The organism is Terrirhizobium terrae, assembly GCF_030323265.1.
In the GTDB taxonomy this organism is placed as follows: domain Bacteria; phylum Pseudomonadota; class Alphaproteobacteria; order Rhizobiales; family Rhizobiaceae; genus Neorhizobium.
This window is the reverse complement of the sequence record NZ_CP104992.1, coordinates 226,871-684,633: the sequence shown is the minus strand read 5'-3', so window position 1 is coordinate 684,633 and position 457,763 is coordinate 226,871. Positions and strand designations below refer to the sequence as shown.

At 61.6% G+C, this 457,763-nt stretch carries 360 protein-coding genes, 1 tRNA gene, 81 pseudogenes and 1 riboswitch (2 of these 443 running past the window's edge); of the genes and pseudogenes, 242 read left to right on the top strand and 200 right to left on the bottom strand.

Annotated features, from left to right (window positions below; all coding sequences use genetic code 11):
• The 7 genes and pseudogenes from N7E02_RS11395 to N7E02_RS11365 all read left to right on the top strand — a co-directional run.
• Positions 1 to 640 carry the 3' portion of an ABC transporter ATP-binding protein gene (locus N7E02_RS11395; protein WP_286582023.1) on the top strand. The gene continues 107 nt to the left of window position 1, outside the view, so 640 of the gene's 747 nt are visible here — the last part of the coding sequence; the start codon falls outside the window, past its left edge; its stop codon occupies positions 638 to 640.
• Positions 633 to 1,334 (top strand): ABC transporter ATP-binding protein, encoded by a 702-nt coding sequence (locus N7E02_RS11390; RefSeq protein ID WP_286582021.1) that lies wholly within the window; start codon positions 633 to 635, stop codon positions 1,332 to 1,334. Before N7E02_RS11395 ends, N7E02_RS11390 begins: the two co-directional genes overlap by 8 nt.
• Positions 1,335 to 1,386: 52 nt before the next feature.
• The gene (locus N7E02_RS11385) at positions 1,387 to 2,280 is read left to right on the top strand and encodes an isocitrate lyase/PEP mutase family protein (protein ID WP_286582020.1); all 894 of its coding nucleotides are present in this window, start codon (positions 1,387 to 1,389) and stop codon (positions 2,278 to 2,280) included.
• Positions 2,277 to 4,022 (top strand): annotated as a pseudogene (locus tag N7E02_RS11380) (hydantoinase B/oxoprolinase family protein). The gene N7E02_RS11385 and the pseudogene N7E02_RS11380 overlap by 4 nt, the downstream one beginning before the upstream one ends.
• Positions 4,019 to 6,080: pseudogene (locus N7E02_RS11375) on the top strand (hydantoinase/oxoprolinase family protein). Before N7E02_RS11380 ends, N7E02_RS11375 begins: the two co-directional pseudogenes overlap by 4 nt.
• Complete coding sequence (locus N7E02_RS11370; RefSeq protein ID WP_286582018.1) at positions 6,077 to 6,691, top strand: cysteine hydrolase family protein; 615 nt, start codon at positions 6,077 to 6,079, stop codon at positions 6,689 to 6,691. The pseudogene N7E02_RS11375 and the gene N7E02_RS11370 overlap by 4 nt, the downstream one beginning before the upstream one ends.
• A pseudogene (locus N7E02_RS11365) lies at positions 6,688 to 8,087 on the top strand (FAD-dependent oxidoreductase). Before N7E02_RS11370 ends, N7E02_RS11365 begins: the two are co-directional and overlap by 4 nt.
• Before the next feature lie 90 nt (positions 8,088 to 8,177).
• Here the strand turns inward: N7E02_RS11365 and N7E02_RS11360 are convergent.
• The gene (locus tag N7E02_RS11360; protein ID WP_286582017.1) at positions 8,178 to 10,109 is read right to left on the bottom strand and encodes a PAS domain-containing sensor histidine kinase; all 1,932 of its coding nucleotides are present in this window, start codon (positions 10,107 to 10,109) and stop codon (positions 8,178 to 8,180) included.
• 382 nt (positions 10,110 to 10,491) lie between these two features.
• Between N7E02_RS11360 and N7E02_RS11355 the strand changes: the two genes are divergently transcribed.
• The 3 genes from N7E02_RS11355 to N7E02_RS11345 all read left to right on the top strand — a co-directional run bounded on the left by N7E02_RS11355 (position 10,492) and on the right by N7E02_RS11345 (position 12,966).
• The gene (locus tag N7E02_RS11355; RefSeq protein WP_286582016.1) at positions 10,492 to 10,677 is read left to right on the top strand and encodes a hypothetical protein; all 186 of its coding nucleotides are present in this window, start codon (positions 10,492 to 10,494) and stop codon (positions 10,675 to 10,677) included.
• Between the two features lie 31 nt (positions 10,678 to 10,708).
• The gene (locus N7E02_RS11350) at positions 10,709 to 11,227 is read left to right on the top strand and encodes a Dps family protein (RefSeq protein WP_286582015.1); all 519 of its coding nucleotides are present in this window, start codon (positions 10,709 to 10,711) and stop codon (positions 11,225 to 11,227) included.
• Positions 11,228 to 11,319: 92 nt separating this feature from the next.
• Entirely contained in the window at positions 11,320 to 12,966 is a 1,647-nt protein-coding gene (locus N7E02_RS11345) for an FAD-dependent oxidoreductase (RefSeq protein WP_286582014.1), read from the top strand.
• 19 nt (positions 12,967 to 12,985) lie between these two features.
• On the opposite strand, the gene N7E02_RS11340 is transcribed toward N7E02_RS11345, so the two are convergent.
• The 3 genes from N7E02_RS11340 to N7E02_RS11330 all read right to left on the bottom strand — a co-directional run bounded on the left by N7E02_RS11340 (position 12,986) and on the right by N7E02_RS11330 (position 14,384).
• Positions 12,986 to 13,282, bottom strand: coding sequence for a UBP-type zinc finger domain-containing protein (locus N7E02_RS11340; protein ID WP_286582013.1), 297 nt, complete (start codon positions 13,280 to 13,282; stop codon positions 12,986 to 12,988).
• Positions 13,283 to 13,297: 15 nt separating this feature from the next.
• Positions 13,298 to 13,660, bottom strand: a complete 363-nt coding sequence (locus tag N7E02_RS11335; RefSeq protein WP_286583776.1) for a response regulator transcription factor — start codon at positions 13,658 to 13,660, stop codon at positions 13,298 to 13,300.
• A gap of 94 nt (positions 13,661 to 13,754) precedes the next feature.
• The gene (locus tag N7E02_RS11330) at positions 13,755 to 14,384 is read right to left on the bottom strand and encodes a response regulator transcription factor (protein ID WP_286582011.1); all 630 of its coding nucleotides are present in this window, start codon (positions 14,382 to 14,384) and stop codon (positions 13,755 to 13,757) included.
• A gap of 198 nt (positions 14,385 to 14,582) precedes the next feature.
• Here N7E02_RS11330 and N7E02_RS11325 point away from each other — a divergent pair, with 198 nt between their 5' ends.
• Positions 14,583 to 15,128 (top strand): helix-turn-helix domain-containing protein, encoded by a 546-nt coding sequence (locus tag N7E02_RS11325; RefSeq protein WP_286582010.1) that lies wholly within the window; start codon positions 14,583 to 14,585, stop codon positions 15,126 to 15,128.
• A gap of 276 nt (positions 15,129 to 15,404) precedes the next feature.
• On the top strand, positions 15,405 to 15,821 hold the full coding sequence (locus tag N7E02_RS11320) for a response regulator (protein WP_286582009.1): 417 nt from the start codon (positions 15,405 to 15,407) through the stop codon (positions 15,819 to 15,821).
• Here N7E02_RS11320 and N7E02_RS11315 read toward each other — a convergent pair.
• The 7 genes and pseudogenes from N7E02_RS11315 to N7E02_RS11285 form a co-directional block, all read right to left on the bottom strand.
• Complete coding sequence (locus N7E02_RS11315) at positions 15,818 to 16,633, bottom strand: ABC transporter permease (RefSeq protein WP_286582007.1); 816 nt, start codon at positions 16,631 to 16,633, stop codon at positions 15,818 to 15,820. The genes N7E02_RS11320 and N7E02_RS11315 overlap by 4 nt on opposite strands.
• A gap of 7 nt (positions 16,634 to 16,640) precedes the next feature.
• Positions 16,641 to 17,108, bottom strand: coding sequence for an ABC transporter permease (locus tag N7E02_RS11310; RefSeq protein WP_286582005.1), 468 nt, complete (start codon positions 17,106 to 17,108; stop codon positions 16,641 to 16,643).
• Complete coding sequence (locus N7E02_RS11305; protein ID WP_286582003.1) at positions 17,105 to 17,524, bottom strand: ABC transporter permease family protein; 420 nt, start codon at positions 17,522 to 17,524, stop codon at positions 17,105 to 17,107. Before N7E02_RS11305 ends, N7E02_RS11310 begins: the two co-directional genes overlap by 4 nt.
• On the bottom strand, positions 17,521 to 17,988 hold the full coding sequence (locus N7E02_RS29605; protein WP_353622906.1) for a TOBE domain-containing protein: 468 nt from the start codon (positions 17,986 to 17,988) through the stop codon (positions 17,521 to 17,523). The genes N7E02_RS11305 and N7E02_RS29605 overlap by 4 nt, the downstream gene beginning before the upstream one ends.
• A 195-nt stretch (positions 17,989 to 18,183) precedes the next feature.
• Positions 18,184 to 18,608 (bottom strand): annotated as a pseudogene (locus tag N7E02_RS29600) (ABC transporter ATP-binding protein); the annotation flags it as partial.
• A 95-nt stretch (positions 18,609 to 18,703) separates the two neighbouring features.
• Positions 18,704 to 19,834, bottom strand: a complete 1,131-nt coding sequence (locus N7E02_RS11290; protein WP_286582002.1) for an extracellular solute-binding protein — start codon at positions 19,832 to 19,834, stop codon at positions 18,704 to 18,706.
• A gap of 156 nt (positions 19,835 to 19,990) precedes the next feature.
• Complete coding sequence (locus tag N7E02_RS11285; RefSeq protein ID WP_286582001.1) at positions 19,991 to 20,950, bottom strand: agmatinase; 960 nt, start codon at positions 20,948 to 20,950, stop codon at positions 19,991 to 19,993.
• Between the two features lie 380 nt (positions 20,951 to 21,330).
• Between N7E02_RS11285 and N7E02_RS11280 the strand changes: the two genes are divergently transcribed.
• On the top strand, positions 21,331 to 22,092 hold the full coding sequence (locus N7E02_RS11280; protein ID WP_286582000.1) for an SDR family NAD(P)-dependent oxidoreductase: 762 nt from the start codon (positions 21,331 to 21,333) through the stop codon (positions 22,090 to 22,092).
• Between the two features lie 41 nt (positions 22,093 to 22,133).
• Here N7E02_RS11280 and N7E02_RS11275 read toward each other — a convergent pair whose 3' ends face one another.
• Positions 22,134 to 23,516, bottom strand: coding sequence for an aminotransferase family protein (locus N7E02_RS11275; protein ID WP_286581999.1), 1,383 nt, complete (start codon positions 23,514 to 23,516; stop codon positions 22,134 to 22,136).
• A gap of 293 nt (positions 23,517 to 23,809) precedes the next feature.
• Between N7E02_RS11275 and N7E02_RS11270 the strand changes: the two genes are divergently transcribed.
• On the top strand, positions 23,810 to 25,012 hold the full coding sequence (locus N7E02_RS11270) for a mandelate racemase/muconate lactonizing enzyme family protein (RefSeq protein WP_286581998.1): 1,203 nt from the start codon (positions 23,810 to 23,812) through the stop codon (positions 25,010 to 25,012).
• A gap of 11 nt (positions 25,013 to 25,023) precedes the next feature.
• A pseudogene (locus N7E02_RS11265) lies at positions 25,024 to 25,939 on the top strand (DMT family transporter).
• Between the two features lie 69 nt (positions 25,940 to 26,008).
• Here the strand turns inward: N7E02_RS11265 and N7E02_RS11260 are convergent.
• From N7E02_RS11260 to N7E02_RS11235, 6 genes and pseudogenes are all read right to left on the bottom strand, one after another.
• Positions 26,009 to 27,016 carry a TRAP transporter substrate-binding protein gene (locus N7E02_RS11260; protein WP_286581997.1) on the bottom strand — a complete coding sequence of 336 codons (1,008 nt, stop codon included), beginning with the start codon at positions 27,014 to 27,016 and terminating at the stop codon, positions 26,009 to 26,011.
• Positions 27,017 to 27,066: 50 nt separating this feature from the next.
• Entirely contained in the window at positions 27,067 to 28,344 is a 1,278-nt protein-coding gene (locus tag N7E02_RS11255) for a TRAP transporter large permease (RefSeq protein ID WP_286581996.1), read from the bottom strand.
• Between the two features lies 1 nt (position 28,345).
• A complete protein-coding gene (locus N7E02_RS11250; RefSeq protein ID WP_286581994.1) occupies positions 28,346 to 28,879 on the bottom strand; it encodes a TRAP transporter small permease in 534 nt (177 codons plus the stop codon).
• Positions 28,880 to 28,899: 20 nt separating this feature from the next.
• Positions 28,900 to 30,072 (bottom strand): annotated as a pseudogene (locus N7E02_RS11245) (fumarylacetoacetate hydrolase family protein).
• 136 nt (positions 30,073 to 30,208) lie between these two features.
• The gene (locus N7E02_RS11240; protein WP_286581992.1) at positions 30,209 to 30,919 is read right to left on the bottom strand and encodes a FadR/GntR family transcriptional regulator; all 711 of its coding nucleotides are present in this window, start codon (positions 30,917 to 30,919) and stop codon (positions 30,209 to 30,211) included.
• Positions 30,920 to 30,934: 15 nt separating this feature from the next.
• Complete coding sequence (locus N7E02_RS11235; protein WP_286581991.1) at positions 30,935 to 32,389, bottom strand: FAD-binding oxidoreductase; 1,455 nt, start codon at positions 32,387 to 32,389, stop codon at positions 30,935 to 30,937.
• Between the two features lie 187 nt (positions 32,390 to 32,576).
• Between N7E02_RS11235 and denD the strand changes: the two genes are divergently transcribed.
• The 3 genes and pseudogenes from denD to N7E02_RS11220 all read left to right on the top strand — a co-directional run bounded on the left by denD (position 32,577) and on the right by N7E02_RS11220 (position 35,256).
• The gene (denD, locus tag N7E02_RS11230; RefSeq protein WP_286581990.1) at positions 32,577 to 33,560 is read left to right on the top strand and encodes a D-erythronate dehydrogenase; all 984 of its coding nucleotides are present in this window, start codon (positions 32,577 to 32,579) and stop codon (positions 33,558 to 33,560) included.
• Positions 33,557 to 34,449 (top strand): annotated as a pseudogene (locus N7E02_RS11225) (NAD(P)-dependent oxidoreductase). The gene denD and the pseudogene N7E02_RS11225 overlap by 4 nt, the downstream one beginning before the upstream one ends.
• A gap of 39 nt (positions 34,450 to 34,488) precedes the next feature.
• Entirely contained in the window at positions 34,489 to 35,256 is a 768-nt protein-coding gene (locus N7E02_RS11220) for an SDR family oxidoreductase (RefSeq protein WP_286581989.1), read from the top strand.
• A gap of 6 nt (positions 35,257 to 35,262) precedes the next feature.
• Here the strand turns inward: N7E02_RS11220 and N7E02_RS11215 are convergent, their stop codons facing one another.
• Positions 35,263 to 36,393: a M24 family metallopeptidase gene (locus tag N7E02_RS11215; RefSeq protein WP_286581987.1), complete on the bottom strand. Its 1,131-nt coding sequence runs from the start codon at positions 36,391 to 36,393 to the stop codon at positions 35,263 to 35,265.
• Between the two features lie 43 nt (positions 36,394 to 36,436).
• Positions 36,437 to 37,138, bottom strand: coding sequence for a type 1 glutamine amidotransferase (locus N7E02_RS11210; RefSeq protein ID WP_286581985.1), 702 nt, complete (start codon positions 37,136 to 37,138; stop codon positions 36,437 to 36,439).
• A 189-nt stretch (positions 37,139 to 37,327) separates the two neighbouring features.
• Between N7E02_RS11210 and N7E02_RS11205 the strand changes: the two genes are divergently transcribed.
• On the top strand, positions 37,328 to 38,092 hold the full coding sequence (locus N7E02_RS11205) for a LamB/YcsF family protein (RefSeq protein WP_286581983.1): 765 nt from the start codon (positions 37,328 to 37,330) through the stop codon (positions 38,090 to 38,092).
• A 40-nt stretch (positions 38,093 to 38,132) separates the two neighbouring features.
• On the opposite strand, the gene N7E02_RS11200 is transcribed toward N7E02_RS11205, so the two are convergent.
• The 5 genes from N7E02_RS11200 to N7E02_RS11180 are packed head-to-tail and all read right to left on the bottom strand — an operon-like array spanning position 38,133 to position 42,769.
• On the bottom strand, positions 38,133 to 39,074 hold the full coding sequence (locus N7E02_RS11200) for a 5-oxoprolinase subunit C family protein (RefSeq protein WP_286581982.1): 942 nt from the start codon (positions 39,072 to 39,074) through the stop codon (positions 38,133 to 38,135).
• Positions 39,071 to 39,820 (bottom strand): 5-oxoprolinase subunit PxpB, encoded by a 750-nt coding sequence (pxpB, locus tag N7E02_RS11195; protein WP_286581980.1) that lies wholly within the window; start codon positions 39,818 to 39,820, stop codon positions 39,071 to 39,073. Before pxpB ends, N7E02_RS11200 begins: the two co-directional genes overlap by 4 nt.
• Before the next feature lie 23 nt (positions 39,821 to 39,843).
• The gene (locus tag N7E02_RS11190) at positions 39,844 to 40,797 is read right to left on the bottom strand and encodes an NAD(P)-dependent oxidoreductase (protein ID WP_286581979.1); all 954 of its coding nucleotides are present in this window, start codon (positions 40,795 to 40,797) and stop codon (positions 39,844 to 39,846) included.
• Positions 40,798 to 40,799: 2 nt separating this feature from the next.
• Complete coding sequence (locus N7E02_RS11185; protein WP_286581978.1) at positions 40,800 to 42,113, bottom strand: hydantoinase/carbamoylase family amidase; 1,314 nt, start codon at positions 42,111 to 42,113, stop codon at positions 40,800 to 40,802.
• The gene (locus N7E02_RS11180; RefSeq protein ID WP_286581977.1) at positions 42,110 to 42,769 is read right to left on the bottom strand and encodes a GntR family transcriptional regulator; all 660 of its coding nucleotides are present in this window, start codon (positions 42,767 to 42,769) and stop codon (positions 42,110 to 42,112) included. The genes N7E02_RS11185 and N7E02_RS11180 overlap by 4 nt, the downstream gene beginning before the upstream one ends.
• A 230-nt stretch (positions 42,770 to 42,999) precedes the next feature.
• Here N7E02_RS11180 and N7E02_RS11175 point away from each other — a divergent pair, with 230 nt between their 5' ends.
• The 11 genes and pseudogenes from N7E02_RS11175 to minE all read left to right on the top strand — a co-directional run bounded on the left by N7E02_RS11175 (position 43,000) and on the right by minE (position 53,604).
• A complete protein-coding gene (locus N7E02_RS11175) occupies positions 43,000 to 44,169 on the top strand; it encodes a M24 family metallopeptidase (protein ID WP_286583773.1) in 1,170 nt (389 codons plus the stop codon).
• A 79-nt stretch (positions 44,170 to 44,248) separates the two neighbouring features.
• On the top strand, positions 44,249 to 45,799 hold the full coding sequence (locus tag N7E02_RS11170; RefSeq protein ID WP_286581975.1) for an ABC transporter substrate-binding protein: 1,551 nt from the start codon (positions 44,249 to 44,251) through the stop codon (positions 45,797 to 45,799).
• Between the two features lie 4 nt (positions 45,800 to 45,803).
• Positions 45,804 to 46,754, top strand: a complete 951-nt coding sequence (locus tag N7E02_RS11165) for an ABC transporter permease (RefSeq protein ID WP_286581974.1) — start codon at positions 45,804 to 45,806, stop codon at positions 46,752 to 46,754.
• Positions 46,747 to 47,568, top strand: a complete 822-nt coding sequence (locus tag N7E02_RS11160) for an ABC transporter permease (RefSeq protein WP_286581973.1) — start codon at positions 46,747 to 46,749, stop codon at positions 47,566 to 47,568. Before N7E02_RS11165 ends, N7E02_RS11160 begins: the two co-directional genes overlap by 8 nt.
• Positions 47,565 to 49,238, top strand: coding sequence for a dipeptide ABC transporter ATP-binding protein (locus N7E02_RS11155; protein ID WP_286581971.1), 1,674 nt, complete (start codon positions 47,565 to 47,567; stop codon positions 49,236 to 49,238). Before N7E02_RS11160 ends, N7E02_RS11155 begins: the two co-directional genes overlap by 4 nt.
• 52 nt (positions 49,239 to 49,290) lie before the next feature.
• Positions 49,291 to 50,508, top strand: coding sequence for a M24 family metallopeptidase (locus N7E02_RS11150; protein WP_286581970.1), 1,218 nt, complete (start codon positions 49,291 to 49,293; stop codon positions 50,506 to 50,508).
• Positions 50,509 to 50,519: 11 nt separating this feature from the next.
• Positions 50,520 to 51,445: pseudogene (locus tag N7E02_RS11145) on the top strand (dihydrodipicolinate synthase family protein).
• 293 nt (positions 51,446 to 51,738) lie between these two features.
• A pseudogene (locus N7E02_RS30045) lies at positions 51,739 to 52,082 on the top strand (septum site-determining protein MinC); the annotation flags it as partial.
• 84 nt (positions 52,083 to 52,166) lie between these two features.
• A pseudogene (minC, locus tag N7E02_RS30040) lies at positions 52,167 to 52,502 on the top strand (septum site-determining protein MinC); the annotation flags it as partial.
• A 32-nt stretch (positions 52,503 to 52,534) separates the two neighbouring features.
• Entirely contained in the window at positions 52,535 to 53,350 is an 816-nt protein-coding gene (minD, locus tag N7E02_RS11135; RefSeq protein WP_286581968.1) for a septum site-determining protein MinD, read from the top strand.
• The gene (gene minE / locus N7E02_RS11130; protein WP_092998850.1) at positions 53,347 to 53,604 is read left to right on the top strand and encodes a cell division topological specificity factor MinE; all 258 of its coding nucleotides are present in this window, start codon (positions 53,347 to 53,349) and stop codon (positions 53,602 to 53,604) included. The genes minD and minE overlap by 4 nt, the downstream gene beginning before the upstream one ends.
• Positions 53,605 to 53,692: 88 nt before the next feature.
• Here the strand turns inward: minE and N7E02_RS11125 are convergent.
• The 4 genes and pseudogenes from N7E02_RS11125 to N7E02_RS11100 form a co-directional block, all read right to left on the bottom strand.
• Positions 53,693 to 54,705 (bottom strand): annotated as a pseudogene (locus tag N7E02_RS11125) (acyltransferase family protein).
• Positions 54,706 to 54,716: 11 nt separating this feature from the next.
• Positions 54,717 to 55,990: pseudogene (locus N7E02_RS11120) on the bottom strand (O-antigen ligase family protein).
• 17 nt (positions 55,991 to 56,007) lie between these two features.
• Positions 56,008 to 57,245: pseudogene (locus N7E02_RS29595) on the bottom strand (polysaccharide biosynthesis/export family protein).
• A gap of 151 nt (positions 57,246 to 57,396) precedes the next feature.
• Positions 57,397 to 58,077: a sugar transferase gene (locus N7E02_RS11100; RefSeq protein WP_286581964.1), complete on the bottom strand. Its 681-nt coding sequence runs from the start codon at positions 58,075 to 58,077 to the stop codon at positions 57,397 to 57,399.
• A gap of 726 nt (positions 58,078 to 58,803) precedes the next feature.
• On the opposite strand from N7E02_RS11100, the gene N7E02_RS11095 reads away from it, so the two are divergent.
• Both N7E02_RS11095 and N7E02_RS11090 read left to right on the top strand, forming a co-directional pair.
• Complete coding sequence (locus N7E02_RS11095) at positions 58,804 to 59,100, top strand: exopolysaccharide production repressor protein (protein WP_286581962.1); 297 nt, start codon at positions 58,804 to 58,806, stop codon at positions 59,098 to 59,100.
• Positions 59,101 to 59,203: 103 nt separating this feature from the next.
• Positions 59,204 to 60,209 (top strand): annotated as a pseudogene (locus N7E02_RS11090) (glycosyltransferase family 2 protein).
• Between the two features lie 3 nt (positions 60,210 to 60,212).
• Here the strand turns inward: N7E02_RS11090 and N7E02_RS11085 are convergent.
• Positions 60,213 to 61,160: a polysaccharide pyruvyl transferase family protein gene (locus N7E02_RS11085; RefSeq protein ID WP_286581961.1), complete on the bottom strand. Its 948-nt coding sequence runs from the start codon at positions 61,158 to 61,160 to the stop codon at positions 60,213 to 60,215.
• A 61-nt stretch (positions 61,161 to 61,221) separates the two neighbouring features.
• A complete protein-coding gene (locus N7E02_RS11080; RefSeq protein ID WP_286581959.1) occupies positions 61,222 to 62,190 on the bottom strand; it encodes a glycosyltransferase family 2 protein in 969 nt (322 codons plus the stop codon).
• A 109-nt stretch (positions 62,191 to 62,299) separates the two neighbouring features.
• Here N7E02_RS11080 and N7E02_RS11075 point away from each other — a divergent pair, with 109 nt between their 5' ends.
• The 9 genes and pseudogenes from N7E02_RS11075 (at position 62,300) to N7E02_RS11035 (ending at position 73,625) form a co-directional block, all read left to right on the top strand.
• Complete coding sequence (locus N7E02_RS11075) at positions 62,300 to 63,778, top strand: lipopolysaccharide biosynthesis protein (RefSeq protein ID WP_286581957.1); 1,479 nt, start codon at positions 62,300 to 62,302, stop codon at positions 63,776 to 63,778.
• Between the two features lie 397 nt (positions 63,779 to 64,175).
• Positions 64,176 to 65,285 (top strand): acyltransferase family protein, encoded by a 1,110-nt coding sequence (locus tag N7E02_RS11070; RefSeq protein ID WP_286581955.1) that lies wholly within the window; start codon positions 64,176 to 64,178, stop codon positions 65,283 to 65,285.
• Positions 65,286 to 65,289: 4 nt separating this feature from the next.
• Positions 65,290 to 66,078: an endo-1,3-1,4-beta-glycanase ExoK gene (exoK, locus tag N7E02_RS11065; RefSeq protein WP_286581953.1), complete on the top strand. Its 789-nt coding sequence runs from the start codon at positions 65,290 to 65,292 to the stop codon at positions 66,076 to 66,078.
• Positions 66,079 to 66,142: 64 nt separating this feature from the next.
• Positions 66,143 to 67,335: pseudogene (locus N7E02_RS11060) on the top strand (glycosyltransferase).
• 38 nt (positions 67,336 to 67,373) lie between these two features.
• Positions 67,374 to 68,367: pseudogene (locus N7E02_RS11055) on the top strand (glycosyltransferase family 2 protein).
• The gene (locus N7E02_RS11050; protein ID WP_286581952.1) at positions 68,364 to 69,290 is read left to right on the top strand and encodes a glycosyltransferase family 2 protein; all 927 of its coding nucleotides are present in this window, start codon (positions 68,364 to 68,366) and stop codon (positions 69,288 to 69,290) included. The pseudogene N7E02_RS11055 and the gene N7E02_RS11050 overlap by 4 nt, the downstream one beginning before the upstream one ends.
• Positions 69,287 to 70,237 (top strand): glycosyltransferase family 2 protein, encoded by a 951-nt coding sequence (locus N7E02_RS11045; RefSeq protein WP_286581951.1) that lies wholly within the window; start codon positions 69,287 to 69,289, stop codon positions 70,235 to 70,237. The genes N7E02_RS11050 and N7E02_RS11045 overlap by 4 nt, the downstream gene beginning before the upstream one ends.
• Before the next feature lie 46 nt (positions 70,238 to 70,283).
• The gene (locus N7E02_RS11040) at positions 70,284 to 71,189 is read left to right on the top strand and encodes a UTP--glucose-1-phosphate uridylyltransferase (protein ID WP_286581950.1); all 906 of its coding nucleotides are present in this window, start codon (positions 70,284 to 70,286) and stop codon (positions 71,187 to 71,189) included.
• A 69-nt stretch (positions 71,190 to 71,258) separates the two neighbouring features.
• Positions 71,259 to 73,625, top strand: coding sequence for a polysaccharide biosynthesis tyrosine autokinase (locus N7E02_RS11035; protein ID WP_286581949.1), 2,367 nt, complete (start codon positions 71,259 to 71,261; stop codon positions 73,623 to 73,625).
• A 71-nt stretch (positions 73,626 to 73,696) separates the two neighbouring features.
• Here N7E02_RS11035 and N7E02_RS11030 read toward each other — a convergent pair whose 3' ends face one another.
• Entirely contained in the window at positions 73,697 to 74,290 is a 594-nt protein-coding gene (locus N7E02_RS11030) for a TetR/AcrR family transcriptional regulator (protein ID WP_286581948.1), read from the bottom strand.
• 217 nt (positions 74,291 to 74,507) lie between these two features.
• Between N7E02_RS11030 and N7E02_RS11025 the strand changes: the two genes are divergently transcribed.
• The 3 genes and pseudogenes from N7E02_RS11025 to N7E02_RS11015 all read left to right on the top strand — a co-directional run bounded on the left by N7E02_RS11025 (position 74,508) and on the right by N7E02_RS11015 (position 78,281).
• A complete protein-coding gene (locus N7E02_RS11025; RefSeq protein WP_286581947.1) occupies positions 74,508 to 75,011 on the top strand; it encodes a (2Fe-2S)-binding protein in 504 nt (167 codons plus the stop codon).
• A complete protein-coding gene (locus tag N7E02_RS11020) occupies positions 75,011 to 75,994 on the top strand; it encodes an FAD binding domain-containing protein (RefSeq protein WP_286581946.1) in 984 nt (327 codons plus the stop codon). The genes N7E02_RS11025 and N7E02_RS11020 overlap by 1 nt, the downstream gene beginning before the upstream one ends.
• A pseudogene (locus N7E02_RS11015) lies at positions 75,991 to 78,281 on the top strand (xanthine dehydrogenase family protein molybdopterin-binding subunit). The gene N7E02_RS11020 and the pseudogene N7E02_RS11015 overlap by 4 nt, the downstream one beginning before the upstream one ends.
• Before the next feature lie 35 nt (positions 78,282 to 78,316).
• On the opposite strand, the gene N7E02_RS11010 reads toward N7E02_RS11015, so the two are convergent.
• Entirely contained in the window at positions 78,317 to 79,276 is a 960-nt protein-coding gene (locus tag N7E02_RS11010) for a LysR family transcriptional regulator (protein WP_286581945.1), read from the bottom strand.
• A gap of 109 nt (positions 79,277 to 79,385) precedes the next feature.
• Between N7E02_RS11010 and N7E02_RS11005 the strand changes: the two genes are divergently transcribed.
• Positions 79,386 to 79,985 (top strand): NADPH-dependent F420 reductase, encoded by a 600-nt coding sequence (locus tag N7E02_RS11005; RefSeq protein ID WP_286581944.1) that lies wholly within the window; start codon positions 79,386 to 79,388, stop codon positions 79,983 to 79,985.
• Positions 79,986 to 79,988: 3 nt separating this feature from the next.
• On the opposite strand, the gene N7E02_RS11000 is transcribed toward N7E02_RS11005, so the two are convergent.
• Complete coding sequence (locus N7E02_RS11000) at positions 79,989 to 80,657, bottom strand: sulfite oxidase-like oxidoreductase (RefSeq protein WP_286581943.1); 669 nt, start codon at positions 80,655 to 80,657, stop codon at positions 79,989 to 79,991.
• A gap of 148 nt (positions 80,658 to 80,805) precedes the next feature.
• On the opposite strand from N7E02_RS11000, the pseudogene N7E02_RS10995 reads away from it, so the two are divergent.
• Positions 80,806 to 81,977: pseudogene (locus tag N7E02_RS10995) on the top strand (aminotransferase).
• Positions 81,978 to 82,006: 29 nt separating this feature from the next.
• Positions 82,007 to 83,289 (top strand): annotated as a pseudogene (locus N7E02_RS10990) (DUF763 domain-containing protein).
• A gap of 53 nt (positions 83,290 to 83,342) precedes the next feature.
• Here the strand turns inward: N7E02_RS10990 and N7E02_RS10985 are convergent.
• A pseudogene (locus N7E02_RS10985) lies at positions 83,343 to 83,447 on the bottom strand (LON peptidase substrate-binding domain-containing protein); the annotation flags it as partial.
• Positions 83,402 to 84,163: an LON peptidase substrate-binding domain-containing protein gene (locus tag N7E02_RS10980; protein WP_286581942.1), complete on the bottom strand. Its 762-nt coding sequence runs from the start codon at positions 84,161 to 84,163 to the stop codon at positions 83,402 to 83,404. The pseudogene N7E02_RS10985 and the gene N7E02_RS10980, both read right to left, overlap by 46 nt.
• Positions 84,164 to 84,438: 275 nt before the next feature.
• On the opposite strand from N7E02_RS10980, the gene N7E02_RS10975 reads away from it, so the two are divergent.
• On the top strand, positions 84,439 to 84,645 hold the full coding sequence (locus N7E02_RS10975) for a hypothetical protein (RefSeq protein ID WP_286581941.1): 207 nt from the start codon (positions 84,439 to 84,441) through the stop codon (positions 84,643 to 84,645).
• 2 nt (positions 84,646 to 84,647) lie between these two features.
• On the opposite strand, the gene N7E02_RS10970 is transcribed toward N7E02_RS10975, so the two are convergent.
• From N7E02_RS10970 to N7E02_RS10950, 5 genes and pseudogenes are all read right to left on the bottom strand, one after another.
• On the bottom strand, positions 84,648 to 86,264 hold the full coding sequence (locus N7E02_RS10970) for a 5-guanidino-2-oxopentanoate decarboxylase (protein ID WP_286581940.1): 1,617 nt from the start codon (positions 86,262 to 86,264) through the stop codon (positions 84,648 to 84,650).
• A gap of 5 nt (positions 86,265 to 86,269) precedes the next feature.
• A pseudogene (locus N7E02_RS10965) lies at positions 86,270 to 87,471 on the bottom strand (pyridoxal phosphate-dependent aminotransferase).
• Between the two features lie 15 nt (positions 87,472 to 87,486).
• The gene (locus tag N7E02_RS10960; RefSeq protein WP_286581939.1) at positions 87,487 to 88,131 is read right to left on the bottom strand and encodes a TetR family transcriptional regulator C-terminal domain-containing protein; all 645 of its coding nucleotides are present in this window, start codon (positions 88,129 to 88,131) and stop codon (positions 87,487 to 87,489) included.
• Positions 88,132 to 88,207: 76 nt separating this feature from the next.
• Complete coding sequence (locus tag N7E02_RS10955) at positions 88,208 to 89,437, bottom strand: MFS transporter (protein WP_286581938.1); 1,230 nt, start codon at positions 89,435 to 89,437, stop codon at positions 88,208 to 88,210.
• Between the two features lie 206 nt (positions 89,438 to 89,643).
• A pseudogene (locus N7E02_RS10950) lies at positions 89,644 to 91,004 on the bottom strand (LLM class flavin-dependent oxidoreductase).
• Positions 91,005 to 91,106: 102 nt separating this feature from the next.
• On the opposite strand from N7E02_RS10950, the gene N7E02_RS10945 reads away from it, so the two are divergent.
• Together N7E02_RS10945 and N7E02_RS10940 are read left to right on the top strand one after the other, a co-directional pair.
• A complete protein-coding gene (locus N7E02_RS10945) occupies positions 91,107 to 91,661 on the top strand; it encodes a helix-turn-helix domain-containing protein (RefSeq protein ID WP_286581937.1) in 555 nt (184 codons plus the stop codon).
• A gap of 117 nt (positions 91,662 to 91,778) precedes the next feature.
• Positions 91,779 to 92,354 carry a hypothetical protein gene (locus N7E02_RS10940; RefSeq protein WP_286581936.1) on the top strand — a complete coding sequence of 192 codons (576 nt, stop codon included), beginning with the start codon at positions 91,779 to 91,781 and terminating at the stop codon, positions 92,352 to 92,354.
• Between the two features lie 54 nt (positions 92,355 to 92,408).
• Here the strand turns inward: N7E02_RS10940 and N7E02_RS10935 are convergent, their stop codons facing one another.
• Positions 92,409 to 93,170 (bottom strand): endonuclease/exonuclease/phosphatase family protein, encoded by a 762-nt coding sequence (locus N7E02_RS10935; RefSeq protein ID WP_286581935.1) that lies wholly within the window; start codon positions 93,168 to 93,170, stop codon positions 92,409 to 92,411.
• Between the two features lie 61 nt (positions 93,171 to 93,231).
• Between N7E02_RS10935 and N7E02_RS10930 the strand changes: the two genes are divergently transcribed.
• Positions 93,232 to 94,167, top strand: a complete 936-nt coding sequence (locus N7E02_RS10930; protein ID WP_286581934.1) for a putative bifunctional lysylphosphatidylglycerol flippase/synthetase — start codon at positions 93,232 to 93,234, stop codon at positions 94,165 to 94,167.
• On the opposite strand, the gene N7E02_RS10925 is transcribed toward N7E02_RS10930, so the two are convergent.
• The 3 genes from N7E02_RS10925 to N7E02_RS10915 form a co-directional block, all read right to left on the bottom strand.
• A complete protein-coding gene (locus tag N7E02_RS10925) occupies positions 94,147 to 95,649 on the bottom strand; it encodes a phospholipase D-like domain-containing protein (RefSeq protein ID WP_286581933.1) in 1,503 nt (500 codons plus the stop codon). The two genes, N7E02_RS10930 and N7E02_RS10925, sit on opposite strands and share 21 nt — an antisense overlap.
• Before the next feature lie 91 nt (positions 95,650 to 95,740).
• Positions 95,741 to 95,977, bottom strand: a complete 237-nt coding sequence (locus N7E02_RS10920) for a hypothetical protein (RefSeq protein ID WP_286581932.1) — start codon at positions 95,975 to 95,977, stop codon at positions 95,741 to 95,743.
• Between the two features lie 54 nt (positions 95,978 to 96,031).
• Positions 96,032 to 96,205 (bottom strand): hypothetical protein, encoded by a 174-nt coding sequence (locus N7E02_RS10915; protein ID WP_286581931.1) that lies wholly within the window; start codon positions 96,203 to 96,205, stop codon positions 96,032 to 96,034.
• A 179-nt stretch (positions 96,206 to 96,384) separates the two neighbouring features.
• On the opposite strand from N7E02_RS10915, the gene N7E02_RS10910 reads away from it, so the two are divergent.
• On the top strand, positions 96,385 to 96,891 hold the full coding sequence (locus tag N7E02_RS10910) for a ferritin-like domain-containing protein (protein ID WP_286581930.1): 507 nt from the start codon (positions 96,385 to 96,387) through the stop codon (positions 96,889 to 96,891).
• Between the two features lie 30 nt (positions 96,892 to 96,921).
• Here N7E02_RS10910 and N7E02_RS10905 read toward each other — a convergent pair whose 3' ends face one another.
• From N7E02_RS10905 to N7E02_RS10820, 17 genes and pseudogenes are all read right to left on the bottom strand, one after another.
• Positions 96,922 to 97,134 (bottom strand): hypothetical protein, encoded by a 213-nt coding sequence (locus N7E02_RS10905; RefSeq protein ID WP_286581929.1) that lies wholly within the window; start codon positions 97,132 to 97,134, stop codon positions 96,922 to 96,924.
• A gap of 202 nt (positions 97,135 to 97,336) precedes the next feature.
• The gene (locus N7E02_RS10900) at positions 97,337 to 97,579 is read right to left on the bottom strand and encodes a hypothetical protein (protein ID WP_286581928.1); all 243 of its coding nucleotides are present in this window, start codon (positions 97,577 to 97,579) and stop codon (positions 97,337 to 97,339) included.
• Positions 97,580 to 97,608: 29 nt separating this feature from the next.
• Complete coding sequence (locus tag N7E02_RS10895) at positions 97,609 to 98,763, bottom strand: hypothetical protein (RefSeq protein ID WP_286581927.1); 1,155 nt, start codon at positions 98,761 to 98,763, stop codon at positions 97,609 to 97,611.
• 666 nt (positions 98,764 to 99,429) lie between these two features.
• Positions 99,430 to 100,497, bottom strand: coding sequence for a glycosyltransferase family 2 protein (locus tag N7E02_RS10890; protein WP_286581926.1), 1,068 nt, complete (start codon positions 100,495 to 100,497; stop codon positions 99,430 to 99,432).
• The gene (locus tag N7E02_RS10885; RefSeq protein WP_286583769.1) at positions 100,494 to 101,156 is read right to left on the bottom strand and encodes a glycosyltransferase family 4 protein; all 663 of its coding nucleotides are present in this window, start codon (positions 101,154 to 101,156) and stop codon (positions 100,494 to 100,496) included. Before N7E02_RS10885 ends, N7E02_RS10890 begins: the two co-directional genes overlap by 4 nt.
• A 6-nt stretch (positions 101,157 to 101,162) precedes the next feature.
• Positions 101,163 to 101,557 (bottom strand): annotated as a pseudogene (locus N7E02_RS10880) (glycosyltransferase); the annotation flags it as partial.
• Between the two features lie 469 nt (positions 101,558 to 102,026).
• Positions 102,027 to 103,250, bottom strand: a pseudogene (locus N7E02_RS10875) (glycosyltransferase family 4 protein).
• Between the two features lie 14 nt (positions 103,251 to 103,264).
• Positions 103,265 to 104,029: a polysaccharide deacetylase family protein gene (locus tag N7E02_RS10870; protein ID WP_286583767.1), complete on the bottom strand. Its 765-nt coding sequence runs from the start codon at positions 104,027 to 104,029 to the stop codon at positions 103,265 to 103,267.
• Position 104,030: 1 nt separating this feature from the next.
• Positions 104,031 to 105,041, bottom strand: coding sequence for an O-antigen ligase family protein (locus tag N7E02_RS10865; protein ID WP_286581925.1), 1,011 nt, complete (start codon positions 105,039 to 105,041; stop codon positions 104,031 to 104,033).
• Positions 105,005 to 105,358 carry a hypothetical protein gene (locus N7E02_RS10860; protein ID WP_286581924.1) on the bottom strand — a complete coding sequence of 118 codons (354 nt, stop codon included), beginning with the start codon at positions 105,356 to 105,358 and terminating at the stop codon, positions 105,005 to 105,007. Before N7E02_RS10860 ends, N7E02_RS10865 begins: the two co-directional genes overlap by 37 nt.
• Before the next feature lie 8 nt (positions 105,359 to 105,366).
• Positions 105,367 to 107,085, bottom strand: a complete 1,719-nt coding sequence (locus tag N7E02_RS10855) for a GumC family protein (RefSeq protein WP_374730687.1) — start codon at positions 107,083 to 107,085, stop codon at positions 105,367 to 105,369.
• Positions 107,086 to 107,223: 138 nt separating this feature from the next.
• Positions 107,224 to 108,528 (bottom strand): lipopolysaccharide biosynthesis protein, encoded by a 1,305-nt coding sequence (locus N7E02_RS10850; protein ID WP_286581922.1) that lies wholly within the window; start codon positions 108,526 to 108,528, stop codon positions 107,224 to 107,226.
• Positions 108,525 to 110,499 (bottom strand): annotated as a pseudogene (asnB, locus tag N7E02_RS10845) (asparagine synthase (glutamine-hydrolyzing)). Before asnB ends, N7E02_RS10850 begins: the two are co-directional and overlap by 4 nt.
• Positions 110,500 to 110,611: 112 nt before the next feature.
• On the bottom strand, positions 110,612 to 111,979 hold the full coding sequence (locus N7E02_RS10835) for an FAD-containing oxidoreductase (protein ID WP_286581920.1): 1,368 nt from the start codon (positions 111,977 to 111,979) through the stop codon (positions 110,612 to 110,614).
• Complete coding sequence (locus N7E02_RS10830) at positions 111,976 to 112,452, bottom strand: DUF4126 family protein (protein ID WP_286581919.1); 477 nt, start codon at positions 112,450 to 112,452, stop codon at positions 111,976 to 111,978. The genes N7E02_RS10835 and N7E02_RS10830 overlap by 4 nt, the downstream gene beginning before the upstream one ends.
• Positions 112,453 to 112,559: 107 nt before the next feature.
• Positions 112,560 to 112,964, bottom strand: coding sequence for a type II toxin-antitoxin system VapC family toxin (locus N7E02_RS10825; RefSeq protein ID WP_286581918.1), 405 nt, complete (start codon positions 112,962 to 112,964; stop codon positions 112,560 to 112,562).
• Positions 112,964 to 113,209 (bottom strand): type II toxin-antitoxin system VapB family antitoxin, encoded by a 246-nt coding sequence (locus N7E02_RS10820; protein WP_286581917.1) that lies wholly within the window; start codon positions 113,207 to 113,209, stop codon positions 112,964 to 112,966. The genes N7E02_RS10825 and N7E02_RS10820 overlap by 1 nt, the downstream gene beginning before the upstream one ends.
• 165 nt (positions 113,210 to 113,374) lie before the next feature.
• Here N7E02_RS10820 and N7E02_RS10815 point away from each other — a divergent pair, with 165 nt between their 5' ends.
• The 6 genes from N7E02_RS10815 (at position 113,375) to N7E02_RS10790 (ending at position 120,760) form a co-directional block, all read left to right on the top strand.
• Positions 113,375 to 115,216, top strand: a complete 1,842-nt coding sequence (locus N7E02_RS10815) for a sensor histidine kinase (protein ID WP_374730686.1) — start codon at positions 113,375 to 113,377, stop codon at positions 115,214 to 115,216.
• Positions 115,213 to 116,595: a sigma-54-dependent transcriptional regulator gene (locus tag N7E02_RS10810; protein WP_286581916.1), complete on the top strand. Its 1,383-nt coding sequence runs from the start codon at positions 115,213 to 115,215 to the stop codon at positions 116,593 to 116,595. Before N7E02_RS10815 ends, N7E02_RS10810 begins: the two co-directional genes overlap by 4 nt.
• Before the next feature lie 176 nt (positions 116,596 to 116,771).
• Complete coding sequence (locus N7E02_RS10805) at positions 116,772 to 117,275, top strand: hypothetical protein (protein ID WP_286581915.1); 504 nt, start codon at positions 116,772 to 116,774, stop codon at positions 117,273 to 117,275.
• Positions 117,276 to 117,504: 229 nt separating this feature from the next.
• Entirely contained in the window at positions 117,505 to 118,488 is a 984-nt protein-coding gene (locus N7E02_RS10800; RefSeq protein WP_286581914.1) for a tripartite tricarboxylate transporter substrate-binding protein, read from the top strand.
• A gap of 291 nt (positions 118,489 to 118,779) precedes the next feature.
• Positions 118,780 to 119,244, top strand: coding sequence for a tripartite tricarboxylate transporter TctB family protein (locus tag N7E02_RS10795; protein WP_286581913.1), 465 nt, complete (start codon positions 118,780 to 118,782; stop codon positions 119,242 to 119,244).
• A gap of 10 nt (positions 119,245 to 119,254) precedes the next feature.
• Complete coding sequence (locus N7E02_RS10790; RefSeq protein ID WP_286581912.1) at positions 119,255 to 120,760, top strand: tripartite tricarboxylate transporter permease; 1,506 nt, start codon at positions 119,255 to 119,257, stop codon at positions 120,758 to 120,760.
• 219 nt (positions 120,761 to 120,979) lie between these two features.
• Here N7E02_RS10790 and N7E02_RS29590 read toward each other — a convergent pair whose 3' ends face one another.
• Both N7E02_RS29590 and N7E02_RS10785 read right to left on the bottom strand, forming a co-directional pair.
• The gene (locus N7E02_RS29590) at positions 120,980 to 121,279 is read right to left on the bottom strand and encodes a substrate-binding domain-containing protein (protein ID WP_353622872.1); all 300 of its coding nucleotides are present in this window, start codon (positions 121,277 to 121,279) and stop codon (positions 120,980 to 120,982) included.
• Positions 121,192 to 122,031, bottom strand: a complete 840-nt coding sequence (locus N7E02_RS10785; RefSeq protein ID WP_353622871.1) for a LacI family DNA-binding transcriptional regulator — start codon at positions 122,029 to 122,031, stop codon at positions 121,192 to 121,194. The genes N7E02_RS29590 and N7E02_RS10785 overlap by 88 nt, the downstream gene beginning before the upstream one ends.
• Positions 122,032 to 122,289: 258 nt before the next feature.
• Between N7E02_RS10785 and N7E02_RS10780 the strand changes: the two genes are divergently transcribed.
• From N7E02_RS10780 to N7E02_RS10750, 7 genes are all read left to right on the top strand, one after another.
• Positions 122,290 to 123,546 carry an ABC transporter substrate-binding protein gene (locus tag N7E02_RS10780; protein WP_374730685.1) on the top strand — a complete coding sequence of 419 codons (1,257 nt, stop codon included), beginning with the start codon at positions 122,290 to 122,292 and terminating at the stop codon, positions 123,544 to 123,546.
• A gap of 256 nt (positions 123,547 to 123,802) precedes the next feature.
• Positions 123,803 to 124,729, top strand: a complete 927-nt coding sequence (locus N7E02_RS10775; protein ID WP_286581911.1) for a carbohydrate ABC transporter permease — start codon at positions 123,803 to 123,805, stop codon at positions 124,727 to 124,729.
• A complete protein-coding gene (locus N7E02_RS10770) occupies positions 124,726 to 125,607 on the top strand; it encodes a carbohydrate ABC transporter permease (RefSeq protein ID WP_286581910.1) in 882 nt (293 codons plus the stop codon). Before N7E02_RS10775 ends, N7E02_RS10770 begins: the two co-directional genes overlap by 4 nt.
• 5 nt (positions 125,608 to 125,612) lie before the next feature.
• Positions 125,613 to 126,707, top strand: a complete 1,095-nt coding sequence (locus N7E02_RS10765) for an ABC transporter ATP-binding protein (RefSeq protein ID WP_286581909.1) — start codon at positions 125,613 to 125,615, stop codon at positions 126,705 to 126,707.
• A gap of 185 nt (positions 126,708 to 126,892) precedes the next feature.
• Positions 126,893 to 128,587, top strand: a complete 1,695-nt coding sequence (locus tag N7E02_RS10760; protein ID WP_286581908.1) for a sensor histidine kinase — start codon at positions 126,893 to 126,895, stop codon at positions 128,585 to 128,587.
• Positions 128,588 to 128,672: 85 nt separating this feature from the next.
• Positions 128,673 to 129,698, top strand: coding sequence for a DNA topoisomerase IB (locus tag N7E02_RS10755; protein WP_286583761.1), 1,026 nt, complete (start codon positions 128,673 to 128,675; stop codon positions 129,696 to 129,698).
• A gap of 123 nt (positions 129,699 to 129,821) precedes the next feature.
• On the top strand, positions 129,822 to 130,181 hold the full coding sequence (locus N7E02_RS10750) for a hypothetical protein (RefSeq protein ID WP_286581907.1): 360 nt from the start codon (positions 129,822 to 129,824) through the stop codon (positions 130,179 to 130,181).
• 105 nt (positions 130,182 to 130,286) lie between these two features.
• Here the strand turns inward: N7E02_RS10750 and N7E02_RS10745 are convergent, their stop codons facing one another.
• From N7E02_RS10745 to N7E02_RS10735, 3 genes are all read right to left on the bottom strand, one after another.
• Entirely contained in the window at positions 130,287 to 130,847 is a 561-nt protein-coding gene (locus tag N7E02_RS10745; RefSeq protein ID WP_286581906.1) for a type 1 glutamine amidotransferase domain-containing protein, read from the bottom strand.
• A gap of 44 nt (positions 130,848 to 130,891) precedes the next feature.
• Positions 130,892 to 131,089, bottom strand: coding sequence for a hypothetical protein (locus tag N7E02_RS10740; protein ID WP_286581905.1), 198 nt, complete (start codon positions 131,087 to 131,089; stop codon positions 130,892 to 130,894).
• 436 nt (positions 131,090 to 131,525) lie between these two features.
• Entirely contained in the window at positions 131,526 to 131,789 is a 264-nt protein-coding gene (locus tag N7E02_RS10735) for a hypothetical protein (RefSeq protein ID WP_286581904.1), read from the bottom strand.
• A 138-nt stretch (positions 131,790 to 131,927) separates the two neighbouring features.
• On the opposite strand from N7E02_RS10735, the pseudogene glgX (N7E02_RS10730) reads away from it, so the two are divergent.
• Together glgX (N7E02_RS10730) and N7E02_RS10725 are read left to right on the top strand one after the other, a co-directional pair.
• Positions 131,928 to 134,005, top strand: a pseudogene (gene glgX / locus N7E02_RS10730) (glycogen debranching protein GlgX).
• 248 nt (positions 134,006 to 134,253) lie between these two features.
• Positions 134,254 to 135,237, top strand: a complete 984-nt coding sequence (locus N7E02_RS10725; protein ID WP_286581903.1) for a phytanoyl-CoA dioxygenase family protein — start codon at positions 134,254 to 134,256, stop codon at positions 135,235 to 135,237.
• A 91-nt stretch (positions 135,238 to 135,328) separates the two neighbouring features.
• Here N7E02_RS10725 and glgA (N7E02_RS10720) read toward each other — a convergent pair whose 3' ends face one another.
• Together glgA (N7E02_RS10720) and N7E02_RS10715 are read right to left on the bottom strand one after the other, a co-directional pair.
• Entirely contained in the window at positions 135,329 to 136,810 is a 1,482-nt protein-coding gene (gene glgA / locus N7E02_RS10720) for a glycogen synthase GlgA (RefSeq protein ID WP_286581902.1), read from the bottom strand.
• Between the two features lie 219 nt (positions 136,811 to 137,029).
• Complete coding sequence (locus tag N7E02_RS10715) at positions 137,030 to 137,536, bottom strand: DUF2934 domain-containing protein (protein ID WP_286583760.1); 507 nt, start codon at positions 137,534 to 137,536, stop codon at positions 137,030 to 137,032.
• Positions 137,537 to 137,702: 166 nt separating this feature from the next.
• Between N7E02_RS10715 and N7E02_RS10710 the strand changes: the two genes are divergently transcribed.
• A complete protein-coding gene (locus N7E02_RS10710) occupies positions 137,703 to 137,948 on the top strand; it encodes a DUF2188 domain-containing protein (protein ID WP_286581901.1) in 246 nt (81 codons plus the stop codon).
• Between the two features lie 180 nt (positions 137,949 to 138,128).
• On the opposite strand, the gene N7E02_RS10705 is transcribed toward N7E02_RS10710, so the two are convergent.
• On the bottom strand, positions 138,129 to 138,626 hold the full coding sequence (locus tag N7E02_RS10705; RefSeq protein ID WP_286581900.1) for a YciE/YciF ferroxidase family protein: 498 nt from the start codon (positions 138,624 to 138,626) through the stop codon (positions 138,129 to 138,131).
• Positions 138,627 to 138,801: 175 nt separating this feature from the next.
• Here N7E02_RS10705 and N7E02_RS10700 point away from each other — a divergent pair.
• A pseudogene (locus N7E02_RS10700) lies at positions 138,802 to 139,125 on the top strand (hypothetical protein); the annotation flags it as partial.
• 47 nt (positions 139,126 to 139,172) lie between these two features.
• Here the strand turns inward: N7E02_RS10700 and N7E02_RS10695 are convergent.
• The gene (locus tag N7E02_RS10695) at positions 139,173 to 139,343 is read right to left on the bottom strand and encodes a hypothetical protein (RefSeq protein ID WP_286581899.1); all 171 of its coding nucleotides are present in this window, start codon (positions 139,341 to 139,343) and stop codon (positions 139,173 to 139,175) included.
• A 515-nt stretch (positions 139,344 to 139,858) separates the two neighbouring features.
• On the opposite strand from N7E02_RS10695, the gene ku (N7E02_RS10690) reads away from it, so the two are divergent.
• Together ku (N7E02_RS10690) and N7E02_RS10685 are read left to right on the top strand one after the other, a co-directional pair.
• Positions 139,859 to 140,662: a non-homologous end joining protein Ku gene (gene ku, locus N7E02_RS10690; RefSeq protein ID WP_286581898.1), complete on the top strand. Its 804-nt coding sequence runs from the start codon at positions 139,859 to 139,861 to the stop codon at positions 140,660 to 140,662.
• 241 nt (positions 140,663 to 140,903) lie between these two features.
• Positions 140,904 to 141,470, top strand: coding sequence for a hypothetical protein (locus N7E02_RS10685; RefSeq protein ID WP_286581897.1), 567 nt, complete (start codon positions 140,904 to 140,906; stop codon positions 141,468 to 141,470).
• Between the two features lie 65 nt (positions 141,471 to 141,535).
• Here the strand turns inward: N7E02_RS10685 and ligD are convergent.
• Both ligD and ku (N7E02_RS10675) read right to left on the bottom strand, forming a co-directional pair.
• Positions 141,536 to 144,053: pseudogene (ligD, locus tag N7E02_RS10680) on the bottom strand (DNA ligase D).
• Positions 144,054 to 144,056: 3 nt separating this feature from the next.
• Positions 144,057 to 144,907: pseudogene (gene ku, locus N7E02_RS10675) on the bottom strand (non-homologous end joining protein Ku).
• Between the two features lie 167 nt (positions 144,908 to 145,074).
• Here ku (N7E02_RS10675) and N7E02_RS10670 point away from each other — a divergent pair.
• Positions 145,075 to 145,564, top strand: a pseudogene (locus N7E02_RS10670) (sigma-70 family RNA polymerase sigma factor).
• A gap of 31 nt (positions 145,565 to 145,595) precedes the next feature.
• Positions 145,596 to 146,108 (top strand): superoxide dismutase family protein, encoded by a 513-nt coding sequence (locus N7E02_RS10665; protein WP_286581895.1) that lies wholly within the window; start codon positions 145,596 to 145,598, stop codon positions 146,106 to 146,108.
• Between the two features lie 12 nt (positions 146,109 to 146,120).
• On the opposite strand, the gene N7E02_RS10660 is transcribed toward N7E02_RS10665, so the two are convergent.
• On the bottom strand, positions 146,121 to 146,843 hold the full coding sequence (locus N7E02_RS10660) for a glutathione S-transferase (RefSeq protein ID WP_286581894.1): 723 nt from the start codon (positions 146,841 to 146,843) through the stop codon (positions 146,121 to 146,123).
• A gap of 354 nt (positions 146,844 to 147,197) precedes the next feature.
• On the opposite strand from N7E02_RS10660, the gene N7E02_RS10655 reads away from it, so the two are divergent.
• Positions 147,198 to 149,540 carry a glucose/quinate/shikimate family membrane-bound PQQ-dependent dehydrogenase gene (locus N7E02_RS10655; RefSeq protein ID WP_286581893.1) on the top strand — a complete coding sequence of 781 codons (2,343 nt, stop codon included), beginning with the start codon at positions 147,198 to 147,200 and terminating at the stop codon, positions 149,538 to 149,540.
• On the opposite strand, the gene N7E02_RS10650 is transcribed toward N7E02_RS10655, so the two are convergent.
• A complete protein-coding gene (locus tag N7E02_RS10650; RefSeq protein ID WP_286581892.1) occupies positions 149,541 to 150,899 on the bottom strand; it encodes an aminotransferase-like domain-containing protein in 1,359 nt (452 codons plus the stop codon).
• A gap of 101 nt (positions 150,900 to 151,000) precedes the next feature.
• Between N7E02_RS10650 and N7E02_RS10645 the strand changes: the two genes are divergently transcribed.
• Positions 151,001 to 151,600 (top strand): LysE family translocator, encoded by a 600-nt coding sequence (locus N7E02_RS10645; RefSeq protein ID WP_286581891.1) that lies wholly within the window; start codon positions 151,001 to 151,003, stop codon positions 151,598 to 151,600.
• Between the two features lie 101 nt (positions 151,601 to 151,701).
• Here the strand turns inward: N7E02_RS10645 and N7E02_RS10640 are convergent, their stop codons facing one another.
• Positions 151,702 to 151,995, bottom strand: a complete 294-nt coding sequence (locus N7E02_RS10640) for a BON domain-containing protein (RefSeq protein WP_286581890.1) — start codon at positions 151,993 to 151,995, stop codon at positions 151,702 to 151,704.
• 93 nt (positions 151,996 to 152,088) lie between these two features.
• A pseudogene (locus tag N7E02_RS10635) lies at positions 152,089 to 154,037 on the bottom strand (hybrid sensor histidine kinase/response regulator).
• A 205-nt stretch (positions 154,038 to 154,242) separates the two neighbouring features.
• Here N7E02_RS10635 and N7E02_RS10630 point away from each other — a divergent pair.
• The 5 genes and pseudogenes from N7E02_RS10630 (at position 154,243) to N7E02_RS10610 (ending at position 163,501) form a co-directional block, all read left to right on the top strand.
• Entirely contained in the window at positions 154,243 to 154,824 is a 582-nt protein-coding gene (locus N7E02_RS10630; protein WP_286583758.1) for a TetR/AcrR family transcriptional regulator, read from the top strand.
• A gap of 81 nt (positions 154,825 to 154,905) precedes the next feature.
• Positions 154,906 to 156,062, top strand: a pseudogene (locus N7E02_RS10625) (efflux RND transporter periplasmic adaptor subunit).
• 27 nt (positions 156,063 to 156,089) lie between these two features.
• Positions 156,090 to 159,281 (top strand): efflux RND transporter permease subunit, encoded by a 3,192-nt coding sequence (locus tag N7E02_RS10620; RefSeq protein WP_286581889.1) that lies wholly within the window; start codon positions 156,090 to 156,092, stop codon positions 159,279 to 159,281.
• A gap of 311 nt (positions 159,282 to 159,592) precedes the next feature.
• Positions 159,593 to 160,672, top strand: a complete 1,080-nt coding sequence (locus tag N7E02_RS10615) for an enoyl-CoA hydratase/isomerase family protein (RefSeq protein ID WP_286581887.1) — start codon at positions 159,593 to 159,595, stop codon at positions 160,670 to 160,672.
• A 742-nt stretch (positions 160,673 to 161,414) separates the two neighbouring features.
• Positions 161,415 to 163,501 (top strand): annotated as a pseudogene (locus N7E02_RS10610) (ATP-binding protein).
• Between the two features lie 19 nt (positions 163,502 to 163,520).
• Here N7E02_RS10610 and N7E02_RS10605 read toward each other — a convergent pair.
• Positions 163,521 to 165,176, bottom strand: a complete 1,656-nt coding sequence (locus N7E02_RS10605) for a hypothetical protein (RefSeq protein ID WP_286581884.1) — start codon at positions 165,174 to 165,176, stop codon at positions 163,521 to 163,523.
• Positions 165,173 to 166,191: pseudogene (locus tag N7E02_RS10600) on the bottom strand (glycosyltransferase family 2 protein). The gene N7E02_RS10605 and the pseudogene N7E02_RS10600 overlap by 4 nt, the downstream one beginning before the upstream one ends.
• A gap of 273 nt (positions 166,192 to 166,464) precedes the next feature.
• On the opposite strand from N7E02_RS10600, the gene cysP reads away from it, so the two are divergent.
• The 7 genes from cysP (at position 166,465) to N7E02_RS10565 (ending at position 173,253) form a co-directional block, all read left to right on the top strand.
• The gene (gene cysP / locus N7E02_RS10595; protein ID WP_286581883.1) at positions 166,465 to 167,463 is read left to right on the top strand and encodes a thiosulfate ABC transporter substrate-binding protein CysP; all 999 of its coding nucleotides are present in this window, start codon (positions 166,465 to 166,467) and stop codon (positions 167,461 to 167,463) included.
• An 80-nt stretch (positions 167,464 to 167,543) separates the two neighbouring features.
• Positions 167,544 to 168,368: a sulfate ABC transporter permease subunit CysT gene (cysT, locus tag N7E02_RS10590; RefSeq protein WP_286581882.1), complete on the top strand. Its 825-nt coding sequence runs from the start codon at positions 167,544 to 167,546 to the stop codon at positions 168,366 to 168,368.
• Between the two features lie 4 nt (positions 168,369 to 168,372).
• The gene (gene cysW, locus N7E02_RS10585; protein WP_286581881.1) at positions 168,373 to 169,254 is read left to right on the top strand and encodes a sulfate ABC transporter permease subunit CysW; all 882 of its coding nucleotides are present in this window, start codon (positions 168,373 to 168,375) and stop codon (positions 169,252 to 169,254) included.
• Complete coding sequence (locus N7E02_RS10580; protein ID WP_286581880.1) at positions 169,251 to 170,273, top strand: sulfate/molybdate ABC transporter ATP-binding protein; 1,023 nt, start codon at positions 169,251 to 169,253, stop codon at positions 170,271 to 170,273. The genes cysW and N7E02_RS10580 overlap by 4 nt, the downstream gene beginning before the upstream one ends.
• A 106-nt stretch (positions 170,274 to 170,379) precedes the next feature.
• Entirely contained in the window at positions 170,380 to 170,607 is a 228-nt protein-coding gene (locus N7E02_RS10575; protein ID WP_286581878.1) for a DUF4160 domain-containing protein, read from the top strand.
• Positions 170,600 to 171,013 (top strand): DUF2442 domain-containing protein, encoded by a 414-nt coding sequence (locus N7E02_RS10570; RefSeq protein ID WP_286581876.1) that lies wholly within the window; start codon positions 170,600 to 170,602, stop codon positions 171,011 to 171,013. Before N7E02_RS10575 ends, N7E02_RS10570 begins: the two co-directional genes overlap by 8 nt.
• 173 nt (positions 171,014 to 171,186) lie before the next feature.
• The gene (locus N7E02_RS10565; protein WP_286581875.1) at positions 171,187 to 173,253 is read left to right on the top strand and encodes a DEAD/DEAH box helicase; all 2,067 of its coding nucleotides are present in this window, start codon (positions 171,187 to 171,189) and stop codon (positions 173,251 to 173,253) included.
• A gap of 38 nt (positions 173,254 to 173,291) precedes the next feature.
• On the opposite strand, the gene N7E02_RS10560 is transcribed toward N7E02_RS10565, so the two are convergent.
• The 3 genes from N7E02_RS10560 to N7E02_RS10550 all read right to left on the bottom strand — a co-directional run bounded on the left by N7E02_RS10560 (position 173,292) and on the right by N7E02_RS10550 (position 176,699).
• The gene (locus N7E02_RS10560) at positions 173,292 to 174,392 is read right to left on the bottom strand and encodes a DNA alkylation repair protein (RefSeq protein ID WP_286581873.1); all 1,101 of its coding nucleotides are present in this window, start codon (positions 174,390 to 174,392) and stop codon (positions 173,292 to 173,294) included.
• A 120-nt stretch (positions 174,393 to 174,512) separates the two neighbouring features.
• Positions 174,513 to 175,949: an NAD-dependent succinate-semialdehyde dehydrogenase gene (locus tag N7E02_RS10555; protein ID WP_286581871.1), complete on the bottom strand. Its 1,437-nt coding sequence runs from the start codon at positions 175,947 to 175,949 to the stop codon at positions 174,513 to 174,515.
• A gap of 168 nt (positions 175,950 to 176,117) precedes the next feature.
• Entirely contained in the window at positions 176,118 to 176,699 is a 582-nt protein-coding gene (locus N7E02_RS10550) for a cupin domain-containing protein (RefSeq protein WP_286581870.1), read from the bottom strand.
• Between the two features lie 316 nt (positions 176,700 to 177,015).
• Between N7E02_RS10550 and N7E02_RS10545 the strand changes: the two genes are divergently transcribed.
• From N7E02_RS10545 to N7E02_RS10535, 3 genes are all read left to right on the top strand, one after another.
• The gene (locus N7E02_RS10545) at positions 177,016 to 177,765 is read left to right on the top strand and encodes an SDR family oxidoreductase (protein ID WP_286581869.1); all 750 of its coding nucleotides are present in this window, start codon (positions 177,016 to 177,018) and stop codon (positions 177,763 to 177,765) included.
• Positions 177,766 to 177,920: 155 nt separating this feature from the next.
• Positions 177,921 to 178,889 carry an adenylate/guanylate cyclase domain-containing protein gene (locus N7E02_RS10540; RefSeq protein WP_286581867.1) on the top strand — a complete coding sequence of 323 codons (969 nt, stop codon included), beginning with the start codon at positions 177,921 to 177,923 and terminating at the stop codon, positions 178,887 to 178,889.
• Positions 178,805 to 179,767, top strand: coding sequence for a hypothetical protein (locus tag N7E02_RS10535; protein WP_286581865.1), 963 nt, complete (start codon positions 178,805 to 178,807; stop codon positions 179,765 to 179,767). Before N7E02_RS10540 ends, N7E02_RS10535 begins: the two co-directional genes overlap by 85 nt.
• Before the next feature lie 136 nt (positions 179,768 to 179,903).
• Here N7E02_RS10535 and N7E02_RS10530 read toward each other — a convergent pair whose 3' ends face one another.
• Entirely contained in the window at positions 179,904 to 181,019 is a 1,116-nt protein-coding gene (locus tag N7E02_RS10530; protein ID WP_286583757.1) for an acyl-CoA dehydrogenase, read from the bottom strand.
• Positions 181,020 to 181,194: 175 nt separating this feature from the next.
• On the opposite strand from N7E02_RS10530, the gene N7E02_RS10525 reads away from it, so the two are divergent.
• Positions 181,195 to 182,112, top strand: a complete 918-nt coding sequence (locus N7E02_RS10525) for a LysR family transcriptional regulator (RefSeq protein WP_286581863.1) — start codon at positions 181,195 to 181,197, stop codon at positions 182,110 to 182,112.
• A 9-nt stretch (positions 182,113 to 182,121) separates the two neighbouring features.
• On the opposite strand, the gene N7E02_RS10520 is transcribed toward N7E02_RS10525, so the two are convergent.
• Positions 182,122 to 183,327 (bottom strand): amidase, encoded by a 1,206-nt coding sequence (locus tag N7E02_RS10520; protein ID WP_353622870.1) that lies wholly within the window; start codon positions 183,325 to 183,327, stop codon positions 182,122 to 182,124.
• A gap of 56 nt (positions 183,328 to 183,383) precedes the next feature.
• The gene (locus tag N7E02_RS29585) at positions 183,384 to 183,548 is read right to left on the bottom strand and encodes a hypothetical protein (protein ID WP_353622869.1); all 165 of its coding nucleotides are present in this window, start codon (positions 183,546 to 183,548) and stop codon (positions 183,384 to 183,386) included.
• A gap of 201 nt (positions 183,549 to 183,749) precedes the next feature.
• On the opposite strand from N7E02_RS29585, the gene N7E02_RS10515 reads away from it, so the two are divergent.
• The 16 genes and pseudogenes from N7E02_RS10515 to N7E02_RS10440 all read left to right on the top strand — a co-directional run bounded on the left by N7E02_RS10515 (position 183,750) and on the right by N7E02_RS10440 (position 201,150).
• The gene (locus tag N7E02_RS10515) at positions 183,750 to 184,823 is read left to right on the top strand and encodes a LacI family DNA-binding transcriptional regulator (RefSeq protein WP_286583756.1); all 1,074 of its coding nucleotides are present in this window, start codon (positions 183,750 to 183,752) and stop codon (positions 184,821 to 184,823) included.
• Between the two features lie 73 nt (positions 184,824 to 184,896).
• Entirely contained in the window at positions 184,897 to 185,823 is a 927-nt protein-coding gene (locus tag N7E02_RS10510; RefSeq protein WP_286581861.1) for a nucleoside hydrolase, read from the top strand.
• Complete coding sequence (locus N7E02_RS10505) at positions 185,820 to 187,607, top strand: adenine deaminase (protein ID WP_286581859.1); 1,788 nt, start codon at positions 185,820 to 185,822, stop codon at positions 187,605 to 187,607. The genes N7E02_RS10510 and N7E02_RS10505 overlap by 4 nt, the downstream gene beginning before the upstream one ends.
• 11 nt (positions 187,608 to 187,618) lie before the next feature.
• Entirely contained in the window at positions 187,619 to 188,296 is a 678-nt protein-coding gene (locus N7E02_RS10500) for a phosphoribosyltransferase (protein WP_286581857.1), read from the top strand.
• A gap of 271 nt (positions 188,297 to 188,567) precedes the next feature.
• Entirely contained in the window at positions 188,568 to 189,617 is a 1,050-nt protein-coding gene (locus N7E02_RS10495) for a dipeptidase (protein WP_286581855.1), read from the top strand.
• 52 nt (positions 189,618 to 189,669) lie between these two features.
• Positions 189,670 to 191,312: pseudogene (locus N7E02_RS10490) on the top strand (ABC transporter substrate-binding protein).
• A 230-nt stretch (positions 191,313 to 191,542) separates the two neighbouring features.
• Positions 191,543 to 192,547: an ABC transporter permease gene (locus N7E02_RS10485; protein ID WP_374730716.1), complete on the top strand. Its 1,005-nt coding sequence runs from the start codon at positions 191,543 to 191,545 to the stop codon at positions 192,545 to 192,547.
• A pseudogene (locus tag N7E02_RS10480) lies at positions 192,544 to 193,472 on the top strand (ABC transporter permease). Before N7E02_RS10485 ends, N7E02_RS10480 begins: the two are co-directional and overlap by 4 nt.
• Positions 193,469 to 194,305, top strand: a complete 837-nt coding sequence (locus N7E02_RS10475; RefSeq protein ID WP_286581852.1) for an ABC transporter ATP-binding protein — start codon at positions 193,469 to 193,471, stop codon at positions 194,303 to 194,305. The pseudogene N7E02_RS10480 and the gene N7E02_RS10475 overlap by 4 nt, the downstream one beginning before the upstream one ends.
• Positions 194,302 to 195,051, top strand: coding sequence for an ABC transporter ATP-binding protein (locus N7E02_RS10470; RefSeq protein ID WP_286581848.1), 750 nt, complete (start codon positions 194,302 to 194,304; stop codon positions 195,049 to 195,051). Before N7E02_RS10475 ends, N7E02_RS10470 begins: the two co-directional genes overlap by 4 nt.
• A gap of 178 nt (positions 195,052 to 195,229) precedes the next feature.
• Entirely contained in the window at positions 195,230 to 196,708 is a 1,479-nt protein-coding gene (locus N7E02_RS10465; protein ID WP_286581847.1) for an ABC transporter substrate-binding protein, read from the top strand.
• 177 nt (positions 196,709 to 196,885) lie between these two features.
• Positions 196,886 to 197,832: pseudogene (locus tag N7E02_RS10460) on the top strand (ABC transporter permease).
• Positions 197,829 to 198,653 carry an ABC transporter permease gene (locus tag N7E02_RS10455; RefSeq protein WP_286581845.1) on the top strand — a complete coding sequence of 275 codons (825 nt, stop codon included), beginning with the start codon at positions 197,829 to 197,831 and terminating at the stop codon, positions 198,651 to 198,653. Before N7E02_RS10460 ends, N7E02_RS10455 begins: the two are co-directional and overlap by 4 nt.
• 32 nt (positions 198,654 to 198,685) lie before the next feature.
• Positions 198,686 to 200,082, top strand: a pseudogene (locus tag N7E02_RS10450) (amidase).
• Between the two features lie 271 nt (positions 200,083 to 200,353).
• The gene (locus tag N7E02_RS10445) at positions 200,354 to 200,701 is read left to right on the top strand and encodes an ElaB/YgaM/YqjD family protein (RefSeq protein WP_286581844.1); all 348 of its coding nucleotides are present in this window, start codon (positions 200,354 to 200,356) and stop codon (positions 200,699 to 200,701) included.
• Entirely contained in the window at positions 200,701 to 201,150 is a 450-nt protein-coding gene (locus N7E02_RS10440; protein ID WP_286581842.1) for a hypothetical protein, read from the top strand. Before N7E02_RS10445 ends, N7E02_RS10440 begins: the two co-directional genes overlap by 1 nt.
• A 478-nt stretch (positions 201,151 to 201,628) precedes the next feature.
• Here N7E02_RS10440 and N7E02_RS10435 read toward each other — a convergent pair whose 3' ends face one another.
• Together N7E02_RS10435 and N7E02_RS10430 are read right to left on the bottom strand one after the other, a co-directional pair.
• Positions 201,629 to 202,195, bottom strand: a complete 567-nt coding sequence (locus N7E02_RS10435; RefSeq protein WP_286581841.1) for an RNA polymerase sigma factor — start codon at positions 202,193 to 202,195, stop codon at positions 201,629 to 201,631.
• Positions 202,192 to 202,389 (bottom strand): NepR family anti-sigma factor, encoded by a 198-nt coding sequence (locus N7E02_RS10430; protein ID WP_286583754.1) that lies wholly within the window; start codon positions 202,387 to 202,389, stop codon positions 202,192 to 202,194. The genes N7E02_RS10435 and N7E02_RS10430 overlap by 4 nt, the downstream gene beginning before the upstream one ends.
• Positions 202,390 to 202,554: 165 nt before the next feature.
• On the opposite strand from N7E02_RS10430, the gene N7E02_RS10425 reads away from it, so the two are divergent.
• Positions 202,555 to 203,349 carry a response regulator gene (locus N7E02_RS10425; RefSeq protein WP_286581840.1) on the top strand — a complete coding sequence of 265 codons (795 nt, stop codon included), beginning with the start codon at positions 202,555 to 202,557 and terminating at the stop codon, positions 203,347 to 203,349.
• Between the two features lie 363 nt (positions 203,350 to 203,712).
• The gene (locus N7E02_RS10420) at positions 203,713 to 204,651 is read left to right on the top strand and encodes a sensor histidine kinase (protein ID WP_286581839.1); all 939 of its coding nucleotides are present in this window, start codon (positions 203,713 to 203,715) and stop codon (positions 204,649 to 204,651) included.
• Positions 204,652 to 205,066: 415 nt separating this feature from the next.
• Here N7E02_RS10420 and N7E02_RS10415 read toward each other — a convergent pair whose 3' ends face one another.
• The 3 genes from N7E02_RS10415 to N7E02_RS10405 all read right to left on the bottom strand — a co-directional run bounded on the left by N7E02_RS10415 (position 205,067) and on the right by N7E02_RS10405 (position 208,872).
• Positions 205,067 to 205,993 (bottom strand): ABC transporter permease, encoded by a 927-nt coding sequence (locus tag N7E02_RS10415; RefSeq protein WP_286581837.1) that lies wholly within the window; start codon positions 205,991 to 205,993, stop codon positions 205,067 to 205,069.
• Positions 205,986 to 206,996: an ABC transporter permease gene (locus N7E02_RS10410; protein WP_286581835.1), complete on the bottom strand. Its 1,011-nt coding sequence runs from the start codon at positions 206,994 to 206,996 to the stop codon at positions 205,986 to 205,988. The genes N7E02_RS10415 and N7E02_RS10410 overlap by 8 nt, the downstream gene beginning before the upstream one ends.
• Before the next feature lie 166 nt (positions 206,997 to 207,162).
• Positions 207,163 to 208,872 (bottom strand): peptide ABC transporter substrate-binding protein, encoded by a 1,710-nt coding sequence (locus N7E02_RS10405; RefSeq protein ID WP_286581834.1) that lies wholly within the window; start codon positions 208,870 to 208,872, stop codon positions 207,163 to 207,165.
• A gap of 323 nt (positions 208,873 to 209,195) precedes the next feature.
• Between N7E02_RS10405 and N7E02_RS10400 the strand changes: the two are divergent.
• From N7E02_RS10400 to N7E02_RS10345, 12 genes and pseudogenes are all read left to right on the top strand, one after another.
• Positions 209,196 to 210,373 (top strand): annotated as a pseudogene (locus N7E02_RS10400) (M20 aminoacylase family protein).
• 15 nt (positions 210,374 to 210,388) lie between these two features.
• Positions 210,389 to 212,237: pseudogene (locus N7E02_RS10395) on the top strand (ABC transporter ATP-binding protein).
• A 107-nt stretch (positions 212,238 to 212,344) separates the two neighbouring features.
• Complete coding sequence (locus tag N7E02_RS10390) at positions 212,345 to 212,557, top strand: hypothetical protein (RefSeq protein ID WP_286581832.1); 213 nt, start codon at positions 212,345 to 212,347, stop codon at positions 212,555 to 212,557.
• Positions 212,558 to 212,569: 12 nt separating this feature from the next.
• Positions 212,570 to 213,139 carry a Fic/DOC family protein gene (locus N7E02_RS10385; RefSeq protein WP_286581830.1) on the top strand — a complete coding sequence of 190 codons (570 nt, stop codon included), beginning with the start codon at positions 212,570 to 212,572 and terminating at the stop codon, positions 213,137 to 213,139.
• 92 nt (positions 213,140 to 213,231) lie between these two features.
• A pseudogene (locus N7E02_RS10380) lies at positions 213,232 to 214,184 on the top strand (sugar-binding transcriptional regulator).
• A gap of 146 nt (positions 214,185 to 214,330) precedes the next feature.
• Positions 214,331 to 215,647: an ABC transporter substrate-binding protein gene (locus tag N7E02_RS10375; protein WP_286581828.1), complete on the top strand. Its 1,317-nt coding sequence runs from the start codon at positions 214,331 to 214,333 to the stop codon at positions 215,645 to 215,647.
• 194 nt (positions 215,648 to 215,841) lie between these two features.
• Positions 215,842 to 216,714: a carbohydrate ABC transporter permease gene (locus N7E02_RS10370; RefSeq protein ID WP_286581827.1), complete on the top strand. Its 873-nt coding sequence runs from the start codon at positions 215,842 to 215,844 to the stop codon at positions 216,712 to 216,714.
• A gap of 11 nt (positions 216,715 to 216,725) precedes the next feature.
• Complete coding sequence (locus tag N7E02_RS10365; protein ID WP_286581826.1) at positions 216,726 to 217,550, top strand: carbohydrate ABC transporter permease; 825 nt, start codon at positions 216,726 to 216,728, stop codon at positions 217,548 to 217,550.
• A gap of 12 nt (positions 217,551 to 217,562) precedes the next feature.
• Positions 217,563 to 218,566: pseudogene (locus N7E02_RS10360) on the top strand (ABC transporter ATP-binding protein).
• A 45-nt stretch (positions 218,567 to 218,611) separates the two neighbouring features.
• Positions 218,612 to 220,096, top strand: a complete 1,485-nt coding sequence (locus N7E02_RS10355) for a mannitol dehydrogenase family protein (protein WP_286581825.1) — start codon at positions 218,612 to 218,614, stop codon at positions 220,094 to 220,096.
• Positions 220,097 to 220,104: 8 nt separating this feature from the next.
• The gene (locus N7E02_RS10350) at positions 220,105 to 220,815 is read left to right on the top strand and encodes an HAD family hydrolase (protein ID WP_286581823.1); all 711 of its coding nucleotides are present in this window, start codon (positions 220,105 to 220,107) and stop codon (positions 220,813 to 220,815) included.
• A gap of 55 nt (positions 220,816 to 220,870) precedes the next feature.
• Positions 220,871 to 222,462: pseudogene (locus N7E02_RS10345) on the top strand (FGGY-family carbohydrate kinase).
• A gap of 26 nt (positions 222,463 to 222,488) precedes the next feature.
• On the opposite strand, the gene N7E02_RS10340 reads toward N7E02_RS10345, so the two are convergent.
• Both N7E02_RS10340 and N7E02_RS10335 read right to left on the bottom strand, forming a co-directional pair.
• Positions 222,489 to 222,854: a nuclear transport factor 2 family protein gene (locus N7E02_RS10340; protein WP_286581822.1), complete on the bottom strand. Its 366-nt coding sequence runs from the start codon at positions 222,852 to 222,854 to the stop codon at positions 222,489 to 222,491.
• 108 nt (positions 222,855 to 222,962) lie between these two features.
• On the bottom strand, positions 222,963 to 224,027 hold the full coding sequence (locus N7E02_RS10335; RefSeq protein WP_286581821.1) for a sensor histidine kinase: 1,065 nt from the start codon (positions 224,025 to 224,027) through the stop codon (positions 222,963 to 222,965).
• 318 nt (positions 224,028 to 224,345) lie between these two features.
• A riboswitch (cobalamin riboswitch) is annotated at positions 224,346 to 224,571 on the top strand.
• A 164-nt stretch (positions 224,572 to 224,735) separates the two neighbouring features.
• On the opposite strand from N7E02_RS10335, the gene N7E02_RS10330 reads away from it, so the two are divergent.
• The 4 genes from N7E02_RS10330 to N7E02_RS10315 are packed head-to-tail and all read left to right on the top strand — an operon-like array spanning position 224,736 to position 228,342.
• A complete protein-coding gene (locus tag N7E02_RS10330) occupies positions 224,736 to 225,752 on the top strand; it encodes an ABC transporter substrate-binding protein (RefSeq protein ID WP_286581820.1) in 1,017 nt (338 codons plus the stop codon).
• Positions 225,749 to 226,789: a FecCD family ABC transporter permease gene (locus tag N7E02_RS10325; protein ID WP_286581818.1), complete on the top strand. Its 1,041-nt coding sequence runs from the start codon at positions 225,749 to 225,751 to the stop codon at positions 226,787 to 226,789. The genes N7E02_RS10330 and N7E02_RS10325 overlap by 4 nt, the downstream gene beginning before the upstream one ends.
• Positions 226,786 to 227,550, top strand: a complete 765-nt coding sequence (locus tag N7E02_RS10320; protein WP_286581817.1) for an ABC transporter ATP-binding protein — start codon at positions 226,786 to 226,788, stop codon at positions 227,548 to 227,550. The genes N7E02_RS10325 and N7E02_RS10320 overlap by 4 nt, the downstream gene beginning before the upstream one ends.
• A gap of 3 nt (positions 227,551 to 227,553) precedes the next feature.
• A complete protein-coding gene (locus N7E02_RS10315) occupies positions 227,554 to 228,342 on the top strand; it encodes a class I SAM-dependent methyltransferase (protein ID WP_286581815.1) in 789 nt (262 codons plus the stop codon).
• Between the two features lie 21 nt (positions 228,343 to 228,363).
• Here N7E02_RS10315 and N7E02_RS10310 read toward each other — a convergent pair whose 3' ends face one another.
• The gene (locus N7E02_RS10310) at positions 228,364 to 228,999 is read right to left on the bottom strand and encodes an NAD-dependent epimerase/dehydratase family protein (RefSeq protein ID WP_286581813.1); all 636 of its coding nucleotides are present in this window, start codon (positions 228,997 to 228,999) and stop codon (positions 228,364 to 228,366) included.
• A gap of 150 nt (positions 229,000 to 229,149) precedes the next feature.
• Here N7E02_RS10310 and N7E02_RS10305 point away from each other — a divergent pair, with 150 nt between their 5' ends.
• Positions 229,150 to 229,863, top strand: a complete 714-nt coding sequence (locus N7E02_RS10305; protein ID WP_286581811.1) for a sulfate transporter family protein — start codon at positions 229,150 to 229,152, stop codon at positions 229,861 to 229,863.
• A 168-nt stretch (positions 229,864 to 230,031) separates the two neighbouring features.
• Here N7E02_RS10305 and N7E02_RS10300 read toward each other — a convergent pair whose 3' ends face one another.
• On the bottom strand, positions 230,032 to 230,457 hold the full coding sequence (locus tag N7E02_RS10300) for a VOC family protein (protein ID WP_286581809.1): 426 nt from the start codon (positions 230,455 to 230,457) through the stop codon (positions 230,032 to 230,034).
• An 87-nt stretch (positions 230,458 to 230,544) separates the two neighbouring features.
• On the opposite strand from N7E02_RS10300, the gene N7E02_RS10295 reads away from it, so the two are divergent.
• Positions 230,545 to 231,123: a TetR/AcrR family transcriptional regulator gene (locus N7E02_RS10295; protein WP_286581807.1), complete on the top strand. Its 579-nt coding sequence runs from the start codon at positions 230,545 to 230,547 to the stop codon at positions 231,121 to 231,123.
• On the opposite strand, the gene nth is transcribed toward N7E02_RS10295, so the two are convergent.
• Positions 231,101 to 231,868, bottom strand: a complete 768-nt coding sequence (gene nth / locus N7E02_RS10290) for an endonuclease III (RefSeq protein ID WP_286581806.1) — start codon at positions 231,866 to 231,868, stop codon at positions 231,101 to 231,103. The two genes, N7E02_RS10295 and nth, sit on opposite strands and share 23 nt — an antisense overlap.
• A 21-nt stretch (positions 231,869 to 231,889) precedes the next feature.
• On the opposite strand from nth, the gene N7E02_RS10285 reads away from it, so the two are divergent.
• The 4 genes and pseudogenes from N7E02_RS10285 to N7E02_RS10270 all read left to right on the top strand — a co-directional run bounded on the left by N7E02_RS10285 (position 231,890) and on the right by N7E02_RS10270 (position 234,020).
• Positions 231,890 to 232,387, top strand: a complete 498-nt coding sequence (locus N7E02_RS10285; protein WP_286581804.1) for a DUF2244 domain-containing protein — start codon at positions 231,890 to 231,892, stop codon at positions 232,385 to 232,387.
• A gap of 78 nt (positions 232,388 to 232,465) precedes the next feature.
• Positions 232,466 to 233,343, top strand: a pseudogene (locus tag N7E02_RS10280) (methylated-DNA--[protein]-cysteine S-methyltransferase).
• Positions 233,344 to 233,490: 147 nt separating this feature from the next.
• Positions 233,491 to 233,730 carry a CopG family ribbon-helix-helix protein gene (locus N7E02_RS10275; RefSeq protein ID WP_286581803.1) on the top strand — a complete coding sequence of 80 codons (240 nt, stop codon included), beginning with the start codon at positions 233,491 to 233,493 and terminating at the stop codon, positions 233,728 to 233,730.
• A gap of 2 nt (positions 233,731 to 233,732) precedes the next feature.
• Positions 233,733 to 234,020, top strand: a complete 288-nt coding sequence (locus N7E02_RS10270; protein ID WP_286581801.1) for a type II toxin-antitoxin system RelE/ParE family toxin — start codon at positions 233,733 to 233,735, stop codon at positions 234,018 to 234,020.
• Positions 234,021 to 234,025: 5 nt separating this feature from the next.
• Here the strand turns inward: N7E02_RS10270 and N7E02_RS10265 are convergent.
• Positions 234,026 to 235,002: pseudogene (locus tag N7E02_RS10265) on the bottom strand (sugar-binding transcriptional regulator).
• Between the two features lie 198 nt (positions 235,003 to 235,200).
• On the opposite strand from N7E02_RS10265, the gene tal reads away from it, so the two are divergent.
• The 3 genes and pseudogenes from tal to N7E02_RS10250 all read left to right on the top strand — a co-directional run bounded on the left by tal (position 235,201) and on the right by N7E02_RS10250 (position 238,363).
• Complete coding sequence (gene tal, locus N7E02_RS10260; RefSeq protein WP_286581800.1) at positions 235,201 to 236,166, top strand: transaldolase; 966 nt, start codon at positions 235,201 to 235,203, stop codon at positions 236,164 to 236,166.
• Positions 236,167 to 236,342: 176 nt separating this feature from the next.
• Positions 236,343 to 238,057, top strand: a pseudogene (locus tag N7E02_RS10255) (methyl-accepting chemotaxis protein).
• Between the two features lie 123 nt (positions 238,058 to 238,180).
• On the top strand, positions 238,181 to 238,363 hold the full coding sequence (locus N7E02_RS10250) for a hypothetical protein (RefSeq protein WP_286581798.1): 183 nt from the start codon (positions 238,181 to 238,183) through the stop codon (positions 238,361 to 238,363).
• A 7-nt stretch (positions 238,364 to 238,370) separates the two neighbouring features.
• Here N7E02_RS10250 and N7E02_RS10245 read toward each other — a convergent pair whose 3' ends face one another.
• The 6 genes and pseudogenes from N7E02_RS10245 to N7E02_RS10220 all read right to left on the bottom strand — a co-directional run bounded on the left by N7E02_RS10245 (position 238,371) and on the right by N7E02_RS10220 (position 243,716).
• Entirely contained in the window at positions 238,371 to 239,666 is a 1,296-nt protein-coding gene (locus tag N7E02_RS10245; protein WP_286581796.1) for an MFS transporter, read from the bottom strand.
• A gap of 78 nt (positions 239,667 to 239,744) precedes the next feature.
• Entirely contained in the window at positions 239,745 to 240,146 is a 402-nt protein-coding gene (locus tag N7E02_RS10240) for a MarR family winged helix-turn-helix transcriptional regulator (protein ID WP_286581794.1), read from the bottom strand.
• A gap of 59 nt (positions 240,147 to 240,205) precedes the next feature.
• The gene (locus tag N7E02_RS10235; RefSeq protein WP_286581792.1) at positions 240,206 to 241,042 is read right to left on the bottom strand and encodes a metal ABC transporter permease; all 837 of its coding nucleotides are present in this window, start codon (positions 241,040 to 241,042) and stop codon (positions 240,206 to 240,208) included.
• Complete coding sequence (locus tag N7E02_RS10230) at positions 241,039 to 241,944, bottom strand: metal ABC transporter permease (RefSeq protein ID WP_286581791.1); 906 nt, start codon at positions 241,942 to 241,944, stop codon at positions 241,039 to 241,041. Before N7E02_RS10230 ends, N7E02_RS10235 begins: the two co-directional genes overlap by 4 nt.
• Positions 241,925 to 242,836 (bottom strand): manganese/iron ABC transporter ATP-binding protein, encoded by a 912-nt coding sequence (locus N7E02_RS10225; RefSeq protein WP_374730684.1) that lies wholly within the window; start codon positions 242,834 to 242,836, stop codon positions 241,925 to 241,927. The genes N7E02_RS10230 and N7E02_RS10225 overlap by 20 nt, the downstream gene beginning before the upstream one ends.
• Positions 242,833 to 243,716: pseudogene (locus tag N7E02_RS10220) on the bottom strand (metal ABC transporter substrate-binding protein). Before N7E02_RS10220 ends, N7E02_RS10225 begins: the two are co-directional and overlap by 4 nt.
• Positions 243,717 to 243,959: 243 nt before the next feature.
• Between N7E02_RS10220 and N7E02_RS10215 the strand changes: the two are divergent.
• The 3 genes from N7E02_RS10215 to N7E02_RS10205 all read left to right on the top strand — a co-directional run bounded on the left by N7E02_RS10215 (position 243,960) and on the right by N7E02_RS10205 (position 246,026).
• Positions 243,960 to 244,733, top strand: a complete 774-nt coding sequence (locus N7E02_RS10215) for a hypothetical protein (RefSeq protein ID WP_286581789.1) — start codon at positions 243,960 to 243,962, stop codon at positions 244,731 to 244,733.
• A gap of 343 nt (positions 244,734 to 245,076) precedes the next feature.
• Complete coding sequence (locus N7E02_RS10210) at positions 245,077 to 245,412, top strand: hypothetical protein (RefSeq protein WP_286581786.1); 336 nt, start codon at positions 245,077 to 245,079, stop codon at positions 245,410 to 245,412.
• Between the two features lie 8 nt (positions 245,413 to 245,420).
• A complete protein-coding gene (locus N7E02_RS10205) occupies positions 245,421 to 246,026 on the top strand; it encodes a hypothetical protein (protein ID WP_286581785.1) in 606 nt (201 codons plus the stop codon).
• 69 nt (positions 246,027 to 246,095) lie between these two features.
• On the opposite strand, the gene lysS is transcribed toward N7E02_RS10205, so the two are convergent.
• From lysS to N7E02_RS10190, 3 genes are all read right to left on the bottom strand, one after another.
• Positions 246,096 to 247,592, bottom strand: a complete 1,497-nt coding sequence (lysS, locus tag N7E02_RS10200) for a lysine--tRNA ligase (RefSeq protein ID WP_286581783.1) — start codon at positions 247,590 to 247,592, stop codon at positions 246,096 to 246,098.
• A 206-nt stretch (positions 247,593 to 247,798) separates the two neighbouring features.
• Positions 247,799 to 249,283, bottom strand: a complete 1,485-nt coding sequence (gene gltX, locus N7E02_RS10195) for a glutamate--tRNA ligase (protein WP_353622904.1) — start codon at positions 249,281 to 249,283, stop codon at positions 247,799 to 247,801.
• Between the two features lie 98 nt (positions 249,284 to 249,381).
• Positions 249,382 to 251,151, bottom strand: coding sequence for an SLC13 family permease (locus N7E02_RS10190; RefSeq protein ID WP_286581782.1), 1,770 nt, complete (start codon positions 251,149 to 251,151; stop codon positions 249,382 to 249,384).
• A 185-nt stretch (positions 251,152 to 251,336) separates the two neighbouring features.
• Here N7E02_RS10190 and N7E02_RS10185 point away from each other — a divergent pair, with 185 nt between their 5' ends.
• Complete coding sequence (locus N7E02_RS10185) at positions 251,337 to 251,879, top strand: glutathione peroxidase (RefSeq protein ID WP_286581780.1); 543 nt, start codon at positions 251,337 to 251,339, stop codon at positions 251,877 to 251,879.
• Between the two features lie 41 nt (positions 251,880 to 251,920).
• Here N7E02_RS10185 and N7E02_RS10180 read toward each other — a convergent pair whose 3' ends face one another.
• Positions 251,921 to 252,694 carry a TerC family protein gene (locus N7E02_RS10180; RefSeq protein WP_286581779.1) on the bottom strand — a complete coding sequence of 258 codons (774 nt, stop codon included), beginning with the start codon at positions 252,692 to 252,694 and terminating at the stop codon, positions 251,921 to 251,923.
• Positions 252,695 to 252,802: 108 nt separating this feature from the next.
• A pseudogene (locus tag N7E02_RS10175) lies at positions 252,803 to 253,512 on the bottom strand (TetR/AcrR family transcriptional regulator C-terminal domain-containing protein).
• 134 nt (positions 253,513 to 253,646) lie between these two features.
• Between N7E02_RS10175 and N7E02_RS10170 the strand changes: the two are divergent.
• The 11 genes and pseudogenes from N7E02_RS10170 to N7E02_RS10120 all read left to right on the top strand — a co-directional run bounded on the left by N7E02_RS10170 (position 253,647) and on the right by N7E02_RS10120 (position 267,592).
• Positions 253,647 to 254,867 (top strand): HlyD family secretion protein, encoded by a 1,221-nt coding sequence (locus tag N7E02_RS10170; protein WP_286581777.1) that lies wholly within the window; start codon positions 253,647 to 253,649, stop codon positions 254,865 to 254,867.
• Between the two features lie 73 nt (positions 254,868 to 254,940).
• Entirely contained in the window at positions 254,941 to 256,542 is a 1,602-nt protein-coding gene (locus N7E02_RS10165; RefSeq protein ID WP_286581775.1) for a DHA2 family efflux MFS transporter permease subunit, read from the top strand.
• Between the two features lie 133 nt (positions 256,543 to 256,675).
• Positions 256,676 to 257,701, top strand: coding sequence for a LacI family DNA-binding transcriptional regulator (locus N7E02_RS10160; protein WP_286581774.1), 1,026 nt, complete (start codon positions 256,676 to 256,678; stop codon positions 257,699 to 257,701).
• A gap of 87 nt (positions 257,702 to 257,788) precedes the next feature.
• A pseudogene (gene xylB / locus N7E02_RS10155) lies at positions 257,789 to 259,242 on the top strand (xylulokinase).
• 172 nt (positions 259,243 to 259,414) lie between these two features.
• On the top strand, positions 259,415 to 260,725 hold the full coding sequence (gene xylA, locus N7E02_RS10150) for a xylose isomerase (RefSeq protein WP_286581772.1): 1,311 nt from the start codon (positions 259,415 to 259,417) through the stop codon (positions 260,723 to 260,725).
• Positions 260,726 to 261,043: 318 nt separating this feature from the next.
• The gene (locus tag N7E02_RS10145; RefSeq protein WP_286581771.1) at positions 261,044 to 261,298 is read left to right on the top strand and encodes a hypothetical protein; all 255 of its coding nucleotides are present in this window, start codon (positions 261,044 to 261,046) and stop codon (positions 261,296 to 261,298) included.
• Between the two features lie 213 nt (positions 261,299 to 261,511).
• Positions 261,512 to 263,035 (top strand): sugar ABC transporter ATP-binding protein, encoded by a 1,524-nt coding sequence (locus tag N7E02_RS10140; RefSeq protein WP_286581770.1) that lies wholly within the window; start codon positions 261,512 to 261,514, stop codon positions 263,033 to 263,035.
• Positions 263,032 to 264,032: pseudogene (locus tag N7E02_RS10135) on the top strand (ABC transporter permease). The gene N7E02_RS10140 and the pseudogene N7E02_RS10135 overlap by 4 nt, the downstream one beginning before the upstream one ends.
• 82 nt (positions 264,033 to 264,114) lie before the next feature.
• A pseudogene (locus tag N7E02_RS10130) lies at positions 264,115 to 265,065 on the top strand (substrate-binding domain-containing protein); the annotation flags it as partial.
• A 92-nt stretch (positions 265,066 to 265,157) separates the two neighbouring features.
• Entirely contained in the window at positions 265,158 to 266,210 is a 1,053-nt protein-coding gene (locus N7E02_RS10125) for a sugar phosphate isomerase/epimerase family protein (RefSeq protein ID WP_286581769.1), read from the top strand.
• A 209-nt stretch (positions 266,211 to 266,419) separates the two neighbouring features.
• Complete coding sequence (locus N7E02_RS10120) at positions 266,420 to 267,592, top strand: Gfo/Idh/MocA family protein (RefSeq protein WP_286581767.1); 1,173 nt, start codon at positions 266,420 to 266,422, stop codon at positions 267,590 to 267,592.
• 63 nt (positions 267,593 to 267,655) lie between these two features.
• On the opposite strand, the gene N7E02_RS10115 is transcribed toward N7E02_RS10120, so the two are convergent.
• From N7E02_RS10115 to N7E02_RS10095, 5 genes are all read right to left on the bottom strand, one after another.
• Positions 267,656 to 268,060, bottom strand: a complete 405-nt coding sequence (locus N7E02_RS10115; RefSeq protein WP_286581766.1) for a DoxX family protein — start codon at positions 268,058 to 268,060, stop codon at positions 267,656 to 267,658.
• A gap of 169 nt (positions 268,061 to 268,229) precedes the next feature.
• Entirely contained in the window at positions 268,230 to 269,054 is an 825-nt protein-coding gene (locus N7E02_RS10110; RefSeq protein WP_286581765.1) for an HD-GYP domain-containing protein, read from the bottom strand.
• A gap of 352 nt (positions 269,055 to 269,406) precedes the next feature.
• Positions 269,407 to 270,732: a cytochrome c gene (locus tag N7E02_RS10105; RefSeq protein ID WP_286581763.1), complete on the bottom strand. Its 1,326-nt coding sequence runs from the start codon at positions 270,730 to 270,732 to the stop codon at positions 269,407 to 269,409.
• An 11-nt stretch (positions 270,733 to 270,743) separates the two neighbouring features.
• On the bottom strand, positions 270,744 to 272,444 hold the full coding sequence (locus N7E02_RS10100) for a GMC family oxidoreductase (protein ID WP_286581762.1): 1,701 nt from the start codon (positions 272,442 to 272,444) through the stop codon (positions 270,744 to 270,746).
• A gap of 74 nt (positions 272,445 to 272,518) precedes the next feature.
• Positions 272,519 to 273,220: a gluconate 2-dehydrogenase subunit 3 family protein gene (locus tag N7E02_RS10095; protein ID WP_286581761.1), complete on the bottom strand. Its 702-nt coding sequence runs from the start codon at positions 273,218 to 273,220 to the stop codon at positions 272,519 to 272,521.
• 442 nt (positions 273,221 to 273,662) lie between these two features.
• On the opposite strand from N7E02_RS10095, the pseudogene N7E02_RS10090 reads away from it, so the two are divergent.
• The 6 genes and pseudogenes from N7E02_RS10090 (at position 273,663) to N7E02_RS10065 (ending at position 281,018) form a co-directional block, all read left to right on the top strand.
• Positions 273,663 to 275,035 (top strand): annotated as a pseudogene (locus tag N7E02_RS10090) (GH1 family beta-glucosidase).
• Between the two features lie 239 nt (positions 275,036 to 275,274).
• Positions 275,275 to 276,369: a methionine ABC transporter ATP-binding protein gene (locus tag N7E02_RS10085; RefSeq protein WP_374730683.1), complete on the top strand. Its 1,095-nt coding sequence runs from the start codon at positions 275,275 to 275,277 to the stop codon at positions 276,367 to 276,369.
• Positions 276,359 to 277,027: a methionine ABC transporter permease gene (locus N7E02_RS10080; protein ID WP_286581759.1), complete on the top strand. Its 669-nt coding sequence runs from the start codon at positions 276,359 to 276,361 to the stop codon at positions 277,025 to 277,027. Before N7E02_RS10085 ends, N7E02_RS10080 begins: the two co-directional genes overlap by 11 nt.
• Positions 277,028 to 277,048: 21 nt before the next feature.
• Positions 277,049 to 277,828, top strand: coding sequence for a MetQ/NlpA family ABC transporter substrate-binding protein (locus N7E02_RS10075; protein WP_286581758.1), 780 nt, complete (start codon positions 277,049 to 277,051; stop codon positions 277,826 to 277,828).
• Between the two features lie 77 nt (positions 277,829 to 277,905).
• Positions 277,906 to 278,683 (top strand): annotated as a pseudogene (locus N7E02_RS10070) (MetQ/NlpA family ABC transporter substrate-binding protein).
• Between the two features lie 145 nt (positions 278,684 to 278,828).
• On the top strand, positions 278,829 to 281,018 hold the full coding sequence (locus N7E02_RS10065) for a bifunctional diguanylate cyclase/phosphodiesterase (protein WP_374730682.1): 2,190 nt from the start codon (positions 278,829 to 278,831) through the stop codon (positions 281,016 to 281,018).
• Between the two features lie 33 nt (positions 281,019 to 281,051).
• Here the strand turns inward: N7E02_RS10065 and N7E02_RS10060 are convergent, their stop codons facing one another.
• From N7E02_RS10060 to N7E02_RS10045, 4 genes and pseudogenes are all read right to left on the bottom strand, one after another.
• Positions 281,052 to 281,372, bottom strand: a complete 321-nt coding sequence (locus tag N7E02_RS10060) for a low molecular weight protein tyrosine phosphatase family protein (protein WP_286581756.1) — start codon at positions 281,370 to 281,372, stop codon at positions 281,052 to 281,054.
• A gap of 12 nt (positions 281,373 to 281,384) precedes the next feature.
• Entirely contained in the window at positions 281,385 to 282,341 is a 957-nt protein-coding gene (gene trhO, locus N7E02_RS10055) for an oxygen-dependent tRNA uridine(34) hydroxylase TrhO (RefSeq protein ID WP_286581754.1), read from the bottom strand.
• 24 nt (positions 282,342 to 282,365) lie between these two features.
• Positions 282,366 to 283,365, bottom strand: a pseudogene (locus N7E02_RS10050) (CHAD domain-containing protein).
• On the bottom strand, positions 283,340 to 283,837 hold the full coding sequence (locus N7E02_RS10045; protein ID WP_286581752.1) for a CYTH domain-containing protein: 498 nt from the start codon (positions 283,835 to 283,837) through the stop codon (positions 283,340 to 283,342). Before N7E02_RS10045 ends, N7E02_RS10050 begins: the two are co-directional and overlap by 26 nt.
• A gap of 156 nt (positions 283,838 to 283,993) precedes the next feature.
• Between N7E02_RS10045 and N7E02_RS10040 the strand changes: the two genes are divergently transcribed.
• The 3 genes from N7E02_RS10040 (at position 283,994) to N7E02_RS10030 (ending at position 285,840) form a co-directional block, all read left to right on the top strand.
• A complete protein-coding gene (locus N7E02_RS10040; protein ID WP_092999412.1) occupies positions 283,994 to 284,632 on the top strand; it encodes a 2-dehydro-3-deoxy-phosphogluconate aldolase in 639 nt (212 codons plus the stop codon).
• Between the two features lie 104 nt (positions 284,633 to 284,736).
• On the top strand, positions 284,737 to 285,474 hold the full coding sequence (locus N7E02_RS10035; RefSeq protein WP_286581751.1) for a tellurite resistance TerB family protein: 738 nt from the start codon (positions 284,737 to 284,739) through the stop codon (positions 285,472 to 285,474).
• Positions 285,475 to 285,576: 102 nt separating this feature from the next.
• Positions 285,577 to 285,840 (top strand): hypothetical protein, encoded by a 264-nt coding sequence (locus N7E02_RS10030; RefSeq protein ID WP_286581749.1) that lies wholly within the window; start codon positions 285,577 to 285,579, stop codon positions 285,838 to 285,840.
• A 63-nt stretch (positions 285,841 to 285,903) separates the two neighbouring features.
• Here N7E02_RS10030 and N7E02_RS10025 read toward each other — a convergent pair whose 3' ends face one another.
• Positions 285,904 to 286,101, bottom strand: coding sequence for a hypothetical protein (locus tag N7E02_RS10025; RefSeq protein WP_286581748.1), 198 nt, complete (start codon positions 286,099 to 286,101; stop codon positions 285,904 to 285,906).
• Between the two features lie 358 nt (positions 286,102 to 286,459).
• Between N7E02_RS10025 and N7E02_RS10020 the strand changes: the two genes are divergently transcribed.
• Both N7E02_RS10020 and N7E02_RS10015 read left to right on the top strand, forming a co-directional pair.
• On the top strand, positions 286,460 to 287,155 hold the full coding sequence (locus N7E02_RS10020; protein WP_286581747.1) for a GNAT family N-acetyltransferase: 696 nt from the start codon (positions 286,460 to 286,462) through the stop codon (positions 287,153 to 287,155).
• Positions 287,156 to 287,165: 10 nt separating this feature from the next.
• On the top strand, positions 287,166 to 287,375 hold the full coding sequence (locus N7E02_RS10015) for a hypothetical protein (protein WP_286581746.1): 210 nt from the start codon (positions 287,166 to 287,168) through the stop codon (positions 287,373 to 287,375).
• 32 nt (positions 287,376 to 287,407) lie between these two features.
• Here N7E02_RS10015 and N7E02_RS10010 read toward each other — a convergent pair whose 3' ends face one another.
• Positions 287,408 to 288,280, bottom strand: a complete 873-nt coding sequence (locus tag N7E02_RS10010) for an aldo/keto reductase family oxidoreductase (RefSeq protein ID WP_286581745.1) — start codon at positions 288,278 to 288,280, stop codon at positions 287,408 to 287,410.
• 116 nt (positions 288,281 to 288,396) lie between these two features.
• Here N7E02_RS10010 and N7E02_RS10005 point away from each other — a divergent pair, with 116 nt between their 5' ends.
• A complete protein-coding gene (locus N7E02_RS10005; protein WP_286581744.1) occupies positions 288,397 to 289,317 on the top strand; it encodes a LysR family transcriptional regulator in 921 nt (306 codons plus the stop codon).
• Here the strand turns inward: N7E02_RS10005 and N7E02_RS10000 are convergent.
• From N7E02_RS10000 to N7E02_RS09985, 4 genes and pseudogenes are all read right to left on the bottom strand, one after another.
• Positions 289,314 to 290,378 (bottom strand): nickel/cobalt transporter, encoded by a 1,065-nt coding sequence (locus N7E02_RS10000; protein WP_374730681.1) that lies wholly within the window; start codon positions 290,376 to 290,378, stop codon positions 289,314 to 289,316. The two genes, N7E02_RS10005 and N7E02_RS10000, sit on opposite strands and share 4 nt — an antisense overlap.
• Positions 290,372 to 291,016, bottom strand: a pseudogene (locus tag N7E02_RS09995) (DUF1007 family protein). Before N7E02_RS09995 ends, N7E02_RS10000 begins: the two are co-directional and overlap by 7 nt.
• A 94-nt stretch (positions 291,017 to 291,110) precedes the next feature.
• Positions 291,111 to 292,004 (bottom strand): LysR family transcriptional regulator, encoded by an 894-nt coding sequence (locus N7E02_RS09990; RefSeq protein WP_286581743.1) that lies wholly within the window; start codon positions 292,002 to 292,004, stop codon positions 291,111 to 291,113.
• A gap of 34 nt (positions 292,005 to 292,038) precedes the next feature.
• The gene (locus N7E02_RS09985) at positions 292,039 to 292,371 is read right to left on the bottom strand and encodes a type II toxin-antitoxin system PemK/MazF family toxin (protein WP_286581741.1); all 333 of its coding nucleotides are present in this window, start codon (positions 292,369 to 292,371) and stop codon (positions 292,039 to 292,041) included.
• A 761-nt stretch (positions 292,372 to 293,132) separates the two neighbouring features.
• On the opposite strand from N7E02_RS09985, the gene odc2 reads away from it, so the two are divergent.
• From odc2 to N7E02_RS09970, 3 genes are all read left to right on the top strand, one after another.
• Entirely contained in the window at positions 293,133 to 294,266 is a 1,134-nt protein-coding gene (gene odc2 / locus N7E02_RS09980) for an ornithine/lysine decarboxylase (RefSeq protein ID WP_286581740.1), read from the top strand.
• 108 nt (positions 294,267 to 294,374) lie between these two features.
• Positions 294,375 to 294,944 (top strand): GNAT family N-acetyltransferase, encoded by a 570-nt coding sequence (locus tag N7E02_RS09975; protein WP_286581739.1) that lies wholly within the window; start codon positions 294,375 to 294,377, stop codon positions 294,942 to 294,944.
• A gap of 246 nt (positions 294,945 to 295,190) precedes the next feature.
• Positions 295,191 to 295,862, top strand: coding sequence for an OmpW/AlkL family protein (locus tag N7E02_RS09970; protein ID WP_286581738.1), 672 nt, complete (start codon positions 295,191 to 295,193; stop codon positions 295,860 to 295,862).
• Between the two features lie 90 nt (positions 295,863 to 295,952).
• On the opposite strand, the gene N7E02_RS09965 is transcribed toward N7E02_RS09970, so the two are convergent.
• The 3 genes from N7E02_RS09965 to N7E02_RS09955 form a co-directional block, all read right to left on the bottom strand.
• Entirely contained in the window at positions 295,953 to 297,929 is a 1,977-nt protein-coding gene (locus N7E02_RS09965) for a methyl-accepting chemotaxis protein (RefSeq protein ID WP_286581737.1), read from the bottom strand.
• Between the two features lie 433 nt (positions 297,930 to 298,362).
• Positions 298,363 to 298,581, bottom strand: a complete 219-nt coding sequence (locus N7E02_RS09960; RefSeq protein ID WP_286581736.1) for a tautomerase family protein — start codon at positions 298,579 to 298,581, stop codon at positions 298,363 to 298,365.
• Between the two features lie 22 nt (positions 298,582 to 298,603).
• Positions 298,604 to 299,344, bottom strand: coding sequence for an SDR family oxidoreductase (locus N7E02_RS09955; RefSeq protein WP_286581735.1), 741 nt, complete (start codon positions 299,342 to 299,344; stop codon positions 298,604 to 298,606).
• 101 nt (positions 299,345 to 299,445) lie between these two features.
• On the opposite strand from N7E02_RS09955, the gene N7E02_RS09950 reads away from it, so the two are divergent.
• The 3 genes and pseudogenes from N7E02_RS09950 to N7E02_RS09940 all read left to right on the top strand — a co-directional run bounded on the left by N7E02_RS09950 (position 299,446) and on the right by N7E02_RS09940 (position 302,821).
• Positions 299,446 to 300,339 carry a LysR substrate-binding domain-containing protein gene (locus N7E02_RS09950; protein WP_286581734.1) on the top strand — a complete coding sequence of 298 codons (894 nt, stop codon included), beginning with the start codon at positions 299,446 to 299,448 and terminating at the stop codon, positions 300,337 to 300,339.
• 78 nt (positions 300,340 to 300,417) lie between these two features.
• Positions 300,418 to 301,439 (top strand): annotated as a pseudogene (locus N7E02_RS09945) (serine hydrolase domain-containing protein).
• A 98-nt stretch (positions 301,440 to 301,537) separates the two neighbouring features.
• On the top strand, positions 301,538 to 302,821 hold the full coding sequence (locus tag N7E02_RS09940) for a GGDEF domain-containing protein (protein WP_286581733.1): 1,284 nt from the start codon (positions 301,538 to 301,540) through the stop codon (positions 302,819 to 302,821).
• A gap of 651 nt (positions 302,822 to 303,472) precedes the next feature.
• Here N7E02_RS09940 and N7E02_RS09935 read toward each other — a convergent pair.
• From N7E02_RS09935 to N7E02_RS09915, 5 genes and pseudogenes are all read right to left on the bottom strand, one after another.
• Positions 303,473 to 304,458: pseudogene (locus N7E02_RS09935) on the bottom strand (WD40 repeat domain-containing protein).
• Between the two features lie 111 nt (positions 304,459 to 304,569).
• Positions 304,570 to 305,688 carry a CobW family GTP-binding protein gene (locus N7E02_RS09930; RefSeq protein ID WP_286581732.1) on the bottom strand — a complete coding sequence of 373 codons (1,119 nt, stop codon included), beginning with the start codon at positions 305,686 to 305,688 and terminating at the stop codon, positions 304,570 to 304,572.
• 121 nt (positions 305,689 to 305,809) lie between these two features.
• Positions 305,810 to 306,208, bottom strand: a complete 399-nt coding sequence (locus N7E02_RS09925) for a type II toxin-antitoxin system VapC family toxin (RefSeq protein ID WP_286581731.1) — start codon at positions 306,206 to 306,208, stop codon at positions 305,810 to 305,812.
• Complete coding sequence (locus N7E02_RS09920) at positions 306,205 to 306,462, bottom strand: type II toxin-antitoxin system Phd/YefM family antitoxin (protein WP_286581730.1); 258 nt, start codon at positions 306,460 to 306,462, stop codon at positions 306,205 to 306,207. Before N7E02_RS09920 ends, N7E02_RS09925 begins: the two co-directional genes overlap by 4 nt.
• 59 nt (positions 306,463 to 306,521) lie before the next feature.
• Entirely contained in the window at positions 306,522 to 307,313 is a 792-nt protein-coding gene (locus tag N7E02_RS09915; protein ID WP_286581729.1) for a creatininase family protein, read from the bottom strand.
• Between the two features lie 83 nt (positions 307,314 to 307,396).
• Here N7E02_RS09915 and N7E02_RS09910 point away from each other — a divergent pair, with 83 nt between their 5' ends.
• From N7E02_RS09910 to N7E02_RS09895, 4 genes are all read left to right on the top strand, one after another.
• Positions 307,397 to 307,891 carry a MarR family winged helix-turn-helix transcriptional regulator gene (locus N7E02_RS09910; protein WP_286581728.1) on the top strand — a complete coding sequence of 165 codons (495 nt, stop codon included), beginning with the start codon at positions 307,397 to 307,399 and terminating at the stop codon, positions 307,889 to 307,891.
• Between the two features lie 116 nt (positions 307,892 to 308,007).
• Positions 308,008 to 309,033 (top strand): LacI family DNA-binding transcriptional regulator, encoded by a 1,026-nt coding sequence (locus N7E02_RS09905; protein WP_286581727.1) that lies wholly within the window; start codon positions 308,008 to 308,010, stop codon positions 309,031 to 309,033.
• Between the two features lie 53 nt (positions 309,034 to 309,086).
• Positions 309,087 to 310,052, top strand: a complete 966-nt coding sequence (locus tag N7E02_RS09900) for a 2-hydroxyacid dehydrogenase (RefSeq protein ID WP_286581726.1) — start codon at positions 309,087 to 309,089, stop codon at positions 310,050 to 310,052.
• Positions 310,053 to 310,116: 64 nt separating this feature from the next.
• Positions 310,117 to 310,692, top strand: coding sequence for a cupredoxin domain-containing protein (locus N7E02_RS09895; protein ID WP_286581724.1), 576 nt, complete (start codon positions 310,117 to 310,119; stop codon positions 310,690 to 310,692).
• A 15-nt stretch (positions 310,693 to 310,707) separates the two neighbouring features.
• Here the strand turns inward: N7E02_RS09895 and N7E02_RS09890 are convergent, their stop codons facing one another.
• Positions 310,708 to 311,511, bottom strand: a complete 804-nt coding sequence (locus N7E02_RS09890; protein WP_286581722.1) for a gamma-glutamyl-gamma-aminobutyrate hydrolase family protein — start codon at positions 311,509 to 311,511, stop codon at positions 310,708 to 310,710.
• 305 nt (positions 311,512 to 311,816) lie between these two features.
• Here N7E02_RS09890 and N7E02_RS09885 point away from each other — a divergent pair, with 305 nt between their 5' ends.
• The gene (locus tag N7E02_RS09885; RefSeq protein ID WP_286581720.1) at positions 311,817 to 312,923 is read left to right on the top strand and encodes a TRAP transporter substrate-binding protein; all 1,107 of its coding nucleotides are present in this window, start codon (positions 311,817 to 311,819) and stop codon (positions 312,921 to 312,923) included.
• Positions 312,924 to 313,032: 109 nt separating this feature from the next.
• On the opposite strand, the gene N7E02_RS09880 is transcribed toward N7E02_RS09885, so the two are convergent.
• Positions 313,033 to 314,538: a TRAP transporter large permease gene (locus N7E02_RS09880; protein WP_286581719.1), complete on the bottom strand. Its 1,506-nt coding sequence runs from the start codon at positions 314,536 to 314,538 to the stop codon at positions 313,033 to 313,035.
• A gap of 22 nt (positions 314,539 to 314,560) precedes the next feature.
• Positions 314,561 to 315,100, bottom strand: coding sequence for a TRAP transporter small permease subunit (locus tag N7E02_RS09875; RefSeq protein ID WP_286581717.1), 540 nt, complete (start codon positions 315,098 to 315,100; stop codon positions 314,561 to 314,563).
• Between the two features lie 327 nt (positions 315,101 to 315,427).
• On the opposite strand from N7E02_RS09875, the pseudogene N7E02_RS30035 reads away from it, so the two are divergent.
• The 11 genes and pseudogenes from N7E02_RS30035 to N7E02_RS09815 all read left to right on the top strand — a co-directional run.
• Positions 315,428 to 317,645: pseudogene (locus N7E02_RS30035) on the top strand (putative bifunctional diguanylate cyclase/phosphodiesterase); the annotation flags it as partial.
• Positions 317,646 to 317,891: 246 nt separating this feature from the next.
• Positions 317,892 to 318,651 (top strand): annotated as a pseudogene (locus tag N7E02_RS09860) (N-acyl amino acid synthase FeeM domain-containing protein).
• A 179-nt stretch (positions 318,652 to 318,830) separates the two neighbouring features.
• Complete coding sequence (locus tag N7E02_RS09855) at positions 318,831 to 319,055, top strand: aa3-type cytochrome c oxidase subunit IV (protein ID WP_286583747.1); 225 nt, start codon at positions 318,831 to 318,833, stop codon at positions 319,053 to 319,055.
• Positions 319,056 to 319,133: 78 nt separating this feature from the next.
• Entirely contained in the window at positions 319,134 to 320,429 is a 1,296-nt protein-coding gene (locus N7E02_RS09850) for a Re/Si-specific NAD(P)(+) transhydrogenase subunit alpha (protein ID WP_286581713.1), read from the top strand.
• Complete coding sequence (locus N7E02_RS09845; protein ID WP_286581711.1) at positions 320,419 to 320,817, top strand: proton-translocating transhydrogenase family protein; 399 nt, start codon at positions 320,419 to 320,421, stop codon at positions 320,815 to 320,817. The genes N7E02_RS09850 and N7E02_RS09845 overlap by 11 nt, the downstream gene beginning before the upstream one ends.
• Positions 320,818 to 320,820: 3 nt before the next feature.
• Positions 320,821 to 322,221 (top strand): NAD(P)(+) transhydrogenase (Re/Si-specific) subunit beta, encoded by a 1,401-nt coding sequence (locus N7E02_RS09840; protein ID WP_286581710.1) that lies wholly within the window; start codon positions 320,821 to 320,823, stop codon positions 322,219 to 322,221.
• A gap of 89 nt (positions 322,222 to 322,310) precedes the next feature.
• Positions 322,311 to 322,577 (top strand): ribbon-helix-helix domain-containing protein, encoded by a 267-nt coding sequence (locus N7E02_RS09835; protein WP_286581708.1) that lies wholly within the window; start codon positions 322,311 to 322,313, stop codon positions 322,575 to 322,577.
• The gene (locus tag N7E02_RS09830; protein WP_286581706.1) at positions 322,543 to 322,863 is read left to right on the top strand and encodes a type II toxin-antitoxin system RelE/ParE family toxin; all 321 of its coding nucleotides are present in this window, start codon (positions 322,543 to 322,545) and stop codon (positions 322,861 to 322,863) included. Before N7E02_RS09835 ends, N7E02_RS09830 begins: the two co-directional genes overlap by 35 nt.
• A gap of 49 nt (positions 322,864 to 322,912) precedes the next feature.
• Complete coding sequence (locus N7E02_RS09825) at positions 322,913 to 323,878, top strand: acetylxylan esterase (protein WP_286581704.1); 966 nt, start codon at positions 322,913 to 322,915, stop codon at positions 323,876 to 323,878.
• Positions 323,875 to 324,600, top strand: a complete 726-nt coding sequence (locus tag N7E02_RS09820; protein WP_286581702.1) for an esterase family protein — start codon at positions 323,875 to 323,877, stop codon at positions 324,598 to 324,600. Before N7E02_RS09825 ends, N7E02_RS09820 begins: the two co-directional genes overlap by 4 nt.
• Positions 324,601 to 324,756: 156 nt before the next feature.
• Complete coding sequence (locus tag N7E02_RS09815; protein ID WP_286581701.1) at positions 324,757 to 325,779, top strand: LLM class flavin-dependent oxidoreductase; 1,023 nt, start codon at positions 324,757 to 324,759, stop codon at positions 325,777 to 325,779.
• A 6-nt stretch (positions 325,780 to 325,785) separates the two neighbouring features.
• On the opposite strand, the gene N7E02_RS09810 is transcribed toward N7E02_RS09815, so the two are convergent.
• The 3 genes from N7E02_RS09810 to rpsU form a co-directional block, all read right to left on the bottom strand.
• The gene (locus N7E02_RS09810; RefSeq protein WP_286581700.1) at positions 325,786 to 326,853 is read right to left on the bottom strand and encodes an NAD(P)/FAD-dependent oxidoreductase; all 1,068 of its coding nucleotides are present in this window, start codon (positions 326,851 to 326,853) and stop codon (positions 325,786 to 325,788) included.
• Positions 326,854 to 326,953: 100 nt separating this feature from the next.
• Complete coding sequence (locus N7E02_RS09805) at positions 326,954 to 327,748, bottom strand: tetratricopeptide repeat protein (protein WP_286583746.1); 795 nt, start codon at positions 327,746 to 327,748, stop codon at positions 326,954 to 326,956.
• Between the two features lie 221 nt (positions 327,749 to 327,969).
• Positions 327,970 to 328,200 (bottom strand): 30S ribosomal protein S21, encoded by a 231-nt coding sequence (rpsU, locus tag N7E02_RS09800; protein ID WP_093003918.1) that lies wholly within the window; start codon positions 328,198 to 328,200, stop codon positions 327,970 to 327,972.
• Positions 328,201 to 328,507: 307 nt separating this feature from the next.
• On the opposite strand from rpsU, the gene N7E02_RS09795 reads away from it, so the two are divergent.
• The 6 genes from N7E02_RS09795 to N7E02_RS09770 all read left to right on the top strand — a co-directional run bounded on the left by N7E02_RS09795 (position 328,508) and on the right by N7E02_RS09770 (position 335,190).
• Entirely contained in the window at positions 328,508 to 329,482 is a 975-nt protein-coding gene (locus N7E02_RS09795; protein ID WP_286581698.1) for a zinc-binding dehydrogenase, read from the top strand.
• A 170-nt stretch (positions 329,483 to 329,652) separates the two neighbouring features.
• Entirely contained in the window at positions 329,653 to 330,906 is a 1,254-nt protein-coding gene (locus N7E02_RS09790) for a sarcosine oxidase subunit beta family protein (protein WP_286581696.1), read from the top strand.
• Positions 330,907 to 330,925: 19 nt separating this feature from the next.
• Positions 330,926 to 331,282: a sarcosine oxidase subunit delta gene (locus N7E02_RS09785; RefSeq protein WP_286581695.1), complete on the top strand. Its 357-nt coding sequence runs from the start codon at positions 330,926 to 330,928 to the stop codon at positions 331,280 to 331,282.
• A complete protein-coding gene (locus N7E02_RS09780) occupies positions 331,279 to 334,257 on the top strand; it encodes a sarcosine oxidase subunit alpha (protein WP_286581692.1) in 2,979 nt (992 codons plus the stop codon). The genes N7E02_RS09785 and N7E02_RS09780 overlap by 4 nt, the downstream gene beginning before the upstream one ends.
• The gene (locus N7E02_RS09775) at positions 334,250 to 334,810 is read left to right on the top strand and encodes a sarcosine oxidase subunit gamma (protein ID WP_286581691.1); all 561 of its coding nucleotides are present in this window, start codon (positions 334,250 to 334,252) and stop codon (positions 334,808 to 334,810) included. The genes N7E02_RS09780 and N7E02_RS09775 overlap by 8 nt, the downstream gene beginning before the upstream one ends.
• 161 nt (positions 334,811 to 334,971) lie before the next feature.
• Complete coding sequence (locus tag N7E02_RS09770; protein WP_286581690.1) at positions 334,972 to 335,190, top strand: hypothetical protein; 219 nt, start codon at positions 334,972 to 334,974, stop codon at positions 335,188 to 335,190.
• A 148-nt stretch (positions 335,191 to 335,338) separates the two neighbouring features.
• Here the strand turns inward: N7E02_RS09770 and N7E02_RS09765 are convergent, their stop codons facing one another.
• The 15 genes and pseudogenes from N7E02_RS09765 to N7E02_RS09690 form a co-directional block, all read right to left on the bottom strand.
• Positions 335,339 to 335,578 (bottom strand): hypothetical protein, encoded by a 240-nt coding sequence (locus tag N7E02_RS09765; protein ID WP_286581689.1) that lies wholly within the window; start codon positions 335,576 to 335,578, stop codon positions 335,339 to 335,341.
• A gap of 71 nt (positions 335,579 to 335,649) precedes the next feature.
• A pseudogene (gene olsE / locus N7E02_RS09760) lies at positions 335,650 to 336,640 on the bottom strand (ornithine lipid hydroxylase OlsE).
• 114 nt (positions 336,641 to 336,754) lie between these two features.
• Complete coding sequence (locus tag N7E02_RS09750) at positions 336,755 to 337,240, bottom strand: MaoC family dehydratase (RefSeq protein WP_286581688.1); 486 nt, start codon at positions 337,238 to 337,240, stop codon at positions 336,755 to 336,757.
• 50 nt (positions 337,241 to 337,290) lie between these two features.
• Positions 337,291 to 339,219: pseudogene (gene glgX / locus N7E02_RS09745) on the bottom strand (glycogen debranching protein GlgX).
• Positions 339,216 to 339,623 carry a GFA family protein gene (locus tag N7E02_RS09740; RefSeq protein ID WP_286581687.1) on the bottom strand — a complete coding sequence of 136 codons (408 nt, stop codon included), beginning with the start codon at positions 339,621 to 339,623 and terminating at the stop codon, positions 339,216 to 339,218. The pseudogene glgX (N7E02_RS09745) and the gene N7E02_RS09740 overlap by 4 nt, the downstream one beginning before the upstream one ends.
• Before the next feature lie 37 nt (positions 339,624 to 339,660).
• A pseudogene (locus tag N7E02_RS09735) lies at positions 339,661 to 341,290 on the bottom strand (alpha-D-glucose phosphate-specific phosphoglucomutase).
• Between the two features lie 2 nt (positions 341,291 to 341,292).
• On the bottom strand, positions 341,293 to 342,750 hold the full coding sequence (gene glgA / locus N7E02_RS09730; protein ID WP_286581686.1) for a glycogen synthase GlgA: 1,458 nt from the start codon (positions 342,748 to 342,750) through the stop codon (positions 341,293 to 341,295).
• Positions 342,750 to 344,012, bottom strand: a complete 1,263-nt coding sequence (glgC, locus tag N7E02_RS09725) for a glucose-1-phosphate adenylyltransferase (RefSeq protein WP_286581685.1) — start codon at positions 344,010 to 344,012, stop codon at positions 342,750 to 342,752. The genes glgA (N7E02_RS09730) and glgC overlap by 1 nt, the downstream gene beginning before the upstream one ends.
• An 18-nt stretch (positions 344,013 to 344,030) precedes the next feature.
• The gene (glgB, locus tag N7E02_RS09720) at positions 344,031 to 346,247 is read right to left on the bottom strand and encodes a 1,4-alpha-glucan branching protein GlgB (RefSeq protein ID WP_286581684.1); all 2,217 of its coding nucleotides are present in this window, start codon (positions 346,245 to 346,247) and stop codon (positions 344,031 to 344,033) included.
• Positions 346,247 to 348,709 (bottom strand): glycogen/starch/alpha-glucan phosphorylase, encoded by a 2,463-nt coding sequence (locus N7E02_RS09715; protein WP_286581683.1) that lies wholly within the window; start codon positions 348,707 to 348,709, stop codon positions 346,247 to 346,249. The genes glgB and N7E02_RS09715 overlap by 1 nt, the downstream gene beginning before the upstream one ends.
• 209 nt (positions 348,710 to 348,918) lie before the next feature.
• Positions 348,919 to 350,205: a TadE/TadG family type IV pilus assembly protein gene (locus N7E02_RS09710; RefSeq protein ID WP_286581682.1), complete on the bottom strand. Its 1,287-nt coding sequence runs from the start codon at positions 350,203 to 350,205 to the stop codon at positions 348,919 to 348,921.
• Positions 350,206 to 350,337: 132 nt separating this feature from the next.
• Positions 350,338 to 351,216, bottom strand: coding sequence for a transglutaminase family protein (locus N7E02_RS09705; RefSeq protein ID WP_286581681.1), 879 nt, complete (start codon positions 351,214 to 351,216; stop codon positions 350,338 to 350,340).
• Between the two features lie 21 nt (positions 351,217 to 351,237).
• Positions 351,238 to 353,658, bottom strand: coding sequence for a circularly permuted type 2 ATP-grasp protein (locus N7E02_RS09700; RefSeq protein WP_286581680.1), 2,421 nt, complete (start codon positions 353,656 to 353,658; stop codon positions 351,238 to 351,240).
• Between the two features lie 6 nt (positions 353,659 to 353,664).
• Positions 353,665 to 357,019 (bottom strand): annotated as a pseudogene (locus N7E02_RS09695) (transglutaminase family protein).
• 141 nt (positions 357,020 to 357,160) lie between these two features.
• Positions 357,161 to 357,612, bottom strand: a pseudogene (locus N7E02_RS09690) (cupin domain-containing protein).
• Between the two features lie 148 nt (positions 357,613 to 357,760).
• Between N7E02_RS09690 and N7E02_RS09685 the strand changes: the two are divergent.
• The 3 genes from N7E02_RS09685 to N7E02_RS09675 all read left to right on the top strand — a co-directional run bounded on the left by N7E02_RS09685 (position 357,761) and on the right by N7E02_RS09675 (position 361,406).
• On the top strand, positions 357,761 to 359,617 hold the full coding sequence (locus N7E02_RS09685) for an ABC transporter ATP-binding protein/permease (RefSeq protein WP_286581679.1): 1,857 nt from the start codon (positions 357,761 to 357,763) through the stop codon (positions 359,615 to 359,617).
• Positions 359,562 to 360,332, top strand: coding sequence for a DUF1003 domain-containing protein (locus N7E02_RS09680; RefSeq protein ID WP_286581678.1), 771 nt, complete (start codon positions 359,562 to 359,564; stop codon positions 360,330 to 360,332). The genes N7E02_RS09685 and N7E02_RS09680 overlap by 56 nt, the downstream gene beginning before the upstream one ends.
• Positions 360,333 to 360,917: 585 nt before the next feature.
• Positions 360,918 to 361,406, top strand: coding sequence for an alpha/beta hydrolase (locus N7E02_RS09675; RefSeq protein ID WP_286581677.1), 489 nt, complete (start codon positions 360,918 to 360,920; stop codon positions 361,404 to 361,406).
• 94 nt (positions 361,407 to 361,500) lie between these two features.
• Here N7E02_RS09675 and N7E02_RS09670 read toward each other — a convergent pair whose 3' ends face one another.
• Both N7E02_RS09670 and N7E02_RS09665 read right to left on the bottom strand, forming a co-directional pair.
• A complete protein-coding gene (locus N7E02_RS09670) occupies positions 361,501 to 361,767 on the bottom strand; it encodes a hypothetical protein (RefSeq protein WP_286581676.1) in 267 nt (88 codons plus the stop codon).
• Positions 361,768 to 361,975: 208 nt separating this feature from the next.
• Positions 361,976 to 362,515 (bottom strand): TetR/AcrR family transcriptional regulator, encoded by a 540-nt coding sequence (locus N7E02_RS09665; RefSeq protein ID WP_286581675.1) that lies wholly within the window; start codon positions 362,513 to 362,515, stop codon positions 361,976 to 361,978.
• Between the two features lie 141 nt (positions 362,516 to 362,656).
• On the opposite strand from N7E02_RS09665, the gene N7E02_RS09660 reads away from it, so the two are divergent.
• The gene (locus N7E02_RS09660) at positions 362,657 to 363,610 is read left to right on the top strand and encodes an alpha/beta hydrolase (RefSeq protein ID WP_286581674.1); all 954 of its coding nucleotides are present in this window, start codon (positions 362,657 to 362,659) and stop codon (positions 363,608 to 363,610) included.
• A 13-nt stretch (positions 363,611 to 363,623) separates the two neighbouring features.
• On the opposite strand, the gene N7E02_RS09655 is transcribed toward N7E02_RS09660, so the two are convergent.
• The 3 genes from N7E02_RS09655 to N7E02_RS09645 form a co-directional block, all read right to left on the bottom strand.
• Positions 363,624 to 364,580 (bottom strand): dienelactone hydrolase family protein, encoded by a 957-nt coding sequence (locus N7E02_RS09655; RefSeq protein WP_286581673.1) that lies wholly within the window; start codon positions 364,578 to 364,580, stop codon positions 363,624 to 363,626.
• Positions 364,581 to 364,621: 41 nt separating this feature from the next.
• On the bottom strand, positions 364,622 to 364,897 hold the full coding sequence (locus N7E02_RS09650; RefSeq protein WP_286581672.1) for a DUF4242 domain-containing protein: 276 nt from the start codon (positions 364,895 to 364,897) through the stop codon (positions 364,622 to 364,624).
• A gap of 85 nt (positions 364,898 to 364,982) precedes the next feature.
• Positions 364,983 to 367,052, bottom strand: coding sequence for an ATP-dependent helicase (locus N7E02_RS09645; protein ID WP_286581671.1), 2,070 nt, complete (start codon positions 367,050 to 367,052; stop codon positions 364,983 to 364,985).
• Between the two features lie 162 nt (positions 367,053 to 367,214).
• On the opposite strand from N7E02_RS09645, the gene N7E02_RS09640 reads away from it, so the two are divergent.
• The 4 genes and pseudogenes from N7E02_RS09640 to N7E02_RS09625 all read left to right on the top strand — a co-directional run bounded on the left by N7E02_RS09640 (position 367,215) and on the right by N7E02_RS09625 (position 371,255).
• Positions 367,215 to 368,228, top strand: a complete 1,014-nt coding sequence (locus N7E02_RS09640) for an iron ABC transporter substrate-binding protein (protein ID WP_286581670.1) — start codon at positions 367,215 to 367,217, stop codon at positions 368,226 to 368,228.
• A 200-nt stretch (positions 368,229 to 368,428) separates the two neighbouring features.
• Positions 368,429 to 369,968, top strand: a pseudogene (locus tag N7E02_RS09635) (ABC transporter permease).
• Positions 369,965 to 370,999 carry an ABC transporter ATP-binding protein gene (locus tag N7E02_RS09630; protein ID WP_286581669.1) on the top strand — a complete coding sequence of 345 codons (1,035 nt, stop codon included), beginning with the start codon at positions 369,965 to 369,967 and terminating at the stop codon, positions 370,997 to 370,999. The pseudogene N7E02_RS09635 and the gene N7E02_RS09630 overlap by 4 nt, the downstream one beginning before the upstream one ends.
• 82 nt (positions 371,000 to 371,081) lie before the next feature.
• On the top strand, positions 371,082 to 371,255 hold the full coding sequence (locus N7E02_RS09625) for a DUF1328 domain-containing protein (RefSeq protein WP_286581668.1): 174 nt from the start codon (positions 371,082 to 371,084) through the stop codon (positions 371,253 to 371,255).
• 73 nt (positions 371,256 to 371,328) lie between these two features.
• Here N7E02_RS09625 and N7E02_RS09620 read toward each other — a convergent pair whose 3' ends face one another.
• Positions 371,329 to 371,565, bottom strand: a complete 237-nt coding sequence (locus tag N7E02_RS09620; protein ID WP_286581667.1) for a hypothetical protein — start codon at positions 371,563 to 371,565, stop codon at positions 371,329 to 371,331.
• A gap of 304 nt (positions 371,566 to 371,869) precedes the next feature.
• Between N7E02_RS09620 and N7E02_RS09615 the strand changes: the two are divergent.
• Both N7E02_RS09615 and N7E02_RS09610 read left to right on the top strand, forming a co-directional pair.
• Positions 371,870 to 373,956, top strand: a pseudogene (locus N7E02_RS09615) (methyl-accepting chemotaxis protein).
• A gap of 246 nt (positions 373,957 to 374,202) precedes the next feature.
• Positions 374,203 to 375,699, top strand: a complete 1,497-nt coding sequence (locus tag N7E02_RS09610; RefSeq protein ID WP_286581666.1) for a KOW domain-containing RNA-binding protein — start codon at positions 374,203 to 374,205, stop codon at positions 375,697 to 375,699.
• 174 nt (positions 375,700 to 375,873) lie between these two features.
• On the opposite strand, the gene N7E02_RS09605 is transcribed toward N7E02_RS09610, so the two are convergent.
• Positions 375,874 to 375,948 (bottom strand) — tRNA-Val (locus N7E02_RS09605).
• Between the two features lie 186 nt (positions 375,949 to 376,134).
• The gene (cpdR1, locus tag N7E02_RS09600; protein ID WP_286581664.1) at positions 376,135 to 376,497 is read right to left on the bottom strand and encodes a response regulator CpdR1; all 363 of its coding nucleotides are present in this window, start codon (positions 376,495 to 376,497) and stop codon (positions 376,135 to 376,137) included.
• A 182-nt stretch (positions 376,498 to 376,679) separates the two neighbouring features.
• On the opposite strand from cpdR1, the gene N7E02_RS09595 reads away from it, so the two are divergent.
• Both N7E02_RS09595 and hisN read left to right on the top strand, forming a co-directional pair.
• Positions 376,680 to 377,585 carry an N-formylglutamate amidohydrolase gene (locus tag N7E02_RS09595; RefSeq protein ID WP_374730680.1) on the top strand — a complete coding sequence of 302 codons (906 nt, stop codon included), beginning with the start codon at positions 376,680 to 376,682 and terminating at the stop codon, positions 377,583 to 377,585.
• A 362-nt stretch (positions 377,586 to 377,947) separates the two neighbouring features.
• Positions 377,948 to 378,724, top strand: a complete 777-nt coding sequence (gene hisN / locus N7E02_RS09590) for a histidinol-phosphatase (RefSeq protein WP_286581660.1) — start codon at positions 377,948 to 377,950, stop codon at positions 378,722 to 378,724.
• A 33-nt stretch (positions 378,725 to 378,757) separates the two neighbouring features.
• Here the strand turns inward: hisN and N7E02_RS09585 are convergent.
• Together N7E02_RS09585 and N7E02_RS09580 are read right to left on the bottom strand one after the other, a co-directional pair.
• Positions 378,758 to 379,746 (bottom strand): annotated as a pseudogene (locus tag N7E02_RS09585) (alpha/beta fold hydrolase).
• Between the two features lie 233 nt (positions 379,747 to 379,979).
• The gene (locus N7E02_RS09580) at positions 379,980 to 380,870 is read right to left on the bottom strand and encodes an SDR family oxidoreductase (protein WP_286581659.1); all 891 of its coding nucleotides are present in this window, start codon (positions 380,868 to 380,870) and stop codon (positions 379,980 to 379,982) included.
• Positions 380,871 to 381,053: 183 nt separating this feature from the next.
• Here N7E02_RS09580 and N7E02_RS09575 point away from each other — a divergent pair, with 183 nt between their 5' ends.
• Entirely contained in the window at positions 381,054 to 382,037 is a 984-nt protein-coding gene (locus N7E02_RS09575; protein ID WP_286581658.1) for an AraC family transcriptional regulator, read from the top strand.
• A 239-nt stretch (positions 382,038 to 382,276) separates the two neighbouring features.
• Here N7E02_RS09575 and N7E02_RS09570 read toward each other — a convergent pair whose 3' ends face one another.
• Positions 382,277 to 383,440, bottom strand: a complete 1,164-nt coding sequence (locus N7E02_RS09570; RefSeq protein ID WP_286581657.1) for a hypothetical protein — start codon at positions 383,438 to 383,440, stop codon at positions 382,277 to 382,279.
• A gap of 304 nt (positions 383,441 to 383,744) precedes the next feature.
• On the opposite strand from N7E02_RS09570, the pseudogene N7E02_RS09565 reads away from it, so the two are divergent.
• The 3 genes and pseudogenes from N7E02_RS09565 (at position 383,745) to mazF (ending at position 384,944) form a co-directional block, all read left to right on the top strand.
• Positions 383,745 to 384,226: pseudogene (locus N7E02_RS09565) on the top strand (Hsp20 family protein).
• A gap of 140 nt (positions 384,227 to 384,366) precedes the next feature.
• Positions 384,367 to 384,609, top strand: a complete 243-nt coding sequence (locus N7E02_RS09560) for an AbrB/MazE/SpoVT family DNA-binding domain-containing protein (protein WP_286581656.1) — start codon at positions 384,367 to 384,369, stop codon at positions 384,607 to 384,609.
• The gene (mazF, locus tag N7E02_RS09555) at positions 384,606 to 384,944 is read left to right on the top strand and encodes an endoribonuclease MazF (protein WP_286581654.1); all 339 of its coding nucleotides are present in this window, start codon (positions 384,606 to 384,608) and stop codon (positions 384,942 to 384,944) included. The genes N7E02_RS09560 and mazF overlap by 4 nt, the downstream gene beginning before the upstream one ends.
• Before the next feature lie 5 nt (positions 384,945 to 384,949).
• On the opposite strand, the gene N7E02_RS09550 is transcribed toward mazF, so the two are convergent.
• On the bottom strand, positions 384,950 to 385,948 hold the full coding sequence (locus N7E02_RS09550; protein WP_286581653.1) for a bile acid:sodium symporter family protein: 999 nt from the start codon (positions 385,946 to 385,948) through the stop codon (positions 384,950 to 384,952).
• A 190-nt stretch (positions 385,949 to 386,138) separates the two neighbouring features.
• On the opposite strand from N7E02_RS09550, the gene N7E02_RS09545 reads away from it, so the two are divergent.
• Positions 386,139 to 386,993 carry a LysR family transcriptional regulator gene (locus N7E02_RS09545; protein ID WP_286581651.1) on the top strand — a complete coding sequence of 285 codons (855 nt, stop codon included), beginning with the start codon at positions 386,139 to 386,141 and terminating at the stop codon, positions 386,991 to 386,993.
• Between the two features lie 4 nt (positions 386,994 to 386,997).
• Here the strand turns inward: N7E02_RS09545 and N7E02_RS09540 are convergent.
• Positions 386,998 to 388,051 (bottom strand): annotated as a pseudogene (locus tag N7E02_RS09540) (threonine aldolase family protein).
• A 475-nt stretch (positions 388,052 to 388,526) separates the two neighbouring features.
• Here N7E02_RS09540 and gltB point away from each other — a divergent pair.
• The 6 genes and pseudogenes from gltB (at position 388,527) to N7E02_RS09510 (ending at position 397,080) form a co-directional block, all read left to right on the top strand.
• Positions 388,527 to 393,261, top strand: a pseudogene (gene gltB, locus N7E02_RS09535) (glutamate synthase large subunit).
• Between the two features lie 5 nt (positions 393,262 to 393,266).
• Complete coding sequence (locus N7E02_RS09530) at positions 393,267 to 393,425, top strand: hypothetical protein (protein WP_286581650.1); 159 nt, start codon at positions 393,267 to 393,269, stop codon at positions 393,423 to 393,425.
• Positions 393,426 to 393,437: 12 nt separating this feature from the next.
• Positions 393,438 to 394,892: a glutamate synthase subunit beta gene (locus tag N7E02_RS09525; RefSeq protein ID WP_286581649.1), complete on the top strand. Its 1,455-nt coding sequence runs from the start codon at positions 393,438 to 393,440 to the stop codon at positions 394,890 to 394,892.
• Between the two features lie 172 nt (positions 394,893 to 395,064).
• Positions 395,065 to 396,195, top strand: a complete 1,131-nt coding sequence (locus tag N7E02_RS09520) for a DASS family sodium-coupled anion symporter (protein ID WP_286581648.1) — start codon at positions 395,065 to 395,067, stop codon at positions 396,193 to 396,195.
• On the top strand, positions 396,192 to 396,569 hold the full coding sequence (locus N7E02_RS09515; RefSeq protein ID WP_286581647.1) for an anion permease: 378 nt from the start codon (positions 396,192 to 396,194) through the stop codon (positions 396,567 to 396,569). Before N7E02_RS09520 ends, N7E02_RS09515 begins: the two co-directional genes overlap by 4 nt.
• Positions 396,570 to 396,618: 49 nt before the next feature.
• Complete coding sequence (locus N7E02_RS09510) at positions 396,619 to 397,080, top strand: hypothetical protein (RefSeq protein ID WP_286581645.1); 462 nt, start codon at positions 396,619 to 396,621, stop codon at positions 397,078 to 397,080.
• Positions 397,081 to 397,112: 32 nt separating this feature from the next.
• On the opposite strand, the gene N7E02_RS09505 is transcribed toward N7E02_RS09510, so the two are convergent.
• A complete protein-coding gene (locus N7E02_RS09505; protein ID WP_286581643.1) occupies positions 397,113 to 398,312 on the bottom strand; it encodes an SGNH/GDSL hydrolase family protein in 1,200 nt (399 codons plus the stop codon).
• Positions 398,313 to 398,373: 61 nt separating this feature from the next.
• Positions 398,374 to 399,594: a lytic murein transglycosylase gene (locus N7E02_RS09500; protein WP_286581641.1), complete on the bottom strand. Its 1,221-nt coding sequence runs from the start codon at positions 399,592 to 399,594 to the stop codon at positions 398,374 to 398,376.
• 201 nt (positions 399,595 to 399,795) lie between these two features.
• Between N7E02_RS09500 and galU the strand changes: the two genes are divergently transcribed.
• Positions 399,796 to 400,686, top strand: a complete 891-nt coding sequence (gene galU, locus N7E02_RS09495; RefSeq protein WP_286581639.1) for a UTP--glucose-1-phosphate uridylyltransferase GalU — start codon at positions 399,796 to 399,798, stop codon at positions 400,684 to 400,686.
• Positions 400,687 to 400,793: 107 nt separating this feature from the next.
• On the opposite strand, the gene fucP is transcribed toward galU, so the two are convergent.
• Together fucP and N7E02_RS09485 are read right to left on the bottom strand one after the other, a co-directional pair.
• Complete coding sequence (gene fucP, locus N7E02_RS09490; protein WP_286583744.1) at positions 400,794 to 402,065, bottom strand: L-fucose:H+ symporter permease; 1,272 nt, start codon at positions 402,063 to 402,065, stop codon at positions 400,794 to 400,796.
• A 379-nt stretch (positions 402,066 to 402,444) separates the two neighbouring features.
• Positions 402,445 to 403,532: pseudogene (locus N7E02_RS09485) on the bottom strand (outer membrane beta-barrel protein).
• A 600-nt stretch (positions 403,533 to 404,132) separates the two neighbouring features.
• On the opposite strand from N7E02_RS09485, the gene N7E02_RS09480 reads away from it, so the two are divergent.
• Positions 404,133 to 404,498: a nuclear transport factor 2 family protein gene (locus N7E02_RS09480; protein WP_286581638.1), complete on the top strand. Its 366-nt coding sequence runs from the start codon at positions 404,133 to 404,135 to the stop codon at positions 404,496 to 404,498.
• A gap of 5 nt (positions 404,499 to 404,503) precedes the next feature.
• Here N7E02_RS09480 and N7E02_RS09475 read toward each other — a convergent pair whose 3' ends face one another.
• From N7E02_RS09475 to N7E02_RS09465, 3 genes are read right to left on the bottom strand one after another with little or no spacing between them, the layout of a single operon-like run.
• Positions 404,504 to 404,872 (bottom strand): Atu4866 domain-containing protein, encoded by a 369-nt coding sequence (locus N7E02_RS09475; RefSeq protein WP_286581635.1) that lies wholly within the window; start codon positions 404,870 to 404,872, stop codon positions 404,504 to 404,506.
• Entirely contained in the window at positions 404,869 to 405,381 is a 513-nt protein-coding gene (locus tag N7E02_RS09470; protein ID WP_286581633.1) for a carboxymuconolactone decarboxylase family protein, read from the bottom strand. The genes N7E02_RS09475 and N7E02_RS09470 overlap by 4 nt, the downstream gene beginning before the upstream one ends.
• A gap of 38 nt (positions 405,382 to 405,419) precedes the next feature.
• Complete coding sequence (locus N7E02_RS09465; protein ID WP_286581631.1) at positions 405,420 to 406,142, bottom strand: SDR family oxidoreductase; 723 nt, start codon at positions 406,140 to 406,142, stop codon at positions 405,420 to 405,422.
• A 111-nt stretch (positions 406,143 to 406,253) separates the two neighbouring features.
• Here N7E02_RS09465 and N7E02_RS09460 point away from each other — a divergent pair.
• The 4 genes and pseudogenes from N7E02_RS09460 to N7E02_RS09440 all read left to right on the top strand — a co-directional run bounded on the left by N7E02_RS09460 (position 406,254) and on the right by N7E02_RS09440 (position 409,254).
• Positions 406,254 to 407,158, top strand: a pseudogene (locus N7E02_RS09460) (LysR family transcriptional regulator).
• Positions 407,159 to 407,292: 134 nt separating this feature from the next.
• A complete protein-coding gene (locus tag N7E02_RS09455; protein ID WP_286581630.1) occupies positions 407,293 to 407,694 on the top strand; it encodes a hypothetical protein in 402 nt (133 codons plus the stop codon).
• Positions 407,695 to 407,910: 216 nt separating this feature from the next.
• Positions 407,911 to 408,637 (top strand): annotated as a pseudogene (locus N7E02_RS09445) (chorismate-binding protein).
• Positions 408,622 to 409,254: an aminotransferase class IV family protein gene (locus tag N7E02_RS09440; protein ID WP_286581624.1), complete on the top strand. Its 633-nt coding sequence runs from the start codon at positions 408,622 to 408,624 to the stop codon at positions 409,252 to 409,254. Before N7E02_RS09445 ends, N7E02_RS09440 begins: the two are co-directional and overlap by 16 nt.
• 16 nt (positions 409,255 to 409,270) lie before the next feature.
• On the opposite strand, the gene N7E02_RS09435 is transcribed toward N7E02_RS09440, so the two are convergent.
• Complete coding sequence (locus N7E02_RS09435; RefSeq protein WP_286581622.1) at positions 409,271 to 409,915, bottom strand: hypothetical protein; 645 nt, start codon at positions 409,913 to 409,915, stop codon at positions 409,271 to 409,273.
• 63 nt (positions 409,916 to 409,978) lie between these two features.
• Between N7E02_RS09435 and N7E02_RS09430 the strand changes: the two are divergent.
• The 6 genes and pseudogenes from N7E02_RS09430 (at position 409,979) to N7E02_RS09405 (ending at position 417,350) form a co-directional block, all read left to right on the top strand.
• Positions 409,979 to 410,946: pseudogene (locus N7E02_RS09430) on the top strand (heme-dependent oxidative N-demethylase family protein).
• Positions 410,947 to 411,113: 167 nt separating this feature from the next.
• Positions 411,114 to 412,565, top strand: coding sequence for a homospermidine synthase (locus N7E02_RS09425; protein WP_286581620.1), 1,452 nt, complete (start codon positions 411,114 to 411,116; stop codon positions 412,563 to 412,565).
• 171 nt (positions 412,566 to 412,736) lie between these two features.
• Entirely contained in the window at positions 412,737 to 413,096 is a 360-nt protein-coding gene (gene omp10 / locus N7E02_RS09420) for an outer membrane lipoprotein Omp10 (RefSeq protein WP_286581618.1), read from the top strand.
• A 216-nt stretch (positions 413,097 to 413,312) separates the two neighbouring features.
• Positions 413,313 to 415,254, top strand: a pseudogene (locus N7E02_RS09415) (5'-nucleotidase C-terminal domain-containing protein).
• Positions 415,255 to 415,424: 170 nt separating this feature from the next.
• Positions 415,425 to 416,459, top strand: coding sequence for a ferrochelatase (gene hemH / locus N7E02_RS09410; protein ID WP_286581616.1), 1,035 nt, complete (start codon positions 415,425 to 415,427; stop codon positions 416,457 to 416,459).
• A gap of 204 nt (positions 416,460 to 416,663) precedes the next feature.
• The gene (locus N7E02_RS09405; protein ID WP_286581614.1) at positions 416,664 to 417,350 is read left to right on the top strand and encodes an SDR family oxidoreductase; all 687 of its coding nucleotides are present in this window, start codon (positions 416,664 to 416,666) and stop codon (positions 417,348 to 417,350) included.
• Here the strand turns inward: N7E02_RS09405 and N7E02_RS09400 are convergent.
• Genes N7E02_RS09400 through queC form a run of 5 tightly spaced genes read right to left on the bottom strand, consistent with a single transcriptional unit; the run spans position 417,342 to position 420,789 of the window.
• A complete protein-coding gene (locus N7E02_RS09400) occupies positions 417,342 to 418,196 on the bottom strand; it encodes an FAD-dependent monooxygenase (RefSeq protein WP_286581612.1) in 855 nt (284 codons plus the stop codon). The genes N7E02_RS09405 and N7E02_RS09400 overlap by 9 nt on opposite strands.
• Before the next feature lie 38 nt (positions 418,197 to 418,234).
• Positions 418,235 to 418,906, bottom strand: a complete 672-nt coding sequence (locus tag N7E02_RS09395) for an FAD-dependent oxidoreductase (protein WP_353622868.1) — start codon at positions 418,904 to 418,906, stop codon at positions 418,235 to 418,237.
• A 58-nt stretch (positions 418,907 to 418,964) separates the two neighbouring features.
• Positions 418,965 to 419,699, bottom strand: a complete 735-nt coding sequence (gene queE, locus N7E02_RS09390; protein WP_286581610.1) for a 7-carboxy-7-deazaguanine synthase QueE — start codon at positions 419,697 to 419,699, stop codon at positions 418,965 to 418,967.
• Positions 419,696 to 420,064, bottom strand: coding sequence for a 6-carboxytetrahydropterin synthase QueD (gene queD / locus N7E02_RS09385; RefSeq protein WP_286581605.1), 369 nt, complete (start codon positions 420,062 to 420,064; stop codon positions 419,696 to 419,698). Before queD ends, queE begins: the two co-directional genes overlap by 4 nt.
• On the bottom strand, positions 420,064 to 420,789 hold the full coding sequence (queC, locus tag N7E02_RS09380) for a 7-cyano-7-deazaguanine synthase QueC (protein ID WP_286581603.1): 726 nt from the start codon (positions 420,787 to 420,789) through the stop codon (positions 420,064 to 420,066). The genes queD and queC overlap by 1 nt, the downstream gene beginning before the upstream one ends.
• Positions 420,790 to 420,933: 144 nt before the next feature.
• On the opposite strand from queC, the gene N7E02_RS09375 reads away from it, so the two are divergent.
• The gene (locus N7E02_RS09375; protein WP_286581602.1) at positions 420,934 to 421,965 is read left to right on the top strand and encodes an SPFH domain-containing protein; all 1,032 of its coding nucleotides are present in this window, start codon (positions 420,934 to 420,936) and stop codon (positions 421,963 to 421,965) included.
• Between the two features lie 4 nt (positions 421,966 to 421,969).
• Positions 421,970 to 422,434: an NfeD family protein gene (locus N7E02_RS09370; protein WP_286581601.1), complete on the top strand. Its 465-nt coding sequence runs from the start codon at positions 421,970 to 421,972 to the stop codon at positions 422,432 to 422,434.
• A 63-nt stretch (positions 422,435 to 422,497) separates the two neighbouring features.
• Here N7E02_RS09370 and N7E02_RS09365 read toward each other — a convergent pair.
• Positions 422,498 to 424,353: pseudogene (locus tag N7E02_RS09365) on the bottom strand (M3 family oligoendopeptidase).
• 224 nt (positions 424,354 to 424,577) lie between these two features.
• Here N7E02_RS09365 and N7E02_RS09360 point away from each other — a divergent pair.
• The 3 genes and pseudogenes from N7E02_RS09360 to N7E02_RS09355 all read left to right on the top strand — a co-directional run.
• Positions 424,578 to 425,762, top strand: a pseudogene (locus tag N7E02_RS09360) (sigma-54-dependent transcriptional regulator); the annotation flags it as partial.
• Between the two features lie 161 nt (positions 425,763 to 425,923).
• Positions 425,924 to 426,136: pseudogene (locus tag N7E02_RS30030) on the top strand (helix-turn-helix domain-containing protein); the annotation flags it as partial.
• Between the two features lie 232 nt (positions 426,137 to 426,368).
• Positions 426,369 to 428,204 carry a peptidoglycan L,D-endopeptidase MepK gene (locus N7E02_RS09355; RefSeq protein ID WP_286581600.1) on the top strand — a complete coding sequence of 612 codons (1,836 nt, stop codon included), beginning with the start codon at positions 426,369 to 426,371 and terminating at the stop codon, positions 428,202 to 428,204.
• A 46-nt stretch (positions 428,205 to 428,250) separates the two neighbouring features.
• Here N7E02_RS09355 and N7E02_RS09350 read toward each other — a convergent pair whose 3' ends face one another.
• The 4 genes from N7E02_RS09350 to N7E02_RS09335 form a co-directional block, all read right to left on the bottom strand.
• The gene (locus N7E02_RS09350) at positions 428,251 to 429,522 is read right to left on the bottom strand and encodes a flavin monoamine oxidase family protein (protein ID WP_286581599.1); all 1,272 of its coding nucleotides are present in this window, start codon (positions 429,520 to 429,522) and stop codon (positions 428,251 to 428,253) included.
• Positions 429,523 to 429,603: 81 nt separating this feature from the next.
• On the bottom strand, positions 429,604 to 429,882 hold the full coding sequence (locus N7E02_RS09345; RefSeq protein ID WP_093004225.1) for a DUF2312 domain-containing protein: 279 nt from the start codon (positions 429,880 to 429,882) through the stop codon (positions 429,604 to 429,606).
• Positions 429,883 to 429,994: 112 nt separating this feature from the next.
• A complete protein-coding gene (locus tag N7E02_RS09340; RefSeq protein ID WP_286581596.1) occupies positions 429,995 to 430,303 on the bottom strand; it encodes a DUF1244 domain-containing protein in 309 nt (102 codons plus the stop codon).
• A gap of 28 nt (positions 430,304 to 430,331) precedes the next feature.
• Positions 430,332 to 431,126, bottom strand: a complete 795-nt coding sequence (locus N7E02_RS09335) for an N-formylglutamate amidohydrolase (protein WP_286581594.1) — start codon at positions 431,124 to 431,126, stop codon at positions 430,332 to 430,334.
• 217 nt (positions 431,127 to 431,343) lie between these two features.
• Between N7E02_RS09335 and N7E02_RS09330 the strand changes: the two genes are divergently transcribed.
• The 3 genes from N7E02_RS09330 to N7E02_RS09320 all read left to right on the top strand — a co-directional run bounded on the left by N7E02_RS09330 (position 431,344) and on the right by N7E02_RS09320 (position 434,033).
• Positions 431,344 to 431,829, top strand: a complete 486-nt coding sequence (locus tag N7E02_RS09330; RefSeq protein ID WP_374730715.1) for a DUF1036 domain-containing protein — start codon at positions 431,344 to 431,346, stop codon at positions 431,827 to 431,829.
• Positions 431,829 to 433,268 carry a pyruvate kinase gene (gene pyk, locus N7E02_RS09325; RefSeq protein WP_286581592.1) on the top strand — a complete coding sequence of 480 codons (1,440 nt, stop codon included), beginning with the start codon at positions 431,829 to 431,831 and terminating at the stop codon, positions 433,266 to 433,268. Before N7E02_RS09330 ends, pyk begins: the two co-directional genes overlap by 1 nt.
• Positions 433,269 to 433,355: 87 nt before the next feature.
• Complete coding sequence (locus N7E02_RS09320; protein ID WP_286581590.1) at positions 433,356 to 434,033, top strand: hypothetical protein; 678 nt, start codon at positions 433,356 to 433,358, stop codon at positions 434,031 to 434,033.
• A 39-nt stretch (positions 434,034 to 434,072) separates the two neighbouring features.
• Here N7E02_RS09320 and N7E02_RS09315 read toward each other — a convergent pair whose 3' ends face one another.
• The 6 genes from N7E02_RS09315 to N7E02_RS09290 form a co-directional block, all read right to left on the bottom strand.
• The gene (locus tag N7E02_RS09315; RefSeq protein WP_286581587.1) at positions 434,073 to 435,110 is read right to left on the bottom strand and encodes an alpha/beta fold hydrolase; all 1,038 of its coding nucleotides are present in this window, start codon (positions 435,108 to 435,110) and stop codon (positions 434,073 to 434,075) included.
• A 22-nt stretch (positions 435,111 to 435,132) separates the two neighbouring features.
• Positions 435,133 to 435,780 (bottom strand): tetratricopeptide repeat protein, encoded by a 648-nt coding sequence (locus N7E02_RS09310; protein WP_286581585.1) that lies wholly within the window; start codon positions 435,778 to 435,780, stop codon positions 435,133 to 435,135.
• A 93-nt stretch (positions 435,781 to 435,873) separates the two neighbouring features.
• Complete coding sequence (gene ykgO, locus N7E02_RS09305) at positions 435,874 to 435,999, bottom strand: type B 50S ribosomal protein L36 (protein ID WP_093004239.1); 126 nt, start codon at positions 435,997 to 435,999, stop codon at positions 435,874 to 435,876.
• A 137-nt stretch (positions 436,000 to 436,136) separates the two neighbouring features.
• Positions 436,137 to 437,210, bottom strand: a complete 1,074-nt coding sequence (locus tag N7E02_RS09300) for a 5-(carboxyamino)imidazole ribonucleotide synthase (protein WP_286581582.1) — start codon at positions 437,208 to 437,210, stop codon at positions 436,137 to 436,139.
• On the bottom strand, positions 437,207 to 437,701 hold the full coding sequence (purE, locus tag N7E02_RS09295; protein WP_286581581.1) for a 5-(carboxyamino)imidazole ribonucleotide mutase: 495 nt from the start codon (positions 437,699 to 437,701) through the stop codon (positions 437,207 to 437,209). Before purE ends, N7E02_RS09300 begins: the two co-directional genes overlap by 4 nt.
• A 10-nt stretch (positions 437,702 to 437,711) precedes the next feature.
• Positions 437,712 to 437,915, bottom strand: a complete 204-nt coding sequence (locus N7E02_RS09290; protein WP_286581580.1) for a YdcH family protein — start codon at positions 437,913 to 437,915, stop codon at positions 437,712 to 437,714.
• A 227-nt stretch (positions 437,916 to 438,142) separates the two neighbouring features.
• Here N7E02_RS09290 and N7E02_RS09285 point away from each other — a divergent pair, with 227 nt between their 5' ends.
• Positions 438,143 to 438,319, top strand: coding sequence for a YdcH family protein (locus N7E02_RS09285; RefSeq protein WP_286581579.1), 177 nt, complete (start codon positions 438,143 to 438,145; stop codon positions 438,317 to 438,319).
• Positions 438,320 to 438,455: 136 nt separating this feature from the next.
• Here N7E02_RS09285 and N7E02_RS09280 read toward each other — a convergent pair whose 3' ends face one another.
• Positions 438,456 to 439,223, bottom strand: coding sequence for a sulfite exporter TauE/SafE family protein (locus N7E02_RS09280; protein WP_286581578.1), 768 nt, complete (start codon positions 439,221 to 439,223; stop codon positions 438,456 to 438,458).
• Between the two features lie 119 nt (positions 439,224 to 439,342).
• Between N7E02_RS09280 and N7E02_RS09275 the strand changes: the two are divergent.
• Positions 439,343 to 439,997 (top strand): annotated as a pseudogene (locus tag N7E02_RS09275) (thiamine phosphate synthase).
• Between the two features lie 8 nt (positions 439,998 to 440,005).
• Entirely contained in the window at positions 440,006 to 441,091 is a 1,086-nt protein-coding gene (locus N7E02_RS09270) for a tetratricopeptide repeat protein (protein ID WP_374730679.1), read from the top strand.
• 3 nt (positions 441,092 to 441,094) lie between these two features.
• Here N7E02_RS09270 and N7E02_RS09265 read toward each other — a convergent pair whose 3' ends face one another.
• On the bottom strand, positions 441,095 to 441,436 hold the full coding sequence (locus N7E02_RS09265; RefSeq protein ID WP_286581576.1) for a DUF1648 domain-containing protein: 342 nt from the start codon (positions 441,434 to 441,436) through the stop codon (positions 441,095 to 441,097).
• Between the two features lie 177 nt (positions 441,437 to 441,613).
• On the opposite strand from N7E02_RS09265, the gene N7E02_RS09260 reads away from it, so the two are divergent.
• The 4 genes and pseudogenes from N7E02_RS09260 to N7E02_RS09245 all read left to right on the top strand — a co-directional run bounded on the left by N7E02_RS09260 (position 441,614) and on the right by N7E02_RS09245 (position 444,857).
• Complete coding sequence (locus tag N7E02_RS09260; RefSeq protein ID WP_286581575.1) at positions 441,614 to 442,414, top strand: inositol monophosphatase family protein; 801 nt, start codon at positions 441,614 to 441,616, stop codon at positions 442,412 to 442,414.
• Between the two features lie 120 nt (positions 442,415 to 442,534).
• Positions 442,535 to 443,602 carry an OmpH family outer membrane protein gene (locus N7E02_RS09255; RefSeq protein WP_286581573.1) on the top strand — a complete coding sequence of 356 codons (1,068 nt, stop codon included), beginning with the start codon at positions 442,535 to 442,537 and terminating at the stop codon, positions 443,600 to 443,602.
• Between the two features lie 3 nt (positions 443,603 to 443,605).
• Positions 443,606 to 444,636: pseudogene (locus tag N7E02_RS09250) on the top strand (peptidoglycan -binding protein).
• A gap of 2 nt (positions 444,637 to 444,638) precedes the next feature.
• On the top strand, positions 444,639 to 444,857 hold the full coding sequence (locus tag N7E02_RS09245) for a hypothetical protein (RefSeq protein ID WP_286581571.1): 219 nt from the start codon (positions 444,639 to 444,641) through the stop codon (positions 444,855 to 444,857).
• 16 nt (positions 444,858 to 444,873) lie between these two features.
• Here the strand turns inward: N7E02_RS09245 and N7E02_RS09240 are convergent, their stop codons facing one another.
• Both N7E02_RS09240 and N7E02_RS09235 read right to left on the bottom strand, forming a co-directional pair.
• Positions 444,874 to 446,130, bottom strand: coding sequence for a glucoamylase family protein (locus N7E02_RS09240; RefSeq protein ID WP_286581569.1), 1,257 nt, complete (start codon positions 446,128 to 446,130; stop codon positions 444,874 to 444,876).
• A gap of 8 nt (positions 446,131 to 446,138) precedes the next feature.
• The gene (locus N7E02_RS09235; protein WP_286583742.1) at positions 446,139 to 447,950 is read right to left on the bottom strand and encodes an ABC transporter transmembrane domain-containing protein; all 1,812 of its coding nucleotides are present in this window, start codon (positions 447,948 to 447,950) and stop codon (positions 446,139 to 446,141) included.
• A gap of 290 nt (positions 447,951 to 448,240) precedes the next feature.
• Here N7E02_RS09235 and rpmE point away from each other — a divergent pair, with 290 nt between their 5' ends.
• Positions 448,241 to 448,462, top strand: coding sequence for a 50S ribosomal protein L31 (gene rpmE / locus N7E02_RS09230; RefSeq protein WP_093004267.1), 222 nt, complete (start codon positions 448,241 to 448,243; stop codon positions 448,460 to 448,462).
• Positions 448,463 to 448,546: 84 nt separating this feature from the next.
• The gene (locus N7E02_RS09225) at positions 448,547 to 449,074 is read left to right on the top strand and encodes a P-loop NTPase family protein (protein ID WP_286581566.1); all 528 of its coding nucleotides are present in this window, start codon (positions 448,547 to 448,549) and stop codon (positions 449,072 to 449,074) included.
• Here N7E02_RS09225 and rcdA read toward each other — a convergent pair.
• The 3 genes from rcdA to N7E02_RS09210 form a co-directional block, all read right to left on the bottom strand.
• Positions 449,071 to 449,583 carry a protease adaptor protein RcdA gene (rcdA, locus tag N7E02_RS09220; RefSeq protein ID WP_286581564.1) on the bottom strand — a complete coding sequence of 171 codons (513 nt, stop codon included), beginning with the start codon at positions 449,581 to 449,583 and terminating at the stop codon, positions 449,071 to 449,073. The genes N7E02_RS09225 and rcdA overlap by 4 nt on opposite strands.
• A gap of 430 nt (positions 449,584 to 450,013) precedes the next feature.
• Positions 450,014 to 450,205, bottom strand: coding sequence for a DUF1192 domain-containing protein (locus tag N7E02_RS09215; protein ID WP_286581562.1), 192 nt, complete (start codon positions 450,203 to 450,205; stop codon positions 450,014 to 450,016).
• A gap of 2 nt (positions 450,206 to 450,207) precedes the next feature.
• Entirely contained in the window at positions 450,208 to 451,476 is a 1,269-nt protein-coding gene (locus N7E02_RS09210) for an MFS transporter (protein WP_286581560.1), read from the bottom strand.
• A gap of 205 nt (positions 451,477 to 451,681) precedes the next feature.
• Between N7E02_RS09210 and N7E02_RS09205 the strand changes: the two genes are divergently transcribed.
• Positions 451,682 to 451,843, top strand: coding sequence for a hypothetical protein (locus N7E02_RS09205; protein ID WP_286581558.1), 162 nt, complete (start codon positions 451,682 to 451,684; stop codon positions 451,841 to 451,843).
• On the opposite strand, the gene N7E02_RS09200 is transcribed toward N7E02_RS09205, so the two are convergent.
• The 5 genes and pseudogenes from N7E02_RS09200 to N7E02_RS09180 all read right to left on the bottom strand — a co-directional run.
• Positions 451,844 to 452,761: a PhzF family protein gene (locus N7E02_RS09200; protein WP_286581556.1), complete on the bottom strand. Its 918-nt coding sequence runs from the start codon at positions 452,759 to 452,761 to the stop codon at positions 451,844 to 451,846.
• Positions 452,762 to 452,974: 213 nt separating this feature from the next.
• A complete protein-coding gene (locus tag N7E02_RS09195) occupies positions 452,975 to 453,871 on the bottom strand; it encodes a fructose bisphosphate aldolase (RefSeq protein WP_286581554.1) in 897 nt (298 codons plus the stop codon).
• A 259-nt stretch (positions 453,872 to 454,130) separates the two neighbouring features.
• On the bottom strand, positions 454,131 to 455,333 hold the full coding sequence (locus N7E02_RS09190) for a phosphoglycerate kinase (protein ID WP_286581552.1): 1,203 nt from the start codon (positions 455,331 to 455,333) through the stop codon (positions 454,131 to 454,133).
• Between the two features lie 107 nt (positions 455,334 to 455,440).
• Positions 455,441 to 457,263, bottom strand: a pseudogene (locus N7E02_RS09185) (potassium/proton antiporter).
• A gap of 324 nt (positions 457,264 to 457,587) precedes the next feature.
• On the bottom strand, positions 457,588 to 457,763 hold the 3' end of the coding sequence (locus tag N7E02_RS09180) for a GntP family permease (protein ID WP_286581550.1). It continues 1,204 nt past the right edge of the window; the window shows 176 of its 1,380 coding nt (coding positions 1,205-1,380); its start codon lies beyond the right edge, outside the window; its stop codon occupies positions 457,588 to 457,590.

Below are 457,763 nucleotides of genomic sequence, written 5' to 3'. Positions count from 1 at the left end.
CGGTGCCGGCAAGACCACGCTGTTTGCCATGGTGGCGGGCTTCCTGCCGCCGAACGAGGGCAGCGTCGTCTTCCAGGGCGACGACATCACCAGTGAGAAGCCGCATCTACGCGCCCGCCGCGGCCTTGCCCGGACGTTCCAGATCGTCCAGCCGTTTGCCGGTTTGAACGTGCGCGACAATATCGCCGTCGGCGCCTATCTGCACACGAAGGATCCGACCGAGGCCAAGCGCCGGGCGACGGAGGTCGCCGAAAAGGTCGGCCTCGGGCGAGAACTCGACAAGCTGGCTTCCGGGCTGACGATCGCCGGCCGCAAGCGGCTGGAACTGGCGCGGGCGCTCGCAACCCAGCCGAAGCTGCTGCTGCTCGACGAGGTTCTGGCCGGGCTCAACCCGTCAGAAATCCGCGACGTGCTGCCGATCATCCGCAAGATCCGTGAGGAAGGCGTCACCATCCTGATGATCGAGCACATCATGCAGGCGGTGATGAACCTCTGCGACAGCGTCTACGTGCTCTCCCAGGGCAAGATGATCGCGAGCGGCGAGCCGAAGGTGGTCTGCACCGATCCGGCGGTCATCGAGGCCTATCTCGGCCATGGTGCTGCGGCCCGCATGCAGGCGGAAGGAGCGGAACATGCTTGAGATTTCCGACCTCAGAGCCGGCTATGGCGGCACCGAAGTGCTGCGGGGCCTGAGCCTTTCCGTGGGCAAAGGCGAGGTCGTCGCCGTGCTCGGCTCCAATGGTGTCGGCAAGACGACGCTGAACAAGGTGCTGTCGGGTGTCATGCCGGCGCGCAGCGGTTCGATCCGCTTCAACGGCGAGGATATTCTCGGCTCCAGCGCCAAGCGGGTGGTGGAAGCCGGGCTGATCCATGTGCCGGAGGGGCGCAAGATCTTCCCGAACCTCACCATCCTCGAAAACCTGGAACTCGGCGGCTATTGCCGGCCGCGTTCGGTGCGCAAGGCCAATATCGAGAAGGTCTTTGCGATCTTTCCGCGGCTGAAGGAGCGGACGAGCCAGTATGCCGGCACGATGTCCGGCGGCGAGCAGCAGATGCTGGCGATCGGGCGCGGCCTGATGGGCGAGCCGAAGCTTCTCATCCTGGACGAACCGTCGCTCGGCCTTTCGCCGCTCTTGGTCGAGGAAATGTTCTCGCTGATCAAACGGCTGTCCGATGACGGCCTGCCGATCATGCTGGTGGAGCAGAATGTGGTGCAGTCGCTGGAGCTCGCGAGCCGGGCCTACATCCTCGAAAACGGCGCCGTGGCGCTTTCCGGAGACGCAGAAAAGCTACGGGCCGATCCCGAACTCAAGCGGGCCTATCTCGGCCTGTAGCAGCAACAAGAACGCGGCGGAAAAGCCGGAAACACGACAAGGAAGAAACCAAATGACCCTGGCCCGTCACCTCAAAAGCGGGGGCAATGTCGTCGCCCCCGGCGTCTTCGACGCCTTGACCGCGTCGATCGCCGAAACCGCCGGCTTCAAAGCGCTCTATCTGAGCGGCGCGGCGATCGCCTATACCTATCTCGGCCGGCCGGATATCGGGCTCGTGTCGATGGCCGAAGTCGCCGACCGGATCGCCATGATAGCCGACCGGGTGTCGACGCCTATTATCGTCGATGCCGATACGGGCTACGGCAATGCACTCAACGTGCAGCGCACGGTGCGCCTGTTCGAAAAGATGGGCGCGCAGGCGATCCAGCTCGAAGACCAGACGACGCCGAAGCGCTGCGGCCACCTGAACGACAAGTCGGTGATCTCGGCCGGCGAGATGGTCGGCAAGATCCGCGCAGCCGTCGATGCCCGCAGGAGCGAGGACACGCTGATCATCGCCCGCACCGATGCGCTGCAGATGGAAGGTATCGAGCGGGCGATGGAACGCGCCAATCTCTACGCCGAGGCCGGCGCTGATATCCTTTTCGTCGAGGCGCCGAAATCCGGCGACCAGCTGGGGTCGATCGCCGTTTCACTCAAGGGTGTTCGCCCGCTCGTCGCCAACATGGTCGAAGGGGGTACGACGCCGATCCACAATGCGGCCGAGCTTGGCGAACTGGGCTTCCAGCTCGTCATCTTCCCGGGCGGCGTGGTGCGCGCCATGGCCCGCACCGCGACCGAATATTACAAGTCTCTCGCCGAGAACGGCTCGAACGCCCCGTTCGCCAGCCGCATGTTCGATTTCAACGGGCTGAACGCGCTGATCGGCACGCCTGAGATGCTCGAACTCGGCGCAACCTACGAAGACAAGACCGATACCAAGGACAGAAATGAGGATGCGGCATGAGCTCGCTTGATCCTGTAACGCTTGACCCTGTAACGCTGGCCATCCTCAAGGGACGGCTGGAACAGATTGCCGACGAGATGGACGCGACGCTCTATCGCTCCGCCTTTAACCCGACGATCGCCGAAGCCAAGGATGCCTGCCACGGCATCTACCACGCCGAGACCGGCGATACGCTGGTGCAGGGCACGTCCGGCCTGCCGATCTTTGTCGGCGCCATGGCCTTCGCCGTCCGCGCCGTCATCGCCAAGGTGGCGCGGGAAGGTGGGCTGACGGAGAAGGACACGTTCATCTTCAACGACCCCTATGAAGGCGGCACGCATCTGAACGACTTCCGCCTCGTGCGGCCGATCTTCCGCGACGGCAAGCTGTTCTGCTGGATGGCGTCGGTCGGTCACTGGCTCGATATCGGCGGCAATGTTGCCGGCAGCTATAATCCCAAAGCGGTCGAAAGCTTTCAGGAAGGCGTGCGCATTCCGGTCGTCAAGCTCATCTCCGCCGGGAAGATGAACAACGACATCATCGAGATCATCTCGGCCAATTCGCGCGTGCCTATGTCCAACTGGGGGATCTGAATGGTCAGCTCAATGCGCTCGATCTCGGCGAAAAGCGGCTCGGCGCGCTGCTGAAGGAATATGGCGCGGAGACGATCGAAGCCTCGTTCGAGGCCTTCTCCAACCGCGCCGAAGCGCTGATGCGTTCCGCTATCTCCTCGATGCCGGACGGCACCTACAGTTTCGAGGACGTGCTGGATAATGACGGCATTACCGACGAAATGCTGACGGTCGCGCTCGACCTGACGATCTCGGGCGATACGATGGCGCTCGATTTCTCCCGCTCCACACAGGCGGCGCAGGGCCCGATCAACATCTCGCGGTCCACGACGATTGCCGCCTGCTATGTGGCGCTGAAGCATATCTTTACCGAAGTGCCCGCCAATGCCGGCTGCCTGCGGCCTATCTCGTTCAACATCGTCGACAACTCGCTGCTCGGCGCCAATGCGCCGAAGCCGGTTGCCGGCTATACCGAAACCATCCTGCGCCTGATCGGCGTCGTGCTCGGCGCGATCGCGCAGGCCGATCCGGACCGCGCGACGGCAGCCCCTTCGGCACCATCAATGCGCTTTCCGTCGCCGGCCACCGGCAGAACGGGTCACGCTGGGTGATGTTCTCCTTCTTCGGCGGCGGCCTCGGCGGCAACCCGGTTTCCGACGGGCTGAACCACGCCAACAACCCGATCTCGACGGCCACCATTCCGCCGGTCGAAATTCTCGAAGCGGCCTATCCTGTCATGTTCACCCAATGGGCATTGCGGCCGGATCTCGGCCGGTGCCGGCGTGCATCGTGGCGGGTTTGGCGCGGTTTACGAACTGGAATTGCTGGGCGGCGGCGATGTGGCGCTGCTCGGTGAGCGCGGCAAGCAGGCCCTGTTCGGCGTACTCGGCGGCGAGCCTGCAGCGCTCAACCGCTTCTTCTGGCAGACCGAGGATGGCGAGGCTTCCTCCGATGGCGTCGAAGATCACCGATCTCAGGCTTGCCGCCGGCAAGCGTATTCGCCTCGAAACACCCGGCGGCGGTGGCTGGGGTGATCCCCATCGGCGCGACCCGGAAAAGGTGCTGCATGACGTCAAGCTCGGTCTCGTCAGCGTGGCCCAGGCGAAGGCGCTCTACGGCGTGGTGATCGGAACGGACGGCGAAATTGACATGCAGGCCACCAATGACCTGCGAAATGGAGTGGCAGCGTGAGCAATCTCGGAACCATCGTCGGCGTCGATGTCGGCGGGACTTTCACCGATCTCTTCTATTTCGACGAGGCGCAAGGCCGGTTTCGCACCAACAAGGTGCCGTCGAACCGCGGCGACGAGGCTGTCGGTTTCCTCGATGGCCTGAAGGGTTTCGGCGAGATCAAGGGGCTGGATCTCGATCGTTCATGGCACGACGGTCGGCACGAATGCGCTTCTGGAACGCAAGGGCGCCAAGGTTGGCCTGATCACCACCGAGGGCTTTCGCGATGTCTTGGAAATGCGCCGCCGCGACCGTCGCCATACCTGGGGTCTGTGGGGCGATTTCGTGCCTGTCGTCGAGCGTGATTTCCGCATGGAAGTGGCCGAGCGGACGCTGGCTGACGGCACGAAGCGTGAGGGCGTCGATGCGGCTGCGGTGCGCGCTGCCGCCGAGAAGCTGAAGGCGATGGGCGCCGAGGCGCTGGCGATCGTCTTCGTCAACGCCTTCGCCAATCCGGACAACGAGGAAGCCGCACTCGCTGCCGCCCGGTCTGTCTGGCACAATGAGAACGTCGCCTGCTCGACGCAGATCCTGCCGGAAATCCGTGAGTTCGAACGCACTTCGACGACGGTGCTGAACGCCTATCTGCAGCCGGTCGTCGGCTCATATTTGGGCAAGTTGGAAAGGGCACTGGAAGGCGAGGATTTTGCCGGGCGTTTTCATATCGTCCAGTCGAATGGCGGTGTCATGTCCACCGAGACGGCGCGGCGTCTGCCGGCGCGCACGGCGCTGTCCGGTCCGGCTGCGGGCGTGATTGCGGCGGCAGCGATTGCTGAAGCTGCAGGCTTCCCGAACGTCATTACCGGTGACCTCGGCGGCACCTCATTCGACGTGTCGCTGATTGCCGACGGCAAGGCGGCGCTGGCGGCGCAGACGACGATCGACTTCGGTCTCGTCATCCGCACGCCGATGATCGAGATCACCACGATCGGCGCCGGTGGCGGCTCCATCGCCCATGTGGATGCCGGTGGCCTGTTGCAGGTCGGCCCGGAAAGCGCCGGCTCGCGGCCGGGTCCGGTGTGCTACGGCCAGGGCAATACGCGTCCGACGCTGACGGACGCCAATGTCGTGCTCGGCCGCATCAATGCGGATCGCCCGATCGGCGGCAAGCTTGCCCGTCTCGATGTCGAGGCGGCGAAGAAGGCGATCGACGAGCATGTGGCAAAGCCGCTCGGTCTCGGCGTCATGGAAGCAGCGGAAGCGATCGTCAGGATCGCCGACAGCCGCATGGCGGGCGCGATCCGGCTGATGTCGATCGAGCGGGGGCATGATCCGCAGAAGTTTGCGGCCGTTCCATTCGGCGGCGGCGGGGCGTTGCATGTCTCAGCACTGATCAAGGATGTGGGACTGAAGGCCGCGCTTGTGCCGCGTTATCCGGGTGTCACCTCGGCGCTCGGCTGCGTCATCGCCGATATCCGTCATGACCAGGTGCAGACGCTGAATATCTTCCTCGACGGTATCGATATCGAGGCGGTCGGTGCGCGCATGGTCGAGGAAGCGGGCAAGGCCCGCGCCGTGGTCGAGGATGCGCGGCTTTCCATGGAGCGGATCGATACGCTGTTCGAACTCGACATGCACTATGTCGGCCAGACGCATACGGTGCGGGTGACGCTTCCGGCGCGTGTCGAGGGCGGCAAGGCGGATGTCTCGGCGCAGATGATCCGCGAGGCTTTCGAGACGGCCTATCAGGCGTCCTTCAGCCGGCTCCTGCCCGGCGTGCCTATGCGTATCGTCAACCTGCGTACCAGCGCCATCGGCATTCGCCCGAGTTTTGATCTGAAGGCACTCTCTGCCCCGACCGATACGACCGTTGCGTCGGCAACGACCGGCACACGACAGGTCTGGTTCGATGGCGCGTGGCACGACACGACCATCTATGCCCGTCTCGACCTGCCGGAAGGTTCCGAAATCCAGGGGCCGGCGATCCTTGAACAGCCGGACGCGACCACCGTGGTTTCGCCGGACTTCAAGGCGCGGGTCGATCTTTATGGCAATGTCATCGTGGAGCGTAAGGCATGAGTGGGCATCCGATCCCGATCGAAAAGACCGGCCTCATCATCGTCGACCTGACGAACGACTTCATGGCGCCGGAAGGTGCCTATGGTCGGGCGAAACAGGGCGCGCCGGAGATCGCGGCACTGCCGGAGCGGATCAAGCCGCTGGTGGACCTGATGCGCGCCAAGGGCGGCTATATCATCTCCGCCCAGTTCACGCTGGTGCCGGCCAAGGGTGGCGAGCCGATTATCTCGCCGCATCTGAAGGAACTGCGGCCATTCCTCGGCAAGGGCGATTTCGCGCCCGGGAGCTGGGGCAACAGCCTGATCGACAGCCTGGCACCTGCAGATCTGGTGGTCGAGAAGGTCGCCTATTCGTCCTTCTACATGACACGCCTCGAATGGGTGCTGCGCAAATGCGGTATCGAGAAACTGCTGGTCGGCGGCATCGTCACCAATGGCGGCGTGTCGTCCACGGTGCGCGATGCGCATGTCCGCGACTTCGAGACGATCACGCTTTCCGACGGTTCGGCCGCCTTCTCGGTGGAGACCCATGAGACGGCAATCGCCGCTTTGAAGCCTGTCAGCCGTATCGCGACGATCGCCGAGATGATCGCGGAGTTCGAAGCGCGATGAGCAGGGTCGAATTCTCGGATCGGGAATTCGAACTGAGCGTGCCGCTCGTCATTATCGGCGGCGGAGCGGCGGGGCTGGTGGCGGCGCTTGCCGCCAAGGCGGAGGGCATCGATCCGCTCGTGCTGGAACGGGATACCGTGCCGCGCGGCTCGACGGCGCTTTCGGCCGGGCTGATCCCGGCGCCCGGTACGCGCTGGCAGAAAGCTGCAGGCGTGGATGATACGCCAGAGACATTCGCGGCCGATATCGCGCACAAGGCTGATGACGAACCGGATCCAGGTCTCGTCCAACTCGTCACCGAAACAGTCGGCCCGACGCTGGAATGGCTGGCCGACGCGCATGGGCTGCCGTTCTCGCTGGTGGACAACTTTCGCTATCCCGGCCATTCGCAATTGCGGATGCATGGCCTGCCGTCCCGCTCCGGCGAAGAACTGATCGACCGGCTGCGCACTGCCTGCGAACAGGCCGGCATCGACATCCTCACCGATGCGCATGCCGACAAATTGATCGCGAGCGCCGATGGCAGGATCCGCGGCGTCGGGCTGGAGCGGCCGGACGGAGGTCGCGAAGAGATCGGCTGCGATGCGTTGATCCTTGCCTGTAACGGCTATGGCGGCAATCCGGCGCTGGTGGCGGAGCATATTCCGTCGATGCGCGAAGCGACCTATTTCGGCCATACGGGCAATCAGGGTGATGCGCTTCTCTGGGGCGAAGCGCTTGGGGCTGCGACCCGCCATCTCGGTGGGCATCAGGGCCATGGCTCGGTGGCGCATCCGGTCGGCATCCTGATCAGCTGGGCGACGATCATGGAGGGCGGCTTTCAGGTGAATATCGAGGGCCGGCGCTTCTCCAACGAGGCGAAGGGTTATTCCGAACAGGCGGCCAATGTGCTGTCGCAGCCGGATGGCTTTGCCTGGACCGTGTTCGATGCGCGCATCGCCGATATTGCCCGCCAGTTCGAGGACTTTCGCCAGGCGGAACAGGCGAAGGCGATCATCGAGGCCGATACGATCGAGGAACTGGCAACGAAAATGCAGGTCGATCCTGCGGCTTTGTCTTCCACGCTTGATGCCGTCGAGGCAGGCAAGAGGCAAGGCCAAGCCGATCTTGTCGGGCGTGATTTTGCGGGGATCCCCAACTTGCCGCACCCTACCGAGCCGTTAGGGTGACGGGAGCACTGTTCCATACTCAAGGCGGGCTATCGATCGATAACGAGGCTCGGGTCATCCGGCAGGATGGTTCGGCAATTGCCAACCTGTTTGCTGTGGGTGGTGCCGCCTGCGGTGTCTCCGGCAGCAGCGCCAGTGGTTATCTCTCAGGGAATGGGCTGCTGACCGCTGTCGCGCTCGGACGGGTAGCAGGTATCTCCGCTACGGCTTTGCTTCGCGGTGACTGACCGACTTCCCGCCTGCCTGTCGGATCGCCTTGGTGATCGAAGGGAAATGGAAATGCTAGGCGCTCGTTCTTCTTGAAGCACTATTGCTGATCAGGCGGACACGGATACGGGTATCGCAGCCTCGGAAGCAAGCGGCAGGCGGATCTCCACAATGGCGCCGCGTCTGTCGACCCGATCGCGGATGGAGATCGTGCCGCTATGGGCCATCATGATCGAGCGGCACATTGCCAGCCCCAGGCCCATGCCGTTCGGCTTCGTCGTGTTGAACGGCTTGAACAGGCTTTCCGGCGGCTGAGCGCCAAGTCCCGCACCGCTATCGGTAAAGCGAAGAACGACGATCTCGCTTTCCATTTCGCTCTCGATCAGCAGGACGCGTGCACCGATCGCAGTCGTGTCCATCGCCTGCATCGCATTGGATATTATATTGAGAAAGGCCTGCTGCAACAGCACGCGGTCTCCCTGAACCACGGCCAACGGAGCGCCAAGTGCGAGGCTCAGGTGAACTGCGTCGCTTGTCAGTTCCTTTATCTTCATGCGCAGGGCTTCGCTGATCAGCGTGTCGATCGCCACTTCGGCGCTCTCGGACTTCGCCTTGCCGAGCAGCAACCTGACGCGCTTGACCACCTCCGCGGCATGTTCTGTGGCAGCAACGGCATCCTGCAACGCGGACCTCGCCTCGTCGATATTCGGCGGCGTGCGGCTGATCCAGCGGATGCCGGCCTGCACGAAGGTGATGATCGCGGACAGCGGCTGGTTGACCTCATGCGCGATTGAGGCGGAAATTTCTCCAAGCATTGCGGCCCGCGAGGCCTGTTCCAGTTCCTGCCGGGACGCTTCCAGCGCCTCCTGGAACTCGTATCTCTCGGTCATGTCGACGATGCTGGCCTGGATCCGGTCTAGCCCTTCTCCATTCGGCGGGAAGCTCAAGGCGACAAGGATCGGGATCAGCCTTCCGTCGCGGCTGCGAACCACAGTTTCCGTCTGGAACTCTGTCTGTCCTTCGAACATGCCCACGAGGAATTGGCCAAATCGCGCATCGCTATCGGGCAGAAACTCGTCGAGACGGGTAAAGAACTGGCCCTTGGAAGGCACTGCCATCAACCTCAGCGCCGTCTCGTTGACGTCGGTGATGCGCACAGCCCTGCGCATTCGCGATACGAAGTCCGGATTCTCGGCAATATGGGATCGCAGATCCATCACGCCGCGATCACGCAGTGCATCCAGTGTACCCTTTACCTCGCGAAAATCGTTCTCCCAGATCGCAATGGCGAGGGTCTCGAAAATGGTCCGGTAGCGATGCTCGCTGGCCTTCAACGCAGCCTCGGCTGCCTTTCGATCGGAGATGTCGACGGCGGTTTCCAGGATCGTTGGCATCGATCCTCGCGTGTCGCGCTGGAGCCGCCAGCGGCAGAACACGTCGAGCTCCCGACCCGCCTTGGTGCGGACCTTCAATTCACCTTCCCACTGGCCAGTCGCTTCCAGGGCGGACTCGGCATCTGCACGGGATCGCGTCCCGCCTATTTCGATCAGCGCCTCTGCTTTCCGGCCTATCGCCTCTTCCTGCGTCCAGCCGTACAAGAGCTCGGCGCCGTGGTTCCAGTAGATGATCCGACCGGCTCGATCCCGCAGGAAAATCGCGTCGCCGGTCATCTCCAGCATGCGAGCCTGCGCTTCCAGAATGGTCCTATCACCGACGTTCTTTAAAAGGAGAACCGTCGTGACGAGGTTGGCGGCGAGGCTGAACAGCAGCCGCAGGGTCGATTGGGATTCGGCGTCAGCGCCATGGGAATAAAAGAATCCCACCAGCGTCAAAGCCGCGCAAGTCGCGGAAGTGGCCCGGACGATGCTCTTGCTTCTCAACTCTCCCGCCAGGACTATGACGAGGACGTAGAGAACGGCGACCGCGCTTGCGAGGGTTGTGAACGTATCTACCGCGAAGATCGCCAGCCCGAGTGCTGAACCTGCAACCACGCGATAGCGCTGGCTGCGCGCGTGTGCAAAGCGGCCGTCGCTGCGCCGCATCCATGTCACCAACTCGCCGTGCAAACCCACATCCCCATGCTGACCTGTCCGTGGTGACGAGACTGGCACATGTACACCAGTCTTGTCGAAGACAGTCGGTTCCCACCCTATCTGAAATTGCAAAATCTTCGTTGCAGATGCAATAATTTGAGCGGAGAATAGTGCGGAAACAGGTGGGCTTCATCACTCGAGATCTTTCGAGAGCCTGAGCACGCCCCATGTTTTGATCAGGTTGGAGCAACGGCGGGATTGTCCAAGCGGACACATCAGCATGCTCACTATTATTCCGACAGGTTTGCCTGACGTCGGGAACGCATCAAGTGCAGCTTCATTCTTTTCATATGTCGACGGCGGGGCCGTGCGAGAGATCGGAGACAGTACGATGACGAAGAAGCGTCAAGACGCGGAGAACGTTCTGCGCGACGGCCTCGAGAGCCTTCCCGAGCCCGTCGACCTCAGCATGCCGACGGCGACGCCGCCGTATTTGGAGACCGACGAGGATCTGGACGAGGCTCTGCGGGAGAGCTTCCCCGCCAGCGATCCTCCGGCGTCGCTCCGAACGGCATAATCAATTTCAATTCCAGGAAAGGAAGACGACCATGGATCAATCAATCAAGTCGCGGCGCTCTGCGTCGCTCAGAACCCCGACCGGTCTGGGCAGCGAAGCGGTCAAGGATATCTCCGCGGGTGCGACGGCGCTGCTGGCAGATGTCTTTGCTCTTTATCTGAAGACCAAGAATTTCCACTGGCATATGTCCGGCTCGCATTTTCGCGATTACCATCTGTTGCTCGATGACCATGGCGATGAACTGCTTGCGATGACCGATCCGCTTGCCGAGCGTGTCCGCAAGCTGGGCGGCAACACGCTGCGCTCGATCGGCGACATTTCGCGCCAGCAACGCATCGCTGACAATGACGCGGATTTCGTGCATCCGCACGAAATGCTCGCCGAATTGCGCGACGACAATGGTAGCCTGATCGCCAGCATGCGGTCGCTCCACGATGTTTGCGACGAGCATGGTGACGTCGCTACCGCCAGCCTGCTGGAAAACTGGATCGACGAGAGCGAAAAGCGCGTCTGGTTCCTGTTCGAAACCCTGCGCGACACCAATAACTGACAATTCCATCAAGCGGCATCCGTATTGCGGATGCCGCTTTTTTATTTGATAAATCTGCAAGTTCTGGTTGACGATGCGGCGGGGAGCAATTGATGCCCGATCTTCCTCTTGATCCGACGGACCCTTGGATCTGCCCGGCGCAGACCTTCCCATCCCTGACCGAAGAAATGATCGAACGGGTCCGGCCTTATGGCGAGGAGGAACTCGTCGAAGAGGACACTTTTGTCTTCCGGCGCGGTGATCATTCGATCGATTTCCTGCTGGTGCTGGATGGCGAACTGCAGATGTTCGCCGACAATCCTCTCACCGGACGAGAGTTCCTCTATAGTTACAAAAGAGGCCAGTTCAGCGGGGAGCAGAACATGTTGACCGGCCGCAGCATTCTGTTGTCGGGCCTTTGCCGTGCCGGGTCTCGGGTCCTGCGTGTCAGATATGAAAAGTTTCGCTCGTTGATTACCGGCGAGCCCGATATCGGCGAGACAATTATCCGCTCCTATATTCTCCGGCGTGCCGGTTTCGTGCGGCATGCCACAGGCGGCGGCATTCTCATCGGGCATCGGCAAAGCGGCGAGCTTCTGGGCATTCAGCGGTTTCTCATCCGCAACCTCTATCCCGTGACGCTGATGGATCTTCACGAGCCGCAGGCGGCGGAAGTGATGGAGCGGTTCACCATCGACGCTTCCGATGTGCCGGCCCTGATCACGCCGGACCACGGCGTCCTAAAACGCCCAACCAACGAGATACTCGCCGAAGAGCTCGGCCTTTTCGAACCGCCGGACGAGGGCGCCGTCTATGATGTCGTCGTCCTGGGGGCAGGCCCGGCGGGGCTCGCTTCGGCGGTCTATGCCGCGTCGGAAGGCCTCAAGACGCTTGTCGTCGAAACAATGGCGCCGGGCGGCCAAGCCGGGACATCATCGAAGATCGAGAACTACCTCGGCTTCCCGACAGGCATTTCGGGACTGGCGCTTGCCGGGCGTGCGCATATTCAGGCGCAGAAATTCGGTGCGCGTCTCTGTGTATCGCGAAGTGCGGCTTCGCTCGATTGCTCCAAGACACCTTATGTGGTGGGGTTGAGCGATGGTCGCGAGGTTACCGCCAGAACCGTGGTTGTCGCGACCGGCGCGCGTTACCGCAAGCTCGATATCCCGGATTATGCCAAATTCGAAGGACGGGGTATCCAATATGCGGCAACCGCGATGGAGGGGCAGATTTGCGCCGGCCACGAGGTTGTCATCGTGGGCGGCGGCAACTCTGCCGGCCAAGCAGCCGTGTTCCTGTCGCGCACCGCGCGTCACGTTCACATGCTGGTCCGGAGCAAGATCTCTGCGACCATGTCCGACTATCTGGTCCAGCGCATACGCATCTCGCCCCACATCACACTTTGCGAGGGCTGTGAGGTTACCGAACTTTCTGGAGACAAATCACTTGAGGCAGTCGCTTGGGTCGATCGGTCAACCGGCGAGACATCCCGATGTGAAGCGACGAGCATATTCGTCATGATCGGCGCCGAGCCGAACACGGATTGGCTCGACGGATGTCTGGACCTGGACCGCAACGGGTTCATCTGCACCGGGCTGTCGTCGGAAGACGCGACCCGCCATCCCTATGCGTCAAGCAAGCCGGGCGTCTTCGCTGTCGGCGACGTTCGGGCGGGATCCGTGAAGAGGGTCGCTTCCGCCGTAGGGGAGGGATCGGTCGTCGTCGCCGCCATTCACCAGTATCTCGCGACCGCTCACTGAGACGGCCATTCGGGCAGAGTCAGGCGCAACGCGGAATGGGTCCCACTTGTGGAGTCTGATCCGGAAGATCGACGATCTCCTCGTCGATATAGCACCAGCCCCAGCCTTCCGGTGGGTCGTAGCCTTCGATGATCGGATGGCGGGTCTGCCTGAAATGTGCCGTCGCGTGCTGTCCCTCGGATTGATCGCAACAACCCACATGGCCGCATTCGCGGCAGAGGCGCAGATGCACCCATGTCATCCCCTGTTCGAGGCATTCCTCGCATCCGCGGGTCTTCGGCGTCACCGTTTTGATGAAATTTTGATGCGTACACATGATGGCCTCGCTCGTTCAGTCGCTGGACTGCGTTACCTTCTCGATACAGTCGATGAGGATATCAACCTTGAAAGGTTTGGGAAGCACGCGGATGTCAGCGCCGAGCTTGAGGCGCTCCACTTCTTCCCAAAAGGCAGTGACGAAGATGAACGGCACCTTGCTCCCTTTGGAAGCGAGCGTCTGGAAGAGATCGATGCCGCTCATTCCATCCATGTGAACATCGGATACTATGCAGGAAGACTCTGTGGCGGCAGCTGACGCAAGGAAGGACTCGGCCGAGGAAAAGGTACGGGGGACGTATCCCAGTGATCGCAACAGGCTGCTTATCCCACGGCGAACGTTTTCCTCGTCGTCGATGATCGAGATGATGGCGGGCACTTTCAAAGGGGTAACCAATCTCCGGAGGATCCGGCCTTTTTAGAATTTACCCAAATATGCGTCGCGCCACGAGAAAGTGAAATTATACGCGGGTTTATTTGCCCATATTGGGATAGGAAAGGCCAAGCAGCTCTGCCATCTTGACCAGGTCCGCAAAGGTCTTGGCATTCATTTTGCGGCTTACCTTTCCCCTATGGATTTTGACGGTGATCTCGCTCAGGCCGAGTTCGCCGGCAATCTGCTTGTTCATCAGACCGGCTGTGGCCATGGTCATGATTTGCTGCTCACGAGGCGATAGCTGGGTGAAACGCGAGCGAATATCCGTCTCCGTGCGGTTCGACCCAAGGAAAGCGCTATGCTTCTCGACCGCCGAGGCAACTGCGTCGAGTATGTCCTGGTCACGGAACGGCTTCGACAGAAAATCCGCCGCGCCGGCTTTCATGGCCCGCACCGTCATCGGTATGTCGCCATGGGCGGTGACGAAGATGACAGGAACCGTGATGCCGCGATCGGCCAAGCGCTGCTGAAAATCGAGGCCGCTGGTGAAGGGCAGCCTGATATCAAGGATGAGGCAACTGGCGCGCGGCAGGCTCTCGTCTTCATAAAGGTCTAGCGCGCTCGAAAACGTGCGCACATGATAGCCGACCGAACGCAGAAGGCTATCGAGCGACTGACGGATCAGCGGTTCGTCGTCGACGACCAGGATGATTGGGCTTTCCGTCATGTTTTCAGTTCGGCGACGCGTTTACGATTCCAGCTGGGTGCCACCCTATGCGGTGCTTTTGGACCCCCGCAATAATACCGAGGTATATGCCCCTAAAACTCAGGTGTCCGAAAACGCGCTTGATGTACAATATCGTAATGGTGAAACGCCCCTCAATATGGACCTGTCAAAATTCAACAGGTTCCTAGGAGAGCGATCATGTCCGCCACTGCCGCTGTTGTAAACCGTCACGTTCATCCGCCCGAAATAAGTGAATTTCGTGCAGGGCTTTTAAACGACAACATTTCGGAAAATCTGCCTGGTGTTCGGCATCCGGGCGAAAGCAGGGTCGCTCGGCTCCATCTGCTCGACATTGCGCCTAAGCCTTCCAATCCGTCGGCTACGACTGGTGGCCTGGCACCCTGGCAGGTTAAGAAGGTGAAGCAGCATATTGGTGCTCGCATCGCCTACAGCATTCCGCTCGACGAATTGGCCCAGCAGGTCAGACTTAGCACCAGTTATTTTTCGACGGCCTTCAAGGTGACTTTCGGCATTTCGCCACACAGTTATATCGTCGTGTGCCGTGTGGAGCATGCGAAGCACCGCATGCTCAATACCGAAGCGCCGCTCTGCGAGATCGCGCTGGATTGCGGGCTGGCCGATCAATCGCACCTGTCGCGGGTATTCCGACGGGTCACCGGAACAACCCCGAGCGCATGGAGGCGCAATGCTTCGCGGCCGGAAGCTATCGAATTTCTTCAGTAATTAGCGCCGTCGCCTTTGGCTGATATTGCATTCATGACGACCGCTGTCGTGGCCTCAGGCGTATTTACCTGAGGCGACAAGCTTCACTCCATCGCATGTCCTAACCTTTTGTGCACCAAATCCGCACATCTTTTTCTCAAAGCGATCAAATACGGAACTACTTAATGTCGATCGCGTTAAAAGAGGCGGTCGGGGCTGGCATACACTCACACGAGAGCCAGCAAATTGGGTGCAGCGCAAGAATGACGTTTGTCCGCGCGCCCGGTAGGACGGATGATGGCTGAAGATTTATCAGTGCAGTTGCTGCTGGTCGAGGACGACCATTTGTTGCGGCTGGACGCGGAAGAATTGCTTACGGAAAACGGTTTCAAGGTGACGTCCGTCTCGACGGGCGAGGAGGCGTTCAAGCTTCTCGATGAGGCGTCCTCCCAATTTGCAGGTGTGATCACCGATATACGCCTAGGCAAAGGTGCCAGCGGTTGGGCCGTCGGACGGCATGCGCGCGAATGTCTCGCGGCGATCCCCGTGGTCTATGTTACCGCCGATAGCGCTGCAGAGTGGACGTCGCATGGGGTGCCGAACAGCATCCTGGTGCAGAAACCCTTTGTGCCCGCACAACTGATCGCGGCGATCAGCGGGCTTCTCAACGATGCCAGCATGGCCAATGCCGGGCAAGCGACGGCGTCAAGTTAGGTTTGCGGGACTGCCGCAATCCTCGTTGATGCCCTGTGGGTTTGGCGTCTTCTAATTTCAACCAGAACGATGGCTGCGATCGTCACCGCGATCAGGATGACCGCCAGAGCGTTAATGGTCGGCGTGATGCCGCTTCTGACCTTCGAGAAGACATAGACCGTCAGCGTGTCGTAGGGCCCGCGGGTGAACAGCGTGACGTTGAAATTCTCGATCGACTGGAAGAAGGCGATGGCCGCACCCGCGCCGAGCGCCGGATAGAGATGCGGCAATAGGATGCGCCGGACGACCTGCGCATGGCTGGCGCCGAGATCGAGTGCCGCCTCCTCAAGCGACCGGTCGAAGCCCTGCAGCCGCGCCAGCACCAGAAGCATCACGAAGGCCGAGATGTAGGAAACCTGTCCCAGCACCGAGAGATGCAGGCCGGGCGCTACCGACAGCGTATTCCAGAAGAGAAGCGTGGAAATGCCGATGACGGCACCGGGGATGAGGATCGGCGCGACCATCATGCCGTAGAGCGCGGTGCGGGCGACGCCGGCAACGCTGTTGACGAGGATGGCGGCGGCCGTGCCGATCGGGACCGACAGCGCCACCACCGCCACCGCGACGAAAATGGTATTGCGTAACGCGTTGAGAAGCCGTGCGTCGTTCCAGAGTTCGATGAACCAGGTCCAGGTGAAGCCCTGCCACGGGTATACTGAAGGGAAGCGGCTGTCGTTGAAGGCTGCTCCGCCCATGATGACGAGCGGCAGCAGCATGTAGGCCAGGAAGAGCCAGAGATAGAACCGAAAGAGCCAGTCAGACTTCTGTGTCACGGCAGCCTCACTTCGCTATGTCGGAAAGCTTGACCCTGAAGATCTTCATCACGACCGTGACGAAGACCGTGCAGAGGATCAGGAGCAGGAAGGCGTAGGCCGAGCCGGTGTTCCAGTCGAGGGACTCGAACATCCATTGCTGGATGATCTCGGTGAACCAGCGGGAATTGGTCGAGGCGAGCAGGGTGGGCACTAGGATCGAACCGGCCGAGAGCATGAAGACCATGACCGAGCCGGAGGCGATGCCGGGCTTGGCAGGGGGTAGCACCACCCGCCAGTGGATGCGCCACCACGGCGCGCCAAGATCCTCCGCCGCCTCGATCTGGTTGGTGTCGAGCGACTGGATGGCATTGTAGACCGGGAAGAGCATGAACAGGACATAGGTGTAGACGAGCCCGATGATGACGCTGCGGAAGCCGGTCATCCAGCGGATCGGCCTTTCGATGATATCGAGATTGATCAGGGCGAAGTTCAAAGGCCCCTGAGCGACAGGATGATGAACCAGGCGAAGGAGCGCATGATCTCGCTGACCCAGAGCGGGATGGTGAGGATCAGGAACAGGGTCGGCAGGCTCCTGACGGAGGCCTTCTTCGCCAGATAGTAGGCGAGCGGATAGGCGATCAGGAAGCAGATGACCGTGACCAGGCAGGAATAGAGGATGGTCGAAACGAAGACCGTGATGTGGATCGGGCTGCGGACGAAAGTCAGGTAGTTCTTGAGCGTATAGACATCCTTCGGTCCGCCCATTTCCGCAACCGGCAGATAAGGCCTGAACGAATTCTCGAACAGGTAGAGGTTCGGAAGGATGACCAGGACGAGGATCCAGAAGGCCACCAGCAGGCAGATGAGCGTGGTCAGCGGCAGGCCGTAGCGGCGAACGAGGTCCGTCATGCCGCCCGGTCCGCTTCGGCTTCGTCGGACAGGATCATCGCGCGATCCCGGTCGAAGATGGCGAACATCTGTTCGCCGCGCTCCGGCACCGTGCCGCTGCCGTCGTTGTGTGCTTCGGACACGATGGTGCGACCCGTCTTGTCCTGCGTGTGGATGGAGATGAAATTGCCCTCGAAGGCGATATCCGTCACCTGCACCGGAAGCGAGTTGTGATCGGTGGCGGCCTTGGTCAGGCGCACATGCTCGGGGCGAACATAGAGTTTGGGATCGCTGAGATCGCCGGGGCCCAGCCTGCCGTGAAAGGCGCCGTCGTCGCTGACGAAGGTGCCGTGAGTGCCGTCGCGTTCCGCCAGGCGGCCGGTGAAGATGTTGTTCTCGCCGACGAAGGAGGCGACGAAGCCGTTTGCCGGATTGTCGTAGATGGCGCGGGGAGCGGCCGCCTGCTGCAGCCGCCCGTGGGACATGACCGCCACGCGGTCGGACATGGCCAGCGCCTCGCCCTGATCATGGGTGATATAGATGAAGGTCACCTGAGTGCGCTTCTGGATGGCCCGGAGTTCGGTGCGCATATGCTGGCGCAGCTTCAGGTCCAGCGCCGAAAGCGGTTCGTCCAGCAGCATGACAGAGGGTTCGACCGCGAGCGCGCGGGCAATCGCGACGCGCTGCTTCTGGCCGCCGGACAGCTGGCCGACGGATTTGTCTGCGGCATTCGGCAGGTCGACGAGTGCAAGCAGTTCCTCGGCACGTTTGCGCCGGGCTTTCTTGTCTATGCCGCGCACCTCCAGCCCGAAGGCGATGTTTTCCCAGACCGGCATCAGCGGAAACAGTGCAAGGTTCTGGAAGATCAGCGCCGTCGGGCGCTGGTTAGGCCGCTGGTCGCGCATGTTCTTGCCGCCGATGCGCACGGCGCCCTTGGTGGGGAAATGAAGCCGGAGACCATCCGGAGAATGGTCGTCTTGCCGCATCCGGACGGCCCGAGGAAGGAGAAGAATTCCCCAGCCTGAATATCTACCGATACGTGGTCCACCGCGCGAAATCCGCCGAAATCCGCGCAAACGTCCTGTAGTTCAACACTGGCACTCATATCGACCGCTTTTCCTCTGTACCGTCCGGATATTGCATGCGCCGATGCGCACCCGGACGAACTGTCCGGGTGCGCATCGGCGTGTCGGGCTGGCCTCAGGCTGCCTTGTACTTATCGGCGTATTCGCCGCGTTTGGCGAGGAACCAGGCGGTCTGGTCGGGCCACCAATACATCTTGGCGACGGCATCACCCGGGAAGCTGGACTTGTAGTATTCGGAGACCGAGGCATCCATCTTGTCGATGCCGCCCTTACCGACCGGGTTGGCGGAGAAGGCGGTTGCCCAAAGCGCCGAGCCTTCGGCGGTCGACACCCACTTGGCGAATTCGTGGGCCTGCTCGATGTTCTTGGCGTTCTTCATCAGCACGAGGCCCTGGTTCCAGGCAAATGCGCCTTCCTTCGGGGCAAGATAGCCGTAGCCATCCTTGGCCAGGTTAAAGCCCGTCGAATCCCAGCAGAGGCCGAGGGCCGCGCCATTGGTGCGGAAGGCCGCCTGCGCGTCGTTCTCGCCGTTCCAGAACTGCACCACGTTGGTCTTGGCCTTGACCGCTTCGGCGAGCGCGATATCCCACAGCTCGACCATCGTCGCCTCGTCCTTGTAGCTGTCGATCCACGGCTTCGGCAGCTTGCCCTCGGCATCCAGCCAGCGGCCCATGGCGGCAAGCGCGGAATGGCCGCGGACGGTCACGTTGACATCGGGATTGAAGAGGTCGGCGAGGCTCGCCTTGCCGTATTCGGTCGGGAATTCGGCCTTCGAATAGACCAGTGCCTCGGTGCCCCAGACGGAGGGGACGATCATGCGCTTGCCGTCGATCGTCGCGCGTTCGCCGGCCGAGCCATCGGCCAGGCCTTCGGCATAATTGTCGAGTGCCAGCTTGGCCGTGTCCCAGCCCTGGATCAGGCCGTTGGCATTCCAGGCGGAGACACGGTCGAGCGTCGGCTCGACGATGTCGGATGTCCCTGTCTCCAGCGAAATCTTGCCCTGAGCGAACATCGTGTCCTGGTCGGGCTGTTCGGTGAAGTTGACCTTGATGCCAGTTGCCTTTTCAAAGGCGGGGAAGACCTTTTCAGCCATGCCGGGATAGCCAGCCCAGCCGGTGAAGTTCACCGTGCCGGATGAGGCGAGCGCGCTTGAGCAAATGACGGCCGGTGCCGCCAGTATGCCGGCGCCGATGGCGGAGGATTTGAGGATCGTGCGACGTGTAAGCGGTGATTTCAGAATGCTCATCGGAGGTGCTCCCGGTTTGATGACCATTGTTCATATGCCCGCCGGTTTCCCGGACTTGTCTTCGTAATCGGCTGCAATGGGTTTGCTGCCGGCAGTCTGCATTTCGAATGTCAGAAGCATGCAATTACGATCAGTCCTACGTCCCAAATCCTCCCGCTACTTGGCCATTGCAGGCGATGCCTGGGTCGGTGTTGCTGTCTGTGACGCTCCGGCTTTTCCGCCGCGCAGGCTGACGACCTCCGCCATCACACAGAGCAGTTCGAACATGACGGTGATGCCGAGAAAGGCGGTGGCGCCGCTCTGGTCGAAGGGCGGAGAGACTTCCACCATGTCGGCGCCGACGATGTTGAGGCCACGCAGCGCGCGCACGACCTGCAGCGCCTGATAGCTGTTCGGCCCGCCGATTTCCGGCGTGCCGGTTCCGGGCGCGAAGGCCGGGTCGATGAAGTCGATGTCATAGCTGACATAGGTCTCGCCGGTTCCGGCGATCTCGCGGGCTTCGGCCATCACGTCATCGACGCCGCGGGCGTGAAATTCATCGATCGGGATGACGCGGATGCCGACGGCATCGGCGAAATCGCGGTCCTCGAAATCATAGGCCGGGCCGCGGATGCCGATCATGCAGACGCGCTTGGGGTCGAGCAGGCCTTCCTCTACAGCGCGGCGGAACGGCGTGCCGTGGGTGTATTTGAAGCCGCCGAAATAGGAATGGAAGAGATCGGTGTGGCTGTCGAAATGGATCATGCCGAGTGGCCGTTTGCGGGCCAGCGAACGCAGGATTGGCAGGGATGACAGATGATCGCCACCGGCCGTCAACGGCATGATGCCGGCAGCCTGGACCTTGTCGTAAAAGGCGGTGATCCGCAGCATGGAATCCTCGACGTCGGCGGGGTTCGGGCCGACGTCACCGAGATCGGCGCAGCGCGCCAAATCGTAGGGGCGGATTCTCGTCGCGCCATTCTGGTGACGCACCATGGAGGAGAGATCGCGCAGCTGACGCGGCGCGTGGCGAGGGCCTGGACGGTTGGTCGTTCCCCCATCCCACGGCACGCCGATCAGGCCTATCTCCACATCGCTCAGGCGTGCGTCATCCAGCGCGATGTGCGGGAGGCGCATGAAGGTCGCGATGCCGGCAAAGCGCGGCAGATCAACCCCGAGATCGGGTGGAAGTCAGATGTCGTCATTAGTTCCCCTGGCGGCTTTGCCGCTCATGTTGATCGAGAGCTAACCATGTCCGATGGCGGCTGACAACGGCATATTGTCCAGAAAAGTGTCCGCCCCGGCGAATTCAGCACGAGGTTGCAAGCTATTGTGCAAATGCGGAAAAATGATGCGTTTGGTGCCTAATCTTTGGGATGCGTAGGTGGCCAATACGGCTTAGCTCGCGCCAGGATTCCGCCAATCGGTGCAAAGTTGCCGGAATGGCTTTCAGCCTGCTTGGCAGGTCGGGGCAAAACCCATTAGGCCTTTCGAATGACAGTCGAAAGGGTGAGCCGATGAGTGAAAAGACAGTTCTGGTAACCGGTGCGACCGCCGGGTTCGGTGAGGCTATTTCCCGCCGGTTTTCGAAGGAGGGCTGGAAGGTCGTGGTCACGGGGCGGCGCAGGGACAGACTCGACAGGCTGGTCGAGGAACTCGGTGGTGCGGATTACGCCCATGCCCTGCCGTTCGATATCCGCGACGAAGCAGCAACGGCGGCGGCGATTGCAAGCATTCCCGAAGGTTTCGCCGATATCAGCGCGCTGATCAACAATGCCGGCCTGGCACTCGGCACCGGGCCTGCCCAGGATTGCGATCTCGACCAGTGGAGAACGATGATCGATACCAATATCACCGGGCTAGTCACCATCACGAGGCTCATGCTGGACCAGCTGATCAAAAGCCGGGGCCTAGTCGTCAATCTGGCCTCCGTTGCATCAAGCTGGCCTTATCCGGGCGGCAATGTCTATGGCGGAACGAAGGCCTTCGTCCGGCAGTTCTCGCTCGGCCTTCGCAGCGATCTGTCGGCCAAGGGCGTGCGCGTCACGTCAATCGAGCCCGGCATGGCGGAAAGCGAATTCACGCTGGTGCGCACCGGTGGTGACCAAGCGGCCTATGACAAGCTCTATGGCGGCGCCAGTCCGCTGCAGCCGGAAGATATCGCGGAGACCATCTATTGGGTCGCTTCCCTGCCGCCGCATATGAACATCAACAGCCTGGAGATCATGCCCGTCAGCCAGTCCTGGGCACCGTTCCAGGTGCATCGGGAAGCGAAGTAAACGAGCGAGCCGGCGCGGGATAACGCGCCGGCTTGTTCATCTCAGCCGAACACCTTGGTCAGCGCCTTGTCGATCGCACCGGTGATCTGGTCGATCTCGGCGGCATTGATGATCAGCGGCGGGCTCATGCAGAGCGTGTTGTTGAGGCCGGGGACCGAGCGGTTGGTTGCACCGATGATGACACCCTGCGCAAGGCAATCCGCGGTGACGGCCTGGACCATCTTTTCCGGCGCCGGTTCCTTGGTTTCACGATCCATGACGAGTTCGGCACCGCAGAAGAGGCCGAGGCCACGCACGTCGCCGATCACCTTGTGGCGGCTCTGCAGTTCGCGCAGGTTGTTCATCAGACGCTCGCCCATCTTCAGCGTGTTTTCGAGCAGGCCTTCGTCGACGATGATGCGCATGTTCTCGAGCGCTGCGGCCGGGCCTGACGTGCAGCCGCCGAAGGTGGAGATGTCGCGGAAATAGGACATGGGATCGGACAGATCGTCCTTGAACATCTCGAAGACTTTTTCGGTCGTCACCGTGCAGGAGATCGCGGCGTAGCCGGATGCGACGCCCTTCGCCATGGTGACGAAATCGGGCTCGATGCCGAAATGCTGGTAGCCGAACCATTTGCCTGTGCGGCCCATGCCGCAGACGACTTCGTCGATATGCAGCAGGATATCATACTTGCGGCAGATTTCCTGCACGCGCTGCCAATAGCCCTTGGGCGGCACGATGACGCCGCCGCCTGCGGTGACCGGCTCCAGGCAGAGAAGGCCGACGGTTTCAGGGCCTTCGCGCAGGATGACCTCCTCGATCGCGTTGGCGGCACGGATGCCATAGTCCTCGATGTCGCCCCACTGGCTGCGGTATTCGAGGCAATGCGGAACCTCGACGAAGCCGGGCGGCATCGGACCATACTGTTCGCGGCGTTCCTGCTGGCCGGCGGCAGCGAGCGTGCCGATCGTCGTGCCGTGATAATCGCGCTCGCGATAGAGAATCTTGTATTTGCCGCCATTGTGCTTCCGGTGCGCGATCTGGCGCACCATCTTGAACACCTTCTCGTTCGCTTCAGAACCGGAGTTCGAATAGTAGACGCGGGTCATGCCCGGCATCTTTTCGGTCAGCTTTTCGGCAAAGAGCGCTGCCGGGACATTGCCGGCGGCGCCGGCAAAATAGTTGAGCTTGACGAGCTGGTCGCGCACGGCGTCGGCAATCGAGGTGCGGCCGTAGCCGACATTGACGGTCCAGACCGCGCCGGCGACGGCATCGAGATATTCCTTGCCGGTCGCATCCCACACTTTCGTGCCCTTGCCCTCGACATAGATCTTGGGATCGACGCTCTCATACTGCTTGTGCTGCGAAAGATGATGCCAGACATGGGCGCGGTCGGCCTCGATGACGGCCTGGATATCGTTGGGGCGCGAAGCGACGTTCATGATGTTCCCTCTGTTTTTCATGCGCGGCCTTTGCATGAATTCGCGTCGACGCGATCCGCTGGCCTGCGGCTGCCTCCATGAAAGAGCGGTTCTCGTCCTGTGTCAAAGGATTTGCGTCATATTTGCCGGCCGTTTTGTTGCTCACGTAACGGCTTCCTGCTTCTCACGTAGATTGGAGGAGAAATAGGATGCGGAGCGTACTGCCGCCCGCTTAATCGACTTCCGGTTTTGCTGCCAATCCCCTAGGAATATATGGGCCCGGGAGTGAGGGGCCGAATGACCAGGAGGAAGAATTGAAGATCACCAAGCTGGAAACGGTGCGCGTCGCCGAGCGGAGCAATCTGCTCTGGGTTCTGGTTCACACCGACGAGGGCATTACCGGCCTCGGCGAGACCTTTTTCGGGGCGGAGACGGTCGAGAGCTATATCCATGAATATGTCGCGCCACGGGTGATCGGGCGCGATCCTCTGGCGATCGATCTTCTGGCGCAGGAACTGGTCGGTTATGTCGGCTTCCGTTCGTCCGGTGCCGAAGTGCGCGGCAATTCCGCCTTCGATATCGCGCTGTGGGACATATTCGGCAAGTTTACGGGCCAGCCCATCGCGCAGTTGCTCGGCGGCTTTTCGCGCAAGGAAATCCGCACCTACAATACCTGCGCCGGCACCGAATATATCAAGAAGGCCACCGGCCAGACGACGGCAAATTACGGCCTGTCGACCGGCAAGGACTATGACGATCTCAATGGCTTCCTGCACCGCGCCGATGAGCTGGCGGAATCGTTGCTTTCCGAGGGTATTACGGCAATGAAGATCTGGCCGTTCGACCAGGCGGCGGAGAAGACCAAGGGCCAGTATATTTCGTCTGCCGATCTCAAGGCGGCGCTCGAACCCTTCGAGAAGATCCGCAAGGCCGTCGGTGACAAGATCGATATCATGGTCGAGTTCCACTCCATGTGGCAGCTCCTGCCGGCGATGCAGATCGCCAAGGCGCTGACGCCATATGGCACCTTCTGGCACGAAGACCCGATCAAGATGGACAGCCTGTCCAGCCTCAAGCGCTATGCGGAAGTGTCGCCTGCGCCGATCTCAGCCTCGGAGACGCTCGCGACCCGCTGGGGTTTTCGCGATTATCTGGAAACCGGTGCCGCCGGCATCGTCATGCTGGACATTTCCTGGTGCGGCGGCCTGTCGGAATCGCGCAAGATCGCCTCGATGGCGGAAGCCTGGCACCTGCCCGTCGCACCGCATGACTGCACCGGCCCGGTCGTTCTCTGTGCGTCGACGCATCTTTCGCTCAACGCCCCGAATGCCCTTGTTCAGGAAAGCGTGCGCGCCTTCTACAACACCTGGTATCGGGATCTGGTGACGGCTCTTCCGCAGGTGACGAACGGCATGATAACGGTGCCTCCCGGCCCAGGGCTTGGCATGGAGCTGAACCCGGAACTGGACAAGGTCTTCACCGTCAGCCGGCGTTTTTCCGACGCCAACAACCTCTGAGAGTACGCTACATGCAGGCCTCATCTGTTCTCGGCTTCAAGAGCATGTCGGTCGCCGGTCCGGCGATCATGCTCATCGGCATGCTGATGTTCGCGCTCAACGACACAATGGGCAAATGGCTGGTCGCAAGCTACGGGCTCGGGCAGGTCATTCTCCTGCGCAGCCTCGCGGCGCTTGTCATTCTCGTCCCGATCGTGTGGATGGCAGGCCTTCCGGCGATCACCAAGGCAGAGCGCCCCTGGATGCAGCTGGCTCGCGTCGTCTGCTCAACGGCGGAAGTCTTCTGCTTCTATTATGCGGTCATGTATCTGCCGCTTGCGGACGTCATGACATACTGGCTGGCTGCGCCGATCTATGTCGCCGCTCTTTCGCCGCTGCTTCTCGGCGATCATGTCGGCTGGCGGCGGTGGACGGCGATCGCGATCGGCTTTGTCGGCGTCATCATCACGCTGGAGCCGTCGGCCGAGATGTTCACCGCGCCTGCGCTGATCTCGATCATCGGCAGCGGTGCCTTTGCCTTTATGATGATTTCCGGGCGCTTTCTGCGGGGAACGCCGGATCTCGACGCTGGTCTTCTTCCAGGTCAGCGGCGCCGGTCTGGCTGGCCTCGCATTTGCGCCCTTCGACTGGGCACCGATCCAGTCAGGCTTCGATCTCGGCCTGCTCGCGCTTCTCGGTATCGTTGCCATGGCGGCGCATATGCTGGTCAATCGCGCCCTGAAGATCTCGGACGCGGCGACCGTTGCGCCGCTCCAGTATACGCTGCTGCTCTGGGCGGTGTTGTTCGGCTGGATGTTCTTCGGCGACGTGCCGCGTCTCAGCATGATCGTCGGCGCGGCGCTGATCGTGGCGTCCGGCCTGTTCATCTTCATCCGCGAGCAGATGCTGAAGAAGCGGGACAAGGTTCTGCCGGCTATTCCTGAGTGAAAATAAAGAAGCCCGCGCCGGCGGGGCGCGGGCTTCACTCGCAGCATTTGTCCGAACCGCTGTTTCGGATCAGTTGCCGCGGATGGTCTTCAGTTCGGCCAGAATGCCGTCGACGACATCGGGGCCGATCTCGGCCTTGTGCTTCTCATAGACGACCATGGACTTCTCGCGGATGCGGGTCTGCTCTTCCGGCGAGAGCTGGTTCACTTCGAGGCCGGCTTCCTTGATCTTTTCCAGCGACTTCTTGTTGAGGTCGGCGATGACCTTGCGCTCGACGTCGCGGCCGACGACCGCGCATTCGCGCAGGGCCGTCTGTTCTTCCGGCGTATAGGTGTTGAAGATCGCCTTGGAGAAGAGGAAGAGGAACGGCGTGTAGGCGTGGTTCGTTTCGGTGATGTACTTCTGCACTTCGAAGAACTTCGAGGTGTCGATCGTCACATAGGGGTTTTCCTGCGCGTCGATCGCCTTGGTTTCCAGAGCCGAATAGACTTCGCCGAAGGCCATCGGCGTTGCGTTGGCGCCGAGGTTCTGGAAGGTGTCGAGGAAGATGTTGTTCTGCATGACGCGGACCTTGAGGCCCGAGAAGTCTTCCCACTTCGTCACCGGATGCTGGGAATTGGACAGGTTGCGGAACCCGTTTTCCCAATAGGCGAGATTGACGAGACCGGCAGCATCCAGCTTTTCGTTCATCGAGTCGCCGAACTTGCCGTCGAGAACCTTGTAGGCTTCGTCCGGGCTGGAGAAGAGGAACGGCAGGTCGAACACGCCGAGCGCCGGGATGATGCCGACGAGCGGCGAGGACGAGGTGACGACGGCTTCCTGGACGCCGGAACGCAGCGCCTGGGTTGCCTGAAGGTCGCCGCCGAGCGCGCCGCCCCAAAAGGCGGTGAGCTTCAGCTTGCCGCCGGACTTTTCATCCAGGCATTCCTGCATGGCCTTGATGCCGTTGCCGACCGGGTGGTCGGCGTTGATGCCGTTCGACACGCGAATATTGCGGCTGTTGAACTCGGCGAAGGCCGGAGCCGAGGCCGAGACAGCCATCGCGAGCGCAGTGGTTGCGAAAAGTAGCTTTTTCATGTTGGTCCTCCCATTGGACAGTTGAATTGAAAGAGTTGAAATGCTGGCCGTCAACGCAACCATTGCGCCGGCACGGTCACGATTTCAGGAAACGCGACGAGCAGGAGCAGAAGCAGTGTTTGAGCGAGCAGGAACGGCCCTACGCCGATCGTTACCTTGCCCAGCGGGATCCTCCCGACCCCGCTGACGACGTTGAGCACGACGCCGACCGGCGGCGTGATGAGGCCGATGCAGTTGTTCATGATGAACATCACACCGAAATAGACCGGATCGATGCCCGCCTGCTTGATGATCGGCATCAGGACAGGCGTCAGGATCAGGATCGTCGGCGTCAGGTCGAGCGCCGTGCCGACGATCAGAACGAGGATCATGATGGCAAGCATCAGGAGCTTCGGACGGTCGATCAGAGGTTCGATATAGCCGGTGATTTCTGCTGGAATATTCGCTGCCGTGATGAGCCAAGCCGAAACCAGCGCCGCGCAGACGAGGAACATGATGACCGCAGTTGTCTTCGCCGCGCGCAGGAAGACATGCGCCAGATCTGCCGGCTTCAGTTCACGGTAGATGAACATGCCGACGAAGAGGGCATAGACGGCTGCGACGACGGCTGCCTCCGTCGGGGTCACCACGCCGGCCTTGATGCCGCCGAGGATGATCACCGGCATGCCGAGCGCCCACAGAGCCTTAGCGGTCGCGTTGAGACGTTCCTTGCCGGACGCCTTTGGCAGCGGCTGGATATTGTCCTTGCGCACGACATAGAGCCAGGTGCCGACCAGCGAAATACCCATCAGCAGGCCGGGCACGATGCCGGCCATGAACAGCTGGGTGATCGAAACGTTGGCGGCCACACCGAAGACGATGAAGGCCATGGATGGCGGGATGACCGGCGCGATGATGCCGCCGGCAGCAATCAGGCCGCCGGAACGCGGAATGTTGTAACCGGCCTTCGCCATCATCGGAATAAGGATCGCGGCGAGCGCTGCCGTATCCGCAGCTGCAGATCCGGAGATCGAGGCCATGATGACGGCCGCGACGATCGCCACGATGCCGAGGCCGCCGCGGATGTGGCCGACAAGCGCGATGGCGAAATCGATGATGCGCTTCGACAGGCCGCCGGAATTCATCAATTCGCCGGCGAGGATGAAGAACGGGATGGCGAGCAGGGTGAACGTGTCGGCGCCTGCGATCATGTTCTGGGCGATGATTTGGCTGTTGAACATGCCCATGTACCACATGAGAATGACGCCGCAGAACATCAGCGAGAAGGCGACGGGTACGCCGATGGCCATGGCTCCGAGCAGGGAGCCGACAAAGACGAGCAGGGTCATGTCAGGTACGCTCCGCCATCTGTTCGATCGTCATGTTCTCGCCGGCAAAGGCGGCGATCTCGTCATCGGTGACGCGACCGGTTACGAGGCGGAAGAGACGTTCCAGCGAGATCAGCACGCAGCCCGCTCCGGTGAAGAAGCCGATGCCATAGACCCAGGCCATGGAGAGGCCGGTGACCGGAGCCGCCATGCTGGAATTGATCGGCAGCTGGATCCAGGTGCCCCAGAAGAAGATGGCGGAACACAGGATGATCGTCAGGTTCGACAGGATCATGCAGACGATGCGTCCCTTGCGACCGAAAAGAGCGACCAGGGTTTCGACACCGAGATGACCATGTTCGCGGAACGCCACGACGGCGCCGATGAAGGTCAGCCAGACGAAGAAGTAGCGTGACATTTCGTCGGAGACAGTGAGGCCCGAGTTGAAGCCGTAACGGAGTACGACATTGCCGAAAACCATCAGCGCCATACCCGCGAGCAGCAGGATAAGCAGGATCTCGAGGAACCTGTAAAATAGATCGATAACCTTTGTCATTTGCTCCTCCCTGATGCCTCCTACAGCAGCCCGCGTTGGGCCAGGTTCCTCATCAGCGCCGTTATTCCGAATGTCCATTCGGGGCAGATGTCGCTATATTCCACCCGATTGATCAGCCTCCCGAGCGTCGGGGTGGAAATTTCGACGACATCGCCGATCTCATGGGTAAAGCCCAAGCCCTTGCCGCGCCTGTCCTTGACCGGGGCGAACATGGTGCCGAGGAACAGCAATGCTCCGTCTGGATATTGATGATTGCGGTTCAGAAGCTGCGAGGCCAGGTTTTCCGGCGAGCGGCTGATCGCCTGCATGTGGCTCGAGCCGGTCATCTCGAAACCGTCCTCGCCCTTTACGGAGAGGCTGATCTCGGCGGACTTGACGTCGTCGATGGTGAACGTGCCGTCGAACAGGCGGATGAAGGGGCCGATCGAGCAGGAGGCGTTATTGTCCTTTGCCTTGCTCAGGAGCAGCGCCGAGCGGCCTTCGAAATCACGCAGGTTGACGTCGTTGCCGAGCGTCGCGCCGATGATCTCGCCCTTGGACGTGATCGCGAGCACCACTTCCGGCTCCGGATTGTTCCAGTCGGATTTCGGGTGGATGCCGACGTCGGCGCCGCAGCCGACGGACGACATGGGCTGTGCCTTGGTGAAGATTTCCGCGTCCGGGCCGATGCCGACTTCCAGATATTGCGACCACAGGCCCATGTCCTGCAGAAGGCGCTTTACTTCGGCGGCCTTTTCGGAGCCGGCGACGAGGCCCTTGAGGTTGTCGCCGAGGACCGGCGCCAGACGGCCGCGGATTTCTTGGGCGCGCAACGGGTCGCCCTTGGCCTGCTCCTCGATCACGCGTTCCAGCATGCTGTCGGCAAAGGTGACGCCTGCGGCCTTGATGGCCTGCAGGTCGGCGGGGGCAAGCAACTGCCGGCGGTGCCACTGAGGAAGTCGTCGAGGCTGCCGAGATCGGTGAAGGCAGATGTGTCGGCGAGGTTCTGGGCGAGATAGCTCATCTCCAGAAGTGCCGACAGTGTCGGCGCCAGCGTGGAGAGATCCAGAATGCGACCATTCGACAGAAGCACGGGGCAGGGGCCGCCGGCTGCTTCGGACCATACGCGACCGACCAGCAATGCGTTGGACGCATCGGCCGGCAAAATCATATCAGACGACAGCGCATGCTGATGTGCCAAGAAATCCTCCCATTTTCAGGAGAGAGCCTCCACTCTCTCCGACATTGTCAGATGTCTGACAACGTTACCACGTTTTTAGTATGACTTTTCTCGCGAGTCCAGCAGTGCCTCCGCACGGCTGTTGAAAATCGTTAGCGCTGCAACCTCGTCTACATTTCCAGCTCAAGACTGAGGCGTTGGGCTGCGCCTTCCAGATGATGCCGCATTGCGGCCTTGGCGACCAGTGGATTGCCGGTGGCGATCGCATCTCTGACCGCAACGTGTTCGGCGATCGTGGTTTCGACGATCTCCTCCAGGATGGCCGCGGCACGCGCCGCATTGATCGCGATATGGATGCGTTCCGCGATGAAGCCGACGAATTGCTGGAAGTAGTCGTTGTGGGTCGCGGCCGCGACGACCTTGTGAAAGGCGAGATCGGCGACGATGCCCTGGTCGGTCCACTTTTCGGCGCCGGTCATCAGCGCGAGAGCGTCGTCCAGCTTGGCGATGTCTTCCGGCGAATGGTGAAGGGCGGCGAGGCCCGCTGCCTCCGTCTCCAGCGCGAACCGGACCTGAAACAGGCTGCGGAATGTCGCGCGGTCGCCAAGATGGCCGGCTTCGATGCGGATCGACTGGCGGGTTTCCAACTCGGTCGCGAAGGCGCCGACGCCCTGTCGAGTTTCCACCAAGCCTTCATTGCGCAGCTGCGCGATCGCCTCGCGCACGACCGAGCGGCTGACGCCGAATGTGCTCGCCAGGATATGCTCGGTCGGCAGCTTCTGGCCCGGCCGGATGCTGCCTTCCGCGATCTGCTTGCCGATTTCCGCGGCGATGCGGATCGGCAGGTGCTCGTTTCTCTTGATCTGGGTGAAATCGGCCATGGCGGTTCCTGACGGTTATGCCGGCTCGCGAATAGCCGCGCCGAGGTCGATCTGGCAATGGGGATTGAGAAGCAGGTCCGGATCGATCGCCTTCTTGATCGCCACGAGCAGGCCGCGCTTGGTGTCCGAAAGGCGCTCTTCGAAGTCGTCTCGCTTCAAGCGGCCGATGCCGTGTTCGGCGCTGATGCTGCCCTGGTACTTGTCGACCACGATATTGACCACCTTCTTGGCCTTGTAGATGCAGTCATGGCGCTCTTCCGGCGTTGAGCCGTTAGGTGGTAACACGTTGAGATGGACATTGCCGTCGCCGACATGGCCGTAGGAGACGCTGATGCAGTCTGGCAGGGCCTCGCTGACGGCAGCTTCGGCATCCGCAACGAAGGACGCGAGCTGAGACAGCGGGACGGAGATGTCGGTGCGCATGTGGCTGCCGCGTTTCGCCTGGCCCTCGTTCATGCCTTCGCGGATGAGCCAGAGATTGCGGGCCTGCGATTGCGACGAGGCAATTGTGCCGTCGACGACCAGCCCGTCCTCCATCACACCTTCGAGGAAGCGCTGCATGAGATCGTCGATATCGACGAGGCCGGAGCCGGAGATCTCCATCAGCACGAAGGCGGGATAGTCGCCTGAGAGCGGGATCGGCAGATCCGGCATCGCTTCCTGCGCCAGTGTGAAGGCGAGCGGCGGCATGAATTCGAAGGCCGACATCAGGTCGCAGCAGTCACGCCGCGCGCGGCGGTAGAGCGTGATTGCGTCATCCAGGGAGTTCAGCGCTAGAAGCGCCGTGGCGACATTGTCGGGATAGGGCGTGAGCTTTACCGAGACGGCAGTGATGATTCCGAGTGTGCCTTCTGCGCCGATGAAGAGCTGCTTGAGATCAAGGCCGCGATTGTCCTTGCGCAGCGTCGAGAGCCCATCGAAGACGCTGCCGTCGGGCAGCACGACTTCGAGGCCGAGCACCAATTCGCGGGTCATGCCGTAACGTAGCACGTTGATGCCGCCGGCATTGGTGGAGACATTGCCGCCGATGCGGCAGCTGCCCTGCGCGCCGAGCGCCAGCGGGAAGAACATGCCTTTTTCGGCAATCGCATCCTTCAGTTCGGCAAGGATGCAGCCGGCCTCGACGACGGCGGAAAAGTCGTCGGAATCGATGTTGCGGATGCGGTTCATCCGTTCGAGGGTGAGGACGACCTGCTGTTCCGGTTCATCGGGCGTGCCGCCGAGGACGAGGCCGGTATTGCCGCCCTGCGGCACGATCGAAAGACCGAGTTCGCGGCAGGCTTTCACCGCGGCCTGCACGTCCGCCGTCGAGCGCGGCCGGATGACGGCCACTGCGCCACTGGTCACGTCGCCGTGCCAGTCCATGCAGTAGCGCAGCATGTCTTCGGCTTTGGTCAGGACCAGGTCTTCGCCCAGAATGGCGCATAGGGAAAGGCGCTGCTCCGCGATAGAGCCCGGTGCCTTGGTCATGTGTTCCTCTCCTCCCTTAGGGAGTTCCAGAACCTCCTCCGGCAATCCCCAAGACACATTCAGTGTTTGGTCTCAGCTTTTTTAGCCGATGACAAACTATCCTATTTTCAACTTGACCATACAGGGTTATCAGACAACCTTACAAGGAGATTTTCGTGGGGCATCCACGAATGTGTGGGAGGAAAACATGCATATCCTTATCATCGGTGCGGCCGGCATGGTCGGCCGCAAGCTCACTGCGCGTCTCGTTTCGGAGGGCGGGCTGCACGGCAAGCCGATCAGTGCGCTGACATTGGTCGACGTCGTCAAGCCCGATGCGCCGGCCGGGTTTTCAGGTAGCCTCGTCGCTCGCGAGACAGATTTCAGCTGCCCGGGCGAGGCCGATGTCCTGATCTCGACGCGCCCGGATGTGATCTTCCATCTCGCGGCCATCGTCTCGGGCGAAGCCGAGCTCGATTTCGAGAAGGGCTACAAGATCAATCTCGATGGCACGCGCCATCTGTTCGATGCGATCCGGATCGCCAACCAGAAGGACGGCTATTTCCCGCGGGTCGTGTTTACCTCGTCGATCGCCGTCGTCGGTGCGCCGCTGCCTTACCCGATCCCGGACGATTATCACCTGACGCCGCTGACCAGCTATGGCACGCAGAAGGCGATCAGCGAACTGCTGCTCGCCGATTATAGCCGCCGCGGCTTCTTCGACGGCATCGGTATCCGCCTGCCGACCGTCTGCATACGTCCCGGCAAGCCTAACAAGGCGGCCTCGGGCTTCTTCTCCGGCATTCTGCGCGAACCGCTCGTGGGCCAGGAAGCGATCCTGCCGGTTTCCGACGATGTGCGGCACTGGCATACGTCGCCGCGCTCGGCCGTCGGCTTCCTGATCCACGCCGCTGGTCTTGATCTCTCGAAGCTCGGCTGGCGCCGCAACCTTTCCATGCCTGGCGTCAGCGCCACCGTCGGTGAGCAGATCGAGGCACTGCGTCGCGCCGCGGGCGAAGATGCCGTCAAGCTGATCCGCCGCGAGCCGGACGAGATGATCATGAAGATGGTCGCCGGCTGGGCACCGGGCTTCGAGGCCAAGCGCGCGACCGAGCTGGGCTTCACTTCGGAGAAGAATTTCGACGAGATCATCCAGGTCCATATCGAGGATGAGCTAGGAGGCAAGCTATGACCTCTGGTGAACCATCCTCCATGCGCATTGCCGTTCTCGGTACGGGGCTCATGGGTTTGCCGATGGCCCGGCGGCTGGCAAAGGCAGGTTACGCGCTGACTGTATGGAACCGTGATGGGACCAAGGCCCGGCCGCTTGAGGCCGATGGCGCGGTTGTCGCCGTCTCGGCAGTCGAGGCGGTGCGCGATGCCGATATCGTCTTCACCATGCTGACGGACGGCAAGGCCGTTGGCGCGGTTCTGTTCGACAGTGGTGTTGTCGATGCCCTGAAAGATGGAGCCGTCATCGTCGACATGAGCTCGATCGCTCCGCCGATCGCCCGCGATCATGCGACCAGGCTTGCCGGTCGGGGGTCGCCCATGTCGATGCCCCGGTTTCCGGCGGCGTCGTCGGTGCGGAAGCCGGTACGCTGGCCATCATGGCAGGCGGTGAGGCGGATGTGGTCGAGAGGTTGAAGGATGTCTTCGCCGTGCTCGGCCGCGTCACCCATGTTGGCCCAAGCGGCGCAGGTCAGGTCTGCAAGCTTGCCAACCAGCAGATCGTTGCCGTGACGATCGGTGCGGTGGCGGAGGCGATGATATTGGTCGAGGCCGGCGGCGCGTCGCGCGAGGCTTTCCGCAGCGCGATCCGCGGCGGCTTTGCAGATAGCCGCATCCTTGAACTTCACGGCGCGCGTATGGTCGAGCGGCGGTTCGAGCCCGGAGGCTCGTCCCAGAACCAGTTGAAGGACCTGAATGCAGTGATGGCGCTTGCCGAGCAGCTGTCGCTCCAACTGCCGCTGACCAGCGCGGTGACGCAGGAATATACGGATTTCGTCGCCAAGGGCGGAGGTGTGAAGGACCATAGCGGCCTTCTGCTTCATCTCGAGGATCTCAATCCCAAGGCGTGAATGCCGTTTCACATCGCAAGGCAATGATCGGGAGAAAACATGAGCCAGCAGCTTTTCAGCCTTGAAGGACGCACCGCCCTTATCACCGGTTCTTCTCGTGGACTCGGCAAGGCGATTGCCCAGGGTCTCGGTGAGGCGGGCGCCGCCCTCGTCATCAACGGGGTCGATCCGCAACGCTGCGAGGCAACGGCCGCCGAACTCCGCTCGCTGGGCTTCAAAGCAACGGCTCTTGCCTTCGACGTGACCGACGAGGCTTCGGTGGTCGCGGCCATCGCCAGGCTCGATGCCGAGGGCATCGAGGTCGATATTCTTGTCAACAATGCCGGCATCCAGCTGCGTAAGCCACTGGTGGAACTGACGAGTGCCGAATGGCACAAGGTGATCGACACCAACCTTACGAGCGCTTTCCTCGTCGCACGGGAGGTCGCCAAGCGGATGCTGCCGCGCGGTCGCGGCAAGATCATCAATATCGGCTCGCTGATGAGCGGTCTCGCGCGTCCGTCGATCGCGCCCTATACGGCGGCCAAGGGCGGTATCAAGCTTCTGACCCAGTCGATGACGGCGGAATGGGCGCCGCACGGCATCCAGACCAATGCGATCGGCCCCGGCTACATGCTGACCGACATGAACCAGGCGTTGATCGAGAACAAGGAGTTCAACGACTGGGTGATCGGCCGCACGCCTGCACGCCGCTGGGGCGATGCGAAGGATCTGGTCGGCGCGGCCGTATTCCTGTCCTCGCCTGCATCCGATTATGTCAGCGGCCAGATCATCTATGTCGACGGCGGCATGGCCGCCGTCGTCTGATCGACCTTACTTGACGAAGAGTTGGCGCGGGAAGTTCGTCAGCTTTTCGTAGCCCGTCTCGGTGATCGTGATCGTTTCCGACATGCCGAAGCCGCGGGCGAGCACATAGGTGTGGAAGGTCTGGCCGGGTTCGAAGACCCAGGTGCTGTTCTCTGCCGATTCCAGCGGCTCGCCGCCATTCGGCTGCAGCAGCAGGCCGACGGAATAGAAGGTCTTGTTCGTGTAGGTTTCCCGTAGCCCCGCCGACAGTACGCCGTCGCGGTAGATCGCATCAGGCACGCGCACCGAAACGCCGGGCTTGACCTCACGGATCGCCGCATCCTGGATGGCGATCAGCTGCTCGACCACTTTGTAATCGTCGTCCTGTACCGGCCCGACCCGGATCGGGCGCATGAAGCGGGCGTGGTAGTGCTTGACGTTCGGCGTCGTCTCGATCTGCACGATGTCGCCAGCTTCCAGAATGCGGTCGGAATAGCCGCCATGCAGATGGAAGGCGCGCTCGCCCGACGACATGACGCCCGGGCCCGGCAAGTCGGAGCCGGCGCGGATCATCGCGGCGCAGACTTCGGCGGCCATTTCGCGTTCGGCGACGCCGACGCCGGCCGAATCGATCGCCGCCTGCATGCCGGCTTCGGCGGCTCTCGCGGCGCGACGCTGGTAGGCGATTTCGGCGGGCGACTTGATGAGGCGCATCTGCGGCGTCATCAGGCTTTCGTCCTGCCAGACGATGCCGGGCAGCGCCGATTTCAGGTATTCGTAGCGGCCCGCCGACAGCGGCCAGGCGGAGAGTTCGATGCCGAGCTTCGCGCTCTTGCCGATGCGGCTTTCGATCGCAGAGGCGGCGACCGCCATGCGGTCGTCACTATCCGTCCACATCACCCGGTCGGAAAAGACGCAGGTGCTGTCGAGATAATATTCCTCGACATCGCGGCAGAACAGGGTCGGCTCGCCTTCGGCCGGGATGATGGCGAATTGCAGCGTGCCATAGGCGCGGGTGAAATAGCCGGTCAGCCAGGTGACGGTTTCCGGCAGGAAGGCGACGAGGCCGTCGAGTTCTTTCTTCTTCAGTTCGGCCTGGACGCGGGACAGGCGGGAAAGGAATTCTTCGCGTTCGAACCAGTAGGCAGGCGTTACCATCGTCATTCCTCGATCGGGATGTGCTTGAAATCGGCCTTGGGGATCAGGCGTTCTGGACCAGTTCGGCAAAGCGGGTCAGCATGGTCTTGGCTTCGGATGCCTCATGCGCCTGCGCTTTCAGGTCGTCGATATTGGCGCCGTCCTTTTCCATCCGCTCGCGGTTTTCCTCGAACCAGATGACGGCCTGCGCCTTGGTGACTTCCGGGTGGCCTTGGATGCCCCAGATATCCTTGTCCTTGTAACGCCAGACCTGGTTCGGGCAGTCGTCGGAATAGGCAAGGATGGTCATGTCCGGATGGTCGGCCTTCACCTCGTCATTGTGCCAGACGAACATATAGGCGCTGTCGACGAGATCGCGGCAGAGCTTGTCGGTCTTCGCCGCTTCCGTCAGCGGCAGATCCTTGTAGCCGATCTCGCAGGAGGTGCGGCGGAACACCTGATCGCGGCCGCAGAGCGCGGAGCCTAGGATCTGGCTGCCGAAGCAGATGCCGAGCATGGGGATTTCCATCTCGGCCGCCTCGCGGATCAGGTCATGTTCGCGCAGGATGAAGGGCACATCCTCATAGGCGCCGTGGGGGCTGCCGGAGAGAAAGATGCCGTCATAGCCTTTCAGCGAGGAGGGAAACTGGCCGTCGAAGGCCCAATGGCGATCGACCTGCAGACCCCAGGTCTCGAAGCGTTCGTCGAGCTTGGCAATCGACTGAAACTTGCGGCCGTTGCCGAGATAAAGAAGGCGTCCCGCCATGTCATTCCCCGTTTTCAAATTCTGCGCACCATTGGTATACCAGTGGTCTTCATGGTGCAATCGGGAATTCGTGGCATTCTGGCGCCGGTCTAGCTCTTTGCTTTTACGCAATTCCGGACGCAAAACCGGGTCCCACTTTTGCTGGAATTGCTCTATGCATCTGTCCGACAAGGCTAAAAGGGATGAAACATGCGCGTCGACCTCAATTCGGATCTCGGTGAGGGCTTTGGCCCGTGGACGATGGGCGATGACGCCGCGATGCTGGATATCGTCAGTACCGCCAACATTGCCTGCGGCTTCCATGCCGGCGATCCCGACATCATGCGCGCCACCGTGCGGTTGGCGAAGGAACGCGGCGTCGCGTTCGGTGCCCATCCCGGCTACAACGACCTGATCGGCTTCGGCCGCCGACGCGTGCCGGGCCTCAGCCTTGCCGAGATCGAATCGCTGGTCGCCTATCAGGTCGGCGCCATGGCGGCGATCGCCGCACTCGAAGGTCATCCGATGACCCATGTGAAGACCCATGGGGCGCTCGGCAACGTCTCGGCGGATGACGATGCAACGGCACTTGCCGTCGGCCGGGCGATCAAGGCGGTCGACCCGAAGCTCGCCTTCATGGTGATGCCGGGCACGGCGACGGCACGCGCCGCTGAGACGCTGGGCCTGACGCCGATCAACGAGATCTATGCGGACCGCACCTATGCCGACAATTTCAACCTGTCGCCGCGCTCCGAGCCGGGGTCGGTGATCCACGACAGCGATGTTCTCGTTGAGCGCGTCATCGCCATGGTTTCCGAAGGATGCCTGACCTCCACCTCCGGCAAGCGGCTGGAAGTGCCGATCGGCTCGATCTGCGTGCATGGCGATACGCCCGGCGCCGTTTCCATGGCGCGGCAGTTGCGTGCAGCGCTGGAAAAGGCCGGCTGGACGATCGGGTCGTCCCTGCAAGCTTAACAGGGAGGGCAGGCCCGATCATGGTCGGGCCTGATCCAGATCAGCGGGTCTTGCGCAGGTCGCCGATCACGGCGGCGAGACGTTCCTGGGCGCTGATGTAAAGCTCTTCCGCCATGTCCGCTGAAATCGCCCGGAACATGAAGCGGCTGCCGGCCGGCATCTGGGCAAGGCGCGTCAGATCGGAGGAGATTACCGTCGCGATCTTCGGATAACCGCCCGTCGTCTGGCCATCGGCAGTGAGCACGATTGGCTTGCCCGATCCGGGCACCTGGATGGAACCGAGCACGGTCGCGTCCGAGACGATATCGTTGCCCTTGAAGGCTTCCGTCTTCGGCCCATCCAGCACCATTGCCATCCGGTCGCGCGACTGGGTCACGGTGAATGGCTGCGTCAGGAAGGCGCGCCAGGCGTTGTCGTCGAAATAGCCGTCCTGCGGGCCGGGCACGATCTGGATCGGGCCGGAGCCGCGCAAGTAAGGCGTGCCGAGTGTGCGGGGCGAGAATTTGCTGGCCGATCCGATCGGCAATGTGTCGCCGGTCGCAAGTGCTTTGCCGTCCACCCCGCCGACGCCGGTTCTCAGATGCGTCGAGCGGCTGCCGAGCACCGGTGCGATGGTGATGCCGCCGGAGATCGCGACGTAGCCCCAGACCGAACCCTGCAGGGCACCGACGGAAAGGGTTTCGCCGGCCCTGAGAACATGGCTTTCCCAGGCCGAGACCGGTCTGCCGCCGATTTCGATCGAACAGGCGCCACCTGTCACGGCGACCAGAACGTCCCGCTCTGCAGAAAAGCTGCCGCCCATCAGGGCGAATTCGATTGCTGCTGCTTCCGGGTCGTTGCCGACCAGGGCATTGGCGATTGCATGGGCGTCGCGGTCGACGGCGCCGGAGGTCGAGACGCCGCGGGAGCGATAGCCGTAGCGGCCGCCGTCCTGCACGGTCATCAGCGGGCCATGCTTGAGAATGGTGAGGAGAGCGGTCATTCGGCGATCTCCTTCAGTTCGGCGGTTCCGGCCGCGACTTTTCCGTCCAGGTCCTTCGCCTCGTCGGCATCGATGCCACGGAAGCGGATGCGATCTCCGGCTTTCACCAGGAAGGGTTCCGGTCGGGCGGCGTCGAACAGCTTGAACGGCGTGCGGCCAAGAAAACGCCAGCCGCTCGGGCCGGGCACGGAATTGATGCTCGACTGGCGTCCGCCGATGCCGATCGCGCCGGCCTCGATGCGCTGGCGCGGCACCGAAAGCCGCGGCGTATGCAGGATCTCCGGCAGGCCGCCGAGATAGGCGAAGCCCGGCGCAAACCCGATCATGTAGACGCGGTATTCGGCCGACGCATGCATGGCGATCACATCGGCCACGCTCATGTTCTTCATCTCGGCCAGTTCATCGAGATCGGCCTGATGCTCGCCACCGTACAAGACCGGGAATTCCAACAGCCGGCCGGTTTGCTCGACTGATCCGCTGCGCGTTGCACGCCGCATGAGTTCTTCGACAAGCGGCGCGCCACGCACCTTGCGCGGATCGTAGATCACCGTCAGCGAGCGGTAGGTCGGGATGGTTTCCAAGATGCCCTCGATCGGCTCCGCTTTAAGGGAGGCATCGAGCGACAGGACTTCGAGGTTCGCGGCCTCGCAGATCGCATCGGAAAACTCGATGCCGATGGCGCGGTCGCCGCAGCGGAGAATACGGGGATAGGAAATCTCTTTGCCGGATTGGGGCTTGAGGGGCATGACTTCAATCTACCATTTCGCGATCAGATCCCGGCCGATGGAATCTCGCCGATCGCACGCAAATGCGCCAGTACCTTGCCGGCGACCTGAAGGCCAGTCTTTTCCAGCGCCTCTTCCGTCGATCCGCCGATATGGGGCGTGAGTACAAGATTGGGGCATTCGAGAAGCGGATTGCCGGCGATAATCGGCTCCACCGTCAGGACGTCGAGGCCTGCGCCGGCGATGGTTCCATCTCTCAAAGCGGTCGCAAGGGCCTTCTCGTCTATGAGGGCGCCGCGGGCGGTGTTGATCAAAAAGCCGTTCGGGCCGATCAGCGCCAGCCGGCGTGCATCGATGACAGGCGTTGCGTCCGGAATGCCGTGGAGCGAGACGATGTCTGCCCATTCGCAGAGGCTGTCAACATCGGGCATGAGCGCGATACCCTGCGCTGCCAGTTCCTCGGCCGGTGTGAAGCGGGAGACGGTGGCGACCTCCATGCCGAAGGCCTTGGCAATGCGGGCAACCAGTTTGGCGATATGACCATAGCCGAGCAGCCCGAGACGGCGGCCGGAAAGTTCGAAGGTCTTGTGCTGCTGGCGAAACTGATTGTTGCCGGTGCGCGATGCCTGATCGGCGGCGACCAGCGAGCGGGTGCAGGCGAGCATGAGGCCGATCGCGAGTTCCGCAACCGACTGTGCGTTGGCGCCCGGCGTGTTGGCAAGCGGGATGTCGCGCGCGGCAAGCGAGGGCTTGTGCACCTTGTCGGTGCCGGTGCCGTGTACGCCGACAATCCTGAGTTCAGGCGCGGCGGCGATTTCCTCAGCCGATAGGCCGTGATTGCGGGTGATCACCGCTTTGGCGGTGGCGAGGTAGGGTTCAAGGTCGGCGAGGGCGGTGGATGCCGCGATGTGGACCGCAAGGCCTGCCTCTTCCAGAAGCCGAACGGCGCTCGGCGCAATCGGCTGGACGATCAGGCAGTCGCAGCGGTCCCCGGTCATTTTCAGGCCTTTAGCGGCGGGTCGAGGCAGAGTGCCGAGACAAGGCGTGCCGCCTCGGCAAAGTCGTCGATGCCCATGTGTTCGTCGGGGTTGTGGCTGCCATTGGCGTTGCGGATGAAGACCATGCCGGTCGGCACGCCGGCATCGGCAAAGACCGCCGCGTCGTGGCCGGCGCCGCAGGCCATGGTCTCAGCCTCGATGCCCTGTTCCCCGGCGAAATCGGACAGCGCCTGCACGATCGCGTCGTCCATCTTCGCCGACTTGCTGTCGGTCAGGCGACCGAGTTCGAATTTGACCCGATGCGCGGTCTCGATGCGGGCGACGGTTTGCGAGACGATCGTCTGCATGCGGGCCAGCGTCTCCGGTTCCTGGCTGCGGACATCGAGCGAGAAGCCGAGTTTGCCGGCGATCTTGCTGAAGGCGGCTTCGGACGGATCGGTGGCGAACTGGCCGAAGGTGACGACCAGATCGGCGCCCTCCGCCTGCAGTTCATCCCAGGCCTTGTCCAATTCGGTCACGAGCGCCGAGGCGGCGCGCACTGCATCGCTGCGATATTCGCGCGGCGTGGCACCGGAATGGGCGTAGACGCCGACGCATTTCGCTTCACGGTAGCGGAACGAGCCGCGAATGCCGGTGACGATGCCGACCGGGATCTGTCTCTCGATCAGGACCGGTCCCTGTTCGATATGCGGTTCGATGAACATGGCGATATCGGCCGGGTCGAGATAGGATTTGCCGGAACGCAGGAATTCCGTGTCGCCGCCGGCCGCGTCGATCGCGTTGCCGAGCGAGATCTGGTCCGAGGAGCGTTTTACCTGATCGAGTTCCTTTGACGTCAGGCGGCCGAATGCTGCGCGGCTGCCAATATAGGAGGCGCCGAACCAGGTGCTTTCCTCGGCGCGGATCGCCATGACGGTGATGTCGCGCGGCGGGCGAATTCCGGCGCGGACATAGCCTGAGATCACCGAAAGGCCGAGAAGCACGCCGGCGGCGCCATCGAAATTGCCGCCCATGGGCACGGAATCGAGATGAGAGCCGATGAAGATGCCGGGGCCGTCCTCGCGGCCCTTCAGCGTCATGTAGAGATTGCAGCCCGGATCGGTCTTCACCTCAAGCCCGAGCTTGCGGGCCTCGCGGCGCACCATGTCATGGGCAATCTGTTCGCCAAGGCCATAGGAGGTGCGGGTGATGCCGCGATTGGTGCCGGTGCGGCGCTTCAACTCGTCGAACAGCCGCTCGGCCAGCTGGATATCCACCGGGGCTGCGTTGCTGAGCGCAGACGGGGTCGTCCGGGCGCTTTCTGCCAAACCTGTCATGCGCGGGTCAGTCTCCCGATAATGCTGTCTCTAACGTGATCCAGATGCTGGCGCATGGCCTGGGCAGCGTCTTCGCCGCGCCCCTCGCGCAATGCGCCGACGATGTCGAGATGCTCGCGGCAGGTGGTTTCGAACCGTTCCGGCATGCTTCTGAGGTCGAAGATCTGCGTCTGGCGGCGCAGCGTGCGGATGATCTGGGCAAGCTGCGGATTGCCGGCCGCGTCGCCGATGCCGCCATGCAAGCGGTCGTCAACATCGCGGACGGAGCCACGGTCGGGCTTTCCTTCGCCATCTTCCGGGTTGCCGAGCAGGCTTTTCAGGTCGGCCTCTAGCTCGTCCAGTGCGGCGGTCGGCATGCGACCGGCGGCAAGCCGCGCCGCTTCCGGCTCCAGCAACTGGCGTATCTGCAGCGCGTCCATGTAATCCTCGATGCGCATCTGCTTGACCTGCAGGCCCCGGCTGCCCTGTCGGATCAGCAGGCCTTCGCCTTCGAGCATCAGGAGCGCGTCGCGGATCGGCGTGCGCGACATGTTCAATGTATCGGCCAGGCGGCGCTCGGTCACCATGGCGCCGGGCTGGGCTGCACCGGAAAGGATCAGGTTCAATATCTGTTCGTAGGCCTGCAGCGCCAGCCGCTTATCGGTTTCAATCAGCATAAATATCCTGTCCCTCCCATGCGGAGACGGCTTCAAATACCTGTCTGGTGCCACACGCTTTGGCAGTTGTCACCAAAATGTACGTCCAGCGGCTGTGCATCGTCCCTTGTGCGCCTCCCAGTGCACCGGAATTTTTGTATTCCGCTGGTTGACGACTGGTATACCAAATCATAATGTCATGCAACAACGAGCTTTGACGATCTTGTCGAAAGGACCTTCGCGTGAGTGCAATGCCGCAACCGAACCTTCCTTTTTCCCGGGAAGAGCATCTGCAGCGTCAGGATAAGCTGCGGGCGGAACTGTCGGCTCGGGGCGTCGAGGCAATGCTCGTCTTCGCCCAGGAAAGCATGTATTGGCTGACCGGCTACGACACCGGTGGCTATGTCTATTATCAGTGCCTCGTGGTGCCGACCGATGGTCGCCAGCCGGTGCTTCTCACCCGTCGCCCGGATCTCGTACAGGCGAAGCAAACCAGCATCATCGAAGATATCCGCATCTGGTGGGATGCCGAGGACGCCAATCCGGCAGCCGACCTAAAGGTCATCCTCGAAGAGCTAGGCCTCGGCGGCAAGAAGATCGCGATCGAGCTCAATACTCACGGCCTGACCGGCTGGAACCTCTATCGCACGCAGCAGACGATCGGTGACTGGTGCCAGCTTGAGGATGATCGCCACCTGATCCGCTGGCTGCGCGTCTGTAAGTCGCCGGCCGAGATCGAATATACCCGCAAGGCCGCCCGTATCCTCGATACGTCGCTGAATGCCGTCATCGCTGCTGCCAAGCCCGGCATTCTCGACAGTGACCTGAAGGCCGTCTACCTGACGTCGATCCTGGGGCAGGGTGCCGACATGCCGCCGAACGCGCCGCTGTTCAATTCCGGTCCGCGTGCCGTTTATGGCCGCGGCGTTTCCGATCCGCGCCGGCTAGAAGAGCAGGACCAGATCCTCGTTGAATATCCGGTCGCCTATCGCCGCTACAACGTGAAGACTGAATGGACGATCCTGTTCGGCCAGGCCTCCGATGCGCATCGTAAGATGTACGATGTCGGCATGGAGACATTGAGGAAAATGACAGAGATCGCCCGTCCGGGCACGACGCTCGGCGAGATCTTCGACGTCTATGCCGACGGTCTCGACAAGGGCGGCTATAAACGTGCCCGCTATGGCGCCACCGGCTATTCGGTGGGCTGCACCTTCGCGCCGACCAGCATGGACGTGCCGCCGATGATCTATTCCGGCAATCCGACCGTCTGCCAGCCGGGCATGACGCTGTTCTATCACGTGATGAACGGCGATGCCGATACGGGCCTGGCGATGGGCGTAGGCCACACGCTGCTCGTCACCGACGGTGCGCCCGAAGTGCTGACCGGCCTGCCGGACGAACTCACGGTGATCCGCTGACGAACACAAAATTCCGCCGGGAAAATCATAAAAACAATGCCGCCCGGCTCTCTGTCGAACCAACTTTCTAGAGGGCAAAATGACGACTTTCATGATTTCCCGCCGCACCATGGTCATGGGCCTGGCTGCAACGGCACTTATCCCCGGCATCAACATCACCGACGCGCTGGCGGCTGACACGCCGAAAGCCGGCGGCACGCTGAAGATCAGCCACTCGACGCGCATCGCGACGCTGAACGTGCTGAACTGCTCCGGCCCGGCCGAATATCCGGTCGTCGACATGCTCTATTCGGGCCTGACCCGCATGGGTCCTGACAACAAGCCGATGGCGGATCTCGCCGAGCGCTGGGAAGGCAGTGAAGACGCCAAGACCTTCACCTTCTATCTGCGCCAGGGCATCGTCTTCCACGACGGCACGCCCTGCACGGCCGACGACGTCGTCGCCACCTTCCAGGCGATCCTCAATCCCGACATTCCGGCGGCCGCCCGTTCCGTCCTCAACATGATCGAGAAGATCGAGGCTGTAGATCCGTCGACCGTCAAGTTCACGCTGAAGGCACCGTTCGCCGACCTGCCGATCTCGACGGCCCATGCCAATGCGCGCATCCTGTCGAAGGCCGCTCTTTCCGGCCCGCGCGAAAAGCTCGACACGACGGCTAATGGTACCGGCCCGTTCAAGCTCGAGACCTATGACAGCGCCCGCATGGTGCGCCTCGTCAAGAACGAGAACTATTTCATCAAGGGCAAGCCGCATCTCGACGCCGTCGAAATGATGCTCTTCCCCGATCTCGCCGCCGAAAGCGCCAACTTCCTCTCTGGCGCAGTCGATGTCATGCTGGTCGTTCAGCAGGCCGATTTCCAGCGCATCGCCGATGCGACCGGCATTACTGCACAGCGCATCCCGTCCGGCCGTTTCGTCAACATCACCATGCGCCAGGACCAGAAGCCCTTCGATGACGTGCGCGTCCGCAAGGCGCTCGCCATGTCCGTCGATCGTCAGATGATGGTCGATATCGTGCTGGAAGGCCTCGGCCGCCCGGCATACGACAATCTCGTGTCGCCGGAATTCCCTTACGCGATCGACACGCCGGAAATCGCCTATGATCCGGAAGGCGCTAAGAAGCTGCTCGCCGAGGCCGGTTATCCGGATGGCATCAAGATCAAGCTAGTCGCATCCAACCGCCCGGCCATCCGTGCCCAGGTCGCGATCGCGCTGAAGCAGATGGCGCTGCCCGCTGGCTTCGACATCGAAGTCGAAACCATGCCGCACGACACCTACCTCGCCAATGTGTGGATGAAGGGGCAGTTCTACATGGGCTATTGGGGCATGCAGGCGACCGAGGACGCGACGTTCAACCTGCTGCTCACTTCCAACGCATCCTACGAGGACACAGCCTGGAAGAATGCCGATTTCGACAAGCTCGTTTCCGATGCTCGCGCGACCGTTGATCCTGCAAAGCGCAAGGAGCTCTACGCCAAGGCGCAGCAGCTGCAGCTCGACGAGACGCCTTACATCGTGCCGATCTTCGAAGACATCCTGACCGCCAGCGGCAAGGGCTCCGAGGATTGGACGATCGCGCCTCTGTCCCGCTACTACTATATCGAAAACGTCTGGCTGAATAAGGCCTGATCGCATGAGCCGGGGATATCTCATCCGCCGCTTGCTGGCCGTCTTTCTGGTGCTGGCAATCGTAACCTTCGCCGTGTTTGCCATCACGACGATGCTGCCGGGCAATGCGGCGATCATGATCCTGGGGGAATATGCCACCCCGGACGCGGTCGCTGCACTCGAAAAGCAGCTCAATCTGGATCAGCCCTGGTACACGCAATACTTGAGCTGGGTCGGCGGCATTCTGCACGGCGACTTCGGCACTTCGCTTCGCCTCTCCTTGCCGGTAACCCAGGTCGTCGGCGAGGCATTCGCGAATTCCGCCATGCTGGCGCTGACGGCGCTCGTCGTCGTCACGCTGACGGCCATTCCGCTCGGCGCGCTAGCTGCCATCAAGCGCGGCACGGCGATGGATCTCGGGCTCGGACTGTTCAGCTATCTCGGCACGGCGCTGCCGGAATTCGTCACCGCGACGCTGCTTCTCGTCTTCTTTGCAGCCCCGCAGCAGGGCATTTTCCCGGCCGGCGGTTTCGTGGCTCCGTGGGAAAGTCTCACAGGCTTCGGCGCCCATGTGGTGCTGCCTGCGGCAACGCTCGGGCTGGTGCTGATGGCCCACGTCGCGCGTCAGGTCCGTTCCGAAATGTCGGAAGTGCTCTCTTCCGATTACATCCGTGCTGCGCGCCTGAAGGGCCTCAGCGAAAAGCGGGTCATCCGCCGGCATGCGCTGCCGAATTCGCTGGCGCCGGCTGTCGCCGTCATCTCGCTCGATATCGGCTATCTGCTCGGCGGCATCATCGTCGTCGAGGAAATCTTCGCCTGGCCGGGCCTCGGTCGTCTTCTGATCTATGCGCTGGAAAACCGCGACCTTCCCGTCATCCAGGCCGTGACCCTGCTTCTCGCGACGGTCTATGCCCTGTCCAACCTAATGTCGGACATCGTCATCGCTCTGCTCGATCCGAGGGTGCGCTATGCGTAATTTCTTCTCCACCCCCACTGCCATCGTCGGCACGGCGCTCCTGTCGATCGTCTGTTTCGCGGCAATCTTCGGTCCCTTCATCGCTCCTTACGATCCGCAAGCCTTCGATGCGCTCAACCGTCTGCAGGGGCCGTCCATGGCCCATTGGCTCGGCACCGACCAGTTCGGCCGCGACCTTCTGTCCCGCATCCTGACCGGCGCGCCTTCGACCGTCGCCTTCGGTGTCGGTGCCACGGTCGTCGGCGTCGGCATCGGCTCGATCATCGGCGTCGTCGCCGGTGTCTCCGGCGGCTGGATCGACTCGACGATCATGCGCATCCTCGACGGCCTGCTGGCCGTGCCGGACCTGCTGTTCACGCTGCTGATCGTCACCATTCTCGGCGGCGGCATGGAGCACGCCATGCTCGCCGTCTCGATCGCCTTCGCTCCAGGCATGGCCCGCATTTCGCGCAGTGCCGTCCTCTCGGTTCGTACCCGCGACTATGTCCGGGCAGCCGTCGCCCGTGGCGAATCCGGTTTCTACATCGTCGGTGCGGAAGTGCTGCCCAATGCGCTGAGCCCGATCGTCGTCGAAGCGACCATCCGCGTTTCCTTCGCCATCATGATCGGTGCGACGCTCGGCTTCCTGGGCCTCGGCGCCCAGCCGCCGAGCACGGAATGGGGGCTGATGGTGGCCGAAGCCCGCCAGTTCATGTTCCGCAATCCCTGGTGCGTTGCCGTTCCCGGCCTTTCGATCGCGATTGCCGCCCTCGGCTTCAACCTTTTCGGCGACGCCCTGCGTGACAGCCTCGACCCCAAGAGGAGCCACGCATGACAGCGCAGAGCCTGATCAAGGACGCTCCCATCGCCGCCGTCGAAAAGCCGGCCCTGTCGATCATCGACTATTCGCTTTCCTACAAGACCGCCAACGGTCTCATTCCGGCGCTGCAGAACATCGACCTGACGATCCCGAAGGGCAAGACGGTCGGGCTGGTCGGCGAATCCGGCTCCGGCAAGTCGTCCATGGCCTGGTCGATCATGCGCTACCTGCCGCCGAATGCGGTGGAGAAGGGCGGCGCGATCCGCCTCGCCGGCGAGGAACTGCTCGACTACACGCCGTTCCAGATGATGGATATTCGTGGCCGGCGCATGTCGATGGTCTTCCAGGATCCGTCGAACTCGCTCAACCCGACGATCCGGCTCGGCGAACAGATCGCCGAAGTGCTGATGCGCCATCGCGGCCTGACCAAGGCGCAGGCCTGGGTCGAGGCGGAAGCGGCACTCGCCCGCACCGGCATCACCCGTCCGAAGGAAATGCTGCAGCGGTTTCCGCATGAGGCATCCGGCGGCGAGAAGCAGCGCGTGGTGATCGCCACCGCCTTTGCCTGCGAGCCCGAACTGATCATCTTCGACGAGCCTACGACGGCGCTCGACATCCTGACCGCACGGCAGATCCTCGATCTGTTCAATCAGCTGCGCGACGAGACGAATGTCTCGGCGCTCTACATTTCCCATGACCTCGGCCTCGTTTCGCGCGTCGTCGACGAAGTGAATGTCCTGCACAAGGGCGTCATCGTCGAGCGTGGCGCGGTCGATGAGGTGTTCCGCAAACCTTCGGCGCCCTATACACGCCAGCTTATCGGCGCGGTGCCCAATCCGGACCGCTGGATCGGCGCGGACGCACCGGCCGAGCCGCAGACGCTCGTCAAGCTCGACAGGATCGGCGTCCATTACGGCGCGCCGTCGAGGATCCAGAAGATGTTCTGGCCGGAAGATGCCGACAAGGTCGGCTTCTGGGGCGCCAAGGATGTCGAGTTCGAGGTCCGCAAGGGCGAGCTTCTCGGCGTGGTCGGTGAAAGCGGGTCGGGCAAGTCGACCATCGCCAAGGTTCTCGCCGGCCTTCAGGATTTCGAGGGCAATCTCCATTTCGACGGCAAGAATGTCGCGAGCCGCAAGGCGATCGACCGCGCCTATCGCCGCCGCGTGCAGATCGTTTTCCAGCATCCCGACGCATCGCTCAATCCGCGCCAGAAGATCGGCAAGATCCTCTCACGGCCGCTGAAGCTCTACGGCGTCGTGCCCCGCGACCAGATCAAGGCGCGCATCGCCGAGCTTCTGGAGATGGTTCGGCTGCCGGCGGAATTCGCCGATCGCTATCCGCACGAACTCTCCGGCGGTCAGAAGCAGCGCGTGGCAATCGCCCGCGCCTTCGCGGCCGAGCCGGAACTCGTCATCTGCGATGAGGTGACAGCGGCGCTCGACGTTTCCGTCCAGGCGGCGGTTGCCGAACTGCTGGTGAAGCTGCAGAAGGATACGGGGGCGGCCTGCGTGTTCATCACCCATGACCTCAACCTCATCCGCCAGCTGGCGCATCGCATCGCCGTTATGCACCACGGCAGGCTGGTCGACTTCTTCGATCGTGCGGACGCCCGGTCGGATGATCGCGATGCCTATACCAAGGCGCTTCTCGATGCGGTGCCGGTCCACGCGGCGCCACAGGAATAGGCGGCATGATCCTCTTCCAACGATCCACAAGAGCAGAGAACGGCGCGTTCGCATGAGCATGTATGTCCCCCAGGAATTTGCCGGCACGACCCGTGGCGGCCGCCAGGTTCTGCTGAAGTTCAGGCAGGCGGAATTCGATGCACGTCTGACGGCAACCCGCCGGCGGATGCGCGAGCGCGGCCTCGATGCGCTGATCGTCTTTGCCCAGGAAAGCCATTACTGGCTGACCAGCTACGACACGGCCGGCTACGTGTTCTTCCAGGCGGGTCTGGTTCTGGCCGATGACGGCAGCGACACGGTGCTGCTCACCCGCACGCCTGATCTGCGGCAGGCCAATGTCGCCTCGCTCTATGACGATGTCCGTGTGTGGCTGAATGCCGAGGATGCCAATCCGGCGGAAGACCTGCGCGCCATCATGGCCGAGAAGGGCCTTTCCGGAAAGAAGGTCGGCGTCGAATATGCGACCTATGGCCTGACCGGCGCAAATGCCCGCATGGTGGACACGGCGCTTGAGGGCTTCTGCGTCAACGTCGATGCATCGGACATCGTCCGCACCGGCCGGCTGGTCAAATCGGCGGCTGAGCTCGAGCATGTCCGCATGGCCGGCAAGCTTGCCGATGCGGCCGTGCAGGCGGCGATCGACGTTACCCGGGCAGGCATACCCGATACAGTTCTAAGCGGCGCGGCACTCACCGCGATGCTTGCCGGCGGCGGCGACATTCCCTCTGGTGGCCCTCTCGTCAATTCGGGATCCCGCGCGCTTTACGGCCGCGGGATCGGCGGACCCCGATTGATCGAGGAGCAGGACCAGATCCTTGTCGAACTCGCCGGCTCCCATTGCCGCTACCATGTCGTCGTCGAGCATACGCTGGTCACCGGCAAGCCGGATCCGCACCAGCTCGACATGCTGAAGGTGGCGAAGGATGCGCTTGACCAGATCAAGGACGCAGCGCGGCCGGGCGTCGCGCTCGGTACTCTCGACGATATCCATCGCCGCGTGCTGGACGATGCCGGCTTTGCCAAGGCGCGTTATGCGGCCTGCGGCTACGCGCTCGGCTGCACCTTCAAGCCGACCTGGATGGACGTGCCGCCGATGATCTATTCCGGCAATCCGCTGATCATGACGCCGGGCATGGTGTTCTTCGTCCACATCATGATACCGGATGCGACGACGGGTCTGACGACCGGTGTCGGCCAGACCTTTGCCATCACCGAGAACGGATATCCGGAAGTCTTCAGTGAATTGCCGGTGCAGCTTTACTGCTGCTGAGAGGAGAAACAATGACATTCAACGTTGATACCAAGGGCGTCTATGCCATCGCCGCCACGCCGTTTCTCGACGATGGCGCGATCGACTTCAATTCCGTCGACAGCCTGACCGACTTCTATGAGGCGAGCGGCTGCACCGGCATCACCATCCTCGGCATCATGGGCGAAGCGCCGAAGCTGGAAGCGGATGAAAGCCGGGCGATTATCAAGCGGGTGGTCGAGCGCGCCAAGGTGCCGGTCATCGTCGGCGTATCGGCGCCGGGCTTTGCCGCCATGCGCTCGCTTGCCCGCGGTGCCATGGATATGGGCGCTGCCGGCGTGATGATCGCGCCTGCGCCGGGATTGAAGACCGACGAGCAGACGATCAACTATTTCGCCAATGCCGTCGAAGCGGTCGGCGACGATGTTCCATGGGTCCTGCAGGACTATCCGCTGACGCTCAACACGGTGATCGCCACGAGCGTCATTGCAAAGATCATGGCAAACCATCCGTCCTGCCTGATGCTCAAGCACGAAGACTGGCCGGGCCTTGAGAAGATTTCCAAGCTGCGCGCCATGCAGCGCTCTGGCGAGCTTCGCCCCTTCTCCATCCTCTGCGGCAATGGCGGGATGTTCCTCGACTTCGAACCGGAACGCGGCGCCGATGGCGCGATGACCGGCTATGGATTCCCGGACATGCTGGCTGAGCTAATCTCTCCTTTGCCGCCGGCAAGCGAGACGAGGCGCATGACCTCTTCGATGCGCATCTGCCGCTGATCCGCTACGAACAGCAGCTCGGCGTCGGTCTCGCCGTGCGCAAGCATGTCCTCAAGCGCCGCGGCGTCATCGCATCCGATGCCCAACGCAAGCCGGCGCAGACGCTGACCTCGACCGCCCGTGCCGAGGTTGACTATCTGCTGGCGCGTCTTGCCGCGAAGGACAAGCGCGCCGCCGTCTGAGCAGCATTTCACCAAGTTTCGAGAAAGGCGCCGATTGGCGCCTTTTTCCGTTTCTGCCAATGCCGCGTCGGATAAGCGATTGACAGCGCAGGTTCTCAAGCAAAAAGAAAAATACCCGCTGAGGAAAGGTCCGCGCAAGCCTCGGGCCAGCCTGCGGGGCTAGGTGTTTACGGCCGCTTCTCGGCCCGTTTACAGGTCAGGTTTGATCAAGAGTTCTTAAGCCCTGGACGGTCCCTGTTAACCATTTGTTAACCATGACGCCTCTAGACATGGGCAACGATTTATTAACGTAGATGACCAAAGTGCTAACAGACGCTCGCTCCATCAGAATCAAGGGCCGTTCGTTCCTGGCGGTCGTTCTGTCGCCGGATCTTCCGCTCGATCAATGGCTTGTCCGGCTGGACGACCTTGCCTCGCGCTCGGCCGGCTTTTTCCTCGACCGCCCCGTCGTTCTCGACGTTTCGGAGCTGTCGATCAAGAAGGCCGAACTGAAACAGCTCATCGACGACCTTGCCGAGCGCAATGTCCGGATCATGGGCGTCGAGGGGCTCGTCCGTCCCAACTTGGCCCAGGCATGCCGCCGGCAATGAAGGGTGGCAAGCCTGCCTCCGACGTCGAGGTTTCCGCACGCGAGCCGGACGCAGAAAGCACCGATTCGGCTGAGGTTCAGTCCCAGTCCAAATCCGAGGCGCCGCAGAAGCTCGAAGCCCCGCAGGTCCGGGCGATCCCGCAATCGCTTGTCATCGACGAGCCGGTTCGTTCCGGTCAGTCCATCATCTTCCCGGAAGGCGACATTACCATCGTCGGCTCCGTGGCATCCGGCGCCGAAGTCATCGCCGGCGGTTCGATCCACATCTATGGCGCCCTTCGCGGCCGTGCCATGGCGGGATCGATCGGGAACACCAACGCACGCATTTTCTGCCGCCGCCTGGAAGCGGAGCTCATCGCCATCGACGGCATCTATAAGATGGCCGAGGACATGGATGAGAGCCTTCGCGGGCGGGCAGTTCAGCTGTCGCTCGAGAGCGACGTCATCATGGCAGACATACTTTTCTGAGCCGCAAAAGGTCAGATAACCAGGAGATCAAGATGGGGAAAGTCATCGTAGTCACGTCCGGCAAGGGCGGTGTTGGCAAGACAACATCGACCGCCGCACTCGGCGCCGCACTCGCTCAGCGCAATGAGAAGGTTGCCGTCGTGGATTTCGACGTCGGGCTGCGCAATCTCGACCTCGTCATGGGTGCAGAACGCCGCGTGGTCTATGACCTCGTCAATGTCATCAATGGCGATGCCAAGCTTCCGCAGGCGCTGATCCGCGACAAGCGGCTCGACACGCTGTTCCTGCTGCCGGCCTCCCAGACGCGCGACAAGGACGCGCTGACGGAAGAGGGCGTCGAACGCGTCATCGGCGAACTGAAGAAGTATTTCGACTGGGTCATCTGCGACAGCCCGGCCGGCATCGAGAAGGGCGCTACGCTTGCGATGCGCCATGCCGACATCGCCGTCGTCGTCACCAATCCGGAAGTCTCTTCCGTTCGCGACAGCGACCGCATCATCGGGATGCTCGATTCCAAGACGCTGAAGGCCGAGAACGGCGAGCGGATGGAAAAGCACCTGCTGCTCACACGCTACGATCTGACCCGCGCCGAACGCGGCGACATGCTGAAGGTCGATGACGTCCTCGAAATCCTCTCAATCCCGCTTCTCGGTATCATTCCGGAAAGCATGGATGTTCTGAAGGCTTCCAACGTCGGCGCTCCCGTCACGCTCGCCGACACCCGCAGCATGCCGGCCCAGGCCTATTTCGAAGCCGCCCGCCGTCTTGCAGGCGAAGTCGTGCCCGTCACCGTACCGGGCGAAAAGCGTGGCATCTTCGGAAAACTCTTCGGAAGGAAGGCCGCATGAGCATACTGCGTCTTTTCACACGATCGCGTTCGGCGCCTGCGGCGCGTGAGCGCCTTCAGGTTCTGCTCGCCCATGAGCGTGCCTCTGCCGGCTCCGATCTCGCAGCCATCCTGCGGGAAGAAATCCTCGCCGTCATCGCCAAGCATGTCGAACTCGACGGCGACCGGGTGACGGTGAAGCTCGATCGGGAAGCCGACGTTTCGATCCTCGAGATCGATGTCGAGATCCCGCTGGACGCGGCACGCGCGGCCTGATCAGAGCGAGGCGGTCTAGCGCCGCCGCTATTAAAAACATTGAAGGCGGCCCGAGCTCTCGTTCGGGGCGCCTTTCGCGTTTCAGGGATCAGCGCACCGGGCGGCGGATCGGAAAGCGCCACAGCGCCGAGCGCTTGCCTCTCAAGAGCAGATGTACCGGGCGCTCAAAGCATTCATATCCAGCAATGCCGACCAGCGTACCAAGTATCGTCGCCACGACGAGCAGGATCAGCGGCGACAGCGAAAGCGCCAGCCCAATTTGGACCACGACCGATACGGCGAATGTGTGCCACAGATAGATCGAGTAGGAGCTGTCACCGAGATAGGTGAGGGCCGGCATGGCAGGTAATCTGCCTCTCACTTCGATAGCAAGGGCACCGGAGACCAGCATGAAGGCCAGCGGGCCGCAGGTCCAGGCATCGAAATCCAGCTTCATCACCTGGATCGTCGCAAAGCCTGCAATCGCGAGACAAGCCATGCCAAGGCCGACTGAGGCCGGGGAAGGCTGTTATTCTTCCACAGTTTGGCGAGCGCTGCGCCAGCGACGAATTCAAGAATGATTGGCGCAGTATAGAAGGCGAGCGTCTGGTTTTCCGGCTTGGCCACGATGCCGATCAAGGCGAGCAGGCCAAAGACGGCCGCCAGCGCCGCCAGTCGCGCCGAGGGTCTGAGGAAGAGGACCAGCGCAAAGACGACGTAGAAGAAAATCTCGTAATTCAGCGTCCAGCCCTGGACGAGGACCGGCCAGAGATGATCGTTGTTGGGGGAGGGCATCGGGACGAAGAAGTATGATCCGAGAATATTTGCGGGATCGAGCTGCAGGTTCGGAAACAGGCCGACAATGGCGCCGACGATCATCACCGTCGTCGCCGCCCAATAGGCGGGCGCGATGCGCAGCAGCCGATTGCGGAAAAATCCTGCTGGGGTGTCGGGGCGGCCATCGCTGATCGCCATCATGATGAAGCCGCTGACGACGAAGAAGACGTCGACGCCCGCCGCACCGATGGTGAAATGCAGCCCGGTCCGCTCGCCGGCATGGAAGATGACCACGGCGAGAGCGGCCAGCGCCCGGAGGTACTGGATAGAATAGAGCGTCTGCATGTTCGGTGGCCTCAGCCTATCTGCGTGCCGGTCCGTCCGGGCACGAATTGATCGAAAAAGACCCGCGCCGGTTTGCGCTGCGGCGCCAGTGCCAGCCTTCCGGCGGCGAAATAGAACAGGAACGAGCCAACCTGATAAGGGTTCATGATGTCGATCTCAACGAAGGAACGAACCAGAAGCAGGCAGGACAGGCCGAGGAACATCAGGGATTCAGGCGTCTTGGCGATGATCAGCAGGCGTCTCAAATGACCGATGATGATCGTCAGCAGTGTGAATACCAGCAGCAGCGTGCCGATTATGCCCGTCTCCACCATGGTCTCGATATAGGTGTTGTGGAAGTGGAAGCCGCTGCGCCCCGTAATTCCGAAATCGTCCCACAGACTTTCGGCCTTCGGAAAACCCTGGACCCAGAACCCCTGGTAACCGATCCCGAGGATCGGATATTCTCCGGCGGTCTCCATGCCCTGCTGCCAGAGATAGGTGCGGCCGGTCAGGGTGGAATCCTTGCCGAATATGCCAAGGATCGCATCCATCGCACCGAATTGCATCGCGCCGACGACGGCGCCTGAGCCAAGGATGAGGGCGGCGCCGAAAAGGCCCGCCGATGCTTCGGCGAAAAGACCATAAAGCCTTGGAGGCCGACACAGGCGGCCACGATGGCGACCGTGGTGATCACCGATGTCGCCGACTGGGAGGCAAGAAGCGAATAGGCGGAGATGAGGCTGACGCCGCCGGCGCCGATGAACCAGATGCCGCGTTCGCGGAACAGCATGACGGCGGCATAGCAGAAGAACACGCCAAGCGAAGCGAAGAAACCGAGCTGGTTCTTTGACGAAAAGGCGCCAACGAAGCTGAACGTGCCGTCCATCGCATCCGGCAGATATGTACCGAACAGCAGAGAATAGACGAGGACTATAGCGACCCCGGCAATCGCACCGCGGATCAGCGTCCTGGTGCTGAGCACGCGCATGGCGATCAGCGCGCAGACCACATGGGTCAAGTATTGTATGGCCGTCCGCAGGGAAACACCGAAGGCGGGCGACCAGAAGGCGGAAATGAAGCAGAACAGCGCGAAGGCGAAGATCCAGAGATATTTCAGGTAATTGCCGAGAACGCGTCGATAGTCGACCGTCACCAGCAGGAACCAGACGCCATAATAGGCTAGGATCGAAATCTGCCCGAACCGGCTCGAATAGGCGAAGACGAAGAAGGATACCGCTACGGCGGCTATGCCGTAGAGTTCATTCTTGGCCGGGTCGATAAGGGCAGATTTCGCAATCTTCACGCGGGCTCCACCAGTCTTTACTGCATCAGAAGTTCGGACGAGACCTTGATGACGTCGCCGGGGCGCAGCCGCGTGTTCTCGTCGACAGTCAGCTGCTTCGGCCCATTGCCCTCGTCGCGTACCACGACATACTTGATCGCGGCATCTTCATTGGCCGGATCGAGTTTCAGCGCTTCGGCGGACTGGGCCAGCGCTTCCTGCATAAGCTGGCGGCTGGTCGAGAGCTCGAGGCCGAGCTTTTCCAGTGACGCTTCGGTGTCCTGCAGTTCCTGGGCGCGCTGGGCATCCCAGTCGTTGCGCAGGTTGATCTCGTCCTGATTGGCCTTGTTGATATCCTGCTTCGCACGCAATGAAGCGGTGCTCGTATCCAGCATGTTGGATTCCAGATCGGCCGCTCGCTCTTCGGCCGAGATCCGGCGGCTGGATGTGGCGAGGCCCTGTTCGGTCAGCTTTGCCATCCTGTCGCGATCGTCGTTGACCAGCTTCAGCTGTCGTTCCTGAGTGACCGTCTTCTGTGCCAGCGACTGGACCTCAGTGTCCAGGAGATCCTTGAGATCGGCCAGCGCCTTGAGCTGGAGTTCGTATCGCTGGCGCCTGGACTTCATCAACGCCGCTTCGCTGTCGATCAGCTGTTGCGCGTTCGGAAGCTTCTTCAGCTCTTCGGGGATCTGCAGCTCCTCAGCGCCATTCATTTCCGCCACGAGGCGCGCGTGCCGCGCAATCAGGCGACCACGCTCGGAATCGCTGACATCAGCATCGCCGCGAGCGCGAATGAAATCACGGGCAAAACGCTGTCCGGCATCCGAGCGACGCAAACCGCCGGCGAGGCTGACAGCTTTGAGTACGGTCAGATTGGGAGAGTAGGGATATTCGCCGGGCGTCTCGATGTCGCCCGAAACGAAGACTGGACGAAACTGTGCGATTTCTACTGATGCCGAGGGCAGGTTACGCAGCGCGAACTGACTCTGAAGCTTCTCGCCTATCGCCTTGCCGACTTCTGTCGTCGTTTTGCCTGCTGCATCCAGATCACCAATGAACGGCAGGAAAGCGCGCCTGAAGGTCCGACGGTGTAGTCACCGCTGACAACGTCCCAGTCCCTGATGCTGCCGTCCGCAGGCTGCCACTCGGCAACGCGAATACGCAGCTTGTCCATGACGCCCAGGCGATAAGTGTCGCTCGTGGCGGCTTCCTGGTTCTGGACGGCATCGCTCTGGATCGCGTCTTGCGCCAAGACAGGCGCCACAGCGCCAGACATGAATATGCCCGCCGCTGCCAAGAGCGTCGGGATGCCGGTGGGAAGGACCTTACGGATGCCCATCAGATCTCCTGTATTTCATTGTTTTGGTGTCGCTACCGAAGCCGGTCGGTGCAGCGCCCCGATTTCTCGCAGACGCTGCCCGGTTTGCTCAGTAGCTGCCGCGTGCCAGGCATACTGCGGGTATTGTCCGCAGAATGATGGCAACATCTTGCACAAGCGACCAGTTCTGGACGTAATGCGTATCGAAAGCGATACGGCTTTCATACGATACGTCGTTGCGGCCGCTGATCTGCCACAGGCCGGTCAGGCCAGGGCGGGTCTGAAGATAGTAGACGGCGAAGCTGTCATAGACCTTCAATTCATCGTCCACGACGGGGCGTGGGCCAACGACGCTCATCTCACCACGAATGATGTTGAGGAGCTGGGGAAGTTCGTCGAGGCTGAGCTTGCGCAGCACGCGGCCGACAGCGGTCACCCGCGGATCGTCCTTGAGCTTGCGGGTGCGTCTCCACTCATCGGCTGCTTCGGGGTTTTCCCGAAGGTGCTTGCGGAGAAGCTCGTCACCATTGACTGCCATTGTCCGGAACTTCAGGCACTTGAAGGTACGACCTCCATGCCCGATACGGCTATGCCCGTAAAAGGCAGGGCCCTTATCCGTGAACTTTACCAGCGCCATGATCATCAAAAAAATCGGGCTGAAAATAATCAGGGCCAGACCGGCCGAGGTGATGTCGAAAGTCCTTTTTGCCAAACCGCCAATCGGCAAAGCGAAGGCGGAGTGATCTAGATTCGTAAGCGGCGTATTTGCCGAACGTGTCGCTGACTTCATGGGGGAGGACTCCACTTAGGTTTTGCGATAGTCGGTGCCTTTAAGGCGCATCAATGTGCAGCTATGGGATAATAAGTCTGTGTTCGGAATTTGATGCTAGTCAAAATTTTCTGACAGGGTCGCCAGATTGGGGGCATGAGGCGTTTCGCCACCGTAAGGCGTACACCCATTGGTAGTATATAAAAACATAAAGACCTGCGAAAATACTACGATGACCGTGTAAATTTGAATCGATCTCGAATGTAATAGGTAATCGAAACTTGATGGGATCGTATTACCAATCCTGTCGCGCGATCAAAGCGGTCGCCGCTTCTTGAGGGCCGGACCATAAGTAGCTTGCCCTTCGGACCAAAGGCCTACGTCTGTTGCACTGCAATACAATGGTGCAACGCAAAAGCGCATGATCGCGCTCGGTGACCTTTGTAACAAAAGTTGATCGGATATCAGGGCCGGCGCACGTCCATGAGCATCGAAATGCTGTGGCATGCGGCAAATCGGGCTGAAATGTGGCGAGAATATGGTGAATTATACGTGGTAACTTGATGTTGAATCGATTTGAAGCCGCTAATTTACGGCGAAGAGACCACCTTACCAAAGTTTCATGCTCCCAAAGCCCCCACCGGGTCTGAGAGCCTTGAATCCTCTCCGTTTGGCTCATAAAGTAGAGGCCTAGGAGAGGGCACTAAAAATTGTCAGTTTTCTAAGAAAATCCCTCGGGGAGGAATGATGATGTACGCACCGCGCGTCTTTGTGAGCATGATGGCAGTTCTGATCGTGTTTGCAGTGGCGGCGTACCTCACGACAGGTTCCTTGCTCACCGCCCTCGGTCAAACGCTGCTCTGTGCCATTATACTTCAGGTAGGTTACTTCGTCGGAGTTCTCTACCTTGTGCACCGCGAAAAATCAGGTGCCGGCAAGGATCGAAATCCTGATGTCCATTCATCCCGGCAGATCAAGGAAGACCTTGGACGCGATGAAATCCGGGCCGACGCTGCCGCCAGGGTTCGTATTCATGATCGGTAATTTACTTTAGCATCTTCCGTTGCACTGCAAAATCTTGCACCTTTCACATCGTCGCCATTTTCCTAAGTTTCATGGTCTGGACCGACAGACGATGGAGACGGCAATGGCGGACATCGCTACTCAGACGATCTGCGTTATCATCGCAGCCAAGAACGCATCCGATACGATCGGTCTCGCCGTGGCGTCCGCCTTGCGGGAAGTTGAAGTGTCGGAAGTCGTGGTCGTCGACGACGGATCGAGCGACGGCACTGAGGCCGCTGCCAGGGCCCTCGATGATGGAACGGGCCGGTTGAAGGTCATTTCCTTTGCACAGAACCGCGGCCCGTCTGCGGCGCGCAATGCCGCGATTGCCCAATCGACGGCGCCGCTGATCGCCATTCTCGATGCCGACGACTTTTTCTTTCCCGGACGGTTTGCGCCGATGCTGGCGGAAAGCGATTGGGATTTTGTTGCCGATAATATTGCATTCGTAGCCGACCCGACGGCGCTGGCCGTTCCGCCGCGCTTCCAGTCGAGGGCGCGATCCATGTCGCTCGTGCAGTTCGTAGAGGGCAACATTTCCAAACGTGGCAAGCCGCGTGGCGAGACCGGCTTCCTGAAGCCCGTCATGAGCCGCGCGTTCCTTGCCCGGCATGGTCTGCAGTATGACGAACAGCTTCGCCTGGGCGAGGACTACGACTTCTACGTCAAGGCACTTGCTAAGGGGCCCGCTACAAGGTCATCGAACATTGCGGCTATGGCGCTGTGGTGCGTGGAGATTCTCTTAGCAGCCGCCATCGCACCGAGGATCTGCGGCGTCTCTATGAGGCCGACAACGCGATCATGTCGGCTATGCCACTGACGCCCGAGGCGAAGCAGATCATCACGACGCACAGGGATCACATCCGCGCCCGCTACGAGTTGCGTGCTTTCCTCGATGCGAAATCCCAGCACGGCAAAGGTGCTGCGATCAAGCATATGCTCGGGCGGCTGGATGCGTTGCCGTCCGTCGTGACCGGCATCTTCTTCGATAAATACGATGCGCTCAGACGCAACAAGGGGACGTCAGCCGCTTCACTGCCGACATCCCCCGTTATCTGCTGTCGGGCGAGCCCGTTTCCCAGAAGTAGCTCTCAGAGGTAGTCCCGGCGGATTCCGTCGAGAACCTCGCGGAACGCGGCCTTCTTGGCGTTCAGCCTGTCTTCCGGGCTGAGCCTCGGCTGGGCACGGCTTGCCTGCCATAGGGCCAGGATCGACGGCGTTGCCAGCGCCTGCTTGGCCATGCCGCGCAGACCCGTCTGAGACGGCGCCGAATGGGTCATCACGTTGCCGTCGGCTGGTTCCGGAGCGTTTACAGGCGCTGCCTGAGTATCTGAATCGAAACGCATGCCCCAGAAGCGCGATCGCTTTCTCACGGCTTCCGCACGGGTCGATACGGGCACGTAGCGCGGCTCGTAGGATGTGCCGACCGACTGCGCCCAATCGTTCCATTTGAAGTCGTTGATCGAACGCGATGTGCTGACGGCAACCCACGGCACCCGGAAGGCATCGGCCAGGATAGCGCCGTGCATGGATTCGGCGACGATCATTTCCGACTGGGCGATATGGCGGATGACTTCCTTCGCTTCACCGCGAGGGTCGAGATAGGTCAGACCGGCGGGTTCGCAGACGGCTGCCCACATGCCGAACTCGGCCGATTCCCAGTGAGGAATGAAGGTCTTCTTGTGGATCTTCGGCAGGTTCTGGAATTCCGGCATGTCGGCGATCAGTGCCGCCGGGTCGGTGATGCCCTTTTCGGTCGGAAGTCCAAGTTTCGCTGCCGTCAGCGGGCCACGTACGCAACGGACATCCCAATCTTCCGTGGTCGTGTTGGGCGCTTCGCCATAGCCATAGCCGCTGCCGACGACGAGCTTTTTCTGCTCGGGTCCTGGAAGAAGGACCGGATTGAGGACGGTGCCAACGCCGACGAGAAGCACGTCGGGATGAACGTCACGGAAACCCGGCAGGAGATAATCCCAGAGCCAGAGGTTCAGGTCGTCGCCAAAATTTCCGTGATGCGATGCCCAGTAATAGGGTTTCATGCGTGGCCTCCATGGCTCGCGTTTGAATTCAGAATGTTTATGCCCATCGTCGCGGTACTGTTCAGCGCGCTGGGCGGTTCAGCTTGCCCGCACCAAGGCGGAAGGCGGCGCTGATGATGGCGGGATCGCGCATCACCCAACGGGCGAGAAGACCGAAATCCGGTGCCTCCCGCCGCTTCATCCGGCCGGCCTGGCTCCACAAAGCCTGCTGGCGTGCGGTATTCTTGTAGGACGCGATCGAGGCGACATCGCCCGGCCGTGCCTTGAAGCGTGTCTCCAGCGTGTCGAGCGCCACCCAGGTGTTGAACTGCTGCTTCAGGAATTGCGGCGAGCGGTTGTCGATGCTGTGGAAGATGTTGAGGCCCATGCCGCGCGCGGCACCGGCCTCGTCGCACAATACCGTACGCTTGGCCTTCAGCATGCAGTCGCAGAAGAACAGCACGTCTTCGGCAGCCAGTCGAAGGGTCGGCTCGAAACGGACGTTCTCGAAGATCGGCCGGCCGATGACCATGCAGGACAGGTGCAGGAAGCTCCAGTTCTTCAGCATGACACTGGCGATATCGGGGATCTCGACGACGAGCGGATCTTCGGAAAGGCGCGTGCCGCCCTCGCGCCGCTCCAGCTCGGCCATGCCGAAGTGATAGTAGAATTCCTCGCTTGCCTGCATCGAGGCGAAATAGCAATCCGCGCCGAAGCTGTTCATGCTGTCATAGGCGTTCTGCAGATGGTTCGGCAGCCAGACATCGTCGGAATCGAGCAACGCTGCGAAACGGGTTTCGGCCGAAATATTATCTAAGCCGGTATTGCGCGCACCGCCCGGTCCGCCGTTCGGCTGGAGCACGACCTTGATGCGGGAACGCCAGCTTTCGTCGATGTCGCGCAGCTCCATTTCCGCGGGGTAGGGTGACTCGTCATCAACGACGATGATATCAAAATCCTGAAACGTTTGATCGAATATAGATTTTAGCGCCCGGCGCAAAATGCCGGCCTCTTTTTGATAAAATGGGATAATTACCGTGAACGTCGCCATTTTTTCGCCCCTGCTCCTTCAAAGAATTGCAAGCCACTGACGTTTGCAGTGCCTTCTGTTCGGCGGCGAGACCGCCGTATTCGATAACCTCCAGAATAGGAATTCTCACATGGCTCCAACCCAGGGTGTCAAGGCAGTCACGACCAATGTCGGCTGGAGCGTGCTATCAAAGACCGCCACATTCGGGCTGAAATTTGTCACGGTGCCGATTCTGGCAAGGCTCCTAACACCGGAAGATTTCGGTTCCGTGGCAGTTGCCCTCACCGTCGTGCAGTTTTTGGCGATGATCGGCGGCGCCGGATTGACCTCCGCACTGGTGGTCGATCGCGACGGCGACATGGACACCGTCCACACGGTTTTCTGGACGAATTTCGCCATGGCCTGCCTGATGGGGCTTGGACTTTTCCTCGGCGCAGACTGGCTTGCCTCGATAATGGGCGCGCCGGAAAGCGCATGGCTTCTGCGCATCATGGCGGTGCTTATTCCGCTGCAGCTCGCCGGCGATGTCGCCTATTCCCTGCTCGCGCGGCAGATGAATTTCAGCAAGGACGCGGTGCTCAGCACGATTTCCGAATCGGCTGCGGCGTTGATTGCCGTCGCCATGGCATTCCTCGGCTACGGTGTTTGGGCACTGGTCTTCCAGCTCTTCGCCGCCGCTCTCATCCGCCTTGTCGGGCTCTACACCGTCACCCGCTACATGCCGCATCTCGTGCTGCGGCCGGCCAAGATCGTGCCGCTCCTGTCGTTCACCTGGGGAATGATGGGGTCGGAGATCGCCAATTTCGTCACCTTCCAGTCGCCGATGATCGTGATCGCCCGCATGCTGGGCCTTGCCGATGCCGGTGCTTATTCGGCGGCAAACAGATTTGCCAGCATTCCGAACCAGGTCATCTTGTCAGCCGTCATGGGCGTGCTTTTCCCTGCCTTCAGCCTGATGGGGGACGATCGCAAGCGCCGTTCGGATGCGCTGATGTTTTCCACGCAGGTGACGACGGTGCTTCTGGCGCCGGCCATGTTTGGCCTCTGGGCCGTGGCGGAGCCGGCAATGCTGGTGCTGTTCGGGCCGCAATGGGCCTATGCCTGGCCGGTGCTCGGCCTGCTGGCGTTGTCGAAGGCGATCGTCACGCCCTGCAGCACGTTCATTCCCTATCTCAAGGGCACCGGGCATAGCCAGGTCCTGTTCTGGTCGGCCGTGCTGCGGGCGATTGCGACGACTGCGGCGATCGCGCTCGGCGCCTATTATGGCGATCTCGTCACCGCCATGTGGGGGCTCTGCGCCGTCAATGCCGTGACGCTGGTCGGTTATTCCTGGGCGGTGTTCAGGGTCGACAATATTCCGTTCGTCCGTGGCATGCTGACCAGCAGCCGATCGATGATCACGGCGCTCATCATGGCGCTGGCAGTCAGGGCCTTTCTTCACGCGTTCGAGGCCCATCTGACAAACCCCTATTTTGAGGTGCTGGCCGGCGGCGCTGTTGGCGGCTTGGTTTATGGCGTGCTGCTACTGCTGACGGAACGCACCCTCCTGAAGAAAATTCTCGGCATGGTGAAGCGCCGGCGGGCCGGCGCTAATCCGATAGCATCTTGAGCGTATTCTTGCCTTGTCATTGCCTCATTTTCGCCTTTTTTCCTGAAGCTGAGGCAAGGCGATACCAGAGGCCAAGTCAGGCCATCACGGAATGAGAGAGGTATTCATAATTTTTTTCGATGTTGCGCCGCAGCAAGAAATCGATGATTTGCCCCTGAAAATGAACGCTTCTCACATTCTGGTGATACGCCTTTTGAGCTGCGCTTCACACTTTCGCGCATGGCGTGTCCTTGTTTTTTGAGGCGCTGCCACATTTTCCTCTAAAGTCGGCACGATCCTTTTTGCACGACTGCGGGCTCAAGTCTGCTCTGATTGAAACGGCGGTGACGGGAGGCACTGCCCAAAAGGGGTGACCTGTTTGACTGTTGATCAGAACATATCCTCCCGCATCAATTTGATGCGTATACTCCTGATCTCCGGCATTGTCTTTGTGCACGTGCCGTACAACCCGGCCACCAGTCCCTTCATCGGGACGAATGGCTGGTTCGACTGGCTTCGCGTCTTTCTCGGCGACAGCCTTTTTCGCGTTGGGGTTCCGTGCCTCAGCATGATCTCCGGCTACCTGCTGTTCCGCAAGGGCATACAGTCCTTTGACTACGGCAAGACCCTGCAGTCGAAGGCAAAGACCGTACTGTTGCCGTTTCTGTTGTGGAATCTCGGCCTGTTTGCTGCCGTCTGGTTGGTCCAGAAGGTGGGGATCGGACAGGGATATTTCCCGGATCTGCACGGTTCATCGGCGCGTGAGATGCTGACCTTCGCCTTCGCGGCGGAAGATCTGCCGGTCAACCTGCCTCTCTATTTTCTTCGCGATCTAATCGTTTGCATCGCGCTGTCGCCGCTGCTCGCCTTGCTCGTTCGCCGCTTCGCGCTGCCGACGCTGGCGATCCTGTTTGTCTTCGCGGTGCTGCCCGATGTCGCGGTTCCGATCGTTATCAAGAAGTCGATCCTGTTCAGCTTCACGATGGGTATCTTCCTGGCGCTGCGCAGCGCCGATCTGAAGGCGCTGGACCGGTTCGCCGTTCCGGGAACGATCGCCACCATTGCGGCAGCAGTTGCCCTGTCGATCGCCCAGTATCAGTCCGGCCCGGATTATCCCTGGATGGTCGACCTTGCCCGCAACGCGCTCTCCATGATCGGCGCCTTCGGTTTCTGGATGATTTCCGCGATCGCCATTCAAAGCCGGGTCGGTCAACGGCTTGCGGCCACAGGTAGCCTCAGCTTCTGGGTCTTCTGCGCCCATTATCCGGTGCTGATGATCATGTGGATGGTGTGGAACAAGATTGCCGGTGTGAATGCCTATCCGGTCTTCTACCTCGGCGCCGTCGTTCTGACGCTGATCATCATGGTCGTCACCAACGGGCTCGCCATGCGGATTGCGCCGGCGCTCTACCAGGTGCTGACCGGAAGCCGCGGCCGCAAGGAAAAACTTGCGAAGGCAACCGCCAGCCGGTCCGTCGGATCAAGCCGTTCCGCGATCGACCCCGAAATTGCTCAGCAGCGCAGGTAAGACAATGATGTATCTCGTAAACAAGGTCACCATCATCCTCGGCACCGTCATTGCCGCTTCGTCTGCAGCCGGTCCTGTTTTTGCGCAGGATGGCGCGACCGGCAAGTCGTTCATCGAGACCTTCGATACCTTCGACCGCTCCTTCTGGTACGTGTCGGATGGATGGAACAATGGTGGCCATCAGAACTGCACATGGTCGCGCAAACAGATCAACACCGAAAACGGCGCCTTGAACCTCAATTATTCCGAGGGGCAGTCGAAGGATCGCAAATATCTTTGCGGCGAAGTGCAGACGCGCGGCCGCTACGGATACGGTACCTACGAAGTGCGGATGAAGGCTGCGACCGGCTCCGGCCTGAACTCGGCCTTCTTCACCTATATCGGTCCGACCGACAAGAAGCCGTGGGACGAGATCGACTTCGAGGTGCTCGGCAAGAATACCGACCAGGTCCAGGTCAACCAGTATATCAACGGCAAGGGCGGCAACGAGAAGGTTATTCCCGTTGCCGGTGGGGCTGATCAGGGCTTCAACGACTACGCCTTTGTCTGGGAACAGGACCGTCTTCGCTATTTCCTGAACGGCCAGCTCGTTCAGGAGGTCACGGACAAATCCAAGATCCCGAGCAATGCCCAGAAGATCTTCCTGAGCCTCTGGGGCACCGACACGCTGAAGGGCTGGATGGGCACGTTCGCCTATAACGGCCAGACGACGATGACCATCGATCGGGTGTCCTTCACCGCGATCGGGGACAAATGCCAGTTTCCCGAATCCGTAGCCTGCAACATCGACTGAACCGTTTCGACGACTTTGCACGCATCCCGCCTTTTAGCCCTTCACAGAACAGGAGCCGGCCTGCTTGACCATCCACGTTCTATACCTTGCGCATGATCTCGCCGATGCTGCCATCCGGCGACGGGTCCTGACCCTCAAGGCCGGGGGCGCAGAGGTAACGGTCGCCGGCTTCCTGCGCGGACGTAATCTTCTGGAAGGCGAGCCGGGTGTTGAGACGGTCGTGCTCGGCAGGACAGCGGACGGTCGTTTTGCGCAGCGCATCGGCGCGGTGGTCAAGGCTAGCCTGACTCTGAAGGGCAGCCTGACCGGCGTCAGGCGTCCGCATGTCATCATTGCCCGCAACATGGAGACGCTGGCGCTTGCCGGACAGACGGCGCGCCTTTTCGATCGCCGGCTTCCGGTCGTCTACGAATGCCTCGACATTCACCGGCTGCTTCTCGACGACGGTGTCAAGGGCAAGCTGATGCGGGCCGTACATCGCTTCTTCGGCCGTCGGGCTCAGTTGCTGATCACCAGTTCTCCGGCTTTCGTCGAGAATTTTTCAAGCCGCGCTCCGGGCTGAATCTGCCGGTCCTGCTTCTCGAGAACAAGGTTCTGGATCTCGACACGGATGTCGAACAGGCCGAGCAGGCTGCTCGTCCGCCGAAGCCGGGCGAGCCCTGGCGCATCGGCTGGTTCGGGGCCATCCGGTGTCGCAAGTCGCTGTCTATCCTGACCGAATTCGCCGACCGGATGGACGGCAAGGTCAAGGTCGTCATCCGCGGCCGTCCTGCCTATAGCGAATTCGACAATTTCGACCGCATCGTCGGCGAGGCGCGCCATGTGGAATTCCACGGCGCCTATCGCAATCCGGAAGACCTCTCCGCAATCTACGACGACGTGCAGTTCAACTGGGCGATCGACTTCTTCGAAGAGGGGCTGAATTCCGAATGGCTGCTGCCGAACCGTCTCTATGAAGGCGGTCTGCACGCGGCCGTGCCGATCGCGCTCGGCTCGACCGAGACCGGACGTTTTCTGGCGCGACGCGAGATCGGCGTGACGATCGACAAGGCGACGCCCGGTGCGCTCGCGCGGATCTTCGAGGCGATGACGCCGGAGATCTACGCCGAACAGTTTTCCCGCGTCGCGGCCATCGAACGCGGCCAATGGGTGACCGGACCGGCGGATTGCCGGGCGCTGGTCACCAGGCTCGCCTCGCTCAAACCCGACCTACAATCGCCTGCCGAAATGCAGGCTGCTTCAACCATGCAGTCGTGAGGTGGATTATGGTAGAGAGTAGCGTTTCCGGTTCCGACATGTCCCGTTTCGAGGTCAGCCCTCGCGTCCTGCTCGTCATTCCTTGCCTAAACGAGGCGAAGACGATCGATCCGCTTTTGCACAAGCTGGCTCAGCAGCGCGGGAATATGGACATGCTGATCGTCGTCGCCGACGGGGGCAGCAAGGACGGCACGATCGAGATCGTCCAGCGCCTGACGGGCGAGATTTCCGATCTCGTACTGATGGACAATCCGCGGCGCATCCAGAGTGCGGCGATCAATCTCGCGGTCGACCGTTTCGGCGAAGGCCGCGACTATCTCATCCGCATCGACGCCCATGGCGATTACCCGGACAATTACTGCAGTGCGCTGATCGAGGAAGCCGAGTTGAAGCAGGCGGATCTCGGTTGTTGTCGGCATGGAAACGGTCGGCTTCGGCGCCTTCCAGCAGGCGGCGGCGATCGCGCAGAATTCCAAGCTCGGCAATGGCGGCTCGAAGCATCGCGCCGGTGGCGGCGGCGAGTGGGTCGATCACGGCCATCACGCCCTGATGCGCATTGCGGCCTATACCGCCGTCGGCGGTTATGACGAGAGCTTCAGCCACAACGAGGACGCGGAGCTGGACTTCCGGCTGCGCCAGTCCGGCTTCCGCATCTGGATGACCGGCAAGACCTACATGACCTACTATCCGCGCTCCAGCGCGTCGGCACTCTTCCGCCAGTATATCGGCTATGGCCGCGGCCGCGCGAAAAACCTCATGAAGCATGGCTCCATCCCGAAGATCCGCCAGGCGATCCCGCTTGCCGTGGCACCGGTCGTGGCCGGTGCGGTTCTTGCGCTGCTTCACTGGTGGGCCGCGGTGCCGTTCGCGGTCTGGGTCGCCGCCTGCTTCGCCTACGGTGTCTATATGGCGATCGGCCAGCGCAACATGCTGGCGCTCTTTGCTTCCATCCCGGCCATGATCATGCATTTCGCCTGGTCGGCAGGCTTCTGGATGGAGCTGGTCGGCTTCAAGCGCAAGAGGGCGGCATGACGAACACAAATTCGATCCGCATCGATATCGGCATCTGCACGTTCCGGCGTCCTGCTCTGAAGGAGACGCTGGAATCGCTGTTCAAGCTGACCGTGCCGGCTAATGCCGAGGTTCGCCTGATCGTCGCAGACAACGATGCCCAGCCGAGCGCCAAGGACCTGGTCGACAGCATGGCCGCGCGTTCGCCGTTCCCGATCCGCTACGTGCACTGCCCGAAGTCCAATATCTCGATCGCCCGCAATGCCTGCCTTACGGCCTGCGAAGCGGACTTTCTCGCCTATATCGACGACGACGAGACTGCGACGCCCGGTTGGCTCGCCGCGCTCGTTGAAAAAGCGCGTGAGACGGGGGCGGAAGCCGTGCTTGGTCCGGTCAAGGCCCTCTACAGTGAGGCTAGCGCCGGCTGGATGCGCAGCGGCGATTTTCACTCGACCATGCCGGTCTGGGTGAATGGGCGCATCATCACCGGCTATACCTGCAACACGCTGCTCGACATGCGCTCGCCGCTCGTCGCGGGCCGTCGCTTCGCGCTCGCGCTCGGTCAGAGCGGTGGCGAAGATACTCATTTCTTCTCGCAGCTGACGGAAAGCGGCGGGCGGATCGAATTTGCCGAAGGTGCTCTGGTGCTGGAGCCGGTGCCGGCAAGCCGCGCCAGCTTCACCTGGCTCGCCAAACGTCGTTTTCGCTCGGGCCAGACCCATGGCCGCATCGTTGCGGCTAACAACAGCGGCGCCAAACGCATTCCGAAGGCTCTGATTGCTGCCGCAAAAGCCGGCTATTGTGGTGCTGTTGCCGCGGTGTTCGCTCTGATGCCGGTTCAGCGCAATCGTTACGCTCTGCGTGGCGCGCTGCATGTCGGTGCCGTGATGGGCATGCTCGGCGTTCGGGAAATTCGCCAATACGGCACTGCGGAGGCGGCATGACCATCGAGACGCCCGATATCAGCTTCATCATCGCAGCCTACAACGCCGAGGAAACGCTTCAGCGTGCCATCGACAGCGCACTTGCACAGGTGGGGGTCACGGTCGAGGTGATCGTCATCGACGACTGCTCGACGGACCGGACCCGCGACATTGCCGGCGCTTACACGGACCCGCGCGTCAAGCTGATCTGCCAGCCGCAAAACGGTGGGCCGGGCAGGGCGCGCAATACCGGCATCGAGGCCGCGACCGGCCGCTGGGTAGCGACGCTCGATTCCGACGATGCCGTGAAGCCGGACCGCTCGCTGTCCATGCTGCAGAAGGCCAAAGCGCTCGAAGCCCAGATCGTCGTCGACAACGTCGATGTCGTGCCGCTCGAAGGCGGCGCGCCGAAGACGATGTTCGGTCATGACGAGCTCGAGCGGCAGCGGGAAATCTCGCTGGTTGATTTCATCTCCTCCAACGTCATCTTCAACACGACGTTCAACTACGGCTACATGAAGCCGATCTTCGATCGCGCGTTTCTCGTCCAGCACGATCTCGCCTTCGACGACATGCTGCGTATCGGCGAGGACTACATTCTCTTCGCATCCGTGCTGGCGAGCGGTGCCCGCTGCGCCGTCGATCCGAATGTCGGTTATGTTTACTATCTGCGTGCCGGCTCTATCTCCCGCGTCCTGAAGCATCAACATCTCGACGACATGCTGGAGGCAGACCGCGCATTTCTCTCCCGTTTCAAGCTGGGCCCTGACGAGATGCAGGCGCAAACGCGCCGCACCCGCAGCATCATCGAGGCCCGCTCGTTTCTCACGCTCGTCGACGACATCAAGCGAAAGTCCGTCGGCAGCTTCCTCAAAACTGCAATCGGCAATCCGGGGGCGCTGAAGCACCTCAGGATGCCGATTGTCGTTCGCATGCGCCGGTTCGCGAAAGCGGCCGGCGTCAACTGAAATCCTGACACACAGGGCGGGGGCGCCCTCCAGAAAGGACGAAGGAATGGACCTGAAAAGACCAGTTCGGAAAGCGGTGATACCGGTTGCAGGCAACGGTACCCGGTTTCTGCCGGCCACCAAGGCGATGCCCAAGGAAATGCTGACGATCGTCGATCGACCCGTCGTTCAGTATGCCGTCGATGAAGCCATGCAGGCGGGCATCGAGAACATCATCTTCGTCACCAGCCGCAACAAGACGGCGATCGAAGACTATTTCGACAGCAATCCGGAGCTGATTGCGAGCCTCACCCGCGCCGGCAAGACGGTGCAGGTTACCCAGCTCGAAAAGATGCTGCCGCTCGCCGGCACCGTCAGCTATACCCGCCAGCAGGTGCCGCTCGGTCTCGGCCATGCCGTCTGGTGCGCTCGCGAACTCGTGGGCGACGAGCCCTTTGCACTGCTGCTGCCCGACATGGTATCCTACGGCGCACGCGGCTGCATGTCCGGTCTGATGGATCTCTATGAAGAAGTCGGCGGCAATGTCTTTGCGGTCGAGCAGTGTGCCCCGGAAGAGACGTCCAGCTACGGCGTCGTCAGCATGGGCAACGATGTGCGCCATGGCTTCCAGGTCACCGGGATGGTCGAAAAGCCGAAGCCTTCCGAGGCTCCGTCAAATTACTATCTCAATGGTCGTTATATCCTGCAGCCGGAAATCTTCGAACTGCTGGAAAGCCAGGAGCGCGGTGCCGGCAATGAGATCCAACTGACGGACAGCATGCAGAAGCTACTGAAGATGCAGCCGTTCCACGCGCAGCCCTATCAGGGCCGGACGTTCGATTGCGGCAGCAAGCGCGGCTTCATCGAAGCCAATGTCGCCTTCGCCATGCTGCGATCCGACATGAGCGGCGATCTCGCCGTGACGATCAAGGAGTTGCTCGATCTGCACGAGACCCGGGTTCGCGCAGCCTGATTGCGCAAAACGCATCGAAACGGCGGTTATACCGCCGTTTCATTCCGAATTCCCAAAGCGGATGAAACTATGGACCAAGTAAATTTCCGACCGATGACGATCTTTCCGAACGAGCCGAAAGACCAGGACACGTTCATCGATCTCGACAAGCTGTGGTCCGCCGCCATGCGCCGTCTAGGCGTGATCATCGGCTGCGTCATCGTCATGGTCGTATTGGCAGGCGTTTACCTGCTGATGGCCCAGCCGATCTACACGGCAGCGACACAGATCCTCGTGGACGACAACCTGTCCCGCTATGCGGAAGACGATCCGGAAAACGGCCAGACGGCACAGCAAATCGACAACCGCATGTCGAGCGCGGTCGAGATCCTGAAGTCGAAGGCGCTGGCGCTCAGCGTCGTCGACAAGGCGAACCTCGCCGAAAACGACTTGATCGTCGATCCTCCCAAGTCACCGACAGCTCTTATCAAGGATGTCGTGAAGAGTGTCGTCTCGCTCGTCACGCCGGCCGATCCGCCTGCGACCGAAGAACAGATCCTTGCAGGTAAGCGCCAGAAGGCCGGAGCCGTTTTGCAGCAGTCGATCTCGGTCGAGAAGGTGGGACGTAGCTCCGTTATCTCTCTGACGGCCCGTTCGCCCGATCCGGTCCTGTCGGCACGGCTCGCCAAGACTTATGCCGAGGCTTATCTCACAGAGCAGCTGAACGCCAATTTCGATGCGACGGAACGCGCCAGCGTCTGGCTGCAGGAACGTCTCAACGATTTGAACACCCGTGCGCAGCAGGCCTCGCTTGCCGTCGAGCAGTACAAGCGCGAAAAGGGTCTCGTCTCCCCGCGTGGTGAGCTGCTATCGACCCAGCAGCTTTCCGATCTCAATACCCAGCTGATCTCGGCTCAGGCCGATGTGGCGACGGCTGCTGCCCGCTACAATCAGTACAAGACGATCATCGACAAGGGGCCGGACGCGGCCGTGCAGAATGCGGTCGTTTCCAACCGCGACACGGACAACACCGTGATGCAGGACCTGCGCAAGCGCTACATCGCGATCAATGACCGCGAGCAGGGCATCATCCAGCAATTCGGTGCCGATCATCCGCAGGCCATCGCGATGAAGGCCGAGAAGCAGGATGTCGCCCAGCAGATGTTCCGCGAGCTTCAGCAGTTGACCGGCAGCTTTAACAATGAGCTTGAGGTTGCCAAGTCGCGGGAAGCGTCACTGCGTGAAAGCATCCAGCGCGTTGCCGGCAACAATGCCGACGCGAATGTCAACATGGTTCAGCTGCAGGAGCTTGAGCAGCGAGCCGCTGCACTGAGGACACTCTACGAATCCTACCTGCACCGTTTCGAGCAGGCCTCGCAGCTGCAATCGCTGCCGATCGCCAAGGCCCGCGTGATTTCCGAAGCCGGCGTACCGACTGCGCCGTCCAGCCCGCGCAAGACGCTGACCATGGCGCTCTCCGTTGTGCTCGGCCTTCTCATCGGCGGAGCAGCGGCAACGGTTCTGGAACTGCGTGAGCGCTTCTTCCGTACCGGAGACGACGTGCAGCGGAAGCTCGGCATGCGCTTCCTCGGCTATCTTCCGAAGCTCGCCGGAGCGGCACGCGACGAAACGTCGAGCACGAGCTCGGCCGTGCCCGCGCCGGCCAAGGATCAGGGCGACGCTGCCAACCAGCCGCAGGGAGATCCGATCTCCTTCCGCCGGATGATGCGTATTGCAGTCGAGGCGCCGCGCTCGCAGTTTTCCGAAACGCTGCGCAACACCAAACTTGCCTGCGACATCGTCCTGCAGGGCAAGAAATGCGCTGTCATCGGCGTGGTTTCCTGCCTTCCGGGCGAGGGCAAGTCGACGGTCGCGGCCAACCTTGCGGGCCTCATTGCTTCCAGCGGTGCGCGCACGCTCGTCATCGACGCCGACCTTCGCAATCCCGGCCTGTCCAAGATGCTGGCGAGCGAGCCTGAAGTCGGGCTTGTCGATGTCATTCTCGGCAAGACATCGTGGACGACGGCCGCCCGTGTCGATCGCCGTTCGCGCCTGACGATCCTGCCGATGACGACCCGTCGTCAGGTGACCCATACGAGCGAGCTTCTCGCCTCGACCGGCATGAGCCAGTTCCTGGAAAGCATCAAGGAAACCTTCGACGTCATCGTCGTCGACCTGGCGCCGCTGATCCCGGTCATCGATGCCAAGGCCTTCGAACCCTATGCCGACGGCTTCGTCTTCGTAACGGAATGGGGCGTAACGCCGGCCAAGGCGGTGCAGAGCGTGCTGCAGTCGGAGCCGCAGATCGCGGCCAAGACGATCGGCGTGATCCTCAACAAGACCGATCTCGCCGAACTGCACAAATATGCGGATCCAGGTGCACCGGAACGTCTGCGCGGGAACTATATGTCCTACTACCGGGACAAGGAGCCGACGCAGGAGACGGTGAATTCATAACCTGAAACAAATTGCGGCCCGGTCTTCCGGGCCGCAAATCGTTTGTGCGGTATGTTTAAAGAAACGATGTCTCAGCGCTTGACGCGCAGACCGTCCATCAGCAGGCCGATCAGCCTGTTGGCGCGCTCGCGCCATTCCGGCGCATCGGGGATGGAGTAGATGCTCGACATAGCGTGCATCAGGTCGGTCTGGCAGATGTCGTCACGGACCAGGCCCTGTTCCCGCGCGGTCATCAGCAGCTTCTCAAAGGCCCCACGGATGCGGCCGAAGCCCTCCGCGAACATCGAAGAATTCGAATTCGCGATAATCTTCAGGCTGCTCGCCATGCCGCGCTTGGTCGCCATGTAATTGACGAAGCGCAGCATCCATTGTTCGAGTGCGATATCGGCCGGATATTGCCGGGCCAGTTCGTCGGCGGATTCCGCCAGGTTCTGCAACTCGCGCCTGTAGACGACTTCGACCAGATGCTCGCGCGTCGGAAAATGCCTGTAGAGCGTTCCAATTCCCACGCCGGCGCGGCGCGCAATGTCTTCCAGCGATGTCTCGACGCCATTTTCAGCGAAAGCATGAGCTGCGACCTCGATCAGCTTGTCGCGGTTGCGACGTGCATCGGCCCTCAGTTTCGGGGTCGTCTGATCTGCCGTCTCCGGCGCGGCCGCGTCCAAAATCCTACTCCAACGCAATCTGCACTTGACGGATGGCGTCAAGTCGCTAGTTTAAACGGAGGCGCCTCCGTTTGTGAGGCCCTCCCACTTTTAGACCATAAGTGGGGGTGGATGTCATGCCGAAATATCGTTGGCTTCCATCCTAGATAGAATTTTTTCGGAATTCGACCAGTCATTCACGCCGCAAATTCTCGTGACGATAGCAGGAGAGCTTATCATGACACGAACTATTCACGTCACACTCGATATAAACGGGGAGATGCTTGGGCTCGATGTCGAGCCGCGCGTCACCCTGCTCGACGCGCTTCGCGATCATCTGGAGCTGACGGGCACCAAGAAAGGCTGCGACCAGGGCCAGTGCGGCGCCTGCACCTGTCATGTCGATGGCCAGCGGGTCCTGTCCTGTCTCACCCTGGCGGCCCAGGTCGAGGGTCGGCAGGTCACCACGATTGAGGGAATTGCCGACGAAGACGGTACGCTACACGCCGTGCAGAGCGCCTTCCTCGAGCACGATGCCTTCCAGTGCGGCTATTGCACGCCGGGCCAGATCATGTCCGCCGTCGCCTGCATCCGCGAGGGCCATGCCGGTTCAGATGCCGAGATCCGTGAATACATGTCCGGCAATCTCTGTCGCTGCGGGGCCTATAACAGCATCGTCGCTGCGGTGCGCGAGGCGGCGGAAATGACGGCCGGCCTGCGCCAGAAGGCGGAGGCTGCGTGATGAGAGATTTTTCCTACACCCGCGCCTCCTCCGCGGAAGAAGCCCGCAAGGCTTCGCTACAGGCCGGTGCCATGATACTGGCTGGCGGCACCACACTGCTTGATCTCGCCAAATGCGGCGTCACCGAGCCGGATCAGCTGATCGACATCAGCCACATTCGCGGCCTCGACGGTATTGCCGTCGATGAGAGAGCAGCCACTATCGGTGCGCTGGCAAGGATGAGCGCCGTCGCTGATCACCCCGAGATCCTGTCCGCGTTTCCTGCCGTCTCGCAGTCGCTGTCGCTGGCGGCCTCGCAGCAGTTGCGCAACATGGCGACGATCGGCGGCAATCTGTTGCAGCGGACGCGATGTCCCTATTTCCGGGATCCTTCGACGTTCCCGGCCTGCAACAAGCGTGAACCCGGCTCCGGCTGTTCCGCCATCGGCGGCGTGACGCGCAATCACGCGGTGCTCGGCACGAGCGAACACTGCATCGCCACCTATCCCGGAGACCTCGCCGTTGCACTCGTCGCCTTCGATGCCGAAGTCGATCTCGGCACACGCAGGGTCTCGGTCGAGAATTTCTTCCTCGAACCCGGCGATACACCGGACAAGGAAACCGTGATGGCGCCCGGCGAGATGATCATGGGCATCAGCATCCCGGCTTCCGCTGCCGCCAGACGCTCAACCTATCTCAAGGTCCGTGACCGGCAATCCTACGAGTTCGCAGCTGCAAGTGCTGCCGTCGGATTGGAATTCGAGGCTGACGGGAAGACAGTTAGAGACGTTCGCGTGGCACTCGGCGGCGTGGCGACAAGGCCATGGCGTGCCCGCGCCGTCGAACAGGCGCTGGTCGGACAGGTCCTCACGGAAGAGGCGATCACCTCGGCCGTTGCACTTGCCATGGAAGGCGCCGTCGCGCATGGCGCCAACCGCTACAAGATCGAACTGGCGCCCCGCGTCGTCGCCCGCGCGCTGCAGACCGTTGGAGGCCTCGCATGACCATCATGGAACCCCGCAAACACGGAAGTGCCGCCGACGGCATGGTCGGCGGCCGCATGTCGCGCTTCGAAGGCGAGCTGAAGATCACCGGCTCTGCCACCTACGCGCTCGAATATCCGATGGAGGATGTCGCGCATGCCGTGCTCGTGCAGAGCACGATCGCGGCGGGCCGTATCGTTTCGGTCGATACATCCAAGGCGCTCGCCATGCCGGGCGTGATCGCGGTCCTGACGCCGGAAGACGATCTGGGCTTGAGGGCTTGCGGCGACTGGATGGGTTCGCCCGCAAAGGACGAACCCTATTATCCGCTGCCGAAGGTGGTGCAGTTCAACGGCCAGTCGATCGCGGCCGTCATCGCGGAGAGCCGGGAGCAGGCGTCGGAAGCGGCGAAATTCGTCACTTTCACCTATGAGGAGACTCCGTCCGTCGCGAGCCTGCATGATCCTAATGCCGGCGAGGGCAAGCTCATGCCCAATCTCGTCGTCAATTGGGGTGACGCCGAGGCGGCCCTGGCGGCCGCGCCGGTCAGGATCGAGGCGACCTACGAGACGCCGCGCGAATATCACGTTGCCATGGAGCCCCATGGGCTGATGGCGAAGTGGGATGGTGACGAGCTCACCATCTGGGAGCCGAGCCAGTGGTCGCACGGCATGGCGCGCATGTATGCCGAATGGTTTTCCATCCCCTACGAGAGCGTCCGGATCGTCTCGCCCTTCATCGGCGGTGGCTTCGGTTCCAAGGGACAGCCGCTCGCCTATGGTGCGGTGGCCGTTGCTGCGGCCAAGCGGCTCGGTCGGCCCGTGAAGCTTGCCGTCACGCGCCCGCAGAACTTTACCAGCTATGGCGGGCGCGCCGCCACCCGGCAGACGATCTCGCTTGGCGCGACGAAGGATGGCATCCTGCAGTCGATCGTTCATCGCGGCATGAGCGAGACTTCCATCTACATGGACTATCCGGAGCAGACGGGTGCCGCGACGCCGGTTCTCTACAAGGTCGAGAATTTCTCCTCCGAACACCGCGTCGTACCGGTCAACACGGTCACCCCGGAGCCCTGCGTGGACCCGGCAAGAACCCGAGTTCCTACGGCATCGAATGCGCCATGGAAGAGCTTGCCTATGCGCTCGGCATGGATCCGCTGGAATTGAGGCTGAAGAACTATGCCGATCACGACTACCAGTCCGGCAAGCCCTGGTCGACGCGGCAGTTGCGCGAGGCGCTGACCGAAGGCGCCAAGGCCTTTGGTTGGGACAGGCGCGGCCATGAACCCCGCTCGATGCGCGACGGCAACCAGCTCGTCGGCTGGGGCATCGGCTGCGGCACGTTCCCGGTCATCCGCGCGCCGAGCGAGGCGATGATCCGCGTCCTGGCCGATGGCACGGTCGAGGTCGTCAGCGGCTCGATCGACATGGGGCAGGGCACCTATACGATCCTCGCCCAGACGGCGGCCGAGGCGATGGGCGTTCCCGTCTCTCAGGTCGTCGTGCATCTCGGGGATTCCCGTCTGCCGGGGTCGGCGATCGCCGGCGGATCGATGCTTGCCGGCTCCATCACCGGGGCCGTGCACAAGGCGGCAATCGCGGCGCGCGACGAGATTGTCGGGCTGGCGCTCAATACGCCGAACTCGCCGTTTGCCGGCAGCGGCGCCAATACGCTCGTCGTTTCCGATGGTGAGATCTCCACCACGCTTGCCGACGGACCGAAGGTGACGATCGCCGAGATGATGAAGGCGCTCGGCCGTGAACACCTGGAAATCCGCCGCAACACGCTGTCAGACGATGCGCAGGAAGCCGCCGAACAGCGCCGGGCCTGGACGACGATGGCGCGGGTCATGGGGCCGACGATGGGCGACTATTCGATGCACAGTTGGTGCGCCCATTTCGCCGAGGTCAGGGTCGACGAGGCCTTCGGCACGGTGCGCGTCTCGCGCATGGTTTCGGCCTTCGATTGCGGCCGGCTCTACAATCCGAAACTGGTCGAAAGCCAGTGGCGCGGCGGCATCATCATGGGCATCGGCCAGGCGCTTCTGGAAGAAGGCCTCGTCGATCCGCGCAATGGCCGGACGATCAACAACAATGTCGGTGACTATCTGGTCCCCACCAATTCCGACATTCCCGACCTGCAGGTCATCTCCGTCGGCGTGCCGGATCTCAACGCATCGGCGCTCGGCGGCAAGGGTGTGGGCGAAGTCGGCATCGTCGGCGTGGCCCCGGCCATCGCCAACGCCGTCTTCCACGCCACCGGCAAGCGAGTGCGCGACCTGCCGATCACGCTCGAAAAGCTGATCTGATCAAACCGGTGCATCCGGCCCCGTGCCGGGTGCGCCTAACGTGCCTTAGGCAGGTTCGATGTGCCGAGGCTTCCCGCCAGTCGCTCCGCCAGCTTTTCCTTCCGAAAATACTCGGTGACGAAATCGATGAAGACGCGCGTCTTGGCCGGCAGCAGTGTTCGATTGGCATAGTAGAGCGAGATCGTGCCGATATCGGCGTACCAGTCCGGCAGCAGCCGGATGAGTTCTCCCCGCTTGAAATAGATCAACGCGTCCGGCGTGGCGATTAGCGCGGCGCCGAGGCCGAGGCTCGCGGCACTGGCAATGGCCGCCGGGTCGTTCATGATGAAGGCACCGGTCAGGGCGGCGGGCATTTCTTCACCGGCGATGTTGCGCATGGACCACTGCCGGATGCGCCCGGTATTGGACGATCTCATCTGGATGCCGGCAAATGCTGAAAGTCCCTGCGGGTCCATCGGCATGGCGCGATCTTGCATGTAGGCGGGAGACGCCACGGCGACGAGATGGGCCGGCGCCAGTGTTTTTGCTATCACGCCGGGCGCCAGATCGAAGCCGCCGCCGATGGCCGCGTCATATCCCTCTGCCACCAGATCCACCTGCCGGTTCTCGAATGTCCACTCTGGCCGGATTTTGGGGTACTTCTCCATGAAGGCGGGCAGCAGTGGCAGGATATAGTCCCGGCCGAAATGCGGGCTCATGCTGACCTTGAGTATGCCCGCGGGTTCAGCGGTTGCCGACGACGCATCCGTCATCGCTGCCTGCAGGGCGTCTACATGCCCGCCGACCTGGACCTGGGTAAGGAAGCGCTCGCCCGCTTCCGTCAATGCAAGCTTGCGCGTGGTTCGCTGGAAAAGCCGCACACCGAGGCTACGCTCCAGCATCGCCACGTTGCGGCTGACGGCGGCAGGCGTCAGTCCGAGCTTGCGAGCCGCGGCGGAAAAGCCGCCGAGTTCTGCCGACCGCACGAAGGATTCAAGATGGCCAAGATTTTCCATGAGCCTATTTTCAATTATTGCTTGAAAATTATCCGCATCATTACCCTCTAATCAGCCGCCAATAAAGAGCCGATATTCCGTTCATCGAAACACGAACGGAGTGAAACTCATGACTATCGGTATCATCGGCGCCGGCAATATCGGCGCGGCCATCGCCCGCATTCTTGCCCGCGCAGGCATGCACGCGACCATCGCAAACAGCCGCGGCCCGCAGTCGCTGGAGCCACTCGTCGCGGAACTTTCGCCCTGGATTTCGGCCGTCACGATCGAGGAAGCGGCAAAGGCGGACATGGTCTTCGTCGCCGTGCCATGGTCGAAGCTTCCTTCAGCGCTGGCAGGTCTGCCGAACTGGGGTGGCCGCATTGTTGTCGACACCAATAACCCGATCGAGGCACCGCTGTTCAAGCCGGCCGAGCTTAACGGTCGCCTATCGAGCGAGATCTTTGCCGACATGGTGTCAGGTGCCCGGGTGGTGAAGGGCTTCAACCACCTGTTCGCGGCACTACTCGAAGCCGACCCCACGTCGGATGGCGGCAAGCGCGTGCTATTTTATTCCGGCGACGATGCAGATGCGAAAGCGCAGGTCGGCCAGCTGATCGACAAGCTCGGCTTCTTCGGCATAGACCTCGGGCCGCTTTCTGTGGGCGGGAAACTGGTTCAGTTCCCCGGTGGGGCCTTGCCTTCGCACAATCTGGTCAAGCTCGGCTGACCGTCAATCCTCCGAATACCTCTCCTCGTTCCACGGGTCGCCGCGCATGTGGTAGCCGTTCTTCTCCCAGAAGCCGGGATTGTCCATGCCGATGAAATCGATCCGTTTAAGCCACTTGGCGCTTTTCCAGAAATAGAGATGGGGCACGACGAGCCGGACAGGCCCGCCATGCTCCTCCGTCAGCGGCGCGCCTTCCCAATCGGTCACGATGATGGCGTCGGAGGAGGCGAAGTCGGAGAGAGCCAAGTTGGTGGTGTAGCCGTCATAGCTCGTCAGCATCACTGCCTTGGCTTCGTCCGTCGGGTCGACGGCATCGAGGAAGTCGCGGGTGGAAACGCCCTTCCAGTTGTTGTCGTAGCGCGACCATGTGGTCACGCAATGGATGTCCGACAGCATGTCGGTCTGCGGCAGCGCCTGGAAGGCGGCCCAGTCGAAGGTCCCAGGTTTGTTGACGAAGCCGTAGACATCGAGCTTCCACTGCGTCGGCGAAATGCTCGGCTGCTGGCCGAGATCGAGAACCGGCCAATTCTTCACCAGATGCTGGCCGGGCGGCAGGCGGTCTGTTTCCGGGCGCGTATGCCGCCCGGTGAGGAATTTGCCTTCATCGGCCCATTTGCGCTTGGTAACGGTAAGCTTTGAATCCGGCTGTTGCGTCCCGGTGTCGTCGGCCATCGGCAGTTCTCCCTGCTTAGATCCCAAGGTGAGGCGGTGCATCTGCATCACGCCTGATGCATGGCGTCTGGTCTTGCGTCGCCCGATAATCTGATGAACAAGAGGGGCAAATCAATCGCCTGTCTTTCACATTTCACTCCGGAACATCATGGCCGCCTTCAATCCGCTCGTCGAGAAACTCTCCCTTCCTCCCGTTCCTTCCGTCGCCGCGTGGGGCCGTGCCTATGATGGATCGAAAGGGCCGCTGATCGACCTGTCGCAGGCCGTGCCCGGCTATCCGGCGCATCCCGACATGCTGAAGCTACTCGGCGAGATGGGTTCGTCCAAGGCCTATACCGGCTACGGCCCGATCGAAGGCGAGACGGTGCTGCGCGAGGCTTACGGCGCTCACGTCGCCGAGGTCTATGGAGCGCCGCTTTCGGCCGCCAACACGCATATCACCTCCGGCTGCAACCAGGCCTTCGTCTGCGCCGCCATGACGGTGGCTGGCCCGGGAAGCACGGTATTGATGACCGAGCCCTTCTATTTCAATCACGAGACGACTCTCGCGATGATGGGCATCCGGACCGCCTTCGTGCCCTGCAAGGCGGAAGCGGGCTTTTGCCGGAAGTCTCCGCGATCGAGGCCGCGATAACCTCTGACGTGAAGGCGCTGGCGCTGGTCTCGCCGAACAACCCGACCGGCGCCATCTATCCGCCTGTACTGCTGGAAGAGATCTTCACACTCTGCCGCAAGAAGGGCATCTGGCTGATCCTCGACGAAACCTATCGCGACTTCCTGCCGGAAGCGGGCCAGACACCGCACGGGCTGTTTAGCCTCGACGGCTGGGAAGACACGCTGATCAGCCTCTATAGCTTTTCGAAATCCTTCTGCATTCCCGGCCACCGGCTGGGCGCCATCACCGCGAGCGAAACGGTCATTGGCCAAGTCGCCAAGATCATGGACAACCTGCAGATCTGCGCTCCGCGCGCCGCCCAGGCGGCCGTCGCCACAGCGCTGCCGCTGCTCGCCGACTGGCGCGAGGAAAACCGTCAGGAGATCGGCCGCCGCGCCGAGGCGCTGAAGGCGGTGATGCGGGAGCTGCCGGACTGGAAACTCGATGCGATCGGCGCCTATTTCGCCTTCGTCCGCCATCCCTTCGCCGGCGTCGGCTCGGCCGAGGTGGCCGAGAAGCTTGCGAAACGCGCCGGCGTCACCTGCATTCCGGGCGTCTATTTCGGTGAGGGCCAGCAGGCCTATCTGCGTTTTGCCTTCGCCAATGCGGATGCCCAAACGATCGCGGGCCTGACGGAACGTTTGAAGAACTTTTCGCTGTCGTAACCGGCGCCATGGCCTTATAAGACAAGGCCATGGTCCAACGTTCAGGCAGCGCCGATCTTCCGCTTCATGGCGGCCGGGTTCCCCGTGGCTCGGCGAACGCATGACGCGGCTCGGCGCCGTCATCACCGAGGCGATCGTCATCCATTACGGCCGCGACGAGCTGCTTGCGCGGCTCGCGCATCCCTTCTGGTTCCAATCCTTCGGTGCCGTGATGGGCATGGACTGGCACTCGTCCGGCATCACCACCAGCGTCATCGGTGCATTGAAGCGCGGGCTGACGCCGATGTCGGGAGAACTCGGCATCCATGTCTGCGGCGGACGCGGCAAAAACTCCCGCCAGACGCCGGATGAGCTGATCGCCATCGGCAACCGCGTCGGCATCGATGGTGGGGCGCTGGCCCAGACCAGCAAGCTCGTCGCCAAGGTGGACAGCGCGGCGGTGCAGGACGGTTTCGACCTCTACCTGCACGGCTTCATCGTCACCGATGACGGAAAATGGGTGGTCGTGCAGCAGGGCATGAATGACGAGAAGCGCCAGGCGCGGCGCTATCACTGGCATTCTGTGGGCCTGAAGGGCTTTCTCGATTCACCCCACGCGGCGATCGAAGGCCGCGGACAGGGCGAGATCGTCAATCTCGCCGACCACCGGGCGCTGGCATCCCGCACTGGCCAGCTCGATCTTCTGGCCTCGATTGGGCCGGACAGGATCGTCCGCGAGGTCATCGCGCTTGATCCGTCGCGGGTCGCGAAGGCGCCGGCGCAGCCCATGCTGCCGCATCTGATCATGCCGGAGCATCACGATGTCCGCGAGAAGGACGTCAACATGAAGCGGCTGCACGGCACGCTGGCCGCCGCCGCCGATCGTGGGCCGAAGGATTTCGAGGACCTGCTGATGACGCCCGGCGTCGGTGCCCGCACGGTCTCCGCGCTCGCCATGGTGGCCGAAGTCGTCCACGGCGCGCCCTGTCGCTTTTCCGATCCCGCCCGCTTCTCGCTCGCCCATGGCGGCAAGGACCGGCATCCGTTCCCGGTGCCGCTCAAGGTCTATGACGAGACGATCCGGGTGATGAAATCCGCCGTCGGCAAGGCAAGGCTCGGCCGCGAGGAGGAGTTGCAGGCCCTGAGGCGGCTCGACGACCAGTCGCGCAAGCTTGAGCGCTACGTCACCGGCCCGGACTTCACGGAAATCATCGCGGGAGAGTTCTCACGCTCGCATGAATGGGGCGGGCGGAGCGTGTTCGGGTGGGAGGTGGCGGAGGGGAGAGTGGGAAGCGGAGTGGGTGAGGCGGGCTGCTTTGCGCCATTTAGCTGACACTGCGGCAATCGCAGAACTGCATATTCTGCGATTGCCGCCAAAATTGAGATCTATGCGACGGTTCTGGGGCGGCCCGCACTCATCAGCTCGATCAGTCTTTCGAGGCGGATCACGACATCACGGGTTTCCAGAAGTTGCTGCATTTCGTCAATATTGGCCGATAGTAGAGGAGCGATCGTGTCGGCCAACAGGCCTGGATCGCCGATTGAAGGCAATCTGAACCGCGTTCCGGATCCGGAGGAAGCGCTGAAAAATCGACTTCGGCGTAAGTTTGGTACGCATCGAGAACTGCACTGGAGAGAGCTTTCGCCTTCTGCGACTGGCTGCCCTCTTCCTTGATCGGCTCGACCTCAGCGGCCAGGAACTTTCCATCGGCAAGGCGTGAGATACGTATTCGTTGAAGCCCGCAGACGGTGACCTTGAGGGCCCCATCTATCTGTGTCTGGCGGTCGACTACGCTTGCTACTACGCCCGTCGGATATAGAGCATCAAGAGTGCTGGGCCGATTGTCGGCACCGAGCCTCTGGGCGACAACGACCACGCGTCTATCGCCGACGATAGCGTGCTCCACGGCCTGCCTCGTCTTTTCACGCGCCACGAAAATCCGCGAGATCATGTGCGGAAACAAAACCATATTCCGCATTGGGACAACTGGAATACGCTCCCCGACGGAGATCAGAGTGTTGGACTGAACCGACGTCACAGGCAATTCGATTGCATGGATTCTTGCAGCCAAAACGTTCCAGTCCCGATAGCCAAGAATTCGAGCGATGAGTTCCTGGCTCTCACTGTTGGTGAGGGTGAGCGACTTGGCATGAAGAGCTTCACGTAGAGTTTTCGCCATAGCTTTGGCATCGCGGAAATCGCGCATGAGATGATCCTTTGCATAAACGAACGGATAGCGTCAGGGGCTTGCGTTGCTGACCCGTTCGTCCGGGCAAAGGGAGCCATCAGTGGCTCGATACATTCACCGTACCCATAAAGGGCGCAAGCAGCAGGCTGTATCTACCGAGCACCATAGTGCGCATAAGGTCCGTTGCCTGTCAATCTTAGGCCGACGGTCCCTTCCTGCCGAAAGCGGTCGTACGATATAAGGAACCCCAGCCTACCTCCAGTGTTCTACCCGCAGCACCGATGGAGGACATGATGACGCGGGAAACCACATCCACTGAAGCCAAACGTTTCGGCAGCAGCCAGCCGGGTGTCGCCAGCAGTTGCGGCACCGGGGAGACGGCGATCAGGAAGCAGCCGAGCGCCGAGAGCATCGAAATAAACAAGGCCCGCAAGGCGAGCGGGGCGGAAGGCAATCCCGAGCGTGACGAGCATGTCGCTGATGCCGGCGATTCCGGCTGAGATTAGGCTGTGGCGCCCGCCGTTTCGGTCTGGTGGATTTCGATCAGCGATGGGCCCTTGAGTTGGCGGAATTTCCGCAAGGCCTCGGGTAGCTCAGCGACGTCTAAGAGGCGGGCGGCGGGCAGGCCGAAGGCTTCCGCGATTTTCAGGAAATCCGGCGGCGTCGGCTTCACGCCTTCAGGCTCTATGCCGTTTTCCAGCATGTAGCTCTCGATCTCCTGATAGCCGTCATTGTTCCAGACGAGGAAAATGACTTGCGTGCCGGCATCCTTCGCCGCGCCGATCTCCGCCAGCGTGAACTGGAAGCCTCCATCGCCGGTCAGGCAGACGACAGGTGCCTGCGGGTGTGCAATGGCAGCGCCGATCGCGGCCGGCGGGCCGTAACCCAGTGCGCCGTAGCCGGTCGCGGCATTGAACCAGCCATGCGGCCGCCCGGCCTCGTAATAGAGATTGCCGGCATAGACGGCCTGGGTCGAATCCCCGACGATGATGGCATCCGGCAGCGCATCGCGCACCATGTCGAGCACCGCGATTTCGGCGCGCATCTTTGGTGTCAGTTCGTCGAGCGCTGCCTCGCAGGCTCTTTCGGCCCGCCACGCGCCGTCACCTTCCGGGCGATTGCCGGTGCCGATCGCGGCGAGCAGGTCCGCTGCCGCATTCTCGGCGGAGGACAGGATCGAAAGTGCTGCCTGCGGGCCTCTGGCAAGCTGCGCGGCATCGATGTCGATGCGGATCAGGCTGGCGAGCTCCGGAAAGCCGTTATCGACATACATGTCATAGTCGGTCTGGCCCATTTGCGTGCCGAAGGCCAGCACGAGATCGGCTCCGGCGATCAGGCGGCGGACCGATTTGAGGCTCGGGCTTGCAGGCACGGACAGCGGATGACCGGAAAACGCGCCGCGGGCATTGGTGGTCGTTACCAGCGGGGCGTCCAGCCGCTCGGCCAGCGCCAGGATGTCTTTCGACGCCGCAACCGCACCGCCGCCGACCAGAATGACGGGTTTCTTCGCCGCAAGGCAGCGGGAGGCGGCCTCCGCCATGGTCTCAGCATCCGCCCGAGGCCGGGCGGGCGCAATGTTGCGCAGGCGCGGCGGCTGGATCTTCAGCGCCATGACATCGGTCGGGATCTCGATATGCACCGGTCCCGGCCGGCCGGATCGGAGGATGGCGAAGGCGCGCTCCATCACGTCGGCAAGGTCGTTCGGGTCGTGCAGCGTGTGGCTCATCAGCGCCAGCGTCGCCATCATGCCGCGCTGGTCGGGCAGTTCGTGTAGCCGGCCACGGCCGTGGCCGAGTGTCGCGCGGGCGTTGACGCCGGAGATGACCAGCATCGGCACCGAATCCTGATAGGCCTGCGCCATCGGGGTGATGATATTGGTCAGGCCCGGCCCGGTGATGACGAGGCAGACGCCCGGCTTGCCGCTGACCCGCGCATAACCGTCGGCCATGAACCCGGCGCCCTGTTCGTGGCGGGGCGTGATGTGACGGATCTTCGAGCCCGCCAGCCCGCGATAGAGCTCGACGGTATGAACGCCAGGTATGCCGAAGACGGTGTCGACACCGTTTGCCTCGAGGAGATCGATCAATGTCTCGCCGACAGTCTTCAGTCTATCCGACATTCAATTCATCCAACATTGAGGGGCGCTTCTCTTTGGGATGCGATGCGGCTGGCGAGATCGCCGATGCGCGTGATCGCGGTTTCCAGCACGTCTTCCGGCACGGTCAGTGAGATGCGCAGGAAACCTGCCGCCTGGTCGCCGAAGGAGGTGCCGGGCATGACTGCCACTTTTTCCTGCTTCAGCAGTTCCCAGGCGAATTCCTCGCCGCCGAGGCCGGTCGCCGCGACATCGAGCAGGATGAACATACCACCTTCCGGCGCCATGGGTTTTACCAGATTGCTGCCGGCAAGCGCCTGTTCGACGATCTTCACCCGCCGCGCATAGTTTTCCCGCATCACGTCGGCCGTCTCGAAATGTTCGGAGAGAGCGAGCGCAGTCATGTCCGCGATGAACGGCTGGACGCCGAACAGCATGATTTCGGAGACCGGTAGAAGCTTGTCGCAGAATTCCGCCGGGCCGGCGGCCCAGCCGGAGCGGAAGCCCGGTGCCGCATGGGATTTGGAAATCGAGGCGACGACGATGGTGCGCTCGGCAAGCTCGGCCATGTCGAAAGGGAGGCGAACTTCGTGCCGTCGAAGATCAGCTGCTCATAGACCTCGTCGCAGACGATCCAAAGATCGTGCTTGCGGCAGATCTCGCCGATTTCGGCAATTTCGGCTGCGGTCAGTACCGCGCCGGTCGGGTTGTGCGGCGTGTTGAGCAGCAGAACGCGCGCCTCCGGCGTGATCGCCCTCTCCAGGTCTTCCACCTGCATGTGGAACCGGTTTTCGGGGCGCAGCGGCACGGGGATCATATGGGCGCCGGTGGAGGCGATGACGCCTTCATAGGTCGCATAAAGCGGGTCACCAACCAGCACACCGTCGCCTGCGCCGACAAGGCCGGTCATGACGCAGTAAAGCGCGCTCTGGGTGCCCGGGAAACAGAGGAAGTTGCGCTCGGTCACGCCTGGGCGGCGCTTGGCATATTTCGCCACCAGCGCTTTCAGTGTATTCGGCTCGCCGCGACCGTTGGAATAGCGGGTGCGGCCGGCATACATGGCGCGCGCCGCCTCATCCAGCAGCGCCTTGTCGGGGGCGACATCCGGTTCGCCGATCGTCAGTTCGATCACATCCTCGCCCTCGGCTTTCATGCGGCGGGCAGCGATGTGCAGCGCCCAGCGGCCGGAGCCGAGATGGGCGAGACGGTCGGTGATCGAGGCATAGCGCATGCGTAATTCCCTTTGTTATGCGTCGGAAGCCAGTTCGCCCGGCTTCAGTCTCAACAGCGCCTCGACGGAGGCAAGCGCGCTGTCGGCGATTTCATTCTCGGCAAACAGGTCCGAGGTCAGCGTGCCTTCCAGCCAAAGCCCGTCGATCAGGGCGTTGAGCGAGATGGCGTAGCTGCGGCAGTCCTTTTGCGTCAGATCCGTTCCCCGTTCTTTGAAGAAGGCGGTGAGCAGAGCCTCCAGTGCCTCCAGGAAGGCGAGGTAGTTTTCCCGGTGAATGGCGGCGAAAGTCTGGTCGGTCTGGATATGGCTGATGAAGGCCGCCCAGAGAGACAGCGTGCGGCTGTCGGTGACGGGAGGCGTGACATTGGCGACGATGAAGCGGCGCAAACAGGCGCGCGGCGTTTCGCCCTGTTCGGAGGCCTCGATCGCCATCTTCGTCATGCCGGTCATCACGGCCCGATAGGCCGCTTCCAGCATCTGGTCCTTGCCGGTGAAATAGTGGCGGATCAGGCCTGCGGTGACGCCGGCGCGCAGCGCGATCTGGCGCACGGTGGCACCCTGGATACCGAATTCTGCGATACAGTCCAGCGTCGCCAGGATCAGGTCCTCGCGGCGCTCGGCCTCGCTGGCACGGGTATAGGTGCGGCGCGCTGGTGCCATTGGGTGTTCGCTCCTGCTCGGCCGGTGTGCATTCGCTCCTTGTTATACGATCGAATAATAGCCGTACAGGCAAGAATTACCGTCGGCCGTTCGCGAGCCGCGACGCTTCCGGCCGCCGCCGCAGGATCAGCATCGAGGCGGAGCCGAATGCCGGGCCGATAGCGAGAACCGCAAAGGCCCATTGCCAGCTGCCGAAAAGCTCTGCCAGTTTTGGCATCAGCCAGATCATCAGGATGGTCAGTGCGAAACCGATGCCCATCTGCAGCGACAGTGCCGTGCCGACATAGCGCCGGTCGGCAAGCTCGGTGACGGCTGCAGAAAACTGGGCGGAATCACCGACAATCGAAATGCCCCATACGATGACGATCGGGATGAGCAGCCAGAGCGGCCCGTCGAAGACGAAGCCGATCAGCAGAGCGCAACTTCCCGAGACGATCATCAGCCCCGCCGTGGTTGCGGTGCGGCCATAGCGATCCGACAGGAAGCCGCCGAGAAAACATCCCACCACACCGGAGGCGACTGCGAGAAAGGTGAGAAGCGAGGCACTGCCGCTGAGGCCTGTGCCACCCGCCTGATAGGCGGCGGTCAGCCAGGCGAGCAGCCATGCCCACATGGCGTAGAGTTCCCACATATGGCCAAAATAGCCGAAATTGACGAGCAGCAGGTTGCGGTCGCGCAGAACCTGCGGGATCTGGCGCGGATCGAACACAGCCTTGCCGAAAGCGTCAGGGCCCTCGCGGGTGCCGGCAAGGAAGATTGCGGCGGCGGCAAGGCTCGCGGCACTCGAGGTAGCGATGACGATGCGCCAGTCGACGCCGGCCGTCAGTCCGCGGACAAGATGTGGCAGGGACGAGCCGGCGGTGATCGCGCCGATGACTGCGGCCAGCGCCATGCCTCGCCCTTTGACGAACCATGTGGCGACCAGCTTCAGCGCCGGAGGATAAACGCCGGCCAGCGCCAGCCCGGTCACCATGCGCAGAAGGATCGCGCCCGTCGGGCCGGGGTCGAGCAGAAGGGCGGCATTGGCTGCGGCGGCGAGTGCTGCCGAACAGCCCATCAGCCGGTTCATGCGGATGAGATCCGGCAGGTTAAACAGGCTGGCGGCGAGCGCGCCGATGACGAAACCCGCCTGCACGCCATTGGTCAGCCACGCGGCGCCGCTGTCGGACAGTCCCCAGGCGAGCTTCAGTTCCGGGGCGATCGCCGTGGCGGAGAACCAGGTGGAGAAGGACAGGACGACGGCAAGGCTGATCGTCGCCAGCATGGTGAAGCGGCTTTGGGATTTTACTCTCTTGTCTGACGTCATCCCGTGCCACCCCCTCTGGCCTGCCGGCCATCTCCCCCACAAGGGGGAGATCACAAGCCTCCTGACCATCGCCCAGCCTGATTGCCGGGTCGAAACAATCGGTTTTCGCTGAGGTTTATTTGGGCATCGGGGTGCGTCTAGCCGATCTCCCCCTTGTGGGGGAGATGGCCGGCAGGCCAGAGGGGGTATTCGTGTCTCTGCTCACCTTATCCCACCATCCGCGCTCTTGCCCCCACATGCCGTCCCGGCAATCTCGGCGCATCGAACAGCTTTTCCCGCAGCGTACCATCCCGGTAGCTGGTCTTGTACATCCTGCGTTCCTGCAGGATCGGGATGACCAGTTCGATGATGTCGTCGAAGCATTCCGGCACGACGGTGCGTGACAGGTTGAAGCCGTCGATATCGGCTCCGGTCGCCCATTCGGCCAGGGCGTCGGCGATCTGTTCGGCCGAGCCCACCATGGGCGGCTGGCGACTGCCGAGCGGCATCTGTTCCAGAAGCTTGCGCAGCGTCCATTGTGGCCCGACCGATCGCGTCATCGCCTCGACATTGGAAACGATCGCGGCGCTCTTGCCGGTTTGAATAGGCTCGTCGGGATCGTATTTCGAAAAATCGATGCCGAGCGATGCCGCGGCATGCACAAGAGCGCCCTCGGAACTCGCATATTGGCGATAGTCCTCGAACTTTTCCTGCGCTTCCCTTTCCGTGCGGCCGGTGATGATGGTTGAGCCCATGAAGATCTTGATGTCGTCGGGAAAGCGCCCGGCCGCCAGCGCCCGGGCGTTGATATCCTCGACGATTGAGCGCACGCCTTCGATCTTCTGGCCGTTGACGAAAACGCATTCGGCATGGGTGGCGGCGAATTCGCGTCCGCGGGTGGATGAGCCTGCTTGATAGAGAACCGGCGTGCGCTGCGGCGATGGCTCGCACAGATGCATGGCGTCGAGGCTGTACTGTCTGCCCTGATGATGGATTTTTCTGACTTTCGCCGGATCGGCATAGGTGTGGCTGGCGCGATCCAGAACGACGGCATCGTCCCGCCAGCTTCCTCCCACAGACCGTACATGACCTGCATGTATTCGTCGGCCATATCGTAGCGGTCGTCATGGGCGGCCTGCTGGGAGAGGCCGATCGCCTTTGCCGCGCTGTCCAGATAGCCGGTGACGATGTTCCAGCCGATGCGACCGCCGGTCAGATGATCGAGCGTCGACATGCGCCGGGCAAAGAGGAACGGCGGCTCATAGGTCAGGTTGGCGGTCACACCGAAGGAGAGGTATTTTGTTACCGCGGCCATGGCCGGCACAAGCAGCATCGGGTCGTTGACAGGAACCTGAACCGCCCCTTTCAACGCCGCATCGGCATTGCCGCCATAGACATCGTTGACGCCGACGACGTCGGCCAGGAAAATGCCGTCGAACAACCCGGCTTCCAGCCGCTTCGCATAGTCCATCCAGTAGGAAAGTTCCGCATAACGATGCGACTGGTCGCGCGGATGGGTCCACAGGCCCTGCTGGATATGGCCGACGCAATTCATGTCGAATGCGTTGAAGCGGATTTCGCGCGCCATCGTCTGCGCCATGGTTCACCCTCTCGTTGCGGAGTTCTTGTGTCTCCTATATGGTCGACTTGTCTACTATAGGAGACGCGCCGGATGCAAGGAGCGGATGAGATGGAACAGGACCCGGCCGACGGCATAGCCGCGACGCTCAGGCACGAGCGGGAGGCGCGCAAGTGGTCGCTGGCCAAGCTTGCCGAGCGCTCCGGCGTGTCCAAGGCGATGATCAGCAAGATCGAGCGCAAGGAGGCAAGCCCGACCGCCACCGTGCTTGGTCGGCTCTCCGGCGCTTTCGGTGTTCCCCTCTCGGCCTTGATCGCATCCGCGGAAAAGGCTTCGCAGCGACTGAGTGTTGCTGAAGCCCAGCCGGTCTGGACCGATCCGGAGACGGGATATGTGCGAAGAGCAGTTTCGCCTTCCGGCGCACCGGTGGAGCTGATCGAGGTCAGTCTTCCTGCTGGCGTGCGTGTTCCCTATCCTGCATCCGCCTTCGCCTTCCAGCAGCAACAGATCTGGGTTCTGGAAGGCCACCTGGATTTCTCGGAAGGCGATGTTGCGCACGCGCTGAAACAGGGCGACTGTCTTCTGCTCGGCAGCCCCGCGGATTGCGCCTTCTTCAATCCCGGGCGCGAGCCGGCGCGGTACCTCGTTGTTTTGTCCCGGCGCTAACGTCGTATCCATTAGTAAATCCGGAACTAATCTCCGCCTTGGGCTTTCCCCGTGCAACGGTCGTGCCTGGGAGAGCAAGCGGCCGTGAACTGGACCAGGAACGGGAGGAGGATCCAGATGCAACCCGAGATGCGATCATCCGGCGATGCCGGCGTGAGCCTGGCCGAGGAACTGTCGGCGCTTGCGCTGCATGATCCCGTCATCGTCGTTTTCTCGCCCCAGGCGATCGGACCTGCCTTCGAGGCGGCGCAACGCCTCGGCTGTGAACTCGACCTGCTGCTGGTCGGATATATTCTCGCCCCCGGTCATCCCGAGCAGGTCATCGGCTCGGTGCTGGATTTGGCCGTTCCGCGGGTCAGTATAGACGAGGGGCTGGCACGGGAGTTTCATGTCCCTCCGGGCTATCTCAACACTGAACGGCAGCATCAGATCGCCGAACTTGAGCGGCTGCATTTCATGTATCTCGGCGATGACGATCCGGCCCGGCATGATCATGCCGGCAAGGATGTCGTGCTGCTTGATGATGGGGCCAATGACGAAGTCCTGACCCTGGTGACGGAGATGTTCGACAATGCGGGAGCGCTGTCCGTTCGCGTCGTGGACATCCGATCGTTCGATGGGCCGCCAATCGATGACATGACGATCGCGCATCTGCTGAAGGAAGCCCGCCGACTTCGCAAACGGATCCACTAGACGCATCCCTGCTCGACATCACGAGGCCGGTTCACCTGAGCCGCCCACATCCAATTAGCGTGAGGACCCAATCTCGATCGTTGCCATGAGCGGTAGGTGATCCGAAGCAAGCTTCGCCGGCGGAGTAGAGATGACTTTCGCCTCAATGACCTTGATGCCCTTCGAGACGAAGATGTGGTCGATCTTGAGAAGCGGAAAGCGCGAGGGAAAGCTCGGTTTCGGCGTGCCGGCAACCGAGCGGCGCACGTCCTCGAGCTTTCCGGCGATCCGCTTGTAGGGCGGGCTTGAGGGGATCGAGTTGAAATCGCCGAGCAGGACCACCGGCTGGTCGGCGCAGCGATCGTTTTCCAGCCATTCCGGCCCCAGCAACGCATCTGCCTGGCGCATGCGATCGACGCGGCGCAGGCCCAGATGAGTGTTGAATACCTGCAGGTATGTGTTCCCCACTTCCACCTCTACCCACAGCGCGCCGCGTTGCTCGCCGATCGAGGGCAACGGGCCGGCCTTGACCTGTTCGGCGGGGAGCGCGGTCAGGATGGCATCACCATAGCGTTCCTCCTCGACATCCAACGCGGCATGAAAATGGTGCTGCATCTTGAGGATTTCGGCGATCGCATGCGCTTGATCGATGCCGCCGGTGCGCTTTCGCCCGACATCGAGTTCCTGCAATCCGATGATGTCAGGTCTTGCCTGCGCAATCACCTCCGCAATGCGTTCCGGCGCCAAGCGTCGGTCGGTGCCGATGCAGCTATGGACGTTATAGGTCAGGAGTTTGAGCCGGCGGGATGCCGGCAATTTTGGCGGGGTAGGCTGCATAGGGCAGGGAACACCTTCGCCGGGCTTTTCGTTCCCTGTTCACCAGGCAATAGGAGCGAAGATGATCGGCAGGAAGCATATTATACAACTGGCCATCCTCGCCGCCGTCTGCATCGCAGCCTATCTCGTCTATCGCAGCCTCGGGCGCTACACCTATGACGAGATCGAGGAGGCGGTTCAGGCCATCCCGTTTACCAGCCTTATCTCCTCACTCGTCTTCGTCGCAGCCTCCTATCTCTGCCTCACCGGTTTCGATGCGCTCGCCGTCCGTTATGTCGGTAAGCCGCTCGCCTATCGGCAGAGCGCGCTCGCTTCGTTCACGGCGCTGTCCATCGGCCACAATGTCGGCATGGCGGCGCTCAGCAGCGGCGCCGTGCGCTACCGTTTCTACTCGCGTTGGGGGCTGACGGGGGCCGATATTGTCAAGGTGATCGGCTTTTGCGGCGTCACGGTCGGGCTGGGGTTATCGGCGCTTGCCGCGTTGGTCCTGCTGCTCAACCTCGGGCCGGATACCGATCTCTTCGGAATCGACCAGGAAACCCGCATCGCGGCCGGCATCGCCTGCCTCGTCGTACCGCTCGCCTATCTTGCCATCTGCCTCTTCGGCATTCCGATCCGGCTCGGCCGCTGGAAGCTCGATCCTCCGCGAGTTCCGCTGGCGCTGGCGCAGGTTCTTGTCGGCACGCTAAACTTCGCTTGCGTCGCCGCCTGCATTCATCAGCTCGTGGCGGTTTTCGGGTCGATCACCTATTTCGAGGTTGCCGGAGCCTATGTCACGGCCAATATCGCGTCCCTGATCAGCCATGTCCCGGGCGGGCTCGGCGTTCTGGAGGCGACGATGCTCAACATCCTGCCGGGAACGCGCATCATCGGCGCACTGGTTGCCTTCCGGGTGCTCTATTTCTTCGTGCCGCTGATGTTCGGCCTGCCGACGTTTCTGGCCAGCGAAGCCTACTACCGGCGCCGCTGCCGTCTCTCAGAACACTCGATGGGCTGAGAAGCGGGCGACGAAGCGGCGAATGCCGGACTGGATCTGCGGCACAGGCCAGAAGGGCTGTTTCGGATCGACGATGCTCGTGCCGGGCAGGCTATCCGTCTCGCCTTTCTCGACATCGACATCAAAGGGCTTCAGATGGCGGCCGTTGACATTCAGCATCTCGATCGTGCGGATCAGCGATCCGGTCTCGGCAAAGCTGCTACGCACGAGGTCGCGATCAGCGGCAAGATGTTCGGCCAACAGGTCGATGCGCAACTCGGCGATCGCCTCGCGGCCAGCGGCCTCGTCCGTTTCCATTGCTAGGTCGCATTCGGTATCGAGCCCTTCCGACCGGTTATTGAGGTTGGACGAGCCAACCCGAACGAAGCGGTCGTCCGCGATGATGAGCTTGGAATGGACGATGACTTCCTGCTCGCCGCCATCCTCCGTCTGCGTCACCGCATAAAAGACGCGCAGTCGGTCATAGCGATCGGCGCGCTTCAAGCGGCGGATCAGGCGGGTGCGGTTGTTGCCCATCATCAGCTTCTCCAGGAAGCCGTGGGATTCCCGCGTGACCAGCACGACGATTTCCGGGCCGTTCTGTTTGCGCAAACGTTTCGCCAGGGTCCTCGCCACGCCGAAGGAGGCGAGATATTGGGTCTCGATATAAAGATGATGCTCGGCAGCCTTCACCGCATCATGGGTGAGGCGGATCGCCTCGCGATGGCCGCGGCGGCCTTTCCATTTCCACGGCTCGGTAAGAGCAAGGCCGGTCGAGCATTGCTCGAGTGCCGGTGCGATATCCGAAGGCCACGGGTTCGGGCCAGCTACGTCTACGCCGGCCAGTTCCTCGCCCGTTGTCTTCCTCCAGCGGCGCCTTGCGGTGTCGCCGATCAGCCGCGCGGTTTCGCCGGTCACGATCGTCTGCATGTCGTGAACGGGACCATAGGGAGCACCGTCTGGTGCCACACGCACCGGATTGACCGCCTTGTGCTCGCGGTCGTCCCAGCGGCGGGCCGTGAGGTCGATACCGCCGACGAAAGCGGTCTTGTCGTCGATCGCTACCATCTTCTGATGGTGGCTCGCGCGCAATGGGTGGCGGAAGTCGAAGCGTAGGTCGATGCGCGGATGATCCGCCCAGTCCATCTTGCCGAACATCCTGAAACTCTTGCCGGAATAGACCGGGCCCATGCCCCAGACGAGCAGGCGGACCTGAAGCTCCGGTTTCTCTTCGACGAGGCGTCGCAGAAGCGCGCCGATTGTCTCGGAGCCTTCTTCGCGTGGGCGTAGACGAATGTCGGGATTGAAGTCCCAGCCAATGATGAAGATCGACTTCTCTGCCTGTCGCAGAACTTCATCGAGGCGTCGGAAATAATCCTCACCGTCGATCAGGAAGGCGATGCGGTCGGCCTTTGCCGAACGCCACACGTTGCGTCCGGGCTTTATAACCCGCGCACGCTCACTGCCGGCGTCGATCACGCTCGATTTGGAAAATGTGCTCACGTCCACTTCACCCACCTCGTCACTGCGGACGGATCAACGCCGTGATCGCGAGGTTGGTTCCCGCCGTAAGCACCTGCAAGCCCAGTGTATTTCAACTGTGACCGTGTTGCGCGGTCACTCCGAGCGTGCTCTGCGTCGGCGAAAGATAGGTGTCATCGACCAATTCCATCGTGACGAAGACCACGACCAGAATACCACCCGCAGCGATCAACAGTTTCCAGAGGCCCGGCTTGATCTCATCTTTCTGCGGCCCGGCGATCGCTGGTGCGTGGTCTTGCGGCTTCCCTTCCTCAGTGCCGTCTTCCGTGACCTGTATGGGGGATGTCATGTCCGGTCTCTTTATCGGCATCTTCTATGGTGCCGAATTCTTGGGTGGTTGAAATCAGGCATTTCCGGGTGGCATGTAAACCGGCGGGTTGTCTGTCTCGTCCGGATTCGGAAGGGGTGCTTCGTCCGGCAGGCGGTCGGGCTCCGGCTCGTCGATCGGCGGTTCGGGCGTCCAGACCGGTGCCGGCATCGGCGGTTGTTCGCTCGGCTCGCGAGGTTCTGGGGTCATCGAAATCTCCATTCTCATACACCGACAACCGATGTCCTGGATGAAGGTTCCCTTGTTTTTGGCACCGCCAAGGCGGGCGCGCTGATTGAGCCGAGAGGGAACTTCTCGTCATGGTCGAGGGTTGCCATGTGGCCTTTGTCGACCCGTGCTCTAACTCTAACCGACGGGAGGAAAGCCGGATGACCCACGCCAAGGACAATTTCATCGCCTGGCTGAAAAGCGCCCATGCGATGGAAGAGCAGTCGATCGCGATGCTGACAGCACAGACGCGGCGACTGGAAAACTATCCCGACCTCAAGGCGCGCATGCTGGACCATCTGGAGGAAACCAGAGTTCATGCCGCGGACCTGCAGGAGCTTCTCAATCACCTGTCGGGCGCGCCTTCCGCCCTGAAGGATATCGCGGGCCGGATCGCCGCCACCGTGCATGGCATCCCCGGAATACTTGTCAGCGACGAGGTCGTGAAGTCGACTGCGGATGCCTACGCGTTCGAGCATTTCGAGATCGCCACGTATCGTACGCTTCTCACAGCGGCGGATGAACTCGGAGAAGATGAAGCCTCTGCCATGCTCGAGCGGATACTCGGTGAGGAAGTGGCGATGGCCAACTGGCTGGAAGAGAACCTCGATCCCATTGCCCGCATCTTCCTGATGCGCGACGAGCGGGATCTTCAAGCCAAGCGGTAATAGGGTTCCGATGGCCGCATAAGCCGGTGACTAGCCGAGGTGAGCGTTACCGTCGAAGTGGCGGTGAAGGCTGGCTTCGTCGGTAACGCCGCGCTGGTAGAGCTGGATCATCTCGGCCGCCATCTCGGTTGCCACAGCACTGCCGCCGGCCACGCCGCGTTCGAGGCACACGTCGTCGAGAACCCGCTTCAGGAAGGCAAGCTCGTTCGGTTCGAACGGATTCATTATTGCTGCAGGTGTCATGTTTTCTGCCTCCATTCATGGGGGCGAAAGAGCGTGTGATCTTTCAGTCGCCGGCGCCCTGTCCCTTAGCTGGCGATGGGGTGAGCCTACTCCCTTCCACCGTCGTTGCAAGCGGCGGCGCGTTAAACAACGGTAAGGAATCGGTGATTGGAGCGTCATCCTACAAAAGCATCGATGACGCCTGAAACCGCGGGCCTCAGACCTAGTCGGTCTCAAGCAGAAAGAAGGTTGTCGGGCCGGACGGGGTGTCGTTGGAGAGCGTCAGTTCGATGCGGCCGTTCCCCATCTTCAGGGCTGGGTGTACCGTTCCGTCCAGCCCCACCGGCGACAGACGCCAGCGCGCCAGCCGGTCGTTGAACGAGACGTCTATCCTGCCCTTGCGGATCAGCACCGGAAGCCTGCCGAAATCGTCGATGACGCGCTCGTTCCAATCCTGAAAACGCATGCCGGTATTGCGGGCGTCGGTGGCATAGATCAGCAGGATCCGCTTGGCATCGGCCAGCGACGCGGAGCCATCGATCGCGGCAGCGGCAAAAGCCCGCTGCCGTCGCTGTCCTTTACCGTCACGTTGCCGAGATCGGTCGGGCGAGTGAATTGCGCGAAGGCGAAGGCCTGGCTTCGAGGCGTCGACAAGGCGAGGCTCAGTTCGTTTCGGTTGAGCAGCAGCTGGCCCGTGTCGCTCTCGAACAGGCCCTTGACCGGATCGGTACGGTTCTTCTCCGAAATCAGGCCGGCTTCCTTGAGCGAGGAAAGGATCGTCTCGAAGGCTTCCGGGTCGCGTGGCTGGTTTACCGCCATCGCTTGGCGCAATCCGTCGCTCTTCTTCAGCCCGATGCCGGAGATAAGACCGAGTTCGGTCAGGGCATCCGGCTCTCTCTGCTGCATGTCGTCGTCCAAGTCTTCCTCTCCGCGCACCATGAAGGGAATGGTGTTGCGGGCGGACGCGACGTCGCCGCGACGGAAGGTGAGGGCGGCCAACGTCTCGCTGGCGCGGGCGATCGGATCGAGCGCGATCGCATAGGGCAGCATGGCCCGTTTGTGGGGAAAATCCTCGCCATACTTCAGGATGATCGGTCCATGGCCGTGGCGGCAGAGGATGTCCCAGTTCTGGAACGACGCGTAGGCCGGCATCATCAGCCCGGCCTCGTAGCGATACTTGTTCCAGAACAGGTGGTCGTATTCAGTCATCACGAAGGGCTTGCCAAGCCAGCGGGCCGATGCCGCGAGCCGCATGTAGGCGGCCGTGTCACCGACCGAGCTCTTGTCCTGGATGCTGGAGCCCGACGCGTAGCCAGATACCCAGTCGTGATAGGTGTTCATGGTAACGACCGGCAGGTCCATGCGGGTGAGGCTTGTCTGCACAGTCGCCCAATTGTTGTAGTCGCTGACCATGCCGCGATAGCCGAGGCTGCGGACGAAATCGGTCATCCGCGACGCCGACTTCCGCTCGGTCTCGATGAAGAAGGCCTGCAGGTCTCGCAGGCGCGGGCTGTCGGCGTAGCGATCGAGCGGTAGACGGATGGTCCGGTCTTCCAGGCGCTCGTCCGGCCGCAAGTCCCACCACTTGGCCCGCAGCGTTTCGGTGGACGCGTAGCGCGTGGCAAGCCAGTCGTTGAACGGGCGGCGCATGCTGTCCTGATAGGGGCGCCCTTCTTGTCGGTGACGACGGTGGAGAATTCCATGCCGTTCTCGTTGACGAGAACGATCAGGCTCAGCGCATCGTCGCGGATCGGCGCGATTCCGGTATAGGGGTTCACCCTGCCGAGAAAGTCCTTCACCAGCGTCTGCCAGTGCCGGAAGGCTTTGTCCTCGTAGTTTATTTCCAGACGCAGGCCTTCCGCCGGGTCCCAGCGCTCGAAGTCCCCGCCATAACCGCCATGCCACGAGGTCAGGCCGTCGACCATCCAGTAGATGCCAGCCTTCTTCAGCGCCGCCATCAGGTAATGGATGCGGTCGAGGACTTCGGGATCGAAATCGAAATCCTTCTGCCGGCCGTTCATCAGCGAGGCATCGGTGAAGTGGAAGCGGGCTATATTGTAGCCATGCAGGACGAGCTGGCGGACATAGGCGTCAGCCTCGGCATGGTCGGGAAAGCCACCGGCCGCAGGGCCGAATCCCAGCGAAGCGCAGAACAGGCGCTGTGGCTTGTCCGGCGTTCCGGCAAAGGCGATGCGGCCTTCGGGATTGGCGATCAGCCGATGTTCGGCATCGATCGTGCCATTCGGCAGGAGGCCGGAAAAGTCGAGCGGGCTGCCGGACTGGATTTCCAGCGAGATTTCTCGGACGGGAAGCCAGTCAGCCGGATGCGCGCCCTGTGCCGACCATGTCAGGGCCAGAAGCGTTGTCAGGCTGAGCGCTAAGTTCTTCATCCGGTTCTCCGACGGGGCGACTCTCGATCCAGGATCGCGGGTTTCGGCGTGGTCTCAAATATCCTACCGGAACAGCTACTGCATGGAAGAACCAGGCCACCACGGTATAGAGACCGAGCGAGACGCTGCGCTTGCGATGGGACATCAGAGCGACCACGGCGCAGAAGATGCCGACGACGATGCCCAAGGGCAAGAGTAGACCGGGGACTGCCAGCATGATCACCAGGGAAAAGATGATCCATGCCCAGACGACGGCCCAGAGCCTCAGCTCCGGCAGTTCGCGCAGCATGCGGTAGAAATACGGCTTGCCGGTCGCCGCCCTCAGCAGCTCGCCGATGCCGAACAGGTATTTCGATTTCCAGCGCCGGACGAGCAGTCTGTAGGAATTGACGTTGTGGCCGTAGTGGCTGACGAAGCGGCGGTCGAGCCTGTGCAGCTTCCAGCCGCCGTCGCGCAGGCGGATGCCGAGGTCGAATTCCTCGTAGCCATGCAGGTTGCGGTCGGTCATGTAGCCGATGTTCTCGATTGCTCGGCGGCGATAGAGGCCACCGCCATTCATCCGGTCGATGGAGCCGATGCGGTTTTCCGGCGCATTGCGCTGGACACGACGGGTATATTCGAGATTGTCCAGCATCATCTCCTGGACGTGGCCGGTGACGCCGGCCGTGCGGGGATGCCGTTCGAGGAAGGCAATTGCTTCCAGCAGAAATTCCGGGTCGAGATCCATGTCGCCGTCGATCAGGCAGACATATTCGTGCTGGGCATATTGGTAGCCGAGCTGCGGACCGAGGCCGCAGCTTGGTCGCGCCGGTGCGGTGATCTGGACGATCTGCACCGGATAGCCCGAGGCGATTGTCACCGTCCGGTCGCGGGAGCCGCTATCGGCGACGATGACCTCGCCTTGTCCCTCCGGCAGCGCTGCCAGGGCGAACTCGATCGTCCGGGCAATGTTCTTCTCCTCGTTGAGGGTCTTGATGACGATGGATACCGTCATGGTGTGGACCTTCCCTTTGGTGACTTCATGGCGTTGCGGTAGACCGCGATCGTGTCACGGCTGATCGAGGGCCACGCATAGGTCTGCTCGATATCGCGAATGCGGGAGACCGCTCGCTCAGCTTCGTACGGAGCATCCATCTTGCAGCGCAGAGCGGCAGCCAGGGCGTCGATATCGCCGGTCGGAAAATAGTCTTCGGGCGGCAGATCCACCTCGTGGTTGGCGGGAATGTCGCTTGCGAGGACCGGCAGGCCGTAGCCGAGCGCTTCGAGAAGGGCGATGGGCATGCCTTCGTGACTGGATGGGAGAACGAACAGACCGGCCTGGGAAAACAGGGTTGCAAGGTCGTCGCCGCTCTGGAAACCGGTCAGAACCACACCATCCACATTGGCGGCCACGGTCTCCACCTGTTTCGCATAGCCCGTATCGCGATGGTCGGCTCCGCCGATCAGCGCAAGTTTCCATTCGGACTGACCAAGGCGTGCATAGGCCTGGATCAGGTCAAGCTGCCGCTTTTCGGGAACGAACCGGGCAACCAGCACGATATAGCGGCGGCGGCGCAGCCCAAAGCGTTCGAGAATAGGGCCGGCGATCGGTGCCTGACGCACGGTCACACCGTTCGGGATGTGGGCGACCTTGCTGCCGTATCGAATTTGCATCGTTTCGGTCACTTCGCGCGACACGGCGATGCTGCCATTGGAAAAGCGCATGGCCAGTCGCTCCCCAAGCTTCAGCAGCGACTTTGCAAAACCGTTCCATTTCTCGCGGTCGTAGTCATAGCCGTGATGGGTGACGACGACGCGCAATCCGAAAAGGCGTGCCAGGGGGCGAAGAGCCCCGGGCCGACCGCGTGGATGTGGACGATGTCGGGTCGCTTGAACGCCGCGTAGACAACACTAAAAAACGTGTGGAAGAAGGCTTCCGTCGAGGCGGAAGAAGGCGCCCACAATGACGTGATGCGGACGCCGCGCCATGCGGTAATCGGTTGTTTCGACAAATACCGGCTGCGGCCGACGACCTCGACGTCCCATCCGGACAGAACCAATTCCTGAGCGAGCATCTCGACATGCTTCTCGACCCCGCCCTGAATGTTGGGCACGCCGCGCAGGCCAATCATCAATACGCGGTGGCGAGCGACGTCTCGGTCTGCTCCAAGCTCATGGGAGGGCACGATATCCGGAAGGCCGGGGGAAAGGCTTGGCGGAAAACTCAAACTATATCGCGTCTGGGCTGGACCGGTCGGTTCCTCCACCGGGAGGATACGATCCTGAGGAAGAGCGGAAGTTCCGCTCGCAGGCCGCCTGGCAAAAAGTCGGGACCGGCCGGCCAGCCGATCCGCCTTTGCGCCGGATTCCGTCTTCTTGTTCATCAGCCGCACCAAGAAATCATTTCTTAAGTGAAGTCTTAAACACGGAACCTTCCAAACTTACTACAGGGAATGCTAAAATTTTAATGATCCTGTATAGTTTCAGGCCATTTTTCTGTGGGGTGAGCAAAATTCCGGCACCAATCCAGATGCGAAATCGGCGTCAGATCAGCTCGGTGTAGAGCGCCGTCATTCGCTCTCGATAGAGGAGCTGGAGAAGTTCTCGGCCACCCATTGGCGTCCGGCCTTGCCCATTACGGTGCGTTGGGCTGCGGATCGCTCACCCATGCGGACAAGTGCCTCGGCAAGGCTGTCCGGCGAGGCGGGGGCTGCGGTCTCGCCTGTCTCGCCGGGCCGGATAAGTTCGGGAATGCCGCCGATGTCGCTGCCGATGACCGGGCGGCCCAGCGCATAGGCTTCCAGGACGCTGATCGGCGCGTTTTCGTACCATTCGGACGGCAGGACCAGCGCCTGCGACTGGCCGATCAGGCGGAAGAGGTTTTCGCCGGAAAGATGGCCGGTAAAGGTCGCATCCGCCTTGAGATCGTCGGCCAGTTTCTTCAGCCTCACCTCTTCCGGTCCGGTACCGGCGATGATGAGTTTCTGTCCCGACGTGGCGGCGGCGCGGATCAGCGTGTCCACACCTTTTTCAGGTGCGAGCCTGCCGGCGAAAACGAAATAGTCGCCTTCCACCCAATCGGTCGAAAACGACGCGACATCGACGAAGTTCGGAATATGGACGAGCTTTTCCCGTGGCCAGCCCCATTCGACCAGCTTCTCGCGGTAGAAACGGCTCGGCACGACGAAGCGGTCGACCTTGTTGCGGTAGGTGCCGAGCGTCTTGTGGAGAAGCGTCTCGGCAAAGACCACGCCGCTCAGGGAAGCGATCCCTTGATGCAGCGATGGACCATGACGTTGTGGATGCGGCCGCCCTTGCATTCCTCGCAGACCTTGCCGTCGCGCAGCATCTTGTAGGCTGGACAGGCGAGCTTCAGGTCATGGGCGGTCATGACCGTAGGAATGCCGGCTTTCTTCAGCGTCTGGAAGACGGCGGGCGAGAGGTGGTGGTAGATGTTGTGGGCATGGGCGATGCTGGGTCGCGCCTTGTCGATCAGCCGCTCCAGCTCCTTTGTGCCTCGAAGGAGTATATCACCTTCGCCGCCTGCACGACCTTGTCGCGCAGGCCGATGTCGCGCCCGTATTCGATCTCGGTGACGAAATAGTCCGACCAGGGCGAGGGCAGGTTCTGTTCGTGCTGCATGGCGAAGGGCACGACGTCCCAGCCCGCTTCCTCGAACAGGGCCGTATGGTCGAAGAACACGGCTTCGGCGCCGCCGCGGCGGTAGAAATAGTTGTTGATGTTGAGCAGGCGACGCGTCCCGGTCACCCCGGCGGATGCGTTCATTGGGCCGATCCCGTCCAGCCGAGCGCGCGGGTCGCGGCATCGACGGTCATGATTTCGCAGCCGCTTTCCCTGGCGTGGCGGACAAGCGCCTCGAAGGTCGCCGGCGTGCAGCCATAGGGCGTCGGCACATCCGCAATGTCGTGGGTGAAGAAGACCAGCCAGCCCGGATCCTGCGCGACGTCATCGATCCAGCGCGTCAGGCTGCGCGCATGGTCCTCCGGCTGGCGGATCTCGACCGCCTTGACCATCATTCGGTCGACATCACCGCGATTGATCGCTTCGCCAGCCCCACGGCAGCTGACATAACGGCGTCCGAGTTCGCCTCGGGACAGCGGCCAGGCCGAATTGTAAGGAAAGGCGAAATTGGTCGGCCGGCGGGAAACGCCAGCCTGTTTCAGGTATTCGACGTTCCGGTCGATGTCTTTGCCCAGAGAGGAGCCGTACGTGCGGATCCGGTCATGGGTAAAGGTGTGGCAGCCGATCTCGTGTCCGCGGGTGAAGAGATCACGACAGCCTTCGCGGTCGATCAGCTGCCGGTCCGGTTCGACGACGCCTTCCAGACCGCCGGCGATATAGAACGTACCACGGGCATCGTATTTCTCCAGAATGGCCGCGCCATTGGTCAAGGCCGTATCGGGCACGTCGTCGAAGGTGAAGGTGACGATGGGGCGATCGGTCTCCACCCTGCGCGACGGGCTGGCGAGATCCCAGATCAGCCTGTTGCTCAGGCGGTCGACGATGCTGCTCAGGCGTTCGCTTATGTCAGACACGAGTGGGGTTTCCCTGCTTGGGTGCCGCATCGGTCACCAGATCGAACTTCTGAAGCCGGAACGCGTAGAGTGCGACGGCGAAACTGAACCACTGATAGCTGCCGCTATCGAAAAAGACGGATTCCAGGCCTGCATTGTAAAGCGTGTAAAGCCAGACCCTGACGAAGAGCCTGGTGATATGGGATTGCCCCTCGGGTGCGCCGTCCTTCCGCATCAGGCTTTTCAACGGCATGAAAAGAACGAAGAACAGCGTCATGATCAGGCCCGGCAGGCCTGTCAGCAGCCAGATGTCGATGAAGGAGTTATGGGCGTTATATGCCTCGACTGCCCAGGTCTCGATCGAATTGTTGCTGTAGACGAGTTCACGCGTCTGCCAAAAGGCCTTCATCCCGTAGCCGATGATCGGGTTGTCCTCGATCGCAGTAAAGGCAAAGCGCCAGATGTCGGCGCGGTTGGTAAATGTGGGATCGACGCCGAAACTGTTCACCAGTTCGCGGAACGGCGGGATGACCGCCGAGCCAACCGCGAGCAGATTGAAAGCCGCAACGCCGCCGAGCGCAATCGGAATGCGCAGCGCGCGATAGCGCTCGAAGAACCAGGAAATGACGAGCACCGCCGGCAGCATCGCGGAGGCCGTCTTGCCGCCGGTGTGGATAAGAAAGAACCAGGCGAGGCAGATGATCACGATCCCGAGAAAGCGTGACCAGACACGCATGACGAAGAAGCCGAAGAAGGCGGCCATCACCATGGCGCCGGCCGCGGCGTTCTTGTGGGTGAAGTGGCCACGCCAGAAGCCGGCATTCATCGGCTCGCGCAGCTCTGACGCCTGGTGGATGGCAACGAGCGGCTTGAAGATCACGCCATAATACGCAAAGCCGAGCATGATCAGCGTGCCGATCGCCACCAGCTTGCCGAACTGCCGCTCCGACGAGGGCAGGAGCAGGAAGATCGAGGCGTTCATGACAGTCAGGATGGCAAGCACGATCGTCTTGGCGCTCTGCATCGGATAATTGGATAGGAGCGCGACGATGAAGAACCAGGAAAGAGAGCAGCGAGAAGCAATCTCGGCTGCAGGATGATCGATCGCATCGGATGCGTGAAGCCATAGACCATCAACGAGAGCGTCAGCCCGATCGTGACGATCTGGTTGATGCTGCTGGAGGCACCGGCAGACGGATCCAGCACTGCCGTTCCCGTAAGATCGACATAAGGGTTCGTGGTCACCCAGTAGAAGAGGAAGACGGCCATGAACAGGCACGGACCGATGACGTTCCGGCCGGCGGCAGGTGCGTTTATGTCATCGGCCGTCGCGACTGCCATGGCGTCCCTCAGGCGTATCTTGGTTCGAAGGCGTAGTAACGCCGGCGTGCGTCGCGCAGGTGGCCGGAAAGGCCCAGTGCCAGCGCCAATGCCGTGCCGAGCGCAAAGCCTCCGAAGGCGCCGCCGGCAAGCAGGATCACCGTGCGCGGCGGCCAGCTCTTGCTTTTCGGCGGTACCGGAGGCGAGATCACCCGCACATTGGTGGCATTGATTTGCTGGCGCTCGTTGATCTGGCGCGTGCGCGAGAGATAGGTCTCGTAGACGGCAGCCCTTGCGCGCGCGTCGCGCTCCAGTTCACGCAGCCTGACCTGCGCATCGTTGTCGTTGAACACCGTCGAACGCTCTGCATCCGCCCGGCCGCGAAGCTGCGACAGGGTCGAGCGGGCTTCGTCGGCCTCGGTTTTTGCCGTTTCGAGAATACGGTTCGCTTCTGCTGCGATGGCATTTTCGACGGCGGCCTCTTCCGACTGCAGGGCAATCAGACGCGGATGACGGGCACCGTAGGTGCGGCTCAGCGCACCGATCTGCTGCTGCAGCGTGTTGTAGCTCGTACGCAGCGTCTGCATTCCAGTGGAATCGAAAATCGTCGCGGTCGCCGTCCGGCGATCGGCAACCGCCGAGCGCATCTGGTCGTAGCGCGACTGGGCTTGAAAGACGCGCTGCTGGGCATCGAGCACCTGGGTATCGAGCGCGCTGGAAATACGGCTGCTCGCGAGCTCCCCGGTGCTGGATTCCTGGATGTTGTTCTGGCGTTTGAACTGCTCGACCTTTTCTTCGGCATCGGTCACCGACATGCGCAACTCGTCCAGCCGGCTGTTGATGTCGGCGGCGAGCCGGCCGGCACTGTCGGACGATGAAATGAAGAGTTCGGATTCAAAGGCACGAACGATCGCTTCCGACAATTGGACGGATTTTTCCGGATCGGAACTCCAGACCGCGAGCGTTACGACGAAGGAGCGCTCCTCGCGACCGGCGGTGATGCGATCACCAAGCTCGCGCAATACGGAAAGCTCTTTTTCTTCCGGCGTGGCCTGCGTGGGCGATCCGAACAGATTGCCGAAAGCGGACGGCTTGTTGAATTCCGGATCCTCGGTGAGATTGAGATCCTGGATGACCTTATTCAGAACATTGCGCGAGGTCAGAACCCGAAGCTTGCTTTCGACTTCCAGCAACTGGGAATCGCGCTGGGGATTGGCCGCAAAGACGTCATCGGAAACGACGTTGAGGTTCTGCGGGTCGACCATAATGTCGGTATAGACCGTGTAGCGCGGCGTGGTCATCGTCGCATAGAGAAAGGCTGCGATGACACCGAGCACTGTCATGGCAATGATCAGGGCGAGCTTGCGGCGCAACCAGGTGAACACATCGCCGATGCCGATCTGCGACAGGCTCTTGATCTGCGCGTCGATCACCGACTGGCGCGGAGTTGCAGCCGCGGGTGCGGCCTCGCGGTAAACCCGATCCCGAGCGGGGGAGGCATGCTGTGCCGGCGACGTGGTGGCTGGCGGTGGCTCAGCGGCATGCGGCGCGGCACCATATGGATCTGCAGCCTCATCGATCCGATGCCTGCGCTCGTCCTGTGATGTCTGCTGTGGGGCGTCGAGATGATCGAGCAGGGAGCTGCCATGGCGATGGCGCGTGCCGGCGGTTTCCGCCGTGCGATGGTGCACGGACGCCGGTTCACTCTGCGTCGGTCGTTGGCTATCGGGCTCCCGCGGCCGGTACATCAACACCTCCAGCTGTTAGGGGATATGGGTTGGAGCAGCCATGACGACGAAAACTCCCAATCGCTAATATGCGTTCCGCCGCATGAATTTTGGGTTAACCGGCTGATCCGGCACAAGGTTGTGCACATCTTCTGGGCCTCATCGCACCGTGGCCGGCTCCGCCAGCGGACGGGCACGGTCCTTCTCGACATAGCGAAAATAGACCGTCCAGGCCGCGACGGCCATCAGCAGCTCAATCACGTAATAGGAGATGAAAGTCCCCGTCGGCGGCGCGTACCAAGTTGCCCAAGCGGCCAGCCCCGCGCCAAGCAGGCTGCCGGCGCCCAGCACGGCCGCGCGCGGGCCTTGATGGCCTGCGGCGCCGAGCGCTTCCACCGCTATGGCATAGACGCCGACCGGGATCACGACCCAGCAGAGAATGCGGACAAACGAGACCAGCGACAGATATTGCGTGCCGAAGAGATAGGGCAGGATCGGCGCCAATATGTAGACGGCGACGGCTGCTCCGACGCTGATCGCGAAGGCCGCGCCGAGAATGCGGGTTACCCGCTTCGCCGCGTGGTGTAAGCCGTCCTCGGCGATCTTGGCTGTTCCAGGGTAGACGATCCGGTTCAGTGCATCGACGGAGAGATAGCTGCTCTCGATGATGCGGCGGGCAACGCTGTAGCTCGACATGACCTCGGCACTCGCGACAACGCTCAGCACCAGAAGGTCTGCGTTCTGCCGCGCAGCCTTGAGAATGTAGGGGATGCTGAAGAACATGCCGAGCTTCAGTTCTTCCCGCACGAGACGGAAGCGGGGCTGGCTGAATGGCAGCAGCGCCTTGACGCAGAAGGCCAGCATGATCGCGTGCGCCGCGAACTGCCAGAGGATCCAGCCGGACAGCGTCTCGACGCCGAAGACGAGGCAGGCAAGTACAGCCGAGGCGGTGCGCATCAACGCAAAGCCCATGACGATCATGTTGGCGAAGCGGAAATTCGAGAAGGCGATGAAAACCTGTTCTGTGAACAGGATGCAGCGCAGAAGCACGATATTTGTCACCAGCATGACGATGATCTCGAACTCGCTGATCGGATCATCGGTCGTGGCGTTGAGGAAAAACGGCAGAATAATCGAGCCGATGACGACCAGAGCGATGCCGCTTATTGCGATCAGGATCATGTTGTGGCCGAGCATGTCGGGATACATGTCGTGATCGCGCGCGACGCGCCTGACCAGGCATTCGGTCGCGCCGAGGCCGCAGAGATGCACCGCGATCGAGGAAATGGCGGTAACGGCGACGAAGAGACTGAATTCGTGCACGCCGAGAAAGCGCGCCAGAATGGCGAAGGTCGCCAGCTGTGCTGCCGAACTGACGATCAGGCTTCCGCCCGATGCCGCATAGGACATCACCATGGGCAGAAGGCTTCGCGGTTTCGGGAAGCGGCGAGGGAGTGGCGTCATGGATGGCCCTTCGCGATCATTGCCGGCTCATCATGAGCCGTATCGGCATGTCTGGTTATGAAACGGTCCACCCAGAGCTGGGTGGAGAGGATGCCGACAAAGGCGGCGTTGTCACGGAAGCCGGCGACATCCTGCGCCCGGCATTTGCTGTGAAGTTTCGATACGGCGAGCGGGTTGAACAGCCCGGCCGTGGTGATAGCCCGTTCCGAAAACATCTCGGCGACATAGGGTTGTTCTTGTCTGTTCGGACCGGTGAACGAGCCGCTGTCCGGTGCGCGATAGGGCTGTTTTTGTCGCTCGGTCACGCTTTTGGGCAGAAGATCCTTTCCGGCCTCGCGCAGGATATGCTTCTCGCGCAGTCCGCGGAGCTTGGCGTCGGGCGACAGCCGGCAGGCGAACTCGACGAGGCGGTGGTCGAGGAAGGGGAAACGTCCCTCCACGCCATGCGCCATGGCCATCCGGTCGCCTTGGCTGGAGAGGATGTAACCCGGCAGCAGCAGGCGGGCCTCGAGATATTGCGCCTGATGCAAAGGATGCCAGCGGCCGAAGCGTTCCGGCAGGCGGGCGGCAAGCTCCTGCGCCGCGTCGTAGTCGCCCAGTGTCTGCCTGAGGTCGGTCGAATAGAAGATCTTTGCCGCAGCCGTATTCTTCATCCGCGGGCGATGGGAGAAGAGCAGATCGGCAGGATCGATCGCGCCGGCGCTGAAGAAGGCGGAGAGATATTCCGCCGACTGCTGCTTAAGTCCCGGGAGATAGGGATAGAGCTTGCGGAAGAGATGCGGCCTGATCTTCGAGCCCGGCTGGCGGGCGCAGAAACGACGCACCTTTGCCTCGCGAAAAATGTCGTAGCCCGCAAAGATTTCGTCTGCACCTTCGCCGGTCAGCACGACCTTCATGCCGCTTTCACGCACCAGCCCGGCCAGCGTGTAAAGCGGTGCGGGCGCGGTTCTGAGGATCGGCCGTTCGGCGAAATTGACGATATCGGGAAAGCTTGCGGCAATCGCATCCGGCGTCGAGGCGATCGAGCGGTGATGCGTACCGATCGCGGCCGCGACCTGGTGCTGAAAACTGCTCTCGTCATGTTCGACGCTGTCGAAGGTGACGGAAAAGGTGTTGAGCCCGCCCGGCGCTATCGGTGCGGCGAGTGCCGTGATCAGCGAGGAATCGAGCCCGCCCGAAAGGTAGGAGCCGACCGGGACGTCGGCGCGCATGCGCAGCCGTACCGCATCGGTCAGCAGTGCCCGTAGCTCTTCCTGATGATTAGAACCGTCCGCCGGACCACTATCGTCCGCATCGGGGAAATCTAGCGTCCAGTAGTAACTCAGTCGGTTCTCGCCGCCTTGGCGGACCAGCATCTGGCCAGGCTCGAGCTCGAAGATGTTGCGGAAGGCGGTGCGGGGGCGATCGGTGCCCAGAGCGTGAAGATCTGGTCGAGTGCGATCGGATCGAGTTCCGCCTCGATGCCGGGCACGGTGAGCAGGGCTTTCACTTCCGAGGCGAAGTAGAGCGTGCCCTGATGCTCGGTGTAGAAGAGCGGCCGCACGCCCATGCGGTCGCGCGCCAGCATCAGCCGTCGTTCATAGCCGTCCCAGATCGCGAAGGAGAAATCGCCGTTCAGCCGCTCCAGGCAGGCTTCGCCATGGGTGGCGTAAAGCTGCAGTAGCACTTCGGTGTCGGAACCGGTGTGGAAGGCGATGCCGCGCGCCTTCAGTTCGTCGCGCAGTTCAACGTAGTTGAAGATCTCGCCGTTGAAGGCGATCGTGTAGCGGCCGTCGGCGGTCGACATGGGCTGCTGGCCGTCAGACAGGCCGACGATCGAAAGCCGCACATGGGACAGCCCGATGCCGGGTGCCGCCCATATGCCGCGGCCGTCAGGCCCGCGATGTTCGATCGCGTGCGCCATCGCCGACAAAGGGCTTGGCGGCCTTCGACGCCACATGCCTCACCTACGAAGCCAGCAAAACCGCACATCTGTTTCCATCATGAACAGGCCAATCAGCCCGTTCGTACAAGAAAGAGCTTTCTAATATAACTAGGAGATCCCTAAAATTCTATCAAAGCCCGAAACAGGACACATGCTCGGCTATCTCATCGATAACACGACGGTCGGCCAAAGTTCTGAAACTGTTGGATGAATCGGCACCGCCCAGCGCAGATCATCATAGTTCGCACCGACATTCATCAGATCGAGAACGCCGTGGATAGCTTCGTCCCCGCCGGTGCCGAGCAGTGCCGCACCGAGGATCTTCTTCGTCCTGGCGTCAGCGATGATCTTCATGAAGCCCTGAGTCTCGCCCTTTTCGACAGCCCGGCCGACATTGGTCATCGGTCTCTTGCCGACGAGGACGTCGTGGCCGGCCTTGCGTGCTTCCGCTTCGCCCATACCGACACGGCCGAGCGGCGGATCAATAAACAGCGCGTAGCCGAGAAGCCGCTGCGAGACCTTGCGGTCCTCTCTGTCGAAGAGGTTGGCGGCGACGATCTCGAAGTCGTTATAGGCCGTGTGGGTGAAGGCGCCGCGGCCGTTGCAGTCGCCGAGCGCCCATATGCCCTCGACATTGGTGGCAAGCCCGTCGTCCGTCTTGATGAAACCGCGTTCGTCCAGTTCGACGCCGGCCTTGTCCAGCCCGAGATCGTCCGTGTTGGGGCGTCGGCCGACCGCGAGCAGCACGTCGGAGCCGATGACTTCCGGATCGCCTTCGTCGCAATTGACGCCGACGGCGATGCCGTCCGCATGCTTGGCAAAGCGGATGCATTCGGCATTCGTACGAATATGGATGCCCTCGGTCTCGAGGATCTCGCGCACCGCGGCGGAAATATCCTCGTCCTCGCGCCCGACCAGCCGTGGACCTTTTTCGACGACCGTTACCTCCGCGCCGAAGCGGCGATACATCTGCGCATATTCAAGCCCGATATAGCTGCCGCCGATGACGACCAGATGTTTCGGCAGGCGGTCCAGCATGACGATATCCGCGTTCGTCATATAGGGAATGTCGCCGACACCGGCGAAATCCGGAATGGTGGCGCGGCAACCGACATTGAGAAAGATCTGCGGTGCGGTCAGCAGCTCGTCGCCAACGCGGATGACATTGCTGCTTTCGAACCGGGCATGGCCGCGGATCAGCTCGCAATGCTTCATGCCCTCCAGCCAGTGCTCGTTGCCGTGGCGGCTGTCGAGCGTCACCTTGTGCGAGCGGCGCATGACGGCGGGCATGTCGATCGTTACGTTACCGCCGATGCCGACGCCGTATTCCGATGCGCGGCGGGCAAGGTGGGCGGCATAGGCGCTGGCGACCAGCGTCTTGGTCGGCTTGCAGCCGGTATTCACGCAGGTACCGCCGACATGCTTGCGTTCGATGATGGCGACCTTCTTGCCCGCATCGTTGAACCGGCCGGCAAGCGATGGTCCGGCCTGGCCGGCACCGATGATGATCGCGTCGAACGTTCTCATACCGTCGGTGCTCCCGGCAGGAGCAGCACGATGACGATGGCGGCGACGATGGCGACCGCATCCTCGATGAAAGCGGCCGGCGTGTCCTTGGCGAAGATGTCGGCTAGCTTTGCCCGCGCCGCCGCGCCGCCATAGGTGCCGATGACGGCGCCGAGAATGCCGGAGACGAGGCCGGCGATCCAGTAGCCATAGGGTGTGCCGATCGCGGCACCGGCGACGGCACCCGTCAGAAGGCGTGCACCGAACTGCTGCGGTATCTTACGGCTCGGTGTCGTCGGCAGCTTGTCGGTCACCAGTTCAAGAAAGGCGAAGATGGTCAGGATCAGCACTGCCCATTTGGATCCGAGAAATTCGAGCCACGTTCCGGTCAGGTCGAGCCAGCCGAGCGAGGCGGCCCAGGCGACAACGGCCGGTGCCGTCATGGCGCGAAGGCCGGAGACGACGCCGATGAAAAGCGCGAGCAAGGAAACCATAAAACAACCCCTTCACCGCGCAACGCGGCCACCCTCAATAATTGCCGTTCGAAGCGATATCACACCGTGCGTGATGCGTCTTTAGGCCATAAGGTATTGGCCGCGCCTTAAGGAACTGTCTGCAGGTCGGTGGCGCGAAACTCATCGGCAGTCGCGAGGACGGACGCGTTGTAAAACTTGGCGCAGGCATAGTGCAGGCAGTCGCCGAGATTGAGGCCGTGACGGCCGCTGCGATAGCGGTCTGCGGCGAGCAGCGCCAACCGTGTCACCTCGGCCGCAGGTGGAAGGTCGCGAACCTCGATGCTGCGCGCTTGCAGAAACTGCATCACGATAGGTTCGACAGCCGGGACGGGCAAATTGAACTTGTCCTGACGCGCGAGGCTCAGCACACATTCAAGCAGCGCGACTGGTGACGTGAACGGCGATCTCGCCGATGCAACCGCATCGGAAACACGTTGTGCTTCCGGCTCATCGGAGAGAAGAGCGACTATGGCGCTGGCATCGACGAACATCAGGTCTTGTCCCATAGCTCGTCATAGGCTGCGCGGGGCAGGGGCTTGCGAGCCGTTTTACTAAGCTTGATGCCGTGGCTTTCGCGCAGCCTGGCGGCCGTCTGCATCGGCGTCTCGGCTTGCGTCCGGCGGGTGATCGCCTCGCGCATGGCGATGACGATCGCGTCGGTAATGCCGACGCCCTCCATCTCGGCAAACTTCCGGGTCAACTCGTCTGCTTCAGGATTGTTGACATTAATTGCCACGGTCATCTCCTATGTAGATGAGATCTGATTTCAATGTAGATCGGCCGGGCTGCGTTTCCAAGAGCCATGGGGGTGGCTGTCAGTTGCCGACATTACCCAGTAGCAAAATCTCCGTGTGTCCGTAGAATGCGCTACCTTTGGTCGAGGAGGAGGAGCCCTTCGGACGTGAAGCATCGTATTGCGGCAGTCTTCGTTCTGTCTCTGGCGGTCGGCCTTGTGCTGGCTTTCAGGCTGCATGGCTATGTTGCGCGCAGCTATATGGACGAGGCGCGGCTGCAGGCGGAGACGACGCTGAGGCTGGCGGTTTCGGCGCTGGACGGACATCTGAAGCGCTATGAGGCGCTGCCGGCACTGACCGCCGATGACGAGATCATCGAGGTGCTGATCCGCGATCCCGGCAACGAGACCTTGATGCTTGCCGCTAACCAGTATCTGAAAGCGGTCAACGCGCTGCTGAAATCCTCCGATATCTACGTGATGACGATGGATGGCGAGACGGTTGCCGCCAGCAACTACGATTCCGCCGTCAGCTTCGTCGGCGAGAATTTCAGCTACCGGCCCTATTTCCAGGAGGCCGCACGGGGTGAGCAGTCGCGTTTCTTCGCCGTCGGCACGACGTCTGCCAAGCGCGGTTATTATTTCAGTTCGCCGATCGTGATGGATGGAAAGATCCTCGGCGTCATCGTCTTCAAGGTCGATCTCGATACGATCGAGGCGTCCTGGACCGGCGGTGACGACCGCATCTTCGTGTCCGATCCGGAAGGCATCATCTTCATGACCGGCAGCGACGAATGGCGCTTCGCCGCCATCCTGCCGCTGACATCGGATCGCATTGCCCGCACCGAAGCCTCCAGGCGCTATGCGGACGTGAAACTGCACGAATTGCCGCTCACCTATGGCACCTTTGCCGGCCACGAGACGATGCTGATCTCGAACGCCTCCCAGCGTGGCAGCGGTAGCGAGCGGGAATATCTCTTCGTCTCGCAGGCCATGCCGATGGCCGGCTGGACGGTGAACGTGCTGATGGATACGGCCTCGGTGCGCTGGCAGGCGCAGACGACGATGGCAGCCGTCTTTCTCGCCATCTGCCTTGCGGGCCTTGCACTCGCGATCGTCCTGCAGCGGCGGGCGCGGCTGAAGGAGCGCATGCTCCTGCAGGCCGAAGCGCAGAACGAGCTGGAGCGGCGGGTGGCGGAGCGCACCGCCGATCTTGCCCGGGTCAACAGCCGCATCGAGGACGAGATCGCCGAACGACGCCTCACCGAACAGCGACTGCGCCAGACCCAGGCGGATCTCGTGCAGGCCGGCAAGCTCGCCGGTCTCGGTCAGATGTCGGCGGCACTTTCCCACGAACTGAACCAACCGCTGGCGGCCGCCAAGACCTATGCGGAGACAGCTGGCCTGCTGATCGAGCGCGACCGGATCGACGAGGCCGGCGACAATCTGAGGCGTATCTCGGCGCTGATCGATAGGATGGCGTCGATCAGCAAGCACCTGCGCAACTTTGCCCGCAAGCCGAACGAAAAACTTGGTGCCGTCAGCGTCGAGGATGTCATCCGGGATACGATCGACATCGTCTCGGCCCGGCTGAAGGCTGCCGATGCATCCCTGGAAATCTCCGTCGAACCATCGCTGCCGCCGGTCATGGCCGGCGCGATCCGGCTGCAGCAGGTGCTGGTCAACATCGTCACCAATGCGGCGGATGCCGTCGAAGGGCTGAAGGATCGGCGCATCGATGTCACGGCATCCGGTGTCGGCGAGAAGGTCCTGATCGTCATCCGCGATCGCGGGCCGGGCGTGGCGGCGGCCATTCGCGAACGTATCTTCGACCCGTTCTTCACCACCAAGGGTGTCGGCAAGGGGCTGGGTCTCGGGTTGTCGATCTCCTACAACATCGTCAAGGATTTCGGCGGCAGCCTATCCGTCACCGATCATCCGGAGGGCGGCGCGGTGTTCACCATCGAGCTCGACCAGGCCGACGGCGCGCTGATGGAGGCTGCCGAATGAACCAGCAACGGGTGCTTCTGGTCGATGACGAGGAGGAGCTCAGGCGCTCCACTGCCCAGGCACTGGAACTCTTCGACCTTGCCGTCGACACGTTCCCGAATGCGGAAAACGTGCTGGAACTGTCCGGCTTCGGCTTCGATGGCGTCATCGTCAGCGATATCCGCATGCCGGGGCTCGACGGCATGACGTTGCTGCATCGCATCCGCGAGCTCGATGCGGAAATCCCGGTCATCCTCGTCACCGGCCATGGCGACGTGCAGCTGGCGGTGAAGGCGATGCGCGAGGGCGCCTATGATTTTCTCGAAAAGCCGTTCACGCCGCAGCATCTTGCCGGCGTCATCCGCCGGGCGCTGGAGCGGCGTTCGCTGATCCTGGAAAACCGGCGCCTGCGGGCCGTCGCCGGCAAGCGGGACGACATGGAGGCGCGCATGCCCGGCCGCACGCAGGTGATGGTCGACCTGCGCTACCGGATCCGCGCGATCGGTGCGACGGATGCGGATACGTTGGTGATCGGCGACACCGGCGTCGGCAAGGAGGTAGCGGCCCGCGCGCTGCACGAGATCAGCCCACGGGCCGACCGGCCGTTTATCGCCATCAATTGCGCGGCACTTCCCGAGACACTGATCGAAAGCGAGCTTTTCGGCCATGAAGCGGGCGCGTTCCCCGGTGCGATCCGCCCCCGCTACGGAAAATTCGAGCATGCGCGGGGCGGGACGATCCTGCTCGACGAGATCAGCTCCATGCCCTTCGACCTGCAGGCCAAATTCCTGCGCGTGTTGCAGGAGCGGGTGATCACCCGTCTTGGATCGAACGAGACGGTACCGCTCGACGTCCGCTTTATCGCCACCAGCAAGGTGGATCTGGAAGCCGAGGTGGCGGCCGGGCGTTTCCGCGCCGATCTCCTCTACCGTCTGAATGTCGCGACGCTGCATGTCCCGTCGCTGTCGCAACGGCGCACCGATATCCCGCTGCTCTTCCTGCAGCTCGTCCGTGAAGCCGCCGCCCGCTATGGCCGCGAGGACATGATCGTGCCGCCGGATGTCGTATCGTCCATCGCCCAGCGCGATTGGCCTGGCAACGTCCGCGAGCTGCGCAACGCCGCCGATCGGCTGGTTCTTGGCCTCGATCCGGGCACGGGAGAACCGGGGACCGCAGCTCAGGATAACACCGGTCGCCTCGCGGAAAAGGTCGCCGCCTTTGAACGCAATCTCATCGCCGGCGAAATCGCCGCCCATGGTGGTGCGTTGAAGCCCGTTTACGAAGCCCTCGGGATCTCTCGCAAGACGTTGTACGAGAAGATGCAGAAGTATGGGCTGGACAAGAAGATACTCGGTGTCGACGGGGTGAGCGGTGACCATGGCAGAAGCCAGGTAATATAGGTTTTCGAGAGCGCCTGGCTCTTGTGATCGATGATCATGCTCTTGCAGTGCCCGTTTTGGCTTAGGGGCGTCGTGCGAGCGTCGCCGAATGTGGCATCGTCAGCGCGGTCGAGGGCGCATCGAGGCAGTGCGGCAATTGACGTGTTGCGCAAACACTTGGCCGGATGGAGCAGGAAATGTATTTCGACGCACAGGCCGTCGTGCTGACGGCTGCGATCATCTTGATCCTCGTATCGGCAACGGTTGCGGCTCATCTGGTCTGGCTTACGCGTCTCTCGCGCTCCGCGGTATTGTCCGGCAGGCCCGGCCCCCAGCGCGCTGCGATCTTGCTTGTCGCCTGCATGTCACCGGTCATTGGTTTTTACGTCGCAGAGGTCGCACAATGGTGGCGGAAGCACGATGGCCCAGCCAGACACGGCTTTTGGAAGCCATTCGCCCTTGTCACCGCGAGCACGCTTGTCTTGACGCTATGCGGCGCCGTGCGCATGGAGTTTAGATATTTGCCCGAAGACCGCGACCGGGGACATCTGATCGAGGTTTTCTACGGACAATTTGGGGCTTTGGTGTTGGTGCAGCTTCTGCTGTTCATGTTCGTTCGGGTTTTTGCCGCAAACTGGCGGATGGCGTATATCGCAGGGGCTGGCATCATCGTTGCGCTCTATTCCTTGTTCATATTCTGAGCGCCCATCCTGCTGTGAAACACCTTTGCTTCCCGATCCATGGGTGGATTTCCACCCATGGTGGATGCTGCTTGTCCCCTAATCCACCCATGCTGCGATGCGAGCGCGATATTATCTCATGGGTTGCAAGTGCGGGCCGATTGCCAGGGTTCCCGGGGGCTCGCAAATGTCCCCACAAGGCGCAGGAGGAGACCGCGCCGGCTGACATTTATGTCCCGAGGAGGAAAACATGAAGCTTCTGAACGCCGTTCTCGGCGCAACCGCGCTTGCCGCCCTGTCGCTCTTTTCGGCACAGGCTGGCGCGCAGACCTATCCCGAGCGCCAGATCACCATGGTCGTGCCGTTCGCGGCCGGCGGCCCGACGGATACGGTTGCCCGTCTCGTCGCCGAATCCATGTCGAAGGATCTCGGCCAACAGATCGTCGTCGAAAACGTCGGCGGTGCCGGCGGCACGCTCGGCGCCGGTCGCGTGGCTGCCGCGGAAGCGGACGGCTATACCGTGCTGCTCCATCATATCGGCATGGCGACCAGTGCCACGCTCTACCGCAAGCTTGCCTATGACACGCTGAATGCCTTCGATTATGTCGGCCTCGTCACCGACGTGCCGATGACCGTCGTCGCCCGCAAGGACATGGAAGCGACCGACCTCAAGGGTCTCGTCGAATATGCCAAGGCCAATGCCGACAAGGTAACGGTTGCCAATGCCGGCATCGGCGCCGCTTCGCATCTCTGCGGCATGCTGTTCATGAGCGCCATCGACACGCCGCTCGTCACCGTGCCTTACAAGGGCACCGGCCCGGCGATGACCGATCTTCTCGGCGGCCAGGTCGATATCATGTGCGACCAGACCACCAATACGACGAAGCAGATCCAGGGCGGCACCATTAAGGCTTACGCCGTCACCTCGCCTGAGCGCCTCGACATCTTCAAGGACCTGCCGACCGTGAAGGAAGCGGGCTATGAAAGCATGACCGTCGGCATCTGGCACGGCATCTACACGCCGAAGGGTACGCCGGCCGAGATCAACGACCGCCTGTCGAAGTCGCTGCAGTTGGCGCTGAAGGACGAGAATGTCGCAAAGCGTTTTGCCGAACTCGGCACCAAGCCGTCGGATGAGGCGGACGCGACGCCAGCCGCGCTGAAAGCCAAGTTGGAGACAGAAATCGCCCGCTGGAAGCCGATCATCGAGGCCGCAGGTCAGTACGCGGATTAAAGTGCGGTAGCCGGATGGGGGCGACGTCCAGCGGCGACGCTGGAGCACGCTCTACCCCCCTCTGGCCTGCTGGCCATCTCCCCCACAAGGGGGGATCACGCGCCTCATGATCACCGCGTCCAACAGACGTTGAGTGGTCAGAAGAAGCATAGAATGCAAACGCCAAAGTTGATTGGTGAGCGGTCCCCCAGCTGATCTCCCCACATGTGGGGGAGATGCCCGGCAGGGCAGAGGGGGCGAACTTGCTCCAGCCATCAACGCAAGACCATCTCCCACACAAACGGAGACACCATGAATTCCCAGTCAATCGACAAGGCAAACCTGATCTGCGGCGTGCTGCTGGTGCTGACCGGCATCTTTTTCGCCTATCAGTCGATCGAACTTGAACTCGGCACGGCGTTCCGCATGGGGCCGGGCTATTTTCCGTTCATTCTGGCGCTGGCGCTGATCCTGTTCGGCGCGATCATCCTCATCCAGGCCTTTCGCGCCGCAGCCAGCGAGCCGATCGGGCCGATCGCCTGGCGCGGCATCGTCTTCATCCTCGCAGCGCCGATCTTCTTCGGCATCACGGTGCGCGGCCTCGGCTTCGTGCCGGCGCTGTTCTTCACCGGGCTGATCGGTGCTTTCGCCTCGCACAAGATGACGCCGCTCAAGGCTGTCGTGCTCGCGGCGCTGCTCACGGCCTTTTCCGTGCTCGTCTTTTCATACGGGCTCGGCCTGCCGTTCCAGCGCTTCGGACCTTGGGTCCGGTTTTAGGAATTGACTGATGGATCTGTTCAATAACCTTCTCCTCGGCTTCCAGACCGCCGGCTCGATCTACAACCTGTTCTTCTGCCTGATCGGGGTATTGCTCGGCACGCTGATCGGCGTGTTGCCCGGTATCGGCGCGACGGCGACGATCGCTATGCTGTTGCCGATCACCTTCCAGCTCGAGCCCGTTTCGTCGCTGATCATGCTCGCAGGCATCTATTACGGCGCCCAATATGGTGGCTCGACCACGGCGATCCTGATCAATATGCCGGGCGAGTCTTCCTCGGCCGTCACCGCCATCGACGGCTACCAGATGGCCCGCAAGGGCAAGGCGGGGGCGGCGCTCGCGATCGCCGCGATCGGCTCATTCTTCGCTGGTACCGTCTCGACCTTCCTCGTCGCCATCTTCGCGCCGCCGCTGACCGAAATTGCGCTGCAATTCGGTGCCGCTGAATATTTCTCGCTGATGGTCGTCGGTCTCGTCTCGTCCATTGCGCTCGCACACGGTTCGGTCATTAAGGCGCTCGCCATGGTGGCGCTTGGCCTGCTCTTGGGCCTTGTCGGCACGGATATCTATACCGGCGCGCCGCGCTTCACCCTCGGCATCCGCGAATATGCCGACGGATTGAATTTCGTCGCCGTCGCCGTCGGTGTCTTCGGTATCGCGGAAATCCTGCGCAACCTCGAAAACGAGCGGACCCGCGAAGTGCTGATGGCGAAGGTTTCCGGCCTGATGCCGAGCCGCGAGGATATCCGCGAGATGATCGCACCGGTGCTGCGCGGCACGGCGATCGGCTCGGTCCTCGGCATCCTGCCGGGCGGCGGCGCGATCCTTGCCTCGTTTGCCTCCTATACGGTGGAAAAGAAGGTCTCGAAACGTCCCGAGGAGTTCGGCCACGGTGCCGTTGCGGGCGTCGCCGGACCTGAATCGGCCAACAATGCAGGTGCGCAGACCTCGTTCATTCCGCTTCTGACGCTGGGCATTCCGGCGAACCCGGTCATGGCACTGATGATCGGCGCGATGATCATCCAGGGTATCGTTCCGGGGCCGAATGTAGCGTCGGAACAGCCGGCGCTGTTCTGGGGCATCATCGCTTCGATGTGGATCGGCAACCTGATGCTCGTCATCCTCAATCTACCTCTGATCGGGCTGTGGGTGAAGCTGCTGACCATCCCTTATTACCTGCTCTTCCCGATCATCATGGCCTTCTGCTCGATCGGGGTCTACAGCGTCAATTCCAACGTCTACGACCTCTATGCCGTCGCCTTCTTCGGCTTGCTCGGCTACCTGCTGCTGAAGCTGCGCTGCGAGCCCGCACCGCTGCTGCTCGGCTTCGTGCTCGGGCCGCTTCTGGAAGAAAACCTGCGCCGTGCGATGATCCTGTCGCGCGGTGATGCGACCACCTTCGTCACGCGGCCGATCAGCGCCGGCCTGCTGTTCATCGCAGCCATCGTGCTGGTGGTGGTGTTCCTGCCGAGTGTCAGGAAGAAGCGCGAGGAGGTGTTTGTCGAGGAGGATTGATAGTGTGAGCATGGGGGCGTCGGCGCTAGCCGGCCCCTCTGGCCTGCCGGCCATCTCCCCCACAAGGGGAGATTAGCTGGGCGCCTGCTCCTCGTTTCAACATCATCCGACCCTGATGACTCACAGCTCAATGGAAGTGGTGAACGTGCCGCATGTGATCTCCCCTTGTGGGGGAGATGCCCGGCAGGGCAGAGGGGGTGTTGTCCACGGAGAGTAACGTCACACCCTCAGCACCGCCTGCAATTCCCCCACCGGCGTTGCCCCCGCAATCCCCTTGAGCAGCAGCGCCGCCATCAACATTCCGGCTTCCGACAGATCCTCATAGATCGTCTCGATCCGCGGCCTGACCTGGTCGAACAGGCCGGACGTCTGCTTGGCCACCAGCCTGACATCGCGGTCGATCTCGAGCCCGAGGTCGTGTGCCGCCGACATCACCGCCATGGCCGACACTTCGCCGCCGCAGATGAAGCCGTCCGGTGGATCGCCTTGCGCAAGCCGGGCGGCGACATGCTCACGCACTGCATCGGCCTTGCTGTCCAGCGTGATGCCGCTGGCGATCTCGAAGCCGACGCCTTCCTCCTCACCGCCGTCATGAAGCCGTGGCGCATGTGGTGGTGGAACGTGAAGCGTTCCGGCGGCAGGATGATGAACAGCCGCCGACAGCCGGATGCGATCAGCCTCTTGGCCGCATTGTAGGTGAAGAGGTAGTTGTCGTAATCGACGTAAGGATGCGGCGTCGCGAGCTCCGTCCTTCCGTGACAGACGAAGGGAAAGCCGGCCTCCACCAGAAATTTCACCCGCTCGTCGGACGGCTCGGTGCGGCTGAACAGAATGCCGTCGGCCATCCTGTTGCGGACGATGTGCCTCACCGGATCGATCTGCGGCGTGTCGGAAAAATGCGGCGTGATGACGAGGTGATAGGGCGTGCCGCGCAGCGCCGCCGTCATGCCGCGGATCATCGACGTGCCGTAACCGAGAATTTCCTCATGCGGATCGAGGATGAGGCTGATGACATTGGTGCGGCCGGTGCGCAGGCGCTGCGCCGCCCGGTCGGGCAGGTAGCCGAGCTGGCTTGCTGCCTCCTGCACGCGCTGGCGCGTCTCCCTGGCAATATGCGGATCGTCGCCCAGCGCGCGGGATACGGTCGTCACCGCAAGCCCGGTCAGTTCGGCAATCGTCTTCAATGTCGGCTTGGTTCGGGAGCCGGAACTCCCGGCCGGGTTTGCGGGCCTGCCGGCCCGGCCGTCGCCTTCCGCATCATCCAGCGGCATGTCATGTCCTCCGGTCCGACGCCAATGCGTCGAACACCTCGATATATATCGTTACAAATTCCGTGACGATTTCCAGAAATTTTTTCACCAACCTGCAAATTCGGCTTATCGCCACAATTTCCTTGATGAAAATCAAACCGATAAGAGTTGATCGGAAAGACGGGCGAAAACCTATGGCTGTGGGTTGACACGTCCCGCGTTTATATCGTTATAAATTCCCCTATCCGGAGAGGAGCCCGGATTAGAGGGAGATAATCAATGAACATTCGTGCTATCAGCAAACTCGCTGCCGGCGCTGCCCTGATCGCGATGACGGCGGGTGCCGCCAAGGCGCAGGAGCAGGTCGAAGTGCTGCATTGGTGGACGTCCGGCGGCGAAGCCGCGGCGCTCAACGTGCTGAAGGAAAACCTCCAGAAGGAGGGCGTTTCCTGGAAGGACATGCCGGTCGCCGGTGGTGCAGGTTCCGCCGCCATGACCGCGCTTCGCGCCCGCGTCACCGCAGGCGACCCGCCGACCGCCGTCCAGCTGCTCGGCTTCGACCTGCGCGACTGGTCCGAAATGGGCGTCGCCGCAAACCTCGATGACCTCGCCGCCAAGGAAGGCTGGGACAAGGTCATCCCGCCGGCACTGCAGGAATTCTCCAAGTATGACGGCAGCTGGGTCGCAGCCCCGGTCAACATCCACTCGACCAACTGGCTGTGGCTGAACAAGGCCGCGCTGGACAAGGCCGGCGCCAAGGAACCGACGAACATGGACGAGTTGTTCGCACTGCTCGACAAGTTTAAGGAACAGGGCATCACCGCGCTCGCCCACGGCGGCGTTCCGTGGCAGGATGGCACGCTCTGGGAAGCCGTGGTTCTGTCCCGCGGCGGTCCGGACTTCTACAAGAAGGCCGTGCTCGAAGCCGATCCGGAAGCGCTGACCAGTGACACGATGAAGCAGGTCTTCGACGACATGTCGAAGATCTGCACCTATTTCGACCCGAACTTCTCGGGCCGCGAATGGAACCTGTCGACCGCCCTCGTCATCGAAGGCAAGGCCGGCGCGCAGGAAATGGGCGACTGGTCGAAGGGCGAATGGCTGCGTGCCAACAAGAAGCCGGGCACCGATTTCGTCTGCATCCGCTTCCCGGGCACGCAGGGCTCCGTGCTCTTCAACGCCGACCAGTTCATGATGTTCGACGTGGGCGACGAGCAGAAGGACGCGCAGATGAAGATGGCTTCGGCCGTCGAAAACCCGAGCTTCCAGATCGCCTTCAACAAGGTGAAGGGCTCGGTTCCGGCCCGGACCGACATTCCGGACACGGAATTCGACGATTGCGCCAAGAAGGGCATGAAGGACCTCGCAGAGGCGTCCTCCAAGGGCACGCTGATGGGCTCGCTAGCCCACGGTTACGCCCAGCCGGCCGCCATCAAGGAAGCCATGCTCGACGTCATCACCCAGCACTTGAACGGCCAGCTGACGACGGATGCTGCCCTGAAGCGTCTGCCGGAAGCGGTTGCTGCTGCGAAGTGATGTGAGTTGCGCGGTGAGGGGAGAGATCCCCTCACTTGCAATTTCTAAGACTTAGCTGAAGCTAAGATCTTGAAATCGCTTTCTCTCCCACAAGGGGAGAGATAAGGACGCCGCGCCAACCGCGAGTTTACCTCTCCCTTGGTGGGAGAGGTTACAAAATCAAGATCTTAGCCAAGGGCTAAGTCTTAGATTTTGTTGGTGAGGGGTCTGTGTGCCGATCCCCTTGCAGGATCATGCTACCCCGCCGGAGACCCCCATGACGACAATCGACCCCGTACCTGCCGTGGTCCCCGAACGGCCCGGCCGAAGCCTCGGCGATACGCTGCGCAACGGCCTGCCGAAGCTGGTGCTGGCACCGTCCTTCGCAATCATCCTGGTCTTCGTCTACGGCTTCATCCTCTGGACGATCACGCTGTCCTTCACGACGTCGCGCATCCTGCCGGTCTATAAATGGGGCGGGTTCGATGCCTATTTCCGGCTCTGGTCGCAGCCAAACTGGTATGTGGCGATGCAGAACCTCGCCATTTTCGGCATTCTCTACATCGCGCTCTGCACCGCGATCGGTCTGTTCATCGCCATCCTGATGGACCAGCGCATCCGCGCCGAAGGCGTGCTCAGACCGATCTTCCTCTATCCGATGGCGCTCTCCTTCGTCGTCACCGGTACGGCATGGAAGTGGTTCCTCAACCCGGGCCTCGGGCTGGAACACACGATGCGCAATCTCGGCTGGGAAAGCTTTACCTTCGACTGGCTCGTCAACCCCAACATGGCCATCTACACCGTCGTCATCGCCGGCGTCTGGCAGGCCTCGGGCTTCATCATGGCGATGTTCCTCGCGGGCCTGCGCGGCATTGACGGCGAGATCATCAAGGCGGCACAGATCGACGGCGCGTCGACCGTTTCGATCTACCGGCGGATCATCATTCCGCTGTTGCGCCCGATCTTCCTGTCGGCCTTCATCGTGCTCGCGCATATGGCGATCAAGTCCTACGACCTCGTGATCGCGCTCACCGGCGGCGGGCCGGGCAATGCGACCGAGCTGCCGTCCACCTTCATGTATTCCTATACGTTCAACCGCAACCAGATGAATGTCGGTTCGGCGAGCGCAGTGATGATGCTGATGGGCATCACTGCGATCATCGTCCCGTATCTCTATTCCGAACTGCGGGAGAAGAAACAATGAGCGCCGCACAGGAAACAGTCAGCGCCGGCTCCGCGCGCTTCGCCCGCTATTTCATATATGCCGCGCTGATCGTGCTGGCGGTCGCCTATCTGCTGCCGCTCTACGTCATGCTGTCGACGTCCCTGAAATCGCTCGACGAGATCCGCGGCGGCGACATGCTGGCGCTGCCGACCGATCCGTCGATCGCGGCCTGGGTCAAGGCCTGGGGCGAGGCCTGCATCGGCGTCTCCTGCGTCGGCATCAAGGGCTATTTCTGGAACTCTATCAAGATGGTCGTTCCGGCCGTCATTATCTCGACGCTCTTGGGCGCGCTGAACGGCTATGTGCTGACGAAATGGCGTTTCCCGGGCCACAAGCTGGTCTTCGGCATGATGCTGTTTGCCTGCTTCATTCCGTTCCAGGCGGTGCTGATCCCGATGGCGCGGCTGCTGGGTCTGATGGGGCTGTCCAATTCCACGACCGGTCTCGTCATGGTCCACGTCATCTATGGCCTCGGCTTCACGACGCTGTTCTTCCGCAACTATTACGAGGCGTTTCCGGATGAGTTGGTGAAGGCCGCGATGATCGACGGCGCAGGCTTCTTCCGCATCTTCTGGCGCATCCTGCTGCCGAGCTCGGGGCCGATCATCGTCGTCACCGTCATCTACCAGTTCACCAATATCTGGAACGATTTTCTGTTCGGGGTTTCCTTCTCGTCCGGCACGTCCTCGCCGATGACGGTGGCGCTCAACAACCTCGTTTCCTCCTCCACCGGCGTCAAGGAATACAATGTGGATATGGCGGCGGCCGTGTTCGCGGCGCTTCCGACCTTGTTCGTCTATGTCGTCGCCGGACGCTATTTCGTGCGCGGTCTCATGGCCGGCGCAGTCAAGGGATAACCGCAATGAGCTTTCTCGAAATCAGGAACATCCGCAAGAAGATCGGCAATGTCGAAATCCTCAAGGGCATCGACATCGAGCTGGAAAAGGGCGGCTTTCTCGTGCTCGTCGGTCCCTCCGGCTGCGGCAAGTCCACGCTTCTCAATGCCATTGCCGGCCTCCTGCCGCCGTCGTCGGGCGATATCGTCATCGACGGCCAGGTGGTCACGGACCTGCATCCGTCGAAGCGCGACATAGCCATGGTCTTCCAGTCCTATGCGCTCTATCCGAACATGACGGTGGAGGAGAACATTGCGTTCGCGCTGGAAATGCGCGGCATCGACAAGACCGAGCGTGCAAAGGCTGTTGCCCAGGTGGCGAAAACCCTGCAGATCGAGCATCTGCTCACCCGCCGCCCGAGCCAGTTGTCCGGCGGCCAGCGCCAGCGCGTCGCCATGGGCCGTGCGCTGGTGCGCAAGCCGCGCGTCTTCCTGTTCGACGAACCGCTCTCCAACCTCGATGCGAAACTGCGCGTCGAGGTGCGGGCCGAAATCAAGGCGCTGCACCAGAACACCCATGCCACGATCGTCTACGTCACCCATGACCAGATCGAGGCGATGACGCTCGCCACCAAGATCGTCGTGTTGAAGGAGGGCATGGTTCAGCAGGTCGGCACGCCGGCCGAAATCTACAATCGCCCGGCCAATCTCTTTGTCGCCGATTTTATGGGCTCGCCGGCGATGAACATGCTCAAGGGCAAGGTCGTGCCCGGTGGCATTTCGCTGTTCGGGGCGAAAGGTGTGACCGTCAAGGTACCGCCATCGGTCACGACGGCAATTCCAGAGGGCAAGGACGTCATCCTCGGCCTGCGCCCGGAAGCGATCTCCGACGAGGGTTCGGCTGACGCCGCAGCCAGCGCGACCGCTCATGTCGAAGCCGAGGTGACGATCGTCGAGCCCACCGGCTCCGATACGTTCGTGACCGGAAAGCTCGATGGCACGACGTTTACAGGCCGCGCCCGCGCCGAGACCGCGGTTGCGCCCGGCCAGACCTTCCGCTTCGTCTTCAACCTCGACAAGGCGGTCGTCTTCGATCCCGAGACGGGCAACCGCATCGGCTGACCTGCGGCAAACTTGTCCAAACCTGTGATGGCGTGCGAATTGCGCCAATCATTTCTTTGCGTTACCCGCAAAAGCGGTTAGAAAAGTTCCGCTGAGATGTATTGGCGTAGGGCGGGACGTAAAAATGTCAAAGACGATCGGGCGGGCACATGCCCGCTGCGATATCTTGGGTGCAAGACTGCGGAATGCTTAGGTTTTCGCGTCTTTTCCCAACAGCTTCGATTGGCGCCTATCTGGTCGCCCTGGTGATCGTTGTCGCCCTGCCGCTGCTTGCCTTTGTCGGATTCCTCGTCCTGCAACTGGAGGGGCAGGAACGCGAGGGACTGGCGAGCGAAACGGCAGAGGATGCCCAGCTGATCGCCCGCTCGGTCGATCGCGAGCTTCAGGACATGGCGACCACGCTGCGTCTTCTCCTGACTTCGCCGGAACTTGAAGGTGGTGACCTCAGAGCCTTCCATGATCGCACGCAGCGTAGTCTTCGCTCCAATTCGGTCTATGTGATCACCGTCGACAAGGACGGCCAGCAGCGGCTCAACACACGCTCGCCCTTCGGCGAGCCGCTCGGCAAGATGTCGAACATGCCGGCGCTCGAATCCGTATTGAAATCCGGCATTACCGAGGTGTCGGACGTCTTCTACGGCAGGACGAGCAACAAATGGGTATTCAACGTCGCGATGCCCGTACCCGCCGAAATCTCGCGTTCCGGCGATGCGATCATCATGACGCAGAATGCCGACGACCTGCAGAAGCTGATCTCGATCGAGGGCCTGCCCGATGGATGGTCGGCCGCTGTGGTCGATGGCCAGGGCAAGGTCGTGCTTTCGGTCGGCGCCGACAAGATCACCTCCGGCGAACCTTTCCCGGACAATACATTGCGGTTGATGACCGGCTTCAAGGGCACGATCGAGGATGTCGATGGCGACGGCAAGCAGATGTACGGCTATGCCCAGATCACCGGCTGGACCTGGAAGGCAGTTGTCTGGGGGCCGATCGAGACGGCCCAGGCCGGCATCCTGACGACGTTCCGACAGCTCGTGGCCGGCGGGGCGATCTTCCTCGCTCTCGCCGTCCTGCTCGCCTATGCGATCGGGCGCCAGCTTCGAACCCCGATCCGACAGATCGCCAACATGGCGGAGCGGATCGGCAAGGGCGAGATCGTGGCACCCGTCGAGACACGCATCACCGAAGCGAACCAGATCGCGGTGGCGCTATCCAACGCTTCCTTCGACCGCAGCCAGGCAGAAGACCGCATCCACCTCATTCTGCACGAGCTCGTCCACCGGACGAAGAATATCTTGACGCTGATCCAGGCGATGATGCGCCAACTTGGCCGCCAGGACACGACCATGCCTGAATTCCAGAGGGCGATCACCAACCGCCTCCAGGGGCTCGGCAAGTCGATCGAAGCACTTGCCAAGGAGCAATGGGCCGGGGTGCGCCTGCGCCGCGTGATCGAAATCCATCTGTCGACCTTCGAGGCCGACGATCGCGTGCTGATGCAGGGCGACGATTTCATGCTGAAGGCCGAGGCGGTCCAGAATCTCGGCCTCGTGCTGCACGAACTGGCGACGAATTCGGTTAAATATGGCGCGCTGTCGGTGCCGCAGGGCAGGGTGCGGATCAGCTGGGACGATGTCGAGGCGGATGACGAGAGCGGCATGAAGATCCGGCTCGTCTGGGAAGAAACCGGCGGCCCGGTGGTTCACGAGCCGTCGCGCCAGGGTTTCGGCACCACGATCATCCAGCGCCATGCCGTCGCTGCCTTCAGCGGCAAGGTTGATGTCGAGTTTCGCCCGGAAGGCTTGGTCTGGCGGCTTGTCGCGCCTCGCTCGAACCTGGAGCGCGACGCGGCGGACGATCGTCGCAGCCTTGCTATCTGATTGTCTGATTTATTAGCCCACTAGGGAACGAAGGGTTCCGGCCGCCGTTTTAGCGGCCATGGACCTCTCTCTCAAAACCATTGAAATCGATGCGGTCTCGCTTGAGGCCATCGGCCTTACCTATGTCAGCGATACCGAACCCGGCATCCGCCGGCTGAAGCGCGGCAATGGGTTCTGTTACAAAATGCCGGATGGTCTGCTGCTGTCCGACGAGGACGATCGCCTCAGGATTGCGGCTCTCGGTCTGCCGCCTGCCTACGAGAATGTCTGGATCTGCATCGACCCGCGCGGCCACCTGCAGGCCACCGGCTACGATTCCCGCGGGCGAAAGCAATACCGTTACCATACCGAATGGCAGAGTTTTCGCAGCGAGCAGAAATTCGACCAGCTGCTGCGTTTCGGCGAGGCGCTGCCGAAGATCCGCCGCAAGGTGAAGCGTGATCTGGCGCTCGGCCTCGACCAGTCGGATTGCGTGCTTGCCGCGCTGGCGGCGTTGATGGACGTTACCCATCTGCGCGTCGGCAACCGTGCCTATGCCAAGGAGAACCGCACCTATGGTGCGACGACGCTTCTGAAGCGGCACATGGTGCTGTCCGGCGATGCGGTGCTGTTACGGTTCACCGCCAAGGGCGGCAAGCGGGTCCAGCACACGCTGAAACATCCGCGCCTGCAGCGCATCCTGGAGGAGATCGCCGACCTGCCCGGGCGCCAGCTCTTCTCCTTCCCCGACGAACACGGCACGCCGCGACCGGTCGATTCCGGCCGGCTCAACGCCTATCTCGCCAAGGCGGCCGGTTTTCCGGTCTCCGCCAAGACATTCCGCACCTGGGGCGGCAGCCTTGCAGCCTTCCTAACTGCGTGGAAGACGGTCGATGAAGATGACCGGAGGCCGAAGATCAAGGCACTCACCAAGGCTGCGTCCGAAGTACTGCAGAATACGCCGGCCGTCTGCCGCTCCAGCTATATCCATCCGAGCATCCTTGAGCTTGCCGAGGACGATGCGCCGCTGCGCAAGGTGATGGATGCCGGTAACTCGACGAAGCCGCCGCGGGGGCTGAGGCTCAGCGAGGCAAGGCTCGTGGAGTTCCTGAAGGTCACGTCGATCGGCTAGCGTGATTTACGCGATAGGCTGGCGCAAGTTTTTCCCGTCAGAGTTGCTCAATCCTGACGGGAATGATTTTCAATGACGACGATAGGTTCATTGCGAAGCTTTTCTATACCGCGGCAAATTGCGGTGTCTGAGCGGCACGCCGTCGGCGACGAGTTTGCCGGCCACCCAAATCTCGCCGTACAATCCGACACATTGGCCGAGAGCCTGACCGACAGGCTGAAAGAAGTGACCGAAGCGCTCGTTGCCCTTCAGCGGCAGCACCTGCGCATGTCTAACACGCAATATCTTCTCGCCCGCTTCGCATTGCAGGAGCAGATCACGATCGAAAGACAGAAGGCGGGTGAAGACATCGAGACGGTTGGTATCCGCATCGAGGGGAAAACCTTCGAGATTGGCGGAAGGTGTCGCAATCCCGACTTTATGGAAGCCGCAAAGCTGCCGGCTGATGTGAGGGGCCAGGTTGCCAAAGTCTGCAACCGTTAGAGGTGCAGCCCTCGTATCTTGGGCTCACGCGATTACTCATTAGAGCAAAGGGCCGCCCGGAAGGCGACCCTTACAACTGTTTTGTTTGAAATCAACCGGCAGCCGTCACGCCGCACGCCGCTGATGGCGTCCTTCCGCCACCTCTTCAACGATCTTGTCGACGAATTGCGGCAGATCCTTCGGCGAGCGCGATGTAATGATGCCGTTATCGACGACGACGGCTTCATCTCTCCATGTGGCGCCGGCGTTGCGAAGGTCGGTACGGATCGAGCGGTAGGACGTCGCCTGACGGCCGCGAAGCGCATCAGCCTCGACCAACAGCCACGGGCCATGACAGATGGCAGCCACGGGCTTGCCGCTGCCGACGAACTGTCGCACGACCTGAACCGCATCCTCGTTGTTGCGCAGGACGTCAGGGTTGATCTGCCCGCCGGGCAGCACCAGGGCGTCGAAATCTTCAGCGTCGACTTCGCCGACTTGCAGATCGACGGTGACGGTGTCGCCCCAGTCCTTCTCATCCCAGCTCTTGATTTCGCCGGTCTTGATCGAGGCGATCTTCACCTTCGCACCGAGTCTGGTCAGTTCTTCGAACGGCACTCTGAGTTCCGAGCGCTCGTAGCCGTCGGTGGCGAGAATGAGGATGTTTGCGGATTTGATATCAGCCATGTGTCACTCCTTTAGAGTTGTTCTTTCTGGCTCTTGTTCGGCCGTCAGAGACGGCCGGTAGACAGGTCCCTTCCATTGATCGACGCGGGCACGCTGATCTCGTCGCGTGGCGCCTTGGGAAGCGGCAGAACGACGGCATCGGGAACGACGACCTGCAATTCCTTCGGATGCGCCGCCGCAAAGGTTGGCTTTTCATGCGGAGGCAGGAAGCGGTTTCTGAGAGTTCTGAAAAGATGTCTCATGATAATCTCCCGTATCGGTCCCGCTCATTATTCGGAGAGTTCAGGGCCTGTTACAGGATGAAAACAATCCCCGCGGGCAATTCGTTCCGGAATTTTTCAAGGCGTCACAGTTCGTGAGCGCATATCGGAAGAGTGGTTGAGCCATTGATGTCCTCGCGGCCAGTGTTGCAGGCCGCGAGGACATGGCGCCCTGAAACGCCTTGGACGCCAGGGCATCTCCTCCTCAGGAGATCTTAAATCGTCAGACGGGAATAACCATCATGTAGCAGGCGGCGATCACCATCACGAAACCTGCAGCTTCCACCCATTCTCTGACCATAGACGCCTCCATCGCATTCCCGGTACAAGAACGTAGTGCAGCCATCTTAGTTCCACGAAATAGCCATAAACGTGGCAGCGGCGCCATAAATGTGAATAGTTCTCGGATTTGTCGCTTTCAGTCGGCTGCAGCCCGGGCGCGGGCAGCTTCCAGGATGGACCGGATTTCCCGGGCGGCAGCATTTTCGATCGCGAAAGCTTCCTCCGGCACGACGCCGGGATCTTCCTCATTGTCCTTGAACGTCGCGTCGTCGCGCAGCTTGCGCAGGAAGCTGGTGATCGTCACCTCGCCGCCGATCATCGCCGCCAGCATTTCGATCATCAGCTCGCGATGGGCGTTCAATCGGCCTTCCAGTTCTTCGGGTGCCAGGGACGTCGTCATCGGTCTCCTCCTGTTTCTGGTCCTGCTTCTGGCAATGAAGATAGGCGGTTTGCGGCGATTGAAAACACCGCGTTTCGCCAGGGAACCAAATGCCGCGATGCACCATTGTTAGGCTGATTTTCTCAACAGGGGCGCGCCATGGACATGAAGAGCAGTCAGTTCACCATCGAAGCAGGCAACTGGACGCAACTCGGCGCGAATTTCGACGGCGAGGGCGTCAACTTTGCTCTGTTCTCCGCCCATGCCGAGCGTGTCGAACTCTGCCTTTATGATCCGAGCGGCAAGGTCGAGATCGCCCGCCTCGATCTGCCGGAATACACCCATGAGATCTGGCATGGCTATGTGCCCGGCCTGAAGCCCGGCGCGCTCTATGGTTTTCGCGTCCACGGCCCGTACGACCCGGAAAACGGCCATCGCTTCAACGCGAACAAGCTGCTTCTCGATCCTTATGCGCGCGAGCTTGTCGGCGACATCCAGTGGAACGAGGCGCATTTCGCCTATGATCTCCTGCACGAGGACAAGGATCTCGTCTTCGACAGCCGAGACAGCGCGCCTTTCACCCCGAAGGCGAAGGTGATCGACCCGAACGAGTTCGACTGGCAAGACAATAACCGCCCCAGCATCTCCTGGCCGGCGATCGTGCTCTACGAAACCCATGTGAAAGGTTTTACCCAGCTCAATTCCGCCATTCCGAAGGAGCTTCGCGGCACGTTCGAGGGCATGGGACACAAGGCCTCGGTCGACTATATCAAGAGCCTCGGCATCACCTCGGTGGAGCTTCTGCCCGTCCATTATTTCCCGGACGACCAGCATCTGCTCGACAAGGGCCTGAAGAATTTCTGGGGCTATAATACGCTCGGCTTCTTCGCCCCGGCTTCACGTTATTACGGCCCGCGCGGCATCCAGGGCTTTCGCGACATGGTGCGGGCCTTCCACGATGCCGGCGTCGAGGTCATTCTCGACGTGGTCTACAACCACACCGCCGAAGGCAACGAGCTCGGCCCGACGCTCTCGTTCAAAGGCATCGACAACTTCTCCTATTATCGCACGATGCCGGACCAGCATCGCTATTACATCAACGACACCGGCACCGGTAACACGGTGAACACCTCGCATCCGCGCGTGCTGCAGATGGTGATGGACAGCCTGCGCTACTGGGCGGAATCGATGCATGTCGACGGCTTCCGCTTCGATCTTGGCACCATTCTCGGGCGCGAGCCGAAGGCTTCGACCAGCGCGGTGGCTTCTTCGATGCGATGACCCAGGATCCGGTCCTGTCCAAGCTCAAGCTGATCGGCGAGCCCTGGGATATCGGCCCGGGAGGCTATCAGGTCGGCGGCTTCCCGCCCGGCTGGGCTGAATGGAACGACAAATATCGCGACACGGTGCGCGAATACTGGAAGGGCGACAATGTCTCGACCGATTTCGCCGCCCGTCTGCTGGGTTCGGGCGATCTCTACGATCAGCGCGGCCGTCGCCCCTGGGCATCGGTCAATTTCATCACCGCTCATGACGGCTTCACGCTGAACGATCTCGTTTCCTATAACGAGAAGCACAACGAGGCGAATGGCGAAGACAATAACGACGGCCACAACGACAACCGTTCCTACAATTACGGAGAGGAAGGCCCGACGGAAGACGAGGGCATCAATGCGGTGCGCGACCGGCAGAAGCGCAATTTCCTTGCGACGCTCTTCTTCTCACACGGTACGCCCATGCTGCTTGCCGGCGACGAATTCGGCCGCAGCCAGATGGGCAACAATAACGGCTATGCGCAGGACAGCGAGATCTCTTGGGTCCACTGGGACGACCTGCCGGAGACCTGCGAGGCGCTACGCGAGTTCACCCGCCAGATCATCAAGCTGCGCGCCGAACAGCCGCTGCTTCGCCGCGAAAACTGGCGCGATGGCATGGACATCAAGTGGTTCAACGCCGGCGGTGGCTTCCAACAGCCGGAGCAATGGGACGAGGGCACGACGCTCGGCGTCTATATCGGTCGCCCCGACCTGCAGACGGAAGAGGGCATCTGGCATGACGTTTTGATGCTGTTCAATCCGTTCGAAGGCAACGTCCCCTTCCGCATCCCGCAATTCGGCGAGGGCGGCTGGGTGCTGGAGATGACGACATCGGACACCGCAAAGCACGGGCTCGTCATCACCAAGGAAAAGGATTTCGAGCTTGAAGGCCGCAGCCTGGCGTTGTTCAGGCGGCCCTGATGGGGTCATCTGTCCGGAGGAGCAGTCGGCTGAAGCCGCCGCTCGAAAGGTCCGCTTGATGCATATGGGCGGTGCATCTCAATCGTCTGAACCTGTGCGTGCGTATACATCGTGCAAGGTATCGTGGGGACCTGGTGGCAAATTCTCCCGCCGTTTGACGCCCTATCCCTCAATCGAGGGTAAGGCATCTTCGCCCCTTGGCCTGCCGCCTCGGCAGTTGTGATAGGTGTTTACCTCGAAAGGCCGGTTTGACCTTGTCGGGGCAGCGGGCGTATTCACATTGGCGTGAGCGAGGCGGGAGAGGCCCGCCGCGGTATATCGGGGAGGACGATATGCTGAACCACCAGGACGGGGCGAATGGCCCGGTCGGTGCGGCGATACGCGTACCAGATCAAGCGACACAGGTTCAAAACGACCTGCGATCCGATGGCTATATGGTCATCCGCAATCTCTTGTCACCCGAACAGGTGAAGACGTTGCGATCGACCGTTCGTCGACACCTGAAGTCCGCCGGGACTTTCCAGTATGGTGGAAAGTTCCAGCTTTATGCCATGTATGTCTCGGATGAAGTCGCGAGATTGCTGACTTCGGATATGATCCTTGATCGCCTCAAGGAGATCACGCAGCCATTCGACACCGTTCTCACGGGCGAGTGCGATCTGATGATCAACACGACGTCATCATGGCACACGGACGTTGTCCATTACCGTCATTACGAGGATGGGAGCATCTTCTGCGACAACGATTTCAGCGTCTATAAGATCGCGTTCTATCTGCAGGATCAGGACGAAAGTTCGCCAGCGACGTTGAAGGTAAAACCGCGATCCCATCTGAAGGGCCTGGTGCAGAGCATGCCGGCTAAGGCGCTCGCCGTGCGCGCGGGGGACGCGATCATCTTTGACGTGCGCATAGAACATGCCGGACAGGCGCCGACATCTGTCGACAGGAGCCTGCGCAAGCTCTTCGAATTGATTGGACCGCGGCTCCGGCTCGATCCCCAGAAGGCATTCACGACAACGCGCAGGATCATTCGCCAGATAACCATGAAGCCGGATCGCGTAGGCGTTTTCATGACGTTCGGCCCCTCGGACGCGCAGACGCTTTCCTACGCAGAGGAAGGCACGCACCGCCATCCCGGCGTGAAGGGCACACTTAATGGAGACGTGCTGGCCCGGTTGGCCCGCCACAACGTGAAGCCGCCCATCATCGGGGCATCGCCCGCGATGCAATGACTGAAACAAGCATATCATCCTCGCCCGGACGGAAAGGTTTGGCCTTTGGCCGATAACATGATTGGGAAAGGGATAGGCGCGTTTTCGCCGGTTACCAGAACTTCAGCCGTCGCAGACCCGATGCCTGGGGCTGGCTCGTCTTCCTGATCACGTTGTCATACACGGCAGCATATTGCTGGGCCGAGCGTTCCCAGGAGAATTTCGTCTTCATGCCCTGGTTCTGCAGCCGCGCCCACATTTTCGGCTCTTCATAGGCATGCAGCGCGCGGCGAAGTGCCAGCCGCAGGCCATTGGCGGTCACCGGATGGAACTGGAAGCCGGTGGCGACCCGGGCGGACATGGCCGCATCATTGGCGTCGATAATGGTTTCCGACAGGCCGCCGGTGCGCGAGACGACCGGTACGCAGCCATAGCGCAGGGCGTAAAGCTGGGTCAGGCCGCAGGGTTCGAAGCGTGAGGGCTGGACGATAGCGTCCGATCCGCCCTGGATCAGGTGCGCAGTCGGCTCGTCGTAACCGACATGCACCGCCATGCGGCCGGGATAGCGGGCAGCGGTCTCCATCACTGATTTCTCGATCGCGTGGTCACCCTGGCCGAAAATGATGATGCGGCCACCGTTGTGGATCACCTCGTCGGCGGTCTCGGCCAGCATGTCTATGCCCTTCTGCCAGGCGATGCGGCTGACGGCAGAGAATATCGGCCCGCCATCATCCGGCTCAAGGCCGAAATGCTCGAGCAGCGGGGCGCGGTTGTCGCGCTTGCGGCGCAGGCTGGTAATGTCGAAATTCTGCGGCAGGTAGGGGTCGGTGGCCGGGTCCCAGACATCGAGATCGATGCCGTTGACGATGCCGCGCAGCGCCGACACCTTTTCGTTCAGAACGCCGTTGAGGCCCATGCCGAAGCGCGGCGTGAGGATCTCGCGCGCATAGGTGGGGCTGACCGTGGTGATCGCATCCACCGTCTGCAGGCCGCCCTTGAGGAAGCTGATATCGCCGAAATATTCCAGCCGGTCGAGCGAATAGGCCTCTTTCGGCAGGCCGATATAGGGCAGCAGGTCGGCGGAATACTGCCCCTGGAAGGCGAGGTTATGGATAGTGATGACGACGGGTATCATGCAGCCTGCTTGGCGCATGTAGACCGAGGTCATGGCCGTCTGCCAGTCATGGGTATGGACGACATCAGGCACCCAGCCCGGCAGTGCGCCGCCGGCTATTTCGGCTGCCGCGAGCGACAGGGCGGCAAAGCGCTTCCAGTTGTCCGGGTGATCCTCGCCATATTGGTCGACATAGGGGCCACCCGGCCGGTCATAGAGGGTCGGAGCATCGAGGACGAGGAGATCGAGACCCTCCACCTCGGCATGCAGCAAGGTAGCGCGTTCACCCAGCAGATCTTCGAACACCATAAGCTGCGTGGCGCTGCCGAGCGCCTTCATCACTCTCGGATATCCGGGAACCATGGATGTCGTCTGAATACCGAGCGGCTCAAGGGCCTTTGGCAGCGAACCCGTAACGTCGGCCAATCCACCGGTCTTGATCAGTGGATAGATTTCCGACGTCACGGACAGAATTTTCATATCGGCATGTTTTCCCTTGGCAGCAGACGTGCTCGACGCTACGCGATTAAATCGCCGTGTATTGTGCGGATCTACGGAAAGATAAGCGCTCACAGCCCCGGTCCCCGCGTAATTTCGTGATCGTGGCCAAGCGATAGAGGAGCAAGCTGCAGGGGGCGACGATAGGAGAACGATCGCCCGGAAAAATCTGTCTGCATGCCGAATGCTAAAATCATATCGCTAATCCAAACAAGACATGTGTCCGGCAAAAAAATGCCGGCCACGATTGGCGATCAAGCCCGAAAGGGCAAGTAGCGGGACGGCGTTGAGCCTATTCCGCGGCGGCCTTCTTGGGCACGGTCTTTTTCGGGCGCTTTTTGGTCTGGTCAGGTGTCGCGGAAGCGGCAGCAGCGGGGGCTTTGCCTTGCTCTCGGCCTTGTCGGCCGGGGCCGGTTTCACCGCGGAAGACTTTGAAGATGCGGGCTTTGCCGCCTTGGGAGCCGCTGTCTTGGCAGCGGGCTTTTTCGTCTTTGAGGATGTCTTTGTCGCAGGAGCCGTCGCTTCGGGAGGACTTACGCCGGAAGCCTTGCGTCCGGACTTGCCCTTCTCCGTGGCTGCCGGCTTGAGCAGGGCGTATTCAAGTTTTGCCCGCTCCCAATGCTCCTGATCCTTGCCGGAAGGATATCCCTCCTGCTCCCATAGCTGATAGGCTCTATGTCTGATCCACTCTTCTTCTGAGGCCGCCATCGTCGTCTCCATTCGCCCAAACAACAAAACGCGTGCAATGCGGAAAAGTTCCGCGAAAATATTACAGTTCGCAACGTCCCGTGAGTGGCGTTGCGGAAATACTTCTCCGACCCAGGAACTTTCCCCGTCGATCGAGGTTTCCGTTTTCGGGAAGGAGACACTCACAATGCAGAACTACTGCGATATCATGCCTCATGTAACCGGATGGGTCTACGTGATTGATGGCGTTCAATCCGCGTCATCCTATCACACTTACGAGTTGGCACTCGAGGCTGCCCGTGCCCAGCTGCGCAACCATGGCGGATACGAGACGAAGATCTTCCGCCGTCAGGGCCTGAACGGCAACATGACGCCGATCCATGCGGTTGGTGCGATCCAGTCGCCGAACTCGGGAACGATCGCCCATCGCTGAATACTGCGGTTAGGTCATCTAAAGCGTGTCGCGATCCTTCGGGTTCGCTCTCACGCTTTAGCTCTTTGTTTTTTCGCATGTCTTATCCCGAAACCGGAGCCACTTTCGGGAGACATGCTTTAGCAAGAAGCCCGGTACGACCGGGCTTTCGTCATTCATGGCGTCTGATTTCACGCCCCGTCAGGCGGCTTTCTTCGCCGCGATGTTGACGGCGCTTTCGGCAAGTCCGGTCAACAGCTCGTCGGTCTTTGCTTCCTGTTTCAGCGTCTCGTCCAGCAGCTTGACCACGTCCTTCATGCCCAGCTGTTCGGCCCAGGCGCGCAAAGTGCCATAGCGGCTGATCTCGTAATGCTCGACGGCCTGGGCTGCGGCGAGAAGACCGGCGTCGAGTGCTGGTGTGCCCTTGAACTCTTCCATCACCTCTTCGCCTTCGGACAGGATGCCCTCGATCGCATCGCAGGTCTTGCCCTGGGCGCGCTTGCCGATGATCTCGAACACCTGTTTCAGCCGTTCGATCTGGCCCTCCGTCTCTTCCTTGTGGGTTTCGAACGCAGCTTTGAGTTTCGGGTCCTGCGCCCCGCGCGCCATCTTCGGCAGCGCCTTCACGATCTGACGCTCGGCATAATAGATGTCCTTCAGCGTCTCGTGGAACAGATCGTCCAGCGTCTTGGTTGCCATGTCGGTTTCTCCCTGTTCGTCATGGTTGGATGGTTGCGACCGTCTAACAGGGCGTAGGGATTAAAGTTCCTCATGTTCGGGAGGCATGTTCGGCTTGGTACGGAACCGAACGTAAAGGCTGCGGTTTACTCTCAAGGTTCGCGAACCATGAGAAAACAGGTGTCTGATGATGAAAGAGCAGTTGAAAATTTATCGCCTCGTACCGGCCGCGGCCAATGATGATCCTGCGTGGCAGAATTCTCCGCCGCATGGCGAGGTGGTTGTCCGTGCGAGAACCCCCGGTGACGCCCGGCTTGTCGCAAGTGAGGCCGAACTGGATTTCACCGAGATCGATGCGGCGCCTTCGGAAGGAAATTCAACGAGGGATGCAAGCGCGTTTCGCAGCGACAAGCTCTACACCGTGATCGAAGACACGAGTGGGCGGTTTGAGGCCGATGGTGAGCGAGAAATCGTTGATGGCCGGGTACGGATCGACACGATTGTGCTGGTTCAAAAATAGTGGGCAAAACTTGAGAATGTCGGGGACTGAGGCTAAGGCGGCGTCCCTCAACCGCCCATCTTGCCGTTCAAGGCATCCTGCAGCTTGCGTGCAAGCTCCAGCAGGCGATCGGGAACTTCTTCCTTTTCGATCTCCGTCAGCAATACCGAGACCTTGCCACTGACGCGACGTCCCATTCTCGCCTCTCGCTCATCCACCTGAGCGCCCTGTTTCGCCATCCCGACCTCTGAAGTACGCGGCGCCGAATTGGCGGCCGTAACCCAGTCCTGAACCATACTTTAGACATCAATACAGCAAGTCCGTCGTCTTCGGAAATCCCGAAAATGTCACAGGTGAATACAAACGGATAGAAACGGAGAAAGGCGGCCCGCCTTACAGCTGCCGCCTTCTCGAATTTGAGGTCGAAGCCATCCTAATGCTTGGGCGGCTTCGGCGGCTTCGGCGTGCCTGCGGGAATGGCGGTGGTTGCCGTCGAAACCGGGTCGCTCGCCGGGAATGTTTCCTCAAGCCCCTCGTTCAACTGTTCATCCAGATCTGCCTTCTGGCCCTTTTTGCGCGCCGACTGCTCGACTTTTTCTCCTTGCCGGGATGGCCGGGGTTGGGCGTGCTGTTGTTACCCATGGTCTGTCTCCTTGAATTGCTGCAGGCAAAACGGGCAGCCCGCAGGCTTTGTTCCGGAACCAAGCTTCGGTACGGAGGGTTATCCGGACATCGAAACGCAGGAGGCATGCCCGTGGCGCCGCGGCCGTTCTGGAAAGGCTATCTCAAGCTCTCGCTCGTCACCTGCAAGGTGACGATGACGCCGGCCGTATCGGAGGGTGCCAAGGTCCGCTTCCACAACATCAATTCCAAGACCCATAACCGCGTGCTCAATCAATATGTCGACGCCGTCACCGGCAAGCCGGTCGATGACGATGATCAGGTGAAGGGCTACGAGAAGGGCGAGAACGACTATGTCCTGCTCGAAGACGACGAGATCGAGGATGTCGGGCTGGAAAGCACCCGCACGATCGACATCGAGACCTTTGTTGCGGCCGACAGTATCGGCTGGGTCTGGTACGACCGGCCCCATTATCTCGCCCCGGACGACGAGGTGAGCGCGGAAGCTTTCGCCGTCATCCGCGAGGCGATGGCGAAGACCAAGACCGCCGGCATCGCGCGGCTGGTAATGTATCGCCGCGAACGCGCTGTGCTGCTGCTTCCCAAGGATAAGGGCATTGTCGTGTGGACGCTGCGCTACGGCGACGAGGTGCGGGACGCTGAAGACTACGCCGCGGAGAAGCCGAAGACCAAGGTTGCGCCGGACCAATTGAAACTGATGAAGAAGGTGATCGAAGCCCAGACCGCCAAATGGGACCCGTCCATGGCCGAGGATCCGGTGCAGGACAAGCTTCTCGCCATGATCGCCAAACGCAAGAAGGGCCGAAAGACGAAGAAGGTCGAGGACAAGGCCCCGGAACGCAAGAGCAACGTCATCGATATTACCGCGGCACTGAAGAAGAGCCTGGAGGCGGAGCGGGGATCGCAGAAAAAGTAGAGCTTCGTCAATCCGATGCGCGATTAAGTTGAATACGTCGGTCTATCTGAATAAACCGACGTATGGTGTCGAAAACCCCACGAATAATTGAGATCAGCCAAGCCGGGTGACAAGTTTGTCATCGAGCAGAACAGCCGTCTGCTTGCAACACGATCGCCACACTCGCGCTCCAGCTCTTTTTTCAGAACCATTCACCATCGGGGCATTGGCCGAAGCGGCGACCATTTCGAAGGTCGAGACCATGAAAATCCTAACCGACAAGTTCCTTTCCCAATCAGCCTATTCGCATGAGATCGATGTACCTCTTGACCAGATCGACATTGCCGACTGGCTCTTCAACCTGCCGGAAGCCGAATATCAGCGTTGCTGCCCTCCCGATCACATCTCTGCCGGTTCAACCACGACAGACGACGGTCTTCGGATGTCGATCAATGTCGAGATGATCGGTACCGGCCTCGTCGTTCAACACTATGTGGCCGAGGAGGCAACGCCCTCCTATTGCCGCATGAACTCGATCTCCGATGTCTTCACCCCGACAGGCGCCCGCACGCAGGTCAACGTCATCTGGGAACTGATCGCCGAAGCGATCGACGGCAATCGCACGCGTTATACCAACCGAGTCACCTGCCATCCGACCGATGCCTTCATGACCTTCATTGCGGAGCATGGCCAGACCTTCGAACAGGCTGCTGCTGCCCGCCAGGCGGCAGGTGGCGACCATAACAGCCGCGAGACGCCGTTATTCGCCGAGAGCATCGCGCGCAAGGCACGCGCCAAGGCGGCAGCCAAGCTCAGGGCGATAGCCTAGTATAGAGGTGAAGAGGCTCGTTCCGATTCGGCGAAGCAAGGGCGGATCGGGACGAGCTTTGCGCTTCAGCGCATCACCACCGCCGCCTTGCGGAAATCCGCCCATGGGTCGCTCGCCTGCTGGGCGATGCGGGCAGGGGTGTTGTTGACGGTGAAGTAGTTGGGGCCGATGGCACCGCCGAGCTCGTCCCAGGCGATCGGCATGGAGACCGGGGCGCCGGGGCGGGCGCGGGTGGAATAGGGCGCCACCGCCGTGTTGCCGCGGCCGTTCCGCAGATAGTCGATCAGGATCTTGCCCTTGCGCTTCGACTTCGTGATGGTCGAGACATATTTGTCGGGATCGTCACCGGCCATGCCGTCGGCAAGCGCCTTCATGGCTGCTTTTACTTCCGGCCATTCGGCCTTCGGTTTCAAAGGCGCTACGACATGCAGACCCTTGCCACCTGATGTCTTGACGAAGGCGGTCAGCCCCATGGCCTCGAAACGGGCCTTCACCTCGTGGGCGGCGGCGATCGTCGCGGTCCAGGGCACGCCGTCGCCGGGGTCGAGGTCGATATTGACCATGTCCGGCTTTTCCCAATCGTCCAGCGTCGAGCCCCAGGGGTGGATTTCGAGCGTCGCACCCTGGACGAGGCCGAGCAGGCCGTCGAGATCGCGGATCGCGATATATTCCTCGGCCTTGTCCGCCGGGTCCTTCACCAGCACGGCCTTGCTGGTCATGCCCTTCCAGCCGTGCTTCTGGAAGAAGAGCTGCTTTGCCTTGCCCTCGTTGCCGATGCCGTCCGGCCCGCGCAGAAGGGCCAGCGGCCGATTGACGACGAAGGGTGCCATCAGCCGCCAGACCTCGGCGTAATAGTCGGCAAGCCCGGCCTTGGTCACGCCTGCATCCGGCCAGTACAGCCGGTCGGGATGGGTTAATGTCACCGATCGCTTCGGCGGCTTCTGTGCTTCAGGTTCCGACATGCCGGTCTTCTCCCGGACGATATCCTTCGGGTCTTTGTCTTCGCGAAGACCCCGGAAAGCAGCATGCCGGATATGGGCATCCGCCGTCCAGCCACGGAATTCCACTTCGGCCACCGAGATCGGCTCGACGAAAACGACGTCCTTCTTTTCCAATCCCGTCAGCGTCTCGCCGAACGGGCTGCCATCGGTGCTGATCGCCTCCAGACGCTTGAACAGGGACCGCGCGACGGTGGCGGAATAGCCGGTGCCGACGCGCCCGGCATGGCGCAGCTTACCTTTGTCGTAATAGCCCATCACGAGCGATCCGATCGCCTGTTTGTCAACGGAGGAGGGGACAAAGCCCGCGACGACGAATTCCTGCCGCGCCGTGCATTTCGATTTCACCCAGTCCTTGCCGCGGCCGGAGCGATAGGGCGCATCGGCGACCTTGGAAATGATGCCCTCAAGGCTCAGCCGACAGGCATGTTTCAGCACAAGCCCGCCCTCATCGCCGAAATGCTCGCTGTAGCGAAGGGCTGCGCCGGCGCCTGCCAGAAGTGCCTGCAGTGTTTCCTTGCGATCAGTCAGCTTCGCACCCGTCATGTCCCGGCCGTCGAGATAGAGAAGGTCGAAGGCGAAGAAGGTGAAACGGTCGGCCACGCCCTCGCTCAGATCCTGCTGCAGCAGGGAGAAATCGGTGGCGCCCGAGCCTGCCTCGACCGCCAGCTCGCCATCGATAATGGCATTTTTGGCCGGAAGCTTCTTGAGTTCTGCGATGATGTCGCTGCCAAACTTCTTGGTCCAGTCCAGGCCGGTGCGGGTCAACAGCCTGATCTCGCCATTGTCGATGCGCGCCTGCAGCCGATAGCCGTCGATCTTGATCTCGTGGAGCCAACGCTTGCCGGAGGGCGCGGACTTCACCAGCGTTGCGAGCTGCGGCTCAATGAAGTCCGGCATCTTCGCCTTCTTCGAACCCTTCGCGACTTTCGCGTCGTCGGCGGTTTTAGGCGCAGGCTTGGTCTTGCTCCCGGCGGTTTTTTGACGGCCGTCTTGCGCGCCGGAGCACGGCCCCAGATCTCGTCGAGGCTCTTGCCGGTCTTCACCGAAAGCGGCAGCTCATCGAGAATGTCCTCGTCGCCATCGGCACGGGCGAACTCGTCCTCGCCCTTGATCAGCAGCCAGTTCTCGCGCTTCTCGCCATCCTTCTTTGCCATGCGGACGAGATGCCAGCGTCCTTCCAGCTTCTCGCCCTTCAGCTCGAATTCCATATGGCCTTTCTTGTAGGCCTTGTGCGGATCGCCGATCGGTTCCCAGCTGCCGCGGTCCCACAGCATCACCGCGCCTGCACCGTAATTGCCCTTGGGAATGGTCCCTTCGAAGCCACCGTAATCGAGCGGATGGTCCTCGACATGCACGGCCAGCCGCTTTTCGCCGGGCGACAGGCTCGGCCCGCGGGTGACCGCCCAGCTTTTCAGAACACCGTCCATTTCCAGGCGAAAATCATAATGCAACCGGGTGGCATCGTGTTTCTGGATGACGAAGCTGTTTCCGACGCCCTTAGCCTTGCGGGTGCGAGAAACCTTTCCCTGTGGCTCGGGGAGAGCTTGAAATCGCGCTTCTTGTTATAGGTTTCGAGCGCCATGGATCAGCTCGCCTTCTTTTGCGGCGTGGCCGCCTTGCGGGATTTCGTCGTGCTCTTCTTCGCCGAAGTCTTCTTGCCCGAGGATGAGCCGGCGCTCTGGCGTAGCGCATCCATCAGGCTAGTCACCTTCTGCGGTTTCGGCGCCGCCTTCTTTTTCGGCTTGCGACCCTCGATCTTCGCCTTGATCAGCTCGGACAGTGCCGCCTCGTAGCGGTCGTCGAATTTTTCAGGATCAAACTTGCCGCGCTTGGTGTCGATGATGTGCTTTGCGAGATCCAGCATCTCCCCTCGATCTTGAAGGTTTTGATGCCGGAAAAGATTTCCTTGGCGGGCCTCACCTCGTAATCGAAGGTCAGGGTGCTGGCGATCATTCCCTGGTCGCTCGGGCGGATCAGCAATGTCCGCATGCGCCGGAACAGCACCGTGCTCGCCAGTGCTGCCACCTTCTTTTCCTTCAGAGCGGCCCGGATCAATTCGAACATCTCCGCCGAGGGCCTGTCGGCCGGCGCGAGATAATAGGGCCGGTCGAGGAAGATGGTGTCGATCCCGTCGCAAGGGATGAAGTGCTCCATCTCCAGCGTCTTGTCGCTGTCGGGAACCGCATCCTTGATCTCTTCGGGTTCGAGGAAGACGTATTCGCCGCTCGAAACCTCGTAGCCCTTGACGATGTCGTCACGGTCCACCTCGCGGCCGGTATCGGCGTCGACCATCTGGCGGCTGACACGATTGCCGGTCTTGCGGTTGATGATGTTGAAGCTGACGCGGTCGGACGTGGAGGCAGCGGTGAAGAGCGCCACAGGGCAGCTCAGTTCACCGATCTTCAGGTAACCTTTCCAGTTCGCACGCGGAGCCATACTCATCCTCCTCGAAAGCCTATCAACCGGCCTACGCGCTTCTTTGTTCCGTACGCTGGCGGACGCCCGCCCGACTTGCGGAACCAAATCGCGCATCCATCCGTTTGCCACCGTCCATCCCGCCGGAAGAGACTGAGGAGAGGTAGGCAACGGTGTCAGAGCCACAGTTGAATGGTGATCCTGCACGTGCAGACATAGTAAGGCTGATCCCGGCTCTCCGTGCTTTTGCCCGTACCTTCTGCCGCAATTCATCCGATGCAGACGATCTCGTCCAGGAAACGCTGTTGAAGGCGCTCGCCAATCTCGACAAGTTCGAGCGCGGCACGAAGCTGAAGTCGTGGCTGTTCACGATCATGCGCAACACCTTCTACACACGCTCAAAGGTTCTCGGCCGCGAGGCGCCGGGCCTTGAGGAAAACGTGTCCGGCGACGCGCCGATGGCGGCGACGCAGGAGATGACGGCGCGGGCGCACGAAGTGCAGAGGGCGCTGCAGAAACTTCCCCCATTACCGCGAGGTCCTGACGCTCGTGGCGATCCTCGGCGAGAGCTACGAGGCAGCCGCCGAGATCTGCGACTGCGCCGTCGGCACCGTCAAAAGCCGGCTGAACCGAGCTCGCCACCAGATCCTTCAGGAACTGGGCGAAGACGCCGGATAAACCTCGAAAAGGAGGCCCCAAGGAGAAGATGATGAAATATATGCTTACGGCTCTGACCGCGGCGCTGATCGCCGTGCCCGGATTGGCGATGTCGCAGGAAGCGCAAAAGGGCAAGGCGACCTTTACCGGCGAAGACGGCAAGGAGATCGGAACGGCGGAGCTAACGGGTACGAAATCCGGCGTGCTGATTTCGATCGAGATCAACGGGCTGCCAGCCGACAAGTGGGTGGCGTTCCATGTCCATGAGATGGGCAGCTGCGATGCCATGACCCATTACGATTCCGCCGGCGGGCACTTCAATCCGACCAAGGCGGATCACGGCTACGAGTCTGAAAACGGACCGCATGCGGGCGACATGCCCAACCAGTACGTCCCGGCCGATGGCACCCTGAGGGCACAGGTCTTCAATTCGGCCGTGACGCTCGGCAAGGGCGACAACGGCATTACGGGCAGGGCGCTGATGATCCACGCCAACCCGGATGACTATTCCGGCCAGCCGGCCGGCAATGCCGGCAAGCGACTGGCCTGCGCCGTCATCGAATAATCAGGTTCCGACCTAATCGATATCGAGTTCGGGATAGTGACGAAAAATCCCGGACTCGCTGAAGGCCAGACGTCTTGAGGAACCGAGATAGGTTTCGACATTGGGGCGTTTGGCCACCACGTCACGCAAAGCGGCGAGCTTCGGATAATCCGCGGCAACCGCCTTCATCGCCTTTGGGAAGGCATAGGCCAGTCCCTCCATCACCTGGAACAGCGACAGATCCACATAGCTCGGCTGCTTGCCAAGGGCGAAGCCGCTCTTTTCCGGGTTCTTGGCGATGATCCTCTCGAAATAGCCGAGGAATTTCGGAATACGGTCCTTGATGAAGGAGGTCGAGCGGGCTTTTGCCTCCGCTTTCTGCTCCTCGTAATAATCGCCGGTGCTGATCGGATGGTGGGTGTCGTGCACTTCGGCAACGAAATCGGTAATCGTCAGTTGCAAGCCATTGGCAAAATAGCGTGCCGCTTCGTCGTTTGGTACCAAGCCGAGCTTCGGGCCTAGATAAAACAGAATGTTGGCGACATGGGAGACGACCAGGTCGCCGTCCTTCAGGAAAGGCGGGGCGAACGGCATCTGTTCATGCGCATGGCCACCTTTCAGGTATTCCATCATCGTCTGGGCGCCGGGCGAAGTACGACCCTTGTCGAGATACTTGACGCCTGCATCCTCCAGCGCCAGCCGCACGAATTCGCCGCGGCCCTGGATGCCGTCCCAGTAATAAAGTTCATAAGGCATGCATTGCTCCGAAATCTTCGATCGTCTTCAAAACATTCGGCCCGGGCGGACCGTAAGACGCGTCGGGCTGCGGGATCGGTCGCAGCGGGGCACGGCGATGGGTGGTCAGAGAAACCTAGAGTTTATTGACGGTTTTCAAGACTGCCACCTCCCGTAAACCTTAATAGCCGTCGCTTGCGGTTGTTGGATGATCCTGTTGTTTTCAATCGCCGAACCTCTGTCCTTTCCATGTGTTCCGCCTAAATTACGCCGTAGAGTGGGTTCCGTGGCGCGACAAAGACGTCATTCGACGTCGCCGGGGAGGTAGGCGGGATCACTCGGGCCGCATCGTTCTGTTCCAGGCAGGGTTTCCCAATGGCTATTCGCATTACCGCAATCATCATCGCGCTGATGGGCCTCGCGCTCACGCTCGGCGGTGGCTATCTCCTCTCACTCGGCGGCAGCATTTACTATCTGCTCTGCGGCCTCGGCTTTCTTGTCACCGCCGTACTGCTCTTCGCGCGCAAAGCGCTGGCGCTGCATGTCTATGCCGTCATCGTCATCCTCTCGCTCGTCTGGGCGCTTTGGGAAGTCGGGCTCGATTGGTGGCAGCTCGGCCCGCGGGGCGGGGTGGTCATCCTGCTCGGCCTCTGGCTGCTGACGCCCTGGATCCGCCGCCCGCTCGGCTTCATCAGCCCGACGGGTGCCCGCTATGGCGCAACCGCCAAGCCGCTTCTCGCCGCCGTTGCCCTGTCGATCGTTGTTGCGATCGTCTCGATGTTCTTCGACCCTCTGGATCAAAGCGGCGACCTGCCGGAAGAGAAGGTGGCCGCAGCGCCTGCTCTCGGCGGCAACGTGCCGGATGGCGAGTGGCATCAATATGGCCGCACGCCCTATGGCCAGCGCTATTCGCCGCTCGACCAGATCAATGTCGAGAATGTCGCGAACCTTCAGGAAGTCTGGCGCTACCAGACCGGCGACGTGAAGCTGCCGGACGATGTGGGTGAAACCACCTATCAGGTGACGCCGCTCAAGATCGGCGACAATCTCTATCTCTGCACGCCGCACAACTGGGCGATCGCCATCAACGCGACGACCGGCAAGCAGGTTTGGAAATATGACAGCAATTCCGGCATGAACCCGGATCGCCAGCATCAGACCTGCCGCGGCGTCAGCTATTACAAGGACCAGGCAGCCCGGCCCGGCACGCCCTGCGCCGAACGCGTCTACCTGCCCACTTCCGACGCGCGCCTGATCGCGCTCGATGCGGCCAATGGCCAGGTATGCCCATCCTTTGCCGATAACGGCACGCTGCATCTGGAAAACGGCATGCCGCACAAGCCGGCCGGCTACTATTATTCCACATCGCCGCCGGTTATCGTCGGCAACAAGATCATCATCGGCGGTGCCGTCAACGACAACTATTCGACCGAGGAACAGTCGGGCGTCATCCGCGCTTTCGACGTCAATTCGGGCGAGCTGATCTGGAATTGGGATTCGGGCAATCCGACACAGACCCAGCCGCTGCCGGAAGGGCAGACCTATACGACCAATTCCCCGAATGCGTGGTCGGTCCTGTCGGTCGACGAGGCGCTCGGTCTCGTCTATGTGCCGCTCGGCAACCAGGTGCCCGACCAGCTCGGCATGGGTCGGTCGGAAAATGTCGAGAAATACTCGTCGTCCATCGTCGCGCTCGACATCAATACCGGTGCCGATCGCTGGGTGCGCCAGACCGTGCATCATGACCTCTGGGACATGGATGTGCCGGCACAACCGGTTCTGCTCGATATCACCAAGTCCGACAACTCTGTCGTTCCCGCACTCGTCGGTCCGACCAAGCAGGGCGACATCTACGTGCTCGACCGTCGCACCGGCGAGCCGATCATCCCGGTGACCGAACAGCCCGCACCGGGCGGCACGATCCCCGAGGATCACGCCTCTCCGACGCAGCCGATCTCCGCGCTCAATTTCCGCCCGCGCACGCTCGAGGGCCGGGACATGTGGGGCGTCACCATGTTCGACCAGATGGTATGCCGCATCCGGCTCGAAGAGATGAACTATGAGGGCCAGTACACGCCGCCTTCGCTCAACGGCACGATCGTCTATCCGGGCAATTTCGGCACGTTCAACTGGGGCTCGGTCGCGGTCGATCCGGAGCGGATGGTGATGTTCGGCATGCCGACCTATCTCGCCTTTACCTCCAGGCTCGTGCCGCGCGCCGACATCCCGCCGAAGGGCCAGGACGAGAAGGGTTCCGAACAGGGGCTGAACCGCAATGACGGCGCGCCCTACGGCGTCTTCATGGGACCGTTCCTCGGCCCGCTGAACATTCCCTGCCAGGCGCCGCCATGGGGTTATGTCTCCGGTGTCGACCTTCGCACCGGCAAGATCGCCTACAAGCACCGCAACGGCACCGTGCGTGACATGACGCCCCTGCCGCTGCCGTTCAAGGTTGGCGTGCCGGGCATCGGCGGCCCGATGATCACCAAGGGCGGCGTCGCTTTCCTTGGTGCGGCGGTCGACGACTATCTGCGCGCCTATGACCTCACCGACGGCAAGCAGCTCTGGGAAGCCCGCCTTCCGGCTGGTGGCCAGGCGACGCCGATGAGCTATGCGGTGGAAGACGGCCGCCAGTTCGTGGTGATCGTCGCAGGTGGTCACGGCTCGGTCGGAACGAAGCCGGGCGATTACGTGATCGCGTATGCGCTGCCTCGGTAACTAGATGGAGGGTCTCGGCGGCGCTCGTAAAAGCTCTTCGAGCGCCGCCAGCGCAGCGGTCAACTGATCAGGTGATGGTCCGCCGAGACTGACGCGGATCCCGCCTGCCTGCCGGGTGGGATCCGTTAGCGGTGCGGCAGCGGGCATCAGCAATATACCGCAGGTGGCGGCGCGCGCGACGAGTTCTTCCGCCTTTTCGGTCGGCATCGGCAGCCATAGATGAAAGCCGTTGCCGTTTCTTATCGTGCAATGTCGCGAAAGAATTCGAGCAGCGAGGCCTGCACGTCTTGCCGCTTCGAGCCGAATGGTGGATGCGACAGACGCGGCTGTTCCATCAGACAGCCACAGTTCCATGATGGCAGCGGACAAGGGAGCGGCCATCGTGCTGCTTGCTTGCAGGCATGATTCTGCTTCACCGATTGCCCAGTCCGGAGCGACCAGTGCACCGATACGCAGACCCGGGCTCAAGATCTTGGAAAAGCCGGTGACGTGAAAGGTCCTCTCCGGTGCCATCGTCGCCAGTGGTAAATGATCCGGGGGCGTGAACACGCTGTAGACGTCGTCTTCCACAATGATTGCATCATGATCTCGACAGACACGGACAATATCCTCGCGCCTCATAACGCTCATCGTGGCGGTGGTCGGGTTCTGCAGTGTCGGTGTGATATAGACAACCTGGCGTGAGGACTTGTCTTCCGTGAGGGCCTTGTCCAAGGCGTCGGCGGTCATGCCCTGTTCGTCCATCTCGATGCCGCAAAGTTTAAGGCCGGCGCGACGGCCAATCAGCAATGCTCCAGGATAGGTGAACGCTTCGGTGAAGACTGTCGTTCCGGGCGTGGCCGCGACGGCAAAGGCAATCGCCAGAGCCTGCTGAGCACCATTGGTGAGGAGAATGTTTTCCCGGCGGCAGACAAGGCCGGTGCCGCTCAGCCAGCGAGCCATCTGCAAGCGATGTTCGGGGCGGCCTGCGGCTGGCGTATAGGCCGAAAACATGCCTGCATCCAAGCGCCGCGCCAAAGTTTCGAGGGCCGCGGAGAGAAGACGGTCGCTTAGCATCTGCGGCGGTGCATTGATGCTCAGGTCGATGAGTGGCCGCGTTGCCTGCGACGTAGCCGCAACGAACATGCCCCTGCCATGGAAGGATCTCACGAGGCCTCGTCGCGCCAGTGCAGCATAGGCTTTCGTTACCGTGCCGACGCTGACCTTGAGGTGCCAGGCGAGCTCGCGATGGGCAGGAAGGCGATCGCCCGGGCCGATCAGGCCACCCGCAATATCCTCGATAAGCGCCGCGGTCAGTTTATCGGATGTCGAGACGGGTATTTCGGCCAGTCGGGGCGTCCAGGTTGACCCCAGCTTCATAGCAGGCTCCAAAAGTGTCACGGTACACTAATCGATATTTTCAAAAAGTGTCCCATGTCTATTCTCGCAGTCAATGATCAATCACACCGATATTGCTGCCCATGACACACGAGCTCATTCTTGCCTTCCTCGCTTACGCATTCGTGACGTCGATAACGCCGGGTCCGAACAACGCCATGTTGCTCGCTTCGGGCGTGAACTTCGGCTTGAAGGCATCGGTGCCACATATCCTCGGCGTCAACATCGGTTTTGCCGTGCTGATCCTGTCTGTCGGCCTGGGGCTGGGCGGAGTATTCGAAGCGTTGCCTATCCTGCATGACGCGATGAAATATGTTGGGGCCGCCTATCTGATTTATCTTGCCTGGAAGATAGCCGGTTCGGGCGTGTCGGAGGCGGATCGCGGCAGGCGTGTGCCCTTGACCTTCATGCAGGCTGCTGCCTTCCAGTGGGTGAATCCGAAAGCATGGATCATGGCGATCGGAGCGATCGCGACCTACACGCAAGCGGACGGTTTTCTCGCCAAAGCCGTGCTCGTGACCATCCTCTTCTCTATCGTAAATGCGCCTTGCATCATTGCCTGGGCCGCGGTCGGAACCGCCCTCAGAGGCGTGTTGTCAAAACCCATCTGGTTGCGGGTCTTCAACGTTGCCATGGCGCTGATGCTCGTCGCGTCCCTTTATCCGATTTTTCGGGCCAGGTAACGCCTGCTTCGCACGGACGAAGCTGCTCGACAATTTACATCGGCTTTCAGATCAGGATGGCGTGGAAAACGCGGCGGATGCGGCTGCATGCCGGCCTTTGCTCAAATCCCCCGCCGCATCTGGTCATCCCCGGCAACCTTGATCTCGTTCCTCACCTCGGTCACGCCCTCGACGCTGCGTGCCACTTCCTCGGCACGGGCGACTTCCTGCTGGCGGGCGACCATGCCGGTCAGGGTGATCGTCGTGCCGCTGGCGGTTACCGCGATCTCCGCCGCCTCTATGCCACCTGCGGAGGCGAGGGCATCGGAAACGGCGCCCTCCAGCGCGGCGTGGGCCGGAAATTCGACTTCGATCTCCGGCGCGGTCTCGTGAAATTGCGGATGCTTGAAGACCATGTCCATTCTCCCTGTCAGAACGAGAGAACAACGCGCGTCGCCGTCCATTGGTTCACACGGGCGGCCGATTCAGTCGGTTCGGCTGATGCAGGCTCAGCCGGCGGTGCCGGTCACGCTGGCGATGATATCGCTCAGCTGCGTCTGGCTGAAGGGCTTGGGCAGGCGGGGCAGGTGGTTGCCGCTGCCGTCGGGCAGTTCGGCGTAACCGGTCGCGAGCACGACCGGCAGGCCCGGCCATTCGCGGGCGATCTCGGCGGCCAGTTCCGCGCCGGTCATGCGCGGCATGGAATGGTCGGTGATGACGAGGTCGATGCCGTTTTCGGCGGCCTTCAGCGCGTTCAGTGCCTCCGGGCCGCTATAAGCCTCGGTCACCTGGTGACCGAGATCCTCCAACATCATCGTCGTGTTCATCAGCACTAGGGCGTCGTCGTCCACGGCAAGCACCTTGAGCGGGCGGTCGCCGATCTTTTCGGACGTGTCTGAAGATGCGGCCTTCTCGCCCGGGCAATCCTCTTCGTCTACGGTCGGGAGAAAGAGCGAGATCGTCGTGCCTTCGCCCTTCACGCTGTCGATCGACAGCCTGCCGCCCGATTGTTCCGTCAGTCCCTGCACCATGGATAACCCCAGTCCTGTTCCCTTGCCGATCCCCTTGGTGGTGAAGAACGGTGTCGCGGCACGCGCGACCGTCTCGGGGTCCATGCCCTCGCCGGTATCACGTACGAATATTCGCAGATAGTCGCCCACCCGCAATTTATCGCCATCTTCGGCAACATCATGGCGCTCGGCGCTGACCGTAATCACTCCGCCATGCGTTGTCGTCTGCAGCATAGCGTCGCGGGCATTGACGACGAGATTGAGGATTGCGGTTTCCAGCTGCACCGCGTCGGTCAGGACCTTGGGCAGCTCGCCTGGGAAATCCGCTTCTATCCGGAGCGATGAGCCGAGAGAGCGTTCGAGGAAATCCATCATGCCGTCAACCAGCGCCGGCACGTCGACCGGTGTCATGTTGAGTTCCTGCCGGCGGGAGAAGGCGAGCATGCGCTGGGTCAGCGCCGCGCCGCGTTCGGCCCCTGCAGGGCGTTCAAGAGAAGCGGTGTCAGCGACGGGTCGTCGGGCATGCGCTTGCGCAGCATTTCGAGGCTGCCCATGATCGCCATCAGAAGATTGTTGAAGTCATGGGCAATGCCGCCGGTGAGCTGGCCGATTGCCTCCATCTTCTGCGCCTGGAACAGCTCTTCGCGGGTTTTCGCCAGCGCCTTCTGCGCTTCGACCTTTTCCGTCACGTCGCGGGTGATCTTGGCAAAGCCGAGAAGCTGGCCGGTCTCGTCGCGGATGGCGTCGATGACGACATGGGCCCAGAAGGTGGTGCCGTCCTTGCGCTGGCGCAGGCCCTCGCGCTCGACGCGGCCATCGCGCCGGGCGATATCGAGATTGCGGGCAGGCTCGCCCTTCTTCTGGTCTTCCGGCGTGTAGAAGCGGGAGAAGTGGCTGCCGATCGCATCTTCCGCGGCATAGCCCTTGATCCGTGCCGCGCCTGCATTCCAGTTGGTCACGTGACCATCCGGGTCCAGCATGTAGAGCGCGTAGTCGGTAACGCCGTTGACGAGAAGCTGAAACTTCTCCTCGCTCAGCCGCAGTTCGGCTTCCGCCTTCTTGCGCTCGGTCAGGTCGCGGGTAACCTTGGCAAAGCCGAGCAGATGGCCGGCGCGGTCCCAAATGGGGTCGATGATTACATGGGCCCAGAAGGTCGTGCCGTCCTTGCGCACGCGCAGGCCCTGATGCTCGTAACGGCCCATGGTTGCCGCCGTCTCAAGTGCCTTTTCAGGCATGCGGGCGAGGCGGTCCTCGTTGGTATAGAAACGGGAAAAATGTTCGCCGAGGATTTCGGAGGCTTCATAGCCCTTGAAGCGCTGCGCGCCGGCGTTCCAGCTGGCGATCTTGCCCGATGGGTCGAGCATGTAGATGGCATAGTCCGTGATCGCGTCGACGAGAAGTCGATAGCGTTCCTGGTCGAGCAGGGAAACGTCCTGTCTTTTTATCATGCAATGCGTGCCCCCTCCGCTCCGCCCCGAGCGACAACCCAACCTAATGCACGAACCTGACAATTGTTCCATGCCAGTACATTACATTAGAGACAAGGAAAACACGCTGGAGTGGTTGACAAATATATGCTCACGATTTACGACTGACGAAAATTGAAATTCGTCAGTCGTAAATCGTGAGGCTTCAGTGGATAACGCCAGCCAGATGGATCCGGTAAAGCAGGAAAACGTCGATCGCATCCTCGATGCGGCCGAGCGCCTGTTCAAGCACTACGGCTATTCCAAGACGAATGTTGCCGACATAGCCAAGGATCTCGGCATGTCGCCGGCCAATATCTACCGGTTCTTCTCGTCGAAGGCGGAGATCCACAAGGCGCTGGCAAGCCGCATGCTGGCGGCGAGCCGCGATGTCGCGGTCATCAACGCCAAGCGCCCGGTTAGCGCCACGGAGCGGCTGCGCGACCATTTCCTGCAGCAGCACCAGATCACCGTCGAGACGCTGCTGCACGAAAACAAGGTTCATGAGATGGTGGTCGTCGCCATCCAGGAGCAATGGTCGGTCGTCGAAGACCATATCATGAAGCTGCGAACCATCGTGGCCGGTCTCGTGCGCGAAGGGATCGCCAGTGGCGAGTTTCGCGACCAGGACGCCGATTTCGCCGCCGAATGTCTTTGCGACTGCATCGTGACCCTCTGTCACCCGCAGATCATCGCGGAATGCCTGATCGAGAACCGGAGGACGGTGCCGGCCGATCTCGTCGATTTCGCCCTTAGAGCTCTGAAATAGAGCCGACATAAAACGCAACCTGACTTAACAAACCGGCACCTCACGGGTGCCATGATCAACGCATCGCGTGGAGTGAAGACAATGTCTTCGATCGTGACTGGACGTTTTGCATCCCTTTCGAAGGGCCTCCTTTTCGCTCTGGCGCTTGGTGCGCTGAGCGCATGCTCGGAAGAGAAGAAGAAAGTTGAGGCGCCCGATCCGGTGCGGCCGGTCAAGGTCGTGCAGGTTGCCGGCCCCGATGCCGGGCGCACCTTCGTCTATTCCGGCTCCGTCCGGGCGCGCACCGAGATGAACCTCGGCTTCCGCGTCGCCGGCAAGATTACCGAACGTCTCGTCGATGTCGGCGAGCGGGTTCAGCCCGGTACCGTTCTCGCAAGGCTCGATGCCGTCGATTACGAACTCGCCGTTCGCCAGGCCGATGCCGATCTCACGGCGGCCGGCAAGCAGGTCGATATTACCGGCCTCGCGCTTCGCCGCGCCGAAACGCTGGCGCAGAAGAACGTCACGCCCCAGTCGCAGCTCGAACAGGCGCAGCTTGCCGCCGACCAGGCGCAGTCGCAGCTCCAGTCGGCTGAATCGGCACTCGAGCAGGCGAAGAACCAGGTCGCCTATACCGAATTGAAGGCCACCCATGCCGGCATCGTCACCACGGTCAGCGCCGATGTCGGCCAAGTGGTCAGCACCGGTTCGCCGGTCGTCGCCGTCGCCGTCGATGGCGAAAAGGAAGTGCAGATCGCGGTGCCGGAAATGGATATCGCCCATTTCAAGCCCGGCAAGACGGTGAAGGCCGGCTTCTGGTCCGCCCGTGATCTTTCGCTCGAAGGCAAGGTTCGCGAAGTCGCCGGCAGCGCCGACGCCCAGTCGCGCACCTTTGCCGTTCGCGTCAGCCTGCCGGTCGACGATCGCGTGCTGCTCGGCACGACCGCGACGATCACCGCGGCGGAAGACAATGCGGCGCCGGCCTTCGGCCTGCCGCTTGCGGCTCTCGCCCAGAAGGACGGCAAGTCGGTCGTCTGGGTGGTCGATCGCGACAAGGGGAAGTCAGTTCCCGCCCGGTCGTGGTCGCCGGCTATAACGACGACGGCGTGCGCGTTTCCGAAGGCATTTCCAACGGCGATCTCGTCGTCTCGGCCGGTACGCAGTTCATGAAGGAGGGCCTGAAGGTCAGGCTTCCCGAAACGGTCGCGTCGCGCTTCGGCAGCGTTTCCAGCCAGTCCACCGCGTCCATCCAGCCCTGATACCGGCACTGAAAAGGATCTGAGACCATGAGCTCCTCTCCCCATCAGCCCGCCGATCCGTTGCAGAAGCAAAAGGAAAAGGGCGGCTTCAACCTGTCGCGCTGGGCAATCGGCCATCCGAGCATCGCGCGCTTCCTGTTCGGCCTCATCATCGTCATGGGCGCGCTCGGCGTCATGAACATGGGCCAGAAGGAAGATCCCGACTTCACCTTCCGCGTCATGGTGGTGCAGAGCGTCTGGCCCGGCGCGTCCGTTCAGGACATGCAGAACCAGGTCGTCAACAAGATCGAGCGCAAGCTGCAGGAAACTCCGCATCTCGACTGGGTCAAATCCTATACCCGCGCCGGCATCGCCATCACCACGATCCAGGTCAAGGGCGACACCAATGCCGAAGAGGTGGCGGACGCCTTCTACCAGGTGCGCAAGAAGGTCGGCGATATCAGGCAGGACCTGCCGTCCGGCCTGCTTGGCCCCTATTTCAACGACGAATTCGGCGATACCTACATCACGCTCCACGCCATCATGGGCGAGGGCTACAGCTATCCCGAACTCAAGGATTTTGCGATCCAGGCCCGCGACATGCTGATCGCCACGCCCGGTGTCGAGAAGGCGGTCATCCTCGGCGACCAGCCGGAAAAGATCTTCATCGACGTCTCGTCCAAGGCGCTGGCCGAACGCGGCCTGACTGTGACCGCCATCCGGGATGCGATTGCCGGGCAGAACACCGTCGACCCCGCCGGCACCGTGCAGACTGCCGACCGTTCGGTGCGCATCTCCGTCGAAGGCGACGTGATGACGCCGGAAGACATCCGCGAATTGCGCATCCGGTCCGGTGACCAGGTCTACAGGCTCGGCGATATCGCCACCGTCAAGGCAGGGCTCGAGGATCCGTATCAGCGCAAGTTCCGCTTCAACGGCCATGACAGTGTGCAGCTTGGCGTCGTGATGGCGAACGGCTTCAAGGTTACCGATGTCGGCCACGCGGTCGAGGAGACCTACAAGCGCTTTGCCGAAACGCTGCCCGTCGGTGCGCAGGTGCAGCAGATCGCCAATCAGCCGGAAGTCGTGACCGAAGCGGTCGGCGAGTTCACCCAGGCGCTGATGGAAGCCCTGATCATCGTGCTCGTCGTGTCGCTGATCTCGATCGGCTGGCGCTCCGGCATCGTCATCGCTATCGCCATCCCGCTGGTTCTCTCGGCCACGCTCGCCATCATGTATTATCTCGGCATCGAGCTGCAGCGCATCTCGCTCGGCGCGCTGATCATTGCGCTCGGCCTCTTGGTCGACGACGCCATGATCGTCGTCGAGATGATGGAGAGAAAGCTGGAAGAGGGGCTGAGCCGCATCGACGCGGCAAGCTTCGCCTATTCCTCCACTGCCTTCCCGATGCTGACCGGAACGCTGATTACCACCGCCGGCTTCATTCCGGTCGGCTTCGCGGATTCCACCGCGGGCGAATATGTCCGATCGCTGTTCTACGTGGTCGGCATCGCGCTCGTGGTGTCGTGGTTCGTGGCGGTCTATTTCACGCCGTGGCTCGGCTACATGATCCTGAAGCAGCGCGCCCATGCCGGCACCGGTCATCATCACGACGCCTATGACACCCGCATGTATCGCGGTGTGCGTCATGCCGTGACCTGGTCGGTGCGTCACAAGGCGATCGTGCTTCTGGCGACGCTCGGCATCTTCGCCGGCAGCCTCTGGTCATTCCAGTTCATTCCGCAGAGCTTCTTCCCGCAGTCCTCGCGTCCGGAAATCCTGGTCGACATGTGGCTCCCGGAAGGCACCGCGATCGAAGAGGTCGAACGCCAGGCCAAGGCGCTGGAAGAGCGCGTGCTGCCTGATCAGGACAAGACCTTCGTCGCCACCTATATCGGCGAGGGCGCGCCGCGCTTCTTCCTGCCGCTCGACCAGCAGCTCCGCAACCCGAACTATGCGCAGCTCCTGATCATGTCCAAGGGTCTGGAAGAGCGAGAGCGGCTGATCGTCAAGCTGCGCAAGATCCTCGCCGAAGATTTTCCGACCGTGCGCGGCAAGGTCGACCGCCTGTTCCTCGGTCCGCCGACCGGCTGGCCGGTGCAGATGCGCGTCGTCGGTCCTGACCGGACGGAAGTGCGCCGCATCGCCGACCAGGTGAAGGACCGCTACTATCAGAACCCAATGTTCGGTTCGATCCACGACGACTGGATGGAGCCGGTGCCGGGCATGAAGCTCGTCATCGACCAGGACCGCGCCCGTGCGCTCGGCGTCTCGTCGCAGCGGGTCCGCCAGATGCTGCAGGCTGCAACTGCCGGCGCCCCGATCAACGACTTCCGCGATGGCGAGGAAACCGTATCCGTCGTGGTGCGTGAGCCGGATGCGACCCGCGACCTGCTGTCTGCCGTGCAGTCGGTCTATGTGCCGACCGATTTCGGCGGCTTCGTGCCGGTGTCGCAGATCGCCCGCGTCGAGCCGGTGCTCGAACAGGGTATCGAATGGCGCCGCGACCGCCTGCCGACGATCACCGTCAAGGCGACGCTGCCCGACGGCATCGAGGCGACGCAGGCATCGCTCAACTTCTACAACTCGATCGCCGACCTGCGTGCCGCATTGCCGGCAGGCTACAAGATCGAAATCCAGGGCGGTGCCGAGGATGCGGCCGAAAGCCAGGCCTCGATCGCCGCCAAGGCGCCGATCATGCTGCTCGTCATCATGCTGCTCCTGATGGTCCAGCTGAGGCATTTCGGCAAGTCGATGCTGGTGCTCGCCACCGGTCCGCTCGGCATCATCGGCGCGGCAATGGCGCTCCTGATCACCGGCGCGCCCTTCGGCTTCGTCGCGATCCTCGGCGTCATCGCGCTGCTCGGCATCATCATCCGCAACTCGATCATCCTCATCGACCAGATCGACCAGGATATCGCGGCGGGCATGCACAGGCAGGAAGCGATCGTCGGCGCGGCCGTCCGCCGCTTCCGTCCGATCATGCTCACCGCGATGACCGCCGTGCTGGCTCTGATCCCGATTTCCTGGGGCCTGTTCTGGGGACCGCTCGCCTATGCTATGATGGGCGGTATCCTGGTCGCGACCGTGCTGACCATCCTGGTCCTGCCCGCCGGCTATGCCCTGTTCTTCGGCCGCGAGCCGAAGACGAAGGAAGACGAAAACCAGCCCGCCAATCATTCTGGCAATCAGGGCGAGCTCTTCGACGACCATCGCGACCTTCCGATGGCCGCCGAATAATGCCGAGGCGCCCGCCAGTTCCCGGCGGGCGTCTCGGTTTCCAACGATAAGTTTACGAGCCCCTCTCCTGAGAAATCTAGCACTTAGCCTGCGGCTAAGATGCTGATTTCTCTTCCTCTCCCGCAGGGGAGAGGAACGCGGGCCGCGATCTCGGCGCCTATCTCCCCCTTGGCGGGGAGAAAGCGATTTCAACATCTTAGCGTAGCTAAGTGCTAGAAATCGCAAGAGAGGGGAAGTATATTCCTCCGCATTGCCTCTACAAACACCCTCCGGCTATGCTGCCCTCGCTAAACATCGAGGAGGGATGAAGCATGAATGACGGCGCTTACCGCACCGAGGAGATCCTGTTCGACCGCATCGGCTCGGCGGCGATCATCCGGCTCAACCGGCCGAAGGCGCTGAACAGCCTCAACCTTGCCATGGTCCATGCGATGAAGCCGGCGCTGGAGCGGTTTGCGGAAGACCCGGCGATCTCCTGCGTCATCCTGACGGGAGAAGGTGAGCGCGGACTCTGCGCGGGAGGCGATGTCCGCGCCATCCACGATCTCGGACGCGCGAATGACCCGGAAGTGACGCGCTTCTGGCGGGAGGAGTTTCCGGTCAACTACACGATCTCGCGCTATCCCAAACCCTATCTGGCGCTGATGGACGGTATCGTCATGGGCGGCGGCGTCGGGGTCGCGTCCCATGGAAGGCACCGGATCGTCACGGAGAGAACGCGCCTTGCGATGCCGGAGACGGGTATCGGTTACGTGCCGGATGTCGGCGCGACCTGGCTTCTGTCCCGGGCTCCGGGCGAAGCGGGTACATGGATGGGCCTGACCGGCGAGATCGTTGATGCGGCCGACGCCATCTTCGCGGGCTTCGCCGATTATCAGGTCCCGTCGGAGCGGCTGAGTGATGTTGTGAGCGCGTTGGGGAAATTGACGCCCGGTGCCTCGGACGAAGAGGTCACTGCCGCGATCCAAGGCTTTGCGACGTCTCCGGGAGAAAGCAAGCTCGCGGCCCACCGCAGTCTGATCGACCGTGCTTTCAGGTTCGACACGGTGGAAGAGATCGTTGCAGCGCTCGAACAGGAGGAGGGTGAGTTTGCGGCCGCGACCCGCGAGACGCTCGCCAAGCGCTCGCCGACCAGTCTCAAGCTTGCCCTACGCCTGCTGCGGCTCGGTTCAGGCAGCGCCAGTCTGATCGAATGCCTGGAACGCGAATTCACCGTGGCCTCGGAACTCCTGCGGCAGCACGATTTCTACGAGGGTGTGCGGGCCGCGATCATTGACAAGGACCGCAATCCGAAATGGCGTCCGGCCACATTGGCGGAGGTGACGGAGGCGGATCTGGATCGATACTTTGCGGTCAATGACCAGCCGCTGTTCCCTGAGCACCGGCTCTAAGTTGCGATGCTCTCGGCAGGTGCTCCACCCCCTCTGGCCTGCCGGCCATCTCCCCCACAAGGGGGAGATCACAAGTGGCTCGACCTTCGCCCGTGCCTTGAGCATATCGTGGTAGTTCTTGCAGGAGGTGATTGGGCAAGACGGTGCGTCCAGCTGATCTCCCCCTTGTGGGGGAGATGCCCGGCAGGGCAGAGGGGGTACGGCATTCGCCTGACAAATTCGGGATGCGCCGATATTCACGCCGACCAAGGTCGCGTGGCTCCGAGTGGGAATGGGGCAGGCAGTGATATCGATGGTAGTGAGGTAGGTTTTGTCTGCCTGCCCCGGCCGCTTCATCCGATCCTCAGAGACTTGTCAGTTCCCGTCAGACCGCATTCACCGACCATCACCGGAAACCAGGGCCTCTTTTTCCAAAGAGAAGCGACCCGATGATCGAGGAGGCCGGTTCGCGAACCCGGTTTCCCATCCGATGACGCGATGATTGTGATGCAGTCGTCGGGGACGGGGACGATCGACGTATTGGACGAGATGCGATCCGCTGAAAAGAAAGAGATATTTCTTCTGCGCCGCCACAATTCATCCCCGCACCAACGAGAGGTTGATCGATGATCTGTCACGCTACCATGGCAACCGATTTCCATGGCTTCGCGTTATGATAGATATCCGGTGGGTATTCGGCCGACACGGCCACTGAAAGGACTGTTGCTTGAGTTCCGAAGTCACTGCGTTTTCGCGCGAAGATCTGGAAGCGGAAGTTTTTCGGCTGAAAGCCGAGGCCACCGAGGGCGAGGATGCGCTTTTACGAAGCGATGCCCGCTATCGGGCGCTGTTCGAGGCGATTGACGACGGGTTCTGCATCATCGAATTCATCGACGGTCCCCATGGTCCCTTGAGCGACTACGTCCATATCGAGGCCAATTCCGGCTACGAACGGCAGACCGGCATCGCCAATATCGTTGGCAAGCGTCTGCGCGAGATCGAACCGGATGCTGCCGACAAGTGGATCGAGCTCTATGGCGAGGTGCTGCGCACCGGCAGGCCGGTTCGCTTCGAGCAGGAATTCGTTGCGATCGGTCGGCATATCGAGGTGTCGAGCGCGCGTGTCGAACCCGCCGAGCTGAAGCAGGTATCGGTCCTGTTTCGCGACATTACCGAGCGCAAGCAGGCCGAGGCTGCGCTTCGTGCCAGCGAGGCGGTGGCGCGGCAGAACGTGCAGCGGGTGCAATTGGCGCTCGCGGCCGGTGCGATCATCGGGACCTGGTTCTGGGACATACCGGCCGACCGTTTCACCGTGGACGAGGCATTCGCCAACGCGTTCGGGCTTGATCCGACACGCGGCCGAATGGGGCTCAACCTCGAGACCATCGCGGAAACAGTTCATCCCGATGACAAGGCAGGCTTGTTGGAGGCGATCGAGGATGCACTCAGGCGCGGCGGTCCCTATGTCCACCAGTACCGCACGCGCCGGGCAGACGGAAATTACTACTGGCTCGAGGCCAATGGGCGGGCTGATCTGGCGCCCGACGGAACGCCGCTTTATTTTCCTGGCGTGCTCATCGATATCGAGGCGCGGCGCGCCGTGGAAGCCGAGCGCGACAAGGCGATCGGCGACCTGAAGGCGCTCAACGAGACGCTTGAGCAGAAGGTCGCCGAGCGCACCGAAGAGCTGATGTATTACGAGGAACAGCTGCGCCATTCGCAAAAGATGGAGGCCGTCGGCCAGCTGACCGGTGGGCTTGCGCACGACTTCAACAATCTTCTCGCGGGCATTTCCGGTTCGCTGGAACTGATGCAGACGCGTCTGGCGCAGGGGCGTATCGCCGATCTCGACCGCTATCTCACCGGCGCGCAGGAGCGGCCAAGCGGGCCGCGGGCCTGACCCAGCGGCTGCTCGCCTTCTCGCGCCGGCAGACGCTCGATCCGAAGCCCGCCAGCATCAACCGATTGGTCTCCGGCATGCAGGACCTGATCACCCGCAGCGTCGGGCCGACGATCCATGTCGAGACCGCCTTTGCCGGCGGGCTATGGGCGACATTCGTCGATGTCGGCCAGCTGGAAAATGCGCTGCTCAATCTTTGCATCAACGCCCGCGACGCCATGCCAGAGGGCGGCAAGCTGACCATCGAGACGAGCAACCGCTGGCTCGATGAGCGGGCGTCGCGCCAGCGCGGGCTGGAGCCCGGTCAGTATGTCTCGCTCTGCGTCAGCGATACCGGCACCGGCATGCCACCGGAGATCATCGAGCGCGCCTTCGATCCGTTCTTCACCACCAAGCCGACCGGGCAGGGCACGGGGCTCGGTCTCTCCATGGTGCACGGTTTTGCCGGGCAGTCGGGTGGCACGGTGCGTATCTACTCGGAAATGGACAAGGGCACGATGATCTGCATCTACCTGCCGCGCCATCTCGGCGATGCGGAAGAGGAAGATCTGGCCGAGGTGTCGGTCGCGCCGCGCGCCACGGATCACGAGACCATTCTCGTGGTCGACGACGAGCCGCTTGTGCGGATGGTAGCGGTCGAGATCCTGGAGGAGCTCGGCTATCACGTGCTGGAAGCGGCTGATGGGCCGACGGCGATGAAGATCATGAATTCCGGCCAGCCGATCGACCTTCTGATCACCGATGTCGGCCTGCCGGGCGGCATGAACGGCAGGCAACTGGCCGATGCACTGCGCGTCGACCGGCCGGATCTGCGCATCCTGTTCGTCACCGGCTATGCGGAAAACGCCGTCCTGAACCACGGGCACCTGGAGCACGGCATGCATGTGATGACCAAGCCCTTCCTTAGCGATGCCTTCGCCCGGCGAGTGAAGGATCTTCTGTCGGAATAGCGCGGCGAGAAGCGGGCGCTTATGGCTTCGGCGCCTGCGGGTGATCGATCCGGTAGAGGCGGGCGAAGCCATCGTCGGCGAGGAGGTGCAGATTGTCCATCTGCGGCATCGGCCTCGCCGGGCTTTCCATGTCGGCGTTCATCACCAGCACATAGTCGAAACGGTTCTTCCAGTCGCGCATGTACGGGTCTAGGCGGTCCGCCGGCATGTTGATGAGATCGGCGGGGAAGGGGATCGTTTCCGGAACCGCGATCTCGTTCCACGGCGGGCGGACCTGCAAAGGCTGCTTGCCGGGCGCGGTGAAGAGATAGGGCATGAAGGCATCCCGCTCCAGGCTCACGATGGCAGGATAATGCCAGAAACTCGGCACTACGCCGGCCACCAAGCGCCCGATCGGCGCCTTGCCGACATTGTCCTCGTGGATCTCGTGCAGCAGGGGCAGGACGGCCGAACCGGGCGGAACCTGCTGCAGCACGGTCTCGACCGAGCGCATATCGGCCGCGCGCTGCAGCCAGACATATTCGATGAAGGCGATGCGCGAGAGGACGACGAGAAGAATTGCCGGCAGCATCAGGGATTGCAGCCTGCCCCTGACGTCGGGTCTGAGGCCCGCCGCTGCGGCAAGCACCACCATGCAGGGCAGACGGCGATCGATGGCGCCGGTGTCGAACACCACGGTGGGCACGAACATGGCGATCACCGCGGTCGCAATCGCGGTCAGGACCAGCCCCCAATGCACGCGCAGGAGATTGCGCCGGATCGTCTCGCGAACGATGACAAAGATCAGCACCAGATAGAAAAAGTCGATGCGCAGGTCATAGGTGGTGAAATAGGTGAGCAGCAGCATCAAGCGCCGCGGCGACCAGGCATCCTGCCAGGCCATGCTGTCGAACAGCGACACGTCCTTCTGGCCGGGCAGCGACGGGCCGAACAGAAGAAAGATAGCCAGCGGCACGAACACCGGCGCTATGGCGAAGATGATGCGCCCGATTATGCCGACCAGGGCTTTGACCGAGTGCAGCGGCGCACGCGACGGACCGAATTCGAGCGCTGCCAGGAGGGCGGTGTAGAAGAGCAGGCCGAAGGGATGGGCAGTCAGCAGCAGTGCGGCGGAGACGGCACGTGATGCGAAGGTGAGCGCCCAGCCACGGCCTTTCAGGTATTCGTCGATATAGGCAAGGATCAGCGCCAGCCCGAGGCTGATCAGGAAGCTGATGAAGCCGAAAAGGAAGACGGCATTCCAGGCCAGCGTGAAGCAGAGCAGCTGCCACCAGTGAAATCCGCCGAAAAGCCTGCGGTTCAGGAGCGCCACACCGATGGACGGCAGGAGAAGCGCGAGGCCGAGGACCAGAGGGCCAATGACATCCATCGTGACGATCTTGCCGAGCCCTGCCGCGACGAGATCGATGGCGATATTGGTCCAGGCGACATTCCAGTCGATCCGGTAGAATTCCGCCATATGCGGCTGTTCGATGCCGCCTGCCAGAAGCCACATGCGGACATAGTGGTTGGCGTAATCCGTCATCGGCGGAAAGCGTACCGACAGGACCGGGATCAGGGACGCGAGTGCCGCGACGACGAGATAGATGGCGGTCCGACGGCTCGATGCCGACGATACGGTCCGTCCGGCCGTCGGGCGCGCGTCCGTGTCGTTCCCCGCCGATGTCGCGGTCATCTCAGTTTCGTCCGCTTCTCGGCATCGGAATAGGTACGCACAGCCTTCTGCAGCCCCTGGATGCCGCCTGAAGCTTCGCCTGCCATCTCTTCGCGACGGATCTGGCCGATCGTGTAGAGCGGGCGTCTTTTGACCTCCTGCACGACACGGCCGAGATATTCGCCGAAAACGCCCATGACGAAGAGCTGCGTGCCGGAGAAGAAGGAAATGGCGACGACGGAGCTTGCCCAGCCGGGCACGGCATTGCCGAACGCCCATTGGGTGACCGCGTAGACGAGAATGGCAAAGGCGAAGAGCGACGAGACGAGGCCGAGCCAGACGGCCGCCCGCAACGGCTTTGTCGAGAAGCTGGTCAGTGCGTCGATGGCGAGCGACATCATCTTGCGCAGAGGATATTTGGTCGTGCCGGCAAAGCGCGCGTCACGGGAATAGGGAAAGGCCGCCTGGCGTCCGCCGATCCAGCTCACCATGCCGCGGATGAAGCGGTGGCGCTCCGGCATGCCGTTCAGGATGTCGACCACGCGGCGCGACATCAGCCGGAAATCGCCGGTGTCTTCCGGAATCGGAACGGAGGAAAGCTTGTTCAGGAGCCGGTAGAACAGGGATGCGGTGGCGCGCTTGAAGGCGGTTTCGCCGGCGCGCGCGATGCGCCGGCCGTAGACCACGTCGAAACCCTCGTCCATCCGCTTCGCCATCAACGGCAGCAATTCGGGGGATCCTGCAGGTCGGCGTCGATCAGCAGAACGCGCTCACCCCTTGCGAGCGAAAGCCCGGCGCTGGCTGCCAGCTGGTGGCCGTGGTTGCGGAAGAGCTGGACGCCGACGACGCGGGCGTCGCGATCCGCCAAGCTTTCGATCATCGCCCAGGTCGCGTCGGACGATCCGTCGTCGACGAAGACGATTTCATAGCGGTCGGTCACCGCCGCGCAGGCAAGCGCCATCCGCCGGGAAAACTCCTCCAGCACGGCTTCTTCATTGAAGCAGGGAACGACGATGGAGAGTTCGAAATTGCTCATGCCGCCAAGCTAATTTCAGCGACTTAAAATAGAATTACTTCCCGGGGATCGGACCGCTGAAGAACTCGGGCAAATATTGGCAAACGAGCCGGTAGAAACGGGCACCTCGGTACACGGGCAAAACCATTGCGGAATGAAGCGGAAAATGGGCAAAAATTCTAACGGCAGTCTGTCGCGGGGAGGGCGGTTTCTCGCGAATTCATGACAGCGCCGGTAGTTTCCATCCAGATTTCAATTCCCGGCCGATATCTGGCCAATGCCCGGAGACCTTTGATGAACCGCCTCCTCATTCTCGGCACTGCGATTGCCGCCCTCTTCGTAAGTCCCACGATCCATGGGGCGGCGATGGCGCAGGAGCAGAAGCTGCTCAACGCTTCCTACGACGTTGCCCGCGAGCTCTTCGTCGCCGAGAACGAGGCCTTCATCAAGGCACATCCGGGCGTCACGATCGACCAGTCGCATGCCGGCACGTCGAAACAGGCGCGTTCGATCGTCGAGGGCCTGGAAGCCGACGTCGTCACCTTCAACCAGTCGACCGACGTCGATTTCCTCGCCAAGCAGGGCTTTGTCGCAGCCGACTGGAACAAGGCTTTCCCGAACAACGCGTCGCCCTTCTATTCCTTCCCGGCTTTCCTCGTGCGCGCCGGCAATCCGAAGAACATCAAAGGTTGGGCCGATCTCGGCCGTGACGATGTTCATGCCGTCTTCCCGAACCCGAAGACCTCCGGCAATGCGCGCTACACCTATCTGGCCGCCTATGCCTGGGCGAAGGAAGAATACAAGGACGACCAGGAGAAGATCGACGCCTATATCACCAAGATCTTCGACAACGTTCCGGTCTTCGACACCGGCGGCCGTGCTGCCACCACAACCTTCGTCGAGCGCGGCCAGGGCGACGTGCTGATCACGTTTGAGGCGGAAACCCGCGGCATCGAGAAGCAGTTCGGCAAGGACAAGGTGGAGAACGTCATCCCGTCGAGCAGCCTGCTTGCGGAATTCCCGGTCGCCGTGGTCGACAGGGTCGCGAAGAAGCACGGCACGGAAGAACTGGCCAAGACCTATCTCGACTTCCTCTACACGGAAGAAGGCCAACGTATCGCCGCCGAGTTCGGTCACCGCGTCCACAATGAGAAAGTCGCGGCTGAGTTCAAGGATCAGTTCCCCGAGATCCGCCTCGTCAATGTCGATGATGTATTTGGCGGCTGGTCGAAGATCCAGTCGGAGCACTTTGCATCCGGCGGCACCCTCGACAAGCTCTACGGCAGCCGTTAATCGCGAATAGTCGTTCATTTCAATTCAGCCCGGCGGACGAATACTCCGCCGGGTCTTGCTGTGTATAAGGAACTGACCGCGTGAGACGACGCAATGTCCTGCCCGGATTGCCGCTATCGCTGGGCGTGACCCTGTTCTATGTCGGCCTGATCGTCGTGCTGCCGCTGGCGGCTCTGGTTATTAAGGCGGCGAGCCTCGGACCGGAAGACTATTGGCGGATCGTCTCGTCCTCGCGGGCGCTTGCGAGCTATCGCGTCACAGTGCTTTCGGCGCTCGGCGCCACGATCTTCAACCTGTTCTTCGGGCTGTCGCTTGCCTGGGTCATCACCCGCTACCGCTTTCCCGGACGGCGCATCGTCGATGCCATGGTGGACCTTCCTTTCGCGCTGCCCACCGCCGTTGCCGGCATCGCGCTTACGGCGCTGTTTGCCAATAATGGTTGGTTCGGCTCGGTGCTTGAAGGGCTCGGCATCAAGGTCGCCTATACGCCGCTCGGCATCATGATCGCCATGTGCTTCACCTCGCTGCCCTTCATCGTGCGCACGGTTCAGCCGGTTCTGGAGGATCTCGATCCGGCGCTGGAAGAGGCGGCCCAATCGCTCGGCGGTTCCGACTGGTCGATCTTCCGCAAGGTCATCCTGCCGCTTCTGACGCCCGCATTGCTGGCCGGTGTTTCGCTCTCCTTCGCCCGCTCGCTCGGGGAGTTCGGGGCGATCATCTTCATCGCCGGCAACCAACCGATGTCGACGGAAATCACCGCACTGCTGATCTTCATCCGGCTGGAGGAATATGATTATCAGGCCGCAGCCGCGATCGCCTCGGTGTTGCTGCTGACCGCCTTCTTCATGCTTGCCGTCACCAACTGGCTGCAGGCGCGGGCGCTGCGTTACACGGTGAAGGGGTAAGATCATGAGCACTTCCTTCTCCACCCGCAGAAAGCCGCCGCGCGTCGGCGATGCTCCGATCTTCCGCCGCACGCTGATCGGCATCGTGCTTTTCCTCGTCGCCTTCGTCATCGTCGCGCCGCTAATCATCATCGGCGTCGAGGCGCTTTCGAAGGGCTGGGCGGTCTATCGCGACACGATCATTCATCCCGACACGCAGCACGCGATCATGCTCACCGTGCTTGCGGCGCTGATCGCCGTGCCGGTCAACACCGCCTTCGGCATTGCGGCGGCCTGGGCGATCACCAAGTTCGATTTCTGGGGCAAGCGGTTTCTGCTCGTCGTGATCGAGATCCCGTTCTCCGTCTCGCCGATCGTCGCCGGTGTCGCCTATCTCTTCGTCTACGGCCTGCAGGGCCTGTTCGGGCCGTGGCTCGACGCCTGGGACATCAAGATCCTGTTCGCCATTCCCGGCATCATCATCGCCTCGATGTTCGTCACCGCGCCCTTCGTGGCGCGCGAACTGATCCCGCTGATGCAGGCGCAGGGGCGGGATCTCGAAGAAGCCGCGACCTCGCTCGGCGCTTCGGGCTTCCGCACATTCTTCGCGGTGACGCTGCCCAACGTCAAATGGGCGCTGCTTTATGGCGTCATCCTGTGCAATGCGCGCGTGATGGGCGAGTTCGGTGCGGTGTCCGTGGTGTCGGGTAACATACGCGGCCAGACCAATACGCTGCCGCTGCATATCGAACTGCTCTATCACGATTATCAGGCGACAGGCGCCTTTGCCTCGGCCTCCATCCTGGCGTTGATCGCCGTCATCACCATCATCGCCAAGGTCGCTCTGGAGCGGCAAGGCGCGGGCCGCGTCCGCAAACAGGCCAACCCGGCAGAGAAAACATCATGAAGATCCGCCTCGAAAACGTCGTCAAAACCTTCGAGACCTTTCGCGCCGTGAAGGACGTGTCGCTCGATATCGAGAGCGGCGAACTGGTTGCGTTGCTCGGACCTTCCGGTTCCGGCAAGACCACGATCCTGCGCATGGTCGCGGGGCTCGAATATTCCGACGGCGGCACGATCCATTTCGGCGACCAGGATGCGACCGATATTCCGGTGCGCGACCGCGGCGTCGGTTTCGTCTTCCAGCATTACGCGCTCTTCCCGCATATGACGGTCGCCGACAACATCGCCTTCGGCATGAAGGTGTCGAAGGTGAAGCGCGACAAGGCGGCGATCGACAGCCGCGTCACCGATCTGCTGCGGCTCGTCCGCCTCGAAGGCCTCGGCGACCGGTTCCCGGCACAGATTTCGGGTGGCCAGCGGCAGCGCGTGGCGCTGGCCCGTGCGCTTGCCGTCGATCCCAAGGTGCTGCTGCTCGACGAGCCGTTCGGGGCACTCGATGCGAATGTGCGGCGCGACCTGCGCCGCTGGCTGCGCGAGATCCATTCCGAACTCGGCATTACGACGCTGTTCGTCACCCACGACCAGGAAGAGGCGCTCGATCTTGCCGACCGGGTGGTAATCCTGAAGGACGGGCAGATCGTCCAGCAGGGGACACCGGAAGAAGTGTGCCGCGATCCGCAATCGGCCTTCGTCATGAAATTCCTCGGCGATGCCAACGTGATCGCCGCAGAGGTGCGCGATGGTCGAGCCTATGCCGGCGACGTGTCGGTCGAGGCTGCGGGCGTAGCGGATGGCAGGGCCGAGCTTTATGCGCGGCCCGCCGATCTCGACTGGGCGCAAGCCGGGCCGGGGATCGGTGCGACGATCACCCGCGTGCTCGACCGGCCGGATGGGCGGAGGGTGCTGGCGGAAACGCATGCAGGCGAGGCGGTGGAATTCGACGTCGAGCCTGAGCGGGTGGTGAAGGCCGGGGAGAGCGGTTTCGTGACGTTACGGCGGGCGAAGGTGTTTGCGGTGAACTGATCGCCCGGACTCGCGTCAGCGAGGTAGATCAGCTAGCTTTTTCGGCAGGCTGGGGAAGCAAATTCCCGTCTGTGTGTTGCCTTTCCCAAGTAGTTGGGTTATGCTGATGGTCACCGTTCTGCGACAGCATGGAACGCGATTTGTCGTCTATACGGCAGACCACGAACCTCCGCCTGCCCACGTCTTCGGTGATGGCGAGGCACGGATCGATATCGTCAATCTGTCGGTCATTACCCAAGGAGGAATGTCCGACAGGGATGTGCGACGGGCGGTGGATATTATCGAGGCCAAACAGCAACTGTTTCTCGATACCTGGAGAAAGTATGATGGCTGAGGTTAGCGACGCGGAACTCGCACAGGCGAAGTTGAACTGGCAGGCTGAGCGCCTGGAGCGTCCTACGCCATCGTCCGTCCGCTTCGATGTCTCCTCGGAACGGGTCGTCGTCGATTTCGTCAATGGCGCTTCCTTCATTTTTCCAGCCCGCTCGATCGAAGGACTGGAAACAGCGACGGCTGACGAACTGGCAGACGTGACGCTGCTCGGCGAGACCGGACTGCATTGGGAGGCACTCGATCTCGACTATTCGATTGCCGGTCTGATGAACGGGATCTTCGGCAGCAAGGTGTTCATGGATGCGCGCCGTCGCGGCGGGCAATCCCGCTCGGAGGCCAAGATCGCCGCAAGCCGTGCGAACGGTGCGAAGGGCGGGCGGCCCAAGAAGTCCGGTGCGGGCTCCTGACAATCGCTGCGCGTCCATGATCGATAGCGGGTTTCTCCGCAAGCCCCACCCGCCACGCAATCCACCCATGCTTTGACTTTTGTCACCGGATTCATTAGGGACGGCGCAACGTTCGGCTGCGATCGTTGCAGCCTTGGGGCCGAGAGCCCATGAAAATCCGAAAGACAACATAGATGACCGATATCAACGGCGCCGTTCCGGCGATCGCGAAGGCTTTGCAGAAGCGTGGTTACGAGACGCTGACCCCCGTTCAGCAGGCGATGCTGGACCCGGCGCTCGCCGCGTCCGATGCGCTGGTCTCGGCCCAGACGGGCTCCGGCAAGACCGTCGCCTTCGGCATCGCCATGGCGCCGACGCTGCTGGAAGACGCCGACCGTTTCGGCCGCGCCGCAGCGCCGCTGGCACTCGTCATCGCGCCAACCCGCGAGCTTGCCATGCAGGTGAAGCGCGAGCTCGACTGGCTCTATGCCGAAGCCGGTGCCGAGATCACCTCCTGCGTCGGCGGCATGGACATCCGCAGCGAACGCCGTGCGCTTGAGCGCGGCGCGCATATCGTGGTCGGCACGCCGGGCCGTATCTGCGACCATATCCGCCGCAACGCGCTCGACATGTCCGAAGTCCGCGTCGCGGTTCTCGACGAGGCCGATGAGATGCTCGACCTCGGTTTCCGCGAAGACCTGGAATTCATCCTGGAATCCGCGCCGGACGAGCGCCGCACGCTGATGTTCTCGGCCACCGTCCCCGCCGCCATTGCCAAGCTGGCCAAGAGCTACCAGCGCGATGCGGTGCGCATTTCCACCCAGGCCGAGCAGAAGCAGCATATCGATATCGACTATCGCGCGCTTCTCGTCACCCCGCATGACCGCGAAAACGCCATCGTCAACGTGCTGCGTTATTACGAGGCGCCGAACGCGATCGTGTTCTGCTCGACGCGCGCTGCCGTTAATCATCTGCATGCGCGGCTTTCCAACCGCAATTTCTCCGTCGTGGCGCTGTCGGGCGAGCTGACCCAGAACGAGCGCACCCATGCGCTGCAGGCGATGCGCGACGGCCGCGCCCGGGTCTGCATCGCGACCGACGTCGCTGCCCGTGGCATCGACCTGCCGGGCCTCGAACTCGTCATCCATGCCGATCTGCCGACCAATTCCGAAACCCTGCTGCACCGTTCGGGCCGAACCGGCCGTGCCGGTCGCAAGGGTGTCAGCGCGTTGATCGTGCCGGTCAGCCAGCGCCGCAAGGCCGAGCGACTTCTGTTCGGCGCCAAGATCGAGCCGACCTGGGCGAACCCGCCTTCCGCCGACGAAGTGTCCGCCCGTGACGAGGAGCGGCTGTTCGCCGACCCGATCTTCACCGAAGTGACGACGGATGAGGACGAACTGGCGCTGATCACCAAGCTGACCGAGCGCTTCGACGCCGAAAAGCTGGCGAGTGCTTTCGTCTCGCTTTATCGCGGCAAGAATTCCGCGCCGGAAGAGATCAATGCGGTATCGCTGGAAGCCCGCAAGCCGCGTGAAGGCAATCAGGGTGATCCGGCTTCGCGGCCGCTCACCCCGCGCGGCGATTTCGGCCCGGCCGTGTGGTTTTCGCTGTCGGTCGGCCGCAAGCAGCGCGCCGAGCCGCGCTGGCTGATCCCGACCATCTGCAAGAGCGGCGATCTCAGCAAGAACGAGATCGGCGCGATCAAGATGCAGGCCGACGAGACGTTTGTCGAAATCGCCGAGGCGCATGCCGACCGCTTCATGGCGAAGCTCGGCAAGGACCGCCTGATGGACCGCGGCATCCGCGTGACGCGCCTGGATGGCGCCCCGGATTTCAGCAAGTTCTCCCGCGGTACCGATGACGAGGGCTTCACCAAGCGTGAAGGTCCTCGCATGGACAAGCCATGGAAGGACAAGCCTTACAAGGATGGTCCGAAGAAGGACGGTTTCCGCAAGGACAAGCCCTTCGCCAAGGACGGCCCGCGCGGTGACAAGGCTTTTGGCGATGCCCCGCGCAAGGACTGGAAGCCGAAGGGCGAAAAGGCGAGTGCCGAGCGCCGCATGGACGATGATGTCTGGGGCGAGAAGCCGAAGGGTGGATTTGCCAAGAAGGGCGGCGACAAGCCTTATAGTGACAAGCCCCACGGTGATAAGCCGTTCAAGAAGAAGGCTTTCGGTGACAAACCGTTTGCCAAGGCGGATGGCGACAAGCCCTTCAAGAAGAAGCCTGCCGGCAAGGGCGGCTTCGACAAGCGGAAGTAAAGATCAGAGCATCGCCCCGGCGGTGCTCTTTCTTTTGTTCAGGTGGTGAGGTTGAAAGCCTCTGAGGCCAGAACCTCGCCATTGACGATCAGCTCGACCGGATGCCGGCCCGCATAGTGGATGCGGGTGGTGAAGTCGCGGATGGCGCGGCTGATCGCAAGCTCGACGGTGGCGCCGGGTGCAAGCGTCAGCTCTTTCCACTTGAAGACCTTCTTCGACGTGCCGCCAGCCTTCTTCACATAATGTACGGCATAATCGATCAGCAGCTTCTGCTCCGTCGACGCGGTCGAGGCGAGTTTCGTGGTGATCTTCACGGCACCGCCGAGCTGCAGTGCCGAGGGCTTTACCGAGAATGCCTCGACCTCGACTTCAGCCCTGTGGCCGGCGCCGAAGACATGCAGCGCGCGGGCGTCACCCTTCTTGATCAGGGTGCGCAGCGCCTGTTTCATGATCCAGCCGGTGCGGGCATGCGTCTGATCCCAGGCCTTCAGCTTTTCCAGCACCCATTCCGGATGGTCCTTGGTGATGTCGTTCAGATGGTTGGCGACGGATTTGCGGACATAGAGGCTTGGGTCGCTCTTCAGGTTTTCGAGGATCGGCGAGACTGGCGAGGGATCGGCAATCAGCGGCTTCAGCTGGAACGACCACGGCAGGCGAGGGCGGCATCCTTCGCTTGCAAGCCGGCGGACATGTTCGTTCTCATCCGCCGACCAATCTTTCATGACCTCAAGCGTTCGGGCCAGGTCCTTCTGGAGAAAGTGCCGGATGGCGAATTCCGACGAACCGAAGCGGGTGAAGAAGGCCAATGCCTCCATCGACAGGTCGAAATGATCCTGGCCGTAGAGGGCCACATATTCCGGCAGGGTGATCGAGGCGAAGCCGTGGTTTACGCGGGGAGCCAGGGCCCGGAGGATCTCGATATTCCTTTCAAAGCCGCCGGGCAGGACAGCATGAAAGGCGACCGCGATCTGCCGAAGCCGCTGCATGATGCTGAGGCCGTCGAGCCCGTCCGAGGCCAGGACGAGAAACCGTTGGCTGTCGAAGGTCGGGTAGATGGCTGCAGTCTCGCGTGCGAAATGGTTCAGCCGCTCGCGGTTGAAGATTTCCTTGAGAAGAGGCGCCGCATCGGTCTCGGTCATGGCTGGGCCCGAATGTTCACTTTTTGTTTTCGTAATCGACTCCGCTTGCCGAAGCAAGGCAAAGAAAACCGGCCGAAGCGGGGCTCCGGCCGGTGACAGAAATCAGTGCTGATAAAAGGCTTAGTTCATCTGCGAAACGAAGCGGGTTTCCAGATAAGCCTCGACCGCTTCCGAACCGCCTTCCGTGCCGTAGCCGGAATCCTTGATGCCGCCGAAGGGGACTTCCGGCAGCGCGAGGCCGTTGTGGTTGATGGTCAGCATGCCGGCTTCGACCGAGCGGCCGAGTGCGTGGGCGGTCTTGGTGGAGCCGGTGAAGGCGTAGGATGCGAGGCCGAAGGGAAGGCGGTTGGCTTCCTCGATCGCGTCCTCGAACTTGGAGAAGCGGTTGACGATGGCGACCGGGCCGAAGGGCTCGTCGTTCATCATCTTGGCCGTGGTCGGGACTTCGGCGAGCACGGTCGGCTCGAAGAAGTGGCCCTTGTTGCCGATGCGCTTGCCGCCGGTCTTGAGCACGGCACCTGCGGAGACTGCATCGTGGATCATGTCTTCCATGACAGGGATGCGGCGCTCGTTGGCGAGCGGGCCCATGCCGACGCCGTCTTCCAGGCCGTTGCCGACCTTGATCGCTTCAGCGGCCTTGACGAAGCCTTCCATGAACTTGTCGGCGATACCGTCCTGCACGAGGAAGCGGGTCGGCGCGACGCAGACCTGGCCGGCATTGCGGAACTTCGAGGCGGCGGTGATCTCGATCGCCTTGTCTAGATCGGCGTCGTCGAAGATCATGACAGGCGCATGGCCGCCGAGTTCCATCGTGGCGCGCTTCATGTGTTTGCCGGCGAGCGCTGCGAGATGTTTGCCGACCGGGGTGGAGCCGGTGAACGAAATCTTGCGGATGACCGGGTGGGCAATCAGGTATTCGGAAATCTCGGCCGGGACGCCGTAGACGAGGCCGATGACGCCGGCCGGAATGCCGGCATCGGCGAAGGCACGGATGAGTTCTGCGGGCGAGGCAGGCGTTTCTTCCGGCGCCTTGACGATGATCGAGCAGCCGGTGGAGACGGCGGCCGAAAGCTTGCGGACGATCTGGTTGATCGGGAAGTTCCAAGGCGTGAAGGCCGCGACCGGGCCGACCGGGAACTTGATCGCCATCTGCTGTACGCCGCCGAAGCGGGCCGGGATGATCTGGCCATAGGTGCGGCGGGCTTCTTCGGCGAACCAGTCGATCGTGTCGGCGGCGCCCATGATTTCCATCTTCGACTGGGCAAGCGGCTTGCCCTGTTCGCGGGTCATCATATAGGCGATCTCGTCTGCGCGGCCGCGCATGATCTCGGCAGCCTTGCGCATCAGCTTGGAGCGTTCGAAGGCAGACGTGTCGCGCCAGACCTTGAAACCCTTCTCGGCTGCTTCCAGCGCCAGATCGAGATCCGCCTTGCGGGCATGGGCGATCTTGCCGATGACTTCCTCGGTCGCCGGGTCGGAAACGGGCAGGGTCTCGCCGCCGATGGCATCGCGCCATTCGCCGTTGATGAAGAGCTTTACGTCGGGATAGGTCTGCATGGTGTCCACTTTCGTTTGAGAAGTGCCGGATGCGCGGCAGGACGCCGCGGGCAGGGTGGAGGGTTCCGGTTGGTGACGTAGGACAAAGAGGCCGCACAATCAACGGTGCGACCTTCAAAAAAGTCATACTAATCGGATGAAAAATGATGCTTAGCCGATACGGCCCGATCAGAGATAGGGCGGGGTGCAGGCGCCGACGATCTCGCAGCGTTCGCGGCCGGCATTGCGGTAGCGATGCGGCAGGCGGCTGTTGAACAGGAAGGCATCACCGCGCTTCAGGACGCGGGTCTGGGTTCCGACGGTCAGTTCCAGTTCGCCGGCGATGACAACGCCGCCTTCCTCCGCCTCATGGGCGAGCATGGTCTCGCCGGTATCTGCGCCGGGCTCGTAGAAGCTGTGAAATATCTGGAGGCTGTGGGCCTTTGCATCGCCGACCTGAAGCAGGGTCAGCTGGCCCGTGGACAGGGGCGTCAGTTCGTCGGCGCGGTAGAATATCTGGTCGACCGGGGGCAGTGTGAGGGCGAAGAAATCGGTCAGCGGATAGTTGATCGCTTCGAGGATCTTCTTCAGCGAGGCGACCGAGGGGCTGACCTTGTTCTTCTCTATCAGCGAAACGAGCGAGTGCGTGACACCTGCCTTGACGGCAAGAGCCCGCTGCGAAAGGTCATGCTGATTGCGGACTAGGCGAAGCCGATCGCCGACATTGAACTCGCCTTCGGCTTCATCCGCGGCGTTATTCGTGGCGTGCATTTCTATGGGACGTCTTTCTTCATGCGTGTATCGCGCTGAAAATCAGCGACGGCTCACTGATACACCCAAGATGGAAATTTGACCAATGACGAAAAAGGGTGTGGCGCGTGAGGGAAGGCAAGAAAGTGTGACGGATGAAATGGAAGGACTTAGCGCAGTGACCTCCTATTGCTCGAATGATCGTTTGTCCTCCACGGCATGATATTTTTTTCGGCGCTGGACGAGAAAGTGCAATTCTTACCGATAGGTGCCTACTTCCAAAAAGAGAGTGTTGTGGCTAGCGATACTTCCAGATCTCTAACGAAAGAAGCACGTCATGGAATTTTCGAGCGCCACCATCCTCATCACCGGCGGCAATTCCGGTATCGGCCGCGGTATGGCGGAAGCACTTGCATCCCGGGGAGCAAGGATCATCATCACCGGTCGCAACGCCGTTACGCTTCAGGAAACGCTGGCCGCCAATCCGGGCATGCAGGGCTATGAGCTGGATGTGAGCGATGCGGATGCCATTGCCGCTTTTGCAGCAAGCATCACCGCGCGGCATCCCGATCTGAATGCCGTCATCCATAATGCGGGGATCATGGTCATCGAGGACGTGCTGGCGGAACGCTATGACCTCGATGTCGTGGAGCGGACGATCGCTACCAATCTTCTCGCGCCGATCCGCCTGACTGCAGCGCTCATGCCGCATTTAAGGGCGAAGCAGGAGGCCGCGATCGTGACCGTGTCCTCCGGGCTTGCCTTTGTGCCGCGCGCCAACGCGCTCGCCTACAGTTCATCGAAGGCGGCCATTCATTCCTGGACGCAGAGCCTTCGTCATGAATTGCGCAACACAGGCATATCGGTGATCGAGCTTGCGCCGCCGCTCGTCGCCACCGACCTGACGCCCGGGCAATCCGCAAATCCGCGTGCCATGCCTCTGGACGAATTCGTCACAGAAGCAGTCGAGTTACTCTGCGCGCCGGAGACGCCTAAGGAAGTGCTGGTCCAACGCGTCATGCCGCAGCGCACGGCGGAGCAGACCGGCAATTTCGAAAAGGTCTTTGGATTGGTCAACCCGGATTGAGAAGACGTGAAAAGGCCCGGTGCGCTTTGGCGTTCCGGTCGGTTACGGGTTTCTGACGGCTGCTATGTAAAAAACTGCAGATCCTGCGCTGATCTGTCTTAATGGAAGTCTAATCGCTTCGGTTGTGCTAGGTTTCGCGCAAGAGGAGCCCAGCCATGGAACGCAAGCTTGCGGCCATTCTTTGCGCTGACGTCGTCGGCTATTCCACGATGATGGAGCAGGACGAGCAGGGAACCTTTGAGCGCCTCAGTACGAGGCGCAGGGAGCTTTTCGAGCCTGAGATCGCTCGGCATCATGGACGGATATTCAAGCTGCTGGGCGACGGATTGCTGGCCGAGTTCGCGAGCGTGGTTGACGCCGTCGAATGCGCGGTGAGCCTGCAGCGCGGATTGGCGGACCGTAATGCCAATGCCGGTGAGGCCCAATCGATCCATGTTCGTATCGGCATCAATCTGGGTGAGGTGATCGTTGAGGGCGAGGATCGATACGGCGACGGCGTCAATGTCGCCGCACGACTGGAGCATCTTGCCGATCCCGACGGAATCTATGTTTCCGGCAAGGTCGCCCGCGAGGTCGAGCGAAAGCTTGCCTTCGGCTTTGAGCCCGTGGGCACTCAGAAAGTGAAGAACATTGCCGAGCCGGTGCAGGTCTTTCGCGTACGCTTCCAAGAAGGACGTTCGCACCGCCCAAGCCGGCTGCGAATGCCATTCCATGGTCGCGTTGCGTTTGCATTCTGTCTTGCGATCCTGTTCGCAGGTGGTGCAGCCTGGTACGGGCTGCGTTCACCAAGGAACGCGTCCGGCGAGCCATCTATAGCGGTCCTGCCGTTTACCAACATGAGCGGCGATCCCGCCCAGGATTATCTGGGGGCGGGCGTCGCAGAGGACCTGATCACCATGCTCTCGTCTTTTCCGAGCCTGCGTGTCGTCTCCCGCATGTCAAGCTTCGTCTATGACAGGCCGGTAAAGGTGCAGCAGATCGGCCAGGACCTCAAGGTGAACTATGTCATCGAAGGCAGTGTGCGCCGATCAGGGAGAATGTGCGTGTCACGGCACAGCTCATCGATGCGAAAAGCGGCGAACACATCTGGGCCAACCGGTATGAAGAGGAGGGGCGAGATGTAGCCGCCATGCAGGGCAATGTCGCCGACCGGATCTATACCACTCTGGCCGGGCTGAGGGGAGCAATCAGAAAGCGGGAGGAGAGCGACGCCTGGACCAAGTCTGCGCCAAGTCTCGAGGAATACGACTACTATCTACGCGGTCATCAATTGTTCTTCCGCTTCACCAAGGAAGACAGTGCGAGGGGGCGCGACATCTGGCTGGAGGGGCTGGAGAAATATCCCGGTTCGGCGCTCCTGCAGGCAAAGCTGGCCTTTGCCTACATCATGGATGTAAACGTCTACGGTTCGGAGGATCCCTGGAGAGACACGGAACTGGCCTGGAAATATGGATCGGCGGCGCTTCAATCTCCGCACAAATCGCAGCTTGAGGCTTTTCTTGCCCATTGGGCCATGGCTTTCCTCTATCAATATCACGAGGGTGATTTCGAACGATCCATCGCAGAGGCGGAGATCGCCGTGACGCTCGTCCCCTATGACCCGTTTTCCCATGCCGATCTGGGATTTGCGATCGCTCTTGCCGGAAAGGTAGACCGAGGGATCGAATGGCTGGAGGAAGCGATCCGTCGGGACGGCAGCCCGCTTGACTGGTATTTTGGCTATCTCGCTTTCGCCTATTACCTGGCAGGCCGTGCGGACGATGCCGTCGGTGTCGCATTGAAGATGGAGCATCCGCCGTACCTGACGCTTGCAGCCTCATATGCTCGCCTGGGCAAGCTCGATGAAGCTCGCAGGAGTGTCGAACGTCTTCTGGCCCAAAAGCCGGGCTGGACCATCGAGGACGAAGCCGTCTACCCATCGACAAAGCGGCCGCAACTGGTTGCCCCGCTTCTGAAGCTCTATCTTTCGGATCTGGCGAAGGCTGGTCTTCCGGAGAAATAGCGCCAGCTGGAATCTTCATCCGGCATTTCATCTTCAGGCAAAAAAGACCCGGCGCGCTTTCGCGGGCCGAGCCAGCTGGGGAAAACCCAGGGCGAAGGCGGTCGGGTGTCGATCGCCTTCTTCGATCTTGGTGCGATCAGAAGAATGCCTGGATGCCGGTCTGGGCGCGGCCGAGGATCAGGGCGTGGACGTCGTGGGTGCCTTCGTAGGTGTTGACCGTTTCAAGGTTCTGCGAATGGCGCATGACGTGGAATTCGATCTGGATGCCGTTGCCGCCATGCATGTCGCGGGCCTGACGGGCGATGTCCAGCGCCTTGCCGCAATTGTTGCGCTTGACGATGGAGATCATTTCCGGCGCCATGCGGTGCTGGTCCATCAACTGGCCGACGCGCAAGCTACCCTGCAGGCCGAGTGCGATTTCGGTCTGCATGTCGGCGAGCTTCTTCTGGTAGAGCTGCATGCCGGCGAGCGGCTTGCCGAACTGCTTGCGGTCGAGGCCGTACTGGCGGGCGCGGAACCAGCAGTCTTCGGCCGCACCCATGACGCCCCAGGAAATGCCGTAGCGGGCGCGGTTGAGACAGCCGAAGGGTCCTTTAAGGCCCGAAACATTCGGCAGCAGCGCGTCTTCGGTCACTTCGACGCCGTCCATGACGATCTCGCCGGTGATCGAGGCGCGCAGCGACAGTTTTCCGCCGATTTTCGGGGCTGACAGACCCTTCATGCCCTTTTCCAGCACGAAGCCGCGGATCTCGTTGTTATGGGCTTCGGACTTCGCCCAGACGACGAAGACGTCGGCGATCGGGGCGTTGGAAATCCACATCTTGGCGCCGCGCAGGCGATAGCCGCCCTCGATCTTTTCGGCGCGGGTCTTCATGCCGCCCGGATCGGAGCCGGCATCTGGCTCGGTCAGGCCGAAACAGCCGATCAGCTCGCCCGAGACGAGACCCGGAAGATATTTTTTCTTCTGCTCGTCGGAGCCGTAGGCGAAGATCGGGTAGATGACGAGCGAGGACTGGACGCTCATCATCGAGCGGTAGCCACTATCGATGCGCTCGATTTCGCGGGCGACGAGGCCGTAGGCGACATAGGAGGCGTTGGCGGCACCATATTCTTCCGGCAGGGTGACGCCGAGAAGGCCGGTCTGACCCATTAGCCGAAACAGGCCGGCATCGGTCTGCTCATCGAGATAGGCTTCCTGGACGCGGGGCAGGAGCTCGGCCTTGGCGAAGGCGGCCGCCGCATCGCGGATCATCCGCTCGTCTTCGGTCAGCTGGTCGTCGAGCAGGAAAGGGTCGTTCCAGGAAAAGGCCAAGGGATCCTCCGGGGTTCCGTTCACGGAAATAGCAGTCTGGCTGCCGGATTAGCGTGCCGATGCGGCGTCAACAAGGCCCGTTTACTCAAGCTGCCATGACGGATAGTAATAGGGCATGACGAACCTGTCGCGAAAGCTTCTGCCCTCGACATCGGCGCTTGCCGCCTTCGATTCCGTTGCGCGGCTCGGCAGTTTTTCGACGGCGGCCGACGAGCTGTCGTTGACGCAGGGAGCGATAAGCCGGCAGGTTTCCGGGCTCGAAGAGCAGCTCGGCGTGATGCTGTTCGACCGTACAAGTCGGGGCGTGGTGCTGACGCCGGCGGGCGCGGATTTTGCTCGGGCGATCGCCGGGGCGCTGGCGCAGATCCGTTCGGCGTCGCTGCATGTCATGACCAAACGGCATAGCGACCAGCTGAATCTCGCCATCCTGCCGACCTTCGGGACGCGCTGGCTGATGCCGCGCATCCCGCAATTCGTGGCCCGCCATCCGGAGATCACGCTGAATTTCGCGACAAGGATCGGGGTTTTCGATTTCGATCGGGACGGCATCGACATGGCGATCCATGTGGGGCAGCCGGAATGGCCGGGCGCAGACTGCACCTTCCTGATGGACGAGATGGTGGGGCCGGTCTGCTCGCCGGCGTTTCTCGCAAGCCACCCCGTGAGCCGGCCGGAAGACCTGATGCGCCTGCCGTTGTTGCACATGGCGTCACGGCCCGGCGCCTGGAGGCATTGGTTCGAGAGCCTGCATGTCGCTTCGACTGCGGGTGAGGGCATGCGCTTCGAGCAGTTTGGCAGTGTGGCGCAGGCCTGCATTGCGGGCCTCGGCGTGGCGCTGATGCCGCTTTTCTTGATCGATACGGAACTGGCGAACGGGCAACTGGTCGAGGCGTTTCCGCATCAGGTCGTCAGCCCCAGCGCCTATTATGCGGTGGCGCCGCAGGCGAAAAGCGAGTTCCGCCCGGTCGTCGCCTTCCGGGCGTGGCTGCTTGAGGAGGTCGGGCGCTACCGGCAGGAGATCGTCGCCTGGTAACAGTCAAGTTCAAAGCTTCGGTCTGATCGCCAGCCAGTCCGTTGCGGCCTCATAGGCGAGCGCCATTTCCAGCACGGCCTTGTCGGCCAGCGGTCGGCCGATGATCTGGATACCGTTCGGCAGGCCCTTCTCATTGAAGCCAGCCGGCATGGCGGCAACCGGCAGGCCGGCCATCGAGGGCCCGATCACCACTTCCATCCAGCGATGATAGGTATCCATTGTCCTTCCCGCGATCGCCTTCGGCCAGGGCGTTTCGGCGTCGAAGGGGAAGACCTGGGCGGATGGCAGGATCAGGTAATCGTAGCGTTCGAACAGGCTGAGACTATAGTGGTACCAGGCGGTGCGGCGCTTGGAGGCGAAATGCACTTCGCGACCGGTCATGTCGAGGCCGCGCTCGATTTCCCAGATGATGTCCTGCTTCAGTTTTTCCCGCTTGGCCGGATCGGCATAGGTGTCGCGCATGGAATTCGCGGTGAGCCAGCTTCTCAGCGTCGTCCAGGATTGCCAAAGGTCAGTCATGTCGAAGTCGGGCACGACGTCTTCTACCGTGCAGCCGAGATGTTCGAAGACGGGCAGGGTGGCGCGGCAGAGATCCAGCACGCCGGGTTCGAAGGGCAGGTAGCCGCCGAGATCGCCGAGCCAGGCGATGCGAGCGCCGGAAAAATCGCAGCCTGCCTGCGGTTTCAGGTCTTCGGTGGGCAGCGACATCGGATCGCGGGGATCATGGCCCGCCTGGGTGGAAAGAAGCGCTGCCGTGTCGGCAACGGTGCGGCCCATCGGACCCAGTGTGGACAGGCGTGCGGCATAGAGTTCCGGCTTGAGGACGTTGGGTATGCGGCCGGTGCTGGGGCGGAAACCGACGACATTGTTGAAGGCGGCGGGATTGCGCAGCGAGCCCATCATGTCGCTGCCATCGGCGACGGGCAGGAGATGAGCGGCGAGCGCTGCCGCCGCACCGCCGCTGGAGCCGCCAGCGGTCTTCGAAAGGTCGTAAGGCGTTTTCGTCGTGCCGTGCACCGGATTGTAGCTCTGCGAGCCCATGCCCTGTTCGGGCGTATTGGTCTTGCCGATGATGATCGCGCCAGCATTCCTGATGCGCTCGACCATGGCCTCGTCCTTGTCGGGGACGAAATCGGCAAAGAGCGGCGAGCCGTAGGTGCAGCGGATGCCCTTTGCCTCGCAGAGATCCTTGATGGCGATCGGCATGCCGTGCATCCAGCCATGCGATGTTCCACCGGCGAGCTCCCGGTCGCGCTGCGTAGCATCCGCAATCAGGAATCCGCATCGCGCAGGCTGACGATGGCGTTGACGGAAGGATTGAGCCGCTCGATCCGCTTGAGATAGGCCTGCATAACCTCGACGCAGGAGGCCCGGCCGTCGTGGATCGCTTCCGACAGCGATGTTGCCGAAAGTGCGGTGATTTCGTCGTCATGCATTATTTCTGAACCCCTGATTTTTGTTGGGTCCGAATTCAATGGGTCGAGAAGGCCAAGTCAAGGCGTGAACAGGGTTGGGCCTGAGTGCGTCCTGGAACATCGTGGCGTAGGAGTCACAGTCTCTCCACATCCGGTTGTGTCGGGGTCGACAGAAAGGGGGACTTGGATATGTTTGATTAAACGATTAATCACTTGCTGCTCATGAACTTCAACCGCCCGCCAGCCACGATGACTGCGATTGCCGAAGCGCTGGGCGTTTCGGCGGCGACCGTGTCGAATGCGCTTTCGGGCAAGGGGCGGGTTTCGGTGGATCTCGCGGCCTCGATCAAGGCCAAGGCCGACGAGCTCGGTTACGTGCCGAGCCAGGCGGCCAGGGCGCTCAGGACCGGGCGCAGCGGCGTCATCGGTCTCGTGCTTCCCGATATTTCCAATCCGCTCTTCCCGCAGATCGCTCAGGCGATTGAGCACGCCGCTTCGGCCGCCGGGTATGGCGTCCTGATCGGCGACAGTCGCGGCCAGATCGTGCGGCAGGCAGAGGCGATCGGACGGTTGCTCGAGCGCGGCGTTGACGGCTTGATCGTCGTTCCGCGGCGCGGTTCACGGGTGGTCGATATCGGTGCGCCCGTCGCGATCATCGATAGTCCCTCGACGCCGGGAAACACGGTTTCGTCCGACCACCGGGAAGGTGGCGAGCAGATGGGCCGCTATCTCGCCTCGCTCGGTCACCGTCGTGTGCTGCTGGTCGGCCAGAGCACGTCTTCCAACGTTCAGGTCGACCGACTGGGCGGGCTGAAGGCGGGTCTTGGATCGAATGTTCAATCCGAGACCCTGTGGATTGAAACGTTGGAGACCACGCTCGGCGAGGGGCAGTGTCTCGGTCTGTCGGCGAAAGTCGCGGATGGATTTACCGCCTTTGCGGCCTCGTCCGATCTTCTGGCGCTTCGGGTGCTGACGGAACTTCAGCGCAGCGGCATCGACGTGCCCCGGCAGGCCAATGTCACCGGTTTCGATGATCTTGTCTGGTCTTCGGTGGTGACCCCGCAGTTGACGACGATGCGCCAGGATCTCGACCTGATCGCCGAGCGGGCTGTTGCCGCACTCGGTGTGGCGATCGGCGAAAGGGATGGATCGCGGGCGGGTGCCGGTCCGATCGTCGCTGGCGCTTGCGCGGCTTCGAATGGCGACCGGGTGCCGATGCAGCTTGTCGTTCGTCAGTCGACGGCGGCTCCTTCGTTTCCATCGGAAGAATTGCAGAAGCGGGAGGAGTCCGAGTGATCCAATTCCCGCAATCGAGCGTATATAGCGAAAAATCGATGAATGTTATGGTTGTGATTGTGAGGCGTGCGTGATGGGTATCTGGATCGACACCGATATGGGGTTCGATGATCTGGCGGCCATCATGGTCGCCGCGCATGAAGGCATGGCGATAGACGGCGTATCGCTGGTCTATGGCAATGCGCCCCTGGCGCAGGTTCGCCGCAACGCGGCCTCCGCCGCCGCGGCCTTCGTCTGGCCGTTTCCGATCCATGCAGGCCGGGCGCTGCCCGTGTTCGGAAAGCTGGAAACGGCAGTCTCGATCCTGAGTGATGCAGGCATGCCGACCGTTGGTCAGGCACTGCCCGAAGCGGCTGATCATTTTCCCGAGAATGGGTTCGAAGCGCTGTGTGCCTGGCTGGAAAAGAGCGAGGACCAGTGCCGCATCCTGGCGCTTGGGCCGCTCACCAATATCGCCGCCGTGGCGCTGGCGCGGCCGGATCTGGCGGCGAAGATCACCGACCTGACCTGGATGGGCGGCGGGCTGACCGCCGGCAATCATACGGCTTCGGCGGAGTTCAATGCGTTTGCCGACCCTGAAGCGGTAGGGATCGTACTTGCCCACGGCATTCCGTTCCGCATGGTCGATCTCGATCTCTGCCGCAAGGTGCTGTGCGCTCCCGAAGATGTCGATCCCGTGCGGGCCGCTGGCGGACGCAATGCCACGCTGCTGGCTGACCTGCTTGCCGGGTTCGTGGCGATTGCGACGAGCCGTGGTCGGCCCGCGATGGCGCTCTACGATGCTGTGGCGGCGGTGGCCTTTGCCCGTCCCGAACTCGTGACCTGGCAGGAGGCGCGTATCGATATCGAGGTGGCGGGACAGGTGACCCGCGGGCGGACGGTCGTGGAAGTACGGCCGGGTCGCGGTGGCGAGTTCAACGCCCAGTTCGCCGCCGAGATCGACATCGAAAAGGCAAAGGCCGTCATTCTCGAGACATTGAGGGCGGAGGCGAGCTGGTGAGGGAAATCATCGCGACAGTCGGCGAATTCACCGATCCCTGCCTGCGTGACAGGGCGGTTGCGGCCGCATGCGGAAAGGTCCATTTCGACGTCCTGATCACCGGCGGCACTTTGGTCGACATGGTGACCGGTGAACTGCGTCCCGCCGATATCGGCATTGTCGGGCCGATGATCGCCAGCGTTCACGACCGTGGCGCGCGTTCCGACGCCGAACGGGTGGTCGATGCGACCGGCACGTTCATCTCGCCTGGATTGATCGACACGCATATGCATGTCGAAAGCTCGATGGTGACGCCTGCCACCTATACTGAAGCCGTCGTGCCGCGCGGCGTGACGACGGTTGTCTGGGATCCGCATGAATTCGCCAATGTCTGTGGCGTCGACGGGGTGGCCTGGTCGGTCGAAGCGGTGAAGCGGCTGCCGCTGCGTGCAATGGTGATGGCGCCATCCTGCGTGCCTTCGGCGCCGGGCTTCGAAGTGGCCGGCGCCGACTTCGACGCCGACGCGGTCGAAGAAATGCTGATATGGCCGAAGATCGCCGGGCTTGCCGAAGTGATGAACATGCGTGGTGTCATCGACCGCGAGCCGCGCATGCGTGGTATCGTGCAGGCGGCGTTGGTTTCCGAAAAACTGGTCTCAGGCCATGCTCGGGGGCTTGCCGGCGGAGACCTTGCCGCCTTCATGTCGGCCGGCGTGACCTCTGATCATGAACTGACCTCGGCCGACGACCTGATGGACAAGCTGAGAGCCGGTCTTGCGATCGAGATGCGCGGCTCGCACGATCATCTCCTGCCGGAATTCGTCGATGCCTTGAACACGCTCGGCCATCTGCCGCAGACGGTGACGCTCTGCACCGACGATGTGTTTCCCGACGATCTCATCGATGGCGGCGGGCTCGATGATGTCGTGCGGCGGCTGGTGCGCTACGGCATGAAGCCGGAATGGGCGCTGCAGGCGGCGACGCTGAATGGTGCCGTTCGGATTGGCCGGGCCGATCTCGGCCTGATCGCAGCGGGCCGGCGCGCCGATATCGTGCTTTTCGAAGACCTTGCGGAGTTCCGCACACGAGCGGTGCTGGCAAGCGGCCAGATCGTCTCGCGCGACGGCGCGATGGCGATCGAGGTCCCGCGAGTGGACCCCAATCCGCTGCGCCGCTCGGTCAAACTTCAGTTCCTGCAGGAAGACGATTTCAGACTTCGCTCGCAGGGCACCCAAGTCAGGATCGCGACCATCGATCGGCCGCGCTTCACGACTTGGGGGCAGGCGGATGCGGCTGTCGAGCATGGTTTCGTGGTACCCCCGGAGGGCACGGTGTTGATCGCCGTCACCCACCGCCACGGCCGTGCAGACAGCCGCACCCGTTTGGGTTTCATGAAAGGCTGGGGCACATGGCGCGGCGCGTTCGCGACCACGCTCGCCCATGACAGCCACAACCTCACCGTCTTCGGTGTCGATCCGAGCGACATGGCTGCAGCCGCCAATGCGGTGATCGGCGCCGGCGGCGGCATGGCCGTAGCGCGCGACGGCGAGGTGGTGGCTATGCTGCCGCTGCCGCTCGCCGGCCTCGTTTCCGAGGCGCCGCTCGATGAGGTCGCGGACGGGTTTCGCGAGATCAGGGCCGTGATGGACGCGATCGTCGACTGGGAGCCGCCCTATCTGGTGTTCAAGGCCTGTTTCGGCGCGACGCTTGCCTGCAATGCCGGCCCGCACCAGACCGACCGGGGGATTGCCGACGTGACGACAGGCACGCTATTGGAAAGCCCAATTCTGGAAGTTCTGGCCTGACGGGAGTTCTGATGCAGCCGCATGATTTCTGGCAGGAGATGCACCCGCCGGGCACGTTCGATGAGGCGGGCCCGTTCTCGGACTTCTTTCCTGCAAGGCTCGACCGCGGCGAGCAGATGCGTCTGCCGATCCGACCGCTTGCCGATGGAGAGCATGCGCTGGCATCCCTGATCATCAACCAGGCGAGTTTCGACGTGCAGGATGCGCTGGCCGCCGATCTCGCGCCGAAGATCGCGGCGCTCCGCCCGGAAGTGATCGTCGGCCTGCCGACGCTCGGGCTGACGCTTGCCGCAGCCGTTGCCCGCATGCTCGGCTTTGCCCGCTACGTGCCGCTCGGGACGTCGAAAAAGTTCTGGTACGACGAGGCGTTGTCTGTGCCGCTCTCTTCCATCACCACGCCGGAGCAGCAGAAACGCCTCTATGTCGATCCGCGGATGATGCCGCTGATTGCGGGCAAGCGGGTGGCGCTGATCGACGACGTGATTTCGTCAGGCACCTCGATCGTCTCCGGCCTTACGCTGCTTACTTCGCTCGGGATCGAGCCGGTGGCGATCGGCGCGGCGATGCTGCAGTCCGATCGCTGGGAGGCGAAGCTCGAGGCGCTCGGGCCGCAATGGCGCGGGCGGGTGGTTTCGTGTTTCAGGACGCCGATGCTGAAGAAGGCGGGCGAGGGGATGTGGTCGGCTTGATCGGGCGGGCTGCTGTACGCAGAAAAGACCCCTCCCAACCCTCCCCACAACGGGGAGGGCTTAACCCAGCCGGACTGTCGAGCCTCAATTAGGGCAGATGGATGCCGCGAGTTTTCTCCCCCTTGTGGGGGAGATGGCCGGCAGGCCAGAGGGGGACTTTCGATGTGCAATAGCTCTGACCTGATCGCACTTCACCCTTGCGCATACTTCCCCGCTGGCTAGGATCGGCGCCACCCACCCTCAGACAGATCACAATTTCAGGAAGACTTTGATGGAACTGGTGTTCGACGGCCATAACGATGTTTTGTTGCGGCTCTGGCGGAACATGAAGGCGGGGGCGGATCCCGTTGCGGAATTTTCAAACGGCACGCCGGAAGGGCATATCGATGCACCGCGGGCGCGGGAAGGCGGGCTCGCGGGCGGGCTCTGCGCCATCTATATTCCCTCCGGTGATCTGGTGCTTAAGGATCCCGACGCCAACGGTCATTACAACACGCCTCTTGCCGCCCCGCTCTCCTATGCGCCTTCGCTTGATATCGCGATGGAAAAGGCCGCGATCGCCGTCAGGCTGGACCGGGCCGGTGCGTGGAAGCTCTGCCGCTCGACGGCCGATATCCGCCAGGCGATGAAGGACAATGTGTTTGCTGCCGTTCTGCACATGGAAGGCTGCGAGCCGATCGACCCGGATCTCGACAATCTCGATGTCTTCTATGCCACCGGCCTGCGGTCGCTCGGCCCGGTCTGGAGCCGCCACAACATCTTCGGCCATGGCGTGCCCTTCGCCTTCCCCATGACCACCGATACGGGGCCGGGGTTGACGGATATCGGCTTCGAACTGGTGAAGGCCTGCAACCGCCTCGGTATCCTGATCGACCTGTCGCATATCACCGAGAAAGGCTTTTGGGATGTCGCGAAGACCTCCGACCAGCCGTTGATCGCCAGCCATTCCAACGTTCATGCCCTGACGCCAGTGGCGCGCAATCTGACCGACCGCCAAATGGACGCGATCAAGGACAGCGGCGGTCTCGTCGGCCTGAACTATGCCGTCACCATGCTGCGCGACGATGGGCTGGACAACAAGGACACGCCGCTTTCTGCCATGGTGAGCCATGTCAACTACATGGTCGAGCGCATGGGCATCGACCATGTGGCGCTCGGATCCGACTTCGACGGCTGTACCGTGCCGAAGGAAATCCGCGACGCGGCGGGCAATCAAAATCTGGTTGCAGCCCTAAAATCCCAGGGGTACGCTGGCGACGATTTGGCCAAGCTCTGCCGCGAGAACTGGTTGAGGGTTCTCGGCAAGGCCTGGCACGAATAACGGCCCGCAGCGGGTCGAAAAATACGAGCAAATGAAAACAGGGGAACTGATCATGCTCCATTCACTCCGTAGCTCCGTGCGCGTTCTGTCCACGGGCGTCGCGCTTTCCATCATGCTGGTCGCGGCGCCGCAGGCTTTGCCGCGACGCCGGCCGATACGCTGGTCGAGGGCTTTGCGATCGACGACATCATCACGATCGATCCGGGCGAGGCCTTCGAGCTTTCGACTGCGGAAGTGACCGCCAACAGCTACAGCAAGCTCGTGATGCTCGACCCGGCCGATACGTCGAAGGTGGTCGGCGATCTGGCGGCAAGCTGGACGGTCTCCGACGACGGCATGACCTATACGTTCAAGCTGAAGCCGGACCTGAAATTTGCATCCGGCGGCGCGCTGACGGCCGAAGACGTGGCATTCTCCTTCGAACGCGCCGTCAAGCTCGACAAGTCGCCGGCCTTCCTGATCACCCAGTTCGGCATTACCGGCGATAACGTGACGGAAAAGGCCAAGGCAACAGCGCCGGACACCTTCACCTTTGTCGTCGACAAGCCCTATGCGCCGAGCTTCGTGCTCAACGTGCTGACCGCGACTGTTGCGTCGGTCGTCGAAAAGGCGGTGGTGATGCAGCACGCCAAGGCCATGACGCCGTCCGACGACTACAAATACGATACCGATTTCGGCAATGAATGGATGAAGACCGGCTTTGCCGGTTCCGGCCCGTACAAGGTGCTGGCATGGCGCGCCAACGAGGCGGTCATCATGGAAGCCAACCCGAATTATTACGGCGAAGCGCCGAAACTGAAGCGCGTCATCTACCGCCACATGAAGGAAAGCTCCGGCCAGCGCCTGGCGCTGGAAAACGGCGATATCGACGTGGCGCGCAATCTGGAACCGGGCGATGTGGATGCCGTTTCCAAGAAGGAAGGCCTGTCGGTCACTTCCGCGCCGAAGGGCACCGTCTACTATTTCAGCCTCAACCAGAAGAACGAGAACCTCGCCAAGCCGGAAGTGATCGAGGCCTTCAAGTATCTGGTCGACTATGACGCTATCGGCGCGACGCTGATCAAGGGCATCGGCGAGATTCACCAGACCTTCCTGCCCAAAGGCCAGCTCGGTGCGCTTTCCGACAACCCGTACAAGCTCGACGTCGCAAAGGCGAAGGAACTGCTCGAAAGGGCGGGCCTGAAGGATGGCTTCACGGTGAGCATGGACGTGCGCAACACCCAGCCGGTGACGGGCATTGCCGAAAGCGTGCAGCAGACGCTGGCGCAGGCCGGAATCAAGCTGGAAATCATTCCGGGCGACGGCAAGCAGACGTTGACCAAGTATCGCGCCCGCACCCACGACATCTATATCGGCCAGTGGGGTTCCGACTACTTTGATCCGAACTCGAATGCCGAGACGTTTACCGTCAACCCGGACAATTCCGACGAGGGCAAGAACAAGACGCTCGCCTGGCGCAATGCCTGGGACGTGCCGAAGGAACTTTCCGACGCCGGCAAGGGTGCGCTTCTCGAAAAGGATGCGGCGAAGCGCGCGGCCATCTACGAGGACCTGCAGAAGAAGGTGCTGGCGCAGAGCCCCTTCGTCATCGTTTTCCAGCAGACGGAAGTCGCCGGCTATTCGTCGAAGCTGAAGGACTACAAGCTCGGCCCGAGCTTCGACACCAACTTTGTCTATCCGGTGTCGAAGGAATAGTCTGGGCTGTTGGCCGAACCGTCGCGTCTTGCGCGACGTCATCCTCGGGCTTGTCCCGAGGATCTGCCGACGGTCCAGGTTATTGATCCGTTGCAGATGCTCGGGACAGGCCCGAGCATGACGTCCAGCGTGAGGCGCCTCTCACCAAACATCTCAAGGAGAACTCCTTGACGCTTACCGATACGACGGCAGTGACGCGGCGCAGCCGGCGCCGTGCTTCCTCCTTCGGGATGGCAGTGGCCCGTTTCGTGGTCACGGTCGTCACCACCTTCCTCGGCCTCTTGGCCGTCACCTTCTTCATCGGCCGCGTCGTGCCGATCGACCCGGCGCTGGCGATCGTCGGCGACCGTGCGCCGGCCCACGTGGTGGAGCGGGTGCGGGAAGAACTCGGGCTCAACCTGCCGCTCTACCAGCAGTTCTGGATCTATATAAAACAGGCGCTGACCGGTGATTTCGGCACGTCGGTACTGACCACCAATCCGGTCATGGCCGATATCGCCCGGGTGTTTCCGGCAACGATCGAGCTTGCGACGATCGGCACCATCATCGGTGCGCTGATCGGCGTGCCGCTCGGCGTGCTGGCGGCCGTCAAGCGCGGTTCGATCGCCGACCAGATCGTCCGTGTCATCGGACTGATCGGCTATTCGGTGCCGATCTTCTGGCTCGGGCTGCTGGCGCTGGTGCTGTTCTATGCCAAGCTCAACTGGGTCGCCTATCCGGGCCGGATCGATATCGTCTACGAATACACGTTCACGCCGGTGACGGGTTTCTACCTGCTCGATGCAATCTGGCAGGCGCAGTGGGATGTGGCCTGGGACCTGTTCCGTCACATCATCCTGCCCGGCGGACTGCTCGGCTATTTCTCGCTCGCCTATATCAGCCGCATGACGCGGTCATTCATGCTGAACGAGCTGCAACAGGAATACGTGGTGGCGGCGCGGGCCAAGGGGCTGTCGGAGACGCGGATCATCTGGTTCCATGCGCTGCGCAATGCCGCGGTGCCGCTGGTGACGGTGATCGCGCTGTCCTATGCAGGGCTGCTCGAAGGTTCGGTGCTGACCGAGACGATCTTCTCCTGGCCGGGGCTGGGGCTCTACATCACCAATTCGCTGCAGAATGCCGACATGAATGCCGTGCTCGGCGGCACGATCGTCATCGGTGCCGTGTTCGTCACCATCAACATCTTGTCCGATCTTCTCTACCGGACGCTTGATCCGAGGACGAGAAGCCGATGAGTGCGGTCGACAATCTCAAGCCATACAGCCGCGACTGGCTGCTCTCCGAACAGCCGACCTCGCGGCATCAGGCCCGGCTCGGCCGTGCCTATGTGATCTGGCGGCGGTTTTCCGCCAACCGGCTGGCGCTGGCGGGTCTCGGCATCATTCTGTTGCTGATCCTCGTTGCGATCTTCGCCGATGTGCTGGCACCGCATAACCCGGTGCAGGGCGACCTGATGAACGCGCGGCTGCTGCCGCCGGGTTCTGCCGGATATCTGCTCGGCACCGACGACCAGGGACGCGACATCCTCTCGCGGCTGATCCATGGCTCGCGGCTGACGCTTTTCGTCGTCGTGCTGGTGGCGATCATCGCCGCCCCCGTCGGGCTGATCATCGGCACGGTCTCCGGTTATGCCGGTGGCTGGGTGGATGCGGTGCTGATGCGGATCACCGACATCTTTCTGGCCTTTCCGAAGCTCGTCCTGGCGCTGGCACTGGTCGCCGCACTTGGACCGGGGATCGAGAATGCGGTTCTTGCCATCGCCGTCACCTCATGGCCGCCTTACGCGCGTATCGCCCGTGCCGAGACGATGACGTTCCGCAACTCGGAATTCATCTCTGCCGTGAAGCTGATGGGGGCATCGCCGTTCCGCATCATCCTGCGCCATGTCATGCCGCTCTGCCTCTCCTCGCTGATCGTGCGTGTGACGCTCGACATGGCGGGGATCATCCTGACCGCCGCAGGTCTCGGCTTTCTCGGCCTCGGCGCGCAGCCGCCGCTGCCGGAATGGGGGCGATGATCGCGTCGGGCCGTCGCTTCATTCTCGACCAGTGGTGGGTGGCGGCGATGCCGGGTGCGGCGATCCTGATCGTCAGCCTCGGCTTCAACCTGCTCGGTGATGGTCTGCGCGATGCGCTCGATCCGAAGGAGGCCGGGCAATGACGGAAACGCTTCTGACGGTCGATGACCTGCGCGTGACCTTTCCGACCCGGACCGGCGAGATCGAGGCGGTGCGCGGCGTGTCCTTCACGCTTGGGCGCGAGCGGTTGGGTATCGTCGGCGAAAGCGGTTCCGGCAAGTCTCAGACAGGCCGGGCGATCATGGGGCTGACGCCGAAACATGCGAAGATCGCGGCGAAGACGCTGAATTTCGCGGGGCGGGATCTGCTCAAAATCTCCGACAAGGAGCGGCGCGATATCCGCGGCAAGCGGATCGGCATGGTGCTGCAGGATCCGAAATATTCGTTGAACCCGGTCATGACCATCGGCCGGCAGATCATCGAGACGCTGAAGACGCACGAGAAGGTGTCCACCTCGGAGGCGAAGGCGCGCACGCTCGCCATGCTGGAGGCGGTGCAGATCCGTGATCCGGAGCGCGTCTTCTCGCTCTATCCGCACGAGGTTTCCGGCGGCATGGGTCAGCGGGTGATGATCGCGATGATGCTGATCTGCGGCCCGGAGCTGCTGATTGCCGACGAGCCGACCTCGGCGCTGGACGTGACTGTGCAGCTTGAAGTGCTGGGCATTCTCGACAAGCTGGTGGCCGAGCGCGGCATGGGGCTGATCTTCGTGTCCCATGACTTGCGGCTGGTCTCCTCCTTCTGCGACCGGGTGCTGGTCATGTATGCGGGGCGCGTGGTGGAGGAACTGCCGTCGGCGGATCTTTCCAAGGCGCAGCATCCCTACACGCAGGGGCTGTTGAACTGCCTGCCGGTGATCGGGTCCGACAGGCATCCGCTGCCCGTTCTCGATCGCAAGAAGGAGTGGGCGCTATGACGGCGGTATTATCCGTTCGCGATATGGTTGTCCGCTTCGACGAGTTTCTGGCGCTCGATCATGTGTCGCTCGATGTCGCGGCCGGCGAGAGCTTTGGGATTGTCGGCGAGAGCGGCTCCGGTAAATCGACACTGCTGCGGGCCGTGGCGGGGCTCAACGCGTTCGAGGCCGGGTCGCTCACCATCAACGGCCAGTCCTATTCCGGCCGCAGCCGGTCGAAGGAATTCTACCGCACCGTCCAGATGGTGTTTCAGGATCCTTACGGCTCGCTGCATCCGCGCCAGACAGTGGATCGGCTGTTGCTGGAGCCGCTGGCGATCCACGGTTTCGACAATGTCGATGCGCGTATCATGCGGGCGCTGGACGAGGTGGGATTGGGCTCCGGCTTCCGTTTCCGCTATTCGCACCAGCTTTCCGGCGGGCAGCGCCAGCGTGTCGCGATCGCCCGGGCGCTGATCCTCGAACCGAGGGTGCTGCTGCTCGACGAGCCGACGTCTGCGCTCGATGCCTCGATCCAGGCGGAAATCCTGAACCTGCTGGAACAGGCGCGCAAAGACCGCAACCTGACCTTCGTCATGGTCAGCCATGATCTCGGTGTGATCCATCACATGTGCGGACGTCTTGCCGTGATGAAGTCCGGCAAGGTGGTCGAGACGGTGGCGGCCGATGCCTTGGAGAGCCACGATTTCTCCGCTGACTATACGCGGCAGCTGCTCGTCGCGAGTGAAGGGTTTCGCCGCGTTTAGCGCGTGTTTCAGCACAATCGGAACTGTGGGACACTGCGCAATTGGGCATTGTGTGCAATTGCGAAATGTCCTTAGATTGCACCGACAAAGCTGCACTCAGCGAATAACGGGGAGCGTATAGAATGCAGAATGGTATCTCTTGGGGAGCCCTCGGGGCGGCGATTTCCCGACGGGGGTGATGGTGCTTGCGCTTGCCGCCGGCGTCTCCTTTGCCGCGCCTTACGCGCAGGCCGCGCCGAAGACGGCAGTGACGATCGGCATGGCGGTGGAGCCGGGCGGGCTCGACCCGACGATCGGCGCGCAGGTGATGATCGGGCAGGTGACCTGGCAGAACATTTTTGAAGGCCTGACCACCATCGACAAGGACGGCAAGGTTCAGCCGCAGCTTGCCGAGAGCTGGGAGGTCGCTGCCGACGGCAAGACCTATACGTTCACGCTGCGGCAGGGCGTGAAATTCCACAATGGCGTGGCCTTCGACAGCTCGGCCGCAAAATTCACGCTCGACCGCGCCCGCGGCGCCGACAGCGTCAATCCGCAGAAGCGCTATTTCACCTCGATCGAGACGATCGAGACGCCGGATGCATCGACGCTGGTGCTGAAGCTCAAACATCCGACCGGCAGCCTGCTCTATTGGCTCGGCTGGCCGGCGGCCGTGATGGTGGAGCCGTCGACTGCGGCTGAAAACAAGTCCAATCCGGTCGGCACCGGACCGTTCACCTTCGGCAGCTGGGCCAAGGGCGTGAAGGTCGATCTGAAGAAGAATGCCGACTACTGGAACAAGGATGTTGCGGTGAAGCTGGAGACGGCCTCGTTCCGCTTCATCAACGATCCGCAGGGACAGTCCGCGGCGCTGACGGCCGGCGACGTGGATGCGTTTCCCGAATTCGGCGCGCCGGAACTGGTTTCCTCCTTCGAGGGCAGCGACAAGCTGGCGACCGTGATCGGCAATACCGAGCTCAAGGTGGTGGCGGGGATGAACAATGCCCGCAAGCCGTTTTCCGACAAGAAGGTCCGCCAGGCGCTGATGATGGCGGTCGACCGGGCGATGGTGGTGGAGGGCGCATGGTCCGGCCTCGGCACGCCGATCGGCAGCCACTACACGCCGAACGATCGGGGCTACAAGGACCTGACCGGCGTCTATCCGTATGATGTCGAGAAGGCCAAGGCGCTGCTTGCGGAGGCGGGTTATCCCGACGGCTTCTCCTTCACCATGAAGGCGCCGCAGATGGCCTATGCGCAGCGCTCGTCGCAGATCCTGCAGGCACTGTTTGCCGAGATCGGCGTGACGATGGACATCCAGACCACCGAGTTTCCGGCGAAATGGGTGGCGGACGTGCTGAAGGCCGCCGATTACGACATGACCATCGTCGCCCATGCCGAGCCGATGGACATCGATATCTACGCCCGCGATCCCTATTACTTCAACTACAAGAACCCGGCCTTCAACGAAGTGCTGGAAAAGGTCGAGGCGACGGCCGACACTGCCGAGCAGGATAAGCTTTACGGCGAAGCGCAGACCATTCTCGCCGACGACGTGCCGGCGCTGTTCCTCTTCGTCATGCCGAAGCTCGGCATCTGGGACAAGAAGCTCAAGGGCCTGTGGGAAAATGAGCCGATCCCGTCGAATGTGCTGACAGAGGTGCATTGGGAAGAGTGAGGGAATTGGTAGGGCAAGGCGGCGCGGCATACCGATCTCCCCCTTGTGGGGGAGATGCCCGGCAGGGCAGAGGGGGTGGTTCCACACACTCTTCGGATCTTGAGTTCGCTGCGCCACCCCCTCTGTCATCTCCGATGACATCTCCCCCACAAGGGGGAGAAGGGAGTTCCGCATCCCATGATCTCCATCCTCATCCGCCGCATCGTAAGCCTTGTCGTCACGCTGCTCGTCGTGTCGCTCCTGATCTTTTCCGTCATGAACCTTCTGCCCGGTGATCCGGCGGCGATTATGCTCGGGACGTCGGCGACGCCGGAGACGCTGGCGGCGCTCCGGGCGCAGATGGGGCTCGATGAGCCGATCGTCGTGCGATATGTCGCGTGGCTCATGGGCATGATGCGGGGGATCTCGGGCAGTCCTATACCTATGGTGTGCCGGTGGCTGGCCTGATTGCCGAGCGGCTGGTGGTGACGCTGCCGCTGGCATTGATGGCCGTGGTGATTTCCGTCGGCATCGCAGTGCCGCTGGGTGTGGCGGCGGCGCGGCGGCATAATGGGTTGTTCGATCATATTGCCGGGGCGATTTCTTATGCCTCCATCGCGGTGCCGGCTTTCTGGGTGGGGCTGCTTTTGATCATCGCCTTCTCCACCAATCTCGGCTGGATGCCGGCCGGCGGGTTCCCGGGCTGGGATGCCGGATTGATCGCCGGGCTGCAGGCGCTGCTTATGCCCGCAATCGCGCTGGCGCTACCGCAGGCGGGCGTGCTGACGCGGGTGGCGCGCAGTGCCGTGCTTGAGGTTATGAATGAGGATTTCGTTCGCACCGCGCGCGCCAAGGGGCTGAGCGACCGGCTGGCGGTGTGGCGTCATGCGCTGCCCAATGCGCTGGTGCCGGTCGTCACCATGATCGGGCTGCAGTTCACCTTTCTGATTGCCGGCGCGGTGCTGGTGGAGAATGTCTTCAACCTGCCGGGGCTCGGGCGGCTTGCCTATCAGGCGCTGTCGCAGCGTGACATCATCGTCATGCAGGACGTGGTGCTGTTTTTCTCGGCGCTCGTCATCATCATCAACTTCCTCGTCGACCTCGCCTATCTGGTGATCGACCCGCGGATGAGGGTGGCGACGTGATGGCGGGTATTTTTCGCCGTCCCGTGCTTTTGATCGGGCTCGTCATCACGCTGGCGCTGGTTGCCGTGGCGTTGCTGTCGCTCGTCTGGACGCCGTCTCTGCCATCGAAGATGAATATCGTTCAGCGGCTGAAGCCGCCCCTCGGGCCGGGTGGCCTGCTTGGCACCGACCAGTTCGGCCGGGACGTGACCTCGATGCTGATGGTCGGCGCGTGGAATTCGCTGTCGACCTCGTTCCTGGCGGTGGCGCTCGGGGCGACGGTCGGCTCGGCGATCGGCGTTTTCGTCGCCATGAAGCGCGGCTGGCTGGAACTCATCACGATGCGCGGCTGCGACATCATCTTCGCCGTGCCGCCGATCCTGTCGGCGATGATGCTCGGGGCTTTTCTCGGTTCGGGCCGGTTTACGGCCGTCATCGCGATCGCCGTCTTCATGGTGCCGGTCTTCGCCCGGCTGACGCTTGCCGCCGCCAAGCAGATCTGGGCGCGCGACTATGTGATGGCGGCGATCGGCATCGGCCGGTCGAAGGGGAAGATCACGCTCGTCCATATCCTGCCCAATATCTCCAACCAGATCATCGTGCAGGTGACGATCCAGCTTGGGCTGGCGATCCTTACCGAGGCGGGTCTCTCCTTCCTCGGTCTCGGCATGCCGCCGCCGGCGCCGACCTGGGGGCGGATGCTCGCCGACAGCCAGACATTCTTTGCGCAGGCGCCGTGGCTTGCCATCATGCCCGGTCTTGCCATCGCACTGGCCGTGCTCGGCCTCAACATGCTGGGCGACGGTCTGCGCGACCTGCTCGATCCGCGTACGAGGACCTGATTACAGACAAAAAATACTCCGGGAATATTGCCATGCACGAGCTTTTGAAACTGAGCATTAGAGATATTCTCGCCCTCTATCGGGAGCGAAAGCTCTCACCAACGGAATACTGGCAGGTCGTCGAGGATCGCGTTGCAGCGTTCGAGCCCGAGGTGCAGGCGCTTTATCTCTACGATCCCGAAAACGCGCGTCGCCAGGCCAGGGCCTCGACGGAACGCTGGGTAAAGGGCGAGGCGCTCGGCGTGCTCGACGGCATTCCGGTGACGATCAAGGAGTTGATCGCGACCAAGGGCGATCCGGTGCCGATGGGCACGGCGGCGGTCGAGCTGAAGTCCGCCGAGGCGGATGCGCCGGTGTCGGCGCGGCTGAAGGAAGACGGCGCGGTGATCTTCGCCAAGACGACCTGCCCGGATTACGGCATGTTGTCGTCAGGTCTCTCCAGCTTCCATCACCTGAGCCGTAATCCCTGGGACCTGACCCAGAACCCGGGCGGATCGAGCGCCGGTGCTTCGGCCGCGGCGGCCGCGAGTTTTGGGCCGCTGCATATCGGCACGGATATCGGCGGCTCGGTGCGCCTGCCGGCCGGCTGGACGGGCATTTTCGGCTTCAAGCCGAGCCATGGGCGCATTCCGGTCGATCCCTATTTCGTCGGTCGCTGCGCCGGGCCGATGACGCGCACCGTCGAGGATTCGGCGATCGCGATGGCGACGCTCTCGCGCACCGACCTGCGTGATGGCACCTGCATGGAGCCGAACGCGCTGAACTGGCTGGATTTCGATATCGACGTGAAGGGCATGAAGATCGGGCTGATGCTGGATGCCGGCGTCGGCCTCGATCTCGACGACGAAGTGCGCGATGCGGTGTCGGCGGCGGCCAAGCGTTTCGAGGGGGCGGGGGCGGAGATCATTCCGGTGGCGCCTGTCATGACGCGGGCCATGCTCGACGGGCTCGACAATTTCTGGCGGGCGCGTTTCTGGGGGATATCGAGAAGCTGCCGGAAGAGCGGATGGCGATGATCCTGCCCTATATCTTCGAGTGGGCGAAGGGCGGGGCCAATGTCACCGGCGTCGACGCGGTGCGCGGCTTCAACCAGACGATCGAGATGCGCAAGGCCTGCGGAAAACTGTTCTCGACGGTGGATGCCGTGATCTCGCCGACCAATCCTATCGTGTCCTATCCCGCCGATTGGGCCTCGCCGACCAACGATCCGCTGCGGCCATTCGAACATATCGGCTTTACCGTGCCGTGGAACATGTCGGAACAGCCGGCCGCCTCGATCAATTGCGGGTTCTCGCGCTCGGGCATGCCGATCGGGCTGCAGATTGTCGGGCCCCGTTTCAACGACGTGCTGGTGTTGAAACTGTCGCGCGCCTTCGAGCAATGGACCGGTGGAGTGACGGACTGGCCGGAACCGGGAACGCGGGTCTAAGCGGCTTCGACACCTAATATAAAATACTCTCAGATTGGAACAATCGGGATATCGCCGCGTTCCCTGCCTGCAGCCGAATTGTCGGTCGTCGGGCGCCGCATTGAGTTGCGCGCCGATCAAGGAGACGAAGAATGAGAGGCATCCTTCTTTGGGCCGTGGGAGTTCCGATCCCCGTCATCCTTCTTCTCTACGTATTCCACTGGATTTGACCCTTCGCAAAGCCGAAGGGCGGCAAGTTCGCAACAATCATCCGTCCAATCAGGAGATCGCTATGCCCGCAACGTCATCGACCACCGAATTTTCCCGCACCGGCAACGCCTCTTCCTCGGCCTCGACCAAGGATATCGAAGTGCAGCTGCAACAGCTGCGTGAAGACATTTCCTCGCTTGCCAAGACCGTTGCCGCTGTCGGCAACGAAAAGGCCACCGAGGTGAAGGGCAAGGCGAAGCGCGCCGCGGCCGATGCCACTGACGCATCCTACCAGATGGTTGAAGCCGCCAAGAGCCAGGCCGTCAGCCTCGAGCGTGACCTTGAGCGCCAGATCTGCGCCAACCCGATCCAGTCGGTTGCGATCGCCGCCGGCGTCGGCTTTCTCTTCGCGCTTCTGTCCCGCCGCTAATGCTGACGGCATTGGGACCGCTGCTGGCATCCTTCATTGCGACGGATGTGGCGGCGATGAAGCGAAAATTCAGGCGTAACGCGATCCTTTACGGGATCGCGCTCGTGCTTTTCCTGACAACCTATGTGTTGCTGGTAACAGCGCTTGCCGTTTATCTCGGGACGCTGTGGGGTACGCTTGCTGCGCTTCTGGTCGCCGCAGGTGGGGCATTCCTGTTGGGTCTGATCATTCTCGCCTGCGTGGCGATCGCCAACAGCGCCGAAGAAAAGCGCCGCCGCGAGGCGGCTGCGGCAAATAGCAACAAGGCGCTCGCCGTAACCGCTGCGGTTTCCGCTCTGCCGATCCTGATGAGATCGAAGCCGCTGCTTTTGCTTGCCGCGGTCGGTGGTCTCGGGTTTCTGGCGCTGAAGGGAACCGGATCGAAGGAAGGTCCTCCGCCGGCCGAATGACCGGGTGAGAACCCGGCTTTGCCGTTAAATTTAAAAGCCGCCTGAACGGGCGGCTTTTTTCTTGGGCGGGAGGATCACTCCTCGTCGCTCCAGAACATATCCCAATTGTCGTTTGCCGGACCCCCGGCGCTCCAAGGAGCCAAGGGCGAGGCCTGCACCCCGACGGGGTTGCACGGGATAGGGCGGCTGCTTTCGGGTACGTTCTTCACCGCGTCCTTCGGACGCTGGCGAAATGTCCGCCTGCATGATCGAACCGTGTTTATCCTGCGTCTTGCCATCTCTTGCCCCCAAGTCGGGAGCAGTTTTCCAATGCCTCTTGGACAACGGCAAGCGAATGCTTTCCAAGTGGTTATGAGGTAAGGTTAACGGTGCTACAGCGCGTCAAAACGATACGCAAGGAGTGCGGGGTGTACCGTGGCACGCAACAAAAAGGCCGCGAAAATCGCGGCCTTTCTCAGTTTGATGAGTATGATCTTGCTCAGCTGCCGAAGGCACGGGAGGTGATGGCGGCGTCGCCCGCATCCGGGCCGTAGTCGCCTTCTCCCGATACGCCAAGCACTTCCTGCAGGCGGCTACGGGCACGGGAAACACGGCTCTTGATCGTGCCGACCGCGCAGCCGCAAATCTCGGCGGCTTCCTCGTAGGCGAAGCCTGCAGCACCGACCAGGATGATCGCTTCACGCTGATCATCCGGCAACTTGTCGAGCGCCTTGCGGAAATCCTGCAGGTCGAGGCGGCCATACTGTTCCGGATGAACGGAGAAGCGTTCGGAAAACAGGCCATCGGTGTCCTGTACCTCGCGGCCACGCTTGCGCATCTGGCTGTAGAACTCGTTGCGCAGGATCGTGAAGAGCCAAGCACGCATGTTGGTGCCGGCTGTGAAGCTTTTCTGGTTGGCCCAAGCCTTCATGATCGTGTCCTGCACCAGGTCATCCGCCTTGTCGTGACGTCCGGTCAGGGACACCGCGAAAGCGCGCAGGTTCGGCAGGGATGCAAGAAGGTCGCGCTTGAAAACGCGATCATCAGTCTCTTGCTGGGTGCTCATTTTGCATCCACCGCCTTGGCTGCGCCTGCCTTGTGCGCATTCTCGGCTTCTTCGAGACGTTCGAGCAAGTCCAGGAAGCGATCCGGGATCCCTTCTTCCTGAACGGCTTCATAGAATTCCTTGAGCTTCCGAGATATCGAAGCATTCGGCGCCAAGGATCCGGGTTTAATCTGCTGGGGCTGAGCTGTTGTCATATCATGCTTTTTTCTGGTCTCGTCACTCATCACTCGGGCGCCTGCTTGCAATTCGTCGGGAGGAAAATGCTCGAAACCAAAAAAAGTTCCGTCTTGCGGAACTTATTTTACAGTCCCACGTTAATGACAGGTCAATTGCCCGTTTGGGCCCAGGGGAGAATTTGTATGTCACTCACCACACGCGTTGCGTCTCACCTTCCGTATCTGCGGCGGTATGCTCGTGCAGTCACCGGATCGCAGACGTCAGGAGACGCTTATGTGGCGGCAGTCCTGGAAGCGCTGATCGCGGATGTTTCCATCTTTCCGGAATCGTCCAAGGATCGCGTTTCGCTCTATAAACTCTTTGTCGCGATTTTTGGTTCCACGTCCATCGAGATCCGCCCGATCGAATCGCCCTTCGCGTGGGAGCAGCGGGCGGCCGCCAACCTGTCGTCCATCCCCTCGCAGGCACGACACGCCTTCCTTCTGGTTTCGGTCGAAGGCTTCACCGTCGACGAGGCTGCCGAAGTGCTTGATGTCAGCGTTTCCGACGTGAACCGCTTACTGGACGAAGCATCGCGCGAAATCTCCCGTCAGGTCGCGACCGATATCATGATCATCGAAGACGAGCCGCTGATCGCGCTCGATATCGAGCAGATGGTTCAGGATCTCGGCCATCGCGTTACCGGCATCGCGCGTACCCACAAGGAAGCGGTCTCGCTGTTCCAGTCTTCGAAGCCGAAGATGGTTCTGGCCGACATTCAGCTTGCCGACGGCAGTTCGGGCATCGACGCGGTGAACGAAATCCTCAAGGCGTCCAGCGTGCCGGTGATCTTCATCACCGCGTTCCCCGAAAGGCTTCTGACCGGCGAGCGTCCGGAGCCGGCCTTCCTGGTGACGAAGCCGTTCAACCCGGACATGGTCAAGGCTTTGATCAGCCAGGCGCTGTTCTTCAACGAAGCGGTCAAGGCGGCGGCGTGAGCTGCCCTTGTCGCGGCTTGTTTCTGGAACATATTCATCGAGGCGGGGTTCTGTCGTGTCCGTGAAAGCGGTAGGCAGTGCCTCGTTTCAACCTTCGTATTCTATCCCTTGATGATAGTCTGAGGCTGCGGGTGTGGCACCATGAGGTGTCTCCCGGCGTTTTCTCCGCCCCGAAAGGATGTGGAAACGCCACAAGGTTCAGACTGGCCGGTTGTTGGTGCAGCCGGAAAATTGTAGGGGCATGAGCATCCAGCGCTGCCATCGGGGCGCTATGATGGGCCGGTAGATGGAGTGGCAAATTTGGCGCATCCACTGACATGGCAGCAAGCTGGTCAGAGTGATGACAAGCTGCGGGAGTTTTTCATGCCCGCGCTTATCGACCTCGGCGCCAGCATCATCATTCAGGATTCAAATCTCAACTATCTGTATCTTGCCAATCTTCCGGAGGCATGGGCCTGCGGCGAGATAGGCACGCCGACCGATACGACGCTGTTCGGCGAAGAGGTCGCGGCCAAGCTGTTGACGGTCAAGAGTGCGATGACCGAGAGCGGCAAGAAGGGTCATATCGAGGTCACGGTCGGATCGGACCAAGTGTTCGAGTTTCGCGTCCAGGCGGTCCAGTTCGAAGCAGGCGGCGTTCACCTCGTCACGACGATCATCGACCGGTCCGAGGAGCGGCACCGCGAGCGGCTCCTGCGGGCATTGCTGCGGGAAGTGAGCCATCGTTCGAAGAACCTGCTTGCCATCATACAGAGCATTGCGTTGCAGACGGCCCGCTATTCCGGCTCGCTCGACCTGTTTCTGCACAAGTTCCGGGGCAGGCTGTATTCGCTGTCGCAATCCCAGGATTTGATCACCGATTCCAGCTGGCGTGGCGCTTATTTCTACGATCTCGTCCGTCAGCAGACGGAAAAATACCTGCCTGACAATACGCATCTGGTCAAAGTGTCAGGGGACAACATGCTGCTGACGCCGAACGCGTCGCTGCATCTCGGGCTCGCGCTGCACGAGTTGATCGTCAACGCGGTAAGCCACGGCGCGCTGCTGCGCAGCATCCGACCTGTTGACGTCACCTGCACACGCATCCACCTGGATGGTCACGACTGGCTGGAAATGCGTTGGCACGAGAAGCTCAGCAATCGTGCCGGCGATGATCCGACCGAAGATAGCCTCAAGGCACATTTCGGCAGCACGGTGCTGGAACGGGTCGTGCCTGCTTCGGTGAATGGCAAGGCGCAATACATCATTTCCAGCGAGGAAATTTGTTACGAGCTGCGTTTCCCGCTCGATATCGGCGACTGACCATCCCCAACACGAAAGCTGGTTTCCGACGGCTGCAGGCCGGAATTGCGAATGCTGGCTTATCGGAGGAGGTCTTGCGGCGATTCATATGCCCAAAAACAGACCCGGGTCGATTCTAATGGAACCGACCCGGCTCGTCTCTTCGAGGGGGATTGAAGAGTTGTCCGAAGGCCTTGTAGGGCGGGGGACGGGGGCGCCTTCAGACACTCGAATAACGGACGGCCGGAAATTAGGTTCCGAACTTTTTCGATTTTTTTTCAAGATTCCTTTGGGCCACGTCTTTGCGCAGAAGTCCGCCCTCCAGCAAGCGCTTGGGAAGCTTGCACGATAGGGCTTTTCAGCGCGGGAAGCGGCAGCCTTAGCGTGCCACTCGAAAGGCGGGATCCGGCGGATCGCCGCCGAATCCATTCCGTTTTCAACGCTTGACGGCGCGGGGATCGAGCGCGTCGCGGATCGCGTCGCCGATATAATTGATGCTCAGCACGGTCAGAGAGATCGCCAGACCCGGCCACAAGACTCGGGAGGGCGTGAGCGTCATGAAATTCGCGCCGTCGAACAGAAGGCGGCCCCAGGTCGGGAAGTCCGATGGGAAACCGAGGCCTAGGAAGCTCAGCGACGATTCCGTGATGATGGCGGAAGCAATGCCGAGGGTCGCCGACACCATGATCGAGGACAGGACGTTGGGCAGGATGTGCTTGAGCACGATTCTATATTCCATCATCCCGCTCGATTTTGCCGCCTGTACGAATTCCCGGCTCTTCACCGCCAAAACGTCACCGCGGACGATGCGGGCCGTGTGCATCCAGCTGGTAATGCCGATGACGAAGACGATCAGGATGAAGATGCCGGTCTCCGGACCGAAGGCGGCGCGCAGCGTGTCGCGAAACAGCAGGATGATGACCAGCAGCAGCGGCAGCAGCGGCAAGGCAAGAAACAGGTCGGTGAGGCGCATCAGCGGGCCGTCGAGGCGGCGGAAATAGCCGGACAGCACGCCGACCAGCGTTCCGAGGAAGAGCGCCAGCAGCATTGCGGTGATGCCGACGGCAAGCGAGATGCGCCCGCCGGCCAGAACCTGCGCCAGCATGTCCTTGCCGAGATTGTCGGTGCCGAACGGGTGGGCGAGCGACGGCCACTGGTTCTTGGCACGGATGTCGAGCTTGTTCGGCGCAACGGTGTGGATCAGGGGGCCGATATAGACCGCGAGCACGATGAAGACGAAGACGGCGAGGCCGGCCACGCCGCCCTTGTGGGCGCGGAACTGGTGCCACATGTCGCTCAGGGCCGAGCGTGTCGGCGTCTTGGCGATTGCGGGAGGAGCGGTTGCTACGGTCGCATCAGTCATAACGGATCCTCGGGTCAAGAATGCCGTAAAGTACGTCGGCGATCAGGTTGAACAGGACGATCAGCACCGCGAAGATGAAGGTCAGCGTCTGGACGAGCGGGATATCCGCACCCTGGACGGCGGTGATGAGCAACTGGCCGAGGCCGTTCACGCGGAAGACCTGCTCGGTAATGATGGCGCCGGAGAACACGGTCGGTACGCCGAGGGCGATGACGGTGACGACCGGGATCAGGCTGTTGCGCAGGACGTGCACGAGCAGCACGACCTTTTCCTTCACGCCCTTGGCGCGGGCGGTGCGGACATAATCCTGGTGCAGGTTGTCGAGCATGGAGGCGCGCACGAAGCGGGCGATCTGCGAGGCGTTGTAAAGCGCGAGCACCGCGACGGGCAGGGCCATCTGCTTGATCTGTGCCATGAAGCTCGCAAAGTCGGTGACCCTGAGATTGGTGTCATAGACCGACGGGAACCACTGCAGATAGGACGAGAAGATGACGATCAGCAGAACGCCGGTGAAGAAGGTCGGGACCGAATAGCCGACCATCGAGACGAAGGTGCCGATCTGGTCGAAGATCGAATACTGCTTGTAGGCGGAAATGACGCCGATCGGGATGGCGATCAGGATACCGAAGACATAGGCGAGGCCGACGACCCATAGCGTCTGGGGCAGGCGCTGGACGATGAGATCGACGACCGGGCTGCGGGTCGCCCAGGAAAGCACGCGCATGCGCTCGCCATCGCCGAACTGCCAGCCGGTGAGGCTTTCCAGGATGTTGAGAGGTTCATTGACGAAGAACTGGTGCAGCCAGGCCAGATAACGGACGAAGAAAGGCTGATCGAGGCCGAGCGAGGCGCGGATCTGCTCGCGCACTTCCGGCGGGATGGTCAGCGGCAGGTCGCCGGTGGGATCGTTGGGCGCCAGATCGAGCAGCGCGAAAATGACGAAGCTTATGATCAGCAGCGTCGGAATTGCGAAGAGCAATCGTCGCAATGTGTAAGTGAACATATAGGCACTCTCCGGTCTACGCGCATGCGCCACGGCTGCAGCAGGGCGACGACGGCGTAGGATTCTCGATGTCGTTGAACCGGCCCCCGTTGCGCCGGGGGATCGCGATGCTGTCAGGAAGCGATAAGGGTGCCAGGCCGCCGTTGAGACGGCCCGGCGACCGGCATTACTTCTTGCGGTACCAGTCGGCGATGTTCCAGACCTGGCTGTCCCACGAGTTCATCTTCACGCCTTCCAGCGTGACGGCGAAGGAGGACTGGTCGCCGCGATGGACGAGCGGAATATGGGCGCCTTCTTCGGTCAGCATGTCGTTGAGCTGCTTGGAGAGTTCAGCACGCTTTTCGAGATCAGCGGTCTTGGAGAGCACGCCGACGAGCTTGTCGTATTCGGGGTTGCAGTAACGCGGGATGTTCTGGCCCTGCCAGCCATTCTTCGGTCCCGGCATCTTGTCGCAAAGCCATTCCGCGAGATATTTTTCCGGGTCCGTCCCGTCGAAGTTGTTGGTATACATCAGGACGTCGGCGTAGAATTTCTGGAACGTGTCCGGGCTTGCCGGATCGCCACCGAAGAAGACGGATGCAGAGGCGTTGCGCAGTTCCGCATCGACGCCGATTTCCGCCCACATGGCCTTGACGAGTTCCTGCGTCGCCTGGCGGACCGAGTTGGTCGAGGTGGAGTAGAGGAAGGAGAGCTTTACGCCATCCTTGGCGCGGATGCCGTCTCCGCCCTTCACCCAGCCGGCGTCGTCGAGCAGCTTGTTGGCGCCTTCGATATCCTGCTTCAGGCACCAGCTGTCATTCTTGGTAGATGCTACAGCCGCCGGGGCAGGAACGATGTTGCAGGTCGCCTTGCCGGACTGGCCGTAACCGGCCTCGACGATGATGTCGCGGTCGATGGCAAGCGACAGGGCGCGGCGGACGGCCGGGTCCTTCAGCGCCGGATGCGGGCCGGCCTCGGTGGTGGAGCGCTTGTCGCCGAGCGCCGGGTCCGGGTTGGTCCAGTTGAGGTTGATGCGCTCGGTCTGGGTGCCGAAGGAGATTTCCAGGCGGCCCTTGCCGGCGGCCATCATGGTCTCAAGCACTTCCGGCTCGACCTGGGCGTTCCAGGCATAATCGTATTCGCCGGTTTCGAGCACCGCGCGGGCAGCAGAGGCCGCGTCGCCGCCGCCCTTCAGGGTGATCGAGGCGAAGGCCGGTTTGGCGGCATCACGATAGTTGGGGTTGGCTGCGAAGGTGATGACGTCGTTCGGCTTGAAATCCTTGACGACGAAGGCGCCGGTGCCGATCGGGCCGAAGTTGGCGGCAGTGCAGCCCGGAGCCTTGGCGCCGACGCAATCCTTAAACTGGGCAGCCTGGATGATGGGAGACTGGGCGCCGACAAAGGCAGAATAGGGGTAAGGCTTCGGCTCTTCGAAGGTGATCTTGACCGTGTGCGGATCGACCGCCTCGACATTCTTGACGCCCTCATACTGTGCAGCCTGCGCGCAACCGCCATCCGGCGCGGTGCAGTATTTCCAGGTGAAGATCACGTCCTCGGCCGTGAAGGCCGTGCCGTCAGACCACTTGACGTCCGGCTTCAGCTTCCAGGTCATGCTGAGCAGATCCTTGGCAACGCCGCCGTTATCGAGCGTCGGGATCTCCGCTGCCAGCCACGGCACCAGTTCGCCCTTCTCATCGGTGCGCGCCAGGGGCTCGATGACGATGGAGGATGCCAGAATTTCCTTGGTACCACCCGAAAGATACGGGTTCATGGTGGAGACGGCCTGCCAGAACAGGATCTTCAGGTCTCCATCCGTACCGCGTTCGGCGTGGGCCGCTGCGCCCGAAAGCGCCAGCGCCGCCGCAGTACCGGCCAACAGAAGTTTCAGTTTATGCATGCTGCTGTTCCCCTTTGTGGATCTCTTGACGAGTTGTTGTGATTGGTTCGGGCAGGCTCCGGTCGGATTTCCCAAGCTGCGACTTTGCGTCTGTCAGCTCCTCCGCCGGGCGTGATTATTGGCGCCCGTGATCCTTGTGTTCAGTCGCTCTAAGACACGTCCATCCCTTCACGTCAGGCGTGTGTGACCAAATTTTGAGCCATCTAAGCATAGGCCTATTTTTCGTTCAAGACACAAAATTGAAGCTTGCAAAAGGGGGCAATGCATCGCAATATCCCTCCACACCAGAGTGGGAAATATAGAAAAAACAATGGGGTGCCGTAATGCCGGTTATCAATCGCGTCGCAGAAATGCAGGAACAGGTGGCGGAGTGGCGTCGTCACATCCACCAGAATCCGGAGCTGCTCTACGACGTTCATGAAACCTCCAGTTTCGTTGCCGAGAAACTTCGCTCCTTCGGCTGCGACGTGGTCGAGACCGGTGTCGGGCGCACCGGCGTCGTCGGCATCATCAAGGGCGTCACGGCGACGGCCCGGTAATCGGTTTCCGCGCCGACATGGACGCGCTGCCGATCTTCGAGACGAGCGGCAAGCCCTGGGCATCGAAAACGCCGGGCAAGGCACATTCCTGCGGCCATGACGGCCATACCGCGATGCTGCTGGGCGCCGCGCAGTACCTGGCCGAGACCCGCAACTTCAAGGGCTCGATCGCGGTGATCTTCCAGCCGGCGGAAGAGGGCGGTGCGGGCGCGCTTGCGATGATCAACGACGGCATGATGGACAAGTTCGCCATCAGCCAGGTCTACGGCATGCATAACGAGCCGCGGCTTCCGGTCGGCAATTTCGCCATCCGCAAGGGTGGCATCATGGCGGCTGCCGACGTGTTCGAGATCACCGTCAACGGCCGCGGCAGCCATGCGGCACAGCCGCATAACTCGATCGATCCGGTTCTCACCGCCTCGCATATCGTCGTGGCGCTGCAGTCGATCGTCTCGCGCGAGATGGATCCGCTGAAATCGCTGGTGGTGACGGTCGCCTCGATCCATGGCGGCGATGCGAACAACGTCATTCCGTCGACAGTGAAGCTCGTCGGTACGGTGCGCACGCTCCTGCCGGAAACCCGTGATTTTGCGGAGAAGCGGCTGAAGGAAGTGGCCGAGGCAACGGCAAGCATCCATGGCGCCACGGTGGATGTCCTCTATCGCCGTGGCTATCCCGTGACCATGAACCACGAGGAGGAGACCGATTTCGCCATCGAGATCGCCTCCAAGATCTCCGGTCCGAAACAGGTCAATGGCACGGTGCAGCCGCATATGGGGGCGGAAGATTTTTCCTACATGCTGGAAAAGCGTCCCGGCGCCTTCATCTTCATCGGCAATGGCGACACCGCGAGCCTGCACAATGCAGCTTACGATTTCAACGACGAGGCTATCCCCTACGGCATCAGCTACTGGGTAACGCTTGCAGAAACCGCACTCGCTGCCCAGGACCTGGCCGCCTAAAGATAGGATAGATCGATGCTGCTTTCCGGAACTGCAATGGAACAGACCGGGGGATCGGTTTCTCCCATCCTCTCGGTCAAGAACCTCTCGACCTCCTTCCGCGTCAACGACGAGTGGAAGACGGTCGTGCGCAACATGTCCTTCGACATCGCCCCGCGGGAAACCGTCGCCATCGTCGGCAGATCGGGTTCGGGCAAGTCGGTCACCTCGCTCTCCATCATGCGGCTTCTGGCGAAGCGGACGAGCCGGATCGAGGGCCAGGTCTTCCTCAACGGCAGGGAACTGCTCTCGCTGCCGGAGGAGCAGATGCGCCAGGTGCGCGGCAACGAGATCTCGATGATCTTCCAGGAGCCGATGACCTCGCTGAACCCGATCTTCCCGATCGGCAAGCAGATTGCCGAGGCATTGACCGTTCACAAGAACATTTCCAAAGCCGAGGCGAAGGCGGAAGTCATTCGCCTTCTGGAAAAGGTCCGCATCCCGAACGCCAAGAGCCGGTTCGACGAATATCCGCACCAGTTTTCCGGCGGCATGCGCCAGCGCGTGATGATCGCCATGGCGCTGGCCTCCAAGCCGAAGCTTCTGATCGCCGACGAGCCGACGACCGCGCTCGACGTGACGATCCAGGGCCAGATCCTCGACCTGATCAAGACGCTGCAGGAAGAGGAGGGCATGTCCGTTCTCTTCATCACCCACGACATGGGCGTGGTGGCCGAGGTGGCCGATCGGACGATCGTGATGTTCCGCGGCGATCAGGTGGAGACCGGGCCGACCGACGACATTTTTCATCGCGGCCAGCACCCCTATACGCGGGCGCTACTTTCCGCCGTGCCGCGGCTCGGCTCGATGGGCGACCGCAAGCTGCCGCTGCGTTTCCCGAGCATCGACATCAAGACCGGCGAACAGCAGGTTCTGGCCGATGTGACGGACACGGTTGCCAAGGGCAAGACGCCGATCCTCGACGTGAAGGACCTGACGACGCGGTTCGACATCCATTCCGGCCTGTTCGGCCGCAAGACCGGCGCTGTGCATGCTGTCGAGAAGGTTTCGTTCGACCTGTTCGAGGGTGAAACCCTGTCGCTGGTGGGCGAGATCAGGCTGCGGCAAGTCGACGACCGGCCGTTCCGTGACGCGGCTGATCAATCCGACGAGCGGCTCGGTGCAGCTCGACGGCTATGACGTGATGAGCCTCGACCAGCCGACGTTGCGCAAGATGCGTCGCTCGATCCAGATGGTGTTCCAGGACCCGTTCGCATCGCTCAACCCGCGCATGAGTGTCGGCTCGGCGGTGATGGAGCCGTTCGTCGAGCACGGACTCGGCACCAAGGCGCAGGCGCGCGAGAAGGCGGCAGAACTGCTTGATAAGGTTGGTCTTTCCGCCGATATGATGAAGCGGTTCCCGCACGAGTTTTCCGGCGGCCAGAGGCAGCGCGTGGCAATCGCCCGGGCACTGATGCTCGACCCCAAGGTCATCGTGGCGGACGAGGCCGTGTCGGCGCTCGACGTGTCGATCAAGGCGCAGGTCTGCAACCTGCTGCTCGACCTTCAGCAGAGCCTGAAGCTCGCCTTCCTGTTCATCAGCCATGACATGGCCGTGGTGGAACGCGTCAGCCACCGTGTCGCCGTCATGTATCTCGGCGAGATCGTCGAAATCGGCCCGCGTGCGGCTGTCTTCGAGAACCCGCAGCACCCCTATACCAAGAAGCTGATGTCGGCTGTGCCGGTGCCGGATCCGTCGCGCCGCTCGATCAAGCGCAACATGTCGACTGACGAGATCAAGAGCCCGATCCGCCCGGCCGACTACGTGCCGCCGGTGCGGGAATATCGCGAGGTTTCCCCAGGGCATGTAGTGCAAGTGGCATAAGGCTTCATCAGCCCACCGTATTTGCTGAAGATCCGCGTTTCTGGTAGTTTCGAAGACTGCCGGGAACGCGGATTTCTCGTCTGTGCGGCATGTGCGGAAGGCGGATAATGAGCGACAAGGACCTGATTCGACAGCGCACACTCGAGGCCGCACATCTGCAGGCGATCGAGGGAAACCCGCTAGATGCTGATGATCTTGCGATGTTCGATATGTTCGATCGTGAAGGCTATACCGTCGAGCAGCAGCTCGAGTATGTTCGGAAGGACTTGGAGAGGCGTATGGCGGAAAAGCAGTCGACGCCCGTTTCTGCCCGAAGATAGGCAAGCGGCACCATGAGTGACGATCCTTATGTCTATCCGGGCACGAAGGTTCTGCGAAACAAATTCAATATTCGCGATTCTGATGGTCTGGACTTGGCAGAACGGCGTTATTCGACGATCCGCAGCCGTCAGGGTATCCCCGCCGGAGATTTCGATCTCAAACATCTTCGCGCCATCCACCGCCATCTTTTTCAGGACATTTTCGATTGGGCCGGAGAAATCCGCACCGTCGAGATCTCGAAGGGCGGCAGCCAGTTCCAGTTTCGGCAGTATATCGAAATCGGCATGTCCGACGTTCATCGGCGTCTGATGTCGATGGATTTTCTGCGCGGCCTGAATCGCGAAGAATTTGCCGTGAAGGCCGCGTCGATCATGGGGGACGTGAATTATGTACACCCTTTTCGCGAGGGAAATGGGCGTACGCAATTGCAGTATTTCAAGCAGCTTAGCGGGCAAGCGGGGCACTCGCTCGACCTTACGAAAATTGGCGCTGCAGACTGGCTGAATGCCTCGATTGCCGCGCATCGCGGAGAGTATGGCCGCATGGCTGATGTGATCATCGCTGCGTTTAAATCGGACTGAGCGGCGCGCGTCTTGCTCATGGCAGATCCATTTTTCATCGTTTGACAGACCGTCGGAAAAAATGTCAGCAAATTGCCAGAGGAGATTTCTGCATGGCAAAACGGTCTGACACCCAGGGGCGGCTGGATGATGCGGCGAGGGCTGGGTGGCTCTACTATGTCGCTGGCCGAACGCAGGACGAAATCGCGTCCGCCATGGGCATTTCGCGCCAGTCGGCGCAGCGCCTCGTGTCGCTTGCGGTTGCCGAGCGGCTGATCAAGGTCCGGCTCGACCACCCGATCGCCGCCTGCCTGGAACTTGCCGAACGGCTTAAGGAAAAATACGGGCTGAAGCATGCGGAAGTGGTGCCGAGCGATCCGGAGGAGGGTCTTCCACGACCGGCATCGCGGAAGCGGCGGCGGCGGAAATCGAACGCTGGCTGAAGCGGCCGGATCCGATCGTCATCGCCGTCGGCACCGGCAGGACCCTGAAGGCCGCCGTCGACCAGTTGCCGCCGATGGAATGCCCGCAGCACCGGATCGTCTCGCTCACCGGCAATATCGGGCCGGACGGCTCAGCCGCCTTCTACAACGTCATTTTTTCCATGGCCGATGCCATCAAGACGCGGCATTTCCCGATGCCGCTGCCGGTCCTCTGTTCCTCTGCCGAGGAGCGCGTGACGCTTCACGACCAGGCGCTGGTGCGCTCGACCCTGGCTCTTGCCGCGCAGGCGGACGCCACCTTCGTCGGCATCGGCGAGCTTGGCGTGGAAGCGCCGCTTTGCGTCGACGGGTTTCTCGAGCGGGAGGAAATGCTGCAACTTGTCGATAGTGGTGCCACAGGCGAGATTTGTGGCTGGATCTACGACCGCAACGGACGCCTGATCGACAATGCCGTCAACGAGCGTGTCGCCAGCGTGCCGATCCCGTCGCGAGAGACGAGCGCGGTGATCGGTATCGCCCAGGGCAAGCGGAAAATTCCGGCCATGGGCGCTGCTCTCAAGGGCGGATTGATCAACGGCGTGATCACCGACGAGGCTTCTGCCGAGCAGTTGCTCTCCCTGTGAGCAAAAAATTATAATAATAAAATCAATAATTTAAAACGTTTTAATCGCAGTGCAGCGACGAATCTCTGTTGACTTCCGAGAGGGCTTAGTAAGTAATTGCCCATGAGCAAAGCGAATGCTCGCTAACATCTTCTCGGGAGGAAGATATGACATTGAAGACCTTTTTGCTGGGCGCCTGCTCGGCCATGGCTTTTGTTGCCACTGCGGCATCTGCCGAAACCCTCACCATCGCGACCGTCAACAATTCCGACATGATCCGCATGCAGGGTCTGACGTCTGAATTCACCAAGGCGAACCCGGATATCCAGGTCAACTGGGTCACGCTCGAAGAAAACGTTCTTCGCGAGCGCGTCACGACCGATATCGCTGCCAATGGCGGCCAGTACGACATCGTCACCATCGGCAATTACGAAGTTCCGATCTGGGCCAAGCAGCAGTGGCTGCTGCCGCTCGACGGTCTCGGTGATAATTACGACATGGATGACCTGCTGCCGGCGATCCGCGGCGGCCTCTCTGTCGACAGCAAGCTTTATGCGGCACCGTTCTACGGTGAATCTGCGATGATCATGTATCGCACCGACCTTCTCGAAAAGGCCGGCCTGAAGATGCCTGAAAACCCGACCTGGGAATTCATCGCCGATGCGGCGAAGAAGATGACCGACCGCAGCAACGACATCAACGGCATTTGCCTTCGCGGCAAGGCCGGCTGGGGCGAAAACATGGCCTTCATCTCGGCGCTGACCAACTCGTTCGGTGGTCGCTGGTTCGATGAAAACTGGAAGCCGCAGTTCGACCAGCCGGAATGGAAGGCCTCGCTGCAGTTCTATGCAGACCTGATGAAGGAAGCCGGTCCGGCCGGCGCGTCCTCCAACGGCTTCAACGAAAACCTGACGCTGTTCCAGCAGGGCAAGTGCGGCATGTGGATGGACGCCACCGTGGCAGCCTCCATGGTCTCCAACCCGAAGGAATCGACGGTTGCCGACAAGGTCAACTATGCGATCTTCCCGTCCAAGGAAGGCGTCAACAACCACGGCAACTGGCTGTGGTCGTGGAACCTCGCCGTTCCAGCCTCTTCGCAGAAGGCTGAAGCCGCGCAGAAGTTCATCGCCTGGGCAACCAGCAAGGAATACACGGCTCTCGTCGCATCCAAGGAAGGCTGGGCCAACGTTCCTCCGGGCACGCGTACCTCGCTCTACGAAAACGCGGACTACAAGAAGGCTGCAGCCTTCGCCGAACCGACGCTCGCTGCCATGACTGCTGCCGACATCACTAAGCCGACCGTCAAGCCGGTGCCCTACACGGGTGGCCAGTTCGTCGCGATCCCTGAATTCCAGGCTCTCGGCACCACGATCGGTCAGCTTTTCTCGGCTGTTATCGCCGGCCAGTCCACGGTCGACGACGCGCTTGCCGCCGCTCAGGCAACGGCAACCCGCGACATGACCCGCGCCGGCTACATCAAGTAACCTCCCAAGAAGAAACTGCCCGGTCGCCGATGCGGCCGGGCAGTCTACCTGACGGGAACATTCCGCCTGCGCACATCTCGTCGTGTTCGCCGGCTACCCTATAAAAACAAGATCATGCTCCCGCGCCGCGGTTCCCGCCCGAACACAAGGCACGGCAATTAGAGCTGAAATGGCTCCGGGGAGGGTCGCTCAAGATGGCAACGCAAAACACCAAGACGTTGGCTCGCCTGATGATGGCGCCCTCCGTCATCGTTCTTCTCGTCTGGATGGTCGTACCGCTCGCAATGACGCTGTACTACTCGTTCCAGAACTACAACCTGCTGACGCCGATGAACGTCTCGTTCGCAGGCTTCTTCAATTACCAGTATTTCTACACCGATCCGGCCTTCTTCCAGTCGATCTGGAACACGCTGGTCCTGGTGCTCGGCGTGCTTGCCATAACCGTCATCGGTGGTACCGCGATCGCACTACTGATCGACCAGCCGATCTTCGGTCAGGGGATCGTGCGCATTCTCGTCATCTCGCCCTTCTTCGTCATGCCGCCGGTCGCGGCATTGATCTGGAAGAACATGCTGATGCATCCGGGCTATGGCGTATTCGCCGACGTCGCCAAGTTCTTCGGGCTTCAACCGATCGACTGGTTCGCGCAATATCCGCTTTTCTCGGTCATCATCATCGTTGCGTGGCAGTGGCTGCCGTTTGCGACGCTCATCCTGCTTACCGCGCTGCAGTCGCTCGACAGCGAGCAGAAGGAAGCCGCGGAGATGGACGGCGCGAATTTCGTCAACCGCTTCATCTACCTGACGATCCCGCATCTTTCGCGCGCCGTCACGGTCGTCATCCTGATCCAGACGATCTTCCTGCTCGGCATCTATGCGGAAATCCTCGTCACCACCAATGGCGGCCCGGGTTACGCGTCCACCAACCTCACCTTCCTCATCTACCGCACGGCACGCCTGGGCTATGACGTCGGCGGCGGGGCTGCAGGTGGCATCATCGCCGTCGTTCTCGCCAATATCGTCGCCATCTTCCTGATGCGCGCCGTCGGCAAGAACCTGGACAAGTAGGGGATAAGATCATGGCACGCAAAGTTACCACCGGAGCCAAGATCGGCTGGACCATCGCAGCATGGGTCGTGGCGCTCCTCATCTTCTTTCCGATCCTCTACGCCGTCATCACCAGCCTCAAGACAGAGCAGGAAGCCATTGCCGGCTTCAGCCTGATCCCGTCGGGCACGTTCGAGAACTATGTCACGGTGCAGACGCAGCGCGACTATTTCAAGCCGTTCATGAACTCGGTGATCCTGTCGCTCGGCTCCACCATCCTGGCGCTGATCATCGCGATCCCGTCCGCCTGGGCGATGGCCTTTGCGCCGGGCAAGCGGACGAAGGACATCCTGATGTGGATGCTCTCCACCAAGATGATGCCGTCGGTCGCGGTTCTTCTGCCGATCTTCATCATCTTCCGCACCTTCGGCCTGCTCGACAGCCGTGTCGGCCTCACCGTCATGCTGACGCTGATCAACCTGCCGATCGTGGTCTGGATGCTCTACACCTATTTCCGCGAAATTCCGGGCGAGATCCTGGAAGCGGCGCGGATGGACGGTGCGAGCCTCTGGAAAGAGATCGTCTACGTGCTGACGCCGATGGCCGTGCCGGGCATTGCCTCGACGCTGCTCCTCAACATCATCCTTGCCTGGAACGAAGCGTTCTGGACCATCCAGCTGACGACCACGAATGCGGCGCCGCTGACGGCCTTCATCGCTTCCTTCTCGTCACCGCAAGGCCTGTTCTGGGCAAAGCTCTCAGCAGCGTCGACCATGGCGATCGCACCCATCCTCATCCTCGGCTGGTTCAGCCAGAAGCAACTCGTTCGCGGCCTCACGTTTGGCGCGGTTAAGTAAGGAATTCGTCTCATGGGCAGCATTACTCTCAAGAACGTGCAGAAGACCTTCGGCGAAGCCAAGGTCATTCCCTCGGTCGATCTCGAAATCAAGGACGGCGAATTCGTCGTCTTCGTCGGCCCATCGGGTAGCGGCAAGTCGACGCTTCTGCGCCTGATCGCCGGTCTCGAAGACGTCACCGGCGGTTCGATAACCATCGACGGCAAGAACGTTACCGACGCGGCTCCGGCCCAACGTGGTCTTGCCATGGTGTTCCAGTCCTACGCGCTTTATCCGCATATGACGGTGCGCAAGAATATCGCCTTCCCGCTGAAGATGGCGAAGATGGAGCAGTCGGCGATCGACAAGAAGGTCGAGGCCGCTGCCAAGGTGCTGAACCTCACCGACTATCTGGAGCGCCGTCCGTCGCAGCTTTCCGGCGGCCAGCGCCAGCGTGTGGCGATCGGCCGTGCTATCGTGCGCGAACCTTCGGCCTTCCTGTTCGACGAGCCGCTGTCCAACCTGGACGCTGCTCTGCGCGGGACGATGCGTCTCGAGATCAGCGATCTTCACAACCAGCTGAAGACGACGATGATCTACGTTACCCACGACCAGATCGAGGCCATGACCATGGCCGACAAGATCGTCGTGCTCAATCGCGGCAATATAGAGCAGGTCGGTTCGCCGATGGAACTCTACAACACGCCGCGCAACCTGTTCGTTGCGGGCTTCATCGGCTCGCCGCGGATGAACATGATCACCGGCGACTATGCCAAGGCGAAGGGCGCGGCCACGGCCGGTATCCGTCCCGAACATCTGACGCTGTCGAAGGAGAGCGGCACATGGAAAGGACCGTCTCGGTCGCCGAACATCTCGGCGCCGATACTTTCCTGCATCTCGATGTCGAGGGCATCGGCCAGATGACGGCGCGTGCCGGCGGCGAATTCGGCGCCCGTCACGGCGATACCGTGTACCTGACGCCGGATGAGAGCAGACTGCACCGTTTCGACGACAAGGGCCTTGCCATCAAGGCCTGATTATCCAATCGGCCTGGGAGTTCAGGCCAACCGGAGTATGAGAAAATGACTGTGAAGCTTTCGTTGGCAAGCCTCAAGGATGCCGCAGCAACGGCTGCTGTGCCGGCCTACGACCCGAAGAGCCTGAAGCCGGGCATCATCCATTTCGGCGTTGGAAATTTCCACCGCGCCCATCAGGCGATCTATCTCGATGACCTGTTCAACACGGGCAAGGGCCACGACTGGGCGATCATCGGCGCCGGCGTCATGCCGTCAGATGCCGCCATGCGCGACAAGCTGAAGGCGCAGGACTACCTGACGACCGTGGTCGAGCAGGACAACAACAAGACCGGCGCGCGCGTCACCGCGCCGATGATCGACATCATCGCGCCGGACGAAAAGGACGCGCTGGTCGAGAAGCTTGCCGATCCGGTAATCCGCATCGTTTCCATGACGATCACCGAAGGCGGCTATTTCATCGATGCCGCCGGTCACTTCAATCCAGCCCATCCGGCGATGGTGGAGGACGGTAAAAACCCGACGGCACCGAAGACGGTGTTCGGCCTGATCCTCGCGGGCATGAAGCTTCGTCGTGAGCGCGGTGTACCGCCGTTCACGATCATGTCCTGCGACAACATTCCCGGAAACGGCCATGTGACGGAAAACACCGTCATCGGGCTCGCCAAGATGTCTGACCCGGCATTCGCGACGTGGATCCACGAGAATGTCGCCTTCCCGAACTCGATGGTGGACCGCATCACGCCGGCAACCGGTCAGCGCGAAGTCGACATCCTGAAGAACGATTTCAACATCGACGACAACTGGCCGGTGTTCTGCGAAGAGTTCAAGCAGTGGGTGATGGAAGACAACTTCCCGGCCGGTCGTCCGCGCCTGGAAGAGGTCGGCGTGCAGTTCGTGCCGGACGTCGCGCCTTATGAGCTGATGAAGATCCGCATCCTCAACGGTGGCCATGCGACGATCGCCTACCCGGGCGAGCTGCTCGACATCCACTTCGTCCACGAGGCGATGGAACATCCGCTGATCCGGGCGTTCCTCGCCAAGCTGGAGAAGGAAGAGATCATCCCGATCGTGCCGCCGGTGCCGGATACCAATCTCGACGAATATTTCGACCTGATCGAGCGCCGCTTCCTGAACCCGAAGATCGGCGACACCATTCCGCGTCTGGCGCAGGACGGTTCCAACCGCCAGCCGAAGTTCATCCTGCCCTCGACGCGCGATCGCCTGGCCAAGGGCGACGACATTATCGGCCTGTCGCTGGTCTCCGCTCTGTGGTGCCGCTACTTCGCCGGGACGTCGGACAGTGGCCGCAAGATCGTGTTCAACGACACGAGCGCCGAGAAGCTGCAGGCAGCGGCGCTGAAGGCCAAGGATGATCCGGATGCCTTCCTGGTGTTCGACGAGATTTTTGGCGAAGTGTCGAAGAACGAGTTGTTCCGCAAGCGCTTTGCCCATGCCTTGAAGACGCTTTGGGCGGAAGGCACGGCGAAGACGCTGCAGCTCTATCTCGACGACAAGCTGGTTCAGGAATGAGGTGATACGTGGCTGACCGTGCCGGACCATTAGTGATCTTCGACTGCGACGGCGTTCTCGTCGATAGCGAGCCGCTTTCGGTTCGCGTGCTTGTCGAGGCTCTCAACCGGCATGGCGTCGACATGGCCGAGGAGGAAGCCTATCGCCGCTTCCTCGGCCGCAGCCTTGCCACGATGAAGCAGGTGATGGACGAGGAATACGGGTTTCATACGGGCCCCGAATTCCTCGAAGCGATGCGGCTCGACCTCTACAGCCGTTTCAAGAAGGAACTGCAGCCGATACCCGGCATTGCCGAGGCGCTCGATCGGCTCCAGACGCCGCGCTGCGTGGCGTCGTCCAGCAATCCCGACCGTATCCGCCTGTCGCTGACCATCACCGGGCTGATCGACAAGCTGGAACCGCATATATTCAGTGCCAGCATGGTGAAAAACGGCAAGCCGGCGCCGGATCTTTTCCTGCATGCGGCAAGCCAGATGGGCTTCAATCCAAAGGATTGCATCGTCATCGAGGATAGCCCAGCCGGCATCGAGGCAGCGCAGCGCGCCGGCATGACAGTGTTCGGTTTCACCGGCGGCTCGCATGCTTCCGTTCCCGGCTATCGGGAGCGGATCGACGCTCTTTCTCCCGATGTGGTGTTTGACGCCATGCCGGATTTGCTCCACCTTGTGCAAAACTATATGGAGGGCCGCGGCGGCCCGATGTCCCGGCAAGCGCTCTGATTGCGCGTCGGGGACCGGCCGCAGCGAGCGACACAGGGACAGGAAAAAGATCCGGATGCGTGATCACATCGTTGCGGTCGATATCGGCACGACCAGTGCGCGTGCCGGGGTTTTCGACCGTGAGGGTCGCTCGCTCGCCAAGGCGAAGCATCCGATCAAGATGTTCCGGCCACGGGACAATCACGCCGAACATGACTCCGAAGACATATGGGCTGCGACCTGCATTGCGGTCAAGGCGGCGATGGCGGAGGCCGGGCTTGATGCCTCGCGCATCGCTGCGATCGGCTTCGACGCGACCTGTTCGCTTGTTGTACGCGATACCGAAGGGCAGCAGCTAAGCGTCTCGACCACCGGAGAGAACCGGCAGGATACGATCGTCTGGCTCGATCACCGGGCGATCCGGCAGGCCGGGGAGCTTTCGGCTACCGGTCATGCGGTGCTGCAATATTCCGGCGGATCGCTGTCTCCCGAAATGGAAATGCCGAAGCTCAAATGGCTGAAGGAGAAGCTGCCGCAGAGCTGGGCCAAGGCTGGCTTCATCTTCGATCTGGCCGACTTCCTGACATGGAAGGCGACAGGCTCGACGGCGCGGTCGCGTTGCACCGTCACGGCCAAATGGAATTACGTCGCGCACGAGACGCCGGGATGGAAGCGCGACTATCTGGCGCTTGCCGGTCTCGATGACCTGATGGAGCGGGCGGGGCTGCCGGAGGACACGGCACCGGTCGGATCAAGCCTCGGTCGCCTGACGGCGGAGGCGGCGGAAACGCTCGGGTTGGACGAGGGCGTCGCAGTGGCCCCGGGCCTGATCGATGCCTATGCCGGTGCCTTCGGGGCGCTCGGCAGTGCCGCCAGCGGATCGCGGCTGGAGACGAGCGTGGCGCTGATCGGCGGCACGTCGAGCTGCATTGTCGCGCTCACCAAGGACGAGAAGCCTGGGCGCAGTCTCTGGGGGCCGTATTACGAAGCGGTGCTGCCCGATCACTGGCTGGTGGAGGGCGGGCAGTCGGCTGCCGGCGCGCTGCTCGACCATATCGTGCGCATGCATGCGGCGGGTGGCGAGCCGACGTCGGAGCTACATGGCCGCATCATCGACCGGATCGGCGAACTGCGCGCCGAGCCGAGGAGGACGAGGGGCATGACATTGCCCCGAACCTTCACATCCTGCCGGATTTTCACGGCAACCGGTCGCCGCTTGCCGACCCCCATGCGACCGGTGTGATCAGCGGTCTAACGCTCGACACGTCGTTCGACGGGCTGTGCAGGCTCTATTGGCGGGGCTGCGTGGCGATCGCGCTCGGCATTCGCCACATCCTCGATGCGATGGCCGGCTTCGGCTACCGGTTCGAAACGCTGCATGTCACCGGCGGGCATGTGAACAACCCGCTTCTGATCGAGCTTTATGCCGACGTCACCGGACGCAAGGTCGTGCTGCCGGAAATGCGCGATGCCGTGCTGCTCGGCACGGCGATGACGGCTTCGGTCGCCGGTGGTCTGCATGGCTCACTGTTCGACGCGGGCAGGGCGATGGATGCCGGCGGCGAGGAGCGCCTGCCTGACCCGTCCCGCAAGGCGGGTTACGACCGCGACTATCGCGTATTCCTGACGATGATCAGGCAGCGGGAAGAGCTGAAGGGAATGGAGTAGCCTCCTTTCTTTGGCTATTGCCGCCATCACGGCTGCTGGTCGAAGAAGAGATAGACCGCTGCGATTTTTCCATCCCGTGCCACGATGATATCCGTTCCCGCATAGGCCGGTGGCTCTCCCGGCCGGCCGGAGACCCACTGGATCCGGCCAGCCGTTTCATGCAGCTGTTCCGGCGGGCGTACGACCGTATAGCGGAAATCCGGATGGGTGTTGCGGATGATGCCGGCGATATTGGCGATCTCGTCCCTGCCGCGATGGATGCTGTCCTGTTCGTAGAAGACCGCATCCTCGGCGAAGATTTCATCAATTGCCTTTCGCCGGCGATCGGCATCCCCTTCGCCGAACACGTCATGCAGATTGCGTGTCATCAATGTCGTTATGTCATGGGCCATGTCTGTCTCCGCAATCCGTTCGGAGCGGCAGCAGACATGATCCTGCATATGCCTGTCTTGTCGGAACTTTCGGCTGGTGGGGGCAGTGAAGCGCGGCCTATCCGATGTCTATGCCTGTTCAGTGTCGGCAGCGAGCGAGCCAGTCAGATGAAATTGCAGGCCCTCAGGCAGGTAGGCGGTCTCGGCCTTGCCGTGGAAATAGGAGGCGACGATCTGGTTGTTCAGCCGTGAGCCGAAGCCGGTGCGGGACGGTACTGAGACCGTCGGGCCGCCGCTTTCCTGCCACTCGAAGCGAAGCGCCTTCTCCTCGTCGATAGTCCAGCGGATTGAGACGTGACCCTCATCGGCAGAGAGAGCGCCATATTTCAAAGCATTGGTCGCCAGTTCATAGATCGCAAGCGACAGGCCAGTCGCCTGCTCGGATGTGAGTCTGGCTGCAGGTCCGGAAATTGTGGCGCGTTCATCCCTGTCCAGATGGGGCGCAAGCGCGTTGGCCACCACATCCTGCAGGAAGACGCTGTCGTCCGAGGCGGAGATGAGGTTCTGCGCCTTGCCGAGTGCGTCGATACGCCGGGTAATCGTCTCGCGTGCTTCGGAAAGGCTGATGGCATGGCGCATGGAGGCGCTGACGACCGCATTGGTGACAGCCATGGTGTTCTTGACCCGATGGACGAGTTCCCGTCGCAACACGTCCTGGGTCTGTTTCGCGCGTACGGTGTCCGTCGTCTCTATCACGGTATCGACCATGCCGGCGATCCTACCCTCATCGTCGCGCAGGGGACTGTAGCAGAATGTGAAATAGGCAAGTTCATCATAGTCGTTGCGTTTAATCCGCAACGGAAAGTTCTCGATATAGGTCGGCTCGCCAGCGTAAGCTCTGTCGGCGATCGGTCCGATTTCGCTCCAGGCTTCCGCCCATATGTCGGCAAACGAGCGCCCAATGGCCAGCGGCTTCTTGCCGAGAATAGGCAGGAAGGCATCGTTGTGAATGGTGATGAATTCAGGCCCCCAGATGACGGCCTGGGGAAATTTCGAACTGAGCGTCACGTCGACGATGGTTTTGAGCGACGTCGGCCAGTCTTCGATCGGGCCCAGCGGGTTCTTCGACCAGTCGAATTCCGAGACGATGCGGCCCATCCGGCTATCTGCCCAACTCGCTTTACTCAGCCGCACGCACAAACTCTCCCATCGACGCCCCTCTTGCCAATCTCAGGCTGCTTCCGATGCAGCGGATCTGAAGTGCTGAGGTTCTAATATGGATCGCGGTGCCCGGAAGACCAGTGCCTGGGTATCCGGCTGCCCGGTGGAAATACGGCTGTCCCAGTCCGCGATCTACTGTACGCGTGAAAGCGCTGGACACGGTGTGAAATGCTCGCTAGAGAGTTCGTAACGTTATTACATAACTAAATGTGAAGATTTTGTCTTACGAAATCCTGCCGGCCTGCACTTTCTGCAATGCGGACCTTCTGCTTGACGCTCATGGCCCGATCGGCCTAACTGCGAGCCGATGGTTCCCCGATGATGACTCGGAGGGGATAATAGGGAACGCGGTGAGGCCGATGAGGTCAAGACCGTGGCTGCCCCCGCAACTGTAAGCGGATTGCCGTCCATCCCTGGGTGCCGAAAGGCGCCATGCCACTGTGCGAGACCGCACGGGAAGGTAGATGGAAGGCAGACATTCGCGAGCCAGGAGACCTGCCATCAATGACCATCCAATCAGCCGGGCGGGGATGCTCGGGAAGGAACAGACATGATTGACCTGAACCTCGGCCGAAAGGCCTTCCTCCGTCTCGATTGGGCTTTTCGCCGCTAGCACCTTGTCGCCGTGCGTTTCGCGCTGCCGTCCGTGCCTGTCCTTTCTCCTCCAGATCGAGGTTTCTCATGCGTCAGATCATTTCTAGTCTTGCCTTCGCCGTCGGCCTCGGTGCCATGGCGGCATCCGCCTTTGCGGCCACCCAATATCCCCTGACGATCGAGAATTGCGGCCAGTCGGTGACCTTCGATAAGGCGCCGGAAAAAATCGTGTCGATCGGTCAGGGCATGACCGAAATCCTGTTCTCGCTCGGTCTCGCAGACAGGATAGCCGGCACCGGCGTCTGGGTCGGTCCGGTCCTGCCGCAATATGCGGAGGCCAATGCCAAGATCAAACGGCTTTCCGATAACGACCCGAGCTTCGAATCCGTCGTCGGCGAGGAGCCGGATCTGGTGGCGGCCGAATTCGAATGGCATGTCGGCACGCAAGGATCGGTCGGCAAGCGCGAGCAGTTTTCCGGTCTCGGCATCAACACCTATGTCGCGCCGGCCGATTGCGTCGCCAAGGTCAATACCGACGGTGGTGACGGCGTACGCAAGGAGCTCTTCACCATGGAGCTGATCTACCAGGAGATCGGCGAACTGGCGCAGATATTCGATATCAAGGATCGCGGCGACGCGCTGATCGCCGACCTGAAGAAGCGTGAAGCCGAGGCTGTTGCGTCCGTTGCCGGTGCGGCGGGCAAGAACCTGCCGGTCGTCTTCTGGTTCTCCAGCAAGGAAGTAAAGGGCGATGCCTTCATCGCGGGCAAGAACAGCGCACCGGCCTATATCTTGAAGACGCTCGGCGCCAAGAACGTCGTGACGACCGAGGAGGAATGGCCGCTGGTCGGTTGGGAGACGATCTCCCAGTTCAATCCTTCGGTCATCGTCATCGCCACCATGGATCGCCGTCGCTATGCCGCCGATGATCCGGCCGTCAAGGTCGATTTCCTGAAGACCGATCCGGTGACGAAGGAACTCGACGCGGTGAAGAACGAGCGCTTCGTGATGATGGACGCCCAGTCGATGAACCCGACGATCCGCACAATCGAGGGCATCGAAACGCTGGCCAAGGGTATCAAGTCCTTCGGTCTGTCGCAGTGAGCCAAGCCTATCCGTTACGTCCGGCATGGTGGGCGCTTTCCGCGCTCACCATTGCCGCAATCGTCATTCTCGCGGTGATGGTCAGTCTCGCCGTATCGATCGGCGAGATTGCCATCCCGGTCGGCACCACGGCGAAGGCTGTCGCCAATCGGCTGTTCGGCGCCGAATTCGAACTGAGCCGCATCCATCAGGGCATCGTCTGGGACTATCGCCTCAGCCGGGCGCTGGTGGCGGCAAGCGCCGGTGCATCGCTGGCACTTTGCGGCGCGATCCTGCAGGCGTTGCTGCGCAATCCGCTCGCCGAACCCTATGTGCTCGGCATATCGGCCGGTGCCTCGACGGGTGCCGTCGCGGTTATGGTGCTGGGGCTTGGCTACGGCGTGCTGACGCTCTCCAGTGGTGCCTTCATCGGCGCGGTTGTCGCCTTCCTTTTGGTCGGCGTGCTTGCCGCCGGCACGGGTGGCACGAGCGAGCGCATCATTCTCTGCGGCGTGGCGATCTCGCAGCTATTCAACGCGCTGACATCCTATGTCGTCACCACGTCCGCCAATGCCGAACAGGCGCGCGGCGTGCTGTTCTGGCTGCTCGGGTCACTCAGCGGCGTGCGCTGGCCGGATGTCTATCTCTCGGCGCCGATCACGCTTGCCGGCTTCCTGATCTGTCTCGCACATGTGCGGGCGCTGGATGCCTTCGCCTTCGGCATGGATGCCGCGGCCTCTCTCGGCATCGCCGTGCGGCGCACCCAGATCGTGCTGCTTGCCACGACGGCGGCGATGACGGCGGGTGTCGTTTCCATGGTCGGCTCGATCGGTTTCGTCGGCCTCGTCATTCCCCATGCAGCGCGCTTTCTCGTCGGGCCGGGTCATGCGCGGCTTTTGCCGGCCGTGGCACTCGGCGGGGCGATCTTCATGGTCGGTGCCGACATCGTCTCGCGCATCATCGTGCCGCAGCAGATCCTGCCGATCGGCGTGGTGACGGCGCTGTTCGGCGCTCCGGCCTTTGCGGTCATCCTCTACAAGGCGCGGAAAACGGCATGAGCATCGCGGTCAACAATGTCAGCTATGCCGCAGGCGAAGCGCTTATCGTCAACGGCGTCAGCCTGTCGGTGGAAAAGGGCAAGATCCTCGGCCTGCTCGGCCCGAACGGATCGGGAAAATCTAGCCTGCTGCGGCTGATCTGCCGTTTGAGGAAAGTGAAGAGCGGCATCATCCGTCTCGGCGACGATGACATCGCCTCCATTCCACGGACGGCGCTGGCAAAGCGCATCGCCTTCGTCGAGCAGCAGTCGACCACCGATACGCAGCTGACGGTGCGCGACGTCGTGCAGCTCGGGCGGACGCCGCATCGCGGGCTGCTGTCGACCTGGAATGCCGGCGACGAGGCCGCGATTGATGAGGCGCTCGGCCGGGTCGGGATGCGCGAACGCTCCGGCCAGCTGTGGCAGACGCTTTCCGGCGGCGAGCGGCAGCGGGTGCATATCGCCCGAGCGCTAGCGCAGGCGCCGAGCGAGCTGCTGCTCGACGAGCCGACCAACCATCTCGACATCCAGCATCAGCTCGACATCCTGTCGCTCGTGACGAGGCTGGGCGTGACGTCTGTCGTGGCGCTGCACGACCTCAACCTCGCGGCGATGTTCTGCGACAGCCTCGCGGTGATGCGCAAGGGCGAGGTGATCGCGGCGGGGCCACCGGAAACGGTGCTGACGGAAGAGCTGATCGCCGATGTCTTCGGGGTGCGGGCTCATATCGAAAGATCGGCCGTGCATGGCCGGTTCAACATCCAGTACAGGATGGCTTGAGCGATGGATGGCAGCCGGTATGAGGGAGCCAATTTCGATCTCAAGGAGGAAATCCGTTCCTACTGGTCGAAGCGGTCGCAGACCTTCGATCTCGCGTTCGGGCATCGCATTCCGGCCGGTCCGGAGGCCGATGCGTGGCAGGCGCCGATGCGGGCGCTTCTCGGCGACGAGCCGAAGCGGGTGCTGGAGCTTGCTTGTGGCACTGGCGAGGTAACGCGGCTGATCCACGATCTCGGCCATGACGTGACCGCACTCGATTTTTCCGAAGCTATGCTGAAGGTCGCGCGGGCAAAGCATGCCGGCAAGCCGCGGCTGCGCTTCATCCTGGCCGATGCCGAGAACACGATGGAGCCGGACGGACACTACGACGCGATCATCTGCCGGCATCTGGTCTGGACGCTGACCGAGCCGGCACAGGCATTTGCCGACTGGCACCGGGTGCTGAAGCCAGGCGGCAGGGTATTGTTCTTCGACGGAGACTGGGCGGAGCCGAAACCGTTGGGCCGTCTGGCGCAGACGCTGATCTCATGGATCGACCGGCTGGTCGGCGCGGACCGGAATTATGACGGAGCACTTGGTGAACGGCATGCGCGGATCATGCAGGCGCTGCCTTTCGGCAAGGGCTTGCGGCCGGATATGGTCATGCCGCTGCTCAAGGATGCCGGCTTCGCCGACGTAACAATCCATCCGCATGCGCCGATCTCCCGCGCGCAGCGCAAGAGGGCCGATATCAGGAACAAGCTGCGGACTCTGGTCTACCGGCGTTTCATCATGACGTGCCGCAAGGACTAATCGCAAAGGTCTCATGCATGTTCAGGCGGAGAGGCGGTCCGTCTCGATGATCCGTTCGCCGGGCCGCGCGGCCAGCGCCGATTCCAGCAGATTTCGCGCGACGACTTCGGCGGGGCTGACGCGGTAGCGGTGGGGCAGCAGCGGACCGAGCCCACCGAGCACAATCATTGCAATTTTTTCGCCGAGCCGGAACTCGCCGCGTTTGCCACCAAGCACGCCGGGCCTGAGGATCGTCAGCGACGGGAAGCCTAGGCCGCGAAGCGCGTTCTCGAGTTCCCCCTTGGTGCGCGTATAGAGAAGGCGGGACGCGGCGTTGGCGCCGATCGACGAGGTGAGCGCGAAACTGCGTGCGCCATTCTCACGCGTTTTCTTGGCGACGGCGAGGGGGATGTCGAAATCGACAGCCCTGAAGGCCTCGTCGGAACCCGCCGTCTTTCGCGTCGTGCCTATGGCGCAGATGACGCCATCGACCGTCCACCAGTCGGCCTCCGGCAGGCCCTGGCCAAGATCGACGATCGGATTCAGGAGTTTTGTGTGAGCCGGTAGCGGTCGACGGGTCGGGGCAATGACGCGGTCTACACGATCATCCGCCAGCGCGAGTTTCAGGACATGGCTGCCGACCAGACCAGTCGCGCCTAGAACCAATAGATCTGCCATGCTTGGCTCCTGTTTTCACTGGCGGGTCGCCATCACGACGATGCGGCAATGTGTCCTCGGTTGTAGGCGGCGGCCGGTTCGTTTGTCGATACGCTTGTTCGAGGGGGTATGATTGCCTAAATGTCTCCCGCCAACCGCCGGAGACCTTTCATGATCCTCGACGCCGCCCGTCTTGCGCTCGTCAATCTTTTCGCCCCCGAGACCCGTTCCGCTTTCTGGAAGATGCTGGGGCTGACGCTGCTCATCCTTGTCGGGCTGTGGTTCACGCTCCGGGAGGCTTTCGCCTATTACGTCTGGCCCTGGTTCGCGGCCTTCCTCCCGACAATGCCTGAATGGACCGGCTGGCTGACGCTGGTTGCGGCGGTTGCGGCCAGCATCGGTCTTGCGCTCGGGCTGGCTCTGCTGATTGCGCCGATCACGGCGCTGATCGCCGGCCTGTTTCTCGATGATGTCGCGGCGGTGGTGGAGAAGCGCGATTACCCCAATGATCCGCCCGGGCGCGAATTGCCGCTCGGCCAGGCGATCATGGGCTCGATCCAGTTCCTTGGCGTCGTCATCGTCGGCAACTTCATCGCGCTACTGTTGCTGTTCATTCCGGGCGTCAACCTGATCGCCTTCTTCATGGTCAACGGCTATCTGCTCGGCCGGGAATTCTTCGAGTTCGCGGCGATGCGCTTTCGCCCGCCGGCAGAGGCGCGTGCCTTTCGCGCAAAGCACGGCTCGACCGTGATGCTTGCCGGCATGGTGATCGCCGGCTTCCTGGCGATCCCTTTCGTCAACCTTTTGACCCCGCTCTTTGCCGCCGGCCTGATGGTGCATCTGCATAAGAAGATTTCGGCACGCGACCCGGGGTTCAAGGTGTAATTCGGCAGGGGATTCCGTAGATAGAAGACCCTCCCAACCCTCCCCACAAGGGGAGGGCTTAACCTAGCCGGACCGCTAAGGCCAAATCGTGCCTTGGAGATCGCCGCAAGTTTTCTCCCCCTTGTGGGGGAGATGGCCGGCAGGCCAGAGGGGGCTTGCTACTCTGATTCAGCTTGGCAACGCCGAAGCATCATACTGGGCGGCGAATTCGGCGTTTGGCGGGATTGGCTTGATGATGTCGATCAGCACGCCGTTCGGATCTGACGTGATGAAGTGGCGCTGGCCGAAATCTTCATCTCGCAGGTCGAGCCTGATCGGCAGGCCGGCGGCTTTCAGCCGGTCGTAGACAGCATCGACATCCTCCACCTCGAAGTTGAGGAGCAGGCCGGCGACCTTGCCGCGACCCGATGCCGGGATCGTGTCGTGGCTGCCGTCAAGGATGGCGAGCGTGACATGCTCGCTCTCGCGCGACTGCAGATGGACGTACCAATCCGCCGAAAACAGCGGCTCGAAGCCAAAATGCTCGACATAGAAGGCGGCCGTGCCTTCGACGTTCTCGGTCATGATGACGGGATAGTAGCTGGTAATTTTCATCACTTTCACTCCTCCGTTTATTCAGATACATTCAGTCTGTATGTTTATATAAATACATTCTGTCTGTATGTAAATAGTGGAGATGTGATGCCACGCAGCAATCGTGAACGAACAGATCTGACCCGCACTGCGCTTCTGGATGCTGCGCGGGCGCTGTTTATCAAAAAGGGTTACGCCGAGACGGCGACGCCGGAGATCGTGGCGGAAGCCCAGGTGACGCGCGGCGCGCTCTATCACCACTTTGCCGACAAGCAGGCGCTGTTCCGTGCGGTGATCGAGCGGGAGGCGGAGCAGGTGGCGGCCGATATCGATGCGCGCTCGGCGGATGCCTCGTCGCCGCGAGAAGCGCTGCTGCAGGGGGCTTCGGCCTATTTCGACGCGATGGCGGTGCCGGGGCGGACGCGGCTGCTTTTGAAGGAAGCGCCGGCGCAGTTTGCCGGTGATACCGGCGGAGGCAACGATCCGGCGGAGCAGGGGCTCAAGGTCGGGCTCTCGCATCTGCTTGCGGGGTCCAGCTATCTGGCGCTGCTTGACCCGCTGACGGCGCTGATCTCCTCGGCTTTCGAGCGGGCGGCGATCGCCATCGATTGCGGCGGAAGGCGCGAGGATTACGAGGCGGCGATTGCGGCGCTCCTGGACGGGCTCACTGCGCGGCATGGCCAATGACTTGAGGCGGCAGTTCGACCAGCGGCGCCGGGATGTCGAAGGTCTTTTCCGGCGAGCGACAGAGATCGGCGATGACGCAGTGCTCGCATTCGGGCTTGCGCGCCTTGCAGGTATAGCGGCCATGCAGGATCAGCCAGTGATGGGCATGGAAGAGATACTGTTCCGGGATCACCTTGAGGAACTGTTCCTCGACTTCATCAGGCGTCTTGCCCGGCGCCATGAGACAGCGGTTGCCGATGCGGAAGACATGGGTGTCGACGGCGAGCGTGGGCACGCCGAAGGCCATGGACATGACGACATTGGCGGTCTTGCGGCCGACGCCCGGTAGGCGAACCAGTTCCTCGCGGGTCTTCGGCACTTCCGATCCGAACTCGTCGATCAACATGCGACAGAGGGCGATGACGTTCTTCGCCTTGTTGCGATAAAGGCCGATCGTCTTGATATGCTCGATCACGCCGTCCTCGCCGAGCGCCAGCATCTTTTCCGGCGTGTCGGCGATTTTAAACAGGGCGCGAGTTGCCTTGTTGACGCCGGCATCCGTTGCCTGAGCGGAAAGGGCGACGGCGACGACCAGCGTGAATGGATTGACGTGTTCCAGTTCGCCTTTCGGCTCCGGCCGCTGGATGGAAAAGCGGCGAAAGATCTCGACCATTTCTTCCTTTGAATAGGCGGGCTTGTAGCGCTTCGGCTTGCGCGGAGCGGTGGTCTTCTTGGCAGTGCTGGATTTGATTTTCGGATCGGCCATCAGACTGTATAGTCATGCCCCATGAGCGAAAGCAACGCGCATATGGCAGAGGACCCGCCGGTCTTTGCTGCCGAGTTGATGCCCTACCGATCGCTCGGCAGGGTGGGATTTCGGGTCGTCCTTGTGCTCTCCGGTGTCGTCTGCCTTTTCTACGGCATCTTCTTCATGATGACCGGCGCGTGGCCGATCGGGCTGTTTCTCGGGCTGGACTTTCTCGGCCTCTATGTGGCGCTGAAACTGAGCTATCGTTCGGGCCGGCAGCGGGAAGAGGTGACGGTGTCGCGCAGCAATGTCTCGATCCGAAAGTTCTCGGCCGCGGGACGGATGGTGGAGCACCGGTTCAATCCGTTCTGGGCGCGGTTCAAGGTCAACCGACATGCAGAGTTCGGCATTACCTCCATGTATGTATCCGGGGAGGGGCGAGGCACTGAGGTTGGTTCCTTCCTCAATCCGGATGATCGCGAGAGTTTCGCCACGGCGTTTCGCGGGGCGCTCGCCAGCGTGACGCGCAGGCTTTAGCAGGATGATGTTGATGGGCAAGAAACGGGTGGTTTCGATGGGGCGAAAGGCGCAGATATGAGCGAAAGGAGACAGACCATGAATGCTCTCGCTCAATTTGCGACACCCGCAGCCGACGTGACGCCGGAAGGCTCGGATTACGACACCGTGCGCCGGGTGATCGAGATGATCACGCTCGACTATCGCGAGCAGCCGTCGCTGGAGGCGATTGCCGCCGAAATCGGTCAGTCGCCGACGCAGTTGCAAAAGCTGTTCACCCGCTGGGCGGGCCTCTCGCCGAAAGCCTTCCTGCAGGCGGTGACGATCGACCATGCCAAGCGGCTGCTCGGGCAGGAGGGCCTGCCGCTGCTTGAAACCTCTTATGAGGTTGGGCTATCCGGTCCCGGACGGCTGCATGACCTGTTCGTTACCCATGAGGCGATGTCGCCGGGTGAATGGAAGGCGAAGGGTGGGGGCTGACGATCCGCTACGGCTTCCACTATTCACCCTTCGGGATTGCATTGGTGATGGTGACCGATCGCGGGCTGGCGGGGCTCGCCTTCGCCGACGAGGCGGGCGAAGTCGAGGCACTCGAGGACATGACGCGGCGCTGGCCGAATGCCACCTATGTGGAGGATCGGGAAGCGACGCTGCCCTATGTCGGCCGTGTTTTCGACCGGTCGAAATGGCAATGCGACCGGCCGCTCCGGGTCGTGCTGATCGGCACGGATTTCCAGGTCAAGGTTTGGCAGAGCCTGTTGAAGATCCCCTATGGCAAGGCCGTCACCTATTCCGACGTCGCCAACGATATCGGCCAGCCGACCGCAAGCCGCGCTGTGGGGGCGGCCGTCGGCGCGAACCCGATCTCCTTCGTCGTGCCCTGCCACCGGGCCGTCGCCAAGAATGGCGCGCTGACCGGCTATCACTGGGGGCTTACCCGCAAGCGGGCGATGCTGGGCTGGGAGACGGGCGACTGACGCCCGAGCCGTCATAGTCGAATTCGCATCCCTAACCTTCAGGCGGGTGTCCGCTTGAAAAGCGATCCGTGAGCCGCGGCAGGCGTGACCTGCCTCGACAGGTGATTTGCCTTTGCGAGGCTGCTTCCGTTGTGCGAAGATGCAGATATGAAAAGCAATGTCGAGCTTTCGGATGACCTGTCGCGGCGGATCGATCGATTGGCCGAGCGCACGCGTCTGACTCCGAGCCAGATCGTCGAGGATGCGCTATCTAACGGGCGCTCGCTGGCCTGGCAGGAGAAATGGGTAGCGGGCGTGCAGGAAGGCATCCACGATGCTGACCAGGGCAACTTTGCCACCGACACCGAAATCGCCGACGTTCTGAACAAGTACAGCTCGTCGTCCTAGCCGTGAAAATACACTGGACGCGGCGATATCTCATCGAGCTCCAGGCAATCGGCGATTATATCGCCGAAAGAAATCCGCGAGCGGCCGGTCGGGTTGTCAACGAAATACATTCAAAGACAGCGACCTTGCTCTCGGCCAATCCCTTCATCGGCAGGCCCGGCGAAATTGTGGGCACGCGCGAGCTCGTTGTGTCCGGCACGCCCTATGTGGTTGCTTACAGAGTGAACGACGATCGCGTCGAAGTCCTGTTTGTCCAGCACGGCGCGCGCTTGTGGCCTGATGAGGTTTGAGCCGGTTATTCCGCCAGCTTCAGCAACTCCGTCGCGGCCGCCTCGTCCGTGATCAGCGTGTTGCAGCCTATGCGGCGGATGGTGGCGCGGATGGCGGTGGCGCGATGGGCGCCACCGGACGAAAGCACGATGTGCTTCGCCTTCTTCAGCGTATCGAGGTCGACCGACATGACGCGGTCGTTGAGGGCTGTGTCGACGGATCTGCCGTCCGCGTCGAGGAAGTTGAACATGGTGTCGCAGACGCAGCCCGATGCAATCAGCCGCTCCAGCTCCGTCTTGGAGATGAAGCCCTCCGACAGCGACGTCGAATGAGGGCCGATATCGCCGCAGCTTACGACGGCGAGGTCGAGGTTTTCAGCGAGGTCGTAGATCGTGTTCAGGCCGCACTTGTCTATCAGCGCCCGCTTGGTGGCGACGGTGTCGACGAGAAGCGGTGCGAGGAACATAAAACACTCGGCGCCGAGCTGGCCCGCAAAGCGCCAGGTAAAATCGATCGGATTGGTCTGGTGGACGGCGACGATGCCGCCGAGCAGCGAGACGACCTTGCAGTTTTCCCGGCGCGGCGGGCGGAAGCTCGCAAGCGACGCCGTCATTGTGCGGCCCCAGCCGACGCCGATCGTCATGTCGTCCTGAATAACGTCCGAGAGGAAGCGGCCGAGTGCGAGGCCGACTGCGCCTGCCAACGCATCGGCACTTCCGTCGCGCGGAGCGGGACGACCACCGCTTCATCGAGCCCGTAGGCTTTTTCGAGCCCGATCGCCAATTCGACGCAGGCATCGACGCCTTCCGAAATCCAGATCTGAACCTCGGAGCGCTTCATCGCCTCGTCGAGCATGCGGATGACCGTGGAGCGGCTGACCCCGAGCTTTTCGGCGACATCCTTCTGCGTCAGGCCCTGATTGTAATAGAGCCAGGCAGCGCGAAGCCGGATCGAGGCCGCGTCGGAATAGCTGATATGGGTCTCGCGTCTCAGTCTCGCCAACGGTTCTCATCCTCCCGGCGACCGAAATGTTCAATCGTTTCGTCGCCCGCCATGATATTGTCGTCGTTGAAACATATGTCAATTCCGAAGGACAAATGTCTTGACTTCTTTACCATCCAGGGATGTTATCTACATAACATGCCTGAGGAGCAAAATCGGCGCCGAGGCGTCGAGCAGCAAACAGCGAGGAACATTCGGATGACGTCGAAACTAGAGCAACTTCGTTCCATGACCACTGTCGTCGCCGATACCGGCGATATCGAAGCGGTCGCCCGCCTGAAGCCGGTGGACTGCACGACCAACCCGTCCATCGTTCTGAAGGCACTCGGTACCGATGCCTTTGCCGACAAGGTAAAGGAAGCGATTGCCTGGGGCCGCAAGCAGGGCGGCCAGGATGATGCCGTCGTTGCAGCCGTTGCCGACCGTATGGCAATCGATGTGGGCGCAGCACTCTCCGCACTCGTCCCGGGCCGCGTCTCGACCGAGGTCGATGCCGACCTTTCCTTCGATACGGAAGCCTCCATCGCCAAGGCCCGCCAGATCATCGCCGCCTATAAGGAGCGTGGCATCGAGCGTGACCGCATCCTGATCAAGCTTGCCTCCACCTGGGAAGGCATCAAGGCCGCCGAAGTGCTGCAGGCCGAAGGCGTCGACTGCAACCTGACGCTTCTCTTCTCCCACGCCCAGGCCGTCGCCTGCGCCGATGCCAAGGCATTCCTGATCTCGCCCTTCGTCGGCCGCATTCTTGACTGGTACAAGAAGTCCACCGGTCAGGACTACACGGCCGAGACCGATCCGGGCGTCGTCTCGGTTCGCGCGATCTACAATTACTACAAGGCAAACGGCATCAATACGATCGTCATGGGCGCTTCCTTCCGCAACATCGGCGAGATCGAAGCCCTTGCCGGCTGCGACCGCCTGACGATCGCGCCGAACCTGCTCGACGAGCTGGACAAGGCCGAAGGCACGCTGGAGCGCAAGCTCTCGCCGGAGAAGTTCGACGCCATCGCGCCGATCAAGATGGACGAGAAGACCTTCCGCTGGATGCTGAACGAAGACCAGATGGCAACCGAGAAGCTGTCGGACGGCATCCGCCTGTTCGCCAAGGATCTCGCGACGCTGCGCGCCAACGTCAAGAAGGAACTGCAGCTCGCTGCTGCATAACCTGCGACCTGCAATCGACAGAAAGGCCCGCCTCTGTGCGGGCCTTTCGCTTTCTGTGCGAAAAATTAGCCCGAGCTAATTATAGATCTGGCCTAGTTTTGTTTGTGCTTATTTAACTAAAATTTTAAAAGTGTCCGGTTAATTTCCAGTCCATTGTTTAAGAGCTGGAGATTATTATGGTCGGCATTCCTTTCGGCCACATTCAGTCCAATGCCGCCCTCGTCGAAGCGCTGAACCGCTCGCAGGCCATTATCGAGTTCAATCTCGACGGCATTATCCTCACCGCCAACGAAAATTTCTGCAGGACGGTCGGCTATTCGCTGTCCGAAATCGTCGGCAAGCATCACCGTCTCTTCGTAGATCCGGCAGAAGCCGCGTCGAAGGACTATGCCGACTTCTGGGCGCGGCTCGCCAAGGGCACGTTCGATCAGGGCAAATACAAGCGCTTCGGCAAGGGTGGGCGCGAGGTCTGGATCGAGGCGAGCTACAATCCGCTGATGCGCCGCGGAACGCCCTACAAGGTGGTCAAGATCGCGACCGACATTACCGAAGCGCGCAAGGTGGCGCTGGAGAACCGTGGCAAGCTCGATGCGCTGTCGCGTGCCCAGGCGGTCATCGAGTTTACGCCGACCGGCGAAATCATCACCGCCAACGAGAATTTTCTGGCCGGGCTCGGCTATTCGCTGAGCGAGATCGCCGGCAAGCATCATGCGATGTTCTGCGAGCCCGACTATGCGCGCTCGGCAGAATACCGTCAGTTCTGGGCCGACCTCGCTGTGGGGAATTTCTCGGCAGGCCAGTATACGCGCGTCACCAAGAGCGGTGCGCCGATCTATATCCAGGCGTCCTACAATCCGATCATCGATGACAGCGGCAAGGTGTTCAAGGTCGTGAAGTTCGCGACCGACGTGTCCGACCGAGTCAAGGTGGTCAACGAGCTTGGTGCCGGCCTCGGCAGGCTGGCACAGTGCAACATCCGCCAGACGATCGACACGCCCTTCGGCGCGGAGTTCGAGCCGCTGCGCCGCGACTTCAACGCGTCGATCGGTGCCTTCCAGGAGACGCTGGTCGGCGTGCTGCAGCAGACCAGCATACTGAACGGATCCAGCCAGGAAATGCACGAGGCGGCAGACCAGATGTCGGTCCGCACCAAGGAGCAGGCGGCCTCGTTGGAGGAAACCTCGGCGGCGCTGGAGGAAGTGACCTCGACGGTACGCGCCTCCACGGCCAATACGGAAGAGACGCGCAAGCTGGTGAAGAACGCGCTCGGGGCGGCCACCAATTCTTCCTCCGTCGTGCGCGAGACGATTACTGCGATGAAGCGGATCGAGGAGCTTCTGCCGAGATCACCAAGATCATCGGCGTCATCGACGAGATTGCCTTCCAGACCAATCTTCTGGCGCTGAATGCCGGTGTCGAGGCGGCGCGTGCAGGCGAGGCGGGCAAAGGCTTTGCCGTCGTCGCGCAGGAAGTGCGAGAGCTTGCCCAGCGCTCGGCCAATGCGGCGAAGGAGATCAAAGCGCTGATCGACAATTCCGGTCGCGAGGTGACGGAAGGCGTGCGGCTGGTCGACGAGACAGGTGCTGCGCTGCACGAGATCGAAGCCTTCGTCGCCTCCATCGACCAGAACGTCCAGTCGCTGGCGACGGCGGCTCAGGAGCAGTCGGTCGGTCTTTCGGAGATCAACAATACCGTGGCGCAGCTTGATCGGATGACGCAGCAGAACGCGGCGATGGTCGAGAATACCACCCAGGTCAGTCAGGCGCTTGCAAGTGGTGCGGCACGGCTTGCCGAACTGGTGCAGCAGTTCAAGCTGAACCGGCGCACGCAGATCCGCGAGCCGGGGGCTCCTGCGGTTGACGCTCCAGCTGCGCCAAGACGGGCAGCCTGATCCATCAAAGCATGTCGGGCCCGGCCTTGGGGCCCGACATAATCTGCAACAAAGCTGAAAACACCGGTGTCAAAACGGTCTGTAGATCTCGATCCTATCGGACAAGGATCGGAGACAGAGACTATGAACGAATTTCACACCTATGCCGGTATGCTCAACGCGGTTGCCATGGCACTGTTGCTGGTCATTATCGCAGGCTTCTATCTGAGCCTGACGATGGAGGCTTTCAGGGGCGCGAGCGACAGCCGCGCCTCAAAAGGCGCTCTGCGCAAGGGTGGGGCCGGCATCGACTGCCGGCCCGACTAGAGTGCAATCAGGCGGCTTGCGGCACTATGGTTGCCGAGCCGGGCTTTTTCAGCAGCATGACGGCGATGGCCGCAAGCATGCACATGACGCCGGCGATCTGCAGGGCGGGCATGTAGGTGTCGAAATCGCTTTTGAAGAAACCGGCGCCGAAGGCTGCGGTGGCAGCGCCCAGCTGGTGGCCGGCAAAGACCCATCCGAAGACGAGCCCGGCCTTTTCGCGGCCGAAATTCTCGGCGGCGAGCTTGACCGTCGGCGGCACAGTCGCGACCCAGTCGAGGCCGTAGAAGACGGCAAAGACGGAGAGTTCGATGAAGCTGAAGCCTGAGAAGGACAGGTAGATCAGCGACAGGCCGCGCAGGCCGTAGAACCAGAATAGCAGGACGCGGTTGTCAAACCGGTCCGAGAGCCAGCCGGCGAAGATCGTACCGAAGAAGTCGAATATGCCGATGACGGCGAGCGTGCTTGCGGCGGTGACCGCAGCCATGCCGAAATCCCCGCAGATCGAAATCCAGTGGGTCTGGATCAGGCCGTTAGTTGAAAGGCCGCAAACGAAGAAGGTGCCGAACAGGACCCAGAAGACCGGATTGCTGGATACACTCTTCAGCGTAACGAGTGGGGAGACCAGCGTGGCGAGGAGCTTGTGATCCTGCTTCGGCGGCTTCGATACCGTTGTCTCGCCATAGGCGGGAAGGCCGACATCGGCGGGGTGGTCGCGCATCAGCAGGAAGACGAGTGCGAAGGCGGTGGCAAGGACTGCGACGGTCAAGGTCAGCGCCGTGCGCCAGCCATAGGCTTCCGTCAGGCTTGCCAGGATGGGCAGGAAGATCAGCTGGCCGGTGGCGTTGCTGGCCGTCATCAGGCCGATGACGAGGCCGCGGCGCTTGGTGAACCAGCGGCTGGCGACGGTTGCGCCGAGCACCAGTGCCGTCATGCCGGTGCCGACGCCGATGACGAGGCCCCAGAGCAGCAGCAATTGCCAGATCTCTGTCATGAACAGCGAGGCGACGATGCCGAACATGATCATGGCGAGTGCAGTGGAAACCACCTGGCGGACGCCGAAATGGTTCATGAAGGCGGCGGCGAAGGGACCGAGCAGGCCGAAGAGCACAAGACGCACGGCCATGGCGGTGGAAATGTCGGCAATGTCCCAACCAAATTCCTGGTGCAGCGGCTGGATCATCACGCCGGCCGACCCCATCGAGCCCGCCGTCGCCAGCATGGTGAGGAAGGTTGTCGCGGCGACCACCCATCCGTAGTGAAGGTTTCTCTTCGCCATCCAGCCGGCGACGCCATTGGAGATCATGCGTTGGTCCTCATTCGTAGCCAGGGGCCATAAGGCGGTTCAAAATCTGCGGGTATATGCCCGCTTGTGGTTCAAAAATCAGAGGGCGGCGAGCAGTTCCTGCAACTGTCTCGCCTTGTCGGCGCCGAGGCGGTCATCGATCTCGTCCTGAACGCCATCCCACAGAGGGGCGCCTTTTTCGAGAACCTCATGGCCCTTCGGTCCTACCGTCAGAACAGCTTCGCGCTGATCATCTCCGTGGCCGATCTCGATCAATTCCATCCGGGCCAGCACCTTGGCGTTGCGTCCGACCGTCGAGCGGTCGAGGTCGAGCCGGTGCGCGAGGTCGGTGAGCGATACCGGTTCCGTGCGGCGGATGTTTCTCAGCATGCTGAACTGGCCGATATTGACGCCAAGCGGCGCCAGCGCCTCGTCATAATAGGACGAGACCTTACGGGTCGCCTTGCGCAACAGGACACAGTGACATGTATCGTTCGACATGCTCGTGGGTATATACCCGGATCCGGTAAAAGACAAGCGGGCATATGCCCGCTTGTCTTTTATGCCGTTGCGCGTCTGGCCTGCAGCATGGTGCGAATGAAGGTGACAAAGAATGTCGCGGTCATCAGAAGCACGATGGTGGGGGCGGGGGCGCTGTCGAGGAAGAAGGCGATGTAGATACCGGCAAGCGAGCAGCCGAGCGCTACCGCGATTGCCGTGAGCATCATCGCCGTGAACCGGCGCGTCAGCAGGAAGGCGATGGCGCCGGGGGCGATCAGGAGCGCCACCGACAGGATGATGCCGATCGCCTTCAGTGCTCCGACCACCGTCAATGACAGTACCGTCAGCAGGCCGTAATGCAGAAGCCGCGTCGGCAGTCCGATCGCCTTGGCGTGCTGCTCGTCGAAAGCATGAACCAGCAGGTCCTTGCGAAAGATGACGAGGAAGATCGTCGAGGCGATCGCGATCAGCGCCGTTTCGATCAGGTCCGACGGCAGTATGCCGAGCATGTCGCCGAACAGGATGTGATCGAGATGCACGTCGGCCTGGACGTTGACGTAAAGCACCAGGCCGAGACCGAACATGCCGGAGAAGACGATACCGAGCACGGTGTCTTCCTTGATGCGGCTGTTTTCCTTCAGAAAGCCGGTCATCAGCGCGCAGACCATGCCGGCGACGAAGGCTCCGATGGAGAAGGGGATCGCCAGCATATAGGCAATGACGACACCCGGCAGCACGGCGTGGGAGACCGCATCGCCCATCAGCGACCATCCCTTGAGCACCAGGAAACAGGAGAGGATCGCCATCGGGAGAGCGATCATCAGCGTGACTGCGAAAGCGGTCCGCATGAAGTCGATCTGGAAGGGGAAGAGGAGGAGTTCGATCGTTTCGCTCATGCCGCGCCCTCCTGGATTGCCTGCTTTGGCGGAGTGGCTTCAGGCGCGGTTTCTTCCAGCGAGGCTTTCAGCCGGCGGCGGGAAGCGAGCATGCCGTGTTTCGGTGCAAAGACGAAGGCGATGAGAAAGATCGCGGTCTGCAGCACGACGATGATGCCGCCGGTGGCGCCGTCGAGGAAATAGCTCAGGTACGCGCCGAGAAAGCTGGTCGCGGCGCCGATGCCGAGGCCCATCAGGATGACGCGCAGGAAGCGATCGGTCAGCAGATAGGCGGTGGCGCCAGGGGTCACCACCATGGCGATGACGAGGAAGGCGCCGACCGTCTGCATGGCGGCGACGGTGGAAGCGGCGAGCAGGGCGAAAAACATCACCTTCAGCGCGTCGGGTCGCAAGCCGATGGTGCGGGCGTGGTTCTCGTCGAAGAAGGCGACCATCAGGTCCTTCCACTTGAGCGCCAGCACGACGAGGCTGACACCGCCGATGATGACGAGCTGCAGCGTGTCGCCCGGGGAGATGGCAAGCACATTGCCCATGACGATGGTCTGGATGTCGACCGAGGTCGGCGACAGCGACACCATGAACAGGCCAAGCCCGAAGAAGGAGGTAAAAATCAGCCCGATGATCGCGTCTTCCTTCAGCCGCGTGCGCTGGTTGAGAAAGAGCATGGTGAGCGCGGCGAGACCGCCTGAAAGAAACGCGCCGATGGAGAACGGCAGGCCGAGCATATAGGCGCCGGCAACGCCCGGAACGATGGAATGGGAGAGCGCATCGCCGATCAGCGACCAGCCCTTCAACATCAGATAGGCGGAGAGGAAGCCGCAGACCCCGCCGACCAAGGCCGAGACCCAGATGGCGTTGAGCATGTAGCCGTAGGTGAAAGGCTCAAGAAGCGTCTGGAGCATCGACGCTTTCCTTTTTCTTCCGCTTCGACTTGGCTTTTTGCGTGCCGTTGCCGTAGGTGACGAAGGGGCGCTCGTCATCGGTGAAGACCTTGACGTGGCGGGGATCCTCGTCGTCATGCAGGTCGGCGCCGCCGAGGATGAAGTGGCGCAGCACGCCGCCGAAGGCCTTTTCGAGATTGGCCTCGTTGAACGTATCCTCGGTCCTGCCGTAAGCGAGAACCGTGCCCTTGACGAAGACGGTGCGGTCGCAGAAATCCGGCACGCTGCCGAGATTGTGGGTCGAAACCAGCATGACGCGGCCTTCGTCGCGCAGCGCCTTCAGGAGCGCGATGATCTGTTCCTCGGTGGTCACGTCGACGCCGGTGAAGGGTTCGTCGAGCAGGATGACTTGGCCTTCCTGGGCGAGTGCCCGGGCAAGGAAAACGCGCTTGCGCTGACCGCCGGAAAGTTCGCCGATCTGGCGCTTGCGATATTCCTCCATGTTCACCCGCTTCAGCGCCTCGGTGACCATGTCGTGGTCGCGGCGGGAGGGGATGCGGAGGAAATTCATGTGGCCGTAGCGGCCCATCATCACGACGTCTTCGACCAGGACCGGGAAATTCCAGTCTACTTCTTCCGACTGGGGCACGTAGGCGACGAGATTCTTCTTCAACGCCTCGCGGGCCGGAAGGCCGAGGATCTCGACCGAGCCCTCGTTGAGGGTGACGAAGCCCATGATCGCCTTGAACAGGGTCGATTTGCCGGCACCGTTGACGCCGACGAGGGCGGTGATGGTGCCCTTCGGCACTTCGAAACTGGCATGCTTGAGCGCCGTGTGGCCGTTGCGGTAGGCGACGCTGACATTCTCGAGCTTCAGGCCGGCGGGCGCCGACCTGGTTTTGCCCATCATCATGAGGAGAGGCCTTTGGCTATGGTTTCAGTGGTGACCTTCAGGAGGTCGAGATAGGTCGGCACAGGGCCGTCTTCTTCGGACAGCGAGTCCACGTAGATGATGCCGCCATAGGCCGCGCCGGTTTCTGACGCGACCTGCTTGGCAGGCTTGTCGGAAACGGTGCTTTCGGAAAAGATTACCTTCACGTCATGCTTGCGCATCGCGTCGATCACGGCGCGCACCTGCTGCGGTGTGCCCTGGCTGTCGGCATTGACCGGCCAGAGATAGAGTTCGTGCAGGCCGAAATCGCGGGCGAGATAGGAGAAGGCGCCTTCGCTCGTCACCAGCCAGCGCTGGGCTTCCGGCAGTTTTGCCAATGTATCGCGGATCGGCTGAACCTGGGCACGGATCTTGTCCGTATAGGCCTTGGCGTTGGCGGCATATGTCTCGGCATTGGCCGGGTCGATCTCGGTCAGGCCCTTGCGGATGTTCTCGACATAGATGACCGCGTTTTCCGGCGACATCCAGGCATGCGGGTTGGGCTTGCCCTCATAGGCGCCGCCAGCGATGGGCATCGGGGTCACGCCATCCGAGACCGTGACATTCTTCACGTCCCCGAGGTTCTGGAGGAAGCGTTCGAACCAGAGCTCGAGATTGAGACCGTTACGCAGCACGAGGTCCGCATCACGGGCGCGCAAAGGTCGCGCGGCGTCGGCTGGTAGTTATGAATTTCCGCGCCGGGCTTGGTGATGCTCTCGACGGTGGCGGCATCGCCGGCGACGTTCTTCGCCATGTCGGCGATGATGGTGAAGGTGGTGACGACCTTCGGCTTTTCCTGGGCCTGGACGGCGAAGGGAAGGGCGATGACGGCGGCGAGAAGTGCAAGGCGTCTAAAGATCATGGGCTCCATCATATGTGCAGTTGCAAGTCATTTGCAATCTAATCTAACGCCGAATTTTTGACTGTCAATTGCTATTGCAAGTCATTCGCAATAATGGTCATTCCAGGGCGGCACGAGCGATATCGCTGCGGGTACGCTCAGGCTATCGCTTAAACCTTCCTCAATAGGATTGGACGATAGTGCTTTCCGGTATTCCATGACTTGTATTGCGTAAGTGGAGTTGAGCATGCCGGGTTTCGGCGAATGAAGATCCGGCTGTCGAAGAAATTCGTGCTCATTCTGGGCGGCGCACTGCTATTGTGCGGCGCCAGCGGTGCAGCGGCCGTACTGATCGGTGCCGACAGGATTCTCGGGCCCTCCTATCGCGATCTCAACGGTCTCGCATGCACCACGCTTCAGACCGTCAAGAGCAAGAAGGACCAGCGCTACTGGGTGCGTAAATACGTCACCAGTGACGAGGAAGGTGACGGGATGTCCCGCCTCAGAACCGCGCTGCGCGTTGCGCGTGCTGTCCAGGCCAAAGAGAAGGCCGATCTCGTCCAGATCGCCATGATCGACAAGGCAGGTCCGAAGGATCGCGCCGCCATGCGTGGCCGGATGATCGCCGCGCAGGTCGTGTATATTCCCGATCTCGCCAAGGTGCCGGAAGGGGCAGCGGCCGTAAATTACTCCGCCTATTATCTCGATGGCACGCCGACCGCCAAGGGCGAGTATTTCGGCATGCGCATCGACCTGCCGCTGGAAGATGTCGAGCATCTGGAAGCCAAGCTGACCGACAAGGCGGACTGTATCGATCCCGCACCGGCCGAAGGCGCGCATCTTCCGGTGACGAAGAGCGGCCATGGTATCATGAAGCCCGCCGAGCATGGCGAGGCGGCTGGCGGCCACGGCGAGGCACCGGCAGGTCATGGCGAAGCGCCTGAGCATGGCGAGACTCCTGTTGCCGAAGGGCATGAAATCGCGCCGGCTGAAGGGCATGGCGAAGAAGTAGCCGCAAGGAAGCCGGCGGCTTCCTGAGTTCGGTCACCGGCATGTTCTTCGGATCGAAGGAAGAGGCGAAGCCGGAACACGGCGTCGAAGGTGGCGAGCATGCGAGCGCCCCGGCACAAGGCCATGGTGCCGCAGCGGAGGCCGGTCATACGCCCCCGACGCTAAGGCCGATCGTAGTCACGATGCGGCGAAGGCCTCGGAGCCGGCCTCAGAAGGACATGCGACAACCGTCGAGACCGGTGACGATCATGACGAGCAGGCCGCCAAGCCCGCCCACGCTACTAAGCCTGCCGAAACCGCACATCCCGAGACAGCAACCGAAGCGGAAAAGTCGGCCGAAGAGCAGGGCTTCCTGGATCAGGTCAAAGGAATGATCTTCGGTGGTTCATCCGAGGAGGCTGGTGGCGCTGCGCACGAGGAAGCCAAGGCCGATGCCGGCCACGAGGTCGAGCAGGCTGGCGAACAGTCGCATGAGCCCGCGTCGGAGCCGAGAACATCAGCCGAAGGCGGCAAGCGGTGGTCGGAGTCGGACGCGAAGGACGAGATTCGTTCCGAGGCTCACGATACATCCGAAGCCAAGCCGGAGGGCGAACACGCGGAGGCGAAGGCTGATGGTCCGAATGAGGCCGATGCCGCCGGTGCCGCATGGCTGGAGAAGTTCAGAGCCCAACAGGCTGCACCCAAAGCGGAAGGTGCCGGTCATTGATATCCGCTTTGACGGACACAGCGCGTAGGCGAGCGGGGTTTCTATCCATCGGCGAAACCTCGGCGCTTATCGAGAAAGGTGTCATCGCTCTCGATCCGTGCTCCACGCTGATTTCTCCAAACGTCATCCTGTCTCGCGGGGTAACACTCTGGCCGTCCGTCATCGTTGAACTCGGTGATGGCGGACATCTTGCCGTTGGCGAAGGCACGCAACTCTATCCGAACACGCGGATCGTGGCCAAGGGCGGGAAAGTCGTCGTCGGCAGGGATGCGGAAATAGGCGAAGAGGGCGGATTTACCATCAAGGCGGAAGGTGGCACTTGTGTTATCGAGGTCGGCGACGGTGCGAGACTGTTAGGCGGAGGCTCGCTGACGCTCGACAACTCGATTGGCCGCGGGGCGCAGGTCCTCGGCCCGATCCGGATGCAAAACTGCATGCTTGGAGCGGGCGGTACATACAGAGAGCCGGAGCCGGACAGACGCGGTGCGGTTCTCAAGGGAAGCGGTGTCGCGCGCAACATCGACCTTCCGGCCGGCAAGGTCATCCAGGCTTTCGGGATATTTGCGGACGCCGCGGTTCGCGACCAATCCTATTTTCATCCGAAACCGGCTTAGTCTCCTGAAGCCCGAATAGAAAATGCCGCCGAGATCGATCGGCGGCATTTTTCGTTTCATTCGCTATGCTCAGTCCGCCTTAGCCTTGCGGGCCGGGAACAGGATGACGTCGCGGATCGACGGGGCGTTGGTGAGCAGCATGGTCAGGCGGTCGACGCCGATGCCGAGGCCGCCGGCGGGCGGCATGCCCTGATCGATCGCGTCCAGGAACTCGTCGTCCAGCTGCTTGTCCTTTTCGCCACGGGCATGGGCCTGTTCCAGCTGCTCGACCATGCGCTTGCGCTGCTCTTCCGGGTCGTTCAGTTCGGAGAAGGCGTTGCCCAGTTCCCAGGCGTTGCAATAGGTCTCGAAACGCTCGACGAGGCGCGGTTCGCCCGTCACTTCCTTGGCGAAGGGCGAGATATCCTTCGGGAAATGGGTGACGTGGCTCGGCTGGATCAGCGTGCCCTCGACCTTTTCTTCGAAGATGAAGGCCAGGCATTCGCCCCAGGTCCAGTCCTTCTCGATTTCAAAGCCGGCGGCTTTGGCGGCGGTGCGGGCTTCCTCGTCGGTCTTCATGGCGAGGAAGTCGATGCCGGTGACTTCCTTGACGGCGTCGGGCATCGGCACGCGCTTGAACGGGCCCTTGAATGACATTTCCTTGTCGCCGTACATGAACTCGGTCGAGCCGTGGATCTTCATCGCCAGTTCGGCGAACAGGCGCTCGACGAGGTCCATGATGTCCTCGTAGTCGGCATAGGCCCAGTAGCATTCCATCATGGTGAATTCAGGATTGTGCCGGGTCGAGACGCCTTCGTTGCGGAAGTTGCGGTTGATCTCGAACACCTTGTCGGTGAGGCCCGAGACCAGCGTGCGCTTCAAAAACAGTTCCGGCGCGATGCGCAGGTACATGTCCTGCTTCAGCGTGTTGTGGTGGGTCTTGAACGGATCAGCCGTCGCGCCGCCATAGACGGAATGCAGCATCGGCGTCTCGACTTCCATGAAGCCGTCTTCTTCCATGAAGCGGCGGATGCCGGAGACGATCTTCGAGCGCTGCTGGAAGCGGAGCTTCGATTCATCGTTGCTCATGATGTCGAGATGGCGCTTGCGGTAGCGGATCTCGATGTCTGCGATACCGTTCCACTTCTCCGGCATGGGGAGAAGCGACTTGGTCAGCATCGTGATTTCCTTGGCGTTGATCGACAGTTCGCCACGCTTGGTGCGGCGCACTGTGCCGGTGACGCCGATGATGTCGCCGAGGTCGATCATGGCCAGCATGCTGCGGGCTTCTTCCGGCGTCACATCCTTGTGGGAGAAAATCTGGATTTTTCCGGATGCGTCATGGATGTCCATGAACATGCCCGAATTGCGCGAGGAGTAGACGCGGCCGGCAACGGTGACGGTGTCCTCGGTCTCGGTGTCATCCGCGAGCTCTGCATATTTCGCAGCCAGCTCGGCATTGGTCATCGTGCGGTGGAAATGCGCCGGATAGACGTCGCCGATGGTTTCGCGCAGCTTGGCAAGCTTCTGGGCGCGCACTTCGGTGGCGTCGGAGGAGAGGGCGGTTTCGGTCTTGGTGTCGGTCATCGTGTTCAAATCCTGTTGCGGCGTGGCCGCGCCGGCCAGAGATCTCCGTATCCCTCATTCCTGTGCTTGTCACAGGAATCCAGTGCGTCCAAGTCTTTGGGCGCGGGAGACTTAATGCATTCTTTCACGGCGCAGACGCGCCGTGGCTGGATTCCTGCGACAGGCACAGGAATGAGGGAGGTGAGCTAGGTTCACCTCCGCAATTCTTACTTCCCGTCGCCCACCATGGATGAAACGACAGCGGCTGCAATCTTCAAACGCTGGCGTACCACCGAGCGGCCGAGGATGGCCATGCTATCGAACAGCGGCAGCGACCTCTGCGAGCCAGACATGGCGATGAACAGCGGCGGCGTGACGACGCGCAGCTTCTTCTCCAGCTTGTCGGCAACGGCGCGCAGTTCGGCGTCGATCGCTTCCACGTTCCATTCGATCATCTTTTCGATGTCGGCCTGGACCGTGTTGATGATGAGAAGCGTGTCTTCCGGCGAGGTTTTCAGGCCCGCGAAGGATGCCGGCGTCAGGTTGACGTCGGCAGCCAGCAGGAAGCCGGCAAGGTTCGGCAGGTCGCCGAGCTTCGAGACGCGGCTCTGCGAATGCTTCAGGCCCTCGGTCAGGCGCTGGTTTTCCATTGCCCATTCGAGCGTACGGGCAACGAATTCTTCCGGCGAGAGCTTTTCGCGCAGCCAGCGGCCGTTCAGCCAGTCGAGCTTCTGCAGGTCGAAGATGGCGCCGGCCTTGGAGAGCGCTTCCGGATCGAACTTGCCGATCAGCTCTTCCATGGTCAGCAGCTCTTCGCCTTCGGCAATCTGCACGAAGAACAGGCCCAAGAAATTCATCAGCGCTTCCGGCAGGTAGCCGAGCGCCGAGTAATAGCTGATCGAGGTCGGGTTCTTGCGCTTGGACAGCTTGGACTTGTCGGCATTGCGCATCAGCGACAGGTGCATCCAGACCGGCGCTTCCCAGCCGAAATAGCGATAGAGCAGGATGTGCTTCGGCACCGATGCAAGCCACTCCTCGCCGCGGGCGACGTGGGTGATCTTCATCAGGTGGTCGTCGATGACGTTGGCCATGTGATAGGTCGGCATGCCGTCGCCCTTGATGAGCACCTGCATATCGACCGAATCCCACGGGATCGACACGTCGCCGTAAACGCCGTCGGTAAAATCGCAGGAACCCTCGGTCGGGATCTTCATGCGCACGACGGAGCTTTCGCCGGCGGCCATCTTGGAGGTGACTTCTTCCGCCGTCAGATGCAGACAGAGACCATCGTATTTCGGCGGCTTGCCGGCGGCGCGCTGGCCCTCGCGCATCTGCTCAAGCCGCTCGGGCGTGCAGAAGCAGCGGAAGGCATGGCCCTTGTTGAGCAGGTCCTGTGCGTAAGGCTGGTACATGTCCTTGCGCTCGGACTGGCGGTACGGACCGTAAGGGCCGCCGACATCCGGGCCTTCAGCCCATTTCAGGCCGGTCCATTTCAGCGCATCGAGAACGCGCTCTTCGAATTCCAGCGTCGAGCGGGTGGCATCGGTATCCTCGATGCGCAAGATGAACTCGCCGCCGTGCTTTTTTGCAAAGAGGTAGTTGAAGAGGGCAATATAGGCAGTGCCGACATGCGGCTCGCCAGTGGGCGAGGGGCGATGCGGACGCGGGGCGTAGGATTGATCATCGTGCTGCTCTAACTGAAGGCGCGGGATGCCGCGCCAAGCCTGTTCCAAGAATAGGGATTGGGGCAGGCTTAGGCCATATTCAGGCAGAAGCGTCAAGGTTTTTGGGCGTCGGCCTCCCTTGGCGCTCAGCTTACGGGCCATACCCAGAGTAGTGCGGGAATGCTGACGAGGATGATGAGGAAGGAGAGCGGCAGGCCGAGGCGGGGGTAGTCGGAGAACTTGTAGCCGCCCGGGCCGAAGACCAGCGTGTTGCACTGGTGGCCGACGGGGGTGAGGAAATCGCAGCCGGCTCCGATTGCTACCGCCATCAGGAAGGCTTCCGGCTTGAAGCCGAGATTGGTGGCAAAGCTCGCCGCAATCGGGCCCATGACCAGCACCGTCGCCGCATTGTTGAGAAACGGTGTGACCGCCATGGCGGTGACGAGGATCAGACCGAGCGCGCCCCAGGCGGGCAGGGTTGCAGCGACATTGCCGAGCCAGCCGGCGATCAGGTCACTGCCGCCGGTGGTTCGAAGTGAATCTGAAACCGGGATCAGTGCCGCCAGCATGACGAGGATCGGTCCATCAACAGACTTGTAGAAATCGGTAAGGGGAATGGCGCGGAAGACGACCATGCCTAGGGCTGCGGCAAAGAAGGCGACTGGAACCGGCGCGAGACCGACAGCCGTGGCGCCCATGGCGAGCACGAGGATGACAAGCGGGATGAAGGCGCGACGGCGGGTGCCGAGCAGCACTTCCCGCTGGGCGAGCGGCAGGAGGGAGAAATCCTGCATCACGGTCGGCATGGTCTTGCGGGAGCCCTGCAGCACCAGCACGTCGCCGGCGGCGAGCGTCAGGCTGCCGAGGCGTTCGCGCACTCTCTCCCCATGGCGGCTGATTGCCAGAAGGTTGACCCCGCGCGTATAGGACAGCGCCAGCTCCTTGGCGGAAAGCCCGCGAAGCGGAGAATCCTGACCGATGATCGCTTCGACGGAAATGACGTCGCCCTGCGCCTGTTCGCCCGTCAGCGGCTTGCCGGAGAGCTGCAGTTTTGCGCCGGAGACGACACGGTCGAGCGCCGCCGACGGACCTTCGAGGAGAACCACGTCACCTTCGCGCAGCTTCAGGTCCGGGAAGGGCGACATGCGGCGGGCGCCGCGCAGAACCGCGGTGGCGATGACTTCGCCATCGCCGAGTTTCAGGAGGTCGCCCATCGATTTTTCAACAACCGTCGATTCCGCCACGACGGATGCTTCGGACGTGTAGTTTTTGATCTCGACGGCCTCTTCCATCGAGCTGTTTTCCTTCATCCGGCTCGGTACCAGCCAATGGAAGAACAGAAGGAAGATGATGCCGACGATACAGAGAATCCCACCCATCGGGGTGAAGTCGAACATGGTGAAGGACTGGCCGGTCAGCTCCTCGCGGATGCGCGAGACGACGATGTTCGGCGAGGTGCCGATCTGCGTCATCAGGCCGCCGAGCAGGGCGGAAAAGGCCATCGGCATCAGGTACTTCGACGGCGATGCGCCGGACTTCTTGGCGAACTGGAAGGCGACCGGCATCATGATGGCGAGTGCGCCAATATTCTTGATGAAGGCCGAGAGCACGGCCACGACGATCATCAGCAGCGCCAGCTGCGTGTGCAGCGTGTTGAGGTTGGGGAAGAACTTCTTGATCGCGGTATCGACTATGCCTGAGCGGGCGACGCCGGCCGACACCACGAGTGCGCTGCCGACGATGATGACGATGTCGTCGGAGAAGCCGGAAAATGCCTTGTCGGTCGGGACCACGCCAAGTGCCACCGCGAGAACAAGCGCGCAGCAGGCGACGACGTCATAGCGGAAACGGTCCCAGATAAAGACTGCCATCATCACGGCGATGACGGAAAAAGCGAGGATCTGCTGGGTGGTCATGCTGCTCCGGAGAGAAATGCGATCGGCAGGGCCGTCTGGGGGAAGGCATTCGAGTGACGCGATAATGCCCCAGAAGCAAAGAGGTTTCAAACGGCCGAGCGTTTCGTTGGTTGGCTCCTCCCATCGCGCTGGACAATATGCGCATGCCCAATAGATTGATGGCGTCTGATTTACAGGAGGCTTTCATGACCGACATTCTGACCATTCCCGTCACCCGCACCGACGGGCAGCGGGCTACGCTTGCCGAACACAGGGGCAAGGTGATGCTTGTCGTCAACGTCGCCTCCAAATGCGGTTTGACCAAGCAGTATGAAGGTCTGGAAAAACTCTACGAGGACAAGCAAGAGCATGGCTTCGTCATCACGGCCTTCCCGGCCAATGATTTCATGGGGCAGGAGCCGGGCACGGATGCGGAAATCGTTGAATTCTGCCAGCTGACCTATGACGTGAAATTCCCGATCTATTCGAAGATTTCGGTAAAGGGCGATGCAAAACATCCCCTCTATGTGGAATTGACACGCTCTCCAGTGCCGACGACTGGAGACGGCCCGATGAAGGAAAAGCTCAAGGCCTACGGCGTCGAAGTTCCCGCCGGCGAGATCGTCTGGAATTTCGAGAAGTTCCTGATCGGACGGAACGGCAAGGTCGTTGCCCGTTTCGCACCGGATGTGACGGCCGACGACAGCCGTCTGGTTGAGGCGGTGAATCGGGAATTGGCGAAGGCTTGAGGAACTAAAGAAAAGGGCGCCAGAGGCGCCCTTCGTCTTTATCAGTGCATCGTGTCGCCGCCACCGCCGCGGGCCTTGTTCTTGGCCTTGGCGTTGCGGGAGAACATGTTGAGCGCCTCGACGAGTGCTGAGAAAGCCATGGCGGCGTAGATGTAGCCCTTCGGCACGTGGACGCCAAAACCTTCGGCGATCAGGGTCGCGCCGATCATCAGCAGGAAGCCGAGGGCCAGCATGACGATGGTCGGGTTGCGCTCGATGAAGTTGGCGAGCGGGGTCGCTGCAAGCAGCATCACGGTGACGGCGGCAACGACGGCGACGATCATGATCGGCAGGTGCGGGGTCATGCCGACGGCGGTGATGATCGAGTCGATCGAGAAGACGAGGTCGAGGATCAGGATCTGGCCGATCGCCGAGGCGAAGCTCATCTTGACCACTTCCGAGCCCGCGCCGACCATATCTTCTTTGTGGTCGATGACGTCCACCGAGTGGTGGATTTCCTTGGTCGCCTTGTAGACGAGGAAGAGACCACCGGCGATCAGGATCAGGTCCTTCCAGGAGAAGGGATGACCGAAGGCTTCGAAGATCGGGTTGGTGAGCTGAACGATCCAGGCGATGGTGCCGAGCAGGCCGAGGCGCATGATCAGGGCAAGACCGATACCGATCTTGCGGGCCTTCTCACGATGCTCGGGCGGCAGCTTGTTGGTCAGGATGGAAATGAAGATCAGGTTGTCGATGCCGAGCACGACTTCCATGACCACGAGTGTAACGAGCGCTACCCAGGCCCCCGGGTCTGCTAACAGCGCTGCAATATCCATCCATCTCTCCTGTTTTCAATCAAAGGGCGCAAAACGCCCGCCCGATGTAAGGACAACGGCGTCAAAGACAAGATCAGGTTGAATAAGCTCAGGATAATTTTGACCGGATCAAGGCGTTTTTTCGATCACGGATTTGTTATTGCAACCGTAGGCCGCCATGAAAACGAAGACTGCACCATTAATGACGCGGTCGACCTCTGTGGCTGAGGGGCGTCTTCGATCGTGCCGAACAGGCGAAGCTTGAAGTAACCGCCACTTACCAGATCGATATATTGTCCGGCCGCGAGTTCGATATCGTCGATCTTCAGGACACCCGCATCAACCTGTTTGGTCAGGAAGTCGCGCATGACGGTGCGCAGATTTTCCGGTCCCTTGAAGAAGCGGCGACACAGGTCGGGCATGCGCTCGCGAACACCGAGCACGGTGCGCATCGCGTTGATCACCTTTTCCTCGGTCATGTGAGTGAGGAAAGAGACGCCGAAATCGTAGAGGCTCTTCTCGATGTCGTCGCCTGTCGCGAGAACCGAGCGGATGGTCGCCAGAAAGATGGCGCGCTCCTGCTCGACCATGGCGGCGAACAGGTCCTCCTTGTTCTGGAAATAGACATAGATCGTGCCCTTCGAGACGCCGGCCTCGCGCGTGATGTCGTTCATGCTCGCAGCATCGAAGCCCATCCGCATGAACACGCGCTTGGCGCCTTCGAGGATCTGCTCGCGCTTGGCCGGGTCTTCTCCGGCCGCGAACCGGCCCGCGGCCTTCGATACCTTGGCTCTGGACTCCTCCTTGTCCGAGACCTTCTTTAACCCTTTTAACGTCATTCTCTAATTTTCCGATCTTTTTCGAACCGATCGGTTCGATGAGTGCTTGATATGTGCTAAGGAACTCGTTATGTCAACGCTTCGAACTGATCGGTTCGATTGGTTCCTTTCTTTCTTGAACAGTGGTTACGACGATGACGGCATCACAGAACACGGGCGCTCTGCGCGCAGTGACGAACGACGACGCCCTGAAGGACGAAGCAGAAGTGAACGAAGCCGAAGCGCGCAAAGGCGAGCCGGCTGCCCCGGGTGAAGCACCGGCACAGCCCGGCGCCACGCCACCGGCCGCAGCTCCGGCCGCCGCCGCTCCGACGAAGAAGAAGCGCGGCGTGATCCTGCCGATCATCCTGCTCGGCCTCCTGGCCGGCGGTGCATGGTACGGCTATGAATGGTGGACGACCGGTCGTTTCATGGTTTCGACCGATGATGCCTATATCGAAGGCGATATCGCCACGATCACGCCGAAGGTCACCGCCTTCGTCTCCAAGGTCAATGTCGTCGCCAACCAGCAGGTCAAGGCCGGCGATGTGCTGATCACGCTCGACAATGGCGACTACGAGAACGCGCTCGACCAGGCGAATGCCCAGATCGAGACGGAAAAGCTGGCCCTGTCGCGCATCGATGCGCAGGTCGAAGGCGCGCAGGCAAGTCTTGCCCAGGCTCAGGCTTCCAAGGTCGCTCTCCAGGCTGCGGTCCGCGGTGCCGAGATCACCCAGAAGCGACAGACGGAACTGGCCGCCAAGTCGGTCGGTACGGCCGCCGATCTCGACAGTGCAGATGTCGCGCTCGATCAGGCCAAGGCAAACCTCGTCGGCGGCGATGCATCGATCAAGTCGGCGCAGGCCAATATCACCATTCTGGAAGCCCAGCGCCGCGAGGCCGAAGGCCAGGTCCGGACTCTGGAAATCCAGCGTGACAAGGCTGCCCGCGACCTGTCCTTCACCGTCCTGAAGGCGCCTTACGACGGCATCGTCGGCAATCGCTCGGTGCAGGAAGGCGATCTCGTATCGCCCGGCCAGCGGCTGATGGCGATCGTGCCGACCCGCCAGCTCTATGTCGATGCCAACTTCAAAGAGACGCAGATCCAGCATCTGGTGCCCGGCTCCAAGGTGAAGGTGCATGTCGACGCCTATGACGACCATGCGATCGAAGGCACGGTGGAATCGCTGTCGCCTGCTTCCGGCTCGGTCTTCTCGCTGCTGCCGCCGGAAAACGCGACGGGCAACTTCACCAAGATCATCCAGCGCGTGCCGGTGCGCATCGCCCTGCCGCAGGATGCGCTCGATACCGGCCGTCTTCGTGCCGGTCTGAGCGTCGTCGTCGACGTCGATACTCGCACGGCACCGAACAACTAACCCTTTACCGGCCCTCGCTCTTCGAGGGCCGGACGTCCCATTTGGCCCTCATGGCAGGGCGGAGGTGGTCCCCATGGCCGGGAGCGCAACAACCACAGCAGGATCGATCCCTTCCGCGCCCTCCCAGGCGACGGACAGCATGGATCCGCGCCGGCTCATCGCCTTCTTCGCGATGGTGCTCGGCATGTTCATGTCGATCCTCGACATCCAGATCGTTTCGGCATCGCTTGCCGAAATCCAGGCTGGCCTTTCTGCCGGCTCGGACGAGATCGGCTGGGTGCAGACGTCTTACCTGATCGCCGAAGTCATCATGATTCCGCTGTCGGGCACGCTGGCGCGCGTCGTCTCGACGCGTTACCTGTTCGCCTTTTCGGCGGCCGGGTTCACGGCGGCGAGTGCGCTCGCCGCAACTGCATCGAACATCGACCAGATGATCGTTTACCGCGCCATCCAGGGCTTTATCGGTGGCGGCATGATCCCGTCGGTCTTCGCGGCGGCCTTCACCATTTTCCCGCCGTCGAAGCGCGCCATCGTCTCACCGATCATCGGCCTGATCGCGACGCTTGCACCGACCATCGGCCCGACCGTCGGCGGCTATCTCTCCAATGCGTTTTCCTGGCACTGGCTGTTTCTGGTCAACATCATTCCCGGCATCATCGTCACCATCGTGACCTGGAATTTCATCGACTTCGACAAGCCGGAATTTTCGCTGATCAAGAAGTTCGACTGGTGGGGATTGCTCTCCATGGGCGTCTTCCTCGGCGCGCTGGAATACGTGCTCGAAGAGGGCAATTCTAACGACTGGTTCAACGACCACATGATCGTCATCGGCGCGATCGCGTCGGCTCTCGGTGCCATCGTCTTCTTCTACAGGGCGTTTACCGCGGAATTCCCGATCGTCGACCTGACTGCATTTACGAACAGGAACTTCGCCTTCGGGTCGATCTTCTCGTTCGTCATGGGTATCGGGCTTTACGGGCTGACTTATATCTATCCGGTCTATCTGGGCCGTATCCGTGGCTATGACAGCCTGATGATCGGCGAGACGATGTTCGTCTCGGGTCTTGCGATGTTCTTCACCGCCCCGATCGCCGGCAAGCTGTCGACCATCATGGATCTGAGGGCGATGATGGTGCTCGGCTTCATCAGCTTCGCATCCGGCACCTACATCATGACCGGCATCACGGCGGACTGGGACTTCTACGAGCTGTTCCTGCCGCAGATCCTGCGCGGCTTTGGCCTGATGATGTGCATGGTGCCGATCAACAATATCGCGCTCGGCACGCTGCCGCCGGCCCGTATCCGTGGCGCATCGGGTCTGTTCAACCTGACCCGTAACCTTGGCGGTGCAGTCGGCCTTGCGGTTATCAGCACGCTGCTTTCGAACCGCCAGGACGTTCACTACGAGCGGATCCGCGAGGGACTCGACTGGGGCAATCCGATGGCGCTCGACCAGTTGAACAACATGGCGTCCAACCTGAATTCCTACGGCCTCGACGGCACGACCGGTGCCATCCGCCGGATGGTCAACATGGTTACCCAGCAGGCGGTCGTGATGTCCTTCAGCGACGTCTTCCTGATGCTGACCGTGCTCTTCGGCCTGATGATATTGGGCGTCGCCATGATCGAGAAACCCGCCCCACAGGGCGGCGGGGGTGGTGGTGGAGGCCACTGATCCCCGAATACGAGAACCACCGCCGGAAGGGGTCGTCACTTAGGTGGCGGCCCCTTTCCGTATCCGGCAAGCTGCGAAAATTTCTGATTTACGTACCTCAGAATGTGGGCTACGAAATTCCTTGGAGGAATTAATGAAGCCCACCGTTCATGACATCGCGCGCAGCGCAGGCGTCAGCCTCGCGACGGTCGATCGCGTCCTCAATGGCCGGCCGGGCGTGCGCCATATTACCCGCGAGCGGGTGGAACAGGCGATCTCCAATCTCGGCTATGTGCGCGATGTCGCTGCCGCCAACCTCGCTAAGGGGCGCACCTATTCCTTCGTCTTTCTGCTGCCCAAGAACGACAACTCCTTCATGATCGGTCTGCGTGAAGAGGTGCAGGAAGCGGTGCTGCGGTCAGGCGCGGAGCGCACGACACTTCGAGTCGTCGACGTACCGCCCTTCGATGCGGCGGCCCTTGCCAGGGCACTTGATGACATCGCCGATGATCACCCGGATGGCGTCGCCTTCGTGGCGGTGGAAAGCCAAGCGGTGCAGGCGGCGGTGGCGCGGCTGCGTGAGGCCGGCATTGCCGTCGTCACGCTGGTTTCCGACCTGCCGGGTTCCGAGCGCGAGCATTTCGCCGGTATCGACAATCATGCGGCCGGGCGCACCTCGGCTAATCTTCTCGGTCGGTTTCTCAATGGGCGTGACGGCCGCGTTGCGGTGGTGGCCGGTTCCATGCTGGTGCGCGATCACCGCGAGCGGCTGGAAGGCTTTCTCTCGGTCATGGCGGAGGATTTTACCCGGCTCGCCGTCCTGCCCGTCATGGAGGCGCTGGACGACCCGGTTCTGGCGGCCGATCTTGTCGCCGCGACCTTGCGGCGTTACCCGGATGTGATCGGTCTCTACAGCCTCGGCGCCGGCAATCGCGGCGTGGTGCGCGCGCTCAAGGATGTGAAACCGGAGACGCGGCCGGTCGTCATCGCCCATGAACTGACCCAGACGACGCGTGCGGGCCTTTCCGAAGGGCTGATCGATGCCGTGCTCAACCAGGATGCCGGGCATGAAGTGCGCAGCGCCATCCGGGTGTTGAAGGCCAAGGTCGAGGGGCTGCCGGTCATCGCGGCACAGGAGCGCATCCGTATCGACATATTCCTGAAGGACAACCTGCCCTAACTCTTGCCGCAAGCGGCAGGTCTCATGGGCCGGCAGGTTCGAAACAAACAGGCCGCAGCAGAATGCGGCGCATAAGGAGAAGACAGCATGTATCTCGGTCTCGATCTCGGCACATCCGGCGTCAAGGCGATGCTGATCGATGGCGATCAGAAGGTCATCGGCTCGGCGAGCGGCGCACTCGACGTATCGCGCCCGCATTCCGGCTGGTCGGAACAGGACCCGGCGCACTGGATCCGCGCCACGGAAGAGGCGATCGCCGGGTTGAAGGCGGCGCATCCGGCGGAACTTTCTGCCGTGAAAGGCATCGGCCTCTCCGGCCAGATGCACGGCGCGACGCTGCTTGATGCCGACGACAAGGTGCTGCGTCCTTGCATCCTGTGGAACGATACCCGTTCCCATGCCGAGGCCGCAGCCCTCGATGCTGATCCGCGCTTCCGCAAGATCACCGGCAATATCGTCTTCCCAGGCTTCACTGCGCCGAAGCTTGCCTGGGTGAAGAAGAACGAGCCTGAGATTTTTGCCAAGGTCGCCAAGGTTCTGCTACCTAAGGATTACCTGCGCCTGTGGCTGACCGGCGAGCACATTTCCGAAATGTCCGATTCCGCCGGCACGTCCTGGCTCGACACCGGTGCGCGCAAGTGGTCGTCCGAGCTTCTGGCGGCCACCGACTTGTCCGAAGAGCAGATGCCGTCGCTGGTCGAGGGCACCGACGAGGCCGGCAGGCTGCGCGGCGAGCTCAAGTCGGCTTGGGGCATTACCAGTGATGTGGTCGTTGCCGGCGGCGCGGGGGACAATGCGGCTTCGGCCTGCGGCATGGGCACGGTGAGGAAGGCCAAGCCTTCGTTTCGCTCGGCACGTCCGGTGTTCTGTTTGCCGCTAACGGCTCCTACCTGCCGAAGCCGGAAAGCGCTGTGCATGCCTTCTGCCACGCGCTGCCGAAGACCTGGCACCAGATGGGCGTCATCCTGTCTGCCGCCGATGCGATCAACTGGCATGCGAAGGTGATGGGCAAGCCGGCAGCGGAGCTTTCCGGCGAACTCGGCGAGACGCTGAAGGCGCCGACCGGCGTGACCTTTCTGCCTTACCTCTCCGGCGAGCGCACACCGCACAATGATGCCGTCATCCGCGGCGCCTTCCTCGGGCTGGAGCACGAGTCGAGCCGTGTGGTGCTGACCCAGGCCGTGCTCGAGGGCGTCACCTTCGCCATCCGCGACAATCTCGAGGCGCTGAAATCGGCGGGCACCTCGATCTCGCGCGTCACCGCCATCGGCGGCGGTTCGCGGTCGCGCTACTGGCTGTCGTCGATCGCGACCTCGCTCGGTGTGCCGGTGGATATTCCGGCCGATGGCGATTTCGGAGCGGCCTTCGGTGCTGCTCGTCTCGGCCTGATTGCGGCGACGGGTGCCGATCCGATTTCCGTCTGCACAGCGCCGAAGACGGATGCGACGGTCGAGCCGGTGGCGGCGCTTTCGGAAGCTTATGAGGGTGCATATCAGCGCTACCGGAAGGCCTATCCGGCGATCCGGGCGATTGCTTCGTAACCAAGGATTACTCCTCCCCGCTCGCGGGGAGGGTTGCAGCGCACGCAAAGGCTAGAAGTGTCCCGCGCTGTCAAGCGAGATCCAAAATGAGGTACGTACGTCATTTTCTGATTTACGTACCTCAAAAATTGATGCAAGAGTTTGATGACCAAATCTCAAGGAGGAGATACCAATGAGCACAGGCTTTTTCGGCGATATTTCGAAGATCAAGTATGAAGGGCCGGACAGCACCAATCCGCTCGCCTTCCGCTTCTACAACCCGGATGAGATGGTCGCGGGCAAGCGGATGGAAGATCATCTGCGCTTCGCCATCGCCTACTGGCACTCGTTCACTTGGCCGGGCGGCGATCCCTTCGGCGGCCAGACTTTTCTTCGCCCCTGGTTCTCCGACACGATGGAAGCAGCGAAGCTGAAGGCTGACGTCGCCTTCGAATTCTTCTCGCTGCTCGGGGCGCCGTTCTACTGTTTCCACGATGCGGACGTACGCCCGGAAGGCAATAATTTTGCGGAGAATACGAAGAACCTCAACGAGATCGTCGACTATTTCGAGAAGAAGCAGGCCGAGACGGGCGTGAAGCTCCTTTGGGGCACTGCGAACATGTTCTCCAACCGGCGCTATATGTCGGGTGCCGCCACCAATCCGGATCCGGATGTCTTCGCCTTCGCCGCAGCGACGGTGAAGACCTGCATGGACGCGACGAAGAAGCTCGGCGGCGATAACTATGTTCTTTGGGGCGGCCGCGAGGGCTATGAAACGATCCTCAACACCGACTTTTCGCGCGAACTCGACCAGATGGGCCGGTTCCTCAATCTCGTCGTCGAATACAAGTACAAGATCGGTTTCAAGGGCACGATCCTGATCGAGCCGAAGCCGCAGGAGCCGACCAAGCACCAGTACGATTATGACGTCTCGACGGTCTATGCCTTCCTGCAGAAGCATGGGCTCGACAAGGAAGTGAAGCTCAATATCGAGCAGGGCCATGCCATCCTCGCAGGCCATTCCTTCGAGCACGAGCTGGCCATGGCCAATTCCTTTGGCCTGTTCGGCTCGATCGACATGAACCGCAACGACTATCAGTCCGGCTGGGATACCGACCAGTTCCCCAACAACGTACCGGAAATGGCGCTTGCCTATTATCAGGTCCTGCAGGCAGGCGGCTTCACCACCGGCGGCACGAATTTCGACGCGAAACTGCGCCGCCAGTCGCTCGATCCGGAAGACCTGCTGGTCGGCCATATCGGTGGCATGGATTGCTGCGCCCGCGGCCTGAAGGCCGCCGCCAAGATGGTCGAGGACGAGGCGCTGTCCAAGCCGCTGCGCGCCCGCTACGAAAAGTGGGATAGCCCCGAAGCGCAAAAGATGCTGCGCGGCGAATACAAGCTCGACGACATCGCGGCCATGGTGGAGCGCGAGAATATCAATCCCGAGCCCGTTTCCGGCCGCCAGGAATATCTCGAAAACGTCGTCAATCGCTACGTCTAGCGCCCGGCGTCATTCAAGCCGATAGCGATTTTGTCTATGGCCGTACCGCGCTCTTGCCGGTGCGGCCGTAGGCTGTTTTGGCCCATGCTTCTGGTGTGCCTTTGACGCAATATTGGCTGCCGTCCCTTGGGCTCTTCCCGCTCCATGCGTCGCTATCCGTCAAAACCGCAGGCGTTTTTGCGGATGGAGTGACAGCCACAGCAAATTCTTACAATACAAACCAAGTGGCGAAGGATTGAAAAGATCTTGAAGCCGGGTCGGCCTAGATCAGCCGTCGTCGGGACAGAATTTCCCGAATAGGCGTCCAGGGAGTTGACCATGAAAATCTTTCTCGCAGTGGCTTTCATCATAAGCGCAGCGTTTGCGCCGGCAGCATACGCTGTCACCATCGATCCGATCCCTGGCAGTCTGGTTTATCCAGCCCAGCCGAAAACCAAACTCAAGAAAGCGCCGGTTGGCAGTATCGTCCAGCACAACTTCTACAGCAAAGGCGTTACCTACAACGAAACCTACAGGATCGAGCCGGATCGCAGCCTGAAGCTTCTCAGTCGTCGGCCAATTATTCGAGAATAGCGCTCGGTAGTCGGGGCAATCGAGAGAAAATCGTGCTCTACCGGTCCTGACAGAGAGTTGATGCGCAAAGCTGCTTTACGTACCTCAGAATCTTCGATAGCCTGAAATCCAGGGAGGACTTCAGGTGCACCACATCGCTTGCGAGGAGGCAGGCGTTGGGGGCAGGCCGCATGGCGGCAGCTTCACGACGCTTATCATTTTGGGGCTCGCGGCATGATCGCGACGCCGACGTCATCTGCCCTGCCGCTTCTCGAGGCGCGCGGTCTTTCCAAGACATTCGGCATCGTCGAGGTGCTCAAGGATATCAGCCTCACGGTCCGGGCCGGCGAGGTGCACGCGATCATCGGCGAGAACGGCGCCGGCAAGTCGACGCTGATGAAGATCCTCGCCGGCAATCACCAGCCGACGCGCGGTGAGCTTCTGATTGATGGCCAGCCGGTGAGCTTTTCCGGTCCGGTCGATGCGGAGAAGCACGGCATCGTGCTGGTGCACCAGGAAATCCTGCTAGCGCCGGATCTCACCGTGGCGCAGAACATCTATCTCGGCCGTGAACTCGGCAAGGGGCTCACTGTCGACGACAAGACGATGAACGAGGGCGCCGCCAAGGCGATCCGGGATCTTGGCGCCGATATCGACCCGAATGCCATTGTCTCGCGTCTTTCGATTGCCCAGAGACAGCTGGTGCAGATCGCCCGCGTGCTGCTTGTGCCGCATCGCGTCGTCATCTTCGACGAGCCGACGGCGTCACTGACGCCGCATGAGACCGAGGCGCTTCTCAAGGTTATCACCGACATCCGCGCCAAGGGTGTCGGTGTGCTCTACATTTCTCACCGCTTGCCGGAGGTGAAGGAGATTGCGGACCGTGTCACCGTGTTGCGCGACGGGCGGCTTGTGGCTTCTCACGAGACTTCGGAATTGCAGCCCGCCGACATGGCGCGGCTGATGGTCGGCCGCGATGTGGCAAGGCTCTACCCCGACCGCCATGCCGCCGAAGCGAGCGAAACGGTGCTCGAGGTGCAAGGCTTCGATGTGCCGGGCTATGCGCGTGATTCGGCCTTCACGCTTCGAAAGGGTGAAATCCTTGGCTTTGCCGGGCTGATCGGCGCGGGGCGCACCGAGTTGATGGAGGGCTTGGTCGGACTACGGCCGGCCAAGGGTGCGGTACGATTCAACGGCCGGCCGGTTCATTTCACTGACGTGCATTCCAGCCTCAAGGCGGGCGTCGCCTATCTGTCGGAAGACCGCAAGGGCAAGGGCCTGCTGCTCACCAAGGACCTGCGGGTCAACCTGACGCTCGCCTCGCTCGGCAAGTTCATCCGCGGCCTGCAGATCGACCGCAAAGGCGAAGGCGACGCGCTCGACAAGGCAATCCGCGATTTCGACATCCGCACTGGCACCAAGGACATCCTTGCCGGCCAGCTTTCCGGCGGTAACCAGCAGAAGCTGCTGCTCGCCAAGATGATGCTGCTCGATCCTCAGGTCGTCATCATCGACGAGCCGACACGCGGCATAGACATCGGCAACAAGGAACAGATCTACAAATTCATCGCCAGCCTGGCCGCGGAGGGACGCTCGATCATCGTCGTCTCCTCCGAAATGCCGGAGCTGATCGGCATCTGCGACCGCATCCTGGTGATGCGCGGCGGCCGCATCGTCGGCGAGGTTCAGGGAGAACACATGACCGAAAACGAGATCGTGCAGCTTGCGACTGGTGTGAATGCAGGAGCGGCGGCATGAGCAGCGTCGCAACCGACACTTCCAAGGCGCCGAAGACCTCCAAGGACTGGGATATGGCGGCGATTGCGCCGTTCGTGGCGCTGGCGCTGCTTCTGGTGCTCGGCTATTTCGCCAACCCGAATTTCGTTTCGCTGGCGAACCTCACCAACGTCATCACCCGCAGCGCCTTTATTGCCATCATCGCGCTGGGTGCGACCTATGTGATTTCGTCGGGCGGGCTCGATCTCTCTGTCGGATCGATGGTCGCCTTTGTCGCCAGCCTGATGATCCTGTTCATGAATTCCGGTGCCATCGCCGACCCGATGATGATGCTGGTTGCCGGCATGCTGGTGGCGTTGGCGCTCGGGGCCGCCTGCGGGCTCGCCAACGGGCTGATCACCACGGTCGGCAAGATCGAGCCCTTCATCGCAACGCTCGGCACGATGGGCATCTATCGCGGCCTGACGACCTGGCTGTCCCAGGGCGGTTCGATCACGCTCAGGGACCGCGAACTGCAGCAGCTCTATCGGCCGGTCTATTTCGGTGACGTGTTCGGCGTTCCGATCCCGATCATCGTCATCTTCGTCACCGCCGCGCTTGCCGCCTTCGTGCTCTACCGCACGCGCTATGGGCGACATCTGATCGCCGTCGGGTCGAACGAGGAAGTCGCACGCTATTCCGGCATATCGGTGCAGCGGGTGCGCACCATCGCCTATGTGGTGCAGGGGCTCTGCGTCGCGGTCGCGGTACTGATCTATGTGCCGCGTCTCGGTTCGACCTCGGCCACGACCGGCATTCTCTGGGAATTGCAGGCGATCACCGCAGTCGTCGTCGGCGGCACGGCGCTGAGGGGCGGCGTCGGCCGCATCTGGGGCACGGTCTGCGGCGCCTTCATTCTGGAGATCGTCGGCAACATCATGCTGCTGTCCAACTTCGTCAGCGAATATCTGATCGGCGCGATCCAGGGGCGATCATCATCATCGCCATGCTGGTGCAGCGGTCACTGATGCGGAAATAACCGCATATGGAAGAGATAGGCCGGGCATCTGGGGTAGGCCCGGTCAGGAGGAGAGACCCCTTGAAACCTTGGGAGAGAGAATATGCGTAGAAGAACATTCGGTCTCGGCGTCGCCGGGCTTGCGGCCTCCGTTGCCGCCGCCCCGAGCCTCGGCCTTGCTCAGGAAGGGAAGAAGGTCACGATCGGCGTGTCCATTCCGGCCGCCGACCACGGCTGGACGGCGGGTGTCGTCTATCACGCCGAACGCGTCGCCAAGCTTCTGATGGCCGAGCACAAGGGCCTCAACGTCATCGTCAAGACGTCGGCCGATCCGGCAAGCCAGGCGAATGCGGTGCAGGACCTTGCCGTGCAGGGCATCGATGCGCTCGTCATCCTGCCGACGGATCCGGACCAGCTCGTCTCGGCCATCCAGCAGGTGAAGGACGACGGCAAGTTCGTAGCGCTGGTCGATCGCGCACCTTCCGTCAACGACAGCACGATCCGCAACCTCTATGTCGCCGGCAACAATCCGGCGCTCGGTCAGGTTGCGGGCAAGTATATTGCGGAGACGACGCCGGAAGCCGAAGTCGTCATCATCCGCGGCCTGCCGATCCCGATCGACCAGCAGCGCCAGGACGGTTTTGATAAGGGCATCGAAGGCTCCAAGGTGAAGGTGCTCGATCGCCAATACGGCAACTGGAGCCGCGACGACGCATTCCGCGTCATGCAGGATTATCTCACCAAGTACCCGAAGATCGACGTGGTCTGGTGCCAGGATGACGACATGGCTGTCGGCGTTCTGGAAGCAATCGAGCAGGCCAAGCGCACCGACATCCAGTATGTCGTGGCCGGTGCCGGTTCGAAGGACATGATCAAGAAGGTCATGGACGGCGACAAGATGATCCCGGTCGACGTTCTCTATCCGCCGGCGATGGTGGCGACCGCGATGCAGCTGACCGCCGGCGGCTTCTACGACCAGGTGCCGGTCAGCGGCGAATACATTCTCGACGCGACACTGGTGACCAAGGACAACGCGGAGAGCTTCTACTTCCCGACTCGCCGTTCTGATCCGGTTTTCTCGGGCGCGTGCGGTTGTCGCCATGCGCGCCCGTTCCATGTTCTTAAGTCTAAAAGTGGAGGTTTTTCATGAAGACGATCAAGGGTCCAGGCCTGTTTCTCGGCCAGTTTGCCGGCGATGCGGCACCGTTCGATACCTGGGACGGCATTACCAAATGGGCGGCGGACAAGGGCTATATCGGCGTGCAGGTGCCGACCTGGGCAAGCCAGCTGATCGACCTGAAAAAGGCTTCCACCTCCAAGGATTACTGCGACGAGCTTGCCGGTGTCGCCAAAGCGAACGGCGTCGAGATCACCGAACTGTCCACGCATCTGCAGGGCCAGCTGGTGGCCGTGCATCCGGCCTATGACGAAGTATTCGACGGGTTCACCGTGCCGGAAATGCGCGGCAATCCGAAGGCCCGGCAGGAATGGGCCGTCGAGCAGGTAAAGATGGCGATCACCGCCTCAAGACATCTCGGCATCAAGGCGCATGCGACCTTTTCCGGCGCGCTGGTCTGGCCGTTCCTCTACCCGTTCCCGCAGCGACCGGCCGGCCTCGTCGAGACGGCTTTCGACGAACTTGCCAAGCGCTGGACGCCGATCCTGAACCATGCCGAGGATAATGGCGTCGACGTCTGCTATGAAATCCATCCGAGCGAGGACCTGCACGACGGCATCACGTTCGAGATGTTCCTGGAGCGGGTGAAGAACCATCCGCGCGCCAACATGCTCTACGATCCGTCCCATTACGTGCTGCAATGCCTCGACTATCTCGACAACATCGACATCTACAAGGACCGGATCAAGATGTTCCACGTCAAGGACGCGGAGTTCAATCCGACCGGTCGTCAGGGTGTCTATGGCGGCTATCAGAGCTGGGTCAACCGCGCCGGCCGGTTCCGTTCGCCGGGCGACGGTCAGGTGGATTTCGGCGCGATCTTCTCCAAGATGGCGGCCAACGATTTCGACGGCTGGGCCGTGGTCGAGTGGGAATGCGCGCTGAAGCATCCCGAAGACGGCGCCCGCGAAGGAGCCGAATTCGTCAAGGCGCATATCATCCGCGTCACCGAACATGCCTTCGACGATTTTGCATCGAGCGGCACCGACGAGGCGGCGAATAGGCGAATGCTGGGGCTTTAAGGTGATTGAGGCCTGCCCCTCACCCAGAGCGCAGCCTGCTGCGCTCCACCTCTCCCCGCAGGCGGGGAGAGGTGACGTGGCATACGGCACCTCTTCGATTGAGGCAGGACGGCGCCACATCGCCCTTCTCCCCGTCAGAACGGGGAGAAGGTGGCGGCAGCCGGATGAGGGGCAATCGCCGAGATACGATATTTCAAAGGAGACTTTTCATGGCAATCGAAGGCAAGCAGGCCGAGGCGCGCGAACCGCGGATCCGGCTCGGCATGGTGGGCGGCGGTTCGGGCGCATTCATCGGCGCGGTGCATCGCATGGCGGCGCGGCTGGACGACCAGTTCGAACTCGTGGCCGGGGCGCTTTCTTCCACGCCGGAAAAGGCGCTGGCTTCGGGGCGCGAACTGGGGCTCGACAGCGGCCGCACCTACGGCTCCTACAAGGACATGGCGATCCGCGAGGCCCGCCTGAAGGACGGTATCGAGGCGGTCTCGATCGTCACGCCGAACCATGTGCATTTCGAAGCGGCCCGGGAGTTTCTCAAGCGCGGCATCCATGTCATCTGCGACAAGCCGCTGACGTCGAACCTTGCCGACGCGAAAAAGCTGAAGAAGGCGGCGGATGACAGCAAGGCGCTGTTCATCCTCACCCACAACTACACCGGCTATCCCATGGTGCGGCAGGCGCGCGAGATGATCGCCAATGGCGACCTCGGCAAGATCCGTGTCGTGCAGGTCGAATATGCGCAGGATTGGCTGACGGAGGCGGCCGAACAGACCGGCGCCAAGCAGGCAGTATGGCGCACGGATCCGGCGCAATCCGGTGCGGGCGGCTCGACCGGCGATATCGGCACCCATGCCTATAATCTTGCGTCCTTCGTCACCGGCCTGACGCTGGAAAGTCTCGCCGCCGATCTCGACAGTTTCGTGCCGGGTCGCAGGCTGGACGACAATGCGCATGTGATGCTGCGTTTTGCCGAGGGTGCCAAGGGCATGCTGTGGTGCAGCCAGGTGGCGCCGGGCAACGAGAATGGCCTTAAGCTGCGAGTCTATGGCGAAAAGGGCGGGCTCGAATGGGCGCAGGAGAACCCGAACTACCTGTGGTTCACGCCATTCGGCGAACCGAAGCGGCTGATAACCCGCAACGGTGCCGGGGCAGGGGCCGCTGCGGCGCGCGTCAGCCGTATCCCGGGTGGTCATCCGGAAGGGTATCTCGAAGCTTTCGCGACGATCTATACCGAGGCTGCGCGCGCCATCCATGCCCACAGGGCCGGCAAGGCGGTCGACAAGGCAGTGATCTATCCGACCGTCGACGACGGCGTGAAGGGTGTCGCCTTCGTTGAGGCCTGCGTAGCGTCTTCGAAGAAAAATGGTGCCTGGGTGAAGCTCTAAAAAGCAAGGAACCCGGAGCAGTAATGCTCCGGGTTCCTTGCTTTGAGATTATCTAACGGCGGATCAGGCGAATGCCGCCTGCTTGCCCTTCATCTTGGCATCGACGCTGACCGGGCCGGGGCCGGCTGCGAAGATGTAGAGGAAGATGAAGCAGAACAGGATGGAAGCAACGCCGCCATTCTGGGCCGGATAAAAACCGCGCGGAAAATGGCCGATGAAATAGGCGAAGGCCATCAGGCCCGACAGAATGAAGGCGGCTGGGCGCGTCTTGAAGCCGATCAGGACGCAGAAACCGAGAATGAGCTCGAACAGGCCCGCGATCCAGGGCAGGGTCCCGACTGCCGGTACCTTCTCTGCGAAGGGGAAATGGAGAATCTTCTGGGTGCCGTAGCTGAAGAGCACGAGCGCGGAAACCGCGCGCAGAAGGCTGAGAAGATAGGGCTGGGATTTGTCGAGGTTTTGCAGCATGAGCGCGTCCATGTGATGAGTGGAATTGCCTCATCCGTTGCCACATGTTGCGGTGCAATACAATTTCAGTTGAGACATCCGTGATCGCTCGAAGGGCCTGTGGAAAGCCCCTGAGGTCTGCGCTCCTGCAACGCGTCCGGTCGCCACTCTTGCGCGCGGATGATGCGTTTTAGCCGAAGAGCGAGCCGAGCCGCAGGACGAGTTTTCGGTCGAACAGGTTGTTCTGGTCGTACATCCAGTTGATCGCCTCGCTGCTCGACCATGCCTTCTTGTAGGGTCGGACGCTGGTGAGGGCATCGAAGACGTCGCAGACGGTGCAGATGCGCACGGCAAGGCTGATTTCTTCGTCCCGCAGCCTGAGCGGATAGCCGCTGCCGTCGAGCGCTTCGTGATGCAGGCGGCATACGTCGAGGATCAGTTGGGAGGTCTCGCCCAGTTCCAGCAGGCGTTGGTAGCCGAGTATGGGATGGCTGCGGATGACGCGCCATTCAGCCTTGTCCAGCTTGCCGGGCTTGTTGAGGATGGCATTGGGAATGAGAAGCTTGCCCAGATCGTGAAGGATGCCGGCGCGGCCGATCTCCTCGACCAAGGAGTCATCCAAGTCGAGTTGTTCGGCTAGACGGCCCATCAGGCCTGCCACCGAGACGGAATGCAGGTAGGTTTCCTTGTGCTTCTCCTTCAGTCGCGAAACTTCAAGGAAAAGGTCAGGTGCGGTCTCCAGGCTGCGACGTGCGGCAAGTGCTGCGGCACCGGCTTTTTCCATGTCGAGCGAACCGGACATCAATCCCTCGACGCTTTCCCGCATCGACTGCATTGCGTCGTCGATCGCGGCGATCGTTTCGGCTTTCAGGGATCGTTGTTCTGGCAGGGCATAACCATTGGGCGCACGCCGCATGAGTGCGGCAACGTCGATCCGGCTTTTCGTCTGGCTTACCATCAGATCTACCGCCGAAGACAGCATGATGGAAGCGAGATCGTCCTGAGACTCCAGCATGAACCGACGCCGGGAGAACTCATAACTAGGGCAGTCTACGGACTCAATATAGAGGCCAGTCTGTATAAGACTCTTTGGTACGCGAACGATCACAGCGGTCAGATCCCCAGAACTGAGGGTAATTCAACCTGTGAGAATAAAATAAAGACTTAATTTGACGAGCGCGTTTTCTCTCGCGCGGCAATATAGGTGATGTCGGCGGTGTTTTTGAGCCGGCGTTGTAAATGTTATATTTCTTATTTCAGTTCGTGATTTTGTTGGCGGTTTCTAAATCAACCAAGGGTGGCTTTCGGTCTTGCGGCCGACCTGCCTGATGCCCGCCCCGCCGCTCTCTACGGCGGGGCGGGGTAGGTCAGTGATGCGCCGCCGAGTCGCGGACGGCCTTGACGTCCGCTGCCGAGACCGCGGGAGCCTTGTTGGTCCAGCCTTCGCGCAGGAAGGTGGCAAGTGCTGCAATCTCTTCGTCGGAGAGACGATCGGCATAGCCCTGCATGCGAACCTTCATCGGACGCTCTGCCGTGGACGGCAGTTCGGCACCGTGAAGGATGACGCTGATCAGGCCCTTCGGCAGCTTGGCGGTGACGAGCGAGTTGCCGTCGAGTTCCGGGAATATTTCCGGAGCGCCCTTGCCGGTGACGAAATGGCAGCCGCCGCAGTTGTCGAGATAGAGGCGGGGGCCGAGAGGCATGTCAGCCTTGGCTTCCGTCAGCATCTTTTCCGTCTCGGTGACTTCCGCCTTTTCCGGCGCAGCAGGAGCCGCAGATCCACCGGCGGTGCCAATCTTCTGCAGATAAGCGGCGATCGCCGTGTTGTCTTCCTCGGTCAGGTACTGCAGCGAGTCGCGGACGACGAGCATCATTTCGCCGGTTGCGGTCGAGTGGGCGTTACGGGCAGTCGCGAGGTAGGATGCGAGCTGCTCGGTCGTCCACTTCTGCGGGGCGCTGTCTGCACCGCGCAGATCAGGAGCGGTGAAGCCATCGATTTCGCCGCCGGTCAGGAAGGCCTTGGAAGTGTCTTCGATGCCATCCTGCGCCATGAACAGGTTGCGCGGGCTGTGGCAGGCAGCGCAGTGGCCTGCGCCTTCGACCAGATATTTGCCGCGATTGAACTGGTCATCCTGTCCCTGCACCGGCTTGAAGCCGGCCTCATGGCTGATTGCCAGCCAGTTCCATGCCCTCAGACCAAAGCGCATGTTGAACGGGAAGGAAAGCTTGGTTTCCTCGACCTTGTTGGAGACCGGTTCGACCTCGTGCATGAAGTAGTCGTAAAGAGCGACGACATCTTCTTCCGACATCTTGCGGTAGTTCTCATACGGCATGGCCGGATAGAGATGGGTACCATTCGGGGCCACGCCATCGTAAAGGGCCGCGCGGAAATCGTCGAGCGTCCAGTTACCGATGCCGGTTTCCTTGTCGGGCGTGATGTTGGTCGTCCAGATCGTGCCCATCGGGCTGTTGATCGCACGACCGCCGGCGAAGGGCTTGCCGCCCTCCGTCGTATGGCAGGCGAGACAGTCGCCGGCCCGCATGACGTATTCACCCTGGCCCTTGGCCGGCTTGAAGTCGGCTGCGAGCTGGGTGACCGGACCGGTGCGCTGCACCGGCACGAAGATGAAGGCGAGCAGGGCAACGATGCCCAGCACGACGAGAACGCCGAGAACGCGAATGAGCTTTTTCATCGATGTTCTCCTCAGACCAGCGGACGCGGGTTACGCAGGTAATCCGTACGGATGGCGTGGGCGGCCCAATAAGCGAGACCGCCGACCATGCCGGTCGGGTTGTACTGGGTGTTCTGCGGGAAGGCGCCGGCGCCGAGCACGAAAATGTTGTGCTTGTCCCAGGCCTGCAGATAGCGGTTGACCGCCGAAGTCTTCGGATCGGCACCCATGACGGAGCCGCCGACATTGTGCGTCGTCTGATAAGGACGCACGTCGTACATGGCGCCTTCCTTCTTGAAGCCTTCCTGCATCGAGGTCGGGTTCATCGATGCGGCGATCGGCTCCATCTTCGACTTCATGAATTGCGTCATGCGAATGTCGTTCTGGTTCCAGTTGAAGGTCATGCGCATCAGCGGGCGACCGAGCGGATCCTTGTAGGTCGGATCGAGATCGAGGAAGTTGCCGCGGTAGGACATGTGCGAACCGTGCGAGCCGATCGACATCGAATGGCCGTACCATTCGCCGACGCCCTTCTTCCAGCCTGCACCCCAGGACGGCGTGCCCTTCGGCAGCGACATGGAACGGATCGGCTGTCCGTTGGACTGGCCGGAACGCCAATAGGCACCACCGATGAAGCCTTCGCGACCGAAGTCGATGTTGTCCATGCCGAAGTCGTCGATCGACATGCCGTTTGCGCCGGTGCCGATGAACGGGTTGAACACTTCATCCTTGAAGAACAGCGTGTAGCCACCGTTCATCTGGTAGGCATAGCTGCGGCCCGTCACGCCTTCGCCCGTCGCTGGGTCATAGGGCTGGCCGATGCCCGACAGCAGCATCAGGTGTACGTTGTGCAGCTGGTAGGCTGCAAGGATGACGAGGTCGGCCGGCTGGAACACTTCTTCGCCGGTCTTGTAGTCATAGTAAGTGACGCCGGTCGCAGTCTTGCCATCCGGTGCCATTTCGACGCGCAGAACGTCGCACTGGGTGCGGTATTCGAAGTTCGGCTTGCGCTTCAGGGCATCGAGGATGGCCGTCTGAGGAGAGGACTTCGAATAGTTGAAGCAGCCGTAACGCTCGCAGAAGCCGCAGTGGTTACACGGGCCCATCTGCATGTTGTACTCGTTCACATAGGCCTGCGAGGCGATACCGCCCGGGCTCGGGAACGGATGACAGCCGGCAGCCTTGGCGGCTTCGGCAAACTTGGCGCCGTCCCAGGTGGTCGGCATGGCCGGCATCGGGTACTCGCGCGAACGCGGTGCCTCGAACGGGTTGCCGCCCTCCATGATCTTGCCCTTGATGTTTCCGGCCGTGCCGGAAATGCCCGCGATGCGCTCGAAGCGATCGAAGAAGGGTTCGAGTTCGTCGTAGGTGACCGGGTAATCCTGGAGATGCATGTCTTCAGGGATGATGCCGGCGCCCCAGCGTTCCTCGACATAGGAGCGCAGACGATATTCGGACAGCTGCGGACGCCAGTTCAGGCCGTTCCAGTGCGTGCCGGCGCCGCCGACGCCAATGCCGGGCAGGAACGAGCCGAGGCTGCGATAGGGCAGAGCGGTTTCGTTGACGTCGCGGCGGATGGTGACGGTCGAGTTGTGCGGCTTCTGCATCATGCCGAGGCGGACGCCGTATTTCAGTTCGTCGATCATGTTCGGATACTGGAAATTCGGAACAGTATCCTGGTCGTGGCCGCGCTCCAGCGCGACGATTTCGACGCCTTCCTGGGCTAGTTCCATGCCGAGGATCGAGCCAGTCCAGCCGAGGCCGACGATGACGACGTCTTTTTCTTTTCAGTGCGTGCCATGATCGCTTACGCCCTTTCGCCGGAGATAGAGACAGGGCCGAGCGGATACTTGACGTTGTGCTTGAGCACCCATTCCTTGTAGGAGCCGCGGGCGCCCGGGAAACCGATATATTTCCAGGCTTCCATGCCGTGGTTGCCGCCATACATCGGGTCGGCAAAATAGCCTTCCTTCGTATTGCCGAGCAGGATGGTGAAGAAGTCGCGCAGTTCCGGCTTGATCTTCATCTCGTCCTTCTGGAGCGAGGTGAGAGCCTTGTCCTGGGTTTCGCCATCCAGTTCAGCGAAGATCTTGCCATGGGTTGCCTTGCACCAGTCGTCGAAGACCGGGATGGCCTGCTGGTAGATTTCCAGCGGGTTGAGCGGGGTCTGCCAGCCACGCAGCGGGCTTGCTGCGGCATCGTGCGGGCCCTGCATGTACCAGTCGGCAGCCTTGCCGTAATCGCCGGCGAGCTGCTTGTCGATAAAGACAGGAACGCGTGCCTCGATCGCGCCGGGACCTTCGCCGTCCGACGGGATCAGTCTTGCTACCGCTGCCATGACGAAGGCCCACTCGGTGGGCTTAAGACAGTCCGGCTTGTATTCGGTCAGTGCGACCGGTTCTGGTTTCTGCTCGGCTTTCGCGTTCGTCACGATGCCGGCGACTGCCGCAGTCGCCGCAGATGCTTTCAGGAAGCTTCTGCGGGACGGCAAGCCCGGAAGATCTCTCATTGTCATCTCCTTGGTGGCTGCAGGAGGCAGCCCTTGAAATCCGCTTGAGCCCCCAAAAATCTAGGGAGCGTCAATCTGACACCTGCGCTCTATCGCCGCGTCTAAAGGGATTCAAGGACAGAAAGGCTAATTTCTGGCCTATTTTCACCGAAAGTTGGAATATATTTTTCTAATATTTCTTTTTAACGCATAAATTGTATTCATATATAGTTGTAATTTGGCGATTTTGTCGCAGTTATCGGCTTGTTTTTCGACCTATGAGTGTGTTGGAATCGCGGCATTTGGTCGCTAAGCGTTCGGAATTAGGCGAAATCATGCTCTGGGAGTGGCGGCATTGCGTTCGTCTCCGTTGAGGCGGTTTCAGCGGATATTGCCTTGCAAATTGCCGATAATTGGCTAAATCCGCTGCCAGCACGATGGCTCCCCTGAGAGGACAGTTGGCATGACCGATCCCAAGGCTTTCGCGGCACGTTTTCCCGGTGACTTCCTTTTCGGCGTTGCAACCGCCGCCTTCCAGATCGAAGGCGCGACGAAGACCGATGGCCGCAAGCCGTCGATCTGGGATGCGTTCTCCAACATGCCGGGCAGGGTGCTGAACCGCGATAACGGCGACGTCGCCTGCGATCACTACAATCGCCTCGAGGACGATCTCGATCTGATCAAGGACATGGGTGTCGAGGCCTACCGCTTCTCGATCGCCTGGCCGCGCATCATTCCGGAAGGAACCGGACGGATCAACGAGAAGGGGCTCGATTTCTACGATCGCCTCGTCGACGGCTGCAAGGCGCGGGGCATAAAGACCTTCGCGACGCTCTATCACTGGGACCTGCCGCTTGCGCTGATGGGCGACGGCGGCTGGACGGCGCGCTCGAGCGCCTATGCGTTCCAGCGCTACGCCAAGGTGGTGATGGCGCGGCTCGGTGACCGGCTGGATGCGGTCGCCACCTTCAACGAGCCGTGGTGCTCGGTCTGGCTGTCCCATCTCTATGGCGAGCATGCGCCGGGCGAGCGCAACATGGAGGCCGCACTGGCTGCCATGCATACGACCAATCTCGCGCACGGCCTTGCCGTCGAGGCGATCCGGCATGTGACGCCGAACGTGCCGGTCGGCCTAGTGTTAAATGCTCACTCAGTCATCCCGGGTTCCGACAGCGCCGAAGACAAGGCCGCCGCAGAGCGCGCCTTCGACTTCCACAACGGCGCCTTCTTTGGTCCGGTGTTCAATGGGCAATACCCGGCTTCTCTCATCGAAGCGCTTGGCGACAGGATGCCGAAGGTGGAGGAGGGCGATCTTGCCGTCATCAGCCAGAAGCTCGATTGGTGGGGTCTCAATTACTACACGCCGATGCGGGTCTCGGATGCCTCTGGCGAGGGGCTGAGTTTCCGGCAACCAAGTCGGCTCCTTTTGTCGGTCAAACGGTGACGGATATCGGCTGGGAGGTCTATTCGCCGGCGATGAAGTCGCTCGTCGAAGATCTTTACCGTCGCTATGAACTGCCGGATTGCTACGTCACCGAAAACGGTGCCGCCTACAACATGACGCTTGCCGGCGGAGAGATCGATGACCAGCCGCGGCTCGACTACTATGTCGACCATCTTTCGGTCGTCGCCGATCTCGCGTCGGACGGATATCCGGTCAAAGGCTATTTCGCCTGGAGCCTGATGGACAATTTCGAGTGGGCCTGGGGCTACAGCATGCGGTTCGGCCTGGTCCATGTCGATTACGAGACCCAGAAGCGCACGGTCAAAAAGAGCGGCAAATGGTACCGGGAGTTGGCATCGCAGTTTCCCGGCGGCAATCACAAGCCGGGCTGATCATGGGTGGCGTAATCATGGGCGGAAGAATTTTTCCACATTAGCGGATAATTGAAATTCCATCCCTATGAATCGCGGCGGCGCCGGGGCATTGATCTGCCACCGAAAAGGCCTTACGGCCTGCAGAGAAAGCCGAACGATATGCTCCGGAAAGTCACCTGTCATCGAATGTGCCGCCTGGGTGCATGATTGCGCGGCAATTTCGCCGTTGAGATGACCTGACTAACTGTGAGATCAAAATGACCATCCCCAATGCTGCGGCCAGCGTAGCCCCGTCCGCGAGTGCGCAGACCAAGCCGATGGTGTCCTTCGAAGGCGTGATCAAGCGCTTCGGCGGCACCGGCGGTCAGCCGGCATTCACCGCCCTCGACGGTATCGATTTCAGCGTCGCCCATGGCGCGATCGCCGGCATTATCGGCCGTTCCGGCGCCGGCAAATCCACCCTCATCCGACTGGTGAACGGGCTTGAAAAGGCGACGTCCGGCAAGGTCGTCGTCGATGGTATCGAGGTGGGTGGTCTTTCCGAGAGCGGGCTCAGGGATCTGCGCCGCCAGATCGGCATGATCTTCCAGCACTTCAATCTGCTGACCTCGCGCACCGCCTTTGACAATGTCGCCCTGCCGCTCGAAATCGCCGGCGTCGACAGCCAGGCGATCAAGGCCAAGGTCGGGCCGCTGCTCGATCTCGTCGGTCTCGGCGACAAGGCGAACCGCTACCCGTCCGAGCTTTCCGGCGGCCAGAAGCAGCGCGTCGGCATTGCTCGGGCGCTCGCGACCGATCCGAAGCTCCTGCTGTCCGACGAGGCGACATCGGCGCTCGATCCGGAAACGACGCAGTCGATCCTCGAACTGCTGAAGCGCATCAATGCCGAACTCGGGCTGACCGTGCTTCTCATCACCCACGAAATGGAAGTGGTGAAGACGATCGCCACCGATGTCGCCGTCATCGACAAGGGCCGCATCGTCGAAGCCGGCAGCACGTTCGACGTCTATGCAAACCCGGCGCATGAGACGACGCGGACGCTGCTCGCCTCGGCGCTTGCGCTTCCCGAATGGCTGCGGACCGGCATCAAGCGCTCGCCATCTTCCGGCGACCGCGCGCTGGTACGGCTCGTCTTCTTCGGCGAAACGGCGTTCCAGCCGCTCACCGGGCGGCTCGTCGCCGAACTCGGCGCGGACGTCAACATCCTCGCCGGCGGCATCGAGGAGATCGGCGGCAGGCCGTTCGGCTCGCTCGTCGTGTCCTATTCCGCCGATCCCGCCGTCATCGCGCGGGCGGAAAAGTTCTATGCCGAAACCGGCCTGAAGACGGAGGTGCTCGGCTATGTCGCCTGATATGCTTTTCAACCTGCTTTTGAAGGCGCTGCTGCAGACGCTGCACATGGTGGCTGTTGCAGGCGTCATCGGCTCGCTGATCGGCCTGCCGATCGGCATTTTCCTCGCCACCAGCGGCAAGGGCGAGCTGTTCCCGGCGCCGACGGTCAACCGTATCCTCGGACTGATCGTCAACGCCGCGCGCTCGACGCCCTTCATCATCCTGGTCGTGGCCATCATTCCGTTCACCCGGCTCATCACCGGCACCTCGATCGGCACCAGTGCCGCCATCGTGCCGCTGACCATTGCCACCATTCCCTTCTTCGCCCGCCTGGTCGAAGCGGCGATCCGCGAGATCGACAAGGGACTGATCGAGGCGGCGCGCGCCATGGGTGCCACGCCGACCCAGATCGTCTTCAAGGTGTTGCTGGCCGAGGCCCGTCCGTCGCTGATGGCGGCGCTGACGATGACCATGGTCAGCCTGATCGGCTATTCCGCCATGGTCGGCGCTGTCGGTGGCGGTGGTCTGGGAGACCTCGGCATCCGCTACGGCTACCAGCGTTTCATGCCGGAAATGATGCTGGCCGTTGTCGTGGTGCTGATCGTGCTGGTGCAGCTCGTGCAGAGCGCCGGCGATGCGCTGGCCCGCCGCTTCGACAAACGCAATCGCAAGAACTGATTTTTCCAGAGGGGTAAGACCATGAAGAAACTGATCATCGCGGCGACGCTCGCCGCCCTGTTCTCCACCGGCGCAGCTTACGCCGAGACCAAGAAGGTCGGCGTCACGCCGGGCCCGCACGCCCAGATCGTCGAGAAGGTCAAGGAAGTCGCAGCCAAGAAGGGCCTCGAGCTCGATGTCGTCGAGTTCTCCGACTATGTCGTGCCGAACCAGGCACTTTCGGATGGCGACATCGACATCAACTCCTTCCAGCATCAGCCCTATCTTGACAACCAAGTGAAGGAGCGCGGTCTCGAACTCGTCAGCGTCGCGAAGTCGGTCAACTTCCCGATGGCCGGCTATTCGAAGAAGATTAAGGCACTCGACGAACTGAAAGACGGCGCATCGGTCGCCATCCCGAACGACCCGAGCAACGGCGCCCGCGCGCTCCTGCTGCTTGCCGACCAGAAGCTGATCACGCTGAAGGACGGTATCGGCGTTAAGGCTTCCGTCGCCGACATCGTCGAGAACCCGAAGAACCTCAATATCGTCGAACTCGATGCCGCCCAGCTGCCGCGGTCGCTCGATGACGTGGATCTCGCCGCGATCACCACCAATTACGCGCTGGCCGCCGGCCTCAACCCGAAGACGGACGGCATTTTCCAGGAAAGCACCAAGGCGCCTTACGTCGGTGTCATCGCCGTGCGCGCCAAGGACAAGGATGCCGACTGGGTGAAGACCTTCGTCGAAAGCTATCACAGCCCGGAAGTCTCCGCCTTCATCGAGGAGACCTTCAAGGGCGCGATCACGCCTACCTGGTAAGGCCTGAAAATTCCGCTGTCGGCTCGAACTGGAGCCGGCAGCGGCAATAAACCCAATAAAACCGTGAGGAAACACCCATGAAGAGACTTCTTATCGCTGCAACAGCCGCACTCGTCGCTGCCGGTTCCGCTCTCGCGGAAGACATCAAGGTCGGCGTGACGCCGGGCGAACATGCCCAGATCATGGAAAAGGTCGCCGAAATCGCAAAGACCAAGGGCCTCAACATCGAGATCCTCGAATTCTCCGACTATGTCGTGCCGAACCAGGCGCTGAACGACGGCGATATCCAGGCCAATTCGTTCCAGCACCAGCCCTATCTCGACAACCAGATTGCCGACCGCAAGTTCGATCTCGTCAGCGTCGCGAAGACGATCACCACTCCGATGGGTGTCTATTCCAAGAAGGTGAAGAGCCTCGACGAACTGGAGGACGGCGCTTCTGTCGCCATCCCGAACGATCCGACCAACGGCGGCCGCGCGCTTCTCGTTCTCGCCTCCAAGGGCCTGATCAAGTTCAAGGACGATGCGAACCTGAAGGTCACCCCGGCCGACATCATCGAAAACCCGAAGAATATCGAATTCTCGGAGCTCGACGCCGCCCAGCTGCCGCGCTCGCTTGATGACGTCGACGCTGCCGTCATCAACACCAACTACGCCATGGAAGCCGGCCTGCATCCGAAGACCGATGCGATCGCCATTGAAGGCGAAAAGTCGCCTTACGCCAACGTCATCGCCGTGCGCACTGCCGACAAGGACAAGCCCTGGGTCAAGACGCTGGTCGAGATCCTATAACAACGACACGATCCGCGATTTCATCAACACGGAATCCAAGGGTGCCCTGATCCCGTCCTGGTAAGATCGGCCCTCGATATTGTCTTGATTGGAAACGCCGCGTGTCTCACGCGGCGTTTTGCATTTCAGGCATTTCTTACGTTTTGCGCGTGGCTTAACCCTATCTGAAGGAATACCCGCCATAGCTGTGTGGATTGGTGAGGTATTTGATGGGGCTGCTATCCTCAGGTCTGAGACGCCCTGTGCGGGTAGGGCGGCGGTCTGCCGTGACCCTGATGCTCGGCCTCTTTGCCGTGGTGGTCGTGCTTGTCACGATCTTCATCCTCACCGCGCTCAATCGCATCGCCGAACAGACCAACAATCTCGATGAAGGCCGATCCCGCGCCACGACGGCCGGTGCCGTGCGCACCTTCCAGGACCAGTTGCACGCGACGCTGAACGACTATGCCGCCTGGGACGATGCGAACAATTTCGTCTATGCCGGGGATGGGCAAGACTGGATCGCCAGCAACTTCGGCGACATGACCGCCAATAGCGACCTGTTCGACGTCGCCATTCTTCTCGACAGCGATCGCAACGTGCTGATGGCCTATCAGGACGGAAAGCCAGTCACCTGGGCCCCGAAAGATTATTTCGATAGCTCGTTCTGGACGCTGTTCGATGCGGCTCGTTCGGCCGGTCCTGAGGCGTTGCCGGAAGCAGTGGGCTTCACCGGCACGCGCAAGGGGCTGGCTGCGACCGGCGTCGCGCTGGTGAGGCAGAAATCGGGTGCTATCGACCAGCCGCCGGAACGCCGCCGCTATCTGATCTTTTCAAGGCATCTCGACGAGCAGAAGGTTGCACGGCTCGCCGACACCTATGTCATCGATGGCCTGCACTTTCTCCAGCCGCACGAGACACTGTCGAACCCGGTCGAGATCCGTAACGTGCATGGCCGGCCACTCGCCAAGATCGGCTGGACCCCGCGATTGCCGGGGGATGCGAGCTATCTGGCGGTGCGTCCGCTCGTCTATTCCGCGCTCGTCATGGTCGGGCTGTTCTTCCTGCTGCTGCTCGTCAGCGGCACGAAGACGCTGAACAGGCTCAAGGCCGACGAGGCCAAGGCACGGCATCTGGCCATGACCGACCGTCTGAGCGGGCTTCTCAACCGCACGGGCCTTTTTCTGGCCCTCGATAACCTCGTTGCAGAAAGCGCTCAGAAGGCCGGAAGCGCGGTGCTGCTCTATCTCGACCTCGACGGTTTCAAGGAGGTCAACGATGCCTACGGTCATGGCACGGGCGACACGCTGATCCGCAGCGTCGCGGCCGGGCTGAAGATGCTGGTGGGCGACAACGCAGTTCTGGCTCGCGTGGGCGGTGATGAGTTTGCCATCGCCCTGCGATCCGATGATCCCGCGACGCTTGCCGTGACGCTCTGCGACCGCATTCTCGGCTTCTTCGACGAACCCTTCGTCATGGGCGAGCGGGTGGCGAAAATCGGCGCCAGCATCGGCGTTGCCATATCCCAACGCGGGACCGTCAGCGGTGCCGAACTGGTGCGCCGCGCCGACATGGCCATGTACCGCGCCAAGGAAGGTGGGCGTTCTCGCTTCGAGGCCTATACGCCGGACATGGATGCCGAGCGCGAAGACCGCAACCGTCTCGAGGTCGATCTCAAGATCGCTATAGAGCGCCGCGAGCTGACCGTCGTCTATCAGCCGGTCGTGTCGTCGGAGGATGGAAGTCTGATCGGTGTCGAGGCGCTCGTGCGGTGGCATCGAAAGGGCTACGGCCAGGTCTCTCCGGACAAGTTCATCCCGATCGCGGAATCGACCGGTCTCATCGACCAGCTCGGCCTCTTCGTGCTGCACAAGGCCTGCGAGACGATCCGGCGCTGGCCGCAGCTGAAGCTCGCCGTCAACATCTCGCCCGGCCAGTTCCGTGATCCGGCCTTTCCGCAGCATGTCGCATCGGTATTCCGCAAGACCCAGACTGACACATCGCGCGTCACGTTGGAAATGACCGAGGGTTATTTCATCCAGCATCCCGACCGGGCGAAGACGTCGATCCGTGCGCTGCGGCGTCTCGGCGTCACCATTGCGCTCGACGATTTCGGCGCCGGCTTTTCCAGCGTCGGATATCTGCGCCAGTTCGGCTTCGACCGGATGAAGATCGACAAGTCGCTGGTGGATGCGCTCAGCCACGGTCCGCGTGCTGTCGACATGCTGCAGGCAACGGTGGCGCTCGCCCGCTCGCTCGACATTCCGGTGACAGCCGAAGGCGTGGAGACCGACGCTCAGGCGATCCAGCTGCGCCTCGCCGGCTGCGACGAATTGCAGGGCTATCTCTTCGGCCGCCCGATGTCGGCGGAGGAAGTCGACGGCCTCTACCTGCAGCGCGACGACGAAGCGACGGCGTGATCTCACAAACGGCCAGAGAGGCCGGACAGCTACCTATAGATGGCGTGGCACCTTGCTCTTCAGGAGCTCAACGAGAGTCGGATCCATGAATTCGTAGTCGTCCGGAATGTGCAGGCAGATCAGCCGGGCATTCTTCATCGCAGCCCTGTATTTCGCTTGCAGTTTCGTGCGGTGGGTACGCTCCATGACGAAGATGATGTCGGCCCATTCCACCAGTTCGTGGGAGAGCGGGTTTTCGGCGTCGTTGTTGGTGCCGGCCGAGGATGTCTCGATGCCGGGCCAGTCGGCGAACACCTGTTCGGCGGTCGGGCTGCGCAGCCTGTTCTGGCTGCAGACGAACAGGACGTTCTTCATACCGCTCCCGTCTCAGCCGCCGATGTGCTTAACGCCGCGCTTCTTGGCGAGCGCGATCTGGTGCTGCCGCTGGCGATAGCGCAGGCGGTCTTCTTCCGTGCGGCTGTCGTAGCAGTTGGAGCAGGAGACGCCTTCCTCGTATTTCGGCGAGGTGATCTCCTCGGCGGTGATCGGGTTGCGGCAGGCGTGGCAGAGCTTGTGATTGCCTTCCTTCAAGCCGTGCTCGACGGAGACGCGTTCGTCGAAGACGAAGCAGGCGCCTTCCCACAGGCTCTCTTCTTCGGGCACTTCCTCGAGATATTTGAGGATGCCGCCCTTGAGGTGATAGACCTCGTCGAAGCCCTGTTCCTTCATGAAGGCCGTTGCCTTCTCGCAGCGGATGCCGCCGGTGCAGTACATGGCGATCTTCGGCTTGTTGTGCAGGCCGGTATTGTTCTTCACCCAATCGGGGAATTCGCGGAACGTCTTGGTGTTCGGGTCGACCGCGCCCTTGAAGATGCCGATCGCCGTCTCGTAGTCGTTGCGGGTGTCGATCAGGATGGTTTCAGGATCGGAGATCAGGGCGTTCCAGTCCTTCGGCTCGACATAGGTGCCGACGATCCGGTTGGGGTCGATATCCTCGACGCCCATCGTGACGATTTCCTTCTTCAGCTTCACCTTCATGCGGATGAAGGGCATTTTCGACGCACGGCTTTCCTTGTGCTCCAGCTTGGAAAATTCCGGCTGGGCGCGCAGATAGGCGAGCAGTCTGGCGATCGCATCGTCGGTACCGGCAACCGTGCCATTGATCCCTTCGCGGGCGATCAGCAGCGTACCCTTGATGCCGTTCTCATCGCAGAAGGCCTGCAGCGGCGCGCGGAAATCCTCATATCGCTCGAAACGGGCGAAATGGTAGAGCGCTGCAACAAGAAAGCCGCCGGCGGACCCGACGGTGGCGTCGGCCCGCGATGTGATCTGATTGTCTGTCATGGCGGCTCAAATACAGTGTGATCGCTATCCGTGCAACGCGGTTTCTTTGACGGGCTTTTCTTCTCGCTTGCGGGTCTTCTCCGCACCATTCCTGCGCTTCGGCTTTTCGTCGGCGTCAGCCGTGGCGGCTCGCTCCCAAAGAAGCCTGATCATGGCGGCTTCGGCCCCGGCATCGTCGGCAAAGACGGATTGCGCCATCGGCAATGCTTCCTGCCGCAGCATCTGCTGGCGGGTGATGATCGCGGCAAGCAGGCGCGCCAGCGTCTCGCCATCGCCGACGATCTCCGGTTCCTCGTTGACCAGCTGTGTCAGCACCGAGAGATCATGCTCGTGGCCGAGCAGGTCGACCAGCGCTTTTGCCTCCACCTGCTTCGCCTTCATGGCGGACGGCCATGCCTCGCGCAGCAGCGACAGATGCATCCAGTAGGTCTGGCCGGACTTGCGAAGCTCGTGGAAGGTCTCGGCGCCGGGCGCGGTCTCGCAAGCGGTTAGAGCCGCGCGGGCCTTCCTCGCCTGTTTGCGCCATGCCTTGCCGAGCCGCTTGGCCGTCTTGCGGGGGCATCGGGGAGTTCGAGGGCCTCCAGCGCGTCGATCGCCTCCCGGCAGTTCTCTACCGCCGCCGCCATCTTTGCCGGCAGGTCGTGTTCTTCCTCGGCTATGTGGTCGCGGCGGACGGTGAGGGCATCGCGTGCGGTCTTGAGAGCCGCTTCTTCCTCCGGCGATGCCGCGAAATCCAGAAGATAGCCGACCGTCTCAACGAGCGCGGTCGCATCGCGCACGGCCGAAAGGGAGCGGGCGGTCTCCTGATCCTCGCATTCTCGCGGGTGCGGAAATCCGGCGCATCCGGCTGGATGAGGCGGTAGAGCGCGCGGACGCGCTTGAACCGCTTGCGAGCGTCGTGGATCGCCTCATGCTCGCCGTCCGGATGGTTTTCCAGATAGCCGATCGCCTTCTTCAACTGATCCTCGGCGACGAGGCGAAACTCGGCGGTAAACGGTCTAGACGACCTTAATCGATAAGCCATTCACCAGCTCCTCGCTGAGATCCTCGGTGGCCAGCACGGCATTGGAATAGCGGCGATCCCCGGTCACTTCCTGGCCGATCCATTCGGGAACGATCGGCTGGACCTTTTCGTCGGCCATCTCGACCTCTGCCACGACGAGGCCTTCATAGGTGCCGCCGTAGACATCAACTTCCCAGATGTGCCCCTCGTAGGGCACCTTGTAGCGGGTCTTTTCCAGCACCACGCCCAGCGCCTGACGGCTCATCTCTTCCGCATCGGTCAGCGGGATGTCATATTCGAATTCGTCGCGGGCGAAGAGATCTCGGCCGACCTTGATCGTCAGTTTTGCCCGCTCGCCGTCCATGATGCGAACACGCACGGAGCGATCCTTGCCGGATGCGATATAGGCCTGCAGAAACTCCGAGGAAGACGAGACGGCAGAGCGCCAGCCCTCGTCTCTGACCAGATATTTCCGCTCGATTTCTTTCGCCATGCTACCTACGCCTGTCCTGGAACATTTCTACAAGGTAGTGCAAAGGTTGGCGCGGGAAAATGCTTCGAGCGGTCGCAGCCGGTTTTTCTCGACAAGGTGCATTGCTGGCGATATCTCCAGCCTCGCGTTTTCAATCGCCAAAGGGAGATCATCGCCATGGCCGGCAAGACCGAAAAGCTGCTTTCCATCCTGAAACTGCAGCCGGTGGTTCCGGTGCTGATCGTCGACGACGCCAAGTCGGCCGTAGGCCTTGCGAGGGCGCTTGTCGCCGGTGGTCTTAAGGCGATCGAGATCACTATGCGCACCCCTGCAGCCCTCGATGCCGTCAAGGCGGTGGCCGAGGAAGTGGAAGGTGCCAATGTCGGCGCCGGTACGATCCTCAATGCGAAGGACTGGGATGCCGCCGTCAAGGCCGGCTCCACCTTCATCGTTTCCCCGGGCGTGACGCCGGGCGTGCTTGCCGCCGCCAAGGGATCCGACGTGCCGCTTCTGCCGGGCGCCGCGACCGCCAGCGAAGTGATGACGCTGCGTGAAGCCGGCTACGACGTGATGAAGTTCTTCCCGGCCGAACAGGCCGGCGGTTCCGCCTATCTCAAGGCGCTGTCCTCGCCGCTCGCCGGCACGCTGTTCTGCCCGACCGGGGGCATTTCGTTGAAGAACGCCAATGACTACCTGTCGCTGCCGAACGTCGTCTGCGTCGGTGGCTCCTGGGTCGCGCCGAAGGATCTCGTCGCAGCAGGCGATTGGGCAGGCATCACCAAGCTCGCATCGGAAGCCTTCGCGCTGAAGGCCTGACGCCAAACCGTTCTGACAATTTCGTTATCGATCGCGCGGGAAAATTGTTTTCCTGCACTGCAATTCCTATTTCCCAGTCAGCATTCAACCGACAGGAGATATTGATGTTCGATGCGAAGAAGCTTCTCGACCAGTTCCTCGGGTCGCAGGTGTCCGGGGGCTTGGGAGGCGACAAGGCCAGTTCCGCAAAGGGATGGGCCGGGCAGGCGACGGACATTGCTCGCAACAATCCGCTGAAGACCGCCGGCATAGCTGCCGCTCTTCTCGGCACCAAGACCGGCCGCAAGCTTGCCGGCAATGCGGTGACGATCGGCGGTATCGCGGCTGTAGCCGGTCTCGGTTATCTCGCCTACAAGAACTACAAGTCCGGCCAGTCGCCGCAGACGGCACCGCAGCCGGCCGCCGCCACAAACCAGCCGATCGCGCTGCCGCCGCCGGATTCTGCCTTCAGCCTGCAGTCGCCGCAGCTTTCCAACGATTTCGCTCTCACGCTCGTGCGCGCCATGATCGCCGCCGCCAAGGCAGACGGGCATATCGATCAGAACGAGCGGGCGAATATCATGGAAAAGATCCATGCCGTCGATCTCGGCTCCGAAGCAGAAGCCTTCATCGCGGATGAACTGGCCAATCCGGTCGATGTCGACGATCTCGTCGCCGCTGCCCGCACCGAGGAGCAGAAGGTCGAGCTCTATACCGCGACGCGTCTTACCATTGATCCGGATACCCGAGCGGAACGGGGTTATCTCGATCTGCTCGCCGGCCGGTTGCAGTTGCCGGATGCGCTGATCGATCATATCGACGCAACTGTCTCTGCCGCCAAGGTTGACGCGACGACCGCCTGAACCGAGGTGCCGGGAACGCATATTAGGCACGCCTTGATTGCATTTCACCCGGGAACAATCACTCCTTCCGGTGCTTTAGTCAGCATCGAAAGGAGGAAAACGATGATTTCTACCGAAAAGATTTCGACCAATATCTGGCTGAAGATCATGTGCTCCATGATGATCAATGCGGTGCTGTTCGGTGCCGGTGCGATCACCGTGCTCTCCGTGCCGGCGCTTGCGGAGCAGGCCAAATATCTGATCCCCGCGGTGGTCGTAACGAGCTTCATCGCGGCGCCGTTGCTATCGGGCTTCGTCGCGCGCCGCATGCGCCTCAGGAACTGGGGTGCCGAGCGTTGGCAGCAAGGTGACCTTATCTCGGGATGACGTGCGCCTGTTCAATTGCGCGGAGATAAGCAAAGGTCGGCTTCTGTCCGGCCTTTGTCTCGTTCAGCCGCCCACTCCGCCGATACGGCGAAGCATGACCTCAAGCCGTTTCCAGAGACTTTCCGCCGCGGGCTCACCGATCACGATGCGTCCCTCGCGCGTGATCGAGATGACGGCACCTGTGCTCCACTCTCCTCCCTCATCAATGCTGATGAGGCGGCGGCGCCAGGCATCCTGGAAGAAATGCTTGTCTTCAAGCATTTCATATTCTTCCTCATTCAGACAGATACATCCTTCGCTTCCGGCTATCTGAGCAAGAAAGCTCAAGAGCCTTGGGTCAGTGACTTGTTTCAAAGGCAGGTTTACGGGCATGGGAAAGACTCAAGGGAAGCTGTCCCAACTAAATATATATTTGCGGGAACAACAATATGCTGCCTGCCCAAGAAATAGATGATGCGAAATGAGAGATATTTCTACCTGAATGTATTTTCAGGTGCTCAACAAAGCCATGAGTTGAACACTTTGACGCCGGGCAAGCCCTTGAACGCGACGCGGCCGCGCGGCCGTTGCCTTTCGGTAACCTCTGGCGTAATCCACGAGCATCAGGAAGAGGTCATTCATGCGCGATCTGCAGAATTATAAAGTTGCCGCTCCGGCACCGGTCACCCTCAAGGGCAGGTTCATCACGCTGGAGCCCTACGACCGCGACAGGCATCTGCAGGATCTCTGGGACGCGCTTGGCGGTGCCGATCAGATCAACGACCTGATCCGCTATTTTCCCAACGACCACTATGCGAATGCCGAGGAGTTCGCTGCCTGGCTGGAAGGCGTTCGCGCCAATTCGAGCTTCGTCACGCTGGTTGCTCGCGACAACGCCACCGGCAAGGTTGTCGGCATGGCGAGCTACATGCGGCCTGACCCGAAGAACGGCGTCGTCGAGGTCGGCTCTGTGGCCCACGGTCTGGCGATGAAGCGCTCGCCGATGTCGACCGAGCTGCATTACCTCATGGCCAAGCATGTCTTTGATGATCTCGATTACCGCCGCTACGAGTGGAAGTGCCACAACGAAAACGAACCTAGCAAGGTGACAGCGATACGCTACGGCTTCACCTTCGAGGGCGTATTCCGCCAGCATATCATCTCCCGCGGCGCCAACCGCGATACGGCCTGGTTCTCGATGATCGACAGCGAATGGCCGGTGATCAAAGCCGCCTTCGAAGCCTGGCTGTCGCCCGACAATTTCGACGCGGACGGCAAGCAGAAGCGGAAGCTCGAAGATATTCGCGCCGAGATCGCAAAGAGCACTGCGGCTTGAGGAGAATGCGATGACGCCCGAGGCGAAATCCCAAGCGATCGCGGCAGGCGCCATCCTCATCGGCGCCGTCGTCGTCATCTATTTCCTGCCGACGCTGGTGCTCTGGATCGGGCAATATTCGCCGGTCCTCGCCTTCGTCGTGGGTGCTGCACTTCTGCTCGGCTTCTTCTGGATCTTCTGGCTGAGAGCGCGCTACCAGCGCAAAAAGCGCGGCGAGTGACCGCCGCGCCTTCCATCAATCAATGAGCCTGATCAAGCAGCGTTGGCAATGCCTTCCAGCTCGTCAATGGCATCGGCTGGCAGTGTGAGGTCCGCTACCGCCAGATTTTCCGCCAGATGGCCGCGCGAGGATGTGCCCGGGATCAGCAAGATGTTCGGCGCGCGGTGCAAAAGCCAGGCGAGCGCCACCTGCATCGGCGTCACTTCAAGGCGAGCTGCAACATCCGACAGTGTGGACGACTGCAGCGGCGAGAAGCCGCCGAGCGGGAAGAAGGGCACATAGGCGGTGCCTTCCCGCGCCAGCTGGTCGATCAGCGCGTCGTCGTCGCGGTGGGCGAGATTATACTGGTTCTGGACGCAGACGATCTCGGTGATCTTACGGCCATCCTCGATCTGCTTGCGCGTCACATTCGACAGGCCGATATGTTTGATGAGGCCCTGTCTCTGGAGGTCTGCAAGTGCGGTCAGCGGCTCTTCCAGCGAGCCTTCTGCTGGGCCGTGGACGTCGTACATCGAACGCAGGTTGACCACTTCCATAACATCCAGCTTGAGGTTTCTCAGATTGTCATGGACGGCCTTGGTCAGCTCTTCCTTGGAGAAGGCCGGGTTCCACGAGGCATCCGAACCACGCACCGCGCCGACCTTGGTGACGATGACGAGATCTTGCCTGTAGGGGTGCAGGGCTTCGCAGATGATCCCGTTGGTGACGTGCGGTCCGTAGAAATCGCTGGTGTCGATGTGGTTGACGCCGGCCTCGATCGCAGCGCGCAGCACGGCGACAGCCTCGGTGCGATCCTTCGGCGGCCCGAACACGCCTTTGCCGGCAAGCTGCATGGCGCCGTAGCCGAGGCGGTTGACGTTGCGGTCGCCCAGCTTGAACGTTCCGGATTTTTCGATGCTGGTCATGGTAGCTCTCCTTGCTTCAATCGAAACCAAGTCGTTTCAACTGAAACAAAGATAGGCCTTGTTGGTTCGCTCGAAAATACATGCTAATCCGGACGGGCTGTACGGAGAGACGGACAATGCAATTCGATATCGGCGAGCTCGGCTCGTTCATCGCGGTCGCCCGTGCCGGCGGCTTCCGGCAGGCGGCGCGGCAGACGGGTGGCAGTGCGTCCGGCCTCAGTGATGCCGTGCGCCGGCTGGAAGCGCAGATCGGCGTCAGGCTGCTCAATCGTACGACGCGCAGCGTTGTGCCGACCGAGGCTGGGCGGGCGCTGATGGAACGGCTCGGCCCGGCAATCGCCGAGATGGAAGCGGCGCTCGACGTCGCTAGCGGTTTTCGCGACCGGCCGGCGGGCCAGTTGCGCCTCAATGTGCCGGTCAGCGCCGCACGGCTGATCTTGCCTGACATCGTTCCCGCCTTCCTTGCCGCCTATCCAGATATCCGTCTGGAAATCCTCACCGACGAGAGTTTCGTCGATATCATCGCAGCCGGCTGTGACGCCGGTATCCGATATGATGAGCGGCTGGAGCAGGACATGATCGCGGTGCCGATCGGCCCGCGCGTCCAGCATTTCGCCTTCGCCGCCTCGCCCTCCTATCTCGACAGGCGTGGGCGGCCGGAACATCCGCGCGATCTGCTGACGCATTCCTGCATCCGTGCGCGCTTTTCCGGCCGCGCCGTTTCGCCCTGGGAGTTCGAGCGGGAAGGGGAAACGATCGTCGTCGATCCGCCATCGCAACTCATCGTGCAGGCCGGTGGCGGATCGGATCTCGGGGTCGATGCGGCGATTTCAGGTGTCGGCGTTATCGCGCTGTTCGAGGGCTGGCTGCGGCCGCATTTCGAAAGCGGCGCGCTCGAGCCGGTGCTGCCGGAATGGTGGGAGAGTTTTCCGGGCCCTTTCCTCTACTATCCCGGCCGCCGGCTCGTGCCGGCGCCGCTTCGCGCCTTCGTCGATTTCATCAAGACGCATCGGAGCGAGGGAAGGGTTGAAGGCTAAGCCTGCAGCGAAGCACCCAGCAACGAAAGCCCGACCAGCAGTACGAACAACGCGCCGCCGATCTCGATTGCTTGGCCTATGCGGCGGCCGGTGCGCGAGCCGGGTCCGGAGACCCTGAGCGCGATATCCTTGGCGCCGACGGCAAGCGTGGCGAGGATCGTCACGGTGATGGCCGTTCCGATCGACATGGCAAGCACGGACAGGATGCCGCCGAGATAGAGGCTGTTGAGCAGCGAGAAGCTCATCACCAGGATGGCACCGGAACAGGGGCGAAGGCCAACGGCGATGATCGCCGACCATGCTTCCCTGAGGCTGAAATCCTTGGCGCCGAGCATTTTCGGGTCAGGCATATGGCTGACGCCGCAGGCCTCGCAATAATCGCTCTCGCCTTCATAATCGTGGTCGATCTCGACTGCCTGGAAACTAAGGCCTGTCGAGTTGCGCGCGGCGGATGGGCCGTCGAATAAGCCCGCCGTTGCCGGCGCTGCTTCCGGCACGCGCACGACGCGCATATTGAGGCCGCGGATCTTCTTCAACAGCAGCCATGCCCCGAACAGGGCGACCATGGCGAAGCTTGCGACCTCCATTGCCCAGGTGGCCTTGGTCATGGTGATGCCCGTGCCGCGCAGCAACACGAAGGCGACGCCGACGACGAGGATCGCGACAATTCCCTGCAGCAGTGCCGAGATGAAAGAGATCGTCACGCCGCGGCGAAGCTCCACCTCGTTGGCGATCATGTAGGAGGAGATTACCGCCTTGCCGTGGCCGGGGCCGGCTGCGTGGAAGACGCCATAGGCGAAGGACAGGCCGATCAGGCCGGACAGAGCGTAAGGATCCTCACGCATCGCCCTCAGCGCGCCGGTGAGGGCGCGATAGAAGGACTGCTGGTAGTAGTTGATCCAGTTGAAGAACGGACCGAGCGGACCTCCGATCGAGAAGGAGGGTTCGGCCGATCCGACACCGAGCGGCGACTGCGCATGGGCGGTAGAAACCAAGCACAAGGCCGTGATCGCCGCCACCGCAAGAGCGGCCGTGCGGTTCATCTGTCTGCGTTTCAGCATGTCAGCTCCAGACGGGTCGCGAACATTTTCGACATGTCGGTTCCGGTCGGGTCATTGAAGAAGGCGTCGGTCAGCGAGGCGCTGTTCTGGGACAGAACCTCGTCGGGGTCGGGACGGACGACCTGGTGCTTGCATTTCGCAAAGCCGGGACCTTCCGCGACAAGGTCCTTGTCGGTCGGAAAATCGATCGCCGTATACATGGTCGGGTCATAGATGCCGAAGGTCAGGCGACCCTTGAGCGGCATCGGTTTGTCCGGCTTCACGGAGAAGAAAACCAGGATCTGGTTGTCCTTGAAGGTGACGTGGATGACATCGGGCTTCTGGACGCCAACGGATGCGCCATTTGCTGTCAGCGTGGTGAAATAGTGGTAGTCGCCGAGCGACGTGCGCATGGTCTCTCCGAGTTCTGCAAGCTCCTCTTCGTCGAGCTTCAGGTCGGTATTTTTGTCGAAATCGAGCAGGACGCTGGAGGAGAACACTTCGTCGAAACGCCAGACATTGCGCAGCTCCGCCACGTTGCCGTCCGCGCCGGCGATCACTTCCAGCCGCAGAATCGACGAAGATATGCGGATGGGCGAGGGCGGGCAAGGAAGCGCCAACGCCGTCAGGGCCGTGATGATCGCAATCCTGTTTCGCATCCGCGCTGGCATTCCCTGTTTCGTCCGGCTGGCCGGCATTGCTGTGCCGCCGAAATGGGACGGAATTTCGACTCGAGTGTTAAGCGTTACCTGTTCATCGCGCCTGGCGGAACCAGTTGGCGAGAAAATCGACGAAGCTTCTCACCTTCGCCGGCAGGTAGCGGCGATGCGGATAGACGGCATAGATGCCGCGATCCTTGATGATGTAGTCGTCAAACAGCGTCACGAGTTCGCCTGATTGAATCGAGGCATTGGCGATGAAGTCGGGAATGATGGCGATGCCGAGCCCGGCGCGCGCTGCGCGCAGCGTCGCCTGCGGGCTGTTGACCTCGATCGGGCCTGAGACGCCGACCGAGATCGTCGAACCATCCTTCTCGACGAAACGAATATTGTTGTGCCAGCGGGAATTGGTGTCGATGATGAACGGCACGCCGTTTAATTGCTGCGGATGGTCGAGCGGGCCGTATTGTGCCACGATATCCGCAGTCGCGATGGCATGGACGCGAAAGTCGTTGAGTTTCTTGGCGATCATGCCGGAATCTTCCAACCGCGTGATGCGGATCGCGAGGTCGAAATTTTCCTCAATCAAGTCCACGAACCGGTCGTCGGCGACGATTTCCAGTTGCACGTCCGGATGGGCCTTGGCGAAGTCGATCATGCACTGGCCGATCTCGGCATCGATGAAGGTGCGGGGTGCCGAAACACGCAGCCGACCTTTAAGGTCCGCATTGCCCTCGCGCACCAGGTCAGCAAGGTTGTCGATCTCCTTGAGGATATCGGAAGCGCTGCGGTAATAGGTGTGACCCGCCTCGGTCAGCGAGAACTGGCGCGTGGTGCGGTTCAAGAGTAGCGCGCCGAGATCATCCTCCAGTTCGCGGACATATTTCGACAGCAGCGCCTTGGAGCGGCCTGTACGCCTTGCTGCGGCGGAAAAGCCCTCCGCCTCGACCACGTCGATGAAGGCGCGCATGCGGGTGAGTGTATCCATGACGGTGAATTGGCTCCAGCTCTTACTCGCTGCCTTAGTCGGATAAACCCAAGGCGAAGGCAAGCGCCACGTCGAGTCGCTGAACATCCTCGTCGCTCAGGCGGCCAATCGTGTAACCGATGCGGCGACGAGATACGGCAATCGGCTTGTCGGCCATAATATCTGATCGATGTTTCAGGCCATTTTCACTGGTAGGCGCGACGGCGACCCGGAAACCGGCCGTCTCATCGACGACGGATGTCAGCTGGCAGACCACGACTGCCGCACTATTGTTGGTTAGCAAGATATCTGAAGTGACGATGACTGCCGGCCTTAGCTTGCCGTAGTCGCCTGACATGGCCACGGTAACTAGATCGCCACGCCTCATTCGAGATCGCGATCCTCGTTATCAAACATCGATACTGCCTCGATCCAACGCAAGGCTTCAGCTTCGTCTTCAGGGTCCAATCCAGCCATACTTCAATTGTGAATGTAGTGCCGTGGCAATCGCCGCGCAAATGTTATCCCCGTTCGCAAATCGCGAAAATTTCTCCGCTCTTTATGATCGCAAAATCCTCAAGAAAACGCCTCATCATCACCACTTTACATCAATGTAATTCGCCTGCCGTTTTCGTGCAAACCGGGTATCCGGGACCAGGTTGTAGAATTTTCGCCAGGGTGCAAAAAATCTCTTGATTATGACGGCGAATATTCTTATCTCCCGGCTTGCCCAAAGTCGCACGTGCCTGTGGGTGTCCGCCGACCCTCGAACTGAGATTATTCTCTAAGGTGAGGTCATCGGTAAGGTACCTGGAACTAACCGCTCCAGTCGCTATTCCGGCCAACCGGGAAATGCGAGGACATCTTGAAGCAACGACGGTGCGGGCCTTTCTAGTCTCTGCATGCTTTCCATCAGCATGCAATTCTGAAGAGGCACACCTGAATTGCCGGAAGTGCGGTAGGGACAACCCTCCAATCCAAGGCAGACAAAGCCGGATCAAAGCCCGTGGCAGGGCGTTGCTCCACTGTTCGCGCGGTAGAGCGTGTCTTGCGTCCCGGGGTCTCCATCGGCCGGGCCTTGCGCATTCTCATCCGTCCTTTGTCCTCCGGTTCGCAGCCGGAGCTTTGAGATTTTGAAGGGACTGACCGATGACCACTGCTCGTATCCTCGACTTCATCAAGACCCAGCGTCCTGAAGGCCCGTGCCTTGTCGTCGACCTCGATGTCGTGCGCGACAATTTCCATGCTTTCCGTCATGCGCTGCCGGACAGCTCGATCTATTACGCGGTCAAGGCCAACCCGGAACCGGCAATCCTCAAGCTGCTCGCCTCCCTCGGCTCGAGCTTCGATTGCGCCTCCGTCGCTGAAATCCAGATGGCTCTCGCCGCCGGTGCAACCGCCGACCGCATCTCCTTCGGCAACACGATCAAGAAGGAGCGCGACATCGCGCGTGCCTTCGAACTCGGCGTCGGCCTTTTCGCCGTCGACAGCCACGAGGAAGTCGAGAAGATTTCCCGTGCTGCCCCGGGTGCAAAGGTGTTCTGCCGCGTTCTGACCGATGGCGAAGGCGCCGAATGGCCGCTGTCGCGCAAGTTCGGCTGCGTCCCGCAGATGGCCGTCGACGTTCTCGTCTACGCCCACCAGCTGGGTCTGGAATCCTACGGCGTATCCTTCCACGTCGGTTCGCAGATGACCAAGGTCGATGCCTGGGACTCGGCTCTGTCCGATGCCAAGCGCGTCTTCGCGCAGTTGGCCAAGCAGGGCATCGTCCTGCAGATGGTCAACATGGGCGGCGGCTTCCCGACCAAGTATCTGCGCGACATCCCGAAGGCCGAAGAATACGGCCAGGCGATCTCCAACTCGCTGCGCAAGCATTTCGGCAACAACCTGCCGAAGACGATCATCGAGCCGGGTCGCGGCATGGTCGGCAATGCTGGCGTCATCAAGGCTGAGGTCGTTCTCGTGTCGCGCAAGTCGGACAACGACAACCACCGCTGGGTCTTCCTCGACATCGGCAAGTTCGGCGGTCTCGCCGAAACCATGGACGAGGCCATCCGCTACCCGATCCGCACCGAGCGTGATGGTGACGAGATGGAGCCCTGCGTACTGGCCGGCCCGACCTGCGATTCGGCCGATGTACTGTACGAGAAGAACATGTATCCGCTGCCGCTCACCCTTTCGATCGGCGACGAAGTTCTGATCGAAGGCACCGGCGCCTACACGACGACCTACTCGGCCGTCGCCTTCAACGGCTTCGACCCGCTCAAGGCCTACGTGATCTAAAGGCATCCGCCTCAAGACTCCGCGGTTCCCGTGCCTCCAGGCGGGAGCCGCAAATCCACAATGATCGTCCGATACCGTTTGAAACGGTTTTGAGTTCGGGAGGCCCGCATGGCCACTGTTCTTGATTCTGTCCGCGCTCTTTTTGCGCCTGCATCCACCTTCACCATCGACGCCGAAACCCCGGCGGACGTAGTGGCTCGCGAAAACCTGCTCGATCGCGCCATGGGTGCTGATCGCCGCCGGAAATCGTCTGAAAAGATCCGCCGCAACCGCGTGCCGGCCGAAGGCTTGGCGCTGGTCGCGCGTGACCCTGACGGCCACGTTATCGGCACGGTTCGCCTGTGGAACATCGAAGCCGGCATTTCGCCGGAAGGCAGCCCGATCGATGCGCTGCTGCTCGGCCCGCTGGCGGTCGATGCCGCCCATGAGGGTAAGGGTATCGGCGGTGCGCTGATGCGTGCGGCGGTGGCGGAAGCTCATGAGCGCGGCCACGGCGCCGTCCTGCTCGTCGGCGACGCCGCCTATTATGAGAGATTCGGCTTCTTTGCCGAAAAGACTGCGCACCTCGTCATGCCGGGGCCGTTCCAACGTGACCGTTTTCTGGCACTGGAACTCAAGGCCGGCTGGCTTGAGGGTGCTGCGGGCATGATCGTCGCAAGTGGACGTAAGCTGGCCTAAAATACTGTTCAGCAAAACAAAGGCCTCGCGGCCGCTCCGATCTGCCCGAAACCCCGCCTCCACATCCCCCAGGAGGCGGGGTTTCCTTTGTAACCTGTGTCATATCTGCAAAAGCTGTACCGCCTGTCGGATCGGTTGATCTCGATCAACTCAAATTGCCATCGGCGCGCCTAGACCTCTCCCTGCAAGCAAACATGCGGACTGAAGGAGAGCTTTCATGACTATCAATGGCGGGGGCCGTTTGCGTTGGGTCGCGGGTATCGGCGCAGCTTTTTTGCATTCGGGGCGGGTATCCCGGTTTACGGCGCGGATCTGACACCCGCCCAGGTCGCCCCGGTGGTGGACGAGACACTCGAGGCGCAGAGCCCATGGCAGATCCGCGTCCGCGCACTCGGCGTCATCACGCGTGATTCCGGATCGGTGAACGGTCTTTCCGGCTCCGACTTGTCCTACTCGGATACGGTCATCCCGGAACTCGACATCAGCTACTTCTTCACCGACAATATCGCTGCCGAGCTGATCCTTGGCACGACCTATGCGAAGGTCAAGGAAGACGGCGTCACTGGCCTTCCGGTGGGCAAGTCCTGGCTGCTGCCGCCGACATTGACGTTGCAGTATCACTTCACCGATCTCGGCGCCTTCAAGCCATATGTCGGTGCCGGTGTAAACTATTCGATCTTCTACAATCAGTCGGACAAGGGCGACTTCAAGAACCTCGATGTGGACAACCACTTCGGCTGGGCGCTGCAGGCCGGCTTCGACTACATGATCGACGAACACTGGGGCGTGAACTTCGACGTGAAGAAGATCTTTCTCAAGACGGATTGGAAAGTCGAGGACAGCGCGCTCGGCCCGCTTTCCGGCAAGGCAAAGATCGATCCCTGGCTGATCGGCGCGGGTGTCACTTACCGCTTCTGAGAGCACGGGTAAGGGGTGGAGGTCACGGCGCGGCTCATGGAGCCGCGCCGTTTTGCATTGGAATAGGTCTGTTGGCGGTAAGACCTGCGATCAGAACTCTTCCCAGTTCGCCTGGGCGGCAGCCGATGAGCCGAAGGCGGAGCTAAGCTTGGCGCCGAGCGCCCTCGCTGGTGAGGTTGCGGCCGGACGATGCGAAGGCGAAGCAACGGACAAGGCCGGGCGTTGAGCGGGCGCCGACGGCGCCGGGGCATGTGTCCTCACGGGTGCGGCTGCACCGCCGGAGCCGACATTGAAGTGGCCGAGAAGGGCCGTCAGCGAGGCGGCTTCGGTGGCAAGGCCGTGGCTCGCAGCGGTGGATTCCTCCACCATTGCCGCGTTCTGCTGCGTGCCCTGGTCCATCGTATTGACGGCCGTGTTGATCTCCTGAAGGCCGGTGGACTGTTCGCGGGCCGCCTCGACGATGGCGACGACGTGGCGATTGATCTCCTGGACTTCCGTCACGATGGTCTGCAAAGCAGTCCCGGTCTGGCCAACGAGCGATACGCCGGTGCGAACCTGATCGGCGGAGGCCGTGATCAGTGTCTTGATTTCCTTGGCGGCATTGGCCGAACGCTGGGCGAGCTCGCGCACTTCCTGGGCGACGACGGCGAAGCCCTTGCCTGCCTCGCCTGCACGGGCGGCCTCAACGCCGGCATTGAGTGCAAGCAGATTGGTCTGGAAGGCAATGTCGTCGATGACGCCGATGATGTTGGAGATCTCAGCAGAAGATTTCTCGATCTCCTCCATCGCGGCGACGGCATTGTCGACAACCTTGCCGGAGGTCTGCGCTGTTTCACGGGCGCGGGCCACCAGTATGCCGGCTTCTTCGGCGCGGCGGGTGGAATCCTTGACCGTGGTGGTGATCTCTTCGAGCGCGGCTGCCGTCTGCTCGACCGATGCCGCCTGCTGTTCGGTGCGCTTCGACAGATCGTCGGCGGCACCGCGGATCTCGTTGGCGCCGGCATCGATGGCCCGGGCGTTCTGGCCCACTGCCGTCAGCGTCTCCTGCAGCGTCTTCATCGAAGCGTTGAAGTTGGTCCGCAACTGGTCAAGTTCGGCGACGAAGGCCCTGTCGATGCGGTAGCTGACATTGCCCTCTGCAAGGGCCTGCAGACCGGTGCCCAGGGCATCGACGGCGGCCTTGGTCTCAGCCGCTTCCCGTGCTTTCTGCGCCTCGCGCTCGGCCTTTTCCCGCTCCGAGAGGCTGCGGTTCGCGTTGGCTTCCTCTTCGAGGCGGATACGCTCGATGGCGTTGTCACGGAAAACCGAGACCGCGGCTGCCATGTTGCCGATCTCGTCCCTGCGGCCAAGGCCGTAGACTGGCGCTTCGGTCTCACCGTCGGCAAGCGAACGCATGCGTGCCTGAAGCGCTGCCAGCGGTTCGCTGATCTCGCGGCGATTGATGAAGAGCGATAGCGCGATGCCCAGCGCGAAGAGGGTCGCAAGCGCTACGAGCGAATATAGGATGGTCTGGTTGGTATGCTGCTGCAGTGCCGCAGCCTTGGTGTCGATCGCATCGCTGGATGTATTGATCCAGCCGCGCATCTCATCGAGAACCGTCACCATCCGGTGCTCCACCTCGAAGAGGGCGACCTTGGCAGCATCGCGATTGCCGCTGTCGCTTGCGGCGACAGCCTGATCGAGCAGGGTGGCAATTGCCTTGGAGCCTTCCTCGAAGGAGCGGATTGTCGGAGCGGCTGCGGGATAGGCCGCTTCTGCATCCCTGAACAGGCCGAACAGTCGCTCCTTGCTGGCGACGAAGTCTTCCTTCGCCTTCTTGTAACTCTCGTCGGCGGGGTCGTGCAGATAGAGCTGCTGGGCGTCATAGGCGATCGCGACGAGCCGCTGGCTGGCGATCGCCACATTGATTTCCGCCCGCGCGTTCTTCGAGATGAAGTCTGAATATTCGCGATCGGCCATCTTGTAGTTGCTGGACACGTATCCGACGCCAGCGATGCCGATCAGGCAGGTCGGAACTAGAAGACAGAGTATCTTCGTGCGGATGCGGAAGTGCTGCAGAAATGACATGACGTCCTCAAAATGGGATTGAAGGCTGCTGCCCTTCGGACGTCCCCCGCCCGACAGCAACCGCCGGCCGGGCCGGCAGGCAAAATATCGCCTCAAAATTTTAATGTGGCGTTAAGCTTATTTTGGGTTGCGTTAGCTGTATTTAATTAACACTGAATGGTGTGGCGTATAACTGTAAATTATTATGCGTAAGGAAGTGTATCCTTGTCCGATTTGTAGCGTATCGATCAAATATAGTTAGAATAAGACTGTGTACGTTACCGTACATATCTCCGGCGGCGAACCAACGGGATCATGAATTCAATCCAGTTTGCGCTTTGTCAAAAATTGAACTTGGATGCCGCCCCGGCTAATCTGACGTTGATCAATACGAAGAAAGCCGCTTCGGCGAAGCGGCTTTCTGGATATCGGGCTGAAGATGTCTTCGGACGGTCTACGCGCCCTGGGGTACTCGGAAAGCGTCCGGGATCACGAAGACCTCGTCGGCACGGCCATAGCCGCCATCCCTGACTTCCTCGATCAGCACCATCGTATGGGGCCGGGCAGCCTCGGTGAGATATTCGACCAGCATGTCGGTTGTCCGATGCATGATCTCTTCCTTCTGCGCTCTGGTCAGCGCACCTTCCGGCGTCTTGATATTGACGAAGGGCATTGGTCTTCCTTTCCGTCCGCTTTCAGATGAGGCCGCCATTGGCGCGCAGGGTCTGGCCGTTCACCCAGCCGCCGTCAGGACCGGCGATGAACGAGACGACAGAGGCGATGTCCTCCGGCTGGCCGAGGCGTCCGAGTGGAATATTCCTGACGATCGCCTGCACGACCTCTTCGGACTTGCCCTGCATGAACAGTTCCGTTTCGACAGGGCCGGGGGCGACTGTGTTGACGGTGATCTTGCGCTTGGCGAGTTCTCGCGATGCGATGAGCGTCATGCCTTCGACGCCCGCCTTGCTGGCGACATAGGAGCCATAACCCGGCCCTTGCACGCCCACCGTGCTGGACGAGAAGTTGATGATGCGGCCGCCGTCACGCAGGCGCTTGCCACCCTCCCGGATGCCGTAGAATGTGCCGGTCAGGTTGAGGGCGATCTGCCGTTCGAAATCGGCGTCACTTGTTTCCGTAAGCGGCGCAAGCTTCATCATGCCGGCATTGTTGGCAATCACGTCGGCGCCGCCGAAATTCTCTTCGGCTGCATCGAACAGGGCGGAGACGCCGGATGAGGTGCCGATATCGGCCCTGACCGCGACAGCCTTGCCGCCGCTGCTTTCGATTTCGGCTACGACTTCATCCGCCGCGTCCTTGCTGGACGAGTAGTTGACCACGACGGCCATGCCGTCTCTGGCAAGGCGAAGGGCAATCGCCCGGCCAATGCCCTTGGAAGCCCCGGTCACGATGGCAACGCGTTGTTTGGTATCGGTCATGTCAGCTCTCCTTGTTTCCTGTCTTCTAAGATACGTCTACATCTGCCGAGAACAATGGCTTTCAATTGACATGACAATTTGTGTGTGATGAACAATTCCCTATGGATAGACTGATGCGCATGCAGCTCTTCGTCCGGGTGGTCGAACGCGGCAGTTTTCTCGCTGCGGCGGCCGACCTCGGGCTCGCCCGCTCCACGGCCACGCAGGCCATCAAGGCGCTGGAGGCCGATGTCGGCTCGCGCCTTCTGGAGCGCACAACTCGCCATGTCGCAGTCACGCTCGACGGTCGCGCATTCTACCAACGCTGCCTTTCCATCCTTGCCGACGTGGACGAGGCCGAGACGATATTTCGCGATGCCAAGCCCCAGGGGATATTGCGGATCGACGCCCATCCGGTCATGACGCAGACCTTTCTTCTGCCAGGCTTGGCTGAATTTCTTGAGCGCTACCCGCTGCTGGATGTCCAGTTCGGCCAAGGTGATCGCTATGTCGATCTGGTGCGCGAGGGTGTTGATTGCGTTATCCGTGCCGGCGAGTCGAGTGACAGCTCACTCATCACGCGCAAGCTCGGCGAGATCAGAGAGATGACCTGCGCCAGCCCGGCTTATATCGAGAGACACGGCATGCCGCAGTCGCCGGATGATCTGGAAGGGCATATGGCTGTCGGCTTCATCTCCTCGCGTACCGGGCAGATCATGCCGCTCGAGTTCATGATGGGCAAGGAGGTGCGCTATGTCAGTCTACCGGCCCGGGTCACGGCGAACAATTCCGATACGACGATAGAGCTGGCACGTCGCGGGTTCGGGCTGATGCAGGCACCGCGCTATCATCTGCAGGAGCTCGTGGACGAGGGCTCGCTCGTCGAGGTGCTGGAGGATTTTCCGCCTCCTCCGACGCCGGTATCGCTCTACTATCCGCAGAACCGGCAGCTCTCGCCCCGCGTGCGGGTGTTCATCGATTGGGCGGTCGGGATCTTTTCCGCCGCCGACCTCTGATCTCACATGCCATCATTTCCGCGTGAATCCGGCGCTCCTGCCATATTCCTGCGCAGGGTCGCGCCCTAGCTTGAAGGCATGATCACCCGCCGCTCCCTCATTGCCGCCACGCCGTTCCTTTTGCCCGCCTCCAAGGCATTCTCGCAGCAACTGCCCGTGCCGCAGCCGCCCTCCACCCTGAACACCGTGTTCGATCGCGCCGCCGGGCTCGAGCCGCTCAAGGTCGTGCTCGCGTATCGCAATGGCGAGACGCTGGCGGAACGCGCCTTTAACGGCAATTCACTGAACGCCTCGACCAATATCAAGTCGGCGTCGAAGTCGATCATCTCGTGCCTCGTCGGGATTGCTATCGACCGCAAGCTGCTTGAAGGTGCGGACCAGAAGATCGCGCCGATCCTCAGGACGGACCTGCCGCGCAATCCGGATCCGCGCATCAACGACATCACGATCGGCAATCTTCTGTCGATGCAGTCCGGGCTCTCGCGCATGTCTGGACCGAATTACGGGCGCTGGGTGGCGAGTTCCAACTGGGTGCGTTTCGCTCTGTCGGAACCACTTGACGGAGAGCCGGGGGCTCGATGCTCTACTCGACCGCGTCGACCCACCTTCTGTCGGCGATCCTGACGCGCGTCGGCAAGAAATCGACGCTGGCGCTTGCGAGGGACTGGCTGGCGCCTGTCGACGGTTTCCGCATCGGCGCCTGGGAACGCGATCCGCAGGGCATCTATCTCGGCGGAAACCAGATGGCGATGACGGCGCGGTCACTGCTTGCCTTCGGCGAACTCTACCGTAATGGCGGTAAGAGTTCGGACGGAACGCAGGTCGTCTCCCGATCGTGGATCGATCAATCCTGGACGCCCAGAACCAACTCGCGCTTTTCCGGCGATGGCTACGGCTATGGCTGGTTCCTGCGGCAGATCGGTGGAGAAGAGGTGCGGTTCGGCTGGGGTTATGGCGGCCAGATGATCTATATCGTGCCGTCGCTGGGGCTGACGGTTGCGATGACGTCGAACGAAAGCGGTCCGTCGGCGCGTAACGGTTATCGCGACCAGTTGCACGATCTTCTGGCAGACATTATCGGCGTCGTCCGATCGGCATGATATGCCGGTTCTAAAAGTGGTATACCTAAAATCGTCGCTGCGATTAACATGCTTTAGAAAGTAACGACGTGTCATGTTTTCTCCGCTTGGGGACGACAATGACTTTCGATCTCAGAACCATCTATGCGATGACAGCCTTGGCCTGTCTGGTATTGGGCCTGTTGCAGGCGACCGTCTTTATGTCGGGTCGGTTCGACCGATGGCTGGCGTGGTGGAGCCTCAGCAACATCATTCTCGGCGTGGGAAATTTCTGCATTGGCCTGCGCGGCTATGCTTCCGATCTCATCACCATCCATCTGGGAAACCTGCTGATCATTGCGGGCTGTGCCCTGATGCCGGCGGCAATGCGTATGTTTGCCGGGCGACCGGTCGATCTCGTTCGTTGCGGCATTCTCGTCCTGCTTCTCGACCTTCCCATGCTCTTTGCCTTTCCGGACGCCGATCTGGCACAGGAGCGGGTGGTCTATGGCTCGCTGCTCTCCTGCCTGCTTGATCTCGCGGTCGCCTACGAGGCGATGCGCCTCTACCGCGACGAAGGGCTTTATACCGCTCGCCTGACGGCAGGCCTGTTTCTGACGACCGCCGTTCTCTATGTGGTGCGTGCCGCATCCGGGGCCTCCGGCCTGTTCGGCGATCACGGCCTCTTCGAGGCAGGAAGCAGCAACCATGCGGTACTCGGTCTCCTTGCCATGGTCTTCCTTGCTTTGCGCGGGATGCTCATCGTCCTGATGGCGGCGGAGCGCTCTGCCAATCAGTTGCAGGAGGCCGCGCATCACGACCCACTTACTGGTGTGCTGAACCGGAGCGGCCTTCTCAGCGCGCTCATGCAGGAGAATAAACAGGGGCAGCGGCAGCGCATGGCGGCGCTGCTTGTCGATCTCGACCATTTCAAGCAACTGAACGACAGCGGCGGCCATGCGCTCGGCGATCGGATCCTCTGCCTGTTTGCCGATTGCGCGCGCGATGCGGTGGGCCGCGACGGTCTCGTCGCCCGCCATGGCGGCGATGAATTCGTCGTTATGCTGAGAAACCGGTCGATCGCTGAAGCTCAGGCGCTTGGTGAGCATTTGCGCGCGGTCTTTGGTCGGGCTGTGGCGTCGTCGGGTATCGCAACAGAGGTTCGCCCGACGCTCAGCATTGGTGTGTCGGCCGAGATGGATGCGGAGGAGCCACTCGATACGCTGCTTCATCGGGCCGATCATGCGCTCTATCGTGTCAAACGGCGCGGGCGCGATGGTGTCGAAGCCTATGAAGGCCAGTCCGAGCTTCATGCCACGGGGACGATCTCGGTGGATCGCATAAAAAATATCGTTAAAAATGAAGGCTCTGACACTTTGGTGCCACCGCTTTCATCCCCGTCGCAAGCAGTCGGCCTAAGCTGATCGCGTCATCGGGAGGGAGCCGGGTCGCGAACCGGATGCCCACGGAAAATGATCCGGCCCCCGGTGATGGTCGCGAAAAGCGGGAGAGCGTCGTCGGGACGTAATCCGGCGTGGCGGATGTCGCAAGTGGAACCTGCGGCATCATCCACGAAACGCTTGAAACGATCGGGCAGGCAGAAACGCCTGACACCACTACCACCCATATCGCACTGCCTGCCCACCCACTTTTCCAGCCGTGACGGGACCGCCCGCTACGGGTGCTCGTGCTGCGTGCGGTTCAGGAGCCTGTGGAGAAATCATAGAGCTTTATTCAAAGCCGATCTATTAGCGTTAATTCTTCAATATATTTCGCTAATCCACTTGCATCATTGATTGCTAATATTAGATCTCAACGCGTACCGGTTGTGTTGGTCGACTTGCATCAAGGACCAACACAAACCGCTCTCGTCATCGCCATACCACCCGATGCCGCCGTCTCATGGACGCCGACAAGCGGGATCGTGCGGCAAGTCGAGAGGAAATCGTCCGGTGCCAAATCGGCTTCGGGCACGGCTGCGGCCCGTTTCAAAGAAAACGGCCGCCGTTCAGGTCCCGGAGGGTGGGTGGGGGTAGTATGGAGCCTCCACCCATACCCTTCGCGGGCAATTCGGATCAGGCACTGATATCGATGACGCCGCAATCGCCGGCTTCGGAGGAGAAGGCAAGCAGCTTGCCGCTGGCGCTCCAGCTCATGCCGGTAATCGCGCCCTTGCCGGGGCGGCGCAGCAAAGCCTCCTTGGAGTCGGCAATGCGGACGCCCAAAATCATGCCGTCGATGAAACCGATGGCGAGCACTTCTTCAGCCGGATGGAAAGCGACTTGGGTGACCATGATATTGGCGCGGGTGCCGAGCTCCAGTGGTGCCTTGCCCATCGGGCCGTCCTTCGAGGAGAAGGGCCAGACGATGGCGGCCGGCGCACCGGAGGAGGCGAGCCACTTGCCCTTTACCGACCACGACAGCGACTTCACCTTGGCCGGATAGCCGGTCATGCGCATGTGGCGGCTTTCGCCGGCCTTGCCGTCGAGCTTCCACCCGTGCAGCGCGTTTTCCTGCATCATGGTGACGAGGAAGCGGCCGTCTGGCGAGAAGGTCACGCCGGTATGCGCGCCCTTCCAGTCGAGATCGACCGCAGGCGCGTTTGTGCCGACCCAGTGCAGCGACACACCGTTATAACGAGCGGCCGCGATGCGGAGCCCCTTGGTGGCGAAGGCAAGTCCTTCGACGCTGCGCTCTTCGGTAAACTCCTTCACCGTGCCGTCGTTCAGGCGCACAACGCTTGTCTTTCCGACGGCATAGGCGACGGCATTCTGCGGCCCCCGGCGACGACGGAAATCCACTTGCGCGGCGCTTCTGCGAGCAGCGTCGTGCTGCCGTCGTGGCCGATGCGCTGGACCTTGCCATCCTCGCCGCCGGAAATCAGCGTGGCACTGAACGGGTCGCGGATGCAGGTCAGCAGGCCCTGATGCGCCTCGATAACCTTCTCGCCGCCATCGAGCCGGTGGATGGTGCCGGCAGCGGTGGCGAAGACGGGGATTTCGCCGAGGAAATGGGTGGAGACGACGTGGCCGTCGATATCAAGTGGTGCAACTGTCGGCATCAGGCGGCCATCGCTTCGGGCATGTTATCATCCATATGGTTTTCGGGCGCCGTTTCCGACGCCCGCTTATCGATGTTCTTAATGTTGCGGCTCAAGGTCAAGCCGGTATCGTCATGCAGATGCCGGGGCCTTCGCCTGGCAGGCGAAGAAGCTCTGCTCGATCTTGGCGAAGTCGAGATCGCGACCGATGAAGACGAGGCGGCTTTCGCGCTTCTCGCCATCCTTCCACGGGCGCTGATGATCGCCTTCGACGATCATGTGCACGCCCTGGACCACGTAACGCTCCTCATCGCCGGCAAAGGCGATGATGCCCTTCAGGCGCAGGATGTTCGGGCCTTCGGTCTGGGTGATCTTCTGGATCCAGGGGAAGAAGCGTTCCGGGTTCATCTCGCCGCCGCGCAGCGAGATCGACTTCACGGTGATGTCGTGGATCGGCGACATCGCATCATGATGGCCATGGTGATGGTCGTGATCGTGATCATGATGGTGGTGATCGTGCCCATGATGGTGATGGTGGTCGTGATCGCAGTCCGGGCCGCAAACATGGTCGTCATGATCGTGGTCGAGGAAATGCGGGTCGTTTTCCAGCGCCCGTTCCAGGTTGAAGGCGCCCTGATCGAGCACGCGAGCAAGATCGACACCAGAACGGCTGGTCTTATAGATGCGGGCGGTCGGGTTGATGGCGCGCACGATATCCTCGACCACGGCCAGTTCTTCCGGGGTGACGAGGTCGGTCTTGTTGACGAGCACGACATCGGCAAACGCGATCTGGTCCTCGGCTTCGCGACTATCCTTCAGGCGCAGCGGCAGGTGCTTGGCATCGACAAGCGCGACGACGGCATCGAGTTCCGTCTTGGCGCGGACGTCGTCATCCATGAAGAAGGTCTGAGCGACCGGGACGGGATCGGCGAGGCCGGTCGTCTCAACGATGATGCCGTCGAAACGGCCGGGGCGGCGCATCAGGCCTTCGACGACACGGATCAGGTCGCCGCGAACGGTGCAGCAGACGCAGCCGTTGTTCATCTCGTAGATCTCTTCGTCCGACTCGACGATCAGGTCGTTGTCGATGCCGATCTCGCCGAATTCGTTGACGATGACGGCGTATTTCTTGCCGTGGCTTTCGGAGAGGATGCGGTTGAGAAGCGTCGTCTTGCCGGCGCCGAGATAACCGGTCAGCACGGTGACAGGAATGGGCTTTGCTGCTGCAGCTTCGGTGGTTTGTTCGGTCATAGGAAAACCTCGAAGGTTAAGGACTTGCGCCGGCCTGAAGGCAAGCCGAGGCCAAATTCGTCCGCTTCATATAAGGGCAAGGCGTGACGAGTTCAAAGGGTTTCGATGTTATGAAATCACATCAGGTGGTGGAGGCTGAGATTGCCGGGGTTAGATCCGTCTGCGTGAAATCGTCGCCGACATAGAGGAGTGGACATTCGAACTCCTTTGCGGTGGCGTAGGCGAAGCAATCGCCGAAATTGAGGGCGGCCTTGTGGAAGCCTTTGCCCCATTGAGCATAAGCCGAAGCTGCTCTTTCCGCTCTGATCTCATCGAGCGCAACCACCGTCAACGGAAGCTGGTCCACCAAGGCCGTGAAGCCGGGCAAACAATTCTTGCCACGTGCAACGATGAGTGCTTCGGTGAGGGTTGCCGCGTTGATATAAACTTGTGTTTCAATCGCCAGAACCTCCCTACAGGAAATCGCCGCCGGCTCGTTATTCACGATCGCAATCAAGGCTGACGTATCGATGACGATCATTTGGGGAGGCCGTCATCACCGTAAAGAAAATCCTGGCTGCGCGCGGCTGACACGTTTTCGAGCACAGGGGCGGGGGCCATGGCTCGGATCTCGTCGATAAGGGCCCGCCTTTGTTCAGAAGACAATGCGGGTCTCAGCGGAACGATCTGCGCAACTTTTTGACCGCGACGCGTCAACACGACCTCCTCGCCAGCCTCTGCGCGGTGAAGCAGCTCGGTCAAGCTCGCCTTGGCATCACTTACTGAGATTTCCATCAATGTTTTCTCTCATGGTCCAAATAGCTGGTCCAATATAGTCGTTGTAAAGCGAATTCTCAATCCAATGTGGCGATGTCAAACCGCGCCACATCCTCCAGCAATTCGACAATCCCCTTCACCGCATGGGCCACCAGCCGCTCACCCCGTTCTGCCGTCGCGACCGACGCGTCACCGGCCACGCCCTTGTCGTTCAGGTCCGACATCTTCCAACCAAAGGCGTGGGGGCCATAGGCGCGCAGGTGCTTGAAGTCTTGGGCGAAGTTCGACTGGCGAGACGAAAAGGCTTCGGCCTTCGTCATGTCGACGCGGTCCGGCCAGAGCGCCAGCATGACGGACGTCTCTATGTCGCCGCCATGGATATCGATCGCCTTGTCCTCCGGCGTGATCCAGCCTTCCGGCTGGCCGAAGCGGGTCCAACTGGTGGCGACGGCAAGCATGTTGAAACGCACACGTGCCTCGGTCGCGACGATCGTCAGCAGTGGCGAGTTGCCGCCATGGGCGTTGAGCATGACGAATTTGCGGATGCCCTGACGATGCAGGTCCCCAGCAATGCCGAGCCAGCGGTTGACCGCTTCATCGAACGAAAGGGTGCGGGTGCCCTCCACATCCATGTGCTCGATCGAATAGCCGACCGGTTCGACCGGCAGGACGGTGACAGGCAGGTCTGCGTGTAGGGCGGCGGTGAGTCGCGCCACAAGACCTTCGGCAATCAGCGTATCGGTCTCGAAAGGCAGGTGGGGACCGTGCTGTTCGTGCGCACCGAGCGGCAGAACGGCAATCCAGTCGCGTCTTTCTGTGGACGCAAGTGTCGGATCATTGTCACAAAAGCGAGGGCGGGGATGCGACATCTGGCGGTGGTTTCCCGGTTTGGTTATGGATAGCGCGCACCCAATATAGTGGTCACCTTCACGAGGCAAAGCGGGCAGAACCGATGAGCAAGAAAAAGGGCGACAAGAAATCCAAGTCCGGCAAGAAGAAAGAGCTCGCCGCTCTTTCCGCTGTCGACCTCGCGCCGGCCATTACCCAGGCGGCCCGTTCGGTCCGCACAGCGCTCAGTCGCAACATGTCGGACAGCGGACTTTACGCCGGCCAGGACGGCGTCATCCTGGCGCTTGCCGAAGATGACGGTCAGACGCCGGGCCAGCTTGCGCTGCGCCTCGGCGTCAAGGCGCCGACCATGACGCGCACGATCGGGCGCATGGAGGCCCAGGGCTTCGTCGAGCGTCGCGCCGATGGCCATGATGGCCGTCTGACCAAGGTCCACCTGACCGAAAGCGGCCAGCGCAGTGTCGGATCCATCGGCCAGTCGGTTGCCGATTGCGGCGCGCTTGCCGTGAAGGGGTTTTCCGAAAAGGAAGTCCGCACACTCCTCAAGCTGCTCCGCGCCGTCGAACAGAACCTTCAGCCGGATGGTGACGAGGACTGATCGGCGGCATCCTCGATGAATGCTCACCTCGCTATTGTCCTGCCGAATTAAATTGTTTATTTAAAATTTAATTCGGCAGACTGGCACAAAACCGGTCTGCGTGACGGCGAGGGGATATGGCTCAGAAAATCAAGCTTTCGACAATTGCCGACAGCCTTGGCCTGTCGACGGCAACGATTTCGCTGGCATTGCGCGACAGCCCGCTGGTCGCTGTCGATACGCGGGAGAAGATCAAGGAACAGGCGCGGGCGCTCGGCTATATCTACAACCGCCGCGCCGCCAGCCTCCGCACCTCCCGCTCCGGCATTATCGGCGTCGTCGTGCATGACGTCATGAACCCGTTCTACGGCGAAATCCTCAAAGCGATCGAAAGCGAGCTCGATCGCAGCAGCCACACCTTCATTCTCTCCAATCACTACGACGCGGTGGAGAAGCAGCGGACCTTTCTGGAGACGCTCCTGCAGCTCGGTGGCGACGGCGTCATCATGTCGCCGGCGATCGGTACGCCGATCGAGGATATAAGGCTCATCGAACAGAACGGCATGCCAGCGGTTCTCGTCGCCCGTACGCTGGATGGCGTCGAGTTGCCGACCTATCGCGGCGATGACAGCTACGGCATTTCGCTTGCCACCAACCACCTGATCGGCCTTGGTCACCGGGTCATCGCGATGATCGGCGGCACCGACCAGACTTCCACCGGTCGTGACCGCTATCAGGGTTATGTCAACGCGCTGCGCAAGGCCAATATCGAGGTCGATCCGAACCTGCGCATCCCTGGCCCCCGCACCATGCAGGGCGGTTTCGAGGCAGCGGTGAATTTCCTGTCCCTGCCGCAGAAGCCGACCGCCGCCGTTTGCTGGAACGATCTTGTCGCCATCGGCCTGATGAACGGTATCGCCCGCGCCGGTCTCATTCCCGGCCAGGATATTTCCGTCACCGGCTACGACGACCTCGAACAGGCTTCGATCTCGACCCCGTCGCTCACGACGGTCTCCAACCAGCAGGCCGATGTCGGGCGGCTCGCAGCCCGTGCGCTTCTCGATCGCCTTGCCGGCAGCCATGAGCCGGACGGAATCCACCTGATCAAGCCGGAAATGCGCATCCGTCAGTCCACCACACCTTACCGGCCGCGATCCTCCTGAAGGCCAGAACTCCCTCTTCGCCCTTCCCATTCCCAAGCGATAGGATTTTCAGCATGACCCAGAACACCGTGACCGTTCTCGTTCCCGGACGCATCCATCCGCGCGTCATGGCGCGGCTCAAGGAAAAATTCGAGGTCGTCACCATGCCGACGCAGGACGGCACGCTGGAATTGGATGACACGACCCTCGCGGCTATCCGCGGGGTGGCCGTCTCCGGCAAGCTCCCGGTCGAGTGGATGGAAAAGCTGCCAAACCTCGAACTCGTCTCGAATTTCGGCGTCGGCTATGACGGCGTGGATGCCAAATACGCTGCCGGTCGCGGTATTGTCGTCAGCCATACGCCTGATGTCCTGAATGACGAAGTGGCGGATACGACGATCGCGCTCCTGCTCAATACGATCCGCCGTCTGCCTGTCGCCGAAGACTGGCTGCGGTCCGGCAAATGGGCATCGGACGGCCCGTTTGCGCTGTCTCCGCTGTCGCTCAAGGGCCGCACCGTCGGCATTCTCGGCCTCGGTCGCATCGGCATCGAGATTGCCCGTCGTCTCGAACCATTCAAGGTCAAGATCGGCTATCACACCCGCAACCAGCGCAGCGACGTCAATTATACCTATTATCCTTCACTGAAGGAGATGGCCGAGCAGGTCGATACGCTGATCTCGATCGTTCCCGGCACGGCCGCGACCCACAAGATCATCAATGCGGAAATCCTCTCGGCACTTGGACCGAACGGCGTATTCATCAATGTCGGACGCGGCACAAGCGTGGATGAACCGGCGCTAGAGGCTGCATTGCGCAACCGCACCATCGCCGCTGCCGGCCTCGACGTCTTTTACCAGGAACCGACCAAGGCCGAGGGCTTTCTCGACCTCGACAATATATCGATGCTGCCGCATGTCGCGTCGGCCTCGGTGCCTACCCGCGACGCAATGGCGGATCTCGTCGTCGACAACCTGATCGGCTGGTTCGACAAGAAGACGGTGCGCACGCCGGTGCCGGAGACGCCAGTTAAGGGGTGAGGGCGCAACGACCATTGCGGGACGCGCCGAGTTCAGAGGGCTGGCGAGAGGCAGAGGAGTTTCAATGGCGAGTGGATTGAGACGCCTCTGTGCGGTGCTGTCTGCGATTGCCTGCCTCGCAATTCCTCTGGTGGCATCAGCCGACAGCGCAATAACGCCAAGGGAAGCCTGCGAGCAGTTTCCACAAGCTGCACGAGCTGACTGCCTCGCCGCCGCCGAGCTGCTGATGGAAGGCTCGCGAGAGTCGGACGTTGCGCTAACGGTTCGTGTCGTGGCTTCAGCCGGAAAGCTGGACTATCAGTACGAGCTCAATGTGCCGAATGAAAATGGGTCTGCTGATTTTCAGGAGTGCACGACGGCCGATATGCTGACTTTGCCGATAGGCGTCCGTGTCAGGCTCCTTCTTACGTCTCGGGATGGTGTCTACAGATGGCGCATTCCGCCGCTCGACATCGCGAGCGATCTCGTTCCCGGCCGTATGAATGAAGTTATGCTGGAGCCCATCGCCAACGACACAGTTATCGAGGGGCGCTTGCTGGATGACGAGAGCGGAATCGAGAGCGGCACGAAGATCCGTATAACCGGCAAGGTTCAAGAAACGACTGGACGTCTGAGCCTTAAGGCGCTTTGCGGTGATTGAGAATCAGCTCGAAACTCAGCGGGCTGCCGACACTGCGCGGACCGGATCTGCCGGTTGCTGCGAGCCGCTCTTCGCGGCAGCATAAGCGCGCACCGCATCGCCGAATGCTTCGAACAGGGCACGCGACGGAGCATCGGTCTCAGCCCAGTATTCCGGATGCCACTGCACGCCGACGGCGAAGTTTTTCGCGTCGATGACCGAGACCGCCTCGACTGTGCCGTCTTCGGCACGGGCTTCCACCTGCAGGCGCGGAGCGGTCTCGGAGATTGCCTGGCGGTGCAGGGAATTGACCTGCACGGCGCCGGAGGTACCGATATAGCGGGCGATGCAGGAGCCTTCCTCGACAATGACAGGCTGGCGGATGGCGAATTTGCCGTCGCGGTCCGTCACTTCCGGCGAGCGATGATCCCAGTTGCCCGGCAGGTCCTGGATTTCGCTTGCGAGCGTGCCTCCCAGCGCGACGTTCAGCTCCTGGATGCCGCGGCAGATGGCGAGAAGCGGGATGCCGCGTTCAATGGCCTGGCGGATCAGGGGCAGCGAGGTCGCATCGCGACCATGATCGAACGGACCGTCGGCCTCGGTTGCTTCCTTGCCGTAGAGGGAAGGATGGACGTTGCTGAGGGCGCCGGAAATCAATACGCCGTCGACGCGGTCGAGAATGGCGTCGGCTTCGTTGCCGTCCTCGAATGCCGGGACGAGAAAGCTCATCACGTCGGCGACCTTCATCGCGGCCGAGACGTATTGATCGGGTGAGGCATGCCAGACGGCGCCCTCGATCCTGCGGATATCGGCGGGTACGGCGACTACTGATTTGGGCATGGTGCTTCCGGATTGATGGCGGCGCTAGTGCTCTGTTTTGAGCCAAGGGGAGGCAGCAAGTCAAGCGTCGGCCTGTTCTGTCGAGGCGCTGTTCCGGCGCCATCGAAGCAACTGCAGGTGAGTATCGACTATCCGCTGATCTCGAGACGTCGGGATGCAGACGAAAGTCTAATCTCTTCCAGTTGCATCGGTAGCGAGTTTGCCCGGCGGCTCGCTTGTCAGCTTTGTGGCAACATGATTATTTCGTCATCGACGGCCGGAGCATGGGGGATGATCCGGATCTAGTCTTGAATGGGAGGATATTCATGGATCGTCGTCAGTTTTTCAAAAAAGCCGCTGTCGCGGGTGCCGGCGCGGTTGCGGCCGGAACGCTTGCCGCACCGGCCATCGCGCAATCGAACCCGAAGATCACCTGGCGCCTGACCTCGTCGTTTCCGAAGTCGCTCGACACGATCTATGGCGGTGCTGATGACGTGGCCAAGCATGTCGCGGCAGCCACGGACGGCAACTTCACCATCCAGCCGTTTGCCGCAGGCGAGATCGTGCCCGGCCTGCAGGCGCTCGATGCCGTGACCAACGGCACGGTCGAGATGGCGCATACCTGCTCCTATTATTTCGTCGGCAAGGACCCGACCTTCGCCATCGGCAGCGCCATTCCGTTCGGCCTTAACGCGCGTCTGACCAATGCCTGGTTCTACCAGGGCAATGGCAATACGCTGATGAACGAGTTCTTCGCCAAGCATAGTGTCTATGGTCTGCCTGCAGGTAATACGGGCGCACAGATGGGCGGCTGGTTCCGCAAGGAAATCAACACCGTCGACGACTTCAAGGGCGTCAAGATGCGCATCGCCGGCATTGCCGGCAAGGTCCTGGAAAAGCTCGGCGCCGTGCCGCAGCAGATTGCGGGCGGCGATATCTATCCGGCACTGGAAAAGGGCACGATCGACGCGGCCGAGTGGATCGGTCCCTATGACGACTACAAGCTCGGCTTCTACAAGGTGGCCAAGTACTACTACTATCCGGCTTTCTGGGAAGGTGGCCTCGCGATCCATTCGCTGATGAACCTCGAAAAGTGGAACAGCCTGCCGAAGGCCTACCAGGCGGCGCTGACCGATGCCTGTGCCTTCGCCAACACCAACATGATGGCGAAGTACGACCTGAAGAACCCGACGGCGATCAAGCAGATCGTCTCGCAGGGCACGACGCTCAGGCCCTTCAGCCAGGACATTCTTGAGGCCTGCTACAATGCGTCGCTGGAGGTCTATAAGGAGATCTCGGCAACCAATGCCGACTTCAAGAAAATCTACGAGGATCAGGTCGCCTTCAAGAAGGAAGGCTATCTCTGGATGCAGCTGTCGGAATACACGTTCGACACGTTCATGATGATCCAGCAGCGCAACGGCAAGCTGTAGATCCCGATCTCACTGACGACGTTATCAAGCCTCGGAACTCTTGGTTCCGAGGCTTTTCCGTTGCGATTTCCAAACGAAAAGCCCGGCAGGTGCCGGGCTTTTAAATTCCTTAGTTGAACTTCGGCGGCTCGCTGAGGTTCGGCATGGCCGGCTGGGATGGCTGAGCCGGTGCGCCGTCCATCGGCGGCAGGCCGAAATTCGGCATTCCGTTATTGCCGCCGTCATTGCCGAGGCCTGGGCCGAAGCCGGGAACCTCGATCTTGATCGTGTCGAGATCGACATCCGGCGCCTTGTCCAGCCAGTAGGTGACGGATTCGGGCCAGAAGATGATGATTGCGACAAGGATCAACTGCATGCCGAGCCATGGGATGGCGCCGAGATAGATGTCGCGCGTCTTCACCGTCTTCGGAGCGATGGAGCGCAGGTAGAAGAGCGCGAAGCCGAAGGGCGGGTGCATGAAGCTCGTCTGCATGTTGACGCAGAGCAGCACGCCGAACCAGATCAGGTCGATGCCGAGCGACTGGGCGACCGGCGCCAGCATCGGCAGAACGATGAAGGCGATCTCGAAGAAGTCGAGGAAGAAGGCCAGGAAGAAGATGAAGATGTTGACGAAGATCAGGAAGCCGAGCGCGCCGCCTGGAATGTGAGACAGGAGATGCTCGATCCACAGCCCGCCGTCCATGCCCTGGAAGACGAGGCTGAAGCAGGTGGCGCCGACGAGAATGAAGACGACCATGGAGGTGATCGTCATGGTCGAATGCATGGCCTGCTTGATCAGGTCCCAGGTGAGGCGGCGGTGCAGGGCGGCAAGCACCATGGCCCCGACGACGCCGAGCGCGCCTGCTTCCGTCGGCGTGGCAAGGCCCATGAAGAGCGTGCCGAGTACGAGGAAGATCAGCACGATCGAGGGCACCATGCCCCACAAAACCTTGAGCACGAGCGCGCGGTTCAGCTCGCCACGCGCTTCCGGCGGCAGCGGCGGCACGTCCTTCGGACGCACGACCGACAGGACCAGGATGAAGCAGAGGAAGATCAGGACCTGAAGGATCGAGGGGCCGATGGCGCCGAGATACATGTCGCCTACGGAACGGCCGAGCTGGTCGGCGAGAACGATCAGGACCAGCGACGGCGGGATGACCTGAGTGATCGTGCCCGATGCGGCTATGACGCCTGTCGCAAGCCGCGGATTGTAGCCGTATTTCAGCATGATCGGCAGCGAGATCACGCCCATGGTGATGACCGACGCGGCGACCGTGCCGGTGATGGCACCGAGGATTGCGCCAACGATGATGACCGCATAGGCGAGGCCGCCGGGAACGGCGCCGAACAACTTGCCGGTGCCTTCCAGAAGGTCTTCCGCAAGGCCGCAGCGCTCCAGGATGGCTCCCATCAGGGTAAAGAAGGGAATGGCCAGCAGCAGGTCGTTGGAAACGATGCCGAAGATGCGCAGCGGCAGTGCCTGCAGGAAGGCAAAGTCGAAATGGCCTGTGGCGATGCCGAGCAGGCCGAAGAACAGGCCGACTGCCGAAAGCGAGAAGGCGACCGGAAAGCCATAGAGCATGAAGATGATCATGCCGATGAACATGGCTGGTGGCATTATGCCGAATGCAAACATTGTAGTGTCCCCGTTCCTGTCTTTACTGCAGCGGCTTTTCGTAGGTCGTGTCGACCTGGAGCGTGCCGGTGAGGCCGGCGATGCGCTTGATCAGTTCGGACACGCCCTGGAGCGCGAGAAGCAGGAAGCCCGCGACGATGACGAGCTTGATCGGCCAGCGGATCAGGCCGCCGGCATTGGAGGACATTTCGCCCTGCTGCCAGGAGAGCGAGAAGAACGGCCAAGCGAGCCATGCAAGATAGAGGCAGGCGGGAATGAGGAAGACCACGAGGCCGATCGCATCGATCCAGAGCCGGGCGCGGTCCGACACGGCGCCGTAAATCAGGTCGACGCGGACGTGCTCATTCAGGCGCAGCGTATGGGACGCCCCGATCAGCACGACGAAGCCGAAGAGATACCATTGGATCTCCAGCCAGCCGTTGGAGCTGTAGTTGAGAAGATAGCGGATGAGCGCGTTGCCGGCACTGATCAGGCAGCAGGCAAGCACGAGGTAGCCGGAGAATTTTCCCAGCAGCTCGCTGACGCGATCGATCAGACCGCTGAATTTCAACAGTAAACTCATATTTTATAGCTCCCCCGGGCCTCTTTTTCCCACCCGCGTTAGTTTCGCGATGTAAACGAAGGCTCGCCAAAAGGAAAGGCCAATCATCGCCCGAAAGGCTAGTTTTCAAGGGGAACCAGCACCTTTCGCAGCAATTCGGACAGATCGCAAATCGGTAGCAATCACGCCGATGCCGCGCTATCTTGGTTCGATTGCAACCCAATTCCTTTAGATTTCGTTGAACACGTCAGAATAACGCGCCCCCATGATCGCGGGGGCAGGCCGGGAACAATCAATTCTTAAAAGGTTTTCTGCACTGTCGCCGGAAAGCAAAGGGACTGGGACCTCATGAAGGAACCGAACGCGAATTCGCTGCCGACGGATGTCTATCTGTCGTTTGTCAATTCGCTATTTGGAAATCGCGGGACGTTGGTGACCGGCGTGGTGGTCCACGTCGCATGGTGCCTCATCGTCTTCAACAGCACCGGTTCTCTCTTCTATGTAGGGCTGTTGCTCGCCTTCGTCGCCAACTTCGTCTACCGCATCGTCGGTTTCCAGCATTATGACCGGGCCGACAAGCAGGCTCTGACCCGTGAGCAGATTGCCGGCATCGAGCGTGCCTATGTCATCGGCGCGGCCATGACGGCGACCCTCCTCGGCATAGGCAGCGGTTACGCGCTGGTCGTGCTGGAAGACAGCACGGTCGGCATTACCTGCATCGCCATGACGCTCGGCTCGATGATGTCGATCGTCGGGCGAAACTACGGTTCCAGCTATGCGGTGGACACGCAGATCCTCGGATGCTGCGTCCCGATCATCGCCGCCTGCGTCATGACCGGCGAGTGGCATCTGGGACTGATGTCGCTGTTGCTGGTACCGTTCGGACTGACCACCCGGTCGATGGCGCGCGGCGTGCGTGAGTTCCTGTACGAAAACGTCATTGCCTCGCGGGAGATGGCGGCTATCGCCCGTCGTTTCGATACCGCGCTCAAGACCATCGCCCACGGTCTCGTCATGCTCGACAGCAATGGGCATATCCAGGTGATCAACCGCCAGGCGCGCGACCTTCTCGGGATCGACAGCGAAGTTGATGTGCGCGATCGCGAACTTGCCGAACTGCTTGCACGGGATGCAGGCAACGTACCGTCCGGCGCCTTGCGCGAGATCGAACGCTTGGTACAGGGCAAGCTTGCCCGCACCTCGCTGCAAGTCAACGGCGGACGGCATCTCGAGTTCTCGGCGAGCCAGCGCTCCGATGGCGGGGTCGTGTTGATCTTCGAAGATATCAGCGCGCGTGTCGCGGCCGAGCAGAAGATCCTGCATATGGTCCGGTTCGATTCCTGACCGGTCTGCCGAGCCGCGCCTACTTTGGCGAGCTGGCGACTGCTCTCCTGGAAGGAAAGGAGACCCGCTTGCCTGCCTGCTGGTGCTGGACATCGAAGGTTTCAAGCATGTCAACGACATGCGTGGCCATGTCACGGGCGACCGGTTGCTCAGCGCAATTGCAGGACGCGTCCGGTCGCTGACCGATGATAGCTGTGTTGCCGGACGCCTGATCGGCGACGAGTTTGTACTTTTCCTCACCGGCCACGACCGCAATGCGCTTGAGCGGCGCGTCGTGAAACTCCATGCCAAGCTTCAGGGCGGCTACGGCGTGGGCGAACTGCGGCTGCCGGTCTCGGTCAATGGCGGATGCGTGATCGCGGCGGCGAGTGAATTCAGCATGGAGAACTGGCAGATCAGGGCTGATCTGGCGCTCAACGACGCCAAGGCCAAGGGCAACGGCACGCTTACCACGTTCCGGCCCGAGATGGATGCCCGCTATGTGGAAGAGCAGAAGCTACGCACCGACCTGCGCCAGGCAATCGAAGACAGTAGCCTGTTTCTGGTCTATCAGCCCATGTATCGCCCGGACGGTTCGGAAATCGTCTGCTTCGAGGCGCTGGTGCGCTGGAAGCATCCCGAAAAGGGCATGGTCGGGCCGAATATCTTCATTCCCATGGCCGAGGAGATGGGGCTGGTCACGCAGATCACCCGCTTCGTGATCGAGCGAGCGTGCCGGGAATGTGCCTCGTGGCAGCACAAGGTTCCCGTCTCGGTCAATCTTTCAGTCCACGATCTGCAGAATGCGGATATCGTCGGTTTCGTTGCCGAAGAGCTTGCGCGCAACGATCTGGAGCCATCGAGACTGCATCTCGAGGTGACGGAAAGCTGCTTCATGAACGATCCGGGGGCAGTCAGCGCCATTCTGAAGCTGTTCCGCCAGAAGGGCGTGACGATTGCCATTGACGACTTCGGCACCGGCTTCTCCAGCCTCAGCTATCTCAATTCGCTGCCGCTCGATATCGTCAAGATCGACCGCGCCTTCGTGCGTGATATCGGCAACGACCAAAGGCGCCTCAAGCTTCTGCGCGGCATTGTCCACCTGTCGAGGGAGCTTGAGCTTAAGATCGTGATCGAGGGCGTTGAGACGACCGAGCAGCTCGAGCTGATCATAGAACACGACATCGCCGACCTCGTGCAGGGCTATATCTTCTCGCCGCCCGTTCCTGCCGACGCCATCCCCGATCTCGGTGCGAAAGACGTCCTCTCCCCAAAAGCTCGAGTGCCTCCCGCCGTCGGGCAAAAAATCCAGGCACTCGCGCCCTTAGCGCCACCGGCTGATTTTCGGGTGTCCCAGTATTGGGCAGATGTCATGTCCCGGCTGGGGGAATTAACCATATCTCTTTGAAGTTTCTTAAACATAATTTTTGAGATTGCGGTCTGCCCGAAGGTGACGGTTAATCATGGCTTAACAACCATGGATTTCCTCATGTCTATTGATCAATCGATTTCAGACGTGCCTTTTGCTGAGCGGCTGCTGGCCACGCTCGATCACATCGAATACAGGCAGAATCCAAAGTCAGGAGGACTTCGAGGACATCGCGAGACTGCGTTACAAGGCCTACAAGGCGCGTGACGTCTTGCCGGTGGCGGCGAAAAACTTGATCGATGAAGTCGACTTCGATCCGCAAGCCTATGTCTTCGGTGTTTATTACTATGAGCAGCTGGTCAGCACGCTACGTATTCATCACGTGACGCCCGATCATCGTGTCTGCCAGTCGAGTGGCATTTTTCCGGACGCGATCAACGGCTTTCTCGATGCAGGCCTGACGCTGATCGACCCGGCCCGCTTCGCGGTCGATCCGGCACTGACCGCTGAGGCATCGACACTTCCTTACCTGACAGTCAGGCCGACGATCATGGCGGCGATCCATTTCAATGCAGACCGCATGCTGCAGCACATCCGACCCCAGCACGCCGCTTTCTACAGGCGGTTTTTCTATGCGCAGACGGTCGTGCCGCCGACCATGACCAAAACATACGGTTTCGAGCTGACGCTTCTGGCGTCGCCGACGCTCGAACTCAGGGGAAGGCTGATGAAGCGCTTTCCCGTTTTCCAGTCGGAGGCCTATGAGCGGCGCATGATGTTTGCGGATGCCTCCGGACCGGGAATGCCGGCCCTCACGATCCTGCCTTCAGCGAGGATAGCGGGACGACCAAGTTCGCCGGAAATGGCCTTCCTGCAATAGGGCCTGCAATGGCGGCACCTCCACCGCGTCCGCCGGGATGCGGGACAAAGTGCCGCGATTGCGCTTTGCCGACCTTTATGCGACTCATGAGATAGGCTGTGCCGAAACCGGACCAGCCGAAGGAGATGGGTGCCGTCTTCGCAATGAAGACGGTGGTCGATGGTCAATGGGAGGGATTGATGGACGATCATCACAGCGGGCCGGCCGAAGTCGGCGCGGCTATGGATTATTCCGAGCATGAGAAGACCTATGAGCTTTTCCTGGCCGGGGCGAAGTGGGGCACGATGTCTATCATCGTGCTGATGATCGCCATGGCTGCCGGATTTTATGGGGGCGCCGGGCTCATCGGAAGCCTGATCGTGTTCATCGTTCTCAATATTGCAGGTGTCTTTCTGTTGCGCTGAGCCGGCCATGTCGGCTCGCAACGGACGGGATTCTACCTTCTTTTGACTCGGCCTTGTGACTACAGGGGAAGCTAGTCTTTGCAGAAAACCATATTTGTTTCACACGAGGGCTCTTCCGAGCCCCGTGTTTCCGCGTCGCCTGAGAGCGTCAAGCGGCTCTCAAGCCTCGGCTTCTCGATTATCGTCGAGACCGGGGCAGGGCTTTCGTCCGGCATTCCAGACCGTGATTTCGAGGCCGTGGGCGCGAAGATCGGCAAGGCAGGTGATGCCGCCTCCGCAGACATCGTGCTCAGGGTTAATCGACCTGATACGGCGGAACTCAAGGTCTATAAGCCCGACACGGTGGTGTTCGCGGTCATGGACCCCTATGGCAACGAGGCAGCCCTTGCTGCAATGGCCAAGGCAGGGATCAGCGCATTCTCGATGGAATTGATGCCGCGCATCACGCGCGCCCAGTCGATGGATGTGCTTTCCAGCCAGGCGAACCTCGCCGGCTATCGCGCCGTCATCGACGCATCCTACGAATATGGCCGCGCGCTGCCGATGATGATGACTGCCGCAGGCACCGTTCCCGCCGCCAAGGTCTTCGTCATGGGGGCGGGTGTCGCCGGTCTGCAGGCGATCGCCACGGCTCGCCGCCTCGGTGCGGTCGTGACCGCCACCGACGTCCGCCCCGCCGCCAAGGAACAGGTCGCCTCACTCGGCGCCAAGTTCATTGCCGTCGAGGACGAGGAATTCAAGGCGGCGGAAACTGCAGCCGGCTACGCCAAGCCGATGTCGGCCGAGTATCAGGCGAAGCAGGCAGCACTCGTTGCCGACCATATCGCCAAGCAGGACATCGTCATCACCACGGCGCTGATCCCCGGGCGTCCTGCGCCGAAGCTCGTGTCGCGCGCCATGCTGGCGTCGATGAAGCCCGGCTCGGTGGCCGTCGATCTCGCCGTCGAGCGCGGCGGCAATATCGAGGGATCGGAGAAGGGGAATATCGCGACAGTCGAAGGCGTCAGCGTCATCGGTTATGCCAATGTCGCTGGCCGCATCGCGGCCTCGGCTTCGGCTCTCTACGCCCGCAACCTCTTCGCCTTCATCGAAACGATGGTCGACAAGACCACGAAGGAGTTTTCGCTCAATCTCGAGGACGAACTGGTGAAGGCGACGCTGCTTACCCATGGCGGCGCTGTCATCCATCCGACATTCGCCGAGGCGGCTGCTGCTGCGTTAGCGGCCGCACCGGCTGTTGCCGTAAAGGCCAAGCCTGCCGTCGTGGCTGCTACCGCCACCGAAACGGCCGTCAAGCCGGCACCGAAGACCCGCAAGAAGCCTGCTGCGAACAGCTCCGCCGAGCCGAAGAAGGAGAGCTCCGATGACCAATGAAACCATGCAGAAGGCGCTTGATCAGCTGGATCAGGCCGTTGGTGCCGTGATCGCTGCCGCAGAACAGGCGCCCGAGGCCGCGAGTGTCGCAACCGGCGGAGCGATCGATCCCTTCGTCTTCCGATTGGCGATCTTCGTCCTGTCGATCTTCGTCGGCTATTACGTCGTCTGGTCGGTAACGCCGGCGCTGCATACGCCGCTGATGGCCGTCACCAACGCCATTTCGTCGGTCATCGTCGTCGGTGCGCTGCTCGCTGTCGGCATTTCCGCCAGCGGCTTTGCGACCGGCTTCGGCTTCATCGCACTCGTATTGGTGTCCGTGAATATCTTTGGTGGCTTCCTCGTCACCAGCCGCATGCTTGCGATGTACAAGAAGAAAGACCGCTGAGTGATGTCCCAGAATATTGCAGCCTTTCTTTATCTCGTTTCCGGCGTGCTGTTCATCATGGCGCTCCGGGGGCTTTCGCATCCGACGACGTCCCGCAAGGGCAATATCTACGGCATGGTCGGCATGGGTATCGCCATCGGCACGACCCTTCTGCTTGCCCAACCGAGCGTCGGCGGGCTGGCATTGATCATCCTGGCGCTTGCCATCGGCGGCGGCGCCGGTGCCTATATCGCCCGCACCATTCCGATGACGGCCATGCCGCAGCTCGTTGCCGGTTTCCACTCGCTTGTCGGCCTTGCCGCCGTCATGGTGGCGGCCGCCGCGCTCTATGCGCCGCATTCCTTCGGTATCGGCGAGATCGGTGAAATCCACGGCCAGGCGCTCATCGAAATGGCAATCGGTGCCGCGATCGGCGCGGTCACCTTCACCGGCTCGATCATCGCCTTCCTCAAGCTCGACGGACGCATGTCCGGCAAGCCGATCATGCTGCCTTACCGGCATGCGATCAATATCGCGTTGCTCGTTCTGATCGTCGTGTTCATCGTCGGCCTCGTGCAGACGGAGAGCCATCTCGACTTCTGGCTGATCGTGGTGCTCGCCTTTGCGCTGGGCGTCCTGATCATCGTGCCGATCGGCGGCGCGGACATGCCGGTCGTCGTGTCGATGCTGAATTCCTATTCCGGCTGGGCAGCAGCCGGTATCGGCTTCACGCTCGGCAATCTGGCGCTGATCATCACGGGTGCCCTCGTCGGCTCGTCCGGTGCGATCCTCTCCTACATCATGTGCAAGGGCATGAACCGGTCCTTCATCTCCGTCATTCTCGGCGGTTTCGGCGGCGATGCGGGTGCTGCGGCCGCAGATGACGGCGTGCAGCGGACCGTGAAGCAGGGCTCGGCCGACGACGCCGCCTTCCTCATGCAGAATGCCCAGAAGGTCATCATCGTGCCGGGCTACGGTATGGCGGTGGCGCAGGCGCAGCACGCGCTTCGCGAAATGGCCGACGTTCTGAAGGAGCACGGCGTCGAAGTGAAATACGCGATCCATCCGGTCGCGGGCCGCATGCCGGGCCACATGAACGTGCTGCTGGCGGAAGCCAACGTGCCCTATGACGAGGTGTTCGAACTCGAAGACATCAATGCCGAATTCGCCCAGGCGGATGTGGCCTATGTCATCGGCGCCAACGACGTCACCAACCCGTCGGCACGCGACGACAAGACCTCGCCGATCTACGGCATGCCGATCCTCGACGTGGACAAGGCCAAGACCTGCCTCTTCGTCAAGCGCTCGCTCGGCTCCGGCTATGCCGGCATCGACAACACGCTGTTCTACAAGGACGGCACCATGATGTTGCTCGGCGACGCCAAGAAGATGACGGAAGAGATCGTCAAGGCGATGAAGGCCTGAACCTTCAGGATGCGACTGAGAAAGCCCGGCAATGCCGGGCTTTTTTATGAAATAGGATCATGCGATAGTGCAGTTGTCAGGAGATGACCATGGCAAGCATTACGGTTCCGCTTTCAGACGATGTCCAGGACTGGCTCGAGGAGCAAGTTCTCAAAGGCGGCTATGCGAGTGCCGGCGACTATATGGCCGACCTCGTCACGCAGGAGCGGATCGCACAGGGCGAGGAACTGTCACTCGAAGAGGTCCAGTTGCTTGTCCGAACCTCCAGGGCCAGCGGTATCGGCACCAAGACCATGAACGAGTTGTTCGCCGAAGCGCAACGTGCTGCCGACACAAGAAAGCCCAGGCTTGCCTAGATACCGGCTCACTGCGAGAGCCGAGGCGGACGTCGTCAAAATCATTCGCTACGGAATAGAAACGTTCGGCGTGCCGCAGGCACGGCGTTACAATGACGAGTTGACGCGTTGTTTCGAACTGCTGGCTGAGAACCCACATATGGGGCGCCCGGCTTTGGAATTCGGTGATGGTGTCAGACGGCACGGTCACGCTCGCCATGTCGTCCTGTACGAGATTTTCGAGGAGGGCGTATTGGTGCTCCCCGTGATTCACATGCGCAGCCTGATCCGTTTCCTTAAGCCATGAACGTAGCTGGTGTTAAAAGATCGGGCTTCGTGTTCAGAGTTGTCATTCCATGACCAATCCGATCTCCCACCCTTTCGACTTCGATCCCACCTACGGCATGGATCTTGCCAAGCTCGAGGCTGTCGTGCCGCCCGAGGCGCCTGATGGCTTCGATGTCTTCTGGCAGGGGCGCTATCGGCGCGCGCTTTCCGTCGATCCGGTGCCGAAGCTCGACCGGAACCCGCTGCGTCACCCCAAGTGGCAGGTCTTCAACGTGGCCTATCGGTCGACGGATGACTTTCCGATCGGCGGCTGGCTGCTTCTGCCGAAGGTGGGGGAGATCAGGCGCGGCCTCGTCGTCGGGCATGGTTATGGCGGGCGGGACGCTCCCAATTTCGATATTCCCGTCGAGGAGACGGCTGTGCTCTTCCTCTGCTTTCGCGGCATGTCGCGCAGTGCGCGGCCGCCGATCTCGACCGAGGCCGTCTGGCATGTCCTGCACGATATCGACAAGCCGGAACGCTACATCATCGGCGGCTGCGTCGAGGACCTGTGGGTTGCCGTCAGCGTGCTGGAACTGCTCTATCCCCGGATCGCTGGCCGGATCGGCTATAGCGGCGTCAGCTTCGGCGGCGGGATCGGCGGGCTGGCGATCCCGTGGGACGACCGCATCGATCGGGGACATCTGTCGCTGCCGACATTCGGCCATCAGGAACTGAGGCTGACACTGCCGAGTATCGGCAGCGCCGCATCGGTCCAGGCATACCAGGCGCAGCATGGAAATGCCCTGCCGACACTGAGGCTTCATGATTCTGCAGTCGCTGCCCGGCACATAAAGGTGCCGATGCTGATGAGCGTCGCGCTGTTCGATCCGGCCGTGGCGCCGCCCTGCCAGTTCGCGGTGGCCAATGCACTTGCGCCCGCAAAATATAATGAAAAATTCATCCTGGATGCCGGACATTTCGACTATCCTCAGCAGGCGTCGCAAGAGGGGGACCTGCGCGACCGGGTCGGACAGTTTTTCAAGGTGCCATGAACCGCGAATATTTGCGCTGGTACAGTCCGCGGCTCCATCGCGAGATGGAACTCCTGATCTTTGGCCATGCCGGCGCAAAAGTGCTGATGTTTCCCACTCGCGACGGCCGGTTCTTCGAATACGAGCAGCTCGGGATCGTTGCCAGCCTTTCCGACAAGATCGAGGCCGGTCATCTCCAGCTTTATTGTGTCGAAGGCCTTGCCGGCGAAACCTTCTACGGCCGGCAGGAGCCGGCGGCCCGCATCGGGCGACATGCGGATTTCGAAGAGTATATCCTCAACGAGGTTCTGCCCCTGATGGCGGCGAAGAACTCCCATGACTGCACGATCGTCCATGGCTGCAGCCTTGGCGCCTTCCAGGCCGCGAGCCTCGCTTTCCGCCACCCCCATCTGTTCAGGAAGCTGGTCGCTTTTTCAGGCCGGTACGATCTGACGCTGAAGGTCGAGAGCTTCGGCGACCTCTTCGAGAGCTATTATGACGAGCGGGTGTATTTCCACACGCCGTCTCACTTCCTGCCCGGCCTTCTCTGCGAATGGCAGCTTGAGCAGCTGCGGAGGATGGATATCGTTCTGGCGATCGGTGGCGAAGATCCGTTTCTCGACAACAACCGCCACCTGAGCGGTGTCCTTGCGACGAAAGGGATCGGCCATCAGGTCCATGTATGGGACGGGCGGGCGCATCGCGGCAGCGCCTGGAGAAAGATGGCGCCGCTCTATATCTGAAGCCGGCGGCGTCACCAATCGACGCATGTTTTGATAACGCCGGACCTCTTTCGTTCAACATTCCCAAACAATCCGTCTTCATCCGGGGACTAACGGATGGCGCGTGGACATGCCATGTAACGGGCAACATACTTTCCACGTGTCTGGAGTGATCCCATGAAGAAGATCGGTTTTCTCTCTTTCGGCCATTGGACGCCGTCGCCGCAGTCGCAAGCTCGCTCGGCCGGTGACGTGCTGCTGCAGTCGATCGACCTTGCCGTCGCGGCCGAAGAGCTCGGCGCCGATGGTGCCTATTTCCGCGTCCACCATTTCGCCCGGCAGCTTGCTTCGCCGTTCCCGCTTCTGGCGGCCGTCGGCGCCAGGACCTCGAAGATCGAGATCGGCACCGGCGTCATCGACATGCGCTACGAGAACCCGCTCTACATGGCGGAGGATGCAGGTTCTGCCGACCTGATTTCGCAAGGGCGCCTGCAGCTCGGCATCAGTCGCGGCTCTCCGGAACAGGTGATCGATGGCTGGCGCTATTTCGGCTACGAGCCGGGCGAGGGCCAGAGCGATGCCGACATGGGCCGCCGCCATGCGGAGGTCTTTCTCGATGTGCTGAAGGGGCAGGGCTTTGCCAAGCCCAATCCGCGGCCGATGTTCCCCAACCCGCCCGGCCTCCTGCGGCTGGAGCCGCATTCGGAAGGTCTGAGGGAGCGCATCTGGTGGGGTGCCGGTTCCAATGCGACCGCCGTCTGGGCAGCGCAGAAGGGCATGAACCTGCAGAGCTCGACCCTGAAGGATGACGAGACCGGCGAGGCCTTCCACATCCAGCAGGCCAAGCAGATCCGCGCCTATCGCGAGGCCTGGAAGGAGGCCGGTCACGAGCGCGAGCCGCGCGTCTCGGTCAGCCGCTCGATCTTTGCTCTGGTGGACGATCGCGACCGCGCCTATTTCGGCCGCGGCGGCAAGGAGGATGATTCCATCGGCTTCATCGACGAGAACACGCGGGCGATCTTCGGCCGTTCCTATGCGGCGGAGCCGGACGTGCTGATCGAGCAGCTGCGCGAGGACGAGGCGATTGCCGAGGCCGATACGCTGCTTCTGACCGTGCCGAACCAGCTGGGCGTCGAATACAATGCCCATGTCATCGAGTCGATCCTAAAGCATGTCGCGCCGGCGCTCGGCTGGCGCTGAACAGGATCACTCGAAGCGTGACAGCCTGTAGGGCGCAAGTAGCGGCTCTCTTTCGCCGTCCAGGATTTCCCGGGCGGCGAAAAGGCCGAGTGCGGGCGCAAGCGTGATGCCCGAATGGGTGACGGCAAGGTAGAGGCCTTCCACGCCATCCGCCCGGCCGACGATCGGAAACCCGTCCTCCGGCGTCGGGCGATAGCCAATCGTGTAGAAATCCATCTCCAGGCTTTCGCCATCCCTGACGAAGGCCTTCACCTTGGCGAAGAGCTCTTCGGCGGCGCCATCGGGATCGGTCCCTGGATCCATGCCGCCGAAATCGGTGCCTGCAACGAGCCGGCCTTCCGCCGTCTGGCGCAGATGAAGTTCCGGGGCGATGACGAGCCCGTTGATCAGGGGCGCGGCGGGCTTTGAATGAACCAGCAGGCCCGGTGGCGTTTCGAGAGGCACATCGACGCCGATGGTTGCCGCGAGCTCTGCGGTCGCCGCGCCTGCGGCCAGCACGACTTCCTCTGCTGGCCATTCCCCATGATCCGTAGCGATCGAAATGATCCGCCCGGCCTCGTCCTTGCGCAGACCGGTGACATGGACATTCTCCACCAGCTCCATACCGCGGCGCTTGGCATCGGCGATCAGCATCTCAGCTGTCTCTTGCGGTTCGGCTACGCCCTCGACCGGAACGTCAAGCGCCAGAGCTGGAACGGCGGCGAGGGCTGGTTCTCGGGCGCTGATCGCGGCTGCGTCGATCCGATTTATGTCATAGCCCCATGCGGCATGGTTTTCCGCATAGGCGATGAGGTCATCTTCCGGCATGTCCCAGCATATGCCGCCCCGGAAGGAGAGGGGAAGATCCGGTACCTCGCCCTTCAGCCTAGACCATTCGGCGATCGCGCGCATGCGCAGCTTGAAATAGTCGTGCGGATTGCCCCAGCTGGCATTGATCCAGGCAAAGGAATTCGGCGTGGCGACGCCACCCGTCGTCTCGCAGACGAGGCGCACCTTTGCGCCGGCTGTCGTGAGATGCCAGGCGATGGAGGCGCCGATAATGCCGCCACCGATGACGGTGATGCTGCGTGACATGGGCGAGATACCTCCGATGCTCTACGAGAGAGAAGCTACCGCGATCTGCGGCTGAGGTCTGAAAAGAAAAGGCCCGCCGGATGGGCGGGCCTTGTGTCGATCAGCTGTTGCCGCCGCGGGTGCGGGCGGCACCTTCCACGGCAGGCTTGTAATTCGGATCAAGCCGTACCGCGTGGGAATAGGACTTGTAGGCGCGGGCGCGATCGCCGCGGCGCTCGTAGACCAGCGCCTGGTTGGCCCAGGATTCCGCCAGCTTGTCGTTCAATTCGATCGCGTGATTGAAATCGGCGAAGGCGTTGTCGTCGTCGTTCAACGCGACATAGGAAATGCCGCGGCCGTTATAGGGCTCCGGCGAGCCGGACGAGAGCGAGATCGCCTTAGAGAAATCCTCGATCGCCTGGGCGTGCTGGCCACGGACCTGATAAATCAGGCCACGATTATGATAGGCGCGACCGTCCGTGGTATCGAGCTGAATTGCCTTGTTGAAGTCGTTGAAGGCTTCATCGTTGCGGCCTGCCTGGCGGTAGATGTTGCCGCGGCCGATATAGGCGACGTCGTAGTTCGGGTTCAGCTGAAGCGCGCGATTATAGTCATTCGCTGCGTCGGCCGGCCGCCCCATGTTGCGATAGACCAGCGCGCGGTTCGCATAGGCCTGGTAGAATTGCGGGTTCAGCTGGAGAGCGCGATTGAAATCGTCCACTGCGCGCTTGAACTCGCCGGCGCGGCCGTAAGCCGATCCACGGCTGTTATAGCCTTCCGGATCCTGCGGATTGGCGTTGATGACGGAAGACAGGGAGGCGATGTTTTCTTCCGAACCCTGGGCACGATCGACGCGGATGAGGTCGGTGGTCGTGGGGCCCGTGGCACATCCCGCCAGGGTCATCATGCCGAGCATGGCGGCAGGCAAGAAGATCTTTGCCGAGGGAGGGAAGCAATCAGCGAGATGCCGGAATTGCGGTACACATCAGTCACAGCGGCAGTCTTTGCGGCCATCAGGCGCGATTCCTCGTCCCAGCATTGAAACGGCCATTTGCGGACCGTTTGAAATTAAAAAAGCGGCGGCGCCCAAGTCGCCCCCGCTCCATAATCACATAAAAACGTCGAAAAGACGGCCGATCAACGAGCAGGGCGCGGAGTCGACGGAAGCAGGCCTTCGCGCTGCATGCGCTTGCGAGCCAGCTTGCGGACGCGACGAACAGCTTCAGCCTTTTCGCGAGCACGCTTCTGCGACGGCTTTTCGTAGTAGTCGCGCATCTTCATTTCGCGGAAAATGCCTTCGCGCTGCATCTTCTTCTTGAGAGCGCGGAGAGCCTGGTCAACATTATTGTCGCGGACAAGTACCTGCACGTGAAATCCCGTTCCTTTGGTTTGTTGCTCGCCTGGGAACCACCGGATTCGAGGCGAAAGAATACTGATGCCCGGCGAAAGGCCGTGCGATTGGTTGAGGCAGATAGCAGATGAGTCCGCCGAAGTCCAGATGCGCTTTGGTGGTTAACGCGAAAAATGGTTGCGTCGGCAAGACGGGTGTTCGCGCGCCGCGTGGCATCTATATGAGCCGAAGATAGATCCTTGCTGTCTCCGCTTGCTTTCCAAAGCCAGTATGGAGCGGTTCAACGATCATATTCGGACCATTGGATTACTGCAGGAGAGCTTCATGCGCAGCGCTATCTATTCCAGATTCGGCAACCCCGCCGAGGTGATTGCCATCACGGATCGGCCGATGCCCGAACCGGGACCGGGCAAGGTGCGGATCAGGATGGGCATGTCGGCAATCCATAACCACGACCTTCTGACGGTCGCCGGCCAGTATGGCGTAAAGCCCGACCTTCCGGCGGTCGCGGGCACGGAAGCGATGGGTGTCGTCGATGCTCTTGGCGAGGGCGTTTCGCATCTGAAGACCGGTCAGCGCGTCGCGGTGCCTGGGCAGGGGACTTGGTCCGACTATTATATCGCGGACGCAGCGCGCGCCGTGCCGCTGCCGGATGTCATTCCCGACGAGGCCGCAGCACAGCTCATCTCCATGCCTTTGAGTGCGCTGGCGCTTCTGGATTTCGTCGAGGCGGGCGAAGGTGACTGGATCATCCAGAATGCGGCAAATGGTGCGGTCGGCGTGGCTCTTGCCATGTTTGCCAGACGCCGCGGTATTCATGTCGTCAATCTGGTGCGGCGGGACGATGCGGTTGCAGAGCTTAAAAGCCTCGGCATCGAGAATGTCGTTTCCACCGCGCAGGCGGACTGGAAGGATGAGGTGGCCAAGCTAACAGCCGGTGCCGCGATCAAGGCTGCGGTCGATGGTGTCGGCGGAGCCTCGTCCGGCGAACTCCTGTCGCAGCTCGGCGAGAAGGGCACGCTCGTCTCCTTCGGCCTGATGTCGGGCGAGCCGATGCAGATTTCCGCTTCCGACATGATCTTCAAGCAGGCGGTGGTGAAAGGCTTCTGGCTGGCCAAGATCGGGCCGACGATCGCACCGGAAAGGATGAAGAGCCTTATCGGCGAGATCGTCCAGGGTGTTGCGAGCGGCGAGGTGAAACTCGGTGTGTCGGAAGTCTTTTCTCTCGATGATGTCGCAAAGGCCGTCGCCGCAGCCGGGGAGCCCCGCCGCAAGGGCAAAGTGCTGATCCGGGCCTGACCCAAGCAAAATCAGCCGTGTCGAAACAAACTTCCGATGCGTCGCAATGTGGCCATTGCGGCGCATATTGATTTGCGATGGGTATCGCACTACCCAAAGGTCGCTGTCGCTTCTGTCCATGAGATTGATGACGGCACCGAGTACGGGATCGAGCAAGGAAGAGAGGCGCGATGCGCAAATATTCGGTTTTCGCCATAGCTCGCGAGGCGATGCGTGCTCACAAGGGCTGGGAGGCGCAATGGGTCTCGCCCGAGCCGCGCGCAAGCTATGACGTGATCATCGTCGGCGCCGGCGGCCATGGTCTCGGCGCCGCCTACTATCTCGCCAAGGAACACGGCATCACCAATATCGCGGTGATCGAAAAAGGCTGGCTCGGCGGTGGCAATACCGGCCGCAACACGACGATCATCCGCTCCAACTATCTCTATGAAGAGAGCATGGACATCTACGAGCATTCCCTCAAACTGTGGGAAGGGCTCAGCCAGGATCTCAACTACAACACCATGTATTCGCCGCGCGGCGCGATAATGCTGTCGCACAACGTGCATGACCAGCAATCGTTCAAGCGGCATATCAACGCCAACCGTCTCTACGGCATCGACAATGAGTGGCTGACGCCGGAACAGGCGAAGGATTTCGTGCCGGTTCTCGATATTTCCAAGACGGCCCGCTACCCGGTCAACGGTGCCGCCCTGCAGCGCCGCGGCGGCACGGCGCGTCATGATGCGGTCGCCTGGGGCTATGCCCGCGCGGCCTCCGATCGCGGCGTCCATATCATCCAGAACTGCGAGGTCACCGGCATCCGTCGCGGGTCGAATGGCGAGGTTCAGGGTGTAGAGACATCCAAGGGCTTCATCGGCGCCAAGAAGATCGGTGTTTCGGCCGCCGGTCATTCGTCCGTCGTGATGGAAATGGCGGGCGTGCGCGTGCCGCTGCATTCCAACCCGCTGCAGGCGCTGGTGTCAGAACCGCTGAAGCCGATCTTCCCCTGCGTGGTCATGTCCAACACCGTGCATGCCTATATCTCGCAGTCCGACAAGGGCGAACTCGTGATCGGCGCAGGCACCGACCAGTACAATTCCTACTCCCAGACCGGTGGCCTGCAGATCATCACCCATACGCTGGATGCGATCTGCGAGCTGTTCCCGATATTCCGTCGGGTGAAGATGATGCGCCAGTGGGGTGGCATTACCGACAACACGCCGGACCGTTCGCCGATCCAGGGCGTGACGCCGGTGCCGGGCCTGTTCGTCAACTGCGGCTGGGGGACGGGCGGTTTCAAGGCGACGCCGGGTTCGGCCAATCTCTTCGCCCACCTGATCGCCAAGGGCGAGCCGCATCGCCTTGCCGCCGGCCTGACGCTCGACCGGTTCCGCACCGGCCGCCTGATCGACGAAGCGGCGGCCGCCGCCGTCGCGCATTGATGAATAGGGGATAGACCAGATGCTTTTGATCCACTGCCCCTATTGCGAGGAAGATCGCTCGGAGCTGGAATTCCGCTGGGCCGGCGAGGCGCATATCGCCCGGCCGGAGAACATTGCGGCGATTTCGGATGAGGAATTCGCGGAATACTTCTTCCTGCGCAACAACGAAAAGGGCCTCACCTATGAACGGTGGCGGCATATTCATGGCTGCGGTCGCTTCTTCAACGCGGCGCGCGATACGGTGAGCGACAGGTTCCTGATGACCTACAAGGCAGGTCTGCCGAAGCAGCCGGTGCCGGTGGCCGAAAAGTTCGCCGCGATCGCTGAAGAGACTTCCATCGAAACGTGGGAACAGACGGAAGGAGACGCACGATGAGCGGTTCTTCCAGCAATACCGGTGCGTTCCGCATCAAGGGTGCCGGCCGTCACACGCCGGCCCGCACCGCCCGCTTCACCTTCGACGGCAAGAGCTATACGGCACTGGAGGGCGATACGGTCGCCTCCGCGCTTCTGGCGCATGGCGTGCATCTGCTCGGCCGTTCGTTCAAATATCACCGCCCGCGCGGCATCCTGACATCAGGCCCGGAAGAGCCGAATGCGCTGCTCGACGTCTCACGCGACGCCGCCCGCCGCCAGCCGAACGTGCGCGCCACGGTGCAGGAAGTGTTCGACGGGGCGAAGATCGCCTCGCAGAACCGCTGGCCGTCGCTTTCCTTCGATATCGGCGCGCTAAACGACGTCGTGTCGCCCTTCTTCGCAGCCGGCTTCTACTACAAGACCTTCATGTGGCCGAAGGAAGCCTGGCACAAGATCTACGAACCGATCATCCGCCGCGCCGCCGGCCTCGGCGTTGCCCCGATGGAAGACGATCCGGATCATTATGCCAGCCGCTATGTTCACTGTGACGTGCTGATCGCCGGTGCCGGCGTGGGCGGTCTGACCGCGGCCCTTTCGGCGGCTGCTACCGGCCAGAAGGTCATCCTTGTCGACGAACAGCCGGAAGTCGGCGGGGCGCTGCATTACGATGCCTCGACCATGATCGACGGCCAGAACGGTTATGACTGGGCGCAAGCTGCGGCTGCAAAGCTGAAGGCGATGCCGAATGTCACCGTGCTGACGCGCACGACCGTGTTCGGCTATTACAATCACGGCTTCCTCGGCCTCGTCGAACGCGTCACCGACCATGTCGCGCGTCCGGGCAAGGATGCGCCGCGCGAGCGCTTGTGGCAGGTGCGCACCAAGCGCACCATTCTCGCTACCGGCTCGATCGAGCGGCACATGGTGTTCGCCAACAACGACCGGCCTGGCATCATGCTGGCGTCTGCGGCGCGCAGCTTCCTCAACCATCACGGCGTCGCTGTCGGCAGGAATATCGGCGTCTATACCGCGCATGACAGCGCCTATGAGGCGGCGTTCGACCTGAAGCGCGCCGGCGTCACCATCGCCGCGATCATCGACAGTCGCGACAAGCCGGGCGAGGCTGTGCTGGCAGAAGCCCGCAAGCTCGGCATCGATGTGCTTACGGGCCATGCCGTGGTCGATACGGCCGGGCGCCTGCGCATCTCGTCGATGACGGTGGCGCGCAACGGCAATTTCGATCGCCGCAAGATCAAGGTCGATGCGCTGATCGTCTCCGCCGGCTGGACGCCGTCGGTACATCTGTTCTCGCAGTCGCGCGGCAAGCTGAAATTCGACGAGGCGAAGCAGCGTTTCGTGCCGGATATCTATGCGCAGAACTCGATCTCTGTCGGTGCCTGCAACGGCACCGACGATCTGGCCGAACTGATCGACGAAGCGATCACCGCCGGCGGTGGCTCGGTTGTCGTTTCGGGCGAAAACCGGTTCGACTGGACCGGCGGCATGATCGGTGCTGCCGAAGGGGCGGGGCCTGAGACGGCGGTGAAGGCCTTCGTCGACTTCCAGCATGACGTGACGGCGAAGGACATCCGCCTTGCCGTGCGCGAAGGCATGCATTCGATCGAGCATATCAAGCGCTTCACCACCAATGGCATGGCATCCGACCAGGGCAAGCTGTCCAACATGCATGGCTTGGCAATCGCATCGGAAATGCTCGGCCGGCCAATCCCGCAGGTGGGTCTCACGACTTTCCGCGCGCCTTATACGCCGGTGACCTACGGCACGCTGATCAACCATTCGCGCGGCGACCTGTTCGATCCGGCGCGCAAGACGCCGATGCACGCGCTGGAAGCGGCCGAAGGTGCCGAGTTCGAGGATGTCGGCAACTGGAAGCGCGCCTGGTATTTTCCCAAGCGCGGCGAGACCATGCATGAGGCGGTCAACCGCGAGTGCAAGACCGTGCGCGAAATCGGCGGTGTGTTCGATGCCTCGACGCTCGGCAAGATTGAGGTTGTCGGGCCGGATGCGGCAGCCTTCCTCAACCTGCTCTATACCAATGCCTGGGACACGCTGAAGCCGGGCAAGAGCCGCTACGGCATCATGACCCGCGAGGACGGGTTCATCTATGATGACGGCGTCGTCGGACGCCTTGCCGAAGACCGTTTCCATGTGACGACGACGACCGGCGGCGCGCCGCGCGTGCTGCATCACATGGAAGACTATCTGCAGACGGAATTCCCGCATCTCAAGGTGTGGCTGACCTCGACCACCGAACAGTGGGCCGTGATTGCGGTACAGGGACCGAAGGCGCGCGATATTATTCAACCATTTGTGGAAGGTCTCGACATTTCCAACGAGGCCTTCCCGCATATGAGTGTTGCCGAGTGCACGGTCATGGGCGTGCCTGCCCGGCTGTTCCGTGTCTCCTTCACCGGTGAGATCGGCTTCGAGGTCAACGTGCCGGCCGATTACGGCCCGGCCGTGTGGCAGGCGATCTGGGAGCGGGCGGAAGGCATGGGGGCCTGCCTTTATGGCACCGAGACCATGCACGTCCTCCGCGCCGAAAAGGGCTATATCATCGTCGGCCAGGACACGGACGGAACAGTGACGCCGGATGATGCGGGCTATGGTTGGGCCGTCTCCAAGAAGAAGACGGATTTCGTCGGCATCCGCGGCCTCAAGCGTCCGGACCTCGTGCGCGATGGCCGCAAGCAGCTCGTCGGCTTGCTGACCAAGGATCCGAAGGAAGTGCTGGAGGAGGGCGGCCAGATCGTCGCCGATCCGAACCAGCCGAAGCCGATGACCATGCTCGGCCATGTCACTTCGTCCTACTGGTCGGAAAATCTCGGTCGTTCGATCGCCATTGCACTGGTCGCCGGGGGCCGTGCGCGCAAGGGCGAGACGCTCTATGTACCGATGGCCGACAAGACGATCGCCGTCGAAGTGACCGACATGGTGTTCGTCGACAAGGAAGGAGGCCGCATCAATGCTTAAATCCGGGGCTGACATTGCTACCAGAACCCTTCCCCTCTCCGGAACTCACGGCGGTTCGGCCACTGTGCGGCTGGAGCCGGCGGCGCCTGCCACCCGCATCTCGCTGCGTGTCCGTGCCGAGGACGTGCCGGCCCTGTCGAGCGCGCTTGGAGTCGACCTGCCGGTGAAGCCGAAGACTTCGGCTTATGCCAATGGCCGCACGGCGCTGTGGCTCGGGCCTGACGAGTGGCTGGTGATCGACGAAGGCGAGAGCGGGCTGATGACCGCTGCCGCCAATTCAGGCGTGCTGCATTCTGCCGCCGACGTTTCCCACCGCAACACGGCGATCCTCGTATCGGGTCCCGGTGCCGCCGACACGATCAATGCGGGCTGCGCGCAAGATCTGTCGCTCGACGCCTTTCCGGTCGGCGCGTGCTCGCGCACGCTGTTCGGCAAGGTGGAGGTGGTGTTGCTGCGGACCGCCGAGGATGCGTTCCGGATGGAAGTCTGGCGGTCGTTCTCGGATTATGCCTTCGGCCTGCTATCGGAAGGCGCACGGGACGCGGCGCTGTAAGCCTTCGACCATCGCCTAACTTGAACTGGCTTTGACGATATCGCACCCTCCCATGAAAACATGGGAGGGTTTTCTATGCCGGATATTCAGTGGATCGTGCTCGGTCTCGCGACTGCCGTGGCCGGTGGGGCGGTGGCGGCAAGGCTTGCCGGGATCGAATTGTGGAAGGGCTTTTGGTGGGCGGTGTCGCAGCCGTGGCCGCACTTCTCGCATCCTTCGCGCCGGGTATCGATCGCAACCTGACAATGCCGATGGCGGCGCTGATCGCGTCCGGGATCGCCGGTTCGGCGGTCGGGCTCACGGCCTCACGAACGGCGCCGATCGTGATAGGCGCAGCGATCCCGCCGTTGCTGGGGTTGCTGATGCTGGAACTGGGATGATGGTCGGGCTGTCACTCGCCAGGATGCTGCTGACGGCGGCGCTTCCGAATCTTACGATCGAGATCCCATTCGTGGAGAAGGTATAGCAAGACGGCTCCGACCATGATGATCGCCGGCAGCACGTAACTGTAGAATGTCCAAAAATCCATCACGCGAGCCTCTTCAAGGTTCGTCTTGCAACGTAATGTAGGCCAATTGCGGTGAAAAACCAACTTGCGATGCCGGTGAGCATTTGTGAAGCAGGAATAGACGCAAAGGCCGTCACGCTATAACCGTAACCGGCGAGTGGGGTGACCACCCCTAAAGTGAAGCAGGCCGTCGATGCCCGGTCGAAAGCATTGGCCAGCAGTTTCGTCTGCTCAATCTCGGCAGCATTCAGATCGCCCATGGATCATCCCTTATCCCTTGGATGCGATCATAGGCTGCGTCTCTTTGATGTCCAACGGGCTAGATGGCGCTCTATTCCGCGGGCGTCGTAACGGCCGTATCCTTAGCCGCAAGCTGGCTCGCAGTGGCGGTAGAAACCGGGGTCGCAGTCTTCGGCTTGCGCCCCATAATCTCCCTGTACCCCTTGTTGGAGAAAGGCTGAGCAAGCTGGCCCAGGAACGTTCTGGCGACGCGGCCGCTGATGCCGATGTTGGTGGACGATGGGCGCGGCGGGTTGAAGTATGTGCCGAAGACCTGATCCCAGATGACGAGGTTCTCGCCGTAATTCGTATTGCCCTCGGCGAGCAGTTTCGAGTGATGCCAGCGGTGCAGGCGCGGCGTGCTCATGATCCAGTCGAGCGGGCCGGTTCTGACCTCGATATTGCAATGGGTGAGGAGGCCGATGAAGGCCGTCACGGCGCCGATCCAGAGGAAGATCTCGAGTGGAGCGCCGAGCAGATACAGCGGGATCTGACTGAGCGCGATCTTGATCAGCGAGATCGACGATGTGGAAGCGGCCGGTATTGATGACCCAGAGGCTCTCTACGCTGTGGTGGAGCGCATGGAAGCGCCAGAGCGAATTGTGCTCGTGGGCGAGCCGGTGGGCCCAATAGAGACCGAATTCGGCTATGATCAGCCCGAGCACGACCTGCATGAATAGCGGCCAGCTGTCGGGCCAGAGGCGCACCGGCATAACGAAGACAGGCTGGGCTAATATCGCCACCGCCATCGGAGCGGATGTGCCGATAGCCGCCGCGATCTGGACGCCGCCCTTGCTCAGAAGCGTATGGGCGAGATTGTTGAAGGTCTCGCCATCGCCGCCGAGCCATGTCTCCTCATAGGGCATCAGCCGCTCGAAAAGGGCGATCGTCGCCACGACCGAGAGATAGACGACGTTGAACCACAGGAGATGCGCCGTCGACTGGAAGGCGAAATAGGAGCCGATCAGTCCGCCGCAGAAAATGCCGGGCCAGATCAGGTAGGAGATGATCTTGCGGAAATGCGAGATGCGGGTGTCCGTCATGGGCAGGCCTTCAATCAACATCTGAAGTATAGAATGCGGAGACAATGGCTCAGCTTATCAGCCTAACGGCCGGCTCACCATCCCATGATTTTTCCCAAACGGCTGTGGATGTCGCTAGACCTCTTCCGGCCGATCCTTCGGGTCGAACTGGACGATGGTGATCCAGGTGGCGGTCAGCGCCGGTTTCTTCTCGTTTTCGATCTCGACCGATACGTCATAGGTCATCATCAGCATGCCGGCGCCGCGGAAGCGGTGGTCGGACAGGATGAAGTTGCCGCGCACCCTGGCGCCGCTTTTCACCGGCGACATGAAGCGGACGCGGTCGAAACCGTAATTGATGCCCATCGTCTGTTCGCGGATCTTCGGGATGCCGTCGAAATTCATCGCGGAAAGCAGCGAGAGCGTCAGGAAGCCGTGGGCGATCGTGCCGCCGAAGGGGCTTTCGGTTGCGGCGCGCTCGGGATCGACATGGATGAACTGGTGATCGAGCGTCGCGTCGGCGAACTGGTTGATCATCGTCTGGTCGACGGTGATCCAGTCGGACACGCCGATTTCCTGTCCCACCAGTCCCGGCACGTCCGCCAGCGAAATTTCACGCATTCAGCCCACCATGATCGTCGTCAGTCGGAAGATGGCCCATGGACGGCGCCTCACTGCTGAAGGCAGAAGCGCACCGAACGGGGCGGAAGGGATCCGCCCCAGGGCTCATCGGAGGAAAGTTCGCGCCAGCCCGAGCCAGGCAGGGAGAAACCTGCATTCTCATGGCCGCGGTTAAAGAGGATTGCAAGGCGTACCATGCTTCCCGTCTGGCGGTCGCTTGTCAAAAGCGCCATGCCGAAAAGCTGGTTGTCGGGGTTTTCCCAGTCGGAAACCTGCATCGGCTCGCCCGAGGGCGCGATCCACTCGACGTCGCCGTTGCCGGTGAAGAAGCCTGTTTCGGAAAAGGCCGGAAATCGCTTGCGCACGTTCGCAAGCATTGCTGCATGGGCGACGAGATCCGGGTCGAGCGCCGACCAGTCCATCCAGGTGATCTCGTTGTCCTGGCAATAGGCATTGTTGTTGCCCTGCTGCGAACGGCCACCTTCGTCGCCCATGGTCAGCATGATCGTACCGCGGCTGGCAAAGAGCGTGGACAGCAGAGACTTCACGTCGGTGCGGCGGCGCTCTTGGATTGCCGGATCATCAGTCGAGCCCTCAGCGCCGTTGTTCCACGATAGGTTCTCGTTGTGGCCGTCGCGGTTGTCCTCCCCATTGGCATCATTGTGCTTGTGGTCGTGGGAGACGAGGTCGAAGAGCGTGAAGCCATCATGGGCGGCGAGGAAGTTGACGCTGCGGGTCTCGCCGGATTTTTCGAAGACGTCCGAGGAGCCGGCAAGCCGGGTGGCGAGCGCGCCGGTCATGCCCTGGTCGCCGCGCCAGTAGCGGCGCATGTCATCGCGGGCGCGATCGTTCCATTCGAGGAAGGGGCGGGGAAATTGCCGAGCTGGTAGCCGCCCGGGCCGATATCCCAGGGCTCGGCGATGAATACGCGATCCCTCAGCACGTCGTCCGACAGCATCGCATCCAGCGTTCCGCCATGCGCGGTGAAGCCTTCCGCGCTGCGGCCGACGATGGGCGCCAGATCGAAGCGGAAGCCATCGACGCCGGCATGGAGGACGAAGTGGCGGAGCGTGTCGAGGATCAGCCGGCGGACCATGGGATGATCTGCGGCGATCGTGTTGCCGGTGCCGGTATCGTTGATCAGCTCGCCCGGATCATCGGGCACATGCCGATAATAAGAGAGGTTGTCGAGGCCGCGCATGGAGATCGTCGCGCCGTAGCGGTCGCTCTCGCCGGAATGGTTGAAGACGAGATCGAGGATGACGCCGATGCCGGCCTCGTGCAGTGTGGCCACGGTTTCCCTGAGCTCGACCATGCCGCCGGGGCAGAGGCGGTGATCGAGCGCCATGAAGGCGATCGGATTATAGCCCCAGCCATTGGTGAGGCCTAGCGGCGGCAGGTGTCGCTCGTCGATCCAGGCGGTGATCGGCATCAGCTCGACGGCATCGACACCGATCTGCTTGAGATGGGCGATGACGGCCGGATGCGCGAGTGCGGCGACGGTGCCGCGGATATCCTCCGGCACGTCCGGGTGGAGGATGGTGAAGGGTTTTACGGCCACTTCATAGACCAAGCCGCCGGGCGCAAAGAGGAGGTGAGACCTTGGCCGCGACATCCGCCGTGACGATGGCCTTCGGCACCAGATCGGCGGTATCGGCCTGGTATTTCACCAGATCGCGGTCGTGCCGGAAGGGCTGGTCCAGTTCCTTGGCATAGGGATCGACCAGCAGTTTGGACGGGTCGAACCAGAGGCCGCGATCGGGGTCGTAGGCGCCATGGGCGCGGTATCCGTAAAGCTGGCCGGCTTTCAGGCCTCTTACCGAAACGCGGTGGATGTCGCCTTCACCGCGAACCATCTCGTGTCTTTCGGTCTCGGTAGCGCCTTCGGCATCGAAAAGGCAGAGCTCGATCTTTTCCGCGCTTGCGGAGAAGACGGCAAAATCGACGCCTTCAGGGGTGAGGGTGGCGCCGAGCTTCATTCGGGATCCTTGTCGTAGACGGTTACACCAGCCGGAAGAACGACCCAGCCATGCCTGCGGCAATCGTAGACGGATGCTTCCGGTGGCGGGAAGGAAGGGTCGGCAAAACCGCCGACCGCTACCGCGACAGACCTGTCTCCGACCTCTTCCTCGGTGTGGAAAAGATTGGTGCCGCAAACCGGGCAGAAGCGGAAGAGGAAACGTCCGCCCTGGTCGCCCGTCCTTAGGTATTCGCGCGCTTCGCCACTCACCGTGTAGGGTGTGCGAAAAGCGGCGAGGGCCGCAAACACGCTGCCGGTTCGCTGCTGGCAGGAAAGGCAATGGCAGACGCCGACACCCAGCGGCTCACCATTCACCTCGATGCGGAGCTGGCCGCAGCTGCAGGATGCCGTTCTCGTCGCCACGGTCTGCCTTCCTCGCCTTCGCGCCTTGTCGGTCAGGTCAGGTGATGACCGTCGGTGCGTCGCGGCCGGAGCGCTTCTTCAGCTCGGAGATCTCGTCGGCCACGGCGATCAGGTCGGCGAGTGCTTCCTGGGTGTCGATGCCGTGCTTTGCGGCGTCCGGTTCGTAACGCTCGACATAGACGCGGATCGTCGCGCCGGACGTGCCGGTGCCCGACAGGCGGAAGACGACGCGGGAGCCGCCTTGGAAGAGGACGCGGATGCCCTGGTTCTTGGAGACCGAACCATCGACCGGATCGTGATAGGCGAAGTCGTCGGCGGCTGCGACCTTGAGGGCGCCGAAGCTCTGGCCCGGCAGTGAGGCGAGCTTGTCGCGAAGCGCTGTCATCATGCCGTTGGCGGCATCGGAATCGACTTCTTCATAGTCATGGCGCGAGTAGTAGTTGCGGCCGTATTCGGCCCAGTGCTTCTTGACGATCTCGGCGACGCTCTCGTTGCGGCCGGCCATGATGTTGAGCCAGAAGAGCACCGCCCAGAGGCCGTCCTTCTCACGCACATGGTCGGAGCCGGTGCCGAAGCTTTCCTCGCCGCAGACGGTGACCTTGCCGGCATCGAGCAGGTTGCCGAAGAACTTCCAGCCGGTCGGGGTCTCGTACATGCCGATCTTCAGCTTTTCGGCGACGCGGTCGGCGGCGGCACTGGTCGGCATGGAGCGGGCGATGCCGGCAATGCCCTTGGCATAGCCGGGGGCGAGCTTGGCATTGGCGGCAATGATCGCAAGGCTGTCGGAGGGAGTGACGAACATGCCCTTGCCAACCACCATGTTACGGTCGCCGTCGCCATCGGAGGCGGCGCCGAAATGCGGGCCGTCCTTGCTCATCACGTCGTCATAGAGTTCCTTGGCGTGGACGAGGTTCGGGTCCGGGTGATGACCGCCGAAATCCGGCAGCGGGGTGGCGTTGCGGACCGAGCCTTCCGGCGCGCCGAGGCGGTTTTCGAAGATTTCCTTCGCGTAGGGGCCGGTGACCGCGCCCATCGAGATCGATCGCAATTCGCACACCACTGGCGATCAGGGCGCGGATGGCGCCGAAATCGAAAAGCTGTTCCATCAGTTCGGCATAGTCGGCGACCGGATCGATCACCTCGACCGCCATCCCTTCAACCTTGAATGTTCCGACCTTGTCGAGATCGAGGTCGGCGGTGTCGGCGATCTTGTAAGCGTCGATCACTTTCGAGCGGGCGAAGATCGCATCGGTGATCTTTTCCGGTGCCGGGCCGCCATTGCCGATATTGTACTTGATGCCGAAGTCTTCGGTCGGGCCGCCCGGATTGTGGCTGGCCGAGAGCACGATGCCGCCGAAGGCCTTGTATTTGCGGATGACGTTGGAAGCGGCCGGTGTCGAGAGAATGCCGCCCTGGCCAACCATGACCTTGCCGAAGCCGGCGGCGGCCGCCATCTTGATCGCCTTCTGGATGACTTCGCGGTTGTAGTACCGGCCGTCGCCGCCGATCACCAGCGTCTTGCCGTCGAAGCCTTCGAGGCTGTCGAAGATCGACTGGATGAAGTTTTCCGCGTAGTTTTCCTGGGCGAAGACCGGGACCTTCTTGCGCAGGCCGGACGTGCCCGGCTTCTGATCCTGGTAAGGGGTCGTTGCGACGGTCTTTATCATACTCAAATACCTTTTCTTTCAAGGATAGCGGAGAAGAGCGCGGCATAAAGGCCGGCGCTCTTGTTCCACGAAACGTCGGATTTCATGCCCTGCTTCTGGATACCAATCCAGAGCTTCTGGTCCTTATAAAGGCGGACGGCGCGGCGAAGTGCGCGTGCCAGATCGCTCGCGGTCACGGGGCCGAAGGACACACCGGTGGCAGCCTTTGCGGCAAGGCCGGCATGGCTTGCGTCGATGACGGTGTCGTTCAGACCGCCGGTACGCGCGACGATCGGCACGCAGCCGTAGCGCAGGCCGTAAAGCTGGGTGAGGCCGCAGGGTTCGAAGCGCGAGGGGATGACGATCGCGTCGGAGCCTGCCTGCATCAGATGGGACAACGGCTCGTCATAGGCGGCGATGACGCCGATGCGGCCGGGATGGCGGATGTCCGCGGCATGGAAGGCATCTTCGAGCGCCTTGTCGCCGGAACCGAGCACGGCAAGGCGGGCGCCAAGGGAGACGAGTTGGTCCACCGTTTCAGCCAGCAGGTCCATGCCTTTCTGCATGGTCAGGCGCGAGATGACGCAGAAGAGCGGGCCGTCTTCGGCATCGAGCGCGAAGCGTTCGGCGACGAGGCGCTTGTTCTCGGCGCGGCCTTTCAGCGACGAAGCGGAATAGTGGACTGCGAGCGCGCGATCGGTTTCCGGGTTCCAGACCTCGGTGTCGATGCCGTTGACGATGCCCGACAGGTCGGCCGCGCGATAGCCGAGCAGGCCTTCGAGGCCCATGCCGAATTCCGGCGTCAGAATTTCCTCGGCATAGGAGGGGCTGACCGTGGAGATAGCCCAGGCCGCCTGCAGCCCGGCCTTCAGGAAGCCGACATTGCCGAAATATTCGACGCCGTCGATCGACAGCGCATGCGGCGGAAGCTCCAGTTGAGGGAAGATGTCGCCGCCGAAAATGCCCTGGAAGGCGATGTTGTGGATGGTGATGAGGCTCGGGACTTCGGGCTCGACCGCATAGCGCATATAGGCCGGCACCATGGCCGCTTGCCAGTCGTGGACATGGACCAGATCCGGCCGCCAGGCGCCGAGGTGATCGGTCAGGCCCTGCTGGGCGATGATCGCGCCGGCCTTGGAAAGAGCGGCGAAGCGGCGCCAGTTGTCTGGATAGTCCTTGCCCGTCGTATCGAGATAGGGGCCGCCGGCGCGGTCGTAGAGTTCGGGGCAGTCGAGGATGAGGAGATCGAGGCCATCGTGGTTGACCTCGAGGATGCGGGCCTCGGCGCCGAGCAGGTCGTCGAAAGTGCGGCAGACGGTGGCGTCCGTCGCGATGCGCATGACGGCCGGATAGCCCGGCATCAGCGTCTTGACGGCCACGCCCTGCTTGCCGAGCGCCAGCGGCAGGGCGCCGGCGACATCGGCAAGTCCGCCGGTTTTCACCAGCGGATAGACTTCAGAGGCAACCGAAAGAACCTGCATCATAAATCCAGCTTGTCGATCATCTTCTGCGTAATCAGGCAGATCCCGTTCTCGGTGCGGCGGAAGCGCTTGGCATCGAGTTCGGGATCTTCGCCGACCACGAGACCTTCGGGAATGGTTACACCATGGTCTATGACAACATCGCGAAGCTGCGCGCGCCGGCCGACGCGCACATTCGGCAGCACGACCGCGCCATCGAGCTTGGAATAGGAGTTGGCCCGCACGCCGGTAAACAGCAGGCTGCGGTTCAGCGACGAGCCGGAGATGATGCAATCGCCCGAAATGACAGAGGATGTAGCGGAGCCGCGGCGGTCCTCGTCGTCATGGACGAACTTGGCCGGTGCCGTGATTTCCGCATAGGTCCAGATCGGCCAGGACTTGTCGTAGAGGTCTAGGCCGGGGACGATTTCCGTCAGATCGACATTGGCCTGCCAATAGGCATCGATCGTGCCGGCATCGCGCCAATAGGGTTCGCGCTCGTAGTCCGAACGGACGCAGCTGTCGGCGAAGCGGTGGGCGACGGCTTTGCCGTGCTTGACGATATAGGGGATGATGTCCTTGCCGAAATCTCGGGCGGAGCCCGGGGTTTCGGCGTCACGCCTGAGCGCGTCGATCAGGAACTTGGTGTGGAAGACATAGATGCCCATCGAGGCCAGCGCGAATTCCGGTTTGCCGGGAATGCCCGGCGGATCGGCCGGCTTCTCGACGAAATCAATGATCCGGTCCTTCTCGTCGACATGCATGACGCCGAAGCCGGTCGCTTCCATGCGCGGCACTTCCAGGCAGCCGACGGTGACATCGGCGCCGGAATTGACGTGCTGCTGCAGCATCACCTCATAGTCCATCTTGTAGACGTGGTCGCCGGCGAGGATGACCATGTATTCCGGCGCGTAGCCTTCGATGATGTCGATGTTCTGGTAGACCGCATCGGCGGTGCCGTCATACCACTGCGTTTCGGAAACGCGCTGGGAGGCGGGCAGGATGTCGAAGCTTTCGTTGCGCTCGGGGCGGAAGAAGTTCCAGCCGCGCTGCATGTGGCGGATCAGCGAATGGGCCTTGTACTGGGTGGCGACGCCGATGCGGCGGATGCCGGAATTCAGCGCGTTCGACAGGGCAAAATCGATGATGCGGGTCTTGCCGCCGAAATAGACGGCGGGCTTGGCACGCCGATCGGTGAGTTCCTTGAGGCGACTGCCGCGTCCTCCGGCCAGAACATAGGCCATGGCGTCGCGTGAGAGGGGCTGGATACGCTTGTCGTTCATTGATTTTTCCTCCCGAAATTAATTTTGCTGTTCCAATTCCAGCATGATCGTTGCCAAAGGCGGCAACGTGATTTCGGCCTGAATGCTTCCTCCAGCATTCACGGCCTGCACACGCCCGCCATTCCCCTTGCCGCTACCGCCGTAGATCTCGGCATCGGTATTGAGGATTTCCCGCCATCTTCCCGCATTTGGCAAGGGGAGGCGGTAGTTTTCCCGATAGACGGGGGTGAAGTTGGTGATGATCGCGACCGGCTTTTCGCCCGGCGCCATGCGCAGCCAGGCGAAAACGGAATTGTCGGCATCGTCGACGATCAGCCAGCGGAAGCCTTCGCCCTCGCAGTCGCGGGCGTGGAGCGCAGGCTTGGAGCGGTAGCAGAAGTTGAGATCGCGTACGAGGCGGCGCATGCCTTCGTGCGGCGCGTAGGCGAGCAGGTTCCAGTCGAGCGACTTCGACTCGCTCCATTCGCTCCACTGGGCAAATTCCTGGCCCATGAACAGCAGCTTCTTGCCCGGATAGCCCCACATGAAACCGTAATAGGCGCGGAGGTTGGCGAATTTCTGCCAGTCGTCGCCGGCCATCTTGGCGATCAGCGAGCCCTTGCCATGCACCACTTCGTCATGGCTGAGCGGCAGCACGAAGTTTTCCGAAAAAGCGTAGACGAGGCCGAAGGTCAGTTCGTGGTGATGGTGCTTGCGGTGCACAGGTTCACGCGCGAGATAGCTCAGCGTGTCGTGCATGAAGCCCATGTTCCACTTGAAGCCGAAGCCGAGCCCGCCTTCATGGACGGGGGCGGAGACCTTGGGCCATGAGGTCGATTCCTCGGCGATCGTCATCACGCCGGGATGGGCGCCGTAGGAGAGCGAGTTCATCTTCTGCAGGAAGCGGACGGATTCGAGGTTTTCGCGGCCGCCATATTCGTTCGGCACCCATTCGCCCTCCTTTCTCGAATAGTCGAGATAGAGCATGGAGGCGACCGCATCGACGCGCAGGCCGTCGAGATGGAATTTCTCCGCCCAGTAGAGGGCGTTATTGACGAGGTAGGAGAGGACTTCAAGCCGGCCGAAATTGTAGATCGCCGTGTTCCAGTCCGGATGAAAACCCTGGCGCGGGTCCTCGTGCTCGTAGAGTGCCGTGCCGTCGAAGCGGCGCAGGCCATGCTCGTCGGTCGGGAAGTGAGCAGGCACCCAGTCGAGGATGACGCCGATGCCGACCTTGTGGCAGCCGTTGACGAAGCGGGCCAGGCCTTCGGGCTCGCCGAAACGGGCGGAGGGGGCGAATAGGCCGGTCGTCTGATAGCCCCAGGACGGATCATAGGGGTGTTCGGTGATGGGCAGAAATTCGATATGGGTGAAGCCCATGTCGACGCAATAGGGGATGAGCTGCGAGGCGAGTTCATCCCAGGACAGGAAGGTGCCGTCGTCGCGCTTCTGCCAGGAACCGGCATGGACCTCGTAGATAGAGATCGGCTGGCGGCGGTGGTCAGCCTTTTCCCAATGCTTCTGGTGAGCCTCGTCGTCCCAGATCTGGGCCAGTTCCGGGGTGGTTAGCGACGCGGTATTGGGGCGCAGTTCGGCGCGCCGGGCATAAGGGTCCGCCTTCAAGGGCTGCAGGCGGCCGTCCTTGCCGACGATCTCGAACTTGTAGGGTGTGCCGGGCAGGATGTCGGGTGCGAAGATTTCCCAGATGCCGGTATCGGAGCGCAGCCGCATGACGTGGCGGCGGCCATCCCAGTTGTTGAATTCGCCGACGACGGAGACGCGCTTGGCATTGGGTGCCCAGACGGCGAAGTGAAAACCCTCGACGCCCTCGTGCTTCATCGGATGCGCGCCCATCTTGTCGAAGAGGCGCAGATGCGAGCCTTCACGGACGAAATAATCGTCCATGGGACCGAGGACCGGACCGAAGGAATAGGGGTCAGTCACCGCCCATTCGACATCGCCGCGCTGGGCGCGATAGCGGATCGGCTGCAGATAGGCGGCGTCGACGAGGCCTTCGAAATAGCCGTCCTCGTGGCGGCGGGTGAGTTCACCCAGTTCGGCGCCGGTGAGCGACAGGACCGTCACTTCTTCCGCGCCCGGTATGAAACAGCGGGCGCGGAACTTGTCGCCGAGCTTGTGCAGGCCAAGCACGGCGAAGGGGTTAGTGTGTCTGCCTGCCAGAATCGCCTCGATCTCGGACAACGGGATTTCGCCAGGCGCTCTCCCGTCATCCTGCGCACGCGGCGATTTTGTCATCAGGCTCTCCAGATTTCCGACGCGTACTGGCGGATTGTGCGGTCCGAAGAGAACCAGCCCATCCGGGCGGTATTGCGAATTGTTTTTGAATACCAGGATTTAGGGTCTGTCCAGATTTGGTCAACGGTACGCTGGGCCGCGGCATAGGCGTCGAAGTCGGCGGCGACCATGAACCAGTCATGGTTGTAGATGCCGTCGATCAGCTCGGCGAAACGCGACCGGTCGTCGGGCGAGAAGACACCTGAGGCGATGGCATTGAGTGCCTGGGCGAGTTCCGGCGACTGTTCGATGACGGCGCGCGGGTTATGCCCGTCCGCGCGAACCTTGGCCACCTCATCCGCCTTGAGGCCGAAGATGACGATATTGTCCTCGCCGACATGCTCCAGCATCTCGACATTGGCGCCGTCCAGCGTGCCGATGGTCAGCGCGCCGTTCAGGCCGAACTTCATGTTGCCGGTGCCGGAGGCTTCCATGCCGGCAGTCGAGATCTGCTCGGAAAGGTCGGCGGCCGGAACCATGATTTCGGCAAGCGAGACGTTGTAGTTCGGCACGAAGACGACTTTCAGCAAGCCGCGTACCGACGGGTCGTTGTTGATGACCCGGGCAACGTCATTGGCGAGCTTGATGATCAGTTTGGCGTTGTGATAGCTCGGCGCCGCCTTGCCGGCGAAGAGTTTTACTCGCGGTACCCAGTCCAGTTCCGGATGCGAACGGATCTGGTCGTAGAGGGCGACAGCTTCGACGATGTTCAAAAGCTGGCGCTTGTATTCGTGGATGCGCTTGATCTGGATGTCGAACAGCGCCGACGGATCGAGGCGGATGCCCATGCGGCTGCCGACGAGATTGGCGAGCGCCACCTTGTTGGTCCGCTTCACTGCGGCGAATTTTTCCTGGAAGCTCGCGTCGTCGGCGAACTTGTCGAGCTCGTTCAGCGCCTCCGTATTATCGAGGAACTTGTCGCCGATCGCTTCCTGGATGAGCGAGGTGAGGCCCGGATTGCACTGCATCAGCCAGCGGCGCGGCGTGATGCCGTTGGTCTTGTTGTTGATGCGGGTCGGGTAGAGCGTGTGCAGGTCGGCGAAGACCGTGACCTTCATCAGGTCCGTATGCAGCGCCGAGACGCCGTTGACCGAATGGGAGCCGACGAAGGCGAGATTGCCCATGCGCACGCGGCGCTCGCCGCCTTCGTCGATCAGTGAGATCGCCCGGACCTGCGTATCGGAGAAGCGCTTCTCCTTGCGGGCTTCCATCAGGATCTTGGCGTTGATCGCGTAGACGAGCTGCATGTGGCGCGGCAGAAGGCGCTCGAACAGCGGCACCGGCCAGGTTTCCAGCGCCTCGGGCAGAAGCGTGTGGTTGGTATAGGAGAAGGTCTGGCGGACAATCTCCCAGGAGAGATCGAAATCCATGCCGTGGATATCGACGAGAAGGCGCATCAGTTCGCCGATCGACACCGCCGGGTGGGTATCGTTGAGCTGGATCGCGACCTTTTCATGCAGGTTGGTGAAATCAGGATACTGCTGCAGGTGACGGCGCAGGATGTCCTGCAGCGAGGCGGAGGAGAAGAAGAATTCCTGGCGCAGACGCAGTTCCTGGCCGGCCGGGTTGGCATCGGCCGGATAGAGAACGCGGGTGAGCGCCTCCGCCTTGTTGCTCTCGCGCAGCGCGCCGATATGGTCGCCGGCGTTGAAGGCATCCAGCAGGATCGGGTCGATCGGCTGGGCCGACCAGAGGCGCAGCGTGTTGACGCGTTCGCCGCGCCAGCCGACGATCGGCGTGTCATAGGCCATGGCGATGACGCGCTCGGCCGGCTTCCAGACGTAGCGCGGCGTGTCCTCGTAGCCGCCGATTGTCTCGACAGAACCGCCGAAGCCGATTTCGTAGGAGCTTTCGCGGCGCTCGAATTCCCAGGGATTGCCGTGGGCGAGCCAGGTTTCCGGCAGCTCGACCTGCCAGCCATCGGCCATTTGCTGGCGGAACAGGCCGTGGACATAACGGATGCCATAGCCATAGGCAGGGATGTCGACGGTCGCCATCGATTCCATGAAGCAGGCGGCGAGGCGGCCGAGACCGCCGTTGCCAAGTGCCGCATCGGGCTCAAGGCCGGCGATGACGGAAACGTCGACTCCGAGCGAGGACAACGCATCGCGGATTTCGGCCATCAGGCCGAGATTGCTGACGGCATCGCGCATCAGGCGGCCGATCAGGAATTCCAGCGATAGGTAATAAACGCGCTTTGCCCCGGTTTTATAGGCCTTCCGGGTGCTTTCCATCCACCGGTCGATGATGCGGTCGCGCACGACGAGGATCGTTGCCGTCAGCCAGTCATGGGGCTTTGCGACCTTGGCATCCTTGCCGATGCGGTAGGTCAGGCGTTCGATGATCTCTTCCGCCATGATCTCGGGGCGGGAGCTGCGTGGGGCCGGATAGGGTAGTTCGACGGAGGATGTTGTGTTGTTCATGAAGTCGCCAATTGTTCTCGGTTGAGCGGGTGGAGGAATGTCCGATTCAGTCGATATGGCAGAATGTTACCGGCACAGTTATGCACCGTTGTGAATACCTTGCAAAGGCCGATTTGAAAGCAATGGCTTGAGCAGGAGTGGCAGCTCTGTCGTCACGAACGAAAAGCCCCGCTGGTGAGGGCGGGGCAATGTCTGGAAGGCGATGCGGATCAATTCGTCAGCCGGGTTCCGGTGCTTGCAGCTTTGCGGGCGATCTCGCCAAACGTTTGCACCAGAGATGTCATATCGTTCGGCTCGTAGTAGTAGTCGTCGCCACTGGCACAATCGTTGAGCAGCGCTTTGCCCTTTGCCGGAGCCATGAATGCGATCGTGTAGATCTTTATGCCTTTGCCATTGGCATCCTTATCGGCCTTGGCGTCGGTGCAGAGTTTTCGCACCTGTTTGTCGATCGCTTCATCCCATTTGTTGCTGTAGCCGGTCATCTCGCCGTCCGTCATGAGCACGATGAAGCGGGAGAAGGATGTGTTGTCCTTCGATTTCTGCGCGTTTTTCTCCGTTGCGTTCGACACCCTCAAGGCATTGAACGCGTTGGCCATCGCGCCGCTCGCATCTGTTCCGCCGGCAGGTTCGTCCGGCAATTTCTTGACATAGGAGGCAACCTTGGTCGTACCCCAGGAGATCGCTTCCGGGCTCATGGTTTCGTGCGTGTAGCTGTCGGCGCCGACGCGGATCAAGTCGCTGGTCGGATCCGCCTTCTTCAGTTCATCGAACATGGTCGCTGCCGCTGCCTTCAGCGAAGCCATCTTGGTGATGTAATTGGTCTCGGTATCGTAATAGGTGACTTCCCGCGTGCAGGTCCGGTTCGGACTCCATCGTGACGGGCAGCTGTAGGTCTCGGTCTTCTTCTTCTCAACCTGCTTTGTCGGCTGAGACGGATTGACCGTGGTCGTGTCGTAGGCCATCGATCCGGATTCATCGAGCACGAGATACATGGACAGCGCATTGCCCTCGCGACCGCTCTGGGCATAGCTGTCGACCGCAACCTTCATCGTCTTCATCCCGAAAAGGCTCGTCATGCCGTTGACGGGGACATTAAGGTTGGCACTCATACGAACTTCGTAACTTTCAGCGGTTTTCGACTTTGTTGTCGTCGTGGCCGTGACAGTGATGTTTGCAGCCAGCTCGGCCTTCTTCTTGGCGAGTTCTGCCTTGCTGGCGCCCGCCATTTCCTCTGCCTGGAGCGCTTGACCGATGAAATAGGATCTTGCCATTTCCTCCGCTTGCGCATTGGTCATGCTGCTTTCGCTGTTGGCCATGGCACTCGCCGCTGCGAGCGTGGACGCATCCGCCAGGCCCCGTAACTGGCTCTTTTGATCAATGGCAATGCTGAAATCGATTACTACCCCGGCAGCACCCAGAAGCACCGGCAGCATGATTGCCGTCATCATACCAAAATTGCCGCTGCGCTCGGCAGCGAACCGCTTGAAAATGGACATAGTAAGGTGGTCCCCGGTCGGTGTTCGAGTCATTCGAACAGATGAGGATTTTCCTAGGCCTCAGCTGTTGAGTAAGCGCTAAGGCAAATCGTCAAGTTTTAGCGATCGGGCGAAATCAGCACCAAAACGGGTCTACTTGACCGGAATTACGTCAACTGCCTGGTCGGCCTTTTGATTTCCGTAACCTTTGAGAACCCCGATGACGGGGGCGATATCGGAATAGTCACGGCCGTAGGCAACGACGATATGGTCGCTGCCGGCCGGGATGTTGTTGGTGGGATCGAATTCTAGATAACCGAGTGCCTCTCCGCACCAGATGCGCACCCAGGCATGCATGGCATCGGCACCCTCGAGGCGCTCCTTGCCCGGCGGCGGAATGGTGCGCAGGAAGCCGGAGACGTAGCCTGCCGGAATGCCGAGGCTTCTCAAGCCCACGATCGTCACATGGGCGAAATCCTGGCAGACGCCGCGCTTCAGCTCGAACGCTTCGCGCGGCGTGGTGTCGACGGTCGTCGCCTCGGGATCGTATTTGAAGTCCTTGTGGATACGGGTGCAGAGCGCGGTGGCGATCTCGCGGATGGTCTGGCCGGGTTTTGCCGTCTCGCGCGCATAGGCGGCGATTTCGGGGACCTCGGGCAACCGCGGGCTGGTGCCGGTCAGGTGGTGGGGCGAAGACGGATCGACCGACCAGATGTCGGCAAGTTGACGGCCCAGCATGTCGAGTGTCGGCGACAGGTCGGCGGTCATGGTCGGCGGCTCCACCATGACACGGGCATGCATGCGGATGTCGAGCCGCTCATGGGGTGCGCGCAGAAAGACCGAGGTCGCCTGCTGGCCGAAGAAATCGATGAACGTCGTCTTTTCGTCGACGTTGGGCGAGACGGTGACCGAGCCGGCGATCAGCCGCTGGCGGTCGGGCAGTGACAGCGGCAGCACACGGATCACATGGCGCGCGCCGGAGGCAGGCACGTCGTAGGCATAGCCCATATGGAGGGAGAGGTCGTAGAGCATCGGCGCGTTCCTCTCCTCAAGTCAGTGGAAATAGGTCTGGCCGAGAAGATCGGACAGGTGTTCGAGATCCTTCTCCAGTCGACGATAGACGTCTTCGCTGATGATCTCCGGCGTCATCACGGCAAGACCGGAATGGAGGCGCATGGCCTCGCGGTAGAAGGGCGACATCTGGCCGTTGACGAAGGCGTTCGGCAATTTTTCCACTTCGGTACGGATCTCGTTCAGCTGGAACAGGATCGAACGCGGGTTGAGAGGGTCCAGCGCAAGCAGGTCGTTTACCGTCAGGCGCGCCGTGTTGACGTTGTAGCGGCGACGGTGGGTCATGACGCTATCGCCGATCTCCAGCAGCATGTCGAGCGCGCCGTCGGGCGCATCCGGGCCGGACATATGGCCGAGCAGGCGGGTCATGTGCAGGGCGCGCTCCAGATGGCGGCCGATCGACAGGAAGCGCCAGCCGGTGAAGCGGTACATGTTTTCGTGCACGAGACCGGCAAAGCCCGCGAGCTTGCGCAGCAGGATGGTCATCGCATGGGCGGCATCGTCGCCGGCCTGGGCTGCTTCATGGAAGCGTTTTGCGGTCTTGGCGAGATCGGTCAGCGCCAGCCAGCCGTCGGGCGAGAAACGGTCGCGGATGTTGCTCGCCGAATAGATCGCGCTGTTGATATTGGCGAGCAGTGGTGCCGGGACTGCCTTCGTCATGTCCATGTCGATGGACTTGAGATAGCGGGCGACATCGGCCAGCAGCGGGACGTTGGGATTGGCCGATTCCGCATAGCGGAGGTGCCAGGCGCGCAGGATGCGCAAGGCGCCTTCGGACCGCTCGATATAACGGCCGAGCCAGTAGAGATTGTCGGCGGCGCGGCTCGGCAGCGAACCCGGCATGTTGCGGGTGAAGCTTTCCTCCGGCGGCAGCAGCGTCGACTTCGAGACCGGCTTTTCCGAGACGATCCAGACGTCGGCGGCGGCGCCGCCCGATTGCATGGCGATCGCCGCGACATCGTCGCCGGTACCGATGCGGGCAAAACCGCCCGGCATGATCTCCCAGCCGTTTTCCGTGCGGGCGGCAAAGACGCGCAGCGACATCGGCCGCGGCGTCAGCTTGCCATCCACCCAGGCGGGCGTGGTCGACAGTGTCACGACTTCCTGGCCGACGAGTTTTGCGCCTTCGCCGGCAAGCCAGTCGCCGACCGTGTCTTTGGCCGTTTCGCGCAGGGACGAACCGAGGACGGACTGGCCGTTGTCATCGAAAAAGGGCAGGCGGGAATAGGCGGGGCCGATGACCATGCGCTCGATATTCTTCGCCACATGCTCGCGCTCCGACTGCTGGCCGCACCACCAGGTGGCGATTGACGGCATGAGCAGGTCCTCGCCGAGCAGTCGGCGGCAGATGATCGGCGCGAAGGCGAGGAAGGCACGGGTTTCCAGAATGCCGGAGCCGAGCGCGTTGACCAGCGTCAGCGAGCCTGCGCGGAGCGCCTGCACCATGCCGGGCGTGCCGATGTGGGAGTTCTGGTCGAGCTCCAGCGGATCGGCATAGGATGCATCGAGGCGGCGCCAGAGCACGCCGATGGGTTTCAGGCCAGCCGCGGTGCGCACCATGACGCGGTCGTTGACGACCGTCAGGTCCTCGCCTTCCAAGAGCATGAAGCCGAGATAGCGAGCGATATAGGCGTGTTCGAAATAGGTCTCGTTCGCCGGGCCAGGAGACAGGACGGCAATGCGGTCGTCCGGATATTGCTTGCGCGACTGCAGCGCATCGCGGAAGGCGCCGAAGAAGGAGGCGAGGCGATGGACGTGGGTCTCGCCGTAGATATCCGAGAAGGAGCGGGTGGTGGCGACGCGGTTTTCCAAGGCAAAGCCTGCACCCGACGGTGCCTGGGTGCGGTCGGCCAGAACCCACCAGTTGCCGTCCGGCCCGCGGCCGATCTCGAAGGAGCAGAAATGCAGGTGATGGCCGCCGACGGGCTTTACGCCGACCAGCGGGCGCAGGAATTCCGGATTGGCGGCGACGAGCTGAGGCGGCAGAACGCCTTCCTGGACCAGCCGATTTTCACCGTAGATATCGGCGATCATGGCTTCCAGGACGTCGGCGCGCTGCTTCAGGCCGCTGGCAATGCCCGCCCATTCCTTCTCGTCGATCAGGACGGGGATGTGGGAGAGAGGCCAGTTGCGCTCGCCCGATCCGCCTTCGCCGGGGCCGCCATAGGTGCGGTAGAAGACGCCGGCATCGCGCAGGTAGCGGTCGGCGCGGGCGAAACGCTCGTGGAGATCGCCTTCGTTGAGGCGGCTGAGGCGTGAGATGAGGTTCTGCCAGACGGGCTTGATCTCGCCATCGGCGTCGAGCATCTCGTCAGCGACGCCGGGAAGCGCGGCATAGCCGAGGATCGGATCGTTGCCGATCTCCTCATCCCTGCGGCGTTCGCTCGACGGTGCCTTGGTCACTGGACGTCATACTCCTTGGGGGCGGCGAAGATCGAGCGTCAGCGGGAATTCGGGCGAGGGTGTTTCCGGCAGCAGGGGATAGGATCCCGCCGTATGACCCCAGGGCTCAAACCGCGCCAGCCGTCGCGCTTCCGCCTCGTTGCCGTTCACTGGGAAGATCTCATAATTGCGACCGCCCGGATGCGCAACATGGTATCTGCAGCCGCCAACAGACCTTCCCGACCAGGTGTCGTAGACATCGAAGGTCAAAGGCGTGTTGACCGGCAGGACCGGGTGCAGGCCGGATGCCGGCTGCCAGGCCTTGAAGCGGACGCCGGCAACGGAGACGCCGGACTGGCCGGTTGCCGTCAGCGGCACCGCGCGGCCATTGCAGGCGACGGTGTAGCGGGACGGGTTGGTCGTTTCCAGCCTGACCTGCAGGCGCTCGACCGAACTGTCGACATACCGCACCGTGCCGCCGATGGCGCCCTGTTCGCCCATGACGTGCCAGGGTTCGAGCGCCTGGCGCAATTCCAGTTTCGCACCTTCGTATTCGACCTCGCCGAAGAAGGGGAAGCGGAATTCCAACTGCGCCTCGAACCATTCGGGGCGCAGGTCGAAGCCGTTTTCGCGCAGATCCTGCAGCACGTCCATGAAATCGGCCCAGATGTAATGGGACAGCATGAAGCGATCGGCGAGCGCCGTGCCCCAGCGGACGAACTTGCCCTGCAGCGGGTTCTTCCAGAAGCGGGCGATCAGCGCGCGCACCAGCAATTGCTGGGCAAGCGACATGCGGGCATTCGGCGGCATTTCGAAGCCGCGGAATTCGACAAGGCCGAGGCGGCCGGTCGGGCCATCCGGCGAGAACAGCTTGTCGATGCAGATTTCCGAGCGGTGGGTGTTGCCTGTCACGTCGGTCAGGAGGTTGCGGAAGAGCCGGTCTACCAGCCAGGGCAGGGGTGGCTGGCCTTGGCCCGGAGCCGGCACCTGGGAAAGCGCGATTTCCAGCTCGTACATGGAATCGTGCCGTGCCTCGTCGATGCGCGGCGCCTGGGAGGTTGGGCCGATGAACAGGCCGGAGAAGAGGTAGGAGAGCGACGGGTGGCGCTGCCAGTGCAGCACGAGGCTCTTCAACAGGTCCGGCCGGCGCAGGAAGGGGCTGTCATTCGGATTGGCGCCGCCGACCACGACATGGTTGCCGCCGCCGGTGCCGGTATGGCGGCCGTCGATCATGAACTTGTCGGCGCCGAGGCGCGACTGGCGGGCCTCTTCGTAGATCGTCGTGGTGATGTCGACCGTTTCCTTCCAGCTCGATGCCGGATGGATATTGACCTCGATCACGCCCGGGTCCGGGGCAACGCGAATGACGTTGATACGCTCGTCATGGGGCGGGGCGTAGCCTTCGATATGGACCGGAAGGCCGAGTTCTGTTGCCGCGTTTTCAGCGGCGGCGATCAGTTCGAGATAGTCCTCTATCTTCTCCACCGGCGGCATGAAGACGCAAAGGCGTCCGTCTCGTGGTTCGACGGAGATGGCGGTACGCACGGCGCCGCCGATCTCACTGAGCGTCTGCTCGATGCGGCCGGGATTGGCTGTGTCGCCCGGCGTGAACGAGGATTCCGGCATGGCCCGACCTTCCGGTGCATGGCCGGCGGGCGTGATCGTCTCGGGCAGCGGGCCGCGCGGGATCGAGGGATCGGCCTCGTGGATGTAAGGGAATTGCGATGGCGGAATATAGGGCAGGGTGCCGAGCGGCAGGCGGTAGCCGACGGGGCTGTCGCCGGGCACGAGGAAGATGCGGCCGCGCCGGGTCTTCCATTTTTCGCTGATCCAGCGGCGGCTCGCGGGTTTGCCGATTGCCTGGGCATTCCAGGCCTGAACCGGCAGGACGTGGCCGGTCGGTTTCGTCAGGCCGCGTTCAAAGACGCGGGCCATGCGGTTGCGCTCTTCCGGGTCCTTGAGCTTGGAGTTGGAAGGATCGACATTGTCGGGCAGCGAGCCTTCCTTGATGATCCATTCCGCCGGATCCTCATAGGCCGGCACGACCATCTCGGCCTCGATGCCGAGTTCGGCTGCGAGCGCGGTCAGGAATGTCTGCGATTGCTCCTCGCCGACATGGTAGTCACCACCCTCCTTGGCGACGAGATCCGGGTTCTTCCAGATCGGCTTGCCGTCCTTGCGCCAGTAGAGCGAGAAAGTCCAGCGCGGCAGGCTTTCGCCCGGATACCACTTGCCCTGGCCGTAATGCAGAAAGCCGCCCGGCGCGAATTTTTCGCGCAGTTTTCTGATCAGGATGTCTGCCTTTTCCCGCTTGGTCGGGCCGACTGCGCCGGTATTCCATTCGTCGGATCTCGAAATCGTCGATCGAGACAAAGGTCGGCTCGCCGCCCATGGTCAGCCGCACGTCTTGCGCTTCGAGCACCCGGTCGACCTGTTCGCCGAGATCGTTCAGCGCCTCCCAGCTTTCGTCGGAAAAGGGTCTTGTGATGCGCGGATGTTCGGCGACGCGCGAGACCTTCATGGCGAAGTCGAACGAGGTTTCCGCCTCGCCGAAATAGCCACCGGAAATCGGCGCGGCATTGCGGTAATGAGGCGTCGCGGCAAGCGGAATGTGGCTTTCGCCGGTCAAGAGGCCGGAGGTGGGGTCGAGGCCGATCCAGCCCGCGCCGGGTAGATAGACTTCGCACCAGGCGTGCAGGTCGGTGAAATCGACTTCGGTGCCGGAGGGGCCGTCGAGTGCCTTCAGGTCCGGCGTCAGCTGGATCAGGTAGCCTGAGACGAAGCGGGCGGCGAAGCCCAGATGGCGCAGGATCTGGACGAGGAGCCAGCTCGTGTCGCGACAGGAGCCCTTCGCGGTCTGCAGCGTCTCCTCCGGCGTCTGCACGCCGGGTTCCATGCGGATGACATAGCCGATCTGCTGCTGCAGGCGGGCGTTGAGGCCGACCACCATATCGACCGTCGGCTGGCCTTCCGTCCTGTCGATCGTATCGAGAAAGGCTTGCAGGCGCGTCGTTGCCGGTTCCGGCTCGCGATAAATGGAAAGGTCTTCGACCAGCGTTTCGGGATAGGCGAACGGCCACTTGGTCGCCTCTTCCTCGACGAAGAAGTCGAAGGGATTATAGACCGTCATGTCGGCGACGAGATCGACCTCGATCTTCAGTTCGGTCGCGGGGTCGGGAAAGACGAAGCGGGCGAGATAGTTGCCGTAGGGGTCCTGCTGCAGGTTCACGAAGTGATTTTCGGGCGTGACCTTGAGCGAATGGCTCAGCACCTTGGTGCGCGAATGGGCGGCGGGTTTGAGGCGGATGATCTGCGGTCCGAGGCGGACGGGTTTGTCATACTTGTAATGGGTGAGGTGGTAGATGCTCGCCTTGATCGACATTGAACCCCTTTATTGCCCTGTTGCGGGCGCCCCTTGCCGACCTCGTTGAGCGGGCCGAACCATCATCGTTATCGGCGAGTTTGTGCAATGCGGGGAGAGAATGCAAGGACGTTTGCGTGGTTAAACAACGGCGTGCGTACCCTAGTACGGAGTGCCGTTCTTGTGCACGAAGCGGCCGTCCGAATTGCGGCTTCTCATATCTGCATCCGAACAGGTGGTGATGTCGTCATCATGGCGTGAGCCGATCTCCAGATAGACCGCCGTCGCGTCGGAGCGGTTTATCATGTGATGGCCATTACCGGTGTTCTTCGGAAAGGCCGCGCAGTCTCCGGCGCGAAGCGGCGTTTCGCCTTCGTCTTCGACCAGCACGAGTTCGCCCTGAAGAACATAGACGAACTCGTCCTCATGCGAATGCCAGTGGCGCTGGCTTGACCAGCCGCCGGGCGGCAGGTGCATCAGGTTTATGCCGAAATCGGACAGGCCCCCGCATTGCCGAGCCGCTGGCGCAGGCGATCTGCGCAAGCGGCATCAAATGGCGGGGGATAGGCTGAGCCCTTTTCCGACGGCACGGTCGCGACATCGATCCTCGGCATGGCAGTCTCCCTGCTGGTTTATCTCTTCTTGAGCATATAGCGGTAGCCGGGCTGAAATCGAACGTTGTCAGGGCGGCCTGTACAACCCATGTCGTCATGGTAAGTCTTCGATGGTTTCGTCGCATGGCATGGCGGGAGGATTCGCTCGATGTCGCAAACGTCCGCAGGGGTGACCGAACCCTACGAACTTTCGCTTTCCGGCCAGCTCAAGATGATGATGAGCGCCTTCTGGACTTCGCCGGTGCGCCGGCAGCTGGTGATGCTGGCTGTGGCACTTCTCGTCATCATCATCGCCACGACCTATGCGACCTACAAGCTGAACGAATGGAACGGCCCGTTTTACGATGCCCTGGAACGGCGCGACATGCCGGAATTCCTGCGCCAGTTGGTGGTGTTTGCGGTCATCGCCTTCTCGCTGACCCTGCTCAACGTGATCCAGACATGGCTGAACCAGATCACGGCGCTGAAAATGCGCGAAGGGCTAGCGCGGGATCTCGCGAATGTCTGGCTGACGCCCGGCCGGGCGCTCAAGCTCGGCGGTGCGGGCGCGATCGCCAACAATCCCGACCAGCGTCTGCACGAGGATACCCGTATCCTGGCGGAGAATACGACGGCGCTTTCGATCGGGCTGGTCAATTCGACGATCCTGCTCGGCAGCTTCATCGGCGTGCTGTGGGCGATCTCGACCGATTTCGGCTTCCATATCGGCGGCCATTACCTTGTCATTCCAGGCTATATGCTGTGGGCGACCATTTTCTACGCGCTGACCGGTTCCGTGCTCAGCAACGTTGTCGGCAGCAGGCTGGCGCGGCTGAATGCCGACCGCTACGCCAAGGAGGCGGACCTGCGCGCCGCACTGGTGCGCGCCAACGAGAACCTGAAGCCGATCACGCTCGCGCGCGGCGAGCCGAACGAGCTCGTCCGGGTGCAGGGCGCGATCGACGGCGTGCTGGACATGCTGCGCAAGCTCGCCTGGGCGCTGACCAACCTGACCTGGGTCTCGTCCGGCTTCGGCTGGCTGGCGCTGGTGGCGCCGATAATCATCGCCTCGCCGATGTATTTTTCCGGCGAACTGACCTTCGGCGGCCTGATGATGGCGGTCGGCGCCTTCAACCAGGTCAACACGGCGCTGCGCTGGTATGTGCAGAATTTCAGCGTCATCGCCGACTGGCGGGCGACGCTGGCGCGCGTCTCCTTCTTCCGCAACGCGCTTCTGATGACCGATACGCCGGCCAAGGAAGGCGAGGTTATCGCCTATGCCCGTGGCGACAAGGACGAGGGGCTGCGCATCCATGCCGTCGAAGTCTATGGCGAGCCGGACGAGGGGGCTGCGGGCCACGGCATCCGGCTCAAGGAAGATGTCTGCATGGTCAAGCCCGGCGAGAAGGTGATGATCAACGGCGATCCCGGCACAGACCGGCACCTGTTCTTCCAGGCGATCGCCGGCATCTGGCCCTGGGGCAAGGGCGAGATAAGCCTGCCGCAGGCCGAACGGCTGATCCTGATGCCGCAGGAAGGGTATCTCCCGACCGCGACGCTCCGCGAGGTGATGACCTATCCCGCCACCGGCCCAGCCAGCATGCAGCAGGTGAGCGACGAGGCGCTGCAGGAGGCACTGACGGCAGTCGGGCTCGACCGCTATGTCGACCGGCTGGACGATGTGGAACGCTGGGACCGGCTTCTCGACAAGGAGGAGGAGGCGGCGCTGCAGGTGGCCAATGCCGTTCTTCGCAAGCCCGACTGGCTGATCATGGACGATGTGCTGGAAGGCCTGGAGCAGGAAACGCGCGAGCGGCTGATGGAGGTTCTCTCCGGCCTCGAAGGCTCGACGCTCGTCTATATCGGCCGTTCGGAGGAATTCGCCAAGACATTCAAGCCGACGACGTTCCATCTGGCGCCGTTGCATCCGAACGGGTCTGGAAATCACCGAGAGGCCCCAGCCAACGGGGATGCGGATAACACCACTGGCGACGACAACAGCAAGGACAGCGGTAAAGCTTCATGAACAGCCACTCCCCTTCGGGCAAGACCGGACGCTGCGTCGTCTGTGGTCGGATGTTTCCTTTTCCAAGCTGCACAAGGCCGGCAGCCTAAGGCCGCGTCTTTATGAGATGATCGCCGAGGAGGTGAAGGAATGCAGCCCGGAAAGTCTGATCTGCGACGAGGATCTGGCGCGCTTCCGGCGACGCTATGTGGAGAACCTGCTGGAGGAGGAGCGCGGCGAGCTTTCCGATCTCGACCGGCATGTGCTCGACAGTTTCGAGAAGGGCACGCTCACGGTGCAGTCCAGTGCCGATAGCGTGATGGATCGAAAGTCAAGTTTTGGCGAACGCGTCGCCGACAAGGTGGCGTCCTTCGGCGGTTCCTGGACCTTCATCCTGTCCTTCCTTGCCGTTCTGGTGATCTGGATGACGGTGAATGCCATCGGGCTGATGGCGCAGCCTTTCGACCCCTATCCCTTCATCCTGCTCAACCTCGTGCTCTCCTGCCTCGCAGCGCTGCAGGCGCCGGTGATCATGATGAGCCAGAAGCGGCAGGAGGATAAGGACAGGCTGCGTGCCGAGAACGACTACATGATCAACCTCAGGGCCGAACTCGAAATCCGCCAGCTGCACGAGAAGATCGACCACCAGATGGCCAAGCAATGGGAACGCTTGGCGGAACTGCAGCAGATTCAGATCGAGCTGCTCGAGAAGAGGGATGACCCGCGGAAGGGATGAAGTCGGTCTCTGCCGTGAAAAACGGAATGCTCGCATAGCACAGCCACATTGAGATGCCGGAGGGCGCATGTTCAGGATTGGCTTTACAGCAGGCATGGCGGTCGATCCGGATCGGCTGGACTGGAGTGGCCAGAGGGCGCGACCGCTGGGCTGGTCTGTCTGGTACCCGACCGATGATGCCGAGAGCTCTTCAACTCTGGAAGGTGTGAGTGAGCCACAACTGTTCGTTCCGCAACATGCCAGGAGAGATGCAGCGTTTTCGGACCACCATCCGTCTTATCCTGTGGTCCTTCTCTCCCACGGAACAGGCGGTACGGCGGCCAGCCTTGCATGGTTGGCCGAGGGTCTGGCACGGCAGGGTTTTGTCGTGATCGGCGTGGACCATCATGGCAACACGGGATCGAAACCCTGTCGGGCGGAGGGTTTCCTGTGCTGGTGGGAGCGGGCGCGCGATCTGATCGTCACCCTCGATTATCACGCGGCATTAGGACCGTTTGCCAGCCGCCTCGATCTCGATCGGGTTTTTGCCAGCGGTTTTTCCTCGGGGGTTATACGGCAGTATCCCTGCTCGGAGGGATCACGCAGATGCGGCCGTTCCTCGAATGGTCGAAGGGGCGACGATGGGACATTGGTCCGCGCGAATTCCCGCATCTTGGTGCGCAGGTCGAACCGCTGCTTGAAAGCAGTCCGGTCTTCCGCGCTTCCTGGGAGCGGCAATCGGCTTCATTCAGGGATACGCGCATCAAGGGTGCATTTCTATGCGCGCCGGCCCCGACCGTGCGCGGCTTCAATGTCGAGAGCCTGCAGGCGATCGTCGAACCGGTCGGCATCGCAGCCGTCGGCGCAGACCTCGAAGCGCCCTCGGACCTCTGTGCCGAATGGCTGCATCGACATCTCGCGAATAGCACGTTCGACCTGTTGAGCGCCGATGCAGGCCACTACAGTTTTCTTTGCGAATGCAGTCCATGGGGAAAGGAAAACGAGCCGGGCATCTGTGTCGATCCTCCCGGCATCAGTCGGTCGACGATCCATGACCGAGCGATCACACTCGCACTTGCGATATTCTCGCCTTAACCCCCGCAGGCCATATCCCATCGCCGCCTCTCCAGATCGAGCTATTGGAGAGGCGTCAGGGTTCGCGGAATGCGTAAGGAGGCGTGTCCACCGCTCATCGCCGGCTGGCCCTCGGCATGTCGGCCAATGCGAGGGAGCCGTTGGCCACGACCTTGGCCAGTTCGGCAAACCGTTTTCTGGCGCGCGCCAAGGCGACGGCATCGGCAATAGGCAGGTCGATCACGGGCTTCAGCGCGCGCACGACACGTCTTGCGGCATGGCGCATGTCTCGCGTGGCATCGTCGCTGGCGGCGATCTCGGACGCCAGCGTGTACATTCGTCTATAGCTTGCCGTTTCGGCAACTGCCCTTATCCACGTCATATGGAGCTCAGTCATGGAGCTATAAACGCGCAACTGCGGCAAAAAGTCAGTTGAGATCGAATGATGGAGTCAATCTCACTTTAACCAAAGCTTAAGCGTGAATTATTGGTTTCTTATTAAACCAGATGCGTTGCCGGCCGTCGTGGCACACATCAAAGGATCATGGTCCGCTCTGTCTGAATGGGCCGTCGGCAGGTCGTTTCCAAACTCATCGTCGCAACTCTTCCAAAACGCGCGCCGCGATCTCGGCGGTTGTGAGCAAGCCTTTCAATGTTTCCCCATCGAGCGCCTGGGTCGACAGGCCTTGCGTGACGCCGACGACATAGCGGGCCCATGCATCGCAATCCGTGTCGGCACGTAGCTGGCCTTCCCGCTTGCCGCGTTCGAGCCGGCCTTTAACCTGCCGCATGGCTTCGGCGCGAAGCTGCCGTCCGAAGATCGTGAGCGGATCATCGCTCTGCCCGGAAGGCGCCGCGGTGATCATGCAGCCGGGATGCGTCGGCGAACTGGTGAAGGCGGAGGCGGCGTCGCGGAACAGGCGCGCCATCGCGGCGATCGCGTCATCTTCCTCGGCCATGGCGCGGGCGCCGAAACCGCCGACCGTCGATTGATAGAGCGCGATGGCCTCGCGATAAAGGGCGTCCTTGGAGCCGAAGGCGGCATACAGGCTCTGGGCGGAAATGCCCATGGCTTCGGTCAGCATGGGCACCGATGTCGCGTCGTATCCACTGGCCCAGAAAGTTTCCATCGCGTGCTGGAGTGCCTGATCGCGGTCGAAAGCCCGGGCCTGCCGCGGCCGCGATTATTTATCACAATGGTCATTGTTGTAATTCGTCGCGTTTGTGTTTATTGGAATGGTCGTTGTGATAAATACATGGAGATCGTTGCGATGACCACTCTTAATCTCGTCCATCCCGAACAACGCGACATGGTTGCCGGCTTTTTCAGTTTTGATGCGGATCAGCATGGGCTTGAAGACTTTCGCTCGGTCATGGTCGACGGGCTTGGTGCACTGATGACGCCGGTGCCGGTTGAGTTCGAGGTTCAGACCATCCCGGGTCCGTCCGGCGTGTCGGATATCCGGACACTTATCCATCGTCCTGAAGAAGAGTGGGGCGAGGCAGCTGTCCCCGCTATTCTCTACCTGCATGGCGGCGGAATGATTGCCGGGACAGCCGAGATGATGGCCGGCGCCCATAGGAAGCTTGCGCAGGAGACCGGCGCGCTCGTCGTTGCGCCGAATTACCGTTTGGCGCCGGAAGCACCGTTTCCGGCCGGGCTGGAAGATTGCTACGCAGCTCTGACCTGGCTGCATGCCCATGCGGCGGAACTCGGTGTCGATGCTGACCGGATCATCGTCATGGGAGACAGCGGCGGTGGCGGTCTCGCTGCTGCTCTGGCACTGCTGGCGCGGGATCGCGGCGAGGTTCCGTTGAAGGCGCAGGTCCTGGTCTATCCGATGCTGGACATAAGGACGGGTACCACAGCCGCGCCGTCTGACGATCCGCTGACGGGCGAATTCGTCGTCAATCGCGCGTTGATCACCTTTGCCTGGGAGCAGGTGAGGGGAACTGGAGCGCTGGACGATAGTCAGGCGCGCTATCTGTCGCCTGCTCTCGCCCCTGATCTCGAGGCGCTGCCGCCGGCGCTGATCGTCACCGGTGCCCTGGACCTCTTCCGCGACGAGGATATCGCCTATTCCCAGCGCCTGCTGCGGAGCGGCGTGCCGACCGACCTGCAGCTCTATGCGGGGGCCGTTCACGGCTTCGACATGCTGCCGGGCGAGCTGGCCACCGACGCTCGTACCAGCCTGCTTTCAGGTATTCGTCGGCTGCTCAAGTGAACGCGGCCGCCTGCTATTTCTTGGCCACCAGTCCCTCGATAATGCCCTTTACCGCCTGTTGTGCGGCGGTGGTGGCCTTGTCGTTGTATTGCACGCTCGGGCCGTATTCGACGCAGGCGTCGGTATAGGAAAACGGTTCTCCGGTGGCTGCGTTCAGAAGCTTGCCATCCTTTTCGATGCGCATGCAGTTGCGGGAGGTTTGCCAGTTGGCATCGGCATAGAGGGCGGGATTGCGCGGATTGTCGAAGGCGTGCAGGGCGCCGGGAAAGGCGGTGATCGTCGCGTCATATCCGGCTTTTGTCAGGCGCCCGATATAGTCCTCGCAGAGGCCGAGCGGCGTCCAGTCGTCGGCGGTTCCGTGGAACTGGCGGATGGCAGCGGGCGTGACGCTTTCCTCGCCTTTCAGCTTGAAATTGCAAAGAGGATAGAAGGGTAAATAGGCGGCGATCCTGCCAGCGGTTGGCCCAAAGGCGTCGTGAAAGCGCGTCAGCGCCGCATAGAGTGCCGCGGTGCCGCCGCGGGAAAAGCCCATGATCACGATGAGGGATGGATCGATCCTTTCGTGGGCCGCCAGGATTTCGGCGGCGCGATAGGCGTCGTAGATCTGGACGAATTGCGGCAGTGAGGCCTGTTCGGCGGAGATGTTGGTGAGATTGCGGGCGGTGAAACTATCGAGGGAGAGGGCTGCAACGCCGATGCTATTCAGGTACCGGCTCCAGCTCCATACGGCTCCACTACTCGGTCCTTCGCCGCCGTGCATCAGGATCACGACGGGGCGTTTTTCCCCGGCATCCGGTCCGGATAGCGTTGACCGCAGAGTGATTTCAGTCGCGGCGGAAACTTCGCCCCGGAGGAACTGTTCTTCGGTCAGAGCCCGCGAGGGTATATCGATCTTCTCTTCGAAGGCGCTTGCCGCGAGCGGCAGGCACAATTCCAAGACACAGAAGAATACGAAAACACAGATCCTCATGCCAGCCTCCCACGGAACCGGCGCGGTTCGGAAAATGTCCTTTATGCGTTGGCCGTCTGCGGTCCAATGACCGCGCTGATCTCCGTGATCTTGTTCGCCGGAAAGCCGCCACGCTCGGCGTGTTCGCGGATCACGTCGGCGCTCGGCGCCTCATGGACGCAGTAGATCTTGTCGCCCGCGACATAGCTGGTGATCCAGGTATAGGGCACGCCGAGACCGGCGACGACCTCGTTGGACTTGGCCGAAATATCGCAGAGATCGCCTTTGGTGAGATTGCTCGCGCCGGGAATGTCCCGTTCGATGATGAAGGTGGGCATGGCTTCCTCCTCCTCAGGAAATGTATATGAGGCGCTTCTGATGGATGGAAGTCAACAGACGCTTAGGGTGAGGGCCCTTCCGGGCTTATCGCCACATGCCCCGCATCCTTGCCGTCACGTCGATCCTGACCTGCTGGCGGTGGCGGCGTTCCTCATCGGACATCGGTGCGACGACCGGCCAGGCGGATGTCTCGAAGAACTGCAGCAGTGTTGCCGGAATAAAGCGGGTGCGGGCGGCATAGACGTGGCGGTCACCCTGGGAATGCTGGCCGTGGACGAAGAAGCGCTGCGGGGTGATGACATGGAGATGGTCCTTGGCGCGGGTCATTGCCACGTAGAGCAGCCGGCGCTCTTCCTCGATCTCGGCGGTTGAGCCGACGCCCAAGTCTGAGGGAATGCAGCCGTCGACGCAGTTCAACAGGAAGACCGAGCGCCATTCCTGGCCTTTTGCAGAATGGATGGTCGAGAGGATGAGATAGTCCTCGTCGAGCAGCGGCACGCCGGCCTGGTCGCTCGTCGCATCCGGCGGGTCGAGCGTCAGTTCGGTGAGGAAGCGTTCGCGGGACGCGTAGCCCGAGGCGATCTGTTCGAGCTGCAAGAGGTCGGCCTTGCGGGTTTCGGCATCCTCGTGGACGCGTTCCAGATGCGGCTGGTACCATTCGCGGGCGGTGCCGATCTCGGCCGGCCAGCCCTCGTTCCTGCGGATCGCGGTCAGCATCTCGACGAAGGCGGGCCAGTCGGCACCGGATCGCGGCGGAGCGGGGATTTCCTGCAATGCCGCCAGCGGCTCGGGGTCGGATGCCATGGCATCCAAAATCTTGCCGGCGGTCTGCGGGCCAATGCCGGGGATGAGCTGCATCAGCCGGAAACCGGCGACGCGGTCGCGAGGGTTCTGGGCGAAACGCAGCGCGGCCAGCATGTCCTTCACATGGGCGCTGTCGAGAAACTTCAGGCCGCCGAACTTGACGAAGGGAATGTTGCGGCGGGTGAGTTCTACTTCCAGCGGGCCGGAATGATGCGAGGCGCGGAATAGCACGGCCTGCTGTTTCAGCGTCATGCCGGTCTCGCGGTTTTCCAGCACCTTCTCGACGATGTAATTGGCCTGTTCCGTCTCGTCCTTGACGGCGACGAGGCGGGGGCGTTCTTCGGACTGGCGGTCGGTCCAGAGGTTCTTGGTGAAGCGCTCGCGGGCAAGTTCGATCACGCCATTAGCGGCGGCGAGGATGGTGCTGGTCGATCGGTAGTTGCGGTCGAGCGTGACGATATTGGCCGGCGGATCGAATGTGTTCGGGAAATCGAGAATGTTGCGGATCGTCGCGGCGCGGAAGGAATAGATCGATTGGGCATCGTCGCCGACGACGGTGAGGCCGCGGCCGCCGGGCTTCATGCCCATCAGGATGGAGGACTGAAGCCGGTTGGTGTCCTGGTATTCGTCGACCATGACGTGATCGAAACGGGCGCCGACATCCTCGGCGATCGACGGCTCGCTCATCATCTGCGCCCAGTAGAGCAGCAGGTCGTCGTAATCGAGCACGTTCTGGGTCTGCTTGGCCTCGACATAGGACGCGAAGAGTTCACGCAGCTGCGGCTCCCAGGCCTGGCACCAGGGGAACCAGGTCTTCAGCACTTCGTCGAGCGGCGTCTCGGAATTGACGGCGCGGGAATAGATGGCGAGGCAGGTGCCCTTGGTCGGAAAGCGGCTTTCCATCTTGGAGAAGCCGAGTTCGTGGCGCACGAGGTTCATCAGGTCGGCGGAATCCTCCCGGTCGTGGATGGTGAAATCCGGGTCGAGGCCGATCTGGTAGGCGTAGATGCGCAACAGCCGCGAGCCGATGCCGTGGAAGGTGCCGGCCCAGGCGAGAGCGTCGGTCATGATACCGGCCTTTGCGCCCAGCACCTGCTTGCAGATGCGCTCGACGCGGCGGCCCATTTCGGATGCGGCGCGGCGGGAAAAGGTCATCAGCAGGATACGGCGCGGGTCGGCGCCCGAGACGATCAGGTGGGCGACGCGGTGGGCGAGCGTGTTGGTCTTGCCGGAACCGGCGCCGGCGATGACCAGCAGAGGCCCGGCCGGGCCGCCGTTGGGCACTTCGGAGCCGTGCTCCACCGCGCGACGCTGGGCATCATTGAGTTTTTCCAGATAGGCGACCGACATCACATTCCGCAGGCTTGTTCCTGATGTGTTCATCTGAGCAATAGCTGATCTCGCGCCACCTTGCCTCCCATGCTTCCGGTTCTCCACCAATTCGACAAACTTGACTGCGCTCCTCGCCTTTGGCTATCGATTGGGGGTCGCGTCTTTGCGAGGGAGAGTTTCATGAAAACCGCATCCGTTCTTCTGGCAGGCGCTTCGCTTGCCCTTTCCGCGCTTGTCGGGCCATCCGCGGCTCTGGCACAGATCGCCGACAGCCTGACCATCTACAATGCCCAGCATGAAGGGCTGACCAAGGAATGGGTGGACGCGTTCACCGAGGAGACCGGCATCGTGGTGACGGTGCGCAACGGTTCGGACATGGAATTTGCCAACCAGATCGTTCAGGAAGGCGCGAACTCGCCCGCCGACGTGTTCCTGACCGAGAATTCGCCGGCCATGGCGCTGGTGGACGGCAAGGGCCTGTTCGAGCCGGTCGACAAGGCGACGCTCGATCAGGTGCCGGACGGGTTCCGCCCGGCAAACGGCCACTGGATCGGAATTGCCGCGCGCTCGACCGTCTTTGCCTATGACAAGACCAAGCTGACGGAAGACAAGCTGCCGAAATCGATGATGGATCTCGCCAAGCCGGAATGGAAGGGCCGCTGGGCGGCTTCTCCCTCGGGCGCCGATTTCCAGGCGATTGTCGGCGCGCTGTTGCAGCTGAAGGGCGAGGAAGAGACGGCGGCCTGGCTGAAGGGCATGAAGGAAAACTTCACGGCGATCCGTGGCAACTCGACCGCGATGAAGGCCGTCAATGCCGGTCAGTTCGAAGGCGCGCTGATCTATCACTACTATTATTTCGGCGACCAGGCGAAGACCGGCGAGAACAGCAACAACGTCTCGCTGCACTATTTCAAGAACCAGGATCCGGGCGCCTTCGTGTCGATTTCGGGCGGCGGCATCCTTGCTTCCTCGCAGCACAAGGAGCAGGCGCAGGCCTTCCTGAAGTGGGTTGCCGGCAAGGATGGCCAGAAGATTCTGCGTGACGGCACGTCGTTCGAGTATGCCGTCGGCAAGGACGAGGCTTCCAACAAGGCGCTGGTGCCGCTCGCCGACCTGCAGGCACCGAAGGTCGAGCCGACCGAGCTCAACAATGCCGAGGTCACCGACATGCTGACGGCGGCCGGCATCCTTTAGGCCGCGCGCAATTGCAGTTGCATGGAGACATCGCAGGGCGTACCTGCGGCGTCTCGTCTGTCTTGAAGCGCGTCGCGATCCTGCGGATCGCTTCTATGCTTCAGGTTTATGCGTTATCGCATGTCGTTGTCGAAACCGCTGCACACTTTTGCGCGACATGCTTTGGGTTCCTCATGACGTCATTCGTAGACAATAGGCCCATGCTCGTGTCGCGACCCCGGCTTCTGGTGGGTGCGCGGGGGACCTATCTGATCGCCATCGTGATTGCGCTACTGGCGCTGATGCCGCTTGGGTTCGTCTTCTGGGCGACGGCGGTGACGGGGCTGGAGACGGCGTCGCAACTGATCTTCCGGCCGCGCGTCGGCGAGCTGATGACGAATACGGTGCTGCTGGTTCTCATCACCGTGCCGATCACGACGGTGCTCGCCACCGCGCTCGCCTGGCTGACCGAGCGCAGCGACCTGCCGTTCGCGTGGCTCTGGTCGGCGCTCTGTGTCGCGCCGCTCGCCATTCCGGCCTTCGTTCATTCCTATGCCTGGATCGGCCTGTGGCCTGGCTTTCATGGCTTGTCGGCGGGAATTGCGATTTCGGTGACGGCCTATTTCCCGTTCCTCTATCTGCCGATTGCAGCCGCGCTTCGGCTTCTCGATCCGGCGCTGGAGGATCAGGGGCATCCTCGGCCTTTCCGATGCGGCGGTGTTCCGTCGAGTTGTGCTGCCGCAGCTGAGACTATCGATCCTCGGCGGCGGACTGCTGGTCGGCCTGCATCTGCTCGCCGAATACGGGCTCTATGCGATGATCCGTTTCGACACGTTTACGACCGCGATCGTCGACCAGTTCCAGTCCACCTATAATGGTGTGGCGGCCAATATGCTGGCGCTGGTGCTGGTTCTCTGCTGCCTCGTGCTGCTGGCGCTCGATGCGGGCCTGAGGGGGCGGCGGCGTTATGCCCGCATCGGGCCCGGCGTGGCGCGACAGGTGTGCAAGACCGCGCTCGGTGCCTGGCGCTATCCCGCCCTTCTGCTTCCGATCGCCGCCGTGTTCTTCGCGCTCGGTGTTCCGGCGTTGGCGCTTTCACGCTGGCTGGTGGCCGGCGGGGCGGGCATCTGGCGGATGGACGAGATCGGGCTGGCGCTCGGCCAGACGCTGGTCATCTGCATTGTCGGTGGGATCGCGACCACCGCCGCCGCACTGCCGATCGCCTGGCTTTCCGTCCGTCGTCCGAGCCGCCGCAGCCGGGTGATCGAGGGATGTTATTATCTGGCGAGCTCGATGCCGGGTGTCGTCGTGGCGCTGGCGTTGGTGACGATCACCGTGCGCGTGGCGCTGCCGCTCTACCAGACGGTGGCGACGATCGTGATTGCTTATGTCATCATGTTCCTGCCGCGCGCGCTGATCAGCCTGCGTGCCAGCATCGCGCAGGTGCCGGCGGAGCTGGAACAGGCGGCGGCGAGCCTTGGCCGCTCACCGGCCAGAGCGCTGTGGGCGACGACCGTGCGGCTTGCAGCACCCGGGGCTGCTGCCGGCGTGGCGCTTTCCTCGCTCGGCATCATGAACGAACTGACCGCGACGCAGATGCTGGCACCGAACGGCACGCGCACGCTGGCCATGGCCTTCTGGGCGCTGACCAGCGAGATCGACTATGCCGGTGCCGCCCTCTATGCGCTGCTGATGATCCTGTTTTCCCTGCCGATGACGGCGCTCCTCCATCACCAATCGAAGAAGATCGCCGGCCGATGAGTTTTGTCGAAATTCGTGCATTGCGGAAACAGTTCGGGCCGGTGACGGCGCTCGACGGGATCGATCTCGATATTGCCGGCGGCAGCCGTACGGTGGTCGTCGGGCCGTCAGGCTGCGGCAAGACCACGCTGCTGCGCCTCATCGCTGGCTTCGAGGCAGCCGATGCAGGGCGGATTGCGATCGATGGCGAGGCAGTTGTGGACGGTGCCGCTTCCGTGCCGGCGCACAAGCGCAATATCGGCATCGTCGCACAGGATGGATGTCTGTTTCCGCATCTCTCCGTCGCCGGTAATATCACCTTCGGCATGACGGAGGACGCCGCTGTAAAGCAGGCGAGGGCGGCGGAACTGATGGAGATGGTCGGGCTTGACCGCTCGATGATAACGCGCCGCCCCGACGAATTGTCCGGCGGGCAGCAGCAGCGTGTAGCGCTGGCGCGGGCGCTGGCCCGCAAGCCGCGATTGATGCTGCTGGACGAGCCATTCTCGGCGCTCGATACCGGCCTTCGCGCAGCGACACGCAAGGCGGTCGGCGATGTCTTGAGGTCGGAAGGGATCGCGACGCTGCTCGTCACCCACGACCAGGCCGAGGCGCTGGCCTTCGCCGACCAGGTGGCGGTGATGCGCGCAGGCAGGCTGATGCAGTTCGGCCCGCCGCGCGAGGTCTATGGCCGGCCCGTCGATCCGGCCACTGCGACATTTCTCGGCGAGGCGATCATCCTGCCGGCAAGGATCACGGACGGCCATGCGGATTGCGTTCTCGGTCGTCTGCCGGCCGATGTCGCGAGTGGTTTTGCAGGCCTGGCGACGATCATGCTGCGGCCGGAGCAGATCGGTGTCCAGGAGGCAGAGGGCAGCGTTAGGGCCAGGGTGGCCGAGGCGAGTTTTCGCGGATCTGTTTGCGAACTCCGTATCGTGTTGTGCGACGATCAGGCGATCGCACTGACGATCGAGGTGCCTAGTTCGAGAGATTTGTCGGTCGGCGACGAGATCGGTTTGCAGGTCTCAGGCAGGGCGCACGTCTTTCGCTGATTTTGTTCCAATTGGGGCAATCGGATGGAACCTGGAACATCGACGAACGTTATCCGGCCATCCAACCTGAAGGACAAAATCCATGCTGAAATGGGCCCTGATTTTTCTCGTTATTTCCCTGATTTCCGGCTTCCTCGGATTCTCCGGTATTTCCGCCGCGACGGCAGGCATCGCCAAGATACTCTTCTTTATCGCACTGGTGATCTTCCTGGTGTTCCTCGTCCTGGCCCTGATGGCCGGTAGTGCGGTCATGTGATCGCCGGCAATCCCCGGATCATGAAATGACGAAGCCGCCCATGATGGGCGGCTTTTTCGCTGGAGAGACAGAGTTATCGGCCGGGATGCTTCTGGGCGAAGACAAGCATCTGCCAGACGACCGGCCCGAGCAAAGTATGCTCGTGGTGATGCTGCGGAATGGCGGCGCCCTTGTCGACGACGATCTCGTCGCCGCAGGTCCGACAGCGATAGATGCCGGCGTTCTTGACGATCTGGCCGGGTTTCCATTCCTGGTCGAAGGCCCAGGACTTCACCGCGACGAGGTGGGTTGGGTATTTATACTGTGCCATGCGACGCGTACCTGCTTCCCGGCCCCGTTGTCATGGGAGCGACCTCGATAGCTGCGATCGTAGCTGGAACATATGACCAAACGGTAATTCACGTGCCGCCTCGTCACCTTGGCAGCATGTCATATTTATCCCCGAAAGGTTGCATGAGGTGCCGCGTTTTTAACCCATGGTAAAAGTTGTAGCGGTAGAATGCTCGCGTTCTTGGGAGTGGGGAACGTCATTGCAGCATATGCGACCATCGGCTTTCGATGGGTCGGGCCGCCTTGCCTTCACGCTTTCTTCCTTCACGCGTCATGGGTTTGCGATGAAAAACATTTCGATCACCGGCAAGTTCTTCGTGCTGCTTGCATCCTTCGGCCTGTTCACGCTGGCACTCGCCTATTATGCTGGCAGCCAGATCCTCAGGGTCGATGCCCATTATTATCACCTTGTGACGGCGGAGGGCGAAGCATCCACCTCGCTGTCACGGGCGAGCCAGACATTTCAGACAATCCGCGGCGCGGTCGGCGATATCCTGCTGACATCGAACAAGGAACAGGAGAAGAAGGCGCTCGAGGAACTCGCCACGGCGCGAGAATCCTTCATCGGCTATGTTGACCGGGCTGCCGCAGCGCTTCCTGGCGATGGCGCGATGGCCGAGTTGAAGGCGCAGGCGGTCAATGTGCTCGACCAGTCCTGCGGCAGTGCTGTCACGCTCGGCACCAAGGCGCTTACCTATCTCGACATGAAGAGCGCGATGGACGTCTTCTTCCGCGAATGCCAGCCGCAGTTCCAGGTGATGTCAAAAGCGCTGAACGACAAGGTGGACCAGCTGGCAAAGGGCGCCAGCGACAGCAGCGCCGAGCTGACTGCCGATTCCCGCACCATCTACTGGGCGACGATCGGCGGCGTCGTGATCGCCCTGCTGGTCATCTCCTCGATCAGCTTCGTTGCCATCCGGGCATGGCTGGTGCGTCCGATTCAGGCGCTGGGTGACGCGATGGGACGGCTGTCAGGCGGCGATCTTTCTGCCGACATTCCCGACGCTGCCCGCCGCGACGAGATCGGCGGCATGGCGCGGGCCGTGCAAGTGTTCAAGGATAACGGGCTTCGTACCCGCGCACTGGAGGCGGATGCCGAGGCGCAGCGCAACGAGAGCGAGGAACAGCGGCAGAGAAATGCCGCGCAGGAGCGCGACCGTGCTGTGGCCATGGCCGAGGCGACGCAAGGGTTGGCCGAAGGACTGAAGCATCTGTCGGCAGGTGACCTCAGCTTCCGCCTGACCAAAAACTTCGCCCAGGATTTCGAAGGTCTGCGGGCGGATTTCAACCGCACGGTCGATCAGTTGCGCGAGACGATGGCAGCCGTTGCCGGTGCCACCGGCTCGATTGACAGCGGCGCCCGCGAGGTGAGCCACAGCGCCGACGACCTTTCGCGACGCACCGAGCAGCAGGCGGCCTCGCTGGAAGAGACGGCGGCGGCGCTCGACGAGATCACCGCGAATGTCTCCAACGCCTCCAAGCGCGCAGACGAGGCTCGCGTCGTGGCGATCCAGGCCAATGACAGCGCTCGCGAATCCGGTGCCGTCGTGGCCAATGCGGTTGCGGCCATGGGGCATATCGAACAGTCTTCCGGCCAGATCTCCAATATTATCGGGGTGATCGACGACATCGCCTTCCAGACCAATCTGCTGGCCCTCAATGCCGGTGTCGAAGCGGCACGGGCAGGGAGGCAGGCAAGGGCTTTGCCGTCGTTGCCCAGGAAGTACGCGAACTCGCCCAGCGGTCGGCGACCGCTGCCAAGGAGATCAAGGACCTGATCCGCAATTCGTCCACGGAGGTCGACAATGGCGTGAAGCTGGTCAGCGCTACCGGCCAGGCGCTGAAGACGATCGAGGCCTATATCGTGACGATCAACCAGCACATGGACGCGATCGCCACCTCGGCACGCGAACAGTCGACGGGCCTCGCCGAAGTCAACAATGCCGTCAACCAGATGGACCAGGTGACCCAGCAGAACGCCGCAATGGTGGAAGAGGCGAACGCTGCCGGTGCGACGCTTGCCAACGAGGCGGGACGTCTCAGGGAGCTCGTGTCGCGCTTCGAACTCGGGGCAGAGGGTGAGGCCGCGCAGACGCAACAGGGAGGCTTGCAAGGTGGCGTGCCGGCAGGAGCCGGGCATGCGCGAGGTGAGGCGCACCGATCTGCATCTCCGTCGCTCTCCGCAACAGCACAATCGCTGAAAGCCGACCTGCGCCGCATGGCTTCGGTGAAGGCTGCCGGCGAGAATTCACTGCCCAAGGCCTCGCCGGCCCGCGGCATGGTCGACAGGCTTGCGAATGCGTTCGGAACGAAGGCGGCGGCGGCGGCCGGAGTCGGTGCTGGTAACGCTGACGACTGGGATGAATTCTGAAGCGCAACGGCTCGATCGAAAGACCGAAATCTACCGTGAAACCAACAAGCCCGGCTGCATCGCAAGCCGGGCTTTTGTTTTTGGGCAACCACTTTGATACATTTAGCTGGGTCTTCTATTTTATACAATTTAAAATTGCGCCTCGTTGGTAGAAAGCAGGCGTAGCATTCGGTTATTCTAGTTCTCAGGGGGATGCATTTTCAACGCTCGGCAAAGCCGCGCGGCGCACTGGGGGAGAATAAGCAAATGACGAATACATGGCCGGCGGTTATCGCCGCATTGCTGTTTGCAGTGGTGCTCCCGGCGGCTCTGATCCTGATTAGAGGAACCGTCAAACGGCGACGACAAGAGGTTATCCGGGATCTTGTAGCGGTCTTTGACACCTCCGCCGTGTCAGGCCAGCCAAGGCTTCTCCCATCGTTTGAATTTGTGAAGTTCAGGTATTTTCTGGATAGCCAGACATCCACTCGGCAGCCGCAGGATTTTGGCACGAGAGACTGGGTTCTGTCTCTCATCCCTTTCTTCGCGATTGTTGGATCCCTATGCTGGTTTTGTTTTGCGGCGATATTTTCAGCCCGCCTGCCGGCAACCTTCGATCACCTTAATGTTGCGGAATGTTTGAAAGACGCGGCCGTATCGTGCGAAAAGTTGCCGCTATGGGTTTATGGCATGAGCAGCGCGCTTTTGGGCTCCTATCTAACGGAGATCCGCCAGGTATACCGGGCCATCAATAATTTCGACCTCAGTCCCGCGATGATCATTGAGGGCACCATCAGTATCGTTGCCGGTGTCGGCACGGCAGTGCTGATCGTGGCGGTCGTCTATCTCGTTGATTACTCCAATACGGCCGATACGAAAAACGCCTCCGCTTCTTGGCCGTCAGTGGCGATCATACTCTGCTTCACAGCTGGTGTCCTGCCGCAAGCTGCGATCCGCTGGCTGATGACCAAGAGCCGCTTGAGCAATTTCAAACGGGAAAATCCTGAGATCTTCAAGCTCTTTGAGGCAACGCCCATCGAGTTAATCGATGGTATTGATACGGAAACGCGCGATCGCCTCTCTGACTACCATTTGTCGTCGACACAGAACCTAGCAGCGGCCAATCCGCTTATGCTGTTCGTTGAGACGCCTTATGGTGTCTACCAGATCATGGATTGGGTGGCGCAAGCGCAGCTTTGTGCTTCCGCGGGTCCGAAAGCGATTGGCGCCCTGTGGAAGCTTGGGGTGAGAACATTGTTCGATCTCGAGCGTGCGGCATTTGACAATCTCTGCTACAACAAGTTGCAATTGGAAATCATCGGGGCGGCGCTGATGACAGACGTTCCGGTGCCTGCTACGACGGCGGGCACGGGGCGTGCATCATCCTACGATGCAGCTTTCGTGACAGCCAATATCGGCTTGAGGCTTAATGATCCCCATGTGCATCGCTTGCGCCAGATATACATGCAGGTGGGGCACACGATCGGGCCGGAGCATTTCCGCTTCCTCGTTCGTAGTGGATCGTCTTCACGATATCTGATGAGTTCTCATGTGCGTTTCACGGGGCCTGATACTGTGCAGGTTCAGGATGCCGGCTTCGGGATTTTTCGGGTTGGGAACGAGATCAAAATAATTGGCGGACAAAACAACGGGCAAGCTGGCGTTGTAACCGCAGCGAGCCCGGACACACTCACCCTTTCCGGCGTTTCATTGGCGACAGTTGCCTGTGAACCAGACATTATCATCCTGAGAACAAGTCCCTGAGATAGTAGCAAGCGCCAAGCGGCGGCTCGCCCAGTCCTCTTGGCAGTAGATAGCCATCCTGAAACCAACAAGCCCGGCTGCATCGCAAGCCGGGCTTTTGTTTGGGGCAAGTCATTGCTTGAAAAAGAAAAAGCCCCGTAAGGGGCTCTTGCTTTATCCTCCGAGGAGGAAGGATGGTGGGCGTGACAGGGATTGAACCTGTGACCCCTACGATGTCAACGTAGTGCTCTCCCGCTGAGCTACACGCCCATCCGATGTCGGCGCATAGACCATAGAGCGGTCGGGCCGTCAACCGGTTTTTTGATGAAGTGCGAAGCTTTTTTGACAGGTCCGCATTTCAAGGGTTTTCGCGGTTGTGGATGACCGCGTGGTGCGTCCCGAAATCGGAATTTTCCGTGTTCGGGCGTGCCGGAATCAGATCGTGCGATGCCCGGATCAGGCGGCGAGAAGCTTGTTCACTTCGTCGACGAGGTCGCGCAGGTGGAAGGGCTTCGACAGGACCTTGGCGTCCTTCGGTGCCTTCGAGTCGGAATTCAGCGCAACGGCGGCGAAACCGGTGATGAACATGACCTTCAAGTCCGGGTCGAGTTCGGTCGCGCGGCGGGCGAGCTCGATGCCGTCCATTTCCGGCATGACGATGTCGGTCAGGAGGAGCGAGAAGGGCTCTTCGCGCAGCCTGTCATAGGCGCTGGCGCCATTGTCAAAGGAATCGACCTTGTATCCGGCCTTTTCCAGGGCCTTCACCAGAAAACGGCGCATATCGTTGTCGTCTTCGGCGAGAAGGATTTTCTGTATCATCTTCGGGACCGCTATCCGTGCATGCCAGGGGTTGTATGAGCCTTCCATCATGCCAGCTTACGGTAAATTTCCGTTTAACCGGCCTGGATCGGCGTTTGGTGGGGTATAGATAATATATGGACTTGCCGTCAGGCAACTGGCAACATACCCACAGGACTTGTTCGTGACATGGTAAAGGCAGGATGGATCACGCCGCGGGAGACTTTGAACGGTTGGAAAACGGGCAGCAGTTCGAAGTCAGGGAGCCTGTAGCGCAGACCATACCGTTCGTCTTCAATTCTCCCCATAGCGGCCGGCACTATCCGGAAGACCTGCTCCAGAACAGCAATCTCGATTCGCTCTCCATCCGCCGCTCCGCGGACCACTATGTCGACGAGCTTTTCGCGGATGCGCCCGAACTCGGTGCGCCGCTTCTCGCAGCCCACTTTCCACGCGCCTATCTTGATGTGAACCGCGAGCCCTATGAGCTCGATCCGCGCATGTTCGACGGGCCGCTGCCGCCTTTTGTGAATATCGGCTCGATGCGCGTTGCGGGTGGCCTCGGGACAATCCCGCGGATCGTTGCGGAGAATATGGAGATCTACCGCAAGCGGTTGTCTGTGGAGGAGGGGCTGGCTCGCATCGAGGCGATCTACAAGCCCTATCATACCTGCCTGCGCCGGCTGATCGCGCGCACCCATGCGCGCTTCGGGCTTGCAATCCTGATCGACTGCCATTCGATGCCGGGCAATATCCGGCTTTCCGGTTCGGAACTTAGGCCCGACTTCATCATCGGCGACCGCTACGGCACGAGTGCGTCCGCCGAGCTGTCGCGGGCGGCACTGGATTTTCTCGACGGGATGGGTTTTTCGGCGGTGCGCAACAAGCCTTATGCGGGCGGTTTCATCACCGAACATTACGGCCGCCCCGTGCGTGGTCTGCATGCGCTGCAGATCGAGATCAACCGTGCGCTCTATGTCGATGAGACGACGCTGGAGAAGAAACGCGAGTTTCCGGTCATCGCAGCAGCGCTCTCCACCTTCATGCGCCAGATGGCCGACTATGTCGGCGATTTTTCCGGTGGCATGAGCGCGCTCGCGGCCGAATAGTCTTGTCTTTCCGATAGTTCGAAATTTTTCTCGCGGAGCTTGTTTGGCCCGTGGAAAGGCGAGGGCTATCTGCGCCATGCGCCTGCCGGCGGAATCGCGGGCAAAAAAACCGCGCTGTTCGCGCGGCTAAGTCTAGGGAGGAAACACCCAAGGAGGGTATTTACAGTCAAAGACTGTATGTAGAATTTACGACGAGCCATGCACAAATGTCAATCACATTTTTGCGGTGATTAAATTTGCGTCATTTTTGTGCGTTGTGATTAAGGTCTTGGCACGGGTTGCACCAAAGGCGGTTTTCATGGGCTCCGGGACAGCCTATGAAGGCGCGTCCCTTTCTTCTTGCTATTTTCAGGAGCCTGCCGATGCTGCCAGACCGTGATTTCTTCTACGCGCTTGCGGATGCCGCCAAGGGCGAGACGCTGCCGCGTTTTCGTACCGGGATTTCGGTGGTCAACAAGCTGGCGGGCGGTTTTGATCCGGTGACCGAGGGAGATCGTGCGGCCGAGACGGCGATCCGGGCACTGATCGGCGAGCGCTTTCCCGAGCACGGCATCCTCGGCGAGGAACACGGCAATATCGGCCTCGATCGCGAGCATGTCTGGGTGATCGATCCGATCGACGGGACGCGTGCCTTCATATCCGGCCTGCCGGTCTGGGGTACGCTGATCGGGCTCCGTTCCGATGGCCGTGCCTCCATGGGCCTGGTCGATCAGCCGTTCATCGGCGAGCGCTATTTCGCCGACGGCGAGCAGTCCTGGTATTCGGGGCCGGATGGCGAGCGGCAGATTTCGGTGCGTGACTGCGGATCGCTGAAGGATGCGATCCTGTTCACCACCTCGCCGCATATCTTTACCGGTAGTGATCTCGAGCTTTATCGGTCGGTGGAGGAGAAGGTGCGGCTGTTCCGCTATGGCTGCGATTGCTACGCCTATGCGCTGCTCGCGTCCGGCAATATCGACCTCGTCGTCGAAAACAGCCTGCAGCCCTATGATGTCGGAGCGCTGATCCCGCTGATCGAACAGGCCGGTGGCGTGATCACCACCTGGGACGGCGGACGGCCGGAGAACGGCGGCAATATCATCGCCGCTGGCTCGAAGGCCGTGCATGAAGAGGCGATGGCGCTGCTGGCAAAGCGCTGATTTAGGCTTGATGACTTAGAAGCGGAGGCCTGTTCAGGTCTCCGTTTCCGACAGGTTCAGGCCGCCGTCGAGGCCGGGCATGAAGGCCTCGATCGCTGCCATGGCTTGGGCGCGATAGATATCCTTTTCCTGAAGCAGCTCGTGGCGGCCGCCGGTGACGGTGATGAGCTGTCCTGCCCGGAAATTGCGCGACAGATTTTCCTGCAGGCGGTAGGGCACGATGCCGTCCAGAACCGGCGCCAGGATGAGCGTCGGAATGGTGATTTCCGTCAGGTGCGTCTGGGACGAGACGCGGGCCGCGGCCTTCAGCGTCTCGTGGATCCAGCGGGCCGTCGGTGCGCCGACGGTGATATCCCGGAACGTCTTGTAAAGGCCGATATTGCGATCGAAGCGGCGCCGGTCGCCGGTCAGGCCGTTGCCTTCGAAGGGGATCATGCGCTTGTCGCCGCCCATCTGCATGCCGCCGAAGCCGGTCCAGGACATGAGGCGGGTAAGCGGCCGCACTGCCTTTTCGGGTAAAGGCTGGCCGTGGAAGCCGACATAGGGGCGCAGAGCGCCATGCGACTGATGCGGTTCGACAGATGAGGCGCGGCCGACAGCGCGATCAGCGCACCGGTGGAATGGGCGACGAGAAAGAAGGGCAGGCGGGCGTCCGGCAGGACGATCTGCTCGAGGAAGATCTCAAGATCCCGCTCGTAATCGGCAAAGCGGCGCACATGGCCCTTGTTCGGGTTCTTCGCCAGGCGATCGGAGCCGCCCTGGCCGCGCAGGTCGTAGGTCGCGACCCAGAGTCCCATGGCATTCAGGTCGCGGATCGTCTCGTAATACTTCTCGATGAACTCGTTGCGGCCCTGCAGGAGCACGACGGTGCCCCGCGCCGGCACGACGGCCGAGCGGAACAGGGCGTAGCGGATCCTTACGCCGCGATGGCCGGTGAAATAGCCGGCGGTGACATCGTCGGGTGCCGGATTGTCAGGCGTGGAACGGAGAATGCTGTCGGTGGTCTGGGACGCGTCGGTCATGTCGGCAGGCTTAGACCTGGGCAGATTTTCGTCAAGCGGAAATTCGCTTCACGCGTCATGGGTTCGCGTCAAGGCCGGTGCGTGCGTGCGCCACTGCGGTGCCGTAGTGCACGGTCCAGTCGGCCGGCCTTGCGCGTTGGTCGCGGCCGGCGGTTCCGGCGCGGTGCATTGACCGGCCGATCGAAGCAAGGCACCCGGGTGATCACGTCGCCCGGGTGCTTCTGCAAGCGCAATCAGGCGGCGACGTAATAAGGCTGCCTGAGGTCGTCCAGCAGGTCCGTTTCGTGCGGCTGCCAGCTCGTGAGGCGCTTCGTGTGTTCGGAGGAAGCCGGTCCGTCCAGCTGGGCGAAATGGGCGAACCATTCGAAATGTTCGGCCGCCTCCTCGTGGCTCTTGCTGACCACAGGCACGCCGAGCTGGCTCCCGATGACCTCGGCAATCTCGCGAAACATGATGCCTTCCTCGGCCACTGCGTGATAACGGGGTTCTGTTATGCCGCTTTCGACGACAGCACGGTAGAGGCGGGCAGCATCGCGGCGGTGAACCGCCGGCCAGCGGTTTTCACCATTGCCGACATAGGCGGACACGCCAGTGCGGCGGGCGAGATCGATCAGGATCGGCACGAAGCCGTGGTCGCCTTCGCCGTGGACGGATGGCGGTAGGCGTATGATCGAGACGCGTGCGCCCTTCGCTGCGGCTGCTGCCGCGGCTTCTTCCGAAGCGATGCGGGGATTGCGGCCGGGTGTCGGCAGGTCGTCTTCCGTTGCGATCCTGCCGGGGGTGATGAGACCAGTGCCGGAGGTGACGACCAGAAGCCGATTGGAGCCTGCAAGGGTGGAGCCGAGCGCATCCACCACGCGGCGGTCGAGCTCGCAATTTTCCTTGAAACGGGAGAAATCGTGGATGAAGCCGCAATGGATGGTGGCGTCGGCAGCATCCGCGCCTCGCCTCAGGCTGTCCAGGTCCTCCAGATGGCCATGATGGGCGGTCGCGCCGGCGGCAACGAGAGCCGCGGCAGAGTTTTCCGAACGGGCAAGGCCGGTGACCTGATGGCCTGCGTCAATGAGTTCGCGGACGACGGCGGAGCCGACGAAACCTGTGGCGCCGGTGACGAATACGCGCATGGATATGTCCTTCCTGAAACGTGTCTTACGCACTGCGGGAGCAGCAACACGACCAAGCGTAAGCAGGGGATTGCGGACGATCCATGCTGTGGCGTCCGGCATTCATGCGAGATCGTCCGAGTGTCTGTTCTTAATTAGCCAAGCGGGATAGGCTGCGTCCGTCATTTCAATCCCAGGGTTGCCATGGATCCGCTCTCAGACGTTCTCTCGCTTCTCAAGCCCCGTAACTACATGTCCGCCGGCCTAGACGCTGGTGGCGCGTGGGCGATCCAGTTTCCCGAGCAGGGGCTGGGGATCAAGACTGGTGCGGTGGTAACCGGGCATTGCTGGCTGATGGTCGAAGGCATGGAGCCTGTTCGGCTCGATGAGGGTGACTGCTTCCTCTTGGCGAGCGGCCGGTCCTTCTGGCTCGGCAGCGATCTTGACGCGCCGGCGGAGCAGGCGTCCTCCGTCTTCTGGAAATCGCGCAATGGCGGGATCGTGACCCATAATGGCGGCGGCGACTGCTTCATCGTCAGCAGCCGGTTTGCGCTTGATGGCAGCGATGCGGGACGGCTGCGGCGGATGCTGCCGCCGGTCGTGCATATCCGTGGCCGGCCGGAGACGGCGGCGCTCAGATGGCCGGTGGAGCGGACGATGCAGGAATTGCGCGAGCCGCGGCCCGGCGGCCTGCTCGTGCTGCAGCAACTGGCGCAGATGATGCTGGTCGAGGCTTTGCGGTTACATATGGCGCAGGGTGGTGATGGAGATACGGCACAGGGCAGTGAAGCGGGATGGCTCTCGGCGCTGAGCGACCGGCAGATCGGCGCCGCGATGACCGCAATCCATGCCGATCCGCCGCGCCGCTGGACGCTGCAGGAGCTTGCGGCGCAGGCGGGCATGTCCCGCTCGACCTTCGCCTTGAAATTCCGCGAAATGGTGGGCGAAACGCCGATGGATTATCTCACCCGCTGGCGCATGCTGCTTGCCGCCGACCGGCTCAGCCGGACGAGCGATCCGATTTCGCAGATCTGCGTCTCGCTGGGCTACGAATCCGAAAGCGCCTTCAGCAACGCGTTCAAGAAGACCATGGGCTGCGCGCCGCGCCAGTACGGACGTCGGCTGATCCAGGCCGCGGGCGGCATGGAGGCGGGTGCCAATGCTATTGATGGCGGTCCGGCTCGGTAGGCAATCCGGGGAAAGAAAGGCCGGAACCGGCGATACGGGGGACAGCACGGTTCCGGCAAGGCTGACCGAAGCGAAGGGACGAATGGTGCTCCGGTCCAAGGAGGGCAGTCTTGCCTTCCAGTGATGATGTTCTATCGCGCTCGGCCTGAACCGAAGCAGAACCCCTCGTTCATATGGGGTTCAGCGAAATCCGCTCCGGCCGAGTGCATGGCTGGAGCCGATTTCGAAGGGCAATTGGGTCAATGCTTATGGCCGGGTTCGCCGTGGTCGTCGTGCCCGACCGGCACTCCGGCATCGGCCGCATCGGTCGGGTGCGGATGTTCCGGGTCCGGGCTGTGGGTCGTGCGGTGGATGGCGGCGCCCGTGACGCCCTCGCTGCCATAGAGCGCCACATGCAGGCCCCAGTAGGACGAGGCGAAGATCACCAGCGCGGCTGCGATGCCGATCGGGACACCTGCCATCATCTTCTTGAAGTTCGGGACGAAGAAGACGTCGCGGGTATGATCGGCAGCAATCGCGACGATGACGGCCATGATCAGGGCGTGGCCGATCAGGTCGACGCGGCCGAAGGGATAGACGGCGGCGTTGAAGAGGACGAAGAGGGCGATTGCCGAGAGGCGGCGCACCATCGGCGTCCACAAGAGGCCGAAGCCCATGGTGAATTCCGAAACGCCGGCCATGGGGATGAAGACGTCACGCGGCAGGCCGAAGGTGAGGAAGGGTTTTTCCTCGACAAGCGGATAGAACCAGTCGGGATAGGCAAATTTTTCCAGGCTCGACCACATCAGCGCGATAGCGACACCCCAGCGAAGCGCCTGGAAGCGGCGCTTGCGCAGTTCCTCGTTCGACGAGGCTTCCATGACAAGATAGGCAGCGACGCCGAGGCCGAGCGCCAGATAATCGAGCAGGTGGAAAATGTCATAGTCGCGCAGCGCCAGCAGCCAGAGGATGATGATGCCGAGAGCGGCGAGCGGCTGAGTTCGACGGAAGAAGATCAGCATGGCGATCAGCAGCTGGCCCCAGGAAACGATTTCCGAGGGCGTCTTGAGATCGGGCGTCAGGTAGACGCCGCCGACGGCAAAGATGGCGATGAAGAAAGCGCCGACAACGGCGCGGACAAAATCGTCCATGCGGTTCCAGATCGGATCGGTCATGCGGTCGAGACCGCGCAGTATGGTTTCGCCGACAGGGGATTTCTCGACGGCGCGGGTGGCGAGGAAGAAGACCAGCACGAGAGCGATGCCGAGCCAGAACCATGTATTGGCGAGCGTGGCGCCGATCGGCTGCGGCGGTGCGCCGACGATATAGGGCGCAAACCATTTGACATGGGCGCTGGCGGTATCGGTGCCGGCCAGAAGTATGAATGCAGGTGTGAGCCATGCGGCTCTCAGCGCGGAACGCATCGTCTTTGTCCTATCACTATCGCAGGCGCGGCCGGCGCAAAGGCATCCGGACCATCCGTGTCTGCAATTTTGACGATAGCCAGCTTTCCCACTGAGTATTTGATTTTCGTCAAATCTGCCGCGGTCAAAAGCGAGGTCGCGGGCCGTCTTCCGGAATGGCAAAGAGAGGTCTTGAATGGTCGGAAATCAATTCCCATCTGCAGTCTGCGGGCGCCGAAAGGGTCCGTTCAACGGGGCCTTCATCGCCATAAAGGGGTGTCGGCGCTCACATCAAAACCGCACCGTCGCTTCAATGGAGGACATTATGCGTCACGTCGATTTTCTCCCCTCTACCGCTCCACCGTCGGCTTCGACCGTCTTTTCAATCTGCTCGACAACCGCAACTTTGCCGATCAGAGCCAGAGCTATCCGCCCTATAATATCGAGCGGACCGGCGAGAACACCTATCGCATCACCATGGCTGTTGCCGGCTTCGACGAGAAGGAACTGTCGATCGAATTCCAGGCCCATGCGCTGACCGTGAAGGGTGAAAAGACCGAGGAAGATGGCGCCGACCAGAGCGAATATCTCTATCGCGGCATTGCCAAACGCGCCTTCGAGCGCCGCTTCCAGCTTGCCGACCATGTGGAAGTCGAGACCGCCTCGCTCAAGAACGGCCTGCTTCATATCGATCTCATCCGGAACATTCCGGAAGCTATGAAGCCCCGCCGCATCGCGATCGCCGCAGAAGCTGGCGATACCGCCAAGACGATCGAGGCCCAGATCGCTCCGCAGCAGGTCAACTAACACTCCCATCCCTTTGACCTCCAGTCAGGGATAGCAAGCCAGACGCCTCTTCCCCCGCCGGGAAGGGGCGTTTTTCGTTTGTTTGACGGGTAAGGCAATAGGCAGTAACGTATCTACATTGTTTATACGCGGAGCCTATCATGCGCGTGACCGTAAAAAAGTGGGGCAACAGTGCCTCGGTAAGAATTCCGGCCGCCATCATGGATGCGGCCAATCTGACTCTGGATACTGTTGTCGACATCACCGAGGAAAACGGCCGGGTCATCATCGAGCCGGTGCGTGAAGACGTGGTCGAGCTGGATCGGTTGCTTGGTGGCATCACGCCCGACAATCAGCATGACGAGATCGATTTTGGGGCACCTGTCGGCAAGGAAGCCCTGTGAGCGCCGAGGAATACGTGCCGCAGGCAGGCGATATCGTCTGGCTCGATTTTTCGCCGCAAGTCGGTCATGAGCAGGCCGGTCGCCGTCCCGCGGTCGTTCTCAGCCCGGTCGCCTATAATCGCTTCGGGCTGATGCTCTGCTGCCCCTTGACCACCAAAGTGAAAGGCTACCCGTTCGAGGTCACCATTGAAGGTGGCCGGGGTGGCGTGGTCCTCGCGGACCAGGTCAAAAGTCTTGACTGGAAAGCTCGTAATGCACAGCGCAAGGGCGCTGTGTCTTCGTCTGAACTCAGCCAAATCAGGGCCAAATCTTCGGCCCTGATCGGTAGGCCTTAGGCTTTTTACGCAGCAGCCGGTTCCGCCGCGATTTCCTTGGCCTTCAGGCGTTCTGCATATTTCTGGGCGATGACGGCGCAGGCCATCAGCTGGATCTGGTGGAACAGCATGATCGGCAGAACGATGGCGCCGATCGAGGTCGAGTGACCTGCGAAGATGGCGTTGGCCATCGGCACGCCTGATGCCAGGGACTTCTTCGAGCCGCAGAAGGTGATGGTGATCTCGTCTTCCTTGGAAAAGCCAAGCGCGCGGCTGCCGAACATGGTGACGCAGAGCACGACGGCGAGCAGCAGGATGTCGAGGCCGATCACGACGGCGATGTCGGTGACCGAGAACGTGCTCCAGATGCCTTCCATGACGGCGGTGGAGAAGGCGAGATAGACCACCATCAGGATCGAGCCGCGGTCGACCGGCATGAGGATTTTCTTCTTCGAGCGTATCCAGTTGCCGATCCAGGGCTGCAGGATCTGGCCGACGATGAAGGGTGCGAGAAGCTGAAGCGCGATCTTCTGCAGTGCATCTGCCGACACGCCGCCGCCACCGGTGGTGGAAAGAAGAAGGGCGACGAGCGCCGGGGTCAGGAACATGCCGAGGATGTTGGAGCCGGATGCCGCGACGATCGCCGCCGGGACATTGCCGCCAGCCATCGAGGTGAAGGCGATCGAGGACTGAACCGTCGAGGGCAGCACGCAGAGGAAAAGCATGCCGAGATAGAGCGGTGCCGGCAGGATGCTTTCAGGGATGAAGCCGAGCGCGAGGCCGAGTACCGGGAAGAGCGCGAAAGTGGTGAGCACGATCGTCAGGTGCAGGCGCCAGTGCAGGACGCCGGCAACAACGGTTTCCCGCGCCAGGCGTGCGCCGTGCAGGAAGAAGAGTAGGCCGATGGCGATATCCGTCGCAAGCCCGAACCATTCCGCCCATACGCCGCGGATCGGCAGGATGGACGCCAGAATGACGGTGCAGACCAGCATGATGGTGAACCGGTCGGGCAGGAAACGCTTCATCGAATACTCCTAGGGCTGGTCCAGCAAAAGTGCGTAGCGGTTTTGCGTCCGGAACTGCGTGACATCATAAAATCAGAGTGGTTTCGCGATTCGAGGAAATGCAGAACTGCTCTGGGGTATGTTTGATTGATGCATCTCTTATCGTGAAATACAATGCAACCACTAACAGCTATCACGAAGCGCAATAGCCATGTTGAACCTTTATCATCTCGACAGTTTTCTGATGCTGCAGCAGACCGGAAGCTTTACCGAAGCGGCGGCACGATTGGGCGTTGGACAGTCGACCGTCACGCAGCACATCCAGCGGTTGGAAAAGGCGCTAGGTCGGCAACTCGTGCTGCGCGATACCCATCAGGTGAAGCTGACGGCGGATGGTGAGGCATTGGTCGGCTATGCGCGTGGCATGCTCGATCTCAACGGAAGGGTGCTCTCACTCTTTGGCGAAAGCCGTCTGCGGGGGCGCTTGCGGCTCGGGGTCTCGGAGGATGTCGTCGCCAACCGGCTGACGGGCATTCTTGAGGATTTTATCAGGCTTCATCCGCTTGTGGATCTCGAGCTGACGGTGGCGCTGAGTGCGGTGTTGAACCAGATGCAGGATAGCGGCGATCTCGACCTCGTTCTTGCCAAGCGTCATGTGGGCGAGACCCATGGCAAGTTTCTCTATCGCGAACCACTGGTGTGGCTGGCACGCGATCCCGACCTCATCCTGTCGCGCGAGACGGCGTTGCCCCTGATCGCCTTTCCGCCGCCTTCGATCACGCGGCGGGTGGTGCAGGAGGCGCTCGATGGAGTAGGGCTTTCCTGGCGGGTGGTCTGCACCTGCGGCAGCTTGAGCGGGCTGACGGCTGCGGCGCGCGCCGGCATGGGCGTGATGGTGCAGCCGCGCAGCATGGTACCGGAAGGTTTGAAGGAAATTTCGGGCGATCGTCTGCCGCGGCTCGAGGATGTCGAATTCGTGCTCATTCCGAGGCGCGGCGCGGATGCCGAAATGGTGGAGGCGCTGTCCAGCCTGATTGCGGCACGCATCGTGCCGCAATCAACTTAAAATATCAGGCCGAAGCGCAGATCGACAGGAACTGGTCGACGTCTTCCTCGGTCGTGGCGAAGGACGTGACCATGCGGATGAGGGCCTCGTCGCCGGTAACCTTTTCAGGCATGTCGCGCGGTTCCAGCCAGTCGTAGAACTTTGCGCCCTTTTCCTGCGCCGCCTTTGCGGATGCCTTTGGAAGAACGGCGAAGACCTCATTCGAGATCGGTCGGCCATGCAAGGCGGGCGCTGTTCAGCGATGCGAAGCCTGAACGCAGGCGGTCGGCCATGGCGTTGGCATGGCCTGCAAGGCCGAGCCAGAGATCGTCCTTGAGATAGGCGTCGAACTGGGCGGCGATGAAACGGGATTTCGAGAAGAGCTGGGCGGTCCGCTTGCGCAGGAAAGCGAAATCCTTCGCCAGTTCCGGATCGAAGAAGACGATCGCCTCGGCGCACCAGCAGCCGTTCTTGGTGCCGCCGAAGGAGAGCACGTCGACGCCGCGCTTCCATGTCATTTCCGCCGGCGAGCAGCCGAGCGAGACGAGTGCGTTGGCAAAGCGGGCGCCGTCCATATGCAGCGGCAGGCCGTTGTCCTTGGCGATCTTCGAGATCGCGTCGATCTCGTCGAGCGTATAGATGGTGCCGACCTCGGTCGCCTGGGTCATGGTGACGGCGGCTGCGCGACCGTGGTGGACGGCATCCTGCGGATAGCGGGCGATGCGCTCGACCAGGTTTTCCGGCAGCATCTTGCCCGCGGGGCCCTCGACGCCGACCATGCGCATGCCGGAGAAGAAGTCCGGCGCGCCGCATTCGTCTTCGATCACGTGGGCTTCCGTATGACAGAAGGTTAGGCCGCCGGGACGGGCGATGCTGGCAAGCGAGAGCGAATTGGCGGCGGTGCCGGTCGCAACAAAGAAGACCGCGACTTCGCGCTCGAAAACTTCATTGAAGCGCTTCTCTATGGCGCGGTCGAGATCGCTCGTTCCATAGGCGGCAGCAAATCGGGTCGATTCCTTCGACAGACGTTCGTTGATGGCAGGATGGGCTCCTGCCCAGTTGTCGGAGGCGAAGAACATGGATGAGCACCTTGGTATTGCGTTGGGAGGTTGGGTGCGGACATTAAGACATTTTTTCTCCGGTGCAACGGTAAAGGCGCGGCGAGGCGGCGGACCTTTCAGCGACGTAATGAACAGGCATGATTGCGGTTTTTGGCGTAATTTAATTGCGCGAAAATACATCCAATCGTAACGGAGTGTCGTTTGGCGCTCATTTTTTTGATGAGGCGCTCTTGTTAGAAAGTTAAAATCATGCGATATCAAAATAAGATTTAGGTCAGTCCTTCTGTCCTAATTTTCGCGAAGGGGGCGAAAAGTTGACGTCTCTGCCGCTGATTTCGACGCCGATCCGGGTTAGGTTGAGCTTTTTTGAGGGTTCATGCTTGGCGCCGGGCCGGCGCCGTCGCGTGACCGAAGGATGGCAATTGTCATCCGCAGGATTTGATGAAGTGCCACCTTGCTCGCTTAAGGTAAGCGGCCAACAGGAGGAATGACGATGACGAAGATGATCTCCGAGATGACTGGCGAAGCAGCCGGCGCAGGTGCTGCGATCTCTGCCGAGACGACCACAGCCGTCCCGTTTGTCGCCTCCGGCGTGCCTGCCGCCCAGGGCCTCTATGACCCGCGCAATGAGCACGATGCCTGCGGCGTCGGCTTCATCGCCCATATGAAGGGTCAGAAGTCGCACCAGATCGTCAAGGACGGCCTGTTCATCCTGGAAAACCTGACGCATCGCGGCGCTGTCGGCGCCGACCCGTTGATGGGCGATGGCGCCGGCATTCTGGTGCAGATCCCGGACCGTTTCTTCCGCGAGGAGATGGCAAAGCAGGGCGTGACCCTGCCCAAGGCCGGCGAATATGCTGTCGGTCACTTCTTCCTGCCGCGCGATGCCGAGCAGATCGAGCATTTCAAGAAGGTCATCGTTGATGTTATCGCGGAGGAGGGGCAGCAGTTCCTCGGCTTCCGCGACGTGCCCGTCGACAATTCCTCGCTCTCCAAGGCGCCGGATATCGCTGCGACCGAACCCTATCACTGTCAGGTCTTCATTGGGGCTGGTCGCGACGCTGCGACCAACCACGATTTCGAGCGCAAGCTCTTCCTCGTCCGCAAGGTGATCTCCAACCGCATCTATGACCAGTTCGGCGGCCAGGAAACCGGCTTCTACCCGGTCTCGCTGTCGTCCTCGACCATCGTCTACAAGGGTATGTTCCTGGCCTATCAGGTCGGCGCCTATTATAAGGACCTAGCCGATCCGCGTTTCGAAACGGCGGTGGCACTGGTTCACCAGCGCTTCTCGACCAATACTTTTCCGTCCTGGAGGCTGGCGCACCCCTACCGCATGGTCGCCCATAACGGCGAAATCAACACGCTGCGCTCCAACGTAAACTGGATGGCGGCGCGTCAGGCTTCCGTTTCCTCGCCGCTCTTCGGCGACGACATTTCCAAGCTCTGGCCGATCTCCTACGAGGGCCAGTCGGATACCGCCTGTTTCGACAACGCGCTCGAATTCCTGCAGCGCGGTGGTTATTCGCTGGCGCATGCGATGATGATGCTGATCCCGGAAGCATGGGCCGGCAACCAGTCCATGTCGAAGGAACGCAAGGCGTTCTACGAATACCATGCCGCGCTGATGGAGCCGTGGGACGGTCCTGCCGCCGTCTGCTTCACCGACGGCAAGCAGATCGGTGCGACGCTCGACCGTAACGGCCTGCGTCCGGCCCGCTATCTCGTCACAGACGACGACCGCGTCATCCTTGCATCCGAAGCCGGCACGCTGCCGGTTCCGGAAGAGAACATCGTCAAGAAGTGGCGCCTGCAGCCAGGCAAGATGCTGCTGATCGACATGGAAAAGGGCCAGATCATCTCCGACGAGGAGCTGAAGACGACGCTTGCGACCAAGCACCCTTACGAGAAGTGGCTGGACCGCACCCAGCTCATCCTGGAAGACCTGAAGCCGGTGGAGCCGCGCGCGTTGCGCCGCGACGTCTCCCTCTTGGATCGCCAGCAGGCCTTCGGCTACACGTCGGAAGACACCAAGATCCTGATGTCGCCGATGGCGACGACAGGCCAGGAAGCCGTCGGCTCGATGGGGACCGACACGCCGATCTCGGCAATGTCGGACAAGTCGAAGTTGCTCTACACTTATTTCAAGCAGAACTTCGCGCAGGTCACGAACCCGCCGATCGACCCGATCCGCGAAGAGCTCGTCATGAGCCTCGTGTCCTTCATCGGTCCGCGTCCGAACATTCTCGACCATGAAGGCATGGCGAATGCCAAGCGTCTGGAAGTGCGCCAGCCGATCCTGACCAATGGCGATCTGGAAAAGATCTCGCTCGATCGGCCACACGGAAGACCGTTTCGACACCAAGACGCTCGATTTCACCTATGACATCGAGCGCGGCGCCGAAGGCATGCCGGAAATGCTCGATCGCCTGTGCGAGCGTGCGGAAGCGGCGGTCAAGGGCGGCTACAACATCATCGTTCTCTCAGACCGCCAGATCGGTCCGGACCGCATCGCGATCCCGGCGCTGCTGGCGACCGCTGCCGTGCACCACCACCTGATCCGCAAGGGCCTCAGAACCTCGGTTGGCATCGTGGTGGAATCGGGCGAGCCGCGCGAAATCCATCACTTCTGCTGTCTCGCCGGTTTCGGTGCGGAAGCGATCAACCCCTATCTCGCCTTCGACACGCTGACCGACATGCACATGCGCGGCGAGTTCCCGAAGGAAGTCGATGCGTCTGAAATCGTCTATCGCTACATCAAGGCTGTCGGTAAGGGCATCCTGAAGGTCATGTCCAAGATGGGCATCTCGACCTACCAGTCCTATTGCGGCGGCCAGATCTTCGACGCCGTCGGCCTGTCCACCGAACTGGTCAACCAGTATTTCTTCGGCACGGCGACCTCTATCGAAGGCATCGGCCTCACCGAAATCGCCGAGGAAACGGTGTCCCGTCACCAGGCGGCCTTCGGCAAGGACCCGGTTCTGGCCTCGACGCTCGATATCGGCGGCGAATATGCCTATCGCATGCGCGGCGAAAGCCACGCCTGGACGCCTGACGTTGTCGCTACGCTGCAGCATGCCGTGCGTGGCAACAGCCAGGACCGCTACCGCGAATTCGCCCAGATGGTGAACGAGACGGCGGTTCGCATGAACACGATCCGCGGCCTGTTCAAGATCAAGTCTGCGGACGCGCTTGGCCGCAAGCCCGTTTCGCTCGACGAAGTTGAACCGGCGGTCGATATCGTCAAGCGGTTCTCGACCGGCGCCATGTCCTTCGGTTCGATCTCCCGCGAGGCCCATACGACGCTGGCGATCGCCATGAACAAGATCGGCGGCAAGTCGAACACGGGCGAGGGCGGCGAGGAGAGTGACCGCTACCTGCCGCTGCCGGATGGTTCGATGAACCCCGAGCGTTCTGCGATCAAGCAGATCGCCTCCGGCCGCTTCGGCGTCACCACCGAATATTTGGTCAATGCCGATATGCTGCAGATCAAGGTCGCGCAGGGTGCAAAGCCCGGCGAAGGCGGTCAGCTGCCCGGCCACAAGGTCGATGCGACGGTTGCAAAAACCCGTCACTCGACGCCAGGCGTCGGCCTCATCTCGCCGCCGCCGCACCATGACATCTATTCGATCGAAGATCTGGCGCAGCTGATCTACGACCTGAAGAACGTCAACCCGACCTCGGATATCTCGGTCAAGTTGGTGTCGGAAGTCGGCGTCGGCACGGTTGCCGCCGGTGTCGCCAAGGCACGCGCCGACCATATCACGGTCGCAGGCTTCGACGGTGGCACGGGTGCTTCGCCGCTTACCTCGCTGAAGCATGCCGGCTCGCCTTGGGAAATCGGTCTTGCCGAGACTCAGCAGACGCTGGTGCTGAACGGCCTGCGCTCGCGTATCGCGCTCCAGGTCGACGGTGGCCTCAAGACCGGCCGCGACGTCATCATCGGGGCGCTCTTGGGCGCCGACGAATTCGGCTTCGCGACGGCTCCGGTCATCGCTGCCGGCTGCATCATGATGCGCAAGTGCCATCTCAATACCTGCCCTGTCGGCGTCGCCACTCAGGATCCAGTGCTGCGCAAGCGCTTCAAGGGCACGCCGGAACACGTCATCAACTACTTCTTCTTCGTTGCCGAAGAAGTGCGCGAAATCCTGGCATCGCTCGGCTTTACCAAGTTCGACGATATCATCGGTCTTTCCGAACTGCTCGAAAAGGACGACATGCTGGCGCACTGGAAGTCGGAAGGACTCGACTTCTCGAAGATCTTCCACAAGGTGGAAGCGCCGAAAAGCGCGACATACTGGACCGAGCGCCAGAAGCACCCGATCGACGACATTCTCGACCGCAAGCTGATCGAAAAGGCGCAGGCCTCGATCGAAAGCAAGGAGCCGGTCGTCATCGAAGCGTCGATCAAGAACGTCGACCGCTCGGCCGGTGCGATGCTCTCCGGTGCGCTTGCCAAGCGCTGGGGCCAGAAGGGCCTGAAAGACGACACGATCCATGTGACCCTGACGGGCACGGCGGGTCAGTCGTTTGGCGCCTTCCTGGCCCGCGGCATCACCTTTGATCTGGTTGGCGACGGCAACGACTATGTCGGCAAGGGACTTTCCGGCGGCCGCATCATCGTCCGTCCGCCGGAGACCTCGAAGATCGTGGCGGAGAACTCGATCATCGTCGGCAACACCGTGCTTTACGGCGCGACGACCGGCGAGTGCTATTTCCGCGGCGTTGCCGGCGAGCGTTTCTCGGTGCGCAATTCCGGCGCGATCGCCGTCGTCGAGGGCGTGGGTGACCACGGCTGCGAATACATGACGGGCGGTATCGTCGTCGTGCTCGGCGAAACGGGCCGCAACTTCGCGGCCGGCATGTCGGGCGGCGTCGCCTATGTGCTCGACGAGGCCGGCGACTTCGCCAAGCGCTGCAACATGGCGATGGTCGAACTCGAGCCGGTTCCGGAAGAGGACGACATGCTGGAGAAGCTGCACCATCACGGCGGCGACATCATGCACAAGGGACGCGTCGACGTTTCCGAGGACATGACGCGCCACGACGAAGAGCGCCTCTACCAGCTCATCTCCAACCACATGCACTATACCGGTTCGACCCGCGCCAAGGAGATCCTGGATCGCTGGGGTGAATACCGGCCGAAGTTCCGCAAGGTCATGCCGGTCGAATATCGCCGCGCATTGGTCGAGATGGAACGCATGCGGATGGGCATCGCGGCGGAATAAGCCAAATGGCGCACGTTCACCGGCTGATTTCGGTGAGCATCGCGGTCGCTGTTCCGGCGGCCGTGTTCCTGGCGAGCGGCACTGCCGCAATAGAATTCATCGTATTGGGGGCGACCATGGGTTTCGCCTGCTGGTACTGGGGGCCGACTGGCACCCTGCTTTGAAGAGGGAATGACATGGGCAAGGTTACGGGTTTCATGGAAATCGACCGGAGCGTGGCGAAGTATCAGCCGGCCTCGGATCGTATCCGCCATTTCCGCGAATTCACCATTCCGATGTCGGATGCGGAAGTGACGAAACAGGCTGCCCGCTGCATGGACTGTGGCATTCCCTATTGCCACGGCCCGACCGGCTGTCCGGTGCATAACCAGATCCCGGACTGGAACGATCTCGTCTATAACAACAAGTGGGAGGAGGCGATCCGCAACCTCCATTCCACCAACAATTTTCCGGAATTCACCGGTCGCGTCTGCCCGGCGCCCTGCGAGGAAGCCTGCACGCTGAACCTCGAGGATGCGCCGGTCGCGATCAAGACCGTCGAGCAGGCGATTGCCGACAAGGCCTATGAGCTCGGCCATATCGTGCCGCAGCCGGCCACCGTGAAGACCGGCAAGAAGGCCGCCGTGATCGGCTCCGGCCCGGCTGGCATGGCGGCTGCCCAGCAGCTCGCCCGCGCCGGCCACGAGGTGCATCTCTATGAGCGCGAGTCGAAGGCCGGCGGCCTGCTGCGCTACGGCATTCCGGACTTCAAGATGGAGAAGAACTTCATCGACCGCCGTGTCGAGCAGATGACCGGCGAAGGCGTCACCTTCCATTACGGCGCCAATATCGGCGTCGACATTTCCGTCGAACAGCTGACCGCGGAGCATGACGCCGTGCTTTATTGCGGCGGTTCCGAGACCCCGCGTCCGGCCGGCATTCCCGGCACCGACCTGCATGGCGTCTATGACGCGATGCCTTATCTCGTGCAGCAGAACCGTCGTATCGGCCGCGAGAACATCGACAGCGTCGCCTGGGCGGCCGAACCGATCCTCGCCGGCGGCAAGCATATCGTCGTTGTCGGTGGCGGTGACACGGCATCCGACTGCGTCGGCACGGCCTTCCGCCAGGGCGCCGTCAAGGTGACCCAGCTCGACATCCGCCCGCAGCCGCCGGAAAAGGAAGACAAGCTTGCCGTCTGGCCCTTCTGGGCGACCAAGATGCGTACCTCGTCCTCCCAGGCCGAAGGCGCAATTCGCGAGTTTCAGGTGGCGACGCTCGAATTCATCGGCGAAGACGGCCAGCTCACCGGAGTGCGCTGCTGCGAGGTCGATGAACGCCGCAAGCCGATCGCCGGCACGGACTTCATCATCAAGGCCGATCTCGCCTTCATCGCCATCGGCTTCTCCGGCCCGGCGACCGACAGCGTGCTCAAGGAACTCGACGGCAAGCTGACACTCAATGTCGACCGCCGCGGCTCGACAAACGTCGTCGCCAACGACCGCGACTACAAGACTTCGGTCGACAAGTTCTGGACCGCGGGCGATGTGCGCCGCGGCCAGTCGCTCGTCGTCTGGGCGATCCGCGAAGGCCGCCAGGCCGCCCGCGCGATCGACGAAGCCCTGATGGGCAGCTCCGTCCTGCCGCGTTAACAGCGCGACGAACTGAAAACTATCCTGCAGCCTCTTTCCGCCAAAGCGGGAAGGGGCTGTTTTGCGGTCTGAGGCAGGTTGTCCGGTCATTTTGACCGACATCAATGGGAGGGCAGTTCGAACATGTAACGGATCGGCGTGGAGGAGGTCACGCTATCCGAAGGACGCAGCGATGCGCATAGATGTTCCGGCTGTCTACAATTACTTCAAGGGGGCCGTCCCTTTCAGGATCGTGCCGGCGGTCGTGACGACCATCTTCCTCCTGACGCTTCTGGCGCTACCGGCGCCGTCCGGCCTGGACGAAAACGGCTGGAAGATGCTGGCGATCTTCCTCACGACCATTCTCGCCATCATCCTGAAAGTCATGTCGATCGGCGTGATGGCGCTGATGGCGATCGTCATCGTCTCGCTGGCGCAGGTTACCTCGCCATCGTCGAAGGGCGCGGTCGCGGATGCGCTGAGCAGTTTTGCCAGCCCGCTGATCTGGCTGATCGTTATCGCCGTGCTGATTTCGCTCGGCCTACGCAAGACGGGGCTGGGGCGCAGGATCGGCCTTGTCTTCATCACGCTTCTCGGCAAGCGGACGATCGGCATCGGTTACGGCCTGGTGTTGTGCGAATTGCTGCTAGCACCGTTCACGCCGAGCAATACCGCGCGCGGCGGCGGCATCATCCATCCGGTGATGAAGTCGATCGCCAATGCCTTTGATTCCGATCCGGCCAAGGGAACGCAGGGACGCGTCGGCACCTATCTGGCGCTGGTGAATTATCACGCCAACCCGATCACCTCGGCCATGTTCCTGACAGCGACGGCGCCCAACCCGCTGGTGCTGGAATATGTCGCGAAGTCGACCGGTGGAGCCATCCAGCTGACCTGGGTCAGCTGGGCGCTGGCCATGTTCGTGCCCGGTGTCATCGCGCTGATCGTCATGCCATTGGTGATCTATCTCATTTCGCCGCCGGAGCTGAAGAAGACGCCGGATGCGGTTGCCTATGCCCGGCAGGAACTGGCGGCCATGGGGCCGGTCTCGGCGAAGGAAATGGTGATGATCGGCACCTTCGCCCTGCTGCTTCTGCTGTGGGCCAATGTGCCGGCGATGATCCTCGGGCCGGCCTATACGCTCGATCCGACCGTGGTTGCGATCCTCGGCCTATTCGCGCTGCTGATCACCGGGACGATCAACTGGGATGACGTGCTCGGCGAGAAGAGCGCCTGGGATACGCTGATCTGGTTCGGTGCGCTGGTGATGATGGCCGATCAGTTGAACAAGCTCGGCGTCATCGGCTGGTCTCGAACGGCATGAAGGACATGATCTCGCATGCGGAACTGGGCTGGGAGATGACGGCGGCCGTACTGGTGCTGATCTTCACCTTCGCGCACTACATGTTCGCCAGCACGACGGCGCATGTCAGCGCCATGATGCTCGCCTTCCTCAGCGTCGGCGTGCTGCTCATTCCCGTCGAATACCAGCCGCTGTTCGTGCTGATGATGGTGGCCGCCTCGGCGATCATGATGACATTGACCCACTATGCCACCGGCACTTCGCCGATCATCTTCGGCAGCGGCTATGTGACCATGGGCAAATGGTGGGGCGTCGGGCTCGTCATGTGCCTTGTCAATCTCGCGATCTTCACCGTCGTCGGTGCGACATGGTGGCGGGTGCTCGGCTACTGGTGAGGGTGCGAAAGGTACTTGCGTTTGCAAGGAATCGGCCGATCTTTGCCGCATGTACATCCTGAAGCACGGCATCAAGAAGGATCCGGTCAGGCGGTGGGCTCTGCCGGACCGGATCTTCTTCGGTCACGGCGCCTGCCATATCCTGGCGGGTGTCTTCCTGCGCGCGCCGCCGATGAGTGCTTTCCATGCCGAGCGGATCATTCCGGCGGAAGGTTTTGCCGGCAACCATGTCTATGTCACGGACGGCGTGTTCGCATTCGACTATCACGGCTATTCCAGACGGGAGAGGCTTCTGGCGCATCATGCCAAAGGCTGGTCGATGCAACGCGCCGGCTGGAGTTGCGAGATCGTTCCGGTGGATTTCGACTTACTCGATACGGCCGCATTGAACCAGCGCAAGATGCTGGGGCCGGATCAGTATCTGCATGATACGATACCGCGCGCGCAGGCATTCATCGACCGGTTCGATCATGTGGAAGGGTTGGCGAGAGCGTGCGCGAAACTGCCTTAACGGGCAAAAGAGACCTATCGGCCGCTCCCCGCCTATTGCGTCGTCGAGATCCTGTAGTCGTCGACGCGGCCGGTGGGGGCGGCTTCCATCTCGCCGCGCTTGACGAGCTTGTCGCGGGGAGACTGGGACTCGATATCATTGCTCGGCATCGAGCTCAGAAGCTCCTTGCCGCCGTCCAGTTCCGGATCGGACAGGCTGATCGGATGGGCGAGAAGCGCCTTGCTCGCGGTCGCCGGCAGGCCGAGTTCGGGCAGGCTGTCGGCGTCGAGATTGACCAGTTCGGGGCTTGCCATATCGCCGAGGTGGCGACGGGCGAGCTTTTCCACGTAGAAGGCGAGCTTCTGCTTGCCGGCTTTGGTGAAGGTGATGCCATCCGAACCACGCAGGCGTACCTGCTGGCCGCTGACATCGGAGCCGGTGACGATGAACTTGCCGTCCTCGCTGACGAAGCCGTCCCAGATATCGACGAATTCGCCACCGACCTCTTCCGTGCGGGCGCGATAGATCGCGTTCAGGGTTACAGCGTCGGCCATCATCGAGGGCGACTGGAAGGCGGGTAGGCCGACCCAGAGCAGCGGCACCTTGCGGGTGGCGACCGTCTTGGCGAGCTCGGATACGCGGCGCTTGTATTCGGTGAACCATTCCTCGGAGCGGAATTTTTCACGCTTGCCGGAGGTCATCTGCTGGCGGTCGTTGGCACCCAACATGACGACGACGATCGCCGGTTTGGCTTCGTCGAGAATTGCAGGGAGTTCGCCCAGCCAGTCGTAGTGGTCGTCGCGTACGAGGCCCGAAGAGCCGTCGCTGCGGGTAATGACGGCAACGCCTGGCGAGGCTTCGAAGGTCGTCTCCAGTTCGCCGCCGATATTGCCGGCGAAGAAGTCGCCGACGACGAGAATCTTTCGGGCGTTTTCCAGTTTGGCGACGGGTTCCGGCTTGGGCGGCGCGACAGGGGCAGGCGGACGTGGGGCCGCCGCACGGGTGCTACGGTTGCGCTCCCTGCGCGGCGCCATCTCGATGACGCCATCGCCACGGCGGTTGTACCGCTCGTTTCGACGGGGTTCTTCGTAGCGTTCGTAACGCGGGCCACCGAACAGCATTTCGAATAGATTGCGGCGGGGAAGGGGCTCCTGGGCGCCAGCGGTCAGAGGCAGGCTTGTGGAGATGATCAGGCCAGCCGTGAGTGTGCAGCCGATACGCTGCCACGCTCTTTTCTGTTTCTGCCTGCCCATCACCATTTCCAGTCCTGCCCGGCGGTCATTGCCGGGGATCTTGCGCCGCTTTAGTTACAAGTCAACGAATTGCTTTGAGAAGCGACTGCGACGGCTCACCGTTCTGGTCCATGCCGAGGCGCTTCTGGATGGCGGAAATGGCAGCCTTCGAACCGGAGCCGAAATTGCCGTCGATCTCGCCGTCGTAATAGCCGAGTTCCTTCATTCGCGACTGCAGCTCGAACTTTTCCTTCATGTCGAGCGTACCGTGCGGGCGCGGCCATGACTGCTGCATGCCGCCATAGCCGGCGATTTCATCGGCGAGCAAGCCGACGGCCAGCGCGTAGCTATCGGCGTTGTTGTATTTCTTGATGGTGAAGAAGTTCCTCATCATCAGGAAGGCCGGGCCTTGCGAGCCAGCCATGAGCTTGAGTTCCGCGCGATCGCTGCCACGCGGGAAACCCTTGCCGTTCGGGCGGGCGAAACCGAGAGCTGCCCACTGGGCAAGCGTCTTGGTCTGGCCTTCATATTTTGCGGCGCCGGCCGGAAGCACGGCCTCGTAGCCCCAGGTCTTGCCCGTGGTCCAGCCGTTCTTGGCGAGTAGGTTGGCGGAGGTCGCCAGCGCATCTGGGATCGAATGCCAGATGTCGCGCTTGCCGTTGCCGTCCGCGTCGATCGCGTAAAGCAAATAGCTGGTCGGGATGAACTGCGTATGGCCCATGGCACCGGCCCAGGAGCCGGTCAGCTGCCGCGGCGTCACGTCGCCGGCCTGCAGGATCTTCAGAGCAGCGATCAACTGGTTGCGGGCAAACTTCGCGCGCTTGGGATCTGCCCAGGCAAGTGTCGCCAGTGCCTGCGGCACGTGATGCAGGCGGTCCGGCTTTTCCAGCACGGCGCCGTAGTTCGATTCCATTGACCAGATGGCGAGCAGGATATGCTTGTCGACGCCGAAATGGCGCTCAATGGCATTCAGCGTCTGACCATGGCGGGCCGCCATCTCGCGACCGATCTTGACCGTGTACGGGTTGACGCGGCTGTCGACATATTCCCAGATCCTGGATTTGAACTCCGGCTGGTACTGCGCCTTTTGCAGCACGTCCTCATCCGGGCCGTTAATGCCGGCAAAGGCCTTGTTGTAGGTCGACTTGCTGATGCCGCTCTTTGCTGCTGTCGCGTAAAAATTTGAAACCCACGACTTGAAGCCCGCGTCGGCCTGGGCTTCTAATGGCCATATTCCGGCGGCAAGGCTGGCAGCGAGCAGAAGTGCGAGGCTACGCGAACGTTGGGTGCGGGATCGGGTCATCTGTAGTCGTGTCCATTCTGTTCATTCGCCATTCATGGCGAGACTGGCATGCGGCTCGACGATGTCTTATCAGAATAGAGTCAACAAATTCTTTACCATAGATCACGGCTTCGTGGGAGCCTTTTGCGAAACGGTAGCAATTGGACAATAGAACCCCGAAGGTTTCAAATCCGCACAATGATGTGCATCCAGGAGGCATGAGTGTCTGAACAGCGCAAAATTCGTAAGGCGGTCTTCCCGGTAGCCGGGCTCGGCACGCGTTTTCTTCCCGCCACCAAGGCGGTGCCGAAGGAAATGCTGACCGTCGTGGACAAGCCGGTCATCCAGTATGTGGTGGATGAAGCAGCCGAAGCGGGCATCGAACACTTCGTCTTCGTCACTGGTCGCGGCAAGGGCGTCATCGAAGACTATTTCGACATCCAGTTCGAGCTGGAGCAGATGCTGCGCGAGCGCAACAAGAATGCCGAGCTGACGCTGCTTTCCGGTATCCTGCCGAAGGCGGGCACGGCGAGCTTCACCCGTCAGCAGGTTCCGCTCGGCCTCGGCCACGCCGTATGGTGCGCCCGTGACATCGTCGGCAACGAGCCATTCGCCGTTCTCCTGCCCGACATGATCATGTCGTCGGAAAAGAGCTGCCTCAAGGGCATGGTCGAGCTTTATGAAAAGACCGGCGGCAATGTGCTGGCCGTCGAGGAATGCGATCCGGAGCAGGCGCATAAATACGGCATCGTCGGCAAGGGCGCTGATGTTGGCGAAGGCGGCTTCAAGATCACCGAGATGATCGAGAAGCCTGCCAAGGGCACGGCACCGTCCAACTTCTTCATCAACGGCCGCTACATCCTGCAGCCGGAGATCTTCAAGATTCTGGAAACACAGGAACGCGGCGCCGGCAACGAGATCCAGTTGACCGACGGCATGCTGGCGCTTGCCAAGCAACAGGAATTCGCCGCTTATCCGTTTACCGGCGAGACCTATGACTGCGGCGCCAAGGACGGCTTCATCATGGCCAATATCGCGTTCGCCCTGCAGCGCGCGGATATCCGCCCGGCAATCGAAGAGCCGCTGAAGGCGCTGGTTTCCAAGCTGAAGTAAGCTTCGGCAAATACAGCTCATGAAAAAGCCCTCGCAGCGACGCTGCGAGGGCTTTTTCTTTGTCCGTTGATCCGGGCGGCGCATCAGCCCCGCCCGCATATTCGGTATCAGGCGGTCTTATGACCCTTGAGACCGTAGTAGAGAATGTAGACGTAGCAGATGACCGGCATCAGGAAGGCGAGGTGGATGCCGATCGTATCGGCAAGACCGCCCATGACGACCGGCAGGATGGCGCCGCCGACGATGGCGAGGCACAGGATGCCGGAGCCTTGGCTGGTGTGACGGCCGAGGCCCTTCAGCGCCAGGCTGAAGATGGTCGGGAACATGATCGAGTTGAACAGGCCGACGGCCAGAACCGCCCACATGGCGAGCTTGCCACCGGCAAAGACGGTGAGCAACAGCAGGATGCCTGCAAGCAGGGCGTTGAAGGCAAGCGCCTTGCCGTCGTCGATGTAGCGCATTGCATAGGCACCGATGAAGCGACCGACCATGGCGCCACCCCAGAAATAGGCAACGTAATGGGCGGCTTCGGATTCCGGCATGTTGGCAATCGTCGGCTCGGCCAGATAGTTGACCAGGAAGCTGCCGATCGAGACTTCGGCGCCGACATAGACGAAGATGCCGACAGCGCCGAGAACCAGATGGCGGTAGGACCAGGCGGAGGCGCGTTCGTCGCCGGCCGAGGCAACTTCCTCTTCCTCGACATGCGGCAGCTTCAGCGCCGCGAAGATGGCGGCTAGAACCAGGAAGGCGATTGCGAGAAGCATGTAGGGGAAGCGGACGGCATCGGCTTCGGCCAGGCGCATGGCTTCGAGCTGCTCGCCGGTGGCGCTCTGGATGTCGCCGGTTGCGGCAGACAGGATAAGGAAGGCGCCGAAGAGTGGAGCGACGGTCGTGCCGAGCGAGTTGAAGGCCTGGGTGAGCGTCAGGCGGCTTGCGGCCGTCTCAGGAGCGCCGAGCTCGGTGACGTAAGGATTGGCCGCGACCTGGAGTACGGTCACGCCGGTCGCCAGAACAAAGAGGGCGCCGAGGAAGAGTGCGTAGACGCGGTAGGCGGCTGCCGGGATGAAGAGCGCGCAGCCGACGGCTGCGATCAGCAGGCCGACGACGATGCCCCACTTGTAGCTGATGCGCTTGACCAGCGCGCCGGCGGGCAGGGAGACGATGAAATAGGCGCCGAAGAAGCACAGCTGGATGAGCATTGACTGCGTGTAGTTCAGCGAGAAGACGTTCTTCAGATGCGGGATCAGAATGTCGTTCAGGCAGGTAATGAAGCCCCACATGAAGAACAGGGAGGTCAGTGCGACCAGGGCGAAAGTGTAGTTGTTGGCGCCTGCGGAGGTCGAAACGCCTCCGGTCTTGACGCTGTTATTGGAGATACTAGCCACTTTGAAATCCTCAGACTAACTCGGTGCAGCGAATGCTGCATTGCGGCAAAATCATGCCATCTGTGCGGCTATATGTTGCACCTGCTCACAGTTGGGAAGGGCGACGCCATTTGTCGTGCTGCGTTCGCAGTGGATATGGCCAAAACAGGCAATCCTTCCCGATTGCGACATGTGCATGGTTAGCCGTCGCTGGGGCGTTGCGCTTGAAAGATTCGTTCGTCGCGGCGCTCTGATCGATAATATCTTAACAATATTAGGGCTTTGGTGTTGGAGGTAACAGCCGCGCGCCTAAATTTACAGCAGTGACGTGAATGCCGCCGCCCAGTCCACGCGATGGCGCATGGCTGTCAATCACGGAAATGTGATATGGCTAGCGTTTCAGCGTCAGCCCCACGCCGGCGCGAAGGATGTCTTCGTCCGTCGCGCCGCCGGCGGTGCGCTCGTATTCGAGATCGGCGGTCATATCGAGATAGCGATTGATGCTCCAGGTCAGCCCGGTGCCGACGATCCAGGTGACGTCGTTGTTGCTGGAATCCTGGAAGTCGCGGAACGTGGTGGCGCCGGTGAGCCTTGCAACGAGATTGTCGCGGACTTCGCGGGCGACAGCGGATGTCAGCTGATATTCGACCCAGCCGCTTTCGCCGGGCGCGGTTGCATCCTGAACCGCGGTGCGCAGGCCGATATCGACATCCGTGCCGCGCTGCGGCGACCAACGCACATTGCCGTCCAGGGTGAAGGCATCGACGGCGTCGAGGCGGAATCTTCATAGGCCACGCGCTGATAACCACCGGCGATCTCGCCGCGCATCTTTTCGCCGAGGTCGAACTCGACACCGAGCCGTCCGGCGTAGGTATCGGAGGAGCGGGCAAAGCCGGCGCTGTCGCGCTTGCGATCATAGAAGGTGTGGCCGTAGGCAAGCTCGGCAAACGGGATGAGTGCCGGGGACAGTTCGTAGCCGAGACGCAAGCGGCCGTCGATGCCGGTGCGATTGCGATCCTTCATGCTGACGACGGTACCGTCCGACAGCTTGCCGTCGGTATAGATCGAGCGCGTCGCGCCGATGGCGGCGAGGCCATGGATGCGCCCGACTTCGCGCTCGATGGAGGCGCCGCCGGTGAACTCGTGGATGCCCGCCTGTTCGGCATTGCCGCCGAGAGAGTTTGGGTCGGAGACATCTTCGCGTTCGAAATTGTAGCCGGCCGTCAGGTGAGCCTCGGTCTCGTCAGCGAGATCCAAACGCAGGTCGGCGTTGAGATTGGCTTCCGGATCGGTGTCGTCCTGGTTGCCGCGCAGATTGCGCTCGTAAATGCCTTCACCCGTGACTGTCAGCGCATGGCGCGACCAGTCGGAGGTCAGCGTGCCGCGTATGCCGGTGGCCAGGTAGGTGCGCGTGTCGCGCACGCCGTTGGTGCGGGTGCTTTCGGTGCTGATGCTCTGGCTGACCGAGGGCCGCAGCATGAAGGAGCCCATGCGGATGCCGGTCGGGTCGACCGGCTCGCGCGGTGCTTCCTGCGCGTCGATCGGCTCGGCACCGGGATCGAGATCCTCGGCATAGGGCTGGTTCAGGTCGTCTTCGTAGGGGCGCTCCCGAAGAGCTGCAGCGGCGGGCGCATTCTCCTGCCCCTCGGGCTGCTGGTCCGCGGTCGGGGCATAGGGATCGGTCGCACCGAACACTTGCGGGCCGGTCTGTTGTGTTCTCGTCTGCGATGTGCCGGGCTCCGTCTGGGTACCCCGGGTGACGGTGGATGCGCCGGGCGTGCCGAGCTGCGCATCTGGAAGGGCGGGCAGGGGGCTGGAATTCGTCGGAAACAGAGTCTGCGCGCCGGCCGAGACACTACAGGACAGGGCGGCAAGAGTGATCGCGAGGCCAAAGGCCTTGCGTCTCCCTCGCCGGGTCGTGCCTGTCTTGGTGTCGATCGTCATGGAATGTCCGGCAAGCTCAAATACTTACCCAAACGTAAAGTCATGTGGTTAAGGATTGGTTGATGTACGATGCTGGATGCCGGGATGGTTTGTTTGGGCGATGACTGAGCTATGGACATGGCGGGAGCAGAAAGCATGCAGGATCTCGAAAGCCATCTGTTTGCTCGCGAAGTCGCATTGCACGCGGCGGATGTTCGAAATTCCGAGATCCGATTGCGGGAACTGCTGGCCGAAGATTTTCGCGAATTCGGACGTTCCGGCGGACGCTATGACCTGTCTGAAATCATAGCCAGCCTGACCGGTGAAGATGCAGAAGCGAAGGTAGAGGTCGAAGACTTCAAGGTCGCGCGGCTGGGCGAGATCGTCGCTTTGGCAACCTATCGCAGTATCCGTCGACGAGAGGATGGCGTGCAGACGGCGACCAATCGCAGTTCCATCTGGCGATTGGAATTGGATGGCAGCTGGCGCATGGTTTTTCACCAGGGCACGCCAGCCGCCTGATCAAATTACTTCTCCCGGTAAAACACCATTCCACCGTGATGCAGCGTGTCGTTGTCGACGAAAGTGCCGTCGGCGGTGAAGCCGGTATCGTCCCAATAGTCGATGTGGGTGCCGCGCACCTCGTAACGGCCCTGATAGGCGCTCTGGCGATTGCCGCGGGCCTCGTCGTAGCGGCCGGTGGCGAGCAGTTCCTGGCGGATGCGGCCGTCGCCGGTCACCCACATGCCGAGATAGGGATGGTTCTGAGGCTGTGCGGCCTGGATCCGGGTTTGATTGGACATGGTGTCCTGTGCCTTTGCGATATGGGCCACCGCTCCGAGAGACGCGGGGGTGGCGATGATGATGGTGACGATGATCAGGAGGGGATTGCTCATGGCTTCGTCTCCCTGTTGGGTTTCGTCTCCCGGTTTTCGGTCTTGCGCGGCTCCTCGAAGAGTTGCGACAGGACCTGGGAGGCGGCGATCGCCTTCGGAAAACCTGCCGGCACGGTCACCATGTAGATGACCTCCTTGAGCTCTTCCTCCGACACGCCGATGTTGAGTGCGTAACCGGCATGGATCTTCATGTAGGCCGTCTCGCCGATCGCGGCGAAGGCGGCGATGGCCGCGAGCTGGCGCGTGCGGTTGTCGAGACCGGGGCGCGACCAGACGTCGCCCAGTGCGTAGGCTTCGGTTGCCTCGGCAAGGAAGGGGAAATCCCTTCGCATGCCTTCGAGCGTTGGCTGCGTCATGCCGTTGTTGAGGCTGCGGATGACCGCGGCTCCACGCTCCCGCCGCTCATCGGTCGTCTGGGCAACAGCGACCTCTGGTGCAAGGCCAAGAAACGTGGCGGTACCCACCGCAGCGACATTGGATACGACCTGGGATCGGATCTGTTGAAACATGATGGTCTCCTCTTGCTGGCTTGTCGGTTAGCTCCCGGTCAGAATGCAGCCCGCGTTGGGCGCACGACGATCTCGTTGACATCGACATCCTCGGGCTGCTCGATGGCGAAGCGGACGGCGCGGGCGATCGCATCCGGCGTGAGCGCGATGGCGCGGTATGTCTTCATGGCTTCGATCGCGGTCGGATCGGTGATCGTGCTGGCAAGTTCGCTTTCCACGACGCCCGGATAGACGCAGGTGACGCGCAGTTTGTCGTTTTCCTGGCGAAGGCCATCGGAAATCGCCCGAACGGCATATTTGGTGGCGCAATAGACCGCAGCGGCCGGCGAAACGACGAGCCCGCCGACGGAGGCGATGTTGATGATCTGGCCCGAACCGCGCTCGGTCATTTCCTGGAGGACCGCCGCGACGCCGTAGAGCACGCCCTTGATGTTGACGTCGATCATGCGGTCCCATTCGTCGACCTTCAGCGAGGCCATGGGCGAGAGCGGCATGACGCCGGCATTGTTGACGATGACGTCGACGCGGCCGAACTCCTTTCGCGCGGCGTGGGCGAAGGCTGCGACATCGGCGCGGTCGGTGACGTCGACCTTGCGCGTCATGACCTTGCCGCCGGCGGCGCGGATCTCTTCGGCGACTTCCTCCAGCCGGTCGGTGCGGCGGGCGCCGAGCACGACGGTCGCGCCGGCCTTGGCGAGTTCGTGGGCGATGCCGACGCCGATACCGCTCGATGCGCCGGTGATGAGAACAACCTTGTCCATGACTTTCTCCTCTTGGTTTTCCGCGTCATTGCGGTTGCCAGGAAGATATGCCTGGAGCATTGTTGCGATAAGCCGCCCATTCGTTCACGTAGAGGTAAGAATAGCTAACCAATGTTGCCGGACTTCAATGCACTCGCTGTCTTCGCCCTTGTCGCGGAGGAAAAGAGTTTTCGCGCCGCAGCCGACCGGATGGGCGTCACCCGCTCGGCTGTCAGCCAGACGATCCGCAAGCTGGAGGAAACGCTCGGCATTGCGCTTGTCAGTCGTACCACCCGCAGCGTGGCGCTGACCGAGGCAGGCGAGCGGCTCTATGCCGAAGCGGCGCCGGCGTTGGCCGACATGCAGGGGGCAATCGAAGCGGCTGCAAACCTGCGCGGTCGTCCGCGCGGGCGGCTGACGCTGGCGGTGTCCTCGATCGCCGAAAGCTTTCTATCTGGCCCGCTGCTGGCGTCGTTTCTCGAAGACAATCCCGACGTAAAACTGCATGTCACCGTTACCGACGAGGAATTCGATATCGTCGCGGAAGGCTACGATGCGGGTGTGCGGCTGGGGAGGTGATCGCGCAGGACATGATCGCCGTGCCGGTCTCGGGCGAGCAGCGCCAGCTTGCCGTCGCGTCGCCGGGTTATCTTGAGCGCTTCGGCACGCCGAGCCATCCGAGCGAGTTGGCGGGCCGCCGCTGCATCGGTTGGCGCCGGGCGGCGAGTGTCGCTGCCTATCGCTGGGAGTTCGCGGAGGATGGGCGGGAGTTTTCCGTCGCGGTGGCCGACACGGTCACGACCACGGACATGGAGCTGATGATCAAGCTCGCCATTGCCGGGGCGGGGATCAGCTTCGGCATGGAAGACAGTTTTCGCCCGGCGATCGCGCGGGGAGAACTGGTGCCGGTGCTGGAAGAATTCTGCCCGCGCTTTGCCGGTTTCTATCTCTACTATCCAAGCCGCCGCAACATGGCGCCGAAGCTGAGGGCACTGGTGGAGCATCTGCGCGAATTTCGCCAGGGCACGCGGCAATAGCGGAGAGGCGGCACTGGATTTCGCAGTCCGCGCTTCAAACGCCTCGGACGTGATGCTATGGCGCTGCTCCGGCATCGACTAGCGCCGCCGGAAAGCGAGCGTGGATCGGGCATGGAGCGAAACGGGTGAGGGACATGGAGCAGAATTCCTCTGCCTATATTCTCTTCCGCGACGATACCGCCCGGAAGTCCCTCCTGTTTGCCTCCCCGATCGAAATAGTGGTCGCGCAGACCGTGGAGGAGGTCATTCCGGCGCTGCATAAGCTGGAAGAGTGCCGTGCCTCCGGCAAATGGCTCGCCGGTTATCTCGCCTATGAGGCCGGCTTTGCCTTCGAGGAAAAGCTCATCCCGCTTGCACCGGTCGGACGCGACACGCCGCTCGTCTGCATGGGCGTTTTCGATGCGCCTTGCGACCAGGAGAGCGGTGTCGAATACGGCAAGTCCCCCTCTGGCCTGCCGGCCATCTCCCCCACAAGGGGGAGAAGACCCGTGGCGATCTCCTGCCTCACGTTAGCATTGGCGGTGCTGGCGGGTTAAGCCCTCCCCTTGTGGGGAGGGTGGGGAGGGGCCTTTCTCTTCGCCCAACTCGCCTGTCGACAGGAACCACAGCAGATCGCCGTTACACGAGGGACCTGCGGCATATGCCACGTTAAGTGAGCCGCGCGCCGCTTGGGACGAGGAGACATATGCCGAGCGGTTCGCCGTGCTGCATGACCATCTGCGCAAGGAGATTGCTTCCAGGGCAATCTCACCATGCCCATCGAGGCGCGCTGGGCGGGTGATGCGCGATCTCTGTTCTGGTCGCTGATCGAGCGCCAGCCGGTACGATATGGCGCGCTTGCCGAACTGGGCGGCCCGGCGATCGTCTCGCGCTCGCCGGAGCTTTTTCTCGGTTGATGAAGATGGCTGGATCGAGACCCATCCGATGAAGGGCACGGCGGCGCGTGGTGCTTCGCCTGCGGAGGACGACGCGATCAAGGCGGGCATGCTGGCGGATGAAAAGACGCTGGCCGAGAACCGGATGATCGTCGACCTGCTGCGCAACGACATTTCACGCATCACTGAGGCGGGCACGCTGTCGGTGCCGAGGCTCTTCGACATCGAGACCTATCCGACGGTGCATCAGATGGTCAGCCATGTGCGGGCAAAACTGTTGCCGGAAGCGGGATTGCCGGAAATCATGCGGGCGCTGTTTCCCTGTGGCTCGATCACAGGGGCGCCGAAGCTGAGCGCCATGACGGTATTGCAGAAGCTGGAAGCTGCACCGCGCGACGCCTATTGCGGCGCTATCGGCTGGTGCGATCCGGCGGGGCCAATGCGGTTTTCGGTGGCGATCCGCACGATCAGCCTTTTTCCGGCGGAAGGGCGGTCTTCAATGTCGGCGGCGGCATCGTCTTCGATCTCGATGGCGCAGGCGGAGTATGAGGAGTGCCTGTTGAAGGCACGGTTCGCGGTGGGGGACCAATGGATTTCTCGTTGATCGAGACAATGCGCTGGACGCCTGATGAAGGCTTCGTCCGGCTAGAACAGCATTTGCGCCGGCTTTCTCGCTCGGCCGATGCGCTGGGCTTTCGGCAGGCCAAGGATGTCGAAGGATCGCTGAAGCAAACGGTCGGCGGCGAGGAGGCCATGCGCGTGCGTCTCGTCATGTCGTTTCGTGGTGTCGCCGAGGTGACGGCCGTGCCGTTTGCACTGCAGGGCGATGATACCGTCTGGAAGGTCAGGATCGGTACGACCAAGCTCAAGTCCGACGATCCGCTCTATCGCCACAAGACCTCGCGCCGGGAGCCCTACGAGGCGGCCCGCGCCGAGTTTTCTGCCGAGGACGTGGACGAGGTTCTGCTGACCAACGAGCGCGGTGAACTCTGCGAGGGGACGATCACCAACCTCTTCGTCGAGGATCAGGACGGCATGCTGATGACGCCGCCGATCACCAGCGGCATTCTGCCCGGCGTGCTCAGGGCCGACCTCATCCGCGAGCGTCGCGCGAAAAGCACGGTGCTGATGCCGGATACGCTGGAAAAGGCAGTGCGGGCCGGGCGTAAGATCTTCGTCGGCAATTCGCTGCGGGGACTGATCCGGGCGGAACTAGTCTAGCGCTTTCTGCTAAGCCTTAAACGCCGCCATTGCGGAAAATTGCCAGCTCCGCGTCGGCAGCCTTGGCATCCGACAGCATGCCTGACAGGCTTTCCACAAGATGCTCGACATCGTCCGGATAAAGTTCGCCGAACACGTCGGGCTGCTTTTCATAGAGCCTGTTTACACCCTCGCGGATATTGCCCAGTCCAGTTATCTCGCCGAATGCGAAAGTTACCTCCTGGCGGTCGAAATAATACTGGCCGGTTACTTCGTCCCAGTTGTCTATAGGTACCGGAATTCGAACTTCCTTGCCCCAGGCAAGCACATCGAGGGCTTCGGCAAGAGAGGTGAGGCCGAGCGCCCTGACTGGCGCGATATAGTCATCCGTAAAGTGCACGAAAGTCGCGACGCCAGGCTCGTGCCGTTTGCCGTACGAAGCAAATAGCATCTCCGTCGCGAGCGCCACATACCAGTGGTATTTCTTAATTCTTTTGCTGGCGATGATGCGATCCAATCCGTCCGAGACGTACTCATGCCTCTCTATAGAGCCGAATTCCGAAACGATCGGCGCCGTCTTTTCCAGTACGTATTCCTTGATGGACGGATCGTGCGATCCAAAGGCGCCGGAAATCGTCGTGGTCCCGGCAATGATATAGGCTGCAAGCGTAAACTCAGTCATTCCGCTCAATCTCGTGCAATGGATTGTGAAAATGTCTGAGCCGGTTTGTAGCGCGCGGAGACGATGTTCCAAGAGGCGGGCAGGAATAGGCAGAGATTGACAGGTATCGGTTGCAAGGCCAGCTTGTGTTGTATGACGCTTGTCTACACACCCTATGATGGCTCGTCGAAGCCGTTCACCATCGGTCTCCTGCAACTGGAGCCGGAGCGCTGGATCGAGCCGGACGGGGATCTGGCCGAGCAGGTGATGCTGAAAAGGGCGCTGGTCGCGGAGCATGGCGAGCGGGTGTTGCGGGCCGAGCCGGATACGGAGGAGGCGCAGCGGGAAGTGCTCGATCTGCTGGCTGACTACCTTCCGGCGCATCACCCGCAGCACTACTGTCTCGACGGCACCCGCATGGTCGTGGCAGGTGTCGATACCAACATCTCCGACGAGGAGATTTCGCCGCTTCATCGTGCTGGGCTTCTGGTGCAGGACGATCTGGTCATCATGCGCAAGGGCGACAATGGCTGGCGGATTGCGGCCGCCTTCCTTGCCTTTCCTCTTCCTGGCATCTGTCGGAAAAGTTCGGCCTGCCGATGGACGAGGTGCATGCGCATGTGCCGGGTTTCGAAGGCGGCAGCCGCAATGCGGGCCTCATCAACCGGATGTTCGACAACCTTTCTCCTGGCCGGCTAGTGGTACGGTGGAACTGGTCGATGAATTGGTCCTATGCGCTCTACCATCCGGATGCCAAATCGGCGGAGGAGAAGCGCGGCGTGCCGGCGGAAAAAGCGTTCATCCGCGTGGAGCGGCAGACGCTGAGAAAGCTGCCGGTCTCCGGCGATATTCTCTTCACCATCCGCATCTATCTCGATCCGGTGGCGGCTATTCTCGCACAGCCGAACGCGACAGAACTGGCAGCGTCCATGGCCGACCAACTTGATGCGATGTCGGACGCCGAGACTGCCTACAAAGGGCTGACCGAAAAGCGGGCCGAACTTGTCGATCTGCTTCGCAAAACAGAGCCCGTTAAGAGTTTGGCCGAATAGTGCCTTGTCCTTGCCGCGATCATGGAACAAGCCCTTTATTGTGACGAGGAAGTGTGATCTAGGCCGCGCCACAAAACACGCATAAAAATACCCGTCACACTGGCAGGTTATGCGTCAAAGCCAGGCTGCGGTTTCTGCAAGAGCAGTCGATTATTAGGGAGTATGACATGTCGGATACCAACTACCCGGTCCATGCCGAAATCACCGGCCCGGTCGTGATGATCGGCTTCGGTTCGATCGGCCGCGGCACGCTGCCGCTGATCGAGCGCCATTTCAAGTTCGACAAGAGCCGGATGGTGGTGATCGACCCGCGCGAAGAACCTTCCGACATGGAAATCCTCAAGAAGCACGGCGTCCGTCACATCAAGGAGCACGTGACGAAGGACAATTACAAGCAGCTCTTGAAGCCGCTTCTCGATGACGGCAAGGGCGGCCAGGGCTTTTGCGTCAACCTGTCGGTCGATACCGGCTCGCTCGACCTGATGAAGCTGTGCCGCAAGCTCGACGTTCTCTATATCGACACGGTCGTCGAGCCGTGGCTCGGCTTCTATTTCGACAAGAGCATGAAGAATTCCGAGCGCACCAATTATGCGCTGCGCGAAACCGTGCGCCATGAAAAGAAGAAGAACCCGGGCGGCACCACTGCCGTTTCCACCTGCGGCGCGAACCCGGGCATGGTCTCCTGGTTCGTCAAGCAGGCGCTGGTCAACCTCGCCAACGATACGGGCGTCAAGTTCGACGAGCCGGACCAGAACGATCGCGAAGGCTGGGCCAAGCTGATGAAGAAGCTGGGCGTCAAGGGCGTCCACATTGCCGAGCGCGACACCCAGCGCACCAAGCATCCGAAGCCGCTCAACGTGTTCTGGAATACGTGGTCCGTCGAGGGCTTCATCTCGGAAGGTCTGCAGCCGGCCGAACTCGGCTGGGGCACCCACGAAAACTGGATGCCGAAGAACGCCAAGAAGCACAAGAAGGGCTGCAAGGCCGCCATCTACCTAGAGCAGCCGGGCGCAAACACCCGCGTTCGCACCTGGTGCCCGACGCCGGGTCCTCAGTATGGCTTCCTCGTCACCCATAACGAGTCGATCTCGATCGCCGATTACTTCACCGTCGAGAAGGACGGCGAAGTTGTCTATCGCCCGACCTGCCACTATGCCTATCACCCGGCAAACGATGCGGTTCTGTCGCTGCACGAAATGTTCGGCAATGGCGGTAACCAGCAGCCGGTCCTGCATGTTCTCGACGAGGATGAACTCGAGGATGGCGTCGACGAACTCGGCGTGCTGCTCTACGGCCACGAGAAGAATGCCTACTGGTACGGTTCGCGCCTCTCGCTGGAAGAAACCCGCCGCATCGCGCCTTACCAGAACGCCACCGGTTTGCAGGTGACCTCGGCGGTTCTCGCCGGCATGGTCTGGGCACTGGAAAACCCGAAGGCCGGCATCGTCGAGGCCGACGAGGTGGACTACAAGCGCTGCCTGGAAGTGCAGACGCCCTATCTCGGTCCGGTTGAAGGCCACTACACCGACTGGAACCCGCTTGAAGGTCGCCCGGGTCTGTTCCCGGAAGAACTGGACGAGAAGGATCCCTGGCAGTTCAAGAATATCCTGGTCCGCTAATACGGCTAAGGATATATTTTCTGTGCAATTCGAAGACGCCCGCCATAGAGCGGGCGTTTTCTCTATAAACAGCCGGCCGAGACACTGTACAAGCCGACGCCTTGCCATACATGAAGCGGAACGCCATGCTTTGCACCGACGCATGACCGACCGAATCGCGGGAGATAGATCATGAACTTCAAACTGGGCCTCGTGCTCGTCGCAGCCGCCAGCCTGACCGCCTGCGTTTCCTCGCCGCCACCGCGCCAGATGGCTGCAGCCCAGCCGCAGGGTGTCGAGGGCTCCTGGGTGGATCCGAACGGCATCGTCTCGACTTTCCAGGGCGGCACGTTCAACACGCGCGCCAGCGACAGCAATGCGCTGCTCGCGTCGGGCAACTACACGAACCTTTCGCCGACGCTGGTCGAGATCAACATGACCTCGCTCGTTCGCAAGACCCAGTCGCGCGTCAACTGCTCGCTGGTCTCGCCGAGCCAGTTGAACTGCACGCAGGATAGCGGTGCGCAGTTCTCGCTGACGCGTCGCGGTTGAGCCGCCTCATCATATCCGATGTTTACGGAGAACCCCGCGCGAGCGGGGTTCTCGCGTTTTGGGCGTGAGGAAAGCGTTCTGCACCCTTGTCATATTTACCTTGAAACCGATTTTGCTTGGTGAAAACATGCCACGCAGAACGGTTGTCACGCTCTGATATTAAACAAACGGGAACCGCCGCATTTTGCGCGGCTGATGCAAAGAAGGAGAGATCTGATGATGAAGACTATGGGATTGGGTATCCTGACCGCCTCGGTCATGGCCCTTTCGAGCGGCGTAGCGCTGGCCGATTTCGAGCTCAATATTCTCCACATCAACGACCTGCATTCGCGCATCGAGCCGATCAATAAATACGATCTCGACCTGCACGGCATCCGAGGCGGAGAAGAACGAATGCTTCGGCGGCATCGCCCGCGTGAAGACTGCCATCGATACCCGCCGCAGCGAGCTTCAGGGTAAGAACGTGCTGGTGCTCGATGCCGGAGACCAGTTCCAGGGCTCGCTGTTCTACAGCACCTACAAGAGCGCCCCGGTTGCCGAATTCATGAACGGTATCGGTTTCGACGCCATGGCGATCGGCAACCATGAATTCGACGATGGCCCGGACGAACTTCTGAAGTTCATCAATGCGCTGAGATTCCCGATCATCTCCGGCAACACGATCGCCAAGCCGGGCTCCGCGCTTGCTGACAAGTACAAGGGTTACATGATCAAGGACTTTGGCGGCCAGAAGGTTGCCGTCGTCTCCGTTCTGGCGACCGACACGAACGAGACTTCGTCGCCCGGCCCGGACATCACTTTCGAAGACGAGATCGAATATCTGAAGAAGGCCGTCGGCGATCTGCAGGGGCAGGGCGTCAACAAGATCGTCGTGCTGTCGCATGTCGGTTATGTTCGTGACCAGGCGATAGCAGCGGCTGTAGATGGCATCGACGTGATCGTCGGCGGTCACAGCCACACCTATCTGTCCAGCACCGACAGCAAGGCTGCCGGTCCCTATCCGACGATCGTGAAGAACCCGGCCGGCGTCGACGTGCCGATCGTGACGGCCTATGCCTATTCCAAATATCTCGGTGATTTCACCGTGGTGTTCGACGACAACGGTGCCGTGAAGTCCACTTCGGGCGCGCCGAAACTGCTTGATGCGTCGGTCGCTCAGGACGAAGCCTATGTCGCCAAAGTCAAGGAACTCGGCGGACCGCTCGAGGAGCTGAAGAAGAAGGTCGTCGGGCAGTCGGAAAGCGCCATCGATGGCGACCGCGTCAATTGCCGAGCCAAGGAATGCACGATGGGCAACCTCCTTGCCGACGCGCAGCTCGACCGCGTCAAGGATCAGGGCATTACGCTTTCCTTCCAGAACGGTGGTGGTCTGCGCGCCTCGATCGACGGTGGCGACGTGACGATGGGCGAAGTGCTTACCGTCCTTCCATTCCAGAACACGATCGCGACCTTCCAACTCAAGGGCTCGGATGTCGTGGCCGCGCTGGAAAACGGTGTCAGTCAGATCGATGACGGCGCGGGTCGTTTCCCACAGGTTGCCGGCATGAAGTTCTCCTTCGACAAGTCGAAGCCGGCCGGTTCGCGGGTGAGCGACGTACAGGTCAAGGAAGGCGAGGGCTTCGTGGCGATCGACCCGGCTAAGACCTATGGCGTCGTCACCAACAACTATGTCCGCACCGGCGGCGACGGCTACAAGGTGTTCAACACTAGTGCAATCAATGCCTATGACTTCGGCCCCAACCTCGAAAACGCCGTGGCGGACTACATTGCCGCCAACAGCCCGTACAAGCCCTACACGGACGGTCGCATCACCGACCTGACGCCGGCGGACTACAAGCCGGCGCCGAAGGCGGATGCAAAGCCTGCAACGCCTGCACCTGCAACCACCGCACAGGCGCCCGCAGCACCAGCTCCGGCACCTGCCGCGACCGCCCCGGCAACGGCGACAGCGCCGACGACCGTGGAGGCCCAGGGCCAGACCACGCCGCCGGCTGCCGGTCCGAGCAAGTACACGGTCGTGGAGGGTGACTCGCTGTGGAAAATCGCCGAGAGCACCTATGGCGACGGCGAGAAGTGGACGGAGATTTCCAAGGCCAACAGCCTGCGCAATCCGAACGTCATTCTCGTCGGCGAGGAGCTGGACCTGCCGGCAAAATGAGTTTCTTGACGCTGATCAAGGACTGCATTGTGCGGTGAAAGGATAGATCGGGACAAAATGTCCCGATCACATTGACGGCTCGGGGTTTCCCGAGCCGTTTTTTGTTTCTAAGTAATCCGCAGCTTCGCCATCACCGTATTGGTTTCGGTACGCTCATCTGGAAGACATTCATGACCTCTTCGTCACCCTTCATGCCCGCCGGCCACCAACCCGTTTCCTTCGGCAAGGTCGGCGTGCTGCTCGTCAATCTCGGCACGCCCGACGGCACGGACTACTGGTCGATGCGCCGCTATCTGGCGGAATTCCTCTCCGACAGCCGCGTCATCGAATGGTCGAAGCTCTACTGGTACCCGATCCTCTACGGCATCGTCTTGAACAAGCGGCCGCAGAAGGTGGGCAAGGCCTATGAGGAGATCTGGAACAAGGATCTCAACGAGAGCTATCTCCGCACTTACACCCGTAACCAGGGTGAGCTGATGGCTGAACGGCTGAAGGACCTGCCGAATGTGGTGGTCGACTGGGGCATGCGCTACGGCAAGCCGTCCATCGCGTCGAAGATCGATGCGCTGAAGGAGCAGGGCTGCGACCGGATCGTGCTCTTCCCGCTCTACCCGCAATATGCGGCGGCGACGACCGCGACCGTCAACGATAAGGCGTTCGAGCATCTGATGAAGATGCGCTGGCAGCCGGCCGTGCGCACCGTGCCGACCTATCACGATGACCCGGTCTATATCGAGGCGCTGGCCAATTCGGTGCGCCAGACGCTATCGACGCTCGACTGGGAGCCGCAGCTTTTGATCACCTCGTTCCACGGCATCCCGCAATCCTATTTCAAGGCGGGCGATCCCTATTACTGTTTATGCCAGAAGACGGCGCGGCTGCTGCGCGAGGCGCTCGGTTATTCGGAAAACCAGCTGCGCATCACCTTCCAGTCCCGCTTCGGGCCGGAGGAGTGGCTGCAGCCCTATACCGACAAGACGATGGAAGGGCTGGCCGCCGAAGGCATCAAGCGGGTCGCGATCATGAACCCGGGCTTCGTCTCGGATTGTCTTGAGACGCTGGAAGAAATTGCCGGCGAAGCGGGCGAGATCTTCATGCATCACGGCGGCGAGAAATTTGTCCACATCCCGTGCCTGAACGATAGCGAGGGTGGGATGAACGTGCTGGAAAATGTGGTGCGGCGGGAGTTGCAGGGCTGGGTTTGAGCCGGTGTTTTGTCGCGGGTAAGTCCCCTCTGGCCTGCCGGCCATCTCCCCCACAAGGGGGAGAAGACTCGCAGCCATCGCCTGCTCCGATTGAGGTTCGGCGGTGCGGCCAGGCTAAACTCTCCCCCTTGTGGGGAGGTTTGGGAGGGAACTTTTTCCCATCCGTCGTCCTGTCGGGCAACTCGGAAACCAAAGGAGCGAACCATGATGAAGGCAATCGTCACCGGAGGCGCCGGGCTGATCGGGACCGGGATCTGTGAGGCACTGTCTGCGAGAGGCTATGAGGTCGCGTCCTTCGATCTGACGGAGGCGGCACATCCGGTTGAGGGAGTGCGGCAGGTCGAATGCGATGTGTCGGACGAGGCTTCGGTCGAGATCGCGGTTGCCGAACTCAAGTGGGATCGGCTCGACCTGCTGGTCAACAATGCGGGTGCCACGGGCGGCGCGCTCGGCGCGCCGATCCTCGAGATGTCGCTCACCGACTGGCGCCGCGTCATCGACAGCCATCTGACCGGCGCCTTTCTGATGACGCGGGCGGTTGCGCCGCTGATGCGCGAAGGTGGTTCGATCGTCAACATGGCGTCCACCCGCGCCTTCATGTCGGAGCCGAATTCGGAAGCCTATGCGGCATCCAGGGGCGGGCTGGTGGCGCTTACCCATGCGCTTGCCGTCAGCCTCGGGCCAAAGATCCGGGTGAACGCGATCGCGCCCGGATGGATCACCAACGAGACGAAGCTCAGCCACGAGGACGAGGCGCAGCATCCGGCCGGTCGCGTCGGCCGCCCGAAGGATATTGCCGATGCGGTGCTCTACCTTGCCGGGGCAGGATCTCGTCACCGGGCAGACGCTCTCGGTCGATGGCGGCATGACCAAGAAGATGATCTACGCTGAATAGGCGGCGGTACTCGCTGTCATCGGCAGATTGATGCCGTGGTCGTCGAAGTAACGCTCGATCGCTTCGAGGGACGTTGCATGGAAAGCCGCGGCGACATAGCTGTCTGGCCGCAGCAGATAGACGGCGTCCCGGGCGAACCCGGCGTCCTCGCAAGCTGGTTGCCAGGGGTAGGCCTGCAGGGGGATGGCGTTTTTGCTGCACCAATCCTCCAGCGCATATCCCGCATAGCCATAGACATGCACCTGCCAGCAGAGCCGATTGAACGCATCGTAGTTCGAGCGGCCGTCGCCGGCATCGAGCCAGGGCAGGCGGTCGCCGCCATGGACCTGACCGGCTTCGCCGACACTCAGATAATCGCCGCGATAATTGATCATGATCTGGGAGACGGTGCGGAACATGAATTCCCGTATCGGCTCCAGTCCGGCGGCGAGCGGCATGACCAGCGGCACCAGCCTCGTCCTGACGAATTGCGCGATACGGCCGTCCGACGTGGCAAGGCTGAAGGCCTGGTCGGTGGTGCGGACCAGCTTGCGGGCGAAGGCGATGCGCTCTTCCTCGAAAGATGAAAGCAGCCGCTCCTTCGCCTCGGCATCCCTGACGCCGCCGGACAGGACGGCCTTCAGCTTCCAGGCGAGGTTGATGGCATCGCCGATGCCGGTATTCATGCCCTGGCCGCCGGCCGGGCTATGGATATGCGCCGCATCGCCGAGAATGAAGGCGCGGCTCTTGCGGAAATGTTCGGCCACCCGGTGATGGACGCGGTAGGTCGAGAACCAGTTGACCGTTGTGACCTCGATGCCGAGATGTTCGACCGCCTTGTCCTTCAGGTCCTCGAAACGCAAGCTGCCTGCGTCAGTGTCGCTTTCCTCCACCGTCCCGATCAGCCGTGCACGCGTTCCATGATCGAGAGGAAGACGGCGAGAAAGTCTGCGCTGTCGAGCGCGATGTTGAGCTCGCCGTTCATCGGCGGGCCGGATGCCTCCACATCGGCGACATAGAAGGTCTGCTGGTAGGTTCCGCCTGGGAAGCCGAAGCCGAGAGACTTGCGCACTGCCGAGCTTGCGCCGTCGCAGCCGGCTAGGAAGGCCGTCTCGGATGTGGTCTGCCATCCGTCCGCCGTCTGCAGGCGCGCGACCACGGCGTCGGGCGTTTCCTCGAAATCGATGAGGGTCGTGTTCCATTCGACGGTGACACCCATCGCCTCCAGCCGCGACAGGAGCAGTTGCTCGTGCCGGTCCTGGGGGTAGATGTGGAGGAAAGGGTAGGGCGTCAGGCTTTCGCCGATGTTGCCGAGCGGCACCCGCGCCTGCTTCTCTCCGCCGACCCAGACGTTGACGCCGGCAACGTGATGTCCGTCGGCGACGATCGGCTTTGCGAGATCCAGCTGCCCATAGAGTTCGAGTGTGCGGGCATGGATGGCAAGCGCCCGCGAAGCCGTACCTGGTCCCGATGCCTTGGAGATGATGCGGACCTTCACGCCCATTCGCGTGAGCCAAAGCGCCAGCACGAGGCCGGTCGGTCCGGCCCCCACGATCAGCACGTCATGACGCATTGTTTCCGCCTCCCTCAAACCTTCCTGAGATTTAGGGCCGGAGGCGGAAAAGCAAATGTCAGACCCCGCGCTTGTTGCCCCAAAGGAGAACGTGGAGCTGCGGCAGGACGGTGGCGGAGAACCAGCGGTCGCCGGTCACCTTGTCGACCAGCCACAGCATACGGTCCATGATGCCGTCGAGGTCCATCCTCGCATCGTCATCGTCCGGTGGCGGAGGCGTGTGGTTGCCGGGCTGGAGATAGACGGGCAGTTCCGGACAGCGCCGCGAGGCATCTCTCGCGAAGTCATAGTCGGCATCGTCGAAGACGACGAATTTCAGGGCGATGCGCGGCGCTTTTCCAGCCGCTGCGAGACAGTCCGTCAGGGTATCCCAGTCGGTCTCCATGCCGCTCGACGGCGGTTTCGGCGAGAGCACGAGGACGTCGAGATCGGCAAACCAGTCGCGGGCCACGCTCCCTTGCGTCTCTATGGCGAAGCGGTAGCCGTCGTTCTTGCCTCGCCGGATCAAAGGCTTGAGAGGCTGGATGGCGGGATTGCCGCCGGACAGCGACACCATCAGCGGCGTATCGCCGGAAAGGCGGCGGACCTCTTTCCAGATCGCTTCGGCATCCATCGACTTCCAGTCGTGGCGATAGGCGCTGTCGACCGCATGCAGGGTATCGCACCACGAACAGCGATAATCGCAGCCGCCGGTGCGGACGAACACGGTCGGCTGGCCGATCAGCATGCCTTCGCCCTGGATGGTCGGGCCGAAGATCTCGCTGATGCGGATCTTGTCTGAGGTGGTGCTCATGGCCGGATCTCGGGCCGATACTCGGCCCAGGTTTTTGGCGTTTCGCTGACGCGCACGGCCGTGGTCTCTGGCAGGCGGGTCTTGCACCAGTCGTAGAAGTGTTTTGCCAGATATTCCGATGTCACCTTGTCGTGGCCGAGCACGTCGTTCAGGTGGCGGTGGTCGAATTCATCGTCAATGTAGCGCTTGAGCGGCGCGAGTTCATGATAGTCGCGCACGAAACCGTCATCGTTCAGATCGGCCGAGGCAAGTTCGACGACGACGATATAGTTGTGGCCGTGCAGGCGGGCACATTGGTGATCGGCCGGCAGGTGCGACAGCTGATGCGAGGCGGAGAAATGGAATTCCTTGGTGATCCGGTACATCAGCGGATCTCCTCTGCCTTGAATTCCGGGGCCTGAAAGCCTTCGGTCGCCGCCTTCCAGAAATCCGGGTCCTCGTAGTCTGTCGGGTCTTCGACGCCGGCGAGATGAAAGGCTTCGCGGCGTTCGACGCAGGTGCCGCAGCGGCCGCAATGCCGCTCACCGCCCTTGTAGCAGGACCAAGTTTCGATGAAGGGCGTGCCGGTTCGGTCACCATCGGTGACGATGTCGGCCTTGGAGCCGGTCACGTAGGGAGCAAGGAGTTTCACCGAGGCATAGCCGTCCAGCGCGTGGCGCTGCATCGTGTCAAAAGCGTCAATGAAGCCCGGGCGGCAGTCGGGATAGATGAAGTGGTCGCCGCCATGGACGGCGATCGCGACCGCGTCCGCCTGACGCGCGGCGGCGACACCGAAGGCGACCGTCAGCATGATCGCGTTGCGGTTCGGCACCACGGTGATGCGCATCGTCTCTTCGGCATAGTGGCCGTCGGGGACGTCGACATCATCGGTGAGGGCCGAGCCGGTCAGCTGGCTGCCGATGGCGCGCATGTCGATGATCTGGTGGAAGACGCCGAGGCGTTCTGCCGCCGCAGCGGCGAATTCCAGTTCCTTCCTGTGGCGCTGACCATAATCGAAGGAGATGAGACCCATGAGGTCGCCCCTGGCGGCGATGTTGTGGGCAAGCGAAACGGAATCCAGTCCGCCGGAGCAGACGACTATTGTCTTCATATCTTGGGTCCTTGTTTTGTCCGGGTAGGCTGCGACCGGTCTTCGTCGTGGCTCTTTAAAGCGTTGGCCGGCGTTTGTGAATGCTTGACCTGAACTTCCTTCGCCACACATATGGCAGCGACATCGTCACGGGGGAGTTATTCTATGAATATTGGTGGTTTTGATATTTTCGTGATCGTGGTGGTGATCCTTGCGATCATGCTGCTCTTCGCTCTGGTGAAGACGGTGCCGCAGGGCTATGCGTACACGGTCGAACGTTTCGGCAAATATACCCGCACGCTGCAGCCGGGCCTCAACATCCTGACGCCGTTCATCGAGCGCATCGGCTCCAAAATGAACGTGATGGAGCAGGTGCTCGACATTCCGACGCAGGAAGTCATCACCAAGGACAATGCCAGCGTCGCGGCGGACGCGGTAGCATTCTATCAGGTGCTGAACCCAGCCCAGGCCGCCTACCAGATCGCCAACCTGGAAAACGCCATCCAGAACCTGACCATGACCAATATCCGCTCGGTCATGGGTTCGATGGATCTCGACGAGCTCTTATCCAACCGCGACGTCATCAACGAGCGCCTGCTGCGTGTGGTCGATGAAGCCGTTCATCCGTGGGGCATCAAGGTGACCCGTATCGAGATCAAGGACATCCAGCCGCCGAAGGATCTGGTTGAATCCATGGCCCGGCAGATGAAGGCGGAGCGCGAAAAGCGCGCGCTGGTTCTGGAGGCCGAAGGTGCCCGTAATGCGCAGATCCTGCGTGCAGAAGGCGCGAAGCAGGCAGCCGTCCTGCAGGCAGAAGGCGAGCGCGAGGCGGCGTTTCGCGAGGCGGAAGCGCGCGAGCGTCTGGCGGAAGCGGAAGCCAAGGCGACGCAGGTCGTGTCCGAGGCGATCGGCGCCGGCGACGTGCAGGCGATCAACTACTTCGTGGCACAGAAATATACTGAGGCGCTGGTCGAGATCGGCAAGGCCAGCAATTCGAAGATCGTGTTGATGCCGCTGGAAGCCTCGTCGCTGATCGGCTCGATCGGCGGTATCGGCGCCATTGCCAAGGAAGTGTTCGGCGACGGCAATGGTCCGGCACCGTCCGCGCCTCGCCCTCAGCCACCACGTCCGGCCCGCAGCACGCCGACGGTCACCGCCGTCGTGCCGCCGTTCACGCCACCGACCTCTGAGAGGTAAGGCGATGGTGGTCGAACTCTGGAATAGCCTTGGCGCCTGGGGCTGGTGGATTGTCGGCATCGTGCTTCTGGTGCTGGAACTGGTCGTGCCCGGCGTCTTCCTGATCTGGATCGGTGCTGCGGCCGTCGTGCTCGGCGCGCTGTCGCTCGCCTTCTGGGATGCCGCGTTTTGGGGCTGGCATGTCCAGCTTCTGCTGTTTGCCGTGCTCTCCGTTCTCTTCGCCATCGTCGGGCGTCGGATCTATAACGGCAAGGGCAGCAGGACAGACGAGCCGACACTCAACCGTCGCGGCGAGAGCCTGATTGGGCGGACCGCGACACTATCCGAACCGATCCTGGAAGGTCGCGGACGCATCAAGCTCGACGATACGATGTGGTCGGTGATGGGGCCGGACCTGCCGGTCGGCTCACGGGTGCGGGTGATCGCGTCGAGCGGACGGGATCTGACGGTCGAGCCGGTGATCAGGTAGACAATTTTCTCGTTAAACAAAAACGGCCGGGGAGACCCGGCCGTTTTTGTTTGTCTTGAGCTTTCAGCCGAGTTCCTTGTCGAGCGCTTCCAGCTCATCAATCAGCCCTTCGATCATCGCCAGGCCCTTGGACCAGAAGGTCGGGTCGGTCGCGTCGAGGCCAAACGGCTTTAGCAGCTCCGAATGGTGCTTGGTGCCGCCGGCCTTGAGCAGTTCGAAATACTTGTCCTGGAAGCCCCCTTGCCGGAATTGGGAGCGGCGTTCTGGTAGACGGCGTAGAGCGAGTTCACCAGGCAGTCGCCGAAGGCGTATGCGTAGACATAGAAGGGCGAATGGATGAAGTGGGGGATATAGGTCCACCACGTCTCGTAGCCTTCCGAGATCCTGATCGCCGGGCCGAGGCTCTCGTTCTGGACCGACAGCCATAGTTCGCCGATCTGCTCCGCCGTCAGTTCGCCGTCCTTGCGGGCGGTGTGGAGCTTGCGCTCGAACTGATAGAAGGCGATCTGGCGCACGACCGTGTTGATCATATCCTCGACCTTCTGGGCGAGCATCGCCTTGCGTTCGCGCTTGTCGGTCGTTTTTTCCAGGAGTGCGCGGAAGGTCAGCATTTCGCCGAATACGGAGGCGGTTTCCGCCAGTGTCAGCGGGGTCTGGCACATCAGCGCGCCTTGTTCGCCGGCAAGCACCTGATGCACGCCATGGCCGAGTTCGTGGGCGAGCGTCATGACGTCGCGCGGCTTGCCGAGATAGTTGACCAGCACATAGGGATGCGCCGAGGGCACTGTCGGGTGGGCGAAGGCGCCCGGTGCCTTGCCGGGGCGGGCAGGGGCGTCGATCCATTCTTCGTCGAAGAAGCGGCCGGCGATATCGGCCATTTCCGGGGCGAAGGCGCCATAGGCGGAGAGAACGGTGTCCTTGGCGGTGGTCCAGGGGATCAGCGCCTTCGGCGTCTCCGGCAGCGGCGCGTTGCGGTCCCAGTAGTTCATCTGGTCCATGCCGAGCCATTTCGCCTTCATCGCATAGTAGCGATGGGAGAGGCGCGGATAGGCCTGCTGCACGGCCTCGGCCAGCGCATCGACGACCTCACGCTCGACACGGTTGGCCAGGTGGCGGCTGTCGGCGATATCCTCGAAGCCGCGCCAGCGGTCGGAGATTTCCTTGTCCTTGGCGAGCGTATTGGTGATCAGCGTGAAGACGCGCAGGTTTTCGTTGAAGGTCTTTGACAAGGCGGCCGCCGCCTTGGCGCGAACCTCGGGATCGCTTTCCTGCAGCATGTTGAGGGTGACTTCGAGCGGTCGCTTCTCACCGTCGATGTCGAAGCGCAGTTCCGCCATCGTCTCGTCGAAGAGACGGTTGAGGGCGGCGGCCGAGGTCATCGATTTTTCGAGGAAGAGTTGCTCCAGCTTGTCTTCCAGCTGGAAGGGCTTGTCCTTGCGCAGGTCGACGATCCAGGGGCGATAGTGACCGGCGGCCGGATCGCGATCCATGCAGGCATCCATGACTGCATCGTCGATGCGGTTCAGTTCCAGCGCGAAGAACAGGAGATGAGCGGACATGTCCGTCAGCTTTGCCTGCACGTCGCCATAGAACTTGCCGTTGGCCGGGTTGGACGTGTCGGAGAAATAGGTAAGGCCGGCAAAGGAGCCGATCTTGCCGAGCAGGTCGTCCAGCGCCTCGTATTCCTTCAGCGCTTCGCCGATGCCGCCAGCACCGGTTTTCGTCGCGGCTTCGGCAAGCTTGCCCTTCCACTTGGTCTCGAAGGCGAGTGCGTCCGTCTCGCCCTTCTTCAGGTCGGCGGTGAAGGTCGGTGCGTCCTTTGCGGCGTAGAGATCGGAAAGCTTCCAGACCGGCAGCGTGCCGAGAACGGGATCGTTTACAGGCTCGGAGGGCGTGGCGCTCGCGGAGGCTGTGGCCATTGCGATGCGCAACTGCGCGGGGCGGTTCAACATGACTTGTCCTTTCCTGAAATCGATCATCGAGGGTTAGCATTTCGCATCCGGCAGCGCGAGCCGTCCGCTTTTCGTTCAGACGGTTAAAATGTGAGCTTTTCTCAAAAGGGGATGTTCAAGCCTTTCTGGCACAACCCTAGGCATAAGAGCCCAAAAAGGGCGCACGATGAACGTTGCCGGGAGCCGAAAGCATGATTGCTCACATCCTGATCGTTGATGACGATCCGATCCAGCGCCGCCTTCTGAAGAACGCCGTCGAGCGTCATGGGCATGTGGCGCATCTTGCTGAGAACGGAAGAGCAGCCCTCGACTTTCTCGCTCGGGCGACCGGTGACGTGAACGTCATCGTGCTCGACCTGATGATGCCAGAGATGGACGGGCTGAGCTTCCTTGCGGCGCTGCGCGAGACGGGCACAACGACGCCGGTGATCGTGCAGACGGGGCAGGGCAGCATCGAATCCGTCGTCCAGGCGATGCGGGCAGGCGCCTTCGACTTCGTCGTCAAACCGGTCTCCCCGAACGGATTTCCACCTCGATCTCCAACGCGCTCAAGCTCGACCAGCGCGAGGGCAAGTCCAAGGCCGGACGTCGTCGTCCGGGTGTCGTCGGCTTCAACGACATCGTCTCGGCAAGCCCGGACATGCTGCGTGTCATAGATCTCGCCCAGCGCGCCGCCCATTCCAACATCCCGGTGGTGCTGGAAGGTGAATCCGGCGTCGGCAAGGAAATGATCGCCCGCGCCATCCAGTCCGGCAGCGATCGGGCCAACAAGCCGTTCATCACCGTCAATTGCGGCGCGATCCCGGCCAATCTGGTCGAGAGCATCCTGTTCGGCCATGAGAAGGGTGCATTTACGGGTGCCACCGAACGCCATACCGGCAAGTTCGTCGAAGCCGATGGCGGCACGCTGTTCCTCGACGAGATCGGCGATCTGCCGCTCGACGTTCAGGTCAAGCTGCTGCGTGCCGTGCAGCAGGGCGAGATCGAAACCGTCGGCGCCGGCAAGGTGCAGAAGGTCAACGTGCGCCTGATCTCGGCGACCAACAAGGACCTTATCGAAGAGGTTCGCGCCGGTCGGTTCCGCGAAGATCTCTATTATCGCCTCAACGTCTTCCCGATTACCATTCCGGCGCTTCGCCGCCGTAAGGAAGACGTTCCGCATCTCGTCCGCGTCTTTGCCGAGCGCTTCTCGGTGGAGCAGAAGCTGCCGCGTCATCTCGGCGTCAGCGCCGGTGCTCTCGGCCTGCTCACCGCCTACGACTGGCCCGGCAACATCCGCCAGCTTGAAAACGCGATCTTCCGCGCCGTCGTCCTGGCGGAAGGCGAAGAGCTGACGGAACTCGATTTCCCTCAGATCGCGGCGCAGATTCCGGAATTCCGTACGGCGGAATTGGCGGCGACGGCGGTCGCGCCGGCCATGCCGACGGAGGCTTCGGTCAGCCGACTGGACATGGGCGAGACGAGTTTTCCACAACCTTCTATGCCGCCCCGTTCCAACCGGCCGGACCCGCGCGCGCTTCTTGCCGCAGCCTATCCGGCATCGGACAATGTCATCGTCAGCACCGACGACACGGGCGAAGTGCGCAAGCTTGCCGATGTCGAGGAAGAACTCATCCGTTTCGCGCTGAAGTTCTATCGCGGCCAGATGAGCCAGGTTGCCCGCAAGCTCGGTATCGGACGCTCGACCCTTTATCGCAAGCTCAAGGATTACGGAATCGATCCGGATGATCCGCTGAAGGAAGCAGCTTGAAGCGGAATTTCGATTAGCAGTCCGTCATCTTCAGGCAAGGAAACCATGGCAATCTGCGTCAATCTATCCTTAGCAGTTCATTGACTATAGGAGAGATGCTTGTACATGTGTGGCAAATTTGCCATCGTGTGACCGCAATTGTCAGTCAAATGAGACAGCGAGGGACGTTGTCTACAGGACGGGGATCGCTTTGCCTTTGTTGAATGCAAAAGAAACGCTTTCGGGCGCGAGCATGCGACATCTCGCTCTGAAAGTATTTCAATCGCTGGCCAAGCGCGCTGCCATGGGCGCCGCGCTGGCAGTCGTTGCCGGCTCGATCCTGTCCGCTTCCGTGACCGAGGCGGCTGCGGAGAACCGCAGCCTCAAGCTCTATTTCATCCATACGGGTGAAAAGGCCGAGATCACATTCAAGCGCAATGGCCGATTCGATCCCAAGGGCCTGGCCCAGATCAACAAGTTCCTGCGCGACTGGCGCAAGAACGAGCCGACCAAGATGGACCCTCGGCTCTTCGATCTCGTTTGGGAAGTCTATCGCCGCAGCGGCGCCAAGGACTACATCCACGTCGTCTCCGCCTATCGTTCGCCGGCAACCAACGGCATGCTGCGCTCGCGTTCGCGCAACACGGGTGTTGCCAAGAACAGCCAGCACACGCTCGGCAAGGCGATGGATTTCTACATTCCGGGCGTGAAGCTCGCGACGCTCCGCGCTCTTGCCATGCAGATGCAGGTCGGCGGCGTCGGCTATTATCCGAAATCCGGTTCTCCTTTCGTGCATCTCGATGTCGGCGGCGTTCGTGCCTGGCCACGCATGAGCCGCCAGGAACTGGTGCAGATCTTCCCCAAGGGCAATACGCTTCACCTTCCTGCCGACGGAAATCCGCTGCCGGGTTATGACCAGGCATTGGCGGATTACAAGAAGCGCGTCGGCTCAAGCTCGATCGAGATCGCTTCGACCGCCGGCAGCGCACCTGCCGGCGAGCGCAAGCGTCGTGGCTTCCTGGCCTCGCTTTTCGGCGGTGGTGCCGACGAGGAAGAGGATAACGGCGAAAGCAGCACGCCGACCATGGCGTCTCCGCGTCAGCAGCCGTCGACGGCTCCGGCCTTCAGGCCTTCGGACGATGCAGACGACAATGCGCCGCTGCCCGGCGTGATGGTCGCATCGGCCGAGCCGACGCAACAGCAGCAGCCTGCCAATATTGCAGCGCCGATCCCGGCCTCGCGCCCGGCCTTCCGTCAGGATGGTCCGGGTGGACTGGCGACCGCTCTCTATTCGCAGCAGCGCAACCCGGCGCAGGAAGCACTCGCGCTGCAGGCGGCCGCTGCGGCCAGCGGTCAGACGCCGAACGAGGATTTCGAGGATCTCGCCAAATATTCGGTGCCCGTGCCGACCCTGCTCGGTGCACGCGGCCTGAAGGGCGATGCCGACACGTCGTCGATGACCGCGTCGTTGGCGGATGTACCGGCTTCGCTGCAGCAGATGGAGGCAGTGCCGCTTCCGGGCCATCGCCCAGCAGCGCCGCAGATGGCCTTTGCAGCGGTTGCCCAGCCGCCTCAGCCGCAGGCTCGCGCCCAGTCTCAGGAACAGGAGTTGACGCCTGAGCTGGTGGCCGCCCTGTCGCGCAGTATGGATGACGAGCGCCCGGTTTCTGCTCCAGTCGCCGCCGTAAGGCCGGTTGCTGCGAACGTCCGTGCTGCTGAGCCGGTCGCGCCGCCACACAAGCCGGTCTATGTTGCGGCCCTGTCGCCGAAGATCCTGCAGGCGCCGTCCCGCGCCAAGCAGTTCGGTGACGGTTTTGATGCGCCGAGGCCGGTTTCGGCTTCCGTCACCGCGACACCGATGAAGGGTGGCCGATCCGACAAGCCGAGTGCGCAGCCTTCCGGTGACTTGACCCAGGACGCGCTGGCCAAGTGGGCGCTGAACAACGGCAAGGCTGGTGACGTCGTGTCCGTTAAGGCGCCACGCGTCGTCACCCGGACGCTCAACAGCGAATATTCCGCCGCCTATGGCAACGAAGGGTTCAAGCCAGTCGCCGCGACCGTGGCAATCGATCCAAGCCGCTTCAACTGATCCGTGAAATCGGAGCCGCCGCGTCGATGCGGCGGCGAAGCCGTGCCTAATTTTCCAAGGCCTTCAGGACTGCTTGGGCAGCTTCCGTGCCGGCGACGATCGCGCCTTCGATATAGCCGGGAAACGAGGGCGAGAGCTCGGAGCAGGCGAAACGCAGGCGCGACAGACCTTCGAGCAGGACCGCCTCTGCATCGGGTGAATTGAGATCCGTGATGACATCGCTATAGGCGCCGTCGCTCCAGGCATCGTTGACCCAGTCCCGTACGCAGGTGGAGCGTGGAGTGCGAGCCTCATCGCCGAGAGCGCTTGCCAGCTCATCGGTGACGAAGGCGACCAGATCCGCCTGCAGGCGCTTATGCCACTCGGATGCCAGCGGGCCGCCGATGAAGACGACGATGCCATGGTAATCGCCATGGCTGGCGTCGCAGGCATACATGCCCTGAGGCTCGCTCCAGCGCACCGAGCCGTTCAGGCCCTTGTCACGCCAGAATGGCGCCTCATAACCGATCTGCAGCTTGATGACGCAGCCCGGCGACCACGCGTTAAGTGCCTTCGTCAGGCGCGCGGGCAGGGCAGGTGCGATCTCGATATGTCGCGCCATGACCGGTGGCACGGCAAAGATCACCTGCCGGGCGGTCAGCGCACGGCCATTGACGTCGACTTCCACCTCATCGTCCATCAGGGTGACACAGGTGGCCGGCGAAGACAGGCGCAGACGATCGCCAAGCCGTGCGGCGAGCTTTTCGGCAAGGCCCTGCATCGTGCCCGCCAGGAACATTTCGAGCTCGGGATAGACATTGGTGATGCGGCGGTCGTTCGATGCCAGATAGGCGAGGCTGATTTCTTCCGGCGCGCGGCACCAGAGGCCCATGACCAAGCGACGATAGGAGTTCAGGACTTCGGGATCTTCGTCCCGCTGATCATCGATCCACTGCGCAACCGTCAGGCCGGCAAGCGACGGGTCGGAAAGGTCGAGGGCGATCATGCGGTCGCGCAGCCGGTCGACCTCCTGCCAGATGCTCTCGCCCCTTTCATCGGCGATCGGCGGGCGATAGGACGGCTTGCCTGAGACATAAGTCCAGACTTCTTCGGCGCCATGTTGTCTGGCGAGCGAGGCCAGATGCGTCATGTCGCGACAGAAGAACTGGCCACCAGTATCGATGCGGGTGCCGTTTGGCAGGTATTCAGCCTCTGCCCGCCCGCCGACACGCTCCCTTGCCTCGACGAGCAGGACGTTGCGTCCGGCCTCCATCAGCGTGACGGCGGCCGTGAGCCCGGTAAAGCCGGCGCCGATTACGATCACGTCATGGTCTGGCATGGGGACGCTCCCAGGGGGAATATGTGTGGGAAAGGCTGGAACGAAAAAGCCCGCCTTGCGGCGGGCTTTGAAACGATCGGATCAGGCTGCTTCTTCCTCGTCGGTGGCAGCACCCGGGATCATGCCGAGGGCGCTGAGATAGGTGTCGAGGATCAAATCCTCTTCCATGCGCTCCTGGTCGTCCTTCTTGCGAAGGGCGATGACCTTCTTCATGATTTTTGTGTCGTAGCCCATCGACTTGGCTTCGCCGTAGACGTCCTTGATGTCGTCGGCAATCGTCTTCTTTTCTTCTTCTAGTCTTTCGATCCGCTCGACAAATGCGCGGAGTTGGTCGCGGGCGACGCCATGAGCATCAGACATCGGGGCCTCCTGGTAATGGGAATGTCTCTGAGTGGTGGTCAAGTGCCGAAAAGCGGCGGCGAGGTCAAGCCCAATCAATCATCTTGGGCATTTCAGCTTGCCTCCGTCAGCTTCAGTCATGGGCCGGCTTGTTGACTTCGAATGCGGCTTTTTGAGCGTCGCTGGCTTCCTTCTGGTGAAGGTTCTTCCACTCATCAAAAGGCATGCCGTAGACAATTTCTCTCGATTGATCCTTGGAAAGCTCGATGCCGGCCTCGTTCGCGGCGTCCTTATACCAGTTCGACAGGCAGTTCCGGCAGAAGCCGGCAAGGTTCATCATGTCGATATTCTGCACATCGGTGCGATGGCGCAGATGCTGGACAAGCCGGCGAAATGCGGCCGCCTCGAGTTCGGTCTGCTGTTCCCTGGTGAGCTCGGTCATCGGAGCGTCTCCTTCATGTAGTCGCCGTTCATGCCGGATAGGGGCCGGTGCGCGACGGAAAGATCTTGTATTCGTGCAATGTGGGGTCGGCGTTCAGCCGGTTGAAGATGGGCGCCAGTCTTTGCGCCCAGGCATCCATGCCGGTGTCGTCGCCGATCAGGTCCTGCCGGACTTCGAGCAGCGCGTGCGGTATACCCGCCATCATGCAGTGGCGGTACATCGTGTCGCCCTTCAACGCGCCGTCATAGGGCTCGTTGTCGCCGACGACGATATCGCCCGGCTCCCGCAGATGATCGAGGAATGGCAAGACGACGCGGTCGTCGCTGTCCCAGAGAATGGCTGCATGCCAAGGGCGGGCGAATTCCTTCCAGAATGGCGTGAAAGAATGCAGCGACAGCACAAGCGGCGCTTTGCCCGTGGCCGCTGCGGTCTTCGCGATCGTCTGCTCGACGGCCCGGTGATACGGCCGATGATAGGTGTCGAGGCGAAACTGCCATTCCTCGTCGGTGATCGGATGGTTGCCGGGGATGATCGCGCCGTCAGAAATCTTCATCACCAGCGTCGGGTCGTCCTCGCCGCGGTTCGGATCGATCAGCAGTCGGGAGAAACAGCCGAGCACGGCGGGCACGCCGAGCATTGCCGCCAGCCTGCGCGTCATGCCTTCGATTCCGATATCGTAGGCGATGTGGCGCATGAAGGCGGTGTCGGGCAGGCCGAGGCTGCCATAGCGCTCCGGCAGGCGGTTCATCGCATGGTCGGCGAGAAGCACCATGCCTTTGTCATAGTCGCCTTCTATGATTTCGAAAGGTTTGAAGTCCTGCATGGGCCTGTATCGGGGAAAGCTATTCGAAACGGTGTTCCGCGGTCGGTGATGGCATGGTGCCGGACGCGGCGCAAGGCCGGCCTCCTTGCACATGGATCAGAGATCATTGGGTGCGTTCACGAAAAGACCACCAAAAAGGGCATTATAATCGATTGGAGCTTCGTTGACTTTCAATGCCGTCCGCGCGAGAAAGTGCCTCACGAATAACCATGGAGTCCTGACGGAAACCGTGTCGAAAAAATCCCTGAAAAACTATCTTCGTGCGCTCCTTTCCGTACCGGCCGGGACTTTCGCTGTGTGCATCGGCGGGCCGCTCCTGATGGCGTCGCCGGCCCATGCGGATTTCCGCGTCTGCAACGGTACGCAGAACCTTGTCGGCGTGGCCATCGGCTACCGCGCGCAGGACGGCTGGAACACCGAAGGCTGGTGGCAGGTGCCTGCCTCCACCTGCGCGACCCTGATCGAGGGCGAGCTGCAGTCCCGCTACTATTATCTCTATGCCGAGGACTCCGCTCGGGGCGGACGTTGGACCGGCAATGTGAACATGTGCGTCGCCGAAAACGAGTTCAAGATCGTCGGCGTCAACGATTGCTTCGCCCGTGGCTACCAGCGCATGGGCTTCAAGGAATATGACACGGGCCGACAGGGCAGCTGGATGGTCCAGCTCTCCGATACGCCCGGCACGCAGGAAGGCCAGAATTGATGAGGCGTAACCGCAAAGTAAAGATCCTTGCCACGCTCGGCCCGGCATCCTCCGAAGAGGAGATGATCCAGAAGCTGCATGAAGCGGGTGCGGATCTTTTCCGCATCAACATGAGCCATGCCAGCCATGACGTGATGCGGACGCTGATCAAGCGCATCCGCGCGGTCGAAGAGCGTTGCGGGCGTCCGATCGGCATTCTCTGCGACCTGCAGGGCCCGAAGCTGCGCGTCGGCAAGTTCGCCAATACCAAGGTGACGCTGAAGCCGGGCCAGACCTTCACGCTCGACAACAATGAGGCGCCCGGTGACGAGACCCGCGTCTATCTTCCGCATCCGGAAATCCTGGAAGCCGTAAAGGCGGGTGACCGCCTGCTGATCGACGACGGCAAGCTGGCGCTGAAGGCGGAGAAGGCCGACGGCAAGAGCATCGTCTGTACCGTCGTCGCGGGCACGAGCATTTCCGACCGCAAGGGTGTCAGCCTGCCCGATACGCTGCTTGCTGTCGGCGTCTTGACCGAAAAGGACAGGGCCGACCTCGACGCCGTTCTCGCGACCGAGGAAGCCGACTGGGTGGCGCTCTCCTTCGTACAGCGCCCGGAAGACCTCGCTGAAGTCCGCAAGATTTCCCGTGGCCGCGTCGGCATCATGTCGAAGATCGAGAAGCCGCAGGCGCTTGAGCGGATCGATGAGATCATCGAGCTTTCCGATGCCGTGATGGTCGCCCGTGGTGACCTTGGCGTTGAAATGCCGATCGAAGCCGTTCCCGGCATCCAGAAGCAGCTGACCCGCGCGTGCCGCCGCGCCGGCAAGCCGGTCGTCGTCGCGACCCAGATGCTGGAATCGATGATCTCGGCGCCGGTACCGACCCGCGCCGAAGTGTCCGACGTGTCGATCGCCGTCTTCGAAGGCGCCGATGCGGTCATGCTGTCGGCCGAATCCGCTTCCGGTCAGTATCCGGTCGAGGCCGTGTCGATGATGGCGTCGATCGCCCGCCAGGTCGAACAGGATCCGCTCTATCCGAGCATCATCTACGCCCAGCGCGCCACGCCTGAGGCGACCGGCGCCGACGCGATTTCGCTCGCGGCCCGCCAGATCGCCGAGACGCTGCGCCTGTCGGCTATCGTCACCTATACCTCGTCGGGCACGACCGGCCTTCGCGCCTCGCGCGAGCGCCCGAACGTTCCGATCATCGCGCTGTCGCCGATCATCCAGACGGCGCGCCGCCTGTCGGTCTGCTGGGGTCTGCATTGCGTCGTCACCCACGATGCGACGGACCTGGACGACATGGTGAACCGCGCCTGCCGCATCGTCGTGTCGGAAGGTTTCGGCAAACCGGGCGACCGCGTCATCATCTCGGCCGGTGTGCCGCTCGGAACGCCGGGCGCCACCAACATGCTGCGCATCGCCTATATCGGCTCCGACGGCCAGTCGGGCATGTAAGGCGAAAGCCGCAATGCGAAAATCTCAGACGGCCGGAGCGATCCGGTCGTCTTGCGTTTAAGATATCTGCATGGCCGAGATCCCAAGATGAATGAACCAGATCCGGAACGGCTCTCCATCGTTCGCGAATGCATGGAAAATTATGAGGTCGGTGAGGCTGAGGCGGAATGGCCGAACAATATCCTCTCACGCCGCACCGTCGTTTATCGAGACGGAACCATTGCGCGCGATGGAGATGCGGTCTCCACCCAAATTGATGGTGATGAACTCGCATTATGCAGGCGGCTGGCGGAAGAGGCCGCTGAATTGATGCGCGGTGTCAGTGTCGGAATGGGGTCGCAGGCTGACACGGCGTTTTATCCGTTCTTTATCGCCGGTGGGAGATCTTCGCCGCCGGTCGCGGCTATCGATGAGCCTCTCATGCGGACATGCTTCGGCGGTACAATTTTCCCCCAGGCAACGATCACTGCCGAGCCATTTTCCAAGGAAACTGTGTGGTGGAACGAAGTGCTGCTAGATGGAGAAGAGAGCGGTGAGGCGTACTTCATTCCATGGACTGGCATGATTGATTGGTTCTCCAATCATTCGGCCTTCACTGCGGCTGCCTTCGTGCGGATCGGTGATCCACTGTTATTGGCAGCCTTGCCCGACGAAGCGTCTCCTGATGGCACAGTCATCGCAGGATGCGTGCTGCCGCGACTTGCGCTTGGACTGACACGTAATGGCAGCCTTGTCGGCCTATTTGGCACTGTGGTTAGTGGCTGAACCAGGTCGTTCGACGAGGCTTCCATTCTTAAAGAGGCCTCAGCTCTTCTCGACGGAAAGGCCGATGGCCGGACGGCTCGGCACGCCGGACTGGGTGAGCCGGGCTTCGGCCGTGCGAGCGAGGGACTGGAGATCGCGGTCGATGCCGGAGAGCTTTTCGATTGCCGCGATCGCCACGTCCGTCACCACATAATCGGGCTTGTGACCGAGGCCGTGGATCATCACCAGTTCGGAACCGGCAATATCGCGGGCGAGGCCTTGCGAATGGATCTCTTCGGCCACGACCGGGTCACTGTCGCCGGTAATGATCACCGTCGGTGTCTTTATCTCTTTGTAGCGCGGCGCGATGCGGGCGACATAGGCGTTGAGATTGGCGACGTCGATCGCGTTGTAGTGGAAATTCTGCGGCCTTAGCACCAGTGCCGGCGCGCCTTCGTCGACATAGCGGTCGCGGCGCTGGTTGGGGCTGAATACGGCCTTGGTCGCGCCGTCCATGATCAGCATGCCCGCCGGCAGGCTGATCAGGTGGGTGAACCACCAGCCGACATAGGGCATGGCCGCAACATTGTAGTGCCAGTCGACGCCACCCGGCCAGGGATGGGTTGCCGGCGCGAGAAACAGCAGGCCAGCCGTCTTTTCAGGATGGAAGACGGCAAAGCTCGCGGCGATCGCACCGCCGAGGGAATGGCCGACTATGATCGCCCTGTCGATGCCCTTGAGTTCCATCAACCGCGCGATTGCAGCCGCCTGACCCTCAGGAAAATCGTTTTCAGGTCCGCCGCGCTCGGAATAGCCGTGGCCGGGGCGGTCGACGAAGAGAAGCTCGGCGCATCCCTCCAGCGATTTGCGGAAGGCTGTTTCCTGATCCCGCAGGTTGCCACTTGCTCCATGGATGAAGACGACAGGCGGGAGAGACGGATTGTCCGGGCCTTTGACATGCAGGGAATTCAGCTTGTAGCCGCCAACGTCGGTCAGCTCGCCGTGCCTTGGAAACCGTCGTTCGATAGCGCCCGCCTGCCATGCGGTGAACCCGAAAGCGGCAGCGAGGACGGCCAGGACCGCAAGGGGTAAGATCATGCGGCGCGATCCGATATCTGCCTCACGTACGGTTTCCGGCGATTTTTTCCGAGAGCTTCACGACGGCTTCCTGAGCGTCGCGATCGGCGGGGTAGACATCGAGATAGCGTTCCCAGGCCTTCAGCGCCAGCTGGTCGTCGCCGGCTTCCGTCAGGATGCCGGCCATGCCGGCAAGGGCGCCGAAATGGCGTGGTTCGCGTTTCAAGACCTCAGCGATGTCGGCCATCGATTTGCGGCGGTCGCCCATCGCGTAATGCAGCGTCGCACGCCTGTTCCAGCCTTCGGTGAATGCGGGATCGAGAAGGGTGACGCGGTCGAGGAAGTCGAGCGCGGCCGCATTCTTCTTTTCCTTGATGGCATCGGCCGACCACTGCATCAGCAGGTTTATCGTCGGACTGCCCGAATCGTTGACCTCGGCGATGATCTGGTTGGCGATGCTCTTTGCCTTTTCCGCATCGCGTTCGCGCTTCAAGGCATCGAACAGGGAATCGACGGGTTTGGCGGCAGCAGGTTGAGGTGCGGGAGACTGCTCACCTGGAGCCGGTGGTGCCGGAGGGGCAGGGGCGGCAGGCGATTCTGCCTGCGGCGGAGGTGTCTGAGCCAGCACGGGAACGGGCATTGCCAGACCGGTGGCTGCGATAAGCGGGATGCTCAAAATGAAATGGCGCATGCGGATAAGGTAATCCGCATGCGCCGAAGGTCAAAGCCGAATTGTCGCGCTATCGACAATTTGATTGCCGGCGAGAAAACTCGCCTGCCGCAATCAGCCCTGGCGGGCCTTGAAGCGCGGGTTCTGCTTGTTGATGATGTAGATGCGGCCCTTGCGACGAACCAGACGGTTTTCGCGGTGACGAGCCTTCAGCGCCTTAAGCGAGTTCTTGATCTTCATTGTACTGGTCCAGCAGTCTGTGGGCTCGTAGAGCCGCTTGTCTCTATCAATCGAAAGCGCGCCGCCTAGTTCTTGAGATCAAGGGGCGCGCCTCAGGTTGGGCGTGCAGATAACCCGAGCCTTCGCCCGTGTCAACCTTATGACAACGTTTTCCGGCCTTTCAGTTCGGTCACGTGGCCCATTTTGCGGCCGGGACGGGCTTCCGTCTTGCCGTAGAGATGGACAAGCACGTCCTTCGTCGCCAGCCATTGCGGCAGGGCGAGAATGTCGTCGCCGATCAGGTTGGTCATGACGCAGTCCGAATGGCGGTATGGATCGCCGAGCGCAAAGCCCGCAACGGCGCGCATATGCTGCTCGAACTGCGAGATGACGCAGGCGGCTTCCGTCCAGTGGCCGGAATTGTGCACGCGCGGCGCGATCTCGTTGGCGATCAGCGTGCCGTCAGCCATGGCGAAGAATTCCATGCCGATGACGCCGACATAGTCGAGCGCAGCCAGCAGCTTCTCTGCGGCCTCACGGGCCGTCTTTGCAGTCGCATCAGAGATCGCGGCGGGCAGGGTAGAGGTGTGGAGAATGCCGTTGCGATGGACATTTTCCGCCGGATCATAGCAGCGGATGGTGCCGTCGACGGCGCGGGCAGCGATGATCGACATCTCGCGCTCGAAGGGCACGAAGCTTTCGAGAATCAGCGGAACGGAGCCCAGAGCCTCGTAGGCGCCGGCAGGGGAATCGTCGGATGAGCGGAACACGCGCTGGCCCTTGCCGTCGTAACCGAGCCGGCAGGTCTTCAGTACGCCCTTGCCGCCGAAATCGGCGAGCGCCGCTTCGAGATCAGCCTGGCTGTTCACGGCGTGGAAACGTGCCGTCTCTATGCCGCAATCGTTGAGGAATCGCTTTTCCACCAACCGGTCCTGCGCCACTTCCAGTGCCTTCGGCGGCGGGTAGACGGGAACCGACTTCTGCAGCGTCTCGGCGGCCGATACCGGCACGTTTTCGAATTCGTAGGTGACGACGTCGCAGCGCTTTGCCAGTTCGGCTAGGGCTGTCGGGTCGTCGTAGGCTGCCGTGATCTGTTCGTTGGCAACCTGGGCTGCGGGGCAATCCGCCTGGGGTTCCAGGATGATGGTGCGCAGGTTCAGGCGTGCGGCCGCCATGGCCAGCATGCGGCCGAGCTGGCCGCCGCCGATAATGCCGATCGTCTGCGCCTTCATGCTTCGTCCATCGGGTATTCGGCGACTGCAGCACTCTGGCGGGCACGCCATTCGTCCAGTCTGTAGGCGATGTCGTCGTCGGCAAGGGCAAGTACGGCGGCGGCGAGAAGGGCGGCGTTGACGGCGCCGGCGCGGCCAATGGCCAAAGTTCCGACCGGGATGCCGGCCGGCATCTGCACGATCGACAGGAGGCTGTCCTGGCCGGAGAGTGCCTTGGACTGGACCGGCACACCGAAGACCGGCAGGGGCGTCATCGCGGCGGCCATGCCGGGAAGATGGGCGGCACCGCCGGCACCGGCGATGATGACCTGAAAGCCTTCCTCGCGGGCGCCCTTGGCGAACTCGACCAGCCGGTCGGGCGTGCGATGGGCTGAAATGATGCGCGCCTCATAGTCGATCTCGAGCGCATCGAGGGTCTCGGCGGCGTTCTTCATGGTTTCCCAGTCGGACTGGCTTCCCATGATGATTGCGACGGGCGGTGTTTCGGCCATGCTCTTTATCCTAGGCAATGATGTCTGGGAGGATCTGGTCTTCAAGCTGGGTCATCCGGTCCTTGATGACGAGCTTCTTTTTCTTCATTCGCTGAACGCGCAGGGCATCGCAGCCGACCTCTATCATGGCGTTGATCGCGGCGTCGTAATCCTCGTGCTCCTGCCGGAGTTTCGCAAGTGCAAGCCGGATATCCGCCTGTTCCTGATCAGCCATGTCTTCAGTCCCCTGTCTTTCCGGGCTTTTGGATGGGCCCGGCATAATGCGCAAGCTCCTACCATCAAACCGCGTTAACGGGAAGTTAGGCAGGGTCACGAATTTGCCGCGTTCTGACCACGAATTCTCCTTCGACAAACGCGGCCGATCGTGTCACACTTCCTTCGTAAACCTGAAGCTTCGGCCGATGGGATGGCCGGAGCAGGCAATAAGGAAGGACATGCCACATGACCATCCAGGCTCATATAGCATCGCTTGAGAAGAAGCACGGCGATCTGGAGGAGGAGCTCCAGACGATCTTGTCATCACCCTCCGCGGATGACAGGGAGATTGCTGAGGTCAAGCGTCGTAAGCTGCGTCTCAAAGACGAAATGCAGCGGCTCAGGGCGGATACACGCCATTAAAGCCAGCTTATAGAGCCTCCGCCGCGGACTCAGAATGACTTGCCAGTAGTCCATAAGCGGCAAAACAATCCATACCTGTTCTGGTCGTGGTTCCATAAGGGCCACGGCCAGAATCGTTTCAGGGCCTTGGTTTCCGTCAGAAGGGCAGTCCGTCCCAGAGCAGCTTGAGGCCAGCGAGGAAGGCGAGGCCGTAGGTCATCGGATAGAAGGTCTCGGCCTTCAGATGTTTCACGACGGCTGCGCCGAGCATAGTCGAGATCAGGGCGACGGGCAGGAGCGTCGCCGAGAGCGTCAGGTTCTCGCCGTCCAGTGCTCCGAGGAAGAAATAGGGGATCACCTTCACCGCATTGACGATGGCGAAGAAGCGGATGCTGGCGCCGGTATAGGCCTTCGGATCGAGCTGCATCGGCAGGACATAGATCTGGAAAGGCGGGCCGCCCGCATGGGCGACGAAGCTGGCATAGCCCGACAGCGATCCCCAGAAGGTCGCGGCGACCGGCCGATGCGGTAATGGTGCGGCCACTTCACCCCTTCGGCCGTAGACCTGCCAGAAATAGCGGACGGTGAAGAGAATTGTCGCCGATGCAATTACCAGTCTCAGCGCATTGTCCGATACATAGGCCGAAGTCGCCCAGCCGAGCGCGATGCCGATGACGCCGCCGGGCAGGATCATCAGCAGGGTCTTCGGGTCGTTGTATTTTCGCCAGGACCAGAGTGCGACGATATCCATCAGGATAAGGATCGGCAGGAAAATCGCAGCCGCCTGGACGGGGTCGACGGCAAGCGACATCAGCGGTACGCCGAGCAGGCCGATCGCGCCGCCGATACCGCCTTTCGACAGCCCGACCAGCATCACGGCCGGCACGGCATAGATAAAGAATTCGAGACTGGGCAGATCTATCATGGGGCGGGGGAGATGCTGGTGGTTGATCCTTCAATCCGTCCGGTTTATCGAATTGCGCTCAGGAAAACGAGAGCGGAGGGCCATATTGATGTCGCCCGGGCCGCCAGACGGGAAGAAACATGACAGAACCGGAAGATCGCTGCCGCCTCGTGCTGATCGTGCCGAACGAAGCCGATGCCGAACGCCAGGCGAACCTCTTGCGCCAGGCGCTGTCGGGCGGTGACGTGGCCTCGGTCATGCTGCCGCAATACGCGCTCGACGATCAGGCGTTCCAGAAGCGTGCTGAAGTTCTCGTGCAGATCATTCAGGATGCGGGCGCTGCGGCGATCATTTATGGCGACAGCCGGGTTGCCGGCCGCGCCAAGGCCGACGGGCTTCACATGGATGGCTCGCTGGAGGAACTGGGTGAAGCGATCGAGAAGTTCACGCCGAAGCTGATCGTCGGCGCCGGCGGCGCATCGGAACGCCATGCTGCTCTCGAGATCGGCGAGCTGCGCCCGGACTATATCTTCTTCGGCCGCTTCGACGGCGACATCAAGCCCGAGGCGCATCCGAAGAATGTCGCGCTGGCCGAATGGTGGGCGTCGATGATCGAAATTCCGTGCATCGCCATGGGCGGGACCTCGGTCGAGATCGGTCGTCGTCGTCGCTGAGGCTGGTGCGGAATTCGTTGCGCTGCGCAGCGCCGTGTTCGAAGCCGAAGGCGGGCCCGCGGAAGCGGTTGCCCGGGCCAACGCGCTTCTCGACGAAAAAGCGCCACGGTTTGAGGCTTGATGGTCTGCATGCCATCGACGATACGCCTGCTTCGCCGCTCACTGAAGATCTCGACCGCCGTGCTCTTGTTCGCTACGGCGAGCACATCCTTGCACGCCCAGTCGAACCGCGCCTTGACGCGGCCGGTCGGACCGGATGCGGGCAGGATGGAACAGGAGCAGCAGCCTGACGGCATCGTTCCCTCGGGTGGCGTCGAGCTCTACCAGCGCATGGGCGCGACCCTGCCTCCAGCGCCGGCCGAAAAACCTTACGACGGCCCGGTCGACGAGGCCTATGGCGCCTATCAGCGTGGGCTCTACGTAACCGCCATGAGCAAAGCTCTGGAGCGCGCCGAAAAGGGTGATGCCGCGGCCCAGACGCTGGTGGCGGAGATGATGACAAAGGGGCTCGGTATTGCCCGGGACGCAAAGTCCGCAGCTTTCTGGTATGGTCAGGCCGCCGAGCGAGGCGATCCGGCCGCGATGTTCGAATATGCGCTGCTGTTGATGCGGGGACGCGTCGTAGAAGCCGACAAGGTGAAGGCCGACGAGTACATGCGCCGGGCGGCCGAGGCCGGCAATGCGGCTGCCCAGTTCAATTGGGGCCAGATCCTGATTTCCGAAAACCCAGGCGACAAAGGGTTGGAACTCGCCCTGCCGTTCTATGAAAAGTCTGCGACACAGGGCGTCGCCGATGCACAATATGCCGTCGCTCAGCTCTATATGTCGCTAAAACAGGTTCCGCCTGAAAAGCACGATCGCGCGCGGCAGTGGATGGAGCGCGCTGCAAAGGCCGGTTACGATACGGCGCAACTCGACATGGGCATCTGGTACGTCAATGGTGTCGGCGGCGACCGCGATTACGACAAGGGCTTCGAGTGGCTGCGGATCGCGGCGATGCGGGGCAATGTCGTCGCGCAGAACAAGCTCGCCTATCTCTATATCAACGCGCTCGGCACACGACCGAATCCGGTCGAGGCTGCCAAGTGGTACGTGCTCTCGCGGCGCGCCGGGCTCCAGGATGCGGGTCTGGAAGACTTCTACCTCGGCATCAACGATGACCAGCAGAAGCAGGCGATCGACGCGGCCAACAGGTTCAGGCGCGAACCGCGCTGACCGTCAGCCCTTCAGTGCAAAGAGCGCCTGGCGGATGACCAGGCCATGGGCAGCCGACATGATCAGTACTGCGGCCAGCCAGATGCAGGCGTAGAGGACCGGGCTGTTCAGCGCCTGCGGCCTGATGATCGGCGCGATCGTGAAGACCAAGATGACGGTGAGCATGATGGCCGGCAGGAGGAAGAGTGCGACGGCCGGTCGCGCGAAGCCATCCGGAGTGCCGAGCCAGTCGAAATGAATCGGCAGCATGATATCCGCGGGCAGGGCCGACCATAGGCCGACCGACAGGAAGGTCATGGTCAGGAGCATGCCGATGCTGATGAGGAAGGGAACGGGCATACGCATGGGGCGTCTCCAATAAAAGTTTGCCCTCCTTTCGCAGGCCGCGCCCACAATGACAACTGCACCTACCGTCGCATGACTTGAATTTGGCGGCAATTTGTGGTCTTGAAGCCGCCCAATCGAAAAAGAAACAAGCGTGTTCCCCGGCATCCCTGCCCAGGGGCTCAAGGATTCCGAAAAATGGCCCGTTCAGCCCTTCTCAACGTCATGGTGCAGGCTGCCCTGAAGGCAGGCAAGTCGCTGACCCGCGATTTCGGCGAGGTGCAGAACCTGCAGGTTTCCGTCAAGGGCCCGGGCGATTTCGTGTCTCAGGCGGATTTCAAGGCCGAGAAGATCGTTCGCGACGAGCTGCTGAAGGCTCGCCCGACCTATGGCTTCCTCGGTGAAGAAGGCGGCGAGGAAAAGGGCACCGATGGCGCGCATCGCTGGATCGTCGACCCGCTGGATGGCACGACCAATTTCCTGCACGGCATTCCGCAGTTCGCCGTCTCGATCGCTCTGGAGCGCAATGGCGAGATCGTCGCGGGCGTCGTCTTCAACCCGGCGACCGACGACCTGTTCACGGCAGAAAAGGGCGGCGGCTCCTTCCTCAACGACCGTCGCATCCGTGTCGCTGCGCGTCGGGTTCTCTCTGACTGCGTCATCGGTTGCGGCGTCCCGCATCTCGGCCGCGGCAACCACGGCAAGTTCCTCGTCGAACTGCGCCACGTCATGGGCGAAGTGGCGGGTGTGCGCCGCATGGGCGCTGCTGCGCTCGATCTCGCCTATGTCGCTGCCGGTCGTTTCGACGGTTTCTGGGAAACCGAACTGTCGCCGTGGGATATGGCGGCCGGCCTGCTTCTCATTCGCGAAGCCGGCGGTTTCGTCTCGGACATGAAGGGCGGGACCAATATGTTCGAAACCCGTACGGCTATCGGCGGCAACGAACTGATCCAGAAGGCACTGGTGGAAGTCGTCAACCGTCCGGTTCCGACCCGCTGATTATCCAGCGCAATAAGGTGGGCGTCCGCGGATAGCCCACTGTTTTCCAACGCTGGAACACTTCAATTCGTCGCAATTTTACACTAGCCTCCGGCCAGCATACCGGAGGCGAGGTATATCATGGCGAATGCGACAGTGGACGATCTGGACGAAACGGAGACCGGCCGCGGCGGCTACAAGCACAAGCTCTCCAATCCGGCGTCCTTCCTCTGGACGATGCTTATCTTCCTGATCCTCGTCGGGTTCGTTGCTTCCATCCTCTATCGCCAGGCTGCCCACGCCTTCCAGACCAATCCGGGGCTGAACGGCCTGATCCTCGGCGTGCTGGCAATCGGCGTTCTGCTCGTTTTCGTCCAGGTGATCAGCCTGGCGCGGGAAGTCAGCTGGTTCAACTCCTTCCGCGCGGCCGGCGGCAATGCCGACAAGGTTGGCCGCGAGCCACGCCTTCTGGCACCTATGCGCACGCTGATCGGTCGCCGCCGCAAGGTGGCGCTGTCCACCGTCGCCTACCGCTCCATCCTCGATTCAATCGGCACACGGCTGGACGAATCGCGCGACACTTCGCGCTACCTCATTGGCCTCCTCGTTTTCCTCGGTCTGCTCGGCACGTTCTGGGGTCTGATCGGCACGATCGGCTCGATCAGCGACGTCATCGGCGCGCTCGACCCGGCCTCGAGCGGCTCCAACGACATTCTCGGCGCGATCAAGAGCGGTCTCGCCCAGCCGCTTGCCGGCATGGGCACGGCCTTCTCGTCCTCGCTGCTCGGCCTTGCCGGTTCGCTCATCCTCGGCTTTCTCGACCTGCAGGCCGGCCGTGCGCAGAACCGCTTCTATACCGAGCTTGAAAACTGGCTCTCGTCGGTGACGGATGTCGGCTATCACGGCCCGATTTCCGACGGCCCCCAGAACAACGCCTCCCTCGACGAACTCAAGGCGCTGACGACTGAATTGCGCAAGCTTGCCGCCGCCCAGACAAAGGCAGGCCAGGACAGCGCCAGCACCGAGCGCTCCATGTCGGCCATGGCCAATCTCGCCGAAGGCATCCAGGGGCTGGTCAAGAACATGCGCAATGAGCAGCAGATGCTGCGTGACTGGATCGAGGCACAGCAGGAAGAATCGAAGGCGATGCGGCGGACGCTCGATCGGCTTTCCGACAAGATCGCAGCCGACAAGAGCGGGGGCAAGTAAGCGATGGCGCTCGCCAAGAACCGCCGCCGCGAACGCAGCGTCGACTTCTGGCCGGGGTTCGTGGATGCGCTGTCCACGTTGCTCATGGCCATTATGTTCCTGCTCACGGTCTTCGTGCTGGCGCAGTTCCTCTTGAGCCGCGAGATTACCGGCCGTGACGAAGTTTTGAGCCGGCTGAACAGCCAGATCGCCGAGCTGACTGAACTGCTTGCGCTTGAGAAAAGCGGCAATCAGGATCTTGAGGACCAGCTCGCCAACCTGCAGTCGTCGCTTGCCGCGGTCGAAGGCGACCGTTCCCGTCTGCAGCAGCTTCTCAATGAAGGCGCCGGCAGCAGCAATGCTGCGAATGCCAAGGTCGGCGAACTGACCGGCCAGCTGAACGAGCAGCAGCAGATCAGCCAGCGGGCGGCAAGCCAGATCGAGCTTCTCAATCAGCAGATCGCGGCACTCAGGGCGCAGATCGCGGCCGTCGAGCAGGCGTTGCAGGCCTCGGAAGCCAAGGATTCGGCCTCGCAGGCACAGATCGCCGATCTCGGCCGCCGCCTCAATGTTGCGCTTGCCGCGCGCGTCCAGGAACTCAACCGCTACCGTTCCGACTTCTTCGGGCGGCTCAGGAAATCCTATCGGACCGTGAGAATATCCGCATCGTCGGCGACCGTTTCGTCTTCCAGTCGGAAGTGCTTTTCCCGGTCGGCGGCAGCGAGCTCGACGATGCCGGTCGCGGAGAGATGGACAAGCTTGCGACGGCGCTGCTGGAACTCGCGCGCGAGATCCCGGCCGAGATCAGCTGGGTGCTGCGCGTCGACGGGCATACCGACAATTCGCCGCTCTCCGGTTCCGGTCGCTATCGCGACAACTGGGAGCTTTCCTCGGCCCGTGCGACCTCGGTGGTCAAATACCTGATCTCCAAGGGCGTGCCTGCGAACCGTCTGGTCGCGGCCGGGTTCGGCGAATTCCAGCCGATCGCTCCGGGCGATACGCCGGAGGCGAAATCCCAGAACCGCCGCATCGAACTGAAGCTGACGGAACGATAAGCATGCCCCCCAGAAAGCCCGACATGACCGACCTCATCAAGGCGGTCGCCGATACCCCGCGCCGGGACAACAGCGCCTACCACCAGGCAATCGCCGAGGCGCGCGAGATGTTCGGCCAGGCCGAAGCTGCGCTCGGCGGGCCCGTCACGGTGACGACCAAGGCCAAGCTGAAGGCCAATGGCAAGTATGTCGTGAAATGGGTTTTCGAGAGGGCCGAGTGAGGCGGCTCGCCTACCGTCAGGCTGTATAGTGGCTTGAGCTGAAGCTCAGTCGCTCCAGGCCTCGCTTCACTTCCGGCGCCTTCATGAACAGGCCCCACAGCAGACCTGAGCGATGGTTCTCGATCATAGCGACGATCGGGCCCTGGTCGATGGCGATATAGGTCCAGGCCACCCAGTTGTTGGCCGGAGCGAAGGCGTCGGCAAAGCCGTAGTCGCCGAAGAGCTTGCCGTTCTCGTAGCGGATCATCGCCCGCAAGGCTTCCTCTGCTTCTTTCGGCAGGAAGGGGAAGCTGGAGAGTGCCGCAGTCGGCGCGATCGCTCCGGTATCGACTGTGGGTGAGTTAGCGTTGTAGCCGCCCGGCGCTTCCGAGGCGGTCAGGCCCCATACACTGTGCTGCTCATAAGCAGGCACGGTCTTGCAATAAGCGCGATTGATGCGGGTATGGGCTACTGCCTGCTGCCAGTAGTCACCATAGCGATCCGTCAGGCCGTGTGGATTGAGTGCGCAGAAGGAATATTGCGACAGGAAAAGCGGGCCGCCGAAGGGTTCCCCGAGCGGGAGCGTGGTGCCGAGGTAGTCGTTCCCGTTCTTCATCGCACCGGATCGCGCCCAGCCGACATGGTAGTTTTCCGGGCTGATCGGGTGCGTGTCGGAGCCGGCGCCGAGCACATAGGCGGACAGCGCCTCGTTCCATCCGACGATCGGCAGGTTCATAATCCACTCGTGGTTGGGGCTCCAGTGCCAGTAGAGCGGCCCGTCCGCCTTGCCTTTCGTGAACCAGTTCCATTCGACCTCGTCGAACAGTTTGTTGATGCGGTTGCGCAGCGTCGTCTCGGTCTCTGCCGCGCCGGTGAAATATTCGCGGGCGCAGATCAGCCCCTGCATCAGCAGCATGGTTTCGACGATGTCGCCGCCGTCATCGTACTGGGAGAACTGGATCGACGCGCTCGTGGCGCCGTCGATCATGTGGGAGAAAGCGCCGTGGAAGCGTGGGGCAAGCAGCAGGCGCTCGACGATGAGGTCGATCCTCTCCAGTGCCTGGTGTCGGTCGATCCAGCCGCGCTCGGCCGCGACGATAATTGCCATCACGCCGAAGCCGGTGCCGCTGATCGAGATCATTTGGGTGGCGAGAGCGCCGTTCACCCAACGCTTGTCATAGGGCAGCTTGCTGTCTTCATGGGCGCCTTCCCAAAAATACAGAAAGGTATGCCTCTGGACCTGATCGAGCAGCGTATCGAGGGGCGCATTCGGGTCCAGGGGCTTGAAGGTCATGTCTATCCTTAGATGGCGGCGACGGACGGCCGTTCAAGGTCCTGGAACTGCAGGCGAGCAAGCTTGGCGTAAAGCCCGCCCTTGGCGACGAGGCTCTGATGCGTGCCTTCCTCGACGACGCGGCCGCCATCGAGAACGAAAATGCGGTCGGCCTTCAATACGGTTGCCAGACGGTGGGCGATGACGAGCGTCGTACGGTTTTCCATCAGGCCGTCGAGGGCGCGCTGGACGAGCGTTTCGCTTTCGGCATCGAGCGCCGAGGTTGCCTCGTCGAGCAGCAGGACAGGGGCGTTCTTCAGGATGGCGCGGGCAATGGCGATGCGCTGACGCTGGCCGCCCGAAAGCGTGATGCCGCGCTCGCCGGCCAGCGTGTCATAGCCCTGATCCAGCCTGGAGATGAATTCGTCGGCCTGGGCGGCAATGGCTGCATCCCGCACCGCTTCGCGGGTGGCGTTCGGCATGCCGAAAGCGATGTTGTCGTGGATCGAGGCGGCAAAGATCGTCACGTCCTGCGGCACGATCGCCATGCGGGCGCGGATATCGGCGAGCCGTGCCTCGCGGATGTCGGTTCCATCGAGCGAGATCTGGCCGCTCTGCGGATCGTAGAATCGCATCAGCAGCGAGAAGACCGTGCTCTTACCGGCGCCGGATGGGCCGACGATCGCGACCGTTTCGCCGGGCCTGACCTTGAAGGAGAGCGCATTGAGGGTGATCGCGCTGACACGGGCAGGATAAGCGAAGGAGACCGAGTTGAACTCGACTTCGCCGCGGGGCGGGGCGGGGAGCGCCTTCGGGGTTTCGGGGTCGCGGACGGCGGGAATTTCATGCAGCAGTTCGGTCAGGCGCTCGGCGGCGCCGCCGGCAGCGGAAAGTTCGCCCCAGACTTCCGAAAGCTGACCGAGCGAGCTTGCGGCGATGACGGAATAGAGCACGAACTGGCCGAGCGTGCCGGCCGTCATCGTGCCGGAGAGAACGCTCTGGGCGCCGTACCAGAGAACGCCGACGATCGAGCCAAAGACGAGGAGGATGGCAAAGCCGGTCAGCAATGCCCGGGAGCGGATCGCCGAGCGGGCCGCGTCATAGGCATTCTCGACGGCAAAGGCGTAGCGGTCGCTGGCGGCGGTCTCGCCGTTGAAGGACTGGATGGTGCGGCTGGCGGCCACCGTTTCCGAGGCGAAGGCGGAGCTTTCGGCCAGCGTATCCTGCGCCGCACGCGACCGGCGGCGCACGGAGCGGCCGAAGCCGACGATCGGGAAGACGATGAGCGGGATGGCGCCCAGAACCATGGTTGAGAGCCAGGGGCTGGTATAGATCATCATGCCCATCGCACCGAGACAGAGGATGGTGTTGCGCAGCGCCTGGGATGCCGACGAGCCGAACGCCGACTTGATCTGCACCGTATCGGCAATCAGGCGCGAGACGATCTCGCCGGACTGGTTGACGTCGAAGAAGGATGCGGAGAGGCGGGTGACATGGGCAAACACTTCGCGCCGCAGGTCTGCCACGACGCGTTCGCCGATCGTGATGACGTAATAATAGCGCATGGCGCTCGCGGTCGCGAGAAGGACGGCCAGAACCAGCAGCATGCCGAAATAGCTGTTGATGAAGTGCCCGTCGGTGGCGGCGAAACCGTGGTCGATCATGCGCCTCAGAGCGAGCGGCAGAGCCAGCGTCGTGGCTGCGGCGAGGACCAGGAAGAACAGCGCTGCTGCGACATGTCCGCGGTAGCGGGAAAGATAGGGGATCAGGCGCGCCAGAGGTTTCAGCGTGCGATTCTTCTTTTCGGTCTGGATCTCAGTCTTCGTCTCGGTCTGGGGCATGACTGCCACGTGCTCTCCTGGCTGGCATCTCAACCCGACAATCAGAAGCGATTCCCAGCAGACAGATGCGCAATTTCGGTCCTAGAAAGCCCATCCTGCCATAGACGGCGAGGCCATGTAGAACCTATATCAAACTCGCTCGCACGGGACTTGTGCTTGCGGTGACCTTCCTGTATAGGCTCCGCATCGAATTGGGAAGCCGTGACCGGACCGGTCTGCGGCTTCATCTATTACAGAGGGTCGGTGATCGCAAATGCGGCATGGTGACCCCGCAGCGCAGGATTAGCGACATGAAGGCTGAGATTCATCCCGACTACCACATGATCAAGGTCGTCATGACCGATGGCACCGAATACGAAACCCGCTCGACTTGGGGTTCGGAAGGCGCAGTCATGAACCTCGAAATCGATCCGAAGTCCCATCCGGCCTGGACCGGCGGCAACCAGCAGCTGATGGACCGCGGCGGCCGCGTTTCCAAGTTCAACAAGCGTTTCGGCGGCCTCGGCCTCTAATCCGAACCTTGACGGACCTAAAAAAGCCTGGCGCAAGCCGGGCTTTTTTCGTTTTCTAGGTCGGGCTGAGTTTGGGGATCGGGCATGGTGAAGCCAGGAAAGCGCGAGGCGTTTGCCCGCGTCGTGATCATGGGCAATGGCGGGTCGGGAAAAACCTGGCTCGCGAAGCGTCTTGCTCCCTGCCTCGGCGTTCATCCCATCCATATGGACCTGGTCTACTGGCAGCCCGGCCGGTTCGGGGTCGCGCGCGACAAGACCGTGGTGGCCGAGGAAATCCGCCAGCTCTCCTACAAGGACGAGTGGCTGATGGAGGGTGTCTACGGCTGGCTCATCAATGTCCTGTTGCCGAGAGCGACCTCCCTGATCTTTCTCGATCTGCCGGAAGAGGAATGCATTGCCAATGTCAGGGCGAGGGGCAAGCAGGGCGGCGAGACGCAGGAAGGTTTCGACGAGCTTATCGACTGGGTGTCGAAGTATAGGGAGCGCCGTAACAACTGGAACTCCTTCCAGACCCACGTACGAATGTTCGACGAGTTCGCCAACGAAAAAGTGCGGCTGAAGAGCCGCACTCAAATCACCGATTATGCAGAACGGGTCTGCTCTGCGATCTAGTTGCCGAAAGCGGTATTGAGAAGATCCAGCTGAGCACGGACGCTGTTCTCATTGTCAGGCACGACAACGGCGTCTGACGGCCGGTAGATTTCGCGATCGAGCAGGGCGACGCGGTTCTGCAGGCGCAGCGAACGCTCGACCAGATCTCGGAAGCCTTCCGGAAGCTCGGCCCAGCCCGGCGCATTGCGGTCGACGTTGAAGCCGTCGAGGCGAACCTTGTTCTTTTCAGCCAGAACCTGATCGCGGGACATTTCGCCGTTGTTGACGGCGCGCTGCAGCAGCAGCCAGGAGGCCATCTGCATCAGGCGGGTCGTCAGGCGCATGGATTCGGCAGCGTAGAGAACCGAGGCGATACGGGGCAGGACTTTCGATGCAGCGCGGCCTGTGCCGTCGAGATAGCTCGCGGTTTCTTCGACCAGTGCCATGCCTTCGGAGTATAGCGTCTTGAACTGCGGAGACGCAGCTGCGCGACCGGCGAAGTTGACAGTATTCAAACCCTGTTCCGACATGAAAGTCATCCTGCTAACGCAATCACGATGAGGCAATGGCCACAACGGCCAAAAAGTTCCATCGCGGCCCTGATTGACTTGAACATGGTCGTTATACTGCAAATCCGCAAGGCGTTTATTAACTAAAGGTTAATACCCACAAGATCGGGTAAACAGGTGCTAATGTTCTTGATTTGATACACATTTCGGCATCGCCGGAATATCGGTGTTTCACTCCCTGACCTCACGCCATCTCACAACTCAGCGAGGCGCAAAAAGAAGAGCCGCGGAAAGGCGGCTCTCAAGGTAAAACAGGGAGAAATCAGACCATTCGCCGGGTGGAGAAACTGTCTGAGTCCAGGAAAGCCTGGACGGTCTGATAATGTCCGTTAATGATTAATATTTGCTTAAACAGCTTAGGAATACTTGGCGGCGTTTACGGGCACCAATTTCATTTTCGGAACAGGTTGTCGGCCGCGGAGCGCCCCGCCTGCTTCTTCTGCCTGTCGGCTTCGAGACGGATGATCTCTTGCCTGAGCAGCGCGATTCGGTCATCGAGATCGCCGACCGAGAGGATGGAAAGATCCTGGCCGATCTCGTGCGCGGTCTTCTTGATCGGGCGATCTTCGTCGAAAAAGCTCATGTTCAGTTCCTCCGGTCGTCGGACGGGCCTTCTGCCGGCGCGGCGCGCGGATCGAGCGCAACGCTTTCCGGCGTGCTGAGCGTTGCCGGCGCGTGGGCTGCGGTATAGGCATCGCGCTGTTCGGCCGGTATTGCCGCCCTCTGCCGGCTGCGCAGGATCGCGTAGGCGCTGATCAGGATATGCGAAATGGCGGTGACGAGAAAGAGCGCGTATGGTCCCGCCCAGCTCATCACAGGTCCACCGATACTGGGGCCAATGATCGTGCCGATACCGTAGAGAAGCAGAAGCCCGCCGGATATTTTGACGAAGTCCTCGGACGAGGCGAAGTCGTTCGCATGGGCGACGGCGATCGGATAGAGCGCATTGGCGGCGGCACCATAGATCGCCACAAGCACGATGATGCCGTAGACGCTCGTCGGGCTGAATATCGCAACCGCAAGGCCCGCGAGTGCCGCTGCTCCGGATAGTCCCGCCAGGACGTGTCGACGATCAAGCCTGTCAGAGAGTCGGCCGGCCGGAAACTGCATGATCGCGCCGGCAAAGATGGTGATGCTGACCATGGCTGCAACCGCGCCCTGGGAGAGCCCGGCCTGGGTGGCGAAGACGGCCGACAGCGTGCCGTAGGCGCCGTTGGCAATGCCGATCAGCAGGATGCCGACGAAGGAAATCGGCGAGTTCTTGAACAGGCCCTTCAAGTCCAGCCTCGCGCGTTTCAGCGGCTGCGGCGAGGCGGCCTTGGAGAGCGTCGTGGGCAATGCGGCGATGCTGTAGAGAATGCCGCAGATCATGAAGAGCGTCGCTGTCGTGACATCGGCGAAGGGCACCATCATCTGACCGCCGACGACGCCGAAAAGGGTGATGGAGATGTAGAAGGAGAAGATCGTGCCGCGGCTTTCCGGCGTCGCACGCTCGTTCAGCCAGCTTTCGATGATCATCGATGTGCCGGCGGTACAGAAGCCGGTGATTGCTCTCAGGACCAGCCATGCCGTCTGGTCGACGAAAAGACCGGTCAGCAGGACGTTCATGCAGATCAGGGCCAGGAAGCCGGAAAACGCCCTGACATGGCCGATGCGCCTCACCACATTCGGCGCGACGAAGCAGCCGATGACGAAGCCTGCCGCCCAGGTCGTGCCGAGGAGGCCGAGCACTTCGTTGGAATATCCTTCATGGGTACCACGCAGGGGAAGCACCAGACCCTGAAGGCCGTTGCCGAGGAACAGGAAAAGGGTACCGGATAAAAGGGCGAGGACGGGGAGGAGGTTTCGTCGCATCGTCTCTACAAATTGCTCGAGTCAAACATTCGGCGGCGGCGCCTCAGCCTTATCCGGCGTGTTGCGCCGGGTCGAGCGGGGCGGTAACGAAAGGGAGGGCAGCCAGTCTGTGAATCGCGTTGCCCCTCCCCAAGCCTATCTGTGGTGGAGTTGAAAAATGTCCACCCTGTGGCGAGACCGGAAAACGGCCGTCAGCGGATTAGAAATGACCAAAGCGCTTGCCATCATCCTGATCCTCGCCATGGGTGTCCAGATCATCAAGCCGCTCGGCCTGCCGGGCCTGAAGCGCCGCATGGATTTCTGGAAGATCGCGCTTTTCGCCTTTGCGATCTGGACCGTCGCGCTGCTAAGCCGTGAATTCTATTGATCAGGTTTCCACGCTGCCGCGCATGACGAAGACGCATCGGCCGCTGACCCGAACGTCGGTAACCTGACCCGCCTGCTTAACGACATCGAGTTCGATGACGCTGCGGCGGCCCATCTCGACGCCCTGTTCGATCGTCAGGTGGAAGCTGCCATCTGTTGCGGGCTCCCTGTCGACGAGGAATGCGGCCAGAGCCGCCGATGCACTGCCCGTTGCCGGATCTTCGGGCACGTCATCCAGCGGTGCGAACATGCGGGCGCGGATATTCGAAGGATGCGTCTCGTCCCGCACATAGAGAAACACTGCGACGCCGAGCCCGTCTCCGGCATGCCGTTCGGCGGCTTCCCGGTACGCGGAAAGATCGGGCCTCGCTCGGCTGAGGGCGTCCAGCCCCTCCAGTTCCGTCAGCACGAAGGCGAGGCCGACGGAGGCAAAGAGTGGCTGATGACGATCAGTGCGAACATCTTGCTCGTCGATCGAGACGCAGCGGGCGATGAGTTTGGCGTTCAAGGTCTCGCCGACTTCGAGCGGTCGCGGTGCGCGGATCGTTGCCGCGATAACAGCATCTCCGTCGCGCTTCAGATCCACCTCAACCAGCCCGGCCTTTTCTTCGAAGCGCAACCGATCGCCAACCGGCTTGCCGAAAAGCTTTGTCTGTTGGCCGAGGACATAGGCAGTGCCCACATTCGGATGGCCGGCAAAGGGCACTTCCATGGTCGGCGTGAAGATGCGGATATGGGCGCTGTTTTCGGCATTCTCGGGTGGCAGAACGAAGGTACTTTCGGAATAGCCGAATTCCTTGGCGATCTGCTGCATCTGTTCGGTCGTCAGCCCGCGCGCATCCGCCACCACGGCCAGCGGATTGCCGGTGAAGCGTTCGGTGGTGAAGACATCGACGGTGACGAAATCGATAGTGGGCATGGCATTCTCCAGATCAAACTGGCGCGATGCTAGGCGGGACAGTCCTCTGCCACCAGCCAATCTTTGTGATGGTGGCAATCGAGGATGATTATGGCCAGAGAGATGATGGCAATATGGAAAAACCGCGCCGTTGCCGACGCGGTTTTCTCCTCCCTGCAGCGCGAGGCACCTGTGGTGCGCCGACCGCTGCAACGGTTCCTTCGAAAAGGCCGATCAGGCCTTGTTTACGCTTGCCGCATAGATCTGATCGATCGTTGCGGCAAGGCTCGCATCGAATTCCGCGTCGGTCATCGAGGCGCGCAGGTGTTCTGCCAGAGCGCGCGAGAAGCTTGCGATCATGCCATGGTTGTGGCTGAGTTTTTCGCAGGCCTCATCGGTGCTGTAGCCGCCGGAAAGGGCGACGACTCTGATGACCGATTTGTGGGCGATCAGGGGTGCGTAGAAATCGGCGACCGTCGGGATCGTCAGTTTCAGCATGACCTTCTCGTCGGCCGGCAGCTTGTCGAGCTGTGCGGCAATCTCGTCGCGAAGGATGGCTTCGGCTTCCTTCTTCGTCGGGCTCTTGATGGAGACTTCAGGCTCGATGATCGGCATCAGACCCTGGGCGATGATCTGACGCGCCACGTCGAACTGCTGCTGAACGACGGCGGCAATGCCGGCCTTGTCGGCATTAGCGATGACCGAGCGCATCTTGGTGCCGAAGATGCCCTTCTCGCGACCGCGGATCAGGAGAGCGTCGAGATCAGGCATCGGCTTCATCAGCTGAACGCCGTTCTCTTCGGCTTCGAGACCCTTGTCGACCTTGAGGAACGGTACGACGCCGCGCTTTTCCCAGAGATAGGAAGGAACCGGCTGGCCTTCGACGTCACCGTCCATGGTGCGTTCGAACAGGATGGCGCCGATGACCTTGTCGCCGGAAAATGCAGGCGCGCTCATGATGCGGACGCGCATGGCGTGCATCAGGCGGAACATTTCCTCGTCGCCCTGGTATTCGGATTCAGCAATGCCGTAGAGCAGCAACGCTTTGGGTGTTGAACCACCGCTCTGATCCAGCGCTGCGATAAACCCGGGTGCCGAGCTCATCTTGTCCAACATCTTCGCGTCCACCATACTTCACTCCTATCCCTAAAATGGCGCCGTAGGCGCTCACGTATCCTCTGGTTCCACGTTCAGGCGGCGATGCCAGCCTGATCAATTTCCGAAGCTACAATCCGCCGATAACAGAAGTTTGTATATCGGGGAATATGCCTCTAACTGCCTGAAACGATTGAAATTACTTCAATCGTTTAAAATGTTGAAATAATTTAAACGCCTCTTGTCCTGAGGATGCGCGAACCTATGCCTGCGCACCCTCCATAAGATAGGGCACTCAGGCGGTCTTGGACAGAACCGCCACGCCCGGCAGTTCCTTGCCTTCCATCCATTCCAGGAATGCACCGCCTGCCGTCGAGACATAGGTGAAGTCGTCGGCGACGCCCGCATGGTTGAGCGCGGCAACCGTGTCACCGCCGCCGGCGACGGACACGAGCTTGCCGGCCTTGGTCTGAGCTGCCGCGAATTTTGCGGCAGCGACCGTCGCAGCATCGAAGGGTTCGATCTCGAAGGCGCCGAACGGGCCGTTCCAGACCAGCGTCGATGCCTTACCGATCCATTCGCTGACTGCTTCAACGGATTTCGGGCCGACATCGAGCATCATGGCATCGGCCGGGATGGCTTCTATCGCGACCGTCTCGTTGGCTGCATTCGCCTTGAATTCGCGGGCGACGACGCCGTCGACCGGGAGCACGATGGCGCAGCCGGCGCTTTCGGCCTCGGCCATGATCGCCTTGGCGGTGTCCGCGAGATCATGCTCGCAGAGCGACTTGCCGACATTGATGCCCTTGGCCGCGAGGAAGGTGTTGGCCATGCCGCCGCCGATTACCAGCGCATCGACCTTCTTCACGAGGTTCTGCAGCAGGTCGATCTTGGTCGAGACCTTGGCGCCGCCGACGATGGCGACTGTCGGGCGTACCGGAGCGCCGAGACCCTTTTCCAGCGCTTCCAGCTCGGCCTGCATGGTACGGCCGGCATAGGCCGGCAGGTGATGGGCAAGGCCTTCCGTCGAGGCATGGGCGCGGTGGGCGGCCGAGAAGGCGTCGTTGACGTAGATGTCGCCGTTCTTTGCAAGAGCCTCGGTGAACTCGGTGTCGTTCTTTTCCTCGCCCTTGTGGAAGCGGGTGTTTTCCAGAAGCAGGATCTCGCCGTCTTTCATCGAGGCGATCGCCTTTTCGGCATCGGGGTCGATGCAGTCGGAAGCAAACAGGATCTTGGTGCCGAGGACTTCGCTGACGGCGGGCACGATCAGCGAGAGCGACATGTCGGCGACGGGCTCACCCTTGGGGCGGCCGAAATGGGCAAGCAGGATGACTCTGGCGCCCTTGCCGGCAAGTTCAAGAATGGTCGGCGCGACGCGCTCGATGCGGGTCTTGTCGGTCACCTGTCCGTCGGCAACCGGAACGTTGAGGTCGACGCGCACGAGAATGCGCTTACCCGCAGGAGCGTTGATGTCGTCGATGGTCTTGAAAGCCGGCATGATGGTCCATTCCTTTTAAGGGGCTGGGATGTGAACTGGCCGGACCATACTATGCCTGATCGCCGACGCAAGGCGCGTTCGTGGCGAATTGCGCCTGTCGATCGCGATCAAGATTTCTGGCCGGGAACCTGTCTGCCGCGATACTTGCGCAGCAGATCTCGGATGCGGTGGGCGATCTCGCGCATGTTGATGAAGATCGGCAGGTTGGTGGTCGGTTCCACCGGTTCCAGCGAAACACCGACGCTGCGGATATGGTCGTGTTCGTCGACTTCCCGCACGATAAGGATGATGGAGCCGAAGCGCATGCGATCGGCATATTCGGCCTTTCCGCCAAGCCTCGAATTGATGAGATCACCGACGGTCATGCTCTGCTCGGACGTGGCGAGCAGGCCGGGGCCATAGGCGGCGTCGAGCTCCTGGCCGGGCGCGATGGGGAAATCGCAAAGGCGCCGAAGAAGTCCTCGTCGGTATCTTCCACCGGCGCGCGGGCGGCGAAGAGGCGGTCGAGCAGCTTGATATAGGTGGGGCTGACGAAGAGATAGACCTGATCGCCCTCGCGCAGTCGGCCGGCATATTGGAAGCGGATGCTCTTGCCGTCGCGGATGACCAGGGACGGCATTGCCCAGCGCGGGATGCGCTCGCCGCTGAGGACCGGGCTGTCCTTAATGACACGGTAGGAGATCAGCTCGTGCTGGGCGCCGCCGGGAAGGTCGAGCTCGATCTTGTCGACCGCGCCGAGGCGCGGCGGGATGATCAGCCCGAGGAAATTGGCGACGGGCTTGATGGTCCAGCCCTGAACCAGGAGGGAGACGAGCACGATGATGAAGGTGACGTTGAAGTAGAGTTCGCCGTTTTCCACGCCGCTCAGCATCGGCATGATGGCGAGGAGGATGGAGACGGCGCCACGCAGGCCGACCCAGGCCACGAAGCCGATTTCCTGCTGGGTATAGTCGAAGGGCAGGAGGCTCAGCCAGACGGCCACGGGGCGGGCGACGAAGATGAGGAAGAGCGCGAGGCCGATCGCGGGCAGAAGAATGCTCGGAAATTGCGACGGCGTGGCGAGCAGGCCGAGAACGAGGAACATGATGATCTGGGCAAGCCAGGTCAGCCCTTCGTTGAAGCGGGTGATCTGCTGCTTGGCGAACATCTTGCGATTGCCGGCATACATGCCGGCCACGTAGACCGCCAGGAAGCCGCTGCCGCCGAGCGCGCCGGTGAAGGAAAAGACGAGCAGGGCGAGCGCCAGCACGAAGATCGGCGCAAGGCCGCGGTCCGAGGTGAAGCGGTTGAGGATCGCGACGATCATCATGCCGCCGGCAAGGCCAAAGATGAGGCCGAGGCCCATTTCCTCGATGAAGACCAGCGCGAAATGCAGATCGATGCCGGACAGGCGCTGGCCGGTGCCGATCAGTTCTGCAATGGCGATGGTGAGGAAGATCGCCATCGGGTCATTCGTGCCGGATTCCACTTCGAGCGTCGATCGCACCTTGTCGCGGATATTGATGCCGCCGATGCGCAGCAGGAAGAAGACGGCCGCCGCATCCGTCGAGGCGACGATCGAGCCCAGAAGCATGCCTTCGAGCCAGCCGAAGCCGAGCATGAGAGCGGCCGCAACGGCGAAGATGCCGGCGGTAATCAGGACACCGGCCGTCGCCATGACGATCGCCGGAAAGGCGGCAAGGCGGAAGGAATGGATGGGCGTACTAAAGCCGGAGTCGAAAAGGACGATTGCAAGAGCGAGCGATCCCAGCATAAAGGTGAAGGGATAGTTTTCGAAACGAATGCCGAGGCCATCGACGCCTGCGAGAAGGCCGATCGCAAGGAAGACGAGAAGCAAGGGCGCGCCGAAGCGGAAGGCAAGCAGGCTCGAGAAGGCGGAAACCAGCACCAGAAGCGTGCCGATCAGCAGAACGATGTAAAACGCCTCCAAAAGTCCGAACCTTTTTCCTGTCGCCTTTCCCGACTCTTCAGCAACGGGGTCCGTCACGCAAGGCTAACATTCATAGCCGCGGGAAAGGACACCAGCGAAGGGGCAGAACCCGGCCGAGCCGGAGCGAGATCGTTACGTCACGATGATTAGGCGTGATCGAATCCGGCAAGAGAAGGGCAGGGCTGAAAAAAGACGTACTAATTCGTTGGTCCGTCGGCGTTCGGCAGCGCATTGCCTAATGGTCTGTGTAACGCCTGCGACGGACATCAGGGAAAACCCGGACGCACCTTCGGTAGGAAGGCGCGTCCGGGGGATTTCGAGTACTTATGCCAGCGAGAACATGATGCCGGCCAGTGTAAAGCCAATCACGCCCATCAGCGTCTGCATCGCAGTCCAGGTCTTGAACGTCGTCTTCACATCCATGTTGAAGAAGCGACCGACCAGCCAGAAGCCGGAATCGTTGACATGCGACAGCATGACCGAGCCGGAGGCCAGCGCGA

What these genes read in the sequence shown, in the direction of transcription:
- N7E02_RS11390 (WP_286582021.1), top strand. Translation starts at nt 633, where the DNA reads ATGCTTGAGATTTCCGACCTCAGAGCCGGCTATGGCGGCACCGAAGTG.
- N7E02_RS11385 (WP_286582020.1), top strand. Translation starts at nt 1,387, where the DNA reads ATGACCCTGGCCCGTCACCTCAAAAGCGGGGGCAATGTCGTCGCCCCC.
- N7E02_RS11370 (WP_286582018.1), top strand. Translation starts at nt 6,077, where the DNA reads ATGAGTGGGCATCCGATCCCGATCGAAAAGACCGGCCTCATCATCGTC.
- N7E02_RS11360 (WP_286582017.1), bottom strand. Translation starts at nt 10,109, where the DNA reads ATGCGGCGCAGCGACGGCCGCTTTGCACACGCGCGCAGCCAGCGCTAT.
- N7E02_RS11355 (WP_286582016.1), top strand. Translation starts at nt 10,492, where the DNA reads ATGACGAAGAAGCGTCAAGACGCGGAGAACGTTCTGCGCGACGGCCTC.
- N7E02_RS11350 (WP_286582015.1), top strand. Translation starts at nt 10,709, where the DNA reads ATGGATCAATCAATCAAGTCGCGGCGCTCTGCGTCGCTCAGAACCCCG.
- N7E02_RS11345 (WP_286582014.1), top strand. Translation starts at nt 11,320, where the DNA reads ATGCCCGATCTTCCTCTTGATCCGACGGACCCTTGGATCTGCCCGGCG.
- N7E02_RS11340 (WP_286582013.1), bottom strand. Translation starts at nt 13,282, where the DNA reads ATGTGTACGCATCAAAATTTCATCAAAACGGTGACGCCGAAGACCCGC.
- N7E02_RS11330 (WP_286582011.1), bottom strand. Translation starts at nt 14,384, where the DNA reads ATGACGGAAAGCCCAATCATCCTGGTCGTCGACGACGAACCGCTGATC.
- N7E02_RS11325 (WP_286582010.1), top strand. Translation starts at nt 14,583, where the DNA reads ATGTCCGCCACTGCCGCTGTTGTAAACCGTCACGTTCATCCGCCCGAA.
- N7E02_RS11320 (WP_286582009.1), top strand. Translation starts at nt 15,405, where the DNA reads ATGGCTGAAGATTTATCAGTGCAGTTGCTGCTGGTCGAGGACGACCAT.
- N7E02_RS11305 (WP_286582003.1), bottom strand. Translation starts at nt 17,524, where the DNA reads ATGACGGACCTCGTTCGCCGCTACGGCCTGCCGCTGACCACGCTCATC.
- N7E02_RS29605 (WP_353622906.1), bottom strand. Translation starts at nt 17,988, where the DNA reads ATGTCCCACGGGCGGCTGCAGCAGGCGGCCGCTCCCCGCGCCATCTAC.
- N7E02_RS11290 (WP_286582002.1), bottom strand. Translation starts at nt 19,834, where the DNA reads ATGAGCATTCTGAAATCACCGCTTACACGTCGCACGATCCTCAAATCC.
- N7E02_RS11285 (WP_286582001.1), bottom strand. Translation starts at nt 20,950, where the DNA reads ATGCGCCTCCCGCACATCGCGCTGGATGACGCACGCCTGAGCGATGTG.
- N7E02_RS11280 (WP_286582000.1), top strand. Translation starts at nt 21,331, where the DNA reads ATGAGTGAAAAGACAGTTCTGGTAACCGGTGCGACCGCCGGGTTCGGT.
- N7E02_RS11275 (WP_286581999.1), bottom strand. Translation starts at nt 23,516, where the DNA reads ATGAACGTCGCTTCGCGCCCCAACGATATCCAGGCCGTCATCGAGGCC.
- N7E02_RS11260 (WP_286581997.1), bottom strand. Translation starts at nt 27,016, where the DNA reads ATGAAAAAGCTACTTTTCGCAACCACTGCGCTCGCGATGGCTGTCTCG.
- N7E02_RS11255 (WP_286581996.1), bottom strand. Translation starts at nt 28,344, where the DNA reads ATGACCCTGCTCGTCTTTGTCGGCTCCCTGCTCGGAGCCATGGCCATC.
- N7E02_RS11250 (WP_286581994.1), bottom strand. Translation starts at nt 28,879, where the DNA reads ATGACAAAGGTTATCGATCTATTTTACAGGTTCCTCGAGATCCTGCTT.
- N7E02_RS11240 (WP_286581992.1), bottom strand. Translation starts at nt 30,919, where the DNA reads ATGGCCGATTTCACCCAGATCAAGAGAAACGAGCACCTGCCGATCCGC.
- N7E02_RS11235 (WP_286581991.1), bottom strand. Translation starts at nt 32,389, where the DNA reads ATGACCAAGGCACCGGGCTCTATCGCGGAGCAGCGCCTTTCCCTATGC.
- denD (WP_286581990.1), top strand. Translation starts at nt 32,577, where the DNA reads ATGCATATCCTTATCATCGGTGCGGCCGGCATGGTCGGCCGCAAGCTC.
- N7E02_RS11220 (WP_286581989.1), top strand. Translation starts at nt 34,489, where the DNA reads ATGAGCCAGCAGCTTTTCAGCCTTGAAGGACGCACCGCCCTTATCACC.
- N7E02_RS11215 (WP_286581987.1), bottom strand. Translation starts at nt 36,393, where the DNA reads ATGGTAACGCCTGCCTACTGGTTCGAACGCGAAGAATTCCTTTCCCGC.
- N7E02_RS11210 (WP_286581985.1), bottom strand. Translation starts at nt 37,138, where the DNA reads ATGGCGGGACGCCTTCTTTATCTCGGCAACGGCCGCAAGTTTCAGTCG.
- N7E02_RS11205 (WP_286581983.1), top strand. Translation starts at nt 37,328, where the DNA reads ATGCGCGTCGACCTCAATTCGGATCTCGGTGAGGGCTTTGGCCCGTGG.
- N7E02_RS11200 (WP_286581982.1), bottom strand. Translation starts at nt 39,074, where the DNA reads ATGACCGCTCTCCTCACCATTCTCAAGCATGGCCCGCTGATGACCGTG.
- pxpB (WP_286581980.1), bottom strand. Translation starts at nt 39,820, where the DNA reads ATGCCCCTCAAGCCCCAATCCGGCAAAGAGATTTCCTATCCCCGTATT.
- N7E02_RS11190 (WP_286581979.1), bottom strand. Translation starts at nt 40,797, where the DNA reads ATGACCGGGGACCGCTGCGACTGCCTGATCGTCCAGCCGATTGCGCCG.
- N7E02_RS11185 (WP_286581978.1), bottom strand. Translation starts at nt 42,113, where the DNA reads ATGACAGGTTTGGCAGAAAGCGCCCGGACGACCCCGTCTGCGCTCAGC.
- N7E02_RS11180 (WP_286581977.1), bottom strand. Translation starts at nt 42,769, where the DNA reads ATGCTGATTGAAACCGATAAGCGGCTGGCGCTGCAGGCCTACGAACAG.
- N7E02_RS11175 (WP_286583773.1), top strand. Translation starts at nt 43,000, where the DNA reads ATGCCGCAACCGAACCTTCCTTTTTCCCGGGAAGAGCATCTGCAGCGT.
- N7E02_RS11170 (WP_286581975.1), top strand. Translation starts at nt 44,249, where the DNA reads ATGACGACTTTCATGATTTCCCGCCGCACCATGGTCATGGGCCTGGCT.
- N7E02_RS11165 (WP_286581974.1), top strand. Translation starts at nt 45,804, where the DNA reads ATGAGCCGGGGATATCTCATCCGCCGCTTGCTGGCCGTCTTTCTGGTG.
- N7E02_RS11160 (WP_286581973.1), top strand. Translation starts at nt 46,747, where the DNA reads ATGCGTAATTTCTTCTCCACCCCCACTGCCATCGTCGGCACGGCGCTC.
- N7E02_RS11155 (WP_286581971.1), top strand. Translation starts at nt 47,565, where the DNA reads ATGACAGCGCAGAGCCTGATCAAGGACGCTCCCATCGCCGCCGTCGAA.
- N7E02_RS11150 (WP_286581970.1), top strand. Translation starts at nt 49,291, where the DNA reads ATGAGCATGTATGTCCCCCAGGAATTTGCCGGCACGACCCGTGGCGGC.
- minD (WP_286581968.1), top strand. Translation starts at nt 52,535, where the DNA reads ATGGGGAAAGTCATCGTAGTCACGTCCGGCAAGGGCGGTGTTGGCAAG.
- minE (WP_092998850.1), top strand. Translation starts at nt 53,347, where the DNA reads ATGAGCATACTGCGTCTTTTCACACGATCGCGTTCGGCGCCTGCGGCG.
- N7E02_RS11100 (WP_286581964.1), bottom strand. Translation starts at nt 58,077, where the DNA reads ATGAAGTCAGCGACACGTTCGGCAAATACGCCGCTTACGAATCTAGAT.
- N7E02_RS11095 (WP_286581962.1), top strand. Translation starts at nt 58,804, where the DNA reads ATGATGTACGCACCGCGCGTCTTTGTGAGCATGATGGCAGTTCTGATC.
- N7E02_RS11085 (WP_286581961.1), bottom strand. Translation starts at nt 61,160, where the DNA reads ATGAAACCCTATTACTGGGCATCGCATCACGGAAATTTTGGCGACGAC.
- N7E02_RS11080 (WP_286581959.1), bottom strand. Translation starts at nt 62,190, where the DNA reads ATGGCGACGTTCACGGTAATTATCCCATTTTATCAAAAAGAGGCCGGC.
- N7E02_RS11075 (WP_286581957.1), top strand. Translation starts at nt 62,300, where the DNA reads ATGGCTCCAACCCAGGGTGTCAAGGCAGTCACGACCAATGTCGGCTGG.
- N7E02_RS11070 (WP_286581955.1), top strand. Translation starts at nt 64,176, where the DNA reads ATGCGTATACTCCTGATCTCCGGCATTGTCTTTGTGCACGTGCCGTAC.
- exoK (WP_286581953.1), top strand. Translation starts at nt 65,290, where the DNA reads ATGATGTATCTCGTAAACAAGGTCACCATCATCCTCGGCACCGTCATT.
- N7E02_RS11050 (WP_286581952.1), top strand. Translation starts at nt 68,364, where the DNA reads ATGACGAACACAAATTCGATCCGCATCGATATCGGCATCTGCACGTTC.
- N7E02_RS11045 (WP_286581951.1), top strand. Translation starts at nt 69,287, where the DNA reads ATGACCATCGAGACGCCCGATATCAGCTTCATCATCGCAGCCTACAAC.
- N7E02_RS11040 (WP_286581950.1), top strand. Translation starts at nt 70,284, where the DNA reads ATGGACCTGAAAAGACCAGTTCGGAAAGCGGTGATACCGGTTGCAGGC.
- N7E02_RS11035 (WP_286581949.1), top strand. Translation starts at nt 71,259, where the DNA reads ATGGACCAAGTAAATTTCCGACCGATGACGATCTTTCCGAACGAGCCG.
- N7E02_RS11025 (WP_286581947.1), top strand. Translation starts at nt 74,508, where the DNA reads ATGACACGAACTATTCACGTCACACTCGATATAAACGGGGAGATGCTT.
- N7E02_RS11020 (WP_286581946.1), top strand. Translation starts at nt 75,011, where the DNA reads ATGAGAGATTTTTCCTACACCCGCGCCTCCTCCGCGGAAGAAGCCCGC.
- N7E02_RS11010 (WP_286581945.1), bottom strand. Translation starts at nt 79,276, where the DNA reads ATGGAAAATCTTGGCCATCTTGAATCCTTCGTGCGGTCGGCAGAACTC.
- N7E02_RS11005 (WP_286581944.1), top strand. Translation starts at nt 79,386, where the DNA reads ATGACTATCGGTATCATCGGCGCCGGCAATATCGGCGCGGCCATCGCC.
- N7E02_RS11000 (WP_286581943.1), bottom strand. Translation starts at nt 80,657, where the DNA reads ATGGCCGACGACACCGGGACGCAACAGCCGGATTCAAAGCTTACCGTT.
- N7E02_RS10980 (WP_286581942.1), bottom strand. Translation starts at nt 84,163, where the DNA reads ATGCGCGATTTCCGCGATGCCAAAGCTATGGCGAAAACTCTACGTGAA.
- N7E02_RS10975 (WP_286581941.1), top strand. Translation starts at nt 84,439, where the DNA reads ATGACGCGGGAAACCACATCCACTGAAGCCAAACGTTTCGGCAGCAGC.
- N7E02_RS10970 (WP_286581940.1), bottom strand. Translation starts at nt 86,264, where the DNA reads ATGTCGGATAGACTGAAGACTGTCGGCGAGACATTGATCGATCTCCTC.
- N7E02_RS10960 (WP_286581939.1), bottom strand. Translation starts at nt 88,131, where the DNA reads ATGGCACCAGCGCGCCGCACCTATACCCGTGCCAGCGAGGCCGAGCGC.
- N7E02_RS10955 (WP_286581938.1), bottom strand. Translation starts at nt 89,437, where the DNA reads ATGACGTCAGACAAGAGAGTAAAATCCCAAAGCCGCTTCACCATGCTG.
- N7E02_RS10945 (WP_286581937.1), top strand. Translation starts at nt 91,107, where the DNA reads ATGGAACAGGACCCGGCCGACGGCATAGCCGCGACGCTCAGGCACGAG.
- N7E02_RS10940 (WP_286581936.1), top strand. Translation starts at nt 91,779, where the DNA reads ATGCAACCCGAGATGCGATCATCCGGCGATGCCGGCGTGAGCCTGGCC.
- N7E02_RS10935 (WP_286581935.1), bottom strand. Translation starts at nt 93,170, where the DNA reads ATGCAGCCTACCCCGCCAAAATTGCCGGCATCCCGCCGGCTCAAACTC.
- N7E02_RS10930 (WP_286581934.1), top strand. Translation starts at nt 93,232, where the DNA reads ATGATCGGCAGGAAGCATATTATACAACTGGCCATCCTCGCCGCCGTC.
- N7E02_RS10920 (WP_286581932.1), bottom strand. Translation starts at nt 95,977, where the DNA reads ATGACATCCCCCATACAGGTCACGGAAGACGGCACTGAGGAAGGGAAG.
- N7E02_RS10915 (WP_286581931.1), bottom strand. Translation starts at nt 96,205, where the DNA reads ATGACCCCAGAACCTCGCGAGCCGAGCGAACAACCGCCGATGCCGGCA.
- N7E02_RS10910 (WP_286581930.1), top strand. Translation starts at nt 96,385, where the DNA reads ATGACCCACGCCAAGGACAATTTCATCGCCTGGCTGAAAAGCGCCCAT.
- N7E02_RS10905 (WP_286581929.1), bottom strand. Translation starts at nt 97,134, where the DNA reads ATGACACCTGCAGCAATAATGAATCCGTTCGAACCGAACGAGCTTGCC.
- N7E02_RS10900 (WP_286581928.1), bottom strand. Translation starts at nt 97,579, where the DNA reads ATGCGTTTTCAGGATTGGAACGAGCGCGTCATCGACGATTTCGGCAGG.
- N7E02_RS10895 (WP_286581927.1), bottom strand. Translation starts at nt 98,763, where the DNA reads ATGCGCCGCCCGTTCAACGACTGGCTTGCCACGCGCTACGCGTCCACC.
- N7E02_RS10890 (WP_286581926.1), bottom strand. Translation starts at nt 100,497, where the DNA reads ATGACGGTATCCATCGTCATCAAGACCCTCAACGAGGAGAAGAACATT.
- N7E02_RS10885 (WP_286583769.1), bottom strand. Translation starts at nt 101,156, where the DNA reads ATGCAAATTCGATACGGCAGCAAGGTCGCCCACATCCCGAACGGTGTG.
- N7E02_RS10865 (WP_286581925.1), bottom strand. Translation starts at nt 105,041, where the DNA reads ATGCAGAGCGCCAAGACGATCGTGCTTGCCATCCTGACTGTCATGAAC.
- N7E02_RS10860 (WP_286581924.1), bottom strand. Translation starts at nt 105,358, where the DNA reads ATGGCAGTCGCGACGGCCGATGACATAAACGCACCTGCCGCCGGCCGG.
- N7E02_RS10855 (WP_374730687.1), bottom strand. Translation starts at nt 107,085, where the DNA reads ATGTACCGGCCGCGGGAGCCCGATAGCCAACGACCGACGCAGAGTGAA.
- N7E02_RS10850 (WP_286581922.1), bottom strand. Translation starts at nt 108,528, where the DNA reads ATGACGCCACTCCCTCGCCGCTTCCCGAAACCGCGAAGCCTTCTGCCC.
- N7E02_RS10835 (WP_286581920.1), bottom strand. Translation starts at nt 111,979, where the DNA reads ATGAGAACGTTCGACGCGATCATCATCGGTGCCGGCCAGGCCGGACCA.
- N7E02_RS10830 (WP_286581919.1), bottom strand. Translation starts at nt 112,452, where the DNA reads ATGGTTTCCTTGCTCGCGCTTTTCATCGGCGTCGTCTCCGGCCTTCGC.
- N7E02_RS10825 (WP_286581918.1), bottom strand. Translation starts at nt 112,964, where the DNA reads ATGTTCGTCGATGCCAGCGCCATAGTCGCTCTTCTCTCCGATGAGCCG.
- N7E02_RS10810 (WP_286581916.1), top strand. Translation starts at nt 115,213, where the DNA reads ATGAACCAGCAACGGGTGCTTCTGGTCGATGACGAGGAGGAGCTCAGG.
- N7E02_RS10805 (WP_286581915.1), top strand. Translation starts at nt 116,772, where the DNA reads ATGTATTTCGACGCACAGGCCGTCGTGCTGACGGCTGCGATCATCTTG.
- N7E02_RS10800 (WP_286581914.1), top strand. Translation starts at nt 117,505, where the DNA reads ATGAAGCTTCTGAACGCCGTTCTCGGCGCAACCGCGCTTGCCGCCCTG.
- N7E02_RS10795 (WP_286581913.1), top strand. Translation starts at nt 118,780, where the DNA reads ATGAATTCCCAGTCAATCGACAAGGCAAACCTGATCTGCGGCGTGCTG.
- N7E02_RS10790 (WP_286581912.1), top strand. Translation starts at nt 119,255, where the DNA reads ATGGATCTGTTCAATAACCTTCTCCTCGGCTTCCAGACCGCCGGCTCG.
- N7E02_RS10785 (WP_353622871.1), bottom strand. Translation starts at nt 122,031, where the DNA reads ATGCCGCTGGATGATGCGGAAGGCGACGGCCGGGCCGGCAGGCCCGCA.
- N7E02_RS10780 (WP_374730685.1), top strand. Translation starts at nt 122,290, where the DNA reads ATGAACATTCGTGCTATCAGCAAACTCGCTGCCGGCGCTGCCCTGATC.
- N7E02_RS10775 (WP_286581911.1), top strand. Translation starts at nt 123,803, where the DNA reads ATGACGACAATCGACCCCGTACCTGCCGTGGTCCCCGAACGGCCCGGC.
- N7E02_RS10770 (WP_286581910.1), top strand. Translation starts at nt 124,726, where the DNA reads ATGAGCGCCGCACAGGAAACAGTCAGCGCCGGCTCCGCGCGCTTCGCC.
- N7E02_RS10765 (WP_286581909.1), top strand. Translation starts at nt 125,613, where the DNA reads ATGAGCTTTCTCGAAATCAGGAACATCCGCAAGAAGATCGGCAATGTC.
- N7E02_RS10760 (WP_286581908.1), top strand. Translation starts at nt 126,893, where the DNA reads ATGCTTAGGTTTTCGCGTCTTTTCCCAACAGCTTCGATTGGCGCCTAT.
- N7E02_RS10745 (WP_286581906.1), bottom strand. Translation starts at nt 130,847, where the DNA reads ATGGCTGATATCAAATCCGCAAACATCCTCATTCTCGCCACCGACGGC.
- N7E02_RS10740 (WP_286581905.1), bottom strand. Translation starts at nt 131,089, where the DNA reads ATGAGACATCTTTTCAGAACTCTCAGAAACCGCTTCCTGCCTCCGCAT.
- N7E02_RS10735 (WP_286581904.1), bottom strand. Translation starts at nt 131,789, where the DNA reads ATGACGACGTCCCTGGCACCCGAAGAACTGGAAGGCCGATTGAACGCC.
- glgA (WP_286581902.1), bottom strand. Translation starts at nt 136,810, where the DNA reads ATGAAAATTCTGTCCGTGACGTCGGAAATCTATCCACTGATCAAGACC.
- N7E02_RS10715 (WP_286583760.1), bottom strand. Translation starts at nt 137,536, where the DNA reads ATGGCGGCCTCAGAAGAAGAGTGGATCAGACATAGAGCCTATCAGCTA.
- N7E02_RS10710 (WP_286581901.1), top strand. Translation starts at nt 137,703, where the DNA reads ATGCAGAACTACTGCGATATCATGCCTCATGTAACCGGATGGGTCTAC.
- N7E02_RS10705 (WP_286581900.1), bottom strand. Translation starts at nt 138,626, where the DNA reads ATGGCAACCAAGACGCTGGACGATCTGTTCCACGAGACGCTGAAGGAC.
- N7E02_RS10695 (WP_286581899.1), bottom strand. Translation starts at nt 139,343, where the DNA reads ATGGCGAAACAGGGCGCTCAGGTGGATGAGCGAGAGGCGAGAATGGGA.
- N7E02_RS10685 (WP_286581897.1), top strand. Translation starts at nt 140,904, where the DNA reads ATGAAAATCCTAACCGACAAGTTCCTTTCCCAATCAGCCTATTCGCAT.
- N7E02_RS10665 (WP_286581895.1), top strand. Translation starts at nt 145,596, where the DNA reads ATGAAATATATGCTTACGGCTCTGACCGCGGCGCTGATCGCCGTGCCC.
- N7E02_RS10660 (WP_286581894.1), bottom strand. Translation starts at nt 146,843, where the DNA reads ATGCCTTATGAACTTTATTACTGGGACGGCATCCAGGGCCGCGGCGAA.
- N7E02_RS10655 (WP_286581893.1), top strand. Translation starts at nt 147,198, where the DNA reads ATGGCTATTCGCATTACCGCAATCATCATCGCGCTGATGGGCCTCGCG.
- N7E02_RS10650 (WP_286581892.1), bottom strand. Translation starts at nt 150,899, where the DNA reads ATGAAGCTGGGGTCAACCTGGACGCCCCGACTGGCCGAAATACCCGTC.
- N7E02_RS10645 (WP_286581891.1), top strand. Translation starts at nt 151,001, where the DNA reads ATGACACACGAGCTCATTCTTGCCTTCCTCGCTTACGCATTCGTGACG.
- N7E02_RS10640 (WP_286581890.1), bottom strand. Translation starts at nt 151,995, where the DNA reads ATGGTCTTCAAGCATCCGCAATTTCACGAGACCGCGCCGGAGATCGAA.
- N7E02_RS10630 (WP_286583758.1), top strand. Translation starts at nt 154,243, where the DNA reads ATGGATCCGGTAAAGCAGGAAAACGTCGATCGCATCCTCGATGCGGCC.
- N7E02_RS10620 (WP_286581889.1), top strand. Translation starts at nt 156,090, where the DNA reads ATGAGCTCCTCTCCCCATCAGCCCGCCGATCCGTTGCAGAAGCAAAAG.
- N7E02_RS10615 (WP_286581887.1), top strand. Translation starts at nt 159,593, where the DNA reads ATGAATGACGGCGCTTACCGCACCGAGGAGATCCTGTTCGACCGCATC.
- N7E02_RS10605 (WP_286581884.1), bottom strand. Translation starts at nt 165,176, where the DNA reads ATGACCGCGACATCGGCGGGGAACGACACGGACGCGCGCCCGACGGCC.
- cysP (WP_286581883.1), top strand. Translation starts at nt 166,465, where the DNA reads ATGAACCGCCTCCTCATTCTCGGCACTGCGATTGCCGCCCTCTTCGTA.
- cysW (WP_286581881.1), top strand. Translation starts at nt 168,373, where the DNA reads ATGAGCACTTCCTTCTCCACCCGCAGAAAGCCGCCGCGCGTCGGCGAT.
- N7E02_RS10580 (WP_286581880.1), top strand. Translation starts at nt 169,251, where the DNA reads ATGAAGATCCGCCTCGAAAACGTCGTCAAAACCTTCGAGACCTTTCGC.
- N7E02_RS10575 (WP_286581878.1), top strand. Translation starts at nt 170,380, where the DNA reads ATGGTCACCGTTCTGCGACAGCATGGAACGCGATTTGTCGTCTATACG.
- N7E02_RS10570 (WP_286581876.1), top strand. Translation starts at nt 170,600, where the DNA reads ATGGCTGAGGTTAGCGACGCGGAACTCGCACAGGCGAAGTTGAACTGG.
- N7E02_RS10565 (WP_286581875.1), top strand. Translation starts at nt 171,187, where the DNA reads ATGACCGATATCAACGGCGCCGTTCCGGCGATCGCGAAGGCTTTGCAG.
- N7E02_RS10560 (WP_286581873.1), bottom strand. Translation starts at nt 174,392, where the DNA reads ATGACCGAGACCGATGCGGCGCCTCTTCTCAAGGAAATCTTCAACCGC.
- N7E02_RS10555 (WP_286581871.1), bottom strand. Translation starts at nt 175,949, where the DNA reads ATGCAGACCTATCCCGACGTAAAGCTCTTCATCAACGGCGAATGGCGC.
- N7E02_RS10550 (WP_286581870.1), bottom strand. Translation starts at nt 176,699, where the DNA reads ATGCACGCCACGAATAACGCCGCGGATGAAGCCGAAGGCGAGTTCAAT.
- N7E02_RS10545 (WP_286581869.1), top strand. Translation starts at nt 177,016, where the DNA reads ATGGAATTTTCGAGCGCCACCATCCTCATCACCGGCGGCAATTCCGGT.
- N7E02_RS10540 (WP_286581867.1), top strand. Translation starts at nt 177,921, where the DNA reads ATGGAACGCAAGCTTGCGGCCATTCTTTGCGCTGACGTCGTCGGCTAT.
- N7E02_RS10530 (WP_286583757.1), bottom strand. Translation starts at nt 181,019, where the DNA reads ATGATCCGCGATGCGGCGGCCGCCTTCGCCAAGGCCGAGCTCCTGCCC.
- N7E02_RS10525 (WP_286581863.1), top strand. Translation starts at nt 181,195, where the DNA reads ATGACGAACCTGTCGCGAAAGCTTCTGCCCTCGACATCGGCGCTTGCC.
- N7E02_RS10520 (WP_353622870.1), bottom strand. Translation starts at nt 183,327, where the DNA reads ATGCACGGCATGCCGATCGCCATCAAGGATCTCTGCGAGGCAAAGGGC.
- N7E02_RS29585 (WP_353622869.1), bottom strand. Translation starts at nt 183,548, where the DNA reads ATGCATGACGACGAAATCACCGCACTTTCGGCAACATCGCTGTCGGAA.
- N7E02_RS10515 (WP_286583756.1), top strand. Translation starts at nt 183,750, where the DNA reads ATGAACTTCAACCGCCCGCCAGCCACGATGACTGCGATTGCCGAAGCG.
- N7E02_RS10510 (WP_286581861.1), top strand. Translation starts at nt 184,897, where the DNA reads ATGGGTATCTGGATCGACACCGATATGGGGTTCGATGATCTGGCGGCC.
- N7E02_RS10500 (WP_286581857.1), top strand. Translation starts at nt 187,619, where the DNA reads ATGCAGCCGCATGATTTCTGGCAGGAGATGCACCCGCCGGGCACGTTC.
- N7E02_RS10495 (WP_286581855.1), top strand. Translation starts at nt 188,568, where the DNA reads ATGGAACTGGTGTTCGACGGCCATAACGATGTTTTGTTGCGGCTCTGG.
- N7E02_RS10485 (WP_374730716.1), top strand. Translation starts at nt 191,543, where the DNA reads ATGGCAGTGGCCCGTTTCGTGGTCACGGTCGTCACCACCTTCCTCGGC.
- N7E02_RS10475 (WP_286581852.1), top strand. Translation starts at nt 193,469, where the DNA reads ATGACGGAAACGCTTCTGACGGTCGATGACCTGCGCGTGACCTTTCCG.
- N7E02_RS10470 (WP_286581848.1), top strand. Translation starts at nt 194,302, where the DNA reads ATGACGGCGGTATTATCCGTTCGCGATATGGTTGTCCGCTTCGACGAG.
- N7E02_RS10465 (WP_286581847.1), top strand. Translation starts at nt 195,230, where the DNA reads ATGGTGCTTGCGCTTGCCGCCGGCGTCTCCTTTGCCGCGCCTTACGCG.
- N7E02_RS10445 (WP_286581844.1), top strand. Translation starts at nt 200,354, where the DNA reads ATGCCCGCAACGTCATCGACCACCGAATTTTCCCGCACCGGCAACGCC.
- N7E02_RS10440 (WP_286581842.1), top strand. Translation starts at nt 200,701, where the DNA reads ATGCTGACGGCATTGGGACCGCTGCTGGCATCCTTCATTGCGACGGAT.
- N7E02_RS10435 (WP_286581841.1), bottom strand. Translation starts at nt 202,195, where the DNA reads ATGAGCACCCAGCAAGAGACTGATGATCGCGTTTTCAAGCGCGACCTT.
- N7E02_RS10430 (WP_286583754.1), bottom strand. Translation starts at nt 202,389, where the DNA reads ATGACAACAGCTCAGCCCCAGCAGATTAAACCCGGATCCTTGGCGCCG.
- N7E02_RS10425 (WP_286581840.1), top strand. Translation starts at nt 202,555, where the DNA reads ATGTCACTCACCACACGCGTTGCGTCTCACCTTCCGTATCTGCGGCGG.
- N7E02_RS10420 (WP_286581839.1), top strand. Translation starts at nt 203,713, where the DNA reads ATGCCCGCGCTTATCGACCTCGGCGCCAGCATCATCATTCAGGATTCA.
- N7E02_RS10415 (WP_286581837.1), bottom strand. Translation starts at nt 205,993, where the DNA reads ATGACTGATGCGACCGTAGCAACCGCTCCTCCCGCAATCGCCAAGACG.
- N7E02_RS10410 (WP_286581835.1), bottom strand. Translation starts at nt 206,996, where the DNA reads ATGTTCACTTACACATTGCGACGATTGCTCTTCGCAATTCCGACGCTG.
- N7E02_RS10405 (WP_286581834.1), bottom strand. Translation starts at nt 208,872, where the DNA reads ATGCATAAACTGAAACTTCTGTTGGCCGGTACTGCGGCGGCGCTGGCG.
- N7E02_RS10390 (WP_286581832.1), top strand. Translation starts at nt 212,345, where the DNA reads ATGAGCGACAAGGACCTGATTCGACAGCGCACACTCGAGGCCGCACAT.
- N7E02_RS10385 (WP_286581830.1), top strand. Translation starts at nt 212,570, where the DNA reads ATGAGTGACGATCCTTATGTCTATCCGGGCACGAAGGTTCTGCGAAAC.
- N7E02_RS10375 (WP_286581828.1), top strand. Translation starts at nt 214,331, where the DNA reads ATGACATTGAAGACCTTTTTGCTGGGCGCCTGCTCGGCCATGGCTTTT.
- N7E02_RS10370 (WP_286581827.1), top strand. Translation starts at nt 215,842, where the DNA reads ATGGCAACGCAAAACACCAAGACGTTGGCTCGCCTGATGATGGCGCCC.
- N7E02_RS10365 (WP_286581826.1), top strand. Translation starts at nt 216,726, where the DNA reads ATGGCACGCAAAGTTACCACCGGAGCCAAGATCGGCTGGACCATCGCA.
- N7E02_RS10355 (WP_286581825.1), top strand. Translation starts at nt 218,612, where the DNA reads ATGACTGTGAAGCTTTCGTTGGCAAGCCTCAAGGATGCCGCAGCAACG.
- N7E02_RS10340 (WP_286581822.1), bottom strand. Translation starts at nt 222,854, where the DNA reads ATGGCCCATGACATAACGACATTGATGACACGCAATCTGCATGACGTG.
- N7E02_RS10330 (WP_286581820.1), top strand. Translation starts at nt 224,736, where the DNA reads ATGCGTCAGATCATTTCTAGTCTTGCCTTCGCCGTCGGCCTCGGTGCC.
- N7E02_RS10320 (WP_286581817.1), top strand. Translation starts at nt 226,786, where the DNA reads ATGAGCATCGCGGTCAACAATGTCAGCTATGCCGCAGGCGAAGCGCTT.
- N7E02_RS10315 (WP_286581815.1), top strand. Translation starts at nt 227,554, where the DNA reads ATGGATGGCAGCCGGTATGAGGGAGCCAATTTCGATCTCAAGGAGGAA.
- N7E02_RS10310 (WP_286581813.1), bottom strand. Translation starts at nt 228,999, where the DNA reads ATGGCAGATCTATTGGTTCTAGGCGCGACTGGTCTGGTCGGCAGCCAT.
- N7E02_RS10305 (WP_286581811.1), top strand. Translation starts at nt 229,150, where the DNA reads ATGATCCTCGACGCCGCCCGTCTTGCGCTCGTCAATCTTTTCGCCCCC.
- N7E02_RS10300 (WP_286581809.1), bottom strand. Translation starts at nt 230,457, where the DNA reads ATGAAAATTACCAGCTACTATCCCGTCATCATGACCGAGAACGTCGAA.
- N7E02_RS10295 (WP_286581807.1), top strand. Translation starts at nt 230,545, where the DNA reads ATGCCACGCAGCAATCGTGAACGAACAGATCTGACCCGCACTGCGCTT.
- nth (WP_286581806.1), bottom strand. Translation starts at nt 231,868, where the DNA reads ATGGCCGATCCGAAAATCAAATCCAGCACTGCCAAGAAGACCACCGCT.
- N7E02_RS10285 (WP_286581804.1), top strand. Translation starts at nt 231,890, where the DNA reads ATGAGCGAAAGCAACGCGCATATGGCAGAGGACCCGCCGGTCTTTGCT.
- N7E02_RS10275 (WP_286581803.1), top strand. Translation starts at nt 233,491, where the DNA reads ATGAAAAGCAATGTCGAGCTTTCGGATGACCTGTCGCGGCGGATCGAT.
- tal (WP_286581800.1), top strand. Translation starts at nt 235,201, where the DNA reads ATGACGTCGAAACTAGAGCAACTTCGTTCCATGACCACTGTCGTCGCC.
- N7E02_RS10250 (WP_286581798.1), top strand. Translation starts at nt 238,181, where the DNA reads ATGAACGAATTTCACACCTATGCCGGTATGCTCAACGCGGTTGCCATG.
- N7E02_RS10245 (WP_286581796.1), bottom strand. Translation starts at nt 239,666, where the DNA reads ATGATCTCCAATGGCGTCGCCGGCTGGATGGCGAAGAGAAACCTTCAC.
- N7E02_RS10240 (WP_286581794.1), bottom strand. Translation starts at nt 240,146, where the DNA reads ATGTCGAACGATACATGTCACTGTGTCCTGTTGCGCAAGGCGACCCGT.
- N7E02_RS10235 (WP_286581792.1), bottom strand. Translation starts at nt 241,042, where the DNA reads ATGAGCGAAACGATCGAACTCCTCCTCTTCCCCTTCCAGATCGACTTC.
- N7E02_RS10230 (WP_286581791.1), bottom strand. Translation starts at nt 241,944, where the DNA reads ATGCTCCAGACGCTTCTTGAGCCTTTCACCTACGGCTACATGCTCAAC.
- N7E02_RS10225 (WP_374730684.1), bottom strand. Translation starts at nt 242,836, where the DNA reads ATGATGATGGGCAAAACCAGGTCGGCGCCCGCCGGCCTGAAGCTCGAG.
- N7E02_RS10215 (WP_286581789.1), top strand. Translation starts at nt 243,960, where the DNA reads ATGAAGATCCGGCTGTCGAAGAAATTCGTGCTCATTCTGGGCGGCGCA.
- N7E02_RS10210 (WP_286581786.1), top strand. Translation starts at nt 245,077, where the DNA reads ATGATCTTCGGTGGTTCATCCGAGGAGGCTGGTGGCGCTGCGCACGAG.
- lysS (WP_286581783.1), bottom strand. Translation starts at nt 247,592, where the DNA reads ATGACCGACACCAAGACCGAAACCGCCCTCTCCTCCGACGCCACCGAA.
- N7E02_RS10190 (WP_286581782.1), bottom strand. Translation starts at nt 251,151, where the DNA reads ATGACCACCCAGCAGATCCTCGCTTTTTCCGTCATCGCCGTGATGATG.
- N7E02_RS10185 (WP_286581780.1), top strand. Translation starts at nt 251,337, where the DNA reads ATGACCGACATTCTGACCATTCCCGTCACCCGCACCGACGGGCAGCGG.
- N7E02_RS10180 (WP_286581779.1), bottom strand. Translation starts at nt 252,694, where the DNA reads ATGGATATTGCAGCGCTGTTAGCAGACCCGGGGGCCTGGGTAGCGCTC.
- N7E02_RS10170 (WP_286581777.1), top strand. Translation starts at nt 253,647, where the DNA reads ATGACGGCATCACAGAACACGGGCGCTCTGCGCGCAGTGACGAACGAC.
- N7E02_RS10165 (WP_286581775.1), top strand. Translation starts at nt 254,941, where the DNA reads ATGGCCGGGAGCGCAACAACCACAGCAGGATCGATCCCTTCCGCGCCC.
- N7E02_RS10160 (WP_286581774.1), top strand. Translation starts at nt 256,676, where the DNA reads ATGAAGCCCACCGTTCATGACATCGCGCGCAGCGCAGGCGTCAGCCTC.
- xylA (WP_286581772.1), top strand. Translation starts at nt 259,415, where the DNA reads ATGAGCACAGGCTTTTTCGGCGATATTTCGAAGATCAAGTATGAAGGG.
- N7E02_RS10145 (WP_286581771.1), top strand. Translation starts at nt 261,044, where the DNA reads ATGAAAATCTTTCTCGCAGTGGCTTTCATCATAAGCGCAGCGTTTGCG.
- N7E02_RS10140 (WP_286581770.1), top strand. Translation starts at nt 261,512, where the DNA reads ATGATCGCGACGCCGACGTCATCTGCCCTGCCGCTTCTCGAGGCGCGC.
- N7E02_RS10125 (WP_286581769.1), top strand. Translation starts at nt 265,158, where the DNA reads ATGAAGACGATCAAGGGTCCAGGCCTGTTTCTCGGCCAGTTTGCCGGC.
- N7E02_RS10120 (WP_286581767.1), top strand. Translation starts at nt 266,420, where the DNA reads ATGGCAATCGAAGGCAAGCAGGCCGAGGCGCGCGAACCGCGGATCCGG.
- N7E02_RS10115 (WP_286581766.1), bottom strand. Translation starts at nt 268,060, where the DNA reads ATGCTGCAAAACCTCGACAAATCCCAGCCCTATCTTCTCAGCCTTCTG.
- N7E02_RS10110 (WP_286581765.1), bottom strand. Translation starts at nt 269,054, where the DNA reads ATGCTGGAGTCTCAGGACGATCTCGCTTCCATCATGCTGTCTTCGGCG.
- N7E02_RS10105 (WP_286581763.1), bottom strand. Translation starts at nt 270,732, where the DNA reads ATGAAAAAGCTCATTCGCGTTCTCGGCGTTCTCGTCGTGCTGGGCATC.
- N7E02_RS10100 (WP_286581762.1), bottom strand. Translation starts at nt 272,444, where the DNA reads ATGGAACTAGCCCAGGAAGGCGTCGAAATCGTCGCGCTGGAGCGCGGC.
- N7E02_RS10095 (WP_286581761.1), bottom strand. Translation starts at nt 273,220, where the DNA reads ATGAGAGATCTTCCGGGCTTGCCGTCCCGCAGAAGCTTCCTGAAAGCA.
- N7E02_RS10085 (WP_374730683.1), top strand. Translation starts at nt 275,275, where the DNA reads ATGACCATCCCCAATGCTGCGGCCAGCGTAGCCCCGTCCGCGAGTGCG.
- N7E02_RS10080 (WP_286581759.1), top strand. Translation starts at nt 276,359, where the DNA reads ATGTCGCCTGATATGCTTTTCAACCTGCTTTTGAAGGCGCTGCTGCAG.
- N7E02_RS10075 (WP_286581758.1), top strand. Translation starts at nt 277,049, where the DNA reads ATGAAGAAACTGATCATCGCGGCGACGCTCGCCGCCCTGTTCTCCACC.
- N7E02_RS10065 (WP_374730682.1), top strand. Translation starts at nt 278,829, where the DNA reads ATGGGGCTGCTATCCTCAGGTCTGAGACGCCCTGTGCGGGTAGGGCGG.
- N7E02_RS10060 (WP_286581756.1), bottom strand. Translation starts at nt 281,372, where the DNA reads ATGAAGAACGTCCTGTTCGTCTGCAGCCAGAACAGGCTGCGCAGCCCG.
- trhO (WP_286581754.1), bottom strand. Translation starts at nt 282,341, where the DNA reads ATGACAGACAATCAGATCACATCGCGGGCCGACGCCACCGTCGGGTCC.
- N7E02_RS10045 (WP_286581752.1), bottom strand. Translation starts at nt 283,837, where the DNA reads ATGGCGAAAGAAATCGAGCGGAAATATCTGGTCAGAGACGAGGGCTGG.
- N7E02_RS10040 (WP_092999412.1), top strand. Translation starts at nt 283,994, where the DNA reads ATGGCCGGCAAGACCGAAAAGCTGCTTTCCATCCTGAAACTGCAGCCG.
- N7E02_RS10035 (WP_286581751.1), top strand. Translation starts at nt 284,737, where the DNA reads ATGTTCGATGCGAAGAAGCTTCTCGACCAGTTCCTCGGGTCGCAGGTG.
- N7E02_RS10030 (WP_286581749.1), top strand. Translation starts at nt 285,577, where the DNA reads ATGATTTCTACCGAAAAGATTTCGACCAATATCTGGCTGAAGATCATG.
- N7E02_RS10025 (WP_286581748.1), bottom strand. Translation starts at nt 286,101, where the DNA reads ATGCTTGAAGACAAGCATTTCTTCCAGGATGCCTGGCGCCGCCGCCTC.
- N7E02_RS10020 (WP_286581747.1), top strand. Translation starts at nt 286,460, where the DNA reads ATGCGCGATCTGCAGAATTATAAAGTTGCCGCTCCGGCACCGGTCACC.
- N7E02_RS10015 (WP_286581746.1), top strand. Translation starts at nt 287,166, where the DNA reads ATGACGCCCGAGGCGAAATCCCAAGCGATCGCGGCAGGCGCCATCCTC.
- N7E02_RS10010 (WP_286581745.1), bottom strand. Translation starts at nt 288,280, where the DNA reads ATGACCAGCATCGAAAAATCCGGAACGTTCAAGCTGGGCGACCGCAAC.
- N7E02_RS10005 (WP_286581744.1), top strand. Translation starts at nt 288,397, where the DNA reads ATGCAATTCGATATCGGCGAGCTCGGCTCGTTCATCGCGGTCGCCCGT.
- N7E02_RS10000 (WP_374730681.1), bottom strand. Translation starts at nt 290,378, where the DNA reads ATGCTGAAACGCAGACAGATGAACCGCACGGCCGCTCTTGCGGTGGCG.
- N7E02_RS09990 (WP_286581743.1), bottom strand. Translation starts at nt 292,004, where the DNA reads ATGGATACACTCACCCGCATGCGCGCCTTCATCGACGTGGTCGAGGCG.
- N7E02_RS09985 (WP_286581741.1), bottom strand. Translation starts at nt 292,371, where the DNA reads ATGAGGCGTGGCGATCTAGTTACCGTGGCCATGTCAGGCGACTACGGC.
- odc2 (WP_286581740.1), top strand. Translation starts at nt 293,133, where the DNA reads ATGACCACTGCTCGTATCCTCGACTTCATCAAGACCCAGCGTCCTGAA.
- N7E02_RS09975 (WP_286581739.1), top strand. Translation starts at nt 294,375, where the DNA reads ATGGCCACTGTTCTTGATTCTGTCCGCGCTCTTTTTGCGCCTGCATCC.
- N7E02_RS09965 (WP_286581737.1), bottom strand. Translation starts at nt 297,929, where the DNA reads ATGTCATTTCTGCAGCACTTCCGCATCCGCACGAAGATACTCTGTCTT.
- N7E02_RS09960 (WP_286581736.1), bottom strand. Translation starts at nt 298,581, where the DNA reads ATGCCCTTCGTCAATATCAAGACGCCGGAAGGTGCGCTGACCAGAGCG.
- N7E02_RS09955 (WP_286581735.1), bottom strand. Translation starts at nt 299,344, where the DNA reads ATGACCGATACCAAACAACGCGTTGCCATCGTGACCGGGGCTTCCAAG.
- N7E02_RS09950 (WP_286581734.1), top strand. Translation starts at nt 299,446, where the DNA reads ATGGATAGACTGATGCGCATGCAGCTCTTCGTCCGGGTGGTCGAACGC.
- N7E02_RS09940 (WP_286581733.1), top strand. Translation starts at nt 301,538, where the DNA reads ATGACTTTCGATCTCAGAACCATCTATGCGATGACAGCCTTGGCCTGT.
- N7E02_RS09930 (WP_286581732.1), bottom strand. Translation starts at nt 305,688, where the DNA reads ATGACCGAACAAACCACCGAAGCTGCAGCAGCAAAGCCCATTCCTGTC.
- N7E02_RS09925 (WP_286581731.1), bottom strand. Translation starts at nt 306,208, where the DNA reads ATGATCGTCATCGATACGTCAGCCTTGATTGCGATCGTGAATAACGAG.
- N7E02_RS09920 (WP_286581730.1), bottom strand. Translation starts at nt 306,462, where the DNA reads ATGGAAATCTCAGTAAGTGATGCCAAGGCGAGCTTGACCGAGCTGCTT.
- N7E02_RS09915 (WP_286581729.1), bottom strand. Translation starts at nt 307,313, where the DNA reads ATGTCGCATCCCCGCCCTCGCTTTTGTGACAATGATCCGACACTTGCG.
- N7E02_RS09910 (WP_286581728.1), top strand. Translation starts at nt 307,397, where the DNA reads ATGAGCAAGAAAAAGGGCGACAAGAAATCCAAGTCCGGCAAGAAGAAA.
- N7E02_RS09905 (WP_286581727.1), top strand. Translation starts at nt 308,008, where the DNA reads ATGGCTCAGAAAATCAAGCTTTCGACAATTGCCGACAGCCTTGGCCTG.
- N7E02_RS09900 (WP_286581726.1), top strand. Translation starts at nt 309,087, where the DNA reads ATGACCCAGAACACCGTGACCGTTCTCGTTCCCGGACGCATCCATCCG.
- N7E02_RS09895 (WP_286581724.1), top strand. Translation starts at nt 310,117, where the DNA reads ATGGCGAGTGGATTGAGACGCCTCTGTGCGGTGCTGTCTGCGATTGCC.
- N7E02_RS09890 (WP_286581722.1), bottom strand. Translation starts at nt 311,511, where the DNA reads ATGCCCAAATCAGTAGTCGCCGTACCCGCCGATATCCGCAGGATCGAG.
- N7E02_RS09885 (WP_286581720.1), top strand. Translation starts at nt 311,817, where the DNA reads ATGGATCGTCGTCAGTTTTTCAAAAAAGCCGCTGTCGCGGGTGCCGGC.
- N7E02_RS09880 (WP_286581719.1), bottom strand. Translation starts at nt 314,538, where the DNA reads ATGTTTGCATTCGGCATAATGCCACCAGCCATGTTCATCGGCATGATC.
- N7E02_RS09875 (WP_286581717.1), bottom strand. Translation starts at nt 315,100, where the DNA reads ATGAGTTTACTGTTGAAATTCAGCGGTCTGATCGATCGCGTCAGCGAG.
- N7E02_RS09855 (WP_286583747.1), top strand. Translation starts at nt 318,831, where the DNA reads ATGGACGATCATCACAGCGGGCCGGCCGAAGTCGGCGCGGCTATGGAT.
- N7E02_RS09845 (WP_286581711.1), top strand. Translation starts at nt 320,419, where the DNA reads ATGACCAATGAAACCATGCAGAAGGCGCTTGATCAGCTGGATCAGGCC.
- N7E02_RS09840 (WP_286581710.1), top strand. Translation starts at nt 320,821, where the DNA reads ATGTCCCAGAATATTGCAGCCTTTCTTTATCTCGTTTCCGGCGTGCTG.
- N7E02_RS09835 (WP_286581708.1), top strand. Translation starts at nt 322,311, where the DNA reads ATGGCAAGCATTACGGTTCCGCTTTCAGACGATGTCCAGGACTGGCTC.
- N7E02_RS09825 (WP_286581704.1), top strand. Translation starts at nt 322,913, where the DNA reads ATGACCAATCCGATCTCCCACCCTTTCGACTTCGATCCCACCTACGGC.
- N7E02_RS09820 (WP_286581702.1), top strand. Translation starts at nt 323,875, where the DNA reads ATGAACCGCGAATATTTGCGCTGGTACAGTCCGCGGCTCCATCGCGAG.
- N7E02_RS09815 (WP_286581701.1), top strand. Translation starts at nt 324,757, where the DNA reads ATGAAGAAGATCGGTTTTCTCTCTTTCGGCCATTGGACGCCGTCGCCG.
- N7E02_RS09810 (WP_286581700.1), bottom strand. Translation starts at nt 326,853, where the DNA reads ATGTCACGCAGCATCACCGTCATCGGTGGCGGCATTATCGGCGCCTCC.
- N7E02_RS09805 (WP_286583746.1), bottom strand. Translation starts at nt 327,748, where the DNA reads ATGCTCGGCATGATGACCCTGGCGGGATGTGCCACGGGCCCCACGACC.
- N7E02_RS09795 (WP_286581698.1), top strand. Translation starts at nt 328,508, where the DNA reads ATGCGCAGCGCTATCTATTCCAGATTCGGCAACCCCGCCGAGGTGATT.
- N7E02_RS09790 (WP_286581696.1), top strand. Translation starts at nt 329,653, where the DNA reads ATGCGCAAATATTCGGTTTTCGCCATAGCTCGCGAGGCGATGCGTGCT.
- N7E02_RS09785 (WP_286581695.1), top strand. Translation starts at nt 330,926, where the DNA reads ATGCTTTTGATCCACTGCCCCTATTGCGAGGAAGATCGCTCGGAGCTG.
- N7E02_RS09780 (WP_286581692.1), top strand. Translation starts at nt 331,279, where the DNA reads ATGAGCGGTTCTTCCAGCAATACCGGTGCGTTCCGCATCAAGGGTGCC.
- N7E02_RS09775 (WP_286581691.1), top strand. Translation starts at nt 334,250, where the DNA reads ATGCTTAAATCCGGGGCTGACATTGCTACCAGAACCCTTCCCCTCTCC.
- N7E02_RS09765 (WP_286581689.1), bottom strand. Translation starts at nt 335,578, where the DNA reads ATGGGCGATCTGAATGCTGCCGAGATTGAGCAGACGAAACTGCTGGCC.
- N7E02_RS09750 (WP_286581688.1), bottom strand. Translation starts at nt 337,240, where the DNA reads ATGCGTGAAATTTCGCTGGCGGACGTGCCGGGACTGGTGGGACAGGAA.
- glgA (WP_286581686.1), bottom strand. Translation starts at nt 342,750, where the DNA reads ATGCAGGTTCTTTCGGTTGCCTCTGAAGTCTATCCGCTGGTGAAAACC.
- glgC (WP_286581685.1), bottom strand. Translation starts at nt 344,012, where the DNA reads ATGAACGACAAGCGTATCCAGCCCCTCTCACGCGACGCCATGGCCTAT.
- glgB (WP_286581684.1), bottom strand. Translation starts at nt 346,247, where the DNA reads ATGACAAAATCGCCGCGTGCGCAGGATGACGGGAGAGCGCCTGGCGAA.
- N7E02_RS09715 (WP_286581683.1), bottom strand. Translation starts at nt 348,709, where the DNA reads ATGAACAACACAACATCCTCCGTCGAACTACCCTATCCGGCCCCACGC.
- N7E02_RS09710 (WP_286581682.1), bottom strand. Translation starts at nt 350,205, where the DNA reads ATGTCCATTTTCAAGCGGTTCGCTGCCGAGCGCAGCGGCAATTTTGGT.
- N7E02_RS09705 (WP_286581681.1), bottom strand. Translation starts at nt 351,216, where the DNA reads ATGCTCTACGACCTCTCCCTCCATATGGGCTATGCCTACGACGTGCCT.
- N7E02_RS09685 (WP_286581679.1), top strand. Translation starts at nt 357,761, where the DNA reads ATGTCGCAAACGTCCGCAGGGGTGACCGAACCCTACGAACTTTCGCTT.
- N7E02_RS09680 (WP_286581678.1), top strand. Translation starts at nt 359,562, where the DNA reads ATGCGGATAACACCACTGGCGACGACAACAGCAAGGACAGCGGTAAAG.
- N7E02_RS09675 (WP_286581677.1), top strand. Translation starts at nt 360,918, where the DNA reads ATGCGGCCGTTCCTCGAATGGTCGAAGGGGCGACGATGGGACATTGGT.
- N7E02_RS09670 (WP_286581676.1), bottom strand. Translation starts at nt 361,767, where the DNA reads ATGACGTGGATAAGGGCAGTTGCCGAAACGGCAAGCTATAGACGAATG.
- N7E02_RS09665 (WP_286581675.1), bottom strand. Translation starts at nt 362,515, where the DNA reads ATGGAAACTTTCTGGGCCAGTGGATACGACGCGACATCGGTGCCCATG.
- N7E02_RS09660 (WP_286581674.1), top strand. Translation starts at nt 362,657, where the DNA reads ATGACCACTCTTAATCTCGTCCATCCCGAACAACGCGACATGGTTGCC.
- N7E02_RS09655 (WP_286581673.1), bottom strand. Translation starts at nt 364,580, where the DNA reads ATGAGGATCTGTGTTTTCGTATTCTTCTGTGTCTTGGAATTGTGCCTG.
- N7E02_RS09650 (WP_286581672.1), bottom strand. Translation starts at nt 364,897, where the DNA reads ATGCCCACCTTCATCATCGAACGGGACATTCCCGGCGCGAGCAATCTC.
- N7E02_RS09645 (WP_286581671.1), bottom strand. Translation starts at nt 367,052, where the DNA reads ATGTCGGTCGCCTATCTGGAAAAACTCAATGATGCCCAGCGTCGCGCG.
- N7E02_RS09640 (WP_286581670.1), top strand. Translation starts at nt 367,215, where the DNA reads ATGAAAACCGCATCCGTTCTTCTGGCAGGCGCTTCGCTTGCCCTTTCC.
- N7E02_RS09630 (WP_286581669.1), top strand. Translation starts at nt 369,965, where the DNA reads ATGAGTTTTGTCGAAATTCGTGCATTGCGGAAACAGTTCGGGCCGGTG.
- N7E02_RS09625 (WP_286581668.1), top strand. Translation starts at nt 371,082, where the DNA reads ATGCTGAAATGGGCCCTGATTTTTCTCGTTATTTCCCTGATTTCCGGC.
- N7E02_RS09620 (WP_286581667.1), bottom strand. Translation starts at nt 371,565, where the DNA reads ATGGCACAGTATAAATACCCAACCCACCTCGTCGCGGTGAAGTCCTGG.
- N7E02_RS09610 (WP_286581666.1), top strand. Translation starts at nt 374,203, where the DNA reads ATGACGAATACATGGCCGGCGGTTATCGCCGCATTGCTGTTTGCAGTG.
- cpdR1 (WP_286581664.1), bottom strand. Translation starts at nt 376,497, where the DNA reads ATGATACAGAAAATCCTTCTCGCCGAAGACGACAACGATATGCGCCGT.
- N7E02_RS09595 (WP_374730680.1), top strand. Translation starts at nt 376,680, where the DNA reads ATGGATCACGCCGCGGGAGACTTTGAACGGTTGGAAAACGGGCAGCAG.
- hisN (WP_286581660.1), top strand. Translation starts at nt 377,948, where the DNA reads ATGCTGCCAGACCGTGATTTCTTCTACGCGCTTGCGGATGCCGCCAAG.
- N7E02_RS09580 (WP_286581659.1), bottom strand. Translation starts at nt 380,870, where the DNA reads ATGCGCGTATTCGTCACCGGCGCCACAGGTTTCGTCGGCTCCGCCGTC.
- N7E02_RS09575 (WP_286581658.1), top strand. Translation starts at nt 381,054, where the DNA reads ATGGATCCGCTCTCAGACGTTCTCTCGCTTCTCAAGCCCCGTAACTAC.
- N7E02_RS09570 (WP_286581657.1), bottom strand. Translation starts at nt 383,440, where the DNA reads ATGCGTTCCGCGCTGAGAGCCGCATGGCTCACACCTGCATTCATACTT.
- N7E02_RS09560 (WP_286581656.1), top strand. Translation starts at nt 384,367, where the DNA reads ATGCGCGTGACCGTAAAAAAGTGGGGCAACAGTGCCTCGGTAAGAATT.
- N7E02_RS09550 (WP_286581653.1), bottom strand. Translation starts at nt 385,948, where the DNA reads ATGAAGCGTTTCCTGCCCGACCGGTTCACCATCATGCTGGTCTGCACC.
- N7E02_RS09545 (WP_286581651.1), top strand. Translation starts at nt 386,139, where the DNA reads ATGTTGAACCTTTATCATCTCGACAGTTTTCTGATGCTGCAGCAGACC.
- N7E02_RS09530 (WP_286581650.1), top strand. Translation starts at nt 393,267, where the DNA reads ATGGCGCACGTTCACCGGCTGATTTCGGTGAGCATCGCGGTCGCTGTT.
- N7E02_RS09525 (WP_286581649.1), top strand. Translation starts at nt 393,438, where the DNA reads ATGGGCAAGGTTACGGGTTTCATGGAAATCGACCGGAGCGTGGCGAAG.
- N7E02_RS09520 (WP_286581648.1), top strand. Translation starts at nt 395,065, where the DNA reads ATGCGCATAGATGTTCCGGCTGTCTACAATTACTTCAAGGGGGCCGTC.
- N7E02_RS09515 (WP_286581647.1), top strand. Translation starts at nt 396,192, where the DNA reads ATGAAGGACATGATCTCGCATGCGGAACTGGGCTGGGAGATGACGGCG.
- N7E02_RS09510 (WP_286581645.1), top strand. Translation starts at nt 396,619, where the DNA reads ATGTACATCCTGAAGCACGGCATCAAGAAGGATCCGGTCAGGCGGTGG.
- N7E02_RS09505 (WP_286581643.1), bottom strand. Translation starts at nt 398,312, where the DNA reads ATGGGCAGGCAGAAACAGAAAAGAGCGTGGCAGCGTATCGGCTGCACA.
- N7E02_RS09500 (WP_286581641.1), bottom strand. Translation starts at nt 399,594, where the DNA reads ATGACCCGATCCCGCACCCAACGTTCGCGTAGCCTCGCACTTCTGCTC.
- N7E02_RS09480 (WP_286581638.1), top strand. Translation starts at nt 404,133, where the DNA reads ATGCAGGATCTCGAAAGCCATCTGTTTGCTCGCGAAGTCGCATTGCAC.
- N7E02_RS09475 (WP_286581635.1), bottom strand. Translation starts at nt 404,872, where the DNA reads ATGAGCAATCCCCTCCTGATCATCGTCACCATCATCATCGCCACCCCC.
- N7E02_RS09470 (WP_286581633.1), bottom strand. Translation starts at nt 405,381, where the DNA reads ATGTTTCAACAGATCCGATCCCAGGTCGTATCCAATGTCGCTGCGGTG.
- N7E02_RS09465 (WP_286581631.1), bottom strand. Translation starts at nt 406,142, where the DNA reads ATGGACAAGGTTGTTCTCATCACCGGCGCATCGAGCGGTATCGGCGTC.
- N7E02_RS09455 (WP_286581630.1), top strand. Translation starts at nt 407,293, where the DNA reads ATGGAGCAGAATTCCTCTGCCTATATTCTCTTCCGCGACGATACCGCC.
- N7E02_RS09440 (WP_286581624.1), top strand. Translation starts at nt 408,622, where the DNA reads ATGGATTTCTCGTTGATCGAGACAATGCGCTGGACGCCTGATGAAGGC.
- N7E02_RS09435 (WP_286581622.1), bottom strand. Translation starts at nt 409,915, where the DNA reads ATGACTGAGTTTACGCTTGCAGCCTATATCATTGCCGGGACCACGACG.
- N7E02_RS09425 (WP_286581620.1), top strand. Translation starts at nt 411,114, where the DNA reads ATGTCGGATACCAACTACCCGGTCCATGCCGAAATCACCGGCCCGGTC.
- omp10 (WP_286581618.1), top strand. Translation starts at nt 412,737, where the DNA reads ATGAACTTCAAACTGGGCCTCGTGCTCGTCGCAGCCGCCAGCCTGACC.
- hemH (WP_286581616.1), top strand. Translation starts at nt 415,425, where the DNA reads ATGACCTCTTCGTCACCCTTCATGCCCGCCGGCCACCAACCCGTTTCC.
- N7E02_RS09405 (WP_286581614.1), top strand. Translation starts at nt 416,664, where the DNA reads ATGATGAAGGCAATCGTCACCGGAGGCGCCGGGCTGATCGGGACCGGG.
- N7E02_RS09395 (WP_353622868.1), bottom strand. Translation starts at nt 418,906, where the DNA reads ATGCGTCATGACGTGCTGATCGTGGGGGCCGGACCGACCGGCCTCGTG.
- queE (WP_286581610.1), bottom strand. Translation starts at nt 419,699, where the DNA reads ATGAGCACCACCTCAGACAAGATCCGCATCAGCGAGATCTTCGGCCCG.
- queD (WP_286581605.1), bottom strand. Translation starts at nt 420,064, where the DNA reads ATGTACCGGATCACCAAGGAATTCCATTTCTCCGCCTCGCATCAGCTG.
- queC (WP_286581603.1), bottom strand. Translation starts at nt 420,789, where the DNA reads ATGAAGACAATAGTCGTCTGCTCCGGCGGACTGGATTCCGTTTCGCTT.
- N7E02_RS09375 (WP_286581602.1), top strand. Translation starts at nt 420,934, where the DNA reads ATGAATATTGGTGGTTTTGATATTTTCGTGATCGTGGTGGTGATCCTT.
- N7E02_RS09370 (WP_286581601.1), top strand. Translation starts at nt 421,970, where the DNA reads ATGGTGGTCGAACTCTGGAATAGCCTTGGCGCCTGGGGCTGGTGGATT.
- N7E02_RS09355 (WP_286581600.1), top strand. Translation starts at nt 426,369, where the DNA reads ATGCGACATCTCGCTCTGAAAGTATTTCAATCGCTGGCCAAGCGCGCT.
- N7E02_RS09350 (WP_286581599.1), bottom strand. Translation starts at nt 429,522, where the DNA reads ATGCCAGACCATGACGTGATCGTAATCGGCGCCGGCTTTACCGGGCTC.
- N7E02_RS09345 (WP_093004225.1), bottom strand. Translation starts at nt 429,882, where the DNA reads ATGTCTGATGCTCATGGCGTCGCCCGCGACCAACTCCGCGCATTTGTC.
- N7E02_RS09340 (WP_286581596.1), bottom strand. Translation starts at nt 430,303, where the DNA reads ATGACCGAGCTCACCAGGGAACAGCAGACCGAACTCGAGGCGGCCGCA.
- N7E02_RS09335 (WP_286581594.1), bottom strand. Translation starts at nt 431,126, where the DNA reads ATGCAGGACTTCAAACCTTTCGAAATCATAGAAGGCGACTATGACAAA.
- pyk (WP_286581592.1), top strand. Translation starts at nt 431,829, where the DNA reads ATGAGGCGTAACCGCAAAGTAAAGATCCTTGCCACGCTCGGCCCGGCA.
- N7E02_RS09320 (WP_286581590.1), top strand. Translation starts at nt 433,356, where the DNA reads ATGAATGAACCAGATCCGGAACGGCTCTCCATCGTTCGCGAATGCATG.
- N7E02_RS09315 (WP_286581587.1), bottom strand. Translation starts at nt 435,110, where the DNA reads ATGATCTTACCCCTTGCGGTCCTGGCCGTCCTCGCTGCCGCTTTCGGG.
- N7E02_RS09310 (WP_286581585.1), bottom strand. Translation starts at nt 435,780, where the DNA reads ATGCGCCATTTCATTTTGAGCATCCCGCTTATCGCAGCCACCGGTCTG.
- ykgO (WP_093004239.1), bottom strand. Translation starts at nt 435,999, where the DNA reads ATGAAGATCAAGAACTCGCTTAAGGCGCTGAAGGCTCGTCACCGCGAA.
- N7E02_RS09300 (WP_286581582.1), bottom strand. Translation starts at nt 437,210, where the DNA reads ATGAAGGCGCAGACGATCGGCATTATCGGCGGCGGCCAGCTCGGCCGC.
- purE (WP_286581581.1), bottom strand. Translation starts at nt 437,701, where the DNA reads ATGGCCGAAACACCGCCCGTCGCAATCATCATGGGAAGCCAGTCCGAC.
- N7E02_RS09290 (WP_286581580.1), bottom strand. Translation starts at nt 437,915, where the DNA reads ATGGCTGATCAGGAACAGGCGGATATCCGGCTTGCACTTGCGAAACTC.
- N7E02_RS09285 (WP_286581579.1), top strand. Translation starts at nt 438,143, where the DNA reads ATGACCATCCAGGCTCATATAGCATCGCTTGAGAAGAAGCACGGCGAT.
- N7E02_RS09280 (WP_286581578.1), bottom strand. Translation starts at nt 439,223, where the DNA reads ATGATAGATCTGCCCAGTCTCGAATTCTTTATCTATGCCGTGCCGGCC.
- N7E02_RS09270 (WP_374730679.1), top strand. Translation starts at nt 440,006, where the DNA reads ATGCCATCGACGATACGCCTGCTTCGCCGCTCACTGAAGATCTCGACC.
- N7E02_RS09265 (WP_286581576.1), bottom strand. Translation starts at nt 441,436, where the DNA reads ATGCGTATGCCCGTTCCCTTCCTCATCAGCATCGGCATGCTCCTGACC.
- N7E02_RS09260 (WP_286581575.1), top strand. Translation starts at nt 441,614, where the DNA reads ATGGCCCGTTCAGCCCTTCTCAACGTCATGGTGCAGGCTGCCCTGAAG.
- N7E02_RS09255 (WP_286581573.1), top strand. Translation starts at nt 442,535, where the DNA reads ATGGCGAATGCGACAGTGGACGATCTGGACGAAACGGAGACCGGCCGC.
- N7E02_RS09245 (WP_286581571.1), top strand. Translation starts at nt 444,639, where the DNA reads ATGCCCCCCAGAAAGCCCGACATGACCGACCTCATCAAGGCGGTCGCC.
- N7E02_RS09240 (WP_286581569.1), bottom strand. Translation starts at nt 446,130, where the DNA reads ATGACCTTCAAGCCCCTGGACCCGAATGCGCCCCTCGATACGCTGCTC.
- N7E02_RS09235 (WP_286583742.1), bottom strand. Translation starts at nt 447,950, where the DNA reads ATGCCCCAGACCGAGACGAAGACTGAGATCCAGACCGAAAAGAAGAAT.
- rpmE (WP_093004267.1), top strand. Translation starts at nt 448,241, where the DNA reads ATGAAGGCTGAGATTCATCCCGACTACCACATGATCAAGGTCGTCATG.
- N7E02_RS09225 (WP_286581566.1), top strand. Translation starts at nt 448,547, where the DNA reads ATGGTGAAGCCAGGAAAGCGCGAGGCGTTTGCCCGCGTCGTGATCATG.
- rcdA (WP_286581564.1), bottom strand. Translation starts at nt 449,583, where the DNA reads ATGTCGGAACAGGGTTTGAATACTGTCAACTTCGCCGGTCGCGCAGCT.
- N7E02_RS09215 (WP_286581562.1), bottom strand. Translation starts at nt 450,205, where the DNA reads ATGAGCTTTTTCGACGAAGATCGCCCGATCAAGAAGACCGCGCACGAG.
- N7E02_RS09210 (WP_286581560.1), bottom strand. Translation starts at nt 451,476, where the DNA reads ATGCGACGAAACCTCCTCCCCGTCCTCGCCCTTTTATCCGGTACCCTT.
- N7E02_RS09205 (WP_286581558.1), top strand. Translation starts at nt 451,682, where the DNA reads ATGACCAAAGCGCTTGCCATCATCCTGATCCTCGCCATGGGTGTCCAG.
- N7E02_RS09200 (WP_286581556.1), bottom strand. Translation starts at nt 452,761, where the DNA reads ATGCCCACTATCGATTTCGTCACCGTCGATGTCTTCACCACCGAACGC.
- N7E02_RS09195 (WP_286581554.1), bottom strand. Translation starts at nt 453,871, where the DNA reads ATGGTGGACGCGAAGATGTTGGACAAGATGAGCTCGGCACCCGGGTTT.
- N7E02_RS09190 (WP_286581552.1), bottom strand. Translation starts at nt 455,333, where the DNA reads ATGCCGGCTTTCAAGACCATCGACGACATCAACGCTCCTGCGGGTAAG.